The sequence below is a fragment of the Arthrobacter sp. D3-16 genome, from assembly GCF_054408515.1.
This window is the reverse complement of sequence record NZ_CP096437.1, coordinates 339,492-789,931: the sequence shown is the minus strand read 5'-3', so window position 1 is coordinate 789,931 and position 450,440 is coordinate 339,492. Positions and strand designations below refer to the sequence as shown.

Genomic DNA, 450,440 nt, shown 5'->3' with positions numbered 1-450,440 from the left:
AGGACCTTACTTCTCTCACCGTCAGCAGGATCGCCCAGGGCTTTGGTGGCGCGATGATGGTTCCTGTGGGAACCCTCCTGGTGCTTCGCGGAACGCCCAAGGCTGAACTGCTCCGCGCTACGGCGTTCCTCGTGTGGCCCGGGCTCCTGGCTCCGGTCCTCGCCCCGTTGGTGGGCGGGGCCCTCACGACGTACCTGTCCTGGCACTGGATCTTCCTGATCAATCTTCCGCTGGGTGCAGCTGCATTCCTGGCGGCACTCCGGCTGGTCCCGGGGGCGGCAGGCGATAGACAGCGCCGGCTGGATTGGCCGGGGCTGTTCCTCACCATGTTCGGCGTGGGGGCGTTGGTGGTGGGCCTCGAACTGGCGAGTACCCATCCGGCTCCCTGGGCAGCCCTGAGTGCAGGAGCAGGTGCGGTGGTTACCGCCTGCGCCGTGCTCTGGATGCGGCGGGCCCGCAATCCACTCTTTGACCTCGGGGTCTTTAGCACCCGGGCATTCCGCGCCATGGCCACCGGCGGTTTTGCCTACCGGCTGACCATCAGTTCGGCCCCTTTCCTGCTGCCCCTGATGTTCCAGGCCGGGTTCGGCTGGACGCCGCTGCACGCCGGCGCCATGGTGGCGGCTGTGTTCATTGGCAACATCGGCATCAAACCGGCTACGACTCCCCTGATCCGGCGGTTCGGCTTCAAGGCGATGCTCGTCTTTGCGTCGGTTGCCTCAGCAGCCACTTTCGCGCTGTGCGCCCTGCTCACGGCAGAGACCCCGGAGCCCCTGACCTTCGCCCTGCTGGTATGCAGCGGAGCCTTCCGCTCGATCGGTTTCTCGGCCTACGCGTCGGTTCAGTACGCGGACATTGCGCCGGCACAGCTCACCTCGGCGAACACGGTCTCTGCCACCTTGGTCCAGCTGGCTGCTGCCGCCGGCATCGCTGTGGGGGCACTACTGATCCGGCTGTTCGACGGCCTGGGCGCATTTCCTGAAGACGCCGCCGGTCCCTTCCGCGGCGCTTTCCTCGCCTTGGCAGTGCTGATGCTGGCCAGCACGGCGGACAGCCTGCTGCTGCCGCGTCACGCCGGTGCGGAAGTCAGCCAGGGCAAAGCCCAGCGGGTCGAGCCGGGCTGAACCGGCCCTGGCAGCCTGTGGGGCCCTTTTCCAGAAGCCCGCTGGCCTGGCTTAGCGGCCTGCCGGCCTGCGTGGTCTGGCCTGCCATGTGGCTCACCCTGCTCGCTACACCCTGCCTGGTCTCACCCCGCCTGGTCTCACCCCGCCTGGTCTCACCCCGCCTGGGCAAGGACCAGCGGAAGGACAGCTCCCGCCCCGGCCTGCCTCAGTGCCCGACCGGCAACCGTCAGCGTCCATCGGCTGTCCGCCAGATCATCAATAAGCATCACCGGTTGCCCCTGCACAGCGGCCAGCGCAGCTTCGAGCTCGGGACCCACCACCAACCGGTCCCAGACACCGGCCAGGCGGTAGGCGCTGTTGCCGCCGCGGCCTCCGGTGGGACCGCCATGCGCGGGCTGCAGCCCGCCAAGGTAGGGAATGCGTCCGATTTCGGAGATTCCCCTGGCCAGGGAGCCCACCAGTTCGGGCTTGCTCCGGGAGGGAATACTCACTATCGCGGCGGGCCGCCCGACTCCGCTCCACCCAGGGTTGCGGGCATCACCGGAACCCCACTCCCGCAGGACCTGCACGCAGGCCTGCAACATGGCCGGATCCACGGGCCGGTCTTCAGCGCCGGCGGCAAACAGACCGCGCAGGGCCCCACCCCAGCCAAGGTCGGTCAGCCTGGCCAGGACACGCCCCTCGGCGAGACCTTCTGCCGGCTTGAGCTTCCCCTTCACCGGCACGCCAAGCCGGTCCATGCCGCTGGGCCACTGAAGCCTGGCTTCCAGGACCCCGCCTGCCCGGCTGAGGGTCTGGCCGGCGGCCTCCGTAGCGGTCTCTGCTATGTCCGCCGGGAACCAACGCCCCGCACAGTTGTCGCACCGGCCGCAAGGGTGGGCAGTCTCATCGTCGAGGACGGAGGTGATGTACTCCATCCGGCATCCGGCGGTGTCCTGGTAGATCACCATCGAGTCCTGCTCGTCCACGCGCGCCTCAGCGATCCGCTGGTACCGCTCGGCGTCGTAAATCCACGGCTGGCCCGTGGCCCGCCATCCGCCTCCCACCCGCTCCACTGCGCCGTCAACGGACAGGACTTTAAGCAGCAGTTCCAGTGGAGTGCGGCGGAGATCAACCCGTGCTTCCAGCGCCACCGTGGAGAGTGCAGTGCCGGCTTCTGCCAAGGCAGTGAGGACGGCCGCTGCTTTCTCTTCGGAGGGCATGGACGCAGTGGCAAAGTATTGCCAAATGTCCCGGTCCTCCGAGCCGGGAAGCAACAGCACATCGGCATTGGCAGCGCCGCGGCCGGCACGGCCCACCTGCTGGTAGTAGGCCACCGGCGAAGACGGCGCCCCGAGGTGGACCACAAAGCCCAGGTCGGGTTTGTCGAAGCCCATGCCCAGGGCCGACGTGGCCACCAGCGCCTTGACCTGGTTGTCCTTCAACAGCTGCTCGGCGCGCTCCCTGTCGGCCGGATCGGTACGGCCGGTATAGGCGAGCACGTCATGCCCGGCTTCGGCGAGGAGCCGCGCGGTGTCTTCTGCGGCCGAGACAGTCAAGGTATAGATGATGCCGCTTCCTGGCAGATCGGCCAGATGCGTCAGAAGCCAGCCAAGGCGCTGCTTCGAATCCGGAAGGGACAGGACGCCCATCCGCAGGGAGTCACGCCCCAAGGAACCGCGGATGGTGAGGACTCCGTCCCCAAGCTGCTCCTCGATGTCGTGGACCACCCGGGAGTTTGCGGTGGCAGTAGTGGCCAGCACCGGAACCGTGTCCGGCAGTTGGGTGATCAGGTCCGCGATCCGCCGGTAGTCGGGGCGGAAGTCGTGGCCCCAGTCGGAGATGCAGTGGGCCTCGTCAATGACCAGCAGTCCGGTCCGCCGGATCAGCTCCGGCAGCTGGGTTTCCCGGAAGGCCGGGTTGGTGAGCCGCTCCGGGGAGACCAGCAGCACATCCACCTGGTCCGCGGCAAGCTGCTCGCGGACGGTGTCCCATTCCAGCTGGTTTGCGGAGTTGATGGCGACGGCACGGACGCCGGCCCGGGCAGCGGCAGCCACCTGGTCCCGCATCAGGGCAAGCAGCGGCGAAACAATGAGCGTGGGCCCGGCGCCGCGGCGCCGCAACAGCAGGGAGGCCACAAAATAGACGGCCGATTTTCCCCAGCCGGTGCGCTGGACCACCAAAGCCCGCCTGCCGCCGTCGACCAGCGCTTCGATGGCTTCAAACTGCCCCTCATGGAAGGCTGCCCCTGGATGTCCCACAAGCTCGCGCAGCACCTCCAAGGCCTGGCGGTGGGTTGCGGAATCGGCGGCAGGGCCGGCGACTGGGTCTGCGATTGCTGTGGCGTGCTGGTTATCGACCATTGATTCAGTATCCCAGCCGCCCCCGACACCCGGCACCTAACGCAGCCCCCATGTGGATACGGCGGAGATACAAAACACACCGTCGTTGACCCACCGTCACATAGGGCGCTTGCCAACCCGTCCTCCACAGCCGCTGCCGCCGTCCACGTAAGATAAAGCCCGTGACTAGCGAACAGACAACGACTTTTGACCTTTCGGCATCCTTCAAGGCCTACGACGTGCGCGGCATTGTGGGCGAATCGATTACGGCCGAAATCGTCGAAGCCGTGGGGGCCGCGTTCGTGGATATCCTGCAGCTCCAGGGCCAGACCATCCTGGTGGGCGGCGACATGCGCCCCTCCTCCCCCGAGTTCAGCAAGGCCTTTGCCAGCGGCGCAACCGCCCGCGGAGCCGACGTCGAGCTCCTGGACCTGATCTCCACTGACGAGCTTTACTTTGCCTGCGGCCGCCTGAACCGTGCCGGCGCCACCTTCACCGCCAGCCACAACCCTGCCGGGTACAACGGCATCAAAATGTCCAAGGCCGGCGCCGTGCCCATCTCCTCCGAATCGGGCCTCAAGGACATCCAGGCCCTGGCCGAGCAGTACCTGAACGCCGGCTCCATCCCGGCGGCGGAAAAGCGCGGCCAGATCAGTGTCCGCGACGTACTGAAGGACTACTCCGAGTACCTTCGCAAGCTGGTGGACCTCTCCGGTTCACGCCCCCTGAAGGTCGTAGTGGACGCAGGCAACGGCATGGCCGGCCTCACCACCCCGGCAGTCCTGGGCGACGCCCTGCTCCCCCAGCTGCCCCTGGACATCGTTCCCCTGTACTTCGAGCTGGACGGTTCCTTCCCCAACCACCCCGCCAACCCGCTTGAGCCGGAAAACCTCCGCGACCTTCAGGCGGCGGTGCTCCAGCACGGGGCGGACATCGGCCTGGCCTTCGACGGCGACGCTGACCGCTGCTTCGTCATCGACGAGAAGGGCGAGCCGGTCTCGCCGTCGGCCATTACCGGGATGGTGGCCCGCCGCGAGATCGCCCGCGCCAAGGCGCAGGGCGAAACCACGCCCACCATCATCCACAACCTCCTCACCTCACGTGCCGTGGCCGAACTCGTGGAGCACGACGGCGGCCGAGCTGTCCGCACGCGCGTTGGCCATTCCTTCATCAAGGCAGTCATGGCGAAGGAAGGGGCCGTGTTCGGCGGGGAACACTCCGCCCACTTCTACTTCCGTGACTTCTGGAACGCGGACACCGGCATGCTGGCGGCAATGCATGTCCTGGCCGCCCTGGGCGAGCAGGACGGGCCGCTGTCGGAACTGGGCCGCGAGTACGAGCCCTACGTCTCCTCCGGCGAAATCAACTCAGAAGTCGAGGACAAGGCAGCAGCCGTTGAGCGGGTGCGCCTCGCCTTCGCGGACGAAGACCTCACCATCGACCAGATGGACGGCAGCACGTTCACGGCCAACGACGGCAGCTACTGGTTTAACCTGCGCCCGTCCAACACCGAGCCGTTCCTCCGGCTGAACGCCGAGGCCACGGACCGCCCCACCATGGAGCGGATCCGGGACCGCGTCCTGTCGATCGTCCGGGCATAGCAGCGCATGGCTGAGGACAGCGGGATGGACTCCGGAGCAGGTACCGGCGGGCAGGCGTCCTGGCGGGAGTCCGTGCCGGAGAGCACGGCCACCGACCTTGAGAACCTCCTGGGGACAGGCATCAGCGCCGCGCAGGAGCAGCTTCAGCGCAACGGCGGCTTCCTGCCATTCGCCCTGACCGTGCAGAACGACGGCGAGGTCCGGCTGGTTGCCGTTTCCCCGGCAGATGCCCAGGAAGGCTCCGGCGGCGACTTTGACGCCGATGCCATGATCAGCGACCTCACTGCGCTGCTGCGCCAGAACCGCGAGGACTTCCGGGCCGCGGCGGTGGTTTGCGACATTCTGCTGGTGGAGGAGGACTCGGACGCCATCCACGTGGCCACCGAGCACCGCGAAGGCCCGGTGTTCGCCGCCGTTTTGCCGTACTCCGCCGACCCCACCACCCGGACGTGGGAGTTCGGCGAGCTTGCGGCTGACGCCAGCGAGCCCGCCATCTGGGTGGACTAGACCGGGCCCGCCCCATGAAAATCAATGCTTTTGCGGACGTGAGCCTGCGGGCCCTCATGGTGCTTGCAGCTGCCCCGGGCGGGACACTGCTGACTACGCAAAACATTGCCGATACCGTGGGAACGCCCTACAACCATGTCAGCAAGGCGATGGCCAAACTGCGCAACCTCGGGTTCATCGAGGTGGAGCGCGGCCGGACGGGTGGTTCCCGGCTAAGCCACGCGGGCCGGATCGCCACCGTCGGTCAAATACTTCGGCAACTCGACACCCGAACGGACGCTGCGGAGTGCGTTGCCCCCAGCGGTAACTGCCCCCTCATCAACGAGTGCAAGCTCCGCGCTGCCCTGTCGCGGGCGCGCGAGGCGTTCTACCGGGAGCTTGACGACGTGGTGATCGCCGATCTTCCTGCGTCCCGGCAGATGGCCCCGGTCTTCGAAATGATCGGGCTTCGGCCGGGCCTTTAGCCCACGGCCTGAACCTTCCTCCCCACCGTTACGGGATGGCCGAGCCATTGCACCGCATGATTTGATCCCAAGTTCTACAGCGTGTAGAACTTGGGATATGAATACAAGCATTTCTAATGCGGGTATTCAAAAAGGCCGGACGAAGGCCCCGGTCCCTACCTCAGGAGTTCCTATGCTCTCGGACAAATCCCGCCCTGTTATCGAAGCCACGCTGCCGCTCGTGGGTTCGCGCATCGGCGAAATCACGCCCAGGTTCTACCAGCGGCTGTTCGCCGCGCACCCCGAACTCCTGGACGGCCTGTTCAGCCGCTCCAACCAGCGCTCCGGCAACCAGCAGCAGGCCCTGGCAGGCAGCATCGCGGCCTTCGCCACGCACCTCGTCACCAATCCGGGCACCCTCCCCGAAACTGTCCTTTCGCGCATTGCGCACCGGCACGCCTCCCTCGGCATCACAGAACCGCAGTACCAGGTGGTCTACGAGCACCTGTTCGCGGCCATCGCCGAAAACCTGGCAGACGTCATCACACCCGAAATCGCGGAAGCCTGGACAGAGGTGTACTGGCTCATGGCGGACGCGTTGATCAAACTCGAGAAGGCGCTGTACGCAGGGCAGGCCAACGGCATGATGTGGATGCCATGGCGGGTTTCTGCGAAAACTCCCGCCGGGGCCGGATCAATGACTTTCACGCTGGAGCCCGCCGACGAAACGCCCGTGACGCAGGCGCTTCCCGGCCAGTACATCAGCGTCAAGGTGGTCCTGCCGGAAGGCCTTCGCCAGGTGCGCCAGTACTCCCTGTCGGGCGGGGCAGGCACCACCCGCAGCTTCACTACCAAACTGGACGACGGCGGTGAGGTCTCCCCCGTCCTGCACCACAACGTACAGGTGGGCGACATTCTGGAAATCTCCAACCCCTATGGCGAGATCACCCTCAAGGACGGCGACGGTCCGGTGGTGCTGGCGTCCGCCGGCATCGGCTGCACGCCCACCGCGTCAATACTGCGCTCCCTGGCGGAGTCCGGATCCGAACGGCAGGTGCTGGTGCTGCACGCTGAAAGCAGCCTGGAAAGCTGGGCCCTGCGCAGCCAGATGACGGACGACGTCGAGCGCCTGCAGGGTGGCGAGCTGCAGCTGTGGCTGGAACGGCCGGAGCCGGGAGCCAGGGAAGGCTTTATGTCCCTGCGCGAAGTGGACCTTCCGTCCGATGCCTCCCTCTACCTCTGCGGCCCACTGCCCTTCATGAAGAACATCCGCAACGAAGCAATCAACGCCGGCATCCCGGCCACCCGGATCCACTACGAAGTCTTCGGTCCGGACATCTGGCTGGCCAGCTAGAACCCCACGCCTCCCTGGCTTCGCTCCGCTCAGCCAGGGAACCCTCGGCGGCGGAGGCCCCTGTGTGGGCCCACGCCGGCAGGGTTCCCTGGCCGAGCTTGCGAGGCTAGGGGCCGGTGGGGAACGACGGCGGCCCCGCACCTTTCGTTGGAAAGGTGCGGGGCCGCCGTCGCACTTCAGGCGCAGTTGTTCCTAAGGGGTTCAGCCCAGCCGGGACTTCAGGCTGGTGAGCTCCGACTGCAGTGCATCGGGGAGCGAGCCGCCGAAGTTGGCGAACCATTCCTCGATGGAGGCCAGTTCCGCCGCCCACTCCGTCGGGTCCACCTTGACTGCTTCCTCCACCTGGGCGGGGGTCATGTCCAGGCCTTCGAGATCGATCGAATCACCGGTGGGCACGAAGCCGATCGGGGTCTCAACGGCATCCGCCTTACCCTCCAGGCGCTCGATGGCCCACTTGAGGACACGGGCGTTATCGCCGAAGCCGGGCCAGGCGAAGCCGCCCTCGGAGTTACGGCGGAACCAGTTGACCAGGAAGATCTTGGGCAACCGCTCGGGATTGGCCTTCGCCGAAAGGTTGACCCAGTGGTTCAGGTAGTCACCTGCGTCGTAGCCGATGAAGGGCAACATGGCCATGGGGTCGCGGCGCACCACGCCCACAGCGCCTGCAGCGGCAGCAGTGGTTTCGGAGGACAGGGTCGCGCCCATAAAGATGCCGTTCGACCAGCTGCGCGCCTCAGTGACCAGGGGGATGGTGGTCTTGCGCCGGCCACCGAACAGGATGGCGGAAAGCTCAACACCGTTGGGGCTGTGGTACTCCTCGGCGAGCATGTCGATCTGGTCGATTGGCGTGCAGAAGCGCGAGTTGGGGTGCGCGGCAGGCTTGCCGGAGTCCGGCGTCCAGGAGTTGCCCTGCCAATCGGTCAGGTGATCCGGGACTTCCTCAGTCATGCCCTCCCACCAGACGCCGCCGTCGTCGGTCAGCGCCACGTTGGTGAAGATGCTGTTGCCCTTGGCGATGGCCCGCATGGCATTGGGGTTGGTGCCCCAGCCCGTGCCCGGGGCTACGCCGAAGAGGCCTGCTTCCGGGTTGACGGCGCGCAGTTCGCCTTCCTTGCCGAACCGCATCCAGGTGATGTCGTCGCCGAGGGTTTCAACCTTCCAACCCTTGATGGTGGGATCCAGCAGGGCAAGGTTGGTCTTGCCGCAGGCGGACGGGAAGGCAGCGGAGACGTAGTACGTCTTCTGCTCAGGCGAGGTGAGCTTGAGGATGAGCATGTGCTCGGCCAGCCAACCCTCGTCGCGGGCCATAACGGAGGCGATGCGCAGGGCGTAGCACTTCTTGCCCAGCAGGGCGTTGCCGCCGTAACCCGAACCGAAGGACCAGATGGAGCGCTCTTCCGGGAAGTGGACAATCCACTTGTCCGGGTTGCAGGGCCAGGGGACGTCTGCCTGGCCGGCCTCCAGCGGGGCTCCCAGCGAGTGCAGTGCAGGGACGTAGAACGCGTTGGTTTCAGTGATGCGGTTCAGCACATCGGTACCGATCCGGGCCATGATGCGCATGGAAGCGACAACGTAGGCGCTGTCCGTGATCTCAACGCCGAACTTGGGGTCCTCGGCGTCGAGGTGGCCCATAACGAACGGAATGACGTACATGGTCCGGCCGCGCATGGATCCGGCGAACAGGCCGCGAAGCTTGTCCTTCATCTCTGCCGGCGCCATCCAGTTGTTCGTGAAACCGGCGTCATGCTCCTTTTCGGAGCAAATGAAGGTCTGCTCCTCGACACGTGCCACGTCGGCGGGATCGGAGAAAGCGGCGAAGGAGTTGGGGAAGAGGTCCTGGTTCAGGCGCGTGAGTGTTCCGGCCGCGACCAGTTCGTCGGTAAGACGGGTGTTCTCCTCTTCGCTGCCGTCAACCCAGTAGATCCGGTCCGGCTGCGTAAGCTCAGCAACCTCTTCGACCCATGCCAGCAGACCGGCATGTGTGGTGGGTGCATTCTCAAGCAGCGGCTTTTGCGCCAGATCGCCCATTTCGGTTCCCTTCCTCGGGTTCATCGGTGTGTGCTAAATGCTATGGTCCGGACCACCGCGGTTTTTGGGACGTATGCTGAGCATTTGGGCCTGCAAAAAGGGGTTTCCGCGGGAATTCAAGGAACACGGGGCCAGAATTGCTGAATTAAGTGACGAAGGTCACCTATACCGGTCTAGTCGCGGAGATTACACGCTGTCCGATTTGGCATCGTGGCCAACCCTCGCGTAAAGTAATTCGAGGTTCAGGGAGAGCGGTTCTTCTCCCGGGACACAAGATGCGCCCATAGCTCAGCTGGATAGAGCGTCTGTCTACGGAACAGAAGGTCAGGGGTTCGAATCCCTTTGGGCGCACAGACAAGGTCCGCACCGGTTCGCCGGTGCGGACCTTTTGCTTTGCCCCACAAAAGTTACGCGCCATGGCGGACGCCACCCTTCTCCCTCCAGCGGCAGGCCCGGATCCCGGGCGTAGGCTTTCCCCATGATGCCCGAGGCGATTTCGCGTGAGTTTGATGTTGTAGTGATCGGCGCCGGCGCCGTAGGGGAAAACGTGGCTGACAGGGTGGTGCAGGGCGGCCTCACGGCCGTGCTGGTGGAAGCTGAACTGGTGGGCGGAGAATGCTCCTACTGGGCATGCATGCCGTCAAAAGCCCTGCTTCGCCCCGGCACAGCCCTCCACGGAGCCCAGACAACACCGGGAGCCAAGGAAGCGGTGACGCGGACCCTTGATGCCGCGGCCGTCCTCAAACGCCGGGACTACATGACGTCCAACTGGCAGGATGACGGGCAGGTCAGGTGGGTGGAGGACACGGGCATCGAACTGATCCGTGGCCACGCATGGCTGACTGCGCCGAAGTCCGTGGAAGTCGCGGGGCTCGACGGCAACTCCTATCAGCTTCAGGCGCGCCATGCAGTGGTGCTGGCCACGGGTTCAACACCTAACACTCCCCCCATCGAGGGGCTCCAGGACGTAGAGGTTTGGGGAACCCGGGAGGCAACCTCGGCCAAGGAAGTCCCGCGACGGCTGGCAGTACTGGGTGGTGGCGTTGCCGGGACGGAGCTGGCCCAGGCCTACGCCCGGCTGGGTACAAGTGTGACGCTCGTGGCGCGCAGCGGGCTGCTTCGGACCTTCCCGGCAGAGGCGGCGAAACTTGTTGCGGCCGGGTTGCGTGCCGATGGTGTGGAAATCCGGCTCAACACCACCACGGAAAGCATCAGCGAGAACGACGACGGCACGCTGGGCCTGCAACTCGCTGATGGTTCCAGCGTGACTGCCGAAAAGGTCCTGGTGGCCACAGGGCGGCACCCCGCCCTGGAAGGCCTGGGTCTGGAGAGCGTAGGGTTTGAGCCGGACGAAGCGGGGAACTTTACCCTTCGAACGGACAATTCGGGGTTGGTGGAAGGGGCCCCCGGCGGGGAACCTTGGCTTTATGCAGTAGGTGACGCGGCCGGGAAGAACCTTTTTACGCACCAGGGAAAGTACGAGGCCCGCGCTACCGGCGACGCCATCGCGGCCCGGGCCAAGGGGGAACTCACAGGCGCTGCCAGTGCTTGGAGCCGCTTCGCGCAGACTGCCAACGAACATGCGGTACCCAGCGTTGTCTTCACCGACCCGGAAGTGGCCGCCGTGGGCCGCACCCTGGACACTGCACAGAAGGACGGCTACAACGCTTCTTCGGTGGAACTTCCCATCCAGGTGGCCGGATCTTCCCTGCACTCGGAAAACTACGAGGGGTGGGCCCAACTGGTAATTGATGAGGACCGCGGGGTTCTCCTCGGAGCCACGTTCGCCGGTCCCGACGTGGCGGAACTCCTGCACGCGGCCACCATCGCTGTAGTGGGCGAAGTGCCGCTGGACCGTCTCTGGCATGCAGTTCCCTCCTACCCCACCATCAGCGAAGTCTGGCTGCGTCTCCTGGAGAAGTACGGGCTATGAGGAGCGCCTACTTGAACTGACTGGTCAGTTTGAATAGTCTGGGTTACCTGCACCCCCGTGAAAGGCACCCTTGCTTCTGGCTCAGCAGCTCCATGTCCACGGTCGCCGGGACCCCCTGCTCCCGGCCACCTCCCTCCAGGCACGCCGCGGGGAGCTGGTACTGGCCTGCGGGGACCAGCAGGATCAGCGGACCGCACTGGCCCTGGTGCTCAGCGGCCGGATGAAAGCCAACGCGGGCTCCGTCAGCTGGGATGGCAGCCGCAATATCAAGGCGCTCCGCACGGCCAGCTCCCTGGTTGATGCCCCGGGCGTCAATGAGCCTGAACCGCACCTGAGCGTGCGCGACCTCGTGACGGAGGACCTGGCACTGATCCCCCGCCGCTACCGGGGCGCGCTGCTCAGCAGTCCCTGGCTCAAGGTGAACCGCTTTGAGGACATCGCCGGCCTGTGGACTGAGCAGCTGGATCCTTCCCGCCGGCTGGAACTCCTGACGGCGCTCGCGTTGGCCAGCCCGCACACGGACTTGCTGGTGGTCGACTCACCGGACCGGCACAGTGCCGACGCCGGCAACTGGCTGCCGCGCCTGGAGCAGCTCGCGTTCGACGCCGGGCGGCCGCTGACTGTCGTAGCGACCGTAGCGGCCCGTCCGCCGTCGTGGTCCGGGCCCATCGTCGCGATCGGCAACGCGGTGCCCCGCGGACAAGAAACCGAGGAAGGCGGACCGGAACACCCCGCGGATGCCCACGAATTCGAACTCGAAACCGAGGATGCGACGTGACAGTACTGCGGCTGGCCCGCTCTGAACTCAAGCGGATGACGGGCGGGCTGCTCCCGAAGCTGACCATCCTCGCGCTGACCATGGTCCCGCTGCTGTACGGCGCCGTATACCTTTACGCCAACTGGGACCCGCACGGCAACCTGGACCAGATTGACGCCGCACTGGTGGTTGAGGACGCCGGTGCAACCGCCGGCGACGGCTCCGAACTCCAGGCTGGCAGGGAAGTAGCGGACAGCCTGGTGGAGGGCAAGGTCTTTCACTGGATCCCGGTGGCCGGCGGAGACGAGGCGGACGAGGGCGTCGCCAGCGGCAAGTACGCTTTCGCCCTGAAGATACCGCAGGACTTTTCCGCCCACCTGGTATCCCCCGGCAGCTTCGATTCCGCCAGCCAAGCCATGCTCAACGTCACCACGAACGATGCCAACAACTATCTGTTGAGCACCATCGTGGACAAACTGACCACCTCTGTACACAACGCCGTTGCTGCCGATGTCGGAGAAGAAACCGCCAACCAGTTACTCACCGGCTTCGGCACCATCCACACGCAGATGGTTAAGGCAGCCGAAGGCGCCGGCCGTCTTGCTGACGGCGCTGCCACCCTCCGGGACGGGAGTGTGGCCCTTCGGGACGGGACCGCCGGGCTGAGCAGCGGAGCCGACCAGCTTTACGGCGGCCAGGTCAAGCTGCGGGACGGCGCGAACCAGCTGACCGACGGCGCTGGCCAGTTGAGCAGTGGGCTCTCCGTCCTAAAGGACAAGACAGCAACCTTGCCCGGCAACTCCCGGACACTGGCAGCGGGTGCCGCGCAGGTGGCTGCCGGAAACGCGCAGCTCAACACCAAGGTCCAGGACGTTGCCGCCCAGCTGGAGGCTGCTGACCAGGGACTTCGCATGCGGGTGGTGGAGTCGAACAACAGGCTGATTGCTTCCGGGGTCCTTACCCAGGCCCAGGCAGAAAGCATCTTGGCCGACTTCGACTCCGTGGCTGCCTCCAACCCGGTGGCTGCTGCCAAAACCAAGATCCAGACCGACGCGGCGCAGATCCAACAGCTCGCGGACGGCGCCGAGGCCGTCCGCGTAGGTGCGGCACAACTGGCTGCCGGCACCCCCGCATTGAAAGAAGCGATCACCCAGGCCTCCGGAGGTGCCGACCAGCTGCATACCGGTGCGGCGGCGCTTGCCACCGGAGAGCAGTCAGCCGTGGATGGTGCCGCTACCCTCGCCGACGGAGCCCGCCAGCTCGACGCCGGCGCAGTGCAGCTCGAGGAAGGCGCAAGTTCGGCCGCAGAGGGTTCCCGGACCTTGGCCAGTGAGATCGGCAGCGGCGCGGGGCAGGTTCCACATCCGGACGATGCGCAGAAGAGCAACCTGTCGCGGGTTATCGCAGATCCGGTAGCAGTCAGCAACGTTTCACAGGCCAAGGCCGGGTCCTACGGCGCCGGGCTGGCTCCGTTTTTCCTCACGCTCGCTTTGTGGATCGGCATCTTTATGCTGATCCAGGCAATGCGGCCCCTCACCCAGAGGGCACTGGCATCCAACGCCCGCTCCTGGAAAATCGCCGTTGGAGGGTGGCTGCCTTTCCTCACCGTCTCGGTGGCGCAGGCTACCCTCCTCACCCTGGTGGTCAACCTGGCACTGGGCCTGGACGCCGCCCACCCCGTCCTGATGTGGCTATTTATGCTGGCAGCGGCAATGGCGTTCAGTGCCCTCATCCAGGGAATCGTGGCGTTGCTGGGCTCCCCCGGAAAACTTGTGGTCCTGATCCTGCTGGTCCTGCAGCTGGTGTCCTCCGGTGGAACCTTCCCCTGGCAGACCACGCCACAGCCCCTTCACATGGTGCACGAAATCCTGCCCATGGGTTATGTGGTGGCAGGGATGAGGCACCTGATTTACGGGGCCGGCCTTTCGATGATCGTCCCCACCGTGCTGGGACTCGCGGGGTACACAGCGCTGGGACTGGTCCTGTCCACCCTGGCCGTGCGCAAGGGCAAATACTGGACGCTCAAGACGCTGAAACCGGGGATCGCAGTATGAGCGCCCCGGATCCGCGGCTTGAACCGGCTAAAAAACTCCGCCCTGCCCGGACCACTGCAACACGCCAAAAGCTTTTTGACGCCTCCATGGACCTGATCGGTGAGCGTGGGGTGGCGGGTGTGACCGTTGACGAGATTGCAGCTGCTGCAGGCGTCTCCAAGGGGACGGTTTACTACAACTTCGGCAGCAAGTCGGACCTCATTGCGCAGCTGTTGCGCCATGGCGTCGATATCCTCAAGGCCCGCCTGCTGAAGGCGCCGGGCGGCCGGGCCCGCCAGGATCCCTTGCTGGCAATGGAAGCCATGATTGGCCAGGCCATGGACTTCATGGCCGACTACCCGTCCTTCGCCCGGCTGTGGGTTAGCGAAAACTGGCGCACGCCCAGCGAATGGCAGGGGACCTTTACGCTCCTGCGGGGCGAGCTCCTGGCGGTCATAAGTGAAGCGGTGGAAAACGTTACCAAGGTCTACCCTGTGGATCCTTCCGTTGCACGGGGCAGCCTGGAAACAGCCATCTTTGGCGCGTGCTTTGTGGTGGGGCTTGACCGTCAGACCTATAACCCGGAGCGCACCCGTGATCAAAGCGTTGCAGCAATCATGGCCATCATGCGCGGCTACGTAATACAGCAGCCCCCTCCTCAGGGATGATGGTGGACATGCGTCACATGGGGAACAGCGGAAAATTCGCGGTCATCACCGGCATCGTCGCTGCCGGCCTGCTGGTCCTGACAGGCATGACGCTGGCGGAGCCCGTGTTCATGGCTTTCCTCAGCGTCCTCGGCCTGGCCTGCCTGGCCTGCCTCATCGAGGTCCTGCGACGCCGACGCTTCGTCATGCTGGCCATTGCCGGCCTGTCCACGAGTCTCGCCGTGGCGGGAACGCTGGCCTTCCTGAGCACGTGGGAGCTCGCTTTCACGGACGAGTCGTCGCTGTTCGGCACCCCGTTGCCCACTTCGGACCCGGACAACTACTTTTTCTTAGCCGCATTCTCCGCCCTGGCCGCCCTGGCAGCACTGTTCACCGGCGCTATATGGCCGGGACGCCGGCGCACTGCACAACAATCCGGCGCAGCCCGGGCTGCAGGCGTCCGCACCGCTGCCCACGGCAGCAGCAATGCCGCGAGGAGGACACCGGCACGGCAGTCCAGCGCTGGGCAGCCGCGCACCCCGTCGGGCCCGCGGGCTGCAGTGCGGCAGCCGACGTCGTCCGCGCGCCAGGCTCCCCAGAGACAAGGCGCGGCGAGGCAGGGCGCCGCAAGGCAGAGTGCCACAAAACATAGTTCCGCGAAGCAACCTCAGGGCCGCAGCGCGCCAAGGAAATAGCTTGCGCTAATGGGCCCGGGGCACCTTGAACTTGGTGATCCGTGCGTCCTGTCCGTCAAGCTCTGCCCAGGACTTTTCCGTCTCGAGGACGGTGAGCGCATTGGTGGGGTACCTCGTTGCGGCGTCCATGTAGGCATCGTGATCGGAATCGCGCGAGGCGAGGTGCATGGCAAGGTCCTGTACCCCTGGCAGGTGCGCAATCAGCATCAGCGTTGTGACGGTATCAGGTACGTGGTTGACCACGGCAAGCATGCGCAGCGCGGAGGAAGCGTAGAGGCCGTCTTCGAGCTTGGGCGTGGGTGCCTTGTCCCCGAGTTCAGAACAAACCCAGGTGCAGGTCTGGCGGGTCCGCAGGGCGCTGGAGCACAGGATGAAGTCAGGCACGATGTTGTGCTTGAGCAGCCAACGCCCGGCAAGGGGCGCCTCCCGGTGGCCCCGTTCCTCCAGCGGCCGCTCGTGGTCAGCCACGCCGCCAGGCCAATCGGCTTTGGCGTGCCGCATGATCACAAGGCGTCGAAGATGGTGCTGGCTCATCGCCCAAGCCTAAGGCACGGCCACATGCCTCCTGCGAGCCTCCGGGATGCTAGATCGAGTATTCCGGAGCGGCCCAGACAACGACCTCGGGGTGCTCGTAGAACCGGTAGCCCTGGCCGCGGACGGTGCGGACGGTGTTGGCGAGGCGGCCGAGCTTGGAACGGAGACGGCGGATGTGGACGTCGATGGTGCGCTCGTTGGGCACTTCTTCGGCGTTGCGCCACAGGCCCTCGAGCAGCTCGTCGCGGCCCACGGTGCGGGTGCCGTTCTCCACGAGGTAGTTAAGGAGTTCGAACTCTTTGAAGGTCAGGTTCAGGGATTCACCGTCGAGGTGCACTTCGCGGCGTGCGAGGTCGATCAGGACGCCGGAGGGGCGCGGCTCCTGGGGCTGCTGCGGCCGCGGGGTTTCGGTGCGCTGGCGGGTGTTGACCGTGGGGTCACCGAAAGTGGAGCGGACGACGTCGAGCGCTGAGCCCGGCGTACCGGCGGGGGCAACGGCAACAGCGGCGTAGCTTTCGGCTCCCGTTACCAAGGACTGGGCGTAGGCGCGGATTTCCTGGGCCAACTTGGCGATGGAGGTACCTGCCGCGGCGGCGGTTTCCTCGTCGATCCCCATGTAGAGGACAAATCCACGGGCGACGTTGTCATTGGCCACCGGGCGGACGGGGTTGGGCCCGGCGACTACGGGAGTGGGAGCAGTGACAGGCGCGGACTCGGCCGGCGGGACGGCGCGCAGCTGGCCGTAGGAGTTGGGGTTGTAGCCCTGGGGGCCATAACCCGAGCCGGGAAAGCTGCTTCCGGACGTGGCGGGAGCGAGCGACGTTCGTGGTCCGAAACCGGGGCGGAGGCCCGACGGCTGGCCACCCTTGGCGGCGTTACGGACAGAAATGTGGACGTATCCGGATGCAACTGACATGTAGTGCTTACCTCAATGTGAATGGCCGCCATCGCGGCTCGAATGCTGGGTTCCCCGCACTGCGCAATAAAACTGGGGAGGGACGCCCGACGCTGGGCTGGGGGGCGTATGCCGACGAACTTCATGGGGTGGGAAGTTCAGGCGTACATTCGACAACAGCGCATGTCGGCAGCAGCGGATGTGCTGGGCCAGTAGTCTGCGGCTGCAGGTGCTGTTGAGTTCTTGTTCACAATGGAAGTGTGCAGCGTAACAATGCGAACTTGCAAGTAACAATGGACGAATCAGTCCGCATTCTGAGACAAAAGCGCTTGATGTGGCGCAGATCACGATTCTGGATAATGGTCAGATTGCTGATCATTTTCCCGCTCCCGGGTCGGAAAAGCTATACGGGCTGAACTTAATTCGCCGGAACCTACTCCCTCCGTCTTTTCTTCAGGCGTACCGGGAATGCCGGAATTGCCCTCGTTTCTGCATCCCCTTGTCCAGCGGCGCCAGCATGTGGGCACGAAAATGCCTCTTCCCTGGGGCACTTGCGGTCCGGGTGCCGCCGTCGAACTCCAATCCGGGAACGGAGTCGGCTCGATGAGGGCCAGCCGCTGAAGCTCAGCAAGGTGAACCTCACGCGGCTGGTGGTTGTTACTGGAGTGGAAAGGACCGCCAAGAGTGCTGCCCTTGGTAACGGCAACGGACGACGGCGGCGTCGCGGCGGAGTTCGTAGACCATGTGTTTTCGCGCTTCGCCGGCGCAGGGGGAAGAGTAACGGTGATATCACACCCAGGACGGACAGGGTTCGCCTCGGAACTTCCCATCCGGTGATCTTGCAGCAAGGCGACGCGCCGTCATCGTGATCTCTGTTACCAAAATGTGACTTGCGCGCTCCATTCCTGTACCGTCGATTGGGTGAGGTTCGCATACGAGCCGCATATCCGGATGACGCCAAGCTCTGCCACTTCCCGGATTTCCCTTGAACAAAGGCAGAGGCGGGGGACCCACCGTCCCGGGCACTAATTGCCCTTGGGGTTAAGCCAGCACGTGATCTTTCCGTGTGGCCGGATGCCCTCATCCGAACCCGACAGCTAACTCCGCAGGTGTGAGAGGCGATCCATCATGTTCAAAACCCTGGTAAAACCGCGCCCAAAAAACGGTTCTGCACCGCATGCCGGAACAGAAAACGGCAAAATTCCTTCCTTCGGCAAGCGTGCGGCTGTGGTGGCCGCATCCTGCGCACTCCTCGTTGGAGTAGGAGCCGCTGGACAGGCCACCGAAACCAGCATCCGCGTAGCGGCCACCGAGACGCAGGCCGCCCAGGCGCAGTCGAACCTTAGCATCGAGAAGAGCGAGATTACCTCCAATCCCGCGCCTGAGGCCGCCACCCCGGAGATGGCTGTAGCCCCGCAGGCTGCCGAGCCCGCACCGGCTCCCGCTGCCGAGCCCGCACCGGCTCCCGCTCCTGAGCCCGCACCGGCACCCGCACCCGCTCCTGAGCCGGCTCCGGCACCTGCTCCCGAGCCGGCACCCGCTCCCGCGCCGGAGCCTGCACCCGTCGTCGCGGTCAACGATCCCGCCGGTGCCCAGGCTTACGCTGCCGGCCAGCTGGCGAACTACGGGTGGGCTCCTGACCAGATGCAGTGCCTGAAGACGCTGTGGACCAAGGAGTCGGACTGGACCACCACGGCCACCAACCCAAGCAGTGGCGCCTACGGCATTGTCCAGTCCCTGCCGGCGGAGAAGATGGCCAGCGCCGGTGCCGATTACCTCACCAATTACCGCACGCAGATCAACTGGGGCCTGAACTACATCCAGGAGCGTTACCAGTCTCCGTGTGGTGCACTGAACTTCCACCTGTCGAATAACTGGTACTAAAAAGTACCGGGACACCGGGGGCTTGCAGGGCCCGGACCTTTTGTAGGACCGGGCCGCCCTGCATACTGTGATCCATGAGGTTCACCACCACCGTCCAGGGCAGCGGCAACAAAACCGGCATCGTAGTGCCCGAGCATGTTGTTACGGAGCTGGGAGCCGGTAAGCGGCCGCCGGTGGTAGTAACCATCCACGGCAAAAGCTATCGCAGCAGCATCGCAGTGATGGGTGGCCAAAACCTTATTTCACTGAGCGCAGCCAACAGGGAGTTTGTTGGCGTCGTGGCGGGAGACACCGTTGACGTGGAGCTGGAACTGGATACGCAGCCCCGGGTTGTGGAGGTTCCCGAGGATCTTGCGGCGGCAATGGCTGCGGAGCCCGCGGCGCAAGAGTTCTACGTGACCCTGAGCAACAGCGCCCAGCGGCGGTACGTGGAGCCGCTGGGCGAAGCCAAAACTCCGGAGACCCGGTCGCGACGAATCGCCAAAGTGGTGGAGGACCTCAAGGCCGGAAAGAAATAACCGCCCGGCCCGACGGCATCAGGTGTTGCGGCCGGGGATGTACTGGACAGCCCACCTGTTGCCGTCGGGATCGGCGAAGTACACAAAGTGGCCCCAGTCCTGCACGTCCACATCGCTGACGTCCACCCCGTTGCTTTTGAGGTGCCGGTGTGCGGCCTCTATGTCGCTGACCACCAGTTGAAGGTTGGAGCCGGTGCCGGGAGGTGCGTCGGTGAGCCCGTCGCCGATGCATATTGAGCAGGCGGAGCCTGGAGGCGTCAGCTGGACGAAGCGGATGGAGTCCGTTGGCCGCTCATCAAAGTCGGCGTTGAAGCCCACCTTGTTCACGTAGAAATCCTTGGCGCGGTCCACGTCGGACACAGGGACGTACACAAGTTCGAGTTTCCAGTCCATCCGCACAGGCTAACGGCGGGAAGCTGAATGGAAAAGGCTTGAGGACTACCCCGCGATGCCGTAGAGGCGGTCCCCCGCGTCCCCCAGTCCGGGCACAATGTACGACTTCTCGTTGAGCTTTTCGTCGATCGAGGCCAGGACAATGGTCACGTTGGCGCCGGAGAGTTCCTCTTCCAGCTTGGCCAAACCTTCCGGGGCAGCCAAGAGGCAGATGCAGGTCACGTCTGAAGCACCGCGCTTGAAGAGGAATTTGATGGCTTCCCGCAGGGTCCCGCCGGTTGCGAGCATGGGATCAAGGACGAAAATCTGCCGGTCCGTGAGGTTTTCGGGGAGGCGCTCGGCGTAGGTGATGATGTCCAGGGTTTCCTCGTCCCGGGCCATCCCCAGGAACCCCACCTCAGCGGTGGGGACGAGTTTGGTCATGCCCTCAAGCATGCCCAAGCCGGCGCGGAGGATAGGAACCACCAGCGGAGTGGGCTTGGTGAACGCCGTACCCACAGTGGTGCTGACCGGCGTTTCGATGGTGACGGGTTCGGTGCGGACCTCGCGGGTGGCCTCGTAGGCGAGAAGGGTCACCAGCTCCTCCGTCAGCTGCCGGAAGACCGGGGACGGGGTGTTCTTGTCCCGCAGGACGGTGAGCTTATGGGCGACCAGCGGGTGGTCCACAACGAGAGTGCGCATGGGTCAAAACTATCACCCGGTTGCTGGCACTCCCCTGCCGTCAGCCTCCAGCGCCCGTCCGCGGGGAGCCGCCGTCGCTTCGGCGTAAGGTCCCGCCGTCGGACGTTGCGGACGACCCGCCGTCGCTCCTTTCCGAGGTGCCTGCGCTGCTGGTGCCCGCGCTGCCGGGGAGTGGATCCCCGCTGTGGTCCTCGCGGAGGACCGGGTGCTCGAAGGTTGGTGCCGGGCCGGCATGTTCCCGCCGCCGGATGAGGTGGAACAGCCGATGGGCCAGGATCACCATGGACACCCAAGCCAGCCCCAGGAACCACCCGGCCATCACGTCCGTCATCCAGTGGTGCCCCAGGAAAACCCTGCTGAGCCCCATGGCGATGATAAAGATTGCCCCGGTGGTGATGGCAGTGATCCTTGCCCAGAGCATCTGGAACTGAAGGCACATGATGTACACCAGGACGCCGATAACCACTGTTGTATTGAGGGTATGGCCGCTGGGAAACGATGGTGACGTCTCAAAGGGCGGTACGGCTTCGGAGTGGTCGGGGCGGGTCCTGCCCACCAATCGCTTGCCGAGGGTGGTGGCCGTGGTGGAAACAAGGGCTGCACCGCCCACGAGGACGATGGGGCGCCACGTCCGGCTCAGCAGGGTCAGCCAGGCGGTAAGGACAGTCGCGAGAATCGGCATGCCGATCCCGCCGCCCACGTTGGTGAAGGCAGTGGCGAAGGCGTCCACCTCCGGGTTCCGCAACGATTGGGAATATTCCAGTGCAGGAATATCAAGGCTTGCCAGCCCTTCCTCGTCCACCACGTCCGAGTACACCTCGGCTCCCAGCAGGGCCATGGTGAGCACCAGCGCGCCGCCGAGGATCATGGTCAGCCACAGGGCGGCGTAAGGCTTGATCCACTTGTCCACACGGTCTCGGACGGTGCTCATTGTTGCCTCCCGGCGGATATGCGTCACGGGCTCTGGGTACCTTCGAAACTATCATTGAGCCATGGTCTCCGCAGATAGCAAACACGCCGCCTGGATGGGCCTTGCCCTCGCGGAGGCGCGCCGCGCGCTGGCCACAGATGACGTGCCGATCGGCGCCGTGGTGATAGGGCCCGACGGCGTTGTGCTGGGTTCCGGCCGGAACCAGCGGGAGGAGCTGGGCGACCCCACCGCACACGCCGAAGTGGTTGCGATCCGGGAGGCGGCGGCGAGGTTGCGGGAGCTTTCAGCGGCCGGGGGCGGGAGCGGAGATGGTTGGCGGCTGGCTGACTGCACACTGGTGGTGACCCTCGAGCCATGTGCCATGTGTGCCGGTGCGATTGTCCTTGCACGGATTCCCCGCGTGGTTTTCGGCGCCTGGGACGAGAAGGCCGGCGCGGCGGGATCCGTGTTCGACGTACTGCGCGAGCGCCGGCTGAACCACTGGGTCGAGGTTTACGCGGGGGTGCGCGAAGCCGAATGCGGCGGGCTGCTGCGTGACTTTTTTCTAGGGCACCGTTCGCGGCTGTAGATGCTTGCTGGTGCTTCTTTATGCACCAATCTGTGCTTGAACTTAGCCGCCAAGGACGTCGAGCACGTGCGCAGCTGTCTCTTCCCACCCCGGCAAGCGGTTCCGCGTCTCACGTGCCGCTGCCCGCCAGGCGTCCCTGGTTGTCCCGTCCTGCAGCCAGCGTCGCAGGACCTCGGCCAGCAGGGCGGGGTTTCCCGGATCAGCGTCGGACGGAAAGGTGACGGAAATTCCGGGAAGGTGAGCGCCCTCCCCCGTTCCAGACTCCACTCCAGGCGCGGCGAAACTCAGCGCCTCCACGGCCCCTGTTCCTTGGCGTACTACCACGGGAATACCGTGGGCGAGTGCTTCTGTGACCACCATGCCGAACGCCTCAGCCCGGGAGACCAGAATGCTCAGGTCTGCGCGGTTCCATTCGTCCTCGAGCGCCTGGCCTTTCAGCTCACCGGTCAGCCGCACCCGGCTTTCCAGCCCGTGCGCGGCAATCGCGGCCCTCACCAGGCCCGCGTATTTCGGGTCTGCCTGGTCCGATCCCACGAGTGATGCCGTCCACTCAAGTTCCTGGATACATGCCAAGGCTTCGACGGCAAGCAGCTGGTCCTTGTTCGGGAGGAGCGCGGCTACGGTGATGAAGTGCGGCGGAATGGATCCTTCGGCCACCGGTGCAGGCTCGGTACCGGGCAGGGCCACCCGGAGTCCGCGGAGGCCGTGGCGTCCTTCGACGGTGGCAGCCGCCCAACTGCTGGTACAGATCACTCCCGATGCCGCTCGGAGGGCCCGTGCCTCCAGCTCCAGGCGCGACGGGGCCGGCATGTGCACCAGCACCCAGGCCTCCTGCCGGGCTTTGGCTGCTAACTCCAGTTCGTCCGGGGCACCCATCGCGATCAGCCCGTCCACGATGGTCAGGACGGACCCTTGCTGCGGTTCCGGCTCCCACGCGCCCAGCAAACTGCCCAGATGCCGTCGTTCCTTTGCACTGGACTCCGGCCAGGAGCCCTCCACCGCCAGCACCTCAACGTCGACGCCGAGGGTGCGCAGGCCCTGTACCAGGCGGGCGTTGTACACGTTGCCGCCTGAGTTGTGCCGGATATTGGCAGGTACCAGGAGCCGGATGGGACGCATGGTCAGGCTGCGGAGAGGTCCAGCGAGTAGGTGGCCCAGGCGTCCGGATTTTCGCGCAGGGTGACGTCGATGCCCGCAAGTTCGCGGCCGTCGTCGGTGTCTTTGATCTTTCCCGCAACCGACTGGGCGACGTACTCCGCAAGCGCCTCAGTAGTGCTGAGTTTCCCTTGGAAGTCGGGGTGCTCGTCCAGGTTGCGGTAGTTCAAGCCCGCCAGCACCTCCTCGATGATGGTGCCCGCGGCGCCGATGTCCAGCACGATGGCGTCGTCATTGAGCGTCCGACGGCGGAAGGCCACCTCGGCGACGAAGGTGGCCCCGTGCAGGGCCTGGGCGGGACCGAAAGCCTCCCGGGGAAGGCTGTGCGCGATCATGAAGTGGCGGCGGACGGTCAGGCTGAACAATGGGCTACCTCTGCTCTTCGCGGGTGGGGTCCTGGGCGTGTTGCTGGTGGGGGTCTTGATCCAGGCGGTCTTGATCTTGCCGGTATTCGATGACGTGGCACAGCGCGTCCAAGGTGCCGTCTGCGAGGCCTTGCACTGTGCCGGGCAGTTCATTGAACGGCGACGATCCGGTCACGAAAGCGTCGAACACCGGATCGGTCAGCAGGGACACGGCGAGGTCCAGGCGGTCAGCATTGGTCCTGCGGTGGCGCCGGGCACGTGCCACCACTCCCACCTGGCTCGCGCGGATTGAGAGCCGGCGGGCGTGGAAGTCCTCCCCCAGTGGCAGCGTGACTTCCCGGTTGGCATACCAGGACATTTCGATCACGTCGCCTTCATCACCGGCAAGCTGGAGGCTGCGCTCAAGGCCTTCCTGGGACGCGGAGCAGTGAAAGACCACGTCGCAGTCGGCCAGTGCGTCATCCGGGTGCGTGAATTCGACGCCAAGGGCGTCTGCCAATTGCTTCCGGCCCGGGTCCACGTCTACCAGCTGAAGCCGTTGCAGCGGGAAGGTCCTCAGCAGGGTGGCAACCATGCCGCCCACCAGGCCTGCGCCCACCACGGCCACCCTGTCGCCCAGCCGCGGGCCAGCCTCCCACAACGCGTTTATTGCCGTCTCCACCGTTCCGGTGAGAACCGCACGTTGGGAGGGGACACCGTCGGGGATCCTGGTGAGCGCATCAAGGGGCACGACGTACCGGTCCTGGTGCGGATTCAGGCAGAACACCCGCTGGCCTATCCATTCTGCCGGCCCCACTTCCACGACTCCTACCGACAGGTAGCCGAACTTCACTGGCCCCGGGAACTGGCCCTCCTGATGCGGGGCCCGCATCTCCTTGGCGACGCGTGGCGGGACTGAGCCGTGATGGACCACCATCTCGGTGCCCTTGCTGATGCCGGAGTAGAGGGCGCGGACCAGCGCCTCGCCGGGACCCGGCTCCGGGAGTTCCTCCGAGCGGAGCTCGCCCTGTTCGCGGGCTGTGGTCCAGTAGGCGGTTGCATGGATGGGCGCAGGTGAGTTAGTCATCTTGCTGATGAATCTAGCGGCCTGCGTGCGCTGGGGAAAGTTTGACGGCGGTTCCTTCCGAGTTGCAGGGTTCTCCCCCGGGGCTGGCCCCACGAAAACTGCTAGCTCAGTGCCAGCTCCCAGTCCCTGACCGGGTCTTGGGGCAAATTGACCGGCCCGGCATAGAAGGCCTCCCACAGAGGGTCTTCGGCCGGAAGGTCGTCAGGATCCAGGAAGTTGTCATCCGGAGGTTCCTCCAGTGGGGGCTCAAGTGGTGGCTCCAGAAATGGGACGTCTTCAGCAGGGCAGGCATGAGTACGGGGCATGGCCGAGGCTTCAATGCTTCCCGGTGGCCATACTGGTGGTTCCCAGTCCGGGTGTTCGCTTTTGTAGTGCCTCCCGGCGGGTGAGATCCAGCCGGGTGGTTCGTTTTGGGTGGCTGGTGTGGGTTGCCAGCCGGCGGTGTAGCGGAGTTTGTGGTGCTTGGGGCAGGGTTGGCCGAGGTTACTGATGCCGGTGGTGCCGCCTTGGTGCCAGGCGAGGAGATGGTCCGCTTCGTTGTCCAGGGCGTTGTTGCTGCAGCCAGGGAACGGACATTTGCCGTCCCTGAGCCGCAACCAGTTCCGCATGGCCTTGGTCAGCCGGTAGCTGGTCCGGCCGATCTCCAGCGGCGCGCCGTCCCGCGGATCCACCAGCACCCGATAAAACGAATTCGCACCGTCAGCGACCAGGACTCGTGCCATCGAGGCCGGGATCGGGCCGAACCCGTCCAGCATCGCGGGTTCGTCGGTGAGGCCCATGAGTGAGAACACCGGCACGGTGACCAGCACCTGCGCCCGAATTGACGAGCCCCGGCCCGGGACCGGCTTCCCCGCCGCCGCCAGCACCGCCGGCGTCGGCCCCACCGGCGTCACCAGCGCCGCCGGCACTGACCCTCGAGTTGAGGAGCGCTGCAGCGAAGTTGTCGGCCCGGAGCTGGGTGAGTGTGCGGGGCTCATCCGGTCCCTGCATACCCCGGGTGATGGCGGTGAGCCTGTCCCAGATCGCAGACGCCTGGTCCACGGGCAGGCACGCGGCCACCCAGCCCATCCCGTCAGCGTCCCGCCAGAACTCGACCCGCCGGTCCGCCACACTTTTGGCATGCCGGGCCTCCAGGCTCTCCGGGTGATGGCGCTCCCGCCAGGTCCTGGCCTTGGTTTTGAACCGGTACGCCGGCAGCTCCCCAACCGGACACCCCCGGGCAGCGTTAGGTGCAGCCGGGTCCAGGAAGTGCGCCTCCAAAGCAGCGGCCCCGTTATGGTCAAGGCTCACGGTCTGGTCCACCATGGTCCGGGCGTGCGCCCAGGAAATCGTCCCGGCCCGCAAAGCCGCCAGGGTCCGCGGCAGGGACGTGGTGAGGGCGTGGGAGTCGGCGAGCAGGGCACCGGCGGCCCGGTCACCGACCGCCAGGACACACCCGACCTCGGCGACCAGGCTCCGGTCCTGCGCCGTCGCCTCATACGGTGACCGCGCCGGAGCGTTCAGTGCTTTCGTGGCCCCTGCGAACATCGCCACTGCCTGCACCTTCAGGGCCGCCAGCTTCGCTTCCGACTGCGCCACCGCTGCAAGGACATCCAAAGCCCCGTCCGCAACCCGCTGCAACGGATCATCATCCAATCCAGCGGCATCGGATGCAGCTGTATCGCCGCCGGCGAGCACCGCGGCAAACGCAGCGACAGAGTCGTCAACAAGCTTCTCCGCCTGCACCACTGCCGCCTTCGTTTCCATACCTCCATCATGGCCAGGGGTCTGACATTCCGAGCCCCCAAAGCGGGTGCCCGCCAAAAAATTCTTCAAACTTTTTACCCACCTCCTTCGCACGACGGCGGATCAAACCGTGCCTGCTCAGGGGGTACTCCATACGTGCTTCCCCGCCATCAATCGCGGCAGAAAAGAGAAAGAGAAAGATGAAGATGCGCGGAGAGGCTCTCACCGCTGGTCCCGTTTTGGGGATGAGCCCCTCGCTCCGGTACCCTATTGAGGTTGGTGACGTGTCCGAGCGGCCGAAGGTGCAACACTCGAAATGTTGTTTGGTGTAAAAGCCAACGTGGGTTCAAATCCCACCGTCACCGCCATATTAAAAGACCCCTGCTTCCTGTTTTACCGGGAAGCAGGGGTCTTTTTATTTCCGCAGATAGTTGCCCGGGTTCGCCGGCTCGGCGACCGCGTCTTCGCCCTGATCGACCTCATCGTCGCACAACGGGAGAAAGCATATTGAGTCCGCGCTCAGAAGAGGCAATGCCCAGACGAAGCGGCGCGGACGGGGGGCAGGGTCCTGACCACGGCAGCGGACGACGGCGGGGGCACCGCCGTCGTCCGCTGCAGTTGGGTGGGGGCTGCTAGAGCCGGGTGTCGAAGGAATCGCAGAACACGTTGTCGTTAAACGTCCCCTGGAACCCGGACTTGCCCTGAATCTTCGCAATGGTGGCCCGGATAGCTTCCCGGGAGCCGGCATGGGCGTGGATTGCTGTTTTGACCATGGGCACGTCAATGAGGTGGTTGGGCTGGTTGAGGGAGACGAACACCGTGGGAACCTCGGTGGTGTACCACGGGATTTCCGCGGCCATGGGGGAGGACCACTTGATCCGGATGGCTGCTTCCTGGGCGAAGCCCTTTACGTTGGCGAACACAAAAGCGGCGTCGTACTTCTCCGCGTAGTCGCCGGTAGCTTCCTCCGAAATGACCGACATGAAATTCACGCCGGTCTCCCCCGCCGCCTCGCGCTGGTTCGCCGTCTTGAACAGGTGCACCTCGAAGCCGGCGGCTTCAAGCTCTTCCTTCACGGTATCCAGGTAGGCGAGCGGATCGGCCCGGGTGAAGTCCGCACCGCCGGAAATGCCATACAGGCGGATCCGTGGATGCGTCTGAGGCGTGATGGGCAGGTTGTCCGCAGTGTCCTTGACCAGGGTGACGGTCTTGTCAGCGATCTCCGCCGCGATGGCCCGGTGCTCTTCACTGCCAATCACGCCGAGTGCTTCCACCGGCGGCACCAGCTCATTGCGGGCCTTCACGTGCAGTCCCAGCGAGGCCTTCAGCCCAAGGATTCTGCGCAGCGCGTCGTGCAGCCGCTGTTCGCTGATCACGCCGGACTTGTAGCCGTCCAGCATGTAACCGAAGTCCTCCGCCGGGTTTCGGAAGAACAGGAACATGTCGCAGCCGGCCGCGATGGTGGCCGGCACCAGGTCCCTGCGCTTCATCGCCTGGGTAAGGCCCACCATCAGCGAGGCATCGGTCAGCACCAGCCCGTTGAAGCCGAGTTCGCCGCGGAGCAGGTCCTGGAGCAGCTCCGGTGACAACGTGGCAGGCAGGATGTCCGCATCCGCCAGGCCGGGCCGGAAGTGCCGGGACAATTCCGGTGCCCCGATATGCCCCACCATGATGGACTGCACGCCGTGCCCGATCATCTCGCGGTACACGTGGCCGTAGGTCCGGTTCCACTCCTCGTAGCTGAAGGTGTTGTAGGAAGTGACCACGTGCTGGTCGCGCTCGTCCACCCCGTCCCCCGGGAAGTGCTTCATGGCGCACACCGTGGCTGATTCGCTGATGCCGTCGAAGTACTCCTTGGCCCGCTCCACCACAATCTCCGGGGTGTTGCCGAAGGCCCTGGTGGAGATGACCGTGTTCCGCCAGTTGTAGTGGATGTCCACGATCGGGGCGAAAGCCCAGTTGCAGCCCAGGGCAGCGGTTTCCACGCCGGCCACCTGGCCCATCTGCCGGGCGATGGCTTTATCCGGGTGCGAGCCGGCCTGCAGATGCGTCGACACGAACGTTCCGTCGTCGCAGCTGCCCGCTCCCCCCATTTCAGGGTTGGAGGCGACCAGCAACGGGATCCGGGACCTCGACTGGGCGTAGCGGATGTGTTCCTGCACAGCAGCCGCGGGGCCGGGCCGGTAGCGCATGCCGCCGACGTGGAAGTTCTCCAGCACACCATCGAGGTACTCCGGGGAGTAGTCGTTGTTGTGGTTGATGAACAGCTGGCCGATCTTCTCCTCGAGGCTCATTCCGGAGATGGTGGATTCAACCCAGGTGACGGCAGCGTCGTCGAGATTGAACGGCGCGGCCTGGAGGTCGACGTCGAACCGGCCTGCCGCGGCTCGGCCGGCACCTGGCGTGCGGTCAGCGGTGCCACGGGCGGTGGACGGCCCGACGGCGGCAATCCCGGCGAGTGCCTCGGCCACCACCTGCTGTACCGGGGCGGCGATGTCCACCACAACGCCGGCTTCGTCGGCCGCCAATGGTTCCAGCGTGGCGAGCTGGGACTCAAGCAGCGCTGGCGGCATGAAATGCCCCGACCGGCCCTCAAGGCGCTGGCTGAGCACTTCCTTGCTGCCGTGCAGGTGCAGGAAGACGGTGTCCGGAGCCTGCTGCCGGATGGCGTCGCGGTAGCTGCGGCGCAGCGCGGAGCAGGCCAGGACCATGCCGCCGTCGCCCGCGTTAGCCAGCTCAGTGCCCACGGTGGCGAGCCAGGGCCAGCGATCGTCGTCCGTCAGGGGTGTGCCCGCCGCCATTTTGGCGACGTTCTCCACCGGGTGGAGGGAATCGCCGTCGAGGAACGGGACGCCAAGCTCCCGTGCGACGAGGTCGCCGATGGTGGTCTTGCCGCAGCCGGAGACCCCCATCACGATGACGCGGACCTTGGGCTGCCCGGTGTAGGGGTTGGACGTGTTCACCAGTCGTGGACCGTTCCGTCGATGAGGCGGTTGTAGGGCAGGTAGGCCTGCTGGTACGGATACGCAGCGGCGGCTTCCTCGTTGAATTCGACGCCGATGCCGGGCTTGTCGCCCGGGTGCAGGTAGCCGTCCACAAAGGTCATGGACTGCTCGAAGACCTCGTTGGTCTTGTCCGAGTGCTGCATGTATTCCTGGATGCCATAGTTGTGAATGGCCAGGCCCACGTGCAGCTGCGCGGCGAAACCCACCGGTGAGATGTCGGTGGGGCCGTGGAAGCCGGACTTGATCTGGTACTGCGCGGCGAAATCCATCACCTTCTTCAGCGGCGAAATTCCGCCAAAGTGGGTGGACGCGGCGCGGACGTAGTCGATCAGCTGTTCCTTGATGATGGTCTGGAAGTCCCAGACGGTATTGAAGATTTCACCGATGGCCAGCGGCGTGGTGGTGTGCTGGCGTACCAGGCGCAGGCCCTCCTGGTTTTCGGCCGGGGTGCAGTCCTCAAGCCAGAACAGGTCGTAGGGTTCCAGGGCCTTGCCGAGCTTGGCCGCCTGGATGGGGGTCATGCGGTGGTGGCCGTCGTGCAGCAGCGGGATCTCGGGGCCGAACTCGTTCCGGACCGCCTCGAACACGGTGGGCAGATGGCGGAGGTAGGCGCGGGTATCCCAGTCCTCCTCCACAGGGAACGCGCCGCGTCCGGCGGGCTCGTAATCGTAGCGCTCACCGGAGGCCTGTGCTTGCGCGGCCACCCCGTACACGGCTTTGATGCCCGGAACGGCTGTCTGGATGCGGATGGACTTGTACCCCAGCTCCAGGTGTTCCCGGACGGAGTCGAACAGGGCCGGAAGGTCCGCGCCCGAAGCGTGGCCGTAGGCGCGCAGCCCGTTGCGGGATGCCCCGCCCAGGAGCTGGTACACCGGCATGCCGGCCATCTTGCCCTTGATGTCCCACAAGGCCATGTCCACGGCGGCGATCGCAGCCATTGTCACCGGGCCCCGGCGCCAGTAGGAGCTGCGGTAAAGGAACTGCCAGGTGTCCTCGATGCGGTGCGGGTCCTTGCCGATCAGCAGCTGCGCTACGTGTTCCTTGAGGTAGGCGGCGACGGCGAGCTCGCGGCCGTTCAGCGTGGCATCACCAATACCTGTCACGCCATCCTCGGTGGTGATCCGGAGGGTCACAAAGTTCCGGGACGGGCTTGTCACAAAGACTTCGGCGGCAATGATTTTCACTGCAGATCCTTTCAGGGGCTGGCGTAAAGGCCGGGATAAGGGCTGGGTTTGGGGTGGGGACTTACGTGGGGGTGGTCGCGGAGGGTCCTGCCAGGCTCGCCGCGGGTCCGCCGGTAGCAGCGCCGCGGGCAGTACCTCTGGCACTGCCGCCCGTTTCACCAATGGTGCGGCGGGCCCGGATCTCCGCCAGGATCTCGGCGTGCAGGGCGTCGGTGAGCTTGTACTTCGTCATCACCAGCAGTGCCAGCAGTGCCAGGACGGCGGGAATGGCGCCTGCGGCGAGCTGGATTCCGAAGACGGCATCGGCGCTCTGCGTTGCACCGGACTTGTAGCCGCCCAGGGCAAGGGCATATGCGGCGAGAGCGCCGCCCACGGCCTGGCCGGTCTTGCGGGTGAAGGAGAAGAGGGCGTACGTAATGCCTTCAGTGCGGACGCCGGTCTTCCACTCGCCGTACTCCACGGTGTCAGCTTCCAGTGCCCACACCACGATGTTCACAGCCATCACGCCCATCAGGCTAAGGAGGAGCCCGCCAAAACCTATCCACGTCTGGCTGGCCGGGGTGAGGAAGACGATGATTCCGCCGATGGCCGTGACCACGGAGGCGTACACGTAGACGTTCTTCTTGCCGACGGCACGCACCAGCCGCGGCATGATGGCAGCCAGGACGAAGGTAAGGACCAACTGGATGATGGACAGGACCGGGTAGAGGTCCAGCCGGCCCAGCACGTCACGCAGGTAGTACAGCTGGACCGATGTCAGGGCCAGATATCCGGACAGGAAGAGGAAGGAACTCAGGCACAGCATCAGCAGTGGCTTGTTTCCCTTGAGCGTGTCCAGGCTCTGCTTGAGCGTCACATTGGGCACAGCCCGGTGCACGCGTTCCTTCGCCGTGAAGACGGTGAAGAAGTAGAGGGCTGCGCCGATGACCACGAACACCAGCGTGATGGTGGTGAAGGTTGCCTGCAGGTCAGCTCCTGGCTTGATCAGCGGTGCAACGAAGATGCCCAATGATGAACCCACCAGGGCCGCACCCACCATGCGGGCAGATCCCAGTTTCGCCCGCTCTCCCGGGTCCTGCGTCATGGCTCCGGCGAGGGAGCCGTAGGGAATGTTGACCAGGCTGTAGGCCAGGCCCAATGCCGCGTAGGTGACGTAGGCATAGAGCAGGGTCCCGGATTCGCCGATTTGCGGCACGGAGAAGGTTGCAACGCTGAGCAGGAGCAGCGGGATGGAACCAAACATAATGAACGGCCGGAACTTGCCGAACCGCTTGCTGAAGGTACGGTCCACCACGCGGCCGGCGAAAACGTCGGCGAAGGCGTCAAAGATCCGGACGGCCAGCAGCAGGGTTCCTGCGGCAGCGGCGGAGATGCCGGCGACGTCTGTGTAGTAGACCAGCAGGAACATGGTGGCGGTGGTGAAGGCCAGGTTGTTTGCGGCATCGCCGGCGCCATAGCCGGCGATGCTCATCTTGCTCAGCTTCTGCATAATGTGGGCTCCTTTACCCGGTGCCGCCAAAGGACGGCGAAAAAAAGAAAACGTTAGGGGTGGGAAATCGTTTTGGTGCTGCCGTTCTTGACGCCGGCCAAAGCTGTCCACCGCTGGCGCAGCGCAAACGCTGCAGGCTTGGGGCGGCGGTCACGGGTGAACACGCCCTTCTTGTTGCCGTCCACGCGCATAATGCCGTTGGACGTCTGGAAATCGGCGAAGTTCCACACCTGCTCGCCCACCATGGCGTCCACGCGGTCAAAGACCCGGTGGTACATGGCCAGGAAGGCGGCCTGGTATTCCTCGCTCCAGGGTTGCTCGTACACGGAGTGGAATCCGGGCATGGTGTCAGGACCGTACTCGGTCATGATCATGGGCTTGCCGTACTTGGCTTCCCACTGGCGCAGTTCCTTTTCGAGGACTGCTTCCGCGGTCTCCAAATCACCGTTGTGCAGGTACCAGCCGTAGTAGCGGTTCAGCATGATGACGTCAAAGAGGTCGCCGAGCAGTTCCTTGTCCGGGGTATCGAACATAACGTTCACGTAGCCCACGGGACGGGTGGGATCCAGCTCCCGGGTGAGCTGCGCCAGCGGCTCAAAGTATTCGCGGGCGCCCTCCTCCGAACCGTTGGGCTCGTTGGCGATGGACCAGATCACCACCGAGGGGTGATTTTTGTCCCGTGCAATCAGTTCTGCAATGGCCTGCCGGTGATTTGCCGCGGTGTTGGCATCCACCCCGCCCTCCACGTAGGTCTTTTTCGCGATCCCGCCAAAAACCGCGCCGAAACCGAGGTGAAGCCCCACCGCGGCGGTTTCATCGATCACCACGATGCCGTGGCGGTCGGCGAACTCCATCACTTCCTCCGCGTAGGGGTAGTGCGAGGTGCGGAAGGAGTTGGCACCGGTCCATTCCAGGAGCTGGAAGTCGTTGACCATCTGGGCGTCACTGTGACCCTTGCCGTTGGCCACGTGGTCCTCGTGCATACCGAAGCCGGTGAAGTAGAACGGCTGGCCGTTGATAAGGAATTCCTTGCCGCTGACCTCCACCGTGCGGACGCCCACGGGCAGCGTGTAACTGTCGAGCAGCTGCCCGCCGTCCCGGACTTCGGCCGTGAGGCTGTACAGGTAGGCTGCGCCGGGCTGCCACAGGACGACGTCGTTGATCACCAGGGTGCCCTGGCTTCCTTCGCTGCTGGCCACTTCGACGCCGTCTGCATCGCGAAGTGCGACGGCGACAGTTTCGCTTCCGCTGCCTCCCGTCGTCGTAATGGTGTAGTCCACGTTGCCGGTGGCACCTACAAAGCCGGTGATCACGGTGATGTCGTCCACCGTGACGGTGGGGGTGCTGTAGAGCCAGAGGCTGCGGTGCAGGCCGGCGTAGTTGTAGAAATCGTGAAGGTAGCTTTGCTGCCGGCGGCCGTCCTCCGTGACAGTGATGGAGCCCGGCGGGATGGTGGCCTGGGTCAGTTCGTTGTTGACGGATACGGTCAGGCGGAAGGCCTTTCCAGGCGTCACGTGGTCAGTGATGTCTGCACTGAAGGGCATGTAGCCGCCCACGTGCCCGGCTACCAGGACGTCGTCCACCCAGACCATGCCCTCGTGGGTGGCGGAATCGAGGCGGAGGTGGATGCGTTCACCGGCCCAGCCTCGCGGCACCCGCACGTCGCGCTGGTACCAGACATAGCCCACGTGGTCCCTGATGGCCTTGTCCGGGAAGACGTCGTTGTAGCTTGCGGGGACTCCCATTTCGAGCGAAGTCTCCAGCGGCGCCTTGAACCATTCCTCGCGGTGGCCGGCCCGGTCGAAGTCCACCTTGAACCGGTACAGGCCGTCAAGGTTGACGAGTTCGCGGGTTTCATTTGCTTGTGGTTTGAGCATTTGGGAAGTCCTATCGCGTCTTTGCGGGCTGCGCCGGAGAAGAATTTGGGGGGCCGGCGGGGGCGGCCGGGCGTTGTGTTCTGCTTGTAATCCTAGTCACGTGGCAAGCAGATGGCAAGCGGTTGCCAACCATTGATTGAAAATTCAAGGAAAAGGTACTGCCCGGCACGGAACGAGATGCCGGGCAGTCCTGTCCGTGCCGAATCAGGGCGCTACGGAGGACCTGTCAAACGTTCCGGACAGGTTCTCGAGCAGTTCCACCACGGCAGCGTCCTCGGCCAACACAGGGTCGACGACCGCCAATAGTGCGCGGATGCGTTCAGTTCCGGAAAGCCGGTTCGCCGCGGCTACGTCGCCGGCCAACGGGTCCTGGAAGGCAGCAAGCGCGCTGCAGTCGATCCATGCTGAGATCATCAGCGCGGCAGCAGCACCGGACCTGCCGGCGATGCGTTCCGCCTGGAGGACCGGAACGGCGCGCATCCGCAGCTTCGTGCTGCCGTCCATGGCGATCTGTGAGAGGTTGTGGGCAATCCTGGCGTTGCCGAACCGGGCTAGCAGCGCTGCACGGTAGGCGGCGATCTGCAGGTCCCCGGCGGGGAGGTTGGCCTCGGCCTCGTCCCAGAAGGCTTCCACGGCCTGGCGGCACAGCGGGTCAGAGAGCGCCTCAGCCACCGTGCTATGGCCTCGCAGATGCCCGGCGTAGGCCAGCAGGGAATGTGCGCCGTTGAGCAGCCATAGCTTCCGATTCTCATAGGGTTCGATATCGTCCACGAAGAGGGCGCCAGCGTCTTCCCAGCGTGGGCGGCCGGCCGGGAAATCACCGCTCAGCACCCAGCTGGAGAAGGGTTCGGCCACGACGGGTGAGTTATCCCGATAGCCGCAGGCATGCTGGACCTCAGCGATGTCCTCATCCGTGATCCTCGGGGTGATGCGGTCTACGGAGGTGCTGACGAAGCTGACGTTGCCATCGGTCCAGGCGGCGAGCCCGCTATCCAGTGCACGGGCGAATCCGGCCACCGCCTGACGTGCAACGGCCCCGTTGTTGGAAAGGTTGTCGCAGCAGACCACGGCGACGGGCCCGGACCCGGCGTCCCGGCGGGCAGCAAGTGCCAGCACCAGCCGCCCCAGCGGCGTGGCCGGGATTCCACTGCCGGTACCCAGCATCGCAAGGTCGGCGGCGACGTCGGGCGCCGCTGTGTCGAACCTTCCGTCGGCACCCAGTCCGTAGGCCGCTTCGGTGAGGGTCAGTGTGACAACGGCAGTGCCGGGCGCAGCGACCAGATCGGCAAGCCGCTTAACGTCAGCACCGTCCACCGCTTCGACAATGCTGTCAACCACCGTGAAGGAGTCCCCGGCATCTGCGCGTTCCACCAGGGTGTACAGCCCGTCCTGCCCGGCCAGCGTGAGGGCGGCGTCGGGACGGCGGCCGGTAAAGGCGGCAATTCCCCACTCCGCGGCATCCCCTGCCTGCTGGGTGTACCAGGCCTGGTGCGAGCGGTGGAAGGCGCCCAATCCCAGGTGGACAATGCGCACCGGGGCTTTGGGTCCCGGGCGGAGTGTCCGGTCCAGCGGCGGAAAGTCCACGGCGGAGACGGCGGCGGTTGGGACGTGCAGTTTGGGGCTCACAGCTTGAACACCCGCCGGGGGGAGGCATCGACGATGTCCACGATCAGTTCGTGGGCGCGGTCCTCACTGACCCGGTGTTCGGCTACGAGCCGGGCCAGGAAGGAGGCCTCGATGCGGCGGGAGGCGTCGTGCCGGGCGGGGATGGAGCAGAAGGCCCGGGTATCGTCGATGAACCCCGAGGAACGGGAGAAGCCCGCGGTCTCGGTGACGGCGGAGCGGAACCGCAGCATCGCGTCCGGGGCGTCCAGGAACCACCACGGCGCGCCCAGGTAGACGGCCGGGTAGAAGCCGGCCAGCGGGGCGAGTTCGCGGGAGAACACGGTCTCGTCCAGCGTGAAGAGCACCAGGTGGAAGTCCTTTGCGGTGCCGAAGTCCTGCAGGACGGGCCGGATGGCCTCTGTGTAGTTGATCGCGAACGGGATGTCGTGCCCGGTGTCCGCGCCGAAGGCCTGGAATGTGGGCTCGTGGTGGTTGCGGTACGAGCCCGGATGAATGGTCATCACCAGGCCGTCCTCCACGGACATCCGCGCCATCTGGTACATCATGTGGGCTTCGAAGTCCGCGCGGTCCTGCGCCGTTGCCTTGCCGGAGCGGGCACGGTCGAACAGCTTGGCCGCATCAGCAGCGTCCAGCTTGAGCGTCGCCGGGGTCAGCACGCCATGGTCCGCCGAAACGGCCCCATGTTCCACAAAATAGCGACGCCGGTTTTCCAGCGCGGTGAGGTAGGCGCCATAGCCCGTGCCGCCGTCGCCAGCTGCCGCGATGAGCCGGTCCACGTTCTCCAACCACGACGGGTGGGCGACGTTGAGATAGGCGTCGGGGCGGAAGGTGGGCAGGACCCGTCCATGGAAGCTGGGGTCCTGGGCAATGGCCTTGTGGCTTGCCAGCGTGTCCAGGGGATCGTCCGTGGTGGCCAGGACCTCAATATTGAAGTCCTTGAACAGTTCGCAGGGCCGGAAGGCCGGCTCCTGGAGCCTGGCCGAGATGGCGTCGTAGCTGCCATCGGCCGTGTCCTCGCTGAGCTCCCCCTCAAGTCCGAAGACGCTGGAGAACTGCGTGCGGAGCCAGTAACCGGAGGCCGTGCCCTCGAACAGGGGCCAAGCCCTGCAGAACTCACGCCATACCGAACGGCTGTCCGGCTGCGACGTGTTCGATTCCCGGAGCCGGTCCAGCGGGACACCGCTGGCGTGGATCAGCCGGGTGACGTAGTGGTCCGGGCTGACCAGCAGCGCTGCCGGGTCCGGAAAGGGCGTATTCTGCTCGATGACTGCGGCGTCAACGTGCCCGTGCGGGGAAATGATGGGGAGGTCCTGGACGCGCTGCAGGAGCTCCCGGGCAATACGGCGGGTTCCGGGATCAGCGGGCAGGAGCCTGTCTGGGTTGGCGGCAATCGACTGTGACATGAGTCAATCGTCCGGCTTTACCGCCGTTTTTGTCAACCGGTTGCCAAAACTTGCCCGAGCTGTCTCGGAGGCAGGATCAGCCCGCAGCCAGGAGCCGGCCACTGGACCCGCGCAACACCAGTTCGGTTTCCACATGGAGAGTCCCGGCGGGTTCCCCGTTACCGTGCAGCAGATCGAGCAGCCGGATGGCAGCACCGGAGCCGCACTCCCCCAAAGGTGAACGCACGGTCGTCAGTGGCGGAGTGGTGAAATCGGCACCGAAAATGTCATCGAACCCCACAATGCTGATCTGGTCCGGCACCACCATGCCGCCGGCCTGCAGCTCCTGCATCAGCCCAATGGCCAACAGATCGTTGTAGGTCAACACCGCCGTGGCCCCGGTGGCCAGCACGTCGCGCGCCACCTGCCTCCCGCCGTCGACCGTTGGCTTGCTGGACTCCACGCGCACGGCTTCAAGCCGCGACCATTCGCACGCCGCCTGCATCCCTTCCCACCGACGCGCGGACATCCAGGACCGGGCAGGGCCTGCCACGAAGGCAACCCTTTTATGGCCGTTGCCGGCGAGGCTGCGGACTGCTTCACCGATGCCTTTCCGGACATCGGGAATGACGCAGGGAACGCCCTCAACTTCGCGGTTGATCACCACTACGGGTTTATCCAGGGAAAGGGCACGGATATCGTCATCGTCCATGCGCGGGCTGGCAAGGATCAGGCCGTCGGCAGTTGTCAGCATGCGTCGCGCCGCGGTGAGTTCAGTGGCGGCAGACTCAGCGGACTCGGCCAGCACCAGGGTGTAGTCACGCTGGCTGCCGGTGGTTTGGGCGCCGCGGATGATGTCAAAGAAGGTGGGATTGGTGATGTCCGCAACGATCAGCCCGAACGTGTTGGTCCGGCCGGTGGGAAGGGCGCGGGCGAACGGGTTGACCTGGTAGTTCAGCTGGGCCGCGGCGTCCTCAATAAGTTTCTGCGTCTTTGCGCTGACCCTGCCGGGCTTGCTGAGGGCACGGGAAACTGTGGAGGGATTGACGCCGGCCACCTTGGCGATGTCGTAGATGGTGGCGCTGGTTTTCCCGTTCCTGGCGTGCTTCTTCGCCGGGTCCGGGGATGCGGCCGCAGCCGGTGTCTTGGGGTCAGTCACCGCCCCATCCTAACGAGGATAGAACCCAACCGGGCGGTGCCAAGTGTCGTTTTGCCCGCGGAGAACGACACGTGGCACTACCCGGTTGGCCCGAAAGTGGCCAGCGGTTGCCAGCCTAGAGGTGCACGGCCGGAGTGTCCGACGCTGTACCGCTGAAGGTCTTGCGGTTAATGTCGATCAGCAGCACGGCGACTGGAACGATGAGGATGGCAACGCCGGCGGCCCAAAGGAACACCAGGGAGTAGCCCGCTGACAGTGCAGCGGGCCCCGATGCCCCGGCCGCCACTGTGGCGGAGGCTGCGAGGGTACTGAAGAGTGCTATGCCCAGGGAGCCGCCCACCTGCTGCGAGGCATTCACCAGGGCGCTGGCCACGCCGGAATCATCCTTGTCCACGCCAAAAAGGGCGAGGTTCTGCATCGGGACAAACACCAGGCCAAGGCCTGCGCCCAGCAGCAGCAGGGCGGGGAGCATATTGACCAGGTAGGTGCCGTCGGCGCTCACCTGGGTAAGCCACAGCATGGCGGCGGCAATCAGGACCGGTCCGAGGGCAGTCGGAATTTTGGCACCCAGCCGGGGAAGGTTCTTCGCGGCGATACCGGCCGTCACGATGAGGACCACCGTCATGGGCAGCGAGGCTATGCCGGCGACGAAGGGCGCAAACCCCAGGACAATCTGGATGTAGAAGTTGATGAAGAGGATGCCGCCGATCAGCACCGCGCCTGAAAGGAAGGACGCCAGGAACGCCGCTGCCCGGTTGCGCTCAGTGGCCACGCGCAGCGGCAGCAGGGGGTGCTTGGCTTTCTTTTCAACGAGGACGAACAGCACCAGCAGGACTGCGCCGGCCGCAATGAAACCCCATGCCTCCGGACTTCCCCAGCCGTGCTCAGCATTGGTGAAGCCGTACACAAGGGAGCCCAGGCCCAGTGCTGCCAGGATGACGCCGGGCCAGTCGTACTTGGTGGATCCTCCGGCCTTGCTTTCCTGGACCTTTACCCAAACACCGGCCAGCGCGATGGCCGCAATGGGAATGTTGACGAAGAAGCACCAGCGCCAGGAGACGTAGTCGGTGAGGTAGCCGCCCAGGAGCACCCCGATAGCAGCGCCCACGCCACTGATGGAACCGAAGACGGCAAAGGCCGTTCCACGATCCTTGCCGCCGGGAAAGGCCACGGTCAGGAGGGCAAGGGCTGCGGGGGCGAGCAGGGCGGCGAACAGACCCTGCAGGGCACGGGCTCCAATGAGCTCCCAGGCTTCCTGCGCGATCCCGCCCAGGAGTGATGCCACAGCGAACCCTGCAGCGGCGACCATGAAGGTGCGCTTCCGGCCCCAGAAGTCGGCGATGCGCCCGCCCAGAAGCAGGAAGGCACCAAGCGCGAGCGCGTAGGCCGTGACCACCCAGGCGCGGGTGGAATCGCTGATGCCCATCTCGCGCTGCAACTGCGGCAACGCGAGGTTGACGATGGTGCCATCCAGCACCACCATGAGCTGGGCCAGGGCCAGGAAGATCAACGCTCCCCAAGGGGCCCTGGCCGCGGCCAGTGCCGGAGGGGCGGTTGTCAGTTGCGTAGCCATGCTTGGTTCCGTTTCGTTCGTAGTAATACTTATAAAAGTATAACTACTGTCCACAGCCTGTCCCGCGAGATTTCGGTCACTCATTCTCTGCGAGGAAACCTGCCAACCGCTGCAGTGCGGGGAGGCTGGCCGCCAGCTGCTGCTGCTCTCCGGGGAGCAGCTTCGATGCCGAAGCCGCCAGGACCCCGGCCCAGGAGTTTTCAAGAATCGCCCTGATCCGCTGCGATTCCTCGGTGGGATGCAGGGTGACGTAGCGCTTGTCGCTTGGGTCCCTCAACCGGGTGACCAGGTTGGCGGCGACCAGCTCGCGCAGTTGGACGCTGACGTTGCTGAACTGCCGGCCGAGCCTCGCAGCCACCTCGGCCACCGTTATTCCCGGGCTGGCCTCGACGACGCGCAGGATGTCGACCGCTCCATTCGGCAGTGGGCGGACGCCGGTATCCTCGTGCGACTTCCGCCGCACATCGGCAGAGATGTCCAGCAACGCTACGGCGAGCGCCCGATGGTCCACGGCCTCCGCTGAATTCACGCGTTGCTCATTTTCCATTGGCTCATCATAGGCACGGACAGGAAAGCCCCGGCGGCGCCTGCCGCTGGGGCTTCCTTGCAGCTCGTTCCGTTAGAGCCGGTCCGTCTGGTCCTCGCCCTTGTGGCCCGCTCCGCGCAGGTTTTCCTGGACCTTCCCGAACAGATCCTTGATGGTGGATTCGGCGTTGGTAAGGACGTCCACCGGCAAATAGACCTCATGCGAGAGCGGCAGGTCGTATTCATCCTTCAGATGCGTGCCGTTCCCCACGCCCTCCAAGGACAGGTAAACCATCGCCTCGGTCCGGGCGATTCCGGAGATTTTGCCGAACACAACGGTGAACTCGTTCGGCTGGAAGCTGATGGTCTGGCCGATGTGGCTGCGGCCAAGTTCACCGGCGGGAACTGCCTTTTCTTGCTGGCTTCGGGTGTATTCCATAACTACTCCTCAAGGTCGCCGACATCTACGCCTGCAGTCTAGTCTGGTCCCAATCGGCGGGTACACCTCACGGGCAGCCTGGTGGCCGCTTTGGTGGGCTGCACAAAGACCCATCCATCGGCGTGGCCACTCCTCCATTGAGGTGTGCTGCAGCGACCGGTTTGATGAATGGACCGGCACCAATCGGCCGGATTCGTCAAACAAGTGCTCAACTCAAGGAAAGAAGCGTGACTTCGATGGTGAACCGCGTCAAGGGCCCGGCCCGCTGGGAAGAAGTCCAGGTGGGCGAACCAGTGCAACTCAGCAGGAACGGCCGCCAAGTGTATGCCGGGCTGGTGGATGACCGAACGGCGGCCGGAGAGGTGGTCTGGGTCACGGCGACTGTCGGCGGGCGCCGGCTCTTCCACATCTCTGACGGATACGACCTGCTCTCCGCCGAGTCATGACGGAGAGCTGCCCCGACGACTGCCACTTCTGCAGCGGGCCCGAAACTGACTGACTTGGGCGACGCAGGGCGGACTGCAAGACTGGGGTCGAGCCGAGCCACACAACCACCGGGAGCCTGCCATGACCGCCGCACCGTCCCCTTCCGCCTCCGCCAGCAGGGTCACCGGGCTTTTCGGGATTGACGTCCCCGTGGTCCTTGGCCCGTTCGGCGGCGTCTCCTCCGTGCCGCTCACCGCCGCAGTAAGCGACGGCGGCGGGCTGGGTTCGTACGGTTTGTACGGGTACGACGGCGGTGCCATCCGCAGGACGGCAACCGAACTCCGCGAGGCTACAGCGAGGCCCTTTGCCCTTAACTTGTGGGTGCCCACCGGTACCGAAACCACCGCCCTTCCGCAGGAGCAGTTCGACCGGTTCGCGGCTTCGCTGAGGCCCTACTTCGAGGAACTGGGCCTTCCCCTTCCGGACATGCCGGCGCGGTACGTGCCGGACTACGGCGAGCAGGTGCAGGCCACGCTGGAGGTGCGTCCCGCCGTCGTCAGCTTTGTCTTCGGCGTGCCCGCCCCGGATGTTGTGGAGGAGGCGCACCGCCGCGGCATCAAGGTCCTTGGGACCGCCACCACCGTTGCGGAGGCTGTAGCGCTGGAGGCCGGCGGTGTCGACGCCGTGGTGGCCAGCGGCATGGAATCCGGCGGCCACCGCGTGTCCTTCCTGGAGCCCGCGGAAGAATCCCTGGTGGGTACGTTCGCCCTCGTCCCGCAGGTGGCCGACGCCGTGTCCATCCCGGTAATCGCGGCCGGCGGAATTGCCGACCGCCGCGGCTATGCGGCGGCTATGGCCCTGGGTGCTGACGCCGTACAGGTGGGAACGGCGTTCCTGGCCACCCGTGAATCCGCCGCGGTTCCCGCCTACCGCGAGGTGCTGCGAAGCGCCGGCGCGGCACGCACCGCACTGACCCGCGCTTTGAGCGGCCGGCTGGCGCGCGGCATCCCCAACCGCATCATTGCCGAGCTTGAAGAAGCTGGTGCCGTTGCCCCGTTCCCGGTCCAGAACTGGCTCACCGGCCGGTTCCGGCCGGAGGCTGCCGCCAAGGGAAACACGGAGCTGATGTCCCTGTGGGCCGGGCAGTCAGCGCCCCTGCTCAAGCACGACACCGCGGCGGAGGTCCTCGCCGAACTGCTGGCCGGTAGCCGCTGACTGTTTCGATGGGCCGGCTGACGGTACGGCAACGCTGGCCCGTCCTCCCGGCTGGGGGGGCAGCGGCGGATGGTCACCGCTAGAATCTGATCGTCCAGCACCTGGCAGGCTTCGCCCTGCAGCGGTGCCTGGTTCCGTCAACGGGAAGGGAGAGCAGTGCGAACGCACCGTCCTCGCACACCCTTCCACCTCCTCCGCTCGTCGGCGGTGGCCACGGTCATCCTGACGCTGGCCGCCGGCGCCCACCTCGCCGGCGGCGGCGCGCTTCCTGCCCCCGTCATCCTGCTGGCAGTCCTGGCCCTGACTGGCCTCGCCAGTACCACCGCCACCCGCCTTCAGCTGGGACTTCCGGCCATGGCCGCCCTCCTGGCTGGAGGGCAACTGGCACTGCACGGCCTGTTCACGGCTGTCGGTCCTTCCGCGGCAGGCAGGGCACCAACCGGGGCTGCCCCTCATGCCGGCCACCTTCCCGGCACCGACATCATTACTCCAGCCGCCCACCTCGCTGGTACCGAAGCTGGATCGGGACCCCTGATGCTGGCCGCGCACGCCCTGGCGACGCTGGGCTGTGCGGTCCTCCTCGCCAGGGGTGAGGCAGCCCTCTGGGCACTGGCCGCCTGGCTCCGGCCGCTGTCCGCCCTCCCCCGCGCGGTGGTGCCCGACGTCGTCCCGCAACTTTTGGCGGCCTTCCCCACCGCTGCCGCGCCGCTGCGCCTTTGGCGGAACCTCCGGCAGGACAGCCGACGCGGCCCGCCTTCCGCCGTCGTGCCCTCCCGCTAGAACCGCCGCCCCTCCCACGGGCGGCGGCACCCGATACTCTTTGCGCGCCCGGGTCCACGGACCCCGGCGCGCGCCAGAAAGGCACACCATGAAACCCTCAGCTCTTCGCCGTACCCTGCAAACTGCCGCTGCAGCCGGAGGTGCGGCAGCCCTGCTGCTCACCGCTGCTGGTGGAGCCTCGGCCCACGTCGGCGTCACGCCGGACAAAACAGCCGCCGGCTCCTACGCCCTGCTCACGTTCGGCATCCCGCATGGCTGCGACACGTCGGGCACCACCAAGGTGGCCATCACGCTGCCCCAGGAACTGAACGATGCCCAGCCCACGGTCAACCCCAACTGGACAGCGGAGAAAGTGACCGAGCAGCTCGCCGAGCCAAAGAAACTCGCCGACGGCACCGCCATCACCAAGCGGACCAGCCACATTGTCTATACCGCCAAAAGTCCACTGCCCCATGAGCTGCGCGACGTACTGGTACTTTCGGTAAAACTCCCTGATACGGCCGGCGCCACGCTCTATTTCCCCACCCTCCAGACCTGTGAGACGGGGCAGACGGACTGGTCGGAGATTGCCAGGGACGGCCAGGACCCGCACTCCCTGGAGGCACCTGCGCCTTCGATAACGGTCACCGAAGCTGCCGGCACCGCCGGGCACGGCGAAGCCGCCGCCACGGCCTCCCACAGCACTGCATCCCCTTCCACCGAACAGGCGTCAGTGACGGACAGCGGAGCCGACGCCCGCAGCTGGGCCGGACTGGCCGCGGGGGTCGGGGGCCTGGTGCTCGGCGGCGCGGCGTTCCTGCGCAGCGGTGCGCGACGGAACACTCCGGCGGAGACACCAGCGAAGTAGGGACAAACCTTTGATGCCCGGATCATCACGATCCGGGCATCAAAGTGCGCACGGCCTCGTGGCATCATTGACGCGGCCCAACAGTGCCGCAAAGGTGGTGCCATGAGGTCTCAGCGAATTTCACATGGGTTGGCCATAATGACGGCGGCCGCGGCGGCGGCACTGATGCTCAGCGGGTGCGGTCCCAGCGGGCCGCAAGCGCAGGCGACGACGGCACCCGGTTCCGGCTCTGCCAGCCCGGACGCAACGTCCGCAGCGCCGGTAACGCCTGAAACGTCGTCGGGAATGCCCACCGCAGCTGCTCCGGCTACCGCTGTGCCGGGGGCACCGGCCCTTTGCAAGGCGGCCGGTCTCTCCGCCGCCACGGATGCATCAGGGGGTGGAGCAGCGGGAAGCGTCTTTATGAAACTCAACCTCACCAACACAGGATCGGAAAGCTGTGTCCTTCGCGGTTTTGCCGGCGTATCCCTGGCTGCCGATGCTGCCGGTGCCCCTATCGGTGCCCCGGCCGTCCGTGATGAAGCCACCGCACCAACCGAGGTCCTGCTCGCCCCCGGCCAGACAGGCTCGGCCGTCCTGCGTTACACCCAGGCCGGAAACTACCCGGACTGCGCCATGGTCGATGCCGCCGGCTACCGCATCTACCCTCCTGAGGACACTGCATCCCTGTTCCTGCCCCAGCCCACCAAGGCCTGCAGCAACGCGGAAATTACGCTGCTGACCATTGGGGCCTTCCAGCCCGAGTAGGCGCACTCCCGGGGCGGTCCCCCCGTCCTCTTTCGGGTTTCGCTTCTCCCGCTCAGGACCTGCATCGTAGCCGCAAACAATTGCAGGCGGTCCGGCAATGTGCCCGGCCCGCCTGCAGTTGCATTCCGCCCGTGGGACGTTTATCGATGTGTCTGTGAGGCACCTAGTGTGCGGTGGTGGTGCGCCCGGCGCGGGCGGTGCCGCGGGAAAGGGCAACGCCCAGGCCGATCATGCCGACACCGAGGACAAAGTGCAGCCAGTTGTCCGCAGTGTTAACCGGGACGAAGTTCGCGGCCGTGTCGAGCCCGATCAGCAGGCCGTAAAGCCAAAGGACCAGGTAAACGGCGCCACCAACGAGCAGGTAGTTCCTTGACTGTGCAGCGCTGCGGGCCATGGCGATGCCGGCCGCCCCGAACAGGAGGTGGACGATGTTGTGCAGAATTGACACCTGGAAGATGCCCAGGAGCAGGGCCTCGGATTCATGCCCTGCGAAGCCCATGGTCTCGTAGTTGGAGGTGATACCCGGGATGAAGCCCAGGACGCCCACCAGGAGGAACACTGCGCCCACGGCAAGGGCTGCTTTTTGGATGTTTGTACGGCCTACGCTGCGACCGTCGGAACTCATGCTTGTCATGATTACTCCTGCTGTTGTCGTTCACGTTCACATCATGGCTGCCGGGTTGCGCCTGAACCATAGACTTAAACACCGACATCATAAGTATACTTAGCAACTAAGCCACGCATAGATCAGGATCTATAACAGACACATCACAAACGGCCCGGCAGGGCCAGGACCAAAAGGCAGGCTGAACTGGGATGACGTCGATTTGGTTGGACCGCGCGGAGACATTCACTTCCGATCCCTTCGAGCCCGGAAGCAGCTATGACACCGTGGTGGCGGGCGCCGGACTCACCGGCCTGGTGACCGCACTCCTGCTGGCCCGCTCGGGGCAGACGGTCCTGGTCCTCGAGGCACGGCACCCAGGTGCTGTGACCACCGGGAACACCACCGCCAAAGTGACACTGCTGCAGGGAACCTTCCTTGCCCAACTGGCACGCCAGTACTCCCAAAAACAGGTCCAGGCATACGTGGACGGCAACCTCGAAGGCCAGGCCTGGCTCCTGCGGTACATGGAAGAGCACAAAGTTCCGTTCCAGACCCGTGACGCCTACACCTACGCGACTTCAGCCCAGGGCACGGAAAAGCTCCGGGAAGAGGTCAGTGCCGGCACCACCGCCGGCCTGGACATGGAATACGTACGCGACCCCGGGCTGCCGTTTCCCGTCCAGGGAGCGGTGCGGCTGGCAAACCAGGCACAGATCAACCCCATGGAAGTGTTGGACACGCTGGTGTCAGACATCCGCAACCGCGGCGGATCCGTGGTGGGCGGCGTTCGGCTGCAGGACGTCACGGGGGGTGGGCCCGCCACCATCCACACCGACCACGGCACGGTCACCGCGAACGAGGTAGTGCTTGCCACCGGCATTCCCGTCCTGGACCGCGGGCTCTACTTCGCCAAGCTGAAGCCAAGCCGTTCCTATGCGGCGGCGCTTCAGCTGCAGGAGGACCAGGCTCCTCCCCCGGGGATGTACCTCTCGGTGGAGCAGCCCACGCACTCCCTGCGGGATTACGAAGTGGACGGCCGCCGGCTGCTCCTGGTGGGCGGGCACGGCCACCATGTGGGCCGGGCACGGTCCGAAAAACACCACCTGGGCAGTCTCGTGGACTGGGCCGTGCAGCAGTACCCCGGCTCGGTGGTGACCCACACCTGGTCCGCGCAGGACTACATGCCCGTCAACCTCATGCCTTTCTTCGGCAAGCTTCCCAGGGGCAAGGGCCACGTCTACTTCGGCACCGGCTACAACAAATGGGGCATGACCAATGCTGTGGCTGCCGCCGTGGGGATTTCCGCCGATATCCTTGGCGGCCATGTGCCCTGGGCCAACACCATCCACCGCCGTGTCAGCTCGCCGGCGGCCGCAGCATCTGCGGTTTCCCTCAATGCGGGGGTGGCAGCCAAGCTTGCGGCGGGCTGGGGGCAGCTGGCTGCCGAAGGGTTGAGGAAAGGCAAGGAACAGCCGGCTGCCGAGCCGGCCCCCGTTGTTCCGGCCGAAGGCGAAGGCAAGGTCTACCGTGAGGGAACAAAAGCGGTTGCCGTCTCCACCGTCAACGGCACCACGTGCAAGCTGTCCGCTGTCTGCACGCACATGGGCGGCATCGTGCACTGGAATGACAGCGAGCTGACGTGGGACTGCCCGCTCCACGGCTCCCGCTTCACCAATGAAGGGCAACTCCTGGAGGGTCCCGCCACCAAGAACCTCCCCCGCGCAGGAAAGGCTTGAGCCGGTACCAGGGGGAAGCTGCATGCCCGCCCCACTGTCGGTGGCTTGGGGCATGATGGAGGCATGATCCAGGAACAGCCGGCAGCGGGTGGCAGGGGTGCAGTCGCGGAGGCTCCCATGGCCCAGTTCAGCAGGCCAACACGCGACTGGTTCCTCGGCGCTTTCTCGGAGCCGACCCCCGCACAGAACGGCGCGTGGCAGGCCATCTCCTCCGGCTCGCACGCGCTTGTGGTCGCTCCCACCGGATCGGGAAAGACCCTCGCCGCGTTCCTCTGGGCGCTGGACCGGCTGCTTGAGTCCGGGGCCGCAGCCGCTCCAGAAACCCCGGCAGCAGAGGCACCGGCAAAAGGAAGGCGCCCCCGCGCACCCAAACGCAAGACCCGGGTCCTGTACATCTCGCCGCTGAAGGCCCTCGGCGTCGATGTGGAGCGGAACCTCCGCTCCCCGCTGATCGGCATCACGCAGACTGCAAAGCGGCTGGGGCTGCCGGCACCGCTGATCACGGTGGGTGTCCGTTCCGGAGATACCACAACGGCGGACCGCCGCGCCCTGCTGAGCAACCCGCCGGACATCCTTATCACCACACCGGAATCGCTGTTCCTGATGCTCACCTCCCGGGCCCGGGAAACACTGACCGATGTGGACACCATCATCATCGATGAGGTCCACGCCGTGGCCGGGACCAAGCGTGGAGCCCACCTCGCCGTGTCACTTGAGCGGCTGGATGCCCTGCTGCCCAAACCGGCCCAGCGGATTGGACTTTCGGCCACCGTGGAGCCGAGGGAACTGGTGGCGCAGTTCCTGGCCGGCTCCGCACCGGTGGAAATCGTTGCCCCGCCCGCGAAAAAGAACTGGGACCTCACCGTTTCCGTGCCGGTGGAGGACATGTCCGACCTCCAGGGTGCTGCCGGAGCCTTCGACTCCGGTCCCGCTTCCGGGCTGCAGCCCCAGGCCTCCATCTGGCCGCACGTGGAGGAAAAAATTGTTGACCTGGTGCTGGCCAACCAGTCCACCATCGTTTTCGCCAACTCCCGCCGTTTGTCCGAACGGCTCACGGCGCGCCTCAACGAGATCTACGTGGAGCGGCAACTGCTGGCTGAGGGCGGAGGTTGGGATGATCCTGTGCCCGCCGGCACCCAGGCAATCGCGTCGGCCCCCAGGGCTCCCGTTTCCACGGCCACCGCTGCCCACATGATGGCGCAGGCGGGAAGTTCAGCGGGGGCGGACCCTGTGCTGGCGCGGGCGCACCACGGCTCCGTGTCGAAAGACCAGCGGGCGCTGATTGAGGATGACCTCAAATCGGGCCGGTTGCGGTGCGTTGTGGCCACGTCATCACTGGAACTGGGCATCGACATGGGCGCCGTTGACCTGGTGGTACAGGTGGAATCACCGCCGTCGGTAGCCAGCGGCCTGCAGCGGGTGGGCCGTGCCGGCCACCAGGTGGGCGAAGTTTCCCAGGGCGTCCTCTTTCCTAAGCACCGGGCGGACCTGGTGCACACAGCCATTACCGTGGAACGCATGCTGGGCGGCAAGATCGAGCGCCTCAGCATCCCGGCCAATCCCCTGGACATCCTGGCGCAGCAGACAGTGGCCGCCACGGCGCTGGGCAGCATCGATGTCGAGGAATGGTTTGCCACTGTCCGACGCTCCGCCCCGTTCGCGTCCCTCCCCAGGTCGGCGTTCGAGGCAACCCTGGACCTGCTGGCGGGCCGCTACCCTTCCGACGAATTCGCCGAGCTTCGTCCCCGGATTGTCTGGGACCGGAACGCCGGCACCATCGAAGGCAGGCCGGGGGCCCAGCGCCTCGCCGTCACTTCCGGCGGCACCATTCCGGACCGCGGCCTCTTCGGTGTGTACATCATCGGCACGGAGCTGGAGGGGTCGGCGGCGGCGTCCGCAGACGGCAAGCCCGCGCCTGCGCCCAAGGGCGGCCGGCGCGTCGGCGAGCTGGACGAGGAGATGGTGTACGAATCCCGTGTGGGCGACGTCTTCGCCCTGGGCGCCACCAGCTGGAAGATCGAGGACATCACGCACGACCGCGTGCTGGTCTCCCCGGCCTTCGGGCAGCCCGGCAAGCTTCCGTTCTGGAAGGGCGATTCACTCGGCCGCCCGGTGGACCTGGGCCGCGCCCTTGGCGCCTTCGTGCGGGAACTGTCAGCGTCCGACGTCGTGCCCGCCACCGAACGCTGCCAGGCCAGCGGCCTCGACGCCTTCGCTGCCAACAATCTGATCCAGTACCTCAGTGAACAGAAGCAGGCAACCGAGGTGGTGCCCAGCGACACCACCTTGGTGGTGGAGCGGTTCCATGACGAACTGGGCGACTGGAGGGTGATCCTGCACAGCCCCTTCGGCATGCCCGTGCACGCACCGTGGGCCCTGGCGGTGGGCCAGCGGCTCAACCAGCGGTACGGCATGGACGGCTCCGCCATGGCCGCCGACGACGGGATTGTCCTTCGCGTGCCCATGATGGAAGACGAGCCGCCGGGGGCTGAACTGTTCCTGTTCGACCCGGAGGAACTGGAACAGATCGTCACAGCAGAAGTGGGGGGCAGCGCACTGTTCGCCTCACGCTTCCGCGAATGTGCCGCCCGTGCACTGCTGCTGCCCCGCCAGACACCCGGCAAACGGCAGCCGCTGTGGCAGCAGCGGCAGCGGTCCGCCCAGTTGCTGGACGTGGCGCGGAAGTACCCCACGTTCCCCATCGTGCTCGAAACGGTGCGCGAATGCCTGCAGGACGTCTACGATCTCCCGGCGCTCAAAGACATCGCTGCGTCCGTGGAACGGCGCGAGCTTCGGATCGTGGAGACCACCACCTCGCAGCCGTCCCCCTTCGCCAAGTCACTCCTGTTCGGATACGTTGCCCAGTTCCTTTACGAGGGTGACTCCCCCTTGGCGGAGCGCCGGGCCGCTGCCCTGGCCCTCGACTCCACCCTCCTCAACGAGCTGTTGGGGCGCGTGGAACTGCGCGAACTGCTGGACGCCAAGGTCATCGACTCCACCGAACGGGAACTGCAGCGCCTGGCGCCGGACCGGCGCGCCCGGGGAGTGGAAGGTGTCGCGGACCTGCTGCGCCTGCTTGGTCCGCTGACGCCGGAGGAGGCTGCCGCCAGGCTCCAGGGCGAGGAGGCCGCAGCCGCCGAACCTGCCGGCCAACCTGCCAGCGGGGGGCCGGCGGCCGGGGACGTTGCGGCGGCGGATGCGGCTGTTGCGGAACCAACGGATGCCGAACTTGCGGCCGAGCTTGCTGCCCAGGCGCCTGCAGCTGACCTGGCCCATGCCACTACCGATTCCGCCACCGGCCACCTGCTCGCCCTGCAGCGGGCCAACCGCGCCATCAAGGTCAACATCGGCGGCGTGGAACGCTTCGCCGCCGTCGAAGACGCCGCGCGGCTCCGGGATGCCATCGGGGTTCCCCTTCCCATGGGAGTGCCGCTCGCGTTTATTGAACCGGTGGCGGATCCCCTGGGGGATCTCGTATCCCGTTATGCCCGCACCCACAGGCCGTTCACAGCAGCGGAAGCGGCAGCCCGGCTGGGCTTGGGCGTGGCAGTGGTCAGCACCGCCCTCAAGCGCCTCGCCGCGGACGGGCGGGTGGTGGAAGGCGAATTCCGGCCCCATTCCGGCCCGCCTAAGACGCACCTGGCTGATACGGACCCGGCAGCTGCCGATGCAGCTGCTGCCGCCCCTGCTGTTACCGAGCCTGCTGATGCAAACCCCACGCCCGCTGAGGCGCTCCATCCGGCCACGGTCAGTGAGTGGTGTGATGCCGAGGTACTCCGCAAACTGCGCCGGCGGTCGCTGGCAGCACTGCGGGCAGAGGTGGAGCCTGTTGATGCGTCCGCCTACGGTCGCTTCCTGCCGGCCTGGCAGCACGTTCGTACCCCCGGTGCAGGCCGCGGCCAACCGGGGTTGCGCGGGCTGGACGGCATCGTCACAGCCATCGACCAGCTCTCGGGTGTTCCGGTTCCCGCCTCCGCGTGGGAGCCGCTGGTCCTGGCCTCCCGGGTCTCAAATTACCAGCCGGCCATGCTCGACGAACTGATGGCCACCGGCGAGGTGCTGTGGTCCGGAGCAGGAGGGCTGCCCGGCAACGACGGCTGGATCAGCCTGCACCTGGCCGACTCCGCCGAGCTGACCCTGAATCCCGCCATCGACTACGAACCTGGCGACGCCCAGCAGCGGCTCCTGGAGCACCTGCGAAACAACGGCGGCGGTTATTTCTTCCGGCAACTGACTGAGGTTGCCGGCGGCATGGACTCGGTTTTGAGCGACCAGGAGGTTGTCACCGCGTTGTGGGACCTGGCGTGGGCCGGACGCATCACCGGCGACACGTTCGCGCCCGTCCGCTCCCTGATCGCCGGCGGGCACACGGCCCACCGGCAGGTGGCCCGCGCACCCAGGGCGCGGGCACCGCGCCTGAGCCGGCTGGGCCGGTCCCACGGGACCGGCTTAATGGGCTCAACAGGTATGGGCAGCGGCCGGTACGGAACGTCAGCCGGCACGGCCACACCTCCTTTGGCAGCCGGCCGCTGGTCCGCGCTCCCGCAGCCCGAACTGGACCCCACCATCCACGCCAGGGCCACCGCCGAACTCCTGCTGGACCGCTACGGCGTGGTCACCCGCGGCTCGGTGATGGCAGAACAAATCCTTGGCGGATTCGGTTTGATGTACAAAGTCCTGGCACGGCTCGAGGAAGCGGGCCGCTGCCGCCGCGGTTACTTCATCGAGCACCTGGGGGCAGCCCAGTTCGCCGTGCCGGCCACCGTGGACCGGCTGCGTTCGTACTCGGAGGACACCCAGCTCGCCAAGCCCGAGCCTGTCGCCCTCGCCCTGGCCGCCACCGATCCCGCCAACCCCTATGGCGCGGCTCTCCCCTGGCCTGCGCTCCACGACGAAGCGGGAACCGGGCACCGTCCCGGGCGGAAGGCTGGTGCACTGGTGGTGCTGGTGGACGGCGTGCTGGTCCTGTACGTAGAACGCGGCGGAAAGACGCTGCTGGCCTTCAGCGACGACGACGCCGTCCTCGCCGCGGCGGGCTCGGCACTGGTCAGCGTGGTGACCCGCGGCGCCGTCGACAAGCTGATCATGGAGAAGGTGAACGGCCACGGGATCCTGGATACGCCCGTTGCGGCGGCGCTCAGTTCGGCCGGGGCCTACTCCACGCCCAAGGGTCTGAGGATCCGTGCCTGAGGGGGATTCCGTCTGGCGTGCGGCCAACCAGCTGCACCAGGCGTTAGCGGGACAGAAACTGATAGCGTCCGATTTCCGGGTGCCCCGCTTCGCCACATTGAACCTGGCAGGCTGGACGGTCGCGGAGGTGGTGCCCCGCGGCAAACACCTGCTGATGCGGGTAGTGGGCCCGGAGGACAAAAGGCTTACCATCCACTCCCATTTGAAAATGGAGGGCACCTGGCAGGTCTACCCGCCAGGCGGCAGGTGGCGTAAGCCGGGATACACGGCCCGGTGCGTGCTGCGTACGCCGGTGGCGGACGCCGTCGGATTTTCCCTTGGCATTGTTGAAGTGGTGGCCACGGCCGATGAAGACTCCATCGTGGGGTTCCTTGGCCCGGATCTTTTGGGACCGGACTGGGACCTGGACGAAGCGGAGCGGCGGGTGCGTGCTGCCCCGGATGTACCTATCGGCGTCGCCCTGCTGGACCAGCGCAACCTGGCGGGGATCGGCAACATTTACCGCTGTGAGGCCTGCTTCCTGTCCGGTGTCCACCCGGCGACACCGGTATCCGCCGTCCAGGATGTGCGGACCATGATGATTGATGCCAAGCAACTGCTGGAAGTAAACCTCGGTCCCGGCCGCCGCGTCACCATCCTCAACGCCAAAGGCCTGCCGGTGGGGAGAATGGCCGGGCGGCCCGGCTATTGGGTGTACCGCAGGGAGCACCAGCCCTGCCTCAAGTGCGGAACGCCGATCCGGCGGGGCGTCCTGGGGAGGTTAAACGGCGAGGAAGAACGGGACATCTACTTCTGCCCCCAATGCCAGCCGCTCCTGGAATAGGAGTCCCCGCGCAGACGTCCTGGCCTCCGCGCCCGGGTTAAGGCACCCTGCCCGGGAGCGGGGAGTCCTGCTAGCCGTTGCTGGCCAGTGGTTCGGGAGTAAGGGAGCCGGCGTCTTCCCGCCCCTGTGAACCGGGTTCCGCTGGCAGCGCGGCCGGCACCATAAACACTGGGAGCAGCAGCTGGACCAGGGGCCCAATCGCGAGGGCGTAAACCACAGTGCCCACTCCCACTGAGCCGCCCAGGAGCCAGCCGACAGCCAGGACCACCACTTCAATCAGTGTGCGCGACAGCCTGACAGACCATCCGGTGCGCCGGGCGAGGCCCGTCATCAGGCCGTCCCGTGCGCCAGGCCCAAACCGTGCACCGATGTAGCAGGCCGACGCAATGCCGTTCAGCAGCACGGCTCCTGCGAGCATGGCGGACTGCCCGCCCAGGTGGGTGAAGGCCGGGATCACGGCAAGGCCAATGTCTGCGAAGACGCCCACCAGCACGGCGTTGCACAATGTACCGAACCCGGGCCGCTGCCGCAGCGGAATCCAGAAAAGCAGCACCAGGAAACTCACGATGATGACCAGCAGGCCGATGCTGAGCCCGGTCCGCCCGGCTACTCCCTGGTGAAAGACATCCCAGGGGTCCAGGCCCAGCCCGGCCCGGATGAACAGGGCGAGGGATATTCCGTACATTGCGAGGCCGAGAAAGAGCTGGAGGAGTCTGCGGGTCAACATGGGAACCACCATCGCAGAAAACTGGCATTGAATTCCATAGCCAGTTTGGAATACTGGCCTTATGTCCCCTCTCAGCGCGGCCGCCCTTGCCCGTCTTCTCGGAACGTGGCACTTTGGCGCGGCGCCCGCCTACCGTGAACTGGCCGACGTCGTACGCCTCCTGGTCCTGGACGGCCGGGTGGCGCTGGACACCGCCCTGCCCAGCGAGCGGGCGCTGTCCGAATCCCTGGGCGTCAGCCGCACCACCGTAACCGCCGCCTACGGACTCCTCCGGGAGCAGGGATTTCTCACCAGCGGCCAAGGCAGCCGGAGCCGGACCCGGATTCCACGCACGACGGCGGCCGGCAGCACGTTGCTCACCGGCCCGGTGCCTGTTGGTCCAGCGCTGGCAGAGCCGGGACTCGCGGCACCGGGCCTGGCCGCCCCTGAGGGTCTGATTGACCTCGCCTACGCGTCCCTTCCCGCGAGCGGTGAGGTAGTACACCGCGCATTCGCGGCGGCCCTCACCGAACTTCCGGCCCTGCTCCCGGGATTCGGCTACGACGCCGTCGGCCTGCTCCCCCTGCGCGAGGCAATTGCGGCCCGGTACACGGCAGCCGGGGCACCGACAACGGCAGACCAGATCCTGGTGGCGTCGGGCGCACAGCATGCCCTGAACATCATCCTCCGGGCCCTTGCCGGGCGGCAGGACCGGGTGCTGGTGGAGCACCCGAGTTACCCGAACGCCCTTGACGGCATCCGCGCCGCCGGTTGCCGCCTAACCCCTGTGGCATTCTCCAGCACCCCCGCTACGGGAGATGACAACGGGCGGCCGGCTCCGGCCTGGGACATGCAGGCACTTCAGGCCGCCCTGATGCAGCAGCGCCCCAAACTCGCCTACGTGGTGCCGGACTTCCACAATCCCACCGGACAAGTAATGCGCGACCCCCAACGCCGCCTCCTGGTCAGGGCGGCGGCGGCCGCGGGAACTACGCTGGTGGTGGACGAAACCCTGCGGGAGCTGAACCTCGACGGCGTCCAGACCACTCCCGTGGCGGCTTTTAGTCCAGCAGTGGTCACCATCGGATCGCTGAGCAAGTCGCATTGGGCAGGCCTCCGCACCGGATGGATCCGGGCTTCCGGGGAACTGATCCAGCGGTTCGCGGCGGCACGGACCTCGCTGGACCTGGGCGGACCTGTCATGGAACAACTGGCCGCGGCGCATCTCGTCCGGGCCCTGGACGAGCCGCTGCCGGCCCGGCTTACTGCCCTGCGGGACAGCCGCGCCGCCCTGCTGGAGCTGCTGGCCGGATACCTGCCGGAGTGGGAAACGGCGTACCCCTCCGGCGGCCTGTCCGTCTGGTGCAAACTGCCCGCGCCCATCAGCACCGCACTGACGGTTATCGCACCCGATCATGGAATCCGGTTGGCGGCAGGGCCGCGCTTCGGGATTGGCGGCGCCTTCGAACGCTACCTCCGGGTACCGTTCACTTTGCCGCCGGAGAAGCTGCAGACCGCGGTGCTTGCCCTGCGGTCTGCGCAAGACCGGCTGGACGCCGCCCCCCAGCTCCGCAGGACCCTGAGGGTCGCCCCCACCGTCGCCATCGCCTGACGGGAGTTCCCATTGCCCGTGAGTGCGGCTGGTGCCTGGGCGCGTGACTATCGCCTGGCGGGAGTTGGCGGTGCGTCGGCGCTTGACGGTGCCGCCGGTTGCCTTGCGGACCTGCCCATCCGCTGCCTTGCAGTACTTGTACCGGCCCCGACAGGGACATGGGCCGTGGCCTTCGCCAGCCCGAACAGCGGCATCCCGTTGTAGATGACTTCTATCCCGGCCGCAGGCACCTGGTAGGTTTCATGCCAGACACCTACGTCTCCACTGCCGGCCGTTTCCTTCATAAAACGGCGCCATGGCTCCAGGTGGGGGGACTCCCGGTCTGCGGCGAACTTCCGCAGGTGGTCCGGGCTCTCCCAGTAGCTGAGCAGCATGGTGGTCCGCCCGAACCACTGTTCGTATCCCAGCATTCCCGACGACGGGTCCCCTGCCAGGTGCTGGAGCATCCGCGGCATTGCCGCAGCGACCTTCCCAACCGTCGCCGCCTTCCACCACCGGTTTGCCCGCATGCCGATCAGGAAGACAGTAACTGAGTCCCGGCCCGGGTCAGCGGTGTACCGGCCAGAAAAAACACTCTGTGCCATGGGAAGCTCCTTGGTCTCGGTTTTCGTAACGCCATTTCATAACAGCGTTACAAAACAAGGTTATGAAACAATGGATCCCATGGCAAGACCCGTAGTGCATAACGATTCCCTGAGGCAGCAACTGCTCGCCGTAACGGCTGACTTGGTGGACCGGGACGGGCCCGCCAAGGTGACACTGCGGGATGTGGCATCGGCGGCAGGGACTTCCACTACCGCCGTTTACTCGCTGTTCGGCGGGAAGTCCCAACTCCTGACGGCAGTGGTGGACGACGGATTCGCATCGTTCCGGGACTTGCAGGTTGCCGCTGCACCGGGTGGACTTCGTGAGCTTGGAGTCGCCTACAGGATGTGGGCCCTGGAGCATCGCGCGCTGTACCGGCTCATGTTCGGCGGCGCGCTCGCGGCCTACGTTGATTGCCGGCCCACCCCGGAGGTGGCCGCCGGCGCCATGCAACCCCTCATCAACGCCGTTGCTGCCGCACAGTCCGAGGGGGTCCTGCTCCCGGCGCCCGTTGAGATGGTTGCCTTCGCGATCTGGGGCCAGGTGCACGGCGTGGTGAGCCTGGAGCTCGCCCAGGTGGGCCCGCCGGAGGCTGACTGGGCAGCTGCCTACAACGCAGCGCTCGACGCCATCGGCCGCGGCTGGGCGGCCTGACCCACCCGCCGGTTGATGGTAGCGGCGAAGAGCTTCGGACGTGCGTAGCCACGGGAGAACTGAAGGCAGCAGCCGCGCCCCGTAGAATTGTCCGGTGATGAAATCCCCCCTCCCCGTGCGCGACGGCGTCAATGCCACCCGCCTGCGCCTTCCCGTGGAGGGCCCCTGGGATACCGCGATGGACTACATGATGCATCGCTGGGGGCATATTGATCCGCAGGGCATCGAGGACAGGTTCGACGCCGGTGAGATCGTTGGCGAGGGCGGTACCCCGCTGAGCCGCTCCACGCGGCTGCAGGACCATACGTTCATCTGGTACTACCGGACGCTGCCGCCGGAAACCCGCATTCCCGTGGAGCTGGACATCCTGCACCAGGACGAGCACCTGCTGGTGGTGGACAAGCCCCATTTCCTGCCCACCACCCCGGGCGGCACCTATATCCAGGAATCCGCCCTGGTCCGCCTGCGGAACCAGCTGGACCTGCCGGACCTGATTCCCATGCACCGGCTGGACCGCATGACGGCCGGCGTCCTGCTGTTCTCGACAAACCCGGACACCCGCGGCAAGTACCAGGTGCTTTTCGAGAAGCGCCAGGTGCAAAAAAACTATGAGTGCGTGTCCGCGGCGGAGCCTGCGGAAGGGTATCCCGCCGTCGAATTTCCCGTGGTGGTGCGCAACCGCATGACCAAGTCGCGCAGCTACCTGCTGGCCGAGGTGATTGACGGCGAGCCCAACGCGGAAACGCGGATTGAGCGGCTGGCAACGTTCGACGGCGGTGCTTCCGCCGCCGCTGCGGCACCCGGCAGTCCCGTGCGCCGGGCGCTGTACCGGCTGGAACCCCACACCGGAAAGACCCACCAGCTGCGGGTGCACATGGCGTCCCTGGGGCTGGGAATCGTTAATGACGCCTTTTACCCGGAGTTGCTGGACAAGGCACCGGACGACTACACCAAACCCCTGCAGCTCCTGGCCCGCGGCATCCGGTTCGTGGACCCCACCTCAGGGAAGCCGGTGGAGTACCGGAGCCGCCTGCAGCTCAGCGAGGCCGGGGCGCTCCCGTAAACGAAGCCCCGGCGCCGCTCGTCCTACATGCCGCGCATCACCGCGGCGGAGGCACGAAGCCATGCCTCGCGGGTGGCCGGCTGCAGCGCCTGGTAATTCAACCGTGCACCCGAGACGAGGGATTTGTCGTAGGGAACATCGAGCACTTCCCTGGTCAGGCTTGCGAAATGCCTGCGCGCCCTGGCATGAAGCTGCACGTCGGTTTGCCCGGAGGGTGCCGCGAGCAACGTCACGGCGTTGCTCACCTTGGCCTGGAAACCGCGCTCGCGCAGTCCGTCAACGAGCCAGACGGCACTTGCCAGGGTATCCTCCCGCAGGGTGGAGATGATGACCAGTTCGTCGGCCGCCTGCACAGCCGCCTGCCAGTTCGAGGACCGCATATTGTTGCCGGTGTCCACCACTATGATCCGGTAGAAGCGGCGCAGCGCCGTGTGCAGCCGGTCGAACTCGCGGCTGCCAATGGTGGCCGCTCCGGCAGCATCCTCGTCCGAGGCCAGCACGTCAAACTGCGTCGAACCCTGGTAGCGCACGTACCGGTCCAGGTCCCCGATCCGACCCAGGACGGGGCTTTCGAAGCGGTCCACCTCCTCCAGCAGGTCCACTGCCGTCCGCGGATGGACGGCCAGCGGCGCCCGCCACCCAAGGGTGCCCCGGGTTTCATTGTTGTCCCACGCCAGCGTGTAACCACCACGCTCGATGCCCATCGTGGCGGCCAGGAGCAGGGTTGCGGTGGTTTTATGGGCGCCACCCTTGGGGTTGACGACGACGACGGTCCTGGGTCCATCCAATCGCCGTTGGACATCTTCCCTGGCGTCCAGATGAGCGCGTTCGCGGGGGCCGGGGGCAGGCTGGATGGCATTGCCGGTGAGCCGGCGGACGGCTCCCTGCCAGCCCGCCTCGCTCAGTACTGCCGGCGGCGAAGGCCGTTCGGCGAGGAAATCCTGGAGGGTGGGGACGCCGTCGTGCGTGGCCGCGGACGGGGCTTCGATAGCCATGGCGGACTCTTCTTTCTGTGACGGCCCGGGTTTCTGCGGCTGCCCCGGCCGGCGGGGCTGCGTGGCCGCCGCCGCTGGCTTCGCCGGGCTTCCACCTGCGCTACTGCCCGCACGCTGTACCAGGCGCAGGAGGAGGGCAAGGAGTCCGGACAGCATCCGGTACAGCAGAATGCCCAGGCCGATGACCGGCAGGGACAACATAAGGATGGAGAACAGTGAAAGCACCGTGGCGGCGGCGTCGCCGGTTGCGATGGCGTCGCCCGCGAGCAGCGCGTGCTGCCTGATGGCTGCGACGGCCTGCTGGAGGATCACGGGCAGGTTCAGCAGCATCCACCCGAGCGCCAGGAACAGGAGCGGCACCACGGTGATGACCCACGCTGTCACGATGCGCCGGGCGAAAGGGCGGAGCTCGGCAACCCGGGGATCCACGGGACGGCCGGGTATCAGGCTTAGCAGCACCGGACGGATCCGGTTGAAGAGGTCCGGCACACCGGCAATATCGGCAAGGACGAAGTAGCCGTCGAAACGCAGTGTGGGCACCAGTTGCTGGATCATCTCGAAGTGCATCAACGCCGCAGCCAGCAGGAAAAACCCCTGCCCGGTCAGCAGGTAGGCGCCGCCCAACCCGATCAGGCAAAGGCAGTTGAAGTACAGCCCGCCCAGGTCAGTGCGGATCCTGCCCGCCCGGTCCAGGCGGTAGGAGTCTGTGACGTCGGTAAAGAAGGCAGGAAAAACCAGGTAGACGCCGACGCCGATCCTTCCGGGCCTTGCACCTCCATACCGGCACGCCGCTGCGTGGCCGATCTCATGGATCACTGCCCCGGCTGTCAGCAGCGCGGCGACTCCAAGGAGGAGAGCCGGGGTCAGCAGGACCTGCTGGAGAGAATCCATCAGGTCTCCCCTGGCCAGCAGCAGGACATCAACGATCACCAGGACAACAAGGACGGTGGCAACCACTGGTCCCCAATACAGCGGCGCAAGAATCCCGGCCAGGGTATTGACGGCTTTTTCGGGGAGGAGCGTCCCGCGCAGCCGCAAGGCGAGCAATGGGTTGGCGGTCGGTAAGGCACCGGACTCCGGCTGCCGGCCGTCGCCGCCGTCGTGGCCGGCCTCAGCAACCAGGCCCATCGGGGCCAGCCTGGTATCCACAAGGTGGAGGAGCCCGCTGACATCCAGCTCCCGCCCGTAGGCCTCGCTGACTTCCTGCGCTACTTGTTCGGCGGACTTCCCGGGCGACAGGGTAACCATCACCACGTGGAGCAGCTCCGAAAGCTGGACCACCTGCCCGTCTCCCCGCTGCAGCAGATAACTGCTGCTCTTGAGCCCCGAGCCTTCCACCTGGCCGAGGAATTTCACGCCCGGCGAGGGGGACCAGCGCCTCAACACGGCCGAATCGGGTGCAGTTGCCACTTTCCCCCCAATGAGTTGAGCGAGTAGAACGGTGGGCATGCCCCACAATGCTGAGGCATGCCCACTGTTTGGAGCCGGCGAACCTACTGTTGCAGTACCAGGATGTCCTGCAACGCTGCCGAGTTCGCAATGGAACCGATCGAGGCCGCATTGACGGCCATCGACAGGTTCACTGCGATCACGGGCGAGACGTTGATGTTGAAGAACAGCGTTTCCTTCATGGGAAGCAGTTCCACAACCTCAGCGTCAAGATCCACCGGTGTTAGCGCGGTCGATGCTGTCATAGCACCACACCTCTCTCCCGGGCATCCCCAGGTCCAGACATGGAAATGATGGACAGGGTTAGTGCTGGAGAACAGCGATGTTCTGGACAGCGCTGCTGTGCGCTACCGAGAACAGCGAGGCAGCGTTCAGTGCCACGGACGTGTTATTCGCGTAGACGCTTGCCAAGTTAATGCTGTCGCCTCCGAAGTACAGGGTTTCCCGCGAAGGCAGCAACTCCACGCTCTGGCCTTCCAGTTCCTGAATGGTGAGTTCCTTCATCATGTCAATCACCCCCTCTCGACGTCTCCCGATCAGTCAACGCGGGGCCCCGTGGCGGTGCCGTTACTGCGGCATCATTTTTTCGTTATCCCGTAACGCCGCTGTGACAGGCTGACTTGGGCGACGAATATTCTGTGCCTAGGATGGTCATACCGGGCAGTAATATCCCTAAAATGCCGGAAATGCAGCCGGAAATAACAGACAAGGAAAGCAGGCGCCTCTTTTATGGCGGAAAGTGAAGGAACGATGGTAATCCGTGCGTGGCTTGAGCCCAGCCACCCCCAGCCGCTACGGGCGCGCATGATTTCCAGCAAACCAGGCCGGGATGCGGAACTCGTAGAGACAGCAGCCGATGCTGATGCGATCCTCCTTGCCGTCCGCCATTGGCTTGACGCACTGCAGACGCCCGGGAGTACAACCAGCAAGTAGCCCGCCGGCCCCCGATTAAAGGGGATTTAATTACTGGCGCTTCATCCCCTTTTGACGGACAATTAACCACTATTTCCGGCTTATTAGCCTCAAAAGCTTCTGTTACTAAAATGACTTGACATGCTCCCGTTGAGTGTCACCATGGTACTCGGGGGGATCGGTGTTATCCGGTCGCTTGAGAGGGATTGGCATGACGGTTACTCTCGGACAGGAGTGGCACTTAAGTCTGCTGGGAGCTTGGCGGTTACGCCGTGGCAGCACTGCAGTGACGGTAGCCAGCCGGGAACAACGGCTTCTCGCATGCCTGGGATTATTCGGGTGCCGCCACCGAAGCTTTCTGGCCGGGCTCCTGTGGCCGAAGAGCAGTGAACCGCAGGCAGCGGGAAACCTGCGTACCACCGTCTGGTGCATTTCCCACACCTTCCCCCACCTGCTGCAGACAGGAGCGGACACGCTCGAGCTCGATGAATCCGTCCGCGTGGACGCCCGGGCCTTGGAGCGGCAGGTGGCCACGATACAGACGCAGCCGCAGGCCCACATCCCGAACAGCTACCTGGAGAGCCTGGGCCGGGCGGACCTGCTCCCGGGCTGGTACGACGATTGGGTCATCTTTGAACAGGAGCGGTTCCGCCAGCTACGCCTGGGTGCCCTGGAGTTCCTGGCCCGCCAGCATCTGGCGGCAGGTGATCCCGCGAGGGCTGTCGATGCCGCTTTGTCCGCGGCGGGCATCGAGCCCTTGCGGGAATCAGCTCATCTGCTGCTGGTCCAGGCCCACCTCGGCGCCGGAAACAGGGCAGCGGCGGTCCGCGCCTACACGATGTTCGCAGAGCGGCTCTACGACGAACTCGGCGTCCCGCCGTCTGACCAGCTCACCCGACTCGTGTCCGACTTTGTCCGGCGCTGAAACGGCTGGCAGCGCCGGCAGGCAGAGCGGGTTCCCGTCTGCGGCCGCTCTTTGTTAGGCCCACAGTTCCAGCCTCCCGATTCTGCGGTACCTTGTGGCAATGGACTTCGGCAGCGCTGACAGCTGGGGGACGGCGATCTATTTCTGGATCATCCCCATCGTGCTCGGCGACGCCATCTTTCCGCCGGTCCCGTCCGAGATGGTGGTGATCACCGGTGGAGCGCTTTCCGCTGACGGCCGGGCCAACGTGTTCCTGGTGGTGGCCCTGTCCGCCCTGGCCTCCTGGCTGGGCGACGTTGTGGTGTTCCAATTGTTCAGGAAGCGGCTGAGCCACGTCCTTGACCGCTGGCGATGGGGCCGGCGCGTGCATTCCGGAATCCATGGTGCCATTGCCAAGGCGGGCCGTTCGTCCACCTACGGAACCATCATTGGTGCCAGATTCATTCCGGGCGGCCGGTTGGCAACCTCGGCCGCTGCCGGGATCGCTAACGTCTCGGTCCGTGGCTTCAGCCTGTGCGCCGGACTCGGTGCGTTGCTCTGGGCCTGCTGGCTGGTGGGCCTGGGCTACTTCACCGGCTCGGCCACCGGCCTGCCGTTCTGGGCCAGCTCGCTGATCGGAGTCGCGCTGGGACTGGTGGTGGGCGTCGTCGTCGGCATCATTGTGACCCGGCGCCGCGGCAACAGATCACCGGTTGAAGAGCCGGACCCTCCGCTGGCCTGACTATGAGGCCTACACAGGCGCCCAGCGGCCCCTGTTGCGTCGCAGCACCATCAGCGAACCGGTCAGCGCAACGCGTTCGACGGCGTCGCGCATCATGGCTGCCGATTCCAGCGCCTGCTGGTTCTCGCCGCTGTATTCGGTTGCCTCAACGAGGAACCGCAGGTTCAGTTGCGGCACTCCTCCGGCAATCTGCAGTTGGTTCGACTCCACGTGGTGGCGTGTTTCCAGCGCCTCCACCGCTGCGTCCATAACGGCTTCAGGGGGATTGCCGGGGCGCAGGCCAGTGATCTTCAGGCGGGTCTGGAACGATGGCATGCCTCCAACCCTACCCAGACGCTCTCTCCCTTAATGCTGGAAAACCCCAAACCCTCTCTCACGAGGGAGAGAAGGTTTGGGGAAAACCCGCGTTAAGTGAGAGAGGGTTGGAGGTTACCCGGTGTTGCGGAGGCCGGCCGCCACGCCGTTGACGGTGATCAGCATGGCCCGCTGGAGGCGCTCGTCGACCTCTGCCCCGCTGATGCCGTCGGCCTTGCCGGCAGCTTCCGCGCGGACACGGCGAAGGAGTTCCACCTGCAGGTAGCTGATGGGATCAAGGTACTGGTCACGGATCTCGAGTGAACGCTTGAGCGTGGGCTGGGCGTCCAGGAGCAGGTTCTCGCCCGTCAGGTTCTGGACCTCGGCCACGGTCAGCTCATATTCCTCCCGGATCGCGCGGAAGATGTGGTGCAGCTCGTCGGGGACGAGGGTGGATACATAGTAGCCGGCGATGTCCAGGTCCGTCTTGGCAAGGGTCATCTCCACGTTGGACAGCACGGACCGGAAGAAGTGCCAGTTCTCCCACATCTCCACCAGCTGCGCGGAGTTCCCAGCCTCGCGGGCGGCCTTGAGGCCTGAGCCCACCCCGAACCAGCCCGGGACGATCTGCCGGGACTGGGTCCAGCCGAACACCCACGGGATGGCGCGCAGGCCGCCCAGCCCTGCCCCGGAGTCCGGGCGCTTCGACGGGCGGGAACCGATGTTCAGGGAGCCCAGCTGTTCCACGGGCGTGGAGGCCAGGAAGTAGGCGGGCAGGTCAGGGTCATCGATCAGCTTCCGGTACTGCCCGAAGGCGGCGTCGGAGATGGTTTCCATGACGTGCCCATACCGTTCACGCTGGTCCGCGGAGGTGCGGGGATCCCGGTGCAGGGCTGAACCCTGCAGTACGGCGGCGAGGGACAGCTCGAGGTTTTCGCGGGCCAGCTCGGGCAGCGAGTACTTGTCCGAAATGACCTCGCCCTGCTCAGTGAACTTGATTTCGCCTTCCAGCACGCCGTTCGGCTGGGCCAGGATGGCATCGTACGTGGGCCCGCCGCCGCGGCCCACGGAGCCACCGCGGCCATGGAAGAGGCGCACCCGCACGCCGTGCTTGGTGGCCACGTCCCGCAGCTTGCGCTGGGTCTTGTGGATTTCCCACTGGCTGGTCATCACGCCGGATTCCTTGTTGGAGTCCGAGTAGCCCAGCATGACCTCCTGCACGTCCCCGCGGAGGCGCACGAGCTCGCGGTAGGAGGGATCGGACAACAGCTGGTCCACGATTTCCGCGGAGGCGCGAAGCTCCTCCACCGTTTCCAGCAGCGGCGCGAACCCGATCTTTGCGTACGGCTTTTCGCCGAAGAGGTTCACCAGACCGGCTTCGCGGGCCAGGACGGCGGCGGCGAGTACGTCGTCGGCGCCGCGGGTCATGGAGATGATGTACGTCTCGATCACGTCCGGACCGTAGGCGCGCAGGGCACGCCGGATTTCACGGAAGACGTCGTACGTGCCGTCAGCGGCGCCGTCGAGCTTGATCGGGTGGCCGGACAGCGGCCGGCGCGACGCGAGCTCGGAGCCGAGGACTTCGAAGCGTTCCCCGCGGCTCAGTTCCGCGTACCGCAGCCCCGGCCCGCCAATCCGGTCCATGAGCTGGCCCACGGCGTCGTGGTGGTAGTCGGCGTGTTCGCGGATGTCCAGGGTGGCCAGGTGCAGGCCGAAGGAGGCGACTGCGCGGCGGACCCGGGCAAGGGCGCCGTCGGCAGCGAGCGACGCCGAGTGGTTGCGGAGCGAGAGTTCCAGCAGTTCGAGGTCCGCGAGGAGTTCGCCGGTTCCGCTGTAGTCGCGTCCGTGCTCATGGTTGGAGTTTGCAGCTACCCTCTTGCCGGTGTTGATGAGCTTGGCCTTGATGCAGGTGAGCTTCAGGCGGTAGGGCTCCTGGGCGTTAAGCTCCAGTACGCGCCGGTCCAGCCCGGGCAGCTTCTTCAGGTCGGCGTCGATGGAATCGAGCAGTTCCTTGTCCGCGCCGGCCAGGGCCGTGGAGTTCGAGAGGATGGAGATCAGTTCGTCGATCATGCCAATGCTGATCCGGATGGCGTGCTGGTTCTGGATCTGCAGGATTTCGCGGGTTACGGCCGCGGTGACGTTGGGGTTGCCGTCGCGGTCGCCGCCGATCCAGGAGCCGAAGCGGATAGGGGCGTTTTGGGACGCGAGGCTGACACCGTGTTCGCCCAGCAGTTCGGCCAGTTCGGTCAGCATTTCGGGCATGGCGTCGGTGAGGATGCCGCCCAGGTAGTAGATCGCATTGCGGGCTTCGTCCACCGGAGTGGGCCGGACCTGGCGGAGTTCGTCGGTCTGCCACATCTGGTCGATAATTTCGGCGAGCTGGCGGTCCTGGCGGCGGCGGGCCGTGGTGCCCTCGGCCGTGGGCTGGGCCAGGACGTCGGAAAGCTTGCGGATCTTGTCCAGCACCGAACGGCGCGAGGCCTCGGTGGGGTGCGCGGTGAAGATGGGGCGGACATCCAGCCCGTTGACTACTTCCTGCAGCACGCCGGGGCCGGCCTGTTCGGCGATTTCGTTGACGGTTTTCGCGAGCCAGCCGTCCTTTTCCTCCCGGGTCCGCAGGCCCCGCACGCGGTGGACCTGTTCAGCGGCGTTGGCGAGGTGGAAGTAGAAGGCGAACGCCCGGACCAGGTCCGTGGCCTGCTCGATGGGCAGGGAGCCGAGGAGTTCGCGGACCTGGGCAACGACGTCGTGCGCGCTCCAGGGCCCGGTGGCATCGGCTCCGCCGCGCGCAGCCTCCTTGGATTCCTTGGTGAGGAGGCGCACCTGCTCCACGAGGTCCAGGAGCTCAGGTCCGTGCTGGCGGACCAGTGATTCGCCCAGCAGCGTGGAGACCCGGCGGACGTCTGCCCTTAGTTCGGAGGCAAGATCGGTTTCGGAATTTGTTGCAGTGTGAGCCATGGAAACTATCTTTCGAGGGTTCGGACTTGGCTCGTACACTGCGCTGGATACTGTGAGCCACGTAACTAGCTAAAGATGCTACCCGCAGTCCGGCGTCCCGGGGCAATCTGTCTCAGATAATGTCGTCGGCCGGGTAACCCACATGGCGTTTCACGCTCTCAAGCTCCGCCCGCAGCCGGAGAAGCTCCGTGCTGTGCCGGGCGAATTCAGCATTCCGCCGCCTCGCCGCCCCGGCGTTGACCACCAGGACCAGCAGCCCCGCCGGCACCGCGGCAGCCAAAGCCCACCCGGCAGCCCCAAAGTAATCCAGCGCCACGGGAAGCGCTGACCGGAAATCGATGAACTCATTGACGCCGTCCGCCATGCCGCCCAGCGCCCCTTCCAAGGGCTCAAGGAAGTCCCCCACCACCGGGGCTCCGGATAAGTACGGGGCAGTGAGTTTGGACTGCGCGTCGCCGCCCCAGCGGCCATCACCCAGGTGGTTCAGGACGTAATTACCTGCACCCACGCTCGCTGAGATGAACACCAGCAGCGAGGCCAGGACCGCCTGGTCCGGGCGGCGCGGACGCCAGGCAAGCATGGCTGCTCCACACACAGCCGCGGCGATCCACGTCAACCACCTGAGCCACTCAGCGCTTACGCCCGCCAAAATATCCACGCAACCCATTCAACCGCGCCAACAGTCCTGCCGCGGAATGAAACGCCCGGCCTCCACGGTTGTAGCCGGGGCAAGCAGACGCCCGAAAGGAACCATGAGCACCATTCCAGCCGCCAAGGTAGAGCGCTGGCAGCGCTTCCGCGACAACCGGAACAAGGCCCTGGCCGCCCCGCACGGCTGGCTGACCCTCACGTCCTTCCAGTGGCTGGAGGGCGCGCCCGCCGCCGTCGACCTGGCGCCGGGGCTGTGGTCAACAGACGGTACGACGGCGGCACTGACGGCAGTGCCCGCGGATGGCCTGTTCCTGGTGGAGTCGGGCAAACCGGTCCATGGCACGGTTTCCGCCGCCCTCGCCGACGAGGAGTCGTTGATGTGGGTCCGGTTTGGCGGCGGGGACGGGGCGCAGGTTGTGGTGGAGCTGGCCATGCGGGGAGGCAGGTACGCCCTCCGCACCCGGGACGCCGGCTCACCGGTTTTCGCCGAATTCGACGGCGTTCCCACCTACCCGTACAACCCCCGCTGGGAGGTGACCGGGCAATTCGAGCCCTACCCCGAGCCCGTGGAGGTGCCCATCGCCACCGCCAACCCGCTGGTGGACGGGATCCACCGCACGGTGGGCGACGTGGTGTTCCGCCTTCCCGGCAGCGGGCACGAGTTCCGGTTGCAGGCGGAGGAGGAAAAGCTCGGTGCCCTGACCGTGACGTTCCACGATGAAACCAACGGCGATACTACCGATGACTGGCGCAAGCTCGCCCTGCCCCGGCCCCGCCCGGACGGGTCCGTGGTCCTGGATTTCAACCGCGCCATCAACTATCCCAGCGCCTTCACCCCTTACGGCACCTGCCCCATGCCGGTGAGGAACAACTCACTGGACGTACGTGTTGAGGCGGGCGAAAAGCAGCCCTATCCGCCTGCCGGAGACTAAGGCCCACCCGGGACTAAACGATGGCCGAGACTCCCGTGACGGCACGGCCCACGATCAACGTGTTGATCTCGAAAGACCCCTCATAGGTGTAGATGGCCTCGGCGTCCGAAAAGATCTTCGCCATCCGATAGTCGGTCACGATGCCGTTCCCACCCAGGATCGACCGGCCCAGCGCCACGGTCTCCCGCATCCTGGCGCTGAGGTAGGACTTGGCCAGGGCCACGTGCGGCATGTTGGCGGCGCCCCCGTCCTGCAGCCTCGCCAGCCCAACCATCATGGCCATGCTGGCTACGGCGTTGCCCAGCATGGTCACCAGCTGCTGCTGGACCAGCTGGAACTGTGCCAGCGGGCGTCCGAACTGGTGGCGTTCGACGGCGTACTGCCGGGCGACGTCGAACGCTGCCAGCTGCTGGCCCACGGCCTGCCAGGCGACCATGATGCGCGAGCCGCGCAGCAGCTCGTTGGTGTCCTCGAAGCTACTGATGGAAGAGAAGCGGTCCGCCTCCGCCACCTTGACGTTGTCGAAAACGATGTCGGCGTTCTGGACTGTCCGCAGGGCTATCTTGTTTTCGATCCGGGACCGGCTGACCCCGGGCAGGGTGGCATCCACGATGAAGCCCCGTACGGACCTGTCGGCCTCGTCCCTGGCCCAGACCAGCATGTAGTCGCAGAACGTCCCGTTGCCGATCCACCGTTTGGCGCCGTTCAGCACCCAGGCGTCCCCGCCGTCGTCGGGCTGTCCCGTGGTGGATGAGATCCTCCGGGCGCGGGTCTCCATGCCTCCGGCAACGTCCGAGCCGTGGTCCGGTTCGGTCAGGGCGAAGGCGCCGGTGATGCGCAGGTTGGAGGCGTCGTCGAGCAGCCGCTGCCTCTGGTCCTCGGTGCCGAAGGCGTACAAGGACTCAACAAAAAGGTCGTGGTGGACCAGGAAGAACGTGGCGATCGAGGTGTCCACACGCGTCATCTCGGCAATCACCAGTCCGGCGAACAGGTGGCTGTAGCCGCGCTGCGCCGGCGTGCTGAGCTGCAAAGCTGCCAGTTTGGGCAGGATGTGCGCCGGAAACTCGGCCTTGTTCCACCACTCCCCCGCATAGGGGGCGATCTCCGCTGCCAGGAACCTGCGCAGCTCAGCCAGCTTCTCCCGTTCGGCCTGGTTCAGCAGCGCTTCGACGTCGAAGAAGTCGGCCGAGGGCAAGCCGGAGATGGTTGCAGCGGCTTCACGGGCGGTGTTTGTCATTTCGGCCCCATCCGGATGGCGCCGTCAAGGCGGATGGTCTCACCGTTGAGCATGGCGTTGTCCACAATGTGCGCCACCAGGTTGGCGTATTCGTCGGGCTTGCCCAGCCTCGTGGGGTGCGGCACCTGGGCACCCAGGGAATCCTGCGCTTCCTGCGGCAGCCCCGCCATCATGGGCGTTTCAAAGATTCCCGGAGCGATGGCCACCACCCGCACCAGCGAGCGCGCGAGCTCCCGTGCGAGAGGCAGGGTCATGGCCGCCACCGCGCCCTTGGAAGCAGCATAGGCAGGCTGGCCGATCTGTCCTTCAAAAGCAGCCACGGACGCGGTGTTGATGATGACCCCGCGTTCGGGACCACCCAGCTTTGTGGTGGCCGGCTCGGTAGCCACCATTGCTGCTGCCGCCAGGCGCAGCACGTTGAAGGTCCCCACCAGGTTGACCTGGATCACCCGGTTGAACGCCTCCAGGGGAAGCACGCCCTCCCGGCCCAACACCTTCCCCGGCGTGGCGATGCCTGCGCAGTTCACCACAATCCGCAACGGTCCAAGGGCCGTAGCGGCATCGACGGCGTCCTGCACGTCGGCTTCACTCGTGACGTCCGCAGGCACAAAGACGGCGGACTTTCCCAGGCTGCCTGCCCGGCTCCCGGCCTGGCCGTTGTCTCCCCCGCTGTCCTCACCCGCGCCATTGAGCCCGTTGTTCAGCTCCGCTGCGAAGGCTGCGCCCGCAGAGGACGGAAGGTCGACAAGCACCACTGTTGCCCCGTCGTCGAACAGCCTGCGGGCAGTGGCAGCCCCCAGGCCTGAGGCGCCGCCGGTAACCAACGCAACGCTGCCTGGAACGTCCATACATCCTCCTTGATGCGTGACTGCTTCGGCAGGAAACCGCGAAGCATTAGTTAGTGCATGTTAACTGAAATTCCTGCGGCTCTGCACTACCGGCCCTCCGCCCGCACGCCGCGGTGCCCGGTTAGGGTGGGAGCCATGACTTCCGCGGATGCTTCCCCTCGCGTTGACTGGACGGCAAGGGCCAACGGCGCCGCACGGTCAGTGACGGCACTGTTCGGCAGGAAGCTGTTCTTCCTGCCCGGCACGCACCTCGGCGCGGTGACGTGGCCCGTGCCAGGCTGGCGGGACGGCCTGAAAGGCAAAGTGTTCCGTCCCTGGCATTACTGGTGGCAGGCCCACTATGCCGACTGCCTGGTGGATGCGGGCCGGCGCGAACAGCGCAACGGCGCCACCCAGGCAGCGGGATTCAATGGAGCCGGCAGGCCCAGCGCCGGGCGCCTCGCTTCCCGCCTGGTGACCGGAATCTGGTTGCGCAACGCCTTCAAATTCGTGAACAACTACTACGACGACATGGCCTGGCTCGCCCTCGCCGTCCTCCGGCTCGACCAGTTGGCGGAGGAGGCCGGCATGCCGGGCCGCCGCCGCAAGGCTGGCGTCCGCAAAGCCCTCACCCTGCAGTTCGACGCAGCATGCACCAAGGACCTGGGCGGGGGTGCTTTCTGGAGCAAGAAACGGGACTTCAAAAACACCCCCGCGACTGCACCCATCGCGCTCTACTACGCCCGCACCGGCCACCGTGCAAAGGCGCAGTCGCTGCTGGACTGGCTGGACGCCACCCTCTTTGATCCGGACCAGGGCCTGTACCTGGACGGTGCCCGGCTGGACCCGGAAGGGAACGTGGTGATCGACAGGGCGGTCTACACCTACAACCAAGGCCCGGTCCTGGGCGCGCAGCTTGAACTGGGCGGAGACGCGAATCTCTCCCGGGCGGCCGAGGTAGTGGAGGGGGTTGCACGGCTGCTGACGGTTCCGGTGCAGGATGCCCCGGCAGCCCCCGGCACCACCGGTGCCCGCCGGATGGCGCTGCGCTGCGAGGGAACGGGCGACGGCGGTCTCTTCACCGGGATCCTGTGCCGTTACCTTGCCCGCGCCGCCGTTGATGCCCGGCTTCCTGAGCGGACCAGGGCTACGGCTGCCCGGCTGGTACTCGACACTGCCGGGGCGTTTTGGGAGGGGAAGCGGCTTGCTGCCCCAAGCGGAGGGGCCGGCAGCACGGGGCGGCCCGCAAGGTACATTTTCTCGATGCACGCCGCCGCCCCCGCGGACGCCACCTACCCGCCCGGAGCCGTCGTCGAACTCTCCACGCAGCTGCAGGCCTGGATGACTTTCGAGGCTGCCGCTTCAATCACCCTGGCCGACTGATTACTCTGGCACCGCCGGCGGGCGCTTCTTCTGCGGGTACGGCGACTCCCCGCGGGCCAGCATCTCCACGAATGCGGCAATCTTCCGTTCCCGGGTGGCGGCCTGCTTTGCGGAATTGGTCCGGTAGATCAGGGCGAAGCGGTTGGTCCTGGTGAGGACGTCAAACATGGCCTGGGCTGCGGGAACCGCGGCTATCGCCGCTGCCAGGTCCGCAGGAACTTCGGCCGTCGCCTGTCCGTCATAGGCTTTGTCCCAGCGGCCATCTTCCTTGGCTGCGTTCACGGCCGCCCAGCCGGCGTCGGTCATCCGGCCGTCGGCCTCCAGGCGGGCCACATACTTGACGTTCCTTGCCGACCACGGGCTTTTGGTACCCCGGGGGGTCATGCGCTGGAAGGAACTTTCCGCGTCCCGGCGCCTGGCCTGGCCGTCGATCCAGCCGAAGCAGAGGGCCTCGTCCAGGGCAGCCGCATAGTCCAGTTCGGTGACGTTTCCGCCCTTCTTGTGCAGGACCAGCCAGACGCCGGGGCTGCTTTTGTGGTGTTCCTCCAGCCAGCTGCGCCAGGCGGAGGCATCGGGCACGAGCAGTTCCTCAAGTTCAACAGCCATGGCCCTATTCTGCTCCTGCAGCGTTGCGGCACAAGCCATGCCCCTGGAGCTCAGCCCGTGGCATCATGGCACTATCGATCCCTGCCGACATAAAGGACAGCCATGCTCCGCGTCCGCCCCGTGCACTTCACGTCCGAGATTGATTCCTGGGAGCGGCTTCTCACCGCCCTCGGCCTGGTCTTGACCGAGGGCGATACCGGGTCGCGCGTCTTCGACGCCGGTTCCGGCCGCCTTGCCCTCCATGACGTACCGGAAGGAGCAGCTGAGGACGGAAGCACAGCATTGGCTGTGGAGGTGGGCGATGTGGCTGAGTTCGCGCGCCGCACCAACCTCTCGGCGCAGGACGAAGGAACCACACCCGCGGAAATCATCACTGCAGACCACGGTGAGGCCTGCAGGATCACGGCGTCGGACGGTTTCGGTTTCCTGGCTGACCAAGCTGCCCCCGGCGCTGACGGGGCCGGGGGCGCTGACCCCGCCCTCGCCGTCGTCGGCGTTTGGTTGACGGAAAACCCTGCCGCCGCTTCCCAGACCCTGCGGCACATCGGTGCCCGCCCCCGTCCCGTGCCGGACAACGACGAAAACGCAGACTTCACCGCCAAGAACGGCGGCGTGCTTCTGGTGCGTCCGGCGTCGGGCAGATCACGCTCGGGGCTCGGCTTTGAGTACGACGGCGGCCTGGAACCGTTGCAGCGACGCCTCGCCGCCGCCGGGTTCGAGGCCGGCATTACCGAGGAGGCCTTTGGCAGGACGCTCCACGTGCCCAACCCGGATGCCGGGCCCGCCGCGCCCCGCGTGCCAGCCACCGTATGGATCTCCGAGCAGCGTCCCATGGGGTAGAACTTAACCATGAACGTGCGCACTCCTGACCCGAACCCCGGCTGGCTTTCCGAAGAAGACCTCTTTGAGGCGCGCGGGCGGCTGCCCATGGTTTACGTTGAGGCAGTGCCTGTCCGGCTGGATCCGCTGGGCTTCGTCAATGAGGTGGGAACCCTGCTCCAGGCGGACGAGGACGGGACCATGGTCCGGTCCCTTGTATCCGGCCGGGTCATCTACCGGGAGACCATCCGCGCGGCCCTTCTCAGGCACATGGAGAAGGACCTCGGCCCGCTGGCGTTCCCTCAACTGCCCATCAGCCCGGTCCCCTTCACCGTGGCCGAGTACTTCCCCGCACCGTCCCAGACCGGCTTCACCGATGAACGCCAACACGCCGTCTCCCTGGCCTACGTGATTCCCGTGACCGGCGAATGCGAGCCCCGCCAGGACGCCCTTGAACTGACCTGGATGACCCCGGAGGAAGTGCTCAGTCCAGGCGTCCAGATGGAGTTCAGCGGCGGGCGCGGCGGCCTGATCCGCCAGGCGCTGGCCTTCGCGGGCGTGGGGTTCTGACACCCTCGGCCGCACCCGGCGTCCCCGACTTCCGGCACCCGCCTTTGTAGACTGTAGGGCGGACCGCAAGAGAACTTAAGGACTCCCATGACCGAAACACCAGCCCGGCAGCATCGTGAACAGCAGGCTGGAGCCCTGGCCACCGGCGACCACATCCTCCTGCCCGGCGGCGAACGGACGGCGGAGATCCATCAGGTGGAACTGGAACCGGATGATTTCGGCGCGCCCGCCCTGGTACTCGCCAGCCTGGCCGGCGGCGGGACATTGCGGATCGCCGTTGGCACCACCGTGACCGTTACGGACGAAAAGGCCGACGGCGTGGCGCAGCTTCCGCTGCCGGGAAAGCCTTCGGAGGAGGTTGGGCAGGAGCAGCCCGGCGCGACTCCCGCCGCGGCGCCAGCGGTTCCCGCCGTCGTCGTACCTCCCCTGCCCCCGGTTCCGCCGGCGGCCAGCGGCCCGAGCGAGGAGGAACTCGCCCTGATCCCTGCCGCGAAAGGTACGCCGGAATCAGTGGTGGAAGCCGCAGCGGAAGCCCACCCGGACGCGATGGGCGTGCTGCTCCTGGCTGACCGCCTGGCCAAGGGCGTCAACTTCAAGTCCGGCAGCTGCCTCAAGGACCTGAGCGACCTCGCCCACGAACTCTTCATCACCCTCAAGGATGCTGACGGCTCCCTGGCCGTCGCGGACCTGCTGAACGTCCTGCCCTATGACGGGAATCCCGGCCGGTGGGCCTCGGTGGAAGCGTCCCTGGCGTTGTCCAGCTACATCTGCCGGCAGGACGGCCAAAAGGAGCGGGCGGAGGTTTACGAACGGCTGATCCGCACCCCGGAAAACCAGGAGACGGATCAGTTCAAGGCGAGGATGGCGGCAAAGGTCCGGCAGCGCTCGCTCAACGAGCCCAACCTTTACGACAAGGAAATCTTCAGGTCCATCGACAACTCCAACCACGACGCCGAGCGGGAATGGCGGCTCCTGCGGCTCGAATCCCTGCTGTTCCTCCGGGCCCACGGGGGTTCGGAAACCATTGGGCTCAGCGAACTGGAACGGCGCATCAGCAACGAACTCGAGGCTGTCCGCTCCTGACTTTTGCCTCCGTGGCGCCCTCGTCCCTGCGGCGGCTGGCTGAAGTAATTGCCCCTACCCGGCGCCCGGCCGGAGTTGTACATTCGGGGCTATGACTAACAATCTGAGCGTGGTGATCAATGCTGACGCGCCGCAGGTTTGGACCATGCTGCGTGAACCGTCCAAAGTTGCCGAATGGCACGGCTGGCAAGCCGAGGACCTGGACGACGAGATCAAGGAAATCTACTTCTCCGCGGACGTGGAGGAATCACCGGACCACACCAGCCTGACAGTCCACGGCGGGGATATCTTCGAACTCAGGCCCGTTCCGCAGGGCACCCTGGTGAGCGTGACGCGGGCGGCCGTGGACCACAACTCCGAGTGGGCGGCCTGGGACGAGGACATCACGCAGGGCTGGCTCACGTTCCTGCAGCAGCTCCGCTTCGCCCTGGAACGCCACCCGCACGGCAAACGCCATACGTTGTTCCTGCAAGTACCGGGCGGTCCGGGTTCCGCCATCGAAAAACTCGGCCTGTCCGAGCTCCCGGCGCGCGGTGACAACTACCAGCTGACCCTGGCCACCGGCGAGGAAATCTCGGGGAAGGTCTGGTACCGGACCAACCATCAGGTGGGACTGACGGTCCACAGCTACGCGGACCATGGTGACGGCCTCTTGGTGGTCGCCGATCAACTCGCCATCGAGGACGTCCGGGCCGACGGCGGGTCCATGGTGATCATCTCGACGTACGGCCTGGGTGCTGCCAGACTCGATTCGATCCGCACCTCCTGGGACTCGTGGCGGGCTGAGAACTACCCCACATCCGAACCGGTGAGCTGAGAGACCCGCGCGATTGCTGGCACACTGGTACGGTGCCAGCCAACCCTGCTTCTGTTCCTTCCCCTACGGCCGCTGCGACTGACCCCCGTCCCGGGCCTGCGACCCCTGGCGCGGCGGCCCGGCAGTCTGAGTTCGGCTTCCGGGTGGGCACCCGCCTGGCCGCAACCTGTCCGCCGTCGGCTGCCCAGGTAGCATCCAACGGTGGCCAGTTCCTGGGCCGCACCGGGACCATCACCACACCCCACGGTGAGATCCAGACTCCGGCGTTCATCGCCGTCGGTACCAAAGCCACCGTCAAGGCCGTACTGCCGGAGTCCATGGCAGGCCTGGGGGCCCAGGCTTTGCTGGCCAACGCCTACCACCTGTACCTTCAGCCGGGCGCGGACATCCTCGACGAGGCAGGCGGCCTCGGTGCCTTCATGAACTGGCCGGGGCCCACTTTTACCGACTCCGGGGGATTCCAGGTGATGAGCCTGGGCTCGGGGTTCAAGAAGGTCATCGACATGAAGTCCGTTGACGCTTCCGGGCCGGACGACGCCGTGGCCCCCGGCAAGGAGCGCCTCGCCCACATCGACGACGACGGCGTCTGGTTCAAATCGCACCTGAACGGCGACAGGCACCGCTTCTCCCCGGAAATCTCGATGCAGGTCCAGCACCAGATCGGCGCGGACGTCATGTTCGCCTTCGACGAGCTGACCACGTTGCAGAACTCCCGCGGCTACCAGGAGGAATCCCTGGAGCGGACCCGGCTGTGGGCACTTCGCTGCATTGAGGAGCACTTCCGCCTCACCTCGTCCCGGGTGGGCAAGCCGTACCAGGCACTGTTCGGCGTCATCCAGGGCGCGCAGTACGAGGACCTGCGGCGGAGGGCGTGCCGGGACCTGGGCGCCATGCCTTTTGACGGGTTCGGGATTGGCGGGGCGCTGGAGAAGGAGAACCTGGGAACCATCGTGCGGTGGTGCAACGAGGAACTTCCGGAGGACAAACCCCGCCACCTGCTGGGTATTTCAGAGCCGGATGACATCTTCACCGCCATCGAGAACGGGGCCGACACCTTCGACTGCGTCTCCCCCACCCGGGTGGCCCGGAACTCGGCGTTCTACACACCCCAGGGCCGGTTCAACCTTTCCGGCGCCAAGTACAAGCGCGACTTCGGCCCGCTCCAGGACGGTTGCGACTGCTACACATGCACCCACTATTCGCGGGCGTACATCCATCACCTGTTTAAGGCCAAGGAAATGCTGTCCGCCACGCTGATCTCCATCCACAACGAGCGCTTTGTGGTGAAGATGGTGGACGACGCCCGCCTTTCCATCGAAGCCGGCACATTCTTCGACTTCAAAGCTGAGACGCTGGGGCAGTACTACTCCTGAGCAGTATTCGCCGGGGCTGCCCCCCGGTTCGACGGTTCCCTGCCCACTCGACGTCGCGAGTGACCGCGTCCGCAGGGAACCGTCGAACCGGGGGTCCACATAGCGTTGCCCGGCACTGGGCGTCCGAGGTGGGGCGCGGCAATGCTGGAGCCGTGAACGGATGTGCTGAGCTTTCTCCCACGGCGAATCTCTGGCGGACCAATGAACTCCTGGAGCAAGGGCTGAACTCCCGGGCCATCGCGGCACTGGTCCGCAAAGGAGTCCTGGTCCGTATACGGCGCGGTTGTTACGCGCGTGGCAGCTGGTGGACTGGGTTGAAAACGTCTGGACGCCGTCGGCAGCTCGTGCATGCGCACGCGCATGGAACACGTACGACGTCGGCGGGCGGCTTTGTTTACAGCCACACCTCGAGTGCCAGCTTGCGGCGGCTTCACTTGTGGGACGTCGACGAGGTGGTGCACTTGACGCAGTCGGGCCGCCCGTCCGAAACTTCGCACGGGCGGGATGTGGTTGCTCATACCAGGAAGCTCACCAGTCGGGACGTATCGTTTGTGGAAGGCTTGCCCTGCACTTCGTTGGAGCGCACAGTGGTGGACTGCTGTCTGATGTTCAACCTTCGCCAGTCAATAATCCTGATAGACCACGCTGCCAGGCTGGGCGCTGACCTTCCACTCCTAAGAGAGCAAGGCGCCGCGTTGGCAGGCCGCGCCGGAGTCGTTACCCTGCGGCAGGCCCTTAAATTGGCTGACCCACGGTCAGAGTCGGCTGGAGAAAGCCTCACCCGGGAGCTCATCCACAGGCTAAGGATCCCGGCGCCGGAGCTGCAGTACGTGGTGCATACAGCTTGGGTCATCACCGCCTGGACTTCGCCTGGAGAGCCCGGAAGGTGGCTCTTGAGTTTGACGGCAAGTCCAAGTATTTCGAATACCGGCCGACTCAAGAGGTGATCTATGAGGAGAGGCGAAGGGAAAAGGCCCTCATGGAAGAAGGCTGGACCTTCCTCCGGATTGAATGGAAACACCTCTTCGACGAGGCGGAGTTCAAGTACCGGGTACTGCGGGCGCTGTCCCAAGGTTCACGGGACGAATGACGCCCCCGTTTCGACGGTTCCCTGCAAATTCGACGGCTGCGGACGTCGAACCGGCCGGGAACCGTCGAACCGGCCGAATAGAAAGCAGGCGCAACCCTTGATGGTTCAGGCGAAGGCGGGTGTCCGCTACACGCACCGTTCGCCGGGGCGGCAGGAACGCCGTAGCTCGGCTCATGCTTCTTGACCCACCCGATGACCAGCGACGTCACGGGCACGAAGATGAACTCCACCAGGGTCTTGTAGACGAAGCCCACTACGACGTAGTTCACGAAGGTTCCGAAGTCGGTGATGCCGATGACTGACGCTGCGATACTGCAGAAGATGAGGGTGTCCACGAATTCGCCGGCGCCAGACGATCCCATAAGGCGCGCCCACAGGGACTTCTCACCGGAGCGGGCCTTCATCCTGACCAGGATCCACGAGTTGATGGTCTGCCCTGCGAGGAACGCGAGCAGCGAAGCCAGCACAATCTGCGGCACCGGGCCCAAGGCGCCTTCCAGCGCGGCCTGCTTGGACGTTCCGAACTCGTCGTCGAAGCCGGGCAGGGCAATGATCACCCAGTAGCAGAGGGACGCGAAGACGGACAGCGCAAAGGTGGTGAAGATGGCCTTGCGGGCCACTTTGAAGCCGTAGACCTCGCTGATGACATCGCCCAGGATGTACGCCAGCGGGAAGAGGAAGAAGCCGCCGTCCGTAATGATCGGTCCGATGGCTACGCCTTTGGACCCACCGATGTTGGACAGGATGAGCACCACTGCCATGGACGCCAGCATGATCCCGAAGTAGGGGGAACCGATCGAGGCGAACCGGGCTGCGCTGCCGGGCGGGGTTGTTTCGGGCAGGGCGTTGTGGCCTGAGGCTGAGGGCATGGGGAGTCCGTTCATAGTGGTTCGCTCAGCGTCCCGAGTTGGAGGGGCCGCCGGCTGTATTAGCACTGTCCGCCCAATTGTCCCATCCACGTCCCAGTACCGGCCCACCAGCGATCTGAACACGTTCAAACTATGCGTAACTTCTTGAACACGTTCAAAAACCCGAGGAGCCCAGCGGTGACCAAGAGCGAGCAGACCCGCCGGCTGGTGGCGGACGTCGCGCTGAGGATGTTCCGGGAGATCGGCTTCGCGAAGACCACCATGCGGGCCATCGCCGCGGAGGCCGGCATATCGGTGGGCAACGCCTACTACTACTTCGCGTCGAAGGACGATCTGGTCCATGAGCTGTATCTCCAGGTCCAGGCGGAGCATGCAGCCAAGGCTGCCGAAGCGCTTGACGGTGCTGCTGACCTCACGAGCCGGCTCAAGGCCACGCTTCACACCGGCCTGGACGTTATGGCCCCCTATCACCGGTTTGGCGCCGACTTCGTGGCTACGGCCATCCGTCCCACCTCCCCGGTAAATCCCTTCGCCGCCGGCTCGACTGCTGCGCGCGAAGCTTCCCTGAACATCTTCCGCAGGGCGGTGGAGGATGCGAAGCCTCCGGCACCGAAAAAGCTCAGGGCCGATCTTCCGGAGCTGCTGTGGCTTTGCTACATGGGCGTCACCCTCTTCTGGGTCTACGACACATCCGAAGGGCAGCAGCGGACAAGGCGGCTGGTGGACGGAGCCGTTCCCCTGATCACAAGGGCACTCTCACTGGCGCGGATTCCAGGGGTCAGCAAGATCCTGGACGACGTCCTCAGCTTGAGCCGCAGCATCCGCGGCTAGGTACCGAAACAACACAGGGGGAAACATGAGCAGCACCAGAACGGTGGTATTGGCCGGAGCTTCCGGTTTCATAGGCAGATACTTCCGTGCTCGATTTGAGCAGGATGGCTGGACCGTACGCACCATTGGCCGTAAGGGCGCCAGGAGTTCGCCGTCGGCCACGTGGGAAGACGACGACGGCGCTATCGCCAGGGTGCTGGAAGGAACCGAGCTCCTGGTGAATGTCGCCGGGCGCTCGGTCTCCTGCCGCTACAACGCCCGGAACAAGGCAGCCATACTGCAGTCCCGCGTTTCCACCACGGCGGCACTTGGCCGGGCCGTGGCACTCTGCCGGCGGCCGCCGTCGACCTGGATCAACGCCAGCACCGGAACGATCTACCGCCATGCCACGGACGGACCGCAGACCGAACAGGACGGCGAACCGGGCACGGGATTTTCGGTGCATGTGGCCCGCGCGTGGGAAGCGGAGCTGGAAGCAGCCCCGACACCGGGGACACGCAAGGTCCCGCTGCGGATTGCCATTGTTCTGGGCCCGCGCGGCGGAGCGCTGCGGCCCGTCGCCAATCTGGCCCGGCTGGGCCTAGGAGGCCGGATGGGCCCGGGCACACAGAAATTCAGCTGGATCCACGTGGAGGACCTGTACCGATCCGTGCTCTTTGTGCATGCCCGCCGGGACATTGCCGGCCCCGTGAACGTGGCGTCGCCCGATGTGGTGGACAACCGCGAACTCATGCGCATGGTCCGACGCGCCTATGGAGTCAGATTCGGCATCCCCACTCCGGCCTGGCTGCTGAAGCTTGGCGCCATACTGATCCGAACGGAGACCGAACTGGTTCTGAAAAGCCGCTGGGTCCAGCCGCAGAAGCTCCTGAACTCCGGTTTCGTCTACAGCCAGCCGGAGCTGGGCCGAGCGCTGCTGCAGATCGCCAAAGGGACATCATGACCGGCCGCTTCGTCACAGAGGCAAAGCCGTCCAGCCCGCAGCCCTTTCCTTTGTAGCCGTGACCACCAGCGGCGTCGCCTGCTGTTCAGGCATACAAAGCGGGCGGGCCACGCCGGATGGCAGGATAGTGCCATGACTTCTGTTTCCGCCGATGTCCAGTCCCCCGCTGCCGCTCCCGCCGTCGTCCTGACGATCGCCGGTTCTGAGGCCACCGGCGGTGCCGGTGCCCAGGCCGACCTGAAGACCTTCCAGGAGCTCGGCGTTTTTGGCATCGCCAACCTCACCTGCATCGTGTCCTTCAACCCGAACGACAGCTGGAACCACCGCTTTGTGCCCGTTGACCAGCAGGTGATCGCCGACCAACTGGAGGCGACGACGGCGGCTTACGGACGGGAATCCGGCGCGCCGTCAGTCCTGGAAACAGTGAAGATCGGCATGCTGGGCAGTCCGGCCACCATCAGCACCGTGGCGGGTGCCCTCGAGACCGGTCAGTTCCGCAACGTGGTCCTGGATCCCGTACTCATCTGCAAGGGCCAGGAGCCCGGGCACGCACTGGACACGGACCAGGCCCTGAAAGCACAGATCCTCCCGCTGGCCACCTTCGTGACGCCGAACCACTTTGAAGCCGAGTCCCTCTCCGGGCTGGAGATCACCGACGTCGAATCCCTTAAGGCCGCCGCTGTACGTATCCACGAAATCAGCGGAGCAGCAGTACTGGCCAAGGGCGGGGTGCGGCTGGCAGGCCCCGACGCCGTCGACGTTTTCTATGACGGCGAAACGCTCGAGGTGCTGAGCGCGCCCAAGGTCGGGGACGTTGCGGTGTCCGGCGCGGGGTGCTCCCTCGCCGCTGCCGTAACGGCTGAGCTGGCCAAGGGTGCGGCGCCCCTGGAGGCTGCCCGCTCAGCAAAAGCGTTTGTCACCGCCGGCATCCGCAACCGCGTGGCTTCGGGCGCGCCGTTTGATGCCCTGTGGCAGGGCGGGGCCTGCTAACCCGCTACCCATCCCGGACGCTCTCTCACTCAATGCGCGTTTTTCCAGCACCCTCTTGCAGTTGATGCGAGAGGGTGCCGTATTTTCCTGATTTGCTGACGGAGCGTCCGAGGGCGGGACGACGGTGGGCCGGTCCCGGGACGTTCATTCACCGGGGGTCGGCCACAGTTCCCATGAACAGCGGAAGCCCAGTATCAACGTGGACAATCTGGTAATGGAACGGCCGGTCGAACTCAATGGTCCGCTCGGGTTCCGGTGGCGCGCTGGTGGCCATTCCGTTGATCTGGGTCACCGCGGCGGCAATCGTGCCCTTTTCGGCCACCGTGATGTTGGCAGCCTGGGCGGCTTGGGTGATCATCATCTGCGGCTGGATGTTGTTGAAGTCCTCTACGGTGCCGAGCAAGTTCTCCAGTCCCAGCGCCTCGAAGACCTTGCGGAGGTCGAAACTGGACCTGTGATCCCAGCGCGGCAGCTGGATCCGGACTGACGCGGGCCGGGCCGTGTCAAAGGTGTCCGCGATTTCCCTGAGTTTTTCCGCTCCAAAGGCCGCAGGGGCGGGACTGTCCGCAGGAGCGGCTGTGCCATGGGGAGCGGCCGTCTCCGCGGACAGGACCAGCCGCATGACGAAACCGTCGGCGTAGGGAAGATCGACGCCTTGCCAGCCGGCGCCTTCCGCGTATTTCATCATGAGTTCGTTGTGCATCGCCGGCACGTCGATTTCCTCGCCCGCAGCCGTTGTAAAGGGCAGGTCAGAGGTGGCGTCCGGATCGAACGGTATGCTCCAGGCGGAGGCGAAGTACGAAGAGTTCAGCAGGCTGAAGGTGTTGTCGGGGTCGTACTGCGCCGGGGCTTCCTTGATCCTGCCGCCGGTGTTCCTGTTCACCCAGGCATCGATGGCAGACTTGGTTGCACCCTCATCCCTGAAATCCACCGGATACACGCCCGTTCCATAGTGCCGGGCCAGCGTGTCCAGGAAGCACTGCCCGGTAGGCACGCCCTTATCTACGAACAGCCCGTTGGCCGAGTGCATGACCGGTTTCCGCGGCGGGTTTTCCTCATCCACGGCGCCGGGGTCGCCGGCGAACTCTTCGAGGGAGCGGAGGACCGAGTTCATGGCTTCATCGCGCTTTTGGGCAGGGAACTGCAGGACGCTGTCCATCTCGGCCGCGGTCCCGCCGGTGGCGCCCGCGCGGAGCATGGCGAGGGCAGTCAGGAGGCTCCCGGGCGAGGACACAACGTTCCCGCTGGCGCCGTCGCCGCCGTCGGCCAGCAGCGCTTCGCCGAGGACGAACGCGGAAGCCCGGAAGGAGCGCAGTTCAGCGGCGTAGTCCGCGCCGTCCACCGAGACCCGCTCGACGCCGTCGGCCGTAAGGAGTTCCGGCGGCGGCGTGGCAGGCGTCGCACACCCTGCCAGTCCCATCAAGGCACCCAACGCAATCAGCCGCTGCAAACGAAACACCTCTGTTCCTCCCCGGCATGCCACGGCGGGAAATCCGCCTCCTCCCAGTGAAACAGCGACGGCGGCGCGGGACGATGCCGGCAGGGTCACGCTTTGCACACATTTGGGTCTCACCGGGCTGCACCCGCCGGGTAGCCTCCCGCGGCTCTCGCACCAGGACGCTCTCTCACATCCTGCATCGATTTCGGCAACGCTCTCTCACCCATCACGAGTTGAATCACATCCCTTCCGAAGGCAGTGAGAGAGCGTTCGGGAAAAGCCCACATCAAGTGGGAGAGCGTTCGGGAAAAGCCCACATCAAGAGAGAGAGCGTTTCAGCTGCCCGAGTGCGCCTGCAGGAAGCTGTAGACCTCGGTTTCGTCCACGCCGGGGAACGCCCCCGGCGGCATCGCGGCCAGCAGATGCGAGTGGGCACGGGCGGATGGCCAGGCGTTCCCGGCCCACTCCGACGTCAGGGATTCGGGCGGGCGCTTGCAGCAAGTGGGATCCGGGCAGTTGGACGTGGCCCGGGCTGTCGTTTCCCGGCCGCGGAACCACTTCACGTGCTGGTACGGCACCCCAATGCTCAGCGAAAATTCCCCGCTGGCGGAACGTTCCGTGCGGGCCGTGCACCAGTACGTCCCGGACGGCGTATCCGTGTACTGGCTGTAGGCACTGAACTTGTCCGGCACGTCGAACACGGCACGGGACGTCCACGCCTTACACGACGGCTGCCCTTCGATGGCGCCAGTATGGTCCTGCGGGAAGGTCACGCCGTCGTTCTCATAGGCCTTGTAGATGATCCCGCTCTGGTGGGTCTTCTGGAAATGCGTGGTGATGCCCAGATGCTTTGTGGCCAGGTTGGTGAAGCGGTGGGCCGCTGTCTCATAGGAAACGGCAAACGCGTCCCGGATATCCTCGACCGCTATTTCCTTCGCCGCCTTGGCTTTTTGCAAAAATTCCACGGTTGCCTGCTCAGGGAGGAGCAAGGCTGCGGCGAAATAGTTCGTGGCCACCCGCTGGGCGAGGAAATCACCGTAGTTCCGGGGCGTTTCGTGTCCCAGCACGTAGTGGCCCAGGGCCTGCAGCAGCACCGAGCGCGGATCGTGGTCCTGCCGCTGGCTCTGGGTCAAGTAAATCCTGCGGTTCTTCAAATCCGTGACGGAGCGGGTTGAATGGGGCAGGTCGCCCACATGGTGCAGGGCGAAACCGAGGTGCTCGGCGATGTCCGCAATCACGTGCTGGCTCAGCGGCCCGGTGGTGTAACCCACTTCCTTGAGGACCTTCTGCGCCTCGGCTTCGTACTCCGGAAAATAGTTTCCCCGCTCCCTCATCATGGCCCGCAGTTCACCGTTGGCGCGGCGGGCCTCTTCCGGGGTGGCCACCTGCTCGTTCATCTTGCGCTCGAGCTCATGCAGCAGCCCCACTTGGGCCTCGAGCACATCCAGCGGAAGCCGCGAGCTGATGCGGATTTTCGGCAAATTCAGGGATTCGTAGAGGGGTCCGCGCTGATAACGCTCAAGCTCGATTTCGAGGGCCGCCCGGCGGCTGGGCGGTTCGGCTCCGAGCAGCTGATCGATGCTGACGTTGAGTGCGGACGCCAGGTGCTGGAGGAGCCCGAGTTTTGGTTCCCGCTTTCCGTTTTCAATCAGGCTCAGCTGGCTGGGCGCTGTCCCGACGGCGGCGCTCAGTCCTTCGAGCGTAAGCCCCGCCTGTTTGCGCAGGTGGCGTACACGGCGGCCGAGTGAAATGACGTCCAGGTCTACCGCCGCCCCTGGCGGCGGCGGTAGGGCAGCTTCCCTGTTCCAGCTTGTAAGCGACATTTCTGAAGAATACGGGAAGAACCGCATTTCTTTCCACACTTTTTGTCTACCAACCCTCTTGGAAGTGCTGAAAAGTAGTGATCACGGAAAGAAACACCGCACCGGAAAGCCGGTGGGAACCTCAACGACGCGGTTCCCGCCTACTCCATCCGGAGCTCAATCAAGGAGATCAATGATGACTGCAGCATTTGAGCCCACCCAGCAGACGCCCGAACAGCAGTCCGCAGCAAGCGAGCAGGCAGCCGCCCTCGAGCTCGAGTGGGCCGCCAACCCCCGCTGGGAAGGTGTGACCCGGGACTACTCAGGCTCCGATGTCGTCCGTCTCCGCGGCCGCGTCTCCGAAGAACACACCCTGGCCCGCCGCGGCGCCGAGAAGCTGTGGAAGCAGCTCACCGAAGAGCACAAGACCGGCGGCTACACCAACGCGCTGGGCGCCCTGACCGGCAACCAGGCAGTGCAGCAGGTCAAGGCCGGGCTCCGCGCAATCTACCTTTCCGGCTGGCAGGTGGCAGCGGACGCCAACAACTCCGGCCACACCTATCCGGACCAGTCCCTCTACCCGGCCAACTCCGTACCCACGGTGGTGCGCCGCATCAACAACGCCCTGCTCCGCGCCGACCAGATTGAATTCTCCGAAGGCGTCCAGACCGTCGAGGACTGGCTGGTCCCGATCATCGCCGACGCCGAAGCCGGCTTCGGCGGCCCGCTGAATGCGTACGAACTCATGAAATCCATGATCCAGGCCGGCGCCTCCGGTGTTCACTGGGAGGACCAGCTCGCCTCGGAAAAGAAGTGCGGGCACCTCGGCGGCAAGGTCCTGATCCCCACCCAGCAGCACGTCCGGACCCTCAACGCCGCACGGCTCGCCGCCGACGTCGCCGGAACCCCGTCGGTGGTCATCGCCCGGACCGACGCCGAGGCAGCCACCCTGATCACCTCCGACGTCGATGAGCGGGACCAGGAATTCATCACCGGTGAGCGCACCGCCGAGGGCTTCTACAAGGTCCGCAACGGCATCGAACCCTGCATCGCCCGCGCCAAGGCCTACGCCCCGTATTCGGACCTGATCTGGATGGAAACCGGCACCCCGGACCTGGAACTGGCCCGCAAATTTGCCGAAGCCGTCAAGGCCGAGTTCCCGGACCAGATGCTCTCCTACAACTGCTCCCCGTCCTTCAACTGGCGCAAACACCTGGACGACGCCACCATCGCGAAGTTCCAGCGCGAACTCGGCGCCATGGGCTTCACCTTCCAGTTCATCACCCTGGCCGGTTTCCACGCCCTGAACTACTCGATGTTCGACCTCGCCCACGGCTACGCCCGGGAAGGCATGAGCGCCTACGTCGAACTCCAGGAGAAGGAATTCGCCTCCGAATCACGCGGCTACACCGCAACGAAGCACCAGCGCGAAGTCGGCACCGGCTACTTCGACACCATCTCCACCGCGCTCAACCCGAACGCGTCCACCCTCGCCTTGGTCGGATCGACCGAAGAGGGCCAGTTCCACTAATTTCCCTGCTCGACGGCGGTGCTTGTGTCCGTCGCCTGAACCGGACGATCCTCTGCGTGCTATTCCCCAAAGCCGCCTATGCCTCGCTAGCGCTCGGCGAGGCGGCTTTGGGGCCCCCTTTACGCACGCTGCCGGATGTCCAGTTCACCTCCTATTTAGGTACGTCACCGGCCGCCGTCGAACTTCCCTTTTCGTCTTTAAGGAGACTGAGATGAACAGCTTTACTGACAGCTTCACGATCAATGGCATCACCTTGACCGCCCAGCCGGTTTGCCGGCAGAACGAGGTTCTTACTCCGGATGCACTGGAGTTCATCGCGAAGCTGCACCGGGCAACCGCAGAGCGGCGCCAGGAACTTTTGCAGGCCCGCCGGACCCGGCGGGCAGAAATCGCCGGCGGGCAGGACCCGAGGTTCCTGCGGGAGACCGAGGACATCCGCAACGATCCCTCATGGCGGGTCGCTCCCCCGGCCCCCGGCTTGGAGGACCGCCGCGTGGAGATCACCGGCCCGGTGGACAAAAAGATGACCATCAACGCCCTGAACTCCGGCGCCAAGGTGTGGCTCGCGGACATGGAGGACTCCTCCACCCCCACCTGGCGGAACGTGATCAAGGGCCAGCTGAACCTGACCGACGCCCTGGAACGCCGGATCGACTTCACCACCGAGGAAGGCAAGGAATACAAGCTCCGGCCCGCGGCCGAACTGCCCACTATCGTGGTCCGCCCCCGCGGTTGGCATCTGCCCGAAAAGCACATGCTCATCGACGGCGCCCCGGTGGCCGGTGGGATCGTGGACTTCGGCCTGTTTTTCTTCCACAACGCCCGCCGCCTCCTTGCCCAGGGCAAGGGGCCGTACTTCTACCTGCCCAAGATCGAAAACCACCTCGAAGCCCGGCTCTGGAATGACATCTTCATCCTCGCCCAGGACCTGCTCGGCATCCCCCAGGGCACCATCCGGGCCACCGTGCTGATCGAAACCATCACCGCAGCCTTCGAAATGGAGGAAATCCTCTACGAACTGCGCGACCACGCCGCCGGCCTCAACGCCGGCCGCTGGGACTACATCTTTTCCCTCATCAAGAACTTCCGCACCCGCGGCCCCCGCTTCGTCCTGCCCGACCGGGCCCAGGTGACCATGACCCAACCGTTCATGCGCGCCTACACCGAACAACTGGTCCGCGCCTGCCACAAACGCGGCGCCATGGCCATCGGCGGCATGGCAGCCGCCGTCCCCAACCGCAAAGACCCCGAAGCCAACACCAACGCCTTCGAAAAAGTCCGCGCCGACAAAACCCGCGAAGCCAACGACGGCTTCGACGGCTCCTGGGTGGCCCACCCCGACCTTGTGCCAGTCTGCCGTGAGGTGTTCGACAGCATCCTGGGCGAGAAGCCCAACCAGCTGGACCGGCTCCGCCAGGACGTCACCCCTGATGACCGCGCCCTGATCAATGTGGCCGCCACCACCGGCACCATCACTGAACAGGGCATCCGGAACAACATCGAAGTGGGGATCCGCTACATCGAGTCCTGGCTCCGCGGCAACGGCGCGGTAGCCATCCACAACCTCATGGAAGACGCCGCCACCGCCGAAATCTCCCGCTCCCAGCTATGGCAGTGGATCTACGCCCGGGCCATCACCGACCACGGCGAAATCATCACCCACCACTGGGTCGAGGAACTCCTTGACGAGGAATTCGCCCGGCTGGAACGCTTCGACGGCGACCGCTTCGAAGACGCCCGCGACATCTTCGAGGAAGTCACCCTCGCCCGGGACTTCCCGTCCTTCCTCACCCGCCCCGCCTACGCGCGCTACCTGACGGAAGCCCGCGAAAAGGCAACCGTCGAGGAACTCGCTGCAGCATAACCAGACTTCCGTCCGCCGGGCCGGCACGCCCTTCGCAACAGGCACCTCCGAAATCCGGAGGGCCGGCCCGGCGACGGAATACATCGCGTGACGACGGCGGGCTGCCGCTACGTTTACCGCCCCTTGGGCACCCGCCGCACGGAGAGGGTGGCAGCAAGGAAGAACGTCAGCACCGACGCCAGGATGAGAAGCAGGGCCGGTGTCCAGGATCCGGCGACGTCGTGCACGTATCCCACCAGTGGCGGAGCGATGGCGCCGAAGCAGTAACCCAGCCCCTGGACGGTGGCGGACATGCGGCCGGCGGCCACCTGGTCGCGGGCCAGCTTGATGATCGCGATGAAGATCAGCGTGATCCCGCCGCCCTGGGCAACGCCGCCCAAAACGGACCACAGCCACCAAAGCTCCGGGGCCAGCAGGAGACCGGCGGGCACGGCCGTCCATAAAAGGCCCAAGGTGACGGCCACCGTCGTCGTACTGAAGTATTTGGCGGCGAACGGCACGCCGAGGCCACCCACTATGGCAAACACCTGGAACAGCGAGGATCCCGCTCCCGCCGCAGCAGAGGACATGCCAAGTTCGTCGTTGAGGTAGCTGGGAAGCCACGCCGTGACGGCGTAGTAGGAGAAGGCCTGGCCTGCAAACGCGGCCGTCAGCCCCGCCGTGGTCCATGCCGATCCGGCACCCGTTCCGTCTCTGGGACCATCCGGAGCAACAACCGCGGAGGGCACGAAGGCTTTGCGGAGCCCGACGGCGAGCGCCCAGCACACCATGGCCCCTACGGCGAAGATCCCGACCGATGCGAGCGCCAGTTGCCACCCCGCCAGTTCGGCCAGCGGCGCCGTGACCATCGAGGTGAGGAAGGACCCAACGTTCAGCGCGGCCGTGTAAACGCCCATGGCCGTTCCCTGCCGCAGGGGCGGAAAGTCGCGGCGGATGATGAGGGGCGCGGCGATATTGCCGATGGTGATGGCAAGGCCAATCACCACTGTCCCGGCCAGCACCAGCGCCGGGCCACCGGCCGAGCGGACGATCACTCCGGCCAGCACGCCCAGGATGGTGAGGGTGACAGCGAACTCGGCACCAAACCCGCGGGCCGCCAACGACGCCAGGGGTGCTGCGAGCGCAAAGCACAGGACCGGGATGCTGGTCAGCAGCCCCAGCACCACCGGGGAAAAGCCTAGGTCGGCCTGCATAACATCCACCACCGGGGCCACGGCCACAAAGGGGCCGCGAAGGTTCAGCGCCAGCAGCCCTATACAGGCGAGCAGGATCCAGGTGTTCGGGATCCTGGCGAGGAAGCGGGCGCTCACCAGCAGGGCTGGGGGGTTGGATCTCGTTTCATTACCCCCATTGCTATCACGGCACGAACCCGGCAGTTCCCGGTGGCGGCGTGCCGGTCCTGCCTTACGATGAACATCACTGCCCTAGACTCCGGGACGAAGGACACACCATGCAGCACCGGCTTGCCATCCTTGACGACTACCAGGACGTGGCGCACGGCTTCGCGGACTGGTCCTCCCTCGAGGCCGACGGCGTGACAGTCACCTCCTACCGGGAACCGTTCGCGTCGCAGGACGCGCTGGTGTCGGCGCTGGCAGGTGTCACCATCATCATTGCGATGCGGGAGCGGACGGCTTTTCCGCGGGAGGTGCTCGAAAAGCTCCCCGCCCTCCAGCTCCTGGTGACCACCGGCATGGCGAACGCGTCCATTGACGTGGAGGCGGCAGCCGAGCTTGGAATGACCGTCTGCGGTACTCCCGGATCGCCCACCGCCGCCCCGGAAATGACGTGGGCACTGCTCCTGGCCATCGCACGCAACATCCCCGCCGAGGACGCTTCGCTCCGCTCCGGCGGCTGGCAGAACACGGTGGGGTTCGAACTCGCGGGCAAGACCTTGGGCGTGGTGGGCCTGGGCAAAATAGGCCGCAGGATTGCCGCGTACGGCCAGGCTTTCGGCATGGACGTCCTCGCGTGGAGCCAGAACCTGACAGACGGGGACGCAGCGGAGGCCGGGGTGCGGAAAGTATCCAAGGAGGACCTTTTCCAAAATTCCGACGTCGCCACGCTCCACCTGCGCCTGTCTCCCCGTTCCGAGGGAATCGTGGGTGAACCGGAGCTGCGCCTCCTGGGGCCCGACGGCGTCCTGGTGAACACCGCAAGAGGTCCCTTGGTTGACCAGGACGCCTTGGTGCGTGCCCTGTCCGAAGGCTGGATCGCCGGTGCCGCGCTGGATGTCTTCGACCACGAACCCCTGCCGGCGGGCCACCCGCTCCTCAATGCCCCCAACACGGTGCTGTCCCCGCACCTGGGCTACGTTACGCGGGAGAGCTACCGGCAGTTCTACGGCGGAGCGCTGGAGGATGTGAGGGCCTGGCTCGCCGGCTCACCCGTGCGCGTGATTTCCGCCTGAGCCGTTTTCAGTCTGTCTCCCCGGCAAGGCTGAAAGGTTTGCCGCTGGCTACCCGGCTGCCTGAAGCGTGGCCTCGATTGCTGCCGGGGACAATACATGCTGGGTCACCATCTGGCTTGCGCCCAGGACGGCAGCCCGGTCGCCGGCCAGGGACAGGGCAATCCGGAGCTGTGCTGTGGCCAGCGGCAGGGAGCGCCGGTAGACCACCTCACGTACTCCCGCCATCAGGTGTTCCCCGGCCTGGCCCAGGCTTCCACCGATCACCACGACGGACGGGTTGAGCAGGTTGACCACGGTGGCCAGGACGTCGCCCACGTCCCTGCCGGCCTGGCGCAACAGCTGGATGGCCTGCAGGTTTCCCTGGGCCACAAGGCGCAGTACGTCATTGCCCTTCGCGGCCTGCACGCCCTGCCGGTTCAGTTCCGCCGCCAATGCCGGACCGGATGCCAAAGCCTCGAGGCAGCCGTAGTTGCCGCAGCGGCACAGCACGTCGTCGCCGCGCGGCACGCGCACGTGGCCCAGGTCGCCGGCGGTACCGTTCGCACCGCGCTGCAGCGTCCCGCTGCTGATGATCCCGGAGCCGATTCCGGTGGCAACCTTGATGAAAAGGAAATTGTCGTCTTCGGGCCAGTGGGCGGTCCGCTCGCCCAGCGCCATGATGTTCACGTCGTTGTCCACCAGCACCGGGACCGGCAGGGAGCGCTGTACATAAGAGACGACGTCGAACCCGTCCCAGCCCGGCATGATGGGCGGCTTGACGGGCTGCCCGGTGGAATGCTCCACAGGGCCCGGCAGGCCGACCCCGACACCTGCCAGGTCAGCCGCGTCCCGTCCGGCCGTGGCGAGCAGCGACACCCCTTCCTTGACCACCCGGCCCAGGACAGCCTCCGGACCGGCGGCAACATCCTGCACCAGGCGCTGTTCAGCAAGGATGTTGCCATTGAGGTCCGTGACAGCCACGATCACATGGGTGGCCCCTACATCCACCGCCAGCACCACGCGCACCGCGGGATTGAAAGCAAAGCGCGACGGCGGCCTTCCGCCGCTCGAGTTCGCCTCTCCGGCGGGGCCCACCAGTCCTGACGCGATGAGTGAATCAATGCGTGCTGCCACCGTTGACCGCGCCAGACCGGTGGTCAAGGCCAATTCAGCCCGCGTCCGCGCCTTACCGTCCCGCAGGAGCTGGAACAGGTCGCCGGCCCCGCCCTGGGCCGCGGCAGGCTCAGACGCTGCGGTGCTGCTGCCGGCTGTCTTGGTCATAGGACATAGATAGCACGGCTACTTCTGCATGTCACCCTTTCAACTTTTGCTTGACGCGCAGCAAAAGTAGACCTAGCTTTGCAGTAGACCAATATGCTGTGGCCGGGACCACTGCCTGCAGCCTGGAACCGAGTAAAAACTCAGGAGACCCATGTCCTACTCCCTCCAGCTCTATACGGTGCGGAACGCGATCCAGGAGGATCTTCCCGGCACCATCCGGAAAGTCGCCGAGATCGGTTTCGCCCAGGTGGAGCCGTACAACTTCGTAGCCACCGCCCGCGAGCTCGGTGAGGCACTTCGGGAGAACGGCCTCACCGCGCCTTCCGGCCATGCTCCGCTGTTGAGCCAGGACCAGGACGAGATCTTCGCTGCAGCCAAGGCATTGGGTATCACCACCGTGATCGACCCCTTCATTCCCGCGGACCGCTGGCAGTCCGCGGAGGATGTCCAGGCTACGGCCGCCCAGCTGAATGAAGCTGCCAGGAAGGGTGCGGAGTACGGCGTCCGTGTGGGTTACCACAACCACCAGTGGGAGCTGGAGTCCATCATCGAGGGCAGGACCGCACTGGAGTACTTCGCGGACCTGCTGGACCCCGAACTGGTTCTGGAGGTGGACACGTACTGGGTGGCCGTCGGCGGCCAGGACCCCGTGGAGATCCTTACCAAGCTCGGCGACCGGGTGAAGTTCATCCACATCAAGGACGGACCCCTCACCACAGACCCCAGGGCCCAACTGCCGGCCGGACAGGGCCAGGTTCAGATCCTGGACGTCATCGCAGCCGCCAAGTCGCTGGAGGTGGGAGTGGTGGAGTTTGATGACTACGAAGGCGACATTTTTGAAGGCATCAACGAGAGCCTGTCATTCCTGACCGCCTCCGGCGAAGGGATCAAGGCATGAGTACCTCCTTCTCCGCAACGTCGCCACGCAGGGGCCCCGTGGGCGTTGCCGTGATTGGCGCCGGGAACATCAGCAAGCAGTACCTGGACAACCTCACCGTTTTCCCGGACCTCAAGGTGCACGTCATCGCCGACCTGTTCGAGGAAGCGGCCGAAGCCCGGGCCGGGGAATACGGCATCCCGGAGTGGGGCGGAGTGGAAAAAGCCCTCACCCACCCCGACGTCGAAATCATCGTCAACCTGACCATTCCTGCCGCCCACGTGGAAGTAGCCACAGCTGCAGTAAACGCCGGCAAGCACGTCTGGACCGAGAAGCCCTTCTCGCTGGACCGTGAATCCGGCCTTGGCCTGCTCAAAACCGCTGACGCCGCAGGAATCCGCCTGGGCTGCGCCCCGGACACGTTCCTCGGCGCCGGCCTGCAGACCGCACTGCGCCTGATCCGCCGCGGTGATATCGGCACGCCCCTGACCGCGATGACCACGTTCCAGACGCCCGGCCCGGAATCCTGGCACCCCAACCCGGCATTCCTTTTCCAGCACGGCGCCGGCCCCCTGTTCGACATGGGTCCCTACTACCTCACCACACTGGTCCAGGCCTTCGGCTCCATCCGCAAGGTGGCCGCCGTCGGCTCCAAAGCCAAAGAAGTCCGCGTCATCGGTTCCGGGCCGAAAGCCGGCGAAGAATTCACGGTGGAGGTCCCCACCCACGTGTCGGCGATGACCCAGTTCGAAAACGGCGCATCGTCCCACAGCGTGTTCTCCTTCGAGTCACCGCGCGTCCGCATGGGTTTCGTGGAGATCACCGGCACCGAGGCCACCCTGTCCCTGCCGGACCCAAACTACTTCGATGGCGACGTCAGGCTCTGGCGCGCGGGCGACGAGGAGTGGACCACCATCCCGGCCACCGGCCCCGCCAACGGCCGCGGGATGGGCGTGCTGGACATGGCGCGGTCCCTCCGTGCCGGTGTCCCCCACCGCGCCACGGGAAACCTGGCGTACCACGTCCTGGATGCCATGGTTTCCATCTCCGAGTCCATGGAGTCCGGAACTTTCGTTGACGTCGAAAGCTCTGCGCCGGCGTCAGCTCCCCTTCCCGAAGACTGGGCCCCGGAAACGTTGACCCTTGGGGGCACCGCATGAGCCCGGAATCAAGTACCAAGGGCACGCTGGGCGTAGCCATGATCGGTTACGCCTTTATGGGCAAGGCACATTCCAACGCCTGGCGGAACGTGGCAAGCTACTTCGACGTCCCCGCCTTCGAGCAGAAGCTGCTCGTGGGCAGGGACGCCGCCGCCGTCTCGGAAGCCGCCGCCAAGTACGGGTGGAGCGAAACGGCCACCGACTGGCGCTCCGTGCTGGACCGGGACGACATCCACATCGTCGATATCTGCGCGCCGGGCTGGATGCACGCGGAGATCGCCATCGCCGCCCTCAAGGCCGGCAAGCACGTGCTGCTGGAGAAGCCGTTGGCCAACACCCTCTCCGAGGCTGAGGCCATCACCACCGCCGCGCAGTCAGCCAGGGCCAAGGGTGTCCAGTCGATGGTGGGATTCAACTACCGCCGCGTCCCCGCCCTGGCCCTTGCGAAGGAACTGATCGCGGACGGCAGGATCGGTACCGTCCGCCAGGTCCGCGCGGCCTACCTGCAGGACTGGCTCGCCGACGAGTCCGCCCCCATGACCTGGCGCCTGACAAAGGACACCGCAGGCTCCGGGGCGCTGGGGGACATTGCCTCCCATGCCATCGATCAGGTCCTCTTCCTGCTCGATGACCACGTTACGGAGGTCTCGGGCCGCCTGCAGACGTTCGTGGGCCGCCGGCCCGGCGCCACGGGGCTTGAAGACGTAACGGTCGACGACGCCGCCTGGGCAACGCTGACCCTCGCCTCCGGCGTGGTCGCCTCAGTGGAGGCTTCCCGGGTGGCCACCGGCCGGAAGAACTCCCTTCAGCTGGAGGTGTACGGCGACAAGGGTGCGATCATCTTTGACCTCGAGAACCTCAACGAACTCCGGTTCCTTGACGCCACGGCACCGGCCCGCGAGCAGGGCTTCCGCCGGATCCTGGTGAGCGAACCCGAGCACCCCTACCTGGATGCCTGGTGGCCGCAGGGCCACATCATCGGCTGGGAGCACACCTTCACCCACGAGGTCCGCGACTTCCTGCTCGCCGTCGACGGCGGTGCCGAACCGTCGCCGTCATTCGAGGACGGGCTGGAAGTCCAGCGCATCCTGCACGCCGTAGAGGAGTCCGCTGCCGCAAAGAGTTCAACCATCCAGCTGCCTGCCGCAACCACCACCAAAGGAGCCTGACATGTCCCGCCCCTACACCCTGTTCACCGGCCAGTGGGCCGACCTCCCCTTCGAGGAAGTCGCGCGCCTGGCGTCCGGCTGGGGTTACGACGGCCTGGAAATCGCCGTTTCCGGCGACCACCTGGATGCTTGGCGCTGGGACGAACCGGGCTACGTCGAATCCAAGCTCGCCGTGCTGGAGAAGTACAACCTGAAGGTTTGGGCCATCTCCAACCACCTCAAGGGCCAGGCCGTGTGTGACGACCCCATCGACTTCCGGCACGAAGCCATCGTCGGCGCCAAGGTCTGGGGCGACGGCGACCCCGAAGGCGTCCGCCAGCGCGCTGCCGAGGAAATGAAGCACACCGCCCGGCTCGCCAAGGCACTCGGCGTGGACACCGTCGTCGGCTTCACCGGCTCCTCCATCTGGCAGTACGTCGCCATGTTCCCGCCCGTTCCCGAAAAGGTTATCGACGCCGGCTACCAGGACTTCGCCGACCGCTGGAACCCCATCCTGGACGTCTTCGACGAATGCGGCGTCCGCTTCGCCCACGAAGTCCACCCCTCCGAGATCGCCTACGACTACTGGACCACCGTCCGCACCCTCGAAGCGATCGGGCACCGCCCCGCCTTCGGGCTGAACTGGGACCCGTCCCACATGATGTGGCAGGGCATCGACCCCGTCTCCTTCATCTGGGACTTCAAGGACCGGATCTACCACGTGGACTGCAAGGACACCAAGGTCCGCCAGACCGGCCGGAACACCGTCATGGGCTCCCACCTCGCCTGGGGCGACCCCCGCCGGGGCTGGGACTTCGTCTCCGCCGGCCGCGGCGACGTCCCCTGGGAAGCATCCTTCCGCGCCCTGACCGCCATCGGCTATGAAGGACCCATCTCCGTCGAGTGGGAAGACGCCGGCATGGACCGCCTGCACGGCGCCCCCGAAGCCCTCGCCGCGCTCAAGAAGTTCGACTTCCCGGCGTCGAACACCTCCTTCGACGCCGCCTTCAAGCAGTAGCCCGAAAGGCAGGCACGTACAATCCCTGCATGACCTCCGCCATCCGAAAAGCAACCACGGACGACGCCGGGGCGCTGGCTGCGCTGGCGGCCGTCACCTTTCCGCTGGCGTGCCCGCCGTCGTCGTCTCCCCGGGACATCGCGGAACACCTTGCCAACACGCTCAGCGAACAGCACTTCCAGGCATACCTCGCCGACCCTGACGTCACTATCCTGGTGATCGACGCCGATGGCGACCTGCGCGGCTACAGCCTGCTGGTGAACCGGCCGGCAGAAGACCGGGACGTGGTTTCAGCGCTGAAGATCCTGCCGTCGGTGGAACTCAGCAAGTGCTACGTGCACCCGGAACACCACGGGCTCGGTGCCGCAGCGGAGCTGATGCACGCCAGCCTGGTTGCTTCCGCGGAAGCTGGTGGGCGGGGCGTCTGGCTGGGTGTCAACAGCCAGAACGCCAGGGCCATCCGCTTCTACGAAAAGTCCGGGTTCCGAAAGGTAGGGACCAAATCGTTCCGGCTGGGCAGCACCGTGGAGCACGACTTCGTGCTGGAACGTCCAGTCCCCTAAGCGGCTGGCTCCGCACTGCCCGCTGCGGCATTAGGTCTTCGCTGGATTCCCCGGCGGGTAGGCCAAGGGCGGCCGCGGTTCCGCCAGCAGCTTGAGGCCGGGCGGGAGCCCGTCCACGCTGCCGTGGGTCGCGTGCGCCCGGATGGTGATCCGGGCGGAGTTCATCAGAACGTTCTCGGCCTGGAAGTCGCCCATGCCCTCGGGCAGGATGGGCGCCAGGTGCACCACGCCGCGGGTGTGGACGGGATCGAAGCGGAGCAGCGCACGGATCAGTTGGATGGGTGCTGCCGCCGCCCAGGCCTGCGGCGAGCAGGCGGTGGGGTACGGCACGGGCCCGGGGAACTCGCCACGGTCGAAGCCGCAGAACAATTCGGGGAGCCGGCCGTCAAAATGGTCGGCGGCGTCGAATAGGGCTGTGGCTACCCGCCGCGCCTCCTCCACAAATCCGTAGCGCATCAGGCCGGTGGCCACCAGGGCGGAGTCGTGCGGCCACACCGAACCGTTGTGGTAGCTGACCGGGTTGTAGGCCCCCATGTCCGAGGCCAGGGTGCGGATTCCCCAGCCAGTGAACATCTGGGGCGACATCAGGTGCTCCACCACGGACTGCGCTTTATCTTCGTCCACGATGCCCAGCCACAGGCAGTGGCCCATATTGGAGGTGCAGGCGTCCACGGGACGTTTGTCCTTGTCCAGGGCCACCGCGAAGTAGCCTTTCTCCGGCAGCCAGAACTTGTCGTTGAAAGCGGCCTTCAGCGCCGCGCCACGTTCCGCCCAATGCTCTTCCAACTCTGCATCGCCGCTCCAGCGGGCCAGCAGCGATCGGCCGATGTAGGCAGAGTAGACGTAAGCCTGGACTTCGCAGAGGGCTATGGGCGCTTCCGCGATGGTTCCGTCGGCGAAGTTAATGCCGTCCCAGGAGTCCTTCCACCCTTGGTTGATGAGCCCGTGCTCATTGGGCCGCAGATACTCCACGAAGCCATCACCGTCGCGGTCGCCGTAATGCTCGATCCACTCCAGGGCGCGGTCCGCGTGCGGCACCAACGATTCGATGATGTCCTCCGACAGCCCCCACCGGCTCAGTTCGCCCAAAAGCGCCGCGAAGAGCGGGGTGGCGTCAGCCGTCCCGTAGTAGGCGGTGCCGCCCAACGACAGGCCGGCCGTAATCCCGAAGCGCACCTCGTGCGGGATGCGGCCGGGTTCTTCCTCGGAGTCCGGATCCACCTTGTTCCCTTGCAGGCCGGCCAGGGTCTGCAGGGTACCGGCCGCCAGGTTGGGGTCAACCATCAGGCTCATGTAGGAGGACAGGATGGAGTCCCGTCCGAAGAGCGCCATGAACCACGGCGCACCGGCCGCCACGGCTGCCCGTTCCGGATGGTGCGGATCAAAAATCCGCAGCGAGCCCAAGTCGCTTTGGCTCCGGTTCAGGGTGGCCTGCAGGCTGCTGTCCATAACGCTGATCCTGGGGACGTTCTGCTCCCAGTGGCGGTGCCGGCGGACCCCCTCCCTGTGGTGCGGGAGCCCCTCTTCAGTGAAGGGCTCCGCGGGTGCCTTCCCGTTGATCAGTGGCACCACGATGACGCTGGTTGCCCACTTTCCACGGGGCGGGACGGTGGCCCGGAAGCGGAGCCCGTCCGAACTGAGCGCTGCGCCGCGGGCACGGAAGGCCGTTCCGCGCTGCTGCCCGTCCCGGGAGCTTTCGATGATGAGTTCGGCGCCGCGGACGGTCCGGACTGTTTCTGCCCTCGGGGTGGTGCGCCCGCCCTTGACGTCGAACAGGTCCGCCTGGTCGGCGTCCACCAGAAGTTCGATGTCACAGTCCACCGGCTCCCCGGAGTAGTTTTCAAGCGTTATGTCATCCCGCAGGCCCGGGCCGATATGCCGGACCTGCCGGACCACAAGCGGACTGTCGAACCGGCCGTCCGGCCATTTGGCACGGCCCACAAACGTGGCCTCGAAGGGCTTGGGCCGCTGGGCCACCAGCGGCTCACGCAGGGAACCATTGATGCGAAGCACCCAGTGGGAAACGATGCGGGTGTCCTGGAAAAACGCGCCGTTGGTGCCGCCGTCGGAACTGATATCCCCGCCCCCGGACGAGATGCAGAATGAGGACCCTTCCACCACCGTGACCGAACCGGATTCGGATGCGGCTGCCTCTGTATCGGCGTTCCATGCGGTCACAGGAGGGCTCCTTTACTGGGCGGCAATCATGCCGGGGCTCGGAAGACCGCCTTCCCGTTAAGATTCTGGTGCACGCCACCGGTATCCGGAACCCCTTCCGGCTTTCTGCCTTCCAGCAGTTCGGTGTAAAGCTGCAGGTGCTCGTTCACCATCCGTTCCTCGCAGAACCGTTCCTCAACAGCCCTGCGGCACGCCGTGCGGCTTAGGCCCCCTGCCAGCCCGACAAAGTCGGCAAGTCCCTCAATCTCCCCCAGGTATCCGGTCCGTCCGTGCTCCACGATCTCAGGGGCGGAACCGGCGGGGGTACCGATAACGGGGGTTCCGGTGGCCAGGGCCTCGATCATGACCAGTCCAAAGGGCTCCGGCCATTGAATCGGGTTGAGGAATGCCACCGCTTCGCCCATCAGCCGGTACTTGCTCGCGTCGTCCACTTCCTCCACGACCTCGTCATCAGGTCCCAGCATCGGCTGAACCACCTCCCGGAAAAAGCGGACCTCGTCCGGTTGGCGCATCTTGGCAGCTATCCGCAACGGCATGCCGGCCTGGTGGGCGATCAGAACGGCCTCCAGCAATCCCTTGTCCGGGCAGGCCCTCCCCACGAAGCACAGGTATCCTCCGCTGCCCGATCCCACCGGGACCGAAGAGACGTCCATCCCGTGGTGGATCACCCGGGTGACCGGCACGTCCGGTGCGTGTGAACCCTGGTTGCGTGAGATGGCGATAACCGCCGCCTTCCGGGCCACGGCTTTGTAAATGTCGGCTGCTGCAGCATCCAGCCGGCAGTGGATGGTTGTCACCAGGGGTACCCGCCCCGGCCGATGGAGGTACAAGGGGCCGGCCAGGGTGTGGTCATGGATGATGTCAGTACTTGCCAGGCCCTCGTACGCCCGTGCCACATGGCTCAGTTCGGAGAGCGACATGTTCAGCTCTTCCGGAACCGAGTGCCGCATGGCCGGAACCCTTGGCACGGGACACGTACTGTCCGTGGGCGCCGCCAAAAGTACCTCGTGACCCGCGGCTGCGAATCCCCGTGCCAGGGTGTCCACCACCCTTTCGGTGCCGCCATATGTCACGGGCGGAACCGGAATCCACGGTCCAGCTACCAGTCCAATCCGCATTCCTGGCCTCCAGGGAAACGACAGGCCGCGCTCCCCAGCTGGCTCGGGCAGTTCCATCCGCGGGACCTGGCCGGCCCCGCGGCGTCGTGGACACAACGGACACTCCGGGGCGTCCGTGAAACCCACATTCTGACTATTGCCCAGGATCACCCTGGGGACAAGACCCTGTGTGCGGTATCTAACAATGGTTTCCGGAATGGCAGCCCTGGGCCCGCTGTTGGCGACAATATGAAGATTGAGATCTGGTCAGATGTTGCCTGCCCCTGGTGCTACATCGGAAAACGCCGCTTTGAAGCGGCCCTTGCCACCTTCCCGCACAAAGATGCGGTCGAGGTGGTCTGGCGCAGCTACCAGCTGGATCCCACCCTCCCGGAGCACTACGACGGGACCGAACTGGACTACCTCAGCAGCCGCAAAGGCATGCCCCCGCAGCAGGTTACGCAGATGTTTGACCACATCACCCAGCAGGCCAAGGGCGAGGGCCTCCACTACCGGTTCGATTCGGTAATTGTGGCGAACAGCTTCACCGCACACCGCCTGATCCACCTTGCCGCCGCCCACGGCAAGCAGGACGAAGCCAAGGAGCGCCTCCTCAGTGACCACTTCGAACACGGCAAGGACATCGGCAGCCGGGATTACCTGACATCCTTGGCCCTGGATCTCGGCATTGACCGGGACGAGGCGGAGGAACTGTTCACCACGGACAAGTACGCCGAGGACGTCCGCTTCGATTTCGAGGAAGGCCGCGCCCTGGGCATCAGCGGAGTGCCCTTCTTCGTCATTGACCGCAAATTCGGACTTTCGGGCGCCCAACCCACAGAAACCTTCACTGCGGCGCTTGCGCAGGCCTGGCAGGATGCCAATCCGCTGGTGCTGGTGAACTTAAACGACGGTGACGCCTGCGGCCCGGGCGGCTGCTCTGTTTAACCCCCCTCCCCAGGTTTGGTGACACTTCGCGGTAAAGTGTCTACATGCCTAGGATTTCAGCGGCCAGCAACGCCGAGCAGCGCGCGGAAACGCAACGCCGCATCCTCACTGCCTTTGGCGAGCTCCTTTTTTCCCACGGCCTTCCCGGGCTGACCATGACGGACGTAGCCCGGCACGCAGGGGTGGGCCGCACAGCCGTCTACAACTACTACGCGGACATCGAAGAGCTCCTCATCTCCTACGCACTAGAGGAGACCGAGAAGTTCCTCTCCGAGCTCCGCGAAGCACTCGGCCGCCTGGACAACCCGGTGGAACGGCTCGCACTTTACGTGCGCGCCCAGGTGGTGGACCTCAGCCGGCGCCACCTGCCGCCCGGCCCGGCAATGGGAGCGGTCCTGTCGCCGTCGTCCTTCGCCAAACTCGCCGATCACGTGGGCGAGCTGAGTGTCCTCCTCCAGGGCATCCTGCGAGACGGGATGGAGCAGGGCTACCTGCCGGCGGCGGACATCGGCCAGCAGGCACAGTTGATCCTCGGCACGCTCTCCTCCAGCGCGGCCAGGGGCAGTGACGAGCCCGCGGAGCTGGAAGCCAGGGTGGCCAGGACGGTGCGCTTTATCCAGTTGGGTGCCGGGGCGAGGTTCGACGACGCCGGCCGCCCCGTCCGCCTGGCCGCGCTTCCCGCCGTGGCCGGCTGAGCCTGCCACTTGTCGTTCACCTCGGATCGGTAAACAACCCGCTCAGGCCGGTCAAACAACCCGCGCTGATGGAACAGCTGCGGCTTCAGCGTCAGGGCGCGGGCGCCGCTGACGGGACGACTGGCCGCTTGTCGTCATCCGCGATCCGTCGGCTTTCGCGGGGGCAGCTAAGGGTGCCCGGCGTCTGGTCAACGAGCTCCGGCGGGGCCAGCGCAGCGTAGTCCTGGGCCAGGATCACGTCCACGCTGCCATCTGTCCTGCCGTCCTGGAAGTACTCCGAACCCGGCAGGTTGCGCTGGACGCTGAACGCCGCTGACTGGCCGGCAGCCCCGGACACCACGGCGGCGACGCCCCGGTAGCTGGCCTCCACATTGGACACCGCTCCCACAACGAACTTCCGGGTCAGGAACTCGTCCGCCACCGACCTTGCCAGTCCCGGCCTGCTGGTGGAGTTGTAGACGTTGAGGTTGATCTTGTCGTTGGGGGTGTAGTCAAAGGTTGCCGCAGGGCAGGTGGTGGAAACCGTCTCCTCGGCTGGTTCGGCGGCGGGGATCGTCAGGCGGCCGTTGATGATGGCCAGCGCGGTGATAATCGCCGCGATGATCAGTCCGATGAGAACCACCAGGACCACCGCATGCAGCGCTCGGCGCCGCACCCTCGCCGTGTCGTCGGCGTCGCGGTCCGATTCGAACGCGGACCGCAACTCAGGGCCCGTGACGACGTGGTGGCCGTGGAGGACGCTGGCGTCCTGCTGCTTCTTCCTAGCCATCTATCACCAGTACGCGGGCATGGATCGCCGTGCGTTGGTGCAGGGCGGTCCGGACGGCGCGGTGCAGACCGTCCTCCAGGTAAAGGGTTCCCTGGTACTGCACCACGTGCGGGAAAAGGTCGCCGAAGAAGGTGGAATCTTCGGCCAGGAGTGCCTCCAGGTCCAAGGTGCGCTTGGTGGTCACCAGCTCGTCCAGCCTCACCGGGCGCGGGGGCAGTGAAGCCCATTCCTTGGGAGTGTTGTAACCATGGTCAGGGTAAGGGCGGCCCTCGCCCACAGCTTTGAATATCACCATGCCACCCTAGGCATCCGATGGTCCCAGCGAAAGTATCCAGCACGCCGTGGGGAAGGTTGTAGCCAAACAGTGACCAAGTGTCACACGCGCGGGCCTTGCCGGGGACTGCACCGTGACTTCGCCGTGCTGGCATAACGGTGCTGCTGACAGAATGGAGCCATGACAGCATCCGAGTTCCTTGCCGCCTCCACGTTGGGCGCACGCCACCCCGCCACGCCTCCCCTCGCGCTGCTGCTTGATGTGGACGGTCCGATTGCAAGCCCCGTTTCCCGTGATGTGAAACAGGACATCATCCAGGATCTCGTGGCGCTGGCTTCTGCCGGCATCCCCGTCATATTCAACACCGGACGCTCTGATGCCTTCATCCGCGAACAGGTCATGGCACCGATGATCGCGGCCGGCATTCCGGCCGGGACCGTCATCCACGCCATCTGCGAAAAGGGCGCTGTCTGGTTCAGCTACACCTCCGCCGGCCCCGGCCCCATCCATGTGGACCGCGAGCTGGCGGTTCCCGCGGCCTATGGGGACGACGTCAGGCGGCTGGTGGCCGAGGACTACGCGGCGCACATGTTCTTTGATGAAACAAAGCGGGCAATGGTGTCCGTGGAACAGCACATCGAGGTGGCCAACGCCGATTACCTGGCCGAGCAGAAACTCTTCGACGCCGATGCCATGAGCCTTATGGCCCGGCATGGGCTGGGGGTGGTCAGGCTGGACCACCATGCGCCCAACTCCGACGACGAAGTGGACTACCGCGTGGACCCCACCATCATTTCCACGGACATCGAGTCAGTGCGGCTGGGTAAGGATCTCGGAGCCAGCCGGGCAGTGGAACTGCTCGCCGCCCAGGGCATCACGCCGCAGGCCTGGCGGACCGTGGGCGATTCGCGCACCGACTACGCCATGGCAGACTGGCTCCACCACAACGACCACACGGTGAAGCATGTGGATGTCCGTCCCGCCGATGGCGTTCCGGACAAGCCGTACGCTGTCCTGACTGCAGCAGATCTGGGACTGGAAGCCTCCGTCATCCATGACGACGCCGGCGGCGCTTTCCTGCGCAGCTGGCTGGAAGAGCTCGGTGCCTAACCCCGTTCCGTACCCCGGGCAGTTCAGTCCGAAACCTGTTGTTTCCACCGCGCGGCTATCATGCAGGTAGACACGCTTACTTTGACGAGCACGGAGACGACAATTACAGAAGCACCGGTACAGGACGAGGTTTACTACGGCAGCCAGGCATCCGTAGAAGAACAATTTCATGCAGAGGTCACATCTGCCGCGGCGGAGCAGCGTCTCAGGCACCGCCCGGACGTGATCAGGCACAAGGGCCGCTACGCCCTGATCAACTACAACAGGACGCCCTACCAGGCCATGGTGGAGGACCTGCTGTTTGTGCGCAACGTGTTGGTGAATGCAGGGCTCTCGTACCTGCTGGTGCGCGGCAACAACGACCGGCCCGTGATCGCCCTTGACTGGAAGGACCGCAAGAAGCTTCGCGCGGCCCTGGTGGAGGCATGCCGGGACGAGCCGGTGTATTCCATGACAGTGGATGCAAAAAAGAAGACCTCCGTACTGGTGGCTGACGGGGAGCTCTCCTCGAACCGGCAGGCGCGGATCTTCCGCCTGTACCGTCCCCGGGTTGAGCCCGTCGGCGGCTTCGAGTTCGGCGCCTCGGCCGGAGTGCAGATCGAACTGTGGTCCTTTGAAGGGGAGGAACTGATCCTTCCAATCGAAAACTCCCTGACGCGCCGGACCATGCTGCGGCAGGACGCCGTGCGCGGCACCGTGGAGCGGTACGGCCACACCTGGCCAACCATCGAGAACATGTTCGCCGACCACGCGAGCGACATCAGCTTCGACGTCGACCTGGTGTTCTCCTGGGTGGACGGCAGCTCCCCTGAGTACATCGCAGCCCGGCGTGCCCAGCAGAAGGACGTGGTCCTGGGCGAAGGCGACGACCACGAAGCCCGCTTCCGCCAGATCAACGAGCTCAAATACGCGCTGCGGTCCGTCTACATGTTCGCGCCGTGGATCCGGCGGATCTTCATCGCCACGGACTCCCCCGCCCCCGCCTGGCTCGCTGACCACCCCGCAGTCACCATCGTGCGCAGCGAAGAATTTTTCTCCGATCCTTCCGTGCTGCCCACCCACAACTCGCAGGCGGTAGAGTGCCAGCTGCACAACATCGACGGCCTGTCCGAGCACTTCCTGTACTCGAACGATGACATGTTCTTTGGCCGGCCGGTCAGCCCGGACCTGTTCTTCACTCCCGGCGGCATCACCAAATTCATTGAGGCCGAAACCCGGATCGGCCTGGGCGAAAACGCGGCGGAACGCAGTGGCTTCGAGAATGCTGCGCGCGTCAACCGGAAACTGCTGTGGAACCGGTTTGGGCGAATCACTACCCGCCACCTCGAGCACACTGCGGCACCGCTGCGGCGCAGCGTGGTGGCACGAATGGAGCGCGAGTTTCCGGAAGAGTTCCAGAAGACGGCGGCCAGCCGGTTCCGCGCGGCGGACAACATCTCCGTCACCAACTCGTTCTACCACTACTACGCCCTGCTGACGGGCCGTGCCGTCACCCAGACAGCGGCCAAGGTCCGCTACGTGGATACGACCATGCGGACCGGGCTGAACTACCTGCCCAAGCTGCTGTCAAAGCGCAACATGGACTTCTTCTGCCTGAACGACGGCAGCTTTCCCGAGGTGCCTGCCGACGAGCGCGCGGAACTCGTTACGGACTTCCTGGAAAAGTACTTCCCCATCAAGGCACCCTGGGAAAAGTAGCCCAACGGAGGCAAGGTCCGTGCCGCCCTGCCGCACGGACCGTGTTGCACGCCTACCTCGCTGTCGGTAAGCCCGCCCTGGGGCTGCTCCGCTGCTTGGTGGTTTCAGGAATACGGATGCCTGCGGCCTCCAGCCGGCGGGCCGTCTCTTCCGGCGGGACGTACTCGCCCACCGTCGCCGAACTGCCCAGCGGCACCACCGAGTGCACGATCGTGTGCTCGTAAACGTGCACCAGGTTGAAGGACTGCCCGGCATCGTGCCCGCGGGTGCCCCCCGCGGGCACGTTCAGGTCCTGGGTGTAACAGCTGGCCGAGGCGACGGAGACGGGAACCCCGGCAAAGCTCGCTGTGGTGGAGTAATGCAGGTGGCCGGCCAGGATGGTCCGGACGTCCGAGTTGCGGACCACCGCGGCAAGGGATGCCTGGTCCCGCAGCTCAACCAGCACCGAAAGGTCAAGCACGGAAGGGACGGGCGGGTGGTGGAGCGCCAGGATGGTGCCGTCCGGAGCCGGTGTCTCCAGCTCCGAGGCAAGCCACTCCAGCTGCGAGCCGCTGAGTTCGCCGTGGTGAAAGCCCGGCACGGACGTGTCAAGGGTGATGACGCGCAGCCCGTTGATGAAGTAGCTGTGGTCTACGGGTGCGTCACTGCCGGGCTGGTCCAGCAGGCCCTTCCGGAAGTTCGCCCGGTTGTCGTGGTTTCCCATGGCCCAGATGACTTCTGCATCCAGCTCCCGGCACGCCGGCTCCACGATAGCGCGTAGTTTCACATACGCTTCCGGATCGCCCTTGTCTGCAAGGTCACCGGTAAAAATCACAGCCTCCGGCCGCGCCCCGGACGCCTTGACCTCTTCGAAGAGTTGGATGAGCCGCGCTTCACTGTCGACGACGCCGTAGAGGGGGTCCGGACCTCCCATCAAGTGGGGATCGCTCAGGTGGAGTAGGAAGTGGCGTGGCCGGGGATGCTCGGCCTCGATGTGCTCCATTGCTACCTCTGTGGTCGGTGGGAAACGGCGCTTCCCTTGTACCCTTCAGTAAGGTTTATCCAATCAGACATTTGGCAAACTTTGGGTAAATCGCCGCAGCCCATGTGGAAAAAAATCGAAGAACTGCGCATCCCCAGGATTAATTCGGCACAAGCGCAGGGTTTCAGCCCAGGAGTTTTTCGACGGCGTCGATGACCTCGGCCGAGTCCGGCTCCACCGTCGGAGCGAACCGGGCCACCGCGTCACCCTCCCGGCTGACCAGGAACTTCTCGAAGTTCCACTTGACCAGCCCCGGCAGCAGCCCCGTCCTGAATTTGGTCAGCTCCGCGTAGAGAGGATGCTGTTCCTTGCCGCGGACGTCCGCCTTGGTGGTCAAGGGAAACGTGACGCCGAAATTGCGTTGGCAGAACTCTGCGATTTCGCTGTCACCGCCAGGCTCCTGCCCCGCGAACTGGTTGCAGGGGACGCCGAGGATTTCGAACCCGCGGTCGCGGAACTTTTCGTAGAGCGCCTCAAGTCCCGCGTACTGCGGGGTGAAGCCGCAATTGGAGGCAACGTTGACCACCATCACCACTTTCCCTGTGAACCTGCCAAAGTCAGTTTCTGTGCCGTCATTCAGGGTCAGCGGGATCGGGTACAGGGGTGCCACAGGCTTCGTCCTCAGGTAGTTGTTCACGTGCGTCATTCGTTGCCGATGAACCACCGTACTGGTCGGGGGTTGGGTTTTCCTGAGTTGGCTCCGCGGGGCACCGCTCCGGCTCCGTGGGAGTTGGCGAAGGCGCGGTGCCGGCCGGCGGTGACGGTTCAGCCGTCGGGGTTGGCTCCGTAGGCGACGGCGAAGGTTCCGTCGGGGAGGCCGACGGCGAAGGTTCCGTCGGGGAGACCGACGGCGAAGGTTCCGTCGGGGAGACCGACGGCGAAGGTTCCGTCGGGGAGACCGACGGCGAAGGTTCCGTCGGAGAGACCGACGGCGATGCGCCGGTTGTCGGGTTTGGCTCCGTAGGGGACGGGGAGGGGGTCGCAGGAGCCGGCGTGGGCGTCGGTGCCGGCGTTGTTGCACTTGAAGTGGGTGTCGGCGTCGTCCCGTTCGGTGCTGGTGTGGTCACCGGGCTAGTGCCACCCGGCGTCGGCGATGGGGACGGTTCAGTAGGTGTCGGCGTTGCGTTCGGCGCAGGAGGTGTCGGCGTACCCGTAGTCCCACTGGGTGTCGGGGACGTCGCAGGCGGCGTCGCAGAGGGCGCACCAGGCGGAGGTGCAGGAGACCGTGGTGTTGCAGCCGGGGCCGGTGCGGCGGGTGCTGCACTGGGCGCTGCTGCCCTGGTTGCCGGGGGCAATGCCCAAGGTGAAAGGGCCGGCGTCGCAGGTGTCTTGGGCAAGAATCCTGCCGCATGAGGCTCGTCGTGATCGTGGCCCAATGGCAGTGCCCAACTGATCGCTCCCTGGGTGGGAGACCCGAATCCCGGCAGGTAGCTCCGCATCTCTGCCGTTCCGCTGCCGTCAAGGGGCCGGGTGGGCACCAGTCCCCACTTGAGCGGGCTGGTGTGGCGGCCGTCCAGGATTGTTTCGAAATGGAGGTGGCATCCCGTTGACCACCCGGTGGTGCCAACCCTGGCGATCACTTGGCCGGCGCGGACCGGATCTCCGGTACGCACAGCAATTGCGTCCAAGTGGTTGTAGGTGGTGATAAGGCCGTTGCCGTGGTCGATTTCCACCCTGTTGCCGCCTCCCCACGGGTGCCATCCTGAAGCGCGTATCACTCCCGAATCCGCGGCGTACACTTTCGTTCCGCAAGCGGCCGCATAGTCCTGGCCAAGGTGGAAGTCTCCGGCGGCCCCAGTCAGCGGGCTGATCCTAAGACCGAAGGGTGAGCTGGCATAAAGCTGCTCAAGCGGTGCCATCAGGAATCCGGCGGGTGGCCTGCCAAATCCTGCCGCATTCACCGCCAGCGCCGAGGAGTCCTCCCCTTGGTAGCTGCCAATCACCGCGTGGGGAAACGGGACAACGGCCTGTGGATCGCCCAGGATCGCGCCCTGCAGCATGCCGGCGCCAACCGTGTCCGAAGCCGTCCGGTCGGCATGGACTTTGCCGGATGTCGCTGTCCCCGCCGCTGTGGCTGCAGCCCCGGCACCGTCACTGGATCCGACGGCGGTGGCAGACGCCCCCCACTCCCCCGCCGTGCCGGAAAGGTTCAGCGCCCAAATGGACAGGGCAGCAGCACCAGTGGCCGTCAGTGCGCGCACAAGGGAAACATACGGACGGCGTGCGTCTCTGTGCTTACCCGGTTTCCGATGATTCCCCAAAATCTGTCTCCGTTACATAATCAACCGCACGCATCCTGACGGTATCTCCCATGGGACCACAGTGCCTTTCGTCTGTGAACCCCGTCCCATCGTGCCGGTCATTACTTGAGAAAACCTTGCAGTTTCGTCCGCGCCATCCGGCTCCCCTGCACTCCGTTTTCTGGGCAACAATGATATATGCGGAGTTTCCTTAGGAAATGGCAGGACGAACTTAGGAAAACCTTTACGGGCAGGGCTGATGAGGTGCCCGACTGGGTGCCGAAGCTGGCTGAAGGCGGCGATCCCGGTTACCACCTTCCCGGTTCCGCAGTGTGGGCCGTGCACGGCTCCATGTCCCCGATTGTTGCCGGCATCCGCACGCTGCTGATGCAGTCCCTCCACCCCGGGGCGCTGGCGGGAGTGCACGAGCACTCGAACTTCCGTGAGGATCCCCTTGCCCGCCTGGCTGCCACTATCCGTTGGATTTTCACTGTTACGTACGGCTCGCGGGCTGCGGCCGAGGAGGCCTCGCGGCGGGTGCGGCGCCTGCACGGGCCGGTACAAGGCAGCTTCATGGACAATCAGGGAACGGTGCGCGACTACAGCGCCAACGATCCGGAACTGGCCAGCTGGATCCACATCGCCTTCACCGATGCCTTCCTCACAGCACACCAGTTGTGGGGCGGCCCCATCCCTGGCGGCCCCGATGCGTACGTTCGTGAATGGGCCCAGGCCGGCCGGCTGATGGGCGTCCAGGACCCGCCGCTTACCGAGGCGGACATGCGCGCTCAACTGGACCGGTGGTACCTCAATGGAGAGCTCCGGGTGGACAGCCGGGTAGCAGAAACAGTGGCCTTCATCCGCGATCCTCCGCTGCACCCCATGCTTCGCCCCGGCTATCGCGTCCTGTTTGCGGGAGCGGTGCACAGCCTCGAACCGAAGTACCGCCAGATGCTCGGACTGTCCGCACCACGGCTCGGTCCCTTCCCGCTGCCGGTGAAGCAGGCCACCAAAGTGGTACTCGGCGTCGTTCGCCTTGCCCTGGGACGCCGCGGCCCAAGCGAGCTTGCCGCGAGGCAACGGCTTCGCCGTCTGGGCCTTGCAGAAGCGGAAGGGACGCGCTCGGGAGACCGGCGATAAACGAAAAAACCCGGCCCCGGGACTGCCGGGGCCGGGTTCTTTACCGGCGGAGAATGGGGGATTTGAACCCCCGAGGGCGTTAACCCAACACGCGTTCCAGGCGTGCGCCATAGGCCGCTAGGCGAATTCTCCAGCTGCTTCTGAATCAAAAGCAGATACTAGAGTACCTGAACTTTTCCGCTTCGCCCAATCGGGGCTCCGAAGCCAGCATTGAGGGCTTGCCGGCCTGCTGGGAAGGTGGCCCACAGTGGTGGGTTTAACCCGGAAATGGACGCCCCCAACGCGCCCATTCCGCCTGAACACCGTTGAGCTGCCGGGTCCGGCCCCGTTTAGCCAGGCCTCGCAGCTCACAATCTTGAGATTGCCCCAATCGGTGTACATATCCATAATCGTGGCTGGCAGGGGGATAAGCAATGGATTTTCGCTTCACCCACTGAACTTTGGGGCACGATGGGAGTCATGACAGACCTGCACACCCTGGTGGTTTACGTCCCGGCGAGTCATACACACCAGGTTCTGAAGGCTATCGGCGACGCCGGAGCGGGCGGATCGGCAACTACTCCCACTGTTCCTTTGTGACCTCAGGCACCGGCCGATTCACTCCGCAGGCGGGTGCTGCTCCCTACACCGGAGTTGTGGGCGCATCCGAAGAAGTGGCCGAGGACCGGATTGAGTGCGTGGTTGAAGGGCCGCTGTTGAAGGCCGTGCTGGCCGCCCTGCGGGCCGCCCACCCCTACGAGGAGCCTGCGTTCATGAGCTGGGAGGTTGAGGGCTGGCGCTTGCTGGACCCCGATTCGAGTCGGGCCTGAAGTTCGGGTAAAGTATCTGACGGCCCCTCATGTGGCGTCATCCTGTTGAACTCCCCCAGGACCGGAAGGTAGCAAGGGTAAACGGGCTCTGGCGGGTGCATGGGGGGTCTTTACTATTCCCCCACAGGGCGGCAGAATGTCAGCCCGGATTGGTAGGGTTTTCTCTGTGACAGTCACTACCGCCCTGTACCGCAGATACCGTCCAGACTCCTTCGCTGACGTTATCGGGCAGGAACATGTCACCGAACCGCTGATGACCGCGTTGCGGAAAAACCGGGTCAACCACGCCTACCTATTCTCCGGCCCCAGGGGTTGCGGCAAGACCACGTCGGCGCGCATTCTGGCACGCTGCCTGAACTGCGCCCAAGGCCCCACGGACACCCCCTGCGGCACGTGCCCCAGCTGCGTCGAGCTTGCCCGTGGCGGCTCCGGCTCACTCGACGTCATCGAGATCGACGCCGCGAGCCACGGTGGCGTGGACGACGCACGGGACCTTCGTGAGCGGGCAACGTATGCCCCCGTCCGCGACCGCTACAAGATCTTCATCATTGACGAAGCCCATATGGTCACGTCCGCGGGCTTCAACGCCCTGCTGAAGATCGTTGAAGAACCCCCGGAACATATCAAGTTCATCTTCGCCACCACTGAGCCGGACAAGGTCATCGGCACCATCCGTTCCCGGACGCACCATTACCCCTTCCGCCTGGTGCCGCCGGAGCCGCTCATGGCCTACCTCGAACTTCTCTGCAACCAGGAGAACGTCCCGGTTGCGCCCGGTGTCCTGTCGCTGGTGATCCGCGCCGGCGGCGGCTCCGTCCGCGACTCCCTGTCCGTCCTGGACCAGCTGATGGCAGGCGCCGGGCCCAACGGGCTGGACTACGAACTTGCCGTGGCGCTGCTCGGCTACACCCACGCTTCCTTGCTGGACGATGTTGTCGAGGCGGTGGCTGCCTCGGACGCCGCAACCGTCTTCCGCGCCGTGGACCGGGTCATCCAGACCGGCCATGACCCGCGCCGCTTCGTCGAGGACCTCCTGGAGCGCTTCCGAGACCTCATCATCGTCCAGGCCATGCCCGAAAGCGCCCAGACCATACTTCGCGGCATGCCGGCTGACCAGATCGCGCGCCTGAAGAACCAGGCACACAACCTGGGCGCCGCCGAGTTGTCCCGCGCGGCCGACGTCACCAACACCGCGTTGACCGAAATGACCGGCGCCACCTCCCCGCGGCTGCATCTGGAACTGTTGTGTGCCCGGATCCTCCTGCCCAGTTCGGAGCAGAACGAGCGTGGCATGGCCGCACGGATAGAGCGTGTAGAGCGCCGGCTCAACTATGCAGGGAACGACGTCGCGGCTCCCGCCACCGCAGCCCCCGCTCACCAAGGTGGAACCGCTGGTGAGGCCAGCGCTGCTCACCAGCATGTACCCGCCGGGCAAACGCCGCCCGCGCAGGTGGTTGCGGAGCCGGCTAAGACCGGACCCGCCCTGCCTGAGCCTGCAGCCCCTCAGTCCCCGGCCCAGCCGGTCCGCCAGCAACCTGCAGCCGCAGCGGCCGCTCCGGAACCGGCGCCTGCTTCCCCGCAGGCCTCCGCTCCAGCGGCGGGCCCGGCCGATGGGGACCGTAATGCCCCCTTGACTGCTCCCCGGGTCAGCACCAACGACTGGCCGGTGGAACCCTCTGCAGACTCCCGCCCTTCCCGCGTCGACTCCCGTCCCGGGGTGACACGCCCCGCGGCTGCAGTCCCCGCAGAGGCCCCGGCCGCAGCGGCGCCGACAGCCAGCAACAGGCAGGCTGCTGCTCCGACTGCCCACGCCGCCCCTGTTGCACAGGCAGCCCCGGCTGCTGCGCGGCCCGAAACAGCGCCTGCCGCGTCTGTTCCCGCCGCTTCCCCCGCAGCCATGGGCGATGTGGAAGTGTTGCGCCGGGCGTGGCCGGATGTCCTGCAGACCCTTTCCAAGATCAAGCGCAGCACCTGGGCACTCGTTGAACCCAACGCCCAGGTCAGTGCGTTCGACGGCCACATGCTCACCCTTTCGTTCACCACACCCGGACTCGCCGGCGCTTTTGGCCGGGCAGACCATTCGGAGAACCTGCGGCAGGCAATCCACAAGACTGTGGGCATTGACTGCCAGATCAACGCAGTGGCCGGCGGAAGCGCCAGCCGGGCGAGCTCTGAGCCAAACCCAAAAGCACCCGCTAGCCGGCCAGCACCGGCAACGTCAACTGGTCCTGCGACCTCAGCTGATGTTGCCTGGGGACTGGCGCCTGCACCTGCAGCAGCGGATGCACCGGCAACCGCTGCAATGGAGGCACCGGCACCTTCCGCTCCGGCAGGTGCCGTCCACGGGCAGCCAGAAGGCCGAACAGCCCCAGCGAGCGAAGGCTCGGCCGGGAGCAACCACTCGATTCCTGTAGGGCTCCCGGCAGGAGACAAAGTCCAGCCTGCAGCCGGGAACGGCCCGTCCCCGGCTCAGCGCCCGGCAGCCGGTGGCTCTTCCCCAACCCAATCCCCCGCGGTCCCTTCAACAGCTCCTTTGGCGCAAGCTGACTCTTACAGCGGCGCCGCGGGAGACTACTCCTACTCGGACGACGACTGGGGTCCGCCCCGGGATGAAGACGCGCCACCGCTGGAAGAAGAGCCTCCCATGGACTGGGCCCCTTCCGCGCGGTCCGGCAGCCGCTCCGCTCCGGCCCCCGCCCCTGGTGACGTCTCCACCGCAGCGGGTTCACGCCAGCAGGGCACACCATCCGGTACCCAGTCCGGCACCGACCCCACGGCCAAAACTCCAACCGCCATAGCTCCGACGGGCAGCGATCCAGGCGCAGGTGCTTCCGATCCGTGGGCCCGTGCCGTGGAGCAGGCACCGGGTGTCTGGGTTGTTGGGGAAGCAAGCAACGTGGGCAGGAATGCCACAGCCGGATTGCGTGCAAAGGAAGCAGTTGCGGCACCCTCAGCCACACGGTACGAGCCGGCTACCGCCCAGGTTCCGCCCTCCATCCCGGTAACCAACGCGGCCGCTTCCGTGGACGCCGAGTGGGGTTTGGCTCCAGCGGCACATTCGCCCACGACGGCAAGTACCAAGGCGACAATCCCGGAACCAGCTGCCCAGAGCCCCGTTCCGGTTCCCTCGGGCACGGCCGCTCCAGCCACTGCACCCCAGGGTTCCGATCGAGTCCCGGTACGGGAGTACGCCATGGCTTCGGCCGTGGCCGCACCTGCCCGCACTGCCCCTGCGGCTTCCCCGGTTCCCGCCCCTTCCCCGGTACCTGCGGCTTCCCCGGTTCCCGCCGATGCCCCTGCTGCGGCGGCTACCCGGCCAAGCCTCTACCAGCGCCTGTCCAACAGCCCGGAGGCCGAGGCGGGCCGGGCAAAGGCTCCTGCCCGGGCCGTTCCCGCGGCTGCGACCTACGTGCAGGACATTCCCAGCGCCGACGATGAGACCATTGAAGAATCCGGAGTGTTCGGCCGGGCCGCGGTGGAACGTATCCTCGGCGGGAAGCTGATCGAGGAGCGCTCACTCGACGGAAGCCCCGTTACGCCCCGCTACTGATCCAACCACTGTCACCCTAGCTAAAGAGGAAAAACGTGTACGAAGGTGCTGTCCAAGAGCTGATTGACGAGCTCGGACGCCTTCCCGGCGTGGGCCCGAAATCCGCACAGCGGTTGGCGTTCCACATCCTTGAAGCGGACCCCCAGGACATGAAGCGGCTGGTGGAAGCCATCACCTCCGTCAAGGAACGGGTGAAGTTCTGCACCGTCTGCGGCAACGTCACGGAGCAGGACCAATGCAACATCTGCCGTGACCCCCGGCGCGACCCGGCTGTGATCTGCGTGGTGGAAGAATCAAAGGACGTCCTCGCAGTGGAGCGAACCCGCTCGTTCCGGGGCAGGTACCACGTGCTGGGCGGAGCCATCAATCCGATCGCCGGCATCGGCCCGGAGCAGTTGCGGATCCGGGAGCTCCTCACTCGACTGAACGACGGCGCCATCCAGGAGGTCATTATCGCCACGGATCCGAACCTCGAGGGAGAAGCAACAGCCACCTACCTGGCCCGCATGCTGAAGACGATCGGGATCACGGTGACCAGGCTGGCGTCCGGCCTCCCGGTGGGCGGCGACCTCGAATACGCAGACGAGGTCACCTTGGGCCGCGCTTTCGAGGGCCGGCGCAACGCCCTGACCTAAGGATCCGGCGGACCGTGCTTCCGGGAGAGACAGCGCCGCTCGTCACCGAGCGGCTGGTCCTGCGCCTGGTTGATGATTCGGACGAGGCAGCAATCCACACGTACCGGAGCGACCCTTCGGTCTCCCAATACCTTTCGCACGATCCCCTCACCGCAAGGGCCAACAGGGAAAGGTTGACCCAGGTGCTGGCCTTGGGCAAGGCCGCCAACGGAACATGGTTCAACTACAGCTGGGCGATTACCCTCCGGGAATCAGGAAAAGTCATTGGTGACGCGCGCACGTGGAACAGCACCGTCCTGGCGCCCACAGGCCTGCTCGGCCCCGGCAGGCATCCCGCCGGGCACGCTGCGTTGGCCTATATCCTGAATGCCGATTACCACCACCAGGGATACGGCCGTGAGGCTGCGGCGGTGCTGGTCCAGTGGCTCTTCATGCAGCCCGGGATCAGCACGGTCGTCGCAGCAGTCTATGAACCAAACCGTCCCTCCATCCGGCTCCTCCACAACCTGGGGTTCCGGCGGGACCCCGCCCTGGTGACCGACCAGGAGACCGCCGGCAAAGGCTTCCCCTTGCTGATGTTCAGGCTGGACAGTCCGCAGCACTCATCCCGCTGACCGGGCCATGCGCCGGGCAGCGAGTCGCCCGCCGGCCCTCATCCTGCGTTCCTCTCCAGCCACAGCTCAAGCTCCCACATCTGAAAGAACAGGCCCGGTACCGGGCGATCAGGGGTTACCCATCCTGATCCGGCCCGGCCGGGCCTGTGTCCAGAGCGACTCAGGTCAAGATTGGCTCAAGCGATACGCGTACCCCGGGCCAGCCGCTGGGCAGGTGTGCGGAGCGACCGCCAGCCCAGCCACATCAGCAACGCGGCAACGAGGAGCTGCAGAGCGAGTCCCAGCGGCCACATCGGTGTGGACTGCGCCAGGTACCTGGGCTTAACCTCGCCGTTGGCGCACGGAAAGGTACCCTCAGGACCGGCAAGCGCATAGCGCGCTCCCTGGCTGATCCCTTCTATTGCTCCCACTGAGGAGTAGTTGCGCTCCTGTGAGCGGTCTTTGTACGGGATGGCGTCAGCCACCACAACATAGGGATTCATGGCCAGCAACCAGGCCACCCGTTCGCTCCGCATGACCATCTGCTCCTGCAACGGACCTGAGCAGGTGTACTCCGGTTCCACGGGCCCGTTGCTTAGCGGCTCGTACGCGCGGTATTGGGCCTGGTTCGCCATCACCGTGCCCTGGGTAAGTCCTGTGCCCAGGCCAAAGGCGATCAGCGTGCCGACTGCCAGTCCGGCGACTGCCAGGTAGGTCACCACGATGGAGAACAGCGGCCTGCCGGCGAGCGCCGAGATTCCCACACCGATGGCACAGACAACCCCCACCTCAACAGCCAGCATGAGTAGCGCCACCAGCACGTGGCCTGCAGTCATCCCGCCCAGCGCCACCCCGACCACCAGGAACGGGGTGCTGGCCACCAGGAACGCCAGTGCTGCCGCCCATGCTGCGAAAAACTTGCCCCACAGGATCTGGCCTGGCTGAAGCAGCGTCACCTGGAGGATGGCCAGCGTGCCGCCTGTGCGGTCCCCATTCACGGCGTTGGCGGAGAGCGCCGGGGCCACGAGCAATGCAAACAGCAGGACAAAGGCCAGAACCACCTCGAAGATCATGGACCCAGGGCCTGATTCGGGCGGCGGGACCAAGCCCGAAACACTGCGTTGGGCCACCTGTGAGGCATTCCAGCTGGCCCAGGTCAGCCAGGTCACGAGCCCCGTGAGGACAAACCAGATGGCCAGCATGATGTACCAGCCGCGGGACCGCAGCCGCTGCTTAAGCTCCAGGACCACCACGTCCCATACCCCGGGCAGGTAGCCCCCCGTTGTTCGCCGGCTGGCGGTATGCTGCCGGTCTTCTGTCGCGTGGCTCATTGCCGCTCCCCCTCGAGGCTGATGTAGGTCTCTTCAAGGGCCCCTGAAGCGGGGGCAAAGGAATTGACCCCGACGCCGGCCAGCACCAGGTCACGCAGCAGACGCTCGGCGTCGTCGTCGCTTCCCAGCATCAAACTCAGGGACGGGCGCCGTCCGTCGTCACGTCGGAACGCCAGGCCCAGTTCGGTGAGCTTGGCAGCCAGTGCGGCCTCGTCGGAGGCGGTGACTGCGTAACGGCGCCCGGCAGCCGCTGCTTCTTCGATGGTTTGCTGCCGGACCGTACGGCCCTTGTTGACGAATACCGCGCCGTCGGCGATTTCGTCCAGTTCGCTGAGCACGTGGGATGAAACCACCACTGCTTTGCCCTCCGCTGCGAGTTGGCGCAGCATGATCCGCAACTCCACGCGTGAGCCCGGGTCAAGCCCCGACGCAGGCTCGTCAAGGAGGAGGACGGAGGGGTCATGGATCAGTGCCCGGGCCAGGCTGAGCCGCTGCTGCTGCCCGCGGGACAGCACCCGCGCCGGCTGGTCCGCAAGATCGTCGAGCCGAACCCGTTCGAGCATCTCTGCGACCCTCTCCCCGATACCCTTGGCCGGGAGCCGGTAAAAGCGGGCCATCTGGGTGAGAATCTCCCGCGCGGTCAGGGACTCCCACACGCCCAGGGTGTCCGGCATCCAGCCCAACCGGCTGCGCACCTCCGCCCGGTGCCGGTGCGGGTCCAGCCCACCCACGCTGATGCTGCCCTCATCCGGTGCCAACAGTGACGCCAGCATCAGCAGCAGCGTTGTTTTGCCCGCCCCGTTCGGACCGATCAGGGCAGTTACCTTCCCGGCCGGAGCATGGAAGTCCATGCGTTCAACGGCGTGCACGGTGCCGAAGCTGCGGCTCACTGCCCGCGCCGTGATGCCGTCGCCGGGTTCCGGCCCGTCCGCGGCGTCCGGTAATTCAGAAATCATTGCCATGTATTGCGCACCTGTCCCCCACAGTCTTTTATGCATTCAGACAGTTTGAGCGTACGCCTGCGAAGGTTCCCGGCAGGTCCTTCCATGGGCTGAGATTCGGTCACAATTCAACGCCCGGCCGTGCACGGCGATAAACTGGAACCAGAAGTCGCGCCAACCATGGCGTTAGTTCCCAGCGTCAGGGCCAATACAGCGTTACGGCTGTCTGGCCGGACTCCAATTGATCCGATGAAGGTACGCGCATGAGTACGCCCACTACCGAAGTGCACAAGGCCACGCAGCCACAGGAGCTGCCCGTCGGCGGTGCCGTCACCAAACAGCTGATCGTGCAGAAGTTCGGTGGCTCCTCCGTAGCGGATGCAGATGGCATCAAGCGGGTGGCCAAGCGCGTGGTCGACGCCCAGGTGGCAGGCAATGAGGTGGTTGTTGTGGTCTCGGCCATGGGTGACACCACCGACGAACTCCTGGACCTCGCAGGCCAGGTAACAGACTCTGCCCCGGCCCGCGAAATGGACATGCTGCTGTCCGCCGGCGAGCGCATCTCGATGGCGCTCCTGGCCATGGCCATCAATAAACTGGGCGCCTCGGCCCAGTCCTTCACGGGATCCCAGGCCGGCATGATCACGGACGGCATCCACGGCAAAGCCAGGATCATCGACGTCGATCCCCACCGCATCCGCACTGCCCTCGACAAGGGCAACATCGCCATCGTGGCCGGTTTCCAGGGCATGAGCCGCACCACCAACGAGATCACCACCCTGGGCCGCGGAGGTTCGGACACCACGGCCGTAGCGCTGGCAGCGGCCCTGGAAGCCGATGTCTGCGAGATCTACACGGACGTGGATGGCATTTACACGGCCGATCCCCGCGTTGTCCCCTCAGCCCAGAAGATCGACACGATCTCCAGCGAGGAGATGCTGGAACTCGCAGCCTCGGGGGCCAAGATCCTGCACCTTCGCTGCGTGGAGTATGCCCGCAGGTTCGGTGTGCCGCTGCACGTCCGCTCGTCATTCAGCCAGCACGAAGGCACCTGGGTCATCCCCAGCGCCGAAGACAAGATCACCACACAAGAGGGAGTTGCCTTGGAGCAGCCAATCATCTCCGGCGTCGCGCACGACCGTTCCGAAGCCAAGGTCACCGTTGTTGGCGTCCCCGACATCCCCGGCAAGGCGGCAGCCATCTTCCAGGTCATCGCCGATGCCCACTCAAACATCGACATGATCGTGCAGAACGTTTCCACGCACGGCACCGGCCGGACGGATATCTCCTTCACGCTGCCCATCGTGGAAGGCGCCGACGCCCTGACGGCCCTGCACGCAGCCCAGGACCAGATCGGCTTCGAGAGCATCGAATACAACGAACAGATCGGCAAGCTCTCCCTGATCGGCGCCGGCATGCGTTCCCACCCCGGGGTCTCAGCCACATTCTTCAAGGCGCTCTCGGACGCCGGGATCAACATCAACATGATCTCCACCTCGGAGATCCGCATTTCGGTTGTTACCCACGCGGATCTCCTGGATGAAGCCGTTCGCGTCATCCACCGGGCCTTCGAACTGGACAGCGACAACGAAGCCACGGTCTACGGCGGCACCGGCCGCTGACCGGCCCGTCCTGGAACATAAAAAGGCACTGGCGGGGTCCCTACCCCAGCCAGTGCCTTTTTTGTTTTAAGGAAGTGACCAAGGCATTGCGTCCGGCCAGGCTGACGTCAGGCCTCCTTTTCGAGGTCTTCGCGGCGTACGGCGTAGTGGTGGCCAGACGAATCGGTTTCCACCACAAAGTGCGTGAGTTCCTCCTCCGAAGCCTGCTCGAACTCGTCATGCCTGTGCACCACCGGGAGACTGGAGTCCAGGCGGGTGGCCGGCCCAAAAACGAAGCGGAGCCTGTCGGTCAGGTTCATGAACCCGTTGACTACATGTGGCACTGTTTTCCACCCCCTTCCTGCTTTCAGGGGAAAGAACAGCCATCGCAAATACAGCAACTGCTCCTCCCGGAGCCAGTGCCCTTATTTTACGCCCGGGTGCTCGAAAAGGCTCCGCGGTCCAGGCCTCAGCGGAGGGACTTGTCGTCCGGGTTCCTGGGCACCACGTAGGTGCTGCCGTCCGGCCGGGTGATGGTTTCCCATTGCTGGGTTTCAGCTTGGCGCTGGGCCAGGAGCCTGCGGTTTTCCTCTGTCATGTCATGCACAAGGGAGGACCGGTTTGCAGGACCGAAGATGGCACGCAGCTTGCCGGTTGCCCGCATGAAACGCTGCGAGGCGTTGTCCTTGCCCTCCCAGCTGGCTTTACCCATGAACTGGCTCCTTCCAGTGACCGCTTTTCCTATCAACAGTGTACGCTGATAATTAATGCACTAACAATTGGAGGCCCGATGACCACTGCATCCAGCACTTCCACCCCAGCGATGACAGCACCCGCCGTGGGGGACGCCCCCGAGGACAATGACCTGCTGCTGGAGCACCAGCTCTGCTTTGCCCTGACTGTCGCGTCCCGCAGCGTCGTGGGCGCGTACAAGCCCGTGCTGGAGAAGCTGAACCTCACCCACCCGCAATACCTGGTGATGCTGTGTCTCTGGGAATCCAGCCCGCGCACCGTACGGAACATCAGCGATGCCCTGGCCCAGGAGCCGGCCACTATCTCGCCCTTGCTGCGGCGGCTTGAAGCCGCGGGCCTTATTTCCCGACGTCGGGTGGACGGCAACGAGCGCGCCCTCGCCGTGGACCTCACACCCGCAGGAGTGGCCCTTCGGCAGGAGGCGCTCAGGGTTCCGGGGACGATGATGGAGCGCCTGGGCCTGAACCGGAGCCAGGTCAGTGAGCTGCACGCCTCCATGATGGGACTCATTGCAGCCACCTCCCAAGGCCAGCAGGGGTAGCCGGCCCAACACGGCCCCGGCAGTAGAATGGCATCATGACGGACCAGGCCACGGGGCGGGCGCAAAGCGTACTCGGGGGCATCGTGCAGCTGATGCACCCAGTGGATGTGCCGCGCCCCAAGCAGGCCGGAAGCACCACGGGTTTCCGGCTCGCGGCATTGTTGATCGCGGCATTAGTGTTGCCTGCCTGTACGCCGGACGAGGGCGGGGAAACTCCTCCCGGTGATACCTCGGCCCCGCCAACGGCCTCCGCTTCCTCCTCGGCAGCGCCAGGTTCACCGGCCCCTTCGGGCGGCCCCGACCCTGATGCTGAGACCTCTGTTCCGGCGCCGGCCCCCGCGCCTGCTGCGCCGTCATCGGGACCGGGGCAGGGCAACGCCGAACTGGCCATCGCCCTTAAGCCTTCGGCCGGCGAGCCTGAACTCCATTACACCCTTGTCTGCGTCGACGGCGCGCCCGACGCCGAAAGCAACCATCCCACTGCTGACGCCGCCTGCTCCGCCTTGAAAGAGAACGCGGCGCTGCTGAATCCCGCTCCGAAGCGGGCCGACCAGGTCTGCACCGAGCAGTACGGCGGGCCCCAGGAAGCTACCGTGACCGGCGTCGTGGATGGCGTCCCCGTTGATGTTGCCTTTACCCGGACCAACGGTTGCGAGATCGGCGCCTGGGACGCGGTCAAGGATGTCCTTGGTGCAGCCGGTGGAGCGGCTTAGCGTCCTGGCGGCGGACGAGTGGCGGGCCAAGGAGGAAGCCCACCGCCAGCGCGTCAGCCGCTACGCGGACCCCTACCTTGCCCGCCGCTCAGCCGGGCAGAAGCACCCGGTGGAAGACTTCCTCTTCACGTACTACACCCAGAAACCCGGCCAGCTTAGCCGCTGGCACCCGGGCGCCGGCGTCGTCCTGGCGGGGCTGGAAGCGGCGGCCCGCCGCGGGTGGAAACACTACCGAATGCTCGACGACAGCGAACTTGCCGTCCTCGGGTTGCCGGCGGGAAGCCCCGCGGTCACCCTGGACCGGGAGGCGTTTCTCGCCGACCGCAACGACGCCGTCTCCTTCGCCGCGATCATCCTGCGGGGGACTGCCGCACGCCCTGCGCAATTTGGCTGTTTTGGGCTTCATGAGTGGGCAATGGTTTACCACCAGGACCGGTTCGATCTGCGCCACGAGTATCTGCAGCTGCGCCTTGGTTCGGCCGGCACGGACAAGGTAGTGGAGGAAAACCGGATCCGTTGCAGCCACTTTGATGCCTTCCGTTTCTACACCCCTGACGCCATTCCACTGAATGAACTGGCACCAAGCCGCGAAACCCAGCGCCACCTTGAACAGCCGGGCTGCCTCCACGCCAACATGGACCTGTACAAATGGGCATACAAGCTGCTGCCCGCCCTGCCCAGTGAGCTGGTGATGGACTGCTTTGAGCTGTCATGGCGGATCCGGGCCATGGATATGCAGGCCTCCCCCTACGACCTGGTGGAGTGGGGCTACCCTGCCATTCCCATCGAGACACCACACGGCAAGGCGGCCTACGTGGAACAGCAGCGGTCCTTTGCAGCAGAGGCAGCAGCACTCCGGGCAAAGCTGGCCGAGGAACTTGCCGCCTTGTCCGCGAGCGGGCAGCCATGATCGACCTGACCATCAGGCTGCGGGAAAGCCCCGACGCAAGCGAGCATGAATTCCACCTGGTAGCCGACGGCGGGCGCCCTTCCGCTGACAGTACAGTGCCGGACCCTGAGGCTGCACTCGCCGCGGTGGAACGGTACGGCGAGGACATCTTCTTCCCGAAACCGGGCCCTCCAAAACTGTGCACCCAGCAATACGGCGGACCGCAGGTGGCCGTGGTGACAGGAACGTTCCATGGCCGCCCTGTTGAAGCGGTCTTCACGCGGACCGACGGCTGCGAAATCTCGCGCTGGAAAACAATGGCCTCTTTGCTGGGGAACGTCAGTGGAGCGTCCGGCGCCACGTAGGGCAAGGCACCACCCAGTTCGAACAAACCGGAAAACAGGATCCCCGGGCGGTATAACCGCCCAGGGATCCTGTCCCGTAAATCTCAGGCTGCTAGGCCGCGGGGACTGCGTCTGCGAGAGCTACCTGTGGAGCCCCGGAAGGAGCAGCTGAGACTGCGCCCACCTGGACGTTGACCCAGGTCCTGACGCCATTGTCGCCCAAGCTAAGGCGCGAAGCGTAGACCCCTTCGGCCAAGCCGGTCCAAGCCAGCGTGGCCGAGGTGGCAGTGCCGTTCGGAGCCACAATCGGGTTCGGTTCCACCTTGAGGTTGCCGGCGTCCCCTGCAAACGTGACCGCCTGTACTGACGCGCTGGCTGCGCCATTGTCAGGCGTGGAGTAGAGGTTGGCCACGATGTAGTATGTGCCGGCGCGAGGCGATTCCAGGTCCAGGAACTCGCTCGCGGAAGCTGTCGCCACCTGTGTTGCCGTCAAGCCGCCTGAAGCATTCGGTGCGTACACCACCATGTCCCAGTCAACGTCGTTCGATTGCGCCTGGACACCCAGACGGGCGAACGACGCGCCGGCGGGCACGGTCACCTGGAGCCGGGCGTTGTGCGCATCATTTGCCGGTGCGTACGGCCCGGGAGTTTTGGTGATGGCTGTCTGGCTCAACGGCGCCAGGCCTTCCACCCCTACCTTGATGGGGTTGTCCGAACCGGACACCAGTTCCATGGTGCCGCTGCCGCTGCCCGTGGCCGAGCTGAAGGAGAACGACGGGGCGATCTGCGCATCAACAGGCCGGATGGCGATGGGCGAGCTCACAGTGCGCGGGCCCTTCCAGGTCAGGGTGCCGGTGCTGAACTTGCCCACCGGAGCGCTCACGTTCCTGATGGTGAGGGTAACCTCGCGGGTCTGGCCTGCCTTGGCGAAGTTCAGCGCCTTCGGCTCCACCTGGACGTTAAAGCCCGGCATGGTGACTTCCGGACGGTACAACCCCGGAACCAGGGCGGTGAGTTGGCGCTTGACCTGCACTTCACCCACCAGGCTGCCGAGTGCGATGGACGGCAGGTTCAGGTCGCGGGCGGCGATGGTGCCCGCCTGCGGTGCTCCTGTCTCTACCCCCTGGCCGTTGAGGAAGCCGACCCAGTCCCTGATACCTGAGTTATAGACCAGGCCTGGATCCAGGACGCGGGTCGAGTCGATGTGGCCGGCACCGCCCTGGAAGGGATCCGTGTTGGGTGAACCGTCCGCGTTAACCAGCGGGTATGCGGTGGTCATCATGGCCGACTTGACCATGGCCGGCGTCCACGTGGGCTGCTTGCTGAGCACCAGTGCCCCGAAACCGGCAATATGCGGCGCGGCCATGGACGTGCCGGACATAAAGCCAAACTGCTCGCCCTTGTTGCCGATGGTGGAGACACCCGCAAGGACGTTCACGCCCGGTGCAGCGATGTCCGGCTTCAGCAGGTCGCCGCCGGAAGCAAGGCTTGGCCCCCGGGAGGAGAAGCCGGCGATCTGGGGCGCGGGTGAAGCGGGTTCACCCGTGAGGTCCCCCTTGACCAGGCTGACTGTCAAAGCGGGGTTGGCTTCGAGCTTGGACTTCAGCTCCAGGCTCTTCGGGGCATTGACGTGCACCGTGGGGACCACGTGGTTGTCGGCATCTTCGGAGCTGCTGGTGAGGTTCACCAGGATCATCCCGACGCCACCCTTGGCCTGGACTTCCTGGCTCTTGGCCGTCCTGTCCACAACGCCGCGGTCGCAGACCACTACCTTGCCTGCCACCTTGGCAGCATCAAGGGAACCGGGGCCGCAAAGGTTCGGATTGGCAGCACCTGCTGCCGCCGCAGCCGAGGCTACGACCACCGGCTTGTCTGCCACTTCCGTCTTCATGATTGAGGCCCCGCGGTACACCGAGCCATCGGAGACCCTCACCGTGCCCAGCAGCTCGCTCGGAAAGGTGGACGCAGCAACCGTGGTCAGCCATGGTGAAGCGTGGTTGACCGTGGAGACGGTGGGACCGGAGTTGCCGGCGGAAGCAGAAACAAAAACACCTGCGGCGGCAGCGTTGAGGAAGGCCAGTGCCACAGGATCGTTGGTGCTGTTGTTGTTGCCCGAAATCGAGTAGTTCAGGACATCCACGCCGTCCTGGATGGCGGCCTCCACTGCCTCAACCGAAGCAGAGGAGTAGCAGCCTCCGGTATTGGGACTGGTGTCCTCCCAGCACACCTTGTAGACGGAGACCTTTGCGGCGGGAGCTACACCGGAGCTCTTGCCGAACGCGGAGCCGTCGATCACCTGCTCAACGTTCGCGTTGCCCGCGGCGGTGGTGGCCGTGTGGGTACCGTGGCTTCCGACGTCGACCGGTGAGATGAGCTCTTGGGGCGCCCGGTTTCCGGGCGGTACGTTCTGCAGGAAGGAATCGGCAAAGTACCTGGCGCCAATCACCTTGGAGTTGCATTGGGAGCCGTCGAAGGAGGCGCCCGTCCCCTGGCCCTTCTGGCATTCGCCCTCAAACGTGGTGCCATCGGCCTTGAGCATGGCGATCCGGCCCTCGGCGGTGCGGTACGGCACGCCCACCTGGGCGGGACCACGCAGCGGCTGGACAGGCTCTCCCTGCAGGAACGGGTTGTCCGGGGCATAACCGGAATCGATGACTCCGACCACTACGCCTTTGCCGGCATTGGCTTCCCCGCCGAACTGCTTGGCCCACATACCGTCCGGGCCTGTCAGCTTGAGGAAATCGGTGGTGGTGTAGTCCGGGGCATTCTCCACATCCGGTGCCACCGCCAGGACCCGCTTGTCCCGGGCGAGCTCCATGGCCTGCCCTGCGTCCAGTTCCGCGCTGAAGCCGTTGAGGGCAGCCGTGAACTGCTTTCCGGGGGTGACGCCCTGGCTGGCAGCTACCTCGCGCTGCTGCTTGCGCAGATGGGCATCGTAGGCCTTGTAGTTGGCACTTCCAGGATCCAGCTTCCGGCCCTTTTGCGGCTTCGTTGCCCCAAGTCCCGGTGTTTCACCCTCGTAGGCGGCAGCCGCGGCACCCGCCAGGACAACGATGTAGCGGCCGTCCTTGAACTCTCCCGGTGTGTTGTTTTTTGCCGCTATTGCCATATCCTGTCCGGCCGGCGCCGCGGTAGCGGGACTTACGGCCATCGAGGTGAGGAGAAGAGGCAGGCCGACGGCCAGAGCCGCAGCCTTCCGGAATCCCCCGCCCCGTAAGGGGCTCTTTCCAGTAGATCTCACGTGCAACCCTTTCACGAGGTACCGGCCCCGCCACGACTGCGGGCCCAAATGACTGGCCGGACAGCGAAATTACAGATCTTGTCATTCCGTGAGACCAGTCGACTCAAAGAGTACAGACTGAGAGCTCAATATGACATAGGCCACAAGGGGGAAATTTTTCGCCAGTCGTGCGCCTGCGCCGGGCAGGACAGGATGGCATGGAAAAGGGCGCCCCGCAGGGCGCCCTGGCAACTTCAGAGTGAGCGCGGGCAGGCGCTGCTACCGGGGTGTGCGCACCACGTCGCTGATCCACTGCCGGGTCTTTTCATCCATAGGGCCTGCCACCCGGTTTTCCCGCGCGAACCGGTCGGCTTTGATCTTCTGGAGCACCATTCGCCCCAGCCCGGCAAACACTGCCGCGGCAACCATGGGCAACAGCACGGATCTCGATTTCTCAGCCATTCAGCAATCCTAGTGACACCTTTGGCACAACTCCAGAACCCGCCACCGCCAACCCTCACATCCCGGAGTCCCAGTCGCCGCAGGTGGCCGGAATCCGCCGAATACAGGGCGGGGCGCTCCGGCCGGTAGAATGGTGGGGCAAGCTCGCGGAGCGCCCGTCCACAAGGTTTGAAATTGGTGTCCCAACACCTCGGTACGGCGTGAGACGGCACCACTCCGCTGCGCCCTTACCCAAAGCTCACGCACAGGAGTTACCGGATGCCCCGGATCGTTGTTGACGTTATGCCCAAGCCCGAGATTCTGGACCCGCAGGGGAAGGCTATCGTCGGCGCTCTCCCCCGGCTGGGCTTTACCAGCTTCAGCTCTGTCCGCCAGGGCAAGCGTTTCGAACTGACCGTCGACGGCGAGGTGACCGAGGAGATCCTGGCCCAGGCGCGTGATGCCGCAGAAACCCTGCTGTCCAACCCCGTGATCGAGGATGTCGTCAACGTCGAGGTCGTCGAGGCCTGACATGACTGAACTTCCCCTGATCGGCGAGGCCATCGCCGCCGACGCTTCCGGTGCCAGCAGGCTTGCCGGCGCCCGGATCGGCGTCGTTACGTTCCCCGGAACCCTTGACGACCGTGACGCCGCCCGCGCAGTCCGGCTGGCCGGCGGCACAGCCGTGGAGCTTTGGCATGCCGACACCGAGCTTGGTGACGTCGACGCCGTCGTGATTCCCGGCGGTTTCTCCTACGGTGACTACCTCCGCGCCGGCGCCATCGCACGGTTCGCACCGCTGATGTCCAGGATCATCGACGCCGCCAACAGCGACGCTAAGCTTCCCGTGCTTGGCATCTGCAATGGCTTCCAGATCCTCACGGAGTCGCACCTGCTGCCCGGTTCGATGATCAAGAACGACCACCTGAAGTTCATGTGCCGTGACCAGGTCCTGCGTGTCGAAAACAGCAACACCGCATGGACACTGGACTACGAAGCGGGCCAGGAAATCACTGTGCCCCTAAAGAACCAGGACGGCCAGTACCTCGCGGATGACAAGACCCTGGACGCGCTGGAGGCAGAGGGCCGCGTGGTGTTCCGCTACGTGGGCTTCAACCCTAACGGCTCCCGCCGCGACATCGCCGGCATCTCCAACGCCGCCGGCAACGTGGTGGGCCTTATGCCGCACCCGGAGCACGCCGTGGAGGCCGGCTTCGGCCCCGAATCGCTCGACGGTATCGGCGGGTCCGACACCGACGGGCTGGGCTTCTTCACCTCCGTTTTGACCAAGATTGTGGGAGGCAAATAATGGCCGGAATCTCGACAGGCCCCATCACCGACGGCGGAGGCACGGCTACCGCCGACGCCTCGCCCACCGCTGCCCCGGGTGCGATCACCCAGGCCAAGAAGTTCAACATCGACACGGTTGAGCATGCCGCGAAGACTCCGGATACCGAACTCCCGTGGGCCGAACTTGGCCTGAAGCAGAACGAGTTCGACGAGATCGTCAAGGTCCTGGGCCGCCGGCCCACCGGCGCGGAGCTGGCCATGTACTCCGTCATGTGGAGCGAGCACTGCTCCTACAAGTCCTCCAAGAACCACCTGCGCCAGTTCGGCGAAAAGGTGACCCCGGAGATGAAGAAGGACATGCTGGTGGGCATCGGCGAAAACGCCGGCGTGACCAACCTGGGGGACGGCTGGGCCGTGACCTTCAAGATCGAATCGCACAACTCGCCGTCGTTCGTTGAGCCCTACCAGGGCGCCGCGACCGGCATCGGCGGCATTGTCCGCGACATCATCTCCATGGGCGCCCGCCCTGTGGCGGTCATGGACCCGCTGCGCTTTGGCGCCATCGACCACCCCGATACCGCCCGCGTGATGCACGGTGCTGTTGCCGGCATCGGCGGCTACGGTAACTCCCTGGGCCTGCCGAACATCGGCGGCGAGATGGTGTTCGACTCCGTCTACCAGGGCAATCCGCTGGTGAACGCGCTGGCAGTAGGCGTTATGCGGCACGAGGACATCCGCCTGGCCAATGCTTCGGGCAAGGGCAACAAGGTGGTCCTGTTCGGCGCCCGCACCGGCGGCGACGGGATTGGCGGCGCCTCCGTGCTGGCCTCCGAGTCCTTCGACGACACCAAGCCCTCGAAGCGCCCCGCCGTCCAGGTGGGCGACCCGTTCGCCGAGAAGGTCCTGATCGAATGCTGCCTGGAGCTGTTCAAGGGCTCGCTGGTGGAAGGCATCCAGGACCTGGGCGCCGCCGGCATCTCCTGCGCCACGTCCGAGCTCGCTTCCAACGGTGACGGCGGCATGGCCGTTGAGCTGACCTCCGTACTGCTCCGCGACCCCACGCTGACCCCGGGCGAGATCCTGATGTCGGAGTCGCAGGAACGCATGATGGCCGTGGTTACCCCAGAGAACGTGGAAGCGTTCGAAGCGGTCATGGACAAGTGGGCTGTGGAATACGCCTGGCTGGGCGAGGTGACGGACAGCGGCCGCCTCATCATCACCTGGGAAGGCGAGGTGATCGTCGACGTCGATCCGCGCACCGTGGCACACGACGGACCGGTCTACGACCGCCCGTTCGCCCGTCCGGAGTGGCAGGATGCCGTCCAGGCCGACTCCTTCACCGGATCCGTGCAGGACGCCGGCCGTCCCTCCGCTCCGGCTGAGCTGGCCAAGGCCGTCACCGAGCTGGTGGCGTCGCCGAACATGTGCTCCAAGTCCTGGATCACCAACCAGTATGACCGCTACGTGGGCGGCAACACCTCCATGGCGTTCCCCGATGATGCCGGCGTGGTCCGGGTTGACGAGGAAACCGGACTGGGCGTGGCCCTGGCCACCGATGCGAACGGCCGCTACACCTACCTTGATCCGTACCACGGCGCACAGCTGGCGCTGGCGGAGGCGTACCGGAACGTTGCCACGTCCGGCGCCGTCCCCATGGCTGTCAGCGACTGCCTGAACTTCGGTTCCCCGGAGGACCCGGACGTGATGTGGCAGCTCGCCGAAGCCATCCGTGGCCTGTCCGACGCCTGCATGGTGCTGGGCATTCCGGTCACCGGCGGCAACGTCTCGCTGTACAACCAGACGGGCACCACGCCCATCCACCCCTCCCCGGTGGTGGCAGTGCTGGGCAAGCTCGACGACGTTGCCCGCCGCACGCCGTCGGGCTGGCGCGAGGATGGCCAGGCGATCTACCTGCTGGGCACCACCGCTGCGGAGCTGGACGGTTCCGAGTGGGCCAACATGCGCGGCCACCTGGGCGGGCTGCCGCCGAAGGTGGACCTGGACGCCGAACGCGCCCTGGGCGAGATCCTGATCAACGCCTCCCGCGACGGCATGATCGACTCCGCCCACGATCTCTCCGAGGGTGGCCTCGCCGCTGCCCTGGTGGAATCGTCGCTGCGCTACGGCGTGGGTGCGCGGATCGCGCTGCAGGATGTCCTGGACCGCGACGGCGTGGACCTGTTCACGGCGCTCTTCTCCGAGTCCCAGGGCCGTGCCGTCGTCGGCGTCCCGCGCTCCGAGGAAGTGCGCTTCACCGACATGTGCACCGCCCGCGGCTTCGCCCACACGCGCATTGGCGTGGTGGACGCTGCCAGCGGCACCCTGGAGATCAACGGGGTGGCGGGCCTGTCCTTGGACGCCCTCCGCGAAGCGCACGAGGGTACGCTGCCGAAGTACTTCGACTGACGTCCGCACTGCCAAACACGGAATTCCGCGCCCCCTTTGGGAAGGGGGCGCGGATTTCCGCTTTAATCGAACTATGGCCAAGGTGGCAAAGTTCCTCAGCTTCCTGCTGCTGCCGTTCCTGATCCTGGTTGCCGCCGCACCAACACCACGATCAGCGCAGGATGCCGACTACCCCCGCAGCATGGCGGCCCTCGGCGACTCCATCACACGGGCCTACAGCGCCTGCTGTGTGCATGGTGATGATCCGGCGCGGTCCTGGTCCACCGGTGACGGCCCGAGCGACGGGGTGGCCAGCCACTATGAACGGCTGCTCCAGGTGGCGCCCGGAATCAGGGGAAAAAACGTCAACAACGCCGTGAGCGGGGCGAAGGCGTCCGACCTGCCTCGCCAGGCGGCAGCCGCAGCCGAACAAGGCGCCGGGTATGTCACCGTCCTGATGGGCGCGAACGATCTTTGCGCCCCGTCCTTGGACACCATGACTTCGGTTGAAGACTTCAGGGCTTCGGTGACCAGCGCACTTGCCACGTTAGACCAGATGCGGCCACGGCCCCAGGTTTTTGTCACCAGCATCCCTGACATCTACCACTTGTGGAGTGTCCTGCGACATGACCAGGCGGCGCAGTCTGCCTGGTCCGCTGCCCGGATCTGCCAGTCCATGCTCGCTGCTTCGAACACGGAGGACATGCGCCGGCAGGTGGTCCAGCGGGAGCTCGCGTTCAACGAGGTCCTCGCTGACGCCTGCGCCCGATACGAAAGCTGCCGTACGGATGGCGGAGCAGTGTATGCCCACGGATTCAGCGCAAGCGACGTGAGTGCCCTGGACTACTTCCATCCGAGCCTCCAGGGCCAGGCAACGCTGGCAGACATCACGTGGCAGGCCGCCTGGCCGCGGAACTAGGAGTCAGTCCTCGCTGTGGTGGTCCCGCTGCCGTGCGCTCAGCAGCTCGATCTCCGGCCGGCCGGCAACATGGCGTTCGACGGCGTCCAGCACCTCCACGAGGTGCGCCCGGTCAGCGGCCACCAGGCCCGCGCCCACTTGCGAGCGCCGGTACTGGTCGTGATAGCCCACCTCAGCCACGGACACGTCATACTTGCGCTTGATGTCGGCCAGCAGCGGCCTGATAACCGAGCGCTTCTCCTTAAGGCTCTGAACGTCGCCCAGGAGGATATCGAATTCGATCCAGCCGATCCACATGGCTTCAGCCTAGCGAAATACGGCTGCGGGGCTAGATGGTGAGTTCGCCCATCCGGTCCCATCCTTCGCCGTCGAGCTGGCGGCTGATGATGCGGGGTGTTTCGGCGAGGGCCTGGGGCATGTCCGCCATGGCCTGCTTGAAGTGCGCGCTGTTGACGTGCTCTGCGGCGGCGTCGTCCTTGAACGCCTCAACCAGGACGTATTCGTTCGGGTCCTCCAGGCTGCGGGACCAGTCGAACCAGAGGTTTCCCGGCTCCTGCCTGGTTGCCTGGGTAAAGCCGGCCACAAGATCGGGCCAGCGCTCCGACCATTCAGGCTTGACCTTGAATTTGACGACGATAAAGATCACGGGGATTGTCCTTCCGCGGCGAGTTGGCGTGCCCCTTCAATGTACCGGGAAGTAACGTGGCGCTGCGCCGCGCGGGTCACTAGTCCGCCGGCCGCGTAAAACCAGTTGCCCGGTTTACTGAAAGCCCGGATTCGCAGCAGGACCGCGGAGTTCCCGTTGATCTCCACCTCAAAGGATTCTTCTCCCCGGGCCGGGTGCCCGGGGAGCGCCCCGTACCCGAACCCCGCAGACTGGGGCATGCCCGCCGGCAGCGGTTCACGGACCCACACCACCTCACAGGGCGCGTCCAGGCGCAGTCCCCCGGCGCCGAAGCCGCTCACCACCCGGGCCCCTGGCACTGCACGAGGCGAATCAGTGCGGACGCGGAGCCCTGCGCGCCGCTGCAACTCCCAGGACAGAATGCCGGCGGCAACCCGCTGATAGACGCCCAGGCCGCAGCCGAGGTGGACCTCCTTCAGCACCGTTGCGTAGCCTGCCGGTGCCAAACCATGCTCGGTGCACCCGATGCAGGGGTAGTTGAGGCTGCCGCCTGCCTTGCCGTTGGCCTTCAAGGGTTCCCACCCCCGGTGCCTGCCAGGCGGGCCCACCCGAGCTGCTCCTGCTGCTTCCTGCTCAGGCCTGCCACCACCAGGTCGTAGGAGTCCTCCACCATGTCCCGGACCATCTCGTCCGGCAAGGTCCCATCCAGGCGGACGCCGTTCCAGTGCGTTTTGTTCATATGCCACGCCCCGCTGATCTCGGGATGCGCTGCGCGGAGCTGAACGGCCAGGGTGGGCTCACATTTGAGGTTTACGTAGAAGTCGCTGGCGTCCATCGAGGACAAGGCAAACAGCTTGGTCGCGTGCCGGGCCCCGCCGGCAACGCTTGAGCGGACCTTGAAGACGGCAGTTTCGGGCCCGAACGGGTAATCCTCGAAGGCTCCCGGGAATGAAAGGCAGATTTTCCTGAGCGCGTCGGGGTCCATAAAGTCAGCCTATAAAGCGGGGCACTGACGGTGCTAGTCTGCGAGGATGTCACACGATCAGGGGATACCTGTCCTGGACCTGAGCACCGCGCGGCAGCCCTACGGGTCTTTCAGTCCGGAATTCATTGAACAGCTGCGGCACGCCACCCATAACGTCGGTTTTTTCCAAATCACCGGCTACGGTGCCGCCCCGGGGCAGGCCGAACATCTTCTGGACGTCATCCGGCGCTTTTTCAGCCTTCCCCTGGAGGAACGGATGAAGCTGGACAACCGCCTTTCGCCCCACTTCCGCGGCTACACCCGGATGGGGACCGAGGTGACCCAGGGGCGGGCGGACGCCCGCGAACAGATCGACTACTCTCCCGAGCGAGAGCCGGCCGGGGGCTATCCGGCCGACCAGCCGTACTGGCTGCTCCAGGGTCCGAACCTGTGGCCGGACGAGTCCTTCCCCGAGCTCAGGCCTGCGGCGATGGAGTGGGCGGAGCTAATGTCCACGGTTGGAATGGAGCTCCTTCGTGCCATCGCGGTTTCCCTGGAACTGCCTGAGGACTACTTCGACGAGCCCTTCCGCGATTCGCCTGCCTGGATGGGCAAACTGGTGCACTACGTCGGCGGCGTGGTCGAGGCAGCAGGCAACCAGGGAGTCGGCTCCCATGCGGACTACGGGTTCGTCACGCTCCTCCTGCAGGACGAGGTGGGCGGGCTGGAGGTCCAGCCTCCCGGCGTCACGGAGTGGCTGCCGGTGGAGCCTATCCCGGGCGCCCTGGTAGTGAACCTCGGCGAGATGCTGGAAGTGGCAACGGAGGGATACCTGGCGGCCACTATCCACCGGGTCCAGGCCCCACCCCCAGGCGTCGACCGGTACTCCGTCCCGTTCTTCTGGTCGCCCCGGCTGGATGCCGTGATCAAGCCGGTCCCCCTGCCACCCGGGTTGAAGGCGGCTGCGAGGGGCATTACGGACGACCCCGCCAATCCGCTCCTGGCCTCGTTTGGCCTCAATATGCTGAAGGGCCGTATGCGCGCCCACCCGGATGTTACCGAGCGGCATTACCCCCACCTGATGAAGCGCTGAGCCTGCCGGCCCCGGACGGCTGCAGCAGGAACAACCGGTGCAGCCGTCAGAGGTTGTATTTCCAGGCCTGCTGGGCAGGGCAGGTGTCCATCACTACATCCAGCCCGGCTGCCTTGGCCCGCTCCGCCGCGGCCTCGTCGATGACCCCCAACTGCAGCCACACCGCCTTCGCCCCCACGGCGATCGCCTGGTCCACCACGTCCCCCACTTTCTGCGAGTTCACAAAGCAGTCCACGACGTCGATGGGGTGCTTCTCTGCGGGAATGTCGCCAAGGCTCCGGTAGCCGGCCTCCCCGTGAACGGGCTCGCCCGGAAGGTTGACGGGGATGATCTCCATCCCCAGCCGGTCCCGGATAAACAGGGAAGTATCGTAGGCGGCGCGCCACTCATTGGTGGTGAGGCCCACAATGGCCCACCGCCCTTTGGTCCGCATCAGGCGTTCGACAACGGCAGGATCATTTTTGTGCCCCATGCGCCTAGCCTACGCGGCCGGGAGGGCCCGGCGCCCAACGTCCTTCCCCGTGGCGGCTACCGGCTGAACTTCTGCAGCCATTTCGCACCGGGCACGGCCTGTACGGCAGCTCCTGCGGTGTCCACACCCTGCCTGAGGACTTCCGGCACGGAGTCCGCCCGTACCCCTGGCGACGCTCCAGCCACGTGGTTTGCCTCGCTCTTGGCGCCAGCGGTTCCCTGGCCAACTGCCGGCTCCGGGACCACACCGGCAGCCACGCCGTTTTCCTCCTGGGCAGCCGCTGCGCGGCCCTGCCCCAAGTGGTTGGCCGAATTCTGCCCGCCACTCCTTTCAGCATCCCCGTTTCCTTGTGTGCCCTGCCCGAAAGTGTCCGGTGCCGGCACGTCCGGGTTACGGGGCGGGACAGACGGGTCCGCCGCAGCGGGAGTGGCCGCAGGGATGCCACTGCGGGTGACGCTTTCTTCGGTGGCGCCAGGTTCCGGTTCGCCCTGAAGCATTGCACCCGTGGAGGGTCCGTCCCGGCCATCCGGCAGCGCCATGGAGCCCGGGGCGTCAGGCGCGGGAAGGCTCCAGGCGGGAGTCCAGTCTTCAAGCATGTGCTGGATTGAGAGGCTTCCGGATTGACCGGGGACGGCGGAACTGGCCGCTACCCCGCCTACGCCAAGTCCCATGCCTGCTATGAGGGCAAGGCCCACGACGGTCGGCCGGTGTGTCCGGAGCCGTCGTCGCCCGGCCAGTTCGTCCGTTTCGCTTTCCGTACTAGTGGTGGCTTCCGCCAGTAGTACGGCAAGATGTCCGGACGGGGCCGGTGCGGGCAGCGACGCCAGCGACCCCAGTGCCAGAAGGGCGGCACGAAGCTCGGGGTCCTTGCCGTATCCGGCGTCCAGGAGCATGTCCTCCACCATGTCGGGCAGGTAATTCACATGCGTCATGGCCTCAGGTACTCCTTCACGGCCGAAAGTTCCCGGAGTTTCCCCAGTGCCCGCCGCTGAAGCTGCTTTACCGCGCCGGCGGTCTTGTCCATGGCTGCCGCTGTCTGCTCAACGGTGAGTCCGGCAACGAGGCGAAGGGCCAGGACCTCGCGCTGGTCCTCCGGCAAACCGTCCATGAGGCCCATGACCTCGCGGGGTGAAATACGTTCCAGGGCGTCCTTCTCCGCGGAGGAATCTTCACGCTGATCCAGCTCAGGTTCGAAGGGCAACTTGGCCGGGGTGCGGCTTTGGCGCCGGTGATCGTCCACCATCCGGGCGTGTGCGACCGAGAAGATAAAAGTACGGAGTCCTGCGGCACCACCATGGATGGTGCCGAGCCGTGGCAGGACGGAGAGGAACACCTCCTGCATGGCCGCCTCCGGATCCTCGACGCCCCGGGCGGTGAGATAGCCCAGGACTTGTGATGCATAGGTCCGGTAGACCACGCTGAAGACGGAGGCCCCGGCGGCTTGGTCCCGCAGGGTCCCGTCTGTGAGTGCATCGGTCACGGACGTAGTGCTTTCAGTCAAGAGGGGTTCCGGAGCGGAAGAGGCCTGATCCAAGAGGGAACGCCTTTTCCCCGCATCACTTTACCCCTCAGTAGCCACTGCCCGGATCCAGCCACGCAAGCACTGCGGCCAGTTTTGGCAGCTGCCCCTGCCGCCGGAAAGTGAAAGAGCCGGTCTGGAACGTGATGGGGGACAAGTTCCAGACCGGCGCTACATAGGGGTAATCGCTGCCGGCGTCCGAAGGGTTACGCCCTGCAGGAAAATTTTCAAAAAACTACTTTTGGCCGGACGCTCAACGCGTAACTGCCGTGGTCCAGCGGGGCTTGGTTCCCTGCCGGCGCGGTCCTTTTGCCAGGATGAATGTGTGCGCGGCGGGATTGCGCCGGTCCTCACAATCAGCGGCCGCGGGGGCCGATGCCACAGGTGCCGCTGCTGGCGCACGAACCGTAGCACCGGCGGGGCAAAGGTCGGTGACCAGTCCTGTGCCCGCGCACTCGCGGACGGCGGCGATTCCGGAAACGAGGGCAGCCTTGTCCTCAAAGGGGCCGGAGACAGCCATCACTGAGCCGTCCGGGGCCAGCAGCCGGAACCTGAAAAACGAGTCCTGGTCAACGAACGCTTCGAACTTTCCGGCCATAACAAATCCTTTCGTCCTGCGGTTCCCGTCCGGCGTGCGCTTCTGCCGGGCGGCGTCGTAGCCCCCGCCAGTCCGGTTGCATTGCCGGTCCCTTTCCCGCGGCTCTGGTGGAACGCTCGGCGATCAGGCCACCGGGTGTACAGACGAGTGTCCCGGCTGCGTCCGCAGTCTCACAAGACCTCCCCCGTAAACGCTGTGTAAATTGCCGAAGGCCAGCCAACAGCAGCGGCGGGCCACCTTTTCAAGGTGGCCCGCCGCCGTCGTAATTTTCCTGGCGCGTTAGTCGTTGATGAGGTCGTTCACCACGATGGTCTGGTCCCGGTCCGGCCCAACGCCGATGGCGGAGAAGCGCGTCCCGGACAGTTTCTCCAGGGCCAGCACGTAGTTGCGTGCGTTCTCCGGCAGGTCCGCCAGCGTCCGCGCACCGGTGATGTCCTCTGTCCAGCCCTCGAAGTATTCGAAGATCGGGATTGCGTGGTGGAACTCGGTCTGCGTCATGGGCATTTCGTCGTGGCGTACGCCGTCAACGTCATAGGCCACGCACACCGGAATTTGCTCGATCCCGGTGAGCACGTCCAGCTTCGTGACGAAGTAGTCCGTGAAGCCGTTGACGCGCGAGGCGTGGCGGGCCAGGACGGCGTCGTACCAGCCGCAGCGGCGCGGCCGGCCGGTGTTCACGCCGAACTCGCCGCCGGTCTTCTGAAGGTACACGCCCATCTCGTCAAAGAGCTCCGTGGGGAACGGGCCGGCGCCAACGCGCGTGGTGTAGGCCTTGATGATGCCGATGGAGCGTGAGATGCGGGTCGGTCCAATGCCCGAACCCACGGATGCGCCGCCCGCTGTGGGGTTGGAGGAGGTGACGAACGGGTAGGTTCCGTGGTCCACGTCCAGGAACGTTGCCTGGCCGCCTTCCATCAGGACCACCTTGCCCTCGTCCAGGGCCGTGTTCAGGACCAGGGTGCTGTCGATGACCAGCGGGCGGAGCCGGTCGGCGAAGGACAGGAAGTACTCCACGATCTCATCCACGAGCACGCCACGGCGGTTATAGACCTTGACCAGCAGCTCGTTCTTCTGGCGCAGGGAACCTTCCACCTTCTGGCGGAGGATCGACTCGTCAAACACGTCCTGGACACGGATGCCCAGGCGGGCCACCTTATCCATGTAGGCGGGGCCGATGCCGCGTCCGGTGGTCCCGATGGCGCGGCTGCCGAGGAACCGCTCCGTCACCTTGTCCAGCACCTGGTGGTAAGGAGCAACAAGGTGTGCGTTGGCTGAGACGCGGAGCTTGGAGGTATCGGCGCCGCGGGCCTGGAGGCCTTCGATCTCCTGGAAGAGTGCCTCGAGGTTCACAACGCAGCCGTTGCCGATGATGGGTACCGCGTTGGGGCTGAGGATGCCTGCCGGAAGCAGCTTGAGTTCGTATTTTTCACCGCCCACGACGACGGTGTGCCCGGCGTTGTTCCCGCCGTTGGGTTTGACGACGTAGTCAACGCGGCCGCCCAGCAGGTCGGTCGCCTTGCCTTTTCCTTCGTCGCCCCACTGGGCTCCTACGATCACAATTGCTGGCATGGGATCCTCCCCCATTCGTTCGGGCTGGCCGTGCCGTGCCACGAGGTGGCTCGCCTGGTGCAGCGCCGTTCATGAGAATGCCCCGAATGGACCGGCCTTCGCTGGTCCGCGGGCGGCACAGCGACGCAAGAGTTCCGGGGCTCTTACCACCCAAGTTTAGCCGATGGGGGACTTTGTCCACTCGTTGGGCCGCCGCGGTCCTTCTTGCAGGGTAAAGGACTCTCCTGCTCGGCAAAGGACCGCGGCGGACTGTCAGCGGTGATGCTACTCGTCGTCCGCTTCCCCGTCGGGGCGGGAGGTCTGGGTGGCGAGGCTGTCCCAGAAGGAGGTGTCGGCGTCGGCGATTGATCCATCAGCGATTGCTGCGGCGGTGGCCGTGAGGGTGGTGACCGTCTGCTTGATCAAGTATCCGTTGCTCCTGAGGCCCAGGGCGTAGCCGTCCAGGTAATGGTCGGACATGCCGCGCATCTCGAACAGGAGTGTCGCGATCCCGTACTCCACAGCGATCCCGTTGCGGCTGATTGTCTCGGCGCTGCCGCCGACGTATTTGCCGAGGTGGCCCCAGCCGGTGGAGTCGACGTTGTTGAACACAACGGCACCCAACTGCTTGGACTTCTCGACGACTGCAGGATCGGCGTTCGGTGTGGTGGGGTACAGGATGGATCCGGAAACCAGCTTGCCGTCGCGTTCGCTGCGTGTGCCCTGGTGGTGCAGGTCGATCATGTAATCGATCCGGTACTTGCGCATCACATTGTTGTGCAGCGCCTGCGTTTCCGGCTGGACCTTGGCTACGTGGTCCCGGTTGAGGTCCACCTCTTCGGCGTTGTACCGCGTCATGTTGCGGTCACCTTTGGCCAGGTAGTCGTCCAGGGGGAAGTTGACGTCCCCCATGGCGCCGTCTGCGTTAAGCATGGGAACGATGAGGATGTTCGCGCCGTCGAGAATGTCCCCGGACTTTCCGGTGCCCAGGTGCTTAACGAATTCCAGGGCACCCTCGGTGGTGAGCTGCTCGTTGCCGTGCTGCTGCGTCAGGTAAAGGATGGTGGGCTTGGCCGGATCGGACATGTATTTGACCAGGTGGATGTCCCGGCCCTTCACGGTCTGGCCGATGACCTCCAGCTCCATGGCGCCCTGGCGGGCGTCCTGGTCCTTGAGGAAAGAAACCATTTGCTCGTAGGTGGCAAGCTTCGATGTGGTGATCTGGCCATTGCCGTCATAGTTGGGGCCTTCGCCCACGGCCATCGCAGGTACCGGCGCGGCCACGGCTGCCAGTGCCAGGGCTCCTGAAACTGCCAGGGTCCTGAAGGTTGCCAAGGTTTTTCTCACAGTGCGTTCCCTCTTTCGAGTGCATTAGGTGCGGCCAGCCCGCGATGTCCCCCATTGCAGGCTGTGACAAAAGCCAACCAACCTGGACCAATCCTGTCAATGGACGTGACAGCAACCTGCAGCCAGTTATTACGTTCCGAAAGACAGGCTCTCCTGCCCTTGTTCCGGGCGGCACCGTCAGGAGTTTCCGCCCGACACATTCCGAAAGCGGATTTGCTTCCGGGCGCACCAGTGCATTTAAGTGAGAGTACCCATCCGGAGCGGCCGAGAGACCTGGATCGATGACGCCGCAGCAACCCACATAGTGCAGGTACGTCCTGCCTGCGAAGGTGCTACTGCCAGGACCGATGGAAAGGAATTCCAGCATGTCCCTGAACACCGACCACATCCGCGTCACCCACGCCGGATCGTTGCCCCGTACCCCTGAGCTCATTGCCGCCAACGCCGCACGCGAAGAGAACCCTTCCGACGTCGAGGGCTACAACGAACTGCTCACCGCTTCCGTGGTGGACCTGGTCCAGCGCCAGCAAAGCCTGGGCATTCATATCCCCAACGACGGCGAATACGGGCACGCCATGTCCGCTGCTGTGGACTACGGCGCCTGGTGGTCCTACTCCTTCGCCCGCATGGGCGGGCTGGAACTGGACAACGACGCCAAGTGGGCGGTTGAACCGAAGGAATCCACCCCGGGCAACGTCCAGCTGACCGGCTTCATCCATCGGCGCGACCGCGCCATCTTCGCCGAGGCCTACAACGATCCCACCAGCGGCATCTTCACCGGCGGCCCCAAGCCGTTCCCCAAAGTCACCGGGCCTCTTGTCTACACCGGCCAAGACGCCGTCGCGTCCGACATCGCAAACCTGAAGGCAGGACTGGCCGCTGCGGGACTGAAGGACGGGTTTGTTGCGGCGCTGTCCCCCGGGAGCGCCTCACGCATCACCAACGAGTACTACGCCACGGAGGAGGAATACATCTATGCCTTCGCCGATGCGCTCCGCGAAGAGTACAAGGCCATTATCGACGCCGGCCTGATCCTCCAGATAGACGATCCCTCGATCGCTGAGAACTGGGACCAGATCAGCCCTGAGCCGAGCGTGGCCGACTACCTCAAGTTCACCCGGATCCGCGTGGAGGCCCTGAATTACGCCCTCCGCGGCCTTCCCGAGGAGCAGGTCCGCTTCCACCTCTGCTGGGGCTCCTGGCACGGCCCGCACACCACCGACCTTCCCCTTGCGGACCTGGTGGACACCATGTTGCAGATCAACGCCGGCGGCTACTCCTTCGAGGCCGCCAACGTCCGCCACGAGCACGAGTGGCGGGTCTGGGAGGACACCAAGCTCCCCGAGGGCAAGGTCATCATCCCGGGCATCGTCTCGCACGCCACCAATGTGGTGGAGCACCCTGACCTGGTGGCGGACCGGATCGTACGGTTCGCGGACGTCGTGGGCCGCGAGAACGTCATCGCCTCTACGGACTGCGGCCTGGGCGGCAGGGTCCACCCGCAGATCGCTTTCGCCAAGCTGGAAGCCCTGGGCGAGGGCGCGCGCCGGGCCACCAAACGGCTCTGGTAGCTGCAGAAAAGTATAACGGGATCCGCCGGTTCCGTGCGCCGCTTGGATCGGGTGCGCGGGACCGGCGTTTCGTTTCGCAGGGCTTGCTAAACTGGTAAAGGCCGACCAGGAATCGGTCCGCCCCATTTCAACCACTTCGGATCTGCTGTGCCATCGTGCGCCCATTTTCGCGGTGGCAGCAACACCAATCCCCGCAGGAGACCCAGCACTACATGACAGCCCTGGCACCCGAATCTTTCCATGATCAGCTTCTGAACCGCCGCTACGAACCGAACGTTGCAGCCGTCAACGAACTGTGCGATTCCCTGCAGGGGACGAAGCCCGGCACCATTGTGCCCTATGTGGACCCCATGCACGACGTCGACGAGTGCCGCATCATCAGCCTGTACTCAAATATCGGCGAGGCTGACCCGTCCGGTTTCATCACTGCCGGTGATCACGACGCCGCCACGCGGATGCTGGGGATCCAGTGGAAGCTGGGGCTGCGGCCGGAGTTCGTTATGCCGTGGAACGTCCACCCGTGGCACGTCGCCGGGGAAGCCAACGGTAAGTTCACGCCGGACCAGATTTCCGCGGGCCTGAAGCCGCTGCTGAAGTTCCTGGCACTCGTTCCGCGTGCCTCCGTAATCGTGGCCCACGGCACAGAAGCCAACCGCCTGGCCAACCTGCTGCTGAAGACTGAGGTGCCGCTGCTCTGGCGCCGCGGCCTGAAGACCTACAAGGTGCGCTCCCTGAGCGGCCGCGCCTTCGCCGGCTCGCCTGCACGCCAGGAGGAGTACCTCGAGGACATGCGCGTGGCCTACGCTGACGCCATGGCACGCACCGGACTGCAGAAATCCAGCTAATCTCCCCAAGCCTCCGGGAAGTACGACGACGGCCGGTCACCTTTTCGAAAAGGTGACCGGCCGGCGTCGTTCCCCACCCGCCCCTAGCCTCGCAAGCTCGGCCAGGGAACCCTGCGGGCGTGGGCCCACATATTAGGAGCCCTCGATGGCTGCTTTTGCCGTGGGGTCCGAATCGTTCAGGAACTTCTCGATCCGTTCCGGTTCCTCAGCCTCGCCGATCGCCGCGGCAGCGCGCCCCAGCGAGTAAAGCGCCCGCAGGAAGCCGCGGTTGGGCTCATGCTCCCACGGGATGGGGCCGACGCCGCGCCAGCCGTTGCGGCGCAGCGAGTCCAGTCCACGGTGGTAGCCCACGCGTGAGTAGGCGTAGGAATCGATGGTGCGTCCCTCGGCCCAAGCCTCTTCAGCCAGGACAGCCCACAGCAACGAGGATGTGGGGTGCTTTTCCACCAGGTCCAGGGCTTCCTGGCCGGCTTCCAGCTGCTGGTAGACCTCGGTCTCGGCAGGCAGGAGGGTGGGCTCCGGGCCCATCAGGTTCTTGCGGAACTCGTCCGACATTTAGAAGGTCTTTCCGGCCGAGCCGAGCTGCTTGGTGGCTTCCACCACGCGGGCTGCCAGGCCGGCTTCGGCAGAGGCACCCCAGACGCGGGGATCGTAGGTCTTCTTGTTGCCCACTTCGCCGTCGACCTTCAGGACACCGTCGTAGTTGCGGAACATGTGGTCGGCTACCGGACGGGTGTAGGCGTACTGGGTGTCGGTGTCGATGTTCATCTTGATGGTGCCGTAGGAAACGGCGTCGGCGATTTCCTGGTCGGAGGAGCCGGAACCGCCGTGGAACACCAGGTCGAACGGGCTGTCCTTGCCGATCTTGGCGCCCACCTGCGCCTGGATGTCTTTGAGGATCTCCGGGCGGAGCTTGACCCCGCCGGGCTTGTAGACGCCGTGGACGTTGCCGAAGGTCAATGCCGTGATGTAGCGGCCGTTCTCGCCGGCACCGAGTGCCTCAATGGTGGCCAGGGCATCCTCGACGGTGGTGTAGAGCTTCTCGTTGATCTCGTTCTCAACGCCGTCTTCTTCGCCGCCCACGGTGCCGATCTCGACCTCAAGGATCATCTTGGCGGCCGCGGTGCGCTCGAGCAGTTCGCGGGCGATGCGCAGGTTTTCCTGCAGGGTCTCGGCGGAGCCGTCCCACATGTGGGAGTTGAACAGCGGGTTGCGGCCGGCCTTGACCTCAGCCTCGGAAGCAGCCAGGAGCGGCAGGACGAAACCGTCCAGCTTGTCCTTGGGACAGTGGTCCGTGTGCAGCGCGATGTTGACGTTGTAGTTCTTCGCTACTTCGCGGGCGAAGGCGGCGAAGCCCAGGGAGCCTGCAACCATGTCCTTGGTGGAGGCGCCGGACCAGTAGGCCGCACCGCCGGTGGAGACCTGGACGATGCCGTCGGACTCAGCCTCGGCGAAGCCGCGCAGGGCCGCGTTCAGCGTCTGGGAGGACGTAACGTTCACCGCCGGGAATGCGAAGCCGCCCGCCTTTGCGCGGTCGATCATCTCGGAGTAGATCTCTGGGGTTGCAATGGGCATGCTGACTCCTATGCTGAGGTTCGTCTGTGGGCTGGTAACCCTGGAGTACCGCTTACGGCTAGCACCATCCTAGCCATTACCGCGCAAAGAGTGTTCCGGGTTACGCCCCACCCGCACCCTTACCTCGCAAGTCCGCGCCGGCTCCCATCCCGCCTGCCAAGTTACACGTGCTGGTTGAACACGTGGCGGCGTACCCAGGCGTGCATGGCGATGGCGGCCGCCGAGGCAGCGTTGATGGACCTGGTGGAGCCGAACTGCTCGATGGACAAGGTGGCGAGGGCGGCCTCATGCACCTCAGGGGTAAGCCCAGGACCTTCCTGGCCAAACACCAGCACGCAGTCCTTGGGCAGTTCATAGGTTTCCAGCGGGACCGAATCGGGGAAGATGTCGATCCCGATGATCGCCAGGCCCTCCCCCTGCGCCCAGGCCACAAAATCCTCCACGGTGGGGTGGTGGCGGACGTGCTGGTAGCGGTCGGTGACCATGGCGCCCCGGCGGTTCCACCGCCGTCGTCCGATGATGTGCACTTCCTTGGCGAGGAAAGCATTCGCGGTGCGCACCACCGTGCCGATGTTGAGGTCGTGCTGCCAGTTTTCGATGGCGACGTGGAAGTTGTGCCGCCGTGAGTCCAGCTCCGCCACGATCGCGTCATGTTTCCAGTAGCGGTACTTGTCCAGCACATTGCGGCGGTCGCCGTCCGCCAGGAGGTCAGGGTCCCAGTGGTCACCTTCCGGCAGCTCGCCTTCCCAGGGTCCGACGCCGACTTCCGGCTTTTCGCCCGGCGCCTCCGGGTGTGCCTCTCCAGATGCTGCAGGCGGTTCGGACGTCATTCCGGGCGTTTGGTTCACCCTTCAACACTAGACTGGACCTTTCGGCTTTCATCACCGGCGGAGGTAGGCATGGCAGAAGCGGACAAGGTTAAAGGGTCACCATCGGTATACCGCAGCGGGCAGGACATCGAGTGCTGGCTGACCGACATGGACGGCGTCCTGGTCCACGAAAACCAGGCGGTTCCCGGCGCCGCCGAGCTGATCCAGCGGTGGGTGGACACGTCAAAGCGCTTCCTGGTGCTCACGAACAACTCGATTTACACGCCGCGCGACCTTGCCGCGCGGCTGCGCGCCTCCGGGCTGGAGGTTCCCGAGGAAAACATTTGGACTTCGGCCCTGGCCACCGCCCAGTTCCTCAAGAACCAGGTGGAGGGTTCCGGATCGGGGAACCGCGCTTACACCATCGGCGAGGCAGGATTGACGACGGCGCTGCACGAGGCCGGCTTCATCCTCACCGACCAGGACCCGGACTTTGTGGTGCTCGGCGAGACGCGCACATATTCCTTTGAGGCCATCACCACCGCCATCCGCCTGATCCTGGCCGGTGCGCGCTTCATCGCCACGAACCCTGACGCTACCGGGCCTTCGAAGGACGGCCCGTTGCCCGCCACCGGCGCCATCGCCGCGCTCATCACCAAAGCCACTGACCGGGAACCCTACATCGTGGGCAAGCCCAACCCGATGATGTTCCGCTCGGCCATGAACCAGATCGACGCGCACTCCGAAACCACCGCCATGATCGGGGACCGGATGGATACGGACATCATCGCCGGCATGGAAGCGGGGCTGCACACCGTCCTGGTCCTCAGCGGCATCACGCAGCGCGAAGAGATCGGTTCGTACCCGTTCCGGCCCAACCAGGTGTTGAACTCCGTGGCGGACCTGAAGAACCAGATCTAGGACCGGCCCTAGAAGACCGTCACGCGGGATCCACCCCGCGGCAGCGGGAAGTTCTCGTCCAGGAGTTCCTCCAGGATGGGCCGGTAGATGTTCGGGTTCCAGCCCGGGCTGGCGTGCGCGGGTACGGCCCCTTCCGTCTGAAGCTCACTGGGAACCATGTTGTTCTTGAAGGCCACCGCCCAAGCTCCTACGGCCGTCTGGTACCGGACAGTGCGGTCCCGCGGGTTGCCGATGTAGGCCATCTTGGCGCCGCCAATTTTGTCCGCGAACCGGGTGCCGTCGAAGTGGTAGATGTACGCTGACTCGGACTGGACCAGCAGGCTGGACGGTGCGATGGGCGAGAGCTGTTCGAGTGTCTGGTCAACGATCTGCCGCCACGTCCGTTCGTCTTTGTGGATGACGCGCTCCCCCAGTTCGTAGCCGCCGCGCAGTGCGGACGGAAACCGGAAACCCCTTTCGTACAGGAACACCACTCCATCGAACCAACTCTGGTCCAGGACGTCGTGCTTGCTGTAGGGGCTGGAGTCAAGCACGATGAATTCCACCTCCACTCCGTGAAGCTCCAGGAGCCGGGCGGCGACCTGGGTGGCCACCATTCCCCCGAAGCTGTGCCCGTAGAAGAACAGCTTGGTGAGCTTTTGGGCGCGGACGTGTTCGATCACGGCGATGACAATCTCATCAATGTCCAGGCCCAGGTTGGAATAGCCCACCGCAGCGAGCCTGGCCCGTTTGTTCAGCGTGCCCCGGAGGGAGTTCAGGATCCACTGCCCCTCCTCCCAACTGGTTTTATAGCCGGGGAAAAGGAACCAGCTGGCGTCCGGGTAGTACGTGTCAGCGAAGTCGTCGACAACAGGGAGGATCCGGTTCACCTGGCGGGCGGACTGCACCTGCCGGGTAACCAGCATGTCCGCTGCCAGCAGGCCGGACAGGCCCGCTCCCGCCAGGAACCCCCGCCGGGAAAACTGCTTGAGGGCAGCGGCATCCCGGAGCAGACGGGCTCCAGAGGCCCCGCGCCGGTCCTGCGGATTTACTTCCCCCTCATATGGCACGCCTCTACCGTAGGCACACTGGAAGACACCGTCGCAAGAAGCCGCCGGTAACCTTTCAGTGACGCCGCATCAGCTGGCTGCCTGTCCTTCCGCCGCCGTAACTGGGGCTGGAGTGTCCTGTTGGCGCCGGAGCATCTCCTGCCCGATGTCGTCGTACCGGGCCAGCAGGTCCGACCCCGGGAAGGCTGCCGGGTTGTCCAGGAGGGTGAAAAGGGTATCGCTGGCAAGCAGCAATTCCTCGTCCGAGTACTCCTCCAGCGCGCGTCCACACAGCACCTCGAAGCCCGTGAGGTCCAATGGCGGAATCCCCGGTTCGGCAAGTTCGGCTGCCGGGTAACCAATTGCGCTGATATCTGCGATGGCCGCGGCGGAGAAGCCGTCAAGAATGGTCAGGTGCTGTTCAGCGACGTCAGGCGCGGCCCAATCATCCCGGATGGGTGAGAGGTCAAGGGACACTCCTGCCCCGTATATCCCTGGCAGGGCGCCGGTGTCGATGGCATTCAGGTCTCCGCGAAGGCCGGCCAGCGCCGACGACTCCACCATGGCGGCGCGGGACAGCTCCACCCGGATGTGGGAACGGATCCCTATCCTCCTGATCCGGCGGATGATCTGGACAAGGCCCGGCCGGGACTCCTGGTTCAAGCTTCCGCGGACGTCGATGCAGACAATGTCGGCATGGACATCGAGGTTGACGAGGGCGTTTAATGCGCGGTCCATAGGTACTCCAAAAGAGGGTGTCTATGGCCGACGGCTCAACCTCGGTAAGCGTAACCTCCAGCACGAGCCAGGCACAAGCCGTTTGTCACGCGCTTTGGTCGGCCTGCCGCTGTCCGGGTTCCTGGTAATGCGTGCGCGTACCCGCGCCCCCGACCGAGTCCACCAACGATTTAGCGATATCCCGCAGCTTGGTGTTGCTGTTGCTGGAGGCCTCGGTGAGGATGCTGACTGCTGCCTCCTGGCTGCACCTGTTCTGTGCCATCACAATGCCGATGGCGATGTCGATAATGGTCCGGGACTCCAGGGTGGCGCGAAGATTTGTGGCGCTGTCCGTGTGAAGCGAGAACCTCACGGCCAGCCTCAGTGCCTGCGAAATTTCCCTTGTATAGCCACGCGCTTTTGCGGTGGCACGGTCATCGAATTTGTGCGGTACGTCGGAATACAGGTTCAGTGCAGCTTTCGCTTCACCCTGCAGGTTGAAGGGCAGCGACAGAACGGACCGCAGTCCGTGGGAAGCCACCGCTGCCGCGTAGTCCGGTCCCCAGCGGTCCTCCTCGAAGAGGTCCGGAACATGCACTTCACGCTCCTCTTCTGCCGCAGTCAGGCAGGGGCCCTGGGACAAGGAGTACTGGATTTCGTCCACTTCCCGCGCCGAGTCACTGCTCCAGCCTATGGTGGCCGCCTTGCGGTCCCGGAGCAGGGTGATGCCGCAGAGTGCGTCGTCGCCGTCGCCAGCCATCTGATGGGCGGAGAACCGCGCCAGTTCGTTCAGGAAGTCCTCGAAGTCGGCACTTTCCAGAATGAGGTTCTGGATCTGGTCGGTGGCGCTCAAGGGCTGTTGAGGGGGGAGCATCGTGCACGTTCTCCGTACAGGGGAGTTAAGGGGATAACGCAAATGATAGGCCAGCCCTCCCTCCCGCTCCAACATCGACAGCCCGGGCACATTGTGCCCGGGCTTCCGTGACGACGGGCCTAGGAAAGCCCGAGTTCGTCCTTGCCGAAGGCGAACAGGTACGGGACGCCGGTCTCGGCTTCGATCTTTTCCTTGGCCCCGGTGTCCCGGTCGACGATGACGGCAACGGCCACAACGTTGCCGCCGGCCTTCCGGACGCCTTCCACTGCCGTCAGCGCCGAGCCGCCTGTGGTGGACGTGTCCTCGAGTACCAGCACCTTGCGGCCTTCCACGGACGGGCCCTCCACCTGGCGGCCCATGCCGTAGGACTTCTGGGCCTTGCGGACCACAAACGCATCAACCTTCCGACCGGCGTCAACGGCGGCGTGCATCACGGCGGTACCAACGGGGTCAGCCCCCATGGTGAGTCCGCCGGCGCACTCGAAGTCGATTCCGGCGTCATCCGCCAGGGCCAGCATGACCTGGCCCACAAGCTTGGAGGCCTCGTGGTGCAGCGTGATGCGGCGGAGGTCGATGTAGTAATCGGCTTCCGCTCCGCTGGACAGGATGACCTTGCCGCGGACCACGGCGAGTTCCTTGATCAGTTCCAGCAGGCGGGCGCGGGCGGCTGCAGTGTTTACTGCAGTGTCACTGGGGGAAGTCATGGACTCCAGTTTAGTGGGGGCGGGCCGGTGTGGATGCTTGAGGCTGATTGGCAGTGCTGGCTAGGCTGGACCCCATGCGCGAACTCCAGGCCAGCATCATCGAAGAAATGGGCGTTCAGCCCCGGATCGACCCCGCCGGGGAGGTGCGCAAGCGCGTCTCCTTCCTGAAGGACTACCTGAAAGCCACCCACACCAAGGGCTTCGTCCTGGGCATTTCAGGCGGCCTGGACTCGTCCCTGGCCGGAAAGCTTGCCCAGCTGGCCATCGAAGAGCTCGAGGCCGAGGGTGTTGACGCGAACTTCGTGGCCGTGCGCCTGCCCTATGGGGTCCAGCACGACGAGGAAGATGCGCAGGCTGCCCTGGACTTCATCCGGCCCAAGACCGAGTGGACCTTCAACATCTCTGCCGCCGTGGACGGCTTCGAGGACGAGTTCGAGAAGACCGTGGGCTCGGAAATCTCCGATTTCCACAAGGGCAACACCAAGGCACGCACCCGCATGATCGCCCAGTATGCCTTGGCTGGAGAACACAACTACCTGGTTATCGGCACGGACCACGGGGCCGAGTCAGTCACCGGTTTCTTCACCAAATACGGCGACGGCGGCGCCGACATCCTTCCCCTGTTTGGCCTGAACAAACGGCAGAACCGTGCCCTGCTGGCCGAGCTCGGCGCTCCTGCCCGCGTTTGGGAAAAGGTGCCCACGGCGGACCTGCTGGACGACAGGCCGGGCCGCACGGATGAGGACGAACTGGGCCTGAGCTACGACCAGATCGACGATTACCTGGAAGGACGGGATGTCCCTGAATCCGTTGCCGAGCTGATTGAAGAGAAGTACCTGCGTACCCGGCACAAGCGCACCGTTCCCGTCACCATCTTTGACACCTGGTGGAAGCACCAGGGCCCGGAGGAGCCCCGCGCGGGGCTGTAGGAACTCAGCTGTGTAGGAACTCAGCTGGGGGCCGCTGAAACTCCCCACTTTTGGGGAAGCACGACGGCGCGTCGCACCGGAAAGGGCGGCGCGCCGTCGTCGTTCCCCGGCAAAGGTGGGGAGGCTCAGCGCGTCCGGCTCCCCTTCCCGTCCCCATTGAGCTGCTGGGTGATGCGGTGCGCCTCGGCCATCAGGAGGCCGCCCAGCTCCTCCTGCCGCTCGGGCTTGAAGCGGGGCTCGATCCCGGTGAGGGAAAGCGCCCAGGCGGGCCTGCCTGACGCATCGAACACCGCGGCGCCCATCCCCCAGCTGCCTTCCAGCACCAGTCCCGGATTCAGGGAGTACCCCGACAGCCTGGTCTGTTCGAGGTTGGCCCGGACCAGTTCCTCCGGATGCGCCTTAGCGAAGGCACCTGCGTGTTCCGCCCATCCCTTGAATAGCTCCTCCTGCTCGGCCTCGGGAAGGAATGCCATGATGGCGGTGCCTGCGGAGGCCACACCGAGGGGGAACCGGACGCCCTCGTGCAGCACAAAGGACCGGACCGGGAAGCTCCCCTCCTCCCGCAGGAGGCATACCGTCTCGGAACCGCGGCGGATGGAGAAGAAGGCACTCTCGCCGGTGGCCTCGGCCAGCCTGCGGAGGCTGGGCCGCGCAATGTCCTCCAACGGAAACCGCGCGGCTGCCACCGACCCCATGAGGAGCATCTCCGGGCCCAGCACCCAGTTGCCGCTGCCTGCGTCGTGATCCAGCAATCCCTCGGACGCGAGGGAGGAGAGGAGCCGGTGGACCGTGGGCCGTGTGAGGCCGGATTCCCTCACCAGCGCGGACAGCGGCATCCCCTCAGCACTGCGCCCCACAAGCCGCAACAGCCCGGCGATGCGGCTGACAACCTGCGCGCCCTGTACGGGTAAACTGCTCATTTTCCTCCTCAGCCGTCCATATTATGGACTCGGCCAATGCTACCGTCCACACTGTAAAACCGGTAACTAACCCAGGATTTGCGGGGCTTGACAGGCCTTTCGCCGCGCCCGTAGTGTCCTTTCCCAAGCCCGCGTCCATAAGATGGACCACCATCGCGGGGTTCTCAATGAGGAGGCGCCATGTCCAAACTTCAACCAGCATCCGCCGTTGCCCTGGAAGGTGCACTCCAGGACGGCATCACCCTTGCCGTGGGCGGCTTCGGCCTGAGCGGCATTCCCGCGGACCTGATCGAGGCCGTCCGCGATTCCGGCGTGAAAGACCTGACGGTGGTCTCGAACAACATGGGGGTGGACGGCAAGGGCCTGGGCATCCTGATCGAAGCGGGCCAGGTCCGCAAAGTCATCGCCAGCTACGTGGGGGAAAACAAGCTCTTCGCCGAGCAGTACCTGGCCGGCAACCTGGAAGTGGAGTTCACCCCGCAGGGCACGCTCGCGGAACGCCTCCGTGCCGGCGGCGCCGGCATCCCCGCTTTCTACACCAAAACCGGCGTGGGCACCCTGGTGGCCGAGGGCAAGCCGCACGAGGTGTTCGACGGCGAAACGTACGTCCGCGAGCGCGCTATCCGGGCCGACGTCGCCCTGGTCCACGCGCACACCGCAGACACGGACGGAAACCTGATCTACCGCTACACCGCCCGGAACTTCAACCCGGTGGTTGCCACCGCCGGGCTCCTGACCATCGCGGAAGCCGAGGTCATCGTGGAACCGGGCCAACTGGACCCCAACCACATCGTCACGCCCGGCGTGTACGTCCAGCGCCTGGTGCAGGCCAGGGACCGGATCAAGGACATTGAGCAGCGCACCGTGCGCCCCGCCGCACGCCGCACTGCTGAAGCTGTCCCGGCCTAACCCCCACTACTCATTCAAGGAGACCCCCATGGCCTGGACCAGGGATGAAATGGCTGCCATCGCAGCCGAAGAACTGAACGACGGCGACTACGTCAACCTCGGCATCGGGATTCCCACCCTGGTGGCCAACAACCTGCCCGACGGCGTCCGGGTTGTGCTGCAGAGCGAAAACGGCCTGCTGGGCATGGGACCGTTCCCCTACGAGGGCGAGGAGGACGCCGACCTCATCAACGCCGGCAAACAGACCGTCACGGTGCTGCCGGGCGGGAGCATCTTCGATTCCGCCACCTCTTTCGGCATGATCCGGGGCGGCCACGTCAAAGTAGCCATTTTGGGGGCCATGCAGGTCTCCGGCAATGGCGACCTCGCCAACTGGACCATCCCCGGCAAGATGGTCAAGGGAATGGGCGGCGCCATGGACCTCGTGGCCGGGACGCCCCGCGTGGTGGTCCTCACCGAGCACAATGCCAAGGACGGCAGCGCCAAAATCGTGCGCGAGTGCACCCTGCCACTGACAGGCCTTGCGGTGGTGGACCGGATCATCAGTGACCTCGCGGTCTTCGACCTCTACAGGACGGACGACGGCGGGCGGCAGCTCACGCTGACCCGCCTCGCCCCGGGCGTCACGGTGGAGGAGATCCGGGAAAAGACGGAAGCCGGGTTCACCGTCGCCCTGGACGCGCCGGCACCGGCAGCCGATGCCCTGGAAGGAGCCACAGCATGAGCCTGCAGGAACAGTTCGGCAAGGATGTTCTCCTGACCGGCTGGGGGCACAGCCGCTTCGGGAAACTCACGGAGGAAACCCTGGAGTCCCTGATCGTCCAGGTTGCCACCGAGGCCATCGCGAACGCCGGGGTCGAGCCCGGCCAGATCGACGAAATCTACCTCGGCCAGTTCAACTCCGGCATGATGCCGCTGGCCTTCCCGTCCTCGCTGGCACTGCAGGTCTCGGCAGATCTGGCGAACGTTCCCGCCACCCGCGTGGAGAATGCCTGCGCCTCCGGTTCCGCTGCGTTCCAGCAGGGCACAAAGTCCCTCCTGGCGGGCACGGCGAAGACAGTGCTGGTGATTGGCGCGGAAAAGATGACCCACGCGGGCGCCGACGTTGTGGGGGCAGGCCTGCTGGGCGCCGACTATGACATGGCGGGCAAAACCTCCACCACCGGCTTCACGGGGCTCTTTGCCGAGGTGGCCAAGCACTACGGGAAGCGGTACGGCGACGGCAACCTGGGTGACGTCCTGGGCAGCATCGCCGCTAAAAACCACCGCAACGGCGTGGACAACCCCTACGCCCAGCTGCGCAAGGACCTGGGCGAGGACTTCTGCCGCACCGTCTCCGACAAGAACCCCATGGTGGCAGACCCGCTGCGCCGCACTGACTGCTCCCCCGTGTCCGACGGCGCCGCCGCCGTCGTGCTGTCCACTTCCCCGGCCGGCGGTGCCACTGCACCGGTGCGGCTGGCAGGTTTCGGCCACGCCAACGACTTCTTCCCCGCCTCGCGCCGGGACCCGGTTGCCTTCAACGCCACGCGGGTGTCCTGGCAGCGTGCACTGGCGATGGCCGGCACCGGGCTGGAGGGCCTGGACTTCGCGGAGGTGCATGACTGCTTCACCATCGCGGAGCTGCTGATGTACGAGGCGATGGGCCTGACGGAACCGGGCCAGGGTGCCCGCGCCATCGAGGAGGGCTGGGTGCACAAGGACGGCAAACTGCCCGTCAACGCCTCCGGAGGCCTCAAGGCGAAGGGCCATCCGGTGGGAGCGACAGGCGTTTCGCAGCACGTCATCGCTGCCATGCAGCTAACCGGGACCGCGGGCGGCATGCAGCTCGCCAACCCCCGCCGCGCCGCGGTCCAAAACATGGGCGGCGTGGGCATCGCCAATTACGTCAGTGTCCTGGAGGCTGTGTAGCGCCGAACCTCCCCACCTTCGAGGGACGACGACGGCGCGCCGCACTAAAAGTGCGGGGTGCCCTTGTGGTTCCCCGGCAAAAGGTGGGGAGACCCAGCGTGCCTTGACTTCCAGCGCTTAGCCCCGGGTGCGGATCAGCGCGGCGATCTCAACGAAGCCCAGCCGTTCGGCGTTCTGCAGTGCGGTCCTTCCATCCGGATCCCTGATGTTGGGGTCGGCGCCCGCTGCCAGGAGAAGCCGGACCACTTCCTGCTGCCTGGGCCCGCCGTTATTCAGCAGGATGGCTTCCTGCATCGCGGTCCAGCCGAGGTTATTGACGTGGTTGACCGGAACGCCGGCGGCGATCAGGATCCGGACCGTCCCAACGTGGCCGTGCTCGCTGGCCGGAATCAGGGCAGTGCCGCCGTAGCGGTTGATGCCGGCAACGTCAGCGCCCGCTGCAAGGGTCAACTGCAGCACATCGTTGAAGCCCTCCGCACCTGCATAGAGGAACGCCGAATCCTGGATGGCGTCCTTGGCGTTGACGTTGCCGCCGCGGGCAATCAGCTCTTTCACCAAAGGTGCGTTGTTGGCCTTGGCGGCGGCGATCAGCTCCTGGTCAAGCTGTGCCTGGGCTTCGGCCGAAAGGGCCGGACGGGTTGAAGTGGCGGTCGGCGAGGGGGACGCCTGGGATGATGCCGGGTCCCCCGCGGGCGGTTGGGCGTCCGGGGTGGCCAGGACCAACGGCGACCCGGACACCGGCTGCTGCGGCTCCTGCGTGCCCGCCTGGCACGCGGTCAGGATAAGCACCAAAAACACAGTCCCGAACCACCTCATACGCGTAGCCTACTTGGCGGCACCGGCGGCCACGATGGCATCCGCTCCGGCTGCTGCACAGGCCTCATCCAGTGCGCCATCGGGAGCGCCGCCGACGCCGATGCCGGCCACCGAAACCCCGTTCACCTTCAACGGAACGCCGCCGGCCAGGAAAAGGGTGCCTGGGAGGTCGGCGATGCTGGGGCCGGTTCCGTTGATCCGCTTGGCCAGCTCACTGGTGGGGGTTCCAAAGGCGGCGGCGGTGTAGGCCTTCTGTTGCGCGGCTTCAATGGTGTGCTCGGCCGCGTTATCGCCGCGAAGCAGCGCCTGGACAGTGCCGAAGCGGTCCACCAATGCCACCGTCACAAAGGGAAGCTTGTCGGCCTGGCATTTGGCCAGCGCCGCTTCCACCGCCTTAGCTGAGGCGCCCACCGAGATACGGTTCTGCTGCACCACGTTCTCCGGCACGGGCTGGATGTCGGCAGCAGGGACGGCGGTGGCGGAACCGGCGCCGGCATTCGCGGCAACTGTTACCCCGGCGGTGAGGGCAAGCGTGCCGGCGGCTGCGGCGGCAAGAACTTTTGTGGACTTCTTCATGCTGTTTCCTTTGCTCGGAGCCCCACGTTCGGAGCGGTGTTCATTTCATCCCCAATCCTTCCGGGGCTCCGGCCGCCTGCCATCGGGCCTTTGGCTGTACAGTCCTGCTCCAACGGGCCAGCCGTATCAGCCAAAAGGTTGAGAGACGGTGCAAGGGCGGGGGCAATAGCATGGTGGGTAGCATTCCCCACCGGAACCGGAACTCCCATGCCTACCCAAGCCAGCCCCGCCCCGGCCCCATCCTTCCCCGACTCAGCCGTTGACGGCCGGACTGGCCCGCACGGGACCGGCGCGTCCACCAGCAACGCGGCCCGCTTCCACAGCATTGACGCCGCCGTTCATTGTGGCTTCGCCGTCCTGCTGGTGGCGTCCCTGGTCCGGTATGTGATGCGGCACAGCCCTGCCGACAACGTCCTGGTCCTGGGGCTCGCTGCGGCCGCCTGCCTGCTGTACTTCGCCGTCGCCGTCCTTTCATCGCGCGGGAAACCGGGAGCGCCCTGGGTCTTCACCCTGGTTGCAGTGTGGGCCGTCCTGGTCATTGCGGCCCCGAGCTTTGCCTGGTGCTCGTTCGCGCTCTTCTTCCTGTGCCGCAGTGCATTGAGCGGTGCAGCCGCCTACGCAGCGGCGGGAGCCACCGCTGCTGCCACCGCGGCAGGGTTGTTCCGGCTAAGCAGCGGCACGGACCTTGCCATGCTCCTCGGCCCGCTGGCCGTGGGCCTGATGCTGACCTTGATCTACGACAGGATCCAGCACGACGCCGAGGAACAGCGCCGCCTTCACGCGGAAGTCTCCCTCGCCCAAGGGCAGCTGGCAGCCAGTGAGCGCCGGGCAGGAACCATCGCCGAACGGGAACGTGTCTCCCGGGAGATCCACGACACCGTGACCCAGGGGCTGGCCAGCAGCCTGCTCCTGCTGGAGGCAGCCGGCAGGGCGTGGCCCAGTCCTTCAGCACACGCCGACCTCGGCCAAGCCACCGCATTGCTCCGGGGCAACCTGTCCGAGACCCGCAGCCTGGTCCATGAACTTGCTTCCCCCGGCCTGGACGCATCACCCTTGCCTGAGGCCCTGCTGTTCGCGGCAAGGCAGTACGTCCCGGACGCCAGGCTCCTGGTCACCGGTGAACCACGCACGGTCCCGCCCGATGTCCGCCACGCCCTCCTCAGGGTTGTCCAAAGCGCTGCCTCGAACATCAAGCTCCATGCGGGCGCCGCCACCGCCACGCTGACCCTCGGCTACCTACCGGACGCGGTCACCCTGGACGTCCACGACGACGGTGCCGGCTTCGATCCCGCGGCGGCAGCACCGCCGTCGGACGCCGGAGGGTACGGACTGCGGGCCATGCGGCAGCGGGTGGAGCAGCTGGGCGGCGTTTTCTCAGTGGAAAGCGAACCTGGCGGAGGGACCATCGTCGCGGCCCAGCTGCCCGCGCCCGAGGAACCCAAGGGGCATGCAGGCCCGGAAGAGTCTGCATGAGCGCCATCACGGTGCTGCTGGTGGACGACCACCTGGTGGTGAGAAGCGGACTGCGGGCCCTGCTGGGCACCCAACCTGACATCGCCATCGTCGCCGAGGCAGCGTCCGGGGAGGAAGCGCTGCAACGCCTCGAACAGGACGCCGTCGCCGTGGTGGTGATGGACCTGGCCATGGGCGCAGGCATGGACGGGATCGAGGCCATACGCCGGATCCGCGAGCGCAACAAAGGGCAGGCCATCCTGGTGTTCACCACCTACGACTCCGACGCGGACATCGTCCGGGCAGTGGACGCCGGCGCGATGGGATACCTGCTGAAGGACGCCGCACCTGACGAGATCTTCGCGGCCATCCGTGGGGCAGTCCAAGGCAAGAGCGTCATGAGCGCACCCGTGGCCTCCCGGCTTTTCCAGCAGCTGCGCAACCCCGACGAAATCCTCACTCCGCGGGAGGCCGAACTGCTCAGCCTCCTCACGCAAGGCCTCAGCAACCGGGAACTCGGACAGCGCCTCTTCATCTCTGAGGCCACGGTCAAGACCCACCTCGCCCACATCTACGCCAAGCTTGGCGTGGAGACCAGGGCCGCTGCCATTGCCACCGCAATCCGCCGCGAGGGCATGCGCTGACAACACTTTATCGCCGTTACCCTTGCAAGGTTGGCCCCAGCCCCGTACGTTGGGGACTGCGGGGGACGTTCTCCGCGCACCTCGGGCCGGTGGCCCGGGGAGAGAATCAGAGTCACACGAAGGAATGCAGCCATGGCAACAGGCACAGTTAAATGGTTCAACGCCGAAAAGGGTTTTGGCTTCATTGCCCCCGATGACGGGTCCGCTGACGTTTTCGCCCACTACTCAGCAATCGCCAGCAGCGGATACCGCTCACTCGATGAGAACCAGAAGGTCGAATTCGATGTGACCCAGGGTCCCAAGGGCCCGCAGGCAGAGAACATCCGCCCGCTCTAAGGCTTCGGCTTGCCTCCCGCACCTGCAGGAGGAACCTCGCCACGGCAGCGGCCCCTCCAACATCAGTTGGAGGGGCCGCTGTTTTTGTGTCCGCTATACCTGCCCTGCAAGGACGTTGGTGAACGTCGCGGAGTTTCCTGACCTGACGTCCCGGTTTCCTGCCCCGTATCCCTGAGCCGGTGCTGGGATAATTGGACTATGACCGGACAGCACCCGGACCACGGTTCAGGCAACGACCCAGCGAAGGATCCGTGGGAAGAGTTCGACAGGCTCCCGCCCGCCGCGCCGGACCGCGTTCCAGGGCAGCCCGGCGGGGAGCCCCACGGTTTCGGTTTCCGGACCGGCGTCCGCAGCGCCCGCGTTGCCGTGGGTTTTGCCGTCTACACCCTGGTGCTCGGGACAGTGCTCGCGCTCGCAGGCTGCGTCGTATTTGTCGCCGAGGAACAGTGGCTGCTTGTGGCGCTGATGATCCTTATCGAGGCAGTCTTCATCTTCGCTTTCACCCGCCTTGTTGCCCAGGCCCGCGTCCGCTCGCCCCGGACCCGGTCACGGCGTAAGCGTCGCCGCTGAACACCTGCTTGACCCTGACGCTGCGTCAACCCCTACGCTCGGAGCATGGAAGCAACCGAAGTGGGGGCCGGCGTGGACTGGTCCATCCAGGATGTCGCCAGGATGGCAGGCACAACAAGCCGGACACTCCGGCACTACGACGACATCGGGCTGCTGAAGCCCAGCCGCGTGGGGAGTAACGGATACCGCTATTACAACGCGGCAGCGCTCCTGCAGCTCCAACGGATCCTCCTGCTCCGGGGACTCGGGCTGGGGCTGCCGGCCATCGCCGAGGTATTCCAGCACGAGAAGGACACGGTCACAGCGCTGAGCCGCCACCTGGACTGGCTCCGGCAGGAGCAGGAGCGGCTGGCCCGGCAGGTTCTGTCCGTACAGCAAACGATCGAAACAGTGAAAGGAGGAGGCGAACTCATGGCCGAGAAGATGTTTGACGGCTTCGACCACACCCAGTACAAGGACGAGGTGGAGGAGCGCTGGGGCAAGGATGCGTACGCCAAAAGCGATGCCTGGTGGCGCGGCATGGGAACTGAGCAAAAACGGGAGTGGAAGTCCCGCGCCGAAAGGCTCGGCAGCGACTGGATCACGGCGTCCGGATCAGGCCTCGCCGCTGACAGCCCCGAAGCGCAGGAGCTGGCGCGGCGCCATGTTGAGTGGTTGACGTCCATCCCCGGCACTCCCGCTTCCGAAAGCGGCGGGGACGCTAAGGGGTATGTCGTGGGGCTTGCGGAGATGTACGTCGCTGATGCCCGGTTCGCGGCCAACTACGGTGGCGAGGCAGGTGCCGCCTTCGTGCGGGACGCGCTGCGCGCCTACGCCGAAAGGAACCTCTGACGAGTACTGCCGGCGACGGCGAGGGCATGGCAGGGCAGGGTTGGTGCAGCCCGGGACAGTCAGCCCAGCCGCTTCCGCAAGGCGACCGCGGCACCGGCCAGAGCTGCCGCGCCCGCTAGCGTCCGCTGCGCGGTCCGCCGCCGGCCGTGCCATCCGCCCGTGGTGGACGCCTTTCCGATGGATTGCGACGCCTGGCGGAGGTTCCCCGTAGTCACCGTGGCTGACTGCCGCCGCGAGAGCTGGCGGTGGTCCACCTGGCGGGCAGTGGCCGCTTCCACTGCGCCCGGCGTGAACTTGTGCTGGAGGACCAGGAGCCGGCCTCCCAGTCCTCCAGCGACGGTTTCCCGGCGCGGGTGGGCAGCGAGCTTCACCACGGCTTTCGCCACCCGCTGCGGGGTGTAGACGGGGGGCATGGCCTTGGGGCGGCGGCCCGTGAAGTTGGCTGCGTTCTGGTAGAACGGCGTATCAATAGTGGCCGGGAGGACCGTGCACACGTTCACGCCGGTAACGCCTTCGCGGGCCAGTTCCGAGCGCAGGCTGACGCTGAGGGCCCGTACCGCGGCCTTGGATATGGAATACGCGGCAGAGTAGGGCAGCGGGGTTTCCGCCACGATGGACGAAACGTTGATCAGGGTGCCCGAGCCCTGGGCGGTCTGGCGGTTCAGCGCAGCCCGGGCGCCATTGACGTAGCCGCTAATGTTCACATCCAGTACCCGCTGGAAGTCCTTTGGCGGAATCTCGGTCAGCAGGCCGAAGACGCCCACCGCTGCGTTGTTGACCCACACATCCAGCCGCCCGAACTCCTCAACGGCACGGGATGCCAGTGCCTCCACCTTGTCTGCATCGGTTACATCGGTGGGGACGGCGATGGCCTCCGCACCGCGTTTCCGGCACGCAGCAGCCACGGCTTCCAGGGATTCCGCTCCCCGGGCGGCCAGGACGAGCCGGGCCCCCTTGCCGGCGAAGCGCAGGGCAGTGGCCCTGCCGATCCCGCTGGACGCCCCGGTGATCACCACCACTGAATTCTTGACGCGCATTCTGCCTCCCCTTTCAACGAGCACCCGCGATAAACACTAAGTAGGCTTAGTGTTCGATGCTACCCACGCAGGGCCGGAGGGACAACGGCCCGGCCCCGGCTGGAGTGAAGAAGGGGGACCTCAGGTAAAGGCGGATTTTCCCGTAACAGCCCTTCCCACAATGAGCGAGTTGATCTCATAGGTGCCCTCGTAGGTGTACAGGATTTCCGCGTCACCGAACAGCTTGCCCATTTCATAATCGCTGCTGATGCCATTGCCGCCCAACAGGGAACGGCCCATGGCCACCGAGGCACGTGCCAAGCGTGTGGTGGTGGCTTTGGCCATGGCCGCCTGCGCCATCTCCAGCTTCCCGTCCTCCTGGATGCGGGCCAGCTGTGCCATCAGCGCCAACGATGCCGACGCGTTGCCCAGGATGTCCGCCAATTGTTGCTGGACCAGCTGGAACCGGGCCAGCTCCCTGCCGAACTGCCGCCGGCCGAGGGCATAGGCGCGGGCGACGTCGAAGGCGGCGAGCTGGATCCCGGCTCCTTGCCAGCCAACCCAGGCGCGTGAGTCACGAAGCAGTTCGTTGACCCGCGGGAAGCTGGTAGCCCCCGGCAAGAGGTTGGCGGCAGGAATTTTCACGTCCTCCAGCACGATGTCCGCGTTTTGCATGATCCGCAGGCCAATCTTGTTCGAGATCTTGGTTGCGGAGTAGCCGGCACGGTCTGACTCCACGATGAAACCCTTGATTTCCCCGTCCGCCCGGTCTCGTGCCCATACGAGGGCGAAATCGGCGATAGTCCCGGCTCCGATCCAGCGCTTGGCCCCGTTAAGGACCCAGGTACCGCCGTCGAGCCGGGCTGAGGTTTCCAGCCCCCCGGCGATGTCCGAGCCGTGCTCCGGCTCCGTCAGCGCAAAGGCTCCGAGGTGGCGGAAAGTTTTCAGGCCCGGCAGCCACCGGGCCTTTTGCTCCTCGGATCCCAGCTGGGTGATCATCCCGAGAATCAGCTCATTGTGGATCCCGGCCAGCGCCGAGAGGGACACGTCCGCCCGGGCAAGTTCCACATACATAAGGCCCTTGAAAAGGTAGGAACTGCCGTCCAACTGGAGGGCGCCAAGGCCATGCTTGCCCATGTCCGCCAGGAGGCCAAAGGGGAACTCCTCGCGGTTCCAGTACTCGATGGAAGGCTGCCGGACGGAGGACTGCAGGAACCGGCGGATGCCGACGTACCTCTCGCGCTCGGCCGGCGGCAGGAGGTCCACGATGTACATCAGGTCCGCGTCCGGAAAGGGAGGTGCACCACCGCCTTGCACTGGGGGCTGCATCGTCCGTCCTCCCCCTCGTTCCCACACCGCTTCACGAAACCATTGGATGTCCTACTATATTGCACAGATCCTCACGAACGTGAGGTGCATCACTTGCGAAAGGCTGGCTTTGGGCACTCCACTGTCCCGCGATCCCATTGCAGAAGCCCGCCGCAATTGGGAGGAGCGCGGCTGGGCGGACGTCGCCGCCCCAATGGCTGCCATCACCGCCATCATGCGCACGCAGCAGATCCTGATGGCCAGGATCGAACTCACCCTCAAGCCTTTCGGGCTAACGTTCGCACGCTATGAGCTGCTCGCGCTGTTGAGCTTCGCCAGGAACGGGTCGCTTTCCATGAAGAAAGCGAGCACACTGCTCCAGGTCCACCCGACCTCCATCACCAATGCCGTGGACCGGCTCCAGGACGCGGGGCTGGTGCGCCGCTCCCCGCACCCAACGGACGGCCGCACCACACTGGTTGAGCTCACCGCCGAGGGCCGCACCCTGGTGAAGCGCTCGACGGCGGCACTGAACAATGGAGTATTCAGCCACTCGGGATTCGGGCCGGAGGATGTAAACCAGTTGATCCGGATCCTGCAGGACTTCCGCAGGAACGCCGGCGACTTTATCGACGCCTGACCGGGCCCGTGCGTTTCTTGACGGGCTTTCTCACTGCCGGTTCAGCGCGAGGCCTTCGTCCGCTTGACGCGCCTGACCACGAGCAGCGCCACAGTGACGCCCAAGGCGGCATAAACGGCGTAGTTCAGGAAGCGCGAGTATTCCTCGATGAGCCGGTACTGGGTGCCCAGCAGGTAACCCAAACCCAGGAGCGCTCCGTTCCACAGGCCACTGCCTGCGAGGGTGTAAAGGCTGAACATCCCGAACGGCATGGCGGAAGCTCCGGCCGGAAGGGAGATCAGGCTCCGCACGCCAGGGAGCAGCCTGCCGAAGAAGATGGAGGATCTTCCGTGGCGGCGGAACCAGCCCGCTGCATGCTCAAAGTCCTCCCGGTCCACCAACGGCAGCCGGGACAGGCCCCGGATGGAACGCTCAAGCCCAAGCTTGCCGCCCAGCCAGTACAGGAACACCGCACCCAGGTAGGCTCCCAGCGTGCTGGTGAAAAAAACGAGGAACAGGTTCAAGGTTCCCTGCCTTGCCAGGTAACCGGCCAGCGGCAGGATCACTTCGCTGGGGATGGGCGGCACCACGGTTTCAGCAAGGGTAAAGAGCCCCACTCCCCATTCGCCCAACTGCTCGATCCCCCGGGCAGCTATGCCCACCAGTCCCGTCAGGTTATCGGCCGATCCGCCTGCATCCGCCGCCATTGCCCACATACAACTCCCCGTCCGCGTCCACGTTTGGTCTGCCCTGTCTACCTTACGCACCTTTGCAATGGCTGGGACCGGGGCTCAGGCCGGCTTGGCCCTGACGTGCATCCGCTCCCCCTGCGTACCGAAAAGGCTAAGGAATTCCACCGGCTTGCCGTCCGCGCGGCCGAACCAGTGCGGCACGCGGGTATCGAACTCCGCCGCTTCCCCGGGGCCGAGCACCAGGTCCTGGCTGCCGAGGACCATTCGAAGTTTTCCATTGAGCACGTACAACCACTCGTAACCCTCATGCACCTTCGGGCTGGGCTCCTCCAACCGCCCGGCGGGCAGGATGTGTTTGTAGGCCTGGATGCCGCCCGGTCTCCTGGTCAGCGGAATGATCGTCATTCCCCTTGCCTTGATGGGACGCAGGTGAACGCGCGGATCCCCGGTGGCAGGAGCACCCACCAGTTCATCGAGCGGGACATGGTGGGCCTTGGCCAGCGGCAGGAGAAGCTCGAGGTTGGGCCGGCGCTGGCCGGACTCCAGCCGGGACAAGGTGCTGACCGAAATCCCGGTAGCTTCCGCCAGTGCTGACAGGGTGATGTCCCTGGCGAGGCGGAGTGCCCGCAATCTCGGTCCCACAGCCGCCAGGACATCGTCCAATTGTTCATCCATGACCCCATCTTGCCATTCCGGCAAAAGACTTTGCCATTGCCGAACGCGTCACAAGATGATGAGGGCTATGACTACATCCAAGGAACTCATGTCCGATGTCCTGATTATCGGCGGCGGTGCTGCCGGTCTTAGCGCCGCACAGATGCTGGGGCGAAGCCGCCGCTCCGTAGTGGTTGTGGACAGCGATGAACCACGCAACGCCCCCGCCGAAGGAGTCCACGGTTTCCTGTCCCGCGATGGCATCAAGCCTGCAGACCTCCTGGCGATTGGCCGGGGCGAAGCAGAGCAGTACGGTACTGCCATCGTCCGTGGCGCGGTTCGTGCTGCCCGCGGGGACGTGGACCAGGGCTTCGAAGTGACGCTCGACGACGGCTCGCGGCTTCGCGGCCGCCGGGTCCTGATCACCACGGGCCTGGTGGACGAACTGCCGGGAATTCCGGGGATCCGTGAACGCTGGGGCAAGGACGTGCTGCATTGCCCGTTCTGCCACGGCTGGGAGGTGCGCGGCCAGGCGATTGGGATCATTGGGAACGGACCGTGGTCCGTCCACCAGGCCCTGCTCTTCCGGCAGTGGAGCAGCAACATCACCCTGTTCCTCAACAACAAGGTTGTCCCGTCCGACGCCGAAGCGGAACAACTCGCAGCCCGCGGGATCAAGGTGGCCGCCGGCAGCGTGGAAGCAGTCCGGGTGGAGGATGACCGCGTGCGGGGAGTCGCCCTGGCCGGAGGCCCGGAAATCGCGGTGGAGGCCCTGGTGGTGGGGCCGCGGGTCCAGGCCAGGCTGGAGGCTTTTGCCGGCCTCGGACTGGTTCCGTCCGAGCATCCAGCCGGAATAGGAACCTACCTTGCGACCGATGCGGACGGTGCCACCACCGTCCCGGGCGTCTGGGCCGCGGGAAACGTGGCGGACCTGAAGGCGCAGGTGCTTGCCTCCGCGGCAGCTGCTGCCTGGACCGCCGTCGTCATCAATAACCACCTCATGGCCGAGGAAATGGCGGCGGACCTGGCTGCCTACCGGGAGTCGCTTTCGCTTACCGGTGCTTGAATTCGGGCTGGCGTTTTTCCGTGAATGCCGCCATGCCTTCCTTCTGGTCCTCGGTGGCGAACAGGGAGTGGAACAGCCTGCGCTCCAGCAGGACACCCTGGGCCAGTCCCGTTTCAAAGGCGGCATTCACGGCCTCTTTCGCCACCATGGCCGCCGGCTTTGACTTCGCGGCGATCACCTCGGCGACCTTAATCGCCTCGCCCACAACATCCTCAGCGGGCACCACCCGGGATACCAGCCCGCAGCGGTCAGCCTCCTCCGCCCCGATGAACCTGCCGGTGAGGATCAGGTCCATCGCCTTGGCCTTGCCCACGGCGCGGGTCAGCCGCTGCGATCCGCCCATGCCCGGCAGCACGCCGAGGTTGATTTCCGGCTGGCCGAACTTCGCGTTGTCCCCCGCGATGATGAGATCGCACATCATTGCCAGCTCGCAGCCGCCGCCGAGGGCGAATCCCGAGACTGCGGCAACCGTAGGTATGCGGAGCCGGGTGAAGTCCTCCCAGCCGCGGAACCAGTCAACGGCGTACATGTCCATGTACCCCTGGGCAGCCATCTCCTTGATGTCAGCCCCGGCGGCAAAGGCCTTACCCGAGCCGGTGATGACCACAGCCCCCGTACCGGGATCGCCATCCATGGTGCGGACGGCGGACACGAGCTCCTCCATGGTGGCTTTATTCAAGGCGTTCAGCGCCTGCGGCCGGTTCAACGTCACCAAGCCCACCCGGCCCCGCTGTTCCACGAGGATATTCGTGTATTCCGTCATTCGGGGCTCCCGTCGTCCTGCGCTGCCTGATGTGATGCGGGTGGTTCCTGGTGTGGATCGACGGCAGCCGGCAATCCGGATGCCGCAACGCCCGCCGAATTGTCCTGCGCGTTCGACTTGTCCCGAATGTCCGTGATAATCGCGGAGAAATCCCGGCCTGCACCGCCTTCCGCGGCAAACGTATCGTAGATTTCCGCCGCCAGCGGTCCAACCCGGGCTGCCACTCCCGTGCCGCGCAGTGCGTTGACGGCAAGGTTGAGGTCCTTGGCCATCAGGGCTCCGGCGAAACCGGGTTGGTAATCACGGTTGGCCGGGCTCGTGGGGACGGGGCCGGGCACAGGGCAATTCGTGGTGAGCGCCCAGCACTGCCCGGACGCCGCCGACGCCACATCGAACAGTGCCTGGTGGCTCAGGCCCAGCTTCTCCCCCAGCACAAAGGCCTCGCTGACGGCAATCATGGAGGCGCCCAGGATCAGGTTGTTGCAGATTTTGGCTGCCTGTCCAGCACCATGGGCGCCGCAGTGGACCACGCGTTTGCCCATCACCTCCAGCAGCGGCAGCACTGCCTCGAAGTCCGCTCTGTCGCCGCCGGCCATAAACGTGAGGGTCCCGGCCTCGGCGCCGACCACGCCGCCGGATACCGGCGCATCCACCGAACGGTGACCGGCTTCAACGGCCAGCCTCGCTGCTTCCCGGGCTTCGTCCACATTAATTGTTGAACAGTCGAGGAACATCGTTCCGGGGGCAGCCACCGCCAGCAGTCCGGGGCCGCCATCCGTGCCGGCATAGGCATCGAGCACATGCCGGCCACTCGGGAACATGGTCAGGACCACGTCTGCACCGGTTACTGCCTCAACAGCACTGGCTGCCACCGGAACACCGTGGGTGCGGGCTGCCTCAAGGGCTGCGGGCACGACGTCGAAGCCGGCTACCGTGTACCCCGCCTTGACCAGGTTCACCGCCATGGGTCCTCCCATGTGGCCAAGGCCCAGGAATGCAACGCTGTACTTCTCAGGCACAGTCCGCCTCCTTTAGCTGCAGGTCAAGTTCCTTGCCGCCCAGAGGCTCAAAAAAGCGTTCCACCTGCCGGGGCAGCACCTCCGCCAGGGTGGGCGGCCGCCACCGGGGCGAGCGGTCCTTGTCCACCACCTGCGCCCTGATGCCCTCCCGGAAGTCCGGCGCTTCCAGGAACCGCAAACCCGCCCGGTACTCCTGCGCCAGGGCTTCATCAAGGGTGAATCCCTTCACCCGGCGCAGCGAGGCCAGCGTGACCTTCACTGACGTGGGCGACTTCGCTTCGATGGTGTCGGCGGCAATCCGGGCCGCTTCGCCGCCTTCACCATCAAAGGTCCGGAGGCGCCGGACAATCTCCTCGGCGTCATCGGACGCGTAGCAGCTGTCAATCCAGTCACGCTGCTGCTCAAGGGCCGAAGGCGGCGGCGCCTCGCTGTAACGCACGACGGCGGCTTCCGCGGCCTCGCTTGCCAGCGCCACCAGCAGGTCCTCGAGCCTGTCCGACGGAACGTAGCGGTCGGCGAGTCCAAGGTGCAGGGCGTCCGCCCCGCTCAGGTGGGCGCCGGTCAGCGCCGCATGGGTTCCCGCCTCCCCCGGCGCCCGGGACAGCAGAAGGGTGCCCCCGACGTCGGGCGCAAAACCAATGGTGGTCTCCGGCATGCCCGTCCGGGTCCGTTCAGTCACCACCCGGACTGAACCGTGCGCGGAAATCCCCACACCGCCGCCCAACACCAGCCCATCCATCAGGGCCACATAAGGCTTGGGGTAGCGGGCAATAAGGGAATTAAGCCGGTACTCTGTCTGCCAAAAGTCCGCCGTCAGCCCGCCGCCGGCCAGCATGTCCTCGTAGATGGCCACAATGTCGCCGCCGGCGCACAGCCCACGGTTACCGGCGCCCCGCACCAGGACCGTGGCAACGCCGTCGTCGTCAGCCCAGGCTGTCAGCTGCCCGAAAAGAGCATGCACCATTCCCGCGGTCAACGCGTTGACGGCTTGGGGCCGGTTGAGGGTGATGACCCCCAGGCCGCCGCGGCGCTCAAACAGCACCTCGGCCCGATGATCCGTAGCGGTGTTCAGGCTGTCCGTCATCAGCTTCCTTCCGGCATCACAAAGCTGGCCCCATGCCGTATTCCCGAAGGCCACCGTGAGGTGACCGTCTTGGTCTTGGTGTAGAAGCGGAAGGCGTCTGCGCCGTGCTGGTTCAGGTCGCCGAATCCGGACGCCTTCCAGCCCCCGAACGTGTAATACGCGATCGGCACCGGGATAGGGACGTTGATGCCCACCATGCCCACATCCACCCGGGTGGCGAAATCGCGGGCTGCATCACCGTCGCGGGTGAAGATGGCCACGCCGTTGCCGAACTCATTTCTGCTGCACAGCTGAAGTGCCGCATCGTAGTCTCCCGCCCGCACCACGCTGAGGACGGGACCAAAGATCTCCTGCCGGTAGATCCCCATGTCCGGCGTCACGTGGTCGAAAAGCGTTGGCCCCACCCAGAAACCGTCCTCGTAACCTTCCACTGTGATTCCCCTGCCATCCGCCAGGAGGGTGGCGCCCTCGTCCACTCCAGCCTGGATCAGGCCTTCGATCCGTTCCTTGGCGGAATTGGCCACCACCGGGCCGAAGTCCGATTCCTGGTCAAGGCTGTGGCCCACTTTCAGGCCCTTCACCCGGTCCTGGAGTTTGGCAACCAGCAGGTCAGCGGTTTCCTGCCCCACCGGGACGGCCACGGAAACGGCCATGCACCGCTCTCCGGCCGAGCCGTACCCGGCGCCAATGAGGGCGTCGGCGGCCTGGTCCATGTCTGCGTCCGGCATGACCACCATGTGGTTCTTGGCGCCGCCAAAGCACTGCGCCCGCTTGCCGTGGGCGGCGGCTGTGGCATAGATGTACTGGGCAATAGGGGTGGATCCCACAAACCCGATGGCCTTGACCCGCGGATCCTCCAGGAGGGAGTCCACCGCTTCCTTGTCACCGTTGACCACGTTGAACACACCATCCGGTACGCCCGCTTCGGAATAGAGCTCGGCCAGGCGGAGCGGCACGGAAGGATCGCGCTCTGAGGGCTTCAGGATGAACGCGTTGCCTGCAGCCAGGGCCGGTCCGGATTTCCAGAGCGGAATCATGGCGGGAAAGTTGAACGGCGTAATTCCGGCCACTACGCCCAGGGGCTGGCGGAGTGAATGGATGTCTATCCCCGGTCCGGCCTCGGTGGAAAACTCGCCCTTAAGCAGGTGGGGTGCGGCGGCGGCGAACTCCACCACTTCCAGGCCGCGCTGGATGTCTCCCCTGGCGTCGGCGAGGGTTTTTCCGTGTTCGGAGGACAGCAGCCGCGCGAGTGCGTCCATGTCCCGGTTGACCAGGTCCACGAACCGAAGCAGGATCCGGCCGCGGCGCTGGGCGTTCATGGCCGCCCATTCCTCCTGGGCTTTTGCGGCGGCAGCAACAGCGTTGGCCACCTCGTCCCGGCCGGCCAGCGGCACAAGGGCCTGGACAGTTCCTGCGCAGGGGTCGAAGACGTCGCCGAAGCGGCCTGAGCTGCCGGCTGCATGCTGGCCGCCGACGTAGTGAGAAAGCTCGCGCACCATGGCCGGAAGCTCCTTTGCGTGTGACCCAGGTCAATTCTGGTTGCGAATATACTCGGACTTCCTACTGAACTCCACCGGGCCGGGCCCGTGCCGTGTGCGCCTGCCCGGAGCTTTCCTGCCGCCCTGCCAGCGGCTTTGCCTGTGCTTTACCTGCGGTGGGGCGGCCACGGTAAGTTAGGAACTGTGAAGATTGCTACCTGGAATGTAAATTCGCTCCGCGCCCGTGCCGACCGTGTGGAGGCCTGGCTGCAGCGCAGCGACTGTGACGTGCTGGCCATCCAGGAAACCAAGTGCAAGGACGAAAACTTCCCGTGGGAACTGTTTGAGCGGATGGGCTACGAAGTGGCCCACTTCGGCGTGAACCAGTGGAACGGCGTAGCCATCGCCTCCCGGGTGGGGCTCGAGAATGTTGAGCGCACGTTCCTTGACCAGCCCGCGTTCGGCAAGGCCGGCACGGAGCCTGTGCAGGAAGCCCGGGCCATGGCTGCCACCTGTGCGGGGGTCCGGATCTGGAGCCTTTACGTCCCCAACGGACGCTCGCTGGACGACGAACACATGCCTTACAAGCTCAAGTGGCTGGAGAGCCTCAAAACGCATGCGCAGGGACTTGTCACGCAGGATCCCCAGGCGCAGGTGGCACTGATGGGGGACTGGAACATCGCACCATTCGATGACGATGTGTGGGACATCGACCTGTTCGTCAACAACAGGTACACCCATGTCAGTCCGCCCGAGCGCGAGGCATTCCATGCCTTCGAATCGGCCGGCTTCGCCGACGTCGTCCGCCCGTTCACGCCCGGCCCCGGCGTCTACACCTACTGGGATTACACGCAACTGCGCTTTCCCAAAAAGGAGGGCATGCGGATCGACTTCGTGCTGGCCTCCCCGGCGCTGGCTGCGCGCGTGACCGGCGCGTCGATCGACCGCGAGGAGCGCAAGGGCAAGGGCGCGTCGGACCATGCGCCAGTGCTGGTGGAACTGGCAGACTGATGACATCATCCTGGACCCATACAAGGAGGCCGTGATGACGGGGAACCTCTACCGGGGCCAGGCAGGCCTGCCTTTTTCCTCTACGCTGCGCGTCTACGAACCCCTGGACGCCTTCCCCGAGAAGCAACGGAAAGCAATTGCTGCCGCCGGCGCGCGGACTGCCTCGCGTGCTGCCGTCGAAAACGCCGAACTGCTGGCCTCGCTGGGACGCATTACCCGGTCCGGCGGTGACCCGTTCCCCACCGGACGAACCGACCTGGTGCGCGTCACCACCGCCCCGGCTGCCGGAGGAGGCGCGTCCGACGACGGTGCTGCCGCCGAGCCTGAGCTGCTGTACTGTCCCAGCCAGTTGGTACTGCGGGCCGGTTTGGCGGCGAATGCGCTGATGGAGGGAATCCACGGCCCGCTGGCTGAGCTGCTGATCCCTGAAGAGCAGCGGGACAAGCACCAGGAGCGGATCGACCAGGTGAAGGCGCGCGACGGTTCCACCCGCGTGCACACCCGGGCGTCCACCTGGGGAATCCCCTTCAGCTGGTTTTCCCTGTTTATGGATTCGGACCGCAAAGACGTGGTGGAGGCGGCCGGCAAGATCGTTACGGTCCGGGTGTGGGCACCCATCACGGAAGCCCTGGAGCGTGCACGCTACGCCGTGGCCAACCTGGCACTGGCGGCGCCGGACCTGGACATGCTGGACGATCTTGCCCAGCTCACGGAGTGGCTGGAACTCTTCCATGTGAACTCCATGGTGGAGCTCGACTACGGGGCTGTTGCGGACAAGGTATACCCGGACGATTCGCCCATGGACATCAGGCTCGGCATCGAGTGCCTGGCCGAGGGGGACATGACGGGCGCCGCTGCAGCGTACCGCCGCCTGGCGTCCCGGTGGATCCCCATCCGCCAGCTGGCCCGCGCCTCCTGAGTCCGGCCCTGCCGACCCTGAGGACTTGGGGCCAGCACCGGGGGCGCTAGGACCGGGGCGGCGCCGTCGTCCTTCTGACGATCAGTTCATGGGGCGCGACGGCGGACTGCACCGCTCCTGCCTCACCGTCCAGTTCGTCGAGGAGCATCTTGGTGGCTTGCTCCGCCTGTTCGTCAGGCCGCTGCCCCACGGTGGTCAGGCCCACGGCCTCGGCGAAGTCGTGGTTGTCAATGCCCACTACCGAAAGGTCCTCGGGCACCCGGACACCCCGCCGGGAAGCTTCGAAGATAACGCCCATGGCCATCTCGTCCGAGGCGCAGAAAATGGCTGTCGGCTTGGGGCCCGGTTTGGACCACAGCCGGCGGAACGCCTCCTGCCCACTGCGGACGGTGAAGTCTCCCCATTCGTCCCATTCCGGCCGGGTGGGCAGGCCGGCCGCCGTCATCACGTCCTTGAAGGCGAGGATGCGGACGCGGGGAACATCAAAGTTGAGGTCCGTCTCGTCGTCGCCGTGCACCAGGGCTATGTCCCGGTGGCCCTGGTCGATGAGGTGCCGGACGGCGGTGGATGCAGCGGCGTAATCGTCAATGCCGATGTAGGCACAGTCCTCAACATGGCCGCCCACCACCACCAGCGGGATATCGATCTTCTGCAGGTGGTCCAGTTCTTCGGGGGACAATGCCATACACAGGACCAGCAGGGCGTCGATCTGCTTATAGACCATGGTCTTGCTGAAGAGCCGCTCGCGGTTGCTGCCATGGCCGCCCAGGTTGAACAGCGAAAGGTTGTAGTTCCGGGCGTGCAGTTCCCGGTCTGCACCTTCAATGGCTTTGGAGAAAAACCACCTGCTCACGAAGGGCGCCAGCACGCCGATGGTTCGGGTGCGGCCGGTTGCCAGTCCCGAGGCGGAGCTGGAGGCGACGTACCCCAGGTTTCCGGCCACCTCGAGGATTTTTTCCCGTGTGGCCGGCGATACCCGGGGCAGGCCCCGGACTGCCCGCGAGACTGTAGCCGTGGATACTCCCGCCGCTGCCGCCACGTCCTCGATGCTGACACCGCTGTGGCCGCCCCGTTGTGACCTTTCGCTTGCGCGTGCCACGGTGCCCCCATTCATCCCTTGAGCGTTTCCGGCCACTTACTGAATGATGAGGGCCGTCCTGGGTTGGCAGGGGCCGGGGCAGCCGGCATTCACCGGGCCGCCCTGGCCCCTCATTTGTTAGCCCTTCAGGCCCCCCGCAAGGAGTCCACGGACGAAGTACCGCTGCAGACTGAAGAAGACGGCCAGCGGAACAATGATGGAGACGAAGGCAGCGGCGGGATTCAGGTAGTCCCGGGCACCGCGGGTTCCGGAAATTTCCGCCAAGCGCTGGGTGATGGGGGCAACGTCCGCAGTGCCGCCGGAGAACACCAGTGCCACGAGCAGGTCATTCCAGACCCAGAGGAACTGGAAGATCGCCAGCGACGCAAGGGCGGGCACTGACAGCGGCAGGATGACCCGCCAGAAGATCGTGGTGTGGCCGGCGCCATCCATCTTGGCTGCTTCAATGACCTCGCCCGGAATCTCGGAAATGAAGTTGTGCAACAGAAAGATACCGAGCGGCAACCCGAAGATCGTGTGGGCAATCCACAGTTGTGTGTAAGACCCCGGCGGAATCTGCAGCACCTGGGTGAACAACTGAAGAAGTGGAATCAGGGCCATTTGCAGGGGAATAATCTGCAGTGCGAAGACGAAAATAAAAGCGGCTTCCCGCCCCCTGAAGTTCCCCCAGGCAAAGATGTACGCGGCCATGGACGCAAGAACCAGGACGAAGACAGTCACCGGGATGACAATCGCCAGGGAGTTGGCGAAGTACTGCGTGAGGTTGGCCGCCTGCGACCCGCCAGCGGCAGTGACGTCCACGTAGTTCTTGAAAGTGAACTGCCAATCGCCAAAGAAGTTCCACCAGCCGTCTGAACGGGGCCCCACCTGTTTTGCCGCTGGACGGAAGGACGACACCAACAGGCCGAAGGTCGGAATGGTCCAAACCACGGCAATGACCAAAGCAGCGGCTGTCGCCCAGCGCGACGTCAGCTTACTTTTGACCCGGCGCATTATCGGAGCGGAACTTTCCGCCGGTGAAGCTGTACTACTGCCACGCGTGGCAGCGGTTCGAGTGTTGGCCGCCTCATCCGGCGCTGGCATGACGGTCATCGGATTTCCTTTTGCTGACGGAGAACGCGGGCGTTGTAAATGACGATTGGCAGGACCAGCAGGAAGAGGATCAGTGCCAGGGCCGCACCCCTGCCCGGTTCGCCGGCACGGAATGCCTGGGTGTACATCTCGTTCGCAACTACCGAGGTTTCGTAGTTACCCGCGGTCATGGTGCGGACAATGTCGAAAACCTTCAACGTAGCGATGGTGATTGTGGTCAGCACGACGACGAGTGATCCGCGAATCCCCGGGATGGTGACATTGCGGAACTGTTGCCAAGGGTTGGCACCATCAAGGCGGGCGGCCTCCACCAGTTCCGCAGGCACACCCTTGATCGCCGCCGAGAGGATCACCATGGCAAAGCCGGTCTGGATCCAGACCATCACGATGATCAGGAAGATGGTGTTCTCGGGGGCGTCCAGCAGGAACTGCTTCGGCTCCATCCCAAACGCGACCCGCAAAGCGTTCAACACGCCGGTCTGCTCAATATCCGGGCCCCGGTAGTCGTATACGAGTTTCCAGATGATGCCGGCGCCCACAAACGAAATTGCCATGGGCATAAACACGAGCGCTTTCAGGATCCGCTCGCCTCTGGCTTTATCGATAAAGACGGCATAAGCCAAACCGAAAACGGTGGACAGCAGCGGCACAAGAACAGTCCAGATAATGGTGTTTCGGAGCGTCACCAACGCTTCCGGCTGGGTGAACATCCAGACGAAGTTGTCAACACCGTTCAACCTGCCGCTGGCATCGGTAAACGCGAGGAACGAGGTCTGCGCGGCAGGGTAGACCAGCCCTACAAGCAAGAGGATTGCTGCCGGAGCCAGGAAGCCCGCAACGGTAATTTTGTCTTTGGCGGACTTTGGGGCCCTGTCCACCAACAGCATGATAAGTCCAATAAGCGCGGCGAAAACCGCCAACGCGATCACGACTTGAAGGAATTTACCTCCGATGAATTCCATTACCCATCTCCGTGGTTGTGCCTAGATCGAAATATGCAGGATGACACTGCGCCTCCGGCGGTGAAGCCGGAGGCGCAGAACCAGGGAGAGTTAGCTCTTAGGCCAGCTGCTTTCGATGCTGTCCGCAACTTCCTTGGACGGGGTTCCGTTGATCCATGCAACGATGCCCTTCCAGAACGAGTTGGAACCGACAGCGCCGGGCATCAGGTCCGAACCGTCAAAGCGGAACACTGTTTCTTCATCCTGGAGCAATTCGATGGTCAGCTTGTCCAGTTCAGTCTGGGCACTTGCCGGATCCAGGCCCTTGTTTGCGCTGACCACGCCGCCGAGCTTGACGCGGTCGTTGGCGAATTCAGCACTGGCCAGGTAGGCCTGGAAGGCCTGGACCTCGGGAGTGTCCTTGTAGGCGCCAACCATTTCGCCACCGCCCGTGATGGTCAGGCCCTTGGCGGGGTCGACCGGCGGGGTCATGAAGGCCCAGACGTCGCCATCCTCGGCCACGACGGTACCTTCAGGCCAGTTTGCAGCCTGGAAGTTTGCCTGGTGGTGCATGGCGCACTGCCCGTCGAGCACCGGCTGGCCTGCCTGCGCGAAGCCGGTGGTGAGAATGGAGCGAACGTCGCCGAAGCCGCCGTTGACCATCTTGTCGTCAAGCAGGATTTCGCCGGTCTTGTCCAGTGCTTCAACGATGCGGGGGTCGTTGAAGGGAATTTGGTGGCTGACCCACTGGTCGTAAACCTCAGTTCCCTGCGAGCGAAGCACCACATCTTCGACCCAGTCGGTCCCCGGCCAGCCGGTGGCTTCACCGGACTCGAAGCCGGCGCACCAGGGCTTCATGCTGCCTTCATCGGCGATCTTTTTTGAAAGCTCCACCATCTCATCCCAGGTCTTGGGAACTTCCCAGCCCTTGTCCTGGAAGGTCTTGGGCGCGTACCAGACATAACCCTTGACGTTGGCCAGCATAGGGGCGGTGTAGAACACGCCGTCAACAGTGCCGTACTTCTTCCAGTCCGCCGACCAGTTCTTGTCAACAGCGTCCGATACGGCCTGCGGTGCGGGCTTCAGGTTGCCAGCACGGGCCTGGTCTGCCATGAGGCCGGGCTGCGGGAAGATGGCGATATCGGGGGCGTTGCCGGCCTTGGCCCGAACGCCAATCTGGGTCTCGAACTCCTTGCTGCCCTCATATTTGACCGTGGCTCCGGTGCACTTCTCGAATGCCGCCCAGGTCTTCTCGAGGTTGGTGGCCTCGGTGTCCACGATGGTTGAGTAAACGGAGACCGTCTTGCCGTCGTGCTTGCCGTAGCTTTCGAACTTGGAGCAATCGGCGGTGGCGGCCGGGTCAGTCGCGCTTTCTTCCGAGCTGCATGCGCTGAGGGAAAGCGCCAGGATTCCGGTCACCGCTACGGGTAGCAGGTACTTGCGATTTTTCATGCAGAGAACTCCTCTATGAGTTGCAAAATTACATCCGCCAGGAACGATGTGATGACCATCACGGTAGTCATTCCGGGTGCGATAGTGCAAGCGTTTACACGCTTTTGTTTCTGAACAGTAACCTAAAGGTTGCGTCAGCGCACGCGCTCAGCCCTGCTGAAGCGTGTCCGCGCTCCGGCTCCGATATGGATCAGCACGGGGATGTTCTTTCCCACCACCGCTTCCAGCGCCGACACGAGGCCATAGACCTCGTCCGCCAGCAGGTGCGGAGCCACGCCCTGGCGCGGCAGCAGGCGCACCTTCAAGGCGGGCATGCCTTTGACGTCGTAGGTGGTTATGGTGGCCCCGGCCAGATCGGGGCGGTTGGCGAGGGCATGCTTGAGCGCCTGCTCGGCCACTCCCCCGCCGATCCTCACGTCGCCCGGGACGTCCCCGGGATCGTACTCCATGGCCAGGAGGTTGGCCCTGCCCTTTCCCTGTTGGGCAACCCATGCCACCATGAGTGCGATCAGCACCACCAGGGCGAGCGCCACCAGGATCCACAACCAGCTCTCGGTGCGCCCGGGAAACCTGGTGGCGTTGAAGGCCCGGTTGACTCCGCTCCACACGTCCGCGGACCAGGAATGCCACCACGAAGCCACAGCCGGCACCGCGGCCAGCAACATCAGCAGGACACCCACTGCAAGCAGCATCAAACCCAGGACCGCTATGAGGATACGGTTGAGGAGGGTGGGGGTGCTGTTCATGCGCCGATCACTCCCGACGCCGCCACGGTGACATGTACTTCTGGTGCAGGATCCAGTGCCATGGCGTCGAGCTCGCTTTGGACCGCCGCAAGCACAGCGTCCGCGTCGACAGGGACACCGGAGGTGGGCCGTACATTCACCTCTGCCCGCCGTTGCGAGACGATCACCATGACCTGTTCCGGCGTGACGTTCGCGGCGAGCCGGGCGCGGCGAGCCAGGGAGGAAGCGATGACTTCATCGTCCACCACCACAGCAGGACCAGCGGCATTCGGACCCCCACCCAGGAGATGACGGGCCCGGCGCCCGGGCAGGACCCCGTTGAGCAAAAAGACCAGCCCGAACATTGCGAGGACCGCTCCGATGGCGCCCAGGAGCAGCGGCGGAATCCCTGCGGGCAAGGCCACGAGGCGTTCAGCTGCCACCTGCGGCTCGATCAGCCAGGCAGGCTGCCCGATGGCATGGACGGCTGCCTCCAGGAGCCCGTAGGCAGCGAGCCCAATAACGAGGACCGCGGCTACTGTGGCCACCACTGCCCGTGAGGAATGCGTCTCACGGCGGAGGATGCGGCCCATATCCGGGCCTCGGCTCTCGATTATCCGGCTCATTGAACACGGCCCCCTTCGCTGATCCTGGCTCCGCTGATCCTGATGTCCACCCGGCTCAACCGTGCACCGCTGAGCTCCGTTACTGTTGCCAGGATGCGGGCCTTTGCCTTTACCGTGCGGTCCCAGATGGAACCCCCGGCGGCCTCGACGCGGGAGGGATCCAGGACCACGGCATTCAAAGGCGGGATGCTGATAGGCGTGACGAGGGACAGCGCCAGCATGCCGTCGTCGTCCGTCCAGTCGGCCCGGACATCCTCCGCATCCACGCCCAGGTATTGGGCAGCTGCGGCTTTGGCGAGGCTTGTCAGGGCCTGCGTGCTGATGCGGTTGTGGCCGCTCAGCTCCTGGCCCCGGACAGCCGGGGCTGTGGAGCTCATGAGGACGAGCGCCGGCCGATGATGGCGTCCAGGACGCCGCGAAGGTCCAGTTTCCCTTCCGCGGCCCGGCCCAGGAGTGCCCCGATGGCCATAAAGAGCAGGGAAATCAGGAAGCCCCACAACCCGAACTGCAGGGACATAAAGGCCACGAATGCGCCCATTGCTGTGCCGGCGACGGTGAGGTTCACAGCAGCGCCTCCCTCTCGGCGGAGCCGGCTGCGGTGGGCTTCACCGGAGGAGGCACGTAGACGTCCGTGACTTCCACGTTGACCTCGATCACCTGCAGCCCGACGAGTTCCTCGACGGCCCGGTAAACGGCCGCACGGACCTCATTGGCCAGCGAGTGGAGCGGTGTCCCGTAGCTCGCCACAAGGCTGATATCCACCGCGACCTGCGTTTCTCCGACTTCCGCACGGACACCGGCGGCATGTTCAGAGCTGCCGACGGCGTCGCGGATGGCGCCGAGCGCGCGGGACGGTCCTGAGCCCAGGGAGTAGACCCCGGGGACGGAACGGGCGGCGATTCCCGCCACCTTGGCCACGGCCGTCTCGGAGATCACTGTCCGGCCAAGGCCGGGCGCAGGAACCGGCACGGCACGGGCCTGGATGCCCTGGCCGGGTTGCGGGTTCTGGTATTCCATCTGGCACTCCCCCTTCTCTTGATCCCAACCCTATCCCCGCCTGCGGTTTAACGGCAGGAGGCAGGAGATGCCGGACCTGCGGTCCCTGCGTGGTGAGGGGCTTCTGCTTGCAGTCGTTCGGTAAGCCGGCAGGAGGTGCAGACCCGGAAGTACGGGTTAAAGAAGAAAAGCACCAGTTCCGAAGAACTGATGCTTCCCAGTGGTGGCTCCGACCGGCGTCGATCCGGTGACCTTTCGATTTTCAGTCGAACGCTCTACCAACTGAGCTACAGAGCCTAGGTGACTAGTCACCATGAGAGCCGGAATTTCTTCCAACAATCAGAGCGACCCTGACGGGACTTGAACCCGCGACCTCCGCCGTGACAGGGCGGCGCGCTAACCAACTGCGCTACAGGGCCTTGCGTTTCTTGCTTCAGCAGTATCTCTACCGCTTTTTTCAAGGCTTCCAGCCTACCAGACATTTTTTGTCTGTTTGACCAGTTCCTTGCGTACCCCCAACGGGATTCGAACCCGTGCCGCCGCCGTGAAAGGGCGGTGTCCTAGGCCGCTAGACGATGGGGGCCAGAACCCGTTCGGAACAAAATAAAAGGCGTCAAGCGAGGCTTTCCGTCTTTGTCCTTTGCGTTTCTCCGAACTGGACTCTAAAACTATAGGGCCTAGGTAGGAATTATCCAAAATCGGCCAATTTCCCCGGCAATGACGGGGAAGGACAGGTGAAGATGGACTGATGGACGCCGTCGCAGCACTCAACGAGATCGCCTTCTGGCTGGAGCGCGGACGCGCTGCCACCTTCAAGGTCCAGGCCTTCCGGAAAGCCGCCGGGGTGATTGCCCCGCTGCCGCCGGACGAGGTGGCCGCACGCGTCCGGAACGGGCGGCTGAAATCCATGAAGGGAATCGGTGACCGGACGTACCAGGTGATCCGGGATGCGGTGGAAGGGCAGGTCCCGGACTACCTCGCGGACCTGCGGGAGCAGGGTGCCCAGCCTTTGGCTTCCGGCGGGACCACCATCCGGGAAGCGCTCCGGGGCGACCTGCACAGCCACAGCGAATGGTCCGACGGCGGGTCCCCCATTGAGCTGATGGTGGCGGCCGCCAGGGTGCTGGGCAGGGATTACCTCGCCCTGACCGACCATTCCCCCAACCTCACGATAGCCAACGGGCTCTCGGCCGAACGCCTCCTGCAGCAGCTGGACGTCGTGGCGGCGATCAACGACGGCACTCATCCCGGGTCCGACGGGCAGCAGGACCAGCCGGTGCGGCTGCTGGCCGGTATTGAGGTCGACATCCTGGAGTCGGGTGAGCTGGACCAGGACCCGGAAATGCTGGACCGCCTGGACATCGTGGTGGCCAGCGTTCACTCCAAGCTGCGGTCGGATCGGAAAACCATGACCCGGCGGATGCTCCAGGGCATCGAGGATCCGCACACGAACGTGCTGGGGCACTGCACGGGGCGCCTGGTGGAGGGATCACGGGGGACGCGGCCACCGTCGGAATTCGATGCCGGGGAGGTGTTCGCCGCGTGCGCCGAACACAACGTGGCAGTGGAAATCAATTCACGGCCTGAGCGCCAGGACCCGCCGGACGCACTGATCCAGCTGGCCTTGGACGCCGGCTGCCTCTTCTCGATCGACAGCGACGCACACGCGCCGGGACAGCTGGACTTCCTGCAGTACGGCGCCGAACGCGCGGAGCGGAACGGTGTTCCGGCCGAACGCATCGTCACCACGTGGCCCGTGGAACGCCTGCTGGAGTGGGCGGGGACGAAATAGCCTTACTTGACCGCGTCTGCGAGTTTCTGCCGGAAGTCCGCCTTGGTGGACAGGGTGAGCTTCTCCCCGTTGAGGTAAAAGGTGGGCGTGCCGGTTATGCCCAAGGCATTACCGTCTGCGATGTCTGCCAGGATGCGTTCCTCCGTCTTGGGATCCGCGACGACGGCGTCGAACCTGGCAAGGTCCAGCCCCAACTGCTCGGCGTAGGTCCGGAAGAGCGGCGCCTGGGACTGTTGGTTCCCCGCCCACTGGGACTGCGTCTCGAACAGTTTGTTGGCCATCTGCTGGTACTGGCCCTGCTGTGCTGCCGCCTCCGCCGCCAAGGCCGCCTGGCCCGAATTGGGGTGGGCTGACAGGGGGAAGTGCCGGTGGACGAACGTGATCCTGTCCCCGAACTCGGCTTTGAATTCCTCCACCACGGGATGGATGGAACCACAGGACGGGCACTCAAAGTCGAGGAATTCCACCAGTTGTGCCTTCTCCACCGCCGGACTGGTCAAGCGGTGGCTGTCTGCCCGGACCAGCTGTTCTGCTCCCGGGGCCGGCGGCGCGGACTGCTGGGATTTCCCAAGCGTCAGCATGGCGTACCACACCACGCCGGCCACCACCACGGCTGCCAGTACGATCCATAGGACTTTTCGAACCAGGCGGGCGGTATCACGGGGAGGGGCAAGGTTTGAGACCATAACCCGCATCCTAACCGGCAACCTCCGACCCTTTGGCACAACTTTGGCGCAACTTTGGCGAATCTTTGGCAGGAACTTGGCTAGACGTGGCCGATTTCCGCCAGCCCCGGGTCCCTGCCCGCGGCTAGATTGGCTTCATGGCATCGAGCACCCCCGTCAGCACCACGGCTCCCCCACCCACACCCGCGTCCCGGATCAAAGCACTCGGCGTAGCGGCAATGGCCGTCACTGTGGTCCTCTGGGCCTCGGCGTTTGTGGGTATCCGGGCGATCGGCCCCCACTTCTCACCCGGCTCCCTGACGCTTGGCAGGCTGGCGATCGCCGCCGTCGTACTGGCCCTGCTGGTCCTCCCCCAACTGTTGAAGAGCAGACTCCTTCCCCGGGGCCGGGAGTGGTGGCCGATCCTCGCCTACGGGGTGATGTGGTTCGGCGGGTACAACGTGGCCTTAAACGCGGCCGAGCACGTACTGGACGCAGGCACCAGCGCCCTGCTCATCAACGTCAATCCCATCCTGGTGGCCATCATGGCCGGCGTCTTCCTCAAGGAGGGCTTCCCCCGGTGGCTGATCATCGGAAGCCTGGTTGCCTTCGCCGGGGTTGCCTTGATCGCCGTGGGTTCGGCGCAGCCGTCTGCAGCAGGGGAAAGCCCGACGGCGGATGTGGCGGGCGTCCTGCTGTGCCTCCTTGCGGCCGTGCTCGCCGCAGTCAGCGTCATCATCCAAAAGCCGGTGCTGCGGAAGTTCCCCGCCGCCCAGGCCACCTGGTTCGGGATCATGGTGGGCGCCCTCTGCTGCCTGCCGTTCACCGGGCAGCTGGTTTCCGAACTGCAGGCCGCGCCACCCGAAGCAACAATGGGCCTGGTTTACCTCGGGATCTTTCCCACGGCGATCGCCTTCACCACCTGGGCGTATGCACTCTCGCTGATCGAGGCCGGAAAGCTCGCGGCCACCACCTACCTGGTGCCTGGCACCACCATCCTGATCTCGTGGCTCCTGCTGGGCGAGATTCCCACCGCACTGGGCCTGGTGGGAGGCCTGGTCTGCCTCGCAGGAGTGGGGCTGACGCGGCGCAGGACCCGGCAGGCAGGCGGAGCCAGGGGAAAGGTTCTTCGCTAAAGTCGGAGTATGCCAGCCAGCCTGCCGCCGGGCCTGCCCATCGTTCCTGAGGGTCCCAGCGAGCCCCTTCGAGTCACCGGACCGTTGAGCTTCAGCATGTCCGCAGACGACTTCGAGGCGGCCGTCCAGGATGCCCTGGACAGCATCCCGGACAAACTGGCCAGGGCAATGGACAACGTGGCGGTATTCATCGAGGACGACTATGTTCCGCGGCCCGGGGAGGACCCGGACACCGTCCTGCTGGGACTTTATGAAGGCGTGCCGCTGACCGAGCGGGACTCATGGTGGGACGCCGGATCCCTGCCCGACCGGATTACCATCTTCCGCGAACCCATCCTTGAAATCTGCTCATCGCGCGAGGACATCATTCACGAAGTGGCGGTGACAGTGGTGCACGAGATCGCCCATCACTTCGGGATCGATGACGACCGGCTGCACGAGCTTGGCTGGGGCTAGCCTTGTAGGCATGGGACACGACCACAGCCATACCCACGGCATTACCGCAACAGGCCGGCACCGCAAGCGGCTTGTGGCCGTCCTGGCCATCACCCTGGTTGTGGTCCTGGTCCAGGTGCTGGGTGCGGCCCTCTCCGGTTCGCTGTCCCTGCTAGCCGACGCCGGCCACATGCTCTCTGACGCAGCCGGGGTGACCATCGCCTTGCTGGCCGCCTGGATTGCGGGCCAACCGGCAAGCGACCAGCGGACCTACGGGTACCAACGGGCCGAAGTACTCGCGGCCCTGGCCAACGCACTGATCCTGATCGTGATTTCAGTGGTCATTTTCACCGAGGCCATCCGGCGGATCGGTTCAGCGCCTGAGGTGCAAACGGACATCATGCTGTTCGCCGCCATCCTGGGCGCTGTGGCGAACCTGGTGTCGCTCCTGATCCTGCGGGGCGCCCACCAGGAAAGCCTGAACGTCCGCGGCGCCTACCTGGAAGTCCTGGGAGACCTGCTGGGCTCCTTCGCCGTTATAGCCGCAGCCGTGGTCATCATGGCGACCGGCTTCCAGGCGGCGGACACCATCGCGTCCGTGGTGATTGCCCTGCTGATCCTGCCCCGTGCCTGGCGCCTCCTGCGGGACGTTGTTGACGTGCTGCTGGAAGCCAGCCCCAAAGGCGTGGAAGTGCAGATGATCCGCGAGCATATCCTCTCCGTGGAGGGCGTTTCCGATGTCCACGACATCCACATCTGGACCATCACTTCCGGAGTGCCGGTGTTTTCGGCGCATGTGGTGGTGGAGGACGGCGTGCTGACCGCCCGCGGCGCAGACCAGCTGCTGGACAAACTGGTCACCTGCCTGGGCTCCCACTTCGATACCGACCACTGCACGTTCCAGCTGGAACCGGCCACGCACTCCGAACACGAGGCGCACCAGCACGCATAGCTCCCTGCTGTGTGCCGCCCGTTGCTGACCAGCCTTCCCTTGCCCTCAACCGGCGACACACCCGCACTGCTTTCCCCCTCACCTCACCGTTGTGGTTTATGTTATTGATGTGACTGCTGTTGCTAAAGTGTAGCCACTCCCGTAGCCTCGGGACTGCTGGGGAGCAGGCCGGGCATCGCCCTGACGTGAACAGGAACTCCAGCCTGATCATTTTCGGGGTTCTTGCATGGTTTTGACTGGGTCCAGGCGCAAAGCAGCCGTGCTGTGCGCCGCCGTCGTACTTCTGGGAACTATGGCAACGCCGGCCGGGGCGGGCACAACGCCTCTTTCGCCGGCCGTGTCCATCCCGGCAGCTCCGGAGATTCCGTCCCCCGGGGACATCGCCGCACCCAAGGCCAGTGAGGCCGCCACCGCGGACAAGGTCGCTACGATCGAAGGCATCCTGGAAGCAGCGGCAGGCACGCAACAGGCAGCCTTCGCCGTGTCGATGCAGGCAAACAACGCCTACAGCGAGGCTCTGGTAGAACTGCAGCAGCGGTCGTCGGCGGCGGCTGTCGCTTCGGCGAAGGCCACCGGGGCGCAGGAACAGCAGGACAAAGCCCGGAAACAGGTGGGACAACTGGCGGGGGACCTCTACCGCCACGGCGGGCTCAACCCCACGCTCGGTACTTTTGTCAGCGGCAGCGGTGAAACTCTCCAGCAGGCAGCCACGCTGCAGGCCCTGTCAACCGGCAGAAGCCGCGCTTTCGAGGCCGCAGATGCCGCAGCCCACGCCTCACAATCATTGACCGCGGCTGCTGAAGACGCCTCAAAAGCTGCCGACGACGCAGCCAGGACAGCAGAAATCCACAAAACCCGGGCCGAAGAAGCCAACTCAGCCCAAGCCAAGGCTGTGGCCGACGCCAAGGCCCAGCGAACCGTCCTGGTGGACCAGCTGGCCCAGCTCCGGAACACCACTGTAGCCCTCGAATCGGCACGGGTGGACGCCCTGGACCGGCAACGCGAGGAGGCCCGGCTCGCGGCGGCATTGGCAGCTGCTGAACGCGACAACCAGGGACAACCAGCTCAGCAGGCCAACCGTTTTGCCTCGGCAGGACCTGCTGCACCGGCACCCGCACCTGGGGCACCGGCACCGGCTGTACCCGCACCACCTGCAGCTCCGGCGCCCGCACCCGCACCCGTCCCCGCTCCGGCCCCCGCACCTGCGCCACCTGCAGCTCCGGCCCCCGCACCCGCAGCACCACCAGCACCCGTCCCCGCACCTGCGCCTGTGCCCGCTCCGGCCCCCGCACCTCCGCCTGTGCCCGCCCCGGCCCCCGCGCCCCCAATGGGGAGCGGAACCTACGAGGCCGCTATTTCGGTGGCCCTCGGCAAGGTGGGCGCACCGCACTACTACCAGTGGGGCGGCACGGGTCCTTACGGATTCGACTGCTCAGGCCTGGTGCAAACAGCGTTTGCGGCTGCCGGGAAATACCTTCCGCGCACGGCCGCCCAGCAGTACGCTGCTGCTCCCGTCCATGTACCGATCTCGCAGGCACGCCGCGGCGACCTGCTGGTATGGGGTTCGCCGTCGAATTTCTACCACGTTGCCATTTACCTGGGCAACGGCCAGGTGGTGCAGGCGCTCAACCCGCAGGAAGGCATCGGCGTCACGCAGCTCAGCGCGATGGCCGGCATGCAGCTCCATCCGTACGCCGCGCGTTACTGACCGGGAGGGCAGGCCTGTTACGGCCTGTCCGGCTCAGCTCAGCACGTCCTTCGTGACGAACCGCCCGTAGGAGAGCGCACCGAACACGGCTACGTAGCCGGCCTGCAGCACCGCGTTGCTGGCGAACGAGTCCCAGAGCACTGGCTGGCGGAGAAGATCACCGAATCCCAGCCAGTAATGGCTGAACAGCCATGGGTGCAGCCATTCGAGCTGCGGCAACTGGTCAAGGACCTGGGACACAACAGAGACCACCACCGTGGCGGCCATGGCCCCCACCGGAACAACAGTGAGTGTGGACAGGAAGAGTCCTATCGCGGACAGCCCGGCCAGGGAAACGGCCAGGTAGGCCGCGATCAGGAGGATACGCAGCGCTGCCTCCGGCGGCTCGATCACGTCCCCGGACAACAATGTCACCGGGCCTACCGGAAACAGTGCGGCCCCAATGGCAGCGCCGGCCAGGCCCACGGTGACGGGTGCAGCCAGGCAAAACGCAAGCGACGCGGCGTACTTCACCAAAAGCAGTCTTACGCGGCCAGTGGGAGCAACCAGCAGGTACCGCAGCGTGCCCATGTTGGCCTCGCCCGCGATCGTGTCACCTGCCACCACGCCCACGGTCAGCGGCAGGAACAGCGGCACTGACACCAGCATGGCGGTGAAGGCAACGAACAGCCCGTTCTGGGTGATGCGGTCCAGAAACGCGGGACCCCGCCCCGGGGGAACCGTTGAGGAGATCCTCACAGCCACGGCCACCAACACCGGGATTGCGGCAAGCGCGAGCAGCAAAGCCCACGTACGGCGCCGTCCGAACAGCACCCGAAGTTCGGACCAGAGGAGGGAAAGCCCGGATCCGCGCGGCCCTCCCCCGGCCTCTGCCACGTTCGTTCCGCTGGCCCCGAGCCGTGCGTTACTGGGCAACATCGAACCCCTCCCCCGTCAACGCAACAAAGCGGTCCTCAAGGCTTTCCCGTTCCACTGCGAAGCCACGGACCCGGACACCGGCCTGCACCAGGTGGGCCACGATTTCTTCAGGGGCGGGGCCGCCAGTGGGAAAGTTTCCATTGGCAGGGTTTCCAGTACCTCGGTTTCCAGTACCCGTGCCGGCCACCTGCAGCGGAGCAGCAAGCGCCGCCGTCACCACCCCGCCGTCGGACTGCGCAGCTGCAGGTTCCGGCGATAAGCCAAGGCGCGCCAGGACTTCCATGGCAGCCCCGGGGTCCGGCGTCACAAGGCGGATGCTGGTGGTTCCGGACCGGCGCAGTTCCGGAAGCGGACCCTGGGCCACGAGCCGGCCGGCACTCATGACGGCCGCATGCGTACAGATCTGTTCGACCTCGGCCAGCAGATGGCTGGAAACAAAAACAGTGGTCCCGTCTGCCGCGAGGGATCGGACCAGGTTACGCACTTCGCGCGTGCCCTGTGGGTCAAGACCGTTGGTGGGCTCGTCCAGCACCAGCAGTTCGCGGGGTGACAGCAGGGCGTTCGCGATGCCCAGCCGCTGCTTCATACCCAACGAATAAGCGTGCACCCGCTTGCCCGCGGCATGGCCCAATCCCACCTGTTCCAGGGCCTCGTTCACCCGGGCTTTGCGGGTGGCCGGGGCGGCATGCCGGGTGGCGGCGTCGAGGCGGTGAAGGTTCGCGGTGCCGGAGAGAAAGGGATAGAAGGCCGGGCCCTCCACCAGCGCACCCACGCGCGGGAGCACATCCTGGAATTTGCCCGGCATGTCCATGCCGAGCAGGCGAACAGTTCCCGCCGAGGCGGCAGCGAGACCCAAAAGCATCCGGATGGTGGTTGTCTTTCCGGAGCCGTTGGGTCCCAGGAACCCGAAGACGGCGCCCGGAGGCACCGCCAGATTAATGTCATTCACGGCCAGCTGCTGTCCGAAGCGCTTGGTCAGCCCCTGCGTCTCGATGGTCAGGCCATATGCGCGGGGGACGGAGCCTCCTAGGGCCCCGGTCACGGAGCTGTTGATGCGGCTTGCAGCCTCTCCGGCGGTACCATGCCCGCGAAGATCCGGCCGTCGTCGGTGAGCAGGACGTTGAACAGCGTGGTGGAGAGCAACCGCCCACCGGGGACGGCAACTGCTGCTTGGGCCAGCAGCGGGTTCGCGGACAGCACGTCATTTGCAGCAGAGGCGGCGCCTGCCTCCGCCGGTACTTCCGCCACCGTTTCCCAGCCGGTGCCGGTCAGGTACGGCCGGATCTTGTCCTTGATCCGGTCTGCCAAAGCGTCTGGAGCCGCGTGCATGCCGGGATTGCCAGGGAGCCCTGAACTGAGCGGCCAGCGTTCGGGATGGCGGAACTGCAACTCTTTCACCGTGCTGCCGGGCGGCGGGACGAAATTGAACAGTGCCTCGTCCGGGGTTTCGAGGGACAGGCTGGTGAACCCGGCGCTGAAGGCGGGTTGGGCTGCACCGCGTGCCGTCACCGCCACGGAGAGCGGCATCCCGTTTTCTGCGTCGACGGCGATGGCCACCTTGCCCACCAGCGTGCCTTCGGTGCGCGGCTCAAGGAGCAGATTATAGGCAGGGCGCCCGGCGGCCTCCACCTCGGGCCCCACGGACACGGCAGTTGAACTGTTGTCAGCTGCGGCCAGGAACTTGCTGGCCAGCTCCTGCGGCGTGGGCGGAACCTGCACATCCGGCCTAGGCTCAGCCAGCGGCGGAGTCCCGGTGTTGCCTGGGTCGGTCAGCGGCAGGTCCCGGGCGTGGGCAGGCAGGGTCAGGTGGGCGGCGGAGTTGTCCTTTGACGAGTAGAACCAGACGTCGTTATCGCGGCGGATGATGTCCCGCTCGGCGAGCCGGTCCACTACCTGGATGCGCGCCTTGGCCTTGCCGTCCATAAACACCCTGGCCGTGTGCTCACCGGTGAGGAACTCCATGACGGAGGCTGCACCGCCGGCTGATGCAGGGCCGGAGGTGGGACCCGTTGCCGGCAGCTCCGGCAGCCCCAGTTCCGAGGATTGTTCGAGGGTTCCCGAGAAGGTGTGCGTCCTGTGCCCGGCGAGCAGGGCGATCACTTCGGCCGGGGTCTTATCAGGCAGTGGATCGCCGGCACGCGCCGGGATGGATCCCGCCAGCACTCCGGCGGCGATCACCGCAGGCACGGCCATTGCAGGAGCCCACCGCAACCAGGTGCGGCGCCTCACAACCCGGTTCATATCCAGGTCTTCCATACTCCGGCGGTTCGTTGTCCGGCCGTCTCCGTCCTTGGAGCCCATAGTCCAAGGGTACGCCTCGGGACCCTTCCCGACACCTGCCGGGTGGTCCGCCCGGTCGTTACGCGGGCATTACGGTCCCAGCACCGCCGTCGACCGTTATTCTTTGTCCGGTAGCAAGCCGCGCGGTGGCTTCCGGAACACCCACAACGGCGGGAATGCCGTACTCCCGCGCCACCACTGCACCATGCGAGTTCGGCCCGCCCATCTCCATTACCAGGCCGCCCGCGGTCAGGAACAAGGGGGTCCATCCCGGATCGGTGGACGGTGCCACCAGGATTTCCCCGGGTTCGAGACGGGCACCGACGGGATCCAGGATGACCCGGGCGGGAGCCGTGACCGAACCTGCCGAAGCGGGGCTGCCGGACAGCGCGCCGTCGGCCGTCGCAGCACCCGCGGCGTGCAGCACTTCGGGTTCGGTGCCGTCCGAGAGCAGGACCCTGGGGATGTGGCGCCTGCCCATCTCGCTGGCATAAGCGGCACGGCGCTCCAGGACGAGTTCGCGCAGCTTCCGCGGCTGGCTGGCCCCCTTGGCGCTGCCGCCGCCCACTGCCTGCCGGGCCTCCTCGAAATCGAGGAAGAAGATGTCGTCCGGGGTCTCAAGCTTGCCCTCCGCTGCGAGCGCAGCTCCCACGTGGACGAGCTGCCTCCTTACTTCAGCCAGGCCAAGCACGAGTTGGTACTTGGGCAGTTCCCGCAATCCGGCGAAAAGCCTGGTGCGGCGCAATGCGGCGCCGACCAGCACGGCCCGTACCCTGCTGCGGCGGCGCGCCTCGGCCACCAGCCGCTCCACTTCCGCCTCAGCCTCCGCACTGGCCCTGCTGAACTGCGCGTCCGGCGCCATGGCGGGATCTGCGAGGCGCAGGTAGTTGGCCAGGACTCCAAGGATGTGCGTTGGGTCGTCGGCCCACCGGGGCAGGCCCACGTCGATTTCGGCTACGGCCCGGTGCCCGTAGCGTTCGAGGAACCGCACCAGGCCAGCGTGCAGCACCGGGGGCAGGCGCCCGGCGTCGAACTCCGCTGCCAGCACGGATGGCTCCAGCGTCTCCAGCGCCGCACGCGACTCGCGGTCGTCCTTCATTGCTGACGCCAGGCGCCACAGGTCGAGGTCCATCTCCGTGGTCACGTTCTGCGGCAGGCCCCGGAGCACCTTCTGCAGGTCCTTCCCACGGTCCGGTCCGCCCAGCAGCTTTCCCGCCAGCCAAAGCATCCCAAACCCCAGCGCGGGCAGGGGCAGGATGGCGGGCACAATCGCGAAGAGCCGGTTGGCCAGGAGCCGCTCCGCGTGGTCGAGCCGTTCAGCCGGCCCGGCTCCTGCCTCGAGCTCCAGGTCATCGGCGAATTGCCGGGTGAAGCGGTCCAGACGGCGCAGTGCCGCCTTGGGCCGGAACAGTCCCCGGAGCACCGACTCCGGGGCTCGGGCACGCACCGCTGCCGGCACGACGTGGCGGACGAGCCCGAGCGGTGTCCTGCGGGTTACCGAAAACCGGGGGTCGTCAAAAATCCTGCGCAGCACCACGGCGGACCGGGCTTCCATCACGTCAAAAACCCGCGGAAGGACCCGCCGGCCAACGCTGCTCCTGACGGGTGTGGTGACGTCCATGTACATCCGCTGGGCCGCCTCCGCGTAAGGCGACGGGCCGTGCTGGGGCTCGGGCACGGCGAAACCCGCCGCCTTGGCCACTGAAGAAGCAATAAGCCGCAGCGACGCCAACCCCATGGGCGTGAGGGGCCGGGTAAGTCCCTGGGCCAGGCTGAAGCACAGGTACACCCTGTTTCCTGTGCCGGCGGAACGGCTCTCAGGAATGGGGTACAGGGTGGTGATGGGCCGGGACTGGGTCAGCCAGAGGGCGCCGCTGGCGTCGATCGCCCATTCGGTGTCCTGCGGCGACCCGAAGTGGCGCTCGGCCTGCAGGCCAAGGGCGGCAAGTTCCAGCGCCTGCCCGTCCGTCAGGCTGGACGCCTCTGCCCCGTCCGCGAGGTCCTGCGTCTGCGTCCCACCGCCAGGAAGCGGCCGCACCATCACGCGCTTGTCCCCCAGCTTCCGCTCAAGGACCCGGCCCTTGTCCATGTCCACCACGAAGTGGTCCGGATTGACGGCCCCGGAAACCACTGCTTCGCCAAGCCCCGGAGCGGCATCGATGACGGCTTCCCGCCGCCTGCCGGTCATCGGATTTGCCGTGAACATCACCCCGGCCGCTGCGGCATCCACCATCCGCTGGATGACGACGGCGAGGGCTACCTCGTGCGGCGCAATCCCCAGTGCCGCCCGGTAGGCCACTGCCCTGTCAGTCCAGAGGGAGGCCCAGCAGTCGCGCACTGCCTCGAGGACGGCGTCGATGCCGATGGCATTGAGGTAGGTGTCCTGCTGGCCGGCGAAGCTCGCAAACGGAAGGTCCTCCGCCGTAGCGGAGGACCTGACGGCCACCGGCGTCGCTTCTCCTAGCGCTGCATATGCCTGCTCTACGGCGGCAACGATCCGGGGCGGAACCGGGAGGGCACGGATGGCTTCCCGCGCCCTCCCCGCCATTGCGCCGAGTTCAGCGGCCTGGCCCGGGTTTCCCGGTTGCAACCCGGCCTGCAGGCTCCCAAGCTCTGCCAGCACCCCGTTCCGGAGGGTCCCGGTAGCTTCGCGGTAGGCCTGGGTGGTCAGGCAGAAGCCATCCGGCACCGGCAGGCCCGCTGCTATCAGTTCACCGAGGTTGGCGGCCTTGCCTCCCACCAGCGGAAGCATTCCGCCGTCAACTTGGCTGAGGCGAAGGATGAGTCCGGCGGCGGTATTTCCGTCCAGTGGTCCGAAAACTTGCCCGGCCTTTCCTGGTGGGTCGGCTGCCATGATGACGCTCCCTGCTGCAGGATCCGGTCAGGCTGCGCCGAGGATCGGCCCAAAGCGGGCCCTGTCGGCCAGGCGCGGGTCCTCACGGTCCGGAACCACCATAACGGGGCCCTTCGCATGATGCAGGACGCCGTCCGACGTGGATCCCAGGAGCATGCCGGTGAAGCCGCCGCGGCCGCGGGTCCCGACGACCACCAACTCCACGTGCCGGCTTGCTTCCACCAGCACGTCAACCGGGGAGCCATCCGTGAGCTCGGATTCCGTGGACAGGTTGGGGTAGTGGCTCCTCAGCCAGGCCATGCCTGCGTCGAGGGTCAGCTGGATATCCGCGAAAAGGGCCTTGCGGTCCATCGGGGCAGGAACCCAGGCCAGGGAGCCGCTGTATTGCGGAACCGCGCAGACCACCCGGAGCGTTGCACCCAGCCGCTCAGCCTGGTCCGCGGCTTCGAGCACGGCAACGCGGGCCTGCTCCGAGCCGTCCACGCCTACCACCACCACGTTTTCCACGCGCTGGTGCCCGGCCTTGGCTTGTTCTGCCTTGATGCGCCTGTCCTCGGTGGTTTCGCCCAACCGGTCCGAGCAGACCAGCGGTACGGTGACGGTGGGGCATTTCGCGTGCGCCGGCAGCGCGCTGCTGACGGAGCCGAGGAGCCTTCCGACGAAGCCGCCCCGCCCGCGGGTGCCGAAGACCAGCAGCTCTGCCGTCTGGGACATGTCCAGCAGCACACCCGACGCGTCCCCGTTTTCCACCGAGGCGCTGACATCGATGTCGTAGGCCGAAACCTTTTCCAGGGCCTGCTTAACCACCGCTTCGGCACCTTCGCGGATCACTGAATCATCGACGGTGGCATATCCGCCGTCGAGGCCGGATGCAGCGAAGATCGGCACGGAGTAGGCAGTAACGATATGCAGTGGACGACGGCGGCGACGGGCTTCCCGGGCCGCCCACACCAGCGCACACTGGCCGTGGTCCGACCCGTCCACGCCGACAACGATCCCGTCGGGAGCGGCATGAGCGCCACCGCTGTCCCTCGCCGGGTCCGGATGCAACTCTTGTGCGCCCATTGGGCCGCCTCCTCGCGATACTCCCTGATGTTGCGGCTATTCTGCCAGAAATCCGGCCTTTCCCCGTGCACCCGTATCGCAGCCGCCGCTGCTAAGGAAGGGCCTGCTTCCAGTTCTCACTATTCTCCGTCCACCGGTTGTTAGCAAGCCTGCTCAAGCCCGGAAACGGGGGTTATCCACAACCTCCGGCGGGCGCTCCGGAAAGCGTGTTCACCCGCAGGGGAATCTTTTCGGATTGGGCTATCCAGCGCCGCAAATGTTCTGTAGTCTTCAGGACATTGTTGGTCCGGGACGCCTACTGCCTCTTTCCTGTCAGAGCTGCCCGGAATCGCACTGCGGCCGGACTTTGGGGGTAACGGGACGCGCGCGGGCGAGGACGCCCGCACCTGCCGAAGCTTCGAAGGAGGAAACTGTAGTGTCAAGCATGCCTGGAAATGCCGGGACGGAGCAGACCACCACTGTGATCATTGGCACTGGCTTGTCCGGCCTGGCCGTAGCTGCCGAACTGTGCCGCCGCGGAGTGGATTCGATCGTGGTGGACGGACTGGACCTCCTGGGCGCCGCGCAGCCGGCCAACACTACTTCCCTGCAGCGCTGCGATGCAGCGGACTCGGCCAACCTGCGGGAACGCAACGAGATCCTGCGGCACCTGCGCAACTACGCCGCCAGCCACGATGTGGATGTCCGCACCACGCGTGCCGTTCAACTCACCAAGGTGGATGGTGCAGTGACGGGAGCCGCCCTCCCGCAGTGGGAAGTTCACACACCCACCGGCATCCTCGTGGCCGACCATATTGTGCTGACGCGCTGCGCGCACAGCCAGCTCCGGCGGATGATCAACGATTTCGGCATCTCGGTGGGCCGTAACCTCGTTGCCGCCATGCGGGCCATCGGCATTTACCTGGTGGGTGTGGGAGACCTGATTACCCCCTCCCCCAAAGAGGTCCTCCGCCAGGCAAAGACGGTGGGCCAGGCAATTTCCGCAAAGGTCAATCCGGACAACACGGCTCCCGCGTACACCGGAAGTTTGGCGATCCTGCCCTGCTAGGGGCGGTCAGCTTTCGTCGTCGGTACCCGCTGCGAGCCTGCGGCGGGCGAGGATGGCGAGGGTGGCCAGCAAGCCCACCGCTGCCGCCGCGAAAATGACGATGCTCCACTGGAACGGTTCCCCGGAACCTGCGGTTTCCGGCGCCGCCGTGGCGCCCGGCTCAGCGGTGCCCATGCCGGGAACTGTAGCGCCCGCCGTCGAACCCGTTGCCGGAGCTGCGCCTTCGACTACCGAAGCCGCCGTAAAGGTGAACGTCCCCTCGATGGGATGCGAATCGGAACTGACCACGCGCCAGGCGACTGTGTACTGCCCCGCCGGGGCGCCCGCCTTGAGCTTCTGGCTGGCCACGTTGTCCACGATGTCCACCGGCCCCTCGGCCCACTCGGCGCCCGAGGCATCCTTGATGGAGAAGGATGAGCCGATACCCAAGGGGTTGTTGCTGAAGGTCACCGATACCTGCTCCGGCGGTACCGCCACTGTTGAGCCTTGTGCAGGGGTGCTGGATTCGGCGGCGTCGTGTGCTGCTGCCGGTCCTGCGAGGCCGATAACAGCGGCAGCAAAAACGAAGGACCCGAGGACAAAGCTCAGTAAGTGGCGGATGGAACGCATGCGTGGACTGCTCCCTTGGTGTTGGCTTCCTAACAGACTAGGCGAAATTGGCGGTGCCCCGGCCGGGGCCGCCATAGGATTCTGGTATCCCAAAGACTCCCCGGAGGACTAATGCTTAAGCAAGGCTCTGCCCTGGACCGGTATTTCATGATCACCGAGCGCGGCTCCAATCTCTCGCGCGAGATCCGCGGCGGCTTCGCCACGTTCTTTGCCATGAGCTATATCGTGGTGCTCAACCCCCTGATCCTTTCCGGCCCGGACTCCAGCGGCAACACCCTCGGGTTCCCGGCAGTTGCCGCCGTCACGGCCTTTGTTGCCGGCATCCTCACCATCCTGATGGGAGCCTGGGCCAAGCATCCCTTCGCGCTGGCCACCGGGCTGGGGGTCAACGCGTTTGTGGCGGTTACCGTGGCCACCAATCCGGGCCTCACCTGGCCGGACATGATGGGCCTGGTGGTCCTGTCCGGCGTCACGATGCTGATCCTGGTCCTCACCGGTTTCCGTACCGCCGTGTTCAAGGCTGTGCCCGAGGGGCTCAAGACGGCGATTGTGGTGGGCATCGGGCTGTTCATTGCCTTGATTGGACTGGTGAACGCCGGCTTTGTCCGCCGCATCCCGGACGTGGCCGGTACCACCGTTCCGGTTGGGCTCGGCTTTGAGGGCAAGCTCCTGGGCTGGCCCACCGCAGTGTTCGTCTTTGGCCTGATCCTGACCATCGCCCTGGTGGTGCGCAAGGTCAAGGGCGCCATCCTGATCGGCATCATCACGTCCACTGTCATAGCGGTGATTCTGGAAATGACGCTGCAGATCGGTCCGAGCGTCCAGCCAGGCAAACCCTTCAACCCGCAGGGCTGGTCCCTGGTGGCTCCTACTTTTTCTGAATGGGCTGCCCCCGACCTGTCCCTGATCGGCAAGGCCAGCCCGTTCGGCGCCTTCGAGCACCTGGGGTTCGTGGCCGCCACGCTGTTGGCCTTCGTGATCCTGCTGAGCATCTTCTTCGATGCCATGGGCACGATGGTGGGCCTTGCGAACGAGGCCGGGACAGTGGATGAGCACGGCAACATTCCCAACGTCGACAGGGTCCTCCAGGTGGACGCGCTGGGCGCTATCGCCGGCGGCGGCGCCTCGGTATCCTCCAACCAGATCTACGTCGAAGCCGGCGCCGGCATTGGCGAGGGCGCCCGCACCGGCATCGCCTCCATCGTGACGGGCCTGCTGTTCCTGGTGGCCATGTTCTTCACTCCGCTGATCAACCTGGTTCCCTTCGAGGCTGTTGCCCCTGCCCTGGTGGTGGTGGGCTTCATGATGGTGTCCCAGGTGGGCAAGATTGACTGGCAGGACTGGGGCATCGCGATTCCGGCCTTCCTGACGTTTACGCTGATGCCGTTCACGTACTCCATCGCCAACGGACTCGGCGCGGGATTCATCGCTTTCGTCCTGATCCGCACCGTCCAGGGCCGGATTAGGGACATCCACCCGCTGATGTGGGCCGTGGCCGGGGCGTTCCTGCTGTTCTTCGCGATCGGACCGCTCGAGGCCGCCGTAGGCATGTAGCCGGCCGGCCCGCCTGGCACAGGCCGGGCCGGCACGGGCTTGCTACACCGGAGTGTTGGGAGCCAGGCCTTCGTCACCGGACACGGCGCGGGCTTTCTTCTCGCGCAGTTTGTCCAGCCGGTTCATGAGCGGCGAGGTGGTGGCGCCATGGATCACGATGGACAGCGCCACCACCAGGCCCACGAATGCCCACAGCCACTCCGCCTGGTCCGTAAACTTGCCCTTGCCCAGGGCGTAGGAGAGGTAGTACAGCGAGCCGATCCCGCGGATCCCGAAGAACGAGAGGGCGATCCGCTCCCGGGGCCCGGTTTTGCCGCCCAGCAGCCCCAGCCAGCCGGCCAGCGGCCGGACCACCAGCAGGAACGCGAGGGCCACGAGCACTTCGGCCCAGCCAATCCCCTCGAGCAGCCCGCGGGCGATTGCACCGCCCAGCAGGACCAGGATCACCACTGTCATGAGCCGTTCCAACTGCTCCACGTACGAGTGCAGCACCCGGTGGTAGCCGTGCGTGTGCTCGGCGGCGCGGATGGTGACCGCGCAGACAAACACCGCGATGAACCCGTAGCCCTCGATCATTTCGGTGACGCCGTAGGCCAGGAACGTGGCAGCGAGCGCCACGAACCCTTCCGAGTGGTTGGAGAGCCGCAAACTTTCCGCCCGGGCGGAAAAGAATATTCTGGCCAGCACTTTGCCGGTGAGGAAGCCCAGGAGGAGCCCGACGGTGAGCCGCCATAGGACGTCCACCCCGAACCATTCGGGGAACCAGGCTGAAGGGGATGATCCGGCGATGCTGATCGCGATGGCAAGGTAGACGAAAGGAAAGGCCAGGCCGTCGTTAAGGCCGGCCTCGGACGTGAGGCCGAACCGCACCTCGTCCTCCTTGTTGGCGCCCTCCTCGTGGTCTGCCGGCTCGCCAACCTGTACTTCCGAGGCCAGGACGGGATCAGTGGGCGCGAGGCTGGAGGCCACCAGCAAGGCGGCACCGAGCCCAAGACCGAGGAACCACAGCCCCAGCAGGGTCAGGGCGATGATGCACAGAGGCATGGCAATCCCCAGCAGCCGCCATGTGGTGGCCCAGCGTTTGCGCCCCACCGGCCGGTCAAGGGCCAGCCCCGCGCCCATGAGGGAAATGATCACGCAGACTTCCGAAAGGTGCAGGACAAAGTCGGAATGCACCACCGGATCGGGGTCGGGAAGGGTGGGAATCAGGGCGAACGCAGCCATTCCCGCGCCAAGGAAGACCATGGGCATGGAGAAGGGCATGTCTCGCAGCAGCTTGGGCAGCACCGCGGCGACGAACACCGCAAGGCCAGCGGCCGCAAACAGGATGTTGGGGGCTTCAAACACGTTGCTGTTCTCCGGCCTGGATCGTTGCGCCCTGCTGGCGCGGCAAGATTTCATTGGGGTCCCGGAAAGGGATTGCTCCACCATAGCCCGTCCGGTGCCCTCCAGGGATGAGCTGGCTTCGGTCCTGCTTTCGGCGGCTGATTCTTGGATTCCAGACATGACCACAGCGGCGTTGCTGGTTTTGGCGGCCGGCATGCGGTGAGCTTGAGGCATGCCTGCCTCAATCCGCGCCGTCGACGTCCCTCCAAAGCCGTGGAACGGAAGGTTTGACGGTGAGGGAGCCGAGCACCGCCGCTGGTGGCAGGCTGTCACGCCGTACCAAGGCGGAACTGCAACAGCCGCGGCACCCAAGCCCGCCGTCCTGCTCGGTTTCTGCAGCGATGAAGGCGTGCGCCGGAACAAAGGCCGCACGGGAGCGGCCGCCGCCCCGGCTGCACTCCGTGCCGCCCTCGGGCCGCTGGCGTTCCACCTGGACCGGCCCGTTGCCGACGCCGGGGACGTGGTGGTTTCCGGCAATAATCTTGAAGCCGGCCAGGAGCGCGCCGGCCAGGCTGTTGCGGCGATGCTCGACGACGGGCACCTCACCGTGGTGCTGGGCGGCGGCCACGAAACCGCCTACGCCAGCTACCTGGGCGTGGCCGGATCCGCTGCCGTCCAGGGCGGCCAACGGCTGGGCGTCCTGAACCTGGACGCACACTTTGACCTGCGCGATGAGCCCAAACCCAGTTCCGGGACGCCGTTCCTCCAGATGGCCCGGGCAGAAGCCGCCGCCGGGCGGGACTTCCGGTACGCCGTCGTCGGGATTTCCGAACCCAACAACACCCGTGCCCTGTTCGATACCGCAGAGGAACTGGGCGTCCGCTACCTGCTCGACGAGGACTGCGGGGCGGAGCGCGTGCGGGACTTCGTGGCAGGCTTCCTCGCGGATATTGATGTCCTGTACCTGACCATCGACCTTGACGTGCTGCCGGCAGCGGTGGCCCCGGGCGTCAGCGCGCCGGCAGCGTACGGCGTGCCGCTCGCAGTCATCAGCGCGGTGTGCCGCCAGGTGACCAACTCCGGCAAGCTGCTCCACCTGGATGTCGCAGAGCTGAACCCCGGGTTCGATATCGATGGCAGGACCGCGAAAGTCGCCGCGCGCCTGATCGGGACCCTGCTGCGCTGATGCCTCTGTGGCTGGTCCTTTGATGCGGCTCCAGCCCCCAAAAAAGTAAGTAGGCTGTCTAATATTGGACTTTCTACCGACGGAAGGGAGTAAGCGGAATGCGGCGCCGAGGAATGGTGGCAGGACTGCTGCTGGCCGTCCTGCTGATGCTCACCGGCTGCGCGGGCAGCTTCCCCGCCGACCCACAGGGGACCCTGGAGAAAGCCCAGGGCGGAACCCTCCGCGTCGGCGCAAGCATGAACGGCGACTGGGTCCGGATTTCGGCAGATGCCAGCGGCGATGTCAGCACCAGAGAGGTCCAGGGCACGGAAGCGGACCTGGTGCGGGACTTCGCGGCGCAGCTGGGCGCAGACGTTGAATGGGTGGCAGGAACCGAGCAGGTCCTGGCCGAAGAGCTCAAGCACGGCGGGCTGGACCTGGTGATCGGCGGGCTGGACGAGAAAACACCGTGGGTAACGCATGCCGGCCTGACCCGCCCCTACGCGGAATCCCGCGACGGGCGCGGAAACGTCCACAAACACGTCATGCTGGTGCCACTGGGCGAAAACGCCTTCCTGCTTGAACTCGATAAGTTCCTGATGGCAGCGAAGGAGCAGAAATGACGAACGTCACGAGCCATGACGCTGTCCGGTTTGGAAACACCGAACTGCCTCCGGAACAGCAGGAGGCGTTGCGCAAGGCCATTAGGGTCGAATGGGCCACCATGGGTTTCCTGGTGGTCACTACCACCATGGTGTTCCTGGTGCTGGGCAACTCGCAGGCCATGAAGGCCGCCTGGATCGAGGACCTCCTTTCCTTCCTGCCGCCCATCTCCTTCCTGGTGGCGGCGCATGCCATCCGCAAACCTCCCTCCGAGAAGCATCCCTATGGCTACCACCGGTCCACCGGGGTGGCGCACCTGGTGGCCGCCGTCGCGCTGACGGTGATGGGTGGTTACCTCCTGGTGGAGTCCGGCCTTGGCCTGCTCAAGGCGGAGCATCCCACCATCGGGGGCATCGAGCTTTTCGGCAACACCATCTGGCTTGGCTGGCTGATGATGGCCGTCATGGTCGTCACCGCGGCGCCGCCGGTTTTCCTGGGCCGGGCCAAGATGAAACTCGCCGAGAAACTGCACGACAAAGTGCTCTACGCGGATGCGGACATGAACAAGGCCGACTGGATGACGGCTATAGCGGCGGTAGCCGGCGTGGCAGGTATCGGAATGGGTCTCTGGTGGGCTGACTACGCTGCCGCACTGATCATCTCGGCGAGCATCCTGCACGACGGCTTCAAGAACACCCGCGCCGCTGTTTCCGCCCTGATGGACAAGCGAGCCATGACCTACGACGACGGCAAGCCCCACCCGCTGGGCCGGCAACTGGATGAGTACCTCGGCGGCCTCGACTGGACTGAGGATGCCAAGTCGCGGATACGCGACGAAGGGCACGTCTTCCATGTGGAGTCCTTCGTGGTTCCGGCGGGACAGGTGATGCCCTCCCTTGAACAGCTCCAAGCGGCGCGCGATGCCTGCGTGGCCATGGACTGGAAAGTGCAGGACATGGTGATCGTCCCCGTGGCGGAGCTGCCCGCCGAGTTCCTCCCGGGCCCCACGCCGGGGGCCGAGCGCTGAGGCTGGGGCCCGAGGGCTAAGGCCGCCGGCCCCGTTTTACTGGCCCTTGAGGACGTAGCGCCGCTCCGGACGCCCCACTCCGTACTTGAGCCGAACCTCAAGGCTTCCTTCGTCGTGCAGGTATTCCAGGTACCGGCGGGCGCTGACTCTTGACGTTCCCAGCTGTTCGGCCACCTCGGCGGCGGACAGATCGCCGTCGGCCGCTTGGAGCGCTGCCTCCACGAGCTTGAGCGTCTCGATGCTGCAGCCCTTCGGGAGCGGCCGCTCTGTCCGGTCCAGGCCGAACACCCGGTTTACGTCCGACTGCTCCGCCACGTCCTTGGCCGAGTCCAGGCCCTGGTACGCGCTCCGGTAATGCTCCAGGCGCTCCTGCAGGTCGGACTGCGAAAACGGCTTGATCAGGTAGTGCACAATTCCGCCGCGCAGGGCCTTGCGCACGGTTTCCACCTCGCGGGCCGCGCTGATAACCAGTACATCCAGCTCCGGGGCGACGTCCCGCAACCGGTGCATGAGGTCCAGTCCGTTAATGTCCGGGAGGTGGATGTCCAACAGCACCAGGTCCGGCTGCAGCCGTTCCGTTTCAAGCACCGCCTGGGCACCCGTATGGGCCACCCCCACCACGGAGAACCCGGGGGTCCGCTGGATGAACCCGGCGTGGACCTTGGCCACCATAAAGTCGTCATCGACGATCAGCACCTTGATCATGGCTGCGTTGCACCCCTTTTGAATCGTGCTGTGAAGACTGCCCCATTGTCGTTGGCCACTGTGAGGTCGCCGCCGGAACGCCGGCAGACCACGCGTGAGAGAGCCAGCCCAAAGCCGCGGCCGTCTGCCGGTCCTGCTTCCTTGGTGGAGAAGCCCTGCCGGAAGATTTCCTCCACAGCTTCGGCCGGGACGCCCGGGCCGGTGTCCCGGACCGTGACGGTGACGTGGTCCCCGCTGTCCTCGACCAGCACGCGGACAGCGGCGCCCGGAAGTCCGGTGACGGCGTCGAACGCGTTGTCCACGAGGTTACCCACCACAGTGGTGAGGTCCCGGGACAGGTCATCGCTGACTTGGCGCAGGGCTGACTCGGGATCGAGCTGCAGTGCCACGCCCCGTTCGGTGGCGAGACTGGACTTGGCGATCAGCAGTGCGGCGAGCGCAGGGTCCTGGATGCGGCTGGTGACTTCGTCGTTCAGCCTGGTCCGGTCCACCGTGGCCCCATTGACGAACTGCACCACGGAATCGTATTCGCCGATCTGGATCAGCCCTGAGATGACGTGCAGCTGGTTGGCGAACTCATGGGCCTGGGCACGCAGGGTGTCCGTGGCGGTGCGGGTGGCGCCCAGCTCACGCTCCAGCGAGGACAGCTCGGTCCGGTCCCGCAGGGTGGTGACAGAGCCGATGTCGCGGCCGCGGGAACGGATGGGGACGCGGTTCGCCACCACCAGGCGCTCCCCCACCAGCACCAGCTGGTCCGGGTCCGGCTGCTCGCGGGTCAGGACCACCTTAAGCGCCGGGTCCACGGGCAGGGAGGCGAGTTTCTTGCCCACGCAGTCCTGCGGCAATCCCAGCAGTTTCCGTGCACTGTCATTGGCCACGGTGATGCGCTCGTGGGGATCCAGCGCCACCACCCCCTCCTTCAGGCCGTGCAGCATGGCCTCCCGGTTTTCCACGAGGCCGGTAATCTCGCTGGGCTCCATGCCCAGGGTCTGCCGTTTGACGCGGCGGGACAGCAGCAGCGAGCCCGCCACGCCCAGGACACTGGCGACGCCGAGATACGTCAGCAGGTTGGGAACGGCGTCACCCAGCCGCTCAAGGGTGGACGGGTAGTTGCGGCTGACGGAGGCGATGCCGATCATAGTTCCGGCGTCGTCGAGCACCGGCACATGGGCGGACAGGACGGCGGCGCCCCTGCCACCCACCACCCCGGTCCAGGCGCGGCCCTCCATCACCCTGCTGGGGCCAAGTTCCAGCGGGTTGCCCAGCAGGCCGGGATCGGAAGCGGCCACCACCGTCCGGTCCAGCTTTGCGAGCGCCACGTGCGAGGACCCCGACACTGTTCGGACGGATTCCGCCACAGCAGGGAGGGCAGCCCCCACCCGTGGTTGGGCGTCGGGCAGCAGCGCCCGTACCGCGGGGTTGTTGCCCAGGGCCTCGGCTGCCGACAGCGCCCGCCGGCCCTCGATGCGTTCAAAGGCTGCAGCGGACTGGGCCAGGGAGATGGCCACCACCGCCACCAGGACGGCCAGGACGATCAGCAACTGCAGCACAAGGTACTGCCCGGCGAGGGACATTCCTCTTCGTCGAGTCACTGCGTGGATTCCTTTTAGTGGTGGTTCAAGTGCCTGGGGACGATGGTGTGCAGACAAGCGGTGCCCGTCCCCTCCCGGCGTATCGGAACTATACCGCAGGGTGGCTGGACCAGCCGGGACCGCCGTCACAGCCGTTCCGTAGCCGTGCTGCCGGAGCGATGTGGGGCCCCGGAAACGTGAACGAAATGAACTTAACTTTCTCTGCGTACACAAGAGTGATGGGCATCACGGATGGACCTAGCATCAAAGCACAAGGTCAGGTTTTCGCTGATCGTCCCCGCAGAGCACGCATCACTGAGAAGAGGAACACCATGCGCCAGATCCGCGCATTGCGAGTCGCCGCCGTCGCCGCCGGCATCGCCCTGATGGCCACCGGCTGCGGTGCCACCGGCAAGAGCTCCACCGGTTCGGAAAGCTCCGGCGCCGCTGCCGGACCCATCACCGGACTGCAGATCATGGTCCCCAACACCCCGGGTGGCGGTTACGACACCACGGCCCGCGCAGCAGCCAAGGTCCTCGACGACGAGAAGATCTCCACCAACACCGAAGTCTTCAACCTCGCCGGCGCCGGCGGCACGGTGGGCCTGGCCCGCGTGGTCAACGAAAAGGGCAACGGCGACCTCGCCATGCTCATGGGCCTGGGCGTTGTGGGCGCCAGCTACACGAACAAGTCCGAGTCGAAGCTGACCGAGACCACCCCGCTGGCCCGCCTGATTGAAGAACCGGGCGCCATCATGGTCAGCAAGGATTCCCCCTACAAGACCATCGACGACCTGGTTAACGCCTGGAAGGCCGACCCCGCTTCCATCGCCGTGGGCGGCGGCTCCTCCCCCGGCGGCCCTGACCACCTCCTGCCCATGCAGCTGGCGGGCGCCGTGGGCATCGACGCGACCAAGGTCAACTTCGTCTCCTACGACGGCGGCGGCGACCTCCTGCCGGCAATCCTCGGGAACAAGCTTGGCTTTGCCGCCTCCGGTGCGGGCGAGTTCCTGCAGCAGATCCAGTCCGGCGAAGTCCGCGTCCTGGCAACCAGTGGCGAGAAACGGCTTGAGGGTGTGGATGCCCCCACGCTGAAGGAATCCAACATCGACCTGGTGTTCACCAACTGGCGCGGCATCGTGGCCCCTCCGGGCATCAGCGACGAGGACAAGGCATCCCTGATCGCCGCCCTTGAGAAGATGCACGCCACCGAGGGCTGGAAGGAAGCACTGAAGACCCACAGCTGGTCGGACGCCTTCATCACCGGCGACGAGTTCGAATCGTTCCTCACCGACCAGGACAAGCGGGTGGCGGACGTCCTCACCAAGCTTGGGTTGGCGTGAGCTCCCTGATCTCAGGCCTGAAAGGCCGCGCCGAGCTGGGAGTTGCCCTCCTGCTCGGCGCGGCCGGCGTCCTGGTCTTCCTGGACGCCAACCGCCTGGCAACCCCGTACTCCCAATCCGATCCGGTTGGCCCCAAGACCGTTCCGTACATCGTGGCCGGTTTGCTGGTGGCCTGCGCAGTCCTGCTGGCAGTTAACGTCATCCGCGGCGGCCAGGGCGAGGCGGAAGGCGGCGAAGACGTCGACCTCACCCACCCCGCAGACTGGAAGACCATCCTGCCCCTGGCAGGAGCCTTTATCCTGAACATCCTGCTCATCGACTGGGCCGGATGGGTCATCTCCGGCACTGTCCTTTTCTGGGGCAGCGTCCTGGCACTGGGCAGCCGCCACTACATCCGGGACGGGCTCATCTCCGTGGCACTGTCCCTGCTGACCTTCTACGGCTTCTACCTCGGCCTCGGCATCGCACTGCCCGCCGGACTCCTGGAAGGAATCCTCTGATGGACGTCTGGTCCTCACTGATGGACGGTTTCGCCACCGCCCTCACCCCGATGAACTTCCTCTACGCCGTGATCGGCGTACTCCTGGGCACCGCCGTCGGCGTCCTTCCGGGCCTGGGCCCCGCCATGACCGTGGCACTGCTGCTTCCGGTCACCTACGCCCTCGAACCCACCAGCGCCTTCATTATGTTCGCCGGCATCTACTACGGCGGCATGTACGGCGGCTCCACCACCTCCATCCTGCTGAATACACCCGGCGAATCGTCGTCGGTGGTCACGGCCATCGAAGGCAACAAGATGGCCAAGGCGGGCCGGGCGGCGCAGGCACTTGCGACGGCGGCCATCGGCTCGTTCGTCGCCGGCACCATCGGCACCGCCCTGCTTGCCGTCTGCGCACCGATCGTGGTCCAGTTCGCCGTCAGCCTGGGTGCCCCCAGCTACTTCGCCATCATGGTCCTGGCCCTGCTGGCCGTCACTGCGGTCCTGGGCTCATCCCGGCTCCGCGGCTTTGCCTCGCTGGCCCTCGGCCTCGCCATCGGCCTGGTGGGAATCGACTCCGTCACCGGCCAGCGCCGCCTGACCTTCGGCCAGCCGCTGCTGGCGGACGGCCTGGACATCGTGGTGGTGGCCGTAGCCATCTTCGCCGTGGGTGAAGCCCTGTGGGTAGCCGCACACCTGCGCCGCACCCCGCTGCACGTCATTCCGGTTGGCCGTCCCTGGATGGGCAGGAAGGACTGGAGCCGCTCCTGGAAGCCCTGGCTGCGCGGTACCGCCTTCGGCTTCCCGTTCGGCGCCCTTCCCGCAGGCGGCGCCGAGATCCCCACATTCCTGTCCTACGTCACCGAGAAGCGCCTGACAAAGCACCCGGAGGAATTCGGCAAGGGCGCCATCGAGGGTGTGGCCGGTCCGGAAGCTGCGAACAACGCAGCTGCCGCGGGCACCCTCACCCCCATGCTTGCCCTGGGCCTGCCCACCAACGCCACCGCTGCAGTGATGCTGGCCGCGTTCACCTCGTACGGCATCCAGCCGGGTCCGCAGCTGTTCTCCAGCCAGGGCCCCCTGGTGTGGGCGCTGATCGCAAGCCTGTTCATCGGCAACCTGCTGCTCCTGCTGATCAACCTGCCGCTCGCTCCGCTGTGGGCGAAGCTCCTGCAGCTGCCGCGGCCGTACCTGTACGCGGGCATCCTCTTCTTCGCCACGCTGGGCGCCTATTCGGTGAACCTGCAGGCCTTCGACCTGGTGCTCCTGCTGGTCCTCGGCGCACTCGGCTTCATGATGCGGCGGTTCGGGCTGCCGGTCCTGCCGCTCATCCTCGGCGTGATCCTGGGCCCGCGCATCGAAGGCCAGCTCCGGAAGACCCTGCAGCTCAGCGCGGGCGACCCGGCCGGGCTCTTCAGCGAGCCGATCGCCGTCGTTATCTACGTCATCGTGGGACTCATCCTGCTGTGGCCGCTGCTCTTCAAGCTGTTCCGGCGGGCACGTCCGGCGCAGAACACCGTGATCCCTGCCAACTCCGGCGCCACCGTGCCCAGGGAGGCTGGCGGCAGCGTAAGCCACGGCAGCCACCGCGCCGACGGATCGGCTGACGGCGACGGCGACGGCTGACAGGCCGTCCCGCATCTCCTCCAGGCATCAACTACCCTCCCCACGGACCCCCTAACCTCGCAAGCCCGGCCAGGGAACCCTGTCCATGTGGCCCCAGAAAAACAAAGGAGAGACCATGACTATCGTGGTGGGATACGTCCCGACCCCCGAGGGCGAAGCAGCCCTGACCCAGGCCATCCACGAAGCCCGGAAGAACAACACCAGGCTGCTGGTCATCAATTCCTCCAAGGGTGACGCCCTGGTGGACAACCGTTACGCCCAGGAGCCGGAGATCCAGAGCATCGAGGACCGGCTGGCCACCCAGGGCATCGACCACGTGATCAAGCAGCCGGTCCGTGGACACGATGCCGCCGCCGAGGTCCTGGATGCCGCGGAGGAGAACAACGCCGAGCTGATCGTCATCGGCCTGCGCCGGCGTACGCCGGTGGGCAAGCTCATCATGGGCAGCGTGTCGCAGCGGATCCTGCTGGAGGCGGACTGCCCGGTCCTGGCGGTCAAGGCCGGCTAGCGGGACTGCAGCTGTTCCTGCGGCTGTTCCTGTTCCTGTTCCTGCGGCGCAGGCTGCCCCGTCCGGGGCTGCCCTGCACGGTAAAGTTCCTGGCGCTGGCGCCCCAACCCCTCTACCTCCACCTCGACGACGTCGCCTGGCTGGAGGTAGGGGAAGCGGCCGCTCAGCGCCACCCCCTCTGGAGTCCCGGTGAGAATCACATCACCGGGCTCCAGTCGCATGTACTGGCTGCAGTGGTGGACCAGGGTGGGTGCATCGAAAATGAGTTCTGACGTCCTGGAGTCCTGCCGTGCTTCCCTGTTGACCCAGCTGCGCAGCCGAAGGTTGCCGGCGTCGATGTCGTCTGCCGGGACAAGCCATGGGCCCAATGGCGTTGAACCCGGCAGTGTTTTGCCCTTGGTCCACTGCCCGGCAGCCCCCGGAAGCTGGTACTCCCGCTCGGAGAAGTCGTTGGCCGTGACGTACCCGGCGATGCACTGCTTTGCCTCGGCCACGGATTCGAGGTAACTGGCTTCCCTGCCAATCACAATGCCCAGTTCCACTTCCCAGTCATATTTACTGGAGCGGGGCGGCATAGGGGCGGGGTCGTGGGGCCCCACTACCGTGTTGGTGGGCTTGAGGAACACCACGGGAATCTCCGGTGGTGCCGAGCCGGACTCAGCCGCGTGGGCGGCGTAGTTCATGCCGATGCCCACCACTGCTCCCGGGCGCGCCAGCGGTGCCCCGACGCGAAGGGCGGCTGCTTCCGCCAGGACCGGCAAGATACCTGCATCCAGTGCTTCCCGGACCTTGCCCAGCCCTCCGGCTGCGAGGAAGGCGCCGTCCACATCCCGCGTCAGGGGCAGCAGGCTGAAGTATTGCCCGGTTCCGTCTTCGGATGACATCATGACGGCCGGCTGTTCATTGCCGCTGTCTCCCAGGCGCATGATCTTCATACAGGCATTCCCTCTTTCTGGAGCCGGATGGTTCGTGGAATACCACCATGGTGGCTGAGGCTGGATGCCTTACGCCACTGCACCGTTTGTGACTGCGCCGGCGTTCAGTTTTGCAGCTTTCCGGTGCCTTTACAGCTGCTCCACTGGGCAGTCATCTGACATTAAGCTGGCCGGCCGGTAGACTAGCTAGGCCCTGGGGGACGAAACACAGAAAGTTCAGTACATGTCTACAGCCACTCTGGAACGCGTTCCGGCCCCTTCCGTCTCCACGGAAGAGCCGCTGAACCGGACCATCGACCTGGAGTTTTCCACCGCAGGCGAAATGCACGCAGGCCTGGAAGAGGCCGTTGCCGAGCTGATCGAGGTAGCTGCCAAGGAAGCCTCCTGCGGGATCCTGGTTACCCGGCTGCATCCCGGCCGCTATACCGTAGCGCTGGATGAATCAGTGCCGTTCGGCGAAACCTACGAGGCCATCGCCGCCTAACAGTTTGCGACGGACGCCTCTCCGCGCATTAAACAAAAGTCCCCGCCCTGCTCACGCAGGGCGGGGACTTTTGTTTTTCGTATTGCGAAGGCTGTCAGCCGCGGCGTACCTGCACGCCGTCGGATTTCAGGAAGAGCTGCTTCTCAGTCGGGCCGGCCGGCACAAGCCACAGAACGTTTCCGCTCTGGGACACTTCTTCCACCTCCCCGGTGGCTACCACATGCGCCTGCTTGATGATCTCGACGCGTTCCCCGGCCTGAAGAGTCCTCCAGTCGGTGACCGCGGCGGAATGGGCATGGCGCCTCGACAGGACTGCCCCACGTGCTTTCATTTGAACTTCTACCCCTTTGTATATGTTCCGCGCCACAGCCTCTTTGATGTGACTTTCACTACATCTTCAGTTCTACTACACTCACCGTCCGCCTGATGACTGTGTCGCCGGAAATTCCACCAGGCGGACGCTTTGTGCTGAGAAGGTGAAGATTCTTCGCAACTAGGCCAGTGCGCCAACGGCAGATTCGGCTGCCCGGCGCACCTCCCCGGCTGCCACCCAACGGTCCGCTGCCTCCAGCTCGGGTGAGAGGAAACGGTCCGTTCCCGCCCCGTCCACTACAGCGCGAAGGGCGGCGACGACGGCAGCGCCTGCCGGTCCCGGCGTCAACACTCCACCCGAAAGCTGGGTGCGGATGTCCAGCGCACGGGCGGACGTCACCAGTTCGATGGCCAACACCCGCCGCAGGTTCTCCACCGCCTTCCGCAGCTTGCGCGCCGCGTGCCAGCCCATGGAGACGTGGTCTTCCTGCATGGCGGAACTTGGGATGGAGTCCACTGAAGCGGGGACAGCGAGCCGCTTGTTGTCCGATACCAGGCCTGCCTGGGTGTACTGGGCAATCATGAGGCCGGAATCGACGCCGGGGTCAGCTGCGAGGAAGGCAGGAAGGCCGTGGGAACGGGCCGGATCCAGCATCCTGTCGGTTCGCCGCTCTGCGATGGAGCTCAGGTCGGCGACGGCGATGGCCAGGAAGTCCAGGACGTAGGCCACCGGGGCGCCGTGGAAATTGCCGTTGGAGCTGACGCGTCCGTCGGGAAGGACCACCGGGTTATCGATGGCCGCGTCCAGTTCACGCGAAGCGACGAGCGCTGCATGGTCCAGCGTGTCCCGGACGGCACCGGCAACCTGCGGGGCGCAGCGGAGCGAGTATGCGTCCTGTACCCGGGAGTCCCCCACCCGGTGGGAGGCAACAATCGGAGAATCGGACAGCACACGCAGCATGTTGTCAGCGCTTGCCGCCTGGCCCGGGTGCGGGCGCAGCGCGGCGTGAAGTTCCGGCAGGAACACCTGGTCGGTGCCCAGCAATGCCTCGACGCTCAGCGCTGCGGTGATATCCGCCGTCGTCAGCAGCTGGCGAAGGTCCGCGATGGCCATCAGGAGCATGCCCAGCATGCCTTCCGTGCCGTTGACCAACGCCAGTCCTTCCTTCTCGGCAAGGGTGACCGGCGCGATTCCGTGCCCGGCCAGAAGTTCGGCGACGGCGGGGCGGCCGGCAATGCCGTAGAGCTCGCCGTCCGGCCCGGCTGCTTCACCCTCCCCCATCAGGACCAGGGCGCAGTGGGACAGCGGCGCGAGGTCGCCGGAACAGCCCAGGGAACCAAATTCACGGACAAGGGGGGTGATGCCGGCGTTGAGCACGTCCACCATGGTCTGCAGGACCACGGGGCGGATGCCGGTGCGGCCGGAGGCGAGGGTCTTGGCGCGCAGGAACATGATGCCGCGCACCACTTCACGCTCTACGGCAGGACCCATGCCGGCAGCGTGGCTGCGGATCAGGCTCTTCTGCAACTGGGTGCGCAGTTCGTTGGGGATGTGACGGTTGGCCAGGGCGCCGAAGCCGGTGGAGATTCCGTACGCCGGGACGTCGCTGGCAGCCAGGTCGTCAATGTGTGCCCGGACCTTGGCAACGGTTTCCAGTGCTTCCGGCGAGATGGCGACCTTGGCGTTGTGGCGCGCGACGGCGACGACATCCTCGGGCGTGACCCCGCTGGAGCCAAGGGTGACGGTCAACGGTTCGTGGGTGATTGCAGTCACTTGTGGTTCCTACTTCTTTGCTTCTGCGGAATCTGCTGATTCCTTCATGGGAAGGCGGACGCCGCGTTCCTTGGCGACGTCCAGGGCGCGGTCATACCCGGCGTCGGCGTGGCGGATGACGCCCATGCCGGGATCGTTGGTCAGGAGGCGCTCGAGCTTCTGGGCGGCGAGGTCGGTGCCGTCGGCGACGGAGACCTGGCCGGCATGGATGGAGCGGCCGATGCCCACGCCGCCGCCGTGGTGCAGCGACACCCAGGTGGCGCCGGAGGCGGTGTTGAGCAGGGCGTTGAGCATGGGCCAGTCGGCGATCGCGTCGGAGCCGTCGGCCATGGCCTCGGTTTCCCGGTACGGGGAGGCAACGGAACCGGAGTCCAGGTGGTCGCGGCCGATCACGATGGGCGCTTTGACCTTGTTTTCCTTGACGAGCTGATTGAAGAGGAGCCCGGCCTTGGCGCGCTCGCCGTAGCCCAGCCAGCAGATCCGTGCCGGCAGTCCTTCGAATTCGACCCGTTCCTGCGCGGCGTCGATCCAGCGGTGCAGGTGCTTGTTCTCAGGGAACAGTTCCTTGATGGCCTCGTCGGTGACGCGGATGTCTTCGGGGTCTCCGGAGAGCGCAACCCAGCGGAACGGGCCCAGACCCTCGCAGAACAGCGGGCGGATGTAGGCGGGGACGAAGCCGGGGAACTCGAAGGCACGCGTGTAGCCGCCCTTGCGGGCCTCGTCACGGATGGAGTTGCCGTAGTCGAAGACCTCGGCGCCGGCGTCCTGGAATTCGACCATCGCCTGGACGTGCCGTGCCATCGAGGCCTGGGCCTTTTTGGTGAAGCCTTCGGGGTCGGCTTCAGCTTCGCGATGCCACTCCTCCACCCCGATGCCCTCCGGCAGGTAGGACAGCGGATCGTGCGCGGAGGTCTGGTCGGTGACGATGTCCACCGTGAACTCCCCGGCCTTGTGGCGGCGCAGGATTTCGGGGAACACCTCTGCGGCGTTGCCCACGTAGCCCACGGACCAGCCGCGGCGCTCTTCCTTGGCCTTGAGCACCTTGGCAATGGCGGCGTCGAGATCTGTTTCCACTTCGTCGAGGTAGCGCTTGCCGGCGCGGCGCCGCAGGCGGGTTTCGTCGACGTCGACAATCAGGCAGGCGCCGTCGTTCAGGGTAACGGCCAGCGGCTGGGCGCCGCCCATGCCACCGCAGCCGCCGGTGAGGGTCAGGGTGCCGGCCAAGGTGCCGTTTTCGTCACCCGTCAGTTTGCGGGCGATGGCGGCGAACGTCTCGAAAGTGCCCTGCAGGATGCCCTGGGTGCCAATGTAGATCCAGGAACCGGCGGTCATCTGGCCGTACATCATCAGGCCCTCGGCCTCGAGCCGGCGGAATTCGGGCCAGTTGGCCCAGTCGCCCACCAGGTTGGAGTTCGCCAGCAGAACCCGGGGCGCCCATTCGTTGGTGCGGAACACACCCACCGGCTTGCCTGACTGGACCAGGAGGGTCTCGTCCTTTTCCATGGTTTCCAGGGTGCGGGTGATAGCGTCGAACGCTGCCCAGGACCGGACGGCGCGGCCGGTGCCGCCATAGACCACCAGGTCATCCGGGCGCTCGGCCACCTCGGGGTCCAGGTTGTTCATGAGCATGCGCAGCGGGGCTTCCGTCTGCCAGCTTTTGGCGGTGAGCTCGGTGCCGCGGGCTGCTTTGACCGGGCGGGCACCGGTGGTGAAATCGGCGGGTGCCATGGTGGCTCCTTTTCATCTGGTGTCTGTGGTTTGAAAGAGGTTCTGTATCAACTAAAGCCCTTGGCAGGCGGGCTTTATAGGGGTTTCCGGGGCATGGTGTCCGGCATTCCAGACGCTTGCTCCTTGTGACTGCGTGGCCACCTATGGGTGCCAAGCTGTAACCAAGGGGAGCCGTTGCCAACAGGGCAGTTTGTGGGTGGGAGTTACTTTCCGGGGCGGCCGTGAAGCCGGACGGACAGTTCGTCCGCAACTTTTTGGACCCGCCCAGCCAGCACAGGCCATTCCTGGGCAGACAATTTGTCTTCGAGGAAGGTCACGGCGACTGCCGCCGTCGGCCATCCCAGATGGTCCGTCACGGCGGCGGCGATGGAGCCGAAGCCAGGTGTGACCTCACCGTGTTCGGTGGCGTAGCCGCGCTGCCTCACCTGGTCCAGGTGCGAAGACAATGCCGAGTACTTCATGATGGCGCCCTCCACCTCGTGGCGGGCGGTGAAAGCCGCAGCGTTAGGGTACAGCGCCCGGACCTGCGACTTCGGCAGAGCCGCGAGGATGGCCCGCCCGCTGGCGGTGAGGTGGCTCGGAAGCCGGACGCCGACGTCGGTTACCAGGGACGGGCGGTTTTTGGCCCGCTCCTCCACGATGTAGAGCACATCCCGGCCGTGCAGCACCGCCAGGTGTGCACTTTCGCCAAGGGCATCCACGAGGGAAGCCAGCAGTGGCCTGCCCAGCCGGGACAGCGGCTCTTGGCGGGAGTATGCGGAACTCAGCTCGAAAGCGCTGATGCCGAGCCCGTACCGTTGCTCCTCATGGAGATGGAGGACAAAGCCGTTTGCCTCCATGACGCCCAGCAGGTGGTAAACACTGGACCGGGGCAGGCCAAGGGATGACGCAATTTGTGACGCCGCCATTGGCCCCCGCTTGGAGGCCAGCAGTTTCAGAATGCGCAGCGTGTTCTCGGCAGCGGGGACCTTCGACGCCACCTTTGATGCCGCCTTCGGTCCGCTGACCGCCTGCGGCCTCGCTTCTGTAGCCAACACCGGACTCTCTCCTTCGCTCCTCGCGGGATTTCCCCTTGCTATCCGGGATCCCGTACTTAAAGCATGCGCCCCCACTGCTCCTTGCCTACCGTCCCTAGCAATCCTGCCGTCTGGAATGCCAGACATGGGCGAGAGAGGGTGAGCTGGGCAGGCGCCGAGGCCGGGTTGCGACGGGCCATTCGTGGAGTGCAGGGCAGCTGACAAAAACGTTCGTTGGGTATGCTCCCCGCTATGGACGAAAAAGAGACACTGCATCACTATCTCCGCGTCAGGCGGGACAATCTCCTGGGCAAGCTGGATGGCCTAAGCGAATACGACGTGCGACGTCCGCTGACTCCTACCGGCACCAATCTGCTGGGCCTGGTCAAGCATGTGGCAAGCGTTGAGCTCGGCTACTTCGGTGAGGTTTTCGGCCGGCCGAGCGGACGGCACCTCCCTTGGCTGGATGACGAGGCAAGCCCCGACGCCGATATGTGGGTGAGACCGGATGAATCCAGGGACTTCATCGTTGAACTGCACCGGTTTGCCGCTGCCCACAGCGATGCGACCATCGGGGCACTGCCACTGGATGCTCCAGGTGTAGTGCCGTGGTGGGCAGAGGAGAGGCGCCACGTCACCCTGCATCAGATTCTGGTCCATATGGTGGCAGAGCGGACGCAACACCTGGGCCACGCCGACATCCTGCGCGAACTCATCGACGGGAGCGCCGGCCAGCGACCCGGAGATCCCAACCTCACTGTCCGCAGCGCGGAAGAATGGCAGGCACACTGCGCCTCCATCGAAGCTGCGGCCCGAACTGCATCCAGCAATGGATGACTTGCCTTGGACGAGAACACGCACGCCGGGAATACCGCAGGCGGCTTCAAACGCGGAGGTCTGATTCCCACGTCAAGAACAGCTCCCAGTCCGGGAACGGGTCCTTGGGGCAGTTCGTCTTGGCCAGGGTCCTCCGGCACATCGAAATCCGGCAGGTCAAGGTCTTCCGGCGGGTCCACGTCTTCCAATTGGTCCACATCTTCCGGCGGGTCCGCGTCTTCAGGTAGGGCAAAGTACCCAGGCAGGTACAGGTCCGAGGACTCCGAGTCACCCTGCAAGGAGGCAACCCAGAGTTCCTCAATCCATGTCGGCCAGTGGGGTGGTTCCCAGTCCGGGTGTTCGCTTTTGTAGTGCCTCCCGGCGGGTGAGATCCAGCCGGGTGGTTCGTTTTGGGTGGCTGGTGTGGGTTGCCAGCCGCCGGTGTGCCGGAGTTTGTGGTGCTTGGGGCAGGGTTGGCCGAGGTTACTGATGCCGGTGGTGCCGCCTTGGTGCCAGGCGAGGAGGTGGTCCGCTTCGTTGTCCAGGGCGTTGTTGCTGCAGCCAGGGAACGGACATTTGCCGTCCCTGAGCCGCAACCAGTTCCGCATGGCCTTGGTCAGCCGGTAGCTGGTGCGGCCGATCTCCAGCGGCGCCCCGTCCCGCGGATCCACCAGCACCCGATAAAACGAATTCGCACCGTCAGCGACCAGGACTCGTGCCATCGAGGGCGGGATCGGGCCGAACCCGTCCAGCATCGCCGGCTCATCCGTCAGACCCATGAGTGAGAACACCGGCACGGTGACCAGGACCTGAGCCCGGGGTGAGGGGAGCTCGGCGGTCGTGCCGCCCAGAAGCCAGCCCGCAGCCACATCCGCCCGGAGCTGGGTCAGGGTGCGGGGCTCATCCGGTCCCTGCATACCCCGCGCTGCTGCGGTGAGCCGGTCCCAGATCGCGGAGGCCTGGTCCGCGGGCAGGCACGCGGCCACCCAGCCCATCCCGTCAGTGTCCCGCCAGAACTCGACCCGCCGGTCCGCCACACTTTTGGCATGCCGGGCCTCCAGGCTCTCCGGGTGATGGCGTTCCCGCCAGGTCCTGGCCTTGGCTTTGAACCGGTACGCCGGCAGCTCCCCGACCGGGCACCCCCGGGCGGGGTTCGGTGCCGCCGGGTCCAGGAAGTGCGCCTCCAAAGCAGCGGCCCCTTTACGGTCAAGGCTCGCGGTCTGGTCCACCATGGTCCGGGCGTGCGCCCAGGAAATCGTCCCGGTCTGCAGTGCCGCCAGGGTACGCGGCAGGGACGTGGTAAGGGCATGGGAGTCGGCGAGCAGGGCACCGGCGGCCCGGTCACCGACCGCCAGCACACACCCGACCTCGGCGACCAGGCTACGCTCCTGCGCCGTCGCCTCATACGGTGACCGCGCCGGAGCGTTCAGCGCTTTCGTGGCCCCTGCGAACACCGCCACCGCCTGCACCTTCAGGGCCGCCAGTTTCGCTTCCGACCGTGCCACCGCTGCAAGGACATCCAAAGCCCCATCCGCAACCCGCTGCAACGGATCATCAGACTGAGCCACGCCCCCATGGTCAGCGGCACCGGAAACAGCCGCATCACCGCCAGCGAGCACCGCAGCATACGCAGCGACAGAAGCGTCAACAGCTTCCTCCGCCTGCACCACTGCCGCGTTCGTTTCCATTTGCACAGCATTTCAGAGGGGTATGACATTCTCAGACGGCAAAGCCTGTAGCAAGTCGGGCATGAGCACAAGGCTGCACAAGCGAGCCCTCACTCAGATCCTGACGACAACCTTGCCGCGGCTTCGCCCTTCGTGCAGGTACCTAATAGCCCCAGGCGCGTCAGCCAGTGGGAAGACCCTATCAACGGCGGGCTTTACGCTGCCGGCCTCGATCAGCGGTGTGAGGGCCTCCAGATCCAGGTATGTTTCCTTCGAAACAAGCCCCTTGAATTTCTGTTTCGAGAACAGTGAAGCAAACGGTGCGCCAAGGGACCGTTCAAAGCCGCCGGTCAGCTTGCCGCCCCCTTCGCCTCCCACGATCACCAACGTGCCCTTCGGCGCCAGAGCAAGGCGCAGGACGGACAGCGGGCGGTTGCCGGCCATGTCCAGGATGACGTCATACCGCACCCCGGACCCGGCAATATCGGACTTGGTGTAATCGATGACTGCATCAGCGCCAAGGGACCGCACGAGCTCCACCTTGCCGGTACTGCAAACTCCCGTGACCTCTGCTCCAAAAGCCTTGGCCAGTTGAACCGCAAAGGAGCCAACTCCCCCGCCAGCTCCTATGATGAGCACCTTCTGGCCCACAGTGACCTCGCCCGCATCCCGGACAGCTTGTAGGGCGGTGACAGCGGAAATGGGCGCCGCGGCCGCTTCCTCAAACGAAAGGTTCGCGGGCTTCCGGGCCACCTTGCCCTCCTTCGCGCAGACGTACTCCGCGAAGGAGCCGTCGCACGTTCCATAGACCTCGTCTCCAGCCGAGAGGCGGGTTACCCCGGCGCCCACGGCCTCCACAATGCCCGCGACCTCCCGGCCGCGCACAGGAACCTTGGGCCTCTTCAAGCCGTAACCGAAGAGCCGGACCAGATACGGCAGCCCGGTCATCAGGTGCCAGACGCCATAGTCAACGCCTGCCGCCCTCACGCGGATGAGTACCTCACCGTCGCGGGGCACTGGCGCGGCGATTTCCCGCATCTCGAGTACGTCGGCCGATCCATAAACGTCCTGCACGATAGCTTTCATGGTCAATCTCCTTCAGGCTGCGGGTACTTGAACGCGTCCTCAAGCAGTTCCCGTCCGGCGTCATGCGCCGGGCTCAACAGCGGGCCCCTCAAACTAAGGAAAATGCGGCCATCGAGTCAAGGGTTGTACGCCGCTGAACCGGAAAAGCATGAAACAGCACGTCGTCTGAGATCGAAGACACCAACGGCCCGTGAGACTGATCACGTCGGTTCAGAAAGTGGTCTGCTGGTTAGCGGCTCCCCTCCCAAAGACGAGAAGGTATTTGTATGCAACCAGCACCCAGCCCTACCCGGACCAAAAGTCCGGCCGGAAAACAGGCGCCCCCAGCCGCCGTCGGAAGCGTCCTCAACCGCGGACTGAACGTGCGCCACATCCGGTTCATGGCCCTGGGTTCGGCGATCGGCACAGGCCTCTTCTATGGTTCCGCCTCGGCAATCCAAAAAGCCGGACCGGCCGTCCTGCTGGCTTACATCATTGGCGGCGCGGCAGTGTTCATGGTGATGCGGGCCTTGGGCGAAATGGCAGTCCGGCATCCCGTCTCCGGTTCCTTCGGCCAGTATGCGAGCCGCTATCTTGGTCCCCTCGCAGGCTTTGTCACCGGCTGGACCTACGTCTTCGAAATGGCCATCGTCGCCATCGCGGACGTTACAGCGTTCAGTATCTACATGGGCTTCTGGTTCCCGCAGGTCGAGCGCTGGGTCTGGATCCTGGCGATCATTTTCTTCCTCGCCGGCTTGAACCTCCTCAGCGTCAAAGTCTTCGGCGAGCTGGAGTTCTGGTTCTCGCTGATCAAGGTGGTGGCCATCATCGCTATGATCGCCGGCGGCGCAGCCATCATTGCATTCGGCTTCCAGGCCGGCGGCTCAACGGTTGCCCCAGGCCTTGGCAACCTCGTGGACCATGGCGGCTTCTTCCCGTTCGGCTTTGAAGGCCTGCTGGCATCCTTCGCGGTGGTGATGTTCGCCTTCGGCGGTATCGAGACGCTGGGCATCACGGCAGGCGAGGCCGCAAACCCGAAGAAGGTCATCCCCAAGGCAGTCAATACCGTCCCGGTGCGCGTCCTGCTGTTCTATGTCCTGACGCTGGGAGTACTCATGAGCCTCTTCCCATGGGATGAAATCGGCAGCAACGGCAGCCCTTTCGTGCAGATCTTCAGCGGGCTTGGCATCCCGGCAGCACCGCACATCCTGAACGCCGTGGTGATCACAGCGGCCCTCTCCGCCATCAACAGCGATATCTTCGGCGCTGGCCGCATCCTCTTCGGGCTCTCCCGGCAAGGCCACGCGCCCGCCGCCTTCGCCAAGGTTTCCCGGCATGGAGTGCCCTGGATGACGGTAGTTATGATGGCCGGGATCCTCCTTGTGGGAGTCATCCTGAACGCCGTAATTCCCGAAAACGTCTTCATCCTCATCTCCTCGATCGCCACGTTTGCCACCGTCTGGGTGTGGGTCATGATCCTGGCCTCGCATGTGGCCATGAAGCGGGAAATTGCCCGCACCGGCCTGTCGGCGTCGGAGTTCCCGTCACCGTTGTGGCCCGCGGCGTCGCTTCTCACCATTGCCTTTATGGCTCTCGTGATTGCCGTCCTGGGTGCTTTCGAGGACACCCGGATCGCGCTCTATGTGGGCGGCGCCTGGCTGGCGCTCCTGGTCCTTGCCTACCGCCTGTGGGTCAAGGGTGACGGACGACGACGTGCCGACCTCGTGGACGAGACCTCACCATTGCCGGTGGTCACCGCAGCCCCGGCAGCAACTAAGTAACTGGACTCCCGTTTGCCGGATCGCCCCGCCGGATTTCTGCCATGGAGCAAACGGCGGGGTGATCATGATCGGCCTTGGCGGGGCCTTGGCGCTCACCGGCACCAAGTCTGGCTGCTATGCGGTGGCAGCGGCCGAACGAACAGCTTCTTCCAGCGAAGTGGCCGGGCGCCCAATCAGCTTTCGCAGGTCGCCGGAGCTCACCAGGAGGTCACCGCGGGCGATGCCCAGGTCGGAGTCGGCGAGGATTTCCGCGAATGCCTCCGGCACTCCGAAGCCGGTCAACATCCCGGCGTATTCCTGCGGCGGGAGGTCCTGGTAGGAGACGTGCGTTCCTGCTGTCTTGCTGATCTCGGCCGCAAGCTCAGCCATGGTGAACGGTTCATCGCCGCCCAGTTCGTAAATCCTGCCGGCCTGTTCGTCGGCAACCAGCACTGCAGCGGCCGCGTGGGCGTAGTCTGCGCGCGAAGCTGCGCTGACGCGCCCCTCCCCCGCGCTGCCTGCGATGGCACCCTGCGCGAGCGTCCCGGGCAGCTGGTCCGTGTAGTTTTCGAGGTACCAGCCATTGCGCAGCAGGACGAAGGGAACGCCGGATTCCTGCAGGATGGCCTCGGTTGCCTGGTGCTCGGCTGCCAGCTTCATCCCGGTGGTGTCCGCGTTCGCGATGCTGGTGTAGGCCACCAGTTCAACACCCTCGGCCTTCGCCGCGTCAATGACGGTCCGGTGCTGCTCCACCCGCTGGCCCACCTCGCTGCCCGAGATCAGGAGCACCTTGCTGGCGTCCTTCAAAGCCTCCGCTACGGAGGTTGCATCGGCGTAGTCCATTCTCCTGACCTGGACGCCCCGTGCGGCGAGGTCTGTGATCTTTTCGACCGAACGGCCCGCGGCCACGATCTCCCCGGCGGGAACTTTCCGCTCCAGCAGGGCCTCGACGACGTGGCGGCCCAACTGGCCGGTTGCTCCGGTGATAACGATGGTCATAATTTTCCTTCCGTTCGGGTCTGTCATGGAGCACAACCAACCCCTATCCCGATTACTTCCCGAAAGAGAGTACGCACTTTCAGGTAAGGTACTGACATGAAAGTTAGTGAGCAGGAGCCTGCCGCCCACGCAGCACCCCTACCGGCTGCCCTTGCTGACGGCGTCTTCCCGGCCGGTTGCCCCAGCCGAACGGTCCTTGACCACATCACCAGCAAGTGGGGCGTCCTGATCCTGCTGGCCCTGTCCGAGGGCGAGCAACGCTGGAGCGATCTGCGACGGCGGGCCGAGGGCATCAGCGAGAAAATGCTGGCCCAGACCCTCAAGACCCTGGAGCGTGATGGCCTGGTGACGAGGACGGCCCAGCCCGTTATTCCGCCGCGGGTGGATTACAGCCTCTCCGAACGTGGCTACGAACTGAGCGCCCTGCTCATTCCGCTGGTGGCGTGGGCCTTCGAGAACGCTGACGACATCATCAACGGGCAGCCGTGACCAATAAATCCGAACTGGTCGAAGGCTTACCCGACGCTTCCGAGTACCCGCTTTGGAACGAGTATTAGCGCTTCCAAAAAACGAGTACTTGTTACTGGTGTGACTGATGTGAATAGCGCATAGCTTTGGCACAAGGTGCCAGCCGGAATGGGAGGGCCGCCCTCCGCTGGGAGCGTTCCGGTTTACCTGCACCGCCAGTAGGCGGCTCGCCGCCCGCAAGGAGTTGGTACGCATGGTGAAACCTCTTGTCCAGGACCTGTCGAGCATGGGACAGCCTGTAACCTTGGCCTCCGTGGCGGCCCAAGCGTGGAGCCGCGTCGTGAAGCCCTTCGCCCCACGGTCCCCCTACAGGATCGGTGACGCCGTGACGGCGGACGATCCCTTCAAGGGCCGCCGCGAGGGGGTGGTGGTGTTCCTGCAAGGCCTGTCCGCGGGAGTGGACACCGCCGAAGGCGTCTTCTTCTATGACCACCGGCAGCTCAAGAAGCTGGACTGAACTACCGCGCCGACCAGCCGCCGTCCATGGTGTAGCTGGCTCCGGTCACCATGCCGGCGTGGTCCGAGGCCAACCAGGCGACCAGGGAAGCGACTTCCTCAGGCTCCACCAGCCGCTTGATGGCCGACTCGGTGAGCATGACCTTGGCCAGTACCTCGGACTCCGGGATGCCGTGCACCTGGGCCTGGTCCGCGAGCTGCTTCTCCACCAGGGGCGTGCGCACATATCCGGGGTTGATGCAGTTGGAGGTCACGCCGTGGTCCCCGCCTTCGAGCGCTGTGACCTTGCTCAGCCCTTCCAGGCCGTGCTTTGCCGAAACATAGGCGCTCTTGAACGGCGAGGCCCGGATACCATGCACGGAGGACAGGTTGATGATCCGGCCGAACCCGCTGGTGTACATGTGCGGCAGCGCAGCCCGGATCAGCAGGAACGGCGCCTCCAGCATCAAGGCGATGATCCGGCGGAATTCCACCGGATCGAATTCCTCGATGGGGCTGATGCGCTGGATCCCGGCGTTGTTCACCAGGATGTCGCAGTCCAAACTCAGGGTGGCGAGCGAGTCCACGTCCAGCAGGTCAACAGCCCAGGACGTGCCACCCACCTCGTCAGCGAGCTCTGCGGCGCCGGCGGCGTCGACGTCGGCCACCACCACTTTCGCTCCACGTGCAGCCAGTTCCCGGACGCACGCGGCGCCGATCCCGCTGGCACCGCCGGTGACAAGTGCTTTGCGGCCATTCAAAGTGTTTTCCATAGCAATCCCCTCGGGTGTTTCCCACTGAGTATTACTGCACAGACATGCACCTTCAATGACTAATCCAGCACCGGGTGCATGCAGAATTGCAGATATGAAAGCCAACCCCGACGACTTGCTGGTACTCCTCGCGGTTTCCCGGTCCGCCAAATACACAACGGCAGCCCAGGCCTTGGGGCTCAACCACACCACGGTCTCACGCCGGATAGCAGCCTTGGAAAAGGCGCTCGGCGGGCGCGTCCTGGCGCGCGCCACCGGAGGGTGGGAGCTTACTGACCTCGGAGCCCGGGCCGTGCAGGTCGCCGAACAGGTGGAAGCTGTGGTGGGCACGCTGGGGGCGGCCGGGAAGGCACCCGACCCGATTACCGGCGTCGTGCGCATGACGGCGACAGACGGCTTCAGCGCGTACATCGCCGCGCCTGCCGTCGCCCGGCTGCGCCGTGATCACCCCGGGCTGAGCGTAGAGGTAGTGACCATGACCCGGCGGGCATTGCAGCAGCGCTCAGGCCTGGACATTGAAGTAGTGGTGGGCGAACCGCAGGTGCACCGGGCGGAGGCTGTGCGGCTGGGAGACTACATGCTGGGCATGTATGCCTCGCGCGCCTACCTGGCGGAGCACGGCACCCCCGCCACCGTGGCCGACCTCAACGATCACCCGCTGGTGTACTTCGTTGATTCAATGCTGCAGGTGGATGACCTGGATGCGCCGCGCCGCCTGGTACCGGGAATGCGCGATGGCCTCACCTCCACCAACGTGTTTGTCCACGTGGAGGCCACCCGCGCCGGAGCGGGCATCGGTTTCCTGCCCTGCTTTATGGGTGACCTCCACGATGACCTGGTCCGCCTGCTGCCGTCCGAGATCGCCGAGCTGCTGCCGTACTGGATGGTGCTTCGGCCGGACTCAATGCGTCGGCCTGCAGTTGCGGCGGTAGTACACGCCCTGCGGGAACAGATGGCGGAGCACCGGGAGAAGCTGCTGGGAAGCGGTTCGGGTGGATGAGCTAATCGGCGGGCAGGTCGTGACGCATGGGTGATCCTGCCGCAAAGGCCCGCACCTGGGCGTCGTCCCAGAGGTGGGCCGGAACCGCTCCGCCCAGGAGCCGGCGGGCCAGTTGGGGGTCTTCACGGAACGGGGTGTCACTACCCGCCATGACCATGTTTCCGTAGCGGCGGCCCTTCAACATGGCCGGGTCCGCGATGATCATGGTGTGCTTGAAGGCGGCCGCGATGGTGGCGGCGTCCTCCCTGGCGTTTTTCAGGTCCGGCGCATCCCCCGAGTTCACCACGTACAGCCCGTCCGGGGCGAGGACGCGCTTGACGTGCTGGTTGAACTCCGCGGTAGTCAGTGGCCGCGGGGTCAGGGCACCGGCGAAAACGTCCCGGATGATGAAGTCCCGTGTCTCAGCAGTCAGGGTCTCGGTGACCTCGCGGGCCTCCCCCACCCGCAGGCGAAGCAGCGGCGCCTTGGGCAGGTCGAACCAGCCGCGGACGTACTCGGCCAGCTTGCCGTCCAGCTCCACCACCACCTGCCGGGCGTCCGGATAGACAGCGTGGAAGTAGCGGGCCAGCGAGCAGGCGCCGCCGCCGAGATGCAATCCGCGGAGCCTCGGCTTGGTTCCCGCAAGTCCCGACGGCGGCCAGCGGGACTCAATCAGCGCCGCCATCCAACGCATGTACTCGAAGTCCAGGAACAGCGGGTCCGCAAGGTCGATGTGGGAGCTCATCACACCGTTGATCTTCAGGAGCCAGCCGGTGGAGTTGTCCTGGTCCGCGATCAGCTCGCAGTCCCCGGTGTCGATGTAATAGACGCCTTCAACAGGCCCGCTGAGCCGGGCTCCAGCGGGAACCTCCACCACTCCTGCCACCGGGCGCAGGCCGTTCCGTCCCCCTGACCTTCCGCGTTTTGCCATTATTTGTGCCGCGTTTCAGTCATGCTTCAACCCTAATTGGTTTCAGCAGCACCCGCCCTGGCGCGCTTCAGCTGCCAGGCACCGCCCCTTCGCCCTCCCGGATCCGCTTCACCACAGCAGTGGTGGAGCGTTCTGCTACGTAGTCCAGGATGGCCACCCGGCCGCCGTACTCCTCCACGGCCGGCGTCTCGGCGAGCATTTCCGGGGTGTAGTCCCCGCCCTTGGCGTAAACCTCGGGCCGGAGCTGCGCTATGAGCGGGGCCGCAGTGGGGGTGTCGAAGACGGTCACATAGTCCACGCAGCTCAGCGCCGCCACCACCGCGGCGCGGTCCGCCACCCCGTTGATGGGCCGGCCCGCACCCTTGAGCTTGCGCACGGAGTCATCGCTGTTCAACGCCACCACCAGCACGTCCCCCAGCTGTTTCGCCTGGTTGAGGTAGCGGGTGTGGCCGCTGTGCAGCACGTCGAAGCAGCCGTTGGTCAGCACGATGCGCTGGTCCTGGGCCCGGTGCAGCTCCAGTTGCCGTTGCAGTTCGTCCGCACCCAGTGCAGTGTCGGCAAAGGCCTTCAAGTACCGGCTGAGCTGGCCTGTACTGCAGACGGACGTGCCGGGCTGGTGCACCACCACATCCGCGGCCGACTGTGCGAGGTCCAGGCTTGCGGTCAACGGCAGCCCGGCGGAGCGGGCCAGCGTCAGCGCCGCCACGAACGTATCGCCGGCGCCCGAGGCCTGCTTTTCCGCCGCGGGGCGGGCCCACGTACGGTGCGTCACGCCGTCGGGCCTTAGCAGGACGGTGCCGTCACGGTCGAGGGTGACCACCACCGCCCCGGCGCCCGTGGCTTCCAGGAGGGCATCGGCGTGCCTGCTCACCTCGGCCACCCTGTCCTGGCCGTCGGGAAGCCGCAGGTCCAGCATGCGCGCGGTTTCCTGCGCATTCGGCGTTACCAGGTCCGGGCGGAGCGGCGCCCAAGGCCGGGGGTCGTGTGAATCGACCACCAGCAGCGGACGGTCCCCGCCGGCAGCCGGGCCGGCAAGCGCGTCCACCAGGCTGGCCCGGACCGGATCGGCCAGCACCCCGTTGCCGTAATCGCAGACCAGTACGGCGTCCTGCTGGTCGACAGCGGCACGCACGGAAGCAGCCAGCGCGGCCAGCGCCTCGGCCGGCACCGCCTTGGCGGAGTCGTCGATGCGGAGCATCACCTGCCCCCCGCTGCTGATGCGGATCTTGGTGGTGGTCACCATGTCCGGGTGGCTGTGCAGGTGGGTGACATCAATGCCTGCGGCCACCAGCTGGCTCCGGAGATCCGCACCGGCGTCGTCGGTTCCAATGATGCCTGCCACCGATACCCGGGCACCGAGGGCAGCCAGGTTCATGGCGGTATTGGCGGCTCCGCCGGGAACGGACTCCCGGGTCTGCACGTCCACCACCGGGGCGGGGGCTTCCCGGCAAAGCCGTTCAATGCTGCCGCTCCACCAGCCGTCCAGCATCAGGTCGCCGATCACCAGGATCGCCGGCTCCTCTGCGGCCAACCGTCCCGGCAGCCATTCGGACAGCGCTCGCTGGCTGGAGAGGTCCACGTCCTGAGGTTCCACCGGGAGCTGGGCCGGCATAGCTGCAGGCATGCCGGCAGGTTCGTCGGGCAGGTTATCTGGAGACAGACTCATGACTCGTCCTGCTGTTCAGCCACGGATTCCGCGTCCGCCGCCGGTTCGTGGCTTGGAGCAGGCGGAGCCGCGATATGCACCACCTTGACCCGGCTGAACTCGTCCAAAAGTTCCGGGCCGTAGCCGAAGCCCGCGCCGCTTTCGCCGCGCGGCTGGGCAGCACCGCCGGGGGCGCCGCCGAATACTTCGTTGATCTTCACCGTTCCGACCGGGAGGGCAGCGACTGCCTGTTGGACGTGGGCGATGTTGTTGCTGAGGACGGTGGCAGCGAGGCCGTACCTGCCGCTGCATGCCAGGCGAAGGCCGTCGTCGAACGATTTCACCACCTGCACGGGAGCAACCGGCCCAAAGGTTTCCTCCGTCATGACCTGCATCCGGTCCTTGCATTCAAGCAGCACCGTGGCGGGGTAGAAGGAGCCCGGTCCGTCAGGGAGGGCGCCGCCCTCGACGGCGTGCGCGCCCTGGCTTATGGCATCGCTCACCTGGGCGTGGACCTCGTCGCGCATCCGCAGGTCCACCAGCGGGGCTACCGTCCCGTTGCTGTTGCGCACTGCTGCTTCGGTTTCCAAGGCTGAGCAGAACTCTGCGGCGATGTCCTCGTGGACGTAGATCCGCTCAACGGCCACGCAGATCTGGCCGCTGTTGCTGAAGGCACCAATCGCCGCCTGCTCGGCCGCCCACAGCGGGTCAACGTCCCGGTCCACCAGCAGCGGATCATTGCCGCCGTTCTCCCGGATGACGTGGGCACCCGTCAGTGCTCCGGCCCTGGCGATCCGGGCGCCGGCCGCACTTGAGCCCACGTGCGCGATGACGTCCACCTCGGACTGGGCCAGGAGTGCACCGACGCCCGCGCCGCCCGAAATTGTCTGGAAAACGCCCGGCGGAAAGGCAGGTGCCAGGACTTCGCCCAGGGCCTCACCCAGACGCGGGCACCGCTCGCTTGGCTTGTGTACCACGGTGTTGCCGGTGGCCAGCGCGGCGCCGATCAGGCCGCATGCCACCGCGACGGGATCGTTCCACGGGGTCAGCAGGACGGCAACGCCGCGGGGCTCGGCCACGGTGTAATCGGAGGCAAGCCGGTTGCCCCGCAGGCTGTGGCCGCGGTGGACGGGACCCAGCTCCGCGTACTGTTCCAGGGTTGAAACCCCTGCGCCGATGCCGGCCAGCGATTCTTCCACCGGCCGGCCGGTTTCGCTGGCGTTGAGTTCCGCGAGCTCCTGGGCCGCCGCAGCAAGCGCTTTGGCAGCAGTACGCAGTGCCGCACCCCGCTCGGCCGGCGCAGTGGAAGCCCAGTCCGCCGCAGCGTTCCGGGCCACCCCTACCGCATGGGACACTGCTTCCGGTTCGGCCTCCGGCACGGTCCATAGGACGTCACCGGTTCGTGGGTTCCGGATGGTGATGCCGTTGCTGTCGGCGGCTTCCGGGCGTGCAGTCGTTTCTGTGGCAATGGTGGGCATGAGATTCCTCCCGTCGAATTCCGGCCTGGTCGTAGGTGCGGTTTAGGGCCAGGAGCCCTCTTCCTCGTGGCAGATCAGCATCTCGCGGACCTCGCATCCGGTTGGCTGGGACAGGGCGAAGAGGATGGCCTGGGCCACGTTGTTCGGGTCATTAAGCCGTGAATCGTCCTGGGGCTTGTACTGCTCGGTGCGGTCGTCGAAGAAACGCGTCTTCATGCCGCCGGGGATCATGGTGGTCACGCCGATTTCCCCGCCGGTTTCAGCGGCGAGCGCATGGCTGAATCCCACTACGCCGAACTTGGATGCGCAGTAAGCGGTGGCATCGGCCACGGCCCGCTTGCCCAGGGTGGAAGCTACGGTCACGACCCGGCCGTGCGAGGACTTGAGGTAGGGCAGGGCCGCGCGCACCACGGATACGGTGCCCATCAGGTTCACGCCGATGACCTTTTCCCATTCAGTGGCCTCGACGTCGGCGAGCTTGCCGCAGCGGTCGATCCCAGCGGCAGTGACCACTGCTTCGAGTCCACCAAGGGATTCGGCGGCTTCGCGGACAGCGGCCTCCACGGCCTGCCGGTCCGAGACGTCCACTTCAAAGGCCTTTACGGCTGACACGTTGCTGATATCGCGGTCCAGGACCACCGGGGTGCCGCCTGCCTTGAGGACGGCGTCCACGACGGCGGCTCCCAATCCGGAGGCTCCTCCGGTCACGAGCACGCGGCCGGGTGTGTTTGATTCTGCAGTCATGGTGTTCCTTTCAACGGGGAATACAAAAACCTAGGTTGGCGGGGGCTGTACCGGGCTGCGCAGCCCACCCGGTTCAGCCCGCGCGGTCAGCTGACCTTTGCGAGCGCATCAGCCAGGCCGGTGGTGGAACGGGCGGGGTGGTAGGGCACGGTGAGGCAACGGCCACCCCAGCTCTCCACCAGGCCGGCCTCGGGCAGGCTGGCGCCCTTGTAGTCGCCGCCTTTGACCCAGATGTCGGGGCGAAGGCGTTCGAGGGCTGCCTCCGGTGTGTCTTCGTCGAAGACCATCACGGCGTCCACGCATTCCATGGCCAGGAGCAGTTCCGCTCTGTCGTGCTGGCCGATGATGGGACGCTCCGGACCCTTCAGCCGCCGCACGGAGTCGTCCGAGTTCAGGCAGACGATCAGGCAGTCCCCCAACTCACGGGCGGCGGCCAGGGACCGGACATGCCCGGCGTGCAGCAGGTCGAAGCAACCGCCGGTGGCTACTACCTTGCCGCCGTTTTCCCGCACGGCGCGGGCCAGCAGCAGGGGGTCATTGACCCTTGGCTTTGGCTGCGTGGGCTCCCCGCCGCTGTCGGGAAGGGCGGACACCCCGCCGTTGGCCAGGAAATCTGCGGCGTCATGGACGGCCAGTTCCGCGGCTTCGACGAGGTCGCGTCCGGCCAGAAGATGCACAGCGAGGCTTGCCGCGAGCCGGTCACCGGCACCACAGGGATCGCCGGCTTCCACCCGGGGCGCGGGAACAGGCTGGGGGCTCAGGTCGCGCCGGCACAGGACAGCGCCCTGTTCACCCTTGGTGACCAGGACAGCGCGGCTGCCCCATTCCTCCAGCAGGACTGCGCCGGCCTCGGCGGCCGGATCCCCGGCAGCAGATTTCCCGATGTCCCGCGACGCATCCGGGGCGGCGCGGTTTTCTTTCCGGCCTCGCGACGCAAGGGCTTTCTGGGCCTCGGACAGGTTGGGCGTGACGACGGCGACTCCCGGCACCGGGTCCGGGCCGGCAGGATGCGGGTCCCACACGATGGGCACGTGCCCGGCTAGCCGGGTAAGGAGCTCCCGGAGCTGCGGGTTGGCCGCCAGTCCCCGGCCGTAGTCGGCAACGATGATCACGCCCGCCTTCTCCACCTCGCGGAGCATGGCAGGACTGACATCGGGGACGGGCGCCTTCTCGCAGCCCTGGTCAAAACGGACCACAGGATGCGAACCGGCCCGCACGCGGGTCTTCACCGGCGAGGCGTGGCCGCTCGGACCTGCCACGAGCCGCACACCGGCGAGGTGGGCCTCAAGCTGCCGGCCGGCGTCGTCATCGCCCAGGACCGTCACCAGCGTGACAGGCCAGTTGTCACCGGCAAGCATCCGGGCCACCAGACCCGCTCCCCCGGCACGGCGCTTGACACCGGAAACATCCACCACCGGCACGGGTGCATCCGGGCTCAGCCGTGTGGCCTCGCCGGACAGGTCCACGTCCAGCATCACGTCGCCCACTACGACGATCCTCATGCCCTGCCACCCCGCTTCTGCAGGGCCAGGTTCTGCAGGCCCTGCCCCTCTGTTGAGCTGTGCCTGGCCACTTCCAGGTCGAAGGCGCGGCAGATCGCGTGCAGGGCGATCAGGTGGCCCTCCTGGGCGTTGGCGTTAAGGGCGTCAATCATGACGGCCTGGTCGCACGCGTCAGCCAATGGATTGGGGCCGGCTCCCGTGAGCGCCCAGGTGGTCACGTTCAGGCGGGCGGCAACCTCGGCGGCCCGCAGCAGGTTGGGGCTCTTGCCGCTGGTGGACAGCAGTATCAGCACGTCACCGGACCGCCCATGCGCCCGCACCTGGCGGGCGAAGACGTCGTCGTAGCCGTAATCGTTGGCGATGGCCGTCACCGCTGATGACTCTGCGTGCAGGGAAATGGCGGAAAACGGAACCCGCTCGCCGTCGAACCTGCCCACCAACTCCGCGGTGAGGTGCTGGGCCTCCGCTGCTGAACCGCCGTTGCCGGCGGCAAGCAGCCGCTGGCCGCGGAGCAGCCGCTGGGCCAGTTCCACCCCCCAGGCCGCAAGCCGGTCGGACTGGCTCCGCAGCGATTCGAGTGCTGGTACCACGTTGTCCAAATGGATACGGACCGCATCCGCACTGTCGTGGTCAACAAAGGTGGCACCCGGCAGTAGCGCGGGCAAGGCGGCAGGCGTTGCCAAAGCTTGCAGGTCAGCCTCACGCAGGGACGATTCCGCAGTCACAGCGCCGCTCCTTCCATCGGGACAATACCGGCGGCAGCGCCGGCCACCGCCAGTTGATAAGCCTTTTCGGTTTCGGCCGCCACCCGGTCCCACGAATACCGGGTACGGGCCCGCTTCTTCCCCGCGCTGCCAAGCTCCGCCCGCAGGCCCGGGTTCTCAAGCAGCAGGGCGAGCGCCGATGCGATAGCTTCGGGGTCCCGCGGCGGCACGTGCAGGCCCGTACCGTGGTCCACCACAGTGTCCCGCAGGCCGCCCACTGCAGCAGCGACCACAGGAACACCGCAGGCCATGGCCTCCAGCGGGACAATGCCGAAGGGTTCGTACCAGGGTGCGCACACCACGGCGTCGGCGCTGCGGAAGATGCCGGGCATCTCGCCACGGGAAACCTGGCCCTGCAGGCTCACCTGGTCTGCGATGCCGAGTTCCGCTGCCAGGTCCATCAGGCGGCGCACTTCGGGGTCGGCATGGAGGGCGCCGGAGTCTCCGCCACCACCAACAATCAGGAGTTCGACGTCCTCAAAACCCGCCTCACGCAGGTACGGGAGCGCCCGGATCACCAGGTCCACGCCCTTGCGCGGCACTAGGCGGCCAACGGAGAGAATGCGGTGGGTGCGCTTCCTGGCGGCGACGGGACCCTCAGCGGAAAAGAAGCCAAGGTCCACGCCGCAGGGGGCGATGGAGATCTTTCCGGTGTTGATTCCCATGGCCTTGAGCTCGAAGACCTCATCGGAGCAGGTAGCGACGATCCGGTCCGCTGAGCGTCCAACGCCGGGCTCCAACCAGCGCCGCTCCGCGGGGCTGGTGTCCTCTGCGCCCTGGTGCCGCCGCTTAACGGTGCCCAGTGCGTGGAAGGTCTGGATGACGGGCACGCGGTAGCCCTGGTCCGGCCGCCGGGCGGCGTCCAGGGCTGCGACGCCGGACATCCAGAAGTGCCCGTGGACCACGTCCGGCGGCCGGTGGCCCCAGTCCCGGGCAACGCCGTCGGCAAGTTCGCCCATGTAAGGCAGCAGTTCGTCCTTGGGAACATGGCGCGCCGGGCCGGCGTCCACGTGGACCACCTCCAGGCGGCGCCCCACGCGGACCCTCTCCGGGAGCTCCGTTGCATCCCTGCGGGTGTAGACAGTCACGTGGTGCCCCCGCTTGGCAAGGGCTTCGGACAACGCGGCAACGTGTACATTCTGCCCGCCGGCGTCCACCCCGCCCAATGCCGCCAGCGGACTGGCGTGCTCGGAAATCATGGAGATTTTCATGGGGTCTTCCTCTCTCCCGCCGGAACAAGGATCTTCCTGTCCAGGCGTTCGTTGTCGGAGTGCCGGAGCCGGCCACCCAGGTCCGCCAGGAGCTCATCCCAGCGGTCCTGGAACCTACCCAGGCTGTAGCGTTCCAGTGCCGCCTCGCGGGCGGCAACGCCCCGCCGTCGGGCTTCATCCGGATTGTTGACCAGCCGCCGCGCACAGCGGAGCAGCTCATCGATATCGGCGGAAACGGCGCCGGCCTCCGGCGGCACCGCCCGCGGCGCTTCGGTGGTTGCCAGCGCAACCACCGGCATCCCCAAGTGCATGGCCTCGAGCAGGGACAGGCCCAGGGAGGTCCAGCGCATCGGGTGCACGTAGACGCGGCAGCGGGCCAGTTCCCGGTGCAGTTCCCGGGTCTGGAGGTCACCGCGGGCTGTCAGCCTGGACTCATCGATCCCGGCAGCGGCAGCCAGGCCGTCGGTCTTCATGCCGAAGACCTGCAGCGGCGCCACGGATGCGAAGGCGGGCAGCAGGTCCGTCCCGGTGACACGTCCGCGGCGGATGGGCTCGTTCACCACTACGCCCAATTCCGGCAGCTCCCCCGTATAGAGCTCCCCGGGATCCGGGATTCCGTGTTCGATCACCAGGCTGCGGGCTGAGCCGTTGTCCCAGGCCAGCTTGTTGAAATGGGTGACGTGCACCAGGGGGATGCTGTGCTGGTCCGCGAGCGGATGCCGTGTGAAGGGGAAATCTCCCTTGGGCGTGTTGTGCTCAAGGTAGACGGCGGGCAGGTCAACGCCGGGCCGCCGGCCCAGCAGGCGGGCAACTTCGTCAATTTCCTCGGGGCGTTGAAGAACGACGGCGTCAACGGCGTCGGCGTCCAGCGCCGCCAGGTCCACCTCCCGCACTGACGCCGGCCAGTCCCTGCCGGCACGGCCGAGGCCCCAGGCACCACCTTCCGGCAGGACGGGAAGGAGGTACTCATGACGGCCGCGGACAAACGCGTCCGTCCAGGAACCGTGGACATGCCAGAGCAGGATTCTCATCTGTTGCGGGCCTTTCTACGGGTACTGACGTGGGTGCTGAAGGAGCTGACTCCGCCGATCAGGCGTTCTACGGCCGCCACCACTTCCTCGGGTGAAACGGAGTCAAGGCAGGGGTGGCCGGGAACGGGACAGACACGGGCCCGGGTCATCCGGCAGGCGGCGTTCTGGTCACCAAGCAGCTCCAGTGATACCCCGTACGGCGCCCACCGGATAGCCGGCACAACCGGCGAAAACAGGCACGCAACCGGTGTACCCACTGCTGCGGCGAGGTGTGCTGGGCCGGTGTTGCCTGTCACCACGGCGTCGGCTCCGGCCATGACTCCCGCGAGGGTGTGGAGGTCCGTGCGCCCGCCAAGGTCAAGTGCGGATGGCCCGGCCACGGTGGCAGTCAGCGAAGTCTCGCCGGGGCCGCCGGTCACTATGACGCGGTGGCCCGCGCCCTGGAGAAGTTCGACGGCGGCCGCGTGGTGCAGCGGCGGCCAGGCCCTGGCGGGAACGGCGGCCCCGGGGTGGACCACCACGTAGGGTTCCCCGCCCACCAGGTCGCGGACATCGGGGACGGACGTGACGCGGAGTTTTCCGTCGTCGCCGGCCGGGAGCCGGAATCCTCCCGCCTCCGCGATGCCCAGCGCGCGTTCCGCCTCGGGCTGGTCCTCAGGAAAGTCTTCACCCGGCTTGAGCCGAACATCCAACAACGAGCCGGCGTAATCGGTGGAGGCTCCGGTGATTCGTTCAACACCGGCCAGCCGGAGGAGCAGGGCGAGCGGCAGGGGCGACTGGTGGAAGGAGGTGAGGATGACCGCTTCGGTGATCCTGGAATTCCGGACGTACTCGATCAGCCTGTCAGCGTGCGGGCCGGTCATTTTGGGCGCAGGATTCATGATCCAGGGGCTGTCCCAGCTGTAGACCTCCGCGGCGCCCGGCAACATACCCGCCGCCGCCTCGCCCTGCCTGCCGCAGAGCATCACCACGTGGTTTGGCCGGCTGCCGTCCGGTAACCGTCCGTTCGCCACAGCGCGCACGGCGGGTCCAGCCAGGAGGACGTCGCCCATGCTGTCCAGGCGTGCCACCAGGACGCGGCCCATCAGGGCTGCCCCGAGAGCAGCGAAACGGCCTCGGCCAGGTCCCGGGCCACCAGCTGGGACTCTGCCACTTCCTCGGCCCGGGTCACCGGCGTTGGTACCAGGACACCCGTTGCTCCGGCCGCTTCGGCGGCGCGGACGTCAGCGCCAATGTCGCCGATCAGCGCCGCCTCCGATTCCTGGATGCCAAGTTTGCGGCACGCGCTGTGCACCATGCCCGGCGCAGGCTTGCGGCAGTCACAGCCGTCCTGCTCGGAGTGTGGACATACCTCCCACACGTCAAAGGGGCCCAGGAGCTCTTCCACCCGGGCGTTGACGTCCGCAACGTTGGCTGAGGTGATTAGACCGCGGGCGATTCCCGACTGGTTGCTGATGACCCCAGTGGCTATCCCATCGGCACGGAGTGCATCCAGCACAGCCTTGGCACCGGGCATTGGTGTAACCAGGCCGGGGTCGCCGTTGTAGGGCACGTCGACCACCAGGGTCCCGTCCCGGTCGAACAGGACAGCGCGGAACTTGGAGGATACGGAGCTTCCCATATCCTCCCTGTTCCCCACTGCTGCTGCTCCTAAACAGGGACTGCTGCTTTTCTCGCCTTTCGGTCGGTGCTCCGTCAGGGGTTTGAACAGGCAAGATAGCTCTGCTGATGCGGCACCCGGCCCGTTCGGAGGCTGCTCCCGGGGTCCACGGATGGCTTTGCAGGACTACCGGCTCCTGGCCCGCGAGCCGCTTCGGCGGGCAGAAATCTTGCTGGACACTCCGGCACTGGAGGTACGGCGGGCAGGGCCGACAGAAGCGGTGGACCCGGTGGGGCGCTCCTGCCCGTCACGGGTGCCGTCTCCCTGGCTGCTGCTCAAAAGCGTGCGCTGGAGTTCAACAAGGACCCGGGCCAGCCGGCGCGAAACCTGCATCTGCGACATCCCCAGCCGCTTCCCCAACTGAACCTGGGTCTCCTCGCAGAAATAACGGCGGTAGAGCAGCTCCCTGTCCGCGGCATCCAGGTCCTGCATGGCCTCCCGCAGGCAGGCAAGGTCCTCAAGCCGCTCCAGGGGCGTCTCAGGGCAAGCCAGCAGATCACCGATCGAGGGAGCGTCGCTGTGGACGTTCGCCGCGTCCAGCGAGTCCGGATGCATGCTGCTTGACGCCGAGATGGCTTCCTGCACCTCTGCAGCATCAGCCCCCAGCTCCGTGGCCAGCTCGGCCACGCTCGGATTGCGGCCCAAGGACTGCACCAGCTCCGGTTCCACCCGGAACATCCTGGTGCGAAGGTCCTGGATGTGCCGGGGCGGCCGGACCACCCACGTGCGGTCACGCAGGTAGCGCTTCAACTCGCCGGCGATGGTTGGAGCAGCGTAGGCAGGAAAGCTCTCCCCTTTGGTCTGGTCGAAGCCGCGCGCGGCCTTGACCAGGCCGAGGTATGCCACCTGGTTCAGGTCAGCCCGCTCCCGCCCCCGGGCTTCGAAGCGGGCAGCCAGGGCCTCGGCAAGGTCCAGGTAGCTCAGGACCAGGTCATTTTCGAAGGTCTCACGCAACCGGCCCGCCTTGGCGGCGGAGCGGTTGCCCTTGGGTGGTTCCGGGCATGGCTCGTGGACTGGCGTAACGTCCACGGCAAGCGCGGCGAAAGATTCGGGCATTGTCGTTGGTTCCCTCGGTCTGGTTCCGAAAGCCTGCGGCAAGACTTAGCCATAGGAAATCATAAGGTTGCTTATAAAACAATCCTGCGCGGCACTAGGCTCGGCATGTAAGACGAAGGCACGCCCCCCTGCCAAGGAGTTTTTGCCATGCGAATCGCCGTTATCGGAGCCAGCGGAAACGCAGGAACAGCACTGCTGCGGAACCTGCAGGGCCAGCTGTCCAGGAAGCCGGAAAGCCTGCAACTGACGGGGATCAGCAGACGCTTGCCGGACACGTCCCGGGCGCCCTATGCGGGCGTGGAGTGGCACACATTGGACGTGGGGCTTGAAGGCGACCGCCCAAAGCTGGAATCAGCTTTGGCAGGAGTGGATTCCGTGGTCCATCTGGCATGGCAGATCCAACCGAACCGGGACCTGGACCAGCTCTACCGGACCAACGTCACTGGAACAGCGAATGTCCTCGAAGCCGCGCGGAAGGCCGGCGTTAAACAGGTGGTCTGCGCCTCATCAATCGGCGCGTACAGCAAGGCCCCCAAGGACCGGCGCTGGGATGAGTCCTGGCCTGCACAGGGTATGGCGGGCTCACATTACAGCCGGCACAAGGCTGCACAGGAAAAGCTCCTGGACGAGTTTGCGGCAGCCGAGCCAGGCATCGCCGTCGCCAGGCTTCGGCCCGGGCTCATCTTCCAGCGGGACGCCGGGAGCGAGATCGGCAGGTATTTCCTCGGACCCCTCATTCCCCGGCTCCTGCCAAGAAGGCCCTGGCTTCCATTGCTGCCCGCTCCAGACAACCTGGTTTTTCAGGCAGTCCACGCGGACGACGTGGCTGAAGCCTACTGGCGGGTCATCGACCAGCGGGCTTCCGGGCCTTTCAACATCGCAGCGGAGCCGGTACTCACTCCACAGGAACTTGGCCGGATTGTGCGGGCTCAAAGAATCCTCCCCATCCCCATGGGCCTGCTCCACAAGGCGGTGGACCTCGCCTGGCGGCTCCGGCTCACACCCACGGACTCCGGCTGGGTCGAGATGGCGGCCGGGGTTCCCGTCATGGACACCGGCCGGGCCCGCCGGATCCTGGGCTGGGAAGCGGCGACGTCATCTGTAGAGGCAGTTCTTGACGTGCTGGACGGCATAGGAAAGGGGGAAGGAGTTACTCCTTCCCCCCTCCTGAAACCGAGGCACGGCACTTCATCTAAGAGCTAGGCGCCGCCCGCCCTGGACTTGCAGCCTGCCTAAAGGCTTAGATGCCTGAGCGCGGATTGTCGCGATCCAGGTGGGAGCCGCCGCCCTGGCCAGGGTTGGCACCATCGTTGCGGCGGTCCTCGCGGGCGCCGTCACGGGCTCCAGCTCCGCGGGCAGTGTCAGCAGCGTCGCGGGCCGCATTCGGGCTGTTTGTGGCGCCACGGTTGGCATCGTCCCGGTCTCCCTTGACGTCTGGGTCAAGCTCGTCGGCTTTCCGTGTCCTTTCGCCCACGTCATTGCGGAGCGTCTTGGCCTCGGTGGCCTGCTGGTCCGCATGCTGGCTCAACCTCACGGCTTCTACCTGGGCCTGCTCTGCGTCCGCCCTGGCGCGGGCCGCCTTCGCTTCCCGCTCCCGGGCGTCGAGTTCCCTGTTCTCGGCCTCGCGCCGAATTTCCGCGGCCTTCTCGCGGTTCGCATTGTCCCGCTTTTGCTGAATCGCCTTCCGGCGCCGTCCTGTCGCGAGCAGCAGCAGCACAATCAGCACCACCACAACTACGGCAATTACCACCCAAACCCACGGAGCCATTTCCAAATTACCCACCACTTCCACTTCGATGTGACCGGGCCGGCGGAGGCCATTCCGGCTGACTTTTTGGAACCGTTATTAACTCGCTTAGCAAGCGTACTTACCTTTTATTAGTAATCATGCTTATTATTTTAGGGCCAGTATCGCTGGTTCTTGATCAACAACCGGCCTTCTTGGAAAGAGAGAGCGAAGATGACAGAGAACCAATGGCCCGAGGATCCCGCTTACACGGCTCCGCCGGCCTCCACAGGAATTCCGGGCGAGCGAACCGCAAGCACTTTCCCGTCCGCCGCCACCCCCCAATATGGCGAGACCTCCACCGGCGACGCCTCCGGGTCGTCCCGCAAGGAAGCAGCGAAGGAAGAAGCAGCAGATGTAGCCCGTACGGCGAAGGGCTCCGCGCAGAATGTGGCGCAGACGGCGAAGGAGGAAGTGGCCAACGTTGCTTCCGAGGCGAAGTCCAGCGCGCAGGGTTTGCTGTCCCAGGCGAAGTCAGGGTTCAGCAGCCAGGCCGGAACTCAGCAGCAGAAGGCTGCCGAAGGCATCCGCACCATTTCCAGCCAGCTGCAGAGCATGGCTGACGCCCCGGACCAGCAGGGTATGGCCAGTGACCTCATCCGGCAGGCTGCCCAGCGCAGCGAGTCGGTAGCTTCCTGGCTTGAGAACAAGCAGCCCGGCGACCTGCTCGGCGAAGTCCAGAGGTTCGCCCGCAACAAGCCCGGCACATTCCTGCTGATTGCCGCAGGCGCCGGCGTCCTCGCAGGCCGCCTGACCCGCGGCCTTACCGCAGGCACCAGTGGAACTTCAACTTCATCCACTTCCGGCAATTCCGGCGCGGCAGGGCTTTCCGGCCAGTACTCCAGCCCCTATGGCGACCAGTACACCGAGGGATACGCCCCTGCCGGTGGGACGGTCCCTCCTCCCCCGGTCCAGCTCCCTGGTCCGGCCACCACCACTGCCGGTTACGACGGCGGCGCCCCGGGTACCAGCTACCCGGACGCGGCACGTCCCGCCAGCCCGCTGGACAGCCCCCAGCTGGTGGAAGAGGAGCCCTGGTCCGGGACCCGGACAGCTGAGGACCCCTTGGGTGACCCCCGGCTTGCCGCTGATCCGCTGGATGACGATCCCCTTGCCCGCGACCGCCGCGCCGGCGGGCAGGCAGGCGGGCTCTGATGAGTAGTTCTATTCCGGAGCCGCCTCCGAGTGAGGCGCATATGAAGGCGGACAACGCGTCGTTGGGTGAGTTGTTGGGTGATGTGACCCGGGATTTGTCGACGCTGATGCGCCAGGAACTCGAACTGGCCAAGGCCGAGGTGAAGCAGTCCGCGACCAAGGCCGGCAAGGGTGCGGGTATGCTCGCCGGAGCCGGCGTCGCCGGGCACTTCGTCCTGCTGTTCCTTTCCCTGGCCCTGATGTTCGCACTGGGCGCCCTGATGCCGCTGGGCTGGGCCGCCGTGATCGTTGCCGTGATCTGGGGCATCATCGCCGCGGTCCTGGCCTCGATCGGCCGCAAGGAACTCAAGCAGATCAAGGGCATCCCGCAGACCAGCGAGACACTTTCTGAAATTCCCCCAACCCTAAAACCAGGTGAGGTAAACCGATGAGCGATAACCCGGACGCAATCCGCCAAGACATAGAAGCCACCCGCGCACGCCTGGGCACCAACGTGGACGCGGTCGCCGACAAAGTCACGCCAGCAAATGTCGTCCAGCGGCAGACCGACAAGGTCAAGGGCAGCGTCAAGGACGCCGTCGCAGGGGTCAAGGAGAAAGTGATGGGAGCAGCTGATTCCGCTACGTCCACAGTCGGAGACAAGGTCTCCACTGTCCAGGGCAAGGTCTCATCGGGCACCAGCAACACTGGCGGCGCCATGCACTCCGCCGGTGAGAGCCTGCACGGGGCCAAGGACACCGCCGCCGCCAAACTCTCCGACGCCGGCACCGCCCTTTCCCAGGCACCGGACCAGGTCAAAACCAAAACCCAGGGCAACCCCCTGGCCGCCGGTCTGATCGCCTTCGGCGCCGGGATGCTCGTCTCGTCCCTGATCCCGGCCAGCACCAAGGAACGCGAAGCAGCCCAGCAGCTCAAAACCGCCGCCGAGCCCCTCGCCACCCAGGTCACCGACGCCGCCAAGGACATGGTCCAGGACCTGAAAGAACCAGCCCAGGAAGCCATGGACAGCGTCAAGGCCACCGCCACCGACGCCGCCCAGAACGTCAAAGCCGAAGGCCAAGGCGCCGTCACCGACGTCAAAGACCGCGCCACCGACGCCAAAACCAACGTCCAAAACACCTGATCCGCCACTGAACGCGGCACCTAGAGGCACGAGCACCACCTGAGAGGCCGGCCCCGCCATCCCGCGGAGCCGGCCTTTCAGTTTTCGCACCCTTATCGAGAGGACACCCCATGGCCACTCATGACGCATCCGAGAGCAGCACAGCCAAAGCACGCCAGGCACCGGATCCAAATGACTCACGGAAGCCGGACAGCCCCAAGGACCTGGACAAGCCGAACTGGAAGTACATCGCCAAGAAGACCCTGCGGGAGTTCAACAAGGACCAGTGCCCTGACCTCGCTGCTGCCCTCACGTACTACGCTGTGCTGTCGCTGTTCCCGGCCATCCTCGCACTCGTTTCACTGATCGGCCTCTTCGGGGACCCGCAGAAGACCACTGATGCCCTGCTCCAAATCGTCCGCGGCTTCGCCCCTGCGGAGACTGTCAACACTGTCAGCGGCACAGTATCCGAACTGGCCAACGCTCCGGCGGCAGGGTTGACCCTCGTGCTCGGTCTTGCCACGGCCCTCTGGTCGGCTTCCGGGTACGTGGGCGCTTTCGGCCGGGCCATGAACCGCGTCTACGAGGTTGACGAGGGACGGCCGTTCGTCAAACTGCGCGGCACCATGTTGATAGTGACCCTCCTGGCGGTAGTCATCATCGCGATCCTGGCCGGCATGTTGGTTCTCAGCGGTCCGGTGGCAGAAGCGGTTGGCGGCCTGATCGGGCTCAGCGGCACTTTCCTCGCTGTCTGGAACATCGCCAAATGGCCGGTCATGGTAGCGCTGATCATCGTGATCATCGCTGTCCTCTACTACGCCACCCCCAACGTCAAGCAGCCCAAGTTCAAGTGGATGAGCCTCGGTTCCGGCATCGCACTTTTTGTCTTCCTGCTGGCGTCGCTCGGCTTTGGCTTCTACGTAGGCAACTTCGGAAACTACAACAAGACCTACGGCGCCCTGGGCGGCGTGATCGTCATGCTGCTGTGGCTGTGGATCCTGAACATGTCCCTGCTCTTCGGCGCCGAGTTCGACGCCGAGATGGAACGGGGCCGCCAACTCCAGGCAGGTATCGAGGCAGAAGAGACCATCCAACTGCCGCCGCGCGACACCAAGAAGAGTGAAAAACTGCAAAAGCAGGAGGAAGAGGACATCCAGCACGGACGGGAACTGCGTGAGAAGTACAGCGCGGAGAACGGCGAGGACGGGGATGCCGGGGATGCCGGGGGGAACGGAGACAACGGCCAGGGCGGTCATCAGGACGCCGGCGAACCCAGGGAGCCGCATCGCGACCGCGTTCGGGACAAGCTGCGTGAGCGTGGCACCAATCGGGACTAGTTCTGAGGACCGGGAACGCGGCAGGCCGGCCCTCGGGTATCCGGAGCCGTAGTTTCGGGGACTAGGCAGGACCTTCAAGATGGGGGAAAATTGTCTTGGAGGTCCTGTTCAGGTTTCCCGGCCAACAACAAGGTGGCCGGGACATAGGCGGGGCCGGCGGTGAGATGGCCTCTTCTGAGACCGAGGCCAGTCCCCCCAGTCGCCGTCGGCCCCCTCGATCCAGTGAAATCCCGGCGAAACTGGACAAAACGAGCCGTACTGCCATACGTTCGTGATTACCCTGCAGGTTCCCATTGGGATCCGGCAGCGCCGCTGAAGCAGAAACGGCGGCAACACGGTCGACCCCGAATGAGCGAATATGCCTGCTACACATTTTGAAGATTTTCTTGCCGAAGCAGTTGTCGCAGACAGGGAGCCCGGCCTGGGCCTCCGCCGCGATGAGCTCTACGGGCTGTACACCAGCTGGTGCCTCCTCCACAAAGCACCGCTCCACGCTCCGGAGGCCCTGTGGGAGGCGCTTCAGTCCCACGGGATCAACCCGGACAGCAACAACTTGTCCATGACGGGCCCCGCCGCCGCCGACTACATTGTGGCGAGTGCTCCGGACCTGGTCTGACAATCCCTTTCGAACCTGTCGAAGCTGCCTTCCGCTGGTTAGCATTGAACATGGCCGGCGGATACGGTCCGCAGGCGACCAGCCGAAGGGAGAATCACCATGGGTTTGGATGACAAGATCGACAACGCCGCAGAGAAAATGGGCGGCAAGGCCAAAGAGGCTACCGGTGCGGCCACCAATGACGAAGGCCTTCGTTCCGAAGGCAAGATGGACCAGGCCAAAGCGGACCTGAAACAGGCCGGCGAGAAAATCAAGGACGCTTTCAGGAAAGACTGAGTCTTGCGAAGAGGGCCTGCTGCGGAACACCGCGGCAGGCCCTTTCGCATTGCCCCATCAGCGGCTACGCCGGCTCGTGACGGGGGGCGTGGCAGCCGGCAGGAGAGCGGGACTGACCCGCAGGCTTACCTGATCAGCGCGAGAGCGAATCCGTCCCAGCCTTTGGAGCCCACAGTCTGGATGACGGTGGCATCCAGCCTGGGATGGACACCCAGCAGCGTAAGCGCATCAATAATTCCCTGTGCATTGACGGGATCCATGCCGGGATCCAGGACGGCACCTTCCCAGATGGTGTTGTCCAGCACGACGATTGTCCCCGGACGCCCCAGGCGGACGGCCCAGTCCAGGTAATGGCTGTTGTTCTCCTTGTCCGCATCGATAAAGATGAAGTCGAAGGGCTCCCGGTCCTCATCTGCCAGCGCGGCGAGGGTGTCCAGTGCTGGTCCAAGCCGGATCTCCACCTTCTGCCCCAAACCTGCCGCGTCAATGTTGGCCCACGCCACTTCCGCATGTTTGGGGAGGAACTCGCAGGTGACCAAAGTGCCGTCGTCGGGCAGTCCCTGCCCCATCCAAATGGTGCTGAAACCGGCCAGGGTGCCTATCTCAAGGACGCGGCGCGCGCCGGAGAGCTGAACCAGGAGCTTGAGGAGCTTGCCGGCGTTGGGCGCCACCTCGATGGCCGGCATCCCAGCGGCTGCCGCGGATTGCACGGCCTTTAGCACGCCCGGATCGGGATGGACCACGACGTCGGACAGGAACTTCTCCGTGGCAATCCACTCTGGCCGGGGCTTGTGCTCAAACATGCGCACAGTCTGGCACGCGGCCACGCGCGGGTCCAGAGAAATTGCGGCCGACGCCGCAGGCGACGGGCGCGTTCAGGAACCGTCGGAGAGCGCTTCTTCCAAGCGGTCCACCTTGGCGGTCAGCTCACCTGAATAACCGGGCCGGATGTCGGCCTTGATGACCAGGGAAACCCTGCTGCCGTAGTGGCCCACCACCTCCGTGGCGCGCTTCACGACATCAAACACCTCATCCCACTCACCTTCGATGGTGGTGAACATCGAGTCGGTTTTGTTAGGCAGGCCCGACTGCCTGACGATTTTTACGGCGGCGGCGACGGCGTCGTGGACGGAAGCGTCAGCAGGCCTGGAACCTTCGATGGGAGTACCGGACGGGGCGACAGAAAATGCAAGCAGCATGAAGCCCAGTGTGCCATGGCGCCGGCGACGCCGCCGGCAACGGCAGGGGGCGCCCTCGTCATAAAACCCCCTACCCTTCAGTAACGGTGAAGGGTGAAGGCTCGATTGCTAACCTTTTGGCATGAGCCTCGCAGTCGCCCGCAAGCCACTCCGCGCCGACGCAGCGCGGAACGTGGACAAGATCATCACGGCGGCGCTCCAATGCTTCCGGGAGTTCGGGCCGGAAGTTCCGCTGCAGACCATTGCAGCAACAGCCGGAGTAGGCCCGGCAACCCTCTTCCGGAATTTTTCGGACAAGGAGGAGCTGGTCCTGGCAGCCCTCAACCGGCAGCTGAGGCTCACAGTGGATCCGGTCGTGGACGGTGCCCTTGCCGACATTGACGCAACCGCAGGGCTGCTGCGGGTCATGGAGGCCCTGATGGCCGCCGCCAGTGACGACGCCAATCTCTTGGGCGCCGTAGCCGGCCGGCGTGAACTCCTGACCGGCATCACGGGATCGCTGATGGAGTCGATAAGTGTGCTTCTGGTACGCGGCCAGGGCCAGGGCAGCCTGCGCGCGGACATCTCCATGACGGACATGTTCCGGCTGCTTGCGATGCTGATCGGAGTTGTGGACACGATGGAACCCGGATCAGATGCCTGGCGCCGTCCGCTGGCACTGGTGGAGGACGCCATCAGAACAGTCCGGCCGAGCCGCCCGCTCCCCGTCCATGTGCCCCTGCCGGCCTCTTCCCTGGCGGGCCAGCAGCCCCTCTAGCCGCAGGAATCGAACCCGGGGGGCGCCTGATCCTCCCCATTGTGGCCCTCCAGCGGGTGCAATACACTTCAAGTGGGTTACGCAGCCAGCCTATTTTTTCTCCAGATGGAGACTACTTATGCCACAGTTCCTGCCCCTCCGGCCTTCGACGCCAGCGCGATGAACAGTTCCAGGCTTCTGCACTACATCAACGATCCGCGCGGCCCCGAGGAACTCCTTCCCACCCTGCCGGCAGAGGAACTCGCAAAACTGCTGGATGCCCTCTACCAGAACCTTGACACTCCCGAGCCCGAGTTCGGTGCCCAGGCCTGGTATGAGATGGCCGTTGAAGAAAGCTCGCGCCGGTCAGCTGCACCTGACGGCGCCGCGCACGGAGTGGCGTAGCCACGTTCCGTCCAACGGCATGGCTCCCCTGAGGCCAGCACGCCTTACGTGCCCTTGTGAAAGCTAGTCGCTGTCAGTGGTTCGCCTGGCGCGGATCTCCTTGCGCACCAAGGCCTGCAGCGCAGGAACCTGTGAGGCGGGGTCCACGTCCATCGCCCGTTGGAGGCTCTCGGCGAGCGCCTCCAGGTCCTCGGCCGGGACGTCGGAAATACCGGCGAAACGGGTGAAGAAACGCTTCACAGGCAGTCCGGCCCGTCGCCGAAAGTCCTTGTGGACGCGGGATCTTCCGGCCCTTGCCCCGGACGCGTGCAGCTGATCTTCCATCGTTGCCATTCATACAAATCGTTGGGGCCAACTGCATAGCCGCTCTCATAGTACAACTCACCCCCACCAGCAAGGGAAGACATTCACGTCACGTTCTTACTCGTGGGTTTAGTTCCACCCCAGCATCCGGAGCAGCGCCGCCGTCCCGGCACCGGCCACCACCACCACAAGGAACGGGGCCCTCAGCGCCAGTGCGATTGCAGCTGCGGCGAGCGCACCCAGGCGCGCATCGGCTGCCAAAGCCTGCCCTGACGCAACCGCGTTCACCACCGTCAGGGACGCAAGCAAACCGATGGTCATAGTGCCTGCAATCCGCGACATCCTGGGGTTCTCCAAGAACCTGGCCGGAACAAAGTAGCCCACCAGCTTCCAGGCGTACGCCAAGGCACAGGCCATCAGCAGCCAAACCCAAAGGCTCATGTGCCTGCCCCCGATGTGCCGCCCTCGCGGCGCTGGTGGTCACGGTGTTGGCCGTCCAAGCCCTGATGGTCGGTGCCGCCGTGGTGGTGCTCCCGGTATGGATCCACGTCCGGTTCAAGGCCTTCATCGCTCCGGCCGTGCCCGAACCAGCCCATCACTGCCGCCACCACGGCAGCCACCAGGATCGGCACGCCGGCAGGAACGAAGGGCACTGCCACCACCGTGGCCACAGCGCACACCACCGCAATGGCGATCGGTTCGCGGCCCTTCAGCCGGGGCCACAGCAGGGCCAGGAAGGCTGCCACCGCTGCCCCGTCCAGTCCCCATTGCTTGGGGTCCCCCAGCCCGCCCCCTGCGAGTGCCCCCACCGCGGTGAACAGGTTCCAGAGCACGTAGATGCCGAGGCCGGCTGCCCAAAACCCGCGGAGCTGCTCAGCGGGGTCGGTCTGGCCGGTGCTGGTGGCGGTGGATTCGTCGATGGTTACCTGGGCGGCCAGGTACTTGCGCCATCCCATGGGGCGCAGCAAGGCGTTGAGCTGCATGCCGTAAATACCGTTGCGCATTCCCAGGAGCGTGGCTGCGCTCATCGCCGCAATGCCTGACCCGCCTCCACCCACTACCCCGATAAACGCGAACTGTGAGCCGCCGCTGAACAGGAGCAGGCTCAGCGCCATTGTCTGCCAGAAGTCCAGTCCGGACGTGACGGAGAGTGCGCCAAAGGATATTCCGTACAGGCCTGTGGCAACGCTGATGGAGAGCCCCACGCGCACAGCAGGGGAAGCATAAAGTTTCACTGCCCCAAACCCACTGCAGGCTTTCGAAGACTCCACGCCCAGAGGATCAACGGTGCCTGAAGCGGGAGGCGCAGGGTGTGGACCTTGCGCTGCAAAGCGGATCCCTGCGCCCCGTAGGACCGGCGGAGGGCATCGGCATGGCCGGCGAGGAAGGCGATGAACATCGCGGTAAGGGCGGTCGCGGCCGCCTTGCGCGTCGGCGGGACAAGTATGCCGACGGCGGCGGACAGTTCCAACAGGCCGCTGACGGCGATCCATTCTTCCCTGGTCATCACGGCCAGGGGCCGGCTGCGGTCAGGTTCCGGGCCGCCGTCGGAGCCAGCTGTGCCGCTGGAGGCAGCTGTGCTGCTGAAGCCAGCACCGCCGTCGGCCGGTTCGTGCCGGTACGTGTCCTCAAGGCAGAGGTAGTCGGGCACCACCTGACGGAAGAAGCCGGGGTCGCGGAAGTGTTTCATGGCGCTGGCCAGCAGCAGGACGCTCATGGCTGCAGCGGAAAGGCTCTGGCGGGCCCGGCCGGACCGGGGAAAAGGCATGGCTCCACTCAATCACAAGCGCGGCAGGCCTTTGAAACCGCAGGGCCCCGGTAAACCCTCAGTGCCACTCAAAAACCGTCCATGGGCACACCGTCAGGTCCAGGCGGAAGCCGAACTTCCGTAGGGCACAGGCGGCGAGGTGTAGTCGAGGGGTTGTCCGTCCACCAGCAGCGGCGGCAGGGCATAGCGGAGTTCCCCATAACTACTCGCCATCGTTCCGGATTCGGGTTCAGGCACCAAGCTTGCCCTGCCGCCGGAATGCACGGGCGGCAGGCTAAAAAGTTCTTCCGCGGTGCGGACCAGCGACAACCGGGCCGATCCGCCCAGGCCGTTCTGCCGGCGCCGGGCGAGCAGGGCGATGACGGCGGCGGCAACACCGTATCCGGTGGCGTGGTCCAGGGCCTGGACGGGAAGCGCACCGGGCCGCCACTCGCCGTCGTGCTTCTCCGCCCCGTAGAGGTGGGCGATTCCGGTGGCCGCCTGGACAATGCTGTCGAAACCGCGCAGGCCACGCCACGGGCCCATGCTGCCCCAGGCGTCCAGGGTGACTACCGCCAGCTCCGGCCGCCACGCCAGCAGCACCTCCGGCTCCAGCCCAAAGCGGTCCAGGGAGCCGCGGCGATAGCCGGCAACCACAACATCGGCGTTCCCCAGCAACTGTTCCAGCTGGTGTCGGCCCGTGGCTGCGGTCAGGTCGGCCTCGGCGCTCCTCTTGTCGAACCCGGTGTCAACGAACTGGTCGAGGATTTCGGGCAGTTGCGGGGGATCAATCCGCAGGACGTCGGCGCCCAGCGCCCCGAGCAGGCGGGTGGACACGGGTCCGGCGATGACCCGTGTCAGGTCCAGCACGCGCAGTCCCCCAAGTGGGCGGCGCGGGTCTTCAGCGGGGAGCCTCAGGTGACGTTCTGTACCTGTGGTGTCTTGGTCCGCAAGAGTCCAGTCGATCCATGGCCCCGCTTTGGCAGCCCCGCTCATCCCGGTCTCCATCCACATGCTGCGGCTTCGCACCGCTGCGGCAACACCCCCGTGGGATTGGATGGCGGCCTCCGCCTCGAGGGACGTCATGGCGCGCAGGGCAGCGGCCAGGCCAACTGCCGTGCTGGTTCCCAGCGCCTGCATCAACCGCTGTTCGTGGTGCGGGTAGTTGGCGTGCAGCCTGATCCAGCCGTCCTGGGTTCGGTGGAAGCCGGACAGCGGGGCAAAGCCCTGGATCTTCCGGCCGTTGATCCGCAAGTGCCCGGAGGAGTCAAAGGCGCCGGCCGCCAAAGCCGCAGTGGTTCCATAACGGCCCGGCACACCTGCCAGGAGGTTCAAGGCGGCGGCAGCAGCCCCAACGGCTCCCAGCGCGAGTCCTTCCACATCCAGCGGGCCGGCCCACCAGCTTCGGGGACCGGACCAGGGCGGCAGGGCGTTACCGGCCGCTGGCTCCCCGCCGCTGGGCACGCGCCCGGGAACGCCGAACGCGGGCTGGAGACTCCGGAACAGCGGAGGTACGCCATCGAAAGACTTGCCCACCTGTGCCTGCTCAGGTTCGCTGCGGCGAAGCCACCTGCAGCTGGCTCAGCACACGCGCCGGTACGTTTGTTGTGATCTCATGGACGCCGAGTCCCTGGCAGAGCGCCACGTCGTGCTCGGAGTCCACGGTCCACACCCGGAATCGCCGGCCCCGCTCCAGCCACCGCTGGACAGTTGCCGGGTGACGGCGCACGTAGTCGACACCTGGACCGGCCAGGAAGGCTTCGCCATGGTCCAGGATGCGCTCACCTTCCTGCTGCGCGGCTTTCATGACGTTGGCAATCGCACCGCCGGTGATCAGGCCCAGACCCAGTTCCTCGCGAAGTTCACGCACATCCACGTCATCCACCAGCTGGCAGATGTACTCGGCCGGAACCGAGCGGAGCAGGCGCCGGACAGACTCCGGGCTGAAGCTCATGAAGGTGACGGCCACGTTGTCAACGGACGAGCTCCTGGCGTCCCAGCCTTCGCTGCGGAGAACTTCAAGCACCCGGTCCTCTAGCTTGAGCTTGTACGGGCTGGGATGCTTCAGCTCGATGGCCAGTCCAACTGGCCGTCCAGCCCCGCGAAGGATTTCCAGCAGCCCGGGAAGGGTGAGGAACTGCTCGGACCGCGCACCGTACGCCTCGGGGATGCGCACACCTTTCCACGAGGAAAAGTCCAGGCGGCGGAGCTCACGCAGCGTTCGTTCCGCCACCGGCCCCGTACCATCCGAGGTGCGGTCCAGGTTGGCGTCGTGCAGGAGGACGACGTGCTGGTCGCGGGTGAGGTGGACATCGCACTCCACGCCGTCCGCCCCGTCCGCCAGCGCCTGCAGGTAGGCTGCCCGGGTGTGCTCGGCAAACGCGGCGCTCGAGCCCCGGTGGGCAAAGACCAGGGGCCGCTGCGGCACTGACTCATCACTAGTCATGGAGACACGGTAGCCGACCCGGCCCGCACTGCGGGACTAGGCTTGGCACATGCAGGTGAACTCTGAGCCAACTACCCGGGAAGCATCCACCAAACCCGCTCCGTCAGCACCGCCCAAGGCAGAGGTGCGTGCCGCCGTCGGCCACCAACTCAGTGCCGGTGACGCCGAAAAGGCGGCAGCGCTGCGGAAAATGAAGCTGCTTGCGCTGGCGCTGCTGGTGGCCATGGCGGTGATCTTTGTGTTCGCGTTCGCGCTCCAAAAGGAATATCCGTGGCTCCAGTACGTGCGGGCTGCGGCTGAAGGCGGCATGGTGGGCGCACTGGCCGACTGGTTCGCCGTCACCGCCCTGTTCAAGTACCCCATGGGCATCAAGATCCCGCACACCGCCATCATTCCGCGCCGGAAGGACCAGATCGGCGCCTCGCTGGGCGAGTTCGTGGAAACCAACTTCCTCTCCGAGCAGGTGGTGCAGGAGAAGCTGGCCAGCGTCAACATTGCCCGCCGCGCAGGCGAATGGCTGGCAACCCCGGCCGGAGCTGACAGGGTGGCCAAGGAGGGCGCGGCCGTCATCCGCGGCTTGTTCAAGGTGTTGAATGACGACGACGTCCAGGCAGTCATCGAGGGAATGGTGCGTAAGCACCTGCTCACTCCCCCATGGGGACCTCCCGTGGGCAGGATGGCCGAGCGGATTTTCCACGACGGACACCACCACAAGCTGGTGGACCTGCTCGTGGACAGGGCCGCGGACTGGGTCAGTGAAAACCACGAGACGGTCAGCCGGCTGGTGTCGGAGCGTTCGCCTACCTGGGTTCCGCAATTCGTGGACGGGCTGGTGGGCGACAAGGTGTATATCGAATTCCTCAAGTTCGTCCGGGCTGTCCAGGCAGATCCGAACCACCAGGTCCGCCAGTCCATCGACAAGTACCTGAATGACCTTGCGCAGGACCTGCAGCACGATCCGGCCATGATCGCCCGCGCCGAGGACATCAAGGCCCAGGTCTTGGGCGACCCCGAGGTCCGCGAACTGGCATCCAGGACCTGGGGAACCGTGAAGAACGCCCTCCTCGGCGCCGTGGAGGACCCGGACAGCGACCTCACCATCAGGTTCAAGGCTGCCGTCCGCGACTTTGGCTCCAGGCTGGTCAACGATCCCGAACTCGCCGGAAAGGTCAACGCCTGGATCGGCGACGCCGCCGGCTACCTGGTGCGGACGTACCGCTCCGATATTGCCGGGGTCATCACGGATACCGTTGCCCGCTGGGACGCCGAGGAAACCTCGCAGAAGATCGAGCTACAGGTGGGCAAGGACCTGCAGTTCATCCGGATCAACGGCACCGTGGTGGGTTCACTGGCAGGGCTTACGATCTTTACCGTGGCGCACCTGATCTTCGGGTGAGCGAAGCTGCACCTACGCGAAAGACTCCAGCTCCACGCCGGCAGCTTCCAGGCCCGCCCTGACGGCTGCAGCCATCTCAACCGCCCCCGGGGTGTCGCCGTGGATGCACAGCGAGTCAGGCCGTACCTGCAGCACGGTTCCATCCAGGGCCGCCACCTCGCCCTTGGTGGCCATGCGCACAGCCCGCTCAACGATCGAGTCGACGTCGTGCAGCACGGCGCCCTCCTGCGAGCGCGGCACCAGTGTTCCGTCAGCCATGTAGGCGCGGTCCACGAATGCCTCGATAAAGACCGGGTGCCCGGCTTCCTGTGCCTGCTTGAGAAGCTCTGAACCGGGCAGCCCGAGGATGGGCAGGGCAGGATCGTAGGAGTTCACGGCAGCCACCACCGCGGCGGCCTGGTCGGCGTCGTGGACCAGCCTGTTGTACAGCGCGCCGTGCGGCTTCACGTAGTCAACGGAGGCACCCACGGCGTGGGCGACGCCGTCGAGCGCGCCCAGCTGGTACAGCACGTCGCCGAACAACTCGTCGAAGGACATGTCCAGCGAGCGGCGGCCGAAACCGGCGAGGTCGCGGTAGCCCACGTGCGCACCCACGGTCACGTCCAGCTCAAAGGCGGCCCGGCAGCTGTCCAGCATGGTGACCGGGTCTCCGGCGTGGAAGCCGCACGCCACGTTGGCGCTGGTGACCAGGCGGAACATGGAGGCGTCATCCCCCATGGTCCAGGAGCCGAATGATTCGCCGAGGTCAGCGTTGAGGTCCACGGTTGTTGCCTTCCAGCGTCAGGTTGTCCGGTGCGGCGGCGTTGAGCTCGCCGGGGATGGTGTCCGGCATGGGACCAAACGCTTCCTTCGCGTTCGACACCACCGCACGCCCCATCATGAGGTTACCGGCTCCTCCTACCACTGCGCCGATGCCGAACGGCAGCGCCCGGCCGAACAGCGCTGTGCCCTGGCGCTTGAGGAGGTTCTTGAGGAAGGCTTTCTGGATCCGGGTCCGGACTGAGCCGAAACCGGGCACGGGCATCGATTTGGACAGGACGTTGCCCCAGGCCTTGGTGGCGTTAGCGCCATTGCCCGCCGCCTGGCCGCTGAGCGTTCCAAGCAGTGCAGTCCCTTCCTCGCCGAGCATGAGGGCCATGACCATGGTGCTGGCCTTTTCCGGGTTGGTGAGGCGGATGCCGTGCAGCTCTGCGAGTGAGGTGGCGTAGAGGGCGGTTGCCTCCAGGAATCCAACGGTCGCGGCTGCGGAGAGGCCGAGGGACGCCACGGTACCGACGCCGGGAACGACGGCGGTGGCGCCAACCACTGCACCGCCCCCTGTGACGGCGCGAAGGTAACCACGTTCGATGATGTCCGCCAGCTGGGCGGCAGTTGCACGGGGGTGCTTGCGCTGCAGCCGGCGGATGTAGGCCAGGACCAGCGGGCGCTGGATCTCCACCGCCCGCAGGAGCGTGTTATGGACGCCCGGCTTCGGTTTGCCGTCTGCGTCGAATACGGCGTTATGGGCCGTTTCGTGTGCGATTCGTACTGCGGGATTGCTGCGCTTGGCCATGGTCACCTCTGTTGGTCTCGCCGGCCGCGTTGGTTGCGGCCTTTCCTAATACTAAGGTTGCTTAACACTAGGCCACGGCACCCCTGCCAGACCTGGCCTTGACGGCAGCTGCCCGGCTGTCCGGGTATCCGTCCAAAGCCTAGACTTACCCTATGCCCGCTCCCAAAGCCCTGCGGCCCTTTGCCCACCGTGAGTACCGGGTACTGATTTCGGCGCTGGCCATCTCCATTTTCGGTTCAGGAATGTGGGCCGTCGCGATGGTCTACCAGGTGATCCATTTGGGCGGCGGACCGCTGGAACTGTCAGTGGTGGCTGCCGCAGGAAGTGTTGGCCTGGTGGCCTTCCTCCTGGCCGGCGGGATCGCAGCCGACCGGATTCCGCAGCGGCGCCTGATCATTGCCGTAGAGGGAGCCAACCTCGCCGTCATCGCCGCCATCAGTGGGCTCGCCATGGCCGGGTGGCTGCAACTCTGGCATCTGGCAATGGGTGCCTTTGTGCTGGGCGTGGGCGCGGCGTTCTTCTTCCCGGCTTATTCGGCCATCCTGCCGCGCATCCTGCCTGCGGACGACCTGCTCGCAGCAAACGGGGTGGAGGGTTCCATGCGGCCGGTACTTCAGCAGGCCGCCGGGCCTGCAGTGGCCGGTATCGTCGTGGCCGCCCTCTCGCCGTCGCATGCCGTGACGGCTGTGGCTGTCTGCCACCTCTCGGCCTTCATCGTCCTCAATTTCCTGGGCCAGCACTCGCTGGACGCGCCCCTCAACGGGGCCGAAGACGGTTCCCATTCTGCGGGAGCGGAACGCGGCAAATCGTCCTTCCTCCAGGACCTGCGCGAGGGTGTCATCTATACGCTGCGCACCCCCTGGCTGCTGTGGACCCTGCTGTGGGCGTGCATCTCGGTCCTGTTCCTCATCGGCCCCATCGAGGTCCTGCTGCCCTTCGTGGTGCGCGACCAACTGGGCGGCGATTCCCGCATGTTCGGCTTCCTCCTCGCCGTCATGGGCGTGGGGGCCGCGCTGGGCTCGCTCTTCACCGCTTCATTGAAGCTGCCGCGGCGCTACCTCACGGTGATGATGGTGTCCTGGGGCGCGGGCAGCCTGCCGCTGGCCGCCGTCGGGCTCATGGACAACTTCTGGGTCATGGCGGCTTCGCTGTTCATCTGGGGCGCCACCGGCAGCGTGGGCATGGTCATCTGGGGCACGCTGCTGCAGCGGCGCGTCCCGCCCCACCTTTTGGGCCGGGTCTCCAGCCTGGACTTCTTTGTGTCGCTCGCCCTGATGCCGGTGTCCATGGCCTTGGCCGGGCCCGCCGCCGAGGTACTGCCCATCTGGCTGATCTTCCTGGTGGCCGGCGTCGTGTGCCCCATCATGGCGGTCATCGCCATGATGGTGGCACGCATGGCCGACGATGAACTCGCCCACCCGCTGGACAAGGCACCTGAAGTGGAACGTTCGACGGCGGCTGGAGACTAGGTCAGTTGTTGGCCCGCACCACCGGGATGCTCGCCGTCGGATGTCCGCTGGGGAACACCGTTGGTTCCGGTTCCGGCAAGGGTTCGAGTGCTACCCGGACGGGCTCCGCACCGACGCTCAGCCGCTGGCTTCGGACATCCACGTCCAGGGCATCGCCTTCCTGGACAGTCAGGGTGATGGAACCGGCGACGAGCTCAACGAGCAGCAGGCGGCCGAGGATCTTGAGGTGGAACGTGAGGCCTTCCCATTCAGCAGGGAGCCGCGGATCGAAGTACGGGACCGGGCCCTGGTCCCGCAGCCCGGCGAACCCGCAGACGAGGGAGCTCCACACGCCGCCGGTGGAGGCGATATGCACGCCGTCAATGGTGTTGCCGTGCGTATCGTCAAGGTCGATGAACACAGCGTTTGTGAAGTGCTCAAGTGCTTCGCGGGAGTACCCCACTTCTGCGGCCATGATTCCCTGGACGCAGGCGGAAAGTGTCGAGTCGCCCGTTGTCAGCGGATCGTAGAAGTCGAAAGCACGGTGTTTTTCCTCCGCGCTGAAATCCTGCCATTGCAGGAACATCGCCAAAACGGTGTCCGCCTGCTTCAGGACCTGGTGGCGGTAGATGACCAGTGGGTGGAAATGCAGCAGCAGGGGGTACTTGGACCGGGGCGTGGTCCAGTCCCAAGGCTCCAGGGTCATGAAGTCATTGTCCTGCGAATGGACCTGCATGCGGTCGTCAAATGGCAGCTGCATACGGCTCGCGGCCGCCTCCCACAGCTGCCGCTCGTCCTGGTTGATGCCGGCATGCTCCAGGGCAGCGGCAGCACGCAGGTTGAAGCGCGCCATCACGTTTGTGTAGAGGTTGTCGTTGACCACGGCCGTGTATTCGTCCGGCCCGGTAACACCGTGGATGTGGAAGAGCCCGTCCTTGCCGAAGAAGCCCAGGGAGATCCACATGCGTGCGGTCTCAATGATCAGTTCGGCCCCCATCCCGTCACGGAACGCAGTGTCCCCCGTGGCCCAGACGTACCGGTTGGTGGCAAAAGCGATCGCAGCGGCAATGTGGAACTGGGCGGTACCGGCGGCGTAGTACGCGCTGGCTTCGAGCCCGTTGATGGTCCGCCACGGGAAAAGCGCGCCGTCCACGCTGAGTTCCTTGGCACGGATCTTGGCCTCGGGGAGGATGGCGTGGCGGAACTCCAGGACCTGCCGGGCGCCGTCCGGATTGGTGTAGGTCAAGTACGGAAGGAGGTAGACCTCCTGGTCCCAGAAGTAGTGGCCTTCGTAGCCCGAACCGGTGACGCCCTTCGCCGGAATCCCGGCAACGTCGGCACGGGCGGTTGCCTGCGCCAGCTGGAACAGGTTCCACCTGATGGCCTGCTGCAGTTCGGGCTGGCCGGCCACGACGATGTCCGAGGTGGCCCAGTAGTCGCGGTAGTGCGCCACACTTTCGGCAAAGACGTCCTGGACGGAACGCAGGTTCGCTTCCGCCACCTCCGCGGCGTCAATCGATGAATCCTGGATGGCAGCGCCGGCAGCGTAGCTGACGCTCTTTTCCAGGCGGAACGGTTCACCGGCGCTCACCGCCAGGACGTAGCGCACGCTGCTGTCATCCTGGTCCACCAGGGTGTCGAACGGCTGGTGCCCGGCGGACGTCCAGTGGTCCACGGCGATGCCCACCCGCTGCTTGGATTCGGCGGCTTCCCAGGCGAGCCGGAGCGACCCGTCACCACCGTCAAGGCGCAGGGGCAGCAGCACGCGTCCGGCGTGGCGGCCCGCCCGGCGCGGATCGTGGACGGAGTGGTCTTCCACCGGCTGGTCCTGGCGGTTTATCACGGAGGAGGTGACGTCGACGGAGACATCGCGGTCCGTGGCCACTTCCAGCGAGATGCCAAGTGTTCCCCGCGAGGCGAATCCCACAGCGCGCTGCTCCGTGGTGGTAACGGTTGCCCCGGAGCGGCACTGCCAGGTGATCCGGCATTCGTAGACCCCGGTGGAGAAATCAACGGAGCGCCGGTAGTCCAGCACCTCGGACTCGGCCAGGCTGAGGGCTTCGCCGTCGATGATGACCGTGAAGTTGTTGGCATCCGGGATGTACAGGATGCGCTGGCCCGTGCGGGCGAAGCCGAAGGCGTTTTCGGCGTGCTTGATGTCCCAGATTTCGTGCAGGCCATTGATGAAGCTGCCAGGAAGGTCGGAGTCGGCTGCGGCCCAGTGGGCACCACGGATTCCCAGATGTCCGTTACCCAAGGCAAAGAGGGTTTCCAGCGTCCCTTCGCTGCCCTGTTCGTGACGTGTCTCCACGAGCTGCCAGGGGGTGTTCGGGAACCTTTCGCGGTCCGCGGAGATGAGAGCCATGGTGTTGGGTCCTTGTGCGAGTGGCGGTGCTGCCGGTTGGCCGGCTGGGCGTGCCGATGATGATTGTGGCAGCTGGGGGTGCTGCTTACTGCTTACTGCTTGCTTAAGTGATTCGTTGTGTTCCGGCGGCGGGATGGGGACGCCACCCGCCACCGAGCGGCTAGAGGAGCTCGTCCAGATCGTTGACCACCACGGTGGCCCCGGCGTCGAGAAGCACCTGCCGTCCGGCGCCGCGGTCCACCCCGACGACGGAGTGGAATGCGCCCGCATTTCCGGCCTGTACACCGGAGACTGCGTCCTCGACCACCACGCATGCCCCGCTGGGCAGGTCCAGCAGCCGGGCGGCGTAGTCATAGGTGGCGGGGCTGGGTTTGCCGGGCAGGCCTTCCCTGGCCGCCACTACGCCGTCCACGACCACCTGGAAGTGGCTGCTGAGTCCGGCGGCTTCCAGGACAGCTGGTGCATTTCTGGAGGAGGAGACGACTGCGACCTTCAGCCCGCGTTGCAGCACGGCCTGGAGGAACCGCACTGAGCCTTCGAATGGCTCGACGCCGGCGCTGACGATGTCCTTGAAGATCCTGTTCTTCCGGTTGCCCAGGCCCTGCACCGTGATGTTGGCGGGATCGTCGTCCGTGGGACCTTCCGGAAGCACGATCCCGCGTGAAGCCAGGAAATCCCGGACACCGTCGAAGCGCGGCTTACCGTCGATGTGGTCGAAGTAGTCGCTTTCGCTGTAGCCGGCCACCTGCGGCTGCGACTCGAGGTAGCCCTCGAACAGCTCCTGCCATGCCTGCTCATGGACCGTGGCTGTGGGGGTCAGCACACCGTCCAGATCGAAGAGGATGGCAGAGGCGCCGGTCCAGGCCGAGAGTCCGGCGGTGGCGTGTTCTGTAGCCGTGTTTTCAGTCATCAGCGGTGGGTTGTCCTTTCAGGACGGCGGGCAGCCTCGAAGGCGGGATGCTGTGGGAGTGTGGAGGCCTCGATGCCCGGACGATCCGCAGGCGCGGCGGTCAATGGCCGGCGCGCAGGCCGGGGGTTGCCGCAGCCTTGCTGATCGTTAATACCATCATGGACGTGTTGCCCTCCGCCAGACAAGCCTGCGGAGGACCGGGCCGCGACCGCGAAGGCAAGGGCGCCAGGCCGTATCGGCCTGCAGTACAACGTCCGCACCGCACTGTTCTCCTTGTCCGCCCAGTTCAGGGCCGCAACAACGGCCGAAGATGAGTGTAAGCGCTTACAAATTTGGCTGGCAACTGTTTTTTCGTGCCGCGGCACTGTGACGCACTTCTCGCCCAGATTGGTCCGGGGCGCTACGCCTTCAAAGCTCCGTTGGGCTTCAACACGTAATGGCGCAGGAAGGCACTCACGTCCACCATCTCGGTTTTGGACATCGCATGCCCCATCCCCGGGTAGGTCCTGGCAGTCAGGAGGGTGTTCTCCTGGAGCCACTCCTCCGTATACGCAATCGCGTCCTCGTTGATGACCAGGTCAGCCTTGTCCCGTCCCCAGAAGAACGGCGGTTTGGTATCAAAGGATTCAGTGAGGGACAGCAGCTCATTCTCGAGCACGAATCCGGAAAGCCCCACCACGGCCACATAGTCCTTGGGGTGGAGGCGCAGCAACGTGCTGGCCATCGCCATGCCCTGCGAGTAGCCAAGCAGGCTGACGCTGCTGTGCTGGCCCTTGACGCTGTTGATCCAAGCCTGGACCGCACTGGAAGCCTTGATGACGTCGGCGAAGTCATTGGCCAGGAAGTAGTCCAGCAGGAACCAGCCGAAGTGGTCGCCGATGGGCATCGGAGCCCGCAGGGCCGCGCAGGTAAATTCAGCCGGCAGGTACTCAAAGAGCCTGACCATGCGCGACTCGTCCGTGCCGTACCCATGCATCATCACCAGCAACGGAGTACCCGCGCGCTCATCTTCCGGCTTGGACCACACAACTGTTTCCATCGAATCAGCCTAACGAGGCAGGTTGGGAACAAGGCTGAACCGGAACTCTAAATCACAGGAGTCACATCCGCCCCGCCTCACGCCACCACTAAGCGCCCAGCCCCGGTCATTGAATACGGCAACCCCGGGCTGTAGCGTGACGATTAACGGGAAGCATGCTTAGCAACCGTCAACGGGCTATGAACCACGCCCACCAGCCACAACAAGGAGCAGTCATGAGAATCGGATCCTCCATCTTCCTCATCGCCCTCGGCGCCATCCTCGCGTGGGCGGTCGCTCCAGGCCTCATCCCCTTCGTAGACCAGGTGCTGGTTGGTTACATCCTGATGGCCGTCGGCGTGATCGGCCTCATCGCCTCGCTCATCCTCGCGTCCCCGGGCCGCAGCAGGCGCATCAGCGAGAGTCGCTCCGTCGTTGATCCCAATACGGGAGAGCGCATTACCCGCAATGAAAGCCGCGACGGCAGGCTGTAGCACGGCAGGCTGTAGCCGGGCAGAAAGAACTGCCATGACCCGGGAAAGCCGGGCTGGACCATTACGGTCCGGCCCGGCTTTCTTGTCTCCGGCATTTCCATCCAGGCGAAGGCCTTCGGGCGGTCGAATGCTGCCCCCAGGCGGCCGCCCCTACCCATCACTTTGTTTCGTGTGGATTTCCATTGACAAACCAACACAAGCAAAGATAAAGTCAAGTAACACAACATCATGTGATGCCGGTCACGCACCGGCTCAGCGCTTCCATCATCAAGAGCAGCACCATCAACAGCCGCAAGATCAGGCCTTACGCAACGGAGGGTATGTGTTCGCCGAGGAGCGCCAGCAGAAGATCGCCGAGCTTGTAGCCGGCACCGGCCGGGTCAGCGTGACCCTCCTGGCCGAGCGCTTCCGCATCACCACCGAAACCGTCCGGCGGGACCTCGCCACCCTCGAGAGCGCCGGCACTGTCCGGCGCGTGCACGGCGGGGCTGTTGCCGCAGACCGCTTCAGCACCACGGAGGAAAGCGTCAACGAACGGGCCATCCAACGGCCCGACCAAAAGATCCGTATCGCCGAGGCTGCGCTGGCGCTCATCCCCCGCAACTCCCCTGGCAGCGTCCTCATCGACGGCGGCACCACCACGGAAGTGCTGGCGGACCTGCTCTCCCGGCGCACCGCCGTCGAGCGTGCTGACGGCGCAGAACCGCGGGCGGAACTGGTGGCCATCACCCACGCGGTCCCCATCGCCGGCAAGCTTTCGAGTGTTCCGGGCATCGCCCTTGAAGTCCTGGGCGGCCGGGTACGCGGAATAACGCAGGTTGCCGTCGGCCAGGCAACCGTGGAGGCCGCCGGCAGGCTCCGGCCGGACCTGGCCTTCATCGGTACCAACGGCATCCACCCACATTTCGGGCTCAGCACTCCCGATCCCGAAGAAGCGGCCGTCAAGGCTGCTTTCGTCCGTTCGGCCCGCCGCATTGTGGTGCTGGCCGATTCCTCCAAGCTGGACACGGAAACCCTGGTCCAGTTCGCCTCCCTGAAAGATCTGGACACCTTGATTACAGACAGCGAACCCGGCCCGGAATTGGCAGCCGCACTGGAAGAAGCCGGCGTAGATGTGGTGATCGCATGATCGTCACCTTCACAGCCAACCCGAGCCTGGACCGGACCGTGGCGCTCCCCGGCCCCCTCGAACGGGGCGAAGTGCAGCGTGCGGTCTCCGTCAGCCAGGAATCGGGCGGCAAGGGCGTCAACGTCTCCCGCGCGCTGGTGGCCTCCGGCCTGGAATCCGTGGCCGTCCTGCCCGGCGCGGGCAGTGACCCCGTCCTGGCCGGGCTGCGCGACAGCGGAGTCCCCTTCGTATCCCTCCCCATCAATGAGCCGCTCCGCACCAACGTTGCGCTCACCGAGCCCGGCGGTGTCACCACCAAGATCAACGAGCCCGGACCGCTGCTCGACGCCGACCAGCAGGAAGCCCTGATGAAGCTGTTGCTCGAGAGCTCCCGCGGTGCCAGCTGGGTGGTCCTTGCCGGGTCGCTTCCCCCGGGATTCCCCGCCGACTTCTACGCTACCGTCGCCCGCAGGATCCGCTCTGCGGGGAACGGAAACGCCCCGCAGATCGCTGTGGACTCCTCCGGTGCCCCTCTTGCCGCCGCCGTCTCCAGCGACGAGGCAGGCGATGGTTCGGGAAAACCGGACCTCCTTAAACCCAACGCCGAAGAACTGGCGGAACTGGCTGCTGCAGCCGGCTTCGCCTCCCCGGCCACCGCTGACGAACTTGAAGCGGACCCGGCTGCTGCCGCAGCAGCCGCCGCCGCCGTCGTACGTTCCGGTGTGGGTGCTGTACTGGCAACTCTCGGATCCAAGGGAGCTGTCCTGGTAACGGCCGACGGCGCGTGGCTGGCCACGCACCCGCCGGTCGCCGCGGTCAGTACAGTCGGCGCAGGCGATTCCGCCCTGGCCGGCTACCTGCTCGCCCACGGCCAGGGCGCCGCCCCGGCCGATTGCCTTCGCCAGGCTGTGGCCCACGGTGCCGCAGCCGCCTCCCTGCCCGGTTCCACAGTTCCGGCAGTTCACCAAACCACCCCGGATGCCGTAACCATCACGGCCCTTCGAAAGGATTGACAGTGACCCAGCTCATCACCACGGAACTGGTCGAGCTCGACCAGAACCTGGGCAACGCGCCCGAGGCGGTGATCCGGCACCTGGCAAGCAAGGTAGCTGCCGCCGGACGCGCAACAGAAGTCGAAGGCCTCTTCGCCGATGCCTATGCCCGCGAGCAGAAAACCGCCACGGGCATTCCGGGCGGCATTGCCATCCCGCACTGCCGCTCTGCCGCAGTCACGGAACCAACCCTGGCCATGGCCCGCCTCAACCCCAAGGTGGACTTCGGTGCCAAGGACGGCCCGGCGGACCTGATCTTCTTCATCGCAGCCCCGGACGGCGCGGACCAGGCGCACCTCAAGCTGCTGTCCAAGCTCGCCCGGTCCCTGATCAAGAAGGACTTCACCGCAGCCCTGCGCAACGCTTCCTCCCGCGAGGAGATCGTGGAACTGGTGGACGGCGCACTCGCTGATAAGCCGGCCGCCCACGCAGCCGCCCCGGCAGGTGCAGCCGCTTCTGCGGGCGGTACCCTGAACGCTTCCGGGCAGTCCGGGGCCTCCGCAGTGGCCGGGGCAGGCGACGGTGCAGGCGCAAGCTCAGCGCCCAAGCGTCTCGTCGCCGTCACGGCATGCCCCACCGGCATCGCCCACACCTACATGGCCGCCGATTCCCTGGTGGCCGCCGCCCAGGAAGCAGGCGTTGACCTGCAGGTGGAAACCCAGGGTTCCTCCGGCGCCAAGCCGCTGGACCCCGCCGTTATCGCCGCAGCCGACGCCGTCATCTTCGCCGTGGACGTGGACGTACGTGGCAAGGAACGCTTTGCCGGCAAGCCGGTGATCAACGCTCCGGTCAAGCGCGGCATCGATGAGCCCGCGAAGATGGTCCAGGAAGCACTGGCCGCCGCGGACAACCCACACGCCCGCCGGGTCCCGCACTTCGGTGCGGAGGAACAGGCCGAGCACGACGCCGAGGAGAAGGGCGAGCACATCGGCCAGAAACTGAAGCGGGCACTCCTCACCGGCGTCAGCTACATGATTCCGTTCGTCGCCGGCGGCGGCCTGCTGATCGCCCTCGGCTTCCTGCTGGGCGGCTACGACATCACCGAAGTTGCGGACACGGTGGTTGTAGAGAACAACTTCGGCAACCTGCCCGAAGGCGGCCTGACCACCTATCTCGGTGCAGTGCTGTTCAAGATCGGCGCGCTGTCCATGGGATTCCTGGTCCCTGCACTGGCCGGCTACATCGCCTACGCCATTGCCGACCGGCCAGGCATTGCACCCGGTTTTGTTGCCGGCGCAGTCTCCGGGTTCATGGGCGCAGGCTTCCTCGGTGGCATCGTCGGCGGCCTGCTCGCGGGCTACATGGCGCATCTGATCGGGACCTGGCAGGTTCCGCGCTGGCTCCGCGGCCTGATGCCCGTGGTGATCATTCCGCTGCTCGCTTCCATCTTTGCCTCCGGCCTGATGTTCCTTGTCCTCGGCGGTCCCATCGCAGGCCTGACGCTCGCCCTCAACGGCTGGCTTTCGGGGATGACCGGAGCGTCCGCCGTCGTCCTGGGCATCATCCTCGGCCTGATGATGTGCTTCGACCTTGGTGGCCCGGTCAACAAGGTGGCTTACGCCTTTGCTGTTGCCGGCCTGAGCGCCGGCAGCGCCGACAACCAGGCGCCGTGGCAGATCATGGCAACCGTCATGGCAGCGGGCATGGTCCCACCGCTGGCAATGGCTTTGGCCACGGTCCTGGACAAGAAGCTCTTCAGCCTGGCCGAGCGTGAAAACGGCAAGGCAGCCTGGCTGCTGGGTGCGTCCTTCATCTCCGAAGGCGCCATCCCCTTCGCCGCCGCCGACCCGCTGCGCGTCATTCCCGCCAGCATGGTGGGCGGAGCCCTCACCGGCGCACTGTGCATGGCTTTCAACGTCACGTCGCAGGCACCCCACGGTGGCCTCTTCGTCTTCTTCGCCATCGGCAACCTGCTGATGTTCGTGATCTCGATCATCGCCGGAACCATTGTCAGCGCGCTGGCAGTGGTTGCCCTGAAGCGTTGGGCTGCCCCCAAGAGCGCTGCTACGGTGGAGACCGTTCCAGCAACGGTCTGACCTGCCTCACCCACTACCTGTCCGGCGCTGAACGCCAGCCGCCTGGAAGACAAAGGAGCAAAAATGCCAGAACGCACAGCAACCGTCGCCAGCCGTGTGGGCCTGCACGCCCGCCCCGCCGCCATCTTTGCCGAGGCAGCAGGAGAATACGACCTGGACATCACCATCGCCCGCGAAGGCGAACCGGCCGATGAGGCCATGGACGCGGCCAGCATCCTTTCCCTCATGAGCCTGGGCGCCTCACACGGGGACGTGGTAGTCCTCCGCGCCGAAGGCGACGGCGCTGACACCGCCCTGGACCACCTGGTCCAGATCCTCGAAACGGATCACGACGCCGAGTAGCAGCCCCGCCGCCCAGGCAGCCTGGCAGCGGCCGCCGTCGGCCTTCCCCCTAAGGGATGTGCCCGACGGCGGCCGCTGCGTTTAAGCGCTCCCCTCCCCCAACCAAGTCGCAGTTAACGTTCTCATTTGCGCGAATGACGACCTTAACTGCCAGTCAGTTGGGCGGGTCAGCTGCGCTCGGAGAGCCTCTTGACATCCATCAGCAGCTGGTCCCACATCCCTTTGGAGTGCTGGGCCGCCTCCGCGCTCAGGTTGTTGTCCTGGGACAACACCAGCAGCGTGCGGCCGCCCTGGTCCTGAAGCGTCCACGTCAGCCTGTGATAGTTTTCCGGTTTGTCTTCCTGGCCTCCCAGCGGGCTGAAGTGGGTGTAAACGAGCTTCTGGCCGGGTTCTACTTCAAGGACCGTTCCCCTGTCCTGGTAGTCCTTACCCTCCCGGCTGCCACTCCAGGTGATGGCTCCGCCCACAGTCCAGTCCGTGCTGAGCTCGGTGCCGAACATAGATTCCCTTGTGGCGGCCGGGTCCGTGATGATGTGCCACACTTTCGCGGCGGTGCTTCTACAGTCACCGAGGACGTGGCGACGTCATCACCCCGCATTACCCTTGGCCTTTTTGGCGGTAAACAGCAGGTACTCCCACTCCATCTGAAATGGGGTGTCCCCATGCGCGTCGCCAAACGACTCAGCCAGGTCCGTCAGCGCCTTATCCAGCTCCTTTACCTTGTCCCCGTCCTCGGCAATGAACTTGTAGACGGAAATGGTGGGGCCGTAGTGCGACTTGAAGTAGCGCACGAAGTCCTCCGGCTGGTGGAAACTGTGCACCTCCAGGGACTTTTTCCGCGCGCTGGTTTCGGTGATCCTGTCACCGAAGAGCTCGCGGAGGTGGTCCTCGCTCCCCCACAGCGGTGCCGGCTGGGCACCCGGTGGCGGCGGCGGGGCGAACGGCTTCAGGGTGGCGAACATCCTGCCGATAAACCCCTCTGGGGTCCAGCTGAGAAGTCCGATGGTGCCACCCGGCTTGCACACCCGCAGGAGCTCGTCGGCTGCGGGCTGGTGATGGGGTGCAAACATCACGCCCAGGCAGGACATCACGGTATCGAACTCATCGTCACCGAAAGGCAGCGCCTCCGCGTCCCCTTCTTTCCATTCGAGCTCCACGCCGCGGTCCGCTGCCTGGTGGCGGCCGGCGTCGAACAGTTCAGGGGTGAGGTCGCTCGCCACAACCTTCGCACCCATCATGGCGGCGGGGATGGCCGCATTGCCCGCCCCCGCGGCGACGTCGAGAACCCGTTGCCGGGAGTTGATGCCGCAGGCTTCCACCAGGATGGCACCCAGCTCCGGAAGCAATTCGACCGCGAGCGCAGGGTAATCCCCTGACGCCCACATCGCGCGATGCTTCTGCTTGAGCGCCCGGTCCGCCTCGAGGATATCTGCTTGGTCATCCATGACTGTGCCTCTCTACTGTGCTGGTTCGTCAGTGAGTGAACAGCGCGCTGCGGCCACAGCGGAGGCTGCGATGCGACTCATTGTGAACTCGCCGAACTCAGCTGTAAAGAGAGCGGCCGTAAGGGAGCCAGCTGCAGAAGACCGCCAGAGTCAGGCCGATGATACGGAAGCGCCGGCTACCGAAAAGCAAGCAAGCTTAGTAGTTTCGTATTCATGGCATTAACCCCGGGAACAGACGCCGGCCACGGACCCTCACGCCGGCTTGCGCGTCCTGGTGCCCGTTGCCTTGCTGGTGGTGGTTTTGGCGGCCGGTTTGGCAGTGGACTTGGCCGCCGTGGACTTCGCCGCAGTGGATTTGTCCGCCGTGGACTTTGCTGTGCCGGTTTTGGCTGCGGTGGATTTTGCCGTAGCAGTCTTCGCCGCACTGGTCTTCGCAGCAGTCGATTTCGCAGCGCCGGCCTTGCTCTCACCCGACGTGGAATCAGTGGACTTGCTGGCGGTGGACCTCTTGCGCGCCGGCTTGGCGGCCTCTTCGTCGTCACCGGAAGCTTCATCACCCGAATCCCCGCTGCCCGAGCTGGCGGCGGAAGCATCGGACCCGCCCCCGCGTTTCCGGTCCAGGCTCCGTTTCAGTGCTTCCATCAGGTCGATGACTTCGCCCTTGCCGCCTTCGCCGGCTTCCACGCCGAAGGTTTCCTCGGTATCCAGGGAGTCCCCCTGCTCCAGTTTGGCCTCAATGAGCTGGCGCAGCTGCACCTGGTAGTCGTCGGTGAAGTGCGCGGGATCAAAGTCGGCCGCCATGGACTCCACCAACGCCGCGGACATGTCCCGTTCCTGCGGGGAGATCTTGATGGAGGCGTCCAGGGAAGGGAAGTTGGCTTCGCGCACCTCGTCCGGCCAGAGCAGGGATTGGAGCACCAGGACGTCGTCTTTGATCCGCAAGGCCCCCAGCCGGGTCTTTTCCCGCAGGGCGAACTGGACGATGGCCACCCGGTCTGTGTCCTCCAGCGCCCGGCGCAGCAGCACGTAGGCCTTGGGCGACTTGGAGTCCGGCTCCAGGTAATAGCTCTTCTCGAACATCATGGGCTCAAGCTGCTCGGACGGGACGAACTGCACCACTTCGATCTCGTGGCTGTTCTCCGCGGGGATGGCCTTGAGCTCGTCCTTGGACAGGATCACCGTCCGGCCGTCCTCCTCGTAGGCCTTTTCGATGTCCGAATAATCGATGACCTGGCTGCACACTTCGCACCTGCGCTGGTAGCGGATCCGGCCGCCGTCGGCATTGTGGACCTGGTGCAGACTGATGTCATGATCTTCGGTTGCGCTGTAGACCTTCACGGGCACGTTGACCAGGCCGAACGCGATGGCACCTTTCCAGATGGCTCTCATTCCCTAAGTCAACATCACGCAGCGCCGGAGGTGAAGCCCCGTGGCCGCAGCTAAGGAGCGTGTCCGGGTTGCGGGCAGGGAATTGACCCTCACCAACCTGGGCAAAGTCATCTATCCGGAGACCGGCACCACCAAGGCGGATGTGCTCGCCTACTACGCGGCGGTGGCCCACGTCCTGATCCCGGCTGCCGCCAACAGGCCGGCCACCAGGAAGCGGTGGGTAAACGGCGTGGGTACGGCGGGGAAGCCCGGCGAGGTGTTCTTCCAAAAAAACCTTGAGGACTCCGCTCCCGGCTGGCTGCCGCGGGCCGCCATAACCCACAAGGACCGGACCATCCACTATCCGATGGTCAACGACCCCGCTACCCTCACCTGGTTCGGCCAGATCAACTCCCTGGAAATACACGTTCCCCAGTGGCAGGTGGACTCCCACGGCAACCAGCTGAATCCGGACCGGCTGGTTCTGGACCTGGATCCCGGTGAAGGCGCCGGCCTCGAAGAGTGTGTGGAAGTTGCCCTTCTGGCCCGCTCAATCCTCGAGGACGTGGGCCTGGATCCCGTCCCTGTGACCAGCGGCAGCAAAGGTATCCATCTCTATGCAGCGCTTGACCGGAGCCAGACCTCGGATCAGATCTCCGCTTTTGCCCGCGAACTGGCACGCGCTTTGGAGGCGGACCATCCGGACCTTGCGGTCAGCGACATGAAAAAGACCCTGCGCAAGGGCAAGGTGCTGGTGGACTGGAGCCAGAACAACGCGGCCAAAACCACCATCGTCCCGTACTCGCTCCGCGGCCGTCCCACCCCGATGGTTGCCGCACCCCGGACCTGGCAGGAAATCGGCTCGCCGGGCCTGACGCACCTGGACTATCACGAGGTGCTGCAGCGGGTGCAGGAAGGCAGGGACCCCTTTGCCGCCGTCGTGGGCGCCGCCGGCCAGAACCCCGAGGTACGCAACGAACATCACGACGGCGACCCCCGCCTGGGCAAGTACCGCTCCATGCGCGACCCGCAGAAGACACCGGAGCCCTTCGCCGGCGCCTCCGGCAGCGGCGACGCCTTCGTTATCCAGGAGCACCACGCCAGCCGGCTTCACTTCGACCTCCGACTTGAGCGCGACGGCGTCCTGGTGTCCTGGGCCCTGCCCAAGGGCGTGCCGGAATCCGGCGGCAAGAACCACCTGGCCGTCCAGACGGAGGACCATCCGCTGGACTACCTCACGTTCCATGGCACCATTCCCAAAGGCGAGTATGGCGCCGGTGAGATGACCATCTGGGACACCGGCACGTATGAACTGCATAAGTGGATCAATGGCAGGGAAGTCATCGTTACGCTGACCGGTTCCGAAGGCGGCGGGCTGGGCGGCACCAGAAAGTTCGCCCTGATTCACACGGGCCGGGGGCAGGGCAAGGACTCCGAAGGGCAGTGGCTGATCCACCTCATGGACAGTGACCACCGCAGCAGCCGGCACCGCCATGCGCCGGCGCGGGATGAAGGACCCGACGAAATGGAAGACGAGGCTGAAGCGGCTGCAGAGGTGGGTGAAGGGCCTGCGGAGGCAGTGGACGCTATGAAGCCGGAGCAGGCAGCGGAACCGGAGGAAGAAGCCGAAGAAACCATTCCGGCGCCCCCTACTGCCGCCGCTTCCGCATCACCCGAGGATTACAGCCCCATGATGGCTACCTCGGGGACAACAGCAGATCTGCAGGGCAGCAACTGGCAGTTCGAGCTCAAGTGGGACGGTGTCCGTGCCATCCTCGTTGCGGACGAGGATGCAGTACGGATCTTCAGCCGCAACGGAAACGACGTCAGCAAGACCTACCCCGAGTTCACGGACAGGAACTGCTGGCCGCCCCAGCCATTCGTCGCGGATGGCGAGATCATCGCCGTCGGGCCCTCAGGCAGGCCGGATTTCGGCCTGCTTCAGGGGCGCATGAAGCTCACCCGGCCCGGCGACGTCGCGAAGGCGCGCAAGGCCATCCCCGTCCGGCTGATGCTTTTTGATTTGCTGTTTGACGCCGGCACGGACCTCCGCAGGCTGCCCCTCGCCAAGCGGCGCCACCGGATGGAGGAGTTCTTCAGCCCGTCGGACTGCCCGGTAGACCTTTCCACCGTGCTGGAAGACCGGGTGGAGCACATCCTGGAAAGCGCGCAGGAACTGGGCCTGGAAGGCGTGATGGCGAAGCGCACGGACAGCCGCTACGTCAGCGGGCAACGGACGCGCACCTGGATCAAGCTCAAGCTCGACCAGACTCAGGAGGTGGTGGTGGGCGGCTGGCGGCCGGGCAAGGGCGCCCGCCAGGACTCGGTGGGTTCACTGCTGGTGGGCATCCCGGAGGGACGGAACCTGCGCTACGTGGGCAGGGTGGGCAGCGGGTTCAGTTTCCGTGAACTGACGGAACTTCGGCAGACCGTGGACCGCCTCGCCAGGAAAACTTCACCGTTCCAGGAGGTCCCCCGCGAGGACGCGGCCGACGCACACTGGGTGGCTCCGCAGCTGGTGGGTGAAGTGACGTACAGCGAATGGACCGGAACCGGTCGGCTTCGGCATCCGGTGTGGCGCGGTTGGCGGCTCGACAAGGACCCGGCGGACGTGGTGGCCGAGGCATGACAAAGGCAGGAGCGCCCCCTGCATGTGCAGGAGGCGCTCCTTGTGGTTCCGATTCAGTGCAAGTGCTTTTAGCCGAGCAAGGTGGTGATGAGCCTGATGGAGGAGGCGATGATCGCGATGAGGCCGATGGCCCCGAAGAGGTTGTGCCACCACCTGTTGCGGAGATCGCCCATGACGGACCGCCTGTTGGCCATGATGACGATCAGGACGCCGAGCAGGGGTGCAATAAGGACCGTGAGGGATTGGGCGATGACGATCAGGGCCACGGGTGAGGACTGGAATGACAGGGTGATGATCAGGCCGAAGGCAAGGATCATGCCGGTGACGATCCGGGCGGCAGGCGATCCCGCCTTGGCGCCCCGGCCCATGGCGTCCGAGAGCATGGTGCCCCCGGCAGTGGCGTTGGCGATCATGGATGAAAAGGCTGCCCCGGAGAGGCCGAGGGCAAAGAGCATCGCGCCGACGGGTCCTGCGAGCGGCGTGAAAATGGATGCAAGGGCGTTGATGGTTCCGGCCTCGGCTCCGGTTTTGCCGAGGACTGCTGCGGCGACCATGATGACAAGGGCTGTCATGATGCCGGGGGCGACGATGCCGGGGATGGTGTCGACGAGGGTGATGTCGCGGTAGTCGGCGCGGGTGCGGCGGTGTTCCTTGATGCCGTAGGAGGTGTAGAAGGCGGCGTTGATGGAGAAGTTGGTGCCCACGAGGGCGACAATGAGGATCTCGCTTCCGGCGGGCAGTTGCGGGACCAGGCCTGCCATGGACCGGTACCAGTCGGGCTGGGCAACTACGGTGCTCGCTATGAAGGCGATCCCCATCAGGACCACGATGACCAGGAGGGCCTTTTCGACGATTCCGTAGACGTTCCTGAAGGCCAGGACGAAGCCGACAGCAACCGTACACACGACGGTCCACAGGACCGGGGATCCGCCGAAAATAAGGGAAAGTCCCAGCCCGGATCCGACGGCGTTTCCGACGGAGAACATCAGCGTGATGCCGAAGACGCCGAAGCCTGCCATGACGCCCACCCATTTGCCGAGGTCGTCTTTGATGGACGTGATCAGGGAAGTGGGTGTGGCGATGCCGAGCCTGACGCTCATATCGGTAAAGAAGATCATCAGGATGGTGGAGACGGCGATGACCCACACGAGGCTGTAGTCGAAGCGGCTGCCGGCCTGGACGGCGGTGGTCAGGTTGCCGGGGCCGAATTGCCAGGCTCCTACGACGAAGGCCGGCCCCATCAAGGCAAGGTAGCCGAGGAAAGTACGGTGCTTCTTTGTGGTGCCTTGGGCCGGGTTTCCTTGCTGGGTTGCCATCTGGTCTTCCCTGGTTCCGGGGTGGGTGATGGTCTTATTCTGCTGCTCTCGCATCGGCGAGTCCTCCTTATACAGCGACATTGCTGGGTCGTCGATGACCGGGTGGAGAGTAAAGAGTTGGGCACGGGTGGCGGGCGGTGGCCCGCCACCCGTGAGGATCCGGGGAAGAAGGGATCAGGCGCTGACGGTGACCTTGCCGATGTTTGCGGCAGCGAAGGCTTCCGCAATTTCGGTATCGGCGCCCTCGGGCAGGGGCAGGAGCGGGGTGCGCACTGTGGCGTGGTCGAGAATGCCGCGGTTCACGAGGCCCCACTTCAAGGCGACGGTGCCCTCCATGTGGGACCCGCGGTGGTAGACGTTCTTGGTCACCGGGAGCAGCCGCTCATGAATGGCGTGGGCACGCTTGTAGTCCTGTGCCTTGCCGGCCTCGATCAGTTCAACGAGGAGTTCGGGGGCGATGTTGCCGTAGCCGACGAGCAGACCGTCGACATCGAACATTGTCGGCAGCAGGTACTCGTCATGGCAGGACAGCACCTGCAGCTCGGGGTACGCGGCGCGAAGCGCGGGGATCTCGGTGTACCACCGGCGCATGTTCCGCACCCCGTTCTTCGTGGCAAAGACGCCTTCCTGGCCGGCGATCTCCAGCTGAGTGTCGAGGTCGTAGGTCGCCTTGGTGTTGTCGGGGTACTGGAAGAGGATCAGCGGCAGGCCGGACTCTTCATAGATCTCCTGGTAGCGCGACTGGGGCGCGCCCTTCTGGTATCCGAAGCGCAGCCACCCGTGCGAGGGGTAGACGAGACCAGCTGACGCGCCGGCCTCGACGGCCTTCTTGGCCTCGAGGGCCGCGGTCTTGTTGCCCTCCTTCGTGATGCCCGCCACGACCGGTACACGGCCGTCGGTCGACGCCACGAACGCGCGGATAAGGTCCAGCTGCTCCTCTTCGGTAAGGAACGTGCCTTCGCCGGCGTGCCCCAGAACGACGAGGCTCTTCACGCCCTCAATCGATCCGAGCCAGGAACCCAGACGCTGGATCGCCGCGAAGTCGACAGCGCCATCTTCGGTGAACGGGGTGACAGGTGCGGGGCTGAGTCCGCGGAGATCGATGGTCATTTCACTACCTCTTGTCTTCATTGATGGTCGGCAGTCCCGCTAATGTTTCTTCTCGGTGAGAACGTTTGCGGGAACGTTTTCAATATTGCAACGTGTTCCAGCTCACTGTCAAGAGAACGTTTGCAAAAAGGAGGAATAGAGTGTGTGTTACGCCCCTTTGGAGAGGAGAACCAGCATGGAACCGGCCGCCCCCGGCTCGATCGTCACACTGAAGGACGTTGCTGCGGCCAGCGGCGTGAGCATCTCCACCGCCAGCCGCGCGCTGGATGAACGGACGACGTCGCGTTCCGCATCAGCAGCCCATGTCAGGAAAATAGCGGAGGAGCTTGGCTATCGCCGCAACTCCTTCGCCTCCAACCTGCGCCGGGGGGAAACCCGGACCCTCGGCGTGCTCGTGCCGCGGCTCAGTGACACGGTAATGGCACTCATGTTTGAGGAACTCGAGCGGGCGGCGTCGGACCGCGGATACTTTGCAATGGTGGCCACCAGCGGCGATGATCCCGACGACGAACGGCGGGCAGCGGAAACGCTCCTCGACCGCAATGTCGACGGGCTGATCCTGGCCACTGCCCGAATAGACGACGACTTGCCCAAACACCTGCGTGAACGGGGAGTGGCGCACGCGCTGGTCCTTCGTACCGACGGGGTCAGCCCCTCGGCTCTTGGCGACGATGAGGTAGGCGGATACTTGGCAGTCCGGCATCTCATTGATCTTGGGCACCGTGACATCGGGGTAGTGACCGGACCTTCCTTTACTTCTACCGGGATAGCCCGCCTCGCCGGCGCCCGCAAAGCCCTGGATGGTGCAGGCATTGAGGCCCGGGAAGACTGGTTGATTGCCGCCGGCTACGGAATCGAAAGCGGGTTCTCCGCCGCGGAAACTCTGCTGGCCGGCGACTCGGGAAATCGTCCCAGCGCGGTGTTTGCCGCCAACGACAACCTGGCCATGGGGGCTATCGCCGCCGCCCACCGCCTCGGTATCACCGTGGGAGAAGACCTGGCCCTGGTCGGCTACAACGACATACCCCTCGCCTCCCGCCTTTCAACCCCACTCACGTCCGTGCGTGTGCCCCTGGACCAAATCGCAGGCAATGCGATCGACCTCATCGTGAACCCGGGCAAGGAACCCAAAATCCGGAAATCCCTGCCCACACTCATGCCCCGCCAGTCGAGCGGCTCACCTCGATATTCAGCACGGCAGGCGCCATAGAGGGGTCCCAGGTAGAAATACTTTGTGCCTGCGGGCATTCCTGAATAAAAATTTCCCTAGTCTTTGTCGATCCGGTGCCCGTCCGTTCGACGCGATAGTAGAAGGACGCATCAGGCGTTGTCACGTCAGAAGGAGAAGAACCGTGAAGTTCATGCTGATTATGCGCGCTACCGATGAGGCGAAAAGGGCATACGAAACGGCGGACATCGAACAGATCATCAACGCCATGGGCGCCTACAACGAATCCCTCATGAAGGCCGGTGTGCTGCTCGCCGGTGAGGGTCTCGCCGACGACATGAGCGAAGCTTTCGTTGTCGACTTTGCAGGCGAGAATCCCATTGTTACCGACGGCCCGTACGGGGAAACCCATGAACTGTTCAACGGATTTTGGATCATCCAGACTGCCAGCAAGGAAGAGGCGGTCCAGTGGGCCAGCCGCTGCCCCTTGGGCCCGGGCAACAAACTCGAAGTCCGCCGCGTGACCGATATGAGCGACTTTGAGGACTTCTCCGACAACGAGTTCCTGCAAAAGGAAGCCGGCTGGCGCGAGGAACTCAACCAGCCCTAGCCGATGGCCGATAAGGACCTGCCCACGCCGGCGATCCAGCGCACCCTGGACGCCGTGTGGCGGATCGAAAGCGCGCGGATCGTCGCCACGCTTGCCAAGGTGACTGGCGACGTCGGCCTGGCTGAAGACCTTGCTCAAGAAGCCCTGATCGACGCCCTGACACAATGGCCCGGGTCGGGCGTCCCGGATAATCCGGGCGCCTGGCTCACGGCCGTGGCTAAACGCAAGGCAATAGATGCCTGGCGCCGCCGGGAGCGGCTGGACGAGCGCTACCGCGCGATTGCCTCCGACCTCAGGGAGATGACCGAGGACCAGTGGCAACCGATCCCCGACGACGTGCTCCGGCTCGTCTTCATTGCCTGCCACCCTGTCCTCTCCCGTGAGGGGCAGGTCGCCTTGACGCTGCGAACGGTCGGCGGCCTGACCACCGAGGAGATCGCACGAATGCTGCTCGTTCCCGTCGCCACCGTCCAGCAGCGCATCGTACGGGCAAAGAAAACCCTGTCGGCGGCACAGGTTCCCTTTGACACCCCCGACCCTAACGAGTGGAACGGGCGCCTTAGCGCGGTACTGGCGGTGCTGTACCTGATCTTCACCGAGGGCTATGCCGCCACAACGGGTGACCGGTGGATCCGGACCGAGGTGGCCAATGAAGCGCTGCGCCTTGGCCGCGTGCTCGCCGGCCTGCTGCCGCGGGAGCCCGAAGTTCATGGACTCGTGGCGCTGATGGAGTTCCAGGCGTCCCGGTTCGCCGCGCGGATCAACCACGACGGCAGCCCGATCCTGCTCGCTGACCAGGACCGGTCACGCTGGGACAGGACACAAATTGGCCGTGGCCTTACATCCCTGGCCCGCGCCGATGCACTCGGACGCGGAAGGGGGAACTACTGCCTGCAGGCTGCCATCGCCCAGTGCCACGCGACCGCCAGCAGCTTCGAAGAAACCGACTGGAACAAAATTGTGCTGCTGTATGAAGCCCTGGGGCGCCTGGCACCCAGCCCCGTCGTCGAACTCAACAACGCCGTAGCGGTTTCCATGGCCACCGGACCTGCTGCCGCCCTGAAGATGGTGGACCGCCTCGTTGCCGAAGGTGCCCTCCGCCGCTCGCACCTGCTGCCCAGCATCCGGGGCGAGCTGCTCACCAAGCTCGGGAGAACCGACGAGGCCAAATCAGAGCTGCTTAAGGCAGCCGCACTCACGGCCAACGAACAACAGAAGGCTGTTCTGCTCGCCAAGGCAGCCAGCCTCTGATCCCTGGGGAGCTCGTGGCGGGCCAACGCTGGCACCACGGGCTGCACAAGATGGGGACACCGGATATCCGGTGTCCCCATTCCTTACGGTCCTGCGACGTCAGTGTCCTCCGTTTGTCTGAGTGTCCTCAGGATGAGTGCGGCATCTGTGGCCGGCTGGTGCGGTGGACCGCCGTGACGGCCGCCCCCTGCCCCATCAGTCCGTGGCCGGAACCGCGTTCCTTGGGATGCCGCCGCTTCCCGTTACCGTCGGGCCACCTTTGCTGCCCGGCTGCTCCCAAGGGAGACAGCGGGGCCGCCGCGCCAGGCATGGCGGGGGCGTCCATTGCCTCCGCCAGGTGGCTCGCCAGCTCCGGCGCGATGTGCTTCTTGTTTTCGTCAGCCATTTGTTCTTCCTTTCCCGCAATGAAATGAAGTGCTGCCAACCGAGGCCAGTCAGGGTCTTATGTGACTGTCGGAGCGGCCGGCCACGCCTGGCCGCAGGCGTCCGCCTACCTAAAAAGAAAGTGTTCCCATGGCACAACCTTAGGGAAGCGCCGGGCACCTGTGAACCCCCATAAGGGAGGTGGGGAAAAGGACGCCGGCGGCCCTGCCGGGTCCCGCGGGAAGGTTGCAGAACCCGTGGGGCGCGTCACTTTTCCGTGCGTGAAGCGTGCAAAACGACGGCCAGGAAGGCCGACAGCGAAAAAAATTCGATGAGGAGGGCATCCGACCCCGCGGATCCCCATAACGGCGCGGGAAAAGCCGGGAAAGAAACCTCGGGGAACCGGCACAAAAAGCCCCAAAAGGAGGTGATCCTACGCCATAAAGCGAGCAGGCGCTATGGCATTCGCGTAAAATTGAAGGCCTGCCCGGAGCGGGGCAGCTACAAGTCGCAAGCAAATGACCTCCACGGGAGTCGCCCAAATGCCCACAGACCGAAGCGTCACCGACTCTTCCGCAGGCGTAGACAACGCCTCCGGAACCAACCCAGCTACACCCCCAGGCACCCCACCCGCGGTTGCCAAGGGACCACGTAAGCCAAAAATTCTTGTACGTCGCCGGCTCAAAGAGTCCGACGTGAATGTTGTCGACCAGCCCATGCTGAAGAAAGCACTCGGCGGGACCATCGTGGGTAACACCATGGAATGGTTCGACGTCGGCGTATTCGGCTACCTGATCACCACCATGGGTCCGGTCTTCCTCCCCGAGGCCGACAAGTCCGTCCAGACGCTGTTCCTGCTGGGAACGTTCGCCGCCACCTTCATTGCCCGCCCCCTCGGCGGCGTTGTGTTCGGCTGGCTCGGCGACAAGGTGGGGCGGCAAAAAGTACTCGCCGCAACACTGATGCTCATGGCGGCAAGCACGTTCGCCGTCGGGCTGCTGCCCGGCTACGCGGAGATCGGGATCTGGGCCGCTGCGCTGCTGGTGATCCTCAAGCTGGTGCAGGGCTTCTCCACCGGCGGTGAATACGCCGGCGCCACTACATTTGTGAGCGAGTACGCTCCCGATAAGCGCCGCGGGTTCTTTGCAAGCTTCCTGGACATGGGCAGCTACCTGGGCTTCGCCCTGGGTGCCGCGCTGGTTTCTGTCCTGCAGCTGACCCTGGGCCAGGCGGCCATGGAGGAATGGGGCTGGCGCATTCCGTTCCTGATCGCTGGTCCGCTGGGCCTGATCGCCATCTACTTCCGGAACAAGATCGAGGAATCCCCCCAGTTCCAGGCGACCCTGGACGCCCAGGAATCCCTCGGCCAGCACGCGGCCGCAAGTGACATCGACGCCGCCAAGGGTCCGGTGGGAATCGTCAAGGCCTACTGGCGCTCGCTTATCGTGGCCATGATCCTTGTTGCCGCCGCCAACACCGCCGGCTACGCACTGACGTCCTACATGCCGACGTACCTCACTGAGTCCAAGGGCTACGACCCCGTGCACGGAACGCTGCTGACCATCCCCGTGCTGGTCATCATGAGCCTCTGCATTCCCCTGACCGGAAAGCTGTCTGACCGGATCGGCCGCCGCCCTGTGCTGTGGATCGGTGCCATCAGCACCGTGGTGCTGGCGACCCCGGCGTTCCTGCTGATCGGCATCGGCGAGGTCTGGTCCACGCTGGCCGGTCTTTCGCTGATCGCCTTCCCGGTGACGTTCTATGTTGCGAACCTCGCCTCGGCGCTGCCGGCGCAGTTCCCGACTGCCAACAGGTACGGCGCCATGGGCATTGCCTACAACTTCGCCGTGGCCATCTTCGGGGGCACCACGCCGTTCATCGTTGCGGCCCTCATCACCGCGACCGGTGATGACATGATGCCCGCCTACTACCTGATGGGCACCTCCCTCGTGGGCGCCGTCGCCATCTACTTCCTGAAGGAATCGGCCCAGCGACCCCTGCCGGGTTCCATGCCAAGTGTGGACACCCAGGCGGAGGCCCGCGAACTGGTGGCCACCCAGGACGAGAACCCGCTGATCGACCTGGACGAACTCCCGTTCGAGACCCAGGACATTACGGATTCGAGCGCCGCCGACAAGGCCCCCGCCCGGGTTTAGCCAGGCAGCACCGGCAGGCGGTGGCACCCGGCACTCTCCGACCGGGCAGAGCTTGCAGCAACGCTCGAGGGCCCGGCCTGCGCAGCTTCCGCGGAAGCTGCGCAGGGCGGGCCCTCGCCGCGCCAGGCCCGGCCGCCCCATGTCGGTTTGTGTCCCCTGGCGCCCTGGTAAATGGCCTGCTCCGCGCAGCCGGTGATAGGTTCCGAGGGGCCAGGACGGGATCCGGAAACAAGCAGGAAAGGTGCGGCATGAAGCTTCTGATGGAGCAGGTGCGCGCCCTTCACCGGCTGGAACCGGCCAACCGCGACCACCTTGCAGCCCTGCGGGTAGCCATCAGCGTTGCAGTTCCTTCGCTGCTGCTCGTGGCCGCCGGCCGCACAGACCTCATCATGTACGCCGTCTTCGGTGCGCTAACGGGCATGTACGGGCGCTCCGAGCCACACCAGTTCCGGCTCCGGCACCAGTCCCAGGCCGCTGTAGTGCTGCTCGGCGGCGTTGCGGCAGGCCTGTTCCTGTCCGTCAACCACCTTCACTCCTGGTGGCTCGTCGCCGTCGAAGCGGTGCTGGCCGGCGTGGGATCTGTTTTTGCGGACCGGGTACGGCTCAAGCCCAACGGGCCCTTCTTTGGCATCCTCGCGCTGGGGGCGTGCGCCTCGGTACCTGTGGCGGTTCCCTGGCAGGTGGCCATGCTTATCGCCATAGGGTCCGCCGCCTTCTCCATGATGGTGGGGTTCGGAGGCTGGATCCGCAGCAGGTCCTGGCAGCGGGGCGCCGTCCGGAACGTTCCCGCGCTGCAACCCGCCGGCCGCGTTGAGTTGTTGATGCACGCTGCCCGCTACATCCTGGCCGTAGGAGTTGCCGGCACCGCGGGCGTCCTGTCGGGCAGCGGCCACCCGCACTGGGCTATGGCCGCCGCGGCGGTACCCCTTGCGGGCGCCGACCTCCCCAGCAGCGTCCGGCGCGGGATCCACCGCATCGTGGGAACATTCCTCGGGCTGGCGGTCACCGCCGTCGTCATCCTTCCCGGCCCCTGGTCCCTTGCCGGGCTGTTCCCGGGTCGGCAGGCCGTGCTGCTTGCCCTGCTGGTGATCCTCTTCCAGTTCACTACCGAGCTGTTTATGGCCCGCCACTACGGCCTGGCCATGGTTTCGTTTACGCCGGTAATCCTGCTGATAACCCAGCTCGCCGCCCCCACCGACCCCGCAGTGCTGATCCTGGAACGCGGCGTCGAAACGCTGGTCGGTGCACTGGTGGGCATCGCGGTGGTGGTGGCCGTCCGCCGCTCCGGGACCCGCAGCCCGCGTGCCTTGCTTGGACTCGCTCCCCTACTTAGGCTTCCGCGGAGGGCCCGCCACTAGCTTGGCCGGAGCCACCCTGGCAACCGCTGCCAGTACCTTGTACCGCTTGGAGGGGATGGACACCGCCTTGCCCCGCTCATTGTCCGCCAGGCCGTCCCGCACCACCCGCTCCGCGTGCAGCCAGGCCCAGGACGGTGCCACGGACTTGTCCATGCCCATCCGGTCGTGAAACTCGGTGTGGGTAAAGCCGGGGCATACCGCAGTGACCTTGATGCCCCGCTGGCGATAGGCGAGGTTGGCCCACCGGCTGAAGCTGACCAGCCAGGCCTTGGCCGCCGAGTAGGTTCCCCGCGGGAGGAAAGCGGCGATGCTGGCAACGTTGATGATCCGGCCCCCGCCTCGCTCCAGCATGCCTTTCAGCGCTGCATGGGTGAGCTCCATGGCCGTCTCGCCGTGCAGCTTCAGGTGCTTTTTCTCCTCAGAGATGTGGTTGTCCTCGAAGTTGTGCAGCAACCCGATCCCGGCGTTGTTGACCAGGATGCCCACCGGCCGCTCCGGATCGGAGAGGCGTCCGACGACGGCTGCCACGCCGGCGTCGTCCGTCAGGTCGGCGGGCAGCACATCAGCCGTGATCCCGTAACGCCGTTCCAGCCCCGCCGCGGCTTCCTCGAGGCGGGCCCGGTTCCGCGCCACCAGCACCAGGTTGCAGCCCTGGGCGGCAAGCTGGCGCGCAAATTCGGAGCCAAGCCCTGCACTGGCACCGGTGATCAGGGCTGTTGTTCCGGAGGAGTCTGCAGTCATGCTGCAAGCCTAACGATCACCTGATGGCTTTTGGCTGCACTGTTCCGGCTGCACGCTCCGGCCTTGCTGTTCCCGGTGCTATTTTCCGGCGAACCTCGCCAGTGGATTCGCCAGGCGCCCGGCCATCTGCAAGCCACCGGAGGGATCCGCCAGGTCCAGCATTTGCTGGTTGTTGCGCAACTGGAGCCTGTTGAGGCAGGACAGTTCGAAGTCCGGCGCGAAAAGGTCATGCCGGACGAACTGGTCTGCGAGCCCGGGGTGCTGGGCCTGGTAGTCCTTGATGGCGGCGGCGGCCGTCCCCCAGAACTCCTCCTGGCTGAGCTTGCCGTCCTCCGCCAGGAGTGCAGCCAGGAAGCGGAAAATGCAGTCGAAGATGTCCGTAAAGACGGCCAGCACCTTCTCGCCGTCCGGAATGGCCGCCTTGATCCGCGACACCTCGTCGGGCAGGTCCAGCCTGTCGCCCATCACCACGATTTCCTCGGCGATGTCCTTCATGATGGCGCGGACCGGCGCCCCGTCCTCGAGGACAAGGATCACGTTCTCGCCGTGCGGCATAAACGCCAGTTCGTACTGGTACAGGCAGTGCACCAACGGAAGCAGGTAGGCCTCGAAGTAGCGCCGCAGCCACTCCTCTGCAGCCAGTCCGGAACGCTCGATGAGGGCGGAGACCATCGGCCTGCCCTCGGAATCCACGTGCAGGAGGGACGCCATGGTGGCCAGCTGCTGCCCGTCCTGCAAGAGCGGCAGCGGACTCTCGCGCCACAGCGCCGACAGCATCTTCCGGTAGGGCGAACCGTTCGCGGAGCCGGCCTCGTAGTTCCTGTTGTGGTAACCAATGGCGGCGGTTTCACCGATCATGGTGAAACCTCGCGCCTGGAGTGCACTATCTGACTCGATCAAATTCCGCAGCCAGTCGTTGATGGCCGGGGTGGCCTTCATGTACTGCGGGGACAGGCCGCGCATGAACCCCATATTCAGTACAGACATGGCGGTCTTGACGTAGTGGCGCTCCGGGGCGCTGGTGTTGAAGAACGTCCGGATGGATTGCTGTGCCTGGTAGATGTCCGTGCCGGTACCCAGGTGGACGATGCGCTGCCGTGCGATTTCCGCCGCGAACGTGACGGTGAGCTTGTTCTCCCACTGCCACGGATGCACCGGCATCAGAAAGTACTGGTCCGGGTCCAGCCCCTGGACCTGCAGCTCGGCGTCGAAGCTGCCCAACAACGGACCGAGCTCGGCCTCCAGGTGGGCCCGGTAGTCCAGCCCGGCCGTCGCTGTGAATACGGCGTTGCTGCGGTGGACGGCGATCCATTCCAGCTGGACCGGGGCGCCGGTTTCGGGAGCGAACGCGCGGTAGTCGGTGATCCCGAAACCCAGGCGTCCGTTGTTGGCGACAAAGCACGGATGCCCCTCGGTCATGCTGCGCTCAATGGCCTGGAAGTCGGCGGCGCGGTCCACGCCGCCGGTGACTCCGGCCGCGAGTTCAGCAGCTGACGGCTGGCCCGCCCACTGCTTGTAGGCATGGCTTGCCAGGGTGCTGCTGACCTCCTCGAGGTACACCGGGAGCATCTGGAGGTTAATGCCCAAGGTTTGGTGGAAAGCGGTAATGAAGTCCAGGACGTCCAGCGGCCTTTCGGTGCCGTCCTGGAAGCAGCGGATGGAGTCTGCGTCGATGGACCAGTGGTCCAGCTCGAGGACCCTGGCGGCGAACCGGTACTCCTGCGTGCCGTCGTCGCTGCGCACCCGGTAGCTGCCGGTCCGGGCAGCAGCGCCGGCAACCCCGGTGGCACCTGCATCGGGATACAGCTCCGGGGCGAGGATACGTTCGTGCGAGAACTCCGCGAGCGCCTTGCGGAGCACATGCCGGTTCGCCTTGTCCCAGCGTTCTCCGGTGAGGTGCGGTACGGCAGCGTCGGCGCCCACAGCGTTCGTGCCGGCAACGTTCGCAAACAGGGGTAGGCCGGAGCTGACAGCGGGGGCGGCGGGGTGGAGATGGACGGTCACAGTGAGGCTCCCTGCGGGACTGGTACGGAAAGAATGTCTAGTGCCGCGCGGGCGGCCAGGTAGTCGTCGCGGCTGCAGAAGCTCAGCAGCGCATCCTTGTCGGGAAGGGCCACGACGCCGGCGGGCTGGAAGCCCAGCCGTTCATTCAGGGCGTGGATCTTTGTATTCCGCGCATCAGGTTCCACCACGATGCGCTCCACTCCCGGCTTCGCAAAGAGCCGGTCCAGGACGGCGTTCATCACGGCCGCGGTGTAACCGGGCCGGGGTCCTTCCGACGGCGGCGCCACCAGCAGGTGCATCCCCAAATCGCCGGGCAGGACGGGATAGACCGCCGCCAGCGGCGAGGACGCCGGAAGGTACTCCTCCATCAGGAAGGCGGGGACTGCGCGGTCGAGCCCCAGCAGCGCGTGGTGGTGGCCGCTGGCCTGGATTTTGGCGTATTCCTCCGCCACGTCCTCCACGCCGGCGGACAGCATCCCCCAGAACGAGGCGTACGGCCGGGTCACCCAGCTGTGGAGGAGTGGTGCGTCCGCCTTCGCGTCGACGCAGCGGAACGTAAACCTCATGCCGGCACCCCTGCCCTGGTTTCAACGTCGGACGCCGCGACCATGCCGGCGGGTGAGCCGAACTGCTGGAAGGCGATACTGCGCTCAACCGGGTAGACCTCGCGCCCGGTGATTTCCCGGAGGATGCAGGAGTTGCGGTAGGCGCCCATGCCCAGGTCCGGGGTGACGAATCCGTGGGTGTGCAGTTCGGCGTTCTGGACGAAAATCTCCCCGGGTTCGGCACCGGTGCTGTAGTTGCGGTCCACGGCGAACCTTCCGGCGCTGTCCCGGGCGATGCGGTCCTGGATGCCGGCCAGGAAGCCGGGCTCCTGGTAGCCGTAGCCGGTGGCGAGCACGACGGCTTCGCTGTCCAGCGTGTAGGACGTCCCTTGCTCGCCGTGCCGAAGGTGCAGGGTGTGGGTACCGGTTTCGGGATCCCACCGGGCAGCGGTCAGTGAGGAGTGCGTCAGCAACCTGGTGTCCACCATGCCGGAGATGCTCCTGGTGTAGAGCAGGTCGTAGATGGCGTCGATGAGATCGGAGTTGATGCCCTTGTAGAGGTTCTTCTGGGTCTTGTTGAGGTGGTCGCGCTGGTCCTGCGGGAGGCTGTGGAAGTAGTCCACGTACTCGGGCGAGGTCATTTCCAGGGTCAGTTTGGTGTATTCCAGCGGGAAGAACCGGCCGGAGCGGGTCACCCAGTTCAGCTGGTAGCCATGCGTGTCCGATTCCTGAAGAAGCTCGTAGTAGATCTCGGCGGCGCTCTGGCCGCTGCCCAGGATGGTGATGCTGCGTTGCTGCTGCAGTTCCGCCTTCCGCGCCAGGTAGTCGGCGTTGTGGAAGGCCACTCCCCCGCGTCCTGCTGCTGCATCGGCAACGATGTCCGCCGCCGCCTCCGGCACGAACGGGGAGGTGCCGGTGCCCAGCACCAGCCGCCGTGCCACCAGCACCTCAGGCCCTTCGGGACCGGACACGGAAAGCCGGTACACGCCGCCGTCGTGCTGGATATCCAGCACAGCTGTGCCAAAACGGACGGAGGGCAGCTGCCCTGCCACCCACTGGCAGTACTGGTTGTACTCGGCGCGCAGGGGGTAGAAGTTTTCCCGGATGTAAAAGCGGTACAACCTGCCCGTCTGCTTGAGGAAGTTCAGGAACGAGTAGGGCGAGGTGGGGTCTGCCAGGGTGACGAGGTCGGCCATAAAGGGAACCTGAAGGTGGGCCGGCTCGAGCATCATCCCGGGGTGCCACTCAAAGGATTCCCGGCGTTCCAGGAAGATCCCGTCCAGGCCCTCCACCGGCTCGCTGAGTGCGGCCAGCCCCAGGTTGAAAGGCCCGACGCCGACGGCAGCAAAGTCATAGATGCGGCTCATGCGGATACCTCACTCTGCAGCAGCTCCGCGCCGGTCCGGCGCAGGAGGTCGACGATGCCGGCGATGTCCTCCAGTGTGGCCTCGGCATTGAGGAGCGTGAACTTCAGGTAGTGCCGGCCGCCCACTTTGGTCCCGGCAACCACTGCTTCGCCTGAAGCGAAGACGGCGGCACGGATTGCGGGGTTGAGAGCGTCGGCCGCGTCCTCGGAGAGCCGTCCGCCGCCTTCAAGCCTTGGCCGGTACCGGAAGACCAGGGTGCTCAGCTGCGGCGGTGCGGCGAGTTCGAAGTCGTCCCCGGCGGCCAGGAGGGAGCCCACGCGGGCAGCAAGGTCAATGGCTTCGTCGAACAGGGCGCCAAGCGCGTCCGCGCCCATGATCCGCAGGGTGAGCCACAGCTTCAAGGCGTCGAACCGGCGGGTGGTCTGGATGCTCTTGTCCACCTGGTTCGGAATGTCGGCCAAGGCCGCGCTTTCCGGGTTCAAGTAGTCGGCGTAGTAGGTGATGTGGCGCAGCATGGCGGATTCGCGGACCAGGAGGGCACTCGAGCTGACCGGCTGGAAGAAGGTCTTATGGAAGTCGACGGTGACGGAGTCCGCGAGGCCGGTTCCATCCAGAAGGTGGTGGTAGCGCCCGGACACCATCAGGCCGCCGCCGTACGCGGCGTCGATGTGGAACCAGGCGCCGTAGGCCCGGGCCAGAGCGGCGAGGTCTGCGAGCGGGTCAACCGCGCCGAAGTCGGTGGTCCCGGCGGTGGCGACAACTGCCATGGGGGCCAGGCCGGCGTCGCGCGCTTCCGCCATGGCCTCGGCAAGGGCAGCAGGATCCATGCGGTGGTCGGGTGTGCACGGAACGGTGATGACGGCGTCGAAGCCCAGGCCCAGCATGGAGGCTGACTTCTGGATGCTGAAATGGCTGTCCTCGGACGTGAAGATCCGCAACGTGTCCAGGAGCGCCGGAAGGCGGAGGTTGCTCCGGGACGGGTCCTGGCGGAGGCCGGCCACGGCATGGTTGCGGGCGATCAGCAGGGCCTGGAGGTTGGACTGGCTGCCGCCGGAGGTGAAGATTCCGTCGGCGTTGTCCCCGAGGTGCAGCCGCCCTGCTGCCCACTCGATGAGGCGGCGTTCAATCATGGTGGCACCGGCGCTCTGGTCCCAGGTATCCAGCGATGAGTTCACGGCGGACAGGATGGCTTCACCCACCAGGGCCGGAATCACCACGGGGCAGTTGAGGTGGGCCGCGTACTTCGCGTCATGGAAGTAGATGGCGTCGCGCAGGTACACGTCTTCGAGTTCCTGCAGCGCCGCCGCCGTATCCGGCAGGGGTGTCTCAAGGTCTACCGCAGCAACCCGGGCTTTCATCTCCGAAGGCACGACGCCGGTGAAGGGCCGGGTGGTCCGTTCCAGTTTGGTGGCCACCGCCGTGACGCCCTGCAGCACCTGCGCCACGTAGCGGGGCGAGTTGCGGGCGTTGAAGAGATGGTTTGTTGCCCCCAGGGCGAGTTCCACGCGGGACCCGAAGTCCTGGCCGGGGGCCTGCTGTTGAAGGCGCGGGTGGTCCACGTGTAACTCGTCAAGGCGGGGCATCAGCGGCACTGGTCTTCCTTTGGTCGGGGTTTCCGGCAAGTTGCAAAGGTAAGACTTACTTAGGACAGCCTTTTAAGCAAACTTTTGTGATGTATTTCCCGGGAAGGTCTGCAATGCGCCGCTTTTCCACAGCCGCGGCCGTCATTGACTGGCGGCGCGGGCTACGGGTCCTGCAAAATGTCCCGCTTCCCGGCGGGTGCGTATGACAAGACGGGCGCGTATCCCCGGATTAGGGTTGGCACACAGGCAGCTGTTGGCTGCCCAAATCCATAGGGGGAAACATGGAACAGCAAGGAAGCGCCATCGAGTTCCGGGAAGTGGACCAGGACGGAAATCCGATGTCGGGGGTGGTCGGGTCCGGAGCGGGGGAAGATTCCGGCAGCGGCCCTGCGCCGGCCGTCAACCCGTTCATTGTGGCCCTGTGGCTGCTCGCCATCGTTTTGATCGGGGGCGGAACCTTGATCTTCCTCAACGCGAACTCCATGGTGGGCCCGACGACTTCAGGGATGCCGGTATCTTTCCTAATGTTCACCTTCGCCCCTTACGTGATCGTCGCGGGGCTTGCAGCTGCCATCTGCCTGCTGTTCTGGCACGCATTCCAGTGGCAGCGCCGGCGCGGCTAGGGCACACGCTGCCCGCGGGCACGGGAATGGCTTGTGGCACTGGCGGCAGTTTCACATGGGCCGGGCGTGTGCCCCGGATCACAAGCTGATTTGCCCAACTATTAGTAAGCATGCTTAGGTTATGGGGTAAATGAACCTCCGCAAGCAGTCGCGGCGGGGCTGCCAACGCCGGCAGTACCGTGAAGAAGCCCAAGGACGAACATCATGACCATCGTTACAGAAGATCAGCCAGTGGCTCCCGCGGAGCCCGAAACAGGAGCAGAAGCCCTCTTGAGCTCCGCCCTCCCCGTTGACATGGGATTGTTGGTCACCCTGAATTCAAGAATGCACTGCCGCGCCCCCATGCAGCGTGTGGATCCCGACGCACTGTCTTTGTACCAGCCCGTTCACGTTGATGGGGCAAAGGTCATTCCCGTTGGCGCCGGTTCCCCGCCCGCCAGCGTGGAAACCTACCGCTGCGCCTGCGGTTTCACTATTGATGTCCCGGCTGCCAGCATGCACGCGCTGGCCAGCTGACTAGGGGACTCCAGCAGTCCTCGCGGCCTCCACTGCGCGCCGCGTATCTTCCAGCACCAAATCCGCGTTGATGGCCGCTGCCGCTTTCAGTCCGGCGGCCGCGGCCGTCATCACCTGGGCCGAGACGTCTGTGGCGTTGCCGGCAGCCCAGACCCCCGGGCAGGACGTCAAACCCGATTCATCGGTGGCCAACCGCGTCCCCGGCCCTTCTTCCAGGCCATCCGGTTCCAGCCCCAGGGCCTGGAGCATGTTGGCCTTGCTCACTGTGGCCGGGCTGACCACCAGCACGTCCAGCGGTACCGCCGATCCGACGTCGAGCGTTACCCCCGTGAGCTTGTCGCCCTGTACCACCAAGCCGCGGACCCGGCCATCCACTACTTTGACGGACCGCGCTTCCAGCTGTTCCGCCTGGCCCGCGCTGAGGGTCAATTCTTCGTTGAGCAGGAGCGTCACATCCGGGCTCCACTGCCGGAAGGTCAGGGCTTGCAGGACAGCGTGGGCATCCGAAGCGAGCACCCCTACCTGCTGGTTCCTGATTTCCCAGCCGTGGCAGTAAGGGCAGTAGAGCACATCCCTGCCCCAACGTTCGGCCACGCCAGGCAGGTCGGGAAGCTGGTCTTCGATTCCCGAGGTAATCAGCAGCCGGCGGGCTGTACAGGTGGTGCCGTCGTCGAGTGAGAGCACGAAGTTCCCGCCGTCCCGCCTGGCGGACCTGACAATACCGGCGATGCTCTGCCCGCCGTAGTCCGCAAGTTCCGCCCGTCCGGCAGCAAGAAACTTGCCGGGGCTCATGCCCTCTCGGGTCAGGAAACCATGCACTCCTTCTGCGCGCAGGTTCCGCTGCCCGCCGGCATCAATTACCACCACGGTGCGCAGAGCCCTGGCCAAGGCAACGCCGGCGCTCAACCCGGCCGGTCCCCCGCCGATAACGGCAACGTCGAATAGCTGTTCTTCGTGATTCATCCAGGATTCCTTCCCCGGTGCGCTGCTCCCTGACAGGGGGCGCATTCAACTGCGTGCGCCCTCTGCAAGACCGCGCTCAGGAAAGGTACCCGGCTGCGCGGCACAATAACGCGCAGCCCGGGTTCCCGGAGGAGAATGTTTATGGTTTCCCGGAGGGTACCGGCGCCTTAGGCTCCCGAACCGTTGGTGGCGGGGCTGTCGGGCCAGTCGACGAACTGTTCGTAGCCCTCATGTTTGCGCAGGTAGCCGGCAATGAAGGGGCAGTGCGGGACGATGCGTTTGCCCGTTGCCACCACGTCATCGAGGGCGAAGTGCGCCAGGACCTTGCCCAGGCCCCGGCCTTCGAAGTCCGGGGCGGTTTCGGTTCGGATGAAGTCAATGTGTCCGGGAAGGTCCTCGTAAAAGGACTGGACGGCCAGCTTGCCGCCCACCAGCAGTTCATAGCGGTGCTGCGCGTCGTTGCGCCTCAGCGTGACATCGGGGGTGAACCTATCCTCGGTGGACATCATGTTCTCGGTCATGGTTCGACACTGGCACTACTTCATCCCGCTGGCAATGCCCCGGCTTACCCCTTCAACATCGCGGGGCGGGCAAAGGCCAGGAAGGCCAAAAGAAGGGAGGCCAGGATCATTGACTGATCCTGGCCTCCCCCTCCCGGAGTTTTCGTCCCACGTAAGCAGGCCTCCTACGGGAACGTCAGCGCGTGAGCATGCCCAGGGCCGTTGTGGCGAAGCTGCCCGCAGACTGGTTCCAGTGGCCCAGGAGCCCCTGCAGGTTTTCGCCGTCGGACCGGTGCCCGGGCAGCTGCTCCTGCAGGGTGGCGAGCACCCCGGTGCGGAGCTCGGTGTTGAAGTTGACCTTGCCCACGTTCATGGACGCGGCCTTCACCAGCTCGCCGGCAGGAATCCCGGAGGCCCCGTGCAGGACCAGCGGAATGTGCGTCCGCACCGCGATGTCTTGCAGGACGTCCCAGCGCAGCTGCGGCTCGCCCTTGTATTTGCCATGGACATTCCCGACGGCGACTGCCAGCAGTTCCGCTCCGGTCCGCGACACGAAGTCCTCCACTTGGGCCGAATCCGTCAGCCCGGCCACGGCCACGCCGGACTGATCGGCACCAAAGGCGCGGTCCTCGTCTCCGGCGAGGCCCCCGAGTTCGGCTTCCAGCGGTACGTCCGGCCCCAGCAACGCGCGGGCAGCAACAACCAGTGCGATGTTGTCCTCGTACGGAAGGGACGAACCGTCGGCGAGGACGGAATCCGCCCCTGCAGCGACGGCGTCGGCCATCACCTGAAGGTCCGTTGCGTGGTCAAGCTGCACGGCTACGGGCACCGACGCTGCGTCAGCCAGGCCCCGGAGGGCCCCGATGAGGCGGAGTCCGTTGGACGTGGCGGCAGTCTTGGGTGCCACGAGGAGGATGACCCCCCGCCCGGATTCCTCCGCCGCGGCCACCACTGCCAGCGCGGTGGTGAAGTCGTAGCAGGTGAAGGCGGGGACGGCGGAGCCCTGTTGGAGGGCGGAGGTGACCAGGTGGTCGAGTCGGGTGCGCATCAGACGTTGAGTCCGCCGGTGAGGACCCAGACCAGGAAGGTAAGCGCGAACCCTGCGAGACCCAGAATGGTGGTGAGCACGGTCCAGGTCTTGAGTCCGTCTGCCACTGAGAGGCCAAGGAAGCGGGTGACGATCCAGAAGCCGGAGTCATTCACGTGGCTCAGGCCAAGAGCCCCGAAGCCCATGGCTACCAGGATGAGTGCTGTCTGGAAGGGTGAGAAACCGCCGGCTGCCACGGACGCTGCCAGCAGGCCCGAGGTGGTGATGATGGCCACCGTTGCGGAACCTTGCGATGCACGCAGGATGGCCGCGAGGACGAAGGCCATCACGATGACGGGAAGGCCGGCACTCTGCAGGCCTTCGGCGAGGGCCGTGCCGATGCCGGAGACAGTGAGTACCTTGCCGAAAACGCCGCCGGCGCCGGTGACCAGGATAACGATGGCGGTGGGGGCCAGCGCGGAGTCCATGACTTCACCGGTGTGCTGGGAGGTCCAGCCGCGGCGGATGCCCAGGAAGTAGTAGGCCAGGCCCAGGGCTGTGAGGAGAGCAATCAGCGGGGCGCCGATGAAAGCGGCCAGCTGGGAAGCGAAGGTGTCCTTCGGCAGGATGACGGCGCCGACGGTTCCCACCATGATCATGAGGATCGGAAGGACAATCAGGGTGATGATCATTGCCGGGCTGGGAGCGGTCTTGACCTCGCTCTTTACGGCAACGCCGCACGTTCCCTGGGCAGCTTCCTGCTCGACCTGCGATGTGCCGGTGCCAAAGAGGCGGAACTGCTCGGCGGTGGCGGGCAGCATGGTGAAATCACGGCGGTTGAGCCTGCGGGCAACGAAGTAGCCCAGGACGCCGACCGGAATGCAGAGCGCGAGGCCGATGATGGTGGTCCAGCCGATATCCGCGCCGAGAATTCCTGCGCCGCCAACAACGCCGGGGTGCGGCGGGACGACAACGTGGATTGCCAGCATGATGCCGCCGACGGGCAGGCCGATCTTGACCGGGTTGACCCCGGCGGCCTTGGCAAATCCGTAGATGATGGGGATCAGGATGATGAATCCGACGTCAAAGAAGACCGGGATGGCCAGCAGGAAGGCTGCGGAGGTCAAGGCGGCGATGACCCTGCGGGGGCCAAGCAGCTGGGTGAACTTGCCGGCAAGGGCCTGTGCACCGCCGGAAATCTCGATCATTTTGCCCAGCATGGCGCCCAGGCCGACCAGGATAGCTACGGATCCAAGGGTTCCGCCCATGCCTTCGGTGACGGTCTTGATAATGTCCGGCAGCGGTATGCCGGCCACCAGGGCAACTGCCACGCTGACCACGAGCAGGGCTAGGAAAGCGGGGATTTTGAACTTGATGACGGCCACGAGCAGCAGGGCGACGCCCGCCACTGCTATGGCCAGAAGAGCTAGTGCGCTCATCGTGTGTCTCCTTTGACATCGCTAGTTAAGCCTAGCGAGCTGTGTGGGTACGACGACGGCGGAGGGGGGACCGCCGTCGTCGTACGTTGAGGGGGAAGGTGGCTACTTGGTGCGCTTGGTGGGGGCGACAACCTTGATGACGGCGGAGTCATCAGCGGCGGCGAGTCCCTGGGCCTGGCCCAGGAGGTAAAGCTGCTCGGCAGCAGCGGCAACCGGAGCTGCCAGTCCTGCCGCTCGGGTGGCCTTGCCTACGATGCCCATGTCCTTAACGAAGATGTCAAGGCGGCTGAGGACCTCGGCGCCTTCCTCGTTGTAGGCCTCCAGGATGCGGGGACCTCGATTGGAGAGCATGAACGAGCCGGCGGCACCGGCTTCGAGGGCGGCAAGGGTCTTGGCCTGGTCCAGTCCGAGCGCGTCGGCCAGGGCCATGGCCTCGGCGGCGGCAGCAATGTGGACGCCGCAGAGGAGCTGGTTGACGGTCTTGAGGGCCTGGCCGTCGCCTGGCTTGTCGCCCACCACGGTGAGGGTGGAAGCCAGCAGTTCCAGGGCCGGAGCCGCCTTTTCGCGGGCTTCCGGGGAAGCGCCGACGACGATCAGCAGGTCGCCCTCGCCCGCGCGCTTGGGTCCGCCGGACAGCGGGGCATCCACCAGCTCGACACCGTATTCGGCCAGCTTGGCGACCGTCGCCGGGATGGCCTCAGTGCCCACAGTGCTGCCGAGGATGACGACGGCGCCGGCTTCCAGCACCGAGGCCACGCCGTTCTCGCCAAAGAGGACATCGTTGAGCTGCTCGCCGTTGCGGACGGCCAGGAGGACGGCGTCAGCACCTTTGGCGGCTTCACGGGCAGTGGCGAACGTGGCAATGCCTGCTTCTTCCGCAAGCTTCAGGCGGGGTTCGGCGATGTCGAAGCCGTGGACGGTCAGCTGTGAGGCCAGGCGGGTGGCCATGGGCAGGCCCATGGCGCCGAGGCCCAGGACAGTGACGGTGTAGTTGCTGGTCATGGTGTTCTCCATTGAATATTTGGCGGCGAAAGTTGGGAGCCCGTGGGGATTAGAAGGTGTTGCTGAGCTTGCGCGTGACGTCGGCGAGGGACTGGTCGTCGCCCACGTTGCCGGCGAAGACGATGTACGGGATGCCCTTGGCGGGACCGTCAACCGGTTCCCAGAGCGACACGATGCCCGGCAGCATGGGACCGCGGACGACGGCATGGCGGATCTCGAGGCCGTGGGCCGCCACGTCCGAGGAAGTGATGCCGCCCTTGGCGATCACGAAGCGCGGCGGGAACGTCTTGAGCGTCCGGTTCACCACCGCTACGACGGCGGCCGAAACGGTACGTGCGATCCGCAGGCTTTCAGCGGGGTCGTCAGTCTTGATCAACAGCCGGCTGGTGTGGACGATGACGTCACCGCCGCGGAGGGCCTCGACGACGGTGTCCACAGTCCGGTCCAGGTGGTTACCTGCCTCTGTTTCAGAGCCGAGGAGTTGTTCGACGTCGATCTCAACGATCCGTGCCGCGTTGTGCTGTTCGGTCAGCGCCTTCAGCTGGCGGGTAGTGACTCCCACGTGGGAGCCGACGACGATGAGCCCGCCGGCCTCGGACGGGGTGTTGCCGGCATAGGCTTCGGCGCCGGTGAGTTCGGTGCGGATTTCCTGGCCGATCCGGGCACGGCCAAAGGGCGGGCCTACGCGGTAGAGCAGTTTCTTGCCGCGTCGCTCGGCTTCCTCCAGCCCCAGGGACAGCGCCCGAAGGTCATTCTCGGTGACGATGTCGGCCACGATCGGGGTGGAGTCCGTGGCCGCTTCGATGGCGTCGGCGATGGCATTGGCGCTGATCTGCGCACCGTCTGCGGCATGTGCGGCCGAGGCGCCGGCGCGGATGATGTTCAAGTCCAGGACGATCACGGAGTCCGCAGCGAAGCGGCCCCGGGATTTCTCCTCGACGTAGTCGGCCATCACCGAGGTGGTAAAGCCGAAGGTCGCATCGTTGGCGAATTCGGTATCGGAGACCGGGGTGAGGGTGCCGGCAGCATCGCCCGTGCCGCGCATGTAGTGGACACCGCCGATGGTGAGGCGTCCGGCATCGGGGAAGGCCGGGACCAGCACCACGCCGTCGGTCTTTTCCCCGCTGACCTCAGCAACCGTGGCGGCAATAACGTCCGGCTCCAGGGGATAGTGGCCGCGGAGGGTGGAATCGCTGCGGCTGACGAAGCCCAGGCGCAGCGTATCCGGCGACCCGGCAGCAGCGAGGGCGTTGTGGACCACTTCCTCGTTGCGGGCGGCAGCCTCGGCGGGGTCCAGGCTGCGCGTGTTGGTGAGGACGTAGACGGCGGGCTTGGCCTGCGCAAAGGCCCAAATAAAGTCCTCCACTTCCCACCGGGTGAGCACGGGCAAATCTGCCACGGACTGCGTTCCGGTGGGGTCGTCGTCGAGCACTACCAGGACACGCGGGGTCTCCGCGTTGGAGGCGGCCAGCGTGCTGGCCACCAGTTCGGCGGGAATCGGGACCTCGGCCGGGTAGGCGGCCAGAACGTCTGCTTCAAGCGTCACAGTGCACTCCGTTGTGTAGGAATCCGAGTGGATCCTGATGTAAAGGTATCTGTAAGATGTCTGACATCTTGCATCTGATGCTAGTGTGGCATAGGACATAAAGACGCGCAAGTAGATTTGTCAGAGATATCCACAAGGGGCACTGACGGGGGCAGCATGGCAAGGAAGTCGCTGGTAGGCCAGGTGGCGGACGAACTCCTGGACCGCATCATTGCGGGCGAATTTCCACCGGGGGCCACTGTTCCGGGCGAGCACGAACTCAGCGCCGCGCATGAAGTCAGCCGGATGACCGTCCGTGAGGCAATGAAAACGCTTGAGGCGCAGCGGATCCTCAGCGTCGAGCGCGGGCGCGGTACGTTTGTGAACCCACTCAACCGCTGGGCCTCGCTGGAAGCAGTGCTGCGCGCGGCCTCCGAGGGCAAGAACGAAGCGGAGGCATCCGTCCAGCTCATCGAACTCCGCCGCATGCTGGAGACCGGCGCCTGCGAACTCGCTGCGGGGCGTATCAGCGACGCGGACATCCAAGCGCTCCACGGCTACGTGGCCGCCATGCGGGCCGCCCACGAGGTGAACGACGTCGCGGCCTTCGTGGAGGCGGACCTCGCGTTCCACGACCTGATCCTGCATTCCTCCGAGAACGTTTTTGTGGCCGTCCTCTTCGAACCGCTCCACCGGGTCCTGGAAAAGCGGCGGACCGAAACGTCAGCGGTGCGCGAGATCCAGGTGCACGCCATCGGTCATCACCGGAACATCGCCGAAGCACTGGAATCGCGTGACGCTGCACGCTCGCGGGAGGCAATGGACGCACACATGCAGCAGACCCTGGACGACCTCAAGAACCTGGTGCTCGAGGCAAAGTAACTTTTGGCTCAGCGCGCCGGCGGGGCCGTTGTCCCCCGGACCACCAGTTCTGTCGCTACTTCGAGCGCCGTGGGAACGGCAGTACCGGACTGGTCCTGCTGCTCCGTCAACATGCCAACGGCCATGGAAGCAAGCTGCGCCAGCGGCTGCCGGACCGTGGTGAGCGGCGGCGAGGTCAACGCGGCCTGCGCAATATCGTCAAAGCCCACAATGCTCAGGTCCTCGGGAACGTGGAGCGAACGCTGGCCGGCCGCGTTCATCACGCCCAGGGCCTGCAGGTCGCTGCCTGTGAAGATGGCAGTGGGCGGCTGGGGCAGGTCCAGCAGTTCCCCGCCGAGCCGCATCCCCGACTCGATACTGAAGTCGCCGTCCTGCACGAGCTCCGGCAGGACGGGCAGCCCGGCCTCATGAAGCGCAGCTGCATAGGCCGCGTAGCGGGCGCGGCCGTGCCCGGGACTGTGCTTGCGGCCGGTGATGATGCCGATCCTGCGATGGCCCTGGCCCAGCAGGTGGCTCACTGCGGCCAGGGCGCCGGAGAACGACGCCGGGCTGACGCTGGGGATTGTGAGCCCTTCGGTTCCTTCGGGGTCGATGGCGACGGCGGGAATCTTCAGGGTCCGGAGCGTAGCAACGAGACGCGAATCCTTCCGCGGAGCGAGCAGCAGCACGCCATCGAGCCTGTTGACGGACGGCTCGCGCAGCTTCCGCCAGCGCTCCGCCGTCGCATGCTCAGCGCGCGCATAGGCAACGGCATAGCCCAGCCGGTCCGCGGCTGCCTCCACTCCCGCCATGGTCTCCAGGATCCAGGGAGAGTCGAAGTTGTTAACCACCAGCTGCAGGACTCCCGGCTGGGTCACCGACGCGGCGCGCTTCGAGTAGTCCAGCTCCTCGAGTGCCTGCTGAACCCTGGCGCGGGTAGCGTCGGAGACATGGGTCCTGCCGTTGAGCACCTTGGACACCGTAGGCACGGAGACGCCTGCTGCGGCCGCGACGTCAGCGATTTTGGGACGCGGAGTGGCGGTCACAGGGGCGGTCCTCGGAGTCATGTAGTTACGGCGGCGAATTGCGGGGCGGTGGGACGCCGGGCTGGCGCAACGTCCACACGCACGGGTCCCACGATAACATTGCCGCCCTCCTCCGAACCCAGAGGCGAGGCAGCAAAAAGGCCCAGCTCCGCGCCGATCCACTGGCCTTTCACGACGTCGAAGTTCCAGCCCTGCACTTCCCACGGTTCCCCGGGTCCGGAGCGCCAGGCAAAGGTGGACCGGGGCGTGCCGTCCGTACGGATCTGCAGTTCTATCCGGGAACCCGGCAGGACACGTTGCCTGCCCAGCCGTTGCTCGTGGGGCCCCTCTCCCCCGGTGCCGTCGCCAAGGACATAGCCTTCAGCTGTCCTGACGATGCCCAGCCAGGCGTATTTCAGCCCCAGCACCACCACGCCTGCGCGGGTTCCCACCGGGACGTCGTGCAGCTCAAGGGACGTGGTGAACGTGAATGGCGTTCCGGGCAGGATTTGCCCGAGCAGGTTCGGGAGCTCGCGCAGGTTCACCGGATCGTTAGCCTTCGGTTTGAGGACGAGGTGCCCTCCCCCGCACTGGTGCGCCCAGTCAGCCCGCGGATTCGCCTGCCAATGCCACTGCGGCCCCAGATGCGGCTTCGAGAAGTCGTCGCTGGCCGGCGGTGCCATGTTTTCGGCGGCAGTACCCAGCGGGTAGGGATGGGTAATCACGGGCGTTCCCGGTTTGCCGTCGGAATCCCGGACTCCCATCCAGGGCCAGCCGTCCTCGCTCCACCCCATGGGCTGCAGGTGCACCACCCGGCCGTAGGGTCCGCGGTCCTGGAAGTGCAGGAACCAGTCCTCGCCCCGGGGGCTGGTGACCCAGGCGCCCTGGTGGGGTCCGTTGACCTCGGTCTTTCCCTGCTCAAGGACGCGCCGCCCCTCGTAGGGCCCGAACGGGGACCTGGACCGGAATACCGACTGCCAGCCGGTGGCCACGCCGCCCGCCGGCGCGAAAATCCAGTACCAGCCGTCCCTTTTGTAGAACTTGGGACCTTCCAGGGTGCTGTAGCCCGGGAGGTCCGCCCCGTTGATCACATGCGTGCCGTGGTCCAGCAGCCTGCTGGCGTCCGGGCTCATGCGGTGGACCGTGAGCCGGTTCTTCACGCCCACCCGGCTTTGGGCCCAGCCGTGCACCAGGTAGGTCTGACCGTCGTCGTCCCACAAGGGGCAGGGATCGATGAGACCGCGGCCGGGGTACAGGAGGTGCGGTGTGGTCCAGGGGCCCTCAGCCTTTTCGGCGCTCAGTACGAAGATCCCATGATCCGGATCCGGGTAGAAGATCCAGAAGCGCCCGTCGTGGTACCGGAGTGCGGGAGCCCAGACGCCGCTGCCGTGACGCACCAGCGAGTAGTGGCTGGTCTGGGGGAGCTCCGTGAGCGCGTGGCCGGCATGTTCCCAATCCACGAGGTTCCGCGAGCGAAGGACCGGCAGGCCGGGGACGCGGTTGAAGCTGGAGGAGATGAGGTAGTAAACGCCGTCCACCTGCACCGCATCCGGGTCCGGCCAGTCGGCGTTAAGGATCGGGTTGCAGTAGATGGGGGCGGGGATCCGGGTAGTCATGATGTCCTGTCCGAAGTGCTGGGGCTGAGGAGGGGATGCTGGCCCAGAAGGCCAAGGGCTTGGGCCGCGGTGGACACGTGGCCGTCGTGGATAACGGCATGCAGTGCGAGCTGGAGCGGGCTGCGATCGTCGACGGCGCCCGGTTCCGCCCATGCCACGGCCGGCCCGGCGCCGAGGTAGCCCTCGGCGCGGACGAACCACGGAAGCAGTTGGCCGGGCTGCTGTGCGAGCACAACGCTGACAGGTGCCCCATCAATCTCCATGCCGATCGAGAGCCAGGGCGACAGTGAACCGTGGGCAGCATCGGCCCCGCTGCCGGCGTCGGACAGGACAAGCGGCTCGCCGCTGCCCTGGGGAAAACGCCAGAAGATGCCGCCGTATCCGGCTCCCTGCCGCCCTTTCACGGCCGACGACGATACCTCCAGCCGCTCCATCCCTGCCGCCGGGACTATCACCGAGGACAGCGAAAGGCCCCAGGACCCGGGCCCCGTGCGGGAAAAGTACCTGATGCGCCGCTGCTCCACCGCGAGCTCCACGCCGTCCTTCGATAACCAGGAAACGTTGCCGGATTCTTCCTCCAGCGTCGACTGCCAACCTCGCGGCAGCTGCCTTCCGTGGTTGGCCAGGACCAAGGGCCCGTTGGCGGCCGTGTAGGTTGACCCGCCCCAAAAGTTGGTTCCGTTGACGTCGGAGAAGGCCACGGAAAGCCCCAGGTGGTGCCGGTGGTCAGCCGGTTCAGCAGCGGTGACAATGACGCCCGCCGTGGAACGTATCGGGTGCAGAAAGGGCCGGGGCGCAAGGTAGGCGGGCTGTTGAAGAGCGGTGTTGTGGGCAGCGGGAAGGAGGTCCCACTGGGTTGGGACCGGCGGTTCAGCAGGTTGGGTGTGGTGGACCAAGCCGACCTCCAGTAGGGGCAGTTCATGGGATGTGGAGTTCAGCATAGCCAGATCAGAAAGACTCGGCAAGAACTAAAGAAAGTTTCTGATTTCCATAAGTCCAGACTTTCGAAATTGTGTTGACAGTCACAGTGCTGGTTTGCTAGAAATCGTTTACCGAGTTGTAGTTTCGGCTGCTTGGGCTGGTCAGCGTGGCTCGTTTCCGCAGAGCTACTGCCCTACTCGTTGCAGAAACTTTCTTAACTATTTTCACGATTAGCGGCCGGCACGTTACCGGCGGGCAACCCTAGAGAGGCGTCATTCAATGATGAAGACTGTCAGCACCCCCATCTCCCGCAGGCTGGTCCTGGGCGCAGCCGTTACGGCCGCCGGCCTGGCGCTGAGCGGCTGCGGCGGAGGTTCGACACCTGCTGCCGGTGGCGGTGGCAACGTGGAGTTGAACTTCGTCTATTGGGGGGACTCCAACCGGGCCAAGATGACGGACGCGGCAATCAAGATCTTCGAGGAGAAGAACCCCGGCATCACCGTCAAGAGCGAATACCAGGACAGCGGCCCCTACGCCGACAAACTGGCTACCCGCTTCGCCGGCGGTAACCCGCCCGACGTCCTGAACATGGCCAACCGCTCGCTCCTTGAGTACGCACAGCGGGGCACCCTGGCCGACTTGAAGTCCTTCCCGGAGATCGACCTCAAGAACATCCCCGCCACAATCCAGAGCCGCGGCGAGGTTGACGGAAAACTGTACGGCCTGGCCACCGGAGTCAACCTCATCGGCATGGTGGTGAACAAAACCATTACCGACCAGGCCGGGGTCACCATTCCGGATGACAAAACCTGGAGCTGGGAAGACTATGCAATGTTCGCCACCGAGATCACGCAGAAAACCGGCGGCAAAATCTACGGCGCCGGCTATGACGTAGCCACCGAAACGGGCCCCATCCTGCTGGCAAGGCAGCGGGGTGAGGACTTCTATACGAAGGACAACAAGCTCGGTGTCAGCGAGGAGACAATGCGCGACTGGTTCCAGTACAGCGTTGATCTGCGCGCTGCAGGAGGCTACCCGCCCGCGGGCTTCTTCGAGCAGATTGGCGGCTCCCCTGCCCAGTCGTACCTGGCCAAGGGCACCGTCGCTTCCCAGATCATCCCGATCAACAACTACAAGGGATACAACGAGGCCGCCGGCGGAAACGTGGTCCTGCTGCGCATGCCCGGCGAAACCACCGAGAAGCGCCGCGGATACTCGGCCGATCCCAGCATGCTGTGGTCCATTGCCGCCAAGTCCAAGCACCCGAAGGAAGCGGCAAAGCTGCTGAACTTCCTGATTAACGACGTCGACGGCGCCGCGGAGACGCTGACCCAGCGCGGCGTTCCGATCAACCCCGAAGTGACAGAGGCCATTATGCCCAAGCTCGGCGAGGATGACACGAAGTTTGTGCAGATGGTCGCCGACATCCAGAAGGACGATCTCGCACCGGCCTACGTCTACCCCAAGGGTGCAAGTGTCGTCGCGGACACCCTCAAGCAGTTGGCGACGGAAGTTGAGTTTGGCCGCGTCACCCCTGCCGATGCAGCAAAGACGTTCCTCGAGAAGAGCAATGCCGCCATCAACAAGTAGCCGGCCCCCGTCCAGATATGTCGATACGCAGATAGGAGCCTGACGGATGTCAGTGCTGACCAAGCAAGCCTCCGGCGCGGCCGCCACCCTGGCCGCGCCGGGCGGGAAACCCAGCCGGACACGCGGCAAGCGCACCAATCAGCGTTCCGGTTACCTCTTCCTGCTGCCGTGGTTCATCGGCATGCTGTTTACGATCATCCCGTTCTTCGCCTCCCTCTACCTGGCGTTTACGGACTACAACCTCTTCACCGAGCCGAACTTCGTGGGACTGGCAAACTTCCAGGCGATGTTCGAGGACCCGAGGCTCCTGCAGTCGCTGAAGGTCACATTCATCTACACCTTCGTTTCGGTGCCCATCTCCCTGGCCGTGGCCCTGCTGATAGCCCTGGTACTGAACCGCGGCCTGCAAGGCCTGGCGATTTACCGCTCCGTGTACTACCTGCCGTCCCTGCTCGGTGGAAGCGTCGCAATTGTGATGCTGTGGCGCTACATCTTCGGCAATGACGGCATCGTCAACGGTTCCCTGGGTCTCCTCGGGATCCAGGGCCCGGCATGGGTCACGGACCCGGAGTTCGCGTTGAGCACCCTGATCGTCCTGAACGTGTGGACATTTGGTTCGCCGATGGTAATTTTCCTTGCCGGCCTGCGCCAGGTGCCTTCCATGTACTACGAGGCCGCCTCCATCGACGGAGCGTCCCGGTGGCGGCAGTTCCGGAGCATCACCCTGCCGTTGATCAGCCCCATCATCTTCTTCAACCTCATCATGCAGCTGATCGGATCCTTCCAGACCTTTACCCAGGGCTACGTGATGAGCGGCGGCACCGGCGGACCGGCGGATTCCACGCTGTTCTACAACCTGTACCTGTACCAGAAGGGATTCACGGAGTTCGAGATGGGGTATGCCTCGGCCATGGCATGGCTGCTGTTGATGATCATTGCGATTTTCACGGCCATCAACTTCATCGCATCCAAGTTCTGGGTCTTCTACGACAATTAAGGCACCCGCTATGGCTCTTCTCGAACTACCCCTCAAGAACAAGCAAAAGAAGGACGTTCCCGCAGAGGACGCACTCACCGGGACCACCGGTAGCCGCTTCTCACGGCACCTGATCCTGTGCCTGGTTGGCCTGGTGATGCTGTATCCGCTGCTGTGGCTCGTCTCCAGCTCGTTCAAGCCCAGCAACGACATCTTCCGGCAGCTTGGACTATGGCCGGAAAACTGGGACTTCAGCAACTACGAGCAGGGCTGGACGGCGCTGAACCAGCCCTTTCACGTCTACCTGATCAATTCCCTGATCGTGGTGGTCTTCTCCATCGTGGGAAACATCTTCTCCTGTGCCCTGGCTGCGTACGCCTTCGCCCGGATGGAGTTCACCGGGCGGAAGCTCTTTTTCGCCCTGATGCTGGGAACCCTGATGCTTCCCGGGCACGTGCTCCTGGTGCCGCAGTACATCATCTTCTCGCAGCTGGGATGGCTTGATACCTACCTGCCCCTGATCGTGCCGAACTTCATGGCAACGAACGCATTCTTCATCTTCCTCATGGTCCAGTTCATGAAGGCCCTCCCCAAGGAGCTTGACGACGCCGCCCAGATCGACGGGTGCGGCCCCTTCCGGACGTTCCTGCGCGTCATCCTGCCGCTCTGTGTTCCGGCGATGGCAACCACGGCCATCTTCACGTTCATCTCCACCTGGAACGAGTTTTTTGGCCCCCTGCTCTACATCCAGAACCAGGACCTCTACACAGTGCCGCTGGCACTGCGGGCGTTTATGGATTCCGAAGGCCAAAGCATGTGGGGGCCAATGTTCGCCATGTCCGTCGTGTCCATCGCACCCATCATCGGCTTCTTCATCGCAGGCCAGAAGTACCTCATCAACGGAATCGCCACCACCGGGCTGAAGTAGCCCAGGGCTGGAAGTAGCAGCAAGTACCTTCTCCGTACGCGTCATCACTGAACATCCCTGATTACCCGTGCCCGGACTGGAGGCTGCCCTGGCACAAAACAAAGGAGTTTTTGTATGAGTCTGCGATGCCTGCTCGGCGCGGCAACCGCCGTCGTGATGCTGGGAAGCCTGACGGCGGTTCCTGCCGCCACCGCCTCCCCTGCCGGAGCCCCACAACCGTCCGCCGCCCTGCCCGCAACCCTGGTACCGGCTGCCGATGCCACCCCCGAAGCGATGTGGAAGCAAACGCCCGATGGCTTTGCCGCGCTGCCAGGTTACGGCCTGGCCGGAACCACCGGCGGCCAGGCGGGCCGGATCGTCACCGCGTCCACCATCGAGGAACTGACCAGCTACGCGGCAGCGGCGGAACCGCTGGTCATCTTCATCCGCGGCAGCCTCAAAGCCACGGACTACGTCAAGATCCCGGTCGCTGCCAACAAGAGCTTTATCGGCGTGGGCGCCGGCTCCGAAGTGGTCAACGCCGGCTTTAAGCTCGTCAACGTCTCCAACGTCATCTTCCGGAACTTCACCATCCGGGATTCGTACATTCCCGGAGACTGGGACGGCAAACGGCCGGACAACGACCGCGACGGCATTCAACTGGACACCACCCACCACGTCTGGGTTGATCACATGAAGATCCAGCGCATGGGCGACGGCCTGATCGACACCCGCAAGGACTCGGACCTCGTTACCTACTCCTGGAACGTCTTCGCCGACAACAACAAAGCCCTGGGCGTCGGTTGGACCTCCAATGCCGTGACAAGGATGACCATCCACCATAACTGGATCCGCAACACCATCCAGCGGAACTTCAGCCTGGACAACACCGCGGCCGCGCACGTCTACAACAACTACCTGCAGGACATCGGCCAGTACGGGATGATGGGCCGCAACGCCGCCAAAGTGGTGCTGGAAGGCAACACGTTCACAGCGGTGCAGGACCCGGTCGTCGCCAAGGACCCTGCCACCGAGGTGGTCAACCGGGACAACATCTTCAACGGCACCCGTGGGCGCAGGGACAACGTGGGCGCCGCCTTCGACCCAGCCCAGAACTACGCCTACCAGAAGGACGACCCCGCACGGGTTCCGGACATAGTTGCCGCCGGCGCAGGCCCACGGGAGAACAACGCCCCGAACAACTCAACAGAAATCACTGTTGCGCTGGACGGCACCGGCGACTTCGCCAGCCTCCAGGCAGCGATCGGATCCATTCCCAGCGGCAGCACACTGCCCCGCACCATCACCGTCAAGCCGGGCGTCTACCGCGAAGCAGTGCATGTCTGGGCCGACCGCCCCAACCTCACCATCCAGGGCGCCACAGCCAACGCGTCCGACGTCGTGATCTCCTATGACACCCCCGCCAACGGCGTGAAGTTCTTCGGCGGCACCTGGGGTACCGCCGGAAGTCCCACGATGACCATCTCGGCGGCCGGAACCCTTGTGCGGAACCTGACGGTTGAAAACTCCTACGATGAGGCCGCGAACGGCCCCAGCCAGGCACTTGCTGTCCGTACTGTTGGGGACAAGGTCACGTTCGACGGCACGCGCTTCCTCGGCAACCAGGACACCTACCTCGCCGACACCGCCAGCCGGGACGCCACCGCCCGCACGTACCTTAAGAACTGCTATATCGAAGGGGACGTCGACTTTATCTACGGCCGGGGCACCGCAGTCCTGGACGGTTGTACCATCCACTCACTGGACCGCGGGAGCTCAACCAACAACGGCTACATCGTGGCGCCCAGCACCAAGAACTCCAACCCCTACGGCGTCCTGATCGTGAACAGCACCCTCACTTCTGACGCCGCTCCGGGAACGGTCAGCCTGGGCCGCCCCTGGTTCGCCAGCAGTGATCCTGACGCGCACCCCATGGCCGTGATCCGGGACTCCGTCCTGGGCAGCCATATCGCCGTCCGCGGCTGGGCCGACATGAGTGGCCACTCCTGGACCGAGGGCCGGTTTGCCGAGTACAACAACAGCGGACCCGGTGCCTACGTCAACGAGTTCCACCCTCAACTCAGCCCCGAAGAGGCCAACAAGTTCACCAAGGAAGCCTTCCTCGGTGACTGGACCCCGGCGGGACGTGGTTGAGATGGTCACACCTGGGGTGAACCTCCGACGGCGGACAACGACAGCTGTTCGAACGTGGCGGTTCTCCACGGAACATCCGGATAAGGGCTGGTCAAGGTTCTTGAAGTCCTACTAGTCTTCAAGAACGGCCCGCAACCGGGAGCCCCAAGGCAATCACGAGGAGCGAAGTTGTCCAACCACACGTACAGCATTTCTGAAATTGTCGGCACGTCAGATCAGGGAGTGGACGACGCCGTCCGCAACGGAATTGCCAAGGCATCCCAGACCCTGCGGAACCTTGACTGGTTCGAGGTCAAGGAGATCCGGGGCCACCTGGAAGAGGGCAAGATCGCGGACTGGCAGGTCACCATGAAGCTCGGTTTCCGGCTGGAAGAACACTAATCAAAGCCCAACTGGCCCGCAGTCAGCGTCGCAAAAACCCGTTCGGGGGACGTTGGCTGCGGGCCAGTCTGGCTTTAACGTGAATGCTAATTCGCTGAAACGGCACCTGCTGAGCGCCGCCGCCATACGGTGGGGACGCCGTCGAACGCCGGGAACACGTGCCCTTCGAAGAAGGACAGGACCGTGTGCGGGTCATGGTCCGGGCTCCAGAGGCCGGACACCGGGCAGTGCGAACCGGTAGCGGTAGAGGGAGCGCCCACGGCGGCAGCAGCCTGGCGTTCCTTGAGCAGGGCGATGCGTTTCATCTTTGAGACCATCCTTGGAGTAAGAACTTGTTCCTCCAGCCTAGGAAGGCTTCGTCTCCCGCCCAATGGGCTCGTGGCCAGAATCCGTCCGTACGGCTGGCCAAACGCACAGCGGAGCGGCGCGGGCAGCAGCTAGTCGCTGCCTTCGGCAACGGTGGCAGGGGCGCCCGCCACGGAACTGCGCGGCTGCTCCAGATTCGCCACCGCGCCGAGGCTGCCAAGCAAGGCCAGGGCATCGGCCGACGGCGACCCGGGCCGGGCGGAATAGACCCTGAGCGTCTGGTCAGGGTCCTCCGGGAGGACAAGGTTCTCAAAGTTCAGTTCCAGGTCCCCGACGGCCGGATGGTGCAGACGGACGGTCCCTGCGGACCTGGTTGCCACCCGATGTCCCGCCCACCATTGCCGGAAGTGCTCGCTGTTGACCGCCAGTTCACCCACGAGGTGGTTGGCCTGGGCGTCGTTGGGGTGCCGGCCAACGTCAAGGCGGAGGGCTCCAGCGGCTTCTGCAGCCACCGTCTTCCAGTCCCGGAACAGCTTCCGGGCTGCGGGGTCGAGGATGAGCCAGCGGGTCAGGTTCCTTTCCGCCACCGGGAGCGCCGGAAAATCGGTGAAGAGCACGAACGCCAAACGGTTCCCGGCCAGTACGTCGCTGCGGCGCCCCAACACCATCGCCGGCACGTCTCCTACGGCTTCCAGGAGGTGGCGAAGGGCCGGGCGGACCGCCTGCGCCGCTTGTCCGGCCGGCCGCGGGTTCGCAGCGCAGTTCTCCAACAGATCCATCAGGTGCGCCTGCTCGCTGCTGCTGAGGCGGAGCGCCCGGGATACGGCGTCCAGTACCGTGCGCGAGGGGTGGATGTTCCGGCCCTGTTCGAGTCGGACGTAGTAATCAGTGCTGACTCCCGCCAGCCTTGCCACTTCCTCGCGCCGAAGTCCGGGCACCCTGCGGGCCCCGGCCGTGGGCCCTGCCCCGGCGTCCTCGGGGCTCAGCCGGGAACGCATGGCTTTGAGGAATTTTCCGAACTCGGCGCTTTGACCCATGCAAACCATTGTGACCTGCGCTGTCCGGCATCTTCTACAACGAAGGTAGGACTGGCAGTCCTAGGAAAAACAAGATCAGCCTTGCTTACTGACATCGGCGCCAAAACTGCATAGGCTCAGTAACGAGCCAGCGGAAACCGCTTTCTCGGGTTCGAGCCACCGGCACCCATCCCGCACCTTTCAAGGAGCCCACTATGTCAGAGCTGACACTGAACAACGGCGTCACCATCCCCCAGCTTGGTTTCGGCGTTTTCCAGGTACCGCCGGAAGACACCCAGCGGATTGTGGAGGACGCCTTCGAGGCGGGATACCGCCACATTGACACCGCTGCCGCCTACCGCAACGAGGCCGGCGTCGGAGCTGCGATCGCGGCCACGGGCATCCCCCGCGAGGACATCTTTGTCACCACCAAGCTCCGGAACGGCGAGCAGGACCGGGCACAGGAAGCATTCCAGAACAGCCGTTTGGCACTGGGCCTGGACTACGTCGACCTGTACCTCATCCACTGGCCGGTTCCATCGCAGGGCCTGTACGTCCAGGCCTGGAAGGAGATGGAGCGGCTGTATGAAAACAACCAGATCCGTGCCATCGGAGTCTCCAACTTCCTGGCCGATCACCTGGACGACCTGCTGGAGTCCGCCGAAATCGTCCCGGCCGTGAACCAGATCGAGCTCCACCCCAGCTACCAGCAGGCGGAACTGGCGGACAAGTGCCGGCGCCTGGGCATCGCGGTGGAAGCCTACAGCCCGCTGGGACGGGGCGCCGACCTGAACGGTAATGCCGTGACGGCCATTGCCAACGCCCACAACGCCACCACCGCCCAGGTGGTGCTCGCCTGGCATCTGGCGGCCGGAAACATCGTGATCCCCAAGTCCAGCCAGCCTGCCCGGATCCGGGAAAACTTCGCGGCTTCGGCCCTTACCCTTTCCGATGAGGAGCTTGTGGCCATCACCGCGCTCGAGTCCGGAGCGCGGCAGGGCTCGGATCCCGCCGTCGCCTCCTTCACCCAGATGTAGCCCATCCAGCTGTAGCCCACCCAGCTGAGCCGGGGCCCGACAGGGCTCTGCCACGAAAGGATTCACCAATGCAGTACACCCATTTGGGCCGCTCCGGCCTGAAAGTGTCCCGGCTCTGCCTGGGCACCATGAACTTCGGCCCGCAGACGGAGGAGTCTGACGCCCACAGCATCATGGACTCCGCGCTGGACCACGGCATCAACTTCTTTGACACTGCCAACGTGTACGGCGGGGCCGGGCACCGCGGCTGGACCGAAGAGATCATTGGCCGCTGGTTTGCCAAGGGCGGCGAGCGCCGCGAGCACACGGTGCTGGCCACCAAGCTTTACGGAACCATGACGGACCGGCCCAACGAATCAAAGCTGTCCGCGCTGAACATCCGCCGCGCCCTGGATGCGAGCCTGAAGCGCCTGCAGACGGACTACATCGACATCTACCAGTTCCACCACATTGACCGGGATACCCCCTGGGATGAGATCTGGCAGGCCATCGAAGTGGCCGTCCAGCAGGGCAAGATCCTGTATTCCGGCAGCAGCAACTTCGCCGGCTGGCACATCGCCCAGGCGCAGGAGGCCGCGCGGCGGCGGAACTACACGGGGCTCGTCAGCGAGCAGTCCATCTACAACCTCTTTATGCGCCAGGTGGAACTGGAAGTCATTCCGGCCGCACAGCAGTACGGACTGGGGCTCATCCCCTGGTCGCCGCTGCAGGGCGGACTCCTCGGCGGGGTGCTGAAGAAGGAACGGCAGGGCGTCCGTCGGACCGAGGGCCGGGCAGCCGAGACCCTGAAGAAGCACCAGGACCAGATTCAGCAGTACGAGGACTTCGCGGAGGAACTGGGCCAGGAGCCCGGCGACGTCGCCCTCGCCTGGCTGCTGCACCAGCCCGCAGTGACGGCGCCCATCATCGGGCCAAGGACCCAGGAGCAGCTCGACGCCGCCATTCGCGCTGTGGACGTCTCGTTGGACGCCGATGCGCTCAAGCGGCTCGACGACATCTTCCCCGGGCACCGGACGGCGCCGGAAGACTACGCGTGGTGAACCCACTTGTTCGCGAAGCCGACACGGTGGCGCCGAGGAGCATCCTCTTCATCGGCGGCACCGGAGTCATCAGCGCGACGGCGGCGGAACGCGCCGTCGCGCTGGGGCACCGGCTGACAATCCTCAACCGGGGCCGGTCCACGAGGCCGGTCCCGGAAGGGGTGGAAACTCTGCGCGCGGACGTTCGGGACGTTTCCGCAGTCCGGGAAGCGCTCGCGGGACGCGAGTTCGATGCTGTCGCGGACTTCATCACCTACAAGCCGGACCAGGCCAAGGCCAGCCTCGACCTGTTCGCCGGACATACCGGTCAGTATGTGTTCATCAGCTCCGCGTCCGCGTACCAGAAGCCGCCAACCCGGCTGCCGATCCGCGAGTCCACGCCCCTGAAGAATCCGTTCTGGCAGTACTCGCGGGACAAAATTGCCTGCGAGGAGCTGTTTTTCGAGGCTTACCGTGAGCAGGACTTCCCGCTCACCGTGGTGCGCCCGTCGCATACCTACGACCGCACCAAGATTGCCATGGTGGGCGGTTGGACCGACCTCCACCGGATGCGGGCCGGGCTGCCCGTCATGGTGCATGGCGACGGCACGTCTCTTTGGACCCTCACGCACAGCAGGGATTTCGCAAAGGCCTTCGTGGGGCTGCTGGGCAGGCCCCAAGCCATCGGAGAGAGCTACACCATCACCTCGGACGAGTACTTGCCCTGGAACCAGATCTACCAGCTGTTTGCCCGTGCGGCGGGCGTGCCGGATCCGGAGTTGGTGCACGTGGCTTCTGAAACCATTGCCGCTCACAGTGACGAACTCGGGCCCAACCTGCTGGGTGACCGCTCCCACTCTGTGGTTTTCGACAATACCAAGATCAAGTCCCTGGTACCCGATTACTGCGCCACTATTCCGTTTGCTGACGGAGCCCGGGAAATCGTGGACTGGTACGACGCCAACCCCGGACTGCAGGTTGTAGACCAGCAGTTTATGGACCTGAGCGACCGGTTGACCGGCTGGGCCCGCCGCGGCGCCTGACTCTCTTGAGGCCTCGCCCGGCTTTTCCGGGCGGGGCCTCTACAACGTTCTAAATAGCGGCTTTCCAAGCGCGCCGCAAGGGCTTGTTTATCCCACCACCCCCTACTAGGTTACTGGGGAAGCGTTTTCCCACATACGAATTGAAAGGATTCACCGATGAATCCGAGCAGGAACTCTGCCCGCCTCCTTTCAGCGGGCGCCTTGGGCCTTGCCCTCACCTTCGGCTGTCTCTCCACCCCGGCATCCGCCGTCGAACGTTCCCCTAAGCCCGGCACCCCCGGCGTCCAGCTGGACCACCTAGACCGCGGCCTGGTGGCTGCCAAAACCTCTGAGGGTGTCTTCCTCAGCTGGCGCCTCCTGGGCAACGAAGCTACCGGATCATCCGCCACGGGCCTGACCGGCACGGACTTCAACATCTACCGCGACGGCCAGAAGCTGGCCGCGGTCACAGACAGCACCAACTTCCTCGACGCCGCTGGGACAGCCGCGTCGGAGTACCAGGTGCGGGCCGTCGTCGGCGGCGTTGAACTCGACCACAGCGCCACCGCCACCTCCTGGGGCGGCAACTTCAAGGACATTCCGCTCAAGAAGCCCGCCGACGGGGTCACCCCCGCAGGCCAGGCGTACACCTACACAGCGAACGACGCGTCCATTGGCGATGTGGACGGCGACGGCCAGTACGAGTTCATCGTCAAGTGGGACCCGAACAACTCCAAGGACGTCTCCCAAGTGGGCTACACCGGGAACACCTACGTGGACACGTATAAGGCTGACGGCACACTCCTCCACCGGATCGACCTCGGAGTGAACATCCGCTCGGGCGCCCACTACACCCAGCTCCTGGTCAATGACTTCGACGGCGACGGACGCGCGGAGATGATGATGAAGACCGCCCCGGGAACCAAGAGCACCAACTTCAACGCCGACGGCAGCGTTGCCTCCTCGGCCTTCATCACACTGCTGCAGTCCGACATCAACGCCGGCTACGCCAATACTGACGATTACCGGATGAGCACCGCCGACTACTACCAGCACGTGGTGAAGACGTTCCAGGGCTGGACCGAACATCCGGAAGTAAAGGCGGGCAACTGGCCAGCGACCCTTGAGGAAGCTTTTGGGATCGCGCCGAAGTACCAGTACCCCCTGTCCCCAGCCGACGCCCAGGCACTGACCGACTACTTCATGGACGTCTACGCCCCGGCGCGCAGCGCCCGGAACAACCTGCGCGCCTTCGAGGGCTTCATTCTCTCCGGCCCCGAGTACCTCACCGTCTTCGAGGGTGCTACCGGCAAGGAGTTGAAGACGGTCGCCTACGAGCCCGGCAGGCACGACGACGGCCTCATGTGGGGCGATTACGCCATGGCCCGCATTGAACCCGGCAACCGCGTGGACCGGTTCCTCGCCGGCGTCGCCTACCTGGACGGCACGAAGCCGGCGGCCGTATTCGCCCGTGGCTACTACACGCGCAGCACGCTGGCCGCCTACACCTGGGACGGCTCCAACCTCTCCCCCGTGTGGAACGTCGACTCCGGCTGGACCCCCATGACCAACCCGTTCAACGACGGCCCCCACGGGCGGAACGGCACCGACCCTGAGTTCGGAACCCTGACCACGCAGGGCTTCCACTCCCTGAGCGCCTCGGACGTGGACGGTGACGGCAAGCAGGAGATCGTTTACGGCTCCGCCACCATTGACGACGACGGGTCGCTTCTCTACAGCTCCTTCGATACCATGCCGGCCGGCAGCGCCACGCCCGCTGAGGAAGCCCGTTTGGGCCACGGCGACGCCATGCATGTCACCGACATCGATCCCGCCCGTCCGGGCAAGGAAATCTTCAGCGTGCACGAGGGCGGCACCTATGCCCCCTACGGCTACGCAATGCGCGACGCCGCCACCGGCGAGGTGCTGTTCGGCGCCTACTCCGGCAGGGACACCGGCCGCGGCATGATCGGCGACGTGGACAAGACCGTCCCGGGCATCGAGAACTGGGCCATCGGCATGCAGTCGGCCGACGGCCGCAAGCTCTCCTCCACGGGACCCGGCACCAACATGAACATCAAGTGGGCCGCGGACATGACCACACAGCTCGTCAACGGCTCCGGCGAGCAGACACCGACCATCGATGACTGGAAGCGCGGCCGGCTCCTCACGGCCACGGGAACCCGCACCAACAACACCACCAAGGGCAACCCGAGCCTGGTGGCGGACGTGGTGGGTGACTGGCGGGAGGAACTGCTCGTAAGGACCGCCGACAGCTCCGCCCTGCGGATGTACCTCAGCACCGAAGTGACAAACCACAAGCTCTACACGCTGATGCACGATCCCCAGTACCGCGCAGAAGTTGCCCGGCAGAACACCGCCTACAACCAGCCGTCCTACACGGACTTCTACCTCGCCTCCGACATGGACTTCGCCGACGTGCCCCTGCGGGCGGCATGGCTGCCGGGCAGCGTGAAGGCGCTGCAGCACGTACTGGAAGACCTGGTGGAGTCAGGGGACGTGGCAGGGCCGGTAGGAAGCCAGCTGGCGGCGAGCATCCAGCAGGCGGCGAAGGCAGTTGAGGACGGCGACGAAGCCAAGGCCGCTCAGGCGCTGCAGCGCTTTACGGACTTCCTGGGCCAGCAGAAGGGCCCGGACAAGGTATCGGACACCGCACGCGTGGCCCTGACCTACAACGCCGAAAACATCCTGCGGGCATTTGGGGACTAGGACGGGCACCACATAAGGGAGAGACTGTTGCAATGACACTTGCACCGCTGATCAAACTCAACGACGGTTACTCCATTCCGCAGGTGGGTCTCGGCACCTGGCCGCTGGACGACGATCAGGCGGCCACCGCCGTCGTACAGGCCTTGGAAGCCGGGTACAGGCACATCGATACTGCCGTGAAGTACGGCAACGAACGGGGTGTGGGCAACGGTATCCGGGCCAGCGGGGTGGACCGGGAGGAGTTGTTCATCACCACCAAGGTGGATGGCCAGTTTCAAGGCAACGACCGTGCAATTGAAGGGCTGGACGGGGCGCTGAAGCGGCTGGGGCTCGACTACGTGGACCTGTTCCTGATCCACTGGCCGCTTCCCCAGCGCGATGAATATGTCTCCACCTGGAAGACCTTCGAGCGGCTGCAGGCAGAGGGCAAGGTCCGCTCCATCGGGGTGTCCAACTTCAAGCCTTCGCACCTGGAGCGGCTGATGGCGGAGACAGGGGTAGTGCCCGCGGTGAACCAGATCCAGTTGAACCCTGCCATCACCCGCGTGGCGGAACGAGAGTTCCATGACAAGCATGGGATTGTGACCCAGTCCTACAGCCCGCTGGGTGGGGACGGCGCCGGCCTGCTGGGCGCCCCGATTCTGTCGCAACTGGCGGAAAAGCATGGCAAAACGCCCGGCCAGTTGGTCCTTCGCTGGCACGTCCAGAATGGAATTGTGACAGTTCCCAAAACAGCGAATCCGGAGCGGATGCGGGAGAACCTGGACATCTTTGATTTCGCTCTGGATGCGCAGGATCTAGCGGAATTGGCCATCCTCGATGAGGGTCCCAACGCCGGCAATGATTCGGACGTCACGGGCCACTAATCAGCCCTGAAATGGGGTTTTTCCGGAAACCGGGGTTGGCAAATAGATAGTAAGCATGATTACTATTGAGGCAGAAGGATGAAGTGCTTCCGGGATCCGGAGGCCTCCTTTACTTAGGAAGAGGAACGAAAAATGGGATTTATTGCATTTCTGATTCTCGGACTTATTGCTGGTGCGATCGCTAAGGCGATCCTCCCCGGCCGGCAGGGTGGCGGCTGGATCATCACCCTCGTCCTGGGCGTCGTTGGAGCACTCCTCGGCGGCTGGATCGGCGGAATGATCTTCGGCAGCGGACTGCAGGAGTTCTTCTCCCTGCAGACGTGGCTGCTGGCCATCGGCGGCGCGCTCATCGTGCTGCTGGTGTACGGCATGATCACCAAGCGCGGCGTGCGCAGCTAATTGGCGCGCTAGCCAGGGAAACCGGTCCGGGGACAATATCCCCTGGCCGGTTTTCCTATCTCCCGGCCTCCCTGGCCGGAACTGAAACCTTCTCACGGAGCAGGAGTTCATCATGAAAAACAAACTTCTTTTGGGCGTCGGAATCGCCGGCGGATACGTTCTTGGCGCACGGTCCGGCCGGGCAGCCTACGACAAACTCAAGGCCCGCGCAGCCGGCATCTGGGACAGCAAGCCTGTCCAGGACAAGGTGTCCGTGGCCACGGAAGCCATCAAGGAGAAAGCGCCGGAAGTTGCGGACCAGCTGACTGAGGCGGCCCGCCGCGCAGGTACCGTCATCGGCTCCGCCATGCACCGTGACGGTTCGTCCGGGGACAGCAAGTCCTCAACGTCCGACGACGCCACGACCACGGGCCCCTCCACCGGCACGGCTGGGACTGCTGGAACCTCCGGCGGTTTCGGTGCTACCGGCACAGCCGGAACGACGGACACGCTCGGGACTTCGGCCACCCTGGGAACAACGGGGACAACCGGCGCGGCCGGGACGTCCGGAACCCTCAGCGACCCGGAGCTCGGCGAGGACCACATCCCTGCCCACAGCACGCACCCGGAGACGCACAACCTGGGCACCACCAGCGACGAGCCGGACTCCAAAGCGTAGCTACGCGCCGGCCCACGACGAGCGGTACACCTGTCCTCCTTTGTGACCTGAGGCCGCATCGTCGATGTGCTACAACTGGATGACTTTGCTGGCCGTCGCGATCCTTCGGGGACGCGGCGGCCAGCGGCATTTGGTCCGTCGATAGTGCGGTGTGGCCTTCTCGATCGAGCTGAAATTTCCCGTACCCGGACCGGCCCCGTTTATCCACATAGCTGCTTTGGCCGGCGCTTTTGTCAGTGGTCTTTGGCAGAGTTGGGCTATGGAAGCCATTGGGGAGCAGCTTGCGGAGTACTGCGGTTCTACCGCTGTGCTGACCCGGGCCGGCAGTGTTTCCTCGCGTGGTTCAGAGGCGTCCGACGGCGGTCCCGGCCTGGGTTTTGCGGGCCGGCTCCGTGCCGTTCCCGCCCTGGTCAGGGCCGACGCGGATCAGTTTCTTCCTGCGCCGCTTCCTGCTGAGTCGATTCCCGTGGACAACCCGTCCAGCTTGGCTCAGCCGCTTGCTGCGGCGCCGCTCCCGACTGGCAACCCGGCCGGTGCTGATGAGCCGCTTAGCCTGAGCGAGATCGGCGGGCTCCTGGCTGCTGCCGCTGCCGCAGCACCATCAAGGCTTGCCGGTGCGGATTACGTCGAGGCCGCCGATTTTGCCGGGCAGGTCGAGGACCTCTCCCGGTCCGTGGAGTACCTGCAGGTCCTCTCCGCCGGGATCGTTGACCGGACCCGCGCACACGCTATTGCCGCGGCGGACGCTTCCCGGGCCGGCCGGTCGCGCACGGGCAAGGGCTGGGTCACCGGCTGGCACAACGGCGCAGAAACCCTGAACGAAACCGACACCGCCTGGCCAGAAGACACCGGGACCAGCGGTTCAATGACCAGTGCTCCCGGGAGCCAGATGGGCTCAGACCGTTCCAACCCGGTCATCACCTCGCCGGCTGATGACGGGTGCGCCAACACCGCGGAGTTCCTGCGGCTGCGGCTGCGGATCGGCAAAAGCGAAGCCCACCGCCGCCTCGCCCTCGCAGCGGACATCCTGCCCACCAACACCCTCACCGGCGACATCCTCCCCGCCACCCGCGAACACCTCGCCGCCGCCCTCACACCCACACCCCCACCCGCACCCGCCGGCAGCAACGTCGAGGACGAGGACACGCCAACTAGCGGGGCCGCTACCAGCCCGGTTGTTTCCTCCCGGGCCGGGACGATCATCGCCCTGACCCTGAACCGGCTCCGCCACCTCGTCACACCAGAGCGGCTGGCCCTGATCGAGGAGAACCTCACCACCACCGCCGCGACCACGGACCCGGACTTCCTTACCCGCCTCGCGCGCCGCTGGGCCGACACCATCGACGCCGACGGCACCGAACCCAGCGAAGAAGCCCTCCGCCACACCCAAGGCGCCTTCATCCACAAACCCCGCCACGGCCTGCACCACCTCGAAATCTTCGCCACCACCGACCAATACGAACACCTCCTCACCGTCATGAACACCGCCACCAACCCCCGCACCACCACCACCAACACCGGCACCGGCGGTGGCAGTGGCGCCGGTGCTCGTGCTGGTGCGGGCGGTGTCCCCGGCAACGGCACCGGCCAGGACTCCTTGCCGGACGGTGACGTGGACCTGGACCGGCGCACAAGGCCCCAGAAACAACTCGACGGAATCATCGGCGCCGTCAAAACCGCCATGGCCACCAACACCCTGCCCACCACCGGCGGCAACCGCCCCCAAATCATCGCCACCATCAACTACCAGGACCTCCTCCCCCACCCCCGACACGTGGCCTCCGAAACCGGCACCGGGAACTTCGCCTTCACCGGCCCCGTCACCGCCGCCACAATCCGCAAAATCGCCTGCGACGCCGACATCATCCCCGCACTCCTCGGCACCCACAGCGAAATCCTGGACCTCGGCCGCAAAACCCGGCTCTTCACCCCCACCCAACGCCAAGCCCTCACCGCCCGGGACCAAGGCTGCACCTTCCCCAACTGCACCATCCCCGCCCCCTGGTGCGAAGCCCACCACATCACCTACTGGTCCCACGGCGGCCCCACCACCCCGAACAACGGCACACTCCTCTGCTCAGCCCACCACCACCTCATCCACAAAGAACAATGGACCATCATCACCATCAACAACACCCCCTGGTACACACCCCCAAAACACCTCGACCCCCACCAAAAACCCCAACAAAACACCTACTTCAAACCACCACCCCCACCCCAGGAATGAACGAGTGCAGAACTACGTCCGTGGAGTGCCCACCACAACCGTGCCGTCCAGCTCGTCCGAGTGAACGGTCCGTGCCCCAAGCCCTGCAGCAACCATGATTGCGGCGGTTCCAACGGCTTGGAGTTCGCTGGTTTCGATGACGAGATGGCCAGTCGGATCCAGCCATTCTGCTGCTTCCCGGATCACCCGCCGGTGGAGGTCCAGTCCATCGGGACCGCCGTCGAGTGAGATCCGCCGCTCGTGGATCCTGGCTTCGGGCGGCATGGTGGGCAGCACGCGCGTGGGCACGTAGGGAGCATTCACGACGATGAGCTGTACCCGCCGCCTGAGCCTGGAAGGAAGCGCAGCATACAAGTCGCCTCGATGGACGTGCCCACCCACCGTGGACAGGTTGCGCCGTGCGCAGTCCACTGCAATGCAGTCAATGTCGGCGGAGTGGAGTTCCGCGACGGAAACCTGGGAGGCCACTGCAACCCCCACCGCCCCGGATCCGCAGCAGAGATCCACCACGACGCCCGATGCCGACGAGGCCGGCGGTATCAGGCTCTCCCGCAGCACCGACACCCCCTCCGAGACCAGCAGCTCCGTACGTCGTCGCGGCACAAAAACACCTGGGTCAACTGCTATCCGAAGTCCACAGAATTCTGCCCAGCCAAGGATGTACTCAAGGGGTTCCCCGGACACGCGGCGTTCCACCCATTCCGCAAGCTCAGCGGCGCTTGAGGCTTCCGCCAAAAGCAGTCTTGCCTCGTCTTCAGCGAAGACGCAGCCAGCTCCCCGCAGCACGGGCACAAGGTCGCTAAAGGGAGAAGCAACTGATTCAGCAGCTGGCATAGACGCCTTTCGGTGATCTTGTGGGCATCCCTTTCAATACGAACCCAGACCTTCAATACGAACCCGGACCGGCACAGTGGGGAGCCACCCGAAACTGATGAAGCAGGAATGGATTCAGCTCCTTTGCAACTGCAGAAATCCAATGCTAATCCGCAATTCCCCGGATTAGGGTGCTTTTCTTGGCAGGATGGAGATATGACTTCGCCTGCCCCGCATTCCCTGATTTGGACCGGCACCTACACCCCCGACGGCGGTGGACGCGCGGAAGGGATCGGAGCGTTGTCCGCCCACCCCGACGGTACGCTCGAATGGCTGGGGACGGCCGCCAGGACTGACTCGCCGTCGTTCGTTGCTGTTCACCCCACCGTGCCCGTGGTGTATGCAGTTGCGGAACAGCGCAAAATGGTCAGGGCATTTCGCCGCACAGGGGATTTCGGACTGGAGCCCCTTGGTGACCCGCAACGCTCAGGAGAAGCGACCTGCCACGTCGCGGTCGACCCCCAGGGACGCTTCCTCACCGCCACCTGCTGGGGCGACGGCCAGGTCCTGCTCTACGAATTGGATTCCGACGGCGGCATCACGGCACGCTTCCCGGCGCTGCCCTCGGTAGACCCGCACGCCAGCCAGACTCCGGGCGAGCCCCGTCAGAGCCGCGCCCACGCAAGCCTGATGCTGGAAGACGGACGGGTCATGACGACGGATCTCGGCCATGACACCCTCCGGATCTGGAATTATGTGCCCGGATCTGGCTTGGTGGCCGACCACGAGGTCGCCCTCCCCTTCGGGTGCGGTCCGCGCCATCTGGTGCAGCATTCCAGCGGCAGCGTTTTTGTGGTTTCTGAATATTCGATTGAAGTCTTCGTTGTCAGGCCGGAAGCCGGCACATTCGAACTTGTCTTCAGGGGCCCGGCCACGTCCGGCGGCAGTCTTCCCGACGATTCCGCCGCAGAAATCTGCCTCGGCCAGGAGGGCCGGCACGTCTATGTGGGAGTGCGCGGCTCAAATCTGGTCAGCGTGCTGGAGGTCGGATCCGGCGGGACGGAGCTGGTGCCGGTCCAGGACTTTCCCAGCGGAGGAAACTGGCCACGGCATCATCTGGTGAGGGACCGCTGGCTCCACGTTGCCCACGAACGGTCGGACAACATAGCCACCTTTGAACTGGACAGCGTGACGGGCTTGCCCGGGCCTTTGCGCCACAATCTGGAGACGCCCTCCCCCACAGCCTTGGTGCCCGCAAGGTAAACCTCGGCAGCCGTAGCCCGTGGGCCTGGGAGGGGAGCCCATTATCTGGCAGGCCGCCTGGATAAAACGCAAAAGTACGGGCAAGGGGATTTCCCAAACGCTGGAGTTATCCAGTGCAAGCGCTTACAGTTGTGGCGTGGCTCACAGGGCGGCTGGGTTGCCTCGTGAGCCTGGCATGTCCCACGCCATCCTCCTTGCCCCGGCAAGCCTGTACAGCAGCGCAGCTACCAGGAAAGGTCTCCTGCCTTGAAATTCCGCACCCTCTCAAGCATTCCCCGGAGCAACAGAACAACCTTAAGCAGATGGGCCAAAAGAAGCACAAGAAACGACGCTGGAACGAACACCGGAACAGCATCCATTACGGCACCTCAATCCACCCCTGCATCCAATGCCAGGTCCCACACCTCCCGTGCAGCCCGCACTGCCGCTGCCGCCCTGGCAGCCGCATTAGCAGTTTCAGCCTCAGTTCTTCCCGCCCAGGCGGCTCCCGGGCCCAAGGGTCCCGGTGCAGGATCGGCCCTGCACAGCCTTCGTGGCCCAGTAACAGACGAGAACTTCTACTTCGTTATGGCCGACCGCTTCAGCAACGGCAGCACGGCCAACGACCACGGCGGCCTGGGCAACGACCCCATGGTGTCCGGCTACGACCCCACCAAAAAGGGTTTTTACAACGGCGGGGACCTCGCTGGCTTGCTGGACAAAATCGACTACATCCAGGGCCTCGGTACAACGTCCATTTGGCTGACCCCAAGCTTCAAGAACAAGGCTGTGCAGCCGGAGGACAAATCGGCCGGATACCACGGCTACTGGATCACTGACTTCACCCAAATCGATCCCCACCTGGGCACCAACGACGAACTCAAAGCCCTGATCGACGAGGCCCACAGCCGCGGGATGAAGGTGTACTTCGACATCATCACCAACCACACCGCGGACGTCATCGGCTACGAGGAAGGCGCCCGCAAGGGCTATGTTTCCAAGGATGCCGTCCCGTACAAAACGGCCTCGGGCGAAGAGTTCGATGACCGCGACTACGCAGGTACTGAGAATTTCCCGGCGTTGGACGCCACTAAGTCGTTCCCCTATACACCGGTCCTTGAGCCCGGCGAGGAGGAGCTGAAGGTACCGGGCTGGCTGAACGATCCCAACCTCTACCACAACCGAGGCGACACCACTTTCGCCGGCGAGGACGCCTACTACGGCGACTTCTTCGGCCTGGATGACCTCTTCACCGAGCACCCGAAGGTGGTGGACGGCATGAAGGAGATCTATCAGACCTGGATCGGCGACTTTGGTGTGGACGGCTTCCGCATCGACACCATGAAGCACGTCAACAACGAGTTCTGGCAGGAATTCGGCCCGGACGTGCTCAGCTACGCCAAGGAGCAGGGCAAGGACGAGTTCTTTATGTTCGGTGAGGTTTTTGACACCACCAAGAGCTTCACCTCGCAGTTCACCACCAGGAACAAGATGCAGGCCGTGCTCGACTTCCCCTTCCAGGACGCGGCCCGCAACTTCGCCTCCAAGGGCCAGGACGCGCGGACGCTCGAGTCCTTCTTCGCAGGTGACGACTGGTACACCGACGCCGATTCCAACGTCTACCAGCTGCCTACGTTCCTGGGGAACCACGACATGGGCCGGATCGGCAGCTTCATTGCCGCGGACAATCCCGGATCCACCGACGCCGAGAAGGTGGCCCGCGACCAACTCGCCCACGAGCTGATGTATTTCTCCCGCGGCAACCCGGTGATCTACTACGGCGACGAACAGGGCTTCACCGGGCCCGGCGGGGACCAGGACGCCCGGCAGACGCTGTTCGCCAGCCAGGTGCCGGACTACCTCGACGACGACCTGCTGGGCTCCGACGCCACCCACGCCACAAACAACTTCAACCCTGAGCACCCGCTTTATTCGAAGATCAGCCAGCTCGCAGGCCTGACGAAGGAACACCCGGCACTGCGCGATGGAGCCCACCAGCACCGTTACGCCTCCGAAGGTCAAGGCATCTACGCCTTCTCCCGCACGGACGCCGGGGACCAGCGCGAGTACGTCGTGGCACTGAACAACAGCGAGCAGACGCAGACCGCAGAGGTGCCCACCTACATCGCCAAGCGCAACTACACCCGCGTTTACGGTGAGGGCGCCGACGAGGCCAAGACCTCCGCGGAAGGCAAGCTCACCGTCAGCGTTCCCCCGCTTTCTGCCGTGGTGTACCAGTCGTCCGGCCGGATTCCGCACTCCAAGGCAGCGCCCGCCGTCATCCTCCAGAAGCCGGCTGCAGCGCCGGGTGACAATGGGCGCCTTAAGGTGACAGCCGACGTCGATGGCGCCTCGTTCTATGAGGTCAGCTTCGAAGCCAGGACGGCAGGCGGCGAATGGCAGCAGATCGGCACCGACGACACGGCGCCGTACCAGGTGTTCCATGACGTGGCGGCCATGGGGTCCGGCACCGCTGTGGAGTACCGCGCCACCGTGCTGGACAACGGCGGACACACGGCCACGAGCCAGCCGCTCACGGCCAGTGTTCCCGCCCCGGTGCTGACCTTGCAGAAGCCGGTCGAAGGAAGCAGCGTCAACGGCTCCGTGGAACTCAGCGCCACAGCGGACCCGGAAAAGGCCACCCATGTGGTGTCTTTTGAACGCAGCGTGGCCGGCGGAGCGTGGACAGCGGTCGGCTCCGACGACTCATCCCCCGTCTATTCAGCGAAGGACGACGTGTCGGAACTGGAGGACGGAACCCAGGTGCAGTACCGGGCCACGATGGCCGGGGCCGGCTTCGACGTGGTGAGCGCTCCGAAGTCGGTGATCGTAGGTGATGCTCCTCAGCCTGATTCAGTGGCCGTGGCTGGGTCCTTCAACCAGGCAATGGGCTGCGCCGCCTCCTGGGACCCGGCCTGCAGCCAGGCCATGATGACGCTGGATCCCACGGACAAAACCTGGCGCCTCACCGTTGACCTTCCGCCCGGGCAGTACGAGTACAAGGCAGCGCTCAACGGCGGCTGGGACGTGAACTACGGGGCCGACGGCGCCCTCAACGGACCCAACCTTGCGCTGAACCATCCCGGCGGGCCCGTCACGTTCCGCTACGACAACAGCACGCACGTGGTCAGCCCGGTGTACGCGTCACAGCAGCCCGGTGCCGTTGCGGCCGCTGGAAGCATGAACAGCGAACTCGGCTGCGCCACCGACTGGGAACCGGCATGCGACCAGGCGCAACTGGTGCTGGATCCGGTTGATCTCGTGTGGAAGCTGACTGTCCCCGACCTTGCGGCCGGCAGTTATGAGTTCAAAGCAGCTTTGGAGCGGTCCTGGGACCTCAGCTACGGGGCGAACGGCACGCTGAACGGCGGCAACATACCGATTGAGCACGACGGCGGAGCGGTCACCTTCCGCTACGACCACTTCACACATCTGATCACTGCAGGATAGGGCTTCCTGCCACCACAAAAGGGCCACCTGCCGCCACCCCGGAACCGGGAGCGCGGCAGGTGGCCCCGCTGTTGGTGGGGCCGTTCCCGCCGGATGAAAGCCTAACTTCGCGCCTCATGGCCGAGGCTGGTGATAAGCTGCCGGACGCCATCCTCTGCAGTAGGCGGCGCCCCAAAGACCTCACTCTGGCGGGTGGTGTCAGCCACGTACCGGCCAGTCTGGAACCACGAAATCATCGCTGCCAGGTCCTTGGCCATGGGGTTCACCGGCCCCAGCACACGCCCTGCCGCCCGCAGGATGCCGACCGGAACCGACCGGACACGCATCTCTTCGCCTGTCAGCCCTTCGGCGAGGTCCGCGAACTCCTGCATGGAGATGGGCCTGTCCCACCCGATATCAATGCGTTGGCCCTCCACACCGGGAGCATCGACTGCGGCGGCCAAATACCCGGCTACGTCCGGGGTGAGCACAAACGTCAGCGGGATTCCTGGCGAGCCGAACCACATCACTTTGTGTTTGCTGACCGGGTCACCGCCGAAGCGCGTCACCTGGTCCAGGAAGGCCCCGGGCCGCAGCGCCACAAAGGGGACGCCCAGGGCCTGGAGGCGGTCCTCCATGAGCCTCTTATGCCAGAAATGCGGGACGCGTGGGGTCTGGTTACAGGTCAGGATGCTGGTGAGCACAAAGCGGCGCACGCCGGTACGTTTCGCCGCGTCAGCGAGGTTTGAGTTGCCCACAGTGTCGGTCTCCGCGGTGTCGCCTTTGCGGTGCCTGGTGTAGCCGGCTGCCGTAGTGACAACGGCAGCCGTGCCGGCCATGGCGCGCAGCAGCGATTCCTGATCCATCATGTCCCCAGGGGCAATCTCAACACCCGCCGATTCCAGCCGGGAGGCATCCGAGCCGGGGCGCACCAAGGCCCGCACCTGCTTTCCCCGGTTCAGCAGTTCCGTCACCACCTGGCCGCCGAGCATGCCGGTGCCGCCTACTACCAGTACTGGTCCCTCACCCATCGTGCTCTCCTGACTGTTGACTTAGCCGCGCAGGGCCTCCTCCACCGCCGCCAGCAGGGAGTTGAACCGTGCATTGGCGGGAAGATCATCCAGAAACACCGGCTTGCCGTCGGGCCCGCCGAGCGGTACCTGCCAGTTCGGGTACAGCGCTTCGGTGGTGCCGGGCTGGTTCTGGACCCGCCGTTCCCCCACGGCATCCACGAGTGCAACGCCGAGCAGGACCGATGGCGCCTGGGCCAGCAGCAGGTGCAGGGCCTCTATGGTCCGTTCTTCGCTGGCCCCGGCAGGGCCGGAAGCATCGTCAGGGAGGTAGCCGCGCTCGCGCACCAGCGCCAACATCTTCTCCAGTGAGGCGTTGTGCTCAGCCCGCTCCTCCGCCTCGGACCGCTCCAGGAGGCCCAGTCCGCTCCGCAGTGCCACATGGTCGCCGGCGAGGTATCCGGCGGTAGGCGGCAGGTCGTGCGTGTTCACGCTCGCGAGTGCCTGCGTGCGGTACTTTTCGGGCGCAAGGGGCGAGTCGCCGTCGTACTCGAACCAAAGGATGGAAGTTCCCAGGATGCCGCGGGCGGCAAGGTAGTCACGGACCCAGGGCTCAAACGTGCCCAGGTCCTCGCCGATCACCACCGCCCCGGCACGCTGCGCCTCAAGGGCGAGGATACCGATCAGCGCTTCATGGTCGTAGCGTACGTAGGCGCCGTCTCCGGGGGCATTGCCGGACGGAATCCACCACAGCCGGAACAGGCCCAGGACATGGTCCACGCGCACGCCGCCGGCGTGGCGCAGCACGGTGGCCAGCATGTTGCGGAACGGGATGTAGCCGGCCTCCCCAAGCCGGGCCGGATGCCACGGCGGCTGGCCCCAGTCCTGTCCTTGCTGGTTGTACATGTCAGGCGGCGCACCCACGCTGGTGTTGGGAGCAAGGACGTCCCTGAGCGTCCAGGCGTCGGCGCTGCTGTGGTCCACCCCCACCGCGAGGTCATGGACCACGCCGAGCCGCATCCCGGACCGCAGCGCTGCCCGCTGCGCGTTTTCAAGCTGCTCGTCGCAAATCCACTGCAGCCAGCGGTAAAAGCCGATCCTGTCCGTAAGCCTTTCCCGCAGCGCCTCGGTCTGCGGCGTGCCAAGGGCACTGGCGGGGTCCGACCAGAAGGGGTCCCCGGCCGGCAGGTCCTCCCGGATGGCGGACCAGAGGGCAAAGTCGTCCAGCCCGCTGCCGGAGATGCGGCAGAACTCGTCGAAGGCCGCCTGCCGTGCCGGCGACCGGCGGGTGTGGTAGAGCAGTTCCAAGGCCTCGAGCTTGGCCGCGTAGACGGAATCGCGGTCCAGCCGGGCACCCTCCTTGTTCAGGGCAGCCGCTTCCTCGTGAAGCTTCTCCACTGCGGCACGCTTGCGCGGTTTGAGGTAGGCCAGTTCGGGGATTGCCTCGATACGGATATACAGAGGGTTGAAGAACCGCCGGGTGGATGGTGAGTACGGCGATGGCTGCACCGGCGGAACCGGCTCGGCAGCGTGCAGCGGATTGACCAGAATATAGTCTGCGCCGTGGGCCGCGCTCAAGGCGCCAAGGTCGGCGAGGTCGGAGAAGTCGCCGATTCCCCAGGACCGCTTGGAACGCACGGAGTACAGCTGGGTAGCCAGTCCCCAGCCACGGCGCTTTTCCAGCGGCGCGGCGGTGGTCAGCCGGGCTGGTACCACCACCAGGGTTGCGGACGCGGTGGCGCCTTGTGATTCGGCGTGCAGGGTATGCCAGCCCAGCGGCAGGTCCGGGGGAAGGGCGAAAGTGGCACGCCCGGTTGCTACACCGTCCACATCCCGCGGCTGCACCCGGAGGTCCTGCTGGACCGCGTCCCGCGTCCCGGCACCGCCTTCGAGCGTGATGGTCACCTGGGCTGTGGCTCCGTCCAGCAGATGGACCGGGACCTGAGCCGGCTCGCCCTGCTGGATCACGACGGCGGGAGGCAGCATCCGCCGCCACGGCGCCAGTTCCGCTTCCGCGAGTGCCGCCTCGATGAGCTGGTTGGTGTGGGCCTGCACCCCGAGGGAGGCCAGGACCTTGATCAAGGTATCTTCGGCGACGCTGTGCGGCAGGCCGTCCCAGCCCTGGAATGAGGTTCCCACACCATGTGCATCCGCCAACTGCTGGAGGAGGTGCGGGTCCACGGCTGTGGCGGCAGCTTCACGGGCAGCGGGTGGCAGGCCTGGCGGATCCGCGGGCATCTGCGATTGCTGTGGGTGCTGCTGGTCTGAAGCCGTCATGCGTGTCCGCCTCGTCTGGTGATGTGGCCCGAACTTACAGTGCTGCCTGTTGCACCGGGCGTCTGCACCCCCGCGCACAACCGTTGGTTCAGATTATTGCAGGGCGGCGCAGAGGCGAAACCGGAACGCCCCGGCCGCAGTGGTTCAAGCTCCGAAGTGGGTACTGGCCCTGCCTGCGTCCACCGGTGTAGGGGTGTCCGCCGCGGGCTGGTCCAGGCATCTCTCCCACGTGTGTGCTGCCCAACGTGCTCCATAAAACGTCATACCGGTCCCCTTTCGTTACCCCGCGAGTCGAAAAGAGAAGCTCTGAGGCGCGAACCCGCCGCAGCGCGACCGATCTGTGTAGCCTCATGACGATCAAGGGCACGCATCGGCGCGTCGTGCCTGCAAATATCGGAGGAGACCGGAGATGAGCCTCAGCGAACTGCGGGTGTTCGGGCGATCAGGCACCCCTATCAGCCCGCTGACCCTGGGCACCATGAATTTCGGCGAGGGGACCGGTGGAGCTACCGGCGCGCCAACCGGAGCGGAGGAGAGCATCCGGATTATCCAGTCCGCGCTGGACTCGGGCATCACGGCGATAGACACGGCCGATGTGTACTCCCAGGGGGAATCAGAGCAGGTAGTGGGCCGTGCCCTGCGTGGCCGCCGCGACGACGTCTTCCTCGCCACGAAGTTCCACGGCCAGATGAGCCCCAATCCTGCCCATGCCGGCAACTCCCGGCGCTGGATCACGCAGGCCGTGGAAGGCAGCCTCCGCCGCCTGCAGACCGACCGCATTGACCTGTACCAGGCACACCGGCCGGACTACAACACCGATGTCCTGGAAACCATCACCACTCTCAACGACCTGATCCGGCAGGGAAAAATCCTCTACTACGGCACCTCCGTGTTCACGCCGGCCCAGTTGGTGGAGGCGCAGTGGCTGGCCACCACCAACCATCTGATCCCCCCGCTCGGGAACCAGGTGCCGTACTCCATGCTGGTGCGCGCCAACGAACGGGACGTATTCCCCATCGCCCAGCAGTATGGCCTCGGCGTACTGGCGTACGGACCGTTGGCGGGCGGCTGGCTGTCGGGCAGCTTCGTCCTGGATTCCGGAAAGGCGCCCACCCGCGTGCACTCGCTTCCCGGCCGCTACGACATTTCCGGCCCCTCCAGCGAACGCAAGCTGCACGCCGCCGATGCCCTGGCACGGCTGGCGGACAAGTTGGAGCTCCCGCTGGTGGACCTCGCCGTCGGCTTTGCCCTGGCCCATCCGGCCATGAGCAGCGTGATTATTGGGCCGCGCAGCGAAGAGCACCTTGCGGCATACCTGCGGGCGGCCGAGGTCAGGCTGGGTGAGTCGGTCCTGGATGCGATCGATGACGTTGTCCCGCCGGGCACCAACTTCGTGGAGCGGGACGCTGGGGCCATCGTCCCCTCGCTTGAGTTCGCGGAACTCCGACGGCGTTAGGCACGTCCCGCCGTCGTCCTGCCTCCTGCTGCGGCGGGAGCCCCCTTGCCTATCATGGCTTCTGTGGGCGTTCTTTTTACGGCAGGTCACGGGACCGCCTCCCAGGCTGACTTTGGGCAGCTGCTGAAAGGCGCCGGCGTGACATCCCTCGTGGACGTACGCATCGGGCCCGGGAGCCGCAAGCACCCCCAGTTTGGCAAGGACAGCATGTCCGCCTGGCTGCCGGACGCCGGCATCAGCTACCGGTGGGAGCAGCGGCTTGGCGGTTTCCGCAAGCTACCGCCGGACTCACCGGATACGGCCCTTCGCAACGATTCTTTCCGGGCCTACGCTGCCTATATGCGGACCGGGGAGTTCGGAGCGGCCGCGGAACGACTGATGGCAGAGGCATCCGAGCAACCCACCGTGATTATGTGCAGCGAAACCCTTTGGTGGCGATGCCACCGACGGCTCATCGCCGACCACTGCGTCCTTTTGGCGGGACTTTCCGTGGAACATCTGATGCCCAGCTCCCGGCCAACCACGCATGTCCCCACCCAAGGCGTGAGGGTGCTGGGAGACTCACTGAGATACGACGTCCCAGTTAAGCCTCCGCACCCGGCAAGCTGACCCTTGACTCAACAGGACAAGAATCCTACGGTCGATATCGATACTCCCGACTTAGATTTCAAGGGCGTCCAATGCCAATGTCCGAAGAGGAGCGGAGGCTCCTTAAGGAGCTGGAGCTGGGGCTGATCGCCGACGATCCCCACCTGGCCATGGAACTGCTGTACGGCTACCCCTCACACCGGTTCAGTTCAGGCTTCTACTACGGTTCAGCCGCGGGCCTGCTCGGCCTTGTGCTCTTCATCGCCGGGGTCAGCGGCCAGGTCATCGGTGCGGCTGTCTCCGGGTTGTTCCTGATGGCTCTGGGTGCCTGCCTCGCGCTGAACAAGCATCCCCTCGTGCGCCGCCGCCGGCGCGGACAGCCCACCTAGTCCTGCGTCGCCCAAGCGCTGTTGCCCCTCTTGTGAAGCGCGTGGGAGCAGGAAGAACAGGCCTGCCAGGACGGTGGCGGCCCCCAGCCAGCCCGCGGCCGGCAACCGTTCCCCCACCACCAGGACCGCCAGTGCCGCTGCCACCACAGTCTCCACCAAGGAAAGGCCCGTCGCAGTGCTCGCACGGACCCGCGCGAGGCCCCACCCGAACAGGACGTATCCCGCAAACATCGGCACGAGTGCCATGTACGCCCCGACGGTGAAGTTCGTCCACGACTCGACGAGCGGGCGGCCGGTGACATGGAGGACTGGCATCAGCAGGACACCGCCCACCCCAAACACCGTCCCCATGGCGGCCCGGGAGGACACGCCTCCGCCGATGAGGCGGTGGGCTGCCCACGAGTACAAAGCGTAGGTAGCCCCTGCAACCAAACCGAGGGCTATTCCCGCGGCGCTGGCCCAGGACGCGCTGGCCCCAGACGCGTTGGCCCAGGACTCCGCCGCGGGACCTGCGCCGCCGTCGCCGGGCCGGTGCCCTGCAAACGACAACAGCACGGCGCCGCCCACAGCGATCAGCGCCCCAATTATCCAGCGGAGGGTGAGCGGCTTCTGGTCAACGAGGCGTTCGATCAACGCCGCTGCCACGGGGGCCGAGCCGATGGAAACCACAGTTCCCACTGCCACGCCGGCAAGATGCATTGACGTGTAAAAGGCCAGAGGGTAGACCGCAACTGCGAACGCCCCCAGGGAAACCAGCGGCCATTGCTCCGCCAGGCGCCGCCATTGGGCACTGATGGGGTGGGCCGCGTAGAGAGCCTGCAGCAACCCGCCAACTCCCATCGCAACGGCACCGATGGCCAAGGGGCTGACGGCCGGGGCAAACGTGGCAGCAGTTCCTGTGGTGCCCCACAGCACCGATGCGGCGAGCACAAAGACAGCGCCCCAGACAGGACCTGGGGCGAAGCCGGTGGACGCAGTCACAGCCCGTCCAGCATCTGTGCGGCAATGGTCCGGCCCTCAAGAAGCCGGGCATCCCCACCCTCAAGTCCTGCACGGACCACGGCACCTTCGAGGAGGAAGGCCAGATGGGTGGCCAGCCTTATCCGGCGTTCCTCCTGGTCCGGGAGCAGTTCGGCCAGATGCGCGGAGAGGAGCGCCTCAACTTCCTCCTTGTGGCGCCGCACCGCCAAGCGACCCAGGCTGCCTGCCGGCAGTTCGGCGGCAGCGTTGAGCAGTCCGCACCCCCGGAATCCGTGGTGGTACGCAAAGCGGGCATGATCGAGGTAGGCGTCAAAGATGGCCAGCACGCGCTCCCTCGGTCCAGCCGCGGCGTCCACGCGCGTCCGGTAGAGGCCAAGCCATTCCTCGTGCCGGGCTTCAAGGTATGCGCCCACCAGGTCGGACTTGGACGCGAAGTTGTTGTAGAGGCTCTTTTTTGCCACCCCTGCCTCGGCGGTGACGGCATCGATGCCCGTGGCTCCGACGCCTTGTTCGTAGAAGAGCCTTGCGGCTGCCGTGAGCAACAGCGCGCGGGCGGACTTCCTGGGCGGCACGGACACATGTGACGGCACAGACACGGTAGGCGAGGGCACCGGCGCTCCTTTTGACTAGGTAGGTAGTAGGTAGGCCAGTCTACCTACTCCCGCTGGCCTGTTTCCAGGTGCCCTGATTTGCCGTAGGAAGGGGTGCGGCGAAGGCGTAACCTGAAGGCGCTTGGGCTCCTTGAAGGAGCTGCAACTGAAGCCGGAAGGCCGAGGTGCTGAGGAGGCGGCGATGGGATCACTGGAGGGGCGCCTGGCGCTGGTGACGGGCGCGACGGGCGGGCTGGGGAAAGCCGTAGCCGCCGGCCTGGCGCGCGAGGGAGCAGCGGTTATCGTCGTTGGCCGCTCCGCTGCCCGGGCGGAGGCGGCAATGGCGGACATCAGAGCACTGGTTCCGGCTGCCAGGCTCGAACCGCTCGCCTGTGACCTGTCGGCCCAGCCCTCCATCCGGCGGGCGGCGTCCGATGTCCTGTCCCGCCACGACAGGCTGGATGTGCTTGTCAACGCCGCAGGAGTCTTCCGCAAGGAACGCCACGTTACTCCCGACGGGCTGGAACTGACCTTCGCCACGAATGTGGTGGCCTACTTCCTGCTGACACAGGTGCTGCTTGACGCCCTCAAGCGCGCCGCGAGTGAAGGAAAGGCAAACGCCGGAACTGCAGGGACGGCTGGCCCGGCGGCCTCTACCGCACGAATCGTCAAGGTTGCTTCAAGGTACGGCAACGCCACGCTCAGCTTCGATGACCTCCAGACGGCGAAGGGCAAGTACAGCTACCTTCGGTCCACGCCGCCCACAATGCTTGCCCGTGTTCTCCTGACACAGGAGTTCGCCCAGCGCCTGCGAGGCACGGGCGTGGTGGCGAACGCCGTCCATCCCGGCCTCGTCAAGAACACGGCACTCCTGCAGGACGTTGGGGGGCCATTCCGCTGGGTCACCAACACTTTCGGCGCCCCGGCCGACAAGGCAGCAGACACGGCTGTCTGGCTTGCCACCTCACGCGAAGCAGCGGACGTTTCCGGGAAGCTTTGGGCAAAGCGGCAGGAACTCCCGACGCCGGGTATGGGCTCGGATCCTGAAGCACGCCGGCGTTTGTGGGAGGCTTGCTCCCGTCTCACCGGGCTGGATTCCTCCAACGAATGATGCTGCGATGCCGCCGCGGTGCCTTTCGTTATACCCCGGCGCGGGAGTTGAGCGTGTCCCTGATCCCGTTCAGCGCGGGGTCCCGCAGCGACATAAAGGCCGGCTTCAGCAGCGGCTGAATGATCTTGGCCGGGCCCTTGATGCTGAACTCCGCCGTGTACTTGACCACCGAACCCGCACCGTTGGAGCTCACGTCGATCGAGTCGAAAGCCGTTACCGTCTTGTTCTCGCCGCGGAGCTTGATGTGGTTCTCCGTCAGCTCGATGACCTCGTATTCAAGGGTCTGGCGTTTGCCCCGGAACTCCGACTCGGCGTGGTACCTGTGCCCCACAGCCACAGGACCTGGAGTCAGTTTGTCCATCACCGGGGTGCTGGGGTCCCACTCGCTCGTGTTTTCGAACTCCCGCATGTAGGCAAAGGCCTGCTCGGCGGGCAGCTTGGTTTCCACACTTCCGGTGACGGTGATCATCACCCCAGTGTAGGAACCCTGCGGCGGGAAACCCACCCCTTCGCTTGCCTACCGGGATCCGCGCCCTTGCCCGGACCCGGAGAGTTGCATGGCCGCCATCTTGAAGCAGAACTTGCCACCAAGTTCCTTCGGCCGGATCCACACCTCGTAACCCTCTGCGGCAGCAAAAAGGGCTCTGCCGCCTCCTGCGTCTGCCGCCAGCCACAGGGCTGACGAATCAGCCATGGCGTCATCGACCACACCGGTGCGCACAATTTCGAAGTCCTTTCGGACCTCCACCGGCGTCCCAATGAGCCGGCTCCAGTCATGGTAGCGATATGGCTTCATCGCATTGCCCAATCCGCCCGTTCTCCAGCAGGCACTCGTCGCCGGCTCCGTTAGTGCATGTGGCTTCCGCCGTTGATGTCGATGGTGGTGCCGGTGAGGTAGGCCGAGTCCTCCGAGGACAGGAAGGTGATCACGGCTGCGACTTCTTGGGTGGTCGCGTTGCGGCCCAGCGGAATTCCGGCGTTGATGGCGGCTTCCTGCTCTTCCGTGCTGCCCACCCGGATGTTGGTGTCCACGGCACCCGGGGTGATGGCGTTGACCGTCACCCCGGTGGTCCCCAGTTCGCGGGCGAGGGCCTTGGTGAACCCCAGGATGGCCGCCTTTGCTGCGGAGTACGGGACTTTCCCGAACACGCCACCGCCGCGTTGTGCGGACACCGAGGACATGGTGACGATGCGGCCCCAGCCGTTGTCGATCATGTCCGGCAGGAACGCCTTCGTCACCAGGTAGGTGCCTGTTGCGTTGACGTCCATCACCTTGTGCCACAGCTCAAGGGTGGTCTCGAGGAACGGGACGGGAGAGGTGATGCCGGCGATGTTGGCGAGGGCGCCTACGGGAGGCAGGTTGCCCGCGGCGACCTCGGCGGCGACGGCTGCCTGGGCGGCGGCAACGGACGCTTCGCTGGCGACGTCCACCTCGTGACCGAAGGCAGGAACGTTGTACTCGTTTCCAATTTCGGCTGCGACCTTCGCGGACTTCTCGCCGTCGAGGTCCAGAATGACTACCGCCCAATTCTGGCTGGCGTAACGCCGGGCGGTGGTGATGCCTATACCCCGCTCGGAGGTTGCTCCGGTAAGGACGGCAGTGCGCTGAGTCGTGGTCATGATGCTCCCTTGGATCAATGAGTACGTGGAGATGAAGCTGGGTCAAAGTGACTAGGACCACAATATGGCTCTTAGTGTTGACAGTCAACCCTTAAGGTCGACTGTTGACATTGAGCATGACGGGCATCACACTGGGTCTATCATTTGTTAACCGTCGACAGCGGCCGCCCCGTAGGCCGCTCTCCGAAAGGGAACCACCATGAGCAACGAAGCTCTGAAAATGCGCGGCCACGTGCACGGCACCAAGGACGCCAAGCGCGTTGCTATTGGCTCCGGTGTGGGCGCTGTGATTGAGACGTATGACTTCATCGGTTTCGGCACGGCCGCTGCGCTGTACTTCGGGACCGCGTTCTTCCCCACGGGCGATCCCGTGACCGGAACACTCGCGGCCTTCGCCACCCTGGGAGTCGGCTTCGCTGCCCGCCCCATCGGCGGCATCATCGGCGGGCACCTTGGCGACAAGGTGGGACGCAAACCGGTTCTGGTCGCCTCGCTGATCATCATGGGTGTGGCCACCTTCCTGATCGGCCTCCTGCCGACATATGAGCAGGTCGGCCTGCTCGCACCCGCACTGCTGGTCTTCGTCCGCATCGTCCAGGGCCTGGCCTTCGGTGCCGAATGGGGCGGCGCCATCCTGATGAGCTACGAGCACGCACCGTGGAAGGCCAAGGGCAAATACACCGGCATAGTGCAGGCTGGCTTCCCGGTAGGCCTCCTGCTGGCGAACCTGGTCTTCCTGGTAAGCGTCAACCTCGGCGGTGAGCTCGCCTGGCGCGTTCCCTTCCTGGCCAGCATCGTGCTTGTTGCCGTCGGCCTGATTATCCGCTCCAAGGTGCCCGAGTCCCCCGTCTTTGACGAGGTCAAGGAAAGCGGCTCCATCGTCAAGAACCCGATCATCGAGGTCATCAAGACCGACTGGCGCAGCATTGTCCGCGGCATCGGCCTGCGCGTTGCGGAAACTGCCGGCTACGCCGTGTCCATCACGTACATGATTTCCTACCTGCACACCGAGCAGCTGGCGGACAAGACGCAGACGCTCGTGGCGCTCTGCATCGCTTCCTTCATCGGCATCTTCGCCACTATGGCCTGGGCGCGGCTCACCGACAGGATCGGCCGCCGCCCCCTGTACGTCTGGTCCTGCGCCTTCGCCGCGCTGTTCGGCATTCCCATGTTCCTGCTGGTGAATACCGGATTGTTCATCTTCGTCATCGCCACCATCGTCATCTCCTACGCTGTCTGCCAGAACTCGCTTGCCGGCGCGCAGGGTCCGTGGTTCCCCGAACTGTTCCAGGCCAAGACCCGCTCCTCCGGAGCCTCGCTGGCCTACCAGATCTCGGCCATGGTCTCCGGATTCACCCCCTTCGTCACCACCCTGCTGTTCGTGGCCCTGGGCTGGATGGGCCCTGCCCTCCTCTTCAGCTTCTACGCCGCCATTGGCCTCTGGGCCGCCATTGTCACCCGGGAAACCTGGGGCAAGCGGGAGCGCGAGCTGGCTGACGAGGCCACCAAAAGCACCCCCAACACAGTGAGCGTCTAATGACCACCACGCACGAACCAAACACGGAGCAAGCAATGGCAACAGATACTGTCCAGAACCAGGCAGACGAAAGCCAGGTGGCCCCCGACCTGGCGCAGGACCGCATCGCGGGAATCAGCGCGGCCGCCTACCGCATCCGGCACCACGCCCTGAACATGGGCGAGGTCCAGGGCCAGGGCTATGTGGGCCAGGCACTCGGCGCTGCGGACATGCTCGCCACCGTCTATGGTGACCAGCTCCGCTTCAAGGCGGAGGACCCGCACTGGGAGGCGAGGGACAGGTTCCTGCTCTCCACCGGGCACTACGCGATCGGCCACTACGCGGCCCTCGCCGAAGCCGGGATCGTCCCGGTGGAAGAACTGGAAACCTACGGTTCCGATGATTCCCGGCTGCCGATGTCCGGGATGTCCACCTACACCCCGGGCATGGAAATCTCCGGCGGCTCCCTGGGCCACGGCCTGACCATCGCCGTCGGCATGGCCCTGGGCCTGCGCTACCAGGGCTCCAACGCCCGGGTATTCAACTTCCTCTCCGACGGCGAACTGGACGAAGGCTCCACGTGGGAGGCAGCCATGGGCGCCCACCACCACCAGCTGGGCAACCTCACCGCCATGGTGGACATCAACGCACTGCAGGCCGACGGCAAAACCGACACCGTCCTGCGCACCGAGCCGGTCACCGAAAAGTGGGAATCGTTCGGCTGGTACACCCAGCGCGTGGACGGAAACGACGTCGCCGCGCTGCTCGTAGCGTTCGACAACGCAGCGGCCCAGGCCGCCGCCGTCGGACGACCCTCCGTCATCCTCTGCGACACGAAGGTAGGCCGGGGCGTTCCCCTGCTGGAGAACCGCGAAAAGGCGCACTTCATGCGCATCGAAGAACACGAATGGCAGACCTGCCGCGAGCAGCTCACCGCCGGATACAAAGGAAAGGCTTCAGCATGAGCACCACCACCGAGGCCCCCGACACCACAACAGCGGCCAAGCCCAAATTGAAAACCTCGGCCATGATCGCGTCCTTCGCCGATCCCGGCCAGAAGACCACGTCCGCGCCGTTCGGGCACGCGCTCGTGAAGGCGGCACAGGAAAACGACAGGATTGTCGGCCTGACCGCCGACCTGGGCAAGTACACCGACATGCACATCTTCGCCAAGGCCTTCCCGGAACGCTTTTTCCAAATGGGCATGGCCGAGCAGCTGCTCTTCGGCGCAGCAGCAGGCCTGGCCGAAACCGGGCTGGTGCCGTTCGCGTCCACCTACTCCGTGTTCGCCGCCCGCCGCGCCTATGACTTCCTCTGCCTCGACGCCGCCGAACCGAACCTGAACGTGAACATCGTCGGCGGCCTGCCCGGCCTCACCACCGGCTATGGCCCCAGCCACCAGGCCACCGAGGACATGGCAATCTTCCGCGGCATGCCCAACCTGACCATCGTTGACCCCTGCGACTCCATCGACATCGAACAGGCCGTCCCGCAGCTGGCAGCAAGTGACGGGCCAACCTACCTGCGCCTGCTGCGCGGCAATGTCCCCACTGTTTTGGACGAGTACGACTACAAATTCGAACTCGGCAAGGCCAAGGTCCTGCGCGGCGGCAACGACGTCGTATTCATCTCCTCCGGCCTGATGACCATGCGCGCCCTCCAGGCAGCCAAGGCGCTGGCCGCACACAACGTGGACGTCGCCGTCGTCCACACCCCCACCATCAAACCGTTCGACGCCGAAACCGTCCTCAAGGAGATCGACACCGACCGGCTCGCCGTAACGCTGGAGAACCACAGCGTGGTGGGCGGCCTGTTCGAAACCGTCGCCTCCGCCGTCGTCACCGCCGGCGTTGGCAAACGCGTGGTCCCCGTGGCATTGCCGGACCAGTTCCTCGACGCCGGCGCACTGCCCACCCTCCACGACCGCTACGGTTTGGCCGTGGACCGCATCGTGGCGAAGGTGCTCGCCGAACTCGGCTAGCGCGGCGACGGCGAATGTGGGAAGCACGGCACCGGTCCCGCCCGGCGCCGTGCTTTCTGCCGTACTATCGAAACTACAACCGACTGTAAACAGTCGACTTACAACATCGAGGACAGACGCCATGGCCGGACTGACAGCCCCGCTGCTGGGACTGCAAAAGAAGAGCCTCCGTGAGCAGGCGCTCTCAGCGCTGAGGACCGCCATCACCAGCGGCGAGTTGGCGCCCGGGCGGCATTTGGTGGAAACAGAACTTTCCGAGATGCTGCAGATCAGCCGGGGAACGCTGCGCGAGGCCCTGCGCCAGCTTGAACAGGAGGGTCTGTTGTCCGCCGGGCCGCGCGGCAGGCTGTCAGTCCGGCACCTGGACGAGAAGGAAATCCGGGACATCTTCGCTGTACGGGCGGCCCTTGAATCCTTGGCTGCACGCACCCTCTGCGAACTCCCGGACCGGGCCCACGCAATCCAGTCCCTGCACCAGACCATAGACGTTATGGAGGCAGCCCAGGATTTGTCCTTGGAAGAGCGGATCGAATCCGATATGGAATTCCACCGCACTCTTTGCCGCCTGACCGGCAATGAAACCCTGCTTCACTCCTGGGAGTCCTTGGAAGGGTCAATCAGGATGTCCATCATGTTCGGCGGCCTGGATAAGGGCGTCAAGAACATGAGCGTTGACCGGCATCGTGACATCGTGGCGGCCATTGAAACAGGCGACGCATCACTCGCCCGGAAGACCATCCGCGCACATATGGACACCGCCGCAGCCAACCTCGTGGCCTGAGGCCCAGGCCTCAAGAGTCCGCACCGCCGTTGTCGTCCCGGTTCCCGGGAATCCATTTGAGTTCCGAACCGTTAACTGAATGTGCGGCTGAAAAGGCCGCCACCGTTAACGAGGGATTGAATGAACGCGAAGTTTGTATCAGTTGAAGACGACGCCGGGAAGGTCACCCGCTACGCCCGTCACGCCAATGGCGGCGGCCTCATCGCTCCCGGTGCCACAGCAGCCGAAAGCTCACGCATCGGCCCTATGACCTATGTGGAGTACGGCGCCCGGATCGGCTCGGGTTGCAAAATCGGCCACGGCAGCTGGATCGACCGCGATGCCACTATCGGGGACAGGGCCGTTATTGGCGATGGCGTGCGGATCGGCCGGGGCACGGTGATTGGAAACCGGGTACACATCGGCAGCCACTCACGCATTGGTTCCAGCGTCCTCATCGAGCACGGGGTGCACCTGCACGCAGACAGCAGGGTTCCCGACGGCGGTCAGGTGCCGCTGGCGTCGAAAGCAGGTGTCCCGGACCAGGCAAAGACCCGTCCGCACCGGAAGAACAGGGGCCGGATGGCGGCCTGAACCGGCTGGCCCGGGCTTGTGCCTTAGTGCCGCGGGCGGCGCTCCACCCGCCCCTTCACCGCAGCGGCACCCCACACTGCCAGCAACAGCACTACCAGCAGCAGGCCGGCGTCGCCCAGGTCAACCGATCCCAGCCACACGGTCAGGGGGTCGTCCAGCGCGAAGGCGGCGTTGACGAAACCGCCCAGCGTGATCACCGCAATGAACAGCGCGGACACCGCCGAGATACCGGTCACCAGGGCGTTGAAACCGAGCTTCCGCGGTGGGTCATCAAGCGCCGAGCGGTACATCCGCATCATGGCCAGCCCGTTCAGGGAGTCGCACAGCGTCATGGCGGCGGTGAACGCCAGTGGAAGCGCCAGCAGGGCAGCGGCCGGCACCCCGGCCAGGGACGCCGCCGTCGTCATCATCAGCAGCCCTATGGTGGTGGCGGTGTCAAACCCCAGCCCGAACAGGAAGCCGATCACGTAGATGCTCAGCGGCCGCCGGACCCTGGCCAGCGGCCGGGCGAGCAGCCGCGCCACCAGTCCGGTTGGTTCGAGGTCCTGGGGATCAATCGCGGCCCCGGACCGCGCCCGGCGGTAGGCCTGCACAGAGCGGGCGAAGGCCGACCCGTTAAAGAGCCCCATCGCCAGCAGGAACAACCCGGAAACGGCGCTGCCGATCAGCCCGAGCACCAGGTTGCCGGCAGATCCGTCCTGCATGAACTCGCCAATGGCGGCGGCACCGGCAATAACAAGCACACCGGCCAGCGTCACCACCGAGCTGTGTCCGAGGCTGAAGGCGAAGCCGACGCTGACCGGGTCCTGGCGGTTCGCCACGATCTTGCGGGTGGAGTTGTCGATGGCCGCAAGGTGGTCCCAGTCGTAACTGTGCTTCACACCCGCGAGATAGGCCGTCAGGACCAGTCCTCCGGTGAGGGCCTGGGCACCGGCTCCCCCGGCGTTCCCCGCGCCGCCGGCCAGCAGGAGTACGACGGCGGCGGCGTGCAGGGCGGCCACGGCACCGAACATCCACAGCACCCGGGTCCGCAGCGGCAAGCCGTCCCGCCCCCGGTACAGGGTGGTGATGCTGGTGCTGGCTGCCATCAGTGCTTCCTGAGGTTCAGTGGTTCCTGCCCGTGCCACCGCTCGCGGAGGAGGGAGGTGCAGGCGCCAAGAAGGAGGCTCAATTCCCCTGTGCTGTTCGACAGTGACCGCAGGACCAGCCCAGTGGCTCCTGCGATGCTGCGGGTCAGCGAGATTCCGGTCAAGGCATCACGCAGCGAAGTGATGCTGTGCAGCTCGTCGGCGAGCGCCTGGTCCACCCGGGCATCCACCACGATCAGCGACCCCAGGTGGCTGAAGCCCTCCATAAACCCCAACCCGGTGACATCCCCTGCCGGCGGCCGGATGAGCAGGTTGTCCAGCGCCAGGAGCTGGCTTCCTTCGTCTGTCCCGACCCGTATCTCGTTCCGCAGCCGCAGCTCCTCGTAGCGGAACGCCGCTCCGTCTGGCGACCATCCGGGTGTCACCACTTCCGCCATGACCAGTGACGACGACGGCCGCACCGTAAAAGAGGTGTTCTGCCGATAGCTGGCCTCCCGGTAGGCAATGAGCTGGTCAGGCACCAGTTCCAGCCGCGCCCCCTCCCCCAGGCGAACAACCATCCGCTGCTCAGCACAAGAGCCCGGAGTCCGGTACACCTTCGTAGCGGACTGCGTGGTTAACAACAGATCAGCGCCTGCTTCGACTTCCACGTTCAGCACAAAAAGATCCGCCCCAAGATAAGCCCCGCCAGGATTGACGACGACGTAGCAAACCTGCCCCGAGTCATCCAAATAATGTGGTCGCAAGACTCTGAGGGCGCCTTCATGGAACTGTGTGGAAGCAATGGACTTGCCGTTACGCACGTTGATGCCCAACTCCAGCCGCCCTCTCGCTGGGCGATGAGCGGTCGCGGATGAAGGGGGCCGCGGCGTGGCGGGCACCGCGGAGCGGACACGGCCCCCTTCATCCGCGGGCGCCGCCCAAGGTGAGATGACAGCGGAAGTTTTTTGGCTCATATCGCGAGGTCGAGCATCAGGACGTCCCGCCTCACCCATTCGATGACCTTGTCGAGCCCTTCGTCGGTCTTGAGGTTGGTGAAGCAGAACGGTTTGTTACCCCTGAAATCCCGCGAATCCGCTTCCATCACTGCCAAATCAGCGCCGACATGCGGGGCGAGGTCGGTTTTGTTGATGATGAAGAGGTCGGACTTGATCATGCCTTGGCCGGCTTTGCGGGGGATTTTCTCGCCTTGGGCCACGTCGATGATGTAAATGGAAAAGTCGACGAGTTCGGGGCTGAAGGTGGCGGAGAGGTTGTCGCCTCCGGACTCGACGAAGATGACCTGCAGGTCGGGGTGCCGGGCTTTGAGTTCCTCGATGGCAGCGGTGTTCATGGAGGTGTCTTCCCGGATGGCGGTGTGCGGGCAGCCGCCGGTTTCGACGCCGATGATCCGGTCCACGGGGAGGATGCCGTTGGCGGCGAGGATTTTGGCGTCCTCGATGGTGTAAATGTCGTTGGTGATGGCGGCCATGGAGATTTCGCCGCTCATGTGCCGGGTGAGCCGCTCCACCAGCTGGGTTTTACCGGCGCCGACGGGTCCGCCGATGCCGATTTTGATGGGTTCAGTCATTCTGTCCTCCTAAGTAAAAAGCGCTGCTAGCTCATGAACATCCGGGCACGTTGGCGTTCGTGCCGCATTTGCGAAATTTCCAGTCCGGGGGTGACGGCACCGAAGTCCTCCAGGGTGAGGTGAGAGACCCGTTCGACGGCGGCAGCGACGTCGTCCGCCGCTTGCTGAAGCAGCCGCTGCCCGGCGTTCTGGCCCAGCGGGATGGCCCGGACGGCGTTCTGGGTCAGGGACGTGACGGCGGCGAAAAGGTAGGCGGCGAGTGCCTCCTGCAGCGGCACTCCCAGGGAGCGGGCGACGACGGCGAACGCCAGCGGCTGATGCCCTGCGGCAAGGCCCTTCCTCACCAGGTCCCGGTACAGTCCGAGTTCCTCGGAAGGGAAGACCTCCCCGCCAATCTCGAGCAGCCGCAAGCCCATCTTGACGCTGGCCTCCCGAACCTGCCGAGGCAGCAGCGAAGCCGACAAGAGTTCATCCAACTCCCCAAGATCAACCCCCTCAAAAAAGAGCTGAATAGCCAACCCATCCGAGTAAGTCAGCTGTTGCCCAATGAACGCCCCGAGCCACACCCCAAAACCAGCCTCATCAACCACGAGCCCCCGCTCGATGTAAGTCTCAAAGCCAAGAGAGTGCGCAAAAGCCCCAGTAGGAAGCGCAGAGTCAGTCAGCTGCTGCAAAGCAAGCTGATAACTGCTCACTGAGCGACCGCCAAAGGTGACGAACGCAGGCGACGCGAGGGATATGGGGCCGCGGCGTGGCGGGCCGCGCGGGGGGCCCACAGGCGCGAGGGCCCCGATCCGAGCTTGCGAGGATTGGGAGCGCCTGGGGACGGGCACGGCCCCCAATCCGGGGCGACGCACCCAGCCAGCACACGCCGTAGGACGCGCAGCGCGGCGACAGGACTACTAGTGCGAGTGTTCAGCATGGCGGAAAGGAACAGGCATGACGCGTTCCTGTCGGGAGTAGGGCACGGCAGCGTGGCGAAGGTAGTCCTCGACGGTGTGGTCGTAAGCGCACACCATGACGTCGGCCCCGTATTCCGAAGCAGGCTCGAAGAACTGGGCCTGCAGGTGCCGGTTGCCGAGGGAATGGGCCACGACGCCCATCTCGTGGATGGTCCTTGGCGCGATCACCAGGACGTCGGTGGGGAGCACCGATACCACGATCATGTTGGAACCGGCCACGTGCAGGATGTCGCCGTCGCGCAGGTCCCCCGACCCGGAGGGCAGCCGGATGCCGATCTCCTTGCCGTGGTCGGTCGTGGCGCGCTGGATGCGTTTAACCAGCTGGGCGCTCGGCAGCACCACTTTTTCCTGGTGCAGGCCGGCGTAGGCGTGCGGGTCGGGCAGCTCGTGCAGGTTGCCGAGGACTTTTTCGATGATCACGTGGGGCTCCAGTGGGTGTTAGAAAAGGAAGTAGCGCTGGGCCATGGGCAGGACGTCGGACGGCTCGCAGGTGACGTCCTCGCCGTCCACCGTTACCCGGTACGTTTCCGGGTCCACCTGGATGTCCGGGGTGGCGTCGTTGTATTTCAGGTCGGCCTTGGTCAGGGTCCGGATTCCCGAGACGGGCCGGATGACCTTTTCCAGGCCCAGCTCGGAGGGGACGCCGGCGTCGATGGCTGCCTGGGACAGGAACGTGATGGAGGACTGCTGAAGGGCCTTTCCGAATGCAGCGAACATCGGCCGCATGGTGCGCGGCTGCGGGGTGGGGATGGAGGCGTTCGCGTCGCCCATCAGCGCATAGGCGATCTGGCCGCCCTTGAGCACCAGCTCCGGCTTGACGCCGAAGAAGGCCGGGTCCCACAACACGAGGTCGGCGAACTTGCCCTCCTCCACCGAGCCCACCGAGCCCGCGATCCCCTGGGCGATTGCCGGGTTGATCGTGTACTTGGCGACGTAGCGCTTGAGGCGGAAGTTGTCACTGCCGGAACCCAAACCCTGCGCTGAGCCGTGGACGCCGGCAGCGCTATTCCCCCGGGGATCCTCCAGCACGCCGCGCTGTTTCTTCATCTTGTCCGCCACCTGCCAGGTGCGCGTGATCACCTCGCCCACCCGGCCCATGGCCTGCGAGTCGGAAGAGGTGATGGAGAAGATGCCGAGGTCCTGCAGCACGTCCTCGGCCGCGATGGTCTCCGCCCGGATGCGCGAGTCAGCGAACGCGACGTCTTCGGGGATATCCGGGTTGAGGTGGTGGCACACCATCAGCATGTCCAGGTGCTCTTCGATGGTGTTGCGCGTGTACGGCAGCGTGGGGTTGGTGGACGCAGGCAGGACATTGGGCATGCCTGCGATCTTGATGATGTCCGGGGCATGCCCGCCGCCGGCACCCTCGGTGTGGAAGGTGTGGATGACGCGGCCGTTGATGGCGCGGATGGTGTCCTCCACGAAGCCGCACTCGTTCAGGGTGTCGGTGTGGATGGCAACCTGGACGTCGTATTCGTCGGCGACTGTCAGGGATGTGTCGATGGACGACGTGGTGGATCCCCAGTCCTCGTGGACCTTCAGCCCGATGGCACCGGCGCGGATCTGCTCGGCCAGGGGTTCGACGGCGGAAGCGTGGCCCTTGCCGAACAGGCCGATATTCATGGGGAAGCCCTCGGCCGCCTGGAGCATCCGCTGGATGTGCCACTTCCCGGGCGTCACCGTGGTGGCCTTCGTGCCTTCGGCCGGGCCGGTGCCGCCGCCGATCATGGTGGTGATGCCGCTGGCCAGCGCCGTGGGCACCTGGTCCGGGGAGATGAAGTGGATATGGGTGTCCACTCCCCCGGCAGTGAGGATCCTGCGCTCGCCGGCAATGATTTCGGTGCTCGCGCCGATCACGATGTCCACGCCGTCGGTGATCTGCGGGTTCCCGGCCTTGCCGATTTTGAAGATGTGTCCATCCCTGATGGCCACATCAGCCTTGTAGATGCCTGTGTAGTCCAGGATCACCGCGTTGGTGATGACGGTGTCCGGCACTCCGCCGCCGGAACCAACACCGCCGGAACCAACACCGTCCCGTGTCACTTGGCCGTTCTGGCCCATGCCGTCCCGGATCACTTTGCCGCCGCCGAACACCACCTCCTCGCCGTAGGCGGTAAGGTCCTTCTCGATCTCAAGGAACAGGTCGGTGTCAGCCAGGCGGATGGCATCACCGGTCGTCGGGCCGTACAGGTCGGCGTACTGCCGGCGTGAAATCTCGAAGCTCACTTGCCGCCCTCCTTCACGCCGTCCTGCGCTCCTGCCGGCCCCTTGCCGTCCGACAGCGGCCCGTTGACGGCGTTACCCAAGCCGTACACTTCCCGGGCGCCGGCCAGTTCGATGAGCCGCACCTTCCGGGAATCCCCTGGCTCGAACCGCGCAGCAGTGCCCGCGGGAATGTCCAGGCGCCGGCCGTAGGCGGCTTCCCGGTCGAACGTCAGGGCCGCGTTCGCCTCAGCGAAGTGGAAGTGCGACCCCACCTGCACGGGCCGGTCACCGGTGTTAACCACGGCGACGTCGATCGCTTCCCGTCCCGCATTCGCCGTCACCGGCCCGGGCCGAAGAATGTACTCCCCTGGAATCATGGCCTGCCTTCAGCGGATGGGATCGTGGACGGTGACGAGCTTGGTGCCGTCCGGGAAGGTTGCCTCAATCTGCACGTCATGGATCATCTCGGGCACGCCTTCCATCACGTCCTCCCGGCGCAGCAGCGTGGTGCCGTAGCTCATGAGGTCAGCAACTGTGCGGCCGTCCCGGGCGCCCTCAATCAGCTCGTAGCTGATGATGGCCACAGCTTCGGGATAGTTGAGCTGGAGTCCACGGGCCTGGCGTCGCCGTGCCAGGTCTGCGGCCACCACGATCAAGAGTTTTTCCTGCTCACGTGGCATCAGGTGCATGAGGGTCCCTTCGACAGCCAGCGGACGGCGTGGGACCCACAGTAGGGGGCGGAGGTTTCCGCCACGTTTCAGGTTTGTTATCCCCGGCTCTCCACTTCCTTGGAATGCGCACCGGTCTCCGGCAACGCGCTGAATCTCCCCATGTTTCAACGCCGGCGGGGCGATCCCTACGGCGGGTCGGCGCGACACGCCGTCGTCCGTCCTTAGAGGTGGGAGATTCAGCGGCTGAGCCGGGCCAGGATCTCGTCGGTGGACTGGACCGGCTGGCGGTAACTGGTGGAGAGGATGCGCAGCATGTCCTTTGCGTCCTGGTTGTCTTCCGAGGCCATCGCGTCCTTTGCGTATGTCACCCGGATATTGTGCGCGAAAGCATCCGCGCCGGTCTGGGCGATGCAGTTGTGGGTGGAGACTCCGGCGAGCACCACTTCGTCAGCGCCCCAGTTACGCAGCCGGGACAGCAGGTTGGTGCCGACGAAGGCACTGTCACGCGTCTTGTTCAGCTGGGGCAGGCCGTCGATGGCGAGGCCGGGCACGGCTTGCGTCTGCTCACTGCCGCGGAAAATGAAGCCCTGGTCATCGTCAAGCATGTTCAGGGTCCAGGTGGATTTGTCCCGCTCGTGCTCGGTTCCCACCATCAGCGCCTTGTGCCCGCTTGCCTTGAAGGCCTCGAGCAACCTGTTGCAGGAGAACACCAGCCGTTCCTGTTGCGCCGCCAGTTCCGGCGCCTCGAAGTACGCGTTCTGCATGTCGATGACAAGAAGTGCAATCATGTGGCACCTTTCCCTCGTTGAGCTCTGCGGGAAAGGTACCCTGAGGCCTGCCGGGCGAAACCTGGGGTGAATTCCAGGCCCGCCTGCCGAAGACTTTCCGGCCAAGGAAGGCGTCGCGGAATTTGTCCTCAGGTCCAAGCGCCGGGCCAGGACCCGAAAGTCATCAAACCTGGGGTAGACCGGTGCGAGCTGTTCGGCTTCCGCCGCGAAGAGCTCGCTCCAGTGCGGGCGCAAGTCGAAAGGTGCGAGCGCGGCCTCAAGTTCGGGCAGGAGCACCTCAGCCTCCGCCTGAAGCGGCTTCCAGGTGAAGTGAGGACTATCAACTGCTGGGGGCGATGGTTAGCGGCCACACCCGGCACCGGATGGTGAGCCCGGGCCGCCGGTACGCCGGGCCCCGGTCATCCTACAACGTTGTAGCCTTGGTACCATGGGTGACGCACAGGGCGTCACGGCGGGATCTCAGGGAGCAGCATGGCGGCCACACTAAAGGACGTTGCACTGGCGGCGGGCGTGTCCATTAAGACTGTCTCCAATGTCATCAACGACTACCCGCATATTCGCACGGACACCAAACAGCGGGTCATGGAGGCTATCGCCGAGCTCGGCTACAGCCCCAACATGTCCGCGCGCAGCCTGCGGTCCGGCAAGACCGGCGTGATCGGGCTCGCCGTTCCCGAGCTCTCCTTGAGCTACTTTGCCGAACTGGCGGATTCAGTCATCAAGGCCGCCGCCCGTCGCGGCCTGAAAGTCCTCATCGAGCAAACCGGCGGGGACCGTGCCCATGAACTGGAAATCCTGTCCAGCCCCCGGCTCCAGATGACCGACGGCCTGCTGTTCAGCCCTTTGGGCATGTCGAACGAGGACGCCCAGTACCTCAATGTTAATTTTCCGCTCGTACTCCTCGGTGAGCGTATCTTCGGTGGTCCCACCGACCACGTAACCATGAGTAACGTGGAGTCAGCACGCGCCGCCACAGCACACCTGCTTTCTAAAGGCCGCCGGCGCATCGCCGTAGTCGGCGCGCACGAGGGCGAGGTTATCGGTTCCGCTGGTCTTCGTTTACGCGGCTACCAGCAGGCGCTCGAAGAAGCCGGCATTGAATTCGATCCGAAATTGGTGGCTTACACCACCTTCTGGCATCGCTCAAACGGCGCCACGTCCATGCGGCAGCTGCTTGCGACTGGCGTTGAGTTCGACTCAGTGTTCGGTTTGAATGACACCCTGGCACTTGGAGCGATGCGCGTGCTTCAGGAAGCCGGCCGGCGGATACCCGACGACGTCGCCGTCATCGGCTTCGACGATCTGGACGAGGGCAGGTATTCCCTGCCCACCCTGTCAACGATCGATCCCGGCAGGGACGAAATCGCCGACACTGCGGTGCGCGTCCTGCAGGAGCGGATTTCGGGGCTTGAGGGCAGCGCGCCACCGCGAGAGTACGAAGCACGGTTCCAGGTCATCGAGCGCGAATCTTCGGCACTGCCTGGCTAAGTGCATCTTGGCAGGAATTTTCAGCCGCAACTGCTTGACAGTGACGGGACTCACTGGGCATGATTCTTTTACAACGTTTACCTACAACGATGTAAAGAACGGCACCGGCGCCTGCGGCAACCTCAACGAGGTGACTCAGCAGGAGGACGGGCCCGGATCAAGGAAGATTCAGCGGCACAGCACTCTGTGCCCGGTGGTCATCCTTCCTGAAGCACCCGGACCGGCCGCCCACGGGCGGACCACGGTGGAATACCACCGCGAGAGGAAGCAAGAAATATGAAAGCCAAGTTCCTGGCATCGGTCGGCATCGTCGCCGCCACTGCCGCAGCACTGACCGGCTGCTCCGGCGGAAACGCAGGCGGCTCCGAGGCTGCGTCCTGCACTAACACCATCGTTAATGCGGAAGCGCCCCAGGTCACCGTCTGGGCCTGGTACCCCGCGTTCAACGAAGTTGTGGACAACTTCAACAAGACCAACGACGACGTGCAGATCTGCTGGACCAACGCGGGCCAGGGCAACGATGAATACACCAAATTCTCAACCTCAATCGAATCGGGCTCCGGCGCACCCGACGTGATCCAGCTCGAGTCGGAGGTCCTTTCCAGCTTTACCATCCGCGATGCGCTCGTTAACCTCACCGAGTTCGGTGCTAACGACGTCAAGGGCCAGTACGCCGAGGGCGCCTGGGAGGACGCCTCAAGCGGGGATGCCGTGTATGCCATCCCCGTCGACGGCGGCCCCATGGGAATGCTCTACCGCCAGGACATCTTCGACGCAGCCGGCATCCAGGTGCCAACAACCTGGCAAGAATTCGAGGCCGCCGCCCAAAAGCTGAAGGAGTCCGGCAACGGTGCTGTCATCGCTGACTTCCCCACCAACGGGCGTGCGTTCAACCAGGCTCTTTTCGCCCAGGCCGGTTCGGTGCCGTTCGAGTACGATTCCGCCAACCCGCAGGAAATTGGCATTAAAGTCAATGACCAGGGTGCCAAGGACGTCCTGAAGTACTGGGACGGACTGGTCAAGAAGGGCCTGGTTGCCACCGACGACGCATTTACCGCAGACTACAACACGAAGCTCGTGGACGGCTCGTACGCGGTCTACCTCGCCGCCGCCTGGGGTCCCGGCTACCTGCAGGGCCTGTCTGACGCCGACCCTAACTCAATCTGGCGCGCTGCCCCACTGCCGCAGTGGGACGCAGCCAACCCCGTTCAGGTCAACTGGGGCGGTTCCACCTTTGCAGTAACTAAGCAGGCCAAAGACAAGCAACTGGCAGCGAAGGTCGCCATGGGCATCTTCGGAAACAAAGAAGGCATGAACCTCGGCGTTGACAAGGGAGCTTTGTTCCCCTCATACTCGCCGGTCCTTGATTCCGAAGAGTTCGCCAACAAGGAATACCCGTTCTTCGGCGGGCAGCAGATCAACAAGGACGTTTTCCTGAAGGCAGCCGCGGGCTACGAGGGCGCAACCTTCAGCCCATTCCAGAATTACGCTTACGACCAGTTGACCGTGCAGCTTTACTCGATGGTCCAGGGCGAGAAGGACGCGGGCAAAGCCCTCGATGATCTCCAGGCATCCCTCGAGCAGTACGCGACCGAGCAGGGCTTCACCCTGAAGTAACCGCCGTGCGGGTGCCCGCGCCTCTGCGTGGGCACCCGCTCGTTCGGCACCCAGCGGACACCTCCACCGCGCCATCCGTCCCACTGCTTGAGGAAAGACCATCATGGCTACGACCACCGCGCCGACTTCGGCCCCGCGGGCCAAAGCACCGGCCCCCGCAAAGCACCGCCCCGACAAGAACTACCGGCGCCGGCAGCGCTGGGGATGGCTCTTCGTTGCGCCGTTCGCGGCAATCTTCCTGACATTCCTCATCCTCCCCCTGGTCTACGCCTTCCGGATGAGCCTTTTCACCAGCACGCTGGCCACTGGCACAAAGTTCGTGGGCGCTGACAATTACCTCAAGGCCTTTGGTGATCCTGTCTTTTTGCAGGGGTTGGTGACTGTAGCGAAATTCGCCCTGATTATGATTCCGGCCCAAATGATTGTGGCCCTGCTTGCAGCCCTTGTCCTGGACAACCTCGCCACGTGGGCATCCAAGTTCTCCCGGCTTCTGATCTTCGTCCCGTACGCGGTTCCGGTAGTGATCGGCGCCCTCATGTGGGGCTTCCTTTACAGCCCCCGCTTCGGGCCCGCCAGTTCCATTTTCGGTGCTCTCGGCATGGCCGCGCCCGAGTTCCTCGCGCAGGACAGCATTTTCGGCAGCCTCGTCAACATCGTGACCTGGCAGTGGGCCGGCTATTACATGATCATCATCTACGCCGCACTGCGCGGTATCGATCCCGGAATTTACGAAGCTGCTGTCCTTGACGGCGCCTCTGACCGGCAAATCGCATGGCGGATCAAGATTCCCATGATCTCGTCTTCCCTCGTCATGGTCGTCATTTTCGCCCTCATCGGCACCCTGCAGTTCTTCACCGAACCGCAAGTGCTCCGGGGGGTGGCGCAAGGAGCTATTCCGACGTCGTACACGCCCAATATGTACGCCTTCTCGCTGGCCTTCTCCTACAGCCAGTTCAACTATGCTTCCGCCATCTCCTTCGCGCTCGGCATCGTCGTGTTCGCCTTCTCCTTCCTTTTCCTCTTCCTGACCCGCAAGCAGAGCGGACTGAAATAAATCATGGCACTCGTCACCGATACCCCCCAGCTGAAGGGCGGCCGGAAAGGCCGCAGCGCCGCAGGCCGCGCCAGGGCCCGCAACGGCGGTCCCCGCATCGGCTCGCACATTTTCCTGCTCATCCTTGTCATCTACTTCATCACCCCGATCTGGTGGCTGACCGTCGCCAGCACCAAGGACACTGCCGGCCTCTTCGGAGGCTCAGGCGGGCCTCTCTGGTTTGATGATGAGTTCCATTTCTTCAGCAACGTGCAGGGCCTGTTCGAGCGGCAGGACGGCATCTACTGGCGCTGGCTCGGAAACTCGTTCCTGTACGCCATCTCAGGCGGCGTTGGAGCAACCATCCTCGCCGTGCTTGCGGGCTACGGGTTCGCAAAGTACAACTTTCGCGGCCGGGGACCGTTCTTCGGGCTCCTGCTCGGTGCGGTCATGGTGCCGCTCACAGCACTCGTCATCCCGACCTTCGTCCTGCTGAGTTCGGTAGGGCTGGTGAACACGGTTTGGGCCGTGATCCTGCCTTCGCTCCTCAGCCCGTTCGGCGTCTACCTCATGCGGGTCTTCGCCCAGGAAGCGGTGCCGGACGAACTGCTGGACGCCGCGCGGATCGACGGGGCAGGAGAAATCCGCACGTTCTTCCAGATCGCGCTGCCTTTGCTGCGCCCGGCCATCGTGACAGTACTCCTGTTATCCGTCGTCGGGACCTGGAACAACTTCTTCCTGCCACTGGCAGTCCTCAGCGATCCGCTGCTGCTTCCGGTCACCGTCGGGCTTAACGGCTGGCAGGCCCTGTCCAACGCCGGCAGCGGCGGTGAGGCCCTCTGGAACCTGATCACCACGGGCGCCTTCCTCTCAATCATCCCGCTGATCATTGCCTTCCTTTCACTCCAGAAGTACTGGCAAGGCGGATTGTCGCTGGGCTCGCTCAAGTAGCACGGCCCCCGCTTTCAGCCTCCAAGTACATACGTACGCACAGAAAGTCATTTTGATGCAGAACGCACGCCTCACCCTCGACCCGCACTTCACCGTCGGACGGATCAACCGCAACATCTTTGGCGGCTTCGTGGAACACCTCGGCCGCCACGTCTATGACGGCATCTACGAACCCGGCCACGAGAGCGCCGATAACGAAGGGTTCCGCCAGGACGTCATTGAGCTCGTCAAGGAGATGGGCGTCTCCACCATCCGCTACCCCGGCGGCAACTTCGTCTCAGGCTTCCGCTGGGAAGACAGCGTGGGACCGCGCGAGGAGCGCCCCACCCGCCTGGATCTCGCCTGGCACTCCACCGAAACGAACCAGGTGGGTATGCACGAGTTTGCTTCCTGGCTGCAGAAGGTAGGCAGCGATCTCATGCTCGCCGTCAACCTGGGCACGAGGGGCACGACTGAAGCGCTTGAACTCCTCGAGTACTCCAACCTGCCCAAGGGAACCGCCCTCGCCGACCAGCGCATGGCCAACGGACGGCCCGACCCCTTCGACGTCAAGATCTGGTGCCTTGGCAACGAGATGGACGGCCCCTGGCAACTCGGGCACCGCTCCGCTGAGGACTACGGCAAACTCGCAGCCATCACAGCCCGGGCCATGCGCCAACTGGACCCGTCCATCGAACTCGTTGCCTGCGGTTCCTCCAGCGCCCACATGCCGACCTTCGGCGAGTGGGAGCGCGTGGTGCTGACCCACACCTATGACGTGGTCGACTACATCTCCTGCCACGCGTACTACGAGGAGAAGAACGGGGACCTCGGGTCCTTCCTCGCCTCCGCCGTCGACATGGACCACTTCATCGAGTCCGTCGTGGCAACGGCAGACCATGTGAAGGCTGTCCGGGGCAGCTCGAAGACCATCAACATCTCCTTCGACGAGTGGAATGTCTGGTACATCAGCCGCTTCGAGAACGTCGACAAAATTCAAGGCCTGGACAATTGGCCTGTAGCACCCCGGCTGCTTGAGGACTGCTACTCAGTGGCGGACGCCGTTGTATTCGGCAACCTCATGATCTCGCTGCTCAAGCACGCAGACCGCGTCACCTCGGCGTCTCTGGCGCAGCTGGTCAACGTCATCGCGCCCATCATGACCGAGCCGGGTGGGCCCGCCTGGCGCCAAACCACGTTCTTCCCGTTCTCGATTACATCCAAGCTCGCACAGGGTTCGGTGTTGGAACTCAAGCTCGACGCCGGGACATACGAGACCAGCGAGTACGGCGTGGTGCCGCTCGTTGACGCGGTGGCAACGCACGACGACGAAACCGGCGCCACCGCAGTCTTCCTCGTCAACCGTTCCCAGACCGAAGAGACCACTGTGACCATCGACATCGCGGCACTTAAGGGCTTCAGCACGGTGGAGGCGCAGTCACTGTACGACACGGACGTTTATGCAAAGAACACGCTTGAGGAGCCCGAGCGGGTGGGTATGACGTCCAACACCACCGTGACGCTGGACGATGGAGCAGTAACTATCACCCTTCCGCCAGTGTCATGGACGGCCGTATCCCTGGCATGAACCATCCCGAATACACGATTGAGGGCGGCGGCTACACGGCCGTCGTCCTCGGTTTCGGTGCCACTGTCCGCGAACTGAGCTACGACGGACGGCCGCTCGTGGTCGGCTTCGATGCCGATGAGGATATGCCGAACTTTCGTGGCGCCTTCGTAGCTCCTTGGCCCAACCGCATAGCCGACGGATGCTACAGGTTCGACGGGGTGGAGTATCACCTTCCCATTAATGAGCCGGAGCGGGGCACAGCACTTCACGGACTCGTGTTCGACGTGCCCTGGTCAGCGGTGAAGCACACTTCCGATACTCTCATCCTGGGATGCACCATCGAGCCCACGGCGGCCTACCCCTTTACGCTCACCCTTGAGGCGCGGTTCAGCGTTGACAGCCGCGGCTTCAGAACAGACGTGGCAGCCACCAATACCGGGATTCGGCGCGCGCCCTACGGTGTCTGCCCCCACCCGTACCTCGTTGGAGGGCATTCACCGCTGGATGAGTGGCTGCTGGAGTTGCCCGCCTCGACGGTCCTGGCGGTAACTCCTGACCGCCTGCTGCCCGTGGCGAAGGCGCAGGTGGCCGGTACTGCCTTCGACTTCCGCTCGATCCGTGCCATTGGTAACGTGCAAATTGACCATGCTTTCACTGACATCGCCCGCGATGCGGATGGCCACGCCATAGTTCGGGTCATCGATCCAGTGCACGGGACCGGCACCGCGATGGTCTGGGATGCGAGCTGTCCCTGGGTGCAGATCCACACCGCCGATCTTCCCGGAAAACCGGAAACCACCCGGCTCGGCCTTGCCGTCGAACCCATGACCTGTCCTCCCGAGGCTTTCAATACCGGCGAAGACCTCGTGGTCCTGCAATCGGGAGAAACGCACCGCACGGGCTGGACAATCACGGCTTTGTGAAGCAAACACTGCCGCGGTAAGAAAACGCTGCCGGCCCTGTTCCCGCAGCACCGCGTTGTTGCGGGAACGGGGCGGGGCGTACCTCAGCCAGGAACTCAGGGACGCCTGTCAGCCGCCCGCTTTCGCAGCTTTCGCCGCAGCCTTCGCGGCTTGCTTGTTGGTCCTGACCTTCGCAAGAGACTCCGTGTCTACAATATCCGCAACAGAAAGGTAAGCCCCCTCCTTCCCGTAGTTTCCCGCAGCTTCACGCCATCCTGGCGCCTCCAGCCCGCACTGCTTTCCCAGCAGTGCGAGGAAAATTTTGGCCTTCTGCTCGCCAAATCCCGGCAAGGCCTTGAGCCGCCGCAGCACCTCGGCTCCGTCTGGTCCGCCCTTGGTCCAGATGGCCGCTGCATCCCCGCCCCACTCGCTTTCCACCACTTCGGCAAGCGCCTGCACACGTGCAGCCATGGACCCCGGAAACCGATGGACGGCGGGCTGTTCCTTGAAGACGTCAACGAACGCCTGCGGCTCCTGAGCAACGATGGATTCAGGCCGCAAGGATCCCATCCTCCTTTTGATCTTCACCGGCCCGGCAAACGCCGATTCCATGGTTACCTGCTGATCCAGCAACATTCCTGTGAGCAGGGCGAACGGATCTTCACTCAACAACTCGTCCGCAGCAGGATCCCCCGTGATATGCAATTCCATGGCGTCCATCATCCCAGACGCTGCACGCGCCCCACCTGCGAAGACGCCGAAACAGGTAGCCCGGCCAAAAAACCAAGTAGTACCTAACTGTAAAAACGAGTACCCGTTACCCGTTCTCCCCGGACGGCCGCCGAACTAGGTTACTCACAGAGACAAGACGTTTTTGGCTCGCGCTACTTGACTCACGAGGGGGTGTGAGACGCAATGCATGCACGATACGCAAGCTCCAGTTTCCCGGTCCGACGGACCCGGGCATTAAACGGGGCCGGCGACGAGGAGGCCTTCGAGACCAAGGCCTCTCCCCCAGCCGTCGCCGGCCCTCTTCTTTCCCAGCAGGGCCCCAACCACCACCGGCAGGGGCCGGCTTCGCCGGGAAACGGCCGGACAAACGCCGGGCAGGGCCACGGCGCACCGGCAAAGACAGGGCAGCCCAGGAAAGCCGATTCCCCATCCGGTAAGCCGGACGGGATCCTGTTGGACCTGATGACCGGCACGGAGACGCTTCAGGATTCCCTTGAACTGCTGGCAGCCGCTTCCGCCCGGGCGGTGGTCCGCGCGGCAGGGCTCGATATCGAATGCGGCGTGGTGGTGCACCAGCCGAAGAGGACTCCCGCCATCACCGGCACCACGCCGGACGTTATCCGGCTGCTGGAGTGGGAGCAGGAAGCGGGCGAAGGGCCGGTCAGTGAGGTCCTGTCCGGGGAGCATCCCGTGGCCGTGCTGCAAAGAAGCGGGGATTTTCGGTGGCCGCGCTATTGCAGCCAGTTGCAGCTGGCCAAGCTTGGCAGCGTCCTCGGCCTTCGGCTCCGGCTGGACCAGGACGGCGAGGTGCCGGACGATGGCAAGCCCGTCCGCCAGACCAGCGCAGCCCTGGCATTTTTTGCCCAGGACTCCAAGGCATTTCCGCTGCAGGTGATCCCAGAGGCACGGGCTTTTGCCGGCCTTGCAGCCAAGAGCCTCCAGATGGCCCTTGACCTGCACACCGCGAGGTCCACCGCCTCGGATCTGCGTTTGGCATTGGACAGCCGCACGTCCATCAATGTTGCCTGCGGGGTGATCATGGCCCAGAACAGGTGTTCCTACCACGAGGCCTTTTCCATCCTCGCCAAGGCATCCAGCCACCGGAACATCAAGGTTCGGAGAGTTGCCGAGGACATCCTTGAGAGGCTTCCGGAGGGCCCGCCGCGCGCACACTTCGGGCACTAGGAAGCGGGCGCCCAAAGCACAACAGGTTCCGGAGGCTGCTGCCTCCGGAACCTGTTCGCAACCCTGCTTGGCCTGACCTGGCGCCTAGATTCCGCCCGCCAGCCGGTAATAGGCGGCGTTCCAGTTCAGGTCCTTCTTGAACTGCCGGATGGTGGTGTCCTCGTCGATGGTCAGCAGTTCGGTTTTGGCGATTTCCGCGAAGTCTTCAAACACGTCCATTCCCACCTGCGTCGACAGCACGGTGTGGTGGGCCGCGCCGGCCGTGAGCCACGCTGCAGCGGACGTGGCGAAGTCAGGCTTGGGCTGCCACAGCGCGCGTGCCACCGGCAGGTTGGGCAACGGCTGGTCCAGGGGCACCACGTCGACCGCGTTGGCCACCAGGCGGAAACGGTCCCGCATGTCGGACAGGGCGACCACGATGCCCGGGGAGGCATCGGCGTCGAACACCAGGCGGACCGGGTCCTCCTTGCCGCCAATGCCCAGCGGGTGGATTTCCAAGCGTGGCTTGCCGGCCGTCAGGGACGGGCAGACCTCCAGCATGTGCGCGCCCAGGATCTTCTCGGCCCCGGGTTCCAGATGGTAGGTGTAGTCCTCCATCAGGGACGCGCCGCCGGGCAGGCCCGCGCCCATCACCTTCGCTGCGCGGACCAGGATTGCGGTCTTCCAGTCGCCCTCGGCGCCAAAGCCGTAGCCGGCCGCCATCAACCGCTGCACGGCCAGGCCGGGAAGCTGGCGGAGTGCACCAAGGTCCTCAAAGGAGGTGGTGAACGCCGCCGAGCCGTTGGCTTCGAGGAAGCTGCGCAGGCCGAGTTCGATCCTGGCGCCGTAGCGGAGGGAATCGTGCCGGGCGGCCCCGGCGCGGAGCTCCGGAACCACGTCGTAAAGGTCCTCGTACTCTGCGGCCAGGGCGTCGACGTCGGACTCCCCGGCGCCGTGGACGGCTTCGGCGAGCTCATTGACGGACCAGGTGTTGACGGCGACGCCGAAGCGGAGCTCCGCTTCGGTCTTGTCACCTTCGGTGACGGCCACGTTGCGCATGTTGTCACCGAAGCGGGTCAGCTTCAGGGTGCGGACGGCGGCCCAGCCGGCTGCGGCGCGCTGCCATGAGCCCACCTGGCGGGCGACCTCGGGATTGGAGACATGCCCCACCACGGTCTTGCGGGCAATGCCCAGGCGGGACTGGATGTACCCGAACTCACGGTCGCCGTGGGCAGCCTGGTTCAGGTTCATGAAGTCGAAGTCGATGTCCGCCCAGGGCAGATCCCGGTTGGCCTGCGTGTGCAGGTGCAGCAGGGGCTTGCGGAGCAGGTCAAGGCCCTGGATCCACATCTTGGCCGGTGAGAAGGTGTGCATCCAGGCCGTGACGCCGATGACGGAATCGTCTGAGTTGGCCTCAAGCGCGGTGCGGCGGATGGCGTCGGAGTCGGTCAGGACCGGCTTCCACACGATCCGCACCGGCACTGAGGAGGACGCGTTGAGCTGGTTGGCGATTTCCTGGGACTGGGCGGCCACCTGCTTGAGGACGTCCTCGCCGTAGAGGTGCTGGCTGCCGGTAAGGAACCAGACCTCGTAACCGTCAAGGGAAGTGTTTGCTGCGGTGCTCATGGTTCTCCTTGGGAGTAAATCTTTGAACAGACGTAAAGGGCGGCCGCTACTGGCCGTACACGTTCTGGTAGCGGGCGTAGAGGGAGTCAATGTGGCCCGGGTCGATGGGGATGGTTTCGCCCAGCTGGCGTGCGATGTGCACCGTCCGGGCCACTTCCTCGCACATCACCGCCGCCTTCACGGCGGATTTCGCATCCTTGCCGATGGTGAACGGTCCGTGGTTCTGCATGAGCACGGCCGGGGAATTCGAGTTCTTCAGGGTCTCCACAATCCCGTGGCCGATCGAATCGTCGCCGATCAGTGCGAAGGGCCCTACCGGGATGGATCCGCCAAACTCGTCGCTCATCATGGTCAGGACGCACGGGATCGCCTCCCCGCGGGCCGCCCAGGCGGTGGCATAGGTGGAGTGCGTGTGCACTACCCCGCCCACCTCGGGCATGTGCCGGTAGACGTAGGCATGCGCCGCCGTGTCCGACGATGGCGACAGCGGCGGGTTGCCCCACTCACCCGTTGTGTCCCCACCCACGGGCACCCCGTAGAGATCCGTCACCACCATCTGTTCCGGAGTGAGGTCCTGGTAGGAAATGCCCGAGGGCTTGATGACCATCAGCTCGTGACCGGGGACCCGGGCGGAGACGTTGCCCGCCGTCCATACAACCAGCTCGTAACGGGTCAGCTCGGCGTGCAGGGCACACACTTCCTCCCGGACGCGGGAGATGGTGTCCAGGATGCTCACGCGGATACCTCCACTGCAGCCTCGGAAGCAACTGCGCCGGGCGCCAGGAGCGAACCAGCCGCCCTCCGCTGGATGGCCTTGAGCCGGTGCATCACGTCATTGCTGCCGCGCCCGAAGTAATCATGCAGGGCTTTGTACTCCTGGAAAAGTTCCTCGTAGGCGGCCACGTTCTCCGGAATGGGCGTGTACACCTCGCCCGGTTCGGAGCCCATAGCGGCGGCCGCTTCACGGATATTCGCGTACTTTCCTGCAGCGACGGCCGCATGAATGGCGGAGCCGAGGGCGGGGCCCTGGGCGGATCCGATGGTGGAGAGCTGCAGGTTGGTGGCGTCCGCGTAGATCTGCATCAGGAGGGGGTTCTTGAGCAGGCCGCCGGCAACAATGAACTCCTTCACCGGAACGCCGGAATCGCGGAACGCATCCACAATGGTCCGGGTACCAAAGGCGGTGGCTTCCAGCAGTGCACGATAGGTGTCCTCCGGGCGCGTGGCCAGGGTCTGCCCCACCACGATGCCGGAGAGCTCATGGTCCACCAGCACGGAGCGGTTTCCAGAGTGCCAGTCCAGGGCGATCAGGCCGTGCCCGCCGATGGCCTGGCGGGATGCCAGTTCGGTGAGGTATTCGTGGATGCCCAGGCCGGCAGCTTCGGCGGCCTCGTGGTACTCCGGCGGCACGCCGTACTTGGTGAACCAGGCGAAGATGTCTCCGACGCCGGACTGGCCGGCTTCGTAGCCCCACAGTCCGTCCACGATGCCGCCGTCCACTACCCCGCACATGCCCGGCACTTCGCGCAGTTTCGTGCCGCTCATGACGTGGCAGGTGGAGGTGCCCATGATGGCCACCAGCTGGCCCGGCTCCACTGCCCTCGCAGCAGGAGCAGTGACGTGGGCGTCCACGTTCCCGACAGCCACGGCGATGCCTTCGGGCAGGCCAGTCCAGGCAGCAGCCTCAGCGGTGAGGTATCCGGCAGCGTCGCCCAGGCGGCCGATGGTGTGCTCGAGTTTGCTGCTGACAAAGTCCTTGAACTGCGGGTTCAGGGCCGCGAGGAAGCCCTCGGACGGGTAACGGCCGTCCTGGTAAATGCCCTTGTACCCGGCCGTGCAGGCGTTGCGGACGTACTGGCCGCAGAGCTGCCACACGATCCAGTCCGCGGCCTCCACCCAGTGGTCCATCGCTGCATAGGCTTCGGGGTCCTCCTCCAGGAGCTGCAGGCCCTTGGCGAACTCCCACTCGGAGGAGATCAGTCCGCCATAGCGCGGCAGCCATTCCTCGCCGAGTTCCGCAGCGAGCCGGTTGATCCGGTCAGCCTGGCCCTGTGCCGCGTGGTGGCGCCAAAGCTTCACGTAGGCATGGGGCCGGTTTCCGAATCCGGGGAGCTCGTTCAGCGGGGTGCCGTCCGCCTTGACCGGCACCATGGTGCAAGCGGTGAAGTCCGTGGCAATTCCGACGACGCCGGCGGGGTCGATCCCAGCCTCGGCCACTGCGGCGGGAACCGCGACGCGCAGGACGTCGCGGTAATCATTTGGCACCTGAAGCGCCCATTCACCGGGAAGCCGTGCGCCCGGTGCACCGGCAACGTCCGCTGGAAGGGCATCTGTGACTACCGCGTGCGGGTACTCAAACACACCACTGCCGAGCTCTTTGCCGTCCCGGACCCGGGCCACCACGGCCCGGCCGGAGAGGGTTCCATAGTCCACACCGATGACGTAGCTGTCCGTGTCCACTTTGACGTCCATAAAAAGTTCCTCCAATAGCTGCCGCCGCTTCGCGACCCTTCGATTGTGAGCGCTAACAAGTGTGATGTCAATGCCCCTCCGGGCTTCCTTCCCTCTGTTCAACCCCGGCAACGCAACAAGGGCAAAAGTGTGGGACGCTGCCCAAAGGGGTAAGGACAGGATGTACCGCGACCCAACCGGAAGGTGATCTGTGGACGACGCAAAACCGAAGACCCGCGCCGGCTCTGGTGCCTGGCTGGCCGGCCCCATCTCCACAGGCCTCGGACTGGCAGCGCACCTGGCGGCCGGAGGCCCCGCTCCAGGCCTCATGATCCTTGTGGCACTGGCAGCGCTGCTTGGAATGGCGGCAGCGATCCTGGCGCGCTTCCCGATGCCGGCCTGGGCGTTGCTGCTCTTGTGCGCAGTGGCCCAGCAACTGCTTCATCTGGGGTTTACGGGTTTTTCCGGCGGCAACGGAAGCGGGCTGGCAGTGCACGGCCACGGCGGAATTCCGCAGGAGGTTCCGCCGGCCGGCGAAGTAGCTGCGCCTGCCGCCCATTCACTCCACCTGATGCTCCATCTGCACATGGCCGCTGCGCTGGCCACCTACGCGGCCATCAATTACGGGCCACGTCTCGCCGGGTGGTCCCGCCGCATCCCTACGGGCCGCCGGAGTTCCCGCGCCGCTTCGTAGCGAGCCCTGACGCCGGCAAGGGCAACATATGCCTGCCGAGGTCCGGCAGCTGCCGTCCACCGCTGCAGGCAGCAGCGATGCAGGCACTAGCGGCGGGGCGCTGCGGCGCTCTCCCGGCGCACCAGCTCCGGGGTCACCACGGTGGAGCTGACGGCGGCGCCCGCCTCGATCTCCTTCAGCATGGTGTCCATGCACCGCCTGCCGAGCTCTTCGAAGTCCTGCCGCACGGTGGTCAGCGGCGGGATGAAGTAGCTGGACTCCGGCTGGTCGTCGAACCCCACCAAGGAGACGTCGTAGGGCACGCGGACGCCCGCCTCGTTGAAGGCCCGCAGTACGCCGAGGGCCATCTGGTCATTGCCGACAAATACCGCGGTTGCTTTTCGCCCGGCCGCCAACTGCCGCCCGATGGCGTAGCCGCTGCCAGCGCTCCAGTCGCCTTCCAGCAGCAGGTCGTCCTGGAGGCCTGCGTGGTGGAGGGCAGCGCGCCAGCCCTCGGTGCGCAAAGCGCCGTCGATCCAGTCCGCCGGCCCGGCAACGTGGCCGATCCTGCTGTGCCCCAGCTCGATGAGATGCCCGACGGCGATCTCCGCCCCGCGTTTTTGGTCCACCATTGCCCCGCTGACGGCCTCGTTGCCCAACGAGCCGACAGCCACCACGGGCACGCCGGGGTTGAACTCCTCCAGGATCCGCAGGGTTTCGGTATGCGGCACCAGCACGGCGATCCCGTCCACCGCCTGGTCCAGAAAGTGCCGCAGAGCATCGAGGATGGCGTCCCTGCTGACGGAGCGCAGCGCGGCGATGCTGACGAAATAGCCGGCGTCCCGCGCGGCCTGCTCCACCCCGAGCATCGTGTTGGCCGGGCCGTACTGGGACAGCTCGCTGCCCAGCACACCGATGGTCTGCGAGCGCCGGGTCACGAGGCTCCGGGCCGCGGTATTGCGGCGGTAGCCCAGTTCCGCGATGGCGGCCTCAACCTTTTCGCGGGTTGCCTTGCTGACATTGGGGTGGCCGTTGACCACCCTGGAAACGGTCTGGTGGGAGACGCCAGCAAGTTCGGCCACGTCCTCAAGGCGCGGCAGCCGCCCGGTGCTGCTTTTTGTCATGTCCCCATTGTGCCGGTTGCCGCCAACAAGAAATCCCCCGGCGGCCTCGGGGAGGCTGCCGGGGGATGTCCCGCTCTTCGCTAAAAGAGTGGGCCCTGTGGGGCTCGAACCCACGACCCACGGATTAAAAGTCCGATGCTCTACCAACTGAGCTAAAGGCCCCTGCCGGGCTGTTTCGGCACGCTGTACCGGACCACCCGGCCCAGTCCATTTCTGGACGTTAATACTCTAACCCATGGCCACGGCACCATTCGCACGCAGGCCGGGTCCCGCCGTCGGGCCTGTTGTGATGCCCGGCGGGCAATCTCCCGATGCTCGATTTCCCGCAGGGCACAGGAGTAGCGTGGGGGGCATGAGCGAGCAAACAGGTTCCAGTCATTACGGCGGCGCCAACCGGCACCACAAGCCGAAGCCTTTCGCGCCCGTGGATTTCGAGCCTTTCGCGGGCGGAGCCGATCCCGCCCGCGTGTCCGAAGCCGCCCACCTTGCCGCCCAGGCGCTGGTCCGCCACGGCCGGGACAGCGATGACCCGGTGGTGACCGACCGGCTGGTCAAGCTTGCGGACGAGCAGGGCCTGGAAGCCATCGCGGAAATGTGGGCGGAGAGCCCCGCCCGTTCACTTCCCGGCGCGCTGTGGCGCTTGTACGCCCTGCGCGCAGCAACAGTCCAGGACCCGGAGCGCATCTCGGTGTACTTTCGCGCAGGCAAGGACACTGCACAGGTCTCCAACGTAGTGGCCGGGGCTGCTGAGCCGCCCGGCGCGGACGAGATGAAAGCGATGGCGGACGCCATTCTTTCGGGTGCCTTCGACGGCGAGTTCGACGTCGCGCTGGAGCGTTCCGCTGCATTCTGCCGGGTAGTGGCGCTCGGCCAGGCCACTCTCGCCGACGGCGCCGAGCACGGCAACGAGGCGCACGCCAGCAAACTCACCCGCAATTCCCACCAGTTGGTGAAAACCGCGGAGGACCTTGAGCACGCGGCCAATGCGTGGCGGCTGGGCGAGCTCGACTGACCCAAGAGCCCGGATCTGTCAATGTTGACTTGGGCCAACCAACGTAGAACACTGAAACTGGTGCCGAGCCGCGAAACCCCCGGGCTTCAACATTCAGCCGCCTAGAGCGGCCTACCGCCGAGAGGCGTATCCGGTTCGGCACCATTTTTCTGCCCAATTGCTGGTGCCCGCTTTTCTGTTTTCCCATTTCAGGGGTGCAGTTACGGGCCGGTAGAGTTAGCGTCAGTTGTGCGCCGGGGTCAAGTCACACGGCAGGCAACTCCCACCCTGTACTTATCCCGGAGACGGTAACTACGTGAAGCTGCGCCTTTTTCCCCAGGAGCCCGCCGGGCTGAACCTCTTATCGCAGATGGCGCAGCAAATCGTGCTGGCCAGCGCCACCCTGGCCGAGATCCTTGGCGTCCCCGCCGCCGACCACGGCAAGCTCGTGGAGGACATGCACAACCACGAGGCCAGGACCGCCGAGCTGCACTTCGCCCTCCTGACCCACATGCGCACCAGCTTCGTGAACCCCCTCCCCCGGGAAGACATGTACGCCCTGTCCCGCTACCTCAACGAGGCCATGGAGAAGCTGGATGCCGCCGCCGAACTGGTGGCGCTCTACCGGCTGGACAGGCTGCCCAAACGGGCTGCGGACCAGCTGGAGATCATCAGCCGGCAGGCCGAGCTCACGGTGGACGCGATGCGCCGGCTCGACAACCTCGACGACCTCGAGGATTACTGGATCGAAATCCTGCGGCTGGCCAAACGGGCTGAACGGACGCACCGGGTGTGGGTGGCGGACATGATCAGGGACATGAAGTGGGCCCAGTATTCACGCAACCGAGATGTTGCCAACCAGCTGGTGGACGTCACCAAGGACATGCGGCGCATTGCCACCCAGGTAGGCAGCATCATCGTCAAGGAATCCTGAGGTGACAGCAGTCATCTTCGGTGTGGTGGTCCTCTTGGCCGCCGTGTTTGCCTTCGTGAACGGCTTCCGCGACGTTTCCACCTCGGTGGCCCTCGCCGTCCGCACCCGGGCGCTGACGCCCAGCGTGGCCGTGCTGCTGGCAGCGTTCTTCAACTTCCTCGGCGCCCTGCTCAGCGCAGGCTTAGCTGTCGCCGTCAGCCAGACCTGGATTCACCTTCCCGCCGGCACGGAGGGGCTCAGCATTCTGCTCGCAGGCCTGGGAAGCGCCATTGCCTGGGGAATCCTCCTGTGGTGGCGGGGCATTCCCGCTTCTTCCACGCACGCTTTGGTGGGAGGCCTTGCCGGTGCCGGGCTCGCCAGCCTCGCAGTCGGCGGAACGGGCGTGGGCGGGGTGGACCACTCATTGCTGTTCCAGGTTGTCCTGCCGCTCCTGCTGTCGCCGCTGGTTGCCTACAGCGGCACCTTCCTGTTGGTTTACCCCGCCACCTGGGCTGCCCGCTACACTCAGCCCAATGTGGTGAACCAGCGCTTCCGCCGCAGCCAGTCCATAGCCGCCGGCGCGGTGGCGTTCGGTCACGGCCTCCAGGACGGGCAACGGATCAGTGCCGTGCTGCTCCTGGCCCTGCTGGCATCAGGATATTCCGACGGCGGCAGCATCCCGATGTGGGTGGCCCTGCTTTCGGCGGTGATGATCACCGCCGGCACGCTTTTTGGCGGCTGGCGGATCTCCCACACCATCGGATACAAGATCACCAAGATTGATCCGCTGCGCGGCTCGGTGGCGCAGATCTTCAGCGCGGTCATGCTGTTCGTGGGCGCCATTGGCCTGCAGTGGCCGCTTTCCACCACGCATACGGTTACCTCCGCCGTGTTGGGCGCCGGTGAGAACCAGCATTTTTCGGTGACCAACCGGAAGCTGGTGATCCGCATCGTGGCGCTGTGGGTCCTGACGCCGGCCGCCACGGCAGCCCTCGCCTTTGTGTTGGCGCTGGCGCTTTCGCCCCTGCCCGGGTAAGTGTCCGGGAAAGCGGATCCGGGTGAGCGCGTCCCCGTGAACCCACAGCTTCTGCTGCCCTGTACAGGCAGAGCGCTGTGACGTAGATTCGGAAGTACGCCCCCAAGCGCTGCTGCCGGGGCTAACATCCGCCGCCGGGTGCAGGGCCGCGGACAAACGCCGCTGCAGCCTATCGGCGGCCTGGATGCACATTGTGTGGAAAAGAGCAGCAACGTGGCTAACTCGAATCCCCGGCACTCCCTGCCCCAGCCACGGCATATGGAATGCGAAATCTGTGGAACGGAACATCACCTGACCATCCACGCCATCACGGCCATGGGGGCGGCCAACGGCGACCTGGTCACGGTTTCCTACACGTGCAATGACTGCCGCCGGTTCCATGAACACCTGGCCTACGCCTCGGACGTGGCCGCGGCCCTGCAGCAGGTGCGCTGGATGGCCAAGGTGATCATGTTCGGTGATGAGTACATCCACTGCGGCTTCCCCATGGAGGAAGCCGAGTTCGAAATCGAGCGGCTTTGCTACCGCAGCAGCAATGGCAGCGGTGGCCTCAGCGCAGTCTCACTGCCCACCAGGGTGCTGCGTTGCCGTTGTGGCTTCCAGCTGGAAGTGCCGGAATAGCCGCACCTGCGCAGCCAACACCTGTTCCGCCCGGTCTTTACCCGAAGCGGCCGGAGACGTAATCCTCGGTGGCCTTCTGGCTGGGGTTGCTGAATATGGTGTGCGTGTCACCGATCTCGATCAGCTTGCCCGGCTTGCCGGTGCCCGCGATGTTGAAGAAGGCCGTCCGGTCCGAGACACGGGCTGCCTGCTGCATGTTGTGGGTCACGATCACCACGGTGTACTGGTCCTTGAGGTCGTTGATGAGGTCCTCGATGGCGAGCGTGGAGATGGGGTCCAGCGCGGAGCACGGCTCGTCCATCAGGATCACCTGGGGCTCCACGGCGATGGCCCGAGCGATGCAGAGGCGCTGCTGCTGGCCGCCGGAGAGACCCGAACCGGGCTTTTCCAGGCGGTCCTTGACCTCATTCCACAGGTTTGCGCCCTTCAGCGAGCGTTCCACCAGGACGTCCGCTTCGCCCTTGGAGATCTTTTTGTTGTTCAGCTTCACGCCGGCCAGCACGTTGTCCCGGATGGACATCGTGGGGAACGGGTTGGGCCGCTGGAAGACCATGCCGATCTGCGAGCGGACGGTGACCGGGTCCACGCCGGGGCCGTACAGGTTGTCGCCGTCGAGCAGGACCTCGCCTTCCACGCGGGCGCCGGGAAGCACCTCGTGCATGCGGTTCAGGGTCCGCAGGAATGTGGACTTTCCGCAGCCGGACGGACCAATGAACGCCGTGACGGACTTGGCCTCGATGTTGATGGTGACGTCCTCCACGGCAAGGAAATCGCCGTAGTACACGTTCAGGTCCTTGACGTCGATGCGCTTAGACATGGTGTTCCTTCACTAACTGGGTATGAATTGAAGTCTAGGGTCCGGCCGTAAGGGCCGGTAGCGGCTGCGGCCGGAGCGGCGGTCAGCGGCCCGTCTTGGGAGCGAAGATCCTGGCGATCAGCCGGGCGCCCAGGTTCAGGATCATCACCAGGATGATCAGTACCAGGGCGGCGCCCCAGGCCCGCTGCGAGGACGGGTCCGGGTTGGCCGGCGACGTGGGGTTCAGGATCTGGGTGTAGATGAACGTGGGCAGCGAGGCCATCCAGCCGCTGAACACGTTGGAGTTGATGCTGGTGGCGAAGCCGGCGGTGACCAGGATGGGCGCCGTTTCGCCGATAACGCGGGCGATGGCCAGGGTAACGCCGGACGCGATGCCGGAGATCGCCGTCGGGATGACCACCTTGACGATGGTCCGCCACTTGCGTACGCCCAGCGCGTACGCCGCTTCGCGCAGTTCGTTGGGAACGATCTTCAGCATTTCCTCGCTGGACCGCACCACCACGGGGATCATGAGCACGGACAGCGCGACGGCGGCCACGGCACCGGTCTTGGTGCCGGGGCCCACCACGGCGAAAAAGAAGGCTGCGGCGAAGAGGCCGGCCACGATGGACGGGATGCCGGTCATTACGTCGACGAAGAACGTGATGGCCCGTGCGAGCCGCCCGTCGTTGCCGTACTCCACCAGGTAGATGGCGGTCAACAGGCCCACCGGGACCGAGATGACGGTGGCCAGCAAAGTGATTTGCACAGTGCCCAGGAGGGCGTGGTAGATGCCGCCGAGGACCGGTGCGCCTTCTTCCACCGCCCGGTTGTCGTATACGCCGGTGACGCCGTTCATGGAGTTGGTGAGGAATCCCGGGTTGATAAGCCCGGGCACGCCGTTCACCAGCACGGTCCAGATCACCGAGAAGAGCGGGAGCAGGGCCACCAGGAAGGATCCCACCACCAGGCAGGTGGCGAGCTTGTCCTTCGCCTTGCGGGAACCCTCCACGGCCGCGCTCCAGGACACCAGTCCCACGGCGAACAGGACCGCGGAAACGATGCCCCAGCCGAACGGATTGAAGCCGATCAGGGCCAGGATCGCGGCGCCGGCTATCAGCGCGGCGGCAAGGACCACGTAGGGGGCGTACTTGGGAAGCTGGCCCTTCGTCAGCGCCGAGCGCTTGCTGCGGACGGGAGTAAGCGTGGAGGTCATTTAGTTGGCTCCCGAGAATTCTTTGTGCCGGGTGATGATCCAGCGCGCGATCATGTTCACGGCCAGGGTGATGACGAACAGAACCAGGCCGGCGGCGATCAGCGTGCTGACCTTGAGTCCGCTGGCCTCGGGGAAGTTCAGGGCGATCTCGGCCGCGATGGTCTGGTTGCCGGACTGGATCAGACTGGCGGTCAGGGCCCCGGAGGACAGCACCAGGGCTACGGCCATGGTCTCGCCGAGGGCGCGGCCCAGCCCCAGCATGACGGCGCTGATGATGCCCGGCCGCGCGAAGGGCAGGACTGACATCTTGATCATTTCCCAGCGGGTGGCGCCCAGGGCGAGGGCGGCTTCCTCGTGCAGTTTGGGGGTCTGGAGGAAGATCTCGCGGGACAGTGAGGTGATGATGGGCAGCACCATGACGGACAGGACGATGCCGGCGGTGAGGATCGTCTTGCCGGTGGCCGAGGCCGGGCCCTGGAAAATCGGCAGCCAGCCCATGTTCGCGGCGAGCCAGTTGTAGGCCGGGGAGATTTCCTTGGCCAGGAACGCTGCACCCCAGGCACCATAAATGACCGACGGGATGGCAGCGAGCAGGTCCACGACGTACCCCAGGCCGGACGCGAGGCCGCGCGGGGCGAAGTGCGAAATGAACAGTGCGACGCCGATGGCGACGGGCGTGGCGATGACCAGTGCAATGACCGCGGCGATGAGCGTGCCGACGACGATCGGCCAGATGTAGGCGAAGAAGCCTTCACCGCCCTGGATGTCTGCCGCAGGTGCAGTCAGCGCCGGGATGGCCTGAACCACCAGGAAGAGTGCGACGCCGAAGAGGACGGCAAGAATGAGGCAGCCGGCGGCCAGCGCGGCACCCGAAAAGATTTTGTCCCCGGCGCGGCCGGCGCCCTGGGTGCTGGTCAGGGAGGTGGCGGTCATTCGACGGCCCTTCGATCGGTAACTGAAGACTGGAAAAGGTGGCTTTCAACCCGAAGTTCCCCGCACTGCCTCTCGGCAGGCGGGGAACCCGGATTCGGTGCGGTAACTAGGACTTAACCTTGATGGACTCGACGGCCGCGGTGGCCTTCTCGACCAGGGCCGGGGACAGCGGTGCGGACTTCGCCGAATCCGCGGCGGCCTGCTGGCCCGCCTCGGAGACTACGTAGTTCTCGAAGGCCTTGACCAGGTCAACGGTTTCCTGCTTGTCGTAAGCGCTGCAGACCACGTGGTAGGAGACGAGCACGATCGGGTAAGCACCGGAAGCAGTGGTCTTGCGGTCCAGCTTGATGGCAACGTCGTTGGCCGAGCGGCCGTCAACCGGGGTGCCTGCTTCTACGGCCTTCGCTGCAGCATCAGCGGAGATCTTGACGAACTCCTCGCCCACCTTGATAGAGGCGGTGCCGAGCGTGCCGCCCACAGCGGAGTCGTCAGCGTAGGTCACGGCACCCGGGGTGTCGGTGACAGTCTTGACCACGCCGGAGGTGCCCTTGGCGTTCTCGCCCTGCAGGGTTGCAGGCCAGACCCCGGAGGACTTATCCGTCCAGACCTCCGGTGCTGCGGAGGCCAGGTAGTCGGTGAAGTTGGTGGTGGTGCCGGAATCGTCCGAGCGGTTCACCGGGGTGACCTTCAGATCCGGCAGGGCCACGCCTTCGTTCAGGGCGGCGATGGCAGGATCGTTCCAGTTGGCGATTTCGCCGCGGAAGATCTTGGCGGTCGTGGCGGCGTCGAGCTTAAGCTCGGTAATGCCGGGGAGGTTGAACGCAACGGCGATCGGGGAGATGTAGACGGGGATGTTGATGGCACCGTCAGGGCCGCAAACGGCCTTGGAGGACTCGAGTTCGTCGTCCTTCAGGTAGGCGTCGGAGCCGGCGAACTGGGCCGAGCCGTCGATGATGGCCTTGCGGCCTGCCCCGGAGCCGTCCGGGGAGTACTGCACGGTGGCGCCCTGGTTAGCGGAAGCGAAGCCGGCCTTCCAGGCGTCCATGGCTGCGCCGGTGGAGGATGCGCCGATGCCGGTGAGCGTGCCAGTGACTTTGGTTCCGGACGTCTGGGTGCCGGCGGGTGCGGTGCCCGTGGCGTTGTCTGAACCGCAGGCGGTGAGCGCGAGAGCGCCGGCTGCGATAACAGCGATAGCCGCGTGGCGGCCGAAGCGGAGTGCCTTCACTAGGTGTACCCCTTCCAGGGATATTCAGTGCGGACAGGGACGGAGAACCCTGCAGCGCGATGCGTACGTTTTGTACCTTCATCGAAGTTAGGGGGCGCAGGTAAAGGGATGGGCTGCCCAAAGTGAACGGAACATTAACGACGGCGGGATTTTGGCTTACAAGTGCCGGGTTCCCATTGCGCAGATCACATCTCCGGCCGTAGTGGACCGGGAGCAAAATAAACGGCCGGGGCAACAAATAGACTGGACGGCATGGCTCCCGCAGCAGGACTCTCAGCAGGCAGGCGTTTCCTGCGCGGCCGTATCCGCACGGGGCTGATCCGCAGCCGGAACTCGCTGGTTCCCGCGATTCAGATGACTGTCTGCGCGGTGGGCGCCTACGCCTTCGCCGAGTACGTGCTGGGGCACTCAGGGCCGTTGTTCGCCGCTACCTCATCCCTGATCGCCCTTGGTTTTTCCCGGGAACCGCGGCTGCGGCGGGTAGTGGAGGTGGGCCTGGGCTGCACCATCGGCATTGCCGTGGGTGATCTGCTCCTGCACTGGCTCGGCGGCGGGATCTGGCAGGCCGCCGTCGTCCTTCTGTTCTCCATCCTGCTGGCCCGGTTCCTGGACAGCGGCACCATCTTCACCACCCAGCTGGGACTGCAGTCGCTGCTGGTTGTGCTGCTGCCTGCCCCGGCAGGGGGACCCTTCACGCGGAGCATTGACGCGGTGGTGGGCGGCCTCTGTGCATTGCTGGTGACCATCCTTATCCCCAAGGATCCGCGCCGGGAGCCGCGCAAGGATGTGCAGAAGCTGCTGCATGAACTGGCCGAGGTGCTGCGCGAGTGCGGCGACGCCCTGGTCAAGAGCGACTCCACGCAGGCCTGGCACGCCCTCATCCGGGGGCGGAACTGCCAGCCGCTGGTGGACGGCATGCGCCAGTCCCTCCGCGCGTCCGGGGAGGTGGCCACGCTGGCGCCCGCCTACCGGCGGCACAGGGAAGAGCTCGACCAGCTGAAACAGTCGTTGGACTTTATTGACCTGGCGCTGAGGAACAGCAGGGTTTTCGCACGGCGGCTCACCAGCGCCATCAACCACGCAGCGCTTTCCGATGAGGCGACGGAAAACATCGCGGAGGTGCTGCAGGAGACCGCTGCCGCGATTGATGAGCTTTCGCTGGGCCTGGCGGAAACGCACGACGGCGTCCGCCGCGCCCATCTGCGCACCGCCCGCCGGGACTTGAGCGAGATAGCCCTGCGTCTGCATCCGAAGCTGCTGGAGGTGCAGAGGCTGGAAGGCGAAACCGTGGTGATGCTGTACCGCCCGCTGATGGTGGACCTGCTGGAGGCCACGGGGATGGACGCGCGTGAAGCCCGGGATGTGTTGCCCGCGCTCTAGGACGGCCCGGTGGTTGAACGCGCCTGCTCATCATTCAGGTAGCGCAGCCCCAGCTGCTGCCGTGCTTCGTCCAGCAGTTCCATCACCTGCACGGTTTCAGCCCAGGGCATCAGCGGGCTCTCCTGCAGGCCTGCGCGGATGCAGCGGGCGGTTTCGCGCAGTTCGTGGATAAAGCCCTCAGTGTCCTCTGCGAATTCCTCCACACGGGTGCTCCCGTCCACCCCGCAAATCTCCAGCGTGCGCGGGTTGTATAGCGGGGAACCGGTCCTGATCCAGCCCGTGGTTCCGCTGATGGTGGCGGTGCCTGGTCCCGCAGCCTGCAGTGAAGAGGTCAGCTGCGCTGCAGCCCCTTCCGGGTATTCAAGGGTGATGGAGTTCTGGACGTCCACGCCGTCCTGGTTCAGGTGGCCTCTTGCCATGAGCCCCGCGGGGAACCCGAGGGCCGCGATGGCCCAGGTCAGCGGGTAAACGGCGAGGTCCAGCAGCGCTCCCCCGCCGGCCGCCGGATCCCACAGCCTGTCGGCGGGGTCGTAGGCAGCTGGAAAGCCCAGGTCGGCCTGGACCCAGCGGACCACTCCGATCTCCCCGCCGCCGGTCAGCTCCAGGGCTCGTCGGGTTGCCGGCAGGAAGCGGGTCCACACGGCCTCCATCAGGAAAAGACCCCGTTCCCCGGCCAACCGGACCAGCTCGCGGGCCTCTCCGGCGTTGATGGTGAAGGGTTTTTCACACAGGACATGCTTCCCGGCTTCCAGCGCCGCACGGGCAACCTCGAAGTGCTGTGCATGTGGGGTGGCCACGTACACCACATCCACCCGGGGATCGGAAAAGAGCCGCTGGTATCCGGTTCCGGTAGGACCGTCATGATAACTGACGGCAAAGCCGTGCTCCCGGGCGAATGCCTCCGCCGAACCCTTGCTGCGCGAACTTACCGCGTACAGCTCCGCGCCTTCAAGGCAGGCGAGGTCCCGGGTGACCCGGTGCGCGATGCGTCCTGTTGCCACAACGCCCCAGCGGAGCGTCCCGTCACTTCCCGTGCTGCCGTCCAACGCGTTGGCGGCCATCAGGCAGACTCACGGATCACGAGTGAGGTGGGGATCCGCGTGACCCGGTCAGCGTCCTTGCCCTCGATCAGGTCTACCAGGATTTCGGCCATCTTTTTTCCCATCTCAATGATCGGGTGGTGCACGGTGGTGAGCGGCGGGTTTACCGAAGTAGCGAATGAATCGTCGTCAAAGCCCACCACCGCTACGTCCTGGGGAATGCGGAGCCCGCGTTCCTGGAGCACGGTGAAGGCACCGGCGGCCATCTGGTCATTGGCCACGAACAGGCCGTCCACCGGCCGGCCGCTGCCCAGCAGCCGGCGCATCGCTTTCGCTCCCGATGCCAGGGTGAAGTCCCCGTACTCCACGAGGGAATCCTCGAACCCGGCCTCGGCCATGGCCGACCTCCACCCGTTGAGGCGGTCTATGCCCGGCGGCATGTCCTGCGGGCCTGCGATGGTGCCGATATTCGTCCGCCCGCCCTCGATCAGGACCCTTGTTGCACCCGCCGCTGCAGCCTCATTGTCAACATCCACGTAATAGCGCGCGCCTTCACCCAGCGGCCTGCCGGCGAACACCATGGGAATGTAATCACTCAGGTGGGTCCAGGACCTGTCGCCGGCGTGGTGGGATACCACCAGCGCGCCCGCCACGTTGCCGCCGAGCAGGAAAGCCCTCGTCTTCTCGGGCTTGGCTTCCGAGGCGATGACCATGTTCAGGGTGTAGTCAGTTTCCCCCAGGTACAACGCCACGCCCTGGACAACTGACGCGAAGAAGGGATCCGCGAACACCTTCGAGGTGGACTCCGGGACGATGAGCGTCACGGAGTTGGGCCGCCTGCTTGCCAGGGACCGCGCCGCCCGGTTTGGCGTGTAGTTCACGGCAAGGATGGCCTGGCGCACCTTGGCCGCAATGTCCTCGTCCACGCTTGGAACGTGATTGACCACCCGCGAGACGGTGGCGCGGGAGACCCCGGCCAGCGCTGCCACCATTTCAAGGGTTGGCGTTGGCCGGCTTCCGCTGGTGTCTTGCTTCACAATCATCGCTCCGTGGTCTGGCTGGCATATGGCCGGGGACTTCAGTTTAACCGGGCAGGGATGCAGCGGGCCGGGAAGCATACCTCTTTGCCGCGGCGATCAGTTCCGTATAGGCCTTGCCGCTGTCCTTGACAGTCCTTTCCAGCGTGCCGTAGTCCACACGGACAATCCCAAAGCGTTTTCCGTAGCCCCAGGACCATTCAAAATTGTCCAGGAGGGACCAGACGAAGTAGCCGCGGACGTCCGCGCCCTGGTCGATGGCTTCGCCCACGGCAGCCACGTGCTCCAGGATGAACCCGGTACGCCCTTCGTCGTGGACGGCGCCGTCGGCGCTAACAGTATCCTCATAGGCGGCACCGTTCTCGGTAATGTACAGCGGCGGCAGCGACGGGTACTCCTCCCCCAGCCGGACCAGGAGTTTGCGCAACCCGTCCGGGTTCACTTCCCAGCCCATCGCAGTCCGGGGCAGGCCCCGGCTGGGAAACGCAATGTCCTCGGAGCCGATCCACGGTGAAACGGAGGGGCGCTCGGCGCCGCCGGAGTGGCCGTCGCTTCCGGCGTCGTCCGCGTGGCCGCTGATCAGGTCATCGTGGTAGTGGTTCACCCCAAGGAAGTCCAGCGGCCCGCTGATGATCTCCAGGTCCCCGGGCAGGATAACGTCCGGCAGGCCGAACGGGGCGAGATCCCGCAGGGAATCTTCCGGGTAGCTCCCCCGCAGGATCGGATCGAGGAAGATCCGGTTCTGCAGGGAGTCAAACCGGCGTGCGGCGTCCAGGTCCACCGGGTCCGTGCTGTCCCGCGGGATGGAATTGCTGAGATTGAGGGTGATCCCAAGATGCTGTGCGCCCCTGCCCCGCAGTGCTTCTACCGCCAGCCCGTGGGCCAGGTGCTGGTGGTGTACGGCAGCGATCGCTGCGGCAGGCTCCTGACGGCCGGGAGCATGGACCCCGGACCCGTAGCCCAGGAGGGAAGAACAAAACGGCTCGTTGAAGGTGGTCCAGTGCCGGACCCTGTCCCCCAGCGCCGAGTACACATCGTTGGCGTAATCAACGAACCGGTACGCGGTGTCCCGGTTGGCCCAGCCGCCCTTTTCCTCGAGTGCCTGCGGGAGGTCCCAGTGGTAGAGGGTGAGCCATGGCAGGATCCCTGCCTCGAGAAGTTCGTCCACCAGCCGGGAGTAGAAGTCCAATCCCTCACGGTTGACGGTCCTGTCTCCGGGACGCACCCGGGCCCAGCTGGTGGAGAACCGGTATGAGTCCAGTCCCAGCTCTTTCATCAGACGGACATCCTGGGGCATCCGGTGGTAGTGGTCCACCGCCTGCTCAAGATGGTCACCGTTGGCGATGGCGCCGGGGATCCTGGCAAAGTGGTCCCAGATGGAATCTTCCTTGCCGCCTTCGTGGCCCGCGCCCTCTATCTGCGCGGCCGCCGTCGCCGATCCCCAGATAAAGCCGTCGGGCCATTGCCTCTTGTACGTCGGGTGCTCCATTAGCCCTTCACTGCTCCTTGCATGATTCCTGAGATGAGTTGTTTTCCCGCCAGCACAAAAAGCGCCAACAGCGGGAGTGTAGCCAGGACCGCTCCGGCGAGGACCACCGAGTAGTCCACGTAGCGGGCAGACTGCAGTTGGCTGAGCGCCGTCTGCAAAGTGGGGTTGCCGGCGTCGAGCACCAGCAGGGGCCAGAGGAAATCGGTCCAGGCCGTCATAAACGTGAACAGGCCCAGGATGGCCATGGCGGGCCGGGCCGCCGGGATGGCCACGTGCCAAAAAGTGGAAATCATGCTGGCCCCGTCCATCCTGGCGGACTCGATGAGTTCGTCCGGGATCACATCAACCAGGTATTGCCGCATGAAAAAGACGCCGAACGCCGTCACCAGCGTAGGCACCACCACGGCACCGATCTCCCCGGTCCATCCCAGGGTGCGCATCACCATAAAGAGCGGGATGATGCCCAGCTGGGTGGGAATGGCCATGGTGGCCACGACCATCAGCATCAGCCCGTTCCGGCCCTTGAACCGCAGTTTGGCGAACGCGTAGCCGGCGAGGGTAGAGAAGCCGACAACGGAAACGGTGATGATGCAGGAAATGAGGACGCTGTTTCCCAGGGCCAGCCAGAAGGGAATGGTGTCGAAGACCTCACCCACGTTGGTCCAGAAGTTCCCGCCCGGCAGCAGCGGCGGCCACGTCTCGCCGAGGGCCTCATTCGACCGGCTGCCGATAACGGCGGACCACCAGAGCGGATAGGCCGAGGACAGCAGGAATGCGAGGAGCAGGCCGTAGGTCAGGAATCCCGGTCTCTCGCCGGAGCCGAAAACCCGCTTCCGCAACCATGCCGGGCCGGTGGAAGGCTTGGTACTTGGGTTAGGGGCTGCAGCCGGCGCAGTGGATACGCCTTCGATGATGCTCATCGCTTGGTCCTTTCAGCGCGTTTCCGCGCAACTCTCCGGGCTGCCCGTGAGGGCTTGGCGGCGTCAGCCGTGGCGATCCGCCGCGAGATCAGGTAGTTGATGAGGCCGAACAGCACGATGATCAGGAAGAGCAGCCAGGCGATGGTGGATGCCTTGCCGAAGTTCTGGCGCTGGAAGGCCATTTCCCAGAGGTACAGGACCGTGGTCTGGAACTGCCGCTGTGAGCCGCCGGCCGTGGCGGGATCAAAGAGGCGCGGCTCGGTGAAGATTTGCAGGCCGCCGATGGTGGAGGTGATGACCACAAACACCATGGTGGGCCGGATGCTCGGCAAGGTGATGCTGAAGAACCGGCGGACGGCGCCGGCGCCGTCCAGGGCGGCGGACTCGTAGAGGTCACGGGGAACGGCCTGCATTGCCGCAAGCAGGATCAGGGCGTTGTAACCGGTCCAGCGCCAGTTCACCATGGTGGCGATGGCGATGTGGCTGGGCAGTGTTTCGCTCTTCCACATCACCGGGTCCAGGCCGAAGTTGCCCAGCACGTTATTGATCAGTCCGTACTGTTCGCCGAACATGTTGGTGAAGATCATGGCCACTGCCACCGGGGTGACGATGTAGGGCAGGAGCACGCTCATGCGCCAGAACGTCCTGGCCCGCAGGTTCTGGTCCAGCACGGCCGCCAGGAAGAGCGCAACGGCAAGCTGCGGGATGGCGGACAGCAGGAAGATGCTCACCGTGTTGAAGAGGGAGTTCCAAAAGAATCTGTCCTGCAGGACCTCCACGAAGTTCTGCAGTCCCACGAATTCGCCCTGGCCCTTGAGCAGGTGCCAGTCGAAGAGGCTGACCACGAACGTGTACACCAGCGGGAACAGTCCCACCAGCGCGAACAGGATAAAGAAGGGAGCGATATAGAAGTAGGGCGATGCCTTGACGTCAAAGACGTTCAGCTTCTGCCGGAAGGTTGGCTTGGCTTTTATGGCCGCAGGTTTGGCGGGGCGGTTCAGGGTGGTTGTCATTGGGCTCTTGCCCTCCATCGGGGGGCCTCCCTTTCCGGGAGGCCCCACAGCGGGTGGTGCTAGTTGTTTACGACCAGGTCGTTAAGGAGGGCCAGGGCTTCGGACCAGGCTTTGTCCGCATCGGCCGTGCCGCCGTCGAGCATCTTCATCGCAGGGCCGAACACGTTCTCCTGGATCACGGAGTCGTCAGGTCCCTTGAACTGGGCCACCACGCCCTTGGCGCGGTTGGCAAGGATAACGCCCGTGGGGGCGTTGTTGAACAGCACGTTGGGGGTGGCGTCTGCCACAAGCTTCTCCTGCGCCTTCAGGGTGCTGGGGAAGTTGTTGGCGGCGGCCGACTGCTTAACCTGCTGCTCAGGTGCCGTGAGCCAGGCCGCCAGCTTGGCCGCTTCTGCCGGGTGCTCGGAGGTCTTGGGCACTGAGAGGAAAGCTCCGCCCCAGTTCGAGGCACCGCCGGGGAAGACGTCGGCGAAGTCCCAGCCACTGTCGGTGCCGCCGCCCGCTGATTCCAGCTGGCCCTTGATGGTGCCGAGCATCCAGCCCGGGCAGACGAAGGTGGCGAAGGAACCGTCAGTGAACGCTTTGCCGTTGCCCCAGTCCCACTGGGTCTGGTTGGCGGACAATCCGGAGGCGGTGCCGGCAGCCAGCATGTTGAACTTGGCCTTCATCTCGGAGTTGCCGTCGATGTTCAGCTTGCCGTCCTTGGTGTAGTAACCCTCCTCCATCTGGTTCACCATGGAGTTCCAGACGAAGCCGGACTGGTCGTACCAGGCCTTTCCGGTGGCCGCCTTATACTGCTCGCCGAGCTTGAAGTAGTTTTCCCAGGTGGCGTCCTCGCCGCCGAAGAGGTTCGCTACCGATTCACGGTCCTTCGGCAGGCCGGCAGCCTCGAACAGCTTGCCGTTGTAGCAGAGGCCCTGCGGTCCGATGTCCGTTCCGTACCCGATGACACGGCCGTCCGGATCAGTTCCCTGCTTGAACTTCCAGTCCACCCAGTTGTCCTTGAGGTCCGCTGCCCCGTGCTCGTTGAGGTCCACGAACTGGTCCGAAACCTCCATGATGGAGCCGAGCCAGCCCTCCTCGATGGCCACCACGTCGCTGAGGCCGGAGCCGGCCGCGAGCTTGGTGAAGGCATCGGTGCGGGCGTTCGCTCCGCGGTCGATGTTGGTGGCCTTGATCTTGATTCCCGGGTTGGCCTGCTCGTATTCACCGTAAAGATCGTCATAACCGAACGTTCCAAAGGTGGTGACCGTGAGCTCCACGGGATTGTCTGCGCTTGCTGCCTGTTCTGTACTGCTGCTGCAGCCGGTGGCCATCATGGCCAGGGCTGCTGCGCCCGCGATGGCGGCCGCCGTATGTCGACGTGCGAATTTCAAGGTCACTCCTTTGTGTGGGACTGCCGGTGCTGAGAGAGCGCTCTCTAGCAAGTCCCTGAACTCTATTGGTGACGGGGATCACTGTCAAGAGAGCGCTCTCTCCAACCGACGAATCGTCCCCGTGGACGGGTACACGGGCGCGCGAGTCGAACCCGTGCGGGGAATGTCAGTGCCCGCCGCTAGGGTGGAACGCATGGCTACAAAGACTTCCCGGGCATCCAAGGCGCCCGCCTACAAGTGCGCCGAATGCGGCTGGACCACCGTCAAGTGGGTGGGCCGGTGCGGCGAGTGCCAGGCGTGGGGCACCGTGGAGGAAACCGGCACCGCGGTGGCGCGTACGACGGCGGCTACTACCGTTGCGGAGCCGGCGCGCCGGATCGCCGAGGTGGATGCCACCACGGCCGCCTATCTGCCAACGGGCGTTGACGAACTGGACCGGGTGCTGGGCGGCGGGCTGGTCCCGGGTGCCGTCATCCTGCTCGCCGGCGAACCCGGCGTGGGCAAGTCCACGCTGCTGCTGGACGTGGCGGCGAAGTTTGCCCGGACGGCGCAGGACGTCTTGTATGTGACCGGTGAGGAGTCCGCAGCGCAGGTGAAGCTGCGTGCCGAGCGGATCGACGCCGTGGCGGAGTCGCTGTACCTCTCCGCGGAAACGGATTTGGGCCAGGCCCTCGGGCAGGTGGAGAAGATTGAGCCGCGGCTGCTGATCGTGGACTCGGTACAGACCCTCAGCAGCGCCGACGTTGACGGCAGCGCCGGCGGTGTTTCGCAGGTCCGGGAGGTGGCGGCGTCCATTATTGCCGCGGCCAAGCGGCGGAACATGACCTCACTGCTGGTGGGTCACGTGACCAAGGACGGCTCCATCGCCGGGCCGCGGCTGCTGGAGCACCTGGTGGACGTGGTGTGCCAGTTTGAGGGTGAGCGCCATTCCCGGCTCCGTCTGCTGCGGGCCGTCAAGAACCGCTACGGGCCCACGGACGACGTCGGCTGCTTCGACCTGAATGAAAACGGCATCGAAGGGCTCGCCGATCCCAGCGGGCTCTTTGTCAGCCGCACCAAGGACCCTGTTTCGGGCACATGCATCACCGTCACCATGGAAGGACGGCGCCCGCTGCTGGCGGAGGTGCAGTCACTGCTCGCGGAAAGTCCCAACTCCCAGCCGCGGCGGGCCACCAGCGGCCTCGACAGTTCCAGGGTTTCCATGCTGCTGGCCGTGCTGCAGCAGCGGGCCGGCACCTTGCTGCACAAGGATGATTCCTACGTTGCCACGGTGGGCGGAGTAAAGCTGAGCGAACCCGCCACGGACCTCGCTGTGGCCCTTGCCGTGGCCTCGGCAAAGGCCCGCAAGCCGTTGCCCATCCGGCTGGTTGCCTTCGGGGAGGTGGGCCTGGCCGGCGAGGTCCGCCCTGTCCCCGGCATTAACCAGCGCATCCAGGAGGCGCATCGGCTGGGGTTCACACACGCCGTGGTTCCGGCAAGCCATACCGGCCCGGGGCCGGTTCCGGCCGGGTTTTCGGTCCGGGAAGTGGAGCACTTGACGGAGGCACTGAGTCTGCTGATTGGATAGAGACTGCTGTTCGGGCAGCGAATTAGCCGGCGGCGTCAACCTCCACCGTCCTCTATCCGTGCTGGGACAAGGAATCGGGGTCGTCCTTGTGGGAATTAAAGAGCCAGCCGGAGACATCGCTGCGCAGCACCAGGAGCGGGCCGCCGGTGGCGCTGACGTTGCCTGTGGGCACGTAATAGCCACGGCCTGAGCCCGGTCCGCCCGCCGCACGGTCCAGGGCGTCAACCAGATGCCGCGGCAGGTGGCCCTGCGGGCCAAGAATGCGAAGCTCATCAAGTTCTTCCGGCGTCAGCCGTGCCAAAACCTCAGCGATGTTGGCCATGACGGGTCCCTTCGAGCAAAGTGCCTGAAGGAATAACCTAAAGCAGCGCCGTGAACTGCAGGTTAACGTTGGACGGCAATTACCGTTCGTTGTGAAAATTCAGCAGGTGGAGGACAGGTGCCGGTTTTCAGCGCAGGAATACTGCTGTACAGGCGGGCAAACCCCGGCGGCCTTGAAGTCTGGATAGCCCACATGGGCGGGCCGTTTTGGGCACGCAAGGACGCCCACGCCTGGTCCATCCCGAAGGGTGAATACAGCGGCGGCGAAGATCCGCTGGCGGCGGCCCTGCGGGAGTTCGCCGAAGAGATGGGATCGCCTGCCCCGGCCGCGGACTACCAGCAGCTCGGACAGTTCCGGCAGCCGTCCGGCAAGATCATCACGGTTTTTACGGCGGAGCAGGACTTCCAGCCGGACCGGATTGTCAGCAACACTTTCCCATTGGAGTGGCCCAAGGGTTCGGGAAGGATTCAGCACTACCCCGAGATCGACGATGCCCGCTGGTTTCCTGAGGCGGAAGCGAGGGTCAAGCTGGTGAAGGGCCAGCTGCCGGTCCTTGATGCCCTGGCGGAACACGTCCGCGGGCCGTCATAGGACCGGCGTCAAGCCGCCGCCTGTTCCCGCCGCCGTCCGACCCGCGCTTGAACCTGTGACGGTGCCTGCGTCCGTGAAGGGGCCGCGCCCTGGGACACCTTCGTGACCGTAACGCCGTCAACGGAACAGAGCATGGTCCTCCCGGCACCGTCGGTCCTGATGATCCAGAAGACGCTGCGGTCGGCGGCGATCATGTCGATGGTTCCGGACATCACCGCCCCACCCGCCGTGCGCACCTCCACGGTGTCGTTCCTGCACAGTTTGGACCAGTCGGGAACAGGCACAGCTGCAGGCGCTGGTCGGCGGGGGGCGGGATTGTGTTTGTACATGATGCTTCCCGTCACCGGTGTTAGAAGTGCCCGCCGTCGGCCTTGACGGCCAGGACCGGGCGGTCAGCCTGCATCAGGATCTGCTGTGCGTGGCTGCCCAGGATGAACTTCCCTACGTGGGTGCGGTGCCGCAGGCCAATCACGATGAGCGAGGCGTCAACCTCCCTGGCGACATCGAGGAACTCATCGGCCAGGTCGTGCTGGTACGGCGGCTGGATAACCGTTGCCTTTACTCCGACGTCGGCAGCACGCTTGGCGGCCTGCGCCAGAACGTCTTCAGGGGCCACTGATTTGTCCACGAGGGCTCCCTGCCGCGCCGAGTTGACGATCACCAGGTCCTCGTTGCGGAGCTTTGCTTCGGCGATGCCTGCTGCGAGTGCAGCCTGCCCTGCGGGCGTTGGAACGAATCCGACGATGATGCTCATACCTTCTCCTTGATGTCCGGCGTGACGGCTGATGTTGAGGCAGTTGAACTGCGCTTGCGCTTGGCGATGGCGCCGCGGATGGCCGGAAGTACGGCTACCAGGACGAAGACCACCAGCAGTGTGGCAGAGATGGGACGGCCGAAGAACCCAAGGGGATCGCCGCCGAAGACCAGCAAGGAGCGGCGCATGGAGCTCTCCAGCAGCTCGCCGAGCACGAAAGCCAGCACCAGGGGGCCCGGTTCGAAGCCAAACTTCTTCATGAGGTAGCCGATGATGCCGAAGACCACCACGAGCGTCACGTCAAACATGCTGTTGTTGATGGTGTAGGCGCCCAAAAGCGTGATCAAGGCCGTGACGGGAGCCAGGATGGCGGCGCGTACGCGGAGGATCTTCACGAAGATCCCCACCAGCGGCAGGCTCATGATCAGCAGCAGGATGTTGCCGATGTACATGGAGTTCACCACGCCCCAGAAGAGCTCCGGGTTCTGCTCCACCAACTGCGGGCCGGGGGTGACACCCTGGATCAGAAGGGCACCGAACATCAGCGCCATGGTGGCGTTGGCGGGGATGCCAAGCGTCAGCAGAGGTATGAAGGACGAGGTGGCCGCAGCATTGTTGGCGGTTTCCGGTCCTGCGACGCCCTCGGGGGCACCCTTGCCGAAGCGTTCCGGCTGCTTTGCCCGCTTTTTCTCCATGGCGTAGGAGGCCATGGAGGCGATGGTTGCACCGCCACCGGGCAGGATGCCCAGGAAGAAGCCCAGCACGGAACCGCGGCCGATGGCACCCGACGCCTGCCTGAGGTCTTTGCGGGAAGGCCAGACATTGGCGACTTTCGACGGCGCCTTGGCGGCCCGGTGCCGCTCCTCAAGGTTGTAGAGGATTTCACCGAGGCCGAAAATGCCCATGGCGATCGGCACGAAATCGATGCCGTCAGCGAGTTGCAGACTGCCAAACGTAAACCGGCTTTCACCCGTAAAAATGTCCCGGCCAACCGTGGCGAGGAGCAGTCCGAGCGCCGCGGCGATGAGCGCTTTGGCTTTTGACCCGCTGCTGATGGTTGCCACGAGGAGGATGCCGAGCATGGCCAGCGCGGTGTATTCGGGCGGCCCGAAGTCCAGGGCGAAGCTGGCCACGATAGGGGCAAGGAATGTCAGGCCGATAATGGCCGCGGTGCCGCCCACAAAGGAGCCGATGGAGGCCAGGCCCAGCGCCGTGCCGGCCCTGCCCTGCTTCGCCATCTGGTAGCCGTCAAACACAGTAACCACCGAGGAAGCTTCACCCGGCAGGCGCAGGAGCACGGAAGTGATGGTGCCGCCGTACTGTGCACCGTAGAAGATTCCGGCGAGCATGATGATGGCGGTGACTGGCTCCACGTTATAGGTGAGCGGAAGCAGGATGGCGATGGTTGCCGCGGGCCCCAGGCCGGGCAGCACACCGATCAGCATGCCGATCACGACGCCAATCAGGCAGTAAAGGAGGTTGGTGGGCTCCAGGACTACCGCGAATCCGTTGATAACGGGATTGAGAAAATCCACGGGAGGTCTCCTAGAAGAGGTGGGGAACGGAGGTGTTCAACGCGAGGACGAAGATGGCATAAAAAGCGATGACGACGCTCGCACTGACCACCAGCGTGGAGCGCCAGGTTTCGCCGCCGAGGAAGCGCATCCAGATGATGCAGAGCACCAGGGCAGGCAGTTCAAAGCCAATCAGCGGCATCAGGGCCACCATGGCAGCGAGGGTCACCAGGCCGGTGAGCGGCGAGGTGGACATGCGCGTGAACTTTTCCGCGTCCCGGTTGTGCCGGCCGCCAACCAGCTGGAACAGGCCCAGGGCCACCATGACGCAGCTGATGATGAACGGCCATAGGCCGGGCTGCGGGGCGGACGGCGTGCCCAGCCCCATTGCCATCGAGAGGATGGCTGCAGCAACGCCGACGCCAAGAACCACCAATGATGATGCAGCGTTGGCGAGGGCTCCGGCTGCGGGAGGCTTTTCTTCCTCCCACTGCGCTGCGAGTTGCTCCGGGGTCAGGTCATCCAGGACTTCATCGGGGAAGGTATGGGGGGCGTCCCCGCCGGAGGCAGCAGTAGCACTGCTGCCTCCGGCGGGTCCTGCGGGGGTTCCTTTCACAGAAATCACTTATTTCCGCTCAGGCTGATGTCGTGCTTCTCCACCAGTTCCTTGTACTTCGCTGCGTATGCCTTCCATTCCGTCACGACTTCCTCGCCGGAAATCTCCTTCGGGGTCAGCATGTTCTTCTTGTTGAACTCCTTGTAGGCGTCAGACTTGAACGACTCCTGGAACGCGGCGAGCAGCTTGTCCTTGACCTCCTGCGGGGTACCCTTCGGGGCGGCCACTGCACGGTATTGGGCAACCGGAACGTCATAGCCGGCTTCCTTTGCCGTGGGCGTGTCAGGAAGGAAGCTGTTGCGCTCTTCCGAGAACACCAGGAGCGGGCTCACCTTTCCGGCCTCGATCTGCGGCATGGCTTCGCCCAGCTGGATAGTGGCGAGCTCCACCTGGTTGCCGAGGACTGCAGTCAGGGCCGGCTTGCCGCTGTCAAAGGGGATGTCCGTGCCTTTGACGTCAGCCTGCTTGAACAGCACCGTCTGGGCCAGTTGGCTGCCCGTGCCGACGCCGGTGGTGCCGAAGGTGACGTTGCGTCCTGCTCCGGTCACATCCTGGAAGGTCTTGAATCCGGACTCGGCGCTGGCCACCAGCACGTAGTCGTCCTGCGACAAACCCGTAATGATGTCCAGGTCATCAATGTTCACTGCTTCATCGGCGCTGACCGCCAAGGGGGTGATGGTGATCAGGGATGCGTTGAGCAGTACCAATTCCTGGCCGTCGGCGGCTTTGCCGGCAACTTCCTTGGTGGCCAGCGCACCGTTGGCGCCGGGCTTGTTGACCACCGGCATCGGCTGGCCGAGGGTCTTGGAGGCACCTTCGGCGAGGGCGCGGGCGATCAGGTCGGTGCTGCCGCCGGCAGCCTGGCCCACGGAGAGGTTGACAGGGCCGGACGGGTATTTGGCCGAGTCGGCCGCGCCGCCGCCGGCGACATTGCCGCACGCCGTCAGCGCCAGCAGCGTAACGGCCGATGCCGCTCCGAGGATCGTGCGGCGTGTGGGGAAGTGCTTCATTGGAACTCCTAGTTGGCACGGCGGGCGTTGGGGCCCGGAACATCTGTGAAGCGGGTCACCCCGTTCGCTTTGTCGAGTGTAGGGAGTGGTTATGATGCATGTCTAAGCCCAAATCTGCATCATTTGATACCTGGAAGGCATCATGTTTACTTTTGACCAGCTGGCAGGCTTTATCGCCGTAGCGGAGGAGCTCCACTTTGGACGGGCCGCGGAACGGCTCAACATGACGCAGCCCCCGCTGAGCCGCCAGATCCAGAAGCTGGAGAAGATCGTGGGTGCGGAACTGCTTGAGCGGGACAACCGCAAAGTGGAGTTAACGCATGCTGGGCAAACGTTCCTCGAGGAGGCGCGCCGCCTCATGGCCCTTGCCGAACGGGCACCGGTCACGGCGCGGCGCATCGCTTCGGGGCGGTCGGGCATCCTCCGCATCGGGTTTACCGCCGCCAGCGGCTTCAGCATCCTGGGGCCGCTGCTGGAGGAGCTTTCACAAATCATTCCCGATGTGGATGTGGACCTGCAGGAGCTGGTCACAGGCGAGCAGCTCAACGGGTTGCTGACGGGGGAACTGGATCTCGGGCTGGCGCGTCCTCCGTTCGACAAGGAGACCTTCGACTCCCACCTCCTTTACCGCGAGTCCATGGTCCTGGCCGTCCCGTCGGGCCATCCGCTGACGCTGTTGGCGCGGGATGTCTCGCCGGAGGACTTCAAAGAGGAGCCGCTGATTATGCATTCCGCCACCCAGGCCCGCTATTTCTATGACCTCGTGGTCCGGACGCTCCCCTTCAGCCATGCCAACGTTGTCCACACCGTGAGCCAGATCCTGACCATGGTGTCGCTGGTTGCGGCAAAGCGCGGGGTGGCCTTCGTGCCCCACTCCGCCACCCTGCTGGGCATCAAGGGCGTGGAGTTCCTCCCGCTCACAGGCGGGGACGGCGAACAGGTGGAGCTGCACGCCATCTGGAACCGCAGAATTACGAACCCTGCCCTTGCACGCCTGCTCCGGGACCTCGAGTTCGCCATGGAATAGGTTGCGGCGGCCTTAGGTCCTCATACCCACAAGGTATCAAAACATACAAAATTGCACTTAGACAGGCATCAGCGTCACTCCTAGTCTGGAAAGGAATCATCAGCCCGCCGCCCGCGGCGCACACACCGGAGGACCACACCGTGGCAAAGTACTCACCCCAGGAACTGGCGGACACCCTCAAGGAAGGCCTGCTGTCCTTCCCTGTCACCTCATTCGACGCCAAGCTGCAGTTCGATGAGGAGAACTACCGCAAGCACCTGGCGTGGCAGGCGAGCTTCCCGGTGGCAGGCCTTTTCGCGGCCGGCGGTACCGGCGAAGGCTTCTCACTGACCCCGGCCGAATCGGAGCGCGTAGTCCGCACCGCCGTCGATGAAGTGGGCGGCCAGGTTCCTGTCCTTGCCTCGGCCGGCGGTTCCACCGCGCAGGCCATCGAGAACGCGAAAGCTGCCGAAGCGGCCGGCGCGGAAGGTCTCCTGCTCCTCCCTCCGTACCTGACTGAAGCGGACCAGGCCGGGTTGACCGAACACGTGAGCGCAGTATGTGCGGCCACTTCCCTTGGCGTCATCATCTACAACCGGGCCAACGCCATCTACAAGGACACCACGGTGGCAACCCTGGCCGACCGCCACGAAAACCTCATCGGCTTCAAGGACGGCGTGGGCGACCTCGAGCACGACGCCCGCGTCTACGCAAAGCTCGGCGACCGGCTCTTCTACCTTGGCGGCCTGCCTACCGCCGAAACCTTCGCGCTGCCGCTGCTGCAGCTCGGCATGAGCACCTACTCCAGCGCCATGTACAACTTCGTCCCGCAGTTCGCCCTGGACTTCTACCAGGACGTGCGCAACAACGACCGGGTTGCCGTGAACAAAAAGCTCAACGACTTTGTGATCCCGTACCTGGATATCCGCGACCGCGTGAAAGGATATTCCGTGTCCATCGTCAAGGGTGGCCTGGACGCCATTGGCCGCTCCGCAGGTCCGGTCCGCCCGCCGCTGCAGAACCTCGCCGAGCAGGACCTCGCGGACCTCAAAGCCCTCATCGCAGCCGTCTCCTGATCAACCGTCTCCTGATCCACCCCTTACTAGGAGGAACCACTGTGACCCTTACCGGACACTCCCTGATCGCCGGACAGCCCACTGCCGGCGAAGGCAAAACCACGTTCGGCTTCAACCCGGCCACCAACCAGGCCCTGGAGCCCACCTACACGCTGCTCACCGAGGAGCAGCTCAAGGCAGCAACGGCTGCCGCCGCCCAGGCCTTCGCGTCCTTCAGCACCCTTGACCCCGAGACCCACGCCGGCTTCCTCGAAGCCATCGCGGACAACATCGAGGCCATCGGCGAGGAACTCATCATCCGCGCCGGCCAGGAAACCGGCCTCCCCGCCGCCCGGCTCCAGGGCGAACGCGCACGCACCACCGGCCAGCTGCGCCTCTTCGCGGCGGTGGTCCGGCAGGGCGACTTCCGCGGGGTCCGCATCGACCCCGCGCTGCCGGAACGTACTCCCCTCCCCCGGGCAGACATCCGCCAGCGCCAGATCCCGCTCGGCCCCGTCGCCGTGTTCGGCGCCAGCAACTTCCCGCTGGCCTTCTCGACGGCGGGTGGAGACACCGCCTCGGCCCTCGCCGCCGGCTGCCCGGTCGTCTTCAAAGCCCATAACGCCCACCCGGGCACCAGCGAACTCGTCGGCCAGGCCATCGCCAAGGCCGTCAAGGACAATGGCCTGCACCCCGGCGTCTTCTCCCTGGTCTATGGCCCGGGCGCGAGCATCGGACAGGCCCTCGTCGCCGACCCCGCCATTAAGGCCGTCGGCTTTACGGGCTCCCAGGCCGCCGGCGTCGCCCTGATGCGCACCGCCGCCGCCCGCCCCGAGCCGATCCCGGTCTACGCGGAAATGTCTTCGTTGAACCCGGTCTTCGTCTTCGAAGGCGCCCTCAAAGGTGACATCGACGCGCTGGCCCAGCAGTACGTCACTTCTGTCACGGGCAGCTCCGGCCAGCTCTGCACCTCCCCGGGCCTGCTGTTCGCCCCCGAAGGCGAGGACGGCGACAAACTCGCAGCCGCCGTCGGCCGTGCCGTTTCCGCCTGCGCCGGCCAGACCATGCTCACCGCGGGGATCGCCGAATCCTGGAATGCCGGTACCAAAACCCTCGGCAATGCGGGCGGCGTCCAGGTCATCGGCCAAGGCACTCCCGGCCCCACCGAAAACGCCCCCGCCCCCACCATCTTCGGCACCGGCGTCACGGAATTCACCGGCAACCACGTCCTGCACGAGGAAATATTCGGTGCCGCATCCCTGGTGATCCGCTACGCCTCAGTCGAGGACCTCCTCCAGGCCGCCACCCGCATCGAAGGCCAGCTCACCGCCTCGCTGCAACTGACGGAAGAGGACTACCCGACGGCGGCACGCCTCCTTCACGTCCTGGAACAGAAGGTGGGCCGCATCATCGTCAACGGCTGGCCCACCGGCGTCGAAGTCGGCCACGCCATGGTTCACGGCGGCCCCTTCCCCGCTACCTCCGACTCCCGCACCACGTCAGTCGGAACGCTCGCCATCAACCGCTTCCTGCGCCCCGTCGCCTACCAGAACCTCCCCCAGGAACTCCTCCCGGAGGCTCTGCAGGATGCCAACCCCTGGCACCTGAACCGGCGGATCGACGGCGAAGTGGTCCCCGCTGCAGAGAAAGCTGAGGTCGGCGCATGAGCAACCAGCCCACCATCACGCGCGTGGAAGTAGTACCCGTTGCCGGCCATGACAGCATGCTGATGAACCTCAGCGGAGCGCACGGCCCCTTCTTCACCCGCAACGTCGTCATCATCACCGATTCCGATGGACGCACCGGCCTCGGCGAGGTCCCTGGCGGCGAGAAGATCCGCACCACCATCGAGGAAGCCGGTGCCCTCATCAACGGCAAACCGGTGGCACGCTACCGGTCGCTGCTGCGCGAAGTGGCGGCCGCGTTTGCCGACCGTGATGCCGGCGGCCGTGGCCTGCAGACCTTCGACCTTCGGACCACGGTCCACGCTGTCACTGCCGTCGAGTCGGCGCTGCTGGACCTGCACGGGCAGTTCCTCGGCGTCCCGGTCGCGGAACTGCTGGGCGACGGCCAGCAGCGCTCCTCGGTCCCGATGCTCGGCTACCTGTTCTTCATCGGGGACCATGCCCGCACCGACCTTCCCTACCTGGTGGAGGACGCACCCGCGGACCGCTGGGAGAAGCTCCGGCGCCAGGAGGCGATGACTCCGGACGCCGTCGTCGCGCTGGCCGAAGCCGCCCAGGAACGCTACGGCTTCAGCGACTTCAAGCTCAAGGGCGGCGTGCTGTCGGGTGACGACGAAGTGGATGTTGTCACGGCCCTGGCCAAGCGCTTCCCGGACGCCAGGGTCACGCTTGACCCTAATGGCGGCTGGCTGCTGGACGAAGCCATCCGGCTCGGCAAGCGGATGCAGGGCGTCGTTGCCTACGCCGAGGACCCCTGCGGCGCGGAAGGCCGCTTCTCCGGCCGTGAGGTCATGGCCGAATTCCGCCGGGCCACCGGCCTGAAGACGGCCACCAACATGATCGCCACGGACTGGCGGGAAATGTCGCACGCCATCCGCAGCAACGCCGTCGATATTCCGCTGGCTGATCCGCACTTCTGGACCATGCACGGTTCGGTACGGGTGGCGCAGATGTGCCACGAGTTCGGCCTCACCTGGGGATCACACTCGAACAACCACTTCGACATTTCGCTGGCCATGTTCACGCACACCGGCGCCGCGGCTCCCGGCGAGATCACCGCACTGGACACGCACTGGATCTGGCAGGACGGCCAGGGCCTCACCAAGGAGCCACTGCAGATCAAGGGCGGCGCCATCGAGGTTCCGGAGGCCCCCGGCCTGGGCATCGAACTGGACCGCGAAGCCCTGGACAAGGCGCACCAGCTGTACCTGGCGCACGGCCTCGACGCCCGGGATGACAGCATCGGCATGCAGTACTACATCGATGGCTGGTCCTTCGACCCGAAGCGGCCCTGCCTCGTACGGTAGCGGCCGTCCGGCAGCAGGCCTCCGGTAGTTGCCTTCGGGTAGCCGCCCGGTACGCGCTGTCCAGTAAAGTAGTGGGGTCGCTGTGGCGTGCCCCACTACTTTCGGGAACCCGAGCCGGCCTGCTTTATCTATTCCAAAGGAAACATTCAATGATGTCTGTGGACAATGCTGTCTCGGACGTGGCCTCGGCCACGAAAAAGTTCTTCAAGCGCGTGCTGCCCATCATGCTGGTCATGCTGGTCTGCAACCAGCTGAACCGGTCAAACATCGGGTACGCCCAGGACCACCTCCAGGCAGACGTCGGCATCGGTGCCGCCGCCTACGGGTTCGGGGCCGGGCTGTTCTTTATCGCCTATGCGATCTTTGAACTTCCCAGCAACGTCATGATGGAGAAGTACGGCGCCAAAGTCTGGCTCACCCGGATCATGATCAGCTGGGGCACGGTTTCCTTCCTCATGACGTTCGTACAGAACGAGACCATGTTCTACGTCCTGCGGTTCCTGCTCGGCGCGGCAGAGGCCGGGTTCTTCCCCGCAGTGATCTTTTACTTCGCCCGCTGGGTCCCCGCCGGCCAGCGCGGCAAAGCCACGGCAATCTTCATTGCCGGCTCCTCCATCGCCGCAGCACTGTCCGGCCCCATCGCCGGGATACTCCTCAGCCTCCACGGCGCCCTGGGCCTGCGCGGCTGGCAATGGCTGTTCGGCTTCGAAGGCGCCCTGTCCGTGGTCGTCGGCATCACCGTGTTCTTCCTCCTGGACGCCAGGATCAAGGACGCCAAGTGGCTCACCACCGCCGAGAAGAACGCGCTGTCCCAGGCCATCGCTGATGAGGACGCGCAGCACGCCCCAGCCGACGGCAAAAAGATCAACCGCTGGAAGATGCTCCTGAACCCGCAGATCCTGCTGCTGTGCGGCATCTACTTCTCCGTGCAGCTGTCCATCTACGCCAACACCTTCTGGCTCCCGAGCATCATCAAACAAATCCCCGGCACCACCGACCTCACTGTCGGCTTCCTGTCCTCCATCCCGTGGATCTGCGCCGTGTTCGCTATGTACTTCGCCGCCAAGCTGCAGGACAAGGCACGGTCCAAGAAGCCGCTGCTGGTGGCCGCACTGCTGGTTGCCGCAGTTGGCACGTTCGCGGCAGCCATCGCGTCCCCGGTCATGGCCCTGGTCTTCCTGGCCATCGCCGCGATGGGCTTCAAGAGCGCATCCCCGCTGTTCTGGACCATCCCGCAGTCAGGGTTGCATCCCCTGGTCCTGGCCCCGGCCATCGCCATCATCAACTCGCTGGGCAACCTGGGTGGGTTCGTCGCACCGTTCGGTTTCGGCATCATCAAGGAACAGACCGGAAGCGTTATCCCCGGCCTGTTCGCGCTGGCGGCAGCATCCACCATCGCCGCCGGCCTCGTTTACTTCCTGAAGGAACGCCGCAGCGGGAACGATGAAGCGCCTGAAGTTCACGAACTGCCGGTCGAGGCTCCGGCCCCCAGCCGCGCGTAAGAGCGCACCAGTGGTTCGCCCGGGCCGGGAAACCGTCCCGGGCGTCTGCGTTACTGGCCCGTAATTACCAGGGCAACGCTGTGCCCGCCGAAGCCGAAGGCGTTCACCAGGCCGGCCGGAGCGTTCTCCGGCTGAAGCTGGCGGACGTCTTCGGTGACCACGTTAAGGTCCACCTCCGGGTCCAGCTCTTCAACGTTGAGGGTCCCCGGCAGCATACCGGTGCGCAGGGCTTCAAGAACCACCACGGCAGCGAGCGCACCTGCGCCGCCCAGCAGATGGCCGGTGTGGCCCTTGGTGGAGGTGACCGGGACACCCGGTCCGAAGACCGCGTTGATGGCCTGGCCCTCGAGCCGGTCCCCCACGGGCGTGGACGTGGCGTGGGCGTGCACAAACCCGATGTCCTGGGCCGTAAGGCCTGCCGATTCGAGTGCCTTCTGCATGACCCGCCGCTGCATGGCAGGGTCGGCTGCAACGATGTCATTGGCGTCCGACGTCACCGCTCCGCCTGCCATGGCCCCCAGCACTGCGGCGCCTCGGGCGCGGGCGTGCTCTTCGCTCTCCAGCACCACCACGCCGGCGCCCTCCGCGAGGACAAAGCCGTCCCGGCCGCCGTCGAACGGCCGTGATGCACGCTGCGCGTCCCCGGTGCGGGTGGACAGCGCGCGGATCTGGGAGAAACCGGTGATCACCAGGTCGTTGATGGAGGCGTCGACGCCGCCGGCAATAACGACGTCGGCTGCACCGGAGCGGATCATCTCCGCTGCCTGGACAATCGCCTCAGCCCCGGAGGCACAGGCGCTCACCGGCGTCCGGGCGCCGCCGCGGGCGCCGAGGTCGATGGAGACCCAGGCGGCCGGGCCGTTCACCATCAGGCGCGTAAGGGTGTGCGGTGATACCTTGCGGGGGCCGGATTCGGCAAGGGTGCGGTCCTGCTCCAGTGTGGAGCCCAGCCCGCCGTACGCAGAACCGATCACGACGGCGAAGCGCTCGGGATCCACCTCGGGGGCGCCGGCCTGCTTCCAGGCTTCCCGGGCAGCGATGAGCGCCAGCTGCCCGCAGCGGTCCATGCGCTTCATCTCGCGCGTGCTGAGGTGCCCGGAAAGGTCAGCGGTGACCTGTCCTGCGATCTTCACGGGCAGCTGATCAGCCCAGGCCTCGTCAAGCTGGCCGATGCCGGACTTTCCAGCTACCAGGGCTGCCCAGGTTTCCGCCACGGATGAACCAAGCGGATTGATGGTGCCGGCCCCCGTGATCAGCGCACGGGGTTGAACTGCGCCAGGTTGAACTGCGTTCACGGTTCCTACTTTGCGGGGTTGTGTGTACCGATGGGCACAAGGGTGAGGTCCGGATGATTCTTTTCGATCCGGCGAAGGGCCCAAACATCATTGAACAGAGCCAAGTACTCGCCGTCGGACCGGAGGAGTACCTCGGCCCCCGGTACGTTGGCGAGCGCCGGCATGGCATCCGCCGTCGAAATCCTGGCCAGCGAGTAAGGGAGGCGTTCCAGCCGCATGGGGGCGCTGAAGTCGTGCGCCATCCGGTCCTCAACCACTTCGAACTGCATCGGCCCAACGGCGGCAAGCACTGGCGCCTGGTCTCCCCGGACGTCCGAGCGGAGCACCTGGATCACGCCCTCGTGCTCGAGCTGCTCGATGCCACGGCGGAACTGCTTGAACTTGCTTGGGTCCTTGGAACGCGCAACCTGGAAGTGCTCCGGAGCGAACAGCGGGATGGCGGGGTATTCCACCGGGTCCTCAAGGAACAGGCTGTCCCCCACGCGCAGTGAGGACGCGTTGACCAGGCCCACCACGTCGCCGGGGTAGGCCTCATCGATCACTTCGCGTTCGCGGCCGAACACCTGCTGCGCGTACTTGGTGGCGAAGGACTTGCCGGTGCGGGTCTGGGTGACCACCATGCCGCGCTCGAAGACGCCGGAACAGACGCGGATGAAGGCAACGTGGTCGCGGTGGGCCTTGTTCATGCCGGCCTGGACCTTGAAGACGAATCCGGAGAACGGCGATGCCACCGGACGCGGGGTGCCGTCCACGTCCGGCCGCGGGGCTGCCGGCGGGGCGAAGTCGACCAGCGCGTCCAGCAGTTCCTTGACGCCGAAGTTCAGCGCGGCGGAGCTGAACAGGATGGGGGTGGCCTTGCCGGCGTGGAAGCTTTCGACGTCGAACTCCAGGTTCGATTCGATCACCAGCCCTGCCTCATCCACGGCGTCTGACCAGTTGCTGCCCTGGCTTTCCGCCGCTTCCTCCGGGGTGAAGTACTCGGTGATGGCAATCTGCGCGCCGGCGTTGTTGCGCTGGAAGCGGGCAAAACGGTCGTTGCGGAGATCCCAGACGCCGCGGAAGTCCCCGGAGATGCCCACGGCCCAGGTCAGGGGCATGGGCTGCAGCCCCGTGCGCTCGGTGATCTCGTCCATCAGGGCCAGCGCGTCCAGGCCGGGCCGGTCCCACTTGTTGATGACGGTGATGATGGGCAGGTTCCGCTGCTTGCAGACCTCGAACAGTTTCATGGTCTGGGTTTCCAGGCCCTTGGCCGCGTCCACAAGCATCACGGCACAGTCGACGGCGGCGAGCACCCGGTAGGTGTCCTCGGAGAAGTCCGCGTGGCCGGGGGTGTCCAGGAGGTTGATGACGGTGTCCCGGTAGGAGAACTGCAGTGCCGCGGAGCTGATGGAAATGCCGCGGTCCTTTTCCATCTGCATCCAGTCCGAGACTGTTTCCTTGCGGTTGGCCTTGCCGCTGGAGGCGCCGGCTGTACCGATCACCTTGGCATGCAGGGCCAGCGCCTCAGTCAGCGTGGACTTGCCGGCGTCGGGGTGGGAAATGACAGCAAAGGTCCGGCGCCGGCCCGCTTCTTTATGAATCTCCGAGATCCGGGCGGGGGTGAGGACATCTTGGGACACGGTGCTACTTTCGCTGCGGTATGGGCTGCCCCTGGCATTGGACAGGCTTCAGGGGAGACGGGCTGGCGGGCAGCCAAGTTCCAAGTTTATCGCAGCTTGGAGTACCACTGCGGGTCCTGCTTAACACCCGCGAAACCCGTGGTTCAAGACCGCGAAATGAGTGCAGGCTACCGTGACCGCATGACGACGTCCTGCAACTTCCTCACGCCCCCGGAAAGCGCTGAAACCTTGGGCCGTACTTCCTCTTCGGTCGCACTGTTCTTTGATCCGTTTGCCGGGCAGCCACAAGGGTTGCCTGCGGGGCCAAAACCCCCGTCAACGGCGGAACCGCGAAGCCGCACGCGAGCGGTCGCGGATGATGAAGCCCTCCGGGCGGAGTCGCTTCTACGAGTCAGGCAGGATCTGAGGCGGATGCTGGGCAGGAAAAGCTACCCTGGGAGAACCTGACTATTCCGATCTCGTCGGCACGCAGGATGGCGCCGAGGTCCAGCCAAACCGAGAACGGCAGGGCGGCCGATGGCAACCTTCCGGCGGATCCCGCCGCTGGCGCTGGCTGCCTTCAGCGTGGCGGTCCTCCTTGGCGCTGCCAACTTCGTCGCAGTCCGGTTGAGCAACCAGGAACTGGCGCCGTTCTGGGGTGCTGCCCTGCGCTTTGGCCTGGCCGCAGCGCTGTTTATCATATTTGCCCTCATCCTGCGCCTTCGCTGGCCGCGTGGCCGGCTCCTGGCCCTTACTGCTGCCTACGGCGCCCTCGCCTTCGCCATTCCGTATGCCTTGATGTACTGGGCGCTGACGTTGGCCACTGCCGGTTCCGCGGCTGTTGTTACGGCCGGGGTCCCGCTGGCAACCCTGCTCCTGGCAGCGGCCCAGCGGCTCGAGCAATTGTCAGTGCGGGCGCTGGCAGGCTCGGTACTCGCCCTCGGCGGTATCGCACGGATGGTCCTTGGATCACGCGGAATCAGCGCCCCTCCGGAAGCAGTCATTGCCATGCTCGGCGCTACCCTGGCCATCAGCGAGGGCATCATTCTGGGCAAGCGCCTGTCCGGCAACAATCCCGCCATGACCAACGCGGTAGCCATGACCATCGGCGCGGGTCTGCTCACCGTCCTGTCCGCCTCGGCCAAGGAAACATGGGTCCTGCCGGCCCGGCCCGATGTGGCCGCGGCCCTGGTGTACTTGGTGGTTTTCGGATCAGTCGGCTTGTTCGTCCTGGTCCTCCTTGTGGTGCGAACCTGGACCTCGTCCGCGAGTTCGTACATGTTCGTCCTGTTCCCCGTAGTCACCATGGTCCTGGCAGCGTTGCTCATCAACGAACCAGTAACGGTTCCGGCCGTCCTCGGCGCGGCCTTGGTTATGGCCGGCGTCTGGGTCGGAGCACTCGCCCGTCCCACCCCAGCGGCACCGCCTCCATCTCAAGCGGGCGATCGAACCTAGACAGACGTCACCCTGCTCGCCTTCCATTGCGCGGCGCAGTTGGCGTGCCGGGCGGGCGTTATATTCACCAAAGTGCCTTGCCGCCACCCGCCGTCGAACACGTTCCTGAGCCACTTTGTGAAGGGCAGTCATGGGGCACTTTAGGGCTTGCCCGTGCGGAACTTGGTGTTTCTTGCCCCTATTATTGAGCTTGCGGGAAATGAGTACTTTTTGATCCTGCCGGCCAAGCGGCAAAGCCGGCATTCCTGCGGGCGAACGTCCGCAACTGTGAAGGGAAACACCTAATGGCGCGGAGCCCCGAAGAATCCCTGAGGGCAACTCTGGGCAGAGTGGCACCCGGAACCCCGCTCCGGGACGGCCTTGAGCGCATCCTCCGGGGCCGTACCGGCGCCCTGATCGTGTTGGGCTCGGACCGGACCATCGACTCCATCTGCTCCGGCGGCTTCGACATCGGCATCGATTTCTCCCCCACCCGCCTGCGCGAGCTTGCCAAGATGGACGGGGCAATCATCTGCGACAAGGACGCCGGCAATATCCTCCGCGCAGCAGTGCAGCTGGTTCCGGACTCCAGCATCGAAACCCAGGAGTCCGGTACCCGCCACCGCACGGCCGAGCGGGTGGCCATCCAGACCGGCGTGCCCGTCATCTCCGTCAGCCAGTCCATGCAGATCATCGCCCTGTACGTCAATGGCCTCCGGCACGTCCTGGAGGGTTCGGAGAAGGTCCTGGCGCGCGCCAACCAGGCACTGGCCACCCTGGAGCGCTACCGCTCCCGCCTGGACCAGGTCACCAGCTCGCTCTCCGCCCTGGAAATCGAAGCGATGGTGACCGTCCGGGATGTGGCCGTCACCCTGCAGCGGCAGGAAATGGTCCGCCGCATCTCGGAGGAAATCTCCCAGTACGTCCTTGAACTGGGCGAAGACGGCCGCCTCCTCTCCCTCCAGCTCGATGAGCTCACCGTGGGCCGCGGCCCCGGAAGCGATGTCATCATCCGCGACTACGCTTCGCCGAATGCTTCCGCCGAAGACATCGAAAAGGCCGTCAGCGCCCTGGTGAACCTGGGACCCACCGAGCTGATCGACCTCGGAAAGATCTCCGGAATTGTCGGCTTCGCCGGCGGCGAGGCAAACCTGGACGCCGTGGTGCAGCCCCGCGGCTACCGCCTGCTCTCCGGACTGAAGGCAGTCCCGAAAGCTGTTGCGGACCGCCTGGTGGACCACTTCGGCGGGCTGCAGTTCCTGATGGCAGCCACCATCGACGACCTCATGACTGTGGACGGCATCGGCGACCAGCGCGCCCGGACCGTGCGGGAAGGCCTGAGCCGGATGGCAGAAGCAAGCCTGCTGGACCGCTTCCTCTAGGAGCCCGGCAGGTTCGTCAGATCAGCTGGAAAACTGCCTTGGGGCTCGCCTTGGAGCCAAGTTTCGCCGTGAAGATGTAGTACGCCCCGCCACCTCCGGGCTTGGCTTCCACGGGCTGGCAGCCTTCAACGCTGCGGTTCTGTGACCACGGGAAGTTGGCGGTCTCGCTGGCGCCCGGAGCGATGATTTTCACCAGGTCTTCGCTCTTCGCCTGGCAGTCCCGGGACGAAAAAATGCGGTCCGCCCCGCTCGTCACCAGGAACTCCATCTGCGACGTTCCGATGTTGACCTCGCAGGGCATGGTGCCGCCGTTGGTCACCTTGAGGGTAAGCATCGGTTTTTCTTCCGGCCCGTACGCGGCCTTGTCAGTGGACGCGGAGACCGTCACGAGGTTTTGGTTGCAGGAAGGGGTGGCCGATGGCGTGGGTGTGGGCTCCGCAGCCGAGGCCGACGGCGACGCCTGGGTGGAGGGCTCAGCGGATGCTGTCGCACCGGCACCGTCCGTGGACGAAGCCTGTTCGGACTTGCCGCCTAAAGCCCCAACAAGGGCGAAGCTTCCGGCAATCAGCGCAATCACCATCAGCAACGCCGCACCCAGGAACAACCGGCGCCGGCGGTACACCGCGGGACTCCGCTTGCGGACGGAGCTGGAACCGGAGATAGTCGCCCTGCCACGTGATGCTGAATCGCCTTGCCTGCCCATCCTTCTAGGCTAGAGAACGGGCGCGGATCTGCTCCGCCACCACGCCGCCGCCCCGCAAACGCTCTGGTCACATGGCGTTTCCGGCCCTGCAGGCGGATCAATTACAGTGTTGGGATCGACACTCAAGCCTCCACCACCGCTTTGCCTGTCCCGTTTCCAGCCGGGGCGGAAGTACAGATGCTGCACGGCCGGGTTAACAGCTGGTTCGCGGAAATCGCCCGGGACCTGCCTTGGCGGAAGCCTGAATGCTCACCATGGGGCGTGCTGGTCAGCGAAATCATGCTGCAGCAAACCCCCGTGGTCCGGGTATTACCCGTCTGGCTCGAGTGGCTGGAGCGCTGGCCCACACCGGCGGGCCTCGCGGGTGAACCTGCGGGAGAGGCAGTACGTTCCTGGGGCCGGCTGGGCTACCCGCGCCGGGCGCTGCGGCTGCATGCGGCAGCAGTGGCCATCGTCCAGGACCACGGCGGCAAGGTTCCGGACAACTACGCTGAGCTGCTGGCGCTGCCCGGCGTGGGCAGTTATACGGCGGCGGCAGTGGCCGCTTTCGCCTACGGACGCCGTGAAACGGTGGTGGACACCAACATCAGGCGGGTCCACGCCAGGCTTGTTACCGGGGCCGCACTTCCTGCCCCTGCGCTGACCGCCGCGGAAATGCGGCTCGCCGACCAGCTCCTGCCCGACGACGACGGCACATCGGTTCGCTGGAACGCTGCGGTGATGGAGCTGGGGGCATTGATCTGCACAGCCCGCGCACCAAAGTGCGGTGACTGCCCGGTGAGGGACTCCTGCGCGTGGCGGGCAGCCGGTGAGCCGCCGCCGTCGTACGTCCCCAAGGGCCAGGCCTGGCACGGCACTGACCGCCAGGTCCGCGGGGCTGTGCTGGCCGTGCTGCGGGAGGCCGAGGCGCCGGTGCCGCCGGAGATGTTCCAGCGGGAGCCGGCTGACCTGGGTTTTGCGCCGGCGGGGATTGGCGTACCGCTGGGAGCCCTGCACAGGTTGAATTCTGCTCCTGAGCAGCTGGACCGGGCCCTCGCCGGTCTGCTCGCGGACGGCCTCGCGGAGCTGCACGGCGGCGGGTACCGGCTGCCCGCCTGAGCGCCCGCCGAACACCGGCGTTGATGCCGGTGTCAATGGCATACTTCTTGGTGACCGGAACCGGGGGAAACCGTGAGAATCATTCTGTACATTATTTGGGCGCTGTTCGTTGTGGCCGCCGCTTTCGCCATTGTCCAGGCACAGCGGAGGACCAGGCGCCGTGAGCAGCTGACCGCAGCGTGGCCGAAGGTCCAGGCGACCGTTACCGGCAGCATCGCGGGGTGGACCAACGGCGGGGGCGGTTCCAGCCGCAGCCGGCGCTTCTTCCCCACCTACCAGTTCACCGATCCCCGGGGCACCTTGTTCGCAGGTGAATCGGAAGTGTCCCTGGCCGGCAAGCCGGTGCCTGGGTCCTTGATCGAGGTGGCGTACAACCCCGCCAACCCCAATGAGTCCCTCCAGGTTTCCTCCGCCCCCAGGACAGCGATGGGGTGCCTGATCCCGTTCTTCGCGGTGTTCGCCATCGCGCTGTTCTGGTTTATCGGCGTCTTCCCGCTGGCATGAGGGTGGCGCATAACGATGTTCGCATCACTTCGCCGCTGGCCGCGGGGAGGTTCGGCCCCCGGCCGTACCCTGAAGTATGGGCAAGCGCGGGCTGCTTATGGCGCTAATGACGACGCCGGGACTCGCCTCTGCATGCGGCCCAGGCCCCGGCGCGGTTCCCTGCCCGGACATTGCACAAGCTACCGCCGTGTCCGTCACGGTTTCAGCCAGCTTTGCACCGCAGGTGGCAGCACTGCGCCTGTTGGCATGCCAGGACGGCGGGTGCACCGAAGATGATGTGGAGCTCCACCCGGGCAGCGCCTCGATCGACCAAGGCTGCACGCCGGACGGCGTCTGCTCTGCCACCGCCTCCCCCGACGGAACGAAATTCGGCAGCCTGCTCCTGCAAACCCTCACCGAATCACCAATGGCGGTGACCGCATCGGCAACTGCCCCGGACGGATCGCCCCTGCCCGTGCAGGCCCTGGACTTCCGCCCCCGCGGCGACTACCCGTTCGGTGGGCAATGCGGCAGGTTCATTACCGCATCGGTGCTGCTCGACGCCGATGGCCTGCACGAGCAGGACTGGCGCTAGAACAACGCCGGCTGGCTGAAGCCCTGCTCCGCCGCTTCTTCGTCAGCGGACTCCCCGGACGCTGAATCGGGTTGCCACTCGAAGCCCAGTTCCGCCAGGAGTTCCTCAACTGACAGCTGCCCCTCCAGCACTTCAATTTCCGGGGAGTTGTCATCAAGGTGAAGCCGTTCCATGGCATCGAGCATATTCGCCGGAGCCGCTGCGGGGTGGGGAACACACCGGCCGGTCGCCCTTCCCAATCTTCACGCCAGCTACGGTTCGCCGAAGCCTGCCTGCACCAGCCCGCCCACGTAGTTCACCGCCCGTTCCGCGTCCGCTCCCCACGCTTCCACGTGCAGGACGGAACCCTTGCCCGCCGCCAGCGTCATGAGCGCGGTCATGGAGGCGCCGTCAACCCCGTTGACCTGCACCTGGGCATCGAGTGATGACAGACCACCGGCGATCTTCGCGGCGGGCCGGGCGTGCATACCGGCCTGGTTGACGAGTTCGAAGTCCCCCGTGTATTCGGGACCGGAACCGGTGACAGAGCCTTCCCCGATTTCCTGCAGCGCGGCGCTTCCGGCCTGCCGGGCAGGGCCGCGCACAGCTTCTGCCGCCCGTTTCACCGCCTGCACATCAGCGCCGCCCTGTGCAGCAACGGCGGCCGCCACAAGCCCCTCCACCAGTGGCGCATCCGCCAGCACCATGTCCGAGACGTCCTCGGCAAATTCCAGCGCGGATTCCGCAGTCATTACGGCAGATCCAAGGTCGGTCAGGATTACAGTTCCATCACCGCCGGCCACCTTGTCCAGCGCCGCCAGAACCTTCTCCAGGCTGGTTCCTATCCTGCCGTCCATGGTGCCGCCCGCTGCCAGAAGCACGATGTCAGGCGCCATCTGCGCAGCGAGCTCCACGGCGCCGTCGGCGATCTTTTCACTGTGGGAGACCACCACGATGCTGACGGTCATGCAGCCGCCTTCACGGCCGCGCGGAGAATCAGTGCACTGGACGCAGCGCCGGGGTCGCGGTGCCCGGCGCTTCGTTCGCCGAGGTAGCTTGCGCGCCCCTTCCGGGCTATCAGTGGATCGGTGGCCACGGCTCCGGCTTCAGCGGCCTCTGCTGCCGCGACCAGAACGGTCAAGGCATCAGGGCTGTTGTTTGCGGCAGCCTGACTGGCTGCCTCAGCCGCCGGCGTCCAGGCATCCACCATGGTTTTGTCCCCTGGCTCCGCCTTTCCGCGGGCCACGATCCCGTCCCGCGCGGCAGTAAGGGCATCTGCCCAGGCTGCAGGAGCGATTTCCGGAGAGTCTCCGAGGGACGTGGCCGCGCGCAGGAATGCCGTTCCGTAGAGGGGACCGGCAGCGCCGCCCACTTTGGACATCAGGGTCATGGCCGTGAGTTTGAGCGCGGCGCCGGGCGTTTCCGGCGGGAATTCGGACAGCTTGTCCAGGACAGCCTGGAAGCCGCGGTCCATGTTTTCGCCGTGATCAGAATCCCCGATGGCCCGGTCCAGCTCGATCAGCTCCACCCTGTGCTCCGCCATCGCCTGGGCGCACAGGGTCAGCCACTTCACCGTCCAGTTGACGTCCAGAACCACAGCTACACGCCCCAGCGCAGTGCGGCAGTGTGCACCGGCGCGTCCCACAGTTCGGTAAGTTCGTCGTCCAGTCGCAGCACCGAGATGGAGCAGCCCTGCATCTCGAGGGCGGTGATGTAGTTTCCCACCAGGGACCGCTCGACGGTGGCCCCCGTGTCCGCCAGCACCTGCGCGGCCCGCCGATAGACAATGTACAGCTCACTCAGGGGCGTTCCACCCATCCCGTTAACGAACAGCAGCACCCTGTCCCCGGAGCTGATTCCCAGGTCGGCGAGCACCGGCCCCAACAGGCGGTCGGTGATGCCATCTGCGTTTTCCATGGGGATACGGTGCCTGCCCGGCTCACCGTGGATTCCGATGCCGATCTCAATCTCATCCTCGGCCAGGTCGAAGCTGGGCGAGCCCGCATGGGGTACCGTGCAGGCGCTCAGCGCAACGCCCATGGAGCGGACATTGCTGTTGACGCGTTCGCCGATGGCAGCAACAGCATCCAGGCCGTCGCCGCGCTCCGCGGCAGCACCGGCGATCTTTTCCACCAGCACCGTTCCGCCCACTCCGCGCCGGCCTGCCGTATACAGCGAATCCTCCACAGCAACGTCATCGTTGACCAGGACCGTGCGGACGTTGACGCCTTCCGCTTCGGCGAGCTCCGCGGCAGTTTCGAAGTTCAGGACGTCGCCGGTGTAATTCTTGACGATATGCACGACGCCGGCACCAGAGTCAACGGCGAGCGTCGCCGGGAGGATCTGGTCCGGAGTGGGCGAGGTAAACACCGCCCCCGGCACGGCGGCGTCGAGCATGCCACGCCCTACGAAGCCGGCGTGGAGCGGCTCATGGCCGCTGCCACCGCCCGAGACGAGCCCTACTTTCCCACTGACAGGCGCGTCCTTGCGCGTGATGAAGGCGGGATCCGCACTGACGGTGACGAGGTCTGCATGTGCTTGGCCGAAGCCCTGCACGGATTCGTCAACTACCGACTTCGGATCATTGATGAGCTTTTTCATGGGTACTCCTGGTCTGCTTCCTGGAGGATGACATTCCCGACCCTACTACCGGCCTACGGGGCGGCGGTAGGCTTCCCGACCTGCGGATACAGAAAAGGGACAGCCCCCAATGACTGTCCCTTTCCCTGGGCCCCCCATCCCGGCCTCAGTCAGTTTATCCATCAAATCGAGTAAAAGAAAGTACTGGTCAGAAGACCTTTTGCTGCCAATGTCGGCCGGCGTCGGGACAACGGGTCCACCGGAGGGAGAAGGCTGTCCACTTACGGCGCTGGAGCACCAATTGAGGTTAGAGGAACTTGATCATGCGGGTGTTTCCGAGGGTATTCGGCTTCACCCTCGCCAGGTCCAGGAACTCCGCCACGCCTTCGTCATGGGAGCGGAGCAATTCCGAATACACCACGGGATCCACAGCCGACTGGTCTGCCATCACTTCGAAGCCGTGACGCTTGAAGAAGTCCACCTCGAAGGTAAGGCAGAACACGCGGGCAACGCCCAGGCCACGCGCCTCCTCAAGCAGGCTCTCCACCAGCACATGACCCACGCCCCTCCCCCGCCAATCCTCGGAAGCAGCCAGGGTCCGCACCTCGGCAAGGTCTTCCCACATGACATGGAGCGCCCCGCAGCCAATCACATCTCCGTCCGAAGACTCTGCGATCCGGAACTCCTGCAGGCTCTCGTAGTAGGCCACAGTCTCCTTGGCCATAAGTATCCGCTGCTCCGCCAGCGGCGCCACCAATCTCTTGATGGCAGAAACATCGCCAGTGCGGGCAGGACGGATGTGGAAGGAGTCGGTCACACAGCAATCCTAGTTCGGCGCCACTCCCCGTGATTGCGCTGAGGCGGCTTCCCGCCTGCTGCAGGGCGCCAGCAGGAGTTCGTCATACAGCTGCTGAGATGAAGCGCTCCTTATGCTTCGCTGCCCGCACGAGGTCTGATGCCGAAGAGTTAGGAGCTCAAAACCAGCAGCGTTTGCGCAGGTGAGCGCCGCAAAGCAGTGTTTCGGATGTAATCCCCGTCACGCCGATGGGCAACGACGCCCAAATCCGGAGGAAAAATGGCCTTAAGCTCCCCCACGCTCACCGAGGAACCCTTAGAGCAGAATGAGAAGCGCGGCCTTCGAAGGTCGATGGAAGCCCGCCACCTGGTGATGATCGCCATGGGAGGTGTCATAGGGTCAGGCCTGTTCCTCAGCTCGGGGTACACCATTGCACAGGCAGGGCCGCTGGGCGCAATCATCGCCTACCTCATTGGTGCAGCGGTGGTCTACATGGTGATGGCGTGCCTCGGTGAACTGGCTGTTGCCTATCCGGTATCCGGCGCCTTCCACATCTACGCCGCGAGATCGATTGGTCCCGCCACGGGTTTTGCAACAGCATGGCTTTACTGGCTCTGCTGGGCCGTTGCCCTGGGCTCGGAGTTTACGGCCGCGGGCCTCCTGATGCAGCGGTGGTTCCCAGAGGTGGATGTTTGGATCTGGTGCTTTGTTTTTGCGGCCATCCTGTTCGCGCTGAATGCAATCTCATCGCGCGTCTTTGGTGAATCGGAATTCTGGTTCGCTCTCATAAAAGTTGCTGCCGTGATCGGGCTGATTGTCCTGGGCGGCGCAGCACTGTTCGGCTTTCATCCCCTGGCTGAAGGCGGCTATCCGTTCCTGGGTGAAAACCTCGACACGCCGCAGGGCTTGTTCCCGCATGGAATTACCGGCGTCCTCATCACCACGCTTGCTGTTTTTTACGCTTTCTCCGGTTCGGAACTTATTGGCGTGGCTGCGGGCGAAACCGCCAACCCTGCAGTCAATATTCCGAAGGCGATGCGGACCACCGTTATCCGCCTGCTGATTTTCTTCGTCGGCGCCATTACGGTGATCGCGTGCACGGTTCCATATGAGGAAACCTCGCTGGAGGCAAGCCCCTTTGTCACCGTCTTCTCACAGCTGGGCATTCCCTACGCCGCCGACGTCATGAATTTCGTCATCATCACCGCTCTGTTGTCGGCCGGAAACTGCGGCTTGTTTTCCTGCGCGCGGATGCTTTTCTCCCTCGCGGACGAGGGACACGCGCCGAAAGCGCTCGGGAAGCTGACCAAGCGGGGAATTCCACTCCTTGCCCTGTGCGTCAGCATGCTGGGCGGCCTGGCATCCCTGATCAGCAGCGTGGTGGCCCCGACCACCGTCTACCTGGTCCTGGTGTCCATCGCCGGCTTTGCCACGGTTGGCGTCTGGATGTCCATCACCGCTTCGCACTTTTTCCACCGGCGGAATTTCCTGCGTGCGGGCGGCGACACAGCATCGCTCGCCTATAGCGCCCCGCTCTTTCCGCTCCTGCCCATTGCGGCATTCATCCTGTGTCTGATCTCCCTAATAGGCATCGGCTTCGATCCCACCCAGGCCACCGCCCTCTACTTCGGAATCCCCTTCGTAGGTGCCTGCTACGCCTACTTCCACTACAAGTACGGCCGCCACCAAAAAGGCCGCCCAAAGGACCAGGACGCGGAACAGGAAACGGTGGACGGGCCCTAGCCCCAAATAAGAGTAGGGCTCGGATACGTAGAGCGCAGAAGTCGGCTCCAGGCCGGAGACGGTAAGGGAGGGGGCGTATCTTGCCGAGTCTGCCTAGCTGACCGCCGGCACGAGGTGAAGGAGACTGGGACATTTATGTAGCGTGCGTCAAAGCGAGGAACGAGCAGCACGCGGGAAATGTCCCAGCCTCCGAACCGGAGGCGATTAGGGTCACGGCCTCCGAGCCGGACTCAGCCAGACGTAGCCAGACAGAGCCCGAAGAGAACTAGAGTCCCAGATCAGCAGGCAAGGGCAGTTCCTGGTCCAGGACGTTCCGGGCCAGGAAGTGCTCCACGACGCCGTACCAGACCTTGGCGTGCTGGGGCTGGAGGACCCAGTGGTTCTCGTCGGGGAAGTACAGGAACCGGTGCGGTGTGCGGCCATCCTGGTCTGCGGCGAGCTGCGATTTGGACAGCAGCTCGTACCAGAGACGCAGGCCTTCTCCAATGGGTACGCGGTAATCCTTGTCGCCATGGATCACCAGCATGGGCGTGCTGATCTTTTCGACATGAAGATGCGGCGAGTTTTCCAGTGCCATCTCTTCCGTCACTTCCTTCAGCCAGTACTGCGAGGCGTCCGTGGTGGGGCCGAACTGGTCCAGCGCCCAGAGGCTCGCGTGGGTCACTACCGCCTTGAACCGGTCCGTCTGCCCCGCAACCCAATTGGCCATGTAGCCGCCGAAGGAACCGCCCATCGCTGCCGTGCGGTCCCCGTCAATATCAGGGCGCTTGACGGCGGCATCAGTCACGGCCATGAGGTCAGTAAACGGGCCTTTACCCCATTCGCCCCAGCCCCGCTGGATGTAGTTCTGGCCATAGCCGGTGGACAGGGCCGGATCGGGCAGGAGCACCGCATACCCCTTCGCTGTCAGCAGCCAGGGGTTCCAGCGCCAGGTCCAGGCGTTCCAGGACCCCAACGGTCCACCATGGATCCACAGCAGCATTGGTGCCGGGGAGCCTGCAGAGGCACCATCAGGCAGCGCAAGGTAGGCCGGGACGCGGGAGCCGTCCGCCGCCGTCGCCGCAATCCGTTCCAGCTTGCCAGGGCGGTTGGGGCGTTCCGCCGCTGCCGGCAACCGGGTGGTCTCACCGGTTTGCAGGTCGATACGCACGGCCTCCGGCGGAAATTCGTAGGAACTGCGCAGGGCGTAGGCGCTGCGCCCCTCAGGCGAAACCACGACGTCGGTGTAGGCGGCCGCGTCCTGGGTCACCCGGGTGACGCTCACTTCAGCGGCAGACGCCGGGACACTGATCCGGAAAACCGGCGATGCGCCGTCGTCATCCGCTGTGACCAGGAGGGCGGAACCGTCCGGCAACCATGCCGCCGGCTTGCCCCAGCGGTCCCAGTCGTGGGCCAGGGGTGTCAGCTGCCCAGTGCCGGACGTGGAAGCGTCGGAGACATCCAAGAGGTGCAGCTTTACCTGTGGTGCCTGGCGTGGAGTGGTGTCGCTCTCGCTCACCACCACCAGGGTGTTGCCGTCCGGGCTGACCGGGCCGGGAAAGTAGCTCATACCCTCGTGGTCCAGGAGCACCCGGGTCTTGCCGGAGGCTACGTCAACAGCCACCAGGACGGAACGGCTGTCCGCCTTGGCGAGCGGTTTGGTGTAACTCGCGTAAATGGTCCGGCCGTCGGGGCTGACGGCGATTTCCGCCTCCCGCAGCCGCGGACCTGCATCCGGTGTGAGGTTCCGGAGGGTCAACGGCGCAGTGGCGTCCACAGTGGCAGGTTTGCCGGGCTCCTTCTCTTCCCCGGGCTCGACGGCGAAGATCCGCGGCTGGCCGGGCCCGAGGTCCGCGTCCCAGTAACGCACCGGATACTCGCTGTGCAGGATGGCGGAGACTTTGTTGTCCTTGCGGGACTTCCGCCGCTCGGCGTCGTCATCTTCGTCGGCCGAGCCCGCCAGAACCTCCGCTACAACGAACGTCGCGTCCGCCGCCGTGGCTGTCCTTACAGCACCGACGCCGCCGGGACGGTTCAGCACCACGCGGGCCTCGCCGCCGTCGGCGGGAAGGAGCCACAGGGCATTGACGGGGTCGCCTTCGGGGCTGTCAGGGTCGGGCCGGGCTGAAGTGAAGTAGACGTCACCGTTCGCTGCGAACGCAGCTCCGGCCTCGCCCTTGGCGCTGCGCGTGATGCGGCGCGCCTGCTTCTGCCCCGCAGGATCGAGCTCCCACAGGGCCGTGCCGAATTCGGTTCCCTTGCCGTTAAGGGTGGCCACGGTGGTAACCAGCCGCCGGCCGTCAGGGCTCATCGCCAGCCCACTCACCCGCGGGATGGAGAGGTAATGGTCCAGATCATGGAAAGGGGTCAAAGGTTGCTCGTCCGGGATCGCCGGGTTCAGATTAGCCATGCCCCCGATTCAACCCGACTTGTGCTTCCCGTCACAACCACTTCACTCCAGGCGAACCGGCACCACAGTTTCATGCGCTCCAAGCAAGGTGCGTGGCTGGCTTGGCGCCGTCGGCCGAGCCATTTGCCGGCGCCTGCTCGTTCCTCGCTTTGACGGCGCCTACACAAATGCCTGACCGCCGCCACCTGTGGGCGGCACACCTTCGCGTGAAGCGGAGGGGCCGGGGTGATTTGTGTAGCTTGCGTCAAAGCGACGAAGGAGCAGCAAGCGGCAAATTACTCCGGTGCCGCAGCGTCGTAACCCATTGACGCCGCAGCCAATGTTTGACGGAAGGGAGGGCAAAGCGGAAGGCCCCGCCTGCTCTGGGAGCTGGCGGGGCCTTCGGGTGGTGCTTTAGACGCTCGGAGCGATTTCCGGGATGCGCGGCTTGGCGTTGCCGGCGAACGTGAACTTGGCGTCGTCTCCGTCGCCTTCCACGTCCACTACGACAATGTCGCCGGCGTGGATCTCGCCGAACAGGATCTTCTCGGAGAGCTGGTCCTCGATCTCGCGCTGGATGGTGCGGCGCAGCGGCCGGGCACCCATGGCGGGATCGTAGCCGCGGGTTGCGAGAAGCACCTTGGCGGCGGGCGTGAGCTCGATGCCCATGTCCTTGTCCTTGAGGCGCTTCTCCAGCCGGGTGACGAACAGGTCCACGATCTCGATGATCTCGTCCTGGGTCAGCTGCGGGAACACCACAACATCATCAACACGGTTCAGGAACTCGGGGCGGAAGTGCTGCTTGAGCTCCTCAGTGACACGGGCACGCATGCGGTTGTAGCCGGTCTGCGTGTCGGTGCCGGACTGGAAGCCGGTGGCAACACTCTTGGAGATGTCCCGGGTACCGAGGTTGGTGGTCATGATGATCACGGTGTTCTTGAAGTCCACCACGCGGCCCTGGGAGTCGGTCAGGCGGCCGTCTTCCAGGATCTGCAGGAGGGAGTTGAAGAGGTCCGCGTGGGCCTTCTCCACTTCGTCGAACAGCACCACGGAGAACGGACGGCGCCGGACCTTCTCGGTCAGCTGGCCGCCCTCCTCGTAACCGACGTAGCCCGGAGGGGCACCGAAGAGCCGTGAGACGGTGTGCTTCTCCGAGTACTCGGACATGTCCAGGGTGATGAGGGCGTCCTCTTCACCGAACAGGAACTCCGCGAGTGCCTTGGCGAGCTCGGTCTTGCCGACGCCGGTGGGGCCGGCGAAGATGAACGAGCCACCCGGGCGCTTTGGGTCCTTGAGCCCTGCACGGGTACGGCGGATTGCCTGGGACAGCGCCTTGATGGCTTCGTTCTGGCCCACAACACGCTTGTGCAGTTCGTCTTCCATCTTCAGCAGTCGCGAGGATTCTTCCTCGGTCAGCTTGAACACGGGGATACCGGTGGAGTTGGCCAGCACCTCGGCGATGAGATCCTCATCCACCTCGGAGATGTCATCCATGCCGCCCGACTTCCAGTGGCGTTCCTTCTCCGCGCGCTCGGTGATCATCTTCTGCTCCTTGTCACGGAGCGAAGCTGCACCTTCGAAGTCCTGCGCGTCAATCGCGGACTCCTTTTCCATCTTCAGCTTGGCGATGCGCTCGTCCATGGCCTTGAGCTCCGGCGGAGCGGTCATGCGGCGGATGCGCAGCCGTGCGCCTGCCTCGTCGATCAGGTCGATCGCCTTGTCCGGCAGGAAGCGGTCCGAGATGTAGCGCTCGGCGAGGCTGGCGGCGGAGGCCAGTGCGCCGTCGGTAATGGTGACGCGGTGGTGCGCCTCGTAGCGGTCACGCAGGCCCTTGAGGATCTCGATGGCATGCGCCACGGAGGGTTCCTTGACCTGGATCGGCTGGAAGCGGCGCTCCAGCGCGGCATCCTTCTCGATGTGCTTGCGGTACTCGTCCAGTGTGGTGGCACCGATGGTCTGCAGTTCACCGCGGGCCAGCATGGGCTTCAGGATGGACGCAGCATCGATAGCACCTTCGGCGGCACCGGCACCCACGAGGGTGTGGATCTCGTCGATGAAGAGGATGATGTCACCACGGGTGCGGATTTCCTTGAGGACCTTCTTCAGGCGCTCCTCGAAGTCACCGCGGTAACGGGAGCCTGCCACCAGGGACCCGAGGTCCAGGGTGTAAAGCTGCTTGTCCCGAATGGTCTCCGGGACGTCGCCGCGCACAATCGCCTGGGCCAGGCCCTCGACGACGGCCGTCTTACCGACGCCCGGCTCACCGATCAGCACAGGGTTGTTCTTGGTGCGGCGGGAGAGGACCTGCATGACGCGTTCCATCTCCTGCTCGCGTCCGATGACCGGGTCCAGCTTGTTCTCGCGGGCAGCCTGGGTCAGATTGCGTCCGAACTGGTCCAGGACAACAGATCCGGCCGGGGCACCTTCAGGCTGGCCCGAGCCGACGCCGGCGCCGGTGGATTCCTTGCCCTGGTAGCCCGACAGGAGCTGGATGACCTGCTGGCGGACCCGGTTGAGGTCGGCGCCGAGCTTGACCAGCACCTGGGCGGCAACACCCTCACCCTCGCGGATGAGGCCCAGCAGGATGTGCTCCGTGCCGATGTAGTTGTGGCCCAGCTGGAGGGCTTCGCGCAGCGAGAGCTCCAGCACCTTCTTGGCACGGGGCGTGAAGGGGATATGCCCGGACGGCGCCTGCTGGCCCTGCCCGATAATCTCCTGCACCTGCTCGCGAACGCCGTCGAGCGAAATGCTCAAGGACTCAAGAGCTTTGGCGGCAACGCCCTCACCCTCATGGATCAAACCCAAGAGGATGTGTTCGGTACCGATGTAATTGTGGTTCAGCATGCGTGCCTCTTCTTGGGCAAGCACAACTACGCGACGGGCACGGTCCGTAAATCGCTCAAACATTTCGCCACACTCCTAGCTACGACGTACTTTGATGCTACGTGGCGGGCCCGGACTTGTGGAGCGTGTTCGCCACGGGGGAAACCGCGCCGGGACCGGGAATACCGGCAGGGGCCACTTTGCGGCACTGCCGGCACCGTCAGCGAGCAGGCAAAGAGCCCTCCCAGCGGCCGGATCCGTGGCCGCTGCAGTGCCGGTTTCGCGATGGTGTGGTGGGGCTACTTTGCCGGCCCACCGGCATGGCCCGCAGACGGCCCTCAACATCCCGGCCGTGTTGGACTAATTCCGGCCAGAGCCCCGCATTTCAGGTTCGGAAACGGCAAAAGCCCTGCCTCCCGAACCGGGATGCAGGGCTTTTTGCGGACTGGCACCGTAACTAGGAATTGGCCTTTTGGTAGGCTTCCTGGATTTCGGCCTGAATTCGGCCACGGCTGTTAACGGTATAACCGTTTTCCCGCGCCCATTGCCGAATCTGTGCTGAATCGTGGCTGCGGCCTCCGCCCGAGGCTTTGGTCCGGGCAGCCCGGCCGCTGCTGCTGCCGGAAGCCTTACGGGCGGCGCCGATAAACCGTTCCAGTGAGGAACGGAGTTCAGCGGCGTTCGCCGCCGATAGATCAATCTCGTAGTTGACGCCGTCAAGGCCAAACTTAACATTCTCGTCTGCGGATCCCCCATCCAAATCATCAACGAGGATGATGTTTACTTTCTGTGCCATTTAAAGTCTTCCTCTTGGAAAGGGTTCGGTTTTCAGAAAAGCAGGATGTTTCCCTAAAAGTATGACTCTTTTTATGGCAACGCGTCAAAGCGCCAAATGGTTCCTGGGGATAAAAGGGGGAAAGCTTAGGGGTTTATCAATTCGTTTCCGAATCGGGCCGGTCTACCGGCGCCGCCGCCCGCGCTTCGGCTTCTGCCTGGGCCTGCGCCTCTGCCTGCCGTTCGGATTTGTCCGCATTAAAGATTGACTTCATGGCAAACCAGAAGAGCAGGCCCACCACCAGCGAAGGCAGAAGCACAGCTACGTATTCCATGATCAGTGTCCTTCCGGCTTCAGCAGCGGGAAGAGGATAGTTTCGCGGATGCCGGCACCGGTGAAGAGCATCACCAGTCGGTCGATTCCGAGGCCGATGCCGCCCATCGGCGGCGCACCGTATTCGAGGGCACGCAGGAAGTCTTCGTCCAGCTGCATGGCCTCATCGTCGCCGGCGGCTGCGTGGCGTGACTGCTCGGTGAGCCGCTCGCGCTGGATCACGGGGTCGATGAGCTCGGAGAAGGCGGTGCCGCGCTCCATGCCGCCAATAATCAGGTCCCAGGCCTCGATCAGCCGGCCGTCCTTACGGTGCGGGCGGGCCAGCGGCTGGGCAGAGGGCGGGTAGTCGTAGACGAACGTGGGATTCAGCAGGGTGGGCTCGACGATTTCCCCAAACAGTTCCACGGCCAGCTTCTCGCCGTCCCACTTGGGGTCAACCTTGACGTCGTGCTTCTCCGCGATGCCGCGAAGCACCTCAAGGGAAGTGTCCGGCGTGACTTCCTGGCCAACGGCGTCGGACAGGCCCGGGTAAACCGAAACCCAGGCCCACTCGCCGTCGAGGTTGATTTCGCCTGCTTCGGTTTGAAGGACGCGGCCGGCACCCACGGCGTCGGCGGCGTCCAGGATGATCTCCTTGATGCGCTGCGCCATCACGAACTGGTCCGCCCACGCCTCGTAGCACTCCAGTGTGGTGAATTCCGGGCTGTGGGTGGAGTCCACGCCCTCGTTGCGGAACACGCGGCCCATGTCATACACGCGGTCGATGCCACCCACCACGGCACGCTTGAGGTACAGCTCGGTGGCGATGCGCAGGGTCATCTTCTGGTCGAAGGCATTCATGTGGGTCTCGAACGGGCGCGCCAGCGCACCGCCGTGCACCAGGTTCAGGATGGGCGTTTCCACCTCAACATAGTTGTGGCGGAAGAGCGTTTCGCGGATGGAACGGGTGATGGCGGCACGCGTGTAGACCATTTCGCGGGCTTCGTCGCGGACCATCAGGTCGACATAGCGCTGGCGGACGCGCGTTTCCTCGTTCAGCTCCGCGTGCAGTACGGGCAGCGGGCGGAGCGCCTTGGAGGCCATGGACCAGGACTCGGCCATCACGGAGAGCTCGCCGCGGCGCGAGGAGATGACCTCGCCCTTGATGAACACGTGGTCTCCGAGGTCAACCAGCGCCTTCCAGTCAGCGAGCGCTTCCTCGCCCACGTTGGCAAGGCTGAGCATTGCCTGCAGGCGCGTGCCCTTGCCGTCCGTACCGCCCTCCTGGAGGGTGGCGAAGCACAGCTTGCCGGTGTTGCGGACGAACACCACGCGGCCCGTGACGCCAACAATGTCCCCCGTGGTGTCGTCCGCCTCGAGGTGGGCATACTTCTCGCGGATCTCGGAGAGCGAATGCGTCCGCTCCACACCCACCGGGTACGCCTCGGCGCCGCGCTCGATCAGTTTGGCGCGCTTCTCCATACGGATCCGCATCTGCTCGCTGGCATCGAGCGGCTCAGGGGAGTTTTTGGGCGAGGGGGTGTTTTGGGAAGTCACAATCATCAAGTTTACCGGGAGTTGGGCTGGCCCGGCTTCGCAGCCGGCAGCGCGCTCCCGCCTAGGATGGGGTGGTGAAAGAACAGGTCCTTCCAACGCACGACGGCGGCCGGCTGGCCTTATACAGTTACGGCACCGAGCATGCGCCGGGAGAACGCCGGGTGCTCCTGATCGGCGGCGCGTTCCTGACGGCCCTGATTTACCGGCCGTTTTCGGTCGCGCTGGCCAAGGGCCTGGGCGAGGGCTGGGCCGTGGACGTCTATGACCGCCGTGGACGCGGAAGCTCCTCCGAGCAACCGGACGGCTACTCCATGGCAACGGAGATCGCCGACGTCCGTACCGTGCTCGACGCCACCGGTGCCCGGAATATCCTGGGCCACAGCCTGGGCGGCTCGGTGGCACTGAACGCCGTGCAGGAGTTCACTGGAACCTCCTACGTTCCGGACAAGCTGGCGGTGTATGACGCTGCCGTCAATATCGATGGCAGCATCGACACCTCCTGGTTGTCCGGATTCGAGGACGCCGTGGATAACGGCAAGGTGGGCCACGCCCTTGCGCACATGAAGAGGGCCACGAACCCCGGGTCGGCGATGGCGAAGATCCCCCGGCCGGTGCTCGCCGGACTGATGGCCTTGTTGTCCCGGACGAAGGTCAACAGGATGTTCCGGGAGGTGATGCCCAGTGGCGTTGGCGAACTGCGGGCCGCCTACAAAGAGGCAGACCATGCCAGGGACTTCAGTGTGTTGCCCACGAACACCCATTTCATGGCCGGCGGCAAAAGCCCGAGCTACTACAAGGCCACCGCGGAGCGGTTGCACGCGGCCGTTCCCGGCAGCACCTACGAGCTTTCCCCCAAGGGCTTCCACGGCTCCATCCCCGCTGCCGTGAACGAACTGGTCTCCGACATCTCCGAATACTTCAAGGGCTAGGCGCCACGGCGGAATCCGGCCAGCGCCGCGTCGCCGAGGTTCTGCCACACGCTCCGCGCCTCCTGCTGCCCGTCCCCGCCTCCGGGCCCAGTCGGGTCTGTGGGCCGGGTCCGGGCTGTGGGCTCGGTCCGGAATGCCAGCCAATCGCCATAACGGGTGATGTCTTGGCCGGATGCAGCGGCGACCGCATCACAGGCGAACCCGATGGCCTTGGAACCGGCCGAAAGTTCCACTGACCCGAGCAGCATGGGTTCCGGGAGGTTCGCCAGGAAAGAGCCCAGCCCCGCTTCGGACAGGAGCCACCGTTCTCCCACAAGCTCCGCGCCGGCGTCGTCCGAGCGGTAGACTCCGGGCTTCGGCGGCACGGTGTCGAGAGCAACCATGCGGTAGCGGGCCGCCGTACGCACCGGTCCGTCCCAGGCAGCACCCAGTTCCTCCAGTTGCGGCGCCAGCGGCTGGCCCTTGCGGTGCGCGCCCACCACTACCAGGGGTACGGCGGCGGCCCCGGCGGCTACCGGCCAGGGGAATGACGACGGCGCCGGGCCGGCAGCCTGCGCGGCCGCCCCCTCGGCAAAGAGGGCCGGAAGGTCCGGGGTTGCCTCCAGCAGGCGCGCGATGTCGGCGGCAACAGCATCGCCGAAGGTCCTGCCCACCACGGTCACCCCGAACTGCGCACCTTCCACGACGCCGGCGGGCACAGCCACCGCGCACAGGTCGAAGAGGTTGCAGAAGTTCGTGTAGGTGCCCATCAGCGAGTTCACGCCGACGGGGTCAGCCGCCACCTCCGCAAGGGTGGGGTGCAAGGGGGCGGTGGGGACCAACAGTGCGTCGAACCCTTCAAGCTGTGCCATCGCCTTTCGCTTCAGTACCTCCAACTGGGCGGTGTCGTTGACGTAGCGGTGGGCGGGCACTGTGCCCGCTGCCCGGATGATGCGTTCCACCGTGGGGTCAATGCCGGCCCCGTCCGCAGCGGCAGCCGCTGTTTCCACGAAACCCCCGACGGCGGCATAGCGCTCCGCTACCAACGCGCCGTCGTACAGCAGCCGGGCGGCCTCAAGGAAGGCATCACAGTCGATGGCTTCCGTCTCCGCTCCCAATTCCCGAAGGCGGCCTATGTTCCGGTGGAATTCGGCTTCCCACGCCGCCGGGAGTCCCGGCAGGGTTGCGGGGTATGCCACGCGGGGCTTTTCCGGTGCTGCCAGGCGGATGTCCGCCGGCCACGCCCGGGCTCCTCCCGCCATAACACCCATGGCGAGCTCGGCGGTGGACAGGTGGCGGGCGAAGATGGTGACGGCGTCCCAGGACCGGCAGGCCGGCACCACCCCGGCCGTGGAGACGACATGCAGCGTCGGTTTGATGCCCACGATGCCCTGCAGCCCAGCGGGCACCCGGCCTGATCCTGCGGTGTCCGTTCCAATGGCGATGTCCACCAGCCCCAAAGCCACGGCGACCGCGGAGCCGGAGCTGGAGCCGCCGGAGATAAAGTCCGGGCGGCGGGAATCCCGCACCGCACCATGCGGGCTTCGGGTGCCCACAAGGCCTGTCGCAAACTGGTCGAGATTGGTGGCCCCCAGGACCAGGGCGCCGGCGGCACGGAGGCGGGCCACTGCTTCCGCGTCCTTTTCCGGCAGGTACGCAAAGCCGGGGCACGCCGCCGTCGTCGGGATCCCTGCGATGTCAACGTTGTTCTTGACGGCGAGCAGGAGCCCGGCAAGTGGCAGGTCCGCGCCTTCCGCAGCGGCCGTGTCAATGGCAGCAGCTTCGGCCAGCAGTTCATCTTCACCACGGAGGGCGATCCAGATCTCGGGACGGTCCACTGCCTCCATTGCGGCGAGGGCGGCTTGAACGCGCCTGGTGGAGGCGCCGTTGGTTTCTTGGCTCATACTGCTGCCTCTTCCAGTTCCTGTGCTTCCAGCTCCTGTGTTTCCCGGGCTGCGCCCGGAGTTTCGGGTTCGGCATCCAACCCACCGAGGACCACCACCGCCTCGCCCGCAACCACCTGCGAACCCGCCGTTGGCAGGACCTGCAACACCACTCCGTCGCTCGGCGCTTCGAGCACGGTTTCCATCTTCATGGCCTCCAGGGACACCAGCGGCTGGCCCTGCACCACCCTGTCGCCTGCTTTGACATCAACCTTCCAGACGCTCGCCGCGAATGGGGCTGCAACCAGGGATCCGCCGTCCGGGACTGCTACTTCGTCGGCCACCGGCGACACGACGGCGGCAAGCGCGTCCGCGCGGTCAAACTCCCCGGCGTCGGCCCAGGCCTGCCGCTCCACCGCGAACGCCGCGCCCTGCTTCTCCCGGAACGCCGTGATGGACTCCTGGTTCTCCTCAAGGAACACCTCGTGTTCAGCGAGGGAGAACGTGCCGTCCTCGATCTCCACGCCACGGCCCCTGCCGGCGGCCATGTCGGCCCGCAGGTCCAGGAGTTCCTCGGGGCTGACGGGGTACCAGGAGATGCGGTCGAAGAAGCGGAGCAGCCACGGCGAGCCCGGCTCGAACGGAGCGGAATCCGCGTAGCGCGACCAGACCTGCGTGGTGCGGCCCACGAACTGGTAGCCACCTGGTCCTTCCATGCCGTAAATGCACATGTACGCGCCGCCGATGCCCACGGCGTTCTCAGGTGTCCAGGTGCGGGCCGGGTTGTACTTGGTGGTGACCAGGCGGTGGCGTGGATCCAGTGGGGTTGCCACCGGGGCCCCAAGATAGACGTCGCCGAGCCCCAGGACCAGGTATTCGGCGTTGAAGACGGTGTCGAACACCTCGTTGACGGAGTCCAGGCCGTTGATCCGCCGGATGAATTCGATGTTCCAGGGGCACCAGGGGGCGTCGTCGCGGACACCTGCCATGTAGCGTTCGATCGCTTCGCGGGTGGCAGGATCGTCCCAGGAGAGCGGCAGCCTGACGGTGCGGCTGGGAACCACCAGTTCCGAACTCGCCGGCAGGGCGGCCTCCACTTCCTGGACAAGGTCCAGCAGGCGCCTCGTGGACAGGACGGATGGATCCACCTTGATCTGCAGGGAGCGGATCCCGGGGGTGAGATCGACGATTCCCGGCACGCGGAGCTGTTCGAGGTGCTGGTGCAGGGCGTGCACCCTGGCCCGGAGCCCGAGGTCCAGGACCATCTCCCCGTACTCGACCAGCAGGTTGTCGTCCCCGGACCGGCGGTAGGTGACCGCGGGCCTGCCGGAACCTTCCGGCACACGGCCCAGCACGCCGTCGTCACCATCCCCCCGCCCGGTACGGCTGGCAGCCGATGCAGGGGTGCCTGCTGCCGGAAGCCGGGAGATGTCCGCGGACCAGCCGGAGTCGCCCGGCAGAACCAACTGCCGGCCGGGTCCCAGATCCTTGGCCGACGGCGCCTGGCTCACCCGGATGGGTACGAACCGGACTTTGTCGCCGGGCCGAAGCTGGCCAAGCTTCCAGCGGTCGGCGGTCACCACGGTGACCGGGCAGACGAACCCGCCCAGGCTGGGCCCGTCGGGACCGAGCAGGATGGGGGTGTCCCCGGTGAAGTCCAGGGCTCCCACTGAATAGGCGGTGTCGTGGATGTTGGACGGGTGCAGGCCGGCCTCGCCGCCGTCGGTCCGGGCCCAGCGCGGCTTAGGGCCGATAAGCCGCACACCAGTGCGGGCGGAGTTGAAGTGGACCTCGTATTCGGAGGCGTAGAGCTCTTCGATGTCCTCGCGCTGGAAGAACTCCGGTGCGCCGTGCGGCCCCTCCGCCACGGTCAGTTCCCAGGCTGAAGTCAGGGCGGGCCTGCTGTCCAGCGGCACGGCTGCCTCGGCCATTGTTTCGCAGGCACCTTCCCCGTCGGAGACGGCCGGGGCAACTGCGCGGAGCACATCGCCTGTGCGGAGGACCCGCCCGGCATGGCCGCCGAACTGCCCCAGGGTGAAGGTGGCGGCGCTGCCCAGGTATTGCGGAATGTCCAGGCCGCCTTGGAACAGGATGTAGCCGCGGAGCCCGTTGCCGCCGGCGGTCCCGACGTCGAGCGTTCCGCCGGCAGGGACCGTGACAGGTGCCCAGGTGGGCACCTCCGTCCCGTCGACGGTGACTGTTACCTCAGCGCCCGTGACGCAGACAGTGGTGCGGTGGGTGAAGGTCAGGCTGGGGCCGGTCATGGTGAACTCCAGGCCGGGAGCACCCTCCGCGTTGCCGAGGGCGGTGTTGCCGAGCCGGAACGACAGGTCGTCCATGGGTCCGCTGGGCGGTACACCGATCTGCCACAGCCCTGTCCTGCCCGGCCAGTCCTGCACGCTTGTCTGCAGGCCCGGGCGGTCCACGGTGATGCGCGGCTCCGGGTCCCCCACGTTGTCCAAGGTGCTCGTGGAATGCTGTACGGCCCGGACCACGTCCAGCCCCGTTGCAGCGCGGAGCAGGCCGAGGTTGGTCTCGATCCCGTCGATGCGGGTGCCGGCGAGCGCTGCTGCAAGCCGGTCAAGGGCTTCGGCACGGTCCGCCCCGGCGGTGATGATTTTGCCCAGGAGCGGATCGTAGTTCGTGGAAACTTCAGTCCCTGTTTCGGCCCAGGCGTCCACGCGGACACCCTCGGACACGGGATAGACGGCGTTGGTTACGGTGCCGGCGCTGGGCTGGAAGCCGCGCGCGGGGTCCTCGGCATACACGCGCGCTTCCACGGCGTGGCCCGAAACCGGCAGGCTGTCCGGTACTTCCGCCAGGACCGTTGTGGCGTCGGTGCCGCCCTGGGCCAGGCGGAGCATCCACTCCACGAGGTCCACGCCGGTGACGGCCTCGGTGACAGGGTGCTCTACCTGGAGCCGGGCGTTGACCTCCAGGAAGGAGGCCTCGCGGCGGACGGGATCGTAGACGAATTCCACGGTTCCCGCGGAGCGGTAGTTAAGGGAGGCGCACAGGGCGCGGGAGCTGCGGTGAAGTTCCTCGCGCAGCTCCTCCGGGAGGTCCGGTGCGGGCGCTTCCTCGAGGACTTTCTGGTGGCGGCGCTGGAGGGAGCAGTCACGGTCGCCGAGGCTGACTACCCGGCCTTCGCCGTCGCCGAAAATCTGGACCTCGACGTGCCGGGCGTTTTCGACGTACCGCTCAGCGAACACTCCGGCGGTGCCGAAGCTGGCGCCGGCCAGGCGGGCCACGCGCGGGAAGCTTTCCACGAGTTCGGCCTCCGTGCGGCAGACCGTCATACCGATTCCGCCGCCACCGCCGGTGGCTTTGAGCATCAGCGGGAAGCCAATCGCAGCCGCTGCCGCGACGGCGTCGTCCACGTCTGCCAGCAGCCCGGACCCGGCGATCATGGGCACTCCTGCGGCCCGCGCAGCGTCCCTGGCCGTGTGCTTGGTGCCGAAGATGCGGAGCTGTTCGGCGGTGGGTCCCACAAAGACCAGGCCCGCGGCCTCGACGGCCTCGGCGAAGGCGGCGTCCTCGGACAGGAAGCCGTAGCCGGGGTGGATGGCTCCTGCACCGGAGGACTTGGCTGCTTCCAGCAGCGCATCGACGCGGAGGTAGGACTCCTTCGCGGGTGCGGGCCCGAGGAGCACTGCTTCGTCCGCCAGCCGGACGTGCTTGGCACCCCGGTCCGCTTCGGAGAATACGGCCACCGTCCGGAGTCCAAGCTTGCGGGCGGACTCGATGATGCGGCAGGCGATCTCCCCGCGGTTGGCGATCATGAGGGTGTCAAAAGTGCTCACAGGGCTGCCTCCGGCCGGGTGACGATCATGCGGACAGGGGTGGGGTTGAAGCCGTTGCACGGGTTGTTGATCTGCGGGCAGTTGGACACCAGCACAAGGGTGTCCACTTCTGCCCGCAGTGCCACGCGCTTTCCCGGTGCGGAGAGGCCGTCGACGATGCCCAGGGCGCCGTCCGGATCCACGGGGACGTTCATGAACCAGTTGATGTTGGACACCAGGTCCCGCTTCCCGAGCCCCCAGCGTGAGCCCTCGATGAGGAAGTTCTCCACGCAGGCGTGCTGCTCGCGGGTGTGCTGCCCGTAGCGCAGGGTGTTTGATTCCTGTGAGCAGGCCCCGCCGATGGTGTCGTGGACGCCCACCTCGTCCGCCACGACCGTCATCAGGGGCAGTCCCGTCTCCGCCCGCAGGACCGAACCGGTGGTCAAAACAATCGACTGCTGCCGGGCGATGGTGACGGCAGCCGAGTAGCGGACGGTGGAGTCGCCCGCGGCATACAGCAGGCAGTCCACGGCCTGGTTGCCTTCCAGGTCCACGATGGTCAGCACGTCTCCCGCGGATACTACGGCGGACCAGGGGCCGCGGGCTTCGACGAATTCGTCAAGGACCACGTCGCCCGGTGTGAGGGCAAGGTTTAGTGCGTCCGCGATGGGATCAGTGTCAGTGGCGGTGTTCATCGGGCGTTCCTTGCGGTCAGGTCGTGTTCGGTGTTGTGCAGTGCCTGCAGGTGTTCGGGAGCCAGGGGGCCAGTGAGGGTGCCGGCTTCCAGCGCTGCGAGGTCCTGCGGGGCGTGCCAGGCAACGATGTCGACGGCGGTTCCAGTGAATTCTGTGCGCGGGTCCAGCGGGTGCGCGGTGTTGGCCAGGACCAGGACCGCGTCCATCTGGAGCAGAAGTTCGACGGCGGCGCCCGGGCCGGTGCTTCCGGCGAAGGTGATCCTGCCGGAAGGGTCAACGTTGATGCCCTTGAACAGGGACAGGGAGGGTGCCACGTCACGGGGACCCAGCCCGCTCTTCAGGGCGCCTAGGGTGAGGAGTTCCCGGGCGGCCGGAGAAGCGCTGTGGGCGGTGCCGGCGCCGTACCTTGCCGTGTTGCCTTCCAGGGTGGTGGCTCCTGTCAGTGCGTCGTGGCAGGTGGACGTATCGGCGACGATCGTGGCCATGAGCCGGCCGGCGTCGGAGAGGAGCGGGTGGCCTGCACCCGGGTAGGCCTGCCAAGGGACCTTTACGGTGTCAGCGATGTTGAGCCGCTCGTGCAGGGCACCGGCGCGGTAGAGGAGGGCATGCACGCAGGCGTCCCCCTGGGTATCCGTGAGCCTGATCCTGGTGCCGCGGCCAAGGCTGATGGCGGTGTACCGGCCAAAGGCCAGGGATTCGGCCCAGGAAAGCCCGGCGGAGGCGCCTGCAGGGAGGCGCGCCGTCAGGCGTGCCGGGGCGGAGGCAGCGGGAATGAAGCGCATGGTCTCGGCTGTCCTGCCGTGCTGCTCCCTGGCGTGGGCACGGGCGCCGGCGGTGGTGGCCGTACCGGCTGCTGCTGGGCTTTCGGTTACTTGTGTCATGTCAATCCTGTGTTGGTCCGCGTGGTGGTGTTTGTTCGAAAAGCTGGTGAATTTGGGGTGGCTCAGGCGTTGGCGGCCTGGTTCCTGCGCCGGACCCAGAGGCCAAGGAGCAGGACCACCGTCACCATGAGCGGCGCTGAGTAGAGGAGGATGCCGTTTTCGCCGGTGGGGTCGTAGACCTCGGGCCGGGGCCAGGCGAGGTTGACCACCATCAGTGCTCCGTAGAGGACGGCGAGGATGTTGACGGGCAGCCCCCAGCGTCCGAGCGAGAAGAGTCCTGCCGGCAGGGTCTGTCCTACCCGGTTCCAGTCGCCCCGGAGCCTGTTGAGCAGCTGCGGCACGGTGACCAGGAGGTACGCGATGTAGACCATAACGATGCAGACGCTGCACAGGGTGGTGAACAGTGCCGCGTTGCCTACGTTGATGGCCAGCACGCCAACTGCCAGGGCGCCGATGACGATCGAGGGCCACATCGGTGTCCCTCGGGTGGGATGGACCGAGGACAGCAGCGCCGAGGCGGGGAGTTTTCCGTCGCGTGCCATGGAGAACACCAACCGTGAACCTGCAGTCTGGATGGCAAGGGTGCAGACAAAGATGGCGATGGCCACGTCCACCAGAAGGACCTTGCCCCAGAAAGTGCCCAGGACGGCGGTGAGGACGTAGGGCAGGCCTTCAGAGGCGAGCCGGCCATCGTCAAGGCTCGGTGCAGCCATCAGGGCGGTGATGATCATCAGTGCTCCGCCGATTCCGGAGATGAGCAGGGCCGAAAGGATGGTGCGCGGAGCGGTACGGCGGGGGTCCTTGGTCTCCTCGGAAAGCTCGCCGGCCGAGTTGAAGCCCACCATCACGTAGGCGGCCATCAGTCCGGATACCAGGAAGGCTCCGACGGCCCCAAGGTCTGAGCCCTGGAGCACGGTGGTGTCCGCGACAACGCCGGGCCCGCGCTGCGCGGCGCTGATGAGGGCAAGGATGACGGCCACAACGCCGACAATTTCGCAGGTGACGCCGACGGAGTTGACGTGGGCCATGAGCTTGACGCCGAGGGAATTGATGATGGTGGTCGCTACCAGCAGCACCGCTCCCAGGATGACTGCGTTGGCGGCACCGGTCACGGTATTCAGCGCCGGATCACCGCCTACTATCTGGAACCCGCCCCAGAGCTGGGGCAGCACCACCTGAAGGGCGATCGCGGCGGCGGCTGCGGTGACCACTTGGGCGATGGCCATGAACCAGCCGGCGAACCAGCCCACGCCCTCTCCACCCACACGGCGCGCCCACTGGTACACGGCCCCCGACAGCGGGTACCGGGCGGCCAGTTCGGCGAAGTTCAGGGCCACAAGAAGCTGGCCCACCAGCACCACCGGCCAGGTCCAGAAGAAAGCCGGCCCGGCGAACGAGTAGCCGAAGGCGAACAGCTGGAAGATGGTGGTCAGGATGGACACGAAAGAAAAACCGGCGGCGAAGGAAGCGTAGCGGCCGAGTTTCCGGTGCAGGGTGGGCTCGTAGCCAAGGAACGTCAGGTCCGCATCGTCCGCATGGACGGTGGGAAGAACGGTTGAAGTCATCGGATTCTCCGGGGGCTGGAACGGCGTTGGGGTGGAGCCTGCCGGCAATGCAGCACTCGGCCGATGGCTGCGGAATACCGGTCACTTGATAGTTTTCCAGCGTGATGTCCCCAACGAGTTTCGCCTCTGTAAAAGGCACATAGACATCTTGTTTCCGCTTTATTTCCGTCCCCTCACCTCCGGCCGGAGCGCCGGAAGGCCGTGACGCGGGTGCAAGAATTATGCGGTGACTTCAGCCGGACCGGGGAGACCCCGCAGCCAACAGCCCTCCAGGCCCGGGGCCACGGCCCGTGACGAAATCCTGGACGCCGCGGCCGAGCTTTTCACCACCCAAGGGTTCGCCAACACGTCCACGCGCTCCATTGCCGACGCCGTGGGGATCAGGCAGTCGTCCCTCTATCACCACTTCAAGACCAAGGACGACATCCTCGAAGACCTGCTGGAGGGAACGGTGCTGGGCGGGCTGACGTTTGCGCGTGCGGTGGCGGCGCTGCCAGCTGAAGGGCCGGCCGGAAGCCGCCTCCACGCCGTCGCGCTCTACGACGGGACGCAACTGTGCACTGCCCGCTGGAACCTCGGCGTCCTCTACCACCTGCCCGAGGCCCGCAGCGCCCGCTTCGCCCGTTTCCTCGCAGACCGGCAGGAGCTGCGCAACCTGTACCGGGAGCTGGGAGCGGCCCTGTCCCCCGGTGACCCCGCAGTCGCTTTAGGCGACGATCCGGGCGATCTTGCCTTCCGCCTTGTCGAATCCCTGATCAACCTTCGGGCTGACGGAATGGTGACGTCCGCCTCGCCGCTGCAGGCGGCTGATGCCGGACTGGTCCTTTGCGGGCTTGGCCGGGAGCTGGCAGCCATTCGCGAACAAAGCGCCGCGCTCATCAAAAGCCTCGGCTGACAGCCTGGGTGCGCCCCGGCGGCCGACGGTGTCCATGGTGCCTGCCTTCAGGTTGCTCGGCTAGGCTCGGAACATGACGCGTGAGAACATCAGGACCCCCGACGGCGGCACTCTGGAGCTCTTCTCCACGGGCGCGGAGTTCGCTTCCGCCGGTTCGGGCGTGGTTATTGTCCCGCCCTCAATGGTGACCGCTGCGGACTACACCAGGTTCGCGCAGAAGCTCAGTGCAGCGCTGGGCCGCCCGGTCCACACGTTCAACAGGCGGGGCCGGGGCTCCTCGTCGCCCCAGCCGGAGGACTACACCCTGGACGTGGACATCCGGGACCTGGCAACGGTGATGAAGCACACGTCCAGCACCGACGTGTTCGGCCACAGCTTCGGCGGCGCCGTTGCCCTTCACGCCGCCCGCACCCTGCCGGTGGAACGGCTCGCTGTCTATGACCCCGCCGTCTCCGTGAACCACAGCGTCAAGGCGGACTGGACCGCAGAGTACGAGCGCGCTGCCGCTGCCGGCGATGACGACCGTGCCCTCGCCGTCCTGCAGCGCGGCCTTGAAGCCGGCGGTGCCTTCTCATCGCGCATGCCGCTTTCCATGCTGACGCTGGCCAACAAGCTGACGGCCGGGACATCCGAGGGCAAGCAGCAGCGCGAGATGATGCGGACGGGCGTCCGGGAAATCAAGGCGATCATCGCCGCGGACATGCCGGCAGAGCCGTTCCTGGAACTGCCGCTGGAGACGCTGATTGTGGTGGGTGAAAAGAGCCCGGCCTACTTCGGCATGGCGTGCGGCCAGATCCACGACGTCCTGTCAGGCTCCAGCTACACCATCCTGCCCGGCTACGGCCACGACGGCGTCATCAAAGCTCCGGACAGGCTGGTCAAGGAACTCGCGGACTTCTACGCCGGCTAGCCCAAAACTACGCAAAGTAACTCGCAGTTAACGTCGCGAAAAGCACTTTTCGCGACGTTAACTGCGAGTCAGTTGGGCCAGGGGGCGTGGATTAGTGGCCGGGAGCGTGCCCCGGGCCGGCTCCTTCGGTCTTGCGCATCATCGCTGAAAGAACGACGGCGGCGAAGGCTATGACGGTCGCCGTCAGGAAGGCGGCGCTCATCCCGGCGACGAGTCCCGACGTCGCGGAAACAACCGCGAAGATGGACACCAGCAGGGCTGTGCCCGCGGCACCGGCCACCTGCTGCGTGGTGCTCATGATCGCGGATCCGTGCGAGTAGAGGTGCGGCGGAAGCGGGTTCAGTCCGGTGGTGAACGCCGGAGTGAAGAGCAATGCCAAACCGAAACTCAACCCCACGTGCAGGGTGACGATCCACCCCACGGACGTGCCGGCGTCGAGCATTGAGAACTGCCAGAGAGCCAGCACCATCAGGATGGAACCGGTGATGGTGAGCGGAAGCGGCCCTACTTTGTCGAACAGGCGGCCGATGACCGGACCGAGCAGGCCCATCGCCAGGCCGCCGGGGAGGAGGGCCAGGCCAGTCTCCAGGGACCCGAGGCCCCGGACTTCCTGCAGATACAGGGGCAGCAGGATGACGCCGCCGAACAGCGCCATCATTGCCACCACCATCAGCAGGACCGAGACGGTGAACATGCGGAATTTGAAGGCGCGCAGGTCCAGCAGCGGAGCTTCGGCCTTCTGCAGGCGCAGCTGGCGCAGTACAAAGGCCGTGAGGCCAGCGACGCCAATAACCAGCGCCGTGATCGCGACGGCACCCGGGCCGGCCTGGCCGCCGTGGCCGCCACCGATCTGGCTCAGTCCGTAGACCAGGCCGCCGAACGCCGGGACGGTGAGGACCACGGAAAGTGCGTCCAGCTTTGTCTTTTCCGCCTCGCCGATGTTGGTCAGGTACTTGGCACCGATGGCAAGGGCAGCGAGGGCCACGGGGAGGACGAACACGAACATAAAGCGCCAGGTGAAGTGCTCAAGGATCAGTCCGGAAACCGTGGGGCCCATGGCCGGGGCCACCGAGATTGCGATGCTGACGTTGCCCATCACGGCGCCGCGCTTGGCCAGCGGAACCAGGGTCAGGATGGTGGTCATCAGCAGCGGCAGCATGATGGCCGTGCCGCCAGCTTGGACGATCCGGGCGAGAAGGAGCAGCTCAAAGCCAGGAGCTACCGCCGCAAGGGCAGTGCCGCCGGCGAAAAGGCCCATCGCCAGCATGAACACGGCCCGGGTGGACAGGCTCTGCAGGATGAATCCGGTGGTGGGGATAACCACGGCCATGGTCAACATAAAGCCGGTGGAGAGCCACTGGACGGTGGGCGCGTCCACCTGGAGTTCCACCATGAGCCGCTGGAGGGCCACATTCATGATGGTCTCGTTGAGGATCACCACAAACGTTGCCACCAACAGCGTGCTGATGATGGTGACCGATTCGCGGGACATCTTCTCCGGTGCCGCGGGCTTGGTTCCTGCAGCTTTAACGGACTGGCCGCTGGCGTTCGGAGAAACTTTGGTAGACATGCGTGTTCCCTCAGGGAGTTGTGGAAGTGGTGCGCGATCAGTGTCGCTGCAGACTCCAACACTCTACCGCTTGGAGTAATTCCTCCTCGCGGAATTTTTCTTTAACCCTGAGGGAACAGTGGGGATTAAGAAGGCCGGCAAGGCGGGCCGTTGAGGCCAGCCTTGCCGCCGCTGCTGAGGTCAGGCAGTCTGGCCGGCGTGCTGGCCCTCCGAGATTTCCTCCACCAGTTTGCCGTTGAAGGCCGGGAGGTCATCCGGGTTGCGGCTGGTGACCAGGCCCTGGTCCACCACCACTTCCTCGTCTGTCCAGTTGGCGCCGGCATTCCTCAGGTCCGTCTGGAGGGTGTGGTAGGACGTGAGGTTCCGCCCCCGCACCACACCGGCTTCAATGAGCAGCCACGGTCCGTGGCAGATGGAAGCAACGGGCTTGTGCTGTTCGAAGAAGCTCCGGGTGAAGCTTTGGGCGTCCTTGTCCACGCGGAGGTGGTCCGCGTTAACCACGCCACCGGGAAGGACCAGGGCGTCAAAGTCGGAGGCGTTCGCCTCCGCGACCGTTAGGTCCACGTCAAACGTGTCGCCCTTTTCCGTCCCCTTGTAACCCTGCAGCTTTCCGCTCTTGGGGGCCACCAGGACGGGTTGCCCGCCGGCGTCCTTGACTGCCTGCCAGGGGCTGGTGAGTTCAACCTGCTCGACGCCGTCCGTCAACAGGAATGCGACCTTCTTGCCTGCGATGTTGTGTTCTGACATTTTTCCTCCTCGCTTTGGGGCGGACACCGCCTGGGACATGCGCACACGGCGGTACCGCTTCGAGAGTTGTTTGCCTGACAGGTTCAAGCCTAGGAACGCCGAAAGTAATAAGCAAGCTGAGCATCTTGGCCGGACGGGGCGGGAGCCTTGGTGGGACGGGAAAACGTCCGGGCCCCGATAGCTGATGGTTGAGCTAGTTCCGGTGGTGCTCGATCAGCCAGCCGGCCATTTGCTGCGCGCGCTTGGCCGCCTGCATGTCGCCCTCGGTGGCAGAGATAATCGAGCCCTTCATGAGGATGTGCCAGGACCGGGCAAACTCCTCCGGCCGGGCCAATCCTGCTTCTTCAGCCAGAGCCTGCACATGCCCGCGGATCTTGGCGAGGTAATCGATGCTGGCTTGGCCCAGCGGATGGGCAGGCCCCATTTCCAGCAGGACGTTGATGAAGGAACACGCTTCGAAATCCTCGCGCAGGAACCAGTCTCCGAAGACATCGAAAATGGCCAGCAGCTGCTCGGCCGGCGTGCTTCCCCGGCGGCGTGCCTCCGAGACAATCGCATCCACAGTCCATTGCTTGTCCCGCTGTTCCAGGAAAGCCAGGACCAGTGAGTCCTTGGACGGGAAGTGCCGGTAGAAGGTTGCCTTGGCCACCCCCGAGCGCTCAATCAACTCATTGACGCCAACGTCCCGCACCCCCCGTCGCGAGAAAAGCTCATAGGCAACGGTCATGATCCGCTCAACGGATGTAGCGGTGGCGTTCTCCGGCGCGGGCGCTTCGGCGACCATGGGTGCAGGAGCCGCCGAGGAAGGCGCGGCTGGAGGTACCGGGTTCACCGCCCTGGACCGGGGGAGCTCCGCTGCTGGGTTCATAACATCTCCAGTTTACCGCCCGCGGTAAAGACAGACCGGTCTCCCCCCTGTAATGTTGCTTCCAGCGCAGTGCTTACGACGCCGCAGAGGTCCAGGCCACTCCGGATTGGTGCAAGGAGGCCCCTATGTCAGCAGAGCGGATGTTCCAGAGCGTGCCGTCGGACCCGGACCCCTGGATGGCCAGCGATACGCCGGCCGAGATCCGTCAGTTCGCCATCGAGTCACTCCGGTGGCAGGCCCAGGAAATCATCGATGAAGTGCTGCGCAGGGAAGAACCCGGTGAAGAGCTTGCAAGGGCAAGGCTCCGGCGCTGCGTCGCCAGGAATCCGGGCAGGCCGGAGCGGGCGCTCCTTGAACAGTTGATGGCCAACCGGGAATTGCCGGGCATCTAGCTGTACTGAGTCAGGACGTTGGTTACATCGTGAATAGATGAGGACCTCTTAGGTTGGTGGTTACCACACACAGCCAACGACTAAGAGGTCCTCATGTCCCACCGTAATGCCCGCCTGCATCATCGTCGAGCGCGTCCTTGCCGGCCGTCCTGTAGCCCATGTGGCCAAGGAATTGGGCATCTCCCGGACCTGCGCCCACCGTTGGCTGGGCCGCTACCGAACCCATGGGTGGGCAGGCCTGGAAGACCGGAGCTCCAAGCCGAGGTCCTGTCCGCGTGCGACCCCGGCAAGGGTCGTGGCCGATGTTCTTGCCCAGCGTGTTGAGCACCGGGAAGGCCCATCGAATCTGGGACGACGGTGTGGGGTGAGCGCCCGGACTGTGTCGAGGATCTTGGCCCGGGCCGGGGCGCCGCGGCTATGGGATCTGGATCCAGTCACCGGGAATCGAATCCGCGCTTCCCGTGCCACAGACCGCCGCTACGAACGTGATGCCCCTGGAGACATGATCCATATCGATGTCAAAAAGCTTGGCAGGATCCCCGACGGTGGCGGATGGCGGGCGGACCCAAACCAATCCACCCGCAACCATTCCACAGGCCACGAAAGGGTCGGTTTCGACTACGTCCATGTGGCCGTCGATGACCACTCCCGTCTCGCCTACGCCGAGGTCTTGCCAGACGAGAAAGGCCCGACCTGCGCCGCGTTCCTCAGCAGGGCCGCAGCAGCCATGGCAGCCAACGGCGCACCCGTGAAACGCGTCATGACCGACAACGCATTCGCCTATCGGCTTTCCCGGGATTTTCAGAACGCACTGGACGCACTAGGCGCGAAACACATCCTGATCAAACCCCGGCATCCCTGGCAGAACGGCAAAGCCGAACGCTTCAACCGCACGCTGCAAGAAGGCTGGGCCTACCGCCAGGCCTTCACGTCGAACCAGGCCCGAACCGACGCCCTGCAACCATGGCTAAACTTCTACAACAACCACCGGCCCCACGGCAGCCTCGGAGGCAAACCGCCCATCAGCAGGTGCAACCAACCTACTGGCTGAGTACATCTAGCTTCCAGGTCGCCGCGCAAGGGCTCACCGGTCAGTGCCAACAGGTTAGGACCCAGCGCCAATTCGCGGGACGCTACGATCCCAGCTACGAGCTCAACGGCACGTTGTCGATCAACCGCACCGGTCCCACTTTGGCGGCGATGAGCGCGAGGGCTTCGCCTCGAAACGGTGTCTCGCGGCAGTTCTCGGCCAGCGGTTCCAAGGTGGCCGGGTCAACAACATCAAAGTAGTCCAGACCCACCAACGGCTGGGACTCCACCATCGCCTGCGCCGACTCAAGATCCAGCGGCTCCCGGGCCTTCGCCCGCTCCTCGAGCAGCCGCAGCGCGCGGAACAGCACCAGCGCCGCCTCGCGCTCTTCTTCGGACAGGAAGCGGTTGCGGCTGGACAGCGCCAGCCCGTCCACGGCACGCACAGTCGGCACTGCCACGATTTCCACCGGGAAGTTCAGGTCTGCCACCATCCGCCGGACCAGCGCCAGCTGCTGGGCGTCCTTCTGCCCAAAGTAGGCGCGGTAGGCGGGCAAGCCTCCCTCCTCCACCGTGGAAGCGGGCAGCCCTGCCCCCGGGATTCCGTAATGCAGCAGCTTGGCAACTACCGTGAGGGCGCCGTCGAAGTGGCCTGGCCGCGAAGCACCCTCCCACTTCTCCCCCAGCACTCCGGAGGTGATGCGCACCAGCGGCGTGCCCTCCGGGTACACCTCCTCCACCGGCGGGGCAAAAGCCAGGTCCACGCCCTGCCCTTCAAGCAGCGCAAGGTCGGCGTCAAGCGTCCGCGGGTAGCGGTCCAGGTCCGTGGCGTCGCCGAACTGCAGCGGGTTGACGAAAATGGTGGCCACCACAACATCGTTTTGTTCGACTGCAGTCCGGGCCAGGGCGGCGTGCCCCTCGTGCAGCGCACCCATGGTGGGCACCAGCCCCTGGGAGGTTCCCCGCTTGGACGCCAGGAGCCGGGCGCTCTCCGCGTGGAGGCCGGCAACAGTAGTGACAAGTTTGATGGACATCTTCAGTCCTCCTCCGGTTCCAGGGCCTTGCGCAATTCCCCCAACTGGTCAGGTTTCAGGAGCCCGCGCCCCTCGGCGCGCAGGGCAGTGGCACGTGCCATGGCCAGGTATGCCGCGAGCACATCCCCCTGCCCGCCGCCGTCGAACTCCCGCAACGCCTCGGCATGCGCCTTGACCGTTCCCGTGTCACCACGGGCTACGGGGCCGGTGAGAGCGGACTCCCCGGAGGCCAGCGCGTTCTCCAAGGTTGCCCGCAGCAGCGGACCCAGCATCCGCTCCGGCGCTTCCACTCCCACCTCGCTCAGCAGCTCGGAAGCCTGTGCCACAAGGGTCACCAAATGGTTGGAACCGTGCGCCAGGGCTGCGTGGTACAGCGTCCTGTCCGCCTCGGCGATGGCCACCGGCTCTGCGCCCATCTCCACTACCAGCGCCTGTGCGATGGGAAGCATGGCAGCGTCCGCGGTGACACCGAAGGTGCAGTCCAGCAGGCGGGTCAGGTCAAGGCTCATCCCTGTGAAGGTCATGGCCGGATGCAGTGCCAGCGGGACGGCCCCCGCAGCGCGCACCGGATGGAGCACCCCGACGCCGAAGCGGCCGGACGTGTGGGCGACCAGTTGGCCCGGCTGCCACGCACCCAGTTTTGCGAGGCCTTCCACCAGATCCGGCAGGGCGTCGTCGGGCACTGCCAGCAGCACCAGCTCGGCACGTTCCACAATGTCCTGGACTTCCAGGACGGGTACACCGGGAAGCAGCGTTTCCGCCCTTTCACGGCTTGCCTCGGAAACCGCTGAGACACCGATGACGGCGTGTTCGGCCGCGCGCAGGGCAGCGCCCAGAACGGCGCCCACCTTTCCTGCGCCCACGATTCCGACGCCGAGGCGTCCGGGTTTAGCCATGCTGCGGGCCTTCCTGGGTTGGGACTGTGGTTTCGGCGGGCTCGGTTGCAGCAGTCCCGGTTTCGGCAGGTTCTACCCCCGGAGCCACCTGCCGAAGCCACTGTTCCGTGGTCTGCCGCTTCCGCGCCAGCCGGGCGCGGGCGGATTGTTCATCAAAGAGCGCCATCGCCTGCTCCACTTCCGCCTGGCGAAGGCGGGGTATAACCGGGCCGGCGGTGGTGTGCAGTACAAGGTCTGCCAGGCCGAAGCGGCGCGCCAGCGGGCCCTGGTGCACTGCCATGGACTGGGTCCGCTGGTGCGGCACCACCACGAGTTCCCGCCACCAGCGGCCTGAGCGGATCAGCAGCGCTGTGTCCGTGGCCGTGAATCCGTTCCGTCGCCATCCCAGCGGCGCCAGGACGCGCGCCCTGCGCGGAGTGGTGACGAATCCGCCGTCGGAATCCAGCCCATGGAGCCCGGCACCGAAGACCGCCGCGGGCTGCTGCGTACCGGGGTCCGGAAGCACCAGCGCGAGGATTGCCATCACGTCGTCGAGCCTGCCCACCGGCAGGATCGTGGTCCGGCCCGAGCCCTCGCCGGCGCTTTCAACGATGCCGTAGCCAGCCACGTTCACCTGGATCCGGTACCAGCCAAGCGCCCGCCAGAGCGGCGGCTGGACAACTTTCAATGCCTGGATCCGGCCGGGCGGTAGCGTCTGGGCCTGGGTATCCAGCAGCCCGTAGCGCAGGCGGATGCCATCAGGCGAGATGGCAGCGGTGAAGTTGTACCCCTTGTTGAACAGCCCCCAGTAGCTGGCTGCCAGTCCAAGGGCAGCCGGGATCAGGTAGAAGTAGAACGCTGCATTGCCCGTGACGGACGTCAGAATGACGGACGCCGCGCCGCCCAGCACCACAAAGACGCTCTGCTCGCTGAGCAGCAGGGAACCGACAAGGCGCGACGGCGGCACGGACAGTACCGGAAATTCCGGGGCCTCGGGTGCCGGCTCCTCCGGGCGGGAAGGATCCAGGGTCACCCCGGCGGCCCGCGCCAGGATGGTGGCCCGGAGCTGCCGGGCATCGTCCATCTTCAGGTAGGCCAGCCGCACGGCGGACTCCCCCGCGTCTGCCACCTCGAACTTGAGCTCGGCAAGGCCGAAGATCCGGGCCAGCAGGGGCTGCACGATATCGATCGCCTGGACGCGGTCAAGCCGCGCCTGGCGCTGCTGCCGGAAAATGAAGCCGGTGTTGACCCGGACGTAACCGCCGGACACCTGGTACTTGGTGAAATACCAGGTGAGGATGAAGCCCAGCACCGCGATGAGCAGCATCGCTGCGCCCGCGGCCAGCAGGAACGGGGCACGGCCGGCGAATTCATCCTCGAGGATGGGCCGGCCCTGCAGCGCCCGCTCAAAGACGTCCCGGCCGACGAAGAATCCGATGGCGGCAAGGGCCACCCAGCCACGGACGAAGGGAGAGGCCGGGTGCACCCGCAGCCATTCGCCGTCGGCCGCGGTGCCGGGGGAAGGGTTCGGCACGGCACTTTCGGAGGCAGGGACGGTGGCAGGGCCCCCAGGCTCCGGACGCGGCCCCTCTGCCGTCACAGTCCTGCCAGCCTGGCTTCGCCCCGGGCAGCAAGCTGCTCGCGCAGCCGGGCTCCCTCCGCTGCGGGCAGCCCGGGGATCTGGGCGTTCGTTCCCGGCGAAGCGGTGTGCAGCTTCAGTGTGCACAGGCCAAGTCCGCGTTCCACAGGCCCGACCCCGATGTCCACGTACTGCATCCGGCCGTACGGGACGGCCATGGTGCGCTGGAAAAAGATGCCGGTCCTGACCAGCAGGTCATCGTCCCGTTCCGCGTACCCGATGGCCCGCACCTGGCGCGGGATCAGCACCAGCCGCCACAGGGCGAGGACCAGCGCCACGGAAGGGACGGTGACGGCCAGCCACAGCGGCGGCCAGGCCCAGACGTCCAGGAGGACAAGCACCAGGGGCAGGGAAAGGAGGAGGACTGTGATGAGGTTCCCCACCGCCCACTGCACCAGCCGGACAGTGACGTATTTAGGTGAGACCCGCTGCCAGACGATTCCCGGTGGGTCAATCGCCTCGGTACGCATATTCGCCTTCCCCTGCGGCTTCTCCGCGTACCACGCGGCCCGGTTTTCCGTCTGCGCCGTTGGTGTCGCCGTCCTCCGGCGGGATCTTGCAGAACCGTTCAACCAGCAGGCCCACCACGATCATCACCAGTCCGCCGCCGGCCATCGCCAGCGCCAGCCAGGTGATGCCCTGGTTGCTGCGCAGGCTCCAAATCCGCAACTGGTCCAGGAAGATCCCCACGTGCCAGCCCAGCAGGACTGTCCCCGCATAGGCGCAGGCCTGGGCCAGAACCAGCGTCCGCGCTGCGAGGAGCGGATCGAGCAGCTTTTTCTTTTGGGTGCTGTTCGGTTTGTTGCTGTTGCGCCACCGCAGGACCCGGATGCCCAGGACCAGCGTGATGGCAACGATGACGCCCATCGTGGCCAGCGCGGTGAGGGGCAGGACGGGCGTAGCCATGCTGTAACGGCTTGTCACCACGGTGGCAGACCAGCCGGCCACGGCCAGGATGAAGCCGATGAGCAGGAGGCGCAGCGGATTGATGGGTTTCATCGCTCCTCCACCGCCCCTGCGGTAGGCAGGCCGTCAAAGTCGCCAAAGCCGTCGAACGGGGCGAGGTCGCCAAAATCCTCCGCCCGCGCGGCCAAAGTGCTGATGCGTTCGCCGTCCAGGGTGGCAGCCGGTTCAATGAGCGACCACGGGTAAAGGACGAAGGCACGGGTGGCAGCGCGGGGATGCGGCAGGGTCAGGACCGGATCATCGCTGCGGAGGTCGCCGTACGTGATGATGTCGACGTCGAGCGTGCGCGGCCCCCAGCGCACCTCCCGCACGCGGTGGTGCTTGTTTTCCACGGCCTGGCAGTGTTCCAGCAGCTCGTGCGGGGTGAGGTTGGTTTCCACGGTGATGACCATGTTCAGGAAGTCCGGCTGGCCGGGCGGTCCGCCGACAGCCTTGGTCTGGACAATGGGCGACACGGCGAGGAGGCGGATCTCGGGCAGGTCAACAAGGTCCGCGACCGCCTCGGTCAGCGTCTCGTTGCGCTCACCCAGGTTGCTGCCAAGGGCCAACACCACCTTGGAATAACCGGAGTTCATAGTCTTTCCCCCTGGACTGGTCTCTCCCCGTTGTCCCGCGCACGGTGGACGCTGACGGCCACATCCCCGAAGGGCACCTCGATGGGCGCCTGCGGCTTGTGCACTGTGACGTCCACGGCCTGGAGCCGGAATTCGTTCAGCAGGCTGTCCGCGATCCGGACAGCCAGTGCCTCTATCAGGTTGAGCGGCTCCCCCGATATCCAGGCAGCAATACGCTGAGCCACCTCGCCGTAGTGTGCGGTGTCCCGGACGTCATCGGATTCCGCGGCCTTGGCGAAGTCCAGATACAGCACCGCGTCCACAACAAAAGGCTGGCCCTCGCGGCGTTCAAAATCAAAGACGCCGTGATGGCCGACGGCGGTGACACCGGTCAGCGTAATCCTGTCCATGGCTGGGCCTACTGGCTGGTGCTTGGGGCGGCCATGCGCGCGGCAACCTTAACGGCGTCAAGGCTGGGGCCGACGTCGTGCACGCGTACGGCCCAGGCGCCGCGGTAGGCGCTGATGGCAGTGATCGCCGCGGTGGCAGCATCCCGCTCCTGCGGGGCGGCGGATTTGCCGGCCACCGTCAGCAGGGTGCCAAGGAACCGCTTGCGGGAGGCGCCCACGAGGATCCTGTGCCCCAGGCTTTCCAGCTGGTCCAGGTTCTGCAGGAGTTCCCAGTTCTGGGCGTCGTTCTTGGCGAACCCGAGGCCGGGATCAATAATGATCTGTTCCGGGCTGACGCCGGCAGCGTAAAGCTTGTCCCGCACTCCGGCCAGTTCAGCCACCACTTCACCGGCAACGTCCTTGTACTCCGCGAGGGAGTCCATGGTGCGGGCGTCACCGCGGCGGTGGGTGAGGATGTAGGGGGCCTTGGAGGACGCCACGAGCTCGGCCATCTCCGGTTCCATGGTGAGGCCGGAGACGTCGTTGATGATGGCGGCGCCGGCTTTGAGGGCTGCGGCTGCCGTGGAAGCACGGACAGTGTCGATGCTGACAAGGGCACCGGCTTTCACCAGCGCCTCGATCACGGGGATCACGCGCTGCTGTTCTTCTTCCGGGCTGACATCCTCCGCACCGGGGCGGGTGGATTCCCCGCCGACGTCGATGATGTCCGCGCCGGCGTAGAACATCCGCAGGCCAGCCGCTATGGCGGTGTCCGCCGTCGCGTGCTTGCCGCCGTCGCTGAAGGAGTCCGGGGTGACGTTGACGATGCCCATCACGAGGGTGCGGCCTGTGGGGAGGTCTTCAAACCGGGCCACCGGCCGCGGCTTGCGCAGGACGGGCAGCGGAGAGGTTGCCGGGCCGGTTCCCGGCGCTGCAGCTAGTGAATCCATGGTCTGATGATTACCTTCCGAGGATGAGGCTCATGGCTTCGGCACGGGTGGCCGGGTCATGAAGCTGCCCGCGGACCGCACTGGTGACGGTCTTTGCTCCGGGCTTGCGGATACCGCGCATAGACATGCACATGTGTTCGCATTCGACCACGACGATCGCGCCACGGGGCTTGAGGTGGCTGACCATCGCTTCGACGATTTCGGTGGTGAGGCGCTCCTGCACCTGGGGGCGGCGGGCGTACATGTCCACCAGCCGGGCCAGCTTGCTCAGCCCTGTCACCTTGCCCTCATGGGAGGGGATGTAGCCTACGTGGGCCACCCCATGGAACGGCACCAGGTGGTGCTCGCAGGTGGAATAGAACGGGATGTCCTTGACCAGGACGAGCTCCTCATGGTCCAGGTCAAAGGTGGTGGAGAGGATCTCAGCAGGGTCATGGTGCAGCCCCGCAAACATCTCGGCGTAAGCCTTGCCCACCCGCTTGGGGGTATCCACGAGGCCGCCGCGGTCCGGGTCCTCCCCGATGGCCAGGAGAATCTCACGGACCGCTGCCTCGATCCGGGGCCGGTCCACCTTTTGGTGTTTGTCGTGGTGGGCGCCGCCCTCCGCCGGATGTACGGCGGAGGCGGGAACGTCGTCGTCGAAGTGGGTCACGGTAGAAAGCTTAGCCGCGAAGGGCGTCAGGCCCCGAGTCGGGGATGCCTCCCTGGAACGGTGCATCCTCCGGAACCCCCTGCGGATGCGGCGGCTGGGCGTCCAGCGGCTCGTCCAGGCGGGCCTGCTTGGCTTCCTCCTGGGCCTCGCGTTCTGCCCTTTCCTGGCGCGATTCCACCGGGCCGGCGGTCTGGACCGGACGGGTCTCCTTGGACAGCCACACCTCACGGAAGTCGCGCTTGCGGATATCGCGGAAGATGTCAGCGATCTCGGCCTGGTTCAGCGTTTCGCGTTCCAGCAGTTCGAGGGCCAGGCGGTCCAGGACGTCCCTGTTCTCGATGAGGATGGCGTAGGCCTCGTCGTGGGCCTGGTCAATCAGCCGGCGCACTTCCTCGTCCACCACGTACGCAATCTGGTCCGAGTAGTTGCGCTCGTGCCCGGCGTCGCGGCCCAGGAACGGCTCCCCGCCGCCCTGGCCCAGACGTACGGCGCCAACGCGTTCGCTCATGCCGTATTCGGTCACCATCTTGCGGGCGGTACCCGTGGCCTTCTCGATGTCGTTGGAGGCGCCGGTGGAGGGATCGTGGAAGACGATTTCCTCGGCAACGCGGCCGCCCATGGCGTAGGCCATCTGGTCCAGGAGCTCGTTGCGCGTCACGGAGTACTTATCGTTGTCCGGGACCACCATGGTGTAGCCGAGCGCACGGCCGCGGGGAAGGATGGTGATCTTGGTGACGGGTGCGGAGTTCCGCAGCGCGGCTGCCACCAGGGCGTGGCCGCCTTCGTGGTACGCGGTGATCTTGCGCTCGTGTTCCTTCATCACCCGGCTGCGCTTCTGCGGGCCGGCCATGACGCGGTCGATGGCCTCGTCCAGGGCGCGGTCATCGATGAGGTTGGCGTTGGAGCGGGCGGTGAGGAGCGCGGCCTCGTTGAGCACGTTGGCCAGGTCCGCGCCGGTGTAGCCGGGGGTCTTTTTGGCCACGGCTTTAAGGTCTACGCCGGGGGCCATGGGCTTGCCCTTCGCGTGAACCTGCAGGATCTGGTCGCGGCCGATCAGGTCCGGCGCTTCCACACCGATCTGGCGGTCGAAGCGGCCGGGACGCAGCAGCGCGGGGTCCAGCACGTCCGGACGGTTGGTGGCTGCGATCAGGATGACGTTGGTCTTAACGTCGAAGCCGTCCATCTCCACCAGCAACTGGTTGAGGGTCTGCTCACGTTCGTCATTGCCGCCGCCGATGCCGGCACCGCGGTGGCGGCCGACGGCGTCGATCTCGTCCACGAAGATGATGGCTGGCGAGTTGGTCTTGGCCTGCTCAAAGAGGTCGCGGACACGGGAGGCGCCCACACCGACGAACATCTCCACGAAGTCCGAGCCGGAAATGGAGAAGAAGGGAACGCCGGCCTCGCCTGCGACAGCCCGGGCGAGGAGGGTCTTACCGGTGCCTGGAGGGCCGTACAGCAGCACGCCCTTGGGGATCTTGGCGCCAACCGCCTGGAACTTGGCCGGTTCCTGCAGGAATTCCTTGATCTCCTGGAGTTCTTCCACGGCCTCGTCCGAGCCTGCAACGTCCGCGAATGTCACCTGCGGCATGTCCTTGCTGACCATCTTGGCCTTGGACTTGCCGAACTGCATGATCTTGGAGCCGCCGCCCTGCATGCGGGTCATCAGGAACCAGAAAAGCGCGCCCAGCAGGATCACCGGGATGAGGAGGGAGAGGAGGCCGGAGAACCAGTTGCTTTCGATCGGCTGGTCCGTGTAGCCGCCGGTGGGTGCAGAAGCGGTGACAGCCCGGACAACGTCCTGGGCGCGGGCGTCAACAAAGAAGAACTGGACGCTCTTGCCTTTGTCCTGCCCGTCCAGCTGGTAGTTTTCCTTCAGCACGAGGTCAACGCGGTTTTCACCGTCGAAAATCTTTGCCTGCTCAACGTTGTTGCCGGCAAGAAGTTCGAGGCCCTTGTCAGTGTCGATCCGTGCGGCACCACCGGGAGCCAGCGTTGCAAAGGCCACCAGGAGCATGCCGATCACGACAACGATCCAGATGCCCGGGCCTTTGAAGAAGTTCTTAGCTTTCATCTGTGTCGGGGGCTGGCCCCGTCCCTCCTGGTAGTGCTGCACGGCGAGTAGTCTGCGCGCGTGATGGTGCTGCGTCAGCTTCTAGCTATACACCGTCCGGAGTAGATCACGCATGGTGCAGGGCAAAAGTTCCCTCTGGGCGTAGTGGCCGCCGCCACTCCGGCCGCGGCCCTCCCTGCGCCTGCAACCGGGGGCTCTGCCGGCATCATCTGCGGCCAGGATCATCCGCCCGGTATGCGCGTGGTGGCAATGTCCCCGCCGGCGGGGCTACTCGTAAACGTGCGGTGCGAGGGTTCCCACGAAGTCGAGGTTGCGGTACTTCTCGGCGTAGTCCAGGCCGTAGCCCACCACGAATTCATTGGGGATGTCGTAGCCGACGTACTTGACGTCGATTTCCACCTTGGCGGCGGTGGGCTTGCGGAAGGCCGTGCAGATCTCCACGGAAGCGGTGCCGCGCGATTCCAGATTGGTCTTTAGCCAGGACAGCGTGAGGCCGGAATCGATGATGTCCTCGACGATCAGTACGTCCTTGCCCATCAGGTCCGTATCCAGGTCCTTGAGGATGCGGACAACGCCGGAGGACTGGGTGCCGGAACCGTAGGAGGAAACAGCCATCCAGTCCATGGAAATGTGGCTGTGGAGGGCGCGGGCAAGGTCAGCCATGACCATAACGGCGCCCTTGAGGACGCCCACAATGAGGATTTCGCGGCCCTCGTAGTCCTTGTCGATCTGGGCAGCGAGCTCCGTGATCCGCTGCTGGATCTGCTCCTTGGTGTAGAGAACGTGCTTGAGGTCTGCCTGGACGTCGTTTGAATCCACCAATGGCTCCTGTGTAGATGCGGGGGTGCGACTATTTTGCGGGCGGCTTTTGAGGCCGGAGTACTAGCTTCCCACAGCGTGCGTCTCTGCGGGGAACGGGTGCTCCCTTATCCATTGCACCGGTGCTGTCCGCGGCAAGGACGCCGTCCAGCTGCGCGAGGGACAACCTGTACACGTTCACTCCCCCGGGCAGTTCAACGGGACCCGCAGAGCCCTGCCGCCGCAGCAGCGCTTCCGCGGCCAGAAGGCGCTGGTAGCTGGGCTGCTGACCGCCGACGTCGGCCGCTGCCTTGGCGATCACGCGGAACCTGATCGCCGGGGCCAAAGCGCGCAACGCGTCCTCCGGGAGGCTCAATTCCTGGCCGTTCCGCTCCACCAGGGACGCGAAGGTGGCTTCCGCCACATCCTCCAGGTAGTCGGCGTCCAGCTGCAGGATGGATGCCGTCCGGGCGAGGGATTCCGCGACGCCCGGGCCAAGTTTCTCCTCGAGGTGCGGCAGCACTTCAACCCGGGTACGTGAGCGGGCGAAGGCGGGGTCCGAATTGCTGGGATCGTGCCACGGCTTCAGTTCCTCCACGGCGCAGATCTCCTCGGTGTCCGCCCGGCGAAGCCCCAGGAACGGGCGGAGCAGCATACCGCGGGCAGGCCTCATCCCGGCGAGCGAGCGTGTGCCCGAGCCCCGGGCCAGCCCGAGCAGCACCTGTTCGGCCTGGTCGTCCAGGGTGTGGCCCAACAGGATGGCGTCCGCGCCCTGGCTACTAGCAGCTGCTTTCAGAGCTTCGTGCCTGGCTTCCCGCGCGGCGGCTTCGGGGCCGAGGCCCTCTCCGCCCACGGTCACCGTCCGGACTTCAACGGGTGCCAGGCCCAGTTCCTGCAGGACGCGGGCTGTTTCCGCCGCCACCTGCGCGGAGCCCTCCTGCAGCTGGTGGTCCACCACCACTGCGCCCACAGTTACAGGACGGCCATCCACGTGCCCGCGGCGGCCGAAGTAGGCGGCCACCGATGCCAGGGCGAGGGAGTCCGGGCCGCCGCTGCAGGCAACGATGACGTGCTGTGGATAACCAGCCTGGGCCAGGGCGTCCTGGAGCATTTTGCGCGCAGTGCCGACGACGGGCGCCAGCCTTCCGGGCCGCCGTCGGCCGCTGCGGTGCGGGGAAGCGGTGACAGGGGCCGTCGGCGGGGACGCCTCAGGCAAGGTGCAGTCCGGCAATCAGAGCCCCATCCGCTCAAGCCACAGCTTGGCGTCGTGGATTTCAGGTTCAGTTGGCAGGTGGTCCGCCGACTCCCAGACCCTGTTGAAGCCTTCCATTCCCGCGACGTCCACGACGGCGCGGACGAAGCGGGCACCGTCGGAGTACTGGCGCATCTTGGCATCCAGGCCGAGGAGGTTGCGGATGAATTTTTCGATCACGCCGCGGTCCTTGCCGCGGTCGTTGAAGCGCTGCCGGATGGTCTTCACCGACGGCACGATGCTGGCGTCCACGGCGTCCATTACCACGTTGGCATGGCCCTCGAGGAGGCTCATCACGGCGGTCAGGTGCGAGATCGCCGCCTTCTCCTCCGGGTCCTGCAAAAGGTCCAGGATGGCGCCGCGGCCGGGGGTGTGGCCGTTGCCGGTCCGGTCCTTCAGCGAGCGGGCAGCGGCAGTGGCGCGCTCCATCAGGGTGTCAACGTTGCCCAGCAGGTGCCCGCTGAGGTCATCGATCTGCTGCAGCATGTGGTGCCGCAGCCAAGGCGCCGCGGCGAACTGCACCCGGTGCGTCTGCTCGTGCAGGCATACCCAGAGGCGGAAGTCCTCGGGGGTGACGTTGAGTTCACGCTCAACGGACAGGATGTTCGGCGCTACCAGGAGCAGGCGTCCGCCTGAGGGTGCGGTGGAACCTTCGGCCAGGGCGGCAAACGGATCGTACTGGCCCAGGACCTTGCTCGACAGGAAAGCCAGGACGGCGCCCAGCTGGCTGCCGGTGATGGCGCCGCTGACGCTGGCCGCGGCCGGGCTCACGTTTCCGCGCCGGTTTTCGAGCATCTTTTCCATGGCCGGCTTCAGCATCACGGCGAAGCTTTGGGTGTTTGCCTTTGACCACGAGGCCCGGTCCACCACCAGCACGTTTGAGTCCCGCAGGTCCCTTGCCGCTTCCAGCCCAGTGATCTCGTGCACGTGTTCAACGGAGGCGTCGGCAAGCCGGCGAAGGCTTTCCACCGCGTCACCGATAGCCGCCTTGCTCAGGACCGGACCGGCAGGAGCCAGCCGCGCCGCGGTGGAGGCGGCGAGGTCCCAATTGATCAGGGCCGAGGCCTGGCTGGACAACGTTTGGGCTGACGACTCACCTGCAGTGGACTCCATAGTTCCCATCAGAACACAGCGGGCTGGAGATAGTCCTTAAGTTCGCTCACCGGCGAACCTGTCGAAGCGGCAGCAGTGGGCTAGCGGCAGCCGCAGGCGGCGAGCGCCGTCGCGGCCCGGTCCAAAGCGGCCCTGTTGCCGGCCGCGCCCGGCGTCAGCCCGTTGCCGATGAAGGAGAAGACCAGGAGGCGGCCGTCGGCATCAACCACATAACCGCTGAGCGCCAGCACCGAGTTCAGGGTGCCGGTCTTGGCTCGGACCAGCCCTGCACCCCGGGCTGTTGACTCGTCGCCGTAGCGCGTGTCCAGGGTACCGGTGAGGCCGGCTACCGGAAAGCCGTCCAGCGCGGCGCGGAGCCTGCTGTCTGTGCCTGACGTGATGGCACGCACCACTTCAGTGAATTGGCGGGCTGAGACCTGGTTGCCCATGGCCAAACCGCACACATCCACGAGTTTCATGGCCTCGACGGGGATTCCGGCGTCTCCGAGCTGCGCCCGGACGGCAGCCGTGGCGCCGTCGTTGCTGCCTGGCTGGCCTGCAGCTACTGCCGCCATCCGTCCCAGGACTTCGGCGAGGTAGTTGTCCGATTCCTGCAGCATGTGGTCCACCTGCTCGGCTACCGTTGCCGACTGCACCCCGGCCAGGACTGGGGACTTCCCGCCTGCATCTTCGGCCGGTTCACCCGCCGGTGGCGGCTGCGGGGAACGTTCGACGGCGGCTGCCACCGTCAGCCCCGCGGCCGAACCTGCCGTCCGCAGCCGGGCCGCGAATTCCTCGGCCACGGTGATGGCTGAGTCCTGGGGGCGGGGGCCGGTGGTGACGGCGGGATCGTAACGGCCCGAGTTCAGGGCCAGCGGGTACAGGGGCGCCACCTCCCCGGCGGCCACGTCCCCGCTCTCCCACGCTGGGTTGAGGGCAGGACCGCTGAACAGGGAATCGTCCACGAGGACCTTAATCTCCCCCGCCGTTCCCGCTGCCGAAAGCGCCGCCGCCGTTTGGGCAGCCAGCGTGGCCAGACCGGCATGGCCCAACACCATGTCGTTATTGGATTCCCCCGGCCCGAGGAGGACGTCGCCCCCGCCCACCAGCACCACCTGCCCGGCGGCCGGGCCCGCCACCACTTCGGTGGTAAAGCGGTGCCCGGGGCCGAGGGAGCGCAATGCCGCCACCGCGGTCAGCAGCTTCATGTTCGAAGCCGGCACCCGGTTTTCGGATCCCCCCCGGTCAAAAAGGACCTGGCCCGTAAGCGCATCCTGGACCAACCCCGTAAAAGTACCGCCGCCGTCGGTCTTCAACAGGGGTTCCAACTGGGCGGTGACGCTGGCCGCGAGCGGGACGGCAGACGAGTCATTCAGCGGCGCAAGTCCCTGCCCGGGCGAAAGCGTGGCCGGAGGCTGCTGCCATGCCGGCGCCGGCGGAGCGGGGGCCGGGGGTTCGGGCCCAAGGAAACCCGGGGCAACCAGCAGGGCCGCGGGCACCGTAAGGACCACCAGCAGGGCCGTCAGCAAAACCGAGGGCCAGGACCTCCGCAGGCCGGTGATGCCAGACGTGAGACCGTGGCGGGCAGGGTCACGCCATGGTTGCGCGGCAGTTGGTTTGGTCATGCTGGTGCTGGTCCTCAAGTCCTGAAATATCCCCACAAGTTCCTGATTCCAGGGCCTCTCGCTATATCCTCAATAGTAGTCGGCGGCACGGACACTCCTTTTGGGTGAGCGGTCAGGTGTGCCGCGAACCCCCTGCAATTGCCGAGGAGCATTCCATGAAGCATGACGTGACCATCGAGATCCCCAAGGGTTCACGCGTCAAGTACGAAGTTGACCACGAGACCGGCCGCGTCCGCCTGGACCGCGTCCTCTTCACCTCCATGCAGTACCCCACGCACTACGGATACTTTGAGAACACGCTCGGCGAGGACGGCGACCCGTTGGATGCACTGGTGCTCCTGCAGGACTTCGACCTGCACCCGGGCGTCATCGTTGAGTCCCGCCCCATCGGCGTTTTCAACATGACTGATGACGGCGGCGGAGATGCCAAGATCCTCTGCGTCCCCGTGGATGCCCGCTTCGACCACATCCAGGAAGTCAGCGACGTCAACGACTTCCTGATCAAGGAAATCGAGCACTTCTTCACCCGCTACAAGGACCTGGAGCCCGGTAAGTGGGTCAAGGCCGAAGGCTGGGGCGACCGCGCCGCCGCTGAAGCCGAGCTCGAAGCCTCCATCAAGCGTTACGTGCCCACCGGCCACTGATCCCCAACGGCCCCCTCGCCTCGCTTCGCTCGGTCAGGGAACCCTGACGGCGGGTGCCCGGCTCTTAGGAGCCAGGCACCCGCCGTCGTCGTTTAGAGGGCGTCAGAAAAGCACCAGCAGATATGAAACTGTTGGTTCGTGAACGCTGCACCATTTATCAATCCGCCCTGCGGTCCTGTCACCGGCTGGCGGGACGGCGCCGTGGTCCGGGCCACCGGCATCCCCTACGCGACGGCGCGCCGTTTCCAGCCTCCCGTTCCGGCGCCCGACTGGGACGATCCCTTGTCGGCCACATCCCCAGCCCCTGCCTGTCCGCAGGGACCGGTGCCGTTCCTCGACGACGTCCTGGGCACCCGCTACGGCGAACTTCCGGGCAGCGAGGACTGCCAGAACCTCTCCATCACCATGCCCGCAGACCTTGCCCCCGGCGAGAGGCTGCCCGTGATGGTCTGGATCCACGGCGGTTCCTACACCACCGGATCCGGCGACCTCGCCATCTTCGATCCCGGGGTGCTCGTGGCCGAAAACCGGGTGGTGGCCGTGTCGGTGACCTACCGCCTGGGGCTGTTCGGCTTCCTCGGCACCCGGTCCGGCCGGCCGGGCAACCTTGGGCTGCTGGACCAGCTTGAGGCGTTCCGCTGGGTGCAGCGGAACATTGCAGCGTTCGGCGGCGACCCGGGCTGCGTGACGGCCTTTGGCCAGTCGGCCGGCGGTGACGCGATCGCGCACCTCATGGCCACTCCCGAGGCGCCGTCGCTGTTCCAGCGGGCCATCATCCAAAGTGCACCGCTGGGCATCTCGCGCGGCCGGGACAAAATGAACCATGCAATGGGCATCGCTGCCGAAGCGGTCACCGAGGAAACGCCGGCCATGGAAGTGGTGGAACGGGAGGACCATGTGGCGCAGGTGGCCCGGAAATTCGGCATGCTGGCCGCCATGCCCTTCGGCACCCAGTACGGGCACGCGCCGCTGCCCGAGGAAGCCGCCATAGAGGCAGCCTGGAACCGTTCCGCTCCCGGCATCGAGGTGCTGATCGGTCATACCTCCGAGGAGGCGCGGCTGTTCCTGCCGCGGAGCCCGTACCTGAGCCGGCTGGCCAAGATCCCTGTCGCCGGGACCGCCGCCGTCCGGGCCATCGATTGGGTGGTCACCGAAACCGTCTACGGCCGGGCCGCCCGGAAGTTCGCGCGGCGCCATGCCCTGGCCGGCGGAAAGGCGCACCGCTACATCCTTCACTGGCATGCGCCGGGAAACATCTTCGGCGCTGCCCACACCATTGATCTCCCCCTTCTTCTCGGCAATCGCGAGACGTGGGACGGCGTAGGGCTGATCGCCGGGGCCCGTTGGGAGGACGTGAATTCCGTGGGACGCGAGCTGCGAAGCCTATGGGCTGCTTTTGCCCGGGGTGATGGACTGGGCGAGAAGGGCGGGATTCCCGGGGCGCTGACGTATCACGCGGCGTGATCGGCCAGGTTTAGGCGGCAGCTGCGGTGCTCCGGATGGCGTCCACCAGGATGTCTTGGCGCTGGAAGTAGGCGTTGTGGCCGGCCTCCTCGACAACCAGCAGACGGGCGCCGGGCACCGTGGCCGCAACGTGCTCGGCCCCGCGGCGGATTCGCGGCCTTTCCTCGTCGCCGATCATCAGCACCAGCGGGCGGGTTATTGATTCGAGCCCTTGCTGGAACCAGTCGACGTCCGATGGATCGGCGCTGAGGAACTCCCCCTGGCTTTGTTCGAGGCTGCGCGGGTGGCGGGCTGCTTCAATCGCCGTCGCGGTGGAACGCACCCGGATGTAGCGGGCGTAATCACGCGGGTTCTCTGCGATCCACCGCTCCGTGAAGGAGTTTCCTACCCCCAGCCAGATCCTCTCGTCCGCGTCGAGTGAGCTGAACACCTCGAATTTTTCCGGCTGGCCGGGCTGCCCGGGAGGGGGAACCACCAGCGGCCAGCCCATCCCGCAGACCACCAGTCCGGCGGCACCGTCTGGATTCCGCACGGCCCAGCGCAGGGCCGTCATGCCTCCCATGGATTGCCCCACGATCACCGGGTTCGCCAGGCCAAGTGAGTTGATGAAGTGCTCCAGCTCGGCAGCCCGGTCCACCAGCGGCCCCTGCCGCGGCGAGTTAGAGGACCACCCGTGATCGTAGGTGTCATAAGCCAACAGCCGGAAGTCCTGCTCCAGTTCAGCAATAAGCGGTTCCCAGCAGGCCGCCGCCGAAGCGTGGCCGTGGAGCAGCACCACCGGCTGCCCGGCGCCTGAGTCCGTGTAGTGGATGTCGTTGCCGAGTACATCAAGCCATGGCATGAAGATGATCCTTTCGGGCATGGTATGCCGGGGACGGCGCACCATGCCCCAGCGTTGCAGGTCCAGGGGCACCGGGTCATCCAGTGTCCAGAACGGGCCGGGAGAGCCAGGGGTAGAGTCTGGTCACGCCTTGATTCCATTCCTCACCGGGCACCTGCACTTCGACGCCGGGCCCGTCCTGGCACACGACGGCATCGAGGGCAGGCGCTTGCTTGCGTACCGTGATACTGACCGCTTCGTCACCGCCCGGACCGGCCTGATCCCGTTGAGTGTCTCGGCGGACCGGCTGGCCCACCCGGCCATGAGATGCGCCGTGATCCAGGCGAAAGTGGCGGCCCGGCACGGCCCCCAACCACGGGATGGGTCGGGTCGCCTGGCTGAGGTCTACCCTGCTGCTCGCTGAAGCTCTGGGGCCTAAGCGCGCGCGGCTATAAGGGGCGGGGCAGCGGCGAGGCGGAACGGCTATCCCTGCTCCTGGGCAATTTGCGCCAGCAGGCACCGTGGCTGGACCTTCGCGGCCACGAGGACCGCCTGGCCGGCTCGGATGACCTGTTCGACGCCGTCGTCGCGTCCCTCACCGCCCGCGCCGTCGCCGTCGGCTTGACCGTGTTGCCGGATGACGTCCACGCCGCAGCGGCCAGCAGCGAAGGCTGGATCCACCTGCCCGCGGGCGGCCTCGACGGACTGATCGGCCAGGAGAAGGGCTAGCCCAGCTGCCAGTTCCGGATTTCCTCCGGATCCTCCCCGTGGGTGCGGGTGTGCTCGCGGGCGCGGATCCGGCGGTCCTGGAGCTCCTGCCGCAGCATCGAGTGCTTCCCGGCAAGGCCGGGAACGCGGTCGATTGCGTCGATGGCCAGCTGGAACCGGTCGATGCCGTTCAGCATGGCCATGTCGAACGGGGTGGTGGTGGTGCCCTCCTCTTTGTAGCCGCGCACGTGCAGCCCCTCCTGGTTGCTGCGGCGGTAAGCGAGCCGGTGGATCAGCGCCGGATAGCCGTGGTAGGCGAAAATGATGGGCTTGTCGGCGGTGAAGATCCCGTTGAAATCGCGTGCCGGGAGCCCGTGCGGGTGCTCGCTCTCGTCCTGCAGCCGCATCAGGTCAACCACGTTCACGACGCGGACCTTCAGCCCGGGCGCCCCCAGCCGGAGCAGCTCCGCCGCCGCAACTGTCTCCACGGTGGGAACGTCGCCAGCGCAGGCCAGCACGACGTCTGGCTCCTCACCGGGGACTTCGGAGCCGGCGAACTCCCAGATCCCCAGCCCGCGCTGGCAGTGGGTGGCCGCATCGGCCGGCCCCAGCCAGGTGGGAGAGGGCTGCTTTCCGCTGACAACGATGTTCACGTAGTCCGTGGACGCCAGGCAGTGCTCCATCACGGACAGCAGCGTGTTCGCATCCGGCGGCAGGTACACCCGGATGACCTCTGCCTTCTTGTTCACGGCGTGGTCGATAAACCCCGGGTCCTGGTGGGAGAACCCGTTGTGGTCCTGCTGCCACACGTGGGAGGACAGCAGGTAGTTCAGCGAAGCCACGGGCTGCCGCCACGGCAGGTTGCGGTGCACCTTCAGCCACTTGGCGTGCTGGTTGAACATGGAGTCAACAATGTGGATGAAGGCCTCGTAGCAACTGAAGACTCCGTGCCGGCCGGTCAGGAGGTACCCCTCCAGCCAGCCCTGGCACAGGTGTTCGCTCAGCACCTCCATCACCCTGCCGGAGCGGGCAAGGTGCTCATCGACGTCGTCAATCCGGTACTGCCACACCTTGTCCGTGACCTCATAGACGTTCTGCAGCCGGTTGGACGCCGTTTCGTCCGGGCCGAAAAGCCGAAACGTTTCCATGTTCAGCTCAATGACGTCCCGCATCCAGGAGCCCAGAGTGACCATCGGGCTGACCCGCTCGCTGCCGGCGCGCGCCACCTCCACGGCGTGGTCCTGGTAGGCAGGCAGCTTCAGCGCACGGCGGAGCAGGCCGCCGTTGGCGTGGGGCGTGGCGCTCATCCGGAAGTCGCCGGTGGGTGCCCCCTCGGCGATGTCGGGCCGGAGCCGCCCGTCGCCGTCGAACAGCTCATCAGGGCGGTACGACTGCATCCACTGCTCGAGCAGCCGCAGGTGGTCTTCATTGGTGCGGACCTCGGACAGCGGCACCTGGTGGCTCCGCCACGTCCCTTCAACCTGCAGCCCATCCACTTCCCGGGGCCCGGTCCAGCCCTTCGGCGAGCGCAGCACGATCATCGGCCAGCGGGGCGCGCCGCCGCCGGCCCCATCCGCCCCTCCTTGGGACGTTCGCCGGGAGTCCTGGATGGTGCGAATCCCGGCCAGGCAGCTTTCCAATGCCGCGGCGAAGTCCCGGTGCGCCTGCTCAGTGTCGTCCGGGTCCTTCACGGTGACGAAGTGCGGCTCGTGGCCGTAGCCCCGCAGGAGCTGCTCCAGCTGCTCTTCGGGCATACGCGCCAGGAGGGTGGGGTTGGCGATCTTGTACCCGTTCAGGTGCAGGATGGGCAGCACGGCGCCGTCCGTGGCCGGGTCCAGGAAGTTGTGGGAATGCCAGCTGGCGGCCAGAGGCCCGGTCTCCGCCTCGCCGTCGCCGATCACGACGGCGGTCACCAGCTGGGGATTGTCCAGCACCGAGCCGTAGGCATGGGCGAGGGAGTACCCGAGTTCGCCGCCCTCGCTGATGGAGCCGGGGCTTTCCGGAGCGGCGTGGCTGGGAATGCCTCCCGGGTAGGAAAACTGGCGGAAAAGCTCGGCCATGCCGTCCGCGTCGTTACCCACGTGCCCGTAGATTTCGGAGTATGTCCCTTCCAGCCAGGCGTTGGCGACGACGGCGGGGCCGCCATGGCCGGGACCCGCCACAAAGAGCATCTCGGCGGAGTCGCGGCGGATCAGGCGGTTCAGGTGGGCGTAGACAAAGTTCAGGCCCGGGGTGGTGCCCCAGTGGCCCAGCAGCCTGGACTTCGTGTGCTCGGCCTTCAGCGGTTCACGCAGCAAGGGGTTGGAGCGGAGGTAGATCTGCCCCACCGAAAGGTAGTTGGCGGCGCGCCACCAGCGGTCTACACGTCCGAGTTCGTCCTGCCCGATGCTGCTGGTCATAACCATCCTCACGTCGCGTTCACCGCCAAGGGCGGCCCTTGGTCCATCGCATCAGATGGCTCGGGGCGAGGCAACCCCGCTTGCCTGCACTCTCCTACCAGCGGGTAGTCTTTGGTTTCAGATGTTCACGCTGACAATCAACCAAACCGACAGCCGGCGCGATGGCGACCGGGTGCCGCAGTTACTCAAGGACCTGCGGCATATTCCTGCGCGCCTGGATTTCGACCGCTCAGTGGAGGACGAGGTCCAGGGCATTGTGGACTCCCCCCACCAGGCCGTCGAGGCGGCACTGATTGCACTGCGCTGCGGTTCCTGGTACGTGGGAATCGGCGTTGGGCCTGTCAACGAGCCGTTGCCCAACCAGATCAAGGATGCCTCCGGCCACGGACTGGTGTACGCCCGGCGGGCTGTTGACCGGGTGCGGAACAGCAAGGAGCGTATTCCGGTTGCAGTGGAGGGGCCCCTGGCTGATGTGGCCCATGACGCTGAGGCCGTGCTTCGGCTGCTGGGACATGTCGTGCGTGACCGTTCCGATGCGGAGTGGCGGGTCCTTGACCTGTTGACCCCGGGCGTCCGCGGCCAGCAGAAGGCGGTGGCCCAGGAACTGGGCATCACCACGCAAGCCGTCAGCAAAGCGGTGGCCCGGGCGCAGTGGAACGAGGAGCATGCAGCCCGGCCCGCGGCGGCCCGGCTGCTGGGGCTGATCCTCGAGGTGCGCTAGAACTTGCCCGGGGCGCTACGCATCAGCACGTTATGGGCAGCCTGGGGCGCCGGGCCATCGCCGTCTTGAGCAGCGACTAATCCCCCGCGATCAGCCCTGGGTGGCGGCCAGCACCGGCTCGCCGTTGAAGTATTCGAGCTGCCATCCGTCAATGGCGTGATGGTGGGCAAGGTTCAGGACGGCATTGTCGATGCTCTTCAGGGTGCTCCCCACGGCGCGGCTGAGGCTTACGCGGAGCAGGGTCCCGTGGGCGACGACGAGCAGCCGGCGTCCGCGGAACTCCTCAGCCAGAGCCTCCAGGGCCGCCAGTCCCCGGTCTGCGGCCTCGTCCTCGCTTTCCGCGCCGCGGAAACCCCCGGGGATCCGCAGAGCGTCAAGTTCCGGACCGGCCTGCATGCCCTCGGCAGGGCCGAAGCTTCGCTCAGCCAACTCGGGGACCCGGCGGACCTCGGTAAGTCCGAGCCCGGCGGCGATCAGCTCCGCAGTTTCAGCAGCGCGGCTGAGCGGCGAGGACACAATGGCGTCCCAATCGTAAGCGGACAAAACGGCGACGGCGTCCCGCGCCTGGGCCCGGCCGACGTCGTTCAAGGGAATGTCCGTGGAACCCTGCAGCCGGCGCTGCGCATTCCAGTCAGTCTGGCCATGGCGGATGAGGGCGAACGTCGTAAGGGTCATGCTTTCCATTCTGCCCGATGACGGCACCCGCCCGGACAGCGGCCGCCATACAGCGGGTGCCGCCCGGCCGCGGTTCAGCTCCGGCGGAGATCAGTTGACGGCAAGAACCAGGTAAGCGGCGGCGAGGACCAGCGCCACGGGCGTCATCACGGCGCGCTCCGGCTTGCTCCGCGATATGGCGTTCATCAGCACGCCGAGCGCGAAATACCCCGTCAATACCCAGGTGGCCACCGATGTGACAGTCCCGCTTGCCAGCAATGGCACCATGCCGGCCTTGGCCAGTGCGATATATCCGAAGGCCGCGTACAGGACGATGGATGCCGCACTGCCCACCCGCAGCCCCGCGGGGAGGACTTTGTGCTGTCCGCCCCAGGCGAACCGGCCAAGCGGAGCACCGCTCAGCAGTGCGGCCTGGAGCACGGCGAGGCCGGCCAAAAGGACGCAGGCGGCCAAGGCCGCCAACTGAACCAGCATCTGCGTGGGCCGGCAGCTAGAGGAGGCTGCGCAGCACGTGGGCGGCGCCGTCGTCGAACACAGAGTGGGTGACCTCGTCAGCGGCCGCAATCACTTCCTCCGGGGCCTGGCCCATGGCCACACCCCGTCCGGCCCAGCTGAGCATCTCGATGTCATTGCGGCCGTCCCCGACAGCCACGGTGAGGTGCGGTTCGATGCCGAGGCGGTTCCGCAGGTTTTCGAGGGCGCTGGCCTTGGTCACGCCGGCAGCGGCAATATCCAGCCAGGCCGTCCAGCCCACGGAGTAGGTGACGCCGGCAAGGCCAACGTGCTCGATTGCTTCGTTGAACTCTTCCGGCGTGTTTTCGGTGCTGAACACCACCACGCGCACGGCGGTGGCTTCGAGCATGGTGTGGAAGTCCACGCCGACAGCCTCGACGCCGAAGCTCGCGTCCTGGAAGCGTTCGGTGGACAGGAAGTTTCCGTCCTCATCTTCCAGTGCGTACTTGGCTGACGGGAGCCGCTCGCGCAGTGCCCGGAGGGCAGGAGCGGGGTCGAAGGTGGCCTTGTGGATGACCTCGTAACCGTTTTCAAGCCCGGGATGGAGCCGCAGCGTCACGCCGCCGTTACAGCACACCGCATAGCCGCGCTCAATCCCGATGTTCTCAATGATGGGGAGCATGGCGTTGAGGGAGCGGCCGGTGGCAATCATGACCTCATGCCCGGCGGCTACCACTGCCTGCGCCGCTTCACGGACCGCCGGGGACATGTGCCCGTCGTGGTCCACCAGGGTGCCGTCCACGTCCAGGGCGACCATTAGCTTCTGGGTTACGTTGTCGTTTTCGTTCTCTCGCCGGTCATCGTTGCCGGCGACTGAGGTTTCAGTCAGCGTTGTCATCCATCAAGTAGAGCAGAACACCCCCAACCCCGCTAGGACGCGCGCCACAGATTTTTTGAACTGTTGGTAAACATCCGGAGCCTGTAGGCGGCGCGGGTATTCACCCCGGTTGGGATCAGAAGCCGTCCGCGGATCCGTACGTTTTACGGTCCGGATCCGCGGACAAGCCCAGGAGCGGGCCGGTAACTTACAGGACCGGGAGGACCTCAAGGCCGCCCAGGTACTTCTGCAGGGCCTTCGGGACGTTGACCGAGCCGTCGGCGTTCTGGTGGTGCTCCAGGAGAGCCACGATCCAGCGGGTAGTGGCCAGGGTGCCGTTCAGCGTGGCCACGGCCCGGGTGCCCTTTGCCACGCCCTCCGAGTTCACCGCACGCTCACGGATGTTCAGGCGGCGGGCCTGGAACGTGGTGCAGTTGGACGTCGAGGTCAGCTCGCGGTACGCGTTCTGGGTGGGGACCCACGCTTCGCAGTCGTACTTCCGGGCCGCGGAGGTGCCAAGGTCGCCGGCGGCGGTGTCGATCACGCGGTAGGGAAGCTCGCACTTGGCCAGCATCTCTTCTTCCCAGGCGAGCAGGCGCTGATGCTCGGCGGCTGCTTCCTCAACCGTGGTGTAGATGAACATTTCCACCTTGTTGAACTGGTGGACGCGGATGATGCCCCGGGTGTCCTTGCCGTGCGAGCCGGCCTCCCGGCGGTAGCAGGAGCTCTGCCCGGCGTAGCGGATGGGACCCTTGGAGAAGTCCAGGATCTCGTCCGCGTGGTACCCGGCAAGGGCAACCTCCGAGGTGCCCACCAGGTAGAGGTCGTCTTCCGCGAGCCGGTAGATCTCAGCGTCGTGCTTCACATCGAAGCCGGTGCCCTGCATGGTCTCCGGGCGCACCAGGGTGGGGGTGATCATGGGGACGAAACCAGCTTCAATCGCCTGGTCCATGGCCATCTGCAGCAGTGCCATCTCCAGCCGGGCACCAACGCCGCGGAGGAAGTAGAAGCGGGCTCCGGAGACTTTGGCGCCGCGCTCCATGTCGATCGCGCCGATCAGCTCGCCGATTTCCAGGTGGTCCTTCGGCTCAAAGTCCGGGAATTCGCGCGGCGTACCGACGGTCTTAACCACCACGTAGTCGTCCTCGCCGCCCTCGGGAACACCGTCCTCAATGAGGTTGGGAATAGTGCGCAGCAGTTCTTCCTGCTTCAGCTGCGCCGCGTCTGCTTCAGCGGAGGCAGCCTTGACCGAGTTGGCCAGTTCCTTCACCTCGGCCAGCAGCGCCTTCTTTTCATCGCCTTTGGCCTGGGCCACCTTCTTGCCGAAGGCGTTCTGCTCGGCGCGGAGGTTTTCGAAGCGGATCAGCGCCGCCCGCCGTGCAGAGTCCGCGGAGATGATCGCGTCCACCACTGATTCGTCCGCGCCGCGGGCGCGTTGGCTGGCTCGGAACTTGTCCGGGTTTTCGCTGAGGTCTTTTACGTCGATCACCACACAAGGGTATCCAATCCGACGGAGTACGACGGCGGGCGCGGGCACCCGGGACCTGCGCACCTCCCGCCGGGATACTGTTGGGGGACCATGAGCGACCTGATTCTCTACGTGCTGATTGCGGTGGCGCTTGCTTTCGCCATCTCCAGCTGGTGGGGAGTGCGCAGGCTGAAGGCCCTGCATGTGCGCAGCGCTTTGAGCGGGGACGCCCACGAACCCGGGCTCACGGATCAGCGCGTGGTGGTGATCCTCAACCCGGTCAAAGCCCGGTCGGACGAAGCCAAAGCCACTATCCAGCGCGCGTGCCTGACGGCCGGCTGGGATGAACCGGTGTTCTACGAAACAACGGCAGAGGACCCGGGCTTCTCGCAGGTGCAGGCGGCGTTGGGGCACAAGCCCGACGTCGTGGTGGTGGGCGGCGGCGACGGCACCGTCCGAGTAGTGGCTGAGTCCCTCGCCCGCACCGGCGTCGCGATGGGCATCATCCCGCTGGGCACCGGAAACCTCCTGGCCCGCAACGTGGACCTGGACGTCAATGACCTCCCCGGCAACGTGCAGGCGGCGCTTTTCGGCCACCAGCGGTACATCGATACCGCCAGGATGGGCATCGAGAACTCAAGGACCGGCCATTCCTCTGAGCACGTATTCCTGGTGATTGCGGGGATCGGCATGGACGCCGAAGTCCTGGCCGACACCAACGCGGGCCTCAAGAAAACATTCGGTTGGCTGGCCTACACGGAGGCGGGAATGCGCCACCTGCCCGGCAGACGGAAGAAGATTTCAATCTCCCTGGACGGCAGCCCGGACCAGGTCCGGAACGTCCGCAGCATCCTTTTTGCGAACTGCGGGCTGGTGCCGGGCGGCATCGACTTCATTCCGCAGGCGATGATCGACGACGGCATGCTGGACGTGGTGGTAATGAGCCCACGAAGCGCCGTCGGCTGGTTGCTGATGTACGTAAAGATCATGTTCAAGCACAGCGGGAAACTGCCCATCATGACCGTTTACAGGTCGGGCAGGGTCGTCATTAAGTGCCCCGAGCCGATGCCCACGCAGCTCGACGGCGACACGGCAGGCGAAGCCACCAGGGTCACCGTCCAGGTGGAGCCGCGTTCGTTACTGATCAGGGTTAAGGGGCAGGGCTCGCTGGTCTGAAGCAGCAGTTTCAGGCGTGGGCTTCCTTGCGCGCCTCGGCGGCGGCTTTCGCGGCGGCGCGGGCCTCGGACTGCTCACGGATCATGGCCTGCTCCTCTTCAAAGCGCAGGCGGTCCGCCCGGTCGGCCTCATCGCCGTCCCAGTCCTGGTTGTCGGCGGCGGGGCGGGGATTGACGATCATCCCCTGGCCATCGTTGTTAGAGCTGTTGGTACTCATGACCCGCTCCCTTCGCTAGGGGCCATCCCCATTTGTGGATCAAGTAAGCATACGCATTGTCCCCAGCCCGCGGAAGTGGTATGGAGGGCAATTACCTACGCTGTGGGCGAAGCGGTGGAACCGGTTTCAGGACGCCCTTATTGTGCCCGCAGCCCCTCCACCCACGCCCTGGACGCATCAAATGCGGTATCAGAGGTATGCGGCTCCACTACTGTCACCTGGTGGTCGGCGCGCGGGTAGGAGCCCAGGAAACGCGTGGCCGGGCTGATGCGGTGAAGCCCGGCGAGGGCATCGGCGACGCGCGCATCGCCCAGGTGGCCGTCCGCGTCAATGCTGAAGAAGTAGTGCCCCAGGTACTGGCCGGTGGGCCGCGATTCGATCCGGCTGAGGTTCACGCCCCGGCTGGCGAACTGGTCCAGGATCTCCATCAGGGCGCCGGGACGGTCCTCGGGCAGGGGCACCACCACTGTGGTTTTGTCCGCTCCGGTGCGTTCGGGCAGCCTGCCGGGCCGGCTGACCAGGATGAAGCGCGTCACGGCGCCGGGGTTGTCCCCAATGTCCTCGGCGAGCAGGGCAAGTCCCGGCTGCTCCCGGGCCACCAGCGGGGCGCAGATTGCGGCATCGTAATGGGCATCCTCCTCCAGCAGGCCCATGGCGGCTGCGGCAGTGGAGGATCCGGGGACATACTCCGCACCGGGGAGGTTGGCGTCCATCCAGAGCCGGCACTGTGCCCAGGCGTGGCCATGGGTGGACACCCGCGTGATGTCCTGCAGCAGCACGCCGGGCCGGGCCACCAGCACAAAACTGATGGGCACCAGGACTTCCCGGATGATCCGTAGTTCCTGCCCGGTGGCGATGGCGTCGAGGGTGGCCGTGACGCCGCCCTCCACCGAGTTTTCGATGGGCACCATCGCAGCGTCGGCGGAGCCGTCGCGCACCTTGTCCAGGGCCACATTGACGTTTGACGCCGGGATGCGGGTGGCCTGCCCGGCGCCGGGGACCTTCAGCAGGGCAGCCTCGGTGAACGTGCCTTCGGGGCCGAGGAAGGCGTAGGTGGCGGAGGGCGCAGGCATAGGTATTCCTTTTGACGGCGTGGGGCGCCCTTGCGGCAGGGGCGGAACGCGGAAGCGAAGCGTGGAGGCGCTAGAGAACCAGCGGCTTCAGCCCGTTGTCTGATACCAGCGGCTTCCCGGCCTCCAGCCACTGGTCCATGCCGCCGGAGACATTTATCGCGGTGTAGCCCTGGCCCGTGAGCCATTGCGCGACCCGGAAGGACCGGCCGCCGGTCCGGCAAATGACGTACAGGTCCTGGTCCGGGTCGAGTTCGTCCAGCCGCGAGGGCAGCTGGTCCAAGGGAATGTGAAGGGCCCCATCCGCATGCCCGGCCACCCACTCGTAGTTCTCACGCACGTCCAGGATGGCGGCGTTGGCAGGGATGTCGTTGACGGGGACGGAATCAAAATCGCTCATGGAAAGTCCTGTCTGGCTGATCGGGTTCAGCGTTAAGCCTAGCCCCCGGGCCCCTTGCCTGCTCGGAAGAACAGCAAGTTAGGCTACTCGGAAGACCCTAGGAGGATCCTTGCCTGCAGAGCAGCCCACCATTCTGGCAACCTCGGGCGGCTTCAAGCCCGGCAGCCGCACCCGGCTCGAGTTTGACCGGTTGCTGCACCACGCCGTCGAACTTTCGGGGGTCACTGGCAGGGCACCAAAGGTGACGCACATCGGTACCGCGGCCGGCGACCAGCGCGCGTTCAACGCGGAACTGGATGAGGCGGCTCGGCTGGCCGGCTTCGATTTCAGCCACCTGCACCTTTTCACCATGCCCAACCACGGCGACCCGGAGGCGCACCTGCTGGACCAGGACGTGGTCTGGGTGAACGGCGGTTCGGTGGTCAACCTGCTCGCGGTGTGGCGGGCACACGGCCTTGACCGCATGCTGCATAAGGCATGGCAAGGCGGCGTGGTCCTGGCAGGGGTTTCCGCCGGGTCCATCTGCTGGTTCCAGGGCGGCACCACCGATTCCTTCGGGCCTGAACTCCGCGCGGTGACCAATGGCCTGGCCTTCCTGCCCTTCGCCAACGGAGTGCACTACGACTCGGAGGAGCGCAGGCGCCCTCTGGTGCACCGGCTGGTGGCGGATGGGACGCTGGGCGAAACACACTGCACGGACGACGGCGTCGGGCTGGTTTACCACGGCACGTCACTGATCGGGGCGGTGACTGAAGTCCGCGGCAAGGGCGCGTACACGGTGACCCGTTCCGAGGACGCAGAAAGTGCACGTGAGGAACGCCTGGAGCCGCGGTACCTTGGCTGAGATCCACGACCTTTCCGCCGTCGACCTCCGGGACAGTCTGCGGAAAGGGGAGGTTTCGGCAGCGGAAGCGGCGGCGCATTTCCTGGACCGGATTGAGCGGCACAATCCCCTGCTCGGCGCGTTTGTCACGGTGACCGCCGAGCAGGCGCTGGATGATGCCTGCGCGGCCGACACGCTCCGAAGCAGTGCTCCTGCTGATGGACTCCCCCTCCTGCACGGCATGCCCCTGGCGTTCAAGGACCTCACGGACGTGGCCGGCGTGGTGACCACGCACGGGAGCGCTGCCCTGGACCACAAACCGGCGGTCAGCGACGGACCGCTGGTGGCGCACCTCAGGGAAGCCGGCGTGATCCCCCTGGGCAAGACGCAGGTGCCCGAGTTCGGACTGACGGCCTACAGCGAAAACCGCGTGGCGCCGCCGTCGCGCAATCCCCACGCCCCCAGCAGGAGTTCAGGGGGATCCTCCGGCGGGAGTGCCGCAGCGGTGGCGGCCGGACTTCTTCCGTTCGCGCCCGGCACGGACGGCGGCGGCTCCATCCGCATCCCTGCCGCCGCCTGTGGCCTGGTGGGCCTGAAACCAGGCCGCGGGCTGGTGCCGGCCGGGGAGAGCCTGGGCGACCCCGCACGGCTGGTGGTGTCCGGCCCCCTTGCCCGAACCGCCGCAGACGCGGCGCTGATGATGGATGCACTGGTCCCCTCCCCCGCTGTTACCGGGAACGGCGGCTACCTCGCTGCGGTGGAACAGGAGCCGCCGCGGCTGCGGATCGGCGTCACCATGGACAGCCCCTGGTCCAGCACCTTCCCGTTTACTCCCGATCAGGAGGCGCTGGACGCGCTCCGGAGCGGAGAGGAACTTCTGGAGCACGCAGGACACGCGCTCAGCGATGCCGCCATCCGCTATGACAACCGCTACCCCGACGCCTTTACCACCGTGTGGACGGCTCCGGTGGGCGCGGCCAGGATCAGTCCGCACCGAGAAGCCCTGCTGGCGCCGCTGACCCGGACTTTCCGGCGCCGGGCCCAACAGCGCAGCGCGGCGAAGCTGAATGAAGCGTTGGCCTTGCTGCGGCAGTTTGAGCGGGACACGGTAACGCAGTACGCGCAGTGGGACCTGATGCTCATGCCGGCACTCGCCCAGACCCCGCGCCCCGTGGGCTGGTTCACCGGGACAGCGCACGGTGATGAGCGCTGGCCGGCTTCCCAGTGGGCAGGGGACGCCGACGGCGACTACCGGAAGCAGTGTGAATTCGCGCCCTGGTCCTCCATGGTCAATGTGTGCGGGCTGCCCGCCATCACCGTTCCCGTTTCATGGACAGGCGGAGCTCCCGGAGAGGGGCTGCCCATGGGAATCCAGCTGGTGGGGCCGGCGGGCTCGGAGCTGCTCCTGCTGCAGGTGGCCCGGCAGCTCGGCTATTGAGGCAGCCGCAGGAACCCGGCACCGCCTTGTCCGGCGGTCACTGCTCCCTCCTGTTGACTCCTCGACTCCTTGCGCCATCAGGAGGACGATTAAAGGGCAGTCACTATAAGGAGGCCGTGATGTGCTATTCATCCAGCAAGGACTTCGGGTGGGGCATCAGGAAAGAAGCTGACCGCCAGCCCGAGGCGAAGCAGGAAACCCCGGTGGAAACCCCGGAGAAGCCGGTCAAGGCGCAGGACTTTACGTTCTGGGCATTCCCTAACTGGCGCAGGACGCCGGCCCCGCGTACCCCCTCGGCGGAAGAGAGCAGGACGAGGGTCTGACGCCCGGCGGCAAAGAACAACGGAAGGGACTCCAGTGGAGGCCCTTCCGCTGCGTCGAGGGCCGGCAGTTACGGCCTTCACGCCGTTGTGTTGTGGAGAGACCTCGGATTAGGGTTAGACCATAAGCATGCTTAGTATTTGAGTCCTAGGAAGGGAAACAGTATGAGCACCGGAAACTACCCACCCGCAGGACAGCCGGAACCGGGCAACGGGAACGCCGGGACGGCCCCGCCCCCAGCCGGAACTCCATCACGTGCCGACTCCCCTGCACCTGCCACCGGCGTGAGCCAGGGCGTGCCCGCTACAGATGCCACGCCGGCAACCGGACCGCGCGCAGCTGCTGACCAGCCGGGGGTGACCCGGGCCGGAGTGGTGTGGGCTGCGGTGGTGGCCGCCCTGGTGCTCCTGATCCTGCTGATCATCTTCATCCTGCAGAACCAGGACCAGGTGGCAGTCCGGTACTTCGGGCTTGAAGGGTTCGTCCCGCTGGGAATGGCACTGTTCATAGCGAGCGTGAGCGGCGGTGTCCTGGTTGCCGTCGCCGGCGGCGCACGCATCCTTCAGCTCCGCAGGAACGCGCACGCCCGGGCCAAGCAGCGGAAGTAAGCAGCGGAGCTGCCGGCAGCCAAGGCAGGCAGCGGACGCAGGAGGCAGCGGGCGCAGGAGGCAGTGAAGGGCGGGCAAGGCAGCCAGCGCCCGGGCTCCGGTACCTCGCAGACCGCGCCGCCACGAGCTCCGGCACGGGGGTGCCCGCAACCGACCCCAGCACGTATTCGATCGCGAGCGCCGTCCGCCGGCAGAATTCCTGGGGTTCCAGCGAAGCGTTATCCCACTCATCCACGATGTGGTCCGGTGGACGATGGCACTCGCCCCCTCTGGAGGCAGCGGGGAGAGCCAGCTGTGCTGGGCAGCAATGGTCCTGTCCGCGGGCAGCAGTGCCAGGGCTCCTCCCCCGGCGCCCTGCCTCAGCAGCACCAAAACTGACGGCGTCTCCAGCCCGATGAGCTCGTACCGCGCGCGTCCAATCTCACCAGCGAGCCCGCCTTCTTCCGCCTCCCGCGACAGGGCTGCACCCGCGGTATCGATGACGGTGAGCAGCGGCAGGCGCAGCTCCTCGGCCAGTTTCATGCCCCGGCGCGCCTCCCGGAGTGAAGCGGGACCCATCCCGGCCGCATCCCGTCGGGACGGGCCGGCGTGGCAGGACGATGCAGGACTGCCTGCTAAGCGGGCCAGGGCCAGCAGGAGCCCCGGGTCCTTCTCGCCCAGCCCTATTCCATTCACTGGAAGTGCATGGCTCGCCAAAATAATAATCGAAAAAAAGCAGGAGCGGACATCGTTGGTCCTCCAGTGCGGAAGGAAAGTGTGACGTGAGTACCTGGCTCTATTGACTAGCACTACGGCGCACGGAGTAAGACCTTGCCGCGATTGACGAAGCCCTTGAGGTCATGGCCCGGGAGATCAAGGCCGGCGACCGCGGCACCCAGGGTGACGAGTTGTTCCACCAGGCATCACCGCCGCGGCCGATTGCTCGGTCTTGGCACAGCTTATGGCCTTGATAGCTGAAATGATCCTCGCGACGAGGATGGAATCCCTTGGCCAGCCGGGGCGGCCCGAGCAGTCCCTGGCATCGCACCGCAAGATCGCGTATGCCATGAAGTGCCAGGATGCCGAAAGAGCGCCTAGGCCATGCTGGCCCACATCGAGTTGGTTTTGGACGTGGAGCTGCCCCGCTGAGAGGCCCGTGACTGATTCTCTAAGGGCTAAGCTGTCGCCGGACCGGTGCTTCAGCCTCCGTTCCGGCGCCCTCACCATGCACCGGTCCTGCACTCGGCAATGAAATAGTTATCGAACGCCTCAAGACAAGTCACCGGAGATTTGTTTAGGCTGGACGCCTGTAGGTCGAACAATGGGAGGCTGCAATGCCCGAAGTCTACGATCGGCCGGTGCAGCACCCGCCGCTTAAACGTTTCCGGCATGGACTTCTGCCCCCCTCCCCTCGATGGCTCAAGGCTGTCCTACTGCTGATGGTTACCCTGTTGGTCGCCGGGTGCACGCTCGGCGGGAGCGACGATGAGGCGTCACTCGAGCAGAAGCCTCCTCGGGAGTTTGTCACGGCCGATAACCGCGGCCTGGTAGTCGACGGCACACCCACACGGCTTAAAGCAGTGAACTTCTCAAATTTTTACCAACGGAATCTGAAAGGCTCCGAGCTCTTGAGCTCCCAGCACCACTCGGAAGCGGACTTCGCCCGGGTCAAGGAACTCGGGTTCAATAGCGTGCGCTTCGCGTTCGACGGCGACTGGTACGTCGATGACCCGGAGGAGTTCCTGGCGTGGCTTGACCAGAATGTCGGGTGGGCGCGGCAACACCAGGTTCGGTTGATTCTGGACCTGCACACGCCGATCGGAGGCTTCTGGCTGGACCCGACCAGCGATGCCGTCAGTTTCGACATCTGGTCCGATCCCCGGCTCCAGCAGCAGAATGCAGACCTGTGGCGTGTCATTGCCGCCCGTTATAGCGGCGAGCCTGTCATCGCCGCATACGACTTGCTCAACGAGCCGGTAACTACCGACTCTACGGGCCAGCAGTGGCGGGATCTCGCGCAAAAGATGGTCGACGCTGTGCGCTCAGTGGACCAGAACCACCTGCTGGTGGTGGGTGGGATTTACGGGGTCAACGGACGCTATGGCGCTCCAGGAATCGAGCAGCATTTCCTGGTTAATGACAAGAATGTGCTCTACGACTTCCATTTCTATGAGCCCATCAAATACACCCACCAATACGCGTCCTGGGTTGAAGGGCCTATTCAGGATGGGGGCCGGTACCCGGCCCCTGAGGTGATCCTGCCCACCGGCGAAAGAACGCTGCTGACGGGGAGCACTGTTGCTACCCCCTCTCTGTCCGCCGGGACCTCGGATTGGAAGGCATACGACAGCGGCATCATCCCGATCACCGACCCGTTGGCCGTAGCGGCGATGCCTGTTATCACCGCCAAGGGAGGAATGAAGGGAACAGCCTACTTCGACACAATGACGGTGACGGAGTATGGGCCCGACGGCAACCAGATCCGCGAGGTGCTTCGCGAAGAACTCGGCCAGGACGGCCTCGTCAACTGGCATGAGTGGAATGGCGGCGGCAAAGAAAATCCCCCGGCACTATTTGCAAGGGAAGCAGTCGGTAACGGGGACAACGCCAGCCTCTCGATATCCCAGGCAGAGGGCGCCGGCGCCATCGCCGGCTGGAGCAACGACGGGCACCTGTTCAAGGTGGTCCCGGGTAACCAGTATCGGATTCAGGGGTACATGCGCGGACAGGACGTGGCCCCCGCCAGCGATGGTACGAACATTGGTTTTCACCTTGATGTGTACGCGAACACGTCGGGAGCCGCCGGTGGTGGATTCCTTGAGCGCGGGCCGGAATATCTGGCACATGAAATGGCAAAGCACACGAAGTTCGGCGAAGAAAACAATGTTCCCATGTCGGTTCTGGAGTTTGGCCTGGTCCGCCAGGCTTTCGAGATGAACGGTAAGGGAGGCGGCGAATACGTTGCGGATATGCTCAAACTTCTCGAAGCCAAGGATTTGAGCTTCGCCTACTGGGAATACCACGGCGCCCAGATGGGGCTTTACCTCAGCAGCACCGGCGCTCCCGGTGAACCGAACCAGGAGCTTCAGGACCTTTTCGCCCGCCAACTAGGTTGAGTGGAACTATCGAGAGAAGCTGCCCCGCACCAACTTCGACACGCCCCGCCCCCTGTCTCCTTAGCTGTTCATGCCGTGGTCCGTGATCAATCTTGTGGACTACTGCATGATTTCCCGGGACCGGCTGGATCTCCCCGCACTCTAGAACCCAGGACGGCCGCTACGGCCGCTGGATCGCCGTCACCCTCGCCGTCTACTACCCGTGGGCGAAGGCCACCAACCGTGCGCCCGCCGAATCACTCTATTCGGAGGGCACCGCGGAAAGCCTTCCACTCGCGGCAGCAACCAAAGCCTAAGA

At 65.4% G+C, this 450,440-nt stretch carries 423 protein-coding genes, 7 tRNA genes, 1 other RNA gene, 7 pseudogenes and 2 riboswitches (1 of these 440 only partly in view); of the genes and pseudogenes, 195 read left to right on the top strand and 243 right to left on the bottom strand.

Going from position 1 to position 450,440, the window contains the following annotated elements; genetic code table 11:
• Positions 1-1,124 carry the 3' portion of an MFS transporter gene (locus tag M1D32_RS03845; RefSeq protein ID WP_458781024.1) on the top strand. It extends 316 nt beyond the left edge of the window, so only the last 1,124 of its 1,440 coding nucleotides appear in the window; its start codon lies off the left edge, out of view; the stop codon is at positions 1,122-1,124.
• A 152-nt stretch (positions 1,125-1,276) separates the two neighbouring features.
• On the opposite strand, the gene M1D32_RS03840 is transcribed toward M1D32_RS03845, so the two are convergent.
• Positions 1,277-3,466, bottom strand: a complete 2,190-nt coding sequence (locus M1D32_RS03840; RefSeq protein WP_458781023.1) for a RecQ family ATP-dependent DNA helicase — start codon at positions 3,464-3,466, stop codon at positions 1,277-1,279.
• Between the two features lie 161 nt (positions 3,467-3,627).
• On the opposite strand from M1D32_RS03840, the gene M1D32_RS03835 reads away from it, so the two are divergent.
• The 4 genes from M1D32_RS03835 (at position 3,628) to M1D32_RS03820 (ending at position 7,350) form a co-directional block, all read left to right on the top strand.
• Positions 3,628-5,046 (top strand): phosphomannomutase/phosphoglucomutase, encoded by a 1,419-nt coding sequence (locus M1D32_RS03835; protein WP_458781022.1) that lies wholly within the window; start codon positions 3,628-3,630, stop codon positions 5,044-5,046.
• Between the two features lie 24 nt (positions 5,047-5,070).
• Positions 5,071-5,553: a hypothetical protein gene (locus M1D32_RS03830; protein WP_458781021.1), complete on the top strand. Its 483-nt coding sequence runs from the start codon at positions 5,071-5,073 to the stop codon at positions 5,551-5,553.
• A 14-nt stretch (positions 5,554-5,567) separates the two neighbouring features.
• Complete coding sequence (locus M1D32_RS03825) at positions 5,568-6,017, top strand: RrF2 family transcriptional regulator (protein ID WP_458781020.1); 450 nt, start codon at positions 5,568-5,570, stop codon at positions 6,015-6,017.
• 172 nt (positions 6,018-6,189) lie between these two features.
• Entirely contained in the window at positions 6,190-7,350 is a 1,161-nt protein-coding gene (locus tag M1D32_RS03820; protein ID WP_458781019.1) for a globin domain-containing protein, read from the top strand.
• Between the two features lie 201 nt (positions 7,351-7,551).
• Here M1D32_RS03820 and M1D32_RS03815 read toward each other — a convergent pair whose 3' ends face one another.
• Entirely contained in the window at positions 7,552-9,378 is a 1,827-nt protein-coding gene (locus M1D32_RS03815) for a phosphoenolpyruvate carboxykinase (GTP) (protein ID WP_458781018.1), read from the bottom strand.
• Between the two features lie 277 nt (positions 9,379-9,655).
• Between M1D32_RS03815 and M1D32_RS03810 the strand changes: the two genes are divergently transcribed.
• The 6 genes from M1D32_RS03810 (at position 9,656) to M1D32_RS03785 (ending at position 15,443) form a co-directional block, all read left to right on the top strand.
• Positions 9,656-9,729, top strand: a tRNA-Arg gene (locus M1D32_RS03810).
• 127 nt (positions 9,730-9,856) lie between these two features.
• The gene (locus M1D32_RS03805; protein WP_458781017.1) at positions 9,857-11,311 is read left to right on the top strand and encodes a dihydrolipoyl dehydrogenase family protein; all 1,455 of its coding nucleotides are present in this window, start codon (positions 9,857-9,859) and stop codon (positions 11,309-11,311) included.
• Between the two features lie 70 nt (positions 11,312-11,381).
• Positions 11,382-12,089 carry an ABC transporter ATP-binding protein gene (locus tag M1D32_RS03800; protein ID WP_458781016.1) on the top strand — a complete coding sequence of 236 codons (708 nt, stop codon included), beginning with the start codon at positions 11,382-11,384 and terminating at the stop codon, positions 12,087-12,089.
• Positions 12,086-14,122 carry a YhgE/Pip family protein gene (locus tag M1D32_RS03795; RefSeq protein ID WP_458781015.1) on the top strand — a complete coding sequence of 679 codons (2,037 nt, stop codon included), beginning with the start codon at positions 12,086-12,088 and terminating at the stop codon, positions 14,120-14,122. The genes M1D32_RS03800 and M1D32_RS03795 overlap by 4 nt, the downstream gene beginning before the upstream one ends.
• The gene (locus M1D32_RS03790; protein ID WP_458781014.1) at positions 14,119-14,769 is read left to right on the top strand and encodes a TetR/AcrR family transcriptional regulator; all 651 of its coding nucleotides are present in this window, start codon (positions 14,119-14,121) and stop codon (positions 14,767-14,769) included. Before M1D32_RS03795 ends, M1D32_RS03790 begins: the two co-directional genes overlap by 4 nt.
• A gap of 17 nt (positions 14,770-14,786) precedes the next feature.
• On the top strand, positions 14,787-15,443 hold the full coding sequence (locus tag M1D32_RS03785; protein WP_458781013.1) for a hypothetical protein: 657 nt from the start codon (positions 14,787-14,789) through the stop codon (positions 15,441-15,443).
• Positions 15,444-15,449: 6 nt separating this feature from the next.
• On the opposite strand, the gene M1D32_RS03780 is transcribed toward M1D32_RS03785, so the two are convergent.
• Positions 15,450-15,977: a SixA phosphatase family protein gene (locus M1D32_RS03780; protein ID WP_458781012.1), complete on the bottom strand. Its 528-nt coding sequence runs from the start codon at positions 15,975-15,977 to the stop codon at positions 15,450-15,452.
• Positions 15,978-16,026: 49 nt separating this feature from the next.
• Positions 16,027-16,893 (bottom strand): winged helix-turn-helix domain-containing protein, encoded by an 867-nt coding sequence (locus M1D32_RS03775; protein WP_458781011.1) that lies wholly within the window; start codon positions 16,891-16,893, stop codon positions 16,027-16,029.
• A gap of 941 nt (positions 16,894-17,834) precedes the next feature.
• Positions 17,835-17,995: riboswitch (cyclic di-AMP (ydaO/yuaA leader) on the top strand.
• 5 nt (positions 17,996-18,000) lie between these two features.
• Here M1D32_RS03775 and M1D32_RS03770 point away from each other — a divergent pair.
• Together M1D32_RS03770 and M1D32_RS03765 are read left to right on the top strand one after the other, a co-directional pair.
• Positions 18,001-18,756 (top strand): aggregation-promoting factor C-terminal-like domain-containing protein, encoded by a 756-nt coding sequence (locus tag M1D32_RS03770; protein ID WP_458781010.1) that lies wholly within the window; start codon positions 18,001-18,003, stop codon positions 18,754-18,756.
• A 74-nt stretch (positions 18,757-18,830) separates the two neighbouring features.
• Positions 18,831-19,274, top strand: coding sequence for a YdeI/OmpD-associated family protein (locus M1D32_RS03765; RefSeq protein WP_458781009.1), 444 nt, complete (start codon positions 18,831-18,833; stop codon positions 19,272-19,274).
• Positions 19,275-19,292: 18 nt separating this feature from the next.
• On the opposite strand, the gene M1D32_RS03760 is transcribed toward M1D32_RS03765, so the two are convergent.
• The 3 genes from M1D32_RS03760 to M1D32_RS03750 are packed head-to-tail and all read right to left on the bottom strand — an operon-like array spanning position 19,293 to position 21,279.
• A complete protein-coding gene (locus tag M1D32_RS03760) occupies positions 19,293-19,667 on the bottom strand; it encodes a glyoxalase superfamily protein (protein ID WP_458781008.1) in 375 nt (124 codons plus the stop codon).
• 45 nt (positions 19,668-19,712) lie between these two features.
• A complete protein-coding gene (gene upp / locus M1D32_RS03755; protein WP_079598319.1) occupies positions 19,713-20,348 on the bottom strand; it encodes a uracil phosphoribosyltransferase in 636 nt (211 codons plus the stop codon).
• 40 nt (positions 20,349-20,388) lie between these two features.
• A complete protein-coding gene (locus M1D32_RS03750; protein WP_458781007.1) occupies positions 20,389-21,279 on the bottom strand; it encodes a phosphatase PAP2 family protein in 891 nt (296 codons plus the stop codon).
• A gap of 61 nt (positions 21,280-21,340) precedes the next feature.
• Between M1D32_RS03750 and M1D32_RS03745 the strand changes: the two genes are divergently transcribed.
• A complete protein-coding gene (locus M1D32_RS03745; protein ID WP_458781006.1) occupies positions 21,341-21,847 on the top strand; it encodes a nucleoside deaminase in 507 nt (168 codons plus the stop codon).
• A 42-nt stretch (positions 21,848-21,889) separates the two neighbouring features.
• Here the strand turns inward: M1D32_RS03745 and M1D32_RS03740 are convergent, their stop codons facing one another.
• The 5 genes from M1D32_RS03740 to M1D32_RS03720 all read right to left on the bottom strand — a co-directional run bounded on the left by M1D32_RS03740 (position 21,890) and on the right by M1D32_RS03720 (position 26,179).
• Positions 21,890-22,966 (bottom strand): glycosyltransferase family 4 protein, encoded by a 1,077-nt coding sequence (locus M1D32_RS03740; RefSeq protein ID WP_458781005.1) that lies wholly within the window; start codon positions 22,964-22,966, stop codon positions 21,890-21,892.
• Between the two features lie 2 nt (positions 22,967-22,968).
• Positions 22,969-23,367 carry a 6-pyruvoyl trahydropterin synthase family protein gene (locus M1D32_RS03735; RefSeq protein WP_458781004.1) on the bottom strand — a complete coding sequence of 133 codons (399 nt, stop codon included), beginning with the start codon at positions 23,365-23,367 and terminating at the stop codon, positions 22,969-22,971.
• A 4-nt stretch (positions 23,368-23,371) separates the two neighbouring features.
• Complete coding sequence (locus tag M1D32_RS03730; protein ID WP_458781003.1) at positions 23,372-24,433, bottom strand: zinc-dependent alcohol dehydrogenase; 1,062 nt, start codon at positions 24,431-24,433, stop codon at positions 23,372-23,374.
• Between the two features lie 101 nt (positions 24,434-24,534).
• Positions 24,535-25,155, bottom strand: a complete 621-nt coding sequence (locus M1D32_RS03725; RefSeq protein ID WP_458781002.1) for an HNH endonuclease signature motif containing protein — start codon at positions 25,153-25,155, stop codon at positions 24,535-24,537.
• Positions 25,133-26,179, bottom strand: a complete 1,047-nt coding sequence (locus M1D32_RS03720; protein ID WP_458781001.1) for a DUF222 domain-containing protein — start codon at positions 26,177-26,179, stop codon at positions 25,133-25,135. The genes M1D32_RS03725 and M1D32_RS03720 overlap by 23 nt, the downstream gene beginning before the upstream one ends.
• A 257-nt stretch (positions 26,180-26,436) precedes the next feature.
• On the opposite strand from M1D32_RS03720, the gene M1D32_RS03715 reads away from it, so the two are divergent.
• Positions 26,437-26,526: transfer RNA gene (locus M1D32_RS03715), tRNA-Ser, on the top strand.
• A gap of 264 nt (positions 26,527-26,790) precedes the next feature.
• Here the strand turns inward: M1D32_RS03715 and M1D32_RS03710 are convergent.
• The 10 genes from M1D32_RS03710 to M1D32_RS03665 form a co-directional block, all read right to left on the bottom strand.
• The gene (locus tag M1D32_RS03710; protein ID WP_458782094.1) at positions 26,791-29,070 is read right to left on the bottom strand and encodes a gluconokinase, GntK/IdnK-type; all 2,280 of its coding nucleotides are present in this window, start codon (positions 29,068-29,070) and stop codon (positions 26,791-26,793) included.
• Between the two features lie 47 nt (positions 29,071-29,117).
• Entirely contained in the window at positions 29,118-30,347 is a 1,230-nt protein-coding gene (gene manD / locus M1D32_RS03705; protein ID WP_458781000.1) for a D-mannonate dehydratase ManD, read from the bottom strand.
• A 61-nt stretch (positions 30,348-30,408) separates the two neighbouring features.
• Positions 30,409-31,836, bottom strand: a complete 1,428-nt coding sequence (gene uidB, locus M1D32_RS03700) for a glucuronide transporter (protein WP_458780999.1) — start codon at positions 31,834-31,836, stop codon at positions 30,409-30,411.
• A gap of 53 nt (positions 31,837-31,889) precedes the next feature.
• Complete coding sequence (gene uidA, locus M1D32_RS03695) at positions 31,890-33,713, bottom strand: beta-glucuronidase (protein WP_458780998.1); 1,824 nt, start codon at positions 33,711-33,713, stop codon at positions 31,890-31,892.
• 204 nt (positions 33,714-33,917) lie between these two features.
• On the bottom strand, positions 33,918-35,339 hold the full coding sequence (locus tag M1D32_RS03690) for a mannitol dehydrogenase family protein (protein WP_458780997.1): 1,422 nt from the start codon (positions 35,337-35,339) through the stop codon (positions 33,918-33,920).
• A complete protein-coding gene (gene uxaC, locus M1D32_RS03685; RefSeq protein ID WP_458780996.1) occupies positions 35,336-36,742 on the bottom strand; it encodes a glucuronate isomerase in 1,407 nt (468 codons plus the stop codon). Before uxaC ends, M1D32_RS03690 begins: the two co-directional genes overlap by 4 nt.
• A gap of 76 nt (positions 36,743-36,818) precedes the next feature.
• A complete protein-coding gene (locus M1D32_RS03680; protein ID WP_458780995.1) occupies positions 36,819-37,880 on the bottom strand; it encodes a LacI family DNA-binding transcriptional regulator in 1,062 nt (353 codons plus the stop codon).
• 115 nt (positions 37,881-37,995) lie between these two features.
• Entirely contained in the window at positions 37,996-39,453 is a 1,458-nt protein-coding gene (locus M1D32_RS03675) for an MFS transporter (RefSeq protein WP_458780994.1), read from the bottom strand.
• Positions 39,454-39,529: 76 nt separating this feature from the next.
• Positions 39,530-40,000, bottom strand: a complete 471-nt coding sequence (locus M1D32_RS03670; RefSeq protein ID WP_458780993.1) for a MarR family winged helix-turn-helix transcriptional regulator — start codon at positions 39,998-40,000, stop codon at positions 39,530-39,532.
• Between the two features lie 72 nt (positions 40,001-40,072).
• On the bottom strand, positions 40,073-40,417 hold the full coding sequence (locus M1D32_RS03665) for a hypothetical protein (RefSeq protein WP_458780992.1): 345 nt from the start codon (positions 40,415-40,417) through the stop codon (positions 40,073-40,075).
• 236 nt (positions 40,418-40,653) lie between these two features.
• On the opposite strand from M1D32_RS03665, the gene M1D32_RS03660 reads away from it, so the two are divergent.
• From M1D32_RS03660 to M1D32_RS03640, 5 genes are all read left to right on the top strand, one after another.
• Positions 40,654-40,863 (top strand): hypothetical protein, encoded by a 210-nt coding sequence (locus tag M1D32_RS03660; protein ID WP_458782093.1) that lies wholly within the window; start codon positions 40,654-40,656, stop codon positions 40,861-40,863.
• Between the two features lie 121 nt (positions 40,864-40,984).
• Positions 40,985-42,058 carry an NAD(P)H-dependent flavin oxidoreductase gene (locus M1D32_RS03655; protein WP_458780991.1) on the top strand — a complete coding sequence of 358 codons (1,074 nt, stop codon included), beginning with the start codon at positions 40,985-40,987 and terminating at the stop codon, positions 42,056-42,058.
• A 156-nt stretch (positions 42,059-42,214) separates the two neighbouring features.
• Complete coding sequence (locus M1D32_RS03650; protein WP_458780990.1) at positions 42,215-42,838, top strand: hypothetical protein; 624 nt, start codon at positions 42,215-42,217, stop codon at positions 42,836-42,838.
• Between the two features lie 88 nt (positions 42,839-42,926).
• Positions 42,927-43,685 carry a YcnI family copper-binding membrane protein gene (locus M1D32_RS03645; RefSeq protein WP_458780989.1) on the top strand — a complete coding sequence of 253 codons (759 nt, stop codon included), beginning with the start codon at positions 42,927-42,929 and terminating at the stop codon, positions 43,683-43,685.
• A gap of 138 nt (positions 43,686-43,823) precedes the next feature.
• The gene (locus M1D32_RS03640) at positions 43,824-44,432 is read left to right on the top strand and encodes a DUF4232 domain-containing protein (RefSeq protein ID WP_458780988.1); all 609 of its coding nucleotides are present in this window, start codon (positions 43,824-43,826) and stop codon (positions 44,430-44,432) included.
• Positions 44,433-44,595: 163 nt separating this feature from the next.
• Here M1D32_RS03640 and M1D32_RS03635 read toward each other — a convergent pair whose 3' ends face one another.
• Positions 44,596-45,066, bottom strand: coding sequence for a DUF4383 domain-containing protein (locus tag M1D32_RS03635; RefSeq protein ID WP_458780987.1), 471 nt, complete (start codon positions 45,064-45,066; stop codon positions 44,596-44,598).
• Between the two features lie 182 nt (positions 45,067-45,248).
• Between M1D32_RS03635 and M1D32_RS03630 the strand changes: the two genes are divergently transcribed.
• The 3 genes from M1D32_RS03630 to M1D32_RS03620 all read left to right on the top strand — a co-directional run bounded on the left by M1D32_RS03630 (position 45,249) and on the right by M1D32_RS03620 (position 52,788).
• A complete protein-coding gene (locus M1D32_RS03630) occupies positions 45,249-46,775 on the top strand; it encodes an FAD-dependent oxidoreductase (protein WP_458780986.1) in 1,527 nt (508 codons plus the stop codon).
• A gap of 63 nt (positions 46,776-46,838) precedes the next feature.
• Positions 46,839-51,965, top strand: a complete 5,127-nt coding sequence (locus tag M1D32_RS03625; RefSeq protein ID WP_458780985.1) for an Lhr family ATP-dependent helicase — start codon at positions 46,839-46,841, stop codon at positions 51,963-51,965.
• Entirely contained in the window at positions 51,958-52,788 is an 831-nt protein-coding gene (locus M1D32_RS03620) for an Fpg/Nei family DNA glycosylase (RefSeq protein WP_458780984.1), read from the top strand. Before M1D32_RS03625 ends, M1D32_RS03620 begins: the two co-directional genes overlap by 8 nt.
• Before the next feature lie 70 nt (positions 52,789-52,858).
• Here M1D32_RS03620 and yczE read toward each other — a convergent pair whose 3' ends face one another.
• A complete protein-coding gene (gene yczE, locus M1D32_RS03615; protein WP_458780983.1) occupies positions 52,859-53,515 on the bottom strand; it encodes a membrane protein YczE in 657 nt (218 codons plus the stop codon).
• Between the two features lie 61 nt (positions 53,516-53,576).
• Between yczE and yczR the strand changes: the two genes are divergently transcribed.
• Positions 53,577-55,106 (top strand): MocR-like transcription factor YczR, encoded by a 1,530-nt coding sequence (yczR, locus tag M1D32_RS03610; protein ID WP_458780982.1) that lies wholly within the window; start codon positions 53,577-53,579, stop codon positions 55,104-55,106.
• A 47-nt stretch (positions 55,107-55,153) separates the two neighbouring features.
• Here yczR and M1D32_RS03605 read toward each other — a convergent pair whose 3' ends face one another.
• Entirely contained in the window at positions 55,154-55,690 is a 537-nt protein-coding gene (locus M1D32_RS03605) for a DUF4188 domain-containing protein (RefSeq protein ID WP_458780981.1), read from the bottom strand.
• 79 nt (positions 55,691-55,769) lie between these two features.
• Between M1D32_RS03605 and M1D32_RS03600 the strand changes: the two genes are divergently transcribed.
• Positions 55,770-56,345 (top strand): TetR/AcrR family transcriptional regulator, encoded by a 576-nt coding sequence (locus M1D32_RS03600; RefSeq protein ID WP_458780980.1) that lies wholly within the window; start codon positions 55,770-55,772, stop codon positions 56,343-56,345.
• A gap of 97 nt (positions 56,346-56,442) precedes the next feature.
• Positions 56,443-57,408: an RluA family pseudouridine synthase gene (locus M1D32_RS03595; protein ID WP_458780979.1), complete on the top strand. Its 966-nt coding sequence runs from the start codon at positions 56,443-56,445 to the stop codon at positions 57,406-57,408.
• A gap of 23 nt (positions 57,409-57,431) precedes the next feature.
• On the opposite strand, the gene M1D32_RS03590 is transcribed toward M1D32_RS03595, so the two are convergent.
• The 3 genes from M1D32_RS03590 to M1D32_RS03580 all read right to left on the bottom strand — a co-directional run bounded on the left by M1D32_RS03590 (position 57,432) and on the right by M1D32_RS03580 (position 60,359).
• Positions 57,432-59,813: a MinD/ParA family ATP-binding protein gene (locus tag M1D32_RS03590; RefSeq protein WP_458780978.1), complete on the bottom strand. Its 2,382-nt coding sequence runs from the start codon at positions 59,811-59,813 to the stop codon at positions 57,432-57,434.
• An 83-nt stretch (positions 59,814-59,896) separates the two neighbouring features.
• The gene (locus M1D32_RS03585) at positions 59,897-60,097 is read right to left on the bottom strand and encodes a hypothetical protein (protein ID WP_458780977.1); all 201 of its coding nucleotides are present in this window, start codon (positions 60,095-60,097) and stop codon (positions 59,897-59,899) included.
• A 58-nt stretch (positions 60,098-60,155) separates the two neighbouring features.
• A complete protein-coding gene (locus M1D32_RS03580) occupies positions 60,156-60,359 on the bottom strand; it encodes a hypothetical protein (protein WP_458780976.1) in 204 nt (67 codons plus the stop codon).
• Between the two features lie 691 nt (positions 60,360-61,050).
• Here M1D32_RS03580 and M1D32_RS03575 point away from each other — a divergent pair.
• Both M1D32_RS03575 and M1D32_RS03570 read left to right on the top strand, forming a co-directional pair.
• Positions 61,051-61,689 (top strand): AfsR/SARP family transcriptional regulator, encoded by a 639-nt coding sequence (locus M1D32_RS03575; protein WP_458780975.1) that lies wholly within the window; start codon positions 61,051-61,053, stop codon positions 61,687-61,689.
• Positions 61,690-61,789: 100 nt separating this feature from the next.
• The gene (locus M1D32_RS03570; RefSeq protein WP_458780974.1) at positions 61,790-62,410 is read left to right on the top strand and encodes a DedA family protein; all 621 of its coding nucleotides are present in this window, start codon (positions 61,790-61,792) and stop codon (positions 62,408-62,410) included.
• 9 nt (positions 62,411-62,419) lie between these two features.
• Here the strand turns inward: M1D32_RS03570 and M1D32_RS03565 are convergent, their stop codons facing one another.
• The 3 genes from M1D32_RS03565 to M1D32_RS03555 all read right to left on the bottom strand — a co-directional run bounded on the left by M1D32_RS03565 (position 62,420) and on the right by M1D32_RS03555 (position 66,242).
• A complete protein-coding gene (locus M1D32_RS03565; RefSeq protein WP_256246369.1) occupies positions 62,420-62,725 on the bottom strand; it encodes a hypothetical protein in 306 nt (101 codons plus the stop codon).
• A 114-nt stretch (positions 62,726-62,839) separates the two neighbouring features.
• Positions 62,840-65,662, bottom strand: coding sequence for a phosphoenolpyruvate carboxylase (gene ppc, locus M1D32_RS03560; protein ID WP_458780973.1), 2,823 nt, complete (start codon positions 65,660-65,662; stop codon positions 62,840-62,842).
• A 112-nt stretch (positions 65,663-65,774) separates the two neighbouring features.
• Positions 65,775-66,242, bottom strand: coding sequence for a hypothetical protein (locus M1D32_RS03555; protein WP_458780972.1), 468 nt, complete (start codon positions 66,240-66,242; stop codon positions 65,775-65,777).
• A gap of 172 nt (positions 66,243-66,414) precedes the next feature.
• Here M1D32_RS03555 and M1D32_RS03550 point away from each other — a divergent pair, with 172 nt between their 5' ends.
• A complete protein-coding gene (locus M1D32_RS03550) occupies positions 66,415-67,245 on the top strand; it encodes a DUF1684 domain-containing protein (RefSeq protein ID WP_458780971.1) in 831 nt (276 codons plus the stop codon).
• Positions 67,246-67,258: 13 nt separating this feature from the next.
• On the opposite strand, the gene M1D32_RS03545 is transcribed toward M1D32_RS03550, so the two are convergent.
• Positions 67,259-68,482, bottom strand: coding sequence for an acyl-CoA dehydrogenase family protein (locus tag M1D32_RS03545; RefSeq protein ID WP_458780970.1), 1,224 nt, complete (start codon positions 68,480-68,482; stop codon positions 67,259-67,261).
• The gene (locus M1D32_RS03540; RefSeq protein WP_458780969.1) at positions 68,479-69,330 is read right to left on the bottom strand and encodes an SDR family NAD(P)-dependent oxidoreductase; all 852 of its coding nucleotides are present in this window, start codon (positions 69,328-69,330) and stop codon (positions 68,479-68,481) included. The genes M1D32_RS03545 and M1D32_RS03540 overlap by 4 nt, the downstream gene beginning before the upstream one ends.
• Before the next feature lie 135 nt (positions 69,331-69,465).
• On the opposite strand from M1D32_RS03540, the gene M1D32_RS03535 reads away from it, so the two are divergent.
• On the top strand, positions 69,466-70,692 hold the full coding sequence (locus M1D32_RS03535) for a glycoside hydrolase family 76 protein (protein ID WP_458780968.1): 1,227 nt from the start codon (positions 69,466-69,468) through the stop codon (positions 70,690-70,692).
• On the opposite strand, the gene M1D32_RS03530 is transcribed toward M1D32_RS03535, so the two are convergent.
• Positions 70,693-71,298 (bottom strand): YdeI/OmpD-associated family protein, encoded by a 606-nt coding sequence (locus M1D32_RS03530; protein WP_458780967.1) that lies wholly within the window; start codon positions 71,296-71,298, stop codon positions 70,693-70,695.
• Positions 71,299-71,400: 102 nt separating this feature from the next.
• On the opposite strand from M1D32_RS03530, the gene M1D32_RS03525 reads away from it, so the two are divergent.
• The 6 genes from M1D32_RS03525 to M1D32_RS03500 all read left to right on the top strand — a co-directional run bounded on the left by M1D32_RS03525 (position 71,401) and on the right by M1D32_RS03500 (position 76,907).
• A complete protein-coding gene (locus tag M1D32_RS03525; protein WP_458780966.1) occupies positions 71,401-72,138 on the top strand; it encodes a VOC family protein in 738 nt (245 codons plus the stop codon).
• A gap of 9 nt (positions 72,139-72,147) precedes the next feature.
• Positions 72,148-72,687 carry an NUDIX hydrolase family protein gene (locus M1D32_RS03520; RefSeq protein ID WP_050056434.1) on the top strand — a complete coding sequence of 180 codons (540 nt, stop codon included), beginning with the start codon at positions 72,148-72,150 and terminating at the stop codon, positions 72,685-72,687.
• A gap of 87 nt (positions 72,688-72,774) precedes the next feature.
• The gene (locus M1D32_RS03515) at positions 72,775-73,770 is read left to right on the top strand and encodes a DUF6707 family protein (RefSeq protein WP_458780965.1); all 996 of its coding nucleotides are present in this window, start codon (positions 72,775-72,777) and stop codon (positions 73,768-73,770) included.
• Between the two features lie 91 nt (positions 73,771-73,861).
• Positions 73,862-74,587 (top strand): SRPBCC family protein, encoded by a 726-nt coding sequence (locus M1D32_RS03510; protein ID WP_458780964.1) that lies wholly within the window; start codon positions 73,862-73,864, stop codon positions 74,585-74,587.
• Between the two features lie 32 nt (positions 74,588-74,619).
• Entirely contained in the window at positions 74,620-75,960 is a 1,341-nt protein-coding gene (gene tgt / locus M1D32_RS03505) for a tRNA guanosine(34) transglycosylase Tgt (RefSeq protein ID WP_458780963.1), read from the top strand.
• 59 nt (positions 75,961-76,019) lie between these two features.
• Positions 76,020-76,907 (top strand): type IV toxin-antitoxin system AbiEi family antitoxin domain-containing protein, encoded by an 888-nt coding sequence (locus M1D32_RS03500; protein WP_458780962.1) that lies wholly within the window; start codon positions 76,020-76,022, stop codon positions 76,905-76,907.
• A gap of 298 nt (positions 76,908-77,205) precedes the next feature.
• Here M1D32_RS03500 and M1D32_RS03495 read toward each other — a convergent pair.
• Positions 77,206-77,919 (bottom strand): annotated as a pseudogene (locus tag M1D32_RS03495) (queuosine precursor transporter); the annotation flags it as partial.
• A 132-nt stretch (positions 77,920-78,051) separates the two neighbouring features.
• Between M1D32_RS03495 and M1D32_RS03490 the strand changes: the two are divergent.
• The 3 genes from M1D32_RS03490 to M1D32_RS03480 all read left to right on the top strand — a co-directional run bounded on the left by M1D32_RS03490 (position 78,052) and on the right by M1D32_RS03480 (position 80,683).
• Complete coding sequence (locus M1D32_RS03490; protein WP_458780961.1) at positions 78,052-78,750, top strand: TetR family transcriptional regulator; 699 nt, start codon at positions 78,052-78,054, stop codon at positions 78,748-78,750.
• A gap of 25 nt (positions 78,751-78,775) precedes the next feature.
• Positions 78,776-79,693: a TIGR01777 family oxidoreductase gene (locus M1D32_RS03485; RefSeq protein WP_458780960.1), complete on the top strand. Its 918-nt coding sequence runs from the start codon at positions 78,776-78,778 to the stop codon at positions 79,691-79,693.
• 132 nt (positions 79,694-79,825) lie between these two features.
• A complete protein-coding gene (locus M1D32_RS03480) occupies positions 79,826-80,683 on the top strand; it encodes a hydroxymethylpyrimidine/phosphomethylpyrimidine kinase (RefSeq protein WP_458780959.1) in 858 nt (285 codons plus the stop codon).
• Between the two features lie 148 nt (positions 80,684-80,831).
• Here the strand turns inward: M1D32_RS03480 and M1D32_RS03475 are convergent, their stop codons facing one another.
• Positions 80,832-82,103 carry a serpin family protein gene (locus M1D32_RS03475; protein WP_458782092.1) on the bottom strand — a complete coding sequence of 424 codons (1,272 nt, stop codon included), beginning with the start codon at positions 82,101-82,103 and terminating at the stop codon, positions 80,832-80,834.
• A gap of 353 nt (positions 82,104-82,456) precedes the next feature.
• Positions 82,457-83,971, bottom strand: coding sequence for a helix-turn-helix domain-containing protein (locus M1D32_RS03470; protein WP_458780958.1), 1,515 nt, complete (start codon positions 83,969-83,971; stop codon positions 82,457-82,459).
• Positions 83,972-84,119: 148 nt separating this feature from the next.
• On the opposite strand from M1D32_RS03470, the gene aceA reads away from it, so the two are divergent.
• Entirely contained in the window at positions 84,120-85,454 is a 1,335-nt protein-coding gene (gene aceA, locus M1D32_RS03465) for an isocitrate lyase (protein WP_458782091.1), read from the top strand.
• Positions 85,455-85,665: 211 nt separating this feature from the next.
• Positions 85,666-87,318 (top strand): malate synthase A, encoded by a 1,653-nt coding sequence (gene aceB, locus M1D32_RS03460; RefSeq protein WP_458780957.1) that lies wholly within the window; start codon positions 85,666-85,668, stop codon positions 87,316-87,318.
• Between the two features lie 113 nt (positions 87,319-87,431).
• Here aceB and M1D32_RS03455 read toward each other — a convergent pair whose 3' ends face one another.
• Positions 87,432-88,628, bottom strand: coding sequence for an MFS transporter (locus M1D32_RS03455; RefSeq protein WP_458780956.1), 1,197 nt, complete (start codon positions 88,626-88,628; stop codon positions 87,432-87,434).
• 140 nt (positions 88,629-88,768) lie between these two features.
• Here M1D32_RS03455 and M1D32_RS03450 point away from each other — a divergent pair, with 140 nt between their 5' ends.
• On the top strand, positions 88,769-89,728 hold the full coding sequence (locus tag M1D32_RS03450; protein WP_458780955.1) for a D-2-hydroxyacid dehydrogenase family protein: 960 nt from the start codon (positions 88,769-88,771) through the stop codon (positions 89,726-89,728).
• A 48-nt stretch (positions 89,729-89,776) separates the two neighbouring features.
• Here M1D32_RS03450 and M1D32_RS03445 read toward each other — a convergent pair whose 3' ends face one another.
• The gene (locus M1D32_RS03445) at positions 89,777-90,988 is read right to left on the bottom strand and encodes an ROK family transcriptional regulator (RefSeq protein WP_458780954.1); all 1,212 of its coding nucleotides are present in this window, start codon (positions 90,986-90,988) and stop codon (positions 89,777-89,779) included.
• 151 nt (positions 90,989-91,139) lie between these two features.
• On the opposite strand from M1D32_RS03445, the gene M1D32_RS03440 reads away from it, so the two are divergent.
• From M1D32_RS03440 to M1D32_RS03420, 5 genes are read left to right on the top strand one after another with little or no spacing between them, the layout of a single operon-like run.
• Positions 91,140-91,886: a sugar phosphate isomerase/epimerase family protein gene (locus M1D32_RS03440; RefSeq protein ID WP_458780953.1), complete on the top strand. Its 747-nt coding sequence runs from the start codon at positions 91,140-91,142 to the stop codon at positions 91,884-91,886.
• On the top strand, positions 91,883-93,025 hold the full coding sequence (locus M1D32_RS03435) for a Gfo/Idh/MocA family protein (protein ID WP_458780952.1): 1,143 nt from the start codon (positions 91,883-91,885) through the stop codon (positions 93,023-93,025). Before M1D32_RS03440 ends, M1D32_RS03435 begins: the two co-directional genes overlap by 4 nt.
• Positions 93,022-94,194 (top strand): Gfo/Idh/MocA family protein, encoded by a 1,173-nt coding sequence (locus M1D32_RS03430; protein WP_458780951.1) that lies wholly within the window; start codon positions 93,022-93,024, stop codon positions 94,192-94,194. The genes M1D32_RS03435 and M1D32_RS03430 overlap by 4 nt, the downstream gene beginning before the upstream one ends.
• Position 94,195: 1 nt before the next feature.
• On the top strand, positions 94,196-95,191 hold the full coding sequence (locus M1D32_RS03425) for a sugar phosphate isomerase/epimerase family protein (RefSeq protein WP_458780950.1): 996 nt from the start codon (positions 94,196-94,198) through the stop codon (positions 95,189-95,191).
• 29 nt (positions 95,192-95,220) lie between these two features.
• Entirely contained in the window at positions 95,221-95,754 is a 534-nt protein-coding gene (locus tag M1D32_RS03420) for a GNAT family N-acetyltransferase (RefSeq protein ID WP_458780949.1), read from the top strand.
• Positions 95,755-95,784: 30 nt separating this feature from the next.
• Here M1D32_RS03420 and M1D32_RS03415 read toward each other — a convergent pair whose 3' ends face one another.
• Together M1D32_RS03415 and M1D32_RS03410 are read right to left on the bottom strand one after the other, a co-directional pair.
• Positions 95,785-97,932 carry an amylo-alpha-1,6-glucosidase gene (locus M1D32_RS03415; protein WP_458780948.1) on the bottom strand — a complete coding sequence of 716 codons (2,148 nt, stop codon included), beginning with the start codon at positions 97,930-97,932 and terminating at the stop codon, positions 95,785-95,787.
• A gap of 26 nt (positions 97,933-97,958) precedes the next feature.
• Positions 97,959-99,050, bottom strand: coding sequence for a glycosyltransferase family 4 protein (locus tag M1D32_RS03410; RefSeq protein ID WP_458780947.1), 1,092 nt, complete (start codon positions 99,048-99,050; stop codon positions 97,959-97,961).
• 228 nt (positions 99,051-99,278) lie between these two features.
• Between M1D32_RS03410 and M1D32_RS03405 the strand changes: the two genes are divergently transcribed.
• The gene (locus M1D32_RS03405; protein WP_458780946.1) at positions 99,279-99,977 is read left to right on the top strand and encodes a DsbA family oxidoreductase; all 699 of its coding nucleotides are present in this window, start codon (positions 99,279-99,281) and stop codon (positions 99,975-99,977) included.
• Between the two features lie 44 nt (positions 99,978-100,021).
• The gene (locus M1D32_RS03400) at positions 100,022-100,672 is read left to right on the top strand and encodes a TetR/AcrR family transcriptional regulator (RefSeq protein WP_458780945.1); all 651 of its coding nucleotides are present in this window, start codon (positions 100,022-100,024) and stop codon (positions 100,670-100,672) included.
• Positions 100,673-100,763: 91 nt separating this feature from the next.
• Here M1D32_RS03400 and M1D32_RS03395 read toward each other — a convergent pair whose 3' ends face one another.
• Both M1D32_RS03395 and M1D32_RS03390 read right to left on the bottom strand, forming a co-directional pair.
• A complete protein-coding gene (locus M1D32_RS03395) occupies positions 100,764-101,441 on the bottom strand; it encodes a LytR C-terminal domain-containing protein (RefSeq protein ID WP_458780944.1) in 678 nt (225 codons plus the stop codon).
• Positions 101,434-101,733, bottom strand: coding sequence for a type II toxin-antitoxin system VapB family antitoxin (locus M1D32_RS03390; protein ID WP_256249629.1), 300 nt, complete (start codon positions 101,731-101,733; stop codon positions 101,434-101,436). Before M1D32_RS03390 ends, M1D32_RS03395 begins: the two co-directional genes overlap by 8 nt.
• A 162-nt stretch (positions 101,734-101,895) precedes the next feature.
• Here M1D32_RS03390 and M1D32_RS03385 point away from each other — a divergent pair, with 162 nt between their 5' ends.
• Both M1D32_RS03385 and M1D32_RS03380 read left to right on the top strand, forming a co-directional pair.
• Positions 101,896-102,825 carry a hypothetical protein gene (locus M1D32_RS03385; protein WP_458780943.1) on the top strand — a complete coding sequence of 310 codons (930 nt, stop codon included), beginning with the start codon at positions 101,896-101,898 and terminating at the stop codon, positions 102,823-102,825.
• 60 nt (positions 102,826-102,885) lie between these two features.
• Entirely contained in the window at positions 102,886-104,523 is a 1,638-nt protein-coding gene (locus M1D32_RS03380) for a stealth family protein (RefSeq protein ID WP_458780942.1), read from the top strand.
• A 52-nt stretch (positions 104,524-104,575) separates the two neighbouring features.
• Here the strand turns inward: M1D32_RS03380 and M1D32_RS03375 are convergent, their stop codons facing one another.
• Positions 104,576-105,505: a phosphodiesterase gene (locus tag M1D32_RS03375; protein ID WP_458780941.1), complete on the bottom strand. Its 930-nt coding sequence runs from the start codon at positions 105,503-105,505 to the stop codon at positions 104,576-104,578.
• 163 nt (positions 105,506-105,668) lie between these two features.
• Entirely contained in the window at positions 105,669-106,190 is a 522-nt protein-coding gene (locus M1D32_RS03370) for a glutathione peroxidase (protein WP_458780940.1), read from the bottom strand.
• Between the two features lie 77 nt (positions 106,191-106,267).
• Between M1D32_RS03370 and M1D32_RS03365 the strand changes: the two genes are divergently transcribed.
• Positions 106,268-106,897: a hypothetical protein gene (locus M1D32_RS03365; protein WP_458782271.1), complete on the top strand. Its 630-nt coding sequence runs from the start codon at positions 106,268-106,270 to the stop codon at positions 106,895-106,897.
• 200 nt (positions 106,898-107,097) lie between these two features.
• Here M1D32_RS03365 and M1D32_RS03360 read toward each other — a convergent pair.
• A pseudogene (locus tag M1D32_RS03360) lies at positions 107,098-107,403 on the bottom strand (M23 family metallopeptidase); the annotation flags it as partial.
• Between the two features lie 579 nt (positions 107,404-107,982).
• Here M1D32_RS03360 and M1D32_RS03355 point away from each other — a divergent pair.
• Positions 107,983-108,924, top strand: coding sequence for an oxygenase MpaB family protein (locus M1D32_RS03355; protein WP_458780939.1), 942 nt, complete (start codon positions 107,983-107,985; stop codon positions 108,922-108,924).
• Between the two features lie 47 nt (positions 108,925-108,971).
• Here the strand turns inward: M1D32_RS03355 and M1D32_RS03350 are convergent.
• A tRNA-Ser gene (locus M1D32_RS03350) sits at positions 108,972-109,056 on the bottom strand.
• Positions 109,057-109,383: 327 nt separating this feature from the next.
• Between M1D32_RS03350 and M1D32_RS03345 the strand changes: the two are divergent.
• The 5 genes and pseudogenes from M1D32_RS03345 (at position 109,384) to M1D32_RS03325 (ending at position 114,532) form a co-directional block, all read left to right on the top strand.
• Positions 109,384-109,733 (top strand): annotated as a pseudogene (locus tag M1D32_RS03345) (hypothetical protein).
• 18 nt (positions 109,734-109,751) lie between these two features.
• Positions 109,752-109,848, top strand: an RNA gene (ffs, locus tag M1D32_RS03340) — signal recognition particle sRNA small type.
• A 21-nt stretch (positions 109,849-109,869) separates the two neighbouring features.
• Positions 109,870-113,283, top strand: coding sequence for a DNA polymerase III subunit gamma and tau (locus tag M1D32_RS03335; protein WP_458780938.1), 3,414 nt, complete (start codon positions 109,870-109,872; stop codon positions 113,281-113,283).
• 35 nt (positions 113,284-113,318) lie between these two features.
• Entirely contained in the window at positions 113,319-113,918 is a 600-nt protein-coding gene (gene recR, locus M1D32_RS03330; RefSeq protein WP_458780937.1) for a recombination mediator RecR, read from the top strand.
• Positions 113,919-113,932: 14 nt separating this feature from the next.
• A complete protein-coding gene (locus M1D32_RS03325) occupies positions 113,933-114,532 on the top strand; it encodes a GNAT family N-acetyltransferase (RefSeq protein ID WP_458780936.1) in 600 nt (199 codons plus the stop codon).
• 176 nt (positions 114,533-114,708) lie between these two features.
• Here the strand turns inward: M1D32_RS03325 and M1D32_RS03320 are convergent, their stop codons facing one another.
• Both M1D32_RS03320 and M1D32_RS03315 read right to left on the bottom strand, forming a co-directional pair.
• Positions 114,709-115,842 (bottom strand): ABC transporter permease, encoded by a 1,134-nt coding sequence (locus tag M1D32_RS03320; RefSeq protein ID WP_458780935.1) that lies wholly within the window; start codon positions 115,840-115,842, stop codon positions 114,709-114,711.
• Complete coding sequence (locus M1D32_RS03315; RefSeq protein WP_458780934.1) at positions 115,839-116,804, bottom strand: ABC transporter ATP-binding protein; 966 nt, start codon at positions 116,802-116,804, stop codon at positions 115,839-115,841. Before M1D32_RS03315 ends, M1D32_RS03320 begins: the two co-directional genes overlap by 4 nt.
• Before the next feature lie 242 nt (positions 116,805-117,046).
• Here M1D32_RS03315 and M1D32_RS03310 point away from each other — a divergent pair, with 242 nt between their 5' ends.
• Complete coding sequence (locus M1D32_RS03310; protein WP_458780933.1) at positions 117,047-118,405, top strand: aspartate kinase; 1,359 nt, start codon at positions 117,047-117,049, stop codon at positions 118,403-118,405.
• A 107-nt stretch (positions 118,406-118,512) separates the two neighbouring features.
• Here the strand turns inward: M1D32_RS03310 and M1D32_RS03305 are convergent, their stop codons facing one another.
• Together M1D32_RS03305 and M1D32_RS03300 are read right to left on the bottom strand one after the other, a co-directional pair.
• Positions 118,513-118,728 (bottom strand): hypothetical protein, encoded by a 216-nt coding sequence (locus M1D32_RS03305; protein WP_458780932.1) that lies wholly within the window; start codon positions 118,726-118,728, stop codon positions 118,513-118,515.
• A gap of 125 nt (positions 118,729-118,853) precedes the next feature.
• Positions 118,854-119,096: a hypothetical protein gene (locus M1D32_RS03300; protein ID WP_458780931.1), complete on the bottom strand. Its 243-nt coding sequence runs from the start codon at positions 119,094-119,096 to the stop codon at positions 118,854-118,856.
• Positions 119,097-119,207: 111 nt separating this feature from the next.
• Between M1D32_RS03300 and M1D32_RS03295 the strand changes: the two genes are divergently transcribed.
• The 4 genes from M1D32_RS03295 to M1D32_RS03280 are packed head-to-tail and all read left to right on the top strand — an operon-like array spanning position 119,208 to position 121,645.
• On the top strand, positions 119,208-119,678 hold the full coding sequence (locus tag M1D32_RS03295) for a MarR family winged helix-turn-helix transcriptional regulator (RefSeq protein WP_458782090.1): 471 nt from the start codon (positions 119,208-119,210) through the stop codon (positions 119,676-119,678).
• A 35-nt stretch (positions 119,679-119,713) separates the two neighbouring features.
• Positions 119,714-120,391 carry an SSI family serine proteinase inhibitor gene (locus M1D32_RS03290; protein ID WP_458780930.1) on the top strand — a complete coding sequence of 226 codons (678 nt, stop codon included), beginning with the start codon at positions 119,714-119,716 and terminating at the stop codon, positions 120,389-120,391.
• Positions 120,360-121,301: a 3-methyladenine DNA glycosylase gene (locus tag M1D32_RS03285; protein ID WP_458780929.1), complete on the top strand. Its 942-nt coding sequence runs from the start codon at positions 120,360-120,362 to the stop codon at positions 121,299-121,301. Before M1D32_RS03290 ends, M1D32_RS03285 begins: the two co-directional genes overlap by 32 nt.
• Positions 121,298-121,645, top strand: coding sequence for a subtilase-type protease inhibitor (locus tag M1D32_RS03280; RefSeq protein WP_458780928.1), 348 nt, complete (start codon positions 121,298-121,300; stop codon positions 121,643-121,645). Before M1D32_RS03285 ends, M1D32_RS03280 begins: the two co-directional genes overlap by 4 nt.
• A 91-nt stretch (positions 121,646-121,736) precedes the next feature.
• Here the strand turns inward: M1D32_RS03280 and M1D32_RS03275 are convergent, their stop codons facing one another.
• Positions 121,737-124,865, bottom strand: a complete 3,129-nt coding sequence (locus tag M1D32_RS03275; RefSeq protein WP_458780927.1) for a S8 family serine peptidase — start codon at positions 124,863-124,865, stop codon at positions 121,737-121,739.
• 258 nt (positions 124,866-125,123) lie between these two features.
• Positions 125,124-125,306, bottom strand: coding sequence for a hypothetical protein (locus tag M1D32_RS03270; RefSeq protein WP_163166564.1), 183 nt, complete (start codon positions 125,304-125,306; stop codon positions 125,124-125,126).
• A 258-nt stretch (positions 125,307-125,564) separates the two neighbouring features.
• Between M1D32_RS03270 and purS the strand changes: the two genes are divergently transcribed.
• From purS to M1D32_RS03250, 4 genes are all read left to right on the top strand, one after another.
• The gene (gene purS / locus M1D32_RS03265; protein ID WP_015935902.1) at positions 125,565-125,816 is read left to right on the top strand and encodes a phosphoribosylformylglycinamidine synthase subunit PurS; all 252 of its coding nucleotides are present in this window, start codon (positions 125,565-125,567) and stop codon (positions 125,814-125,816) included.
• 1 nt (position 125,817) lies between these two features.
• On the top strand, positions 125,818-126,594 hold the full coding sequence (gene purQ, locus M1D32_RS03260; RefSeq protein WP_458780926.1) for a phosphoribosylformylglycinamidine synthase subunit PurQ: 777 nt from the start codon (positions 125,818-125,820) through the stop codon (positions 126,592-126,594).
• On the top strand, positions 126,594-128,981 hold the full coding sequence (gene purL, locus M1D32_RS03255; protein ID WP_458780925.1) for a phosphoribosylformylglycinamidine synthase subunit PurL: 2,388 nt from the start codon (positions 126,594-126,596) through the stop codon (positions 128,979-128,981). The genes purQ and purL overlap by 1 nt, the downstream gene beginning before the upstream one ends.
• A 73-nt stretch (positions 128,982-129,054) precedes the next feature.
• A complete protein-coding gene (locus M1D32_RS03250) occupies positions 129,055-129,879 on the top strand; it encodes a GDSL-type esterase/lipase family protein (RefSeq protein WP_458780924.1) in 825 nt (274 codons plus the stop codon).
• Between the two features lie 3 nt (positions 129,880-129,882).
• Here M1D32_RS03250 and M1D32_RS03245 read toward each other — a convergent pair whose 3' ends face one another.
• The 4 genes from M1D32_RS03245 to M1D32_RS03230 are packed head-to-tail and all read right to left on the bottom strand — an operon-like array spanning position 129,883 to position 131,489.
• Entirely contained in the window at positions 129,883-130,176 is a 294-nt protein-coding gene (locus M1D32_RS03245) for a DUF503 domain-containing protein (RefSeq protein WP_458780923.1), read from the bottom strand.
• Positions 130,177-130,207: 31 nt separating this feature from the next.
• Complete coding sequence (locus tag M1D32_RS03240; protein WP_458780922.1) at positions 130,208-130,525, bottom strand: putative quinol monooxygenase; 318 nt, start codon at positions 130,523-130,525, stop codon at positions 130,208-130,210.
• Positions 130,522-131,076 (bottom strand): DUF1990 family protein, encoded by a 555-nt coding sequence (locus M1D32_RS03235; RefSeq protein WP_458780921.1) that lies wholly within the window; start codon positions 131,074-131,076, stop codon positions 130,522-130,524. Before M1D32_RS03235 ends, M1D32_RS03240 begins: the two co-directional genes overlap by 4 nt.
• Positions 131,073-131,489, bottom strand: coding sequence for an MmcQ/YjbR family DNA-binding protein (locus M1D32_RS03230; protein ID WP_458780920.1), 417 nt, complete (start codon positions 131,487-131,489; stop codon positions 131,073-131,075). The genes M1D32_RS03235 and M1D32_RS03230 overlap by 4 nt, the downstream gene beginning before the upstream one ends.
• Positions 131,490-131,535: 46 nt before the next feature.
• Here M1D32_RS03230 and M1D32_RS03225 point away from each other — a divergent pair, with 46 nt between their 5' ends.
• Complete coding sequence (locus tag M1D32_RS03225; RefSeq protein WP_458780919.1) at positions 131,536-132,561, top strand: isopenicillin N synthase family dioxygenase; 1,026 nt, start codon at positions 131,536-131,538, stop codon at positions 132,559-132,561.
• A gap of 46 nt (positions 132,562-132,607) precedes the next feature.
• Here the strand turns inward: M1D32_RS03225 and M1D32_RS03220 are convergent, their stop codons facing one another.
• The 6 genes from M1D32_RS03220 to M1D32_RS03195 all read right to left on the bottom strand — a co-directional run bounded on the left by M1D32_RS03220 (position 132,608) and on the right by M1D32_RS03195 (position 138,045).
• Positions 132,608-133,033, bottom strand: a complete 426-nt coding sequence (locus M1D32_RS03220; protein WP_458780918.1) for a CoA-binding protein — start codon at positions 133,031-133,033, stop codon at positions 132,608-132,610.
• A 56-nt stretch (positions 133,034-133,089) separates the two neighbouring features.
• Positions 133,090-133,965, bottom strand: coding sequence for a hypothetical protein (locus tag M1D32_RS03215; protein ID WP_458780917.1), 876 nt, complete (start codon positions 133,963-133,965; stop codon positions 133,090-133,092).
• Positions 133,962-134,513, bottom strand: a complete 552-nt coding sequence (locus tag M1D32_RS03210; protein ID WP_458782089.1) for an RNA polymerase sigma factor — start codon at positions 134,511-134,513, stop codon at positions 133,962-133,964. Before M1D32_RS03210 ends, M1D32_RS03215 begins: the two co-directional genes overlap by 4 nt.
• Before the next feature lie 292 nt (positions 134,514-134,805).
• Positions 134,806-135,150 carry a YegP family protein gene (locus tag M1D32_RS03205; RefSeq protein WP_458780916.1) on the bottom strand — a complete coding sequence of 115 codons (345 nt, stop codon included), beginning with the start codon at positions 135,148-135,150 and terminating at the stop codon, positions 134,806-134,808.
• A 279-nt stretch (positions 135,151-135,429) separates the two neighbouring features.
• Complete coding sequence (locus M1D32_RS03200; protein WP_458780915.1) at positions 135,430-136,719, bottom strand: adenylosuccinate synthase; 1,290 nt, start codon at positions 136,717-136,719, stop codon at positions 135,430-135,432.
• A gap of 264 nt (positions 136,720-136,983) precedes the next feature.
• Positions 136,984-138,045 (bottom strand): M14 family zinc carboxypeptidase, encoded by a 1,062-nt coding sequence (locus M1D32_RS03195; protein ID WP_458780914.1) that lies wholly within the window; start codon positions 138,043-138,045, stop codon positions 136,984-136,986.
• A gap of 248 nt (positions 138,046-138,293) precedes the next feature.
• Positions 138,294-138,399, top strand: a riboswitch (SAM riboswitch).
• Between the two features lie 11 nt (positions 138,400-138,410).
• Between M1D32_RS03195 and M1D32_RS03190 the strand changes: the two genes are divergently transcribed.
• Positions 138,411-139,616, top strand: a complete 1,206-nt coding sequence (locus tag M1D32_RS03190) for a cobalamin-independent methionine synthase II family protein (RefSeq protein WP_458780913.1) — start codon at positions 138,411-138,413, stop codon at positions 139,614-139,616.
• A gap of 212 nt (positions 139,617-139,828) precedes the next feature.
• Positions 139,829-140,461, top strand: a complete 633-nt coding sequence (locus M1D32_RS03185) for a uracil-DNA glycosylase family protein (protein ID WP_458780912.1) — start codon at positions 139,829-139,831, stop codon at positions 140,459-140,461.
• 132 nt (positions 140,462-140,593) lie between these two features.
• Here the strand turns inward: M1D32_RS03185 and M1D32_RS03180 are convergent, their stop codons facing one another.
• The 3 genes from M1D32_RS03180 to M1D32_RS03170 all read right to left on the bottom strand — a co-directional run bounded on the left by M1D32_RS03180 (position 140,594) and on the right by M1D32_RS03170 (position 142,866).
• Positions 140,594-141,016 (bottom strand): DUF3151 domain-containing protein, encoded by a 423-nt coding sequence (locus M1D32_RS03180; protein WP_163164702.1) that lies wholly within the window; start codon positions 141,014-141,016, stop codon positions 140,594-140,596.
• A complete protein-coding gene (gene fbaA, locus M1D32_RS03175) occupies positions 141,017-142,036 on the bottom strand; it encodes a class II fructose-bisphosphate aldolase (RefSeq protein ID WP_163164703.1) in 1,020 nt (339 codons plus the stop codon).
• Between the two features lie 161 nt (positions 142,037-142,197).
• Positions 142,198-142,866, bottom strand: coding sequence for a TrmH family RNA methyltransferase (locus M1D32_RS03170; protein WP_458780911.1), 669 nt, complete (start codon positions 142,864-142,866; stop codon positions 142,198-142,200).
• A gap of 69 nt (positions 142,867-142,935) precedes the next feature.
• Between M1D32_RS03170 and M1D32_RS03165 the strand changes: the two genes are divergently transcribed.
• On the top strand, positions 142,936-143,766 hold the full coding sequence (locus tag M1D32_RS03165; RefSeq protein ID WP_458780910.1) for an HAD-IIA family hydrolase: 831 nt from the start codon (positions 142,936-142,938) through the stop codon (positions 143,764-143,766).
• An 8-nt stretch (positions 143,767-143,774) separates the two neighbouring features.
• Here M1D32_RS03165 and M1D32_RS03160 read toward each other — a convergent pair whose 3' ends face one another.
• From M1D32_RS03160 to pyrE, 4 genes are all read right to left on the bottom strand, one after another.
• The gene (locus M1D32_RS03160) at positions 143,775-144,815 is read right to left on the bottom strand and encodes an alpha/beta fold hydrolase (protein ID WP_458780909.1); all 1,041 of its coding nucleotides are present in this window, start codon (positions 144,813-144,815) and stop codon (positions 143,775-143,777) included.
• Positions 144,816-144,884: 69 nt separating this feature from the next.
• Complete coding sequence (locus M1D32_RS03155) at positions 144,885-145,532, bottom strand: hypothetical protein (protein ID WP_458780908.1); 648 nt, start codon at positions 145,530-145,532, stop codon at positions 144,885-144,887.
• An 85-nt stretch (positions 145,533-145,617) separates the two neighbouring features.
• Positions 145,618-146,385, bottom strand: coding sequence for a GAF and ANTAR domain-containing protein (locus M1D32_RS03150; RefSeq protein ID WP_458780907.1), 768 nt, complete (start codon positions 146,383-146,385; stop codon positions 145,618-145,620).
• Positions 146,386-146,504: 119 nt separating this feature from the next.
• Positions 146,505-147,089 (bottom strand): orotate phosphoribosyltransferase, encoded by a 585-nt coding sequence (gene pyrE / locus M1D32_RS03145; protein WP_458780906.1) that lies wholly within the window; start codon positions 147,087-147,089, stop codon positions 146,505-146,507.
• 74 nt (positions 147,090-147,163) lie between these two features.
• On the opposite strand from pyrE, the gene nadE reads away from it, so the two are divergent.
• Entirely contained in the window at positions 147,164-148,018 is an 855-nt protein-coding gene (gene nadE, locus M1D32_RS03140; protein WP_458780905.1) for an ammonia-dependent NAD(+) synthetase, read from the top strand.
• 125 nt (positions 148,019-148,143) lie between these two features.
• Here the strand turns inward: nadE and M1D32_RS03135 are convergent, their stop codons facing one another.
• Entirely contained in the window at positions 148,144-148,938 is a 795-nt protein-coding gene (locus M1D32_RS03135) for an IclR family transcriptional regulator (RefSeq protein ID WP_458780904.1), read from the bottom strand.
• Positions 148,939-149,118: 180 nt separating this feature from the next.
• Between M1D32_RS03135 and M1D32_RS03130 the strand changes: the two genes are divergently transcribed.
• The 3 genes from M1D32_RS03130 to M1D32_RS03120 are packed head-to-tail and all read left to right on the top strand — an operon-like array spanning position 149,119 to position 151,758.
• Positions 149,119-149,847 (top strand): CoA transferase subunit A, encoded by a 729-nt coding sequence (locus tag M1D32_RS03130; RefSeq protein ID WP_458780903.1) that lies wholly within the window; start codon positions 149,119-149,121, stop codon positions 149,845-149,847.
• 28 nt (positions 149,848-149,875) lie between these two features.
• Entirely contained in the window at positions 149,876-150,571 is a 696-nt protein-coding gene (locus M1D32_RS03125) for a CoA transferase subunit B (protein WP_458780902.1), read from the top strand.
• The gene (locus tag M1D32_RS03120) at positions 150,568-151,758 is read left to right on the top strand and encodes an acetyl-CoA acetyltransferase (protein WP_458780901.1); all 1,191 of its coding nucleotides are present in this window, start codon (positions 150,568-150,570) and stop codon (positions 151,756-151,758) included. The genes M1D32_RS03125 and M1D32_RS03120 overlap by 4 nt, the downstream gene beginning before the upstream one ends.
• Before the next feature lie 117 nt (positions 151,759-151,875).
• On the opposite strand, the gene M1D32_RS03115 is transcribed toward M1D32_RS03120, so the two are convergent.
• Both M1D32_RS03115 and M1D32_RS03110 read right to left on the bottom strand, forming a co-directional pair.
• Positions 151,876-152,574: an ankyrin repeat domain-containing protein gene (locus M1D32_RS03115; RefSeq protein ID WP_458780900.1), complete on the bottom strand. Its 699-nt coding sequence runs from the start codon at positions 152,572-152,574 to the stop codon at positions 151,876-151,878.
• Positions 152,575-152,583: 9 nt separating this feature from the next.
• Positions 152,584-153,150 carry a GlcG/HbpS family heme-binding protein gene (locus M1D32_RS03110; protein ID WP_458780899.1) on the bottom strand — a complete coding sequence of 189 codons (567 nt, stop codon included), beginning with the start codon at positions 153,148-153,150 and terminating at the stop codon, positions 152,584-152,586.
• A gap of 207 nt (positions 153,151-153,357) precedes the next feature.
• On the opposite strand from M1D32_RS03110, the gene M1D32_RS03105 reads away from it, so the two are divergent.
• The 5 genes from M1D32_RS03105 (at position 153,358) to M1D32_RS03085 (ending at position 156,983) form a co-directional block, all read left to right on the top strand.
• Positions 153,358-154,623: a sensor histidine kinase gene (locus tag M1D32_RS03105; protein WP_458780898.1), complete on the top strand. Its 1,266-nt coding sequence runs from the start codon at positions 153,358-153,360 to the stop codon at positions 154,621-154,623.
• Complete coding sequence (locus M1D32_RS03100; RefSeq protein ID WP_458780897.1) at positions 154,620-155,246, top strand: response regulator; 627 nt, start codon at positions 154,620-154,622, stop codon at positions 155,244-155,246. The genes M1D32_RS03105 and M1D32_RS03100 overlap by 4 nt, the downstream gene beginning before the upstream one ends.
• A 132-nt stretch (positions 155,247-155,378) precedes the next feature.
• Positions 155,379-155,582 (top strand): cold-shock protein, encoded by a 204-nt coding sequence (locus M1D32_RS03095; RefSeq protein WP_013599688.1) that lies wholly within the window; start codon positions 155,379-155,381, stop codon positions 155,580-155,582.
• Between the two features lie 198 nt (positions 155,583-155,780).
• A complete protein-coding gene (locus M1D32_RS03090; RefSeq protein WP_458780896.1) occupies positions 155,781-156,152 on the top strand; it encodes a hypothetical protein in 372 nt (123 codons plus the stop codon).
• 45 nt (positions 156,153-156,197) lie between these two features.
• A complete protein-coding gene (locus tag M1D32_RS03085) occupies positions 156,198-156,983 on the top strand; it encodes a MerR family transcriptional regulator (RefSeq protein ID WP_458780895.1) in 786 nt (261 codons plus the stop codon).
• A 59-nt stretch (positions 156,984-157,042) separates the two neighbouring features.
• On the opposite strand, the gene M1D32_RS03080 is transcribed toward M1D32_RS03085, so the two are convergent.
• Both M1D32_RS03080 and M1D32_RS03075 read right to left on the bottom strand, forming a co-directional pair.
• Positions 157,043-158,020: an SDR family oxidoreductase gene (locus tag M1D32_RS03080; RefSeq protein ID WP_458780894.1), complete on the bottom strand. Its 978-nt coding sequence runs from the start codon at positions 158,018-158,020 to the stop codon at positions 157,043-157,045.
• Positions 158,021-158,140: 120 nt separating this feature from the next.
• Positions 158,141-159,328, bottom strand: a complete 1,188-nt coding sequence (locus M1D32_RS03075) for an acyl-CoA dehydrogenase family protein (RefSeq protein WP_458780893.1) — start codon at positions 159,326-159,328, stop codon at positions 158,141-158,143.
• 109 nt (positions 159,329-159,437) lie between these two features.
• On the opposite strand from M1D32_RS03075, the gene M1D32_RS03070 reads away from it, so the two are divergent.
• Positions 159,438-159,947, top strand: a complete 510-nt coding sequence (locus M1D32_RS03070; RefSeq protein ID WP_458780892.1) for a MarR family winged helix-turn-helix transcriptional regulator — start codon at positions 159,438-159,440, stop codon at positions 159,945-159,947.
• A gap of 41 nt (positions 159,948-159,988) precedes the next feature.
• On the opposite strand, the gene M1D32_RS03065 is transcribed toward M1D32_RS03070, so the two are convergent.
• Positions 159,989-160,642, bottom strand: coding sequence for a DedA family protein (locus M1D32_RS03065; protein WP_458780891.1), 654 nt, complete (start codon positions 160,640-160,642; stop codon positions 159,989-159,991).
• A gap of 75 nt (positions 160,643-160,717) precedes the next feature.
• The gene (locus M1D32_RS03060) at positions 160,718-161,293 is read right to left on the bottom strand and encodes a helix-turn-helix domain-containing protein (protein ID WP_458780890.1); all 576 of its coding nucleotides are present in this window, start codon (positions 161,291-161,293) and stop codon (positions 160,718-160,720) included.
• 67 nt (positions 161,294-161,360) lie between these two features.
• Here M1D32_RS03060 and M1D32_RS03055 point away from each other — a divergent pair, with 67 nt between their 5' ends.
• On the top strand, positions 161,361-162,338 hold the full coding sequence (locus tag M1D32_RS03055; protein WP_458780889.1) for an NAD(P)/FAD-dependent oxidoreductase: 978 nt from the start codon (positions 161,361-161,363) through the stop codon (positions 162,336-162,338).
• Here the strand turns inward: M1D32_RS03055 and M1D32_RS03050 are convergent.
• The 4 genes from M1D32_RS03050 to M1D32_RS03035 are packed head-to-tail and all read right to left on the bottom strand — an operon-like array spanning position 162,325 to position 166,703.
• Positions 162,325-163,101 carry an enoyl-CoA hydratase gene (locus M1D32_RS03050; protein ID WP_458780888.1) on the bottom strand — a complete coding sequence of 259 codons (777 nt, stop codon included), beginning with the start codon at positions 163,099-163,101 and terminating at the stop codon, positions 162,325-162,327. The two genes, M1D32_RS03055 and M1D32_RS03050, sit on opposite strands and share 14 nt — an antisense overlap.
• A complete protein-coding gene (gene mmsB, locus M1D32_RS03045) occupies positions 163,098-164,078 on the bottom strand; it encodes a 3-hydroxyisobutyrate dehydrogenase (protein ID WP_458782269.1) in 981 nt (326 codons plus the stop codon). Before mmsB ends, M1D32_RS03050 begins: the two co-directional genes overlap by 4 nt.
• Positions 164,079-164,112: 34 nt before the next feature.
• Complete coding sequence (locus M1D32_RS03040) at positions 164,113-165,204, bottom strand: enoyl-CoA hydratase/isomerase family protein (RefSeq protein ID WP_458780887.1); 1,092 nt, start codon at positions 165,202-165,204, stop codon at positions 164,113-164,115.
• A complete protein-coding gene (locus M1D32_RS03035) occupies positions 165,204-166,703 on the bottom strand; it encodes a CoA-acylating methylmalonate-semialdehyde dehydrogenase (RefSeq protein WP_458780886.1) in 1,500 nt (499 codons plus the stop codon). The genes M1D32_RS03040 and M1D32_RS03035 overlap by 1 nt, the downstream gene beginning before the upstream one ends.
• A 183-nt stretch (positions 166,704-166,886) precedes the next feature.
• Here M1D32_RS03035 and M1D32_RS03030 point away from each other — a divergent pair, with 183 nt between their 5' ends.
• Together M1D32_RS03030 and M1D32_RS03025 are read left to right on the top strand one after the other, a co-directional pair.
• Positions 166,887-167,693 carry an exodeoxyribonuclease III gene (locus tag M1D32_RS03030; RefSeq protein WP_458780885.1) on the top strand — a complete coding sequence of 269 codons (807 nt, stop codon included), beginning with the start codon at positions 166,887-166,889 and terminating at the stop codon, positions 167,691-167,693.
• A 34-nt stretch (positions 167,694-167,727) separates the two neighbouring features.
• Positions 167,728-168,612: a hypothetical protein gene (locus M1D32_RS03025; RefSeq protein WP_458780884.1), complete on the top strand. Its 885-nt coding sequence runs from the start codon at positions 167,728-167,730 to the stop codon at positions 168,610-168,612.
• A 46-nt stretch (positions 168,613-168,658) separates the two neighbouring features.
• Here the strand turns inward: M1D32_RS03025 and M1D32_RS03020 are convergent, their stop codons facing one another.
• The 12 genes from M1D32_RS03020 to M1D32_RS02965 all read right to left on the bottom strand — a co-directional run bounded on the left by M1D32_RS03020 (position 168,659) and on the right by M1D32_RS02965 (position 176,126).
• Positions 168,659-169,711, bottom strand: a complete 1,053-nt coding sequence (locus tag M1D32_RS03020; protein ID WP_458780883.1) for a LacI family DNA-binding transcriptional regulator — start codon at positions 169,709-169,711, stop codon at positions 168,659-168,661.
• Between the two features lie 117 nt (positions 169,712-169,828).
• A complete protein-coding gene (locus M1D32_RS03015; RefSeq protein WP_458780882.1) occupies positions 169,829-170,803 on the bottom strand; it encodes a carbohydrate ABC transporter permease in 975 nt (324 codons plus the stop codon).
• A complete protein-coding gene (locus M1D32_RS03010) occupies positions 170,800-171,765 on the bottom strand; it encodes a carbohydrate ABC transporter permease (RefSeq protein WP_458780881.1) in 966 nt (321 codons plus the stop codon). Before M1D32_RS03010 ends, M1D32_RS03015 begins: the two co-directional genes overlap by 4 nt.
• Positions 171,766-171,855: 90 nt before the next feature.
• On the bottom strand, positions 171,856-173,196 hold the full coding sequence (locus M1D32_RS03005; RefSeq protein ID WP_458780880.1) for an ABC transporter substrate-binding protein: 1,341 nt from the start codon (positions 173,194-173,196) through the stop codon (positions 171,856-171,858).
• A gap of 134 nt (positions 173,197-173,330) precedes the next feature.
• Positions 173,331-173,942, bottom strand: a complete 612-nt coding sequence (locus tag M1D32_RS03000; RefSeq protein WP_458780879.1) for an Asp23/Gls24 family envelope stress response protein — start codon at positions 173,940-173,942, stop codon at positions 173,331-173,333.
• Entirely contained in the window at positions 173,939-174,547 is a 609-nt protein-coding gene (locus tag M1D32_RS02995) for a hypothetical protein (RefSeq protein WP_458780878.1), read from the bottom strand. The genes M1D32_RS03000 and M1D32_RS02995 overlap by 4 nt, the downstream gene beginning before the upstream one ends.
• Positions 174,544-174,924, bottom strand: coding sequence for a hypothetical protein (locus tag M1D32_RS02990; protein ID WP_458780877.1), 381 nt, complete (start codon positions 174,922-174,924; stop codon positions 174,544-174,546). The genes M1D32_RS02995 and M1D32_RS02990 overlap by 4 nt, the downstream gene beginning before the upstream one ends.
• On the bottom strand, positions 174,921-175,112 hold the full coding sequence (locus tag M1D32_RS02985) for a hypothetical protein (RefSeq protein ID WP_159823958.1): 192 nt from the start codon (positions 175,110-175,112) through the stop codon (positions 174,921-174,923). Before M1D32_RS02985 ends, M1D32_RS02990 begins: the two co-directional genes overlap by 4 nt.
• The gene (locus M1D32_RS02980) at positions 175,109-175,564 is read right to left on the bottom strand and encodes an Asp23/Gls24 family envelope stress response protein (protein WP_458780876.1); all 456 of its coding nucleotides are present in this window, start codon (positions 175,562-175,564) and stop codon (positions 175,109-175,111) included. Before M1D32_RS02980 ends, M1D32_RS02985 begins: the two co-directional genes overlap by 4 nt.
• Positions 175,565-175,764: 200 nt before the next feature.
• Positions 175,765-175,840 (bottom strand) — tRNA-Phe (locus M1D32_RS02975).
• A 48-nt stretch (positions 175,841-175,888) separates the two neighbouring features.
• A tRNA-Asp gene (locus M1D32_RS02970) sits at positions 175,889-175,962 on the bottom strand.
• A gap of 91 nt (positions 175,963-176,053) precedes the next feature.
• Positions 176,054-176,126, bottom strand: a tRNA-Glu gene (locus M1D32_RS02965).
• A 165-nt stretch (positions 176,127-176,291) separates the two neighbouring features.
• Between M1D32_RS02965 and M1D32_RS02960 the strand changes: the two genes are divergently transcribed.
• Positions 176,292-177,335 (top strand): PHP domain-containing protein, encoded by a 1,044-nt coding sequence (locus M1D32_RS02960; RefSeq protein WP_458780875.1) that lies wholly within the window; start codon positions 176,292-176,294, stop codon positions 177,333-177,335.
• Between the two features lie 2 nt (positions 177,336-177,337).
• Here the strand turns inward: M1D32_RS02960 and M1D32_RS02955 are convergent, their stop codons facing one another.
• Positions 177,338-178,021, bottom strand: a complete 684-nt coding sequence (locus M1D32_RS02955) for a DsbA family protein (RefSeq protein WP_458780874.1) — start codon at positions 178,019-178,021, stop codon at positions 177,338-177,340.
• Between the two features lie 137 nt (positions 178,022-178,158).
• On the opposite strand from M1D32_RS02955, the gene M1D32_RS02950 reads away from it, so the two are divergent.
• The 4 genes from M1D32_RS02950 (at position 178,159) to M1D32_RS02935 (ending at position 182,231) form a co-directional block, all read left to right on the top strand.
• Positions 178,159-179,136, top strand: a complete 978-nt coding sequence (locus M1D32_RS02950) for a DMT family transporter (RefSeq protein WP_458780873.1) — start codon at positions 178,159-178,161, stop codon at positions 179,134-179,136.
• A gap of 9 nt (positions 179,137-179,145) precedes the next feature.
• Positions 179,146-179,592, top strand: coding sequence for a metallopeptidase family protein (locus tag M1D32_RS02945; RefSeq protein WP_458780872.1), 447 nt, complete (start codon positions 179,146-179,148; stop codon positions 179,590-179,592).
• Between the two features lie 10 nt (positions 179,593-179,602).
• A complete protein-coding gene (locus M1D32_RS02940) occupies positions 179,603-180,523 on the top strand; it encodes a cation diffusion facilitator family transporter (RefSeq protein WP_458780871.1) in 921 nt (306 codons plus the stop codon).
• A 226-nt stretch (positions 180,524-180,749) separates the two neighbouring features.
• On the top strand, positions 180,750-182,231 hold the full coding sequence (locus M1D32_RS02935; protein ID WP_458780870.1) for a C40 family peptidase: 1,482 nt from the start codon (positions 180,750-180,752) through the stop codon (positions 182,229-182,231).
• 33 nt (positions 182,232-182,264) lie between these two features.
• Here M1D32_RS02935 and M1D32_RS02930 read toward each other — a convergent pair whose 3' ends face one another.
• The 5 genes from M1D32_RS02930 to M1D32_RS02910 all read right to left on the bottom strand — a co-directional run bounded on the left by M1D32_RS02930 (position 182,265) and on the right by M1D32_RS02910 (position 189,348).
• Positions 182,265-183,149, bottom strand: a complete 885-nt coding sequence (locus M1D32_RS02930) for an ABC transporter permease (protein ID WP_458780869.1) — start codon at positions 183,147-183,149, stop codon at positions 182,265-182,267.
• The gene (locus tag M1D32_RS02925; protein WP_458780868.1) at positions 183,136-184,191 is read right to left on the bottom strand and encodes an ABC transporter ATP-binding protein; all 1,056 of its coding nucleotides are present in this window, start codon (positions 184,189-184,191) and stop codon (positions 183,136-183,138) included. Before M1D32_RS02925 ends, M1D32_RS02930 begins: the two co-directional genes overlap by 14 nt.
• Positions 184,188-185,405 carry a hypothetical protein gene (locus tag M1D32_RS02920; protein WP_458780867.1) on the bottom strand — a complete coding sequence of 406 codons (1,218 nt, stop codon included), beginning with the start codon at positions 185,403-185,405 and terminating at the stop codon, positions 184,188-184,190. The genes M1D32_RS02925 and M1D32_RS02920 overlap by 4 nt, the downstream gene beginning before the upstream one ends.
• A 103-nt stretch (positions 185,406-185,508) precedes the next feature.
• Entirely contained in the window at positions 185,509-188,283 is a 2,775-nt protein-coding gene (locus tag M1D32_RS02915; protein ID WP_458780866.1) for a PEP/pyruvate-binding domain-containing protein, read from the bottom strand.
• A 27-nt stretch (positions 188,284-188,310) separates the two neighbouring features.
• A complete protein-coding gene (locus M1D32_RS02910; protein WP_458780865.1) occupies positions 188,311-189,348 on the bottom strand; it encodes a universal stress protein in 1,038 nt (345 codons plus the stop codon).
• Between the two features lie 424 nt (positions 189,349-189,772).
• On the opposite strand from M1D32_RS02910, the gene M1D32_RS02905 reads away from it, so the two are divergent.
• Positions 189,773-190,396 carry an FAD-binding protein gene (locus M1D32_RS02905; RefSeq protein ID WP_458782268.1) on the top strand — a complete coding sequence of 208 codons (624 nt, stop codon included), beginning with the start codon at positions 189,773-189,775 and terminating at the stop codon, positions 190,394-190,396.
• A gap of 6 nt (positions 190,397-190,402) precedes the next feature.
• Here M1D32_RS02905 and M1D32_RS02900 read toward each other — a convergent pair whose 3' ends face one another.
• Complete coding sequence (locus M1D32_RS02900; RefSeq protein WP_458780864.1) at positions 190,403-191,005, bottom strand: copper resistance CopC family protein; 603 nt, start codon at positions 191,003-191,005, stop codon at positions 190,403-190,405.
• Between the two features lie 111 nt (positions 191,006-191,116).
• Between M1D32_RS02900 and M1D32_RS02895 the strand changes: the two genes are divergently transcribed.
• Positions 191,117-192,559 (top strand): NCS2 family permease, encoded by a 1,443-nt coding sequence (locus M1D32_RS02895; protein ID WP_458780863.1) that lies wholly within the window; start codon positions 191,117-191,119, stop codon positions 192,557-192,559.
• 42 nt (positions 192,560-192,601) lie between these two features.
• Here M1D32_RS02895 and M1D32_RS02890 read toward each other — a convergent pair whose 3' ends face one another.
• The gene (locus M1D32_RS02890) at positions 192,602-193,906 is read right to left on the bottom strand and encodes a cation:proton antiporter (protein ID WP_458782267.1); all 1,305 of its coding nucleotides are present in this window, start codon (positions 193,904-193,906) and stop codon (positions 192,602-192,604) included.
• A 211-nt stretch (positions 193,907-194,117) separates the two neighbouring features.
• Here M1D32_RS02890 and hutG point away from each other — a divergent pair, with 211 nt between their 5' ends.
• The 3 genes from hutG to M1D32_RS02875 all read left to right on the top strand — a co-directional run bounded on the left by hutG (position 194,118) and on the right by M1D32_RS02875 (position 196,680).
• Positions 194,118-195,071: a formimidoylglutamase gene (gene hutG, locus M1D32_RS02885; RefSeq protein WP_458780862.1), complete on the top strand. Its 954-nt coding sequence runs from the start codon at positions 194,118-194,120 to the stop codon at positions 195,069-195,071.
• Positions 195,072-195,169: 98 nt separating this feature from the next.
• Positions 195,170-195,673: a transporter substrate-binding domain-containing protein gene (locus M1D32_RS02880; protein ID WP_458780861.1), complete on the top strand. Its 504-nt coding sequence runs from the start codon at positions 195,170-195,172 to the stop codon at positions 195,671-195,673.
• A complete protein-coding gene (locus M1D32_RS02875) occupies positions 195,670-196,680 on the top strand; it encodes a cation transporter (protein ID WP_458780860.1) in 1,011 nt (336 codons plus the stop codon). The genes M1D32_RS02880 and M1D32_RS02875 overlap by 4 nt, the downstream gene beginning before the upstream one ends.
• A 36-nt stretch (positions 196,681-196,716) precedes the next feature.
• Here M1D32_RS02875 and M1D32_RS02870 read toward each other — a convergent pair whose 3' ends face one another.
• Both M1D32_RS02870 and M1D32_RS02865 read right to left on the bottom strand, forming a co-directional pair.
• Positions 196,717-197,385: a response regulator gene (locus tag M1D32_RS02870; protein ID WP_458780859.1), complete on the bottom strand. Its 669-nt coding sequence runs from the start codon at positions 197,383-197,385 to the stop codon at positions 196,717-196,719.
• Positions 197,382-198,959, bottom strand: a complete 1,578-nt coding sequence (locus M1D32_RS02865; protein ID WP_458782266.1) for a sensor histidine kinase — start codon at positions 198,957-198,959, stop codon at positions 197,382-197,384. Before M1D32_RS02865 ends, M1D32_RS02870 begins: the two co-directional genes overlap by 4 nt.
• Before the next feature lie 329 nt (positions 198,960-199,288).
• Between M1D32_RS02865 and M1D32_RS02860 the strand changes: the two genes are divergently transcribed.
• From M1D32_RS02860 to M1D32_RS02845, 4 genes are all read left to right on the top strand, one after another.
• The gene (locus tag M1D32_RS02860) at positions 199,289-200,299 is read left to right on the top strand and encodes a Bug family tripartite tricarboxylate transporter substrate binding protein (RefSeq protein ID WP_458780858.1); all 1,011 of its coding nucleotides are present in this window, start codon (positions 199,289-199,291) and stop codon (positions 200,297-200,299) included.
• The gene (locus M1D32_RS02855) at positions 200,296-200,799 is read left to right on the top strand and encodes a tripartite tricarboxylate transporter TctB family protein (protein WP_458780857.1); all 504 of its coding nucleotides are present in this window, start codon (positions 200,296-200,298) and stop codon (positions 200,797-200,799) included. The genes M1D32_RS02860 and M1D32_RS02855 overlap by 4 nt, the downstream gene beginning before the upstream one ends.
• Entirely contained in the window at positions 200,799-202,403 is a 1,605-nt protein-coding gene (locus M1D32_RS02850) for a tripartite tricarboxylate transporter permease (RefSeq protein WP_458780856.1), read from the top strand. The genes M1D32_RS02855 and M1D32_RS02850 overlap by 1 nt, the downstream gene beginning before the upstream one ends.
• A gap of 115 nt (positions 202,404-202,518) precedes the next feature.
• Positions 202,519-202,911, top strand: coding sequence for a universal stress protein (locus M1D32_RS02845; protein ID WP_458780855.1), 393 nt, complete (start codon positions 202,519-202,521; stop codon positions 202,909-202,911).
• Here the strand turns inward: M1D32_RS02845 and M1D32_RS02840 are convergent.
• Positions 202,908-203,846, bottom strand: coding sequence for a fumarylacetoacetate hydrolase family protein (locus M1D32_RS02840; RefSeq protein ID WP_458780854.1), 939 nt, complete (start codon positions 203,844-203,846; stop codon positions 202,908-202,910). The two genes, M1D32_RS02845 and M1D32_RS02840, sit on opposite strands and share 4 nt — an antisense overlap.
• Positions 203,847-204,069: 223 nt before the next feature.
• Between M1D32_RS02840 and M1D32_RS02835 the strand changes: the two genes are divergently transcribed.
• The gene (locus M1D32_RS02835) at positions 204,070-204,330 is read left to right on the top strand and encodes a hypothetical protein (RefSeq protein WP_458780853.1); all 261 of its coding nucleotides are present in this window, start codon (positions 204,070-204,072) and stop codon (positions 204,328-204,330) included.
• A 94-nt stretch (positions 204,331-204,424) separates the two neighbouring features.
• On the opposite strand, the gene M1D32_RS02830 is transcribed toward M1D32_RS02835, so the two are convergent.
• The 4 genes from M1D32_RS02830 to M1D32_RS02815 form a co-directional block, all read right to left on the bottom strand.
• Positions 204,425-204,661, bottom strand: a complete 237-nt coding sequence (locus tag M1D32_RS02830; RefSeq protein WP_458780852.1) for a hypothetical protein — start codon at positions 204,659-204,661, stop codon at positions 204,425-204,427.
• 162 nt (positions 204,662-204,823) lie between these two features.
• Positions 204,824-206,416: a histidine ammonia-lyase gene (gene hutH / locus M1D32_RS02825; RefSeq protein WP_458780851.1), complete on the bottom strand. Its 1,593-nt coding sequence runs from the start codon at positions 206,414-206,416 to the stop codon at positions 204,824-204,826.
• 9 nt (positions 206,417-206,425) lie between these two features.
• Positions 206,426-208,144, bottom strand: a complete 1,719-nt coding sequence (gene hutU, locus M1D32_RS02820) for a urocanate hydratase (protein ID WP_458780850.1) — start codon at positions 208,142-208,144, stop codon at positions 206,426-206,428.
• 203 nt (positions 208,145-208,347) lie between these two features.
• Positions 208,348-209,178 (bottom strand): IclR family transcriptional regulator, encoded by an 831-nt coding sequence (locus M1D32_RS02815; RefSeq protein WP_458780849.1) that lies wholly within the window; start codon positions 209,176-209,178, stop codon positions 208,348-208,350.
• 222 nt (positions 209,179-209,400) lie between these two features.
• Between M1D32_RS02815 and M1D32_RS02810 the strand changes: the two are divergent.
• Positions 209,401-209,823 (top strand): annotated as a pseudogene (locus tag M1D32_RS02810) (DinB family protein); the annotation flags it as partial.
• Here M1D32_RS02810 and M1D32_RS02805 read toward each other — a convergent pair.
• Both M1D32_RS02805 and M1D32_RS02800 read right to left on the bottom strand, forming a co-directional pair.
• Positions 209,805-211,664 (bottom strand): HNH endonuclease signature motif containing protein, encoded by a 1,860-nt coding sequence (locus tag M1D32_RS02805; RefSeq protein ID WP_458780848.1) that lies wholly within the window; start codon positions 211,662-211,664, stop codon positions 209,805-209,807. The pseudogene M1D32_RS02810 and the gene M1D32_RS02805 overlap by 19 nt on opposite strands.
• 93 nt (positions 211,665-211,757) lie before the next feature.
• On the bottom strand, positions 211,758-212,729 hold the full coding sequence (locus M1D32_RS02800; protein ID WP_458780847.1) for an NAD(P)-dependent alcohol dehydrogenase: 972 nt from the start codon (positions 212,727-212,729) through the stop codon (positions 211,758-211,760).
• A gap of 266 nt (positions 212,730-212,995) precedes the next feature.
• Here M1D32_RS02800 and M1D32_RS02795 point away from each other — a divergent pair, with 266 nt between their 5' ends.
• The gene (locus M1D32_RS02795; RefSeq protein WP_458780846.1) at positions 212,996-214,489 is read left to right on the top strand and encodes an amino acid permease; all 1,494 of its coding nucleotides are present in this window, start codon (positions 212,996-212,998) and stop codon (positions 214,487-214,489) included.
• Between the two features lie 114 nt (positions 214,490-214,603).
• Here the strand turns inward: M1D32_RS02795 and M1D32_RS02790 are convergent, their stop codons facing one another.
• Positions 214,604-215,467, bottom strand: a complete 864-nt coding sequence (locus M1D32_RS02790; RefSeq protein ID WP_458780845.1) for an SDR family oxidoreductase — start codon at positions 215,465-215,467, stop codon at positions 214,604-214,606.
• 96 nt (positions 215,468-215,563) lie between these two features.
• Here M1D32_RS02790 and M1D32_RS02785 point away from each other — a divergent pair, with 96 nt between their 5' ends.
• Together M1D32_RS02785 and M1D32_RS02780 are read left to right on the top strand one after the other, a co-directional pair.
• The gene (locus tag M1D32_RS02785; protein WP_458780844.1) at positions 215,564-215,956 is read left to right on the top strand and encodes a winged helix-turn-helix transcriptional regulator; all 393 of its coding nucleotides are present in this window, start codon (positions 215,564-215,566) and stop codon (positions 215,954-215,956) included.
• Positions 215,957-216,188: 232 nt separating this feature from the next.
• The gene (locus tag M1D32_RS02780; protein ID WP_458780843.1) at positions 216,189-216,452 is read left to right on the top strand and encodes a hypothetical protein; all 264 of its coding nucleotides are present in this window, start codon (positions 216,189-216,191) and stop codon (positions 216,450-216,452) included.
• A gap of 1 nt (position 216,453) precedes the next feature.
• On the opposite strand, the gene M1D32_RS02775 is transcribed toward M1D32_RS02780, so the two are convergent.
• Complete coding sequence (locus M1D32_RS02775; RefSeq protein WP_256249421.1) at positions 216,454-217,203, bottom strand: 3-hydroxybutyrate dehydrogenase; 750 nt, start codon at positions 217,201-217,203, stop codon at positions 216,454-216,456.
• A 94-nt stretch (positions 217,204-217,297) separates the two neighbouring features.
• Here M1D32_RS02775 and M1D32_RS02770 point away from each other — a divergent pair, with 94 nt between their 5' ends.
• Complete coding sequence (locus M1D32_RS02770; RefSeq protein WP_458780842.1) at positions 217,298-218,203, top strand: LysR family transcriptional regulator; 906 nt, start codon at positions 217,298-217,300, stop codon at positions 218,201-218,203.
• Between the two features lies 1 nt (position 218,204).
• On the opposite strand, the gene M1D32_RS02765 is transcribed toward M1D32_RS02770, so the two are convergent.
• From M1D32_RS02765 to M1D32_RS02715, 11 genes are all read right to left on the bottom strand, one after another.
• The gene (locus M1D32_RS02765; RefSeq protein WP_458780841.1) at positions 218,205-219,113 is read right to left on the bottom strand and encodes a spermidine synthase; all 909 of its coding nucleotides are present in this window, start codon (positions 219,111-219,113) and stop codon (positions 218,205-218,207) included.
• Between the two features lie 67 nt (positions 219,114-219,180).
• Positions 219,181-220,725, bottom strand: a complete 1,545-nt coding sequence (gene rfaE2 / locus M1D32_RS02760; RefSeq protein ID WP_458782265.1) for a D-glycero-beta-D-manno-heptose 1-phosphate adenylyltransferase — start codon at positions 220,723-220,725, stop codon at positions 219,181-219,183.
• Between the two features lie 50 nt (positions 220,726-220,775).
• Positions 220,776-222,236 (bottom strand): aldehyde dehydrogenase family protein, encoded by a 1,461-nt coding sequence (locus M1D32_RS02755; RefSeq protein WP_458780840.1) that lies wholly within the window; start codon positions 222,234-222,236, stop codon positions 220,776-220,778.
• Positions 222,237-222,278: 42 nt separating this feature from the next.
• Entirely contained in the window at positions 222,279-222,980 is a 702-nt protein-coding gene (locus M1D32_RS02750) for an SDR family oxidoreductase (protein WP_163164856.1), read from the bottom strand.
• A gap of 86 nt (positions 222,981-223,066) precedes the next feature.
• Positions 223,067-224,482, bottom strand: a complete 1,416-nt coding sequence (locus M1D32_RS02745) for a PfkB family carbohydrate kinase (protein WP_458780839.1) — start codon at positions 224,480-224,482, stop codon at positions 223,067-223,069.
• On the bottom strand, positions 224,479-225,207 hold the full coding sequence (locus M1D32_RS02740; protein ID WP_458780838.1) for a D-sedoheptulose-7-phosphate isomerase: 729 nt from the start codon (positions 225,205-225,207) through the stop codon (positions 224,479-224,481). Before M1D32_RS02740 ends, M1D32_RS02745 begins: the two co-directional genes overlap by 4 nt.
• Positions 225,204-226,457: a glycosyltransferase gene (locus M1D32_RS02735; protein ID WP_458780837.1), complete on the bottom strand. Its 1,254-nt coding sequence runs from the start codon at positions 226,455-226,457 to the stop codon at positions 225,204-225,206. Before M1D32_RS02735 ends, M1D32_RS02740 begins: the two co-directional genes overlap by 4 nt.
• Positions 226,454-227,488, bottom strand: a complete 1,035-nt coding sequence (locus M1D32_RS02730; RefSeq protein ID WP_458780836.1) for a glycosyltransferase — start codon at positions 227,486-227,488, stop codon at positions 226,454-226,456. Before M1D32_RS02730 ends, M1D32_RS02735 begins: the two co-directional genes overlap by 4 nt.
• Positions 227,485-228,573 carry a glycosyltransferase family 9 protein gene (locus M1D32_RS02725; protein ID WP_458780835.1) on the bottom strand — a complete coding sequence of 363 codons (1,089 nt, stop codon included), beginning with the start codon at positions 228,571-228,573 and terminating at the stop codon, positions 227,485-227,487. Before M1D32_RS02725 ends, M1D32_RS02730 begins: the two co-directional genes overlap by 4 nt.
• Positions 228,573-229,109, bottom strand: coding sequence for a D-glycero-alpha-D-manno-heptose-1,7-bisphosphate 7-phosphatase (locus M1D32_RS02720; RefSeq protein ID WP_458780834.1), 537 nt, complete (start codon positions 229,107-229,109; stop codon positions 228,573-228,575). Before M1D32_RS02720 ends, M1D32_RS02725 begins: the two co-directional genes overlap by 1 nt.
• 165 nt (positions 229,110-229,274) lie before the next feature.
• Positions 229,275-230,204, bottom strand: coding sequence for a sigma-70 family RNA polymerase sigma factor (locus tag M1D32_RS02715; protein WP_458780833.1), 930 nt, complete (start codon positions 230,202-230,204; stop codon positions 229,275-229,277).
• 147 nt (positions 230,205-230,351) lie between these two features.
• Here M1D32_RS02715 and M1D32_RS02710 point away from each other — a divergent pair, with 147 nt between their 5' ends.
• Entirely contained in the window at positions 230,352-231,407 is a 1,056-nt protein-coding gene (locus M1D32_RS02710; protein WP_458780832.1) for an NAD-dependent epimerase/dehydratase family protein, read from the top strand.
• 37 nt (positions 231,408-231,444) lie between these two features.
• On the opposite strand, the gene M1D32_RS02705 is transcribed toward M1D32_RS02710, so the two are convergent.
• Entirely contained in the window at positions 231,445-231,972 is a 528-nt protein-coding gene (locus tag M1D32_RS02705; protein ID WP_458780831.1) for a hypothetical protein, read from the bottom strand.
• A 192-nt stretch (positions 231,973-232,164) separates the two neighbouring features.
• On the opposite strand from M1D32_RS02705, the gene M1D32_RS02700 reads away from it, so the two are divergent.
• The 6 genes from M1D32_RS02700 to M1D32_RS02675 all read left to right on the top strand — a co-directional run bounded on the left by M1D32_RS02700 (position 232,165) and on the right by M1D32_RS02675 (position 236,476).
• Complete coding sequence (locus tag M1D32_RS02700) at positions 232,165-233,145, top strand: hypothetical protein (protein WP_458780830.1); 981 nt, start codon at positions 232,165-232,167, stop codon at positions 233,143-233,145.
• A complete protein-coding gene (locus tag M1D32_RS02695; RefSeq protein WP_458780829.1) occupies positions 233,145-233,576 on the top strand; it encodes a phage holin family protein in 432 nt (143 codons plus the stop codon). Before M1D32_RS02700 ends, M1D32_RS02695 begins: the two co-directional genes overlap by 1 nt.
• On the top strand, positions 233,573-234,268 hold the full coding sequence (locus M1D32_RS02690) for a DUF3618 domain-containing protein (RefSeq protein WP_458780828.1): 696 nt from the start codon (positions 233,573-233,575) through the stop codon (positions 234,266-234,268). The genes M1D32_RS02695 and M1D32_RS02690 overlap by 4 nt, the downstream gene beginning before the upstream one ends.
• Positions 234,269-234,378: 110 nt before the next feature.
• Positions 234,379-235,584 (top strand): YihY/virulence factor BrkB family protein, encoded by a 1,206-nt coding sequence (locus M1D32_RS02685; protein WP_458780827.1) that lies wholly within the window; start codon positions 234,379-234,381, stop codon positions 235,582-235,584.
• Positions 235,585-235,942: 358 nt separating this feature from the next.
• Positions 235,943-236,200 carry a hypothetical protein gene (locus tag M1D32_RS02680; protein ID WP_458780826.1) on the top strand — a complete coding sequence of 86 codons (258 nt, stop codon included), beginning with the start codon at positions 235,943-235,945 and terminating at the stop codon, positions 236,198-236,200.
• 99 nt (positions 236,201-236,299) lie between these two features.
• Positions 236,300-236,476, top strand: coding sequence for a CsbD family protein (locus M1D32_RS02675; RefSeq protein WP_458780825.1), 177 nt, complete (start codon positions 236,300-236,302; stop codon positions 236,474-236,476).
• Between the two features lie 125 nt (positions 236,477-236,601).
• On the opposite strand, the gene M1D32_RS02670 is transcribed toward M1D32_RS02675, so the two are convergent.
• Entirely contained in the window at positions 236,602-237,279 is a 678-nt protein-coding gene (locus M1D32_RS02670; RefSeq protein WP_458780824.1) for an O-methyltransferase, read from the bottom strand.
• A gap of 72 nt (positions 237,280-237,351) precedes the next feature.
• Entirely contained in the window at positions 237,352-237,675 is a 324-nt protein-coding gene (locus tag M1D32_RS02665; protein WP_458780823.1) for a thiamine-binding protein, read from the bottom strand.
• Positions 237,676-237,796: 121 nt separating this feature from the next.
• Between M1D32_RS02665 and M1D32_RS02660 the strand changes: the two genes are divergently transcribed.
• Positions 237,797-238,432, top strand: coding sequence for a TetR/AcrR family transcriptional regulator (locus M1D32_RS02660; RefSeq protein WP_458780822.1), 636 nt, complete (start codon positions 237,797-237,799; stop codon positions 238,430-238,432).
• Positions 238,433-238,537: 105 nt separating this feature from the next.
• A complete protein-coding gene (locus M1D32_RS02655) occupies positions 238,538-238,816 on the top strand; it encodes a hypothetical protein (RefSeq protein ID WP_458780821.1) in 279 nt (92 codons plus the stop codon).
• A gap of 63 nt (positions 238,817-238,879) precedes the next feature.
• On the opposite strand, the gene M1D32_RS02650 is transcribed toward M1D32_RS02655, so the two are convergent.
• The 6 genes from M1D32_RS02650 to M1D32_RS02625 form a co-directional block, all read right to left on the bottom strand.
• Positions 238,880-239,149, bottom strand: coding sequence for a hypothetical protein (locus M1D32_RS02650; protein ID WP_458780820.1), 270 nt, complete (start codon positions 239,147-239,149; stop codon positions 238,880-238,882).
• A 99-nt stretch (positions 239,150-239,248) separates the two neighbouring features.
• Positions 239,249-239,560 carry an AzlD domain-containing protein gene (locus tag M1D32_RS02645; protein ID WP_458780819.1) on the bottom strand — a complete coding sequence of 104 codons (312 nt, stop codon included), beginning with the start codon at positions 239,558-239,560 and terminating at the stop codon, positions 239,249-239,251.
• The gene (locus M1D32_RS02640) at positions 239,557-240,354 is read right to left on the bottom strand and encodes an AzlC family ABC transporter permease (RefSeq protein ID WP_458780818.1); all 798 of its coding nucleotides are present in this window, start codon (positions 240,352-240,354) and stop codon (positions 239,557-239,559) included. Before M1D32_RS02640 ends, M1D32_RS02645 begins: the two co-directional genes overlap by 4 nt.
• Positions 240,351-240,887: a DoxX family protein gene (locus M1D32_RS02635; RefSeq protein ID WP_458780817.1), complete on the bottom strand. Its 537-nt coding sequence runs from the start codon at positions 240,885-240,887 to the stop codon at positions 240,351-240,353. Before M1D32_RS02635 ends, M1D32_RS02640 begins: the two co-directional genes overlap by 4 nt.
• Before the next feature lie 93 nt (positions 240,888-240,980).
• Positions 240,981-242,294, bottom strand: a complete 1,314-nt coding sequence (locus tag M1D32_RS02630; RefSeq protein ID WP_458782264.1) for a CoA transferase — start codon at positions 242,292-242,294, stop codon at positions 240,981-240,983.
• 118 nt (positions 242,295-242,412) lie between these two features.
• A complete protein-coding gene (locus M1D32_RS02625) occupies positions 242,413-243,312 on the bottom strand; it encodes a glycerophosphodiester phosphodiesterase (protein WP_458780816.1) in 900 nt (299 codons plus the stop codon).
• 49 nt (positions 243,313-243,361) lie between these two features.
• Here M1D32_RS02625 and M1D32_RS02620 point away from each other — a divergent pair, with 49 nt between their 5' ends.
• Positions 243,362-244,708 (top strand): DUF445 domain-containing protein, encoded by a 1,347-nt coding sequence (locus M1D32_RS02620; protein WP_458780815.1) that lies wholly within the window; start codon positions 243,362-243,364, stop codon positions 244,706-244,708.
• 12 nt (positions 244,709-244,720) lie between these two features.
• Here the strand turns inward: M1D32_RS02620 and M1D32_RS02615 are convergent, their stop codons facing one another.
• Positions 244,721-245,470: a LamB/YcsF family protein gene (locus M1D32_RS02615; RefSeq protein ID WP_458780814.1), complete on the bottom strand. Its 750-nt coding sequence runs from the start codon at positions 245,468-245,470 to the stop codon at positions 244,721-244,723.
• The gene (locus tag M1D32_RS02610) at positions 245,454-246,260 is read right to left on the bottom strand and encodes a hypothetical protein (protein WP_458780813.1); all 807 of its coding nucleotides are present in this window, start codon (positions 246,258-246,260) and stop codon (positions 245,454-245,456) included. The genes M1D32_RS02615 and M1D32_RS02610 overlap by 17 nt, the downstream gene beginning before the upstream one ends.
• 152 nt (positions 246,261-246,412) lie before the next feature.
• Here M1D32_RS02610 and M1D32_RS02605 point away from each other — a divergent pair, with 152 nt between their 5' ends.
• Positions 246,413-247,729, top strand: a complete 1,317-nt coding sequence (locus tag M1D32_RS02605; RefSeq protein WP_458780812.1) for an MFS transporter — start codon at positions 246,413-246,415, stop codon at positions 247,727-247,729.
• Between the two features lies 1 nt (position 247,730).
• Here M1D32_RS02605 and M1D32_RS02600 read toward each other — a convergent pair whose 3' ends face one another.
• The 3 genes from M1D32_RS02600 to M1D32_RS02590 all read right to left on the bottom strand — a co-directional run bounded on the left by M1D32_RS02600 (position 247,731) and on the right by M1D32_RS02590 (position 252,022).
• Positions 247,731-250,073 (bottom strand): glycoside hydrolase family 65 protein, encoded by a 2,343-nt coding sequence (locus M1D32_RS02600; RefSeq protein ID WP_458780811.1) that lies wholly within the window; start codon positions 250,071-250,073, stop codon positions 247,731-247,733.
• A 160-nt stretch (positions 250,074-250,233) separates the two neighbouring features.
• Positions 250,234-250,983 (bottom strand): HAD family hydrolase, encoded by a 750-nt coding sequence (locus M1D32_RS02595; RefSeq protein WP_458780810.1) that lies wholly within the window; start codon positions 250,981-250,983, stop codon positions 250,234-250,236.
• A 400-nt stretch (positions 250,984-251,383) separates the two neighbouring features.
• Entirely contained in the window at positions 251,384-252,022 is a 639-nt protein-coding gene (locus M1D32_RS02590; protein ID WP_458780809.1) for an alpha/beta hydrolase, read from the bottom strand.
• A gap of 215 nt (positions 252,023-252,237) precedes the next feature.
• Between M1D32_RS02590 and M1D32_RS02585 the strand changes: the two genes are divergently transcribed.
• From M1D32_RS02585 to M1D32_RS02565, 5 genes are all read left to right on the top strand, one after another.
• Complete coding sequence (locus M1D32_RS02585; RefSeq protein ID WP_458780808.1) at positions 252,238-252,495, top strand: DUF6458 family protein; 258 nt, start codon at positions 252,238-252,240, stop codon at positions 252,493-252,495.
• A 322-nt stretch (positions 252,496-252,817) separates the two neighbouring features.
• Positions 252,818-253,624, top strand: a complete 807-nt coding sequence (locus M1D32_RS02580) for a DeoR/GlpR family DNA-binding transcription regulator (protein WP_458780807.1) — start codon at positions 252,818-252,820, stop codon at positions 253,622-253,624.
• Positions 253,621-254,616, top strand: a complete 996-nt coding sequence (locus M1D32_RS02575) for a 1-phosphofructokinase family hexose kinase (protein WP_458780806.1) — start codon at positions 253,621-253,623, stop codon at positions 254,614-254,616. Before M1D32_RS02580 ends, M1D32_RS02575 begins: the two co-directional genes overlap by 4 nt.
• Before the next feature lie 2 nt (positions 254,617-254,618).
• Positions 254,619-256,691: a PTS fructose transporter subunit IIABC gene (locus tag M1D32_RS02570; RefSeq protein WP_458780805.1), complete on the top strand. Its 2,073-nt coding sequence runs from the start codon at positions 254,619-254,621 to the stop codon at positions 256,689-256,691.
• A gap of 63 nt (positions 256,692-256,754) precedes the next feature.
• Complete coding sequence (locus M1D32_RS02565) at positions 256,755-257,033, top strand: HPr family phosphocarrier protein (RefSeq protein ID WP_013599585.1); 279 nt, start codon at positions 256,755-256,757, stop codon at positions 257,031-257,033.
• 167 nt (positions 257,034-257,200) lie between these two features.
• Here M1D32_RS02565 and M1D32_RS02560 read toward each other — a convergent pair whose 3' ends face one another.
• The 3 genes from M1D32_RS02560 to ku form a co-directional block, all read right to left on the bottom strand.
• Entirely contained in the window at positions 257,201-257,533 is a 333-nt protein-coding gene (locus tag M1D32_RS02560) for an SRPBCC family protein (protein WP_458780804.1), read from the bottom strand.
• An 87-nt stretch (positions 257,534-257,620) separates the two neighbouring features.
• Complete coding sequence (locus M1D32_RS02555) at positions 257,621-258,478, bottom strand: class I SAM-dependent methyltransferase (RefSeq protein ID WP_458780803.1); 858 nt, start codon at positions 258,476-258,478, stop codon at positions 257,621-257,623.
• Between the two features lie 252 nt (positions 258,479-258,730).
• Positions 258,731-259,867 (bottom strand): non-homologous end joining protein Ku, encoded by a 1,137-nt coding sequence (gene ku / locus M1D32_RS02550; RefSeq protein ID WP_458780802.1) that lies wholly within the window; start codon positions 259,865-259,867, stop codon positions 258,731-258,733.
• 40 nt (positions 259,868-259,907) lie between these two features.
• Here ku and M1D32_RS02545 point away from each other — a divergent pair, with 40 nt between their 5' ends.
• Positions 259,908-262,475 (top strand): ATP-dependent DNA ligase, encoded by a 2,568-nt coding sequence (locus M1D32_RS02545; RefSeq protein WP_458780801.1) that lies wholly within the window; start codon positions 259,908-259,910, stop codon positions 262,473-262,475.
• Between the two features lie 68 nt (positions 262,476-262,543).
• Here the strand turns inward: M1D32_RS02545 and M1D32_RS02540 are convergent, their stop codons facing one another.
• Positions 262,544-263,845, bottom strand: a complete 1,302-nt coding sequence (locus tag M1D32_RS02540) for an Nramp family divalent metal transporter (RefSeq protein ID WP_458780800.1) — start codon at positions 263,843-263,845, stop codon at positions 262,544-262,546.
• Between the two features lie 120 nt (positions 263,846-263,965).
• A complete protein-coding gene (locus tag M1D32_RS02535) occupies positions 263,966-264,901 on the bottom strand; it encodes a dihydrodipicolinate synthase family protein (RefSeq protein WP_458780799.1) in 936 nt (311 codons plus the stop codon).
• Between the two features lie 175 nt (positions 264,902-265,076).
• Between M1D32_RS02535 and M1D32_RS02530 the strand changes: the two genes are divergently transcribed.
• From M1D32_RS02530 to M1D32_RS02520, 3 genes are all read left to right on the top strand, one after another.
• Complete coding sequence (locus M1D32_RS02530; RefSeq protein WP_458780798.1) at positions 265,077-266,111, top strand: LacI family DNA-binding transcriptional regulator; 1,035 nt, start codon at positions 265,077-265,079, stop codon at positions 266,109-266,111.
• Between the two features lie 142 nt (positions 266,112-266,253).
• Positions 266,254-266,679: a YciI family protein gene (locus M1D32_RS02525; protein WP_458780797.1), complete on the top strand. Its 426-nt coding sequence runs from the start codon at positions 266,254-266,256 to the stop codon at positions 266,677-266,679.
• Between the two features lie 3 nt (positions 266,680-266,682).
• On the top strand, positions 266,683-267,930 hold the full coding sequence (locus tag M1D32_RS02520) for an RNA polymerase sigma factor (RefSeq protein WP_458780796.1): 1,248 nt from the start codon (positions 266,683-266,685) through the stop codon (positions 267,928-267,930).
• A gap of 127 nt (positions 267,931-268,057) precedes the next feature.
• On the opposite strand, the gene M1D32_RS02515 is transcribed toward M1D32_RS02520, so the two are convergent.
• On the bottom strand, positions 268,058-268,315 hold the full coding sequence (locus tag M1D32_RS02515) for a hypothetical protein (protein ID WP_458780795.1): 258 nt from the start codon (positions 268,313-268,315) through the stop codon (positions 268,058-268,060).
• A gap of 520 nt (positions 268,316-268,835) precedes the next feature.
• Between M1D32_RS02515 and M1D32_RS02510 the strand changes: the two genes are divergently transcribed.
• Together M1D32_RS02510 and M1D32_RS02505 are read left to right on the top strand one after the other, a co-directional pair.
• A complete protein-coding gene (locus M1D32_RS02510; protein WP_458780794.1) occupies positions 268,836-270,449 on the top strand; it encodes an MFS transporter in 1,614 nt (537 codons plus the stop codon).
• 248 nt (positions 270,450-270,697) lie between these two features.
• A complete protein-coding gene (locus M1D32_RS02505; protein WP_458780793.1) occupies positions 270,698-271,807 on the top strand; it encodes an FUSC family protein in 1,110 nt (369 codons plus the stop codon).
• Here the strand turns inward: M1D32_RS02505 and M1D32_RS02500 are convergent.
• From M1D32_RS02500 to M1D32_RS02480, 5 genes are all read right to left on the bottom strand, one after another.
• Positions 271,775-272,548: an SDR family NAD(P)-dependent oxidoreductase gene (locus M1D32_RS02500; RefSeq protein ID WP_458780792.1), complete on the bottom strand. Its 774-nt coding sequence runs from the start codon at positions 272,546-272,548 to the stop codon at positions 271,775-271,777. The genes M1D32_RS02505 and M1D32_RS02500 overlap by 33 nt on opposite strands.
• A 78-nt stretch (positions 272,549-272,626) precedes the next feature.
• Entirely contained in the window at positions 272,627-274,501 is a 1,875-nt protein-coding gene (locus M1D32_RS02495) for an IucA/IucC family protein (RefSeq protein ID WP_458782263.1), read from the bottom strand.
• A gap of 47 nt (positions 274,502-274,548) precedes the next feature.
• The gene (locus M1D32_RS02490) at positions 274,549-275,118 is read right to left on the bottom strand and encodes a GNAT family N-acetyltransferase (protein ID WP_458780791.1); all 570 of its coding nucleotides are present in this window, start codon (positions 275,116-275,118) and stop codon (positions 274,549-274,551) included.
• The gene (locus M1D32_RS02485) at positions 275,115-276,464 is read right to left on the bottom strand and encodes a lysine N(6)-hydroxylase/L-ornithine N(5)-oxygenase family protein (RefSeq protein WP_458780790.1); all 1,350 of its coding nucleotides are present in this window, start codon (positions 276,462-276,464) and stop codon (positions 275,115-275,117) included. The genes M1D32_RS02490 and M1D32_RS02485 overlap by 4 nt, the downstream gene beginning before the upstream one ends.
• Positions 276,461-278,047 carry a pyridoxal phosphate-dependent decarboxylase family protein gene (locus M1D32_RS02480; protein ID WP_458782262.1) on the bottom strand — a complete coding sequence of 529 codons (1,587 nt, stop codon included), beginning with the start codon at positions 278,045-278,047 and terminating at the stop codon, positions 276,461-276,463. Before M1D32_RS02480 ends, M1D32_RS02485 begins: the two co-directional genes overlap by 4 nt.
• Before the next feature lie 281 nt (positions 278,048-278,328).
• Between M1D32_RS02480 and M1D32_RS02475 the strand changes: the two genes are divergently transcribed.
• Together M1D32_RS02475 and M1D32_RS02470 are read left to right on the top strand one after the other, a co-directional pair.
• Positions 278,329-278,670, top strand: coding sequence for a hypothetical protein (locus M1D32_RS02475; protein WP_458780789.1), 342 nt, complete (start codon positions 278,329-278,331; stop codon positions 278,668-278,670).
• A gap of 204 nt (positions 278,671-278,874) precedes the next feature.
• A complete protein-coding gene (locus M1D32_RS02470; RefSeq protein WP_458780788.1) occupies positions 278,875-279,186 on the top strand; it encodes a hypothetical protein in 312 nt (103 codons plus the stop codon).
• Here M1D32_RS02470 and M1D32_RS02465 read toward each other — a convergent pair whose 3' ends face one another.
• The 6 genes from M1D32_RS02465 to M1D32_RS02440 form a co-directional block, all read right to left on the bottom strand.
• Positions 279,187-280,149 (bottom strand): NAD(P)/FAD-dependent oxidoreductase, encoded by a 963-nt coding sequence (locus tag M1D32_RS02465; protein WP_458780787.1) that lies wholly within the window; start codon positions 280,147-280,149, stop codon positions 279,187-279,189. It lies immediately after the preceding gene.
• Positions 280,150-280,316: 167 nt separating this feature from the next.
• On the bottom strand, positions 280,317-280,670 hold the full coding sequence (locus M1D32_RS02460) for a GNAT family N-acetyltransferase (protein ID WP_458780786.1): 354 nt from the start codon (positions 280,668-280,670) through the stop codon (positions 280,317-280,319).
• 175 nt (positions 280,671-280,845) lie between these two features.
• A complete protein-coding gene (locus tag M1D32_RS02455) occupies positions 280,846-281,697 on the bottom strand; it encodes a class II fructose-bisphosphate aldolase (protein ID WP_458780785.1) in 852 nt (283 codons plus the stop codon).
• Complete coding sequence (locus tag M1D32_RS02450) at positions 281,697-283,115, bottom strand: GntP family transporter (protein ID WP_458780784.1); 1,419 nt, start codon at positions 283,113-283,115, stop codon at positions 281,697-281,699. Before M1D32_RS02450 ends, M1D32_RS02455 begins: the two co-directional genes overlap by 1 nt.
• A gap of 102 nt (positions 283,116-283,217) precedes the next feature.
• Positions 283,218-284,117 (bottom strand): NAD(P)-dependent oxidoreductase, encoded by a 900-nt coding sequence (locus M1D32_RS02445; protein ID WP_163161521.1) that lies wholly within the window; start codon positions 284,115-284,117, stop codon positions 283,218-283,220.
• Positions 284,118-284,166: 49 nt separating this feature from the next.
• Positions 284,167-285,663: a four-carbon acid sugar kinase family protein gene (locus M1D32_RS02440; protein ID WP_458780783.1), complete on the bottom strand. Its 1,497-nt coding sequence runs from the start codon at positions 285,661-285,663 to the stop codon at positions 284,167-284,169.
• 156 nt (positions 285,664-285,819) lie between these two features.
• Between M1D32_RS02440 and M1D32_RS02435 the strand changes: the two genes are divergently transcribed.
• On the top strand, positions 285,820-286,524 hold the full coding sequence (locus M1D32_RS02435; protein ID WP_458780782.1) for a FadR/GntR family transcriptional regulator: 705 nt from the start codon (positions 285,820-285,822) through the stop codon (positions 286,522-286,524).
• An 8-nt stretch (positions 286,525-286,532) separates the two neighbouring features.
• Here the strand turns inward: M1D32_RS02435 and M1D32_RS02430 are convergent, their stop codons facing one another.
• Genes M1D32_RS02430 through M1D32_RS02420 form a run of 3 tightly spaced genes read right to left on the bottom strand, consistent with a single transcriptional unit; the run spans position 286,533 to position 290,085 of the window.
• Complete coding sequence (locus M1D32_RS02430) at positions 286,533-287,549, bottom strand: LacI family DNA-binding transcriptional regulator (protein ID WP_458780781.1); 1,017 nt, start codon at positions 287,547-287,549, stop codon at positions 286,533-286,535.
• 17 nt (positions 287,550-287,566) lie between these two features.
• Positions 287,567-289,144, bottom strand: coding sequence for a glycoside hydrolase family 43 protein (locus M1D32_RS02425; RefSeq protein WP_458780780.1), 1,578 nt, complete (start codon positions 289,142-289,144; stop codon positions 287,567-287,569).
• Positions 289,141-290,085, bottom strand: a complete 945-nt coding sequence (locus tag M1D32_RS02420) for a DUF6807 family protein (RefSeq protein WP_458780779.1) — start codon at positions 290,083-290,085, stop codon at positions 289,141-289,143. Before M1D32_RS02420 ends, M1D32_RS02425 begins: the two co-directional genes overlap by 4 nt.
• A 259-nt stretch (positions 290,086-290,344) precedes the next feature.
• Here M1D32_RS02420 and M1D32_RS02415 point away from each other — a divergent pair, with 259 nt between their 5' ends.
• The 5 genes from M1D32_RS02415 to M1D32_RS02395 all read left to right on the top strand — a co-directional run bounded on the left by M1D32_RS02415 (position 290,345) and on the right by M1D32_RS02395 (position 296,073).
• Positions 290,345-291,655 carry an ABC transporter substrate-binding protein gene (locus M1D32_RS02415; RefSeq protein ID WP_458780778.1) on the top strand — a complete coding sequence of 437 codons (1,311 nt, stop codon included), beginning with the start codon at positions 290,345-290,347 and terminating at the stop codon, positions 291,653-291,655.
• 46 nt (positions 291,656-291,701) lie between these two features.
• Positions 291,702-292,652 (top strand): carbohydrate ABC transporter permease, encoded by a 951-nt coding sequence (locus tag M1D32_RS02410; RefSeq protein ID WP_458780777.1) that lies wholly within the window; start codon positions 291,702-291,704, stop codon positions 292,650-292,652.
• 10 nt (positions 292,653-292,662) lie between these two features.
• Positions 292,663-293,559, top strand: a complete 897-nt coding sequence (locus M1D32_RS02405) for a carbohydrate ABC transporter permease (protein ID WP_458780776.1) — start codon at positions 292,663-292,665, stop codon at positions 293,557-293,559.
• A gap of 114 nt (positions 293,560-293,673) precedes the next feature.
• Positions 293,674-295,692, top strand: a complete 2,019-nt coding sequence (locus M1D32_RS02400) for a pectinesterase family protein (RefSeq protein ID WP_458780775.1) — start codon at positions 293,674-293,676, stop codon at positions 295,690-295,692.
• A 168-nt stretch (positions 295,693-295,860) separates the two neighbouring features.
• On the top strand, positions 295,861-296,073 hold the full coding sequence (locus M1D32_RS02395; protein WP_142043055.1) for a dodecin: 213 nt from the start codon (positions 295,861-295,863) through the stop codon (positions 296,071-296,073).
• An 86-nt stretch (positions 296,074-296,159) separates the two neighbouring features.
• Here M1D32_RS02395 and M1D32_RS02390 read toward each other — a convergent pair whose 3' ends face one another.
• Together M1D32_RS02390 and M1D32_RS02385 are read right to left on the bottom strand one after the other, a co-directional pair.
• Positions 296,160-296,378 (bottom strand): hypothetical protein, encoded by a 219-nt coding sequence (locus tag M1D32_RS02390; protein WP_458780774.1) that lies wholly within the window; start codon positions 296,376-296,378, stop codon positions 296,160-296,162.
• Positions 296,379-296,510: 132 nt separating this feature from the next.
• Entirely contained in the window at positions 296,511-297,416 is a 906-nt protein-coding gene (locus tag M1D32_RS02385; protein WP_458780773.1) for a helix-turn-helix domain-containing protein, read from the bottom strand.
• A gap of 194 nt (positions 297,417-297,610) precedes the next feature.
• Between M1D32_RS02385 and M1D32_RS02380 the strand changes: the two genes are divergently transcribed.
• From M1D32_RS02380 to M1D32_RS02345, 8 genes are all read left to right on the top strand, one after another.
• Complete coding sequence (locus tag M1D32_RS02380; RefSeq protein ID WP_458780772.1) at positions 297,611-298,432, top strand: aldo/keto reductase; 822 nt, start codon at positions 297,611-297,613, stop codon at positions 298,430-298,432.
• Positions 298,433-298,500: 68 nt separating this feature from the next.
• Positions 298,501-299,472 (top strand): aldo/keto reductase, encoded by a 972-nt coding sequence (locus M1D32_RS02375; RefSeq protein ID WP_458780771.1) that lies wholly within the window; start codon positions 298,501-298,503, stop codon positions 299,470-299,472.
• Positions 299,466-300,494 (top strand): SDR family oxidoreductase, encoded by a 1,029-nt coding sequence (locus M1D32_RS02370; RefSeq protein WP_458780770.1) that lies wholly within the window; start codon positions 299,466-299,468, stop codon positions 300,492-300,494. The genes M1D32_RS02375 and M1D32_RS02370 overlap by 7 nt, the downstream gene beginning before the upstream one ends.
• Positions 300,495-300,650: 156 nt before the next feature.
• Complete coding sequence (locus M1D32_RS02365) at positions 300,651-303,203, top strand: rhamnogalacturonan lyase (protein ID WP_458780769.1); 2,553 nt, start codon at positions 300,651-300,653, stop codon at positions 303,201-303,203.
• A 32-nt stretch (positions 303,204-303,235) separates the two neighbouring features.
• Positions 303,236-304,069, top strand: a complete 834-nt coding sequence (locus M1D32_RS02360; protein WP_458780768.1) for an aldo/keto reductase — start codon at positions 303,236-303,238, stop codon at positions 304,067-304,069.
• 132 nt (positions 304,070-304,201) lie between these two features.
• A complete protein-coding gene (locus M1D32_RS02355; RefSeq protein WP_163161485.1) occupies positions 304,202-304,468 on the top strand; it encodes a GlsB/YeaQ/YmgE family stress response membrane protein in 267 nt (88 codons plus the stop codon).
• A gap of 112 nt (positions 304,469-304,580) precedes the next feature.
• Complete coding sequence (locus M1D32_RS02350) at positions 304,581-305,126, top strand: hypothetical protein (RefSeq protein WP_458780767.1); 546 nt, start codon at positions 304,581-304,583, stop codon at positions 305,124-305,126.
• A 259-nt stretch (positions 305,127-305,385) separates the two neighbouring features.
• Positions 305,386-307,353 carry an HNH endonuclease signature motif containing protein gene (locus M1D32_RS02345; protein WP_458780766.1) on the top strand — a complete coding sequence of 656 codons (1,968 nt, stop codon included), beginning with the start codon at positions 305,386-305,388 and terminating at the stop codon, positions 307,351-307,353.
• Between the two features lie 12 nt (positions 307,354-307,365).
• Here the strand turns inward: M1D32_RS02345 and M1D32_RS02340 are convergent, their stop codons facing one another.
• Entirely contained in the window at positions 307,366-308,187 is an 822-nt protein-coding gene (locus tag M1D32_RS02340; protein ID WP_458780765.1) for a putative protein N(5)-glutamine methyltransferase, read from the bottom strand.
• A gap of 195 nt (positions 308,188-308,382) precedes the next feature.
• Between M1D32_RS02340 and M1D32_RS02335 the strand changes: the two genes are divergently transcribed.
• Together M1D32_RS02335 and M1D32_RS02330 are read left to right on the top strand one after the other, a co-directional pair.
• Positions 308,383-309,429 carry a lactonase family protein gene (locus M1D32_RS02335; RefSeq protein ID WP_458780764.1) on the top strand — a complete coding sequence of 349 codons (1,047 nt, stop codon included), beginning with the start codon at positions 308,383-308,385 and terminating at the stop codon, positions 309,427-309,429.
• Between the two features lie 567 nt (positions 309,430-309,996).
• Entirely contained in the window at positions 309,997-312,858 is a 2,862-nt protein-coding gene (locus tag M1D32_RS02330) for an alpha-amylase family glycosyl hydrolase (RefSeq protein ID WP_458780763.1), read from the top strand.
• A gap of 101 nt (positions 312,859-312,959) precedes the next feature.
• Here M1D32_RS02330 and M1D32_RS02325 read toward each other — a convergent pair whose 3' ends face one another.
• Together M1D32_RS02325 and malQ are read right to left on the bottom strand one after the other, a co-directional pair.
• Entirely contained in the window at positions 312,960-313,868 is a 909-nt protein-coding gene (locus M1D32_RS02325; RefSeq protein ID WP_458780762.1) for an SDR family oxidoreductase, read from the bottom strand.
• A gap of 21 nt (positions 313,869-313,889) precedes the next feature.
• Positions 313,890-316,124, bottom strand: a complete 2,235-nt coding sequence (malQ, locus tag M1D32_RS02320; RefSeq protein WP_458780761.1) for a 4-alpha-glucanotransferase — start codon at positions 316,122-316,124, stop codon at positions 313,890-313,892.
• A 409-nt stretch (positions 316,125-316,533) separates the two neighbouring features.
• Between malQ and M1D32_RS02315 the strand changes: the two genes are divergently transcribed.
• The 3 genes and pseudogenes from M1D32_RS02315 to M1D32_RS02305 all read left to right on the top strand — a co-directional run.
• A complete protein-coding gene (locus tag M1D32_RS02315; protein WP_458780760.1) occupies positions 316,534-317,580 on the top strand; it encodes an aldo/keto reductase in 1,047 nt (348 codons plus the stop codon).
• Positions 317,581-317,643: 63 nt separating this feature from the next.
• A complete protein-coding gene (locus tag M1D32_RS02310) occupies positions 317,644-318,189 on the top strand; it encodes a DUF488 domain-containing protein (RefSeq protein ID WP_458780759.1) in 546 nt (181 codons plus the stop codon).
• 71 nt (positions 318,190-318,260) lie between these two features.
• Positions 318,261-318,440, top strand: a pseudogene (locus M1D32_RS02305) (DUF3040 domain-containing protein); the annotation flags it as partial.
• On the opposite strand, the gene M1D32_RS02300 reads toward M1D32_RS02305, so the two are convergent.
• On the bottom strand, positions 318,396-319,538 hold the full coding sequence (locus M1D32_RS02300; RefSeq protein WP_458780758.1) for a DMT family transporter: 1,143 nt from the start codon (positions 319,536-319,538) through the stop codon (positions 318,396-318,398). The pseudogene M1D32_RS02305 and the gene M1D32_RS02300 overlap by 45 nt on opposite strands.
• Positions 319,535-320,149 (bottom strand): TetR/AcrR family transcriptional regulator, encoded by a 615-nt coding sequence (locus M1D32_RS02295; protein ID WP_458780757.1) that lies wholly within the window; start codon positions 320,147-320,149, stop codon positions 319,535-319,537. Before M1D32_RS02295 ends, M1D32_RS02300 begins: the two co-directional genes overlap by 4 nt.
• Positions 320,150-320,330: 181 nt before the next feature.
• On the opposite strand from M1D32_RS02295, the gene M1D32_RS02290 reads away from it, so the two are divergent.
• On the top strand, positions 320,331-321,239 hold the full coding sequence (locus tag M1D32_RS02290; RefSeq protein ID WP_458780756.1) for an SDR family NAD(P)-dependent oxidoreductase: 909 nt from the start codon (positions 320,331-320,333) through the stop codon (positions 321,237-321,239).
• A 28-nt stretch (positions 321,240-321,267) separates the two neighbouring features.
• Here M1D32_RS02290 and M1D32_RS02285 read toward each other — a convergent pair whose 3' ends face one another.
• Genes M1D32_RS02285 through M1D32_RS02275 form a run of 3 tightly spaced genes read right to left on the bottom strand, consistent with a single transcriptional unit; the run spans position 321,268 to position 322,859 of the window.
• The gene (locus M1D32_RS02285; protein WP_458780755.1) at positions 321,268-321,708 is read right to left on the bottom strand and encodes an SRPBCC family protein; all 441 of its coding nucleotides are present in this window, start codon (positions 321,706-321,708) and stop codon (positions 321,268-321,270) included.
• Positions 321,709-321,756: 48 nt separating this feature from the next.
• On the bottom strand, positions 321,757-322,035 hold the full coding sequence (locus tag M1D32_RS02280) for a hypothetical protein (protein ID WP_458780754.1): 279 nt from the start codon (positions 322,033-322,035) through the stop codon (positions 321,757-321,759).
• 50 nt (positions 322,036-322,085) lie between these two features.
• Positions 322,086-322,859, bottom strand: coding sequence for an SDR family NAD(P)-dependent oxidoreductase (locus M1D32_RS02275; RefSeq protein WP_458780753.1), 774 nt, complete (start codon positions 322,857-322,859; stop codon positions 322,086-322,088).
• A 199-nt stretch (positions 322,860-323,058) separates the two neighbouring features.
• Here M1D32_RS02275 and M1D32_RS02270 point away from each other — a divergent pair, with 199 nt between their 5' ends.
• From M1D32_RS02270 to M1D32_RS02250, 5 genes are all read left to right on the top strand, one after another.
• Complete coding sequence (locus M1D32_RS02270) at positions 323,059-324,396, top strand: MFS transporter (RefSeq protein ID WP_458780752.1); 1,338 nt, start codon at positions 323,059-323,061, stop codon at positions 324,394-324,396.
• Between the two features lie 35 nt (positions 324,397-324,431).
• Positions 324,432-325,340, top strand: coding sequence for a transketolase (locus M1D32_RS02265; protein WP_458780751.1), 909 nt, complete (start codon positions 324,432-324,434; stop codon positions 325,338-325,340).
• Positions 325,337-326,356 carry a transketolase family protein gene (locus M1D32_RS02260; protein ID WP_458780750.1) on the top strand — a complete coding sequence of 340 codons (1,020 nt, stop codon included), beginning with the start codon at positions 325,337-325,339 and terminating at the stop codon, positions 326,354-326,356. Before M1D32_RS02265 ends, M1D32_RS02260 begins: the two co-directional genes overlap by 4 nt.
• Before the next feature lie 121 nt (positions 326,357-326,477).
• Positions 326,478-327,137 carry a GntR family transcriptional regulator gene (locus M1D32_RS02255; protein ID WP_458780749.1) on the top strand — a complete coding sequence of 220 codons (660 nt, stop codon included), beginning with the start codon at positions 326,478-326,480 and terminating at the stop codon, positions 327,135-327,137.
• Between the two features lie 120 nt (positions 327,138-327,257).
• Positions 327,258-327,710: an LbetaH domain-containing protein gene (locus tag M1D32_RS02250; protein WP_458780748.1), complete on the top strand. Its 453-nt coding sequence runs from the start codon at positions 327,258-327,260 to the stop codon at positions 327,708-327,710.
• A gap of 23 nt (positions 327,711-327,733) precedes the next feature.
• Here M1D32_RS02250 and M1D32_RS02245 read toward each other — a convergent pair whose 3' ends face one another.
• The 9 genes from M1D32_RS02245 to M1D32_RS02205 form a co-directional block, all read right to left on the bottom strand.
• Positions 327,734-328,798, bottom strand: a complete 1,065-nt coding sequence (locus M1D32_RS02245; protein WP_458780747.1) for a HoxN/HupN/NixA family nickel/cobalt transporter — start codon at positions 328,796-328,798, stop codon at positions 327,734-327,736.
• Positions 328,798-329,754, bottom strand: coding sequence for an urease accessory protein UreD (locus M1D32_RS02240; RefSeq protein ID WP_458780746.1), 957 nt, complete (start codon positions 329,752-329,754; stop codon positions 328,798-328,800). Before M1D32_RS02240 ends, M1D32_RS02245 begins: the two co-directional genes overlap by 1 nt.
• Positions 329,751-330,368 (bottom strand): urease accessory protein UreG, encoded by a 618-nt coding sequence (gene ureG, locus M1D32_RS02235; protein WP_458780745.1) that lies wholly within the window; start codon positions 330,366-330,368, stop codon positions 329,751-329,753. The genes M1D32_RS02240 and ureG overlap by 4 nt, the downstream gene beginning before the upstream one ends.
• 26 nt (positions 330,369-330,394) lie before the next feature.
• On the bottom strand, positions 330,395-331,063 hold the full coding sequence (locus tag M1D32_RS02230) for an urease accessory protein UreF (RefSeq protein ID WP_458780744.1): 669 nt from the start codon (positions 331,061-331,063) through the stop codon (positions 330,395-330,397).
• Between the two features lie 207 nt (positions 331,064-331,270).
• Positions 331,271-331,750 carry an urease accessory protein UreE gene (gene ureE / locus M1D32_RS02225; protein ID WP_458780743.1) on the bottom strand — a complete coding sequence of 160 codons (480 nt, stop codon included), beginning with the start codon at positions 331,748-331,750 and terminating at the stop codon, positions 331,271-331,273.
• A gap of 18 nt (positions 331,751-331,768) precedes the next feature.
• A complete protein-coding gene (ureC, locus tag M1D32_RS02220; RefSeq protein WP_458780742.1) occupies positions 331,769-333,556 on the bottom strand; it encodes an urease subunit alpha in 1,788 nt (595 codons plus the stop codon).
• Complete coding sequence (locus M1D32_RS02215; RefSeq protein ID WP_458780741.1) at positions 333,553-333,912, bottom strand: urease subunit beta; 360 nt, start codon at positions 333,910-333,912, stop codon at positions 333,553-333,555. Before M1D32_RS02215 ends, ureC begins: the two co-directional genes overlap by 4 nt.
• Positions 333,913-333,921: 9 nt before the next feature.
• On the bottom strand, positions 333,922-334,224 hold the full coding sequence (locus M1D32_RS02210) for an urease subunit gamma (protein ID WP_458780740.1): 303 nt from the start codon (positions 334,222-334,224) through the stop codon (positions 333,922-333,924).
• A 218-nt stretch (positions 334,225-334,442) separates the two neighbouring features.
• Positions 334,443-334,994 (bottom strand): cysteine hydrolase family protein, encoded by a 552-nt coding sequence (locus M1D32_RS02205; RefSeq protein WP_458780739.1) that lies wholly within the window; start codon positions 334,992-334,994, stop codon positions 334,443-334,445.
• Positions 334,995-335,465: 471 nt separating this feature from the next.
• Between M1D32_RS02205 and M1D32_RS02200 the strand changes: the two genes are divergently transcribed.
• From M1D32_RS02200 to M1D32_RS02175, 6 genes are all read left to right on the top strand, one after another.
• The gene (locus M1D32_RS02200) at positions 335,466-336,482 is read left to right on the top strand and encodes a LacI family DNA-binding transcriptional regulator (RefSeq protein WP_458780738.1); all 1,017 of its coding nucleotides are present in this window, start codon (positions 335,466-335,468) and stop codon (positions 336,480-336,482) included.
• Between the two features lie 276 nt (positions 336,483-336,758).
• Positions 336,759-338,099 (top strand): ABC transporter substrate-binding protein, encoded by a 1,341-nt coding sequence (locus M1D32_RS02195; protein WP_458780737.1) that lies wholly within the window; start codon positions 336,759-336,761, stop codon positions 338,097-338,099.
• A 103-nt stretch (positions 338,100-338,202) separates the two neighbouring features.
• Positions 338,203-339,153, top strand: a complete 951-nt coding sequence (locus M1D32_RS02190) for a carbohydrate ABC transporter permease (RefSeq protein ID WP_458780736.1) — start codon at positions 338,203-338,205, stop codon at positions 339,151-339,153.
• A 3-nt stretch (positions 339,154-339,156) separates the two neighbouring features.
• A complete protein-coding gene (locus M1D32_RS02185; protein WP_458780735.1) occupies positions 339,157-340,083 on the top strand; it encodes a carbohydrate ABC transporter permease in 927 nt (308 codons plus the stop codon).
• 55 nt (positions 340,084-340,138) lie between these two features.
• A complete protein-coding gene (gene arfA / locus M1D32_RS02180) occupies positions 340,139-341,650 on the top strand; it encodes an arabinosylfuranosidase ArfA (protein WP_458780734.1) in 1,512 nt (503 codons plus the stop codon).
• The gene (locus tag M1D32_RS02175; RefSeq protein ID WP_458780733.1) at positions 341,647-342,555 is read left to right on the top strand and encodes an aldose 1-epimerase family protein; all 909 of its coding nucleotides are present in this window, start codon (positions 341,647-341,649) and stop codon (positions 342,553-342,555) included. The genes arfA and M1D32_RS02175 overlap by 4 nt, the downstream gene beginning before the upstream one ends.
• Before the next feature lie 108 nt (positions 342,556-342,663).
• Here the strand turns inward: M1D32_RS02175 and M1D32_RS02170 are convergent, their stop codons facing one another.
• On the bottom strand, positions 342,664-343,254 hold the full coding sequence (locus M1D32_RS02170) for an HhH-GPD-type base excision DNA repair protein (protein ID WP_458782261.1): 591 nt from the start codon (positions 343,252-343,254) through the stop codon (positions 342,664-342,666).
• Positions 343,255-343,449: 195 nt separating this feature from the next.
• On the opposite strand from M1D32_RS02170, the gene M1D32_RS02165 reads away from it, so the two are divergent.
• Positions 343,450-344,451, top strand: a complete 1,002-nt coding sequence (locus M1D32_RS02165; protein WP_458780732.1) for a GAF and ANTAR domain-containing protein — start codon at positions 343,450-343,452, stop codon at positions 344,449-344,451.
• A gap of 84 nt (positions 344,452-344,535) precedes the next feature.
• Here M1D32_RS02165 and araA read toward each other — a convergent pair whose 3' ends face one another.
• The 3 genes from araA to araB are packed head-to-tail and all read right to left on the bottom strand — an operon-like array spanning position 344,536 to position 348,528.
• On the bottom strand, positions 344,536-346,056 hold the full coding sequence (gene araA, locus M1D32_RS02160; protein WP_458780731.1) for an L-arabinose isomerase: 1,521 nt from the start codon (positions 346,054-346,056) through the stop codon (positions 344,536-344,538).
• Between the two features lie 46 nt (positions 346,057-346,102).
• The gene (locus M1D32_RS02155; protein ID WP_458780730.1) at positions 346,103-346,792 is read right to left on the bottom strand and encodes an L-ribulose-5-phosphate 4-epimerase; all 690 of its coding nucleotides are present in this window, start codon (positions 346,790-346,792) and stop codon (positions 346,103-346,105) included.
• Positions 346,789-348,528 (bottom strand): ribulokinase, encoded by a 1,740-nt coding sequence (araB, locus tag M1D32_RS02150; RefSeq protein ID WP_458780729.1) that lies wholly within the window; start codon positions 348,526-348,528, stop codon positions 346,789-346,791. The genes M1D32_RS02155 and araB overlap by 4 nt, the downstream gene beginning before the upstream one ends.
• Before the next feature lie 190 nt (positions 348,529-348,718).
• Between araB and M1D32_RS02145 the strand changes: the two genes are divergently transcribed.
• Positions 348,719-349,201, top strand: a complete 483-nt coding sequence (locus tag M1D32_RS02145) for a hypothetical protein (protein WP_458780728.1) — start codon at positions 348,719-348,721, stop codon at positions 349,199-349,201.
• Positions 349,202-349,287: 86 nt separating this feature from the next.
• Here M1D32_RS02145 and M1D32_RS02140 read toward each other — a convergent pair whose 3' ends face one another.
• Positions 349,288-350,304, bottom strand: a complete 1,017-nt coding sequence (locus tag M1D32_RS02140) for a LacI family DNA-binding transcriptional regulator (protein WP_458780727.1) — start codon at positions 350,302-350,304, stop codon at positions 349,288-349,290.
• Between the two features lie 89 nt (positions 350,305-350,393).
• Positions 350,394-350,466, bottom strand: a tRNA-Lys gene (locus tag M1D32_RS02135).
• Between the two features lie 190 nt (positions 350,467-350,656).
• Between M1D32_RS02135 and M1D32_RS02130 the strand changes: the two genes are divergently transcribed.
• The 4 genes from M1D32_RS02130 (at position 350,657) to M1D32_RS02115 (ending at position 353,865) form a co-directional block, all read left to right on the top strand.
• Entirely contained in the window at positions 350,657-351,316 is a 660-nt protein-coding gene (locus M1D32_RS02130) for a hypothetical protein (protein ID WP_104044197.1), read from the top strand.
• A gap of 295 nt (positions 351,317-351,611) precedes the next feature.
• Positions 351,612-352,229, top strand: coding sequence for a nuclease PIN (locus tag M1D32_RS02125; RefSeq protein ID WP_458780726.1), 618 nt, complete (start codon positions 351,612-351,614; stop codon positions 352,227-352,229).
• A gap of 1 nt (position 352,230) precedes the next feature.
• Positions 352,231-353,244 (top strand): inorganic phosphate transporter, encoded by a 1,014-nt coding sequence (locus tag M1D32_RS02120; RefSeq protein WP_458780725.1) that lies wholly within the window; start codon positions 352,231-352,233, stop codon positions 353,242-353,244.
• Between the two features lie 213 nt (positions 353,245-353,457).
• Positions 353,458-353,865 (top strand): hypothetical protein, encoded by a 408-nt coding sequence (locus M1D32_RS02115; protein WP_458780724.1) that lies wholly within the window; start codon positions 353,458-353,460, stop codon positions 353,863-353,865.
• Positions 353,866-353,902: 37 nt separating this feature from the next.
• Here M1D32_RS02115 and pstB read toward each other — a convergent pair whose 3' ends face one another.
• The 4 genes from pstB to pstS all read right to left on the bottom strand — a co-directional run bounded on the left by pstB (position 353,903) and on the right by pstS (position 358,035).
• Positions 353,903-354,682, bottom strand: a complete 780-nt coding sequence (gene pstB / locus M1D32_RS02110; RefSeq protein ID WP_458780723.1) for a phosphate ABC transporter ATP-binding protein PstB — start codon at positions 354,680-354,682, stop codon at positions 353,903-353,905.
• An 82-nt stretch (positions 354,683-354,764) separates the two neighbouring features.
• Entirely contained in the window at positions 354,765-355,877 is a 1,113-nt protein-coding gene (gene pstA, locus M1D32_RS02105) for a phosphate ABC transporter permease PstA (protein WP_458780722.1), read from the bottom strand.
• On the bottom strand, positions 355,878-356,810 hold the full coding sequence (pstC, locus tag M1D32_RS02100) for a phosphate ABC transporter permease subunit PstC (protein WP_458780721.1): 933 nt from the start codon (positions 356,808-356,810) through the stop codon (positions 355,878-355,880).
• A 106-nt stretch (positions 356,811-356,916) separates the two neighbouring features.
• Positions 356,917-358,035 (bottom strand): phosphate ABC transporter substrate-binding protein PstS, encoded by a 1,119-nt coding sequence (gene pstS, locus M1D32_RS02095; protein WP_458780720.1) that lies wholly within the window; start codon positions 358,033-358,035, stop codon positions 356,917-356,919.
• Between the two features lie 252 nt (positions 358,036-358,287).
• Between pstS and M1D32_RS02090 the strand changes: the two genes are divergently transcribed.
• Complete coding sequence (locus M1D32_RS02090; RefSeq protein ID WP_458780719.1) at positions 358,288-359,415, top strand: FUSC family protein; 1,128 nt, start codon at positions 358,288-358,290, stop codon at positions 359,413-359,415.
• On the opposite strand, the gene M1D32_RS02085 is transcribed toward M1D32_RS02090, so the two are convergent.
• The 6 genes from M1D32_RS02085 to M1D32_RS02060 are packed head-to-tail and all read right to left on the bottom strand — an operon-like array spanning position 359,412 to position 366,233.
• The gene (locus tag M1D32_RS02085) at positions 359,412-360,476 is read right to left on the bottom strand and encodes a Gfo/Idh/MocA family protein (protein ID WP_458780718.1); all 1,065 of its coding nucleotides are present in this window, start codon (positions 360,474-360,476) and stop codon (positions 359,412-359,414) included. The genes M1D32_RS02090 and M1D32_RS02085 overlap by 4 nt on opposite strands.
• Positions 360,476-361,498 (bottom strand): LacI family DNA-binding transcriptional regulator, encoded by a 1,023-nt coding sequence (locus M1D32_RS02080; RefSeq protein ID WP_458780717.1) that lies wholly within the window; start codon positions 361,496-361,498, stop codon positions 360,476-360,478. Before M1D32_RS02080 ends, M1D32_RS02085 begins: the two co-directional genes overlap by 1 nt.
• A 40-nt stretch (positions 361,499-361,538) precedes the next feature.
• Entirely contained in the window at positions 361,539-362,981 is a 1,443-nt protein-coding gene (locus tag M1D32_RS02075; protein WP_458780716.1) for a GH1 family beta-glucosidase, read from the bottom strand.
• The gene (locus M1D32_RS02070) at positions 362,981-363,901 is read right to left on the bottom strand and encodes a carbohydrate ABC transporter permease (RefSeq protein WP_458780715.1); all 921 of its coding nucleotides are present in this window, start codon (positions 363,899-363,901) and stop codon (positions 362,981-362,983) included. Before M1D32_RS02070 ends, M1D32_RS02075 begins: the two co-directional genes overlap by 1 nt.
• Complete coding sequence (locus tag M1D32_RS02065) at positions 363,898-364,914, bottom strand: carbohydrate ABC transporter permease (protein WP_458780714.1); 1,017 nt, start codon at positions 364,912-364,914, stop codon at positions 363,898-363,900. The genes M1D32_RS02070 and M1D32_RS02065 overlap by 4 nt, the downstream gene beginning before the upstream one ends.
• Positions 364,915-364,973: 59 nt before the next feature.
• The gene (locus M1D32_RS02060) at positions 364,974-366,233 is read right to left on the bottom strand and encodes an ABC transporter substrate-binding protein (RefSeq protein ID WP_458782260.1); all 1,260 of its coding nucleotides are present in this window, start codon (positions 366,231-366,233) and stop codon (positions 364,974-364,976) included.
• A 250-nt stretch (positions 366,234-366,483) separates the two neighbouring features.
• Here M1D32_RS02060 and radA point away from each other — a divergent pair, with 250 nt between their 5' ends.
• Positions 366,484-367,857, top strand: coding sequence for a DNA repair protein RadA (radA, locus tag M1D32_RS02055; protein ID WP_458780713.1), 1,374 nt, complete (start codon positions 366,484-366,486; stop codon positions 367,855-367,857).
• Between the two features lie 52 nt (positions 367,858-367,909).
• On the opposite strand, the gene M1D32_RS02050 is transcribed toward radA, so the two are convergent.
• Positions 367,910-368,179 (bottom strand): hypothetical protein, encoded by a 270-nt coding sequence (locus M1D32_RS02050; RefSeq protein WP_458780712.1) that lies wholly within the window; start codon positions 368,177-368,179, stop codon positions 367,910-367,912.
• Between the two features lie 117 nt (positions 368,180-368,296).
• Between M1D32_RS02050 and M1D32_RS02045 the strand changes: the two genes are divergently transcribed.
• Positions 368,297-368,770, top strand: coding sequence for an NUDIX domain-containing protein (locus M1D32_RS02045; protein ID WP_458780711.1), 474 nt, complete (start codon positions 368,297-368,299; stop codon positions 368,768-368,770).
• 8 nt (positions 368,771-368,778) lie between these two features.
• Here M1D32_RS02045 and M1D32_RS02040 read toward each other — a convergent pair whose 3' ends face one another.
• The 5 genes from M1D32_RS02040 to M1D32_RS02020 form a co-directional block, all read right to left on the bottom strand.
• The gene (locus M1D32_RS02040; RefSeq protein WP_458780710.1) at positions 368,779-369,012 is read right to left on the bottom strand and encodes a hypothetical protein; all 234 of its coding nucleotides are present in this window, start codon (positions 369,010-369,012) and stop codon (positions 368,779-368,781) included.
• Positions 369,013-369,119: 107 nt separating this feature from the next.
• Positions 369,120-369,524 carry a universal stress protein gene (locus tag M1D32_RS02035; protein WP_458780709.1) on the bottom strand — a complete coding sequence of 135 codons (405 nt, stop codon included), beginning with the start codon at positions 369,522-369,524 and terminating at the stop codon, positions 369,120-369,122.
• Entirely contained in the window at positions 369,521-371,059 is a 1,539-nt protein-coding gene (locus M1D32_RS02030; RefSeq protein WP_458780708.1) for a tripartite tricarboxylate transporter permease, read from the bottom strand. The genes M1D32_RS02035 and M1D32_RS02030 overlap by 4 nt, the downstream gene beginning before the upstream one ends.
• A gap of 10 nt (positions 371,060-371,069) precedes the next feature.
• Positions 371,070-371,654, bottom strand: coding sequence for a tripartite tricarboxylate transporter TctB family protein (locus M1D32_RS02025; protein ID WP_458780707.1), 585 nt, complete (start codon positions 371,652-371,654; stop codon positions 371,070-371,072).
• Between the two features lie 5 nt (positions 371,655-371,659).
• Positions 371,660-372,664, bottom strand: coding sequence for a Bug family tripartite tricarboxylate transporter substrate binding protein (locus M1D32_RS02020; protein WP_458780706.1), 1,005 nt, complete (start codon positions 372,662-372,664; stop codon positions 371,660-371,662).
• Between the two features lie 142 nt (positions 372,665-372,806).
• On the opposite strand from M1D32_RS02020, the gene M1D32_RS02015 reads away from it, so the two are divergent.
• The 5 genes from M1D32_RS02015 to M1D32_RS01995 all read left to right on the top strand — a co-directional run bounded on the left by M1D32_RS02015 (position 372,807) and on the right by M1D32_RS01995 (position 379,219).
• Positions 372,807-373,691: a LysR substrate-binding domain-containing protein gene (locus M1D32_RS02015; protein WP_458780705.1), complete on the top strand. Its 885-nt coding sequence runs from the start codon at positions 372,807-372,809 to the stop codon at positions 373,689-373,691.
• 140 nt (positions 373,692-373,831) lie between these two features.
• Positions 373,832-374,746: a 5-dehydro-4-deoxyglucarate dehydratase gene (gene kdgD / locus M1D32_RS02010; protein ID WP_458780704.1), complete on the top strand. Its 915-nt coding sequence runs from the start codon at positions 373,832-373,834 to the stop codon at positions 374,744-374,746.
• A gap of 41 nt (positions 374,747-374,787) precedes the next feature.
• A complete protein-coding gene (locus tag M1D32_RS02005) occupies positions 374,788-376,392 on the top strand; it encodes an aldehyde dehydrogenase (NADP(+)) (protein WP_458780703.1) in 1,605 nt (534 codons plus the stop codon).
• Positions 376,389-377,717, top strand: a complete 1,329-nt coding sequence (locus tag M1D32_RS02000; RefSeq protein ID WP_458780702.1) for an enolase C-terminal domain-like protein — start codon at positions 376,389-376,391, stop codon at positions 377,715-377,717. The genes M1D32_RS02005 and M1D32_RS02000 overlap by 4 nt, the downstream gene beginning before the upstream one ends.
• Before the next feature lie 149 nt (positions 377,718-377,866).
• Positions 377,867-379,219, top strand: a complete 1,353-nt coding sequence (locus tag M1D32_RS01995) for an MFS transporter (protein WP_458780701.1) — start codon at positions 377,867-377,869, stop codon at positions 379,217-379,219.
• Positions 379,220-379,269: 50 nt separating this feature from the next.
• Here the strand turns inward: M1D32_RS01995 and M1D32_RS01990 are convergent, their stop codons facing one another.
• Complete coding sequence (locus tag M1D32_RS01990; RefSeq protein ID WP_458780700.1) at positions 379,270-380,514, bottom strand: beta-ketoacyl-[acyl-carrier-protein] synthase family protein; 1,245 nt, start codon at positions 380,512-380,514, stop codon at positions 379,270-379,272.
• A 5-nt stretch (positions 380,515-380,519) separates the two neighbouring features.
• The gene (locus tag M1D32_RS01985; protein ID WP_163161347.1) at positions 380,520-382,133 is read right to left on the bottom strand and encodes a peptide chain release factor 3; all 1,614 of its coding nucleotides are present in this window, start codon (positions 382,131-382,133) and stop codon (positions 380,520-380,522) included.
• A gap of 516 nt (positions 382,134-382,649) precedes the next feature.
• On the opposite strand from M1D32_RS01985, the gene M1D32_RS01980 reads away from it, so the two are divergent.
• Positions 382,650-383,567 (top strand): DMT family transporter, encoded by a 918-nt coding sequence (locus M1D32_RS01980; RefSeq protein WP_458780699.1) that lies wholly within the window; start codon positions 382,650-382,652, stop codon positions 383,565-383,567.
• A gap of 284 nt (positions 383,568-383,851) precedes the next feature.
• The gene (gene disA, locus M1D32_RS01975; RefSeq protein WP_013599489.1) at positions 383,852-384,928 is read left to right on the top strand and encodes a DNA integrity scanning diadenylate cyclase DisA; all 1,077 of its coding nucleotides are present in this window, start codon (positions 383,852-383,854) and stop codon (positions 384,926-384,928) included.
• A gap of 16 nt (positions 384,929-384,944) precedes the next feature.
• Here the strand turns inward: disA and M1D32_RS01970 are convergent, their stop codons facing one another.
• Entirely contained in the window at positions 384,945-385,631 is a 687-nt protein-coding gene (locus M1D32_RS01970; protein ID WP_458780698.1) for a hypothetical protein, read from the bottom strand.
• 177 nt (positions 385,632-385,808) lie between these two features.
• Here M1D32_RS01970 and M1D32_RS01965 point away from each other — a divergent pair, with 177 nt between their 5' ends.
• The 3 genes from M1D32_RS01965 to M1D32_RS01955 all read left to right on the top strand — a co-directional run bounded on the left by M1D32_RS01965 (position 385,809) and on the right by M1D32_RS01955 (position 387,807).
• The gene (locus M1D32_RS01965; protein WP_458780697.1) at positions 385,809-386,729 is read left to right on the top strand and encodes an HhH-GPD family protein; all 921 of its coding nucleotides are present in this window, start codon (positions 385,809-385,811) and stop codon (positions 386,727-386,729) included.
• Between the two features lie 72 nt (positions 386,730-386,801).
• Complete coding sequence (locus M1D32_RS01960; protein WP_458780696.1) at positions 386,802-387,233, top strand: DUF3592 domain-containing protein; 432 nt, start codon at positions 386,802-386,804, stop codon at positions 387,231-387,233.
• A gap of 187 nt (positions 387,234-387,420) precedes the next feature.
• A complete protein-coding gene (locus M1D32_RS01955) occupies positions 387,421-387,807 on the top strand; it encodes a hypothetical protein (protein ID WP_458780695.1) in 387 nt (128 codons plus the stop codon).
• Here the strand turns inward: M1D32_RS01955 and M1D32_RS01950 are convergent.
• The 5 genes from M1D32_RS01950 to M1D32_RS01930 form a co-directional block, all read right to left on the bottom strand.
• Positions 387,804-387,980 (bottom strand): hypothetical protein, encoded by a 177-nt coding sequence (locus tag M1D32_RS01950; protein ID WP_458780694.1) that lies wholly within the window; start codon positions 387,978-387,980, stop codon positions 387,804-387,806. The genes M1D32_RS01955 and M1D32_RS01950 overlap by 4 nt on opposite strands.
• Before the next feature lie 78 nt (positions 387,981-388,058).
• A complete protein-coding gene (gene dhaM, locus M1D32_RS01945) occupies positions 388,059-388,754 on the bottom strand; it encodes a dihydroxyacetone kinase phosphoryl donor subunit DhaM (RefSeq protein ID WP_458780693.1) in 696 nt (231 codons plus the stop codon).
• Positions 388,751-389,383 (bottom strand): dihydroxyacetone kinase subunit DhaL, encoded by a 633-nt coding sequence (gene dhaL / locus M1D32_RS01940; protein WP_458780692.1) that lies wholly within the window; start codon positions 389,381-389,383, stop codon positions 388,751-388,753. The genes dhaM and dhaL overlap by 4 nt, the downstream gene beginning before the upstream one ends.
• A gap of 2 nt (positions 389,384-389,385) precedes the next feature.
• Positions 389,386-390,387, bottom strand: coding sequence for a dihydroxyacetone kinase subunit DhaK (dhaK, locus tag M1D32_RS01935; RefSeq protein WP_458780691.1), 1,002 nt, complete (start codon positions 390,385-390,387; stop codon positions 389,386-389,388).
• Positions 390,388-390,673: 286 nt separating this feature from the next.
• A complete protein-coding gene (locus M1D32_RS01930) occupies positions 390,674-391,183 on the bottom strand; it encodes an amino-acid N-acetyltransferase (protein ID WP_458780690.1) in 510 nt (169 codons plus the stop codon).
• Between the two features lie 258 nt (positions 391,184-391,441).
• Between M1D32_RS01930 and M1D32_RS01925 the strand changes: the two genes are divergently transcribed.
• Positions 391,442-392,905, top strand: coding sequence for an amino acid permease (locus M1D32_RS01925; RefSeq protein WP_458780689.1), 1,464 nt, complete (start codon positions 391,442-391,444; stop codon positions 392,903-392,905).
• A 265-nt stretch (positions 392,906-393,170) separates the two neighbouring features.
• On the opposite strand, the gene M1D32_RS01920 is transcribed toward M1D32_RS01925, so the two are convergent.
• From M1D32_RS01920 to lysS, 5 genes are all read right to left on the bottom strand, one after another.
• Complete coding sequence (locus M1D32_RS01920) at positions 393,171-395,294, bottom strand: S9 family peptidase (protein ID WP_458780688.1); 2,124 nt, start codon at positions 395,292-395,294, stop codon at positions 393,171-393,173.
• 393 nt (positions 395,295-395,687) lie between these two features.
• Positions 395,688-398,180 (bottom strand): ATP-dependent Clp protease ATP-binding subunit, encoded by a 2,493-nt coding sequence (locus M1D32_RS01915; RefSeq protein WP_458780687.1) that lies wholly within the window; start codon positions 398,178-398,180, stop codon positions 395,688-395,690.
• Positions 398,181-398,553: 373 nt separating this feature from the next.
• Complete coding sequence (locus M1D32_RS01910) at positions 398,554-398,892, bottom strand: histone-like nucleoid-structuring protein Lsr2 (RefSeq protein WP_458780686.1); 339 nt, start codon at positions 398,890-398,892, stop codon at positions 398,554-398,556.
• Between the two features lie 136 nt (positions 398,893-399,028).
• On the bottom strand, positions 399,029-399,205 hold the full coding sequence (locus M1D32_RS01905) for a hypothetical protein (RefSeq protein ID WP_458780685.1): 177 nt from the start codon (positions 399,203-399,205) through the stop codon (positions 399,029-399,031).
• A 2-nt stretch (positions 399,206-399,207) separates the two neighbouring features.
• Positions 399,208-400,746: a lysine--tRNA ligase gene (lysS, locus tag M1D32_RS01900; protein WP_458780684.1), complete on the bottom strand. Its 1,539-nt coding sequence runs from the start codon at positions 400,744-400,746 to the stop codon at positions 399,208-399,210.
• Between the two features lie 68 nt (positions 400,747-400,814).
• On the opposite strand from lysS, the gene M1D32_RS01895 reads away from it, so the two are divergent.
• The gene (locus M1D32_RS01895) at positions 400,815-401,669 is read left to right on the top strand and encodes an alpha/beta fold hydrolase (RefSeq protein WP_458780683.1); all 855 of its coding nucleotides are present in this window, start codon (positions 400,815-400,817) and stop codon (positions 401,667-401,669) included.
• On the opposite strand, the gene atzF is transcribed toward M1D32_RS01895, so the two are convergent.
• The 5 genes from atzF to M1D32_RS01870 all read right to left on the bottom strand — a co-directional run bounded on the left by atzF (position 401,666) and on the right by M1D32_RS01870 (position 410,454).
• On the bottom strand, positions 401,666-403,552 hold the full coding sequence (atzF, locus tag M1D32_RS01890) for an allophanate hydrolase (protein WP_458780682.1): 1,887 nt from the start codon (positions 403,550-403,552) through the stop codon (positions 401,666-401,668). The genes M1D32_RS01895 and atzF overlap by 4 nt on opposite strands.
• Positions 403,549-407,334: an urea carboxylase gene (gene uca, locus M1D32_RS01885; protein WP_458780681.1), complete on the bottom strand. Its 3,786-nt coding sequence runs from the start codon at positions 407,332-407,334 to the stop codon at positions 403,549-403,551. Before uca ends, atzF begins: the two co-directional genes overlap by 4 nt.
• Complete coding sequence (locus tag M1D32_RS01880) at positions 407,331-408,008, bottom strand: urea amidolyase associated protein UAAP2 (RefSeq protein WP_458780680.1); 678 nt, start codon at positions 408,006-408,008, stop codon at positions 407,331-407,333. The genes uca and M1D32_RS01880 overlap by 4 nt, the downstream gene beginning before the upstream one ends.
• Positions 408,005-408,889, bottom strand: coding sequence for an urea amidolyase associated protein UAAP1 (locus M1D32_RS01875; RefSeq protein WP_458780679.1), 885 nt, complete (start codon positions 408,887-408,889; stop codon positions 408,005-408,007). The genes M1D32_RS01880 and M1D32_RS01875 overlap by 4 nt, the downstream gene beginning before the upstream one ends.
• Before the next feature lie 62 nt (positions 408,890-408,951).
• Positions 408,952-410,454 carry an amino acid permease gene (locus M1D32_RS01870; protein ID WP_458780678.1) on the bottom strand — a complete coding sequence of 501 codons (1,503 nt, stop codon included), beginning with the start codon at positions 410,452-410,454 and terminating at the stop codon, positions 408,952-408,954.
• A gap of 226 nt (positions 410,455-410,680) precedes the next feature.
• On the opposite strand from M1D32_RS01870, the gene M1D32_RS01865 reads away from it, so the two are divergent.
• Together M1D32_RS01865 and M1D32_RS01860 are read left to right on the top strand one after the other, a co-directional pair.
• Positions 410,681-411,349 carry a TetR/AcrR family transcriptional regulator gene (locus M1D32_RS01865; RefSeq protein WP_458780677.1) on the top strand — a complete coding sequence of 223 codons (669 nt, stop codon included), beginning with the start codon at positions 410,681-410,683 and terminating at the stop codon, positions 411,347-411,349.
• A gap of 73 nt (positions 411,350-411,422) precedes the next feature.
• Positions 411,423-412,259, top strand: coding sequence for an alpha/beta fold hydrolase (locus tag M1D32_RS01860; RefSeq protein WP_458780676.1), 837 nt, complete (start codon positions 411,423-411,425; stop codon positions 412,257-412,259).
• A gap of 91 nt (positions 412,260-412,350) precedes the next feature.
• Here the strand turns inward: M1D32_RS01860 and M1D32_RS01855 are convergent, their stop codons facing one another.
• The 3 genes from M1D32_RS01855 to M1D32_RS01845 all read right to left on the bottom strand — a co-directional run bounded on the left by M1D32_RS01855 (position 412,351) and on the right by M1D32_RS01845 (position 415,444).
• A complete protein-coding gene (locus M1D32_RS01855; protein ID WP_458780675.1) occupies positions 412,351-413,829 on the bottom strand; it encodes a DHA2 family efflux MFS transporter permease subunit in 1,479 nt (492 codons plus the stop codon).
• A 180-nt stretch (positions 413,830-414,009) separates the two neighbouring features.
• Positions 414,010-414,576 carry a type 1 glutamine amidotransferase domain-containing protein gene (locus tag M1D32_RS01850; RefSeq protein ID WP_458780674.1) on the bottom strand — a complete coding sequence of 189 codons (567 nt, stop codon included), beginning with the start codon at positions 414,574-414,576 and terminating at the stop codon, positions 414,010-414,012.
• Between the two features lie 193 nt (positions 414,577-414,769).
• Entirely contained in the window at positions 414,770-415,444 is a 675-nt protein-coding gene (locus tag M1D32_RS01845; protein WP_458780673.1) for a TetR/AcrR family transcriptional regulator, read from the bottom strand.
• A 125-nt stretch (positions 415,445-415,569) separates the two neighbouring features.
• Between M1D32_RS01845 and M1D32_RS01840 the strand changes: the two genes are divergently transcribed.
• Both M1D32_RS01840 and M1D32_RS01835 read left to right on the top strand, forming a co-directional pair.
• Positions 415,570-415,836 (top strand): hypothetical protein, encoded by a 267-nt coding sequence (locus M1D32_RS01840; protein ID WP_458780672.1) that lies wholly within the window; start codon positions 415,570-415,572, stop codon positions 415,834-415,836.
• 106 nt (positions 415,837-415,942) lie between these two features.
• Positions 415,943-416,887 carry an IS481 family transposase gene (locus M1D32_RS01835; protein WP_458780671.1) on the top strand — a complete coding sequence of 315 codons (945 nt, stop codon included), beginning with the start codon at positions 415,943-415,945 and terminating at the stop codon, positions 416,885-416,887.
• A gap of 94 nt (positions 416,888-416,981) precedes the next feature.
• On the opposite strand, the gene panC is transcribed toward M1D32_RS01835, so the two are convergent.
• From panC to dacB, 14 genes are all read right to left on the bottom strand, one after another.
• Positions 416,982-417,899, bottom strand: a complete 918-nt coding sequence (panC, locus tag M1D32_RS01830; protein ID WP_458780670.1) for a pantoate--beta-alanine ligase — start codon at positions 417,897-417,899, stop codon at positions 416,982-416,984.
• 2 nt (positions 417,900-417,901) lie between these two features.
• Positions 417,902-418,795 (bottom strand): Rossmann-like and DUF2520 domain-containing protein, encoded by an 894-nt coding sequence (locus tag M1D32_RS01825; protein WP_458780669.1) that lies wholly within the window; start codon positions 418,793-418,795, stop codon positions 417,902-417,904.
• A complete protein-coding gene (locus M1D32_RS01820; protein ID WP_458780668.1) occupies positions 418,788-420,374 on the bottom strand; it encodes a PH domain-containing protein in 1,587 nt (528 codons plus the stop codon). The genes M1D32_RS01825 and M1D32_RS01820 overlap by 8 nt, the downstream gene beginning before the upstream one ends.
• Positions 420,371-420,883, bottom strand: coding sequence for a PH domain-containing protein (locus tag M1D32_RS01815; RefSeq protein ID WP_458780667.1), 513 nt, complete (start codon positions 420,881-420,883; stop codon positions 420,371-420,373). The genes M1D32_RS01820 and M1D32_RS01815 overlap by 4 nt, the downstream gene beginning before the upstream one ends.
• Complete coding sequence (locus M1D32_RS01810) at positions 420,864-421,412, bottom strand: DUF3180 domain-containing protein (RefSeq protein ID WP_458780666.1); 549 nt, start codon at positions 421,410-421,412, stop codon at positions 420,864-420,866. Before M1D32_RS01810 ends, M1D32_RS01815 begins: the two co-directional genes overlap by 20 nt.
• Positions 421,409-421,954 (bottom strand): 2-amino-4-hydroxy-6-hydroxymethyldihydropteridine diphosphokinase, encoded by a 546-nt coding sequence (gene folK / locus M1D32_RS01805; protein WP_458780665.1) that lies wholly within the window; start codon positions 421,952-421,954, stop codon positions 421,409-421,411. The genes M1D32_RS01810 and folK overlap by 4 nt, the downstream gene beginning before the upstream one ends.
• Positions 421,951-422,343 (bottom strand): dihydroneopterin aldolase, encoded by a 393-nt coding sequence (folB, locus tag M1D32_RS01800; RefSeq protein ID WP_458780664.1) that lies wholly within the window; start codon positions 422,341-422,343, stop codon positions 421,951-421,953. Before folB ends, folK begins: the two co-directional genes overlap by 4 nt.
• Positions 422,344-422,351: 8 nt before the next feature.
• Entirely contained in the window at positions 422,352-423,272 is a 921-nt protein-coding gene (folP, locus tag M1D32_RS01795; RefSeq protein ID WP_458780663.1) for a dihydropteroate synthase, read from the bottom strand.
• Between the two features lie 10 nt (positions 423,273-423,282).
• Positions 423,283-423,924: a GTP cyclohydrolase I FolE gene (gene folE / locus M1D32_RS01790; RefSeq protein ID WP_458780662.1), complete on the bottom strand. Its 642-nt coding sequence runs from the start codon at positions 423,922-423,924 to the stop codon at positions 423,283-423,285.
• A gap of 10 nt (positions 423,925-423,934) precedes the next feature.
• On the bottom strand, positions 423,935-425,998 hold the full coding sequence (gene ftsH / locus M1D32_RS01785; protein WP_458782259.1) for an ATP-dependent zinc metalloprotease FtsH: 2,064 nt from the start codon (positions 425,996-425,998) through the stop codon (positions 423,935-423,937).
• A gap of 267 nt (positions 425,999-426,265) precedes the next feature.
• Positions 426,266-426,817: a hypoxanthine phosphoribosyltransferase gene (gene hpt, locus M1D32_RS01780; RefSeq protein ID WP_041651844.1), complete on the bottom strand. Its 552-nt coding sequence runs from the start codon at positions 426,815-426,817 to the stop codon at positions 426,266-426,268.
• 31 nt (positions 426,818-426,848) lie between these two features.
• Positions 426,849-427,907 (bottom strand): tRNA lysidine(34) synthetase TilS, encoded by a 1,059-nt coding sequence (gene tilS, locus M1D32_RS01775; RefSeq protein ID WP_458782258.1) that lies wholly within the window; start codon positions 427,905-427,907, stop codon positions 426,849-426,851.
• 120 nt (positions 427,908-428,027) lie between these two features.
• On the bottom strand, positions 428,028-429,161 hold the full coding sequence (locus M1D32_RS01770) for a zinc-dependent metalloprotease (protein ID WP_458780661.1): 1,134 nt from the start codon (positions 429,159-429,161) through the stop codon (positions 428,028-428,030).
• An 80-nt stretch (positions 429,162-429,241) separates the two neighbouring features.
• Positions 429,242-430,765 (bottom strand): D-alanyl-D-alanine carboxypeptidase/D-alanyl-D-alanine endopeptidase, encoded by a 1,524-nt coding sequence (gene dacB / locus M1D32_RS01765; protein ID WP_458780660.1) that lies wholly within the window; start codon positions 430,763-430,765, stop codon positions 429,242-429,244.
• Between the two features lie 155 nt (positions 430,766-430,920).
• Here dacB and M1D32_RS01760 point away from each other — a divergent pair, with 155 nt between their 5' ends.
• Both M1D32_RS01760 and M1D32_RS01755 read left to right on the top strand, forming a co-directional pair.
• Positions 430,921-431,409, top strand: a complete 489-nt coding sequence (locus tag M1D32_RS01760) for an inorganic diphosphatase (RefSeq protein WP_079596875.1) — start codon at positions 430,921-430,923, stop codon at positions 431,407-431,409.
• Positions 431,410-431,547: 138 nt separating this feature from the next.
• The gene (locus M1D32_RS01755; RefSeq protein ID WP_458780659.1) at positions 431,548-432,873 is read left to right on the top strand and encodes a carboxylesterase family protein; all 1,326 of its coding nucleotides are present in this window, start codon (positions 431,548-431,550) and stop codon (positions 432,871-432,873) included.
• A 10-nt stretch (positions 432,874-432,883) separates the two neighbouring features.
• On the opposite strand, the gene M1D32_RS01750 is transcribed toward M1D32_RS01755, so the two are convergent.
• Entirely contained in the window at positions 432,884-433,714 is an 831-nt protein-coding gene (locus tag M1D32_RS01750; protein WP_458780658.1) for an alpha/beta fold hydrolase, read from the bottom strand.
• Here M1D32_RS01750 and M1D32_RS01745 point away from each other — a divergent pair.
• Positions 433,683-434,422: pseudogene (locus M1D32_RS01745) on the top strand (DUF429 domain-containing protein). The gene M1D32_RS01750 and the pseudogene M1D32_RS01745 sit on opposite strands and share 32 nt — an antisense overlap.
• On the opposite strand, the gene M1D32_RS01740 reads toward M1D32_RS01745, so the two are convergent.
• Positions 434,419-436,800: a phosphoketolase family protein gene (locus M1D32_RS01740; RefSeq protein WP_458780657.1), complete on the bottom strand. Its 2,382-nt coding sequence runs from the start codon at positions 436,798-436,800 to the stop codon at positions 434,419-434,421. The pseudogene M1D32_RS01745 and the gene M1D32_RS01740 overlap by 4 nt on opposite strands.
• Before the next feature lie 121 nt (positions 436,801-436,921).
• Here M1D32_RS01740 and M1D32_RS01735 point away from each other — a divergent pair, with 121 nt between their 5' ends.
• On the top strand, positions 436,922-437,521 hold the full coding sequence (locus M1D32_RS01735) for a hypothetical protein (protein ID WP_458780656.1): 600 nt from the start codon (positions 436,922-436,924) through the stop codon (positions 437,519-437,521).
• Positions 437,522-437,611: 90 nt separating this feature from the next.
• On the opposite strand, the gene M1D32_RS01730 is transcribed toward M1D32_RS01735, so the two are convergent.
• The 4 genes from M1D32_RS01730 to serS all read right to left on the bottom strand — a co-directional run bounded on the left by M1D32_RS01730 (position 437,612) and on the right by serS (position 441,015).
• A complete protein-coding gene (locus M1D32_RS01730; RefSeq protein ID WP_458780655.1) occupies positions 437,612-438,196 on the bottom strand; it encodes a histidine phosphatase family protein in 585 nt (194 codons plus the stop codon).
• Positions 438,197-438,286: 90 nt separating this feature from the next.
• Positions 438,287-438,658, bottom strand: a complete 372-nt coding sequence (locus tag M1D32_RS01725) for a hypothetical protein (RefSeq protein ID WP_458780654.1) — start codon at positions 438,656-438,658, stop codon at positions 438,287-438,289.
• A gap of 28 nt (positions 438,659-438,686) precedes the next feature.
• A complete protein-coding gene (locus M1D32_RS01720; RefSeq protein WP_458780653.1) occupies positions 438,687-439,547 on the bottom strand; it encodes an HAD family hydrolase in 861 nt (286 codons plus the stop codon).
• 187 nt (positions 439,548-439,734) lie between these two features.
• Positions 439,735-441,015 (bottom strand): serine--tRNA ligase, encoded by a 1,281-nt coding sequence (gene serS, locus M1D32_RS01715; protein ID WP_458780652.1) that lies wholly within the window; start codon positions 441,013-441,015, stop codon positions 439,735-439,737.
• 90 nt (positions 441,016-441,105) lie between these two features.
• On the opposite strand from serS, the gene M1D32_RS01710 reads away from it, so the two are divergent.
• Positions 441,106-442,170, top strand: coding sequence for a diacylglycerol/lipid kinase family protein (locus M1D32_RS01710; protein WP_458780651.1), 1,065 nt, complete (start codon positions 441,106-441,108; stop codon positions 442,168-442,170).
• Between the two features lie 10 nt (positions 442,171-442,180).
• Here M1D32_RS01710 and M1D32_RS01705 read toward each other — a convergent pair whose 3' ends face one another.
• The 3 genes from M1D32_RS01705 to M1D32_RS01695 form a co-directional block, all read right to left on the bottom strand.
• Positions 442,181-442,387: a hypothetical protein gene (locus M1D32_RS01705; RefSeq protein ID WP_458780650.1), complete on the bottom strand. Its 207-nt coding sequence runs from the start codon at positions 442,385-442,387 to the stop codon at positions 442,181-442,183.
• A 137-nt stretch (positions 442,388-442,524) separates the two neighbouring features.
• On the bottom strand, positions 442,525-443,460 hold the full coding sequence (gene pheA, locus M1D32_RS01700) for a prephenate dehydratase (protein WP_458780649.1): 936 nt from the start codon (positions 443,458-443,460) through the stop codon (positions 442,525-442,527).
• A 70-nt stretch (positions 443,461-443,530) separates the two neighbouring features.
• A complete protein-coding gene (locus M1D32_RS01695) occupies positions 443,531-443,857 on the bottom strand; it encodes a rhodanese-like domain-containing protein (protein WP_458780648.1) in 327 nt (108 codons plus the stop codon).
• 109 nt (positions 443,858-443,966) lie between these two features.
• On the opposite strand from M1D32_RS01695, the gene M1D32_RS01690 reads away from it, so the two are divergent.
• The 4 genes from M1D32_RS01690 to M1D32_RS01675 all read left to right on the top strand — a co-directional run bounded on the left by M1D32_RS01690 (position 443,967) and on the right by M1D32_RS01675 (position 447,047).
• Positions 443,967-444,701 (top strand): Type 1 glutamine amidotransferase-like domain-containing protein, encoded by a 735-nt coding sequence (locus M1D32_RS01690; RefSeq protein ID WP_458780647.1) that lies wholly within the window; start codon positions 443,967-443,969, stop codon positions 444,699-444,701.
• Positions 444,694-446,118 (top strand): amidase, encoded by a 1,425-nt coding sequence (locus M1D32_RS01685; RefSeq protein ID WP_458782257.1) that lies wholly within the window; start codon positions 444,694-444,696, stop codon positions 446,116-446,118. The genes M1D32_RS01690 and M1D32_RS01685 overlap by 8 nt, the downstream gene beginning before the upstream one ends.
• Before the next feature lie 119 nt (positions 446,119-446,237).
• The gene (locus tag M1D32_RS01680; protein ID WP_458780646.1) at positions 446,238-446,441 is read left to right on the top strand and encodes a hypothetical protein; all 204 of its coding nucleotides are present in this window, start codon (positions 446,238-446,240) and stop codon (positions 446,439-446,441) included.
• A gap of 162 nt (positions 446,442-446,603) precedes the next feature.
• Positions 446,604-447,047 carry a LapA family protein gene (locus M1D32_RS01675; RefSeq protein ID WP_458780645.1) on the top strand — a complete coding sequence of 148 codons (444 nt, stop codon included), beginning with the start codon at positions 446,604-446,606 and terminating at the stop codon, positions 447,045-447,047.
• 294 nt (positions 447,048-447,341) lie between these two features.
• Here the strand turns inward: M1D32_RS01675 and M1D32_RS01670 are convergent.
• A pseudogene (locus M1D32_RS01670) lies at positions 447,342-447,722 on the bottom strand (carboxyl transferase domain-containing protein); the annotation flags it as partial.
• Positions 447,723-447,987: 265 nt separating this feature from the next.
• On the opposite strand from M1D32_RS01670, the gene M1D32_RS01665 reads away from it, so the two are divergent.
• Both M1D32_RS01665 and M1D32_RS01660 read left to right on the top strand, forming a co-directional pair.
• Positions 447,988-448,278 carry a hypothetical protein gene (locus M1D32_RS01665; RefSeq protein ID WP_458780644.1) on the top strand — a complete coding sequence of 97 codons (291 nt, stop codon included), beginning with the start codon at positions 447,988-447,990 and terminating at the stop codon, positions 448,276-448,278.
• An 82-nt stretch (positions 448,279-448,360) separates the two neighbouring features.
• Positions 448,361-450,142 carry a glycoside hydrolase family 5 protein gene (locus M1D32_RS01660; protein WP_458780643.1) on the top strand — a complete coding sequence of 594 codons (1,782 nt, stop codon included), beginning with the start codon at positions 448,361-448,363 and terminating at the stop codon, positions 450,140-450,142.
• Positions 450,143-450,440 lie beyond the last annotated feature (298 nt).

What these genes read in the sequence shown, in the direction of transcription:
- M1D32_RS03635 (WP_458780987.1), bottom strand. Translation starts at nt 45,066, where the DNA reads ATGACAAGCATGAGTTCCGACGGTCGCAGCGTAGGCCGTACAAACATC.
- M1D32_RS02255 (WP_458780749.1), top strand. Translation starts at nt 326,478, where the DNA reads ATGGCCGGACTGACAGCCCCGCTGCTGGGACTGCAAAAGAAGAGCCTC.
- M1D32_RS02535 (WP_458780799.1), bottom strand. Translation starts at nt 264,901, where the DNA reads ATGACCATCGATCTCCGCGGACTCAGCCCCGCACCTGTCACCCCGTTC.
- M1D32_RS03520 (WP_050056434.1), top strand. Translation starts at nt 72,148, where the DNA reads ATGAACGTGCGCACTCCTGACCCGAACCCCGGCTGGCTTTCCGAAGAA.
- M1D32_RS03765 (WP_458781009.1), top strand. Translation starts at nt 18,831, where the DNA reads ATGAGGTTCACCACCACCGTCCAGGGCAGCGGCAACAAAACCGGCATC.
- M1D32_RS03605 (WP_458780981.1), bottom strand. Translation starts at nt 55,690, where the DNA reads ATGGCACAGAGTGTTTTTTCTGGCCGGTACACCGCTGACCCGGGCCGG.
- M1D32_RS01950 (WP_458780694.1), bottom strand. Translation starts at nt 387,980, where the DNA reads ATGGAACGGCTTCACCTTGATGACAACTCCCCGGAAATTGAAGTGCTG.
- M1D32_RS03050 (WP_458780888.1), bottom strand. Translation starts at nt 163,101, where the DNA reads ATGACGGAATACACGAATATCCTCGTGGAACAGCGGGGCCGGGTGGGC.
- M1D32_RS03510 (WP_458780964.1), top strand. Translation starts at nt 73,862, where the DNA reads ATGACTAACAATCTGAGCGTGGTGATCAATGCTGACGCGCCGCAGGTT.
- M1D32_RS03290 (WP_458780930.1), top strand. Translation starts at nt 119,714, where the DNA reads ATGACGGACCAGGCCACGGGGCGGGCGCAAAGCGTACTCGGGGGCATC.
- M1D32_RS02565 (WP_013599585.1), top strand. Translation starts at nt 256,755, where the DNA reads ATGCCAGAACGCACAGCAACCGTCGCCAGCCGTGTGGGCCTGCACGCC.
- nadE (WP_458780905.1), top strand. Translation starts at nt 147,164, where the DNA reads ATGCGCGAACTCCAGGCCAGCATCATCGAAGAAATGGGCGTTCAGCCC.
- M1D32_RS01815 (WP_458780667.1), bottom strand. Translation starts at nt 420,883, where the DNA reads ATGCGTACCGAGGCGATTGACCCACCGGGAATCGTCTGGCAGCGGGTC.
- M1D32_RS01845 (WP_458780673.1), bottom strand. Translation starts at nt 415,444, where the DNA reads ATGAACCCAGCAGCGGAGCTCCCCCGGTCCAGGGCGGTGAACCCGGTA.
- uxaC (WP_458780996.1), bottom strand. Translation starts at nt 36,742, where the DNA reads ATGTCACAGTCGATTGCCGCCAACCCAGACAGGCTCCTGCCCGCTGAT.
- atzF (WP_458780682.1), bottom strand. Translation starts at nt 403,552, where the DNA reads ATGAGCCAAGAAACCAACGGCGCCTCCACCAGGCGCGTTCAAGCCGCC.
- M1D32_RS01835 (WP_458780671.1), top strand. Translation starts at nt 415,943, where the DNA reads ATGCCCGCCTGCATCATCGTCGAGCGCGTCCTTGCCGGCCGTCCTGTA.
- M1D32_RS03295 (WP_458782090.1), top strand. Translation starts at nt 119,208, where the DNA reads ATGACAGCACCCGCCGTGGGGGACGCCCCCGAGGACAATGACCTGCTG.
- M1D32_RS02210 (WP_458780740.1), bottom strand. Translation starts at nt 334,224, where the DNA reads ATGCACCTGATGCCACGTGAGCAGGAAAAACTCTTGATCGTGGTGGCC.
- M1D32_RS03405 (WP_458780946.1), top strand. Translation starts at nt 99,279, where the DNA reads ATGAAGATTGAGATCTGGTCAGATGTTGCCTGCCCCTGGTGCTACATC.
- ftsH (WP_458782259.1), bottom strand. Translation starts at nt 425,998, where the DNA reads ATGAAAGCTAAGAACTTCTTCAAAGGCCCGGGCATCTGGATCGTTGTC.
- M1D32_RS02250 (WP_458780748.1), top strand. Translation starts at nt 327,258, where the DNA reads ATGAACGCGAAGTTTGTATCAGTTGAAGACGACGCCGGGAAGGTCACC.
- M1D32_RS02275 (WP_458780753.1), bottom strand. Translation starts at nt 322,859, where the DNA reads ATGACCACGACTCAGCGCACTGCCGTCCTTACCGGAGCAACCTCCGAG.
- M1D32_RS03470 (WP_458780958.1), bottom strand. Translation starts at nt 83,971, where the DNA reads ATGCGGTTCTTCCCGTATTCTTCAGAAATGTCGCTTACAAGCTGGAAC.
- M1D32_RS01730 (WP_458780655.1), bottom strand. Translation starts at nt 438,196, where the DNA reads ATGACCCTTACGACGTTCGCCCTCATCCGCCATGGCCAGACTGACTGG.
- M1D32_RS02035 (WP_458780709.1), bottom strand. Translation starts at nt 369,524, where the DNA reads ATGAGCATCATCGTCGGATTCGTTCCAACGCCCGCAGGGCAGGCTGCA.
- M1D32_RS01860 (WP_458780676.1), top strand. Translation starts at nt 411,423, where the DNA reads ATGACGCGTGAGAACATCAGGACCCCCGACGGCGGCACTCTGGAGCTC.
- M1D32_RS03640 (WP_458780988.1), top strand. Translation starts at nt 43,824, where the DNA reads ATGACGGCGGCCGCGGCGGCGGCACTGATGCTCAGCGGGTGCGGTCCC.
- purQ (WP_458780926.1), top strand. Translation starts at nt 125,818, where the DNA reads ATGACTGAACTTCCCCTGATCGGCGAGGCCATCGCCGCCGACGCTTCC.
- M1D32_RS01910 (WP_458780686.1), bottom strand. Translation starts at nt 398,892, where the DNA reads ATGGCACAGAAAGTAAACATCATCCTCGTTGATGATTTGGATGGGGGA.
- malQ (WP_458780761.1), bottom strand. Translation starts at nt 316,124, where the DNA reads ATGACGGCTTCAGACCAGCAGCACCCACAGCAATCGCAGATGCCCGCG.
- M1D32_RS02940 (WP_458780871.1), top strand. Translation starts at nt 179,603, where the DNA reads ATGGGACACGACCACAGCCATACCCACGGCATTACCGCAACAGGCCGG.
- M1D32_RS02685 (WP_458780827.1), top strand. Translation starts at nt 234,379, where the DNA reads ATGGCCACTCATGACGCATCCGAGAGCAGCACAGCCAAAGCACGCCAG.
- yczR (WP_458780982.1), top strand. Translation starts at nt 53,577, where the DNA reads ATGTCCCCTCTCAGCGCGGCCGCCCTTGCCCGTCTTCTCGGAACGTGG.
- M1D32_RS02865 (WP_458782266.1), bottom strand. Translation starts at nt 198,959, where the DNA reads ATGTCCCTCGCCGGGCAGTACCTTGTGCTGCAGTTGCTGATCGTCCTG.
- dacB (WP_458780660.1), bottom strand. Translation starts at nt 430,765, where the DNA reads ATGACCAAACCAACTGCCGCGCAACCATGGCGTGACCCTGCCCGCCAC.
- M1D32_RS03775 (WP_458781011.1), bottom strand. Translation starts at nt 16,893, where the DNA reads ATGTCAGTTGCATCCGGATACGTCCACATTTCTGTCCGTAACGCCGCC.
- M1D32_RS02900 (WP_458780864.1), bottom strand. Translation starts at nt 191,005, where the DNA reads ATGCGTTCCATCCGCCACTTACTGAGCTTTGTCCTCGGGTCCTTCGTT.
- M1D32_RS02245 (WP_458780747.1), bottom strand. Translation starts at nt 328,798, where the DNA reads ATGGCAGCCAGCACCAGCATCACCACCCTGTACCGGGGGCGGGACGGC.
- M1D32_RS02375 (WP_458780771.1), top strand. Translation starts at nt 298,501, where the DNA reads ATGCAGTACACCCATTTGGGCCGCTCCGGCCTGAAAGTGTCCCGGCTC.
- hutU (WP_458780850.1), bottom strand. Translation starts at nt 208,144, where the DNA reads ATGGCACCCGCCGATTTCACCACCGGTGCCCGCCCGGTCAAAGCAGCC.
- M1D32_RS02645 (WP_458780819.1), bottom strand. Translation starts at nt 239,560, where the DNA reads ATGAGCCTTTGGGTTTGGCTGCTGATGGCCTGTGCCTTGGCGTACGCC.
- M1D32_RS01905 (WP_458780685.1), bottom strand. Translation starts at nt 399,205, where the DNA reads ATGGAATACGTAGCTGTGCTTCTGCCTTCGCTGGTGGTGGGCCTGCTC.
- M1D32_RS03320 (WP_458780935.1), bottom strand. Translation starts at nt 115,842, where the DNA reads ATGAGCCACGCGACAGAAGACCGGCAGCATACCGCCAGCCGGCGAACA.
- M1D32_RS03025 (WP_458780884.1), top strand. Translation starts at nt 167,728, where the DNA reads ATGACGGGGAACCTCTACCGGGGCCAGGCAGGCCTGCCTTTTTCCTCT.
- M1D32_RS03190 (WP_458780913.1), top strand. Translation starts at nt 138,411, where the DNA reads ATGTCCCTGAACACCGACCACATCCGCGTCACCCACGCCGGATCGTTG.
- folK (WP_458780665.1), bottom strand. Translation starts at nt 421,954, where the DNA reads ATGAACTCCGGTTATTCCAAGGTGGTGTTGGCCCTTGGCAGCAACCTG.
- M1D32_RS03630 (WP_458780986.1), top strand. Translation starts at nt 45,249, where the DNA reads ATGACGTCGATTTGGTTGGACCGCGCGGAGACATTCACTTCCGATCCC.
- dhaM (WP_458780693.1), bottom strand. Translation starts at nt 388,754, where the DNA reads ATGACCGTCAGCATCGTGGTGGTCTCCCACAGTGAAAAGATCGCCGAC.
- dhaK (WP_458780691.1), bottom strand. Translation starts at nt 390,387, where the DNA reads ATGAAAAAGCTCATCAATGATCCGAAGTCGGTAGTTGACGAATCCGTG.
- M1D32_RS02270 (WP_458780752.1), top strand. Translation starts at nt 323,059, where the DNA reads ATGAGCAACGAAGCTCTGAAAATGCGCGGCCACGTGCACGGCACCAAG.
- M1D32_RS02405 (WP_458780776.1), top strand. Translation starts at nt 292,663, where the DNA reads ATGGCTCTTCTCGAACTACCCCTCAAGAACAAGCAAAAGAAGGACGTT.
- M1D32_RS01970 (WP_458780698.1), bottom strand. Translation starts at nt 385,631, where the DNA reads ATGGGCAGGCAAGGCGATTCAGCATCACGTGGCAGGGCGACTATCTCC.
- M1D32_RS01675 (WP_458780645.1), top strand. Translation starts at nt 446,604, where the DNA reads ATGAGCACCGGAAACTACCCACCCGCAGGACAGCCGGAACCGGGCAAC.
- M1D32_RS03425 (WP_458780950.1), top strand. Translation starts at nt 94,196, where the DNA reads ATGTCCCGCCCCTACACCCTGTTCACCGGCCAGTGGGCCGACCTCCCC.
- M1D32_RS02790 (WP_458780845.1), bottom strand. Translation starts at nt 215,467, where the DNA reads ATGACCATCGTTATCACCGGAGCAACCGGCCAGTTGGGCCGCCACGTC.
- M1D32_RS03035 (WP_458780886.1), bottom strand. Translation starts at nt 166,703, where the DNA reads ATGGTGCGCGAGCTTTCTCACTACGTCGGCGGCCAGCATGCAGCCGGC.
- aceB (WP_458780957.1), top strand. Translation starts at nt 85,666, where the DNA reads ATGAACAGCTTTACTGACAGCTTCACGATCAATGGCATCACCTTGACC.
- M1D32_RS02140 (WP_458780727.1), bottom strand. Translation starts at nt 350,304, where the DNA reads ATGACAAAAAGCAGCACCGGGCGGCTGCCGCGCCTTGAGGACGTGGCC.
- M1D32_RS03825 (WP_458781020.1), top strand. Translation starts at nt 5,568, where the DNA reads ATGAAAATCAATGCTTTTGCGGACGTGAGCCTGCGGGCCCTCATGGTG.
- panC (WP_458780670.1), bottom strand. Translation starts at nt 417,899, where the DNA reads ATGTCCATCAAACTTGTCACTACTGTTGCCGGCCTCCACGCGGAGAGC.
- M1D32_RS02490 (WP_458780791.1), bottom strand. Translation starts at nt 275,118, where the DNA reads ATGAGGTTTACGTTCCGCTGCGTCGACGCGAAGGCGGACGCACCACTC.
- M1D32_RS03000 (WP_458780879.1), bottom strand. Translation starts at nt 173,942, where the DNA reads ATGAACAGCACCCCCACCCTCCTCAACCGTATCCTCATAGCGGTCCTG.
- M1D32_RS02450 (WP_458780784.1), bottom strand. Translation starts at nt 283,115, where the DNA reads ATGAGCGCACTAGCTCTTCTGGCCATAGCAGTGGCGGGCGTCGCCCTG.
- M1D32_RS01760 (WP_079596875.1), top strand. Translation starts at nt 430,921, where the DNA reads ATGAAGCATGACGTGACCATCGAGATCCCCAAGGGTTCACGCGTCAAG.
- M1D32_RS02780 (WP_458780843.1), top strand. Translation starts at nt 216,189, where the DNA reads ATGGTGAAACCTCTTGTCCAGGACCTGTCGAGCATGGGACAGCCTGTA.
- M1D32_RS02195 (WP_458780737.1), top strand. Translation starts at nt 336,759, where the DNA reads ATGAAAGCCAAGTTCCTGGCATCGGTCGGCATCGTCGCCGCCACTGCC.
- M1D32_RS02200 (WP_458780738.1), top strand. Translation starts at nt 335,466, where the DNA reads ATGGCGGCCACACTAAAGGACGTTGCACTGGCGGCGGGCGTGTCCATT.
- pstB (WP_458780723.1), bottom strand. Translation starts at nt 354,682, where the DNA reads ATGTCTAAGCGCATCGACGTCAAGGACCTGAACGTGTACTACGGCGAT.
- M1D32_RS02075 (WP_458780716.1), bottom strand. Translation starts at nt 362,981, where the DNA reads ATGGAGCACCCGACGTACAAGAGGCAATGGCCCGACGGCTTTATCTGG.
- M1D32_RS03080 (WP_458780894.1), bottom strand. Translation starts at nt 158,020, where the DNA reads ATGCGCGTCAAGAATTCAGTGGTGGTGATCACCGGGGCGTCCAGCGGG.
- M1D32_RS03420 (WP_458780949.1), top strand. Translation starts at nt 95,221, where the DNA reads ATGACCTCCGCCATCCGAAAAGCAACCACGGACGACGCCGGGGCGCTG.
- M1D32_RS03375 (WP_458780941.1), bottom strand. Translation starts at nt 105,505, where the DNA reads ATGGAGCACATCGAGGCCGAGCATCCCCGGCCACGCCACTTCCTACTC.
- M1D32_RS02695 (WP_458780829.1), top strand. Translation starts at nt 233,145, where the DNA reads ATGAGTAGTTCTATTCCGGAGCCGCCTCCGAGTGAGGCGCATATGAAG.
- M1D32_RS03315 (WP_458780934.1), bottom strand. Translation starts at nt 116,804, where the DNA reads ATGGCAATGATTTCTGAATTACCGGACGCCGCGGACGGGCCGGAACCC.
- M1D32_RS03010 (WP_458780881.1), bottom strand. Translation starts at nt 171,765, where the DNA reads ATGGAATTCATCGGAGGTAAATTCCTTCAAGTCGTGATCGCGTTGGCG.
- M1D32_RS02400 (WP_458780775.1), top strand. Translation starts at nt 293,674, where the DNA reads ATGAGTCTGCGATGCCTGCTCGGCGCGGCAACCGCCGTCGTGATGCTG.
- M1D32_RS02635 (WP_458780817.1), bottom strand. Translation starts at nt 240,887, where the DNA reads ATGCCTTTTCCCCGGTCCGGCCGGGCCCGCCAGAGCCTTTCCGCTGCA.
- M1D32_RS03720 (WP_458781001.1), bottom strand. Translation starts at nt 26,179, where the DNA reads ATGGAAACGAAGGCGGCAGTGGTGCAGGCGGAGAAGCTTGTTGACGAC.
- M1D32_RS02605 (WP_458780812.1), top strand. Translation starts at nt 246,413, where the DNA reads ATGCCCGCTCCCAAAGCCCTGCGGCCCTTTGCCCACCGTGAGTACCGG.
- M1D32_RS02555 (WP_458780803.1), bottom strand. Translation starts at nt 258,478, where the DNA reads ATGGATGACCAAGCAGATATCCTCGAGGCGGACCGGGCGCTCAAGCAG.
- M1D32_RS02995 (WP_458780878.1), bottom strand. Translation starts at nt 174,547, where the DNA reads ATGAGCCGGATAATCGAGAGCCGAGGCCCGGATATGGGCCGCATCCTC.
- M1D32_RS03550 (WP_458780971.1), top strand. Translation starts at nt 66,415, where the DNA reads ATGAGCACCATTCCAGCCGCCAAGGTAGAGCGCTGGCAGCGCTTCCGC.
- M1D32_RS02335 (WP_458780764.1), top strand. Translation starts at nt 308,383, where the DNA reads ATGACTTCGCCTGCCCCGCATTCCCTGATTTGGACCGGCACCTACACC.
- M1D32_RS03655 (WP_458780991.1), top strand. Translation starts at nt 40,985, where the DNA reads ATGACCGCCGCACCGTCCCCTTCCGCCTCCGCCAGCAGGGTCACCGGG.
- M1D32_RS02360 (WP_458780768.1), top strand. Translation starts at nt 303,236, where the DNA reads ATGACACTTGCACCGCTGATCAAACTCAACGACGGTTACTCCATTCCG.
- M1D32_RS02485 (WP_458780790.1), bottom strand. Translation starts at nt 276,464, where the DNA reads ATGAGCCGCATCTATGACTTTGCTGCCGTCGGCGTCGGGCCTTTCAAC.
- M1D32_RS03450 (WP_458780955.1), top strand. Translation starts at nt 88,769, where the DNA reads ATGCAGCACCGGCTTGCCATCCTTGACGACTACCAGGACGTGGCGCAC.
- M1D32_RS03215 (WP_458780917.1), bottom strand. Translation starts at nt 133,965, where the DNA reads ATGACGCATGTGAATTACCTGCCCGACATGGTGGAGGACATGCTCCTG.
- M1D32_RS03040 (WP_458780887.1), bottom strand. Translation starts at nt 165,204, where the DNA reads ATGACGGACAGCCTGAACACCGCTACGGATCATCGGGCCGAGGTGCTG.
- M1D32_RS03530 (WP_458780967.1), bottom strand. Translation starts at nt 71,298, where the DNA reads ATGGCTGTTGAACTTGAGGAACTGCTCGTGCCCGATGCCTCCGCCTGG.
- purL (WP_458780925.1), top strand. Translation starts at nt 126,594, where the DNA reads ATGGCCGGAATCTCGACAGGCCCCATCACCGACGGCGGAGGCACGGCT.
- M1D32_RS02860 (WP_458780858.1), top strand. Translation starts at nt 199,289, where the DNA reads ATGCGCCAGATCCGCGCATTGCGAGTCGCCGCCGTCGCCGCCGGCATC.
- M1D32_RS02350 (WP_458780767.1), top strand. Translation starts at nt 304,581, where the DNA reads ATGAAAAACAAACTTCTTTTGGGCGTCGGAATCGCCGGCGGATACGTT.
- M1D32_RS03200 (WP_458780915.1), bottom strand. Translation starts at nt 136,719, where the DNA reads ATGCCAGCAATTGTGATCGTAGGAGCCCAGTGGGGCGACGAAGGAAAA.
- M1D32_RS03660 (WP_458782093.1), top strand. Translation starts at nt 40,654, where the DNA reads ATGGTGAACCGCGTCAAGGGCCCGGCCCGCTGGGAAGAAGTCCAGGTG.
- M1D32_RS02830 (WP_458780852.1), bottom strand. Translation starts at nt 204,661, where the DNA reads ATGAAAGCACGTGGGGCAGTCCTGTCGAGGCGCCATGCCCATTCCGCC.
- M1D32_RS02090 (WP_458780719.1), top strand. Translation starts at nt 358,288, where the DNA reads ATGGCTCCCGCAGCAGGACTCTCAGCAGGCAGGCGTTTCCTGCGCGGC.
- M1D32_RS03285 (WP_458780929.1), top strand. Translation starts at nt 120,360, where the DNA reads ATGTCCTTGGTGCAGCCGGTGGAGCGGCTTAGCGTCCTGGCGGCGGAC.
- M1D32_RS03820 (WP_458781019.1), top strand. Translation starts at nt 6,190, where the DNA reads ATGCTCTCGGACAAATCCCGCCCTGTTATCGAAGCCACGCTGCCGCTC.
- M1D32_RS02945 (WP_458780872.1), top strand. Translation starts at nt 179,146, where the DNA reads ATGCCAGCCAGCCTGCCGCCGGGCCTGCCCATCGTTCCTGAGGGTCCC.
- M1D32_RS02670 (WP_458780824.1), bottom strand. Translation starts at nt 237,279, where the DNA reads ATGTTTGAGCACAAGCCCCGGCCAGAGTGGATTGCCACGGAGAAGTTC.
- M1D32_RS02385 (WP_458780773.1), bottom strand. Translation starts at nt 297,416, where the DNA reads ATGGGTCAAAGCGCCGAGTTCGGAAAATTCCTCAAAGCCATGCGTTCC.
- M1D32_RS03430 (WP_458780951.1), top strand. Translation starts at nt 93,022, where the DNA reads ATGAGCCCGGAATCAAGTACCAAGGGCACGCTGGGCGTAGCCATGATC.
- M1D32_RS03205 (WP_458780916.1), bottom strand. Translation starts at nt 135,150, where the DNA reads ATGGCCGGAAAGTTCGAAGCGTTCGTTGACCAGGACTCGTTTTTCAGG.
- M1D32_RS02070 (WP_458780715.1), bottom strand. Translation starts at nt 363,901, where the DNA reads ATGAGCATCATCGAAGGCGTATCCACTGCGCCGGCTGCAGCCCCTAAC.
- M1D32_RS02080 (WP_458780717.1), bottom strand. Translation starts at nt 361,498, where the DNA reads ATGATTGTGAAGCAAGACACCAGCGGAAGCCGGCCAACGCCAACCCTT.
- M1D32_RS01980 (WP_458780699.1), top strand. Translation starts at nt 382,650, where the DNA reads ATGGCAACCTTCCGGCGGATCCCGCCGCTGGCGCTGGCTGCCTTCAGC.
- M1D32_RS02980 (WP_458780876.1), bottom strand. Translation starts at nt 175,564, where the DNA reads ATGGAATACCAGAACCCGCAACCCGGCCAGGGCATCCAGGCCCGTGCC.
- M1D32_RS02530 (WP_458780798.1), top strand. Translation starts at nt 265,077, where the DNA reads ATGGAACCGGCCGCCCCCGGCTCGATCGTCACACTGAAGGACGTTGCT.
- M1D32_RS03055 (WP_458780889.1), top strand. Translation starts at nt 161,361, where the DNA reads ATGACTACATCCAAGGAACTCATGTCCGATGTCCTGATTATCGGCGGC.
- M1D32_RS02755 (WP_458780840.1), bottom strand. Translation starts at nt 222,236, where the DNA reads ATGCCCACCATTGCCACAGAAACGACTGCACGCCCGGAAGCCGCCGAC.
- M1D32_RS03515 (WP_458780965.1), top strand. Translation starts at nt 72,775, where the DNA reads ATGACCGAAACACCAGCCCGGCAGCATCGTGAACAGCAGGCTGGAGCC.
- M1D32_RS02705 (WP_458780831.1), bottom strand. Translation starts at nt 231,972, where the DNA reads ATGGCTCCGTGGGTTTGGGTGGTAATTGCCGTAGTTGTGGTGGTGCTG.
- M1D32_RS02280 (WP_458780754.1), bottom strand. Translation starts at nt 322,035, where the DNA reads ATGAAGCCATATCGCTACCATGACTGGAGCCGGCTCATTGGGACGCCG.
- M1D32_RS01825 (WP_458780669.1), bottom strand. Translation starts at nt 418,795, where the DNA reads ATGGCTAAACCCGGACGCCTCGGCGTCGGAATCGTGGGCGCAGGAAAG.
- M1D32_RS02840 (WP_458780854.1), bottom strand. Translation starts at nt 203,846, where the DNA reads ATGAAGATCATGCGCCTGGGAGACAGCGGCAATGAACAGCCGGCCGTC.
- M1D32_RS03100 (WP_458780897.1), top strand. Translation starts at nt 154,620, where the DNA reads ATGAGCGCCATCACGGTGCTGCTGGTGGACGACCACCTGGTGGTGAGA.
- M1D32_RS03060 (WP_458780890.1), bottom strand. Translation starts at nt 161,293, where the DNA reads ATGGATGAACAATTGGACGATGTCCTGGCGGCTGTGGGACCGAGATTG.
- M1D32_RS02410 (WP_458780777.1), top strand. Translation starts at nt 291,702, where the DNA reads ATGTCAGTGCTGACCAAGCAAGCCTCCGGCGCGGCCGCCACCCTGGCC.
- ureG (WP_458780745.1), bottom strand. Translation starts at nt 330,368, where the DNA reads ATGACTGAACCCATCAAAATCGGCATCGGCGGACCCGTCGGCGCCGGT.
- M1D32_RS03790 (WP_458781014.1), top strand. Translation starts at nt 14,119, where the DNA reads ATGAGCGCCCCGGATCCGCGGCTTGAACCGGCTAAAAAACTCCGCCCT.
- hutG (WP_458780862.1), top strand. Translation starts at nt 194,118, where the DNA reads ATGCCTGCCTCAATCCGCGCCGTCGACGTCCCTCCAAAGCCGTGGAAC.
- M1D32_RS02950 (WP_458780873.1), top strand. Translation starts at nt 178,159, where the DNA reads ATGGCATCGAGCACCCCCGTCAGCACCACGGCTCCCCCACCCACACCC.
- M1D32_RS03600 (WP_458780980.1), top strand. Translation starts at nt 55,770, where the DNA reads ATGGCAAGACCCGTAGTGCATAACGATTCCCTGAGGCAGCAACTGCTC.
- M1D32_RS02480 (WP_458782262.1), bottom strand. Translation starts at nt 278,047, where the DNA reads ATGCCCCGCCTTGACGAGTTACACGTGGACCACCCGCGCCTTCAACAG.
- M1D32_RS03225 (WP_458780919.1), top strand. Translation starts at nt 131,536, where the DNA reads ATGTCACACGATCAGGGGATACCTGTCCTGGACCTGAGCACCGCGCGG.
- M1D32_RS03785 (WP_458781013.1), top strand. Translation starts at nt 14,787, where the DNA reads ATGGGGAACAGCGGAAAATTCGCGGTCATCACCGGCATCGTCGCTGCC.
- M1D32_RS02620 (WP_458780815.1), top strand. Translation starts at nt 243,362, where the DNA reads ATGCAGGTGAACTCTGAGCCAACTACCCGGGAAGCATCCACCAAACCC.
- M1D32_RS03170 (WP_458780911.1), bottom strand. Translation starts at nt 142,866, where the DNA reads ATGACGTCCGAACCGCCTGCAGCATCTGGAGAGGCACACCCGGAGGCG.
- M1D32_RS03490 (WP_458780961.1), top strand. Translation starts at nt 78,052, where the DNA reads ATGCGTAACTTCTTGAACACGTTCAAAAACCCGAGGAGCCCAGCGGTG.
- M1D32_RS02675 (WP_458780825.1), top strand. Translation starts at nt 236,300, where the DNA reads ATGGGTTTGGATGACAAGATCGACAACGCCGCAGAGAAAATGGGCGGC.
- M1D32_RS02520 (WP_458780796.1), top strand. Translation starts at nt 266,683, where the DNA reads ATGGCCGATAAGGACCTGCCCACGCCGGCGATCCAGCGCACCCTGGAC.
- M1D32_RS03095 (WP_013599688.1), top strand. Translation starts at nt 155,379, where the DNA reads ATGGCAACAGGCACAGTTAAATGGTTCAACGCCGAAAAGGGTTTTGGC.
- M1D32_RS02475 (WP_458780789.1), top strand. Translation starts at nt 278,329, where the DNA reads ATGGAACAGCAAGGAAGCGCCATCGAGTTCCGGGAAGTGGACCAGGAC.
- M1D32_RS02610 (WP_458780813.1), bottom strand. Translation starts at nt 246,260, where the DNA reads ATGGCCAAGCGCAGCAATCCCGCAGTACGAATCGCACACGAAACGGCC.
- M1D32_RS02665 (WP_458780823.1), bottom strand. Translation starts at nt 237,675, where the DNA reads ATGCTGCTTGCATTTTCTGTCGCCCCGTCCGGTACTCCCATCGAAGGT.
- fbaA (WP_163164703.1), bottom strand. Translation starts at nt 142,036, where the DNA reads ATGCCCATTGCAACCCCAGAGATCTACTCCGAGATGATCGACCGCGCA.
- M1D32_RS01660 (WP_458780643.1), top strand. Translation starts at nt 448,361, where the DNA reads ATGCCCGAAGTCTACGATCGGCCGGTGCAGCACCCGCCGCTTAAACGT.
- M1D32_RS03540 (WP_458780969.1), bottom strand. Translation starts at nt 69,330, where the DNA reads ATGGACGTTCCAGGCAGCGTTGCGTTGGTTACCGGCGGCGCCTCAGGC.
- M1D32_RS01710 (WP_458780651.1), top strand. Translation starts at nt 441,106, where the DNA reads ATGAGCGACCTGATTCTCTACGTGCTGATTGCGGTGGCGCTTGCTTTC.
- M1D32_RS02315 (WP_458780760.1), top strand. Translation starts at nt 316,534, where the DNA reads ATGAGCCTCAGCGAACTGCGGGTGTTCGGGCGATCAGGCACCCCTATC.
- M1D32_RS02715 (WP_458780833.1), bottom strand. Translation starts at nt 230,204, where the DNA reads ATGCCCGAATCTTTCGCCGCGCTTGCCGTGGACGTTACGCCAGTCCAC.
- M1D32_RS02515 (WP_458780795.1), bottom strand. Translation starts at nt 268,315, where the DNA reads ATGGCTGACGAAAACAAGAAGCACATCGCGCCGGAGCTGGCGAGCCAC.
- M1D32_RS02325 (WP_458780762.1), bottom strand. Translation starts at nt 313,868, where the DNA reads ATGGGTGAGGGACCAGTACTGGTAGTAGGCGGCACCGGCATGCTCGGC.
- M1D32_RS02845 (WP_458780855.1), top strand. Translation starts at nt 202,519, where the DNA reads ATGACTATCGTGGTGGGATACGTCCCGACCCCCGAGGGCGAAGCAGCC.
- M1D32_RS02265 (WP_458780751.1), top strand. Translation starts at nt 324,432, where the DNA reads ATGGCAACAGATACTGTCCAGAACCAGGCAGACGAAAGCCAGGTGGCC.
- M1D32_RS03725 (WP_458781002.1), bottom strand. Translation starts at nt 25,155, where the DNA reads ATGGCACGAGTCCTGGTCGCTGACGGTGCGAATTCGTTTTATCGGGTG.
- M1D32_RS02600 (WP_458780811.1), bottom strand. Translation starts at nt 250,073, where the DNA reads ATGGCTCTCATCTCCGCGGACCGCGAAAGGTTCCCGAACACCCCCTGG.
- M1D32_RS03475 (WP_458782092.1), bottom strand. Translation starts at nt 82,103, where the DNA reads ATGGGACTGGCAGGGTGTGCGACGCCTGCCACGCCGCCGCCGGAACTC.
- M1D32_RS03440 (WP_458780953.1), top strand. Translation starts at nt 91,140, where the DNA reads ATGTCCTACTCCCTCCAGCTCTATACGGTGCGGAACGCGATCCAGGAG.
- M1D32_RS01840 (WP_458780672.1), top strand. Translation starts at nt 415,570, where the DNA reads ATGTCAGCAGAGCGGATGTTCCAGAGCGTGCCGTCGGACCCGGACCCC.
- M1D32_RS02655 (WP_458780821.1), top strand. Translation starts at nt 238,538, where the DNA reads ATGGAGACTACTTATGCCACAGTTCCTGCCCCTCCGGCCTTCGACGCC.
- M1D32_RS02745 (WP_458780839.1), bottom strand. Translation starts at nt 224,482, where the DNA reads ATGAGGATCGTCGTAGTGGGCGACGTGATGCTGGACGTGGACCTGTCC.
- M1D32_RS03005 (WP_458780880.1), bottom strand. Translation starts at nt 173,196, where the DNA reads ATGAAAAATCGCAAGTACCTGCTACCCGTAGCGGTGACCGGAATCCTG.
- M1D32_RS02000 (WP_458780702.1), top strand. Translation starts at nt 376,389, where the DNA reads ATGAGCAACCAGCCCACCATCACGCGCGTGGAAGTAGTACCCGTTGCC.
- M1D32_RS02735 (WP_458780837.1), bottom strand. Translation starts at nt 226,457, where the DNA reads ATGAAAATCTCCATGATTTCCGAGCACGCCAGTCCGCTGGCGGCATTG.
- M1D32_RS03090 (WP_458780896.1), top strand. Translation starts at nt 155,781, where the DNA reads ATGACCGGACAGCACCCGGACCACGGTTCAGGCAACGACCCAGCGAAG.
- M1D32_RS03125 (WP_458780902.1), top strand. Translation starts at nt 149,876, where the DNA reads ATGGCCTGGACCAGGGATGAAATGGCTGCCATCGCAGCCGAAGAACTG.
- M1D32_RS03570 (WP_458780974.1), top strand. Translation starts at nt 61,790, where the DNA reads ATGGACTTCGGCAGCGCTGACAGCTGGGGGACGGCGATCTATTTCTGG.
- M1D32_RS01875 (WP_458780679.1), bottom strand. Translation starts at nt 408,889, where the DNA reads ATGACACAAGTAACCGAAAGCCCAGCAGCAGCCGGTACGGCCACCACC.
- M1D32_RS03545 (WP_458780970.1), bottom strand. Translation starts at nt 68,482, where the DNA reads ATGACAAACACCGCCCGTGAAGCCGCTGCAACCATCTCCGGCTTGCCC.
- M1D32_RS02560 (WP_458780804.1), bottom strand. Translation starts at nt 257,533, where the DNA reads ATGTTCGGCACCGAGCTCAGCACGGACTGGACTGTGGGCGGAGCCATC.
- tilS (WP_458782258.1), bottom strand. Translation starts at nt 427,907, where the DNA reads ATGCTCCAGGACGCCCTGGCCCAGGCTGGTTATCCACAGCACGTCATC.
- aceA (WP_458782091.1), top strand. Translation starts at nt 84,120, where the DNA reads ATGACTGCAGCATTTGAGCCCACCCAGCAGACGCCCGAACAGCAGTCC.
- M1D32_RS03385 (WP_458780943.1), top strand. Translation starts at nt 101,896, where the DNA reads ATGACAGCATCCGAGTTCCTTGCCGCCTCCACGTTGGGCGCACGCCAC.
- M1D32_RS02650 (WP_458780820.1), bottom strand. Translation starts at nt 239,149, where the DNA reads ATGGCAACGATGGAAGATCAGCTGCACGCGTCCGGGGCAAGGGCCGGA.
- M1D32_RS03250 (WP_458780924.1), top strand. Translation starts at nt 129,055, where the DNA reads ATGGCCAAGGTGGCAAAGTTCCTCAGCTTCCTGCTGCTGCCGTTCCTG.
- M1D32_RS03395 (WP_458780944.1), bottom strand. Translation starts at nt 101,441, where the DNA reads ATGGCTAGGAAGAAGCAGCAGGACGCCAGCGTCCTCCACGGCCACCAC.
- M1D32_RS02445 (WP_163161521.1), bottom strand. Translation starts at nt 284,117, where the DNA reads ATGACCAGCAACTACACCGTCACTGTCCTGGGCCTCGGCGCCATGGGC.
- araA (WP_458780731.1), bottom strand. Translation starts at nt 346,056, where the DNA reads ATGAGCACCGCAGCAAACACTTCCCTTGACGGTTACGAGGTCTGGTTC.
- M1D32_RS02595 (WP_458780810.1), bottom strand. Translation starts at nt 250,983, where the DNA reads ATGACTGAAAACACGGCTACAGAACACGCCACCGCCGGACTCTCGGCC.
- M1D32_RS03310 (WP_458780933.1), top strand. Translation starts at nt 117,047, where the DNA reads ATGAGTACGCCCACTACCGAAGTGCACAAGGCCACGCAGCCACAGGAG.
- M1D32_RS02785 (WP_458780844.1), top strand. Translation starts at nt 215,564, where the DNA reads ATGAAAGTTAGTGAGCAGGAGCCTGCCGCCCACGCAGCACCCCTACCG.
- M1D32_RS02905 (WP_458782268.1), top strand. Translation starts at nt 189,773, where the DNA reads ATGCCTGGAAATGCCGGGACGGAGCAGACCACCACTGTGATCATTGGC.
- M1D32_RS03665 (WP_458780992.1), bottom strand. Translation starts at nt 40,417, where the DNA reads ATGGAATACACCCGAAGCCAGCAAGAAAAGGCAGTTCCCGCCGGTGAA.
- M1D32_RS01740 (WP_458780657.1), bottom strand. Translation starts at nt 436,800, where the DNA reads ATGACCAGCAGCATCGGGCAGGACGAACTCGGACGTGTAGACCGCTGG.
- M1D32_RS01735 (WP_458780656.1), top strand. Translation starts at nt 436,922, where the DNA reads ATGTTCACGCTGACAATCAACCAAACCGACAGCCGGCGCGATGGCGAC.
- M1D32_RS02700 (WP_458780830.1), top strand. Translation starts at nt 232,165, where the DNA reads ATGACAGAGAACCAATGGCCCGAGGATCCCGCTTACACGGCTCCGCCG.
- M1D32_RS01770 (WP_458780661.1), bottom strand. Translation starts at nt 429,161, where the DNA reads ATGGAGTCCACTGCAGGTGAGTCGTCAGCCCAAACGTTGTCCAGCCAG.
- M1D32_RS02725 (WP_458780835.1), bottom strand. Translation starts at nt 228,573, where the DNA reads ATGGGCCGCGTCCTGGTGGCACGCCTGGACAGCATGGGCGACGTCCTC.
- M1D32_RS03565 (WP_256246369.1), bottom strand. Translation starts at nt 62,725, where the DNA reads ATGCCATCGTTCCAGACCCGCCTGAAGATCACTGGCCTGCGCCCCGGC.
- M1D32_RS02875 (WP_458780860.1), top strand. Translation starts at nt 195,670, where the DNA reads ATGACGAACGTCACGAGCCATGACGCTGTCCGGTTTGGAAACACCGAA.
- M1D32_RS03485 (WP_458780960.1), top strand. Translation starts at nt 78,776, where the DNA reads ATGAGCAGCACCAGAACGGTGGTATTGGCCGGAGCTTCCGGTTTCATA.
- M1D32_RS02165 (WP_458780732.1), top strand. Translation starts at nt 343,450, where the DNA reads ATGCATGCACGATACGCAAGCTCCAGTTTCCCGGTCCGACGGACCCGG.
- M1D32_RS02915 (WP_458780866.1), bottom strand. Translation starts at nt 188,283, where the DNA reads ATGGCAGCCGACCCACCAGGAAAGGCCGGGCAAGTTTTCGGACCACTG.
- M1D32_RS01920 (WP_458780688.1), bottom strand. Translation starts at nt 395,294, where the DNA reads ATGGCTAATCTGAACCCGGCGATCCCGGACGAGCAACCTTTGACCCCT.
- M1D32_RS02895 (WP_458780863.1), top strand. Translation starts at nt 191,117, where the DNA reads ATGCTTAAGCAAGGCTCTGCCCTGGACCGGTATTTCATGATCACCGAG.
- M1D32_RS02355 (WP_163161485.1), top strand. Translation starts at nt 304,202, where the DNA reads ATGGGATTTATTGCATTTCTGATTCTCGGACTTATTGCTGGTGCGATC.
- M1D32_RS03740 (WP_458781005.1), bottom strand. Translation starts at nt 22,966, where the DNA reads ATGCGTCCCATCCGGCTCCTGGTACCTGCCAATATCCGGCACAACTCA.
- M1D32_RS02835 (WP_458780853.1), top strand. Translation starts at nt 204,070, where the DNA reads ATGTCTACAGCCACTCTGGAACGCGTTCCGGCCCCTTCCGTCTCCACG.
- M1D32_RS03780 (WP_458781012.1), bottom strand. Translation starts at nt 15,977, where the DNA reads ATGAGCCAGCACCATCTTCGACGCCTTGTGATCATGCGGCACGCCAAA.
- M1D32_RS02805 (WP_458780848.1), bottom strand. Translation starts at nt 211,664, where the DNA reads ATGGAAACGAACGCGGCAGTGGTGCAGGCGGAGGAAGCTGTTGACGCT.
- M1D32_RS02935 (WP_458780870.1), top strand. Translation starts at nt 180,750, where the DNA reads ATGGTTTTGACTGGGTCCAGGCGCAAAGCAGCCGTGCTGTGCGCCGCC.
- M1D32_RS03245 (WP_458780923.1), bottom strand. Translation starts at nt 130,176, where the DNA reads ATGTGGATCGGCTGGATCGAATTCGATATCCTCCTGGGCGACGTTCAG.
- radA (WP_458780713.1), top strand. Translation starts at nt 366,484, where the DNA reads ATGGCTACAAAGACTTCCCGGGCATCCAAGGCGCCCGCCTACAAGTGC.
- M1D32_RS03115 (WP_458780900.1), bottom strand. Translation starts at nt 152,574, where the DNA reads ATGAGGTGGTTCGGGACTGTGTTTTTGGTGCTTATCCTGACCGCGTGC.
- M1D32_RS02575 (WP_458780806.1), top strand. Translation starts at nt 253,621, where the DNA reads ATGATCGTCACCTTCACAGCCAACCCGAGCCTGGACCGGACCGTGGCG.
- M1D32_RS03750 (WP_458781007.1), bottom strand. Translation starts at nt 21,279, where the DNA reads ATGAGCACCGTCCGAGACCGTGTGGACAAGTGGATCAAGCCTTACGCC.
- folP (WP_458780663.1), bottom strand. Translation starts at nt 423,272, where the DNA reads ATGGATTCACTAGCTGCAGCGCCGGGAACCGGCCCGGCAACCTCTCCG.
- M1D32_RS03120 (WP_458780901.1), top strand. Translation starts at nt 150,568, where the DNA reads ATGAGCCTGCAGGAACAGTTCGGCAAGGATGTTCTCCTGACCGGCTGG.
- M1D32_RS02625 (WP_458780816.1), bottom strand. Translation starts at nt 243,312, where the DNA reads ATGACTAGTGATGAGTCAGTGCCGCAGCGGCCCCTGGTCTTTGCCCAC.
- M1D32_RS03815 (WP_458781018.1), bottom strand. Translation starts at nt 9,378, where the DNA reads ATGGGCGATCTGGCGCAAAAGCCGCTGCTTGAGAATGCACCCACCACA.
- M1D32_RS03525 (WP_458780966.1), top strand. Translation starts at nt 71,401, where the DNA reads ATGCTCCGCGTCCGCCCCGTGCACTTCACGTCCGAGATTGATTCCTGG.
- M1D32_RS02500 (WP_458780792.1), bottom strand. Translation starts at nt 272,548, where the DNA reads ATGACTGCAGACTCCTCCGGAACAACAGCCCTGATCACCGGTGCCAGT.
- M1D32_RS02290 (WP_458780756.1), top strand. Translation starts at nt 320,331, where the DNA reads ATGGGATCACTGGAGGGGCGCCTGGCGCTGGTGACGGGCGCGACGGGC.
- M1D32_RS02415 (WP_458780778.1), top strand. Translation starts at nt 290,345, where the DNA reads ATGATGAAGACTGTCAGCACCCCCATCTCCCGCAGGCTGGTCCTGGGC.
- M1D32_RS03185 (WP_458780912.1), top strand. Translation starts at nt 139,829, where the DNA reads ATGACAGCCCTGGCACCCGAATCTTTCCATGATCAGCTTCTGAACCGC.
- M1D32_RS01855 (WP_458780675.1), bottom strand. Translation starts at nt 413,829, where the DNA reads ATGTCTACCAAAGTTTCTCCGAACGCCAGCGGCCAGTCCGTTAAAGCT.
- M1D32_RS02585 (WP_458780808.1), top strand. Translation starts at nt 252,238, where the DNA reads ATGAGAATCGGATCCTCCATCTTCCTCATCGCCCTCGGCGCCATCCTC.
- pstA (WP_458780722.1), bottom strand. Translation starts at nt 355,877, where the DNA reads ATGACCTCCACGCTTACTCCCGTCCGCAGCAAGCGCTCGGCGCTGACG.
- M1D32_RS02960 (WP_458780875.1), top strand. Translation starts at nt 176,292, where the DNA reads ATGGACGCCGTCGCAGCACTCAACGAGATCGCCTTCTGGCTGGAGCGC.
- M1D32_RS03670 (WP_458780993.1), bottom strand. Translation starts at nt 40,000, where the DNA reads ATGGAAAATGAGCAACGCGTGAATTCAGCGGAGGCCGTGGACCATCGG.
- ppc (WP_458780973.1), bottom strand. Translation starts at nt 65,662, where the DNA reads ATGGCTCACACTGCAACAAATTCCGAAACCGATCTTGCCTCCGAACTA.
- M1D32_RS03645 (WP_458780989.1), top strand. Translation starts at nt 42,927, where the DNA reads ATGAAACCCTCAGCTCTTCGCCGTACCCTGCAAACTGCCGCTGCAGCC.
- M1D32_RS01665 (WP_458780644.1), top strand. Translation starts at nt 447,988, where the DNA reads ATGGCCTTGATAGCTGAAATGATCCTCGCGACGAGGATGGAATCCCTT.
- M1D32_RS02425 (WP_458780780.1), bottom strand. Translation starts at nt 289,144, where the DNA reads ATGACTACCCGGATCCCCGCCCCCATCTACTGCAACCCGATCCTTAAC.
- M1D32_RS01705 (WP_458780650.1), bottom strand. Translation starts at nt 442,387, where the DNA reads ATGAGTACCAACAGCTCTAACAACGATGGCCAGGGGATGATCGTCAAT.
- M1D32_RS03105 (WP_458780898.1), top strand. Translation starts at nt 153,358, where the DNA reads ATGCCTACCCAAGCCAGCCCCGCCCCGGCCCCATCCTTCCCCGACTCA.
- M1D32_RS03595 (WP_458780979.1), top strand. Translation starts at nt 56,443, where the DNA reads ATGAAATCCCCCCTCCCCGTGCGCGACGGCGTCAATGCCACCCGCCTG.
- M1D32_RS02365 (WP_458780769.1), top strand. Translation starts at nt 300,651, where the DNA reads ATGAATCCGAGCAGGAACTCTGCCCGCCTCCTTTCAGCGGGCGCCTTG.
- M1D32_RS03355 (WP_458780939.1), top strand. Translation starts at nt 107,983, where the DNA reads ATGCGGAGTTTCCTTAGGAAATGGCAGGACGAACTTAGGAAAACCTTT.
- pyrE (WP_458780906.1), bottom strand. Translation starts at nt 147,089, where the DNA reads ATGACTTCCCCCAGTGACACTGCAGTAAACACTGCAGCCGCCCGCGCC.
- M1D32_RS02750 (WP_163164856.1), bottom strand. Translation starts at nt 222,980, where the DNA reads ATGACTGCAGAATCAAACACACCCGGCCGCGTGCTCGTGACCGGAGGA.
- M1D32_RS02470 (WP_458780788.1), top strand. Translation starts at nt 278,875, where the DNA reads ATGACCATCGTTACAGAAGATCAGCCAGTGGCTCCCGCGGAGCCCGAA.
- folB (WP_458780664.1), bottom strand. Translation starts at nt 422,343, where the DNA reads ATGGACAGGATTACGCTGACCGGTGTCACCGCCGTCGGCCATCACGGC.
- M1D32_RS03015 (WP_458780882.1), bottom strand. Translation starts at nt 170,803, where the DNA reads ATGACCGTCATGCCAGCGCCGGATGAGGCGGCCAACACTCGAACCGCT.
- pstC (WP_458780721.1), bottom strand. Translation starts at nt 356,810, where the DNA reads ATGACCGCCACCTCCCTGACCAGCACCCAGGGCGCCGGCCGCGCCGGG.
- M1D32_RS03760 (WP_458781008.1), bottom strand. Translation starts at nt 19,667, where the DNA reads ATGGACTGGAAACTCGAACTTGTGTACGTCCCTGTGTCCGACGTGGAC.
- M1D32_RS03135 (WP_458780904.1), bottom strand. Translation starts at nt 148,938, where the DNA reads ATGAGCAGTTTACCCGTACAGGGCGCGCAGGTTGTCAGCCGCATCGCC.
- M1D32_RS03065 (WP_458780891.1), bottom strand. Translation starts at nt 160,642, where the DNA reads ATGTGGGCAATGGCGGCGGATGCAGGCGGATCGGCCGATAACCTGACG.
- M1D32_RS02215 (WP_458780741.1), bottom strand. Translation starts at nt 333,912, where the DNA reads ATGATTCCAGGGGAGTACATTCTTCGGCCCGGGCCGGTGACGGCGAAT.
- M1D32_RS03220 (WP_458780918.1), bottom strand. Translation starts at nt 133,033, where the DNA reads ATGGGGCACAAAAATGATCCTGCCGTTGTCGAACGCCTGATGCGGACC.
- M1D32_RS03830 (WP_458781021.1), top strand. Translation starts at nt 5,071, where the DNA reads ATGGACTCCGGAGCAGGTACCGGCGGGCAGGCGTCCTGGCGGGAGTCC.
- uidA (WP_458780998.1), bottom strand. Translation starts at nt 33,713, where the DNA reads ATGCTCAAACCACAAGCAAATGAAACCCGCGAACTCGTCAACCTTGAC.
- M1D32_RS03165 (WP_458780910.1), top strand. Translation starts at nt 142,936, where the DNA reads ATGGCAGAAGCGGACAAGGTTAAAGGGTCACCATCGGTATACCGCAGC.
- M1D32_RS03110 (WP_458780899.1), bottom strand. Translation starts at nt 153,150, where the DNA reads ATGAAGAAGTCCACAAAAGTTCTTGCCGCCGCAGCCGCCGGCACGCTT.
- M1D32_RS01750 (WP_458780658.1), bottom strand. Translation starts at nt 433,714, where the DNA reads ATGCCATGGCTTGATGTACTCGGCAACGACATCCACTACACGGACTCA.
- yczE (WP_458780983.1), bottom strand. Translation starts at nt 53,515, where the DNA reads ATGTTGACCCGCAGACTCCTCCAGCTCTTTCTCGGCCTCGCAATGTAC.
- M1D32_RS02460 (WP_458780786.1), bottom strand. Translation starts at nt 280,670, where the DNA reads ATGACCGAGAACATGATGTCCACCGAGGATAGGTTCACCCCCGATGTC.
- M1D32_RS03445 (WP_458780954.1), bottom strand. Translation starts at nt 90,988, where the DNA reads ATGACCAAGACAGCCGGCAGCAGCACCGCAGCGTCTGAGCCTGCCGCG.
- uidB (WP_458780999.1), bottom strand. Translation starts at nt 31,836, where the DNA reads ATGCAGAAGCTGAGCAAGATGAGCATCGCCGGCTATGGCGCCGGCGAT.
- M1D32_RS02330 (WP_458780763.1), top strand. Translation starts at nt 309,997, where the DNA reads ATGGCCGACCGCTTCAGCAACGGCAGCACGGCCAACGACCACGGCGGC.
- M1D32_RS03230 (WP_458780920.1), bottom strand. Translation starts at nt 131,489, where the DNA reads ATGGACCCCGACGCGCTCAGGAAAATCTGCCTTTCATTCCCGGGAGCC.
- rfaE2 (WP_458782265.1), bottom strand. Translation starts at nt 220,725, where the DNA reads ATGCCGGCCCAGCTCCCGGTGGAACCTCAGGACGTGGACCTCTCCAGC.
- upp (WP_079598319.1), bottom strand. Translation starts at nt 20,348, where the DNA reads ATGCGCACTCTCGTTGTGGACCACCCGCTGGTCGCCCATAAGCTCACC.
- M1D32_RS02240 (WP_458780746.1), bottom strand. Translation starts at nt 329,754, where the DNA reads ATGAGCCAAAAAACTTCCGCTGTCATCTCACCTTGGGCGGCGCCCGCG.
- M1D32_RS03410 (WP_458780947.1), bottom strand. Translation starts at nt 99,050, where the DNA reads ATGCGGATTGGACTGGTAGCTGGACCGTGGATTCCGGTTCCGCCCGTG.
- M1D32_RS02870 (WP_458780859.1), bottom strand. Translation starts at nt 197,385, where the DNA reads ATGATCAAGGTGCTGATCGTCGATGACGACTTTATGGTGGCCAAGGTC.
- M1D32_RS01915 (WP_458780687.1), bottom strand. Translation starts at nt 398,180, where the DNA reads ATGTTTGAGCGATTTACGGACCGTGCCCGTCGCGTAGTTGTGCTTGCC.
- M1D32_RS02930 (WP_458780869.1), bottom strand. Translation starts at nt 183,149, where the DNA reads ATGTTGCCCAGTAACGCACGGCTCGGGGCCAGCGGAACGAACGTGGCA.
- M1D32_RS02420 (WP_458780779.1), bottom strand. Translation starts at nt 290,085, where the DNA reads ATGCTGAACTCCACATCCCATGAACTGCCCCTACTGGAGGTCGGCTTG.
- M1D32_RS03730 (WP_458781003.1), bottom strand. Translation starts at nt 24,433, where the DNA reads ATGACTAACTCACCTGCGCCCATCCATGCAACCGCCTACTGGACCACA.
- M1D32_RS02800 (WP_458780847.1), bottom strand. Translation starts at nt 212,729, where the DNA reads ATGAAAGCTATCGTGCAGGACGTTTATGGATCGGCCGACGTACTCGAG.
- M1D32_RS02380 (WP_458780772.1), top strand. Translation starts at nt 297,611, where the DNA reads ATGTCAGAGCTGACACTGAACAACGGCGTCACCATCCCCCAGCTTGGT.
- M1D32_RS03380 (WP_458780942.1), top strand. Translation starts at nt 102,886, where the DNA reads ATGCAGGTAGACACGCTTACTTTGACGAGCACGGAGACGACAATTACA.
- mmsB (WP_458782269.1), bottom strand. Translation starts at nt 164,078, where the DNA reads ATGGGAGGACCCATGGCGGTGAACCTGGTCAAGGCGGGGTACACGGTA.
- M1D32_RS02465 (WP_458780787.1), bottom strand. Translation starts at nt 280,149, where the DNA reads ATGAATCACGAAGAACAGCTATTCGACGTTGCCGTTATCGGCGGGGGA.
- M1D32_RS03625 (WP_458780985.1), top strand. Translation starts at nt 46,839, where the DNA reads ATGATCCAGGAACAGCCGGCAGCGGGTGGCAGGGGTGCAGTCGCGGAG.
- M1D32_RS02540 (WP_458780800.1), bottom strand. Translation starts at nt 263,845, where the DNA reads ATGCGAGAGCAGCAGAATAAGACCATCACCCACCCCGGAACCAGGGAA.
- M1D32_RS02190 (WP_458780736.1), top strand. Translation starts at nt 338,203, where the DNA reads ATGGCTACGACCACCGCGCCGACTTCGGCCCCGCGGGCCAAAGCACCG.
- M1D32_RS02990 (WP_458780877.1), bottom strand. Translation starts at nt 174,924, where the DNA reads ATGAGCTCCACAGCCCCGGCTGTCCGGGGCCAGGAGCTGAGCGGCCAC.
- M1D32_RS03770 (WP_458781010.1), top strand. Translation starts at nt 18,001, where the DNA reads ATGTTCAAAACCCTGGTAAAACCGCGCCCAAAAAACGGTTCTGCACCG.
- M1D32_RS03370 (WP_458780940.1), bottom strand. Translation starts at nt 106,190, where the DNA reads ATGACGCACGTGAACAACTACCTGAGGACGAAGCCTGTGGCACCCCTG.
- disA (WP_013599489.1), top strand. Translation starts at nt 383,852, where the DNA reads ATGGCGCGGAGCCCCGAAGAATCCCTGAGGGCAACTCTGGGCAGAGTG.
- M1D32_RS03085 (WP_458780895.1), top strand. Translation starts at nt 156,198, where the DNA reads ATGGAAGCAACCGAAGTGGGGGCCGGCGTGGACTGGTCCATCCAGGAT.
- M1D32_RS01810 (WP_458780666.1), bottom strand. Translation starts at nt 421,412, where the DNA reads ATGAAACCCATCAATCCGCTGCGCCTCCTGCTCATCGGCTTCATCCTG.
- M1D32_RS03130 (WP_458780903.1), top strand. Translation starts at nt 149,119, where the DNA reads ATGTCCAAACTTCAACCAGCATCCGCCGTTGCCCTGGAAGGTGCACTC.
- M1D32_RS03710 (WP_458782094.1), bottom strand. Translation starts at nt 29,070, where the DNA reads ATGGGGGTCTCCGGCTGCGGCAAGACCACCATCGGCGACCTCGTCGCA.
- M1D32_RS03580 (WP_458780976.1), bottom strand. Translation starts at nt 60,359, where the DNA reads ATGATGAAGGAACTCACCATTCAGGAACTGGAAGGCCAGAGCGTGGAG.
- M1D32_RS03840 (WP_458781023.1), bottom strand. Translation starts at nt 3,466, where the DNA reads ATGGTCGATAACCAGCACGCCACAGCAATCGCAGACCCAGTCGCCGGC.
- M1D32_RS02060 (WP_458782260.1), bottom strand. Translation starts at nt 366,233, where the DNA reads ATGATGGCCACCGGCTGCAGCAGCAGTACAGAACAGGCAGCAAGCGCA.
- M1D32_RS02765 (WP_458780841.1), bottom strand. Translation starts at nt 219,113, where the DNA reads ATGGCAAAACGCGGAAGGTCAGGGGGACGGAACGGCCTGCGCCCGGTG.
- araB (WP_458780729.1), bottom strand. Translation starts at nt 348,528, where the DNA reads ATGGACGTCAAAGTGGACACGGACAGCTACGTCATCGGTGTGGACTAT.
- M1D32_RS01925 (WP_458780689.1), top strand. Translation starts at nt 391,442, where the DNA reads ATGGCCTTAAGCTCCCCCACGCTCACCGAGGAACCCTTAGAGCAGAAT.
- M1D32_RS02205 (WP_458780739.1), bottom strand. Translation starts at nt 334,994, where the DNA reads ATGATTGCACTTCTTGTCATCGACATGCAGAACGCGTACTTCGAGGCG.
- M1D32_RS03335 (WP_458780938.1), top strand. Translation starts at nt 109,870, where the DNA reads ATGTCAGCCCGGATTGGTAGGGTTTTCTCTGTGACAGTCACTACCGCC.
- M1D32_RS02050 (WP_458780712.1), bottom strand. Translation starts at nt 368,179, where the DNA reads ATGGCCAACATCGCTGAGGTTTTGGCACGGCTGACGCCGGAAGAACTT.
- M1D32_RS02770 (WP_458780842.1), top strand. Translation starts at nt 217,298, where the DNA reads ATGAAAGCCAACCCCGACGACTTGCTGGTACTCCTCGCGGTTTCCCGG.
- M1D32_RS01880 (WP_458780680.1), bottom strand. Translation starts at nt 408,008, where the DNA reads ATGAACACCGCCACTGACACTGATCCCATCGCGGACGCACTAAACCTT.
- M1D32_RS02260 (WP_458780750.1), top strand. Translation starts at nt 325,337, where the DNA reads ATGAGCACCACCACCGAGGCCCCCGACACCACAACAGCGGCCAAGCCC.
- M1D32_RS02175 (WP_458780733.1), top strand. Translation starts at nt 341,647, where the DNA reads ATGAACCATCCCGAATACACGATTGAGGGCGGCGGCTACACGGCCGTC.
- M1D32_RS03480 (WP_458780959.1), top strand. Translation starts at nt 79,826, where the DNA reads ATGACTTCTGTTTCCGCCGATGTCCAGTCCCCCGCTGCCGCTCCCGCC.
- M1D32_RS02920 (WP_458780867.1), bottom strand. Translation starts at nt 185,405, where the DNA reads ATGGAAGACCTGGATATGAACCGGGTTGTGAGGCGCCGCACCTGGTTG.
- M1D32_RS02435 (WP_458780782.1), top strand. Translation starts at nt 285,820, where the DNA reads ATGGCAAGGAAGTCGCTGGTAGGCCAGGTGGCGGACGAACTCCTGGAC.
- M1D32_RS02680 (WP_458780826.1), top strand. Translation starts at nt 235,943, where the DNA reads ATGCCTGCTACACATTTTGAAGATTTTCTTGCCGAAGCAGTTGTCGCA.
- M1D32_RS01870 (WP_458780678.1), bottom strand. Translation starts at nt 410,454, where the DNA reads ATGACTTCAACCGTTCTTCCCACCGTCCATGCGGACGATGCGGACCTG.
- M1D32_RS02795 (WP_458780846.1), top strand. Translation starts at nt 212,996, where the DNA reads ATGCAACCAGCACCCAGCCCTACCCGGACCAAAAGTCCGGCCGGAAAA.
- M1D32_RS02690 (WP_458780828.1), top strand. Translation starts at nt 233,573, where the DNA reads ATGAGCGATAACCCGGACGCAATCCGCCAAGACATAGAAGCCACCCGC.
- M1D32_RS02170 (WP_458782261.1), bottom strand. Translation starts at nt 343,254, where the DNA reads ATGGACGCCATGGAATTGCATATCACGGGGGATCCTGCTGCGGACGAG.
- M1D32_RS03280 (WP_458780928.1), top strand. Translation starts at nt 121,298, where the DNA reads ATGATCGACCTGACCATCAGGCTGCGGGAAAGCCCCGACGCAAGCGAG.
- M1D32_RS03075 (WP_458780893.1), bottom strand. Translation starts at nt 159,328, where the DNA reads ATGCAGCCCCCAGTGCAAGGCGGTGGTGCACCTCCCTTTCCGGACGCG.
- M1D32_RS01720 (WP_458780653.1), bottom strand. Translation starts at nt 439,547, where the DNA reads ATGACAACGCTGACTGAAACCTCAGTCGCCGGCAACGATGACCGGCGA.
- M1D32_RS03535 (WP_458780968.1), top strand. Translation starts at nt 69,466, where the DNA reads ATGACTTCCGCGGATGCTTCCCCTCGCGTTGACTGGACGGCAAGGGCC.
- M1D32_RS03180 (WP_163164702.1), bottom strand. Translation starts at nt 141,016, where the DNA reads ATGTCGGACGAGTTCCGCAAGAACCTGATGGGCCCGGAGCCCACCCTC.
- M1D32_RS03745 (WP_458781006.1), top strand. Translation starts at nt 21,341, where the DNA reads ATGGTCTCCGCAGATAGCAAACACGCCGCCTGGATGGGCCTTGCCCTC.
- M1D32_RS02955 (WP_458780874.1), bottom strand. Translation starts at nt 178,021, where the DNA reads ATGGTCTCAAACCTTGCCCCTCCCCGTGATACCGCCCGCCTGGTTCGA.
- M1D32_RS02185 (WP_458780735.1), top strand. Translation starts at nt 339,157, where the DNA reads ATGGCACTCGTCACCGATACCCCCCAGCTGAAGGGCGGCCGGAAAGGC.
- M1D32_RS03555 (WP_458780972.1), bottom strand. Translation starts at nt 66,242, where the DNA reads ATGCTTGCCTGGCGTCCGCGCCGCCCGGACCAGGCGGTCCTGGCCTCG.
- M1D32_RS02720 (WP_458780834.1), bottom strand. Translation starts at nt 229,109, where the DNA reads ATGGGAAGCTCCGTATCCTCCAAGTTCCGCGCTGTCCTGTTCGACCGG.
- M1D32_RS01695 (WP_458780648.1), bottom strand. Translation starts at nt 443,857, where the DNA reads ATGAGCGATTTTGATTCCGTCCCCGTCAACGACATCCCTGCCAACGCC.
- M1D32_RS03400 (WP_458780945.1), top strand. Translation starts at nt 100,022, where the DNA reads ATGCCTAGGATTTCAGCGGCCAGCAACGCCGAGCAGCGCGCGGAAACG.
- pheA (WP_458780649.1), bottom strand. Translation starts at nt 443,460, where the DNA reads ATGCCTGCGCCCTCCGCCACCTACGCCTTCCTCGGCCCCGAAGGCACG.
- M1D32_RS02590 (WP_458780809.1), bottom strand. Translation starts at nt 252,022, where the DNA reads ATGGAAACAGTTGTGTGGTCCAAGCCGGAAGATGAGCGCGCGGGTACT.
- M1D32_RS03270 (WP_163166564.1), bottom strand. Translation starts at nt 125,306, where the DNA reads ATGGCTGAGAAATCGAGATCCGTGCTGTTGCCCATGGTTGCCGCGGCA.
- M1D32_RS02065 (WP_458780714.1), bottom strand. Translation starts at nt 364,914, where the DNA reads ATGACAACCACCCTGAACCGCCCCGCCAAACCTGCGGCCATAAAAGCC.
- M1D32_RS02505 (WP_458780793.1), top strand. Translation starts at nt 270,698, where the DNA reads ATGAAGCTTCTGATGGAGCAGGTGCGCGCCCTTCACCGGCTGGAACCG.
- M1D32_RS01965 (WP_458780697.1), top strand. Translation starts at nt 385,809, where the DNA reads ATGCTGCACGGCCGGGTTAACAGCTGGTTCGCGGAAATCGCCCGGGAC.
- M1D32_RS02710 (WP_458780832.1), top strand. Translation starts at nt 230,352, where the DNA reads ATGCGAATCGCCGTTATCGGAGCCAGCGGAAACGCAGGAACAGCACTG.
- M1D32_RS02880 (WP_458780861.1), top strand. Translation starts at nt 195,170, where the DNA reads ATGCGGCGCCGAGGAATGGTGGCAGGACTGCTGCTGGCCGTCCTGCTG.
- M1D32_RS02850 (WP_458780856.1), top strand. Translation starts at nt 200,799, where the DNA reads ATGGACGTCTGGTCCTCACTGATGGACGGTTTCGCCACCGCCCTCACC.
- M1D32_RS02015 (WP_458780705.1), top strand. Translation starts at nt 372,807, where the DNA reads ATGTTTACTTTTGACCAGCTGGCAGGCTTTATCGCCGTAGCGGAGGAG.
- M1D32_RS01680 (WP_458780646.1), top strand. Translation starts at nt 446,238, where the DNA reads ATGTGCTATTCATCCAGCAAGGACTTCGGGTGGGGCATCAGGAAAGAA.
- M1D32_RS02085 (WP_458780718.1), bottom strand. Translation starts at nt 360,476, where the DNA reads ATGGCCGCCAACGCGTTGGACGGCAGCACGGGAAGTGACGGGACGCTC.
- M1D32_RS02660 (WP_458780822.1), top strand. Translation starts at nt 237,797, where the DNA reads ATGAGCCTCGCAGTCGCCCGCAAGCCACTCCGCGCCGACGCAGCGCGG.
- ku (WP_458780802.1), bottom strand. Translation starts at nt 259,867, where the DNA reads ATGAGAGCCATCTGGAAAGGTGCCATCGCGTTCGGCCTGGTCAACGTG.
- M1D32_RS02020 (WP_458780706.1), bottom strand. Translation starts at nt 372,664, where the DNA reads ATGAAGCACTTCCCCACACGCCGCACGATCCTCGGAGCGGCATCGGCC.
- M1D32_RS02910 (WP_458780865.1), bottom strand. Translation starts at nt 189,348, where the DNA reads ATGGGCGCACAAGAGTTGCATCCGGACCCGGCGAGGGACAGCGGTGGC.
- M1D32_RS03805 (WP_458781017.1), top strand. Translation starts at nt 9,857, where the DNA reads ATGATGCCCGAGGCGATTTCGCGTGAGTTTGATGTTGTAGTGATCGGC.
- M1D32_RS02775 (WP_256249421.1), bottom strand. Translation starts at nt 217,203, where the DNA reads ATGGAAAACACTTTGAATGGCCGCAAAGCACTTGTCACCGGCGGTGCC.
- M1D32_RS03155 (WP_458780908.1), bottom strand. Translation starts at nt 145,532, where the DNA reads ATGGACCGCGCATTAAACGCCCTCGTCAACCTCGATGTCCATGCCGAC.
- M1D32_RS02130 (WP_104044197.1), top strand. Translation starts at nt 350,657, where the DNA reads ATGAGCGAGCAAACAGGTTCCAGTCATTACGGCGGCGCCAACCGGCAC.
- M1D32_RS03435 (WP_458780952.1), top strand. Translation starts at nt 91,883, where the DNA reads ATGAGTACCTCCTTCTCCGCAACGTCGCCACGCAGGGGCCCCGTGGGC.
- M1D32_RS02340 (WP_458780765.1), bottom strand. Translation starts at nt 308,187, where the DNA reads ATGCCAGCTGCTGAATCAGTTGCTTCTCCCTTTAGCGACCTTGTGCCC.
- M1D32_RS02730 (WP_458780836.1), bottom strand. Translation starts at nt 227,488, where the DNA reads ATGAGAATCCTGCTCTGGCATGTCCACGGTTCCTGGACGGACGCGTTT.
- M1D32_RS02285 (WP_458780755.1), bottom strand. Translation starts at nt 321,708, where the DNA reads ATGATCACCGTCACCGGAAGTGTGGAAACCAAGCTGCCCGCCGAGCAG.
- M1D32_RS03585 (WP_458780977.1), bottom strand. Translation starts at nt 60,097, where the DNA reads ATGACAGCATCGACCGCGCTAACACCGGTGGATCTTGACGCTGAGGTT.
- M1D32_RS01850 (WP_458780674.1), bottom strand. Translation starts at nt 414,576, where the DNA reads ATGTCAGAACACAACATCGCAGGCAAGAAGGTCGCATTCCTGTTGACG.
- arfA (WP_458780734.1), top strand. Translation starts at nt 340,139, where the DNA reads ATGCAGAACGCACGCCTCACCCTCGACCCGCACTTCACCGTCGGACGG.
- M1D32_RS02455 (WP_458780785.1), bottom strand. Translation starts at nt 281,697, where the DNA reads ATGCGCACCCGACTCGACCACCTGGTCACCTCCGCCCTCCAACAGGGC.
- M1D32_RS03150 (WP_458780907.1), bottom strand. Translation starts at nt 146,385, where the DNA reads ATGCTCCCCCCTCAACAGCCCTTGAGCGCCACCGACCAGATCCAGAAC.
- M1D32_RS02345 (WP_458780766.1), top strand. Translation starts at nt 305,386, where the DNA reads ATGGAAGCCATTGGGGAGCAGCTTGCGGAGTACTGCGGTTCTACCGCT.
- M1D32_RS02510 (WP_458780794.1), top strand. Translation starts at nt 268,836, where the DNA reads ATGCCCACAGACCGAAGCGTCACCGACTCTTCCGCAGGCGTAGACAAC.
- M1D32_RS02390 (WP_458780774.1), bottom strand. Translation starts at nt 296,378, where the DNA reads ATGAAACGCATCGCCCTGCTCAAGGAACGCCAGGCTGCTGCCGCCGTG.
- M1D32_RS03300 (WP_458780931.1), bottom strand. Translation starts at nt 119,096, where the DNA reads ATGGGTAAAGCCAGCTGGGAGGGCAAGGACAACGCCTCGCAGCGTTTC.
- purS (WP_015935902.1), top strand. Translation starts at nt 125,565, where the DNA reads ATGCCCCGGATCGTTGTTGACGTTATGCCCAAGCCCGAGATTCTGGAC.
- lysS (WP_458780684.1), bottom strand. Translation starts at nt 400,746, where the DNA reads ATGATTGTGACTTCCCAAAACACCCCCTCGCCCAAAAACTCCCCTGAG.
- M1D32_RS03675 (WP_458780994.1), bottom strand. Translation starts at nt 39,453, where the DNA reads ATGGCTACGCAACTGACAACCGCCCCTCCGGCACTGGCCGCGGCCAGG.
- M1D32_RS01995 (WP_458780701.1), top strand. Translation starts at nt 377,867, where the DNA reads ATGATGTCTGTGGACAATGCTGTCTCGGACGTGGCCTCGGCCACGAAA.